428 protein-coding genes, 4 tRNA genes, 1 pseudogene and 1 riboswitch (1 of these 434 only partly in view) are annotated in these 461,373 nt (G+C 39.5%); of the genes and pseudogenes, 209 read left to right on the top strand and 224 right to left on the bottom strand.

From position 1 onward, the window contains the following. A protein-coding gene (locus ACW6NC_RS04965) for an NAD(P)/FAD-dependent oxidoreductase (protein ID WP_457864030.1) crosses the window boundary here: on the top strand, window positions 1–953 show its 3' portion. Its footprint begins 355 nt before the window's first position; 953 of the gene's 1,308 nt are visible here — the last part of the coding sequence; its start codon lies off the left edge, out of view; it ends in the stop codon at window positions 951–953. Between the two features lie 54 nt (window positions 954–1,007). On the opposite strand, the gene ACW6NC_RS04960 is transcribed toward ACW6NC_RS04965, so the two are convergent. From ACW6NC_RS04960 to ACW6NC_RS04925, 8 genes are all read right to left on the bottom strand, one after another. Continuing rightward, a complete protein-coding gene (locus tag ACW6NC_RS04960) occupies window positions 1,008–1,442 on the bottom strand; it encodes a hemerythrin domain-containing protein (protein WP_457864084.1) in 435 nt (144 codons plus the stop codon). 70 nt (window positions 1,443–1,512) lie between these two features. Then, the gene (locus ACW6NC_RS04955; RefSeq protein ID WP_457864029.1) at window positions 1,513–2,109 is read right to left on the bottom strand and encodes a superoxide dismutase family protein; all 597 of its coding nucleotides are present in this window, start codon (window positions 2,107–2,109) and stop codon (window positions 1,513–1,515) included. Between the two features lie 126 nt (window positions 2,110–2,235). Next, window positions 2,236–3,447, bottom strand: a complete 1,212-nt coding sequence (locus ACW6NC_RS04950; protein ID WP_457864028.1) for a bifunctional alpha/beta hydrolase/OsmC family protein — start codon at window positions 3,445–3,447, stop codon at window positions 2,236–2,238. Between the two features lie 102 nt (window positions 3,448–3,549). After that, window positions 3,550–4,302 carry a 3-keto-disaccharide hydrolase gene (locus ACW6NC_RS04945; RefSeq protein WP_457864026.1) on the bottom strand — a complete coding sequence of 251 codons (753 nt, stop codon included), beginning with the start codon at window positions 4,300–4,302 and terminating at the stop codon, window positions 3,550–3,552. Between the two features lie 11 nt (window positions 4,303–4,313). Then, entirely contained in the window at window positions 4,314–5,369 is a 1,056-nt protein-coding gene (locus ACW6NC_RS04940) for a sugar phosphate isomerase/epimerase family protein (RefSeq protein WP_457864082.1), read from the bottom strand. A gap of 47 nt (window positions 5,370–5,416) precedes the next feature. After that, the gene (locus ACW6NC_RS04935) at window positions 5,417–6,556 is read right to left on the bottom strand and encodes a Gfo/Idh/MocA family protein (RefSeq protein ID WP_457864025.1); all 1,140 of its coding nucleotides are present in this window, start codon (window positions 6,554–6,556) and stop codon (window positions 5,417–5,419) included. An 11-nt stretch (window positions 6,557–6,567) separates the two neighbouring features. Then, the gene (locus ACW6NC_RS04930; protein WP_457864024.1) at window positions 6,568–7,803 is read right to left on the bottom strand and encodes a nucleoside permease; all 1,236 of its coding nucleotides are present in this window, start codon (window positions 7,801–7,803) and stop codon (window positions 6,568–6,570) included. 19 nt (window positions 7,804–7,822) lie between these two features. Next, a complete protein-coding gene (locus ACW6NC_RS04925) occupies window positions 7,823–8,830 on the bottom strand; it encodes a sugar phosphate isomerase/epimerase family protein (protein WP_457864023.1) in 1,008 nt (335 codons plus the stop codon). 149 nt (window positions 8,831–8,979) lie between these two features. Between ACW6NC_RS04925 and ACW6NC_RS04920 the strand changes: the two genes are divergently transcribed. Beyond that, window positions 8,980–10,683 carry a GMC oxidoreductase gene (locus tag ACW6NC_RS04920; RefSeq protein ID WP_457864022.1) on the top strand — a complete coding sequence of 568 codons (1,704 nt, stop codon included), beginning with the start codon at window positions 8,980–8,982 and terminating at the stop codon, window positions 10,681–10,683. Between the two features lie 9 nt (window positions 10,684–10,692). Continuing rightward, window positions 10,693–11,337, top strand: a complete 645-nt coding sequence (locus ACW6NC_RS04915; RefSeq protein WP_457864021.1) for a gluconate 2-dehydrogenase subunit 3 family protein — start codon at window positions 10,693–10,695, stop codon at window positions 11,335–11,337. Window positions 11,338–11,387: 50 nt separating this feature from the next. Here the strand turns inward: ACW6NC_RS04915 and ACW6NC_RS04910 are convergent, their stop codons facing one another. The 7 genes from ACW6NC_RS04910 to ACW6NC_RS04880 all read right to left on the bottom strand — a co-directional run bounded on the left by ACW6NC_RS04910 (window position 11,388) and on the right by ACW6NC_RS04880 (window position 26,250). Further along, the gene (locus ACW6NC_RS04910; protein ID WP_457864019.1) at window positions 11,388–12,284 is read right to left on the bottom strand and encodes a GyrI-like domain-containing protein; all 897 of its coding nucleotides are present in this window, start codon (window positions 12,282–12,284) and stop codon (window positions 11,388–11,390) included. A gap of 9 nt (window positions 12,285–12,293) precedes the next feature. Beyond that, entirely contained in the window at window positions 12,294–13,637 is a 1,344-nt protein-coding gene (locus ACW6NC_RS04905; RefSeq protein ID WP_457864017.1) for a vanadium-dependent haloperoxidase, read from the bottom strand. Then, window positions 13,621–16,884 carry a VCBS repeat-containing protein gene (locus tag ACW6NC_RS04900; protein WP_457864016.1) on the bottom strand — a complete coding sequence of 1,088 codons (3,264 nt, stop codon included), beginning with the start codon at window positions 16,882–16,884 and terminating at the stop codon, window positions 13,621–13,623. The genes ACW6NC_RS04905 and ACW6NC_RS04900 overlap by 17 nt, the downstream gene beginning before the upstream one ends. Next, complete coding sequence (locus ACW6NC_RS04895) at window positions 16,884–20,255, bottom strand: VCBS repeat-containing protein (protein WP_457864015.1); 3,372 nt, start codon at window positions 20,253–20,255, stop codon at window positions 16,884–16,886. The genes ACW6NC_RS04900 and ACW6NC_RS04895 overlap by 1 nt, the downstream gene beginning before the upstream one ends. Window positions 20,256–20,386: 131 nt before the next feature. Continuing rightward, the gene (locus ACW6NC_RS04890) at window positions 20,387–21,988 is read right to left on the bottom strand and encodes a RagB/SusD family nutrient uptake outer membrane protein (RefSeq protein ID WP_457864014.1); all 1,602 of its coding nucleotides are present in this window, start codon (window positions 21,986–21,988) and stop codon (window positions 20,387–20,389) included. A gap of 13 nt (window positions 21,989–22,001) precedes the next feature. Beyond that, on the bottom strand, window positions 22,002–25,088 hold the full coding sequence (locus ACW6NC_RS04885) for a SusC/RagA family TonB-linked outer membrane protein (RefSeq protein ID WP_457864013.1): 3,087 nt from the start codon (window positions 25,086–25,088) through the stop codon (window positions 22,002–22,004). 277 nt (window positions 25,089–25,365) lie between these two features. After that, window positions 25,366–26,250 carry a diacylglycerol/lipid kinase family protein gene (locus ACW6NC_RS04880; RefSeq protein ID WP_457864012.1) on the bottom strand — a complete coding sequence of 295 codons (885 nt, stop codon included), beginning with the start codon at window positions 26,248–26,250 and terminating at the stop codon, window positions 25,366–25,368. Between the two features lie 67 nt (window positions 26,251–26,317). Here ACW6NC_RS04880 and ACW6NC_RS04875 point away from each other — a divergent pair, with 67 nt between their 5' ends. Beyond that, a complete protein-coding gene (locus tag ACW6NC_RS04875; RefSeq protein WP_457864010.1) occupies window positions 26,318–27,283 on the top strand; it encodes an App1 family protein in 966 nt (321 codons plus the stop codon). Window positions 27,284–27,318: 35 nt separating this feature from the next. Then, window positions 27,319–29,448, top strand: coding sequence for a Tex family protein (locus ACW6NC_RS04870; RefSeq protein ID WP_457864009.1), 2,130 nt, complete (start codon window positions 27,319–27,321; stop codon window positions 29,446–29,448). Between the two features lie 68 nt (window positions 29,449–29,516). Here the strand turns inward: ACW6NC_RS04870 and ACW6NC_RS04865 are convergent, their stop codons facing one another. The 5 genes from ACW6NC_RS04865 to ACW6NC_RS04845 form a co-directional block, all read right to left on the bottom strand. Continuing rightward, entirely contained in the window at window positions 29,517–30,161 is a 645-nt protein-coding gene (locus ACW6NC_RS04865; RefSeq protein ID WP_457864008.1) for a PRC-barrel domain-containing protein, read from the bottom strand. 19 nt (window positions 30,162–30,180) lie between these two features. After that, window positions 30,181–30,405, bottom strand: a complete 225-nt coding sequence (locus ACW6NC_RS04860) for a hypothetical protein (RefSeq protein WP_457864007.1) — start codon at window positions 30,403–30,405, stop codon at window positions 30,181–30,183. 148 nt (window positions 30,406–30,553) lie between these two features. Then, entirely contained in the window at window positions 30,554–31,909 is a 1,356-nt protein-coding gene (locus tag ACW6NC_RS04855) for a M28 family metallopeptidase (RefSeq protein WP_457864006.1), read from the bottom strand. Window positions 31,910–32,016: 107 nt separating this feature from the next. Further along, complete coding sequence (locus tag ACW6NC_RS04850) at window positions 32,017–32,304, bottom strand: YtxH domain-containing protein (protein WP_457864005.1); 288 nt, start codon at window positions 32,302–32,304, stop codon at window positions 32,017–32,019. 137 nt (window positions 32,305–32,441) lie between these two features. Then, window positions 32,442–34,655, bottom strand: a complete 2,214-nt coding sequence (locus ACW6NC_RS04845; protein ID WP_457864004.1) for a bifunctional alpha,alpha-trehalose-phosphate synthase (UDP-forming)/trehalose-phosphatase — start codon at window positions 34,653–34,655, stop codon at window positions 32,442–32,444. 96 nt (window positions 34,656–34,751) lie between these two features. Here ACW6NC_RS04845 and ACW6NC_RS04840 point away from each other — a divergent pair, with 96 nt between their 5' ends. Then, window positions 34,752–36,551 (top strand): glycoside hydrolase family 15 protein, encoded by a 1,800-nt coding sequence (locus ACW6NC_RS04840; RefSeq protein ID WP_457864003.1) that lies wholly within the window; start codon window positions 34,752–34,754, stop codon window positions 36,549–36,551. A gap of 50 nt (window positions 36,552–36,601) precedes the next feature. Here the strand turns inward: ACW6NC_RS04840 and ACW6NC_RS04835 are convergent, their stop codons facing one another. The 8 genes from ACW6NC_RS04835 to ACW6NC_RS04800 form a co-directional block, all read right to left on the bottom strand. Further along, a complete protein-coding gene (locus tag ACW6NC_RS04835) occupies window positions 36,602–38,362 on the bottom strand; it encodes a mechanosensitive ion channel family protein (protein ID WP_457864002.1) in 1,761 nt (586 codons plus the stop codon). Window positions 38,363–38,470: 108 nt separating this feature from the next. Next, window positions 38,471–40,285, bottom strand: coding sequence for an acyl-CoA dehydrogenase family protein (locus ACW6NC_RS04830; protein ID WP_457864000.1), 1,815 nt, complete (start codon window positions 40,283–40,285; stop codon window positions 38,471–38,473). 130 nt (window positions 40,286–40,415) lie between these two features. Further along, entirely contained in the window at window positions 40,416–41,609 is a 1,194-nt protein-coding gene (locus ACW6NC_RS04825; protein WP_457863999.1) for an acetyl-CoA C-acyltransferase, read from the bottom strand. 59 nt (window positions 41,610–41,668) lie between these two features. After that, a complete protein-coding gene (locus ACW6NC_RS04820; protein WP_457863998.1) occupies window positions 41,669–44,074 on the bottom strand; it encodes a 3-hydroxyacyl-CoA dehydrogenase/enoyl-CoA hydratase family protein in 2,406 nt (801 codons plus the stop codon). A gap of 74 nt (window positions 44,075–44,148) precedes the next feature. Beyond that, the gene (locus ACW6NC_RS04815; protein ID WP_457863997.1) at window positions 44,149–44,604 is read right to left on the bottom strand and encodes a MarR family winged helix-turn-helix transcriptional regulator; all 456 of its coding nucleotides are present in this window, start codon (window positions 44,602–44,604) and stop codon (window positions 44,149–44,151) included. A gap of 165 nt (window positions 44,605–44,769) precedes the next feature. After that, window positions 44,770–46,551, bottom strand: a complete 1,782-nt coding sequence (locus ACW6NC_RS04810; RefSeq protein WP_457863996.1) for an AMP-dependent synthetase/ligase — start codon at window positions 46,549–46,551, stop codon at window positions 44,770–44,772. A gap of 251 nt (window positions 46,552–46,802) precedes the next feature. Then, on the bottom strand, window positions 46,803–50,465 hold the full coding sequence (gene purL / locus ACW6NC_RS04805; protein WP_457863995.1) for a phosphoribosylformylglycinamidine synthase: 3,663 nt from the start codon (window positions 50,463–50,465) through the stop codon (window positions 46,803–46,805). Window positions 50,466–50,647: 182 nt separating this feature from the next. Then, window positions 50,648–51,862 (bottom strand): RsmB/NOP family class I SAM-dependent RNA methyltransferase, encoded by a 1,215-nt coding sequence (locus tag ACW6NC_RS04800; protein WP_457863994.1) that lies wholly within the window; start codon window positions 51,860–51,862, stop codon window positions 50,648–50,650. 101 nt (window positions 51,863–51,963) lie between these two features. Between ACW6NC_RS04800 and ACW6NC_RS04795 the strand changes: the two genes are divergently transcribed. Further along, window positions 51,964–53,034, top strand: a complete 1,071-nt coding sequence (locus ACW6NC_RS04795; RefSeq protein ID WP_457863993.1) for a WD40/YVTN/BNR-like repeat-containing protein — start codon at window positions 51,964–51,966, stop codon at window positions 53,032–53,034. Between the two features lie 69 nt (window positions 53,035–53,103). Here the strand turns inward: ACW6NC_RS04795 and ACW6NC_RS04790 are convergent, their stop codons facing one another. The 7 genes from ACW6NC_RS04790 to ACW6NC_RS04760 form a co-directional block, all read right to left on the bottom strand. After that, a complete protein-coding gene (locus ACW6NC_RS04790) occupies window positions 53,104–53,559 on the bottom strand; it encodes a hypothetical protein (RefSeq protein WP_457863992.1) in 456 nt (151 codons plus the stop codon). A gap of 8 nt (window positions 53,560–53,567) precedes the next feature. Continuing rightward, entirely contained in the window at window positions 53,568–54,092 is a 525-nt protein-coding gene (locus ACW6NC_RS04785) for a hypothetical protein (RefSeq protein WP_457863991.1), read from the bottom strand. A gap of 31 nt (window positions 54,093–54,123) precedes the next feature. Beyond that, a complete protein-coding gene (locus tag ACW6NC_RS04780) occupies window positions 54,124–54,669 on the bottom strand; it encodes an RNA polymerase sigma factor (protein ID WP_457863990.1) in 546 nt (181 codons plus the stop codon). Window positions 54,670–55,047: 378 nt separating this feature from the next. Further along, window positions 55,048–56,871 carry an ABC transporter ATP-binding protein gene (locus ACW6NC_RS04775; protein ID WP_457863989.1) on the bottom strand — a complete coding sequence of 608 codons (1,824 nt, stop codon included), beginning with the start codon at window positions 56,869–56,871 and terminating at the stop codon, window positions 55,048–55,050. A gap of 12 nt (window positions 56,872–56,883) precedes the next feature. Further along, complete coding sequence (locus ACW6NC_RS04770) at window positions 56,884–58,614, bottom strand: phospho-sugar mutase (RefSeq protein ID WP_457863988.1); 1,731 nt, start codon at window positions 58,612–58,614, stop codon at window positions 56,884–56,886. 48 nt (window positions 58,615–58,662) lie between these two features. Beyond that, window positions 58,663–59,622: a glycosyltransferase family 2 protein gene (locus ACW6NC_RS04765; RefSeq protein WP_457863987.1), complete on the bottom strand. Its 960-nt coding sequence runs from the start codon at window positions 59,620–59,622 to the stop codon at window positions 58,663–58,665. A 3-nt stretch (window positions 59,623–59,625) separates the two neighbouring features. After that, window positions 59,626–60,156, bottom strand: a complete 531-nt coding sequence (locus ACW6NC_RS04760; protein WP_457863986.1) for a DUF4199 domain-containing protein — start codon at window positions 60,154–60,156, stop codon at window positions 59,626–59,628. A gap of 150 nt (window positions 60,157–60,306) precedes the next feature. Here ACW6NC_RS04760 and ACW6NC_RS04755 point away from each other — a divergent pair, with 150 nt between their 5' ends. From ACW6NC_RS04755 to mtaB, 3 genes are all read left to right on the top strand, one after another. Beyond that, window positions 60,307–60,558 carry a type B 50S ribosomal protein L31 gene (locus ACW6NC_RS04755; RefSeq protein ID WP_081211588.1) on the top strand — a complete coding sequence of 84 codons (252 nt, stop codon included), beginning with the start codon at window positions 60,307–60,309 and terminating at the stop codon, window positions 60,556–60,558. A 156-nt stretch (window positions 60,559–60,714) separates the two neighbouring features. After that, window positions 60,715–61,887 (top strand): GlmU family protein, encoded by a 1,173-nt coding sequence (locus ACW6NC_RS04750; RefSeq protein WP_457863985.1) that lies wholly within the window; start codon window positions 60,715–60,717, stop codon window positions 61,885–61,887. Between the two features lie 130 nt (window positions 61,888–62,017). Then, entirely contained in the window at window positions 62,018–63,349 is a 1,332-nt protein-coding gene (gene mtaB, locus ACW6NC_RS04745; RefSeq protein ID WP_457863984.1) for a tRNA (N(6)-L-threonylcarbamoyladenosine(37)-C(2))-methylthiotransferase MtaB, read from the top strand. Here the strand turns inward: mtaB and ACW6NC_RS04740 are convergent. Beyond that, on the bottom strand, window positions 63,346–63,648 hold the full coding sequence (locus ACW6NC_RS04740) for an N-acetyltransferase (RefSeq protein WP_457863983.1): 303 nt from the start codon (window positions 63,646–63,648) through the stop codon (window positions 63,346–63,348). The genes mtaB and ACW6NC_RS04740 overlap by 4 nt on opposite strands. Window positions 63,649–63,941: 293 nt before the next feature. Here ACW6NC_RS04740 and ACW6NC_RS04735 point away from each other — a divergent pair, with 293 nt between their 5' ends. Genes ACW6NC_RS04735 through cls form a run of 3 tightly spaced genes read left to right on the top strand, consistent with a single transcriptional unit; the run spans window position 63,942 to window position 67,132 of the window. After that, window positions 63,942–64,649 (top strand): alpha/beta fold hydrolase, encoded by a 708-nt coding sequence (locus ACW6NC_RS04735; protein ID WP_457863982.1) that lies wholly within the window; start codon window positions 63,942–63,944, stop codon window positions 64,647–64,649. Window positions 64,650–64,705: 56 nt separating this feature from the next. Further along, a complete protein-coding gene (locus ACW6NC_RS04730; RefSeq protein ID WP_457863981.1) occupies window positions 64,706–65,668 on the top strand; it encodes a lytic transglycosylase domain-containing protein in 963 nt (320 codons plus the stop codon). Continuing rightward, complete coding sequence (gene cls / locus ACW6NC_RS04725) at window positions 65,669–67,132, top strand: cardiolipin synthase (protein WP_457863980.1); 1,464 nt, start codon at window positions 65,669–65,671, stop codon at window positions 67,130–67,132. Here the strand turns inward: cls and ACW6NC_RS04720 are convergent, their stop codons facing one another. After that, on the bottom strand, window positions 67,133–67,843 hold the full coding sequence (locus ACW6NC_RS04720) for a TlpA family protein disulfide reductase (protein ID WP_457863979.1): 711 nt from the start codon (window positions 67,841–67,843) through the stop codon (window positions 67,133–67,135). It abuts the gene before it with no gap. Between the two features lie 142 nt (window positions 67,844–67,985). Then, window positions 67,986–68,501: a DUF2892 domain-containing protein gene (locus ACW6NC_RS04715; RefSeq protein WP_457863978.1), complete on the bottom strand. Its 516-nt coding sequence runs from the start codon at window positions 68,499–68,501 to the stop codon at window positions 67,986–67,988. 153 nt (window positions 68,502–68,654) lie between these two features. Here ACW6NC_RS04715 and rpmH point away from each other — a divergent pair, with 153 nt between their 5' ends. The 3 genes from rpmH (at window position 68,655) to ACW6NC_RS04700 (ending at window position 72,232) form a co-directional block, all read left to right on the top strand. Further along, window positions 68,655–68,813, top strand: a complete 159-nt coding sequence (rpmH, locus tag ACW6NC_RS04710; RefSeq protein WP_011708966.1) for a 50S ribosomal protein L34 — start codon at window positions 68,655–68,657, stop codon at window positions 68,811–68,813. A 102-nt stretch (window positions 68,814–68,915) separates the two neighbouring features. Beyond that, window positions 68,916–71,768 carry a carbamoyl-phosphate synthase large subunit gene (gene carB, locus ACW6NC_RS04705; RefSeq protein WP_457863977.1) on the top strand — a complete coding sequence of 951 codons (2,853 nt, stop codon included), beginning with the start codon at window positions 68,916–68,918 and terminating at the stop codon, window positions 71,766–71,768. A 71-nt stretch (window positions 71,769–71,839) separates the two neighbouring features. Further along, window positions 71,840–72,232, top strand: coding sequence for a DUF423 domain-containing protein (locus tag ACW6NC_RS04700; RefSeq protein ID WP_457863976.1), 393 nt, complete (start codon window positions 71,840–71,842; stop codon window positions 72,230–72,232). Here the strand turns inward: ACW6NC_RS04700 and ACW6NC_RS04695 are convergent. The 7 genes from ACW6NC_RS04695 to ACW6NC_RS04665 form a co-directional block, all read right to left on the bottom strand. Then, a complete protein-coding gene (locus tag ACW6NC_RS04695) occupies window positions 72,227–73,198 on the bottom strand; it encodes a bile acid:sodium symporter family protein (RefSeq protein WP_457863975.1) in 972 nt (323 codons plus the stop codon). The genes ACW6NC_RS04700 and ACW6NC_RS04695 overlap by 6 nt on opposite strands. A gap of 2 nt (window positions 73,199–73,200) precedes the next feature. Further along, window positions 73,201–73,746 (bottom strand): acyl-CoA thioesterase, encoded by a 546-nt coding sequence (locus tag ACW6NC_RS04690; protein ID WP_457863974.1) that lies wholly within the window; start codon window positions 73,744–73,746, stop codon window positions 73,201–73,203. Beyond that, window positions 73,736–74,923: a serine hydrolase domain-containing protein gene (locus tag ACW6NC_RS04685; protein WP_457863973.1), complete on the bottom strand. Its 1,188-nt coding sequence runs from the start codon at window positions 74,921–74,923 to the stop codon at window positions 73,736–73,738. Before ACW6NC_RS04685 ends, ACW6NC_RS04690 begins: the two co-directional genes overlap by 11 nt. Continuing rightward, window positions 74,895–76,328, bottom strand: a complete 1,434-nt coding sequence (rmuC, locus tag ACW6NC_RS04680) for a DNA recombination protein RmuC (protein ID WP_457863972.1) — start codon at window positions 76,326–76,328, stop codon at window positions 74,895–74,897. Before rmuC ends, ACW6NC_RS04685 begins: the two co-directional genes overlap by 29 nt. Window positions 76,329–76,391: 63 nt before the next feature. Beyond that, entirely contained in the window at window positions 76,392–77,186 is a 795-nt protein-coding gene (locus tag ACW6NC_RS04675) for an ABC transporter ATP-binding protein (RefSeq protein WP_457863971.1), read from the bottom strand. 1 nt (window position 77,187) lies between these two features. Continuing rightward, window positions 77,188–78,216 (bottom strand): iron chelate uptake ABC transporter family permease subunit, encoded by a 1,029-nt coding sequence (locus ACW6NC_RS04670; RefSeq protein WP_457864081.1) that lies wholly within the window; start codon window positions 78,214–78,216, stop codon window positions 77,188–77,190. Then, complete coding sequence (locus ACW6NC_RS04665; protein ID WP_457863970.1) at window positions 78,216–79,355, bottom strand: ABC transporter substrate-binding protein; 1,140 nt, start codon at window positions 79,353–79,355, stop codon at window positions 78,216–78,218. Before ACW6NC_RS04665 ends, ACW6NC_RS04670 begins: the two co-directional genes overlap by 1 nt. 69 nt (window positions 79,356–79,424) lie before the next feature. After that, window positions 79,425–79,650, top strand: a riboswitch (cobalamin riboswitch). A gap of 35 nt (window positions 79,651–79,685) precedes the next feature. Here ACW6NC_RS04665 and ACW6NC_RS04660 point away from each other — a divergent pair. Both ACW6NC_RS04660 and ACW6NC_RS04655 read left to right on the top strand, forming a co-directional pair. Next, entirely contained in the window at window positions 79,686–81,515 is a 1,830-nt protein-coding gene (locus ACW6NC_RS04660; protein ID WP_457863969.1) for a TonB-dependent receptor plug domain-containing protein, read from the top strand. A gap of 3 nt (window positions 81,516–81,518) precedes the next feature. Next, window positions 81,519–82,595 (top strand): YncE family protein, encoded by a 1,077-nt coding sequence (locus ACW6NC_RS04655; RefSeq protein ID WP_457863968.1) that lies wholly within the window; start codon window positions 81,519–81,521, stop codon window positions 82,593–82,595. 58 nt (window positions 82,596–82,653) lie between these two features. Here ACW6NC_RS04655 and ACW6NC_RS04650 read toward each other — a convergent pair whose 3' ends face one another. Then, complete coding sequence (locus ACW6NC_RS04650; protein WP_457863967.1) at window positions 82,654–84,138, bottom strand: S41 family peptidase; 1,485 nt, start codon at window positions 84,136–84,138, stop codon at window positions 82,654–82,656. Between the two features lie 236 nt (window positions 84,139–84,374). Between ACW6NC_RS04650 and ACW6NC_RS04645 the strand changes: the two genes are divergently transcribed. Both ACW6NC_RS04645 and ACW6NC_RS04640 read left to right on the top strand, forming a co-directional pair. Continuing rightward, window positions 84,375–84,812 carry a hypothetical protein gene (locus ACW6NC_RS04645; RefSeq protein WP_457863966.1) on the top strand — a complete coding sequence of 146 codons (438 nt, stop codon included), beginning with the start codon at window positions 84,375–84,377 and terminating at the stop codon, window positions 84,810–84,812. A gap of 4 nt (window positions 84,813–84,816) precedes the next feature. Beyond that, the gene (locus ACW6NC_RS04640) at window positions 84,817–85,344 is read left to right on the top strand and encodes a DUF4252 domain-containing protein (protein ID WP_457863965.1); all 528 of its coding nucleotides are present in this window, start codon (window positions 84,817–84,819) and stop codon (window positions 85,342–85,344) included. Window positions 85,345–85,502: 158 nt separating this feature from the next. On the opposite strand, the gene purB is transcribed toward ACW6NC_RS04640, so the two are convergent. Beyond that, on the bottom strand, window positions 85,503–86,840 hold the full coding sequence (gene purB / locus ACW6NC_RS04635; RefSeq protein WP_457863964.1) for an adenylosuccinate lyase: 1,338 nt from the start codon (window positions 86,838–86,840) through the stop codon (window positions 85,503–85,505). An 83-nt stretch (window positions 86,841–86,923) separates the two neighbouring features. Continuing rightward, window positions 86,924–87,607, bottom strand: a complete 684-nt coding sequence (locus ACW6NC_RS04630) for an SIR2 family NAD-dependent protein deacylase (RefSeq protein WP_457863963.1) — start codon at window positions 87,605–87,607, stop codon at window positions 86,924–86,926. A gap of 148 nt (window positions 87,608–87,755) precedes the next feature. Here ACW6NC_RS04630 and ACW6NC_RS04625 point away from each other — a divergent pair, with 148 nt between their 5' ends. The 3 genes from ACW6NC_RS04625 (at window position 87,756) to ACW6NC_RS04615 (ending at window position 91,139) form a co-directional block, all read left to right on the top strand. Continuing rightward, entirely contained in the window at window positions 87,756–89,726 is a 1,971-nt protein-coding gene (locus ACW6NC_RS04625; RefSeq protein ID WP_457863962.1) for a hypothetical protein, read from the top strand. Window positions 89,727–89,915: 189 nt separating this feature from the next. Next, window positions 89,916–90,572, top strand: coding sequence for a TrmH family RNA methyltransferase (locus tag ACW6NC_RS04620; protein WP_457863961.1), 657 nt, complete (start codon window positions 89,916–89,918; stop codon window positions 90,570–90,572). 33 nt (window positions 90,573–90,605) lie between these two features. Continuing rightward, the gene (locus tag ACW6NC_RS04615) at window positions 90,606–91,139 is read left to right on the top strand and encodes an SRPBCC family protein (protein ID WP_457863960.1); all 534 of its coding nucleotides are present in this window, start codon (window positions 90,606–90,608) and stop codon (window positions 91,137–91,139) included. Here ACW6NC_RS04615 and ACW6NC_RS04610 read toward each other — a convergent pair. The 4 genes from ACW6NC_RS04610 to rlmH form a co-directional block, all read right to left on the bottom strand. Next, window positions 91,136–91,891, bottom strand: a complete 756-nt coding sequence (locus ACW6NC_RS04610) for a carboxypeptidase-like regulatory domain-containing protein (RefSeq protein ID WP_457863959.1) — start codon at window positions 91,889–91,891, stop codon at window positions 91,136–91,138. The genes ACW6NC_RS04615 and ACW6NC_RS04610 overlap by 4 nt on opposite strands. Before the next feature lie 75 nt (window positions 91,892–91,966). Beyond that, window positions 91,967–93,736, bottom strand: a complete 1,770-nt coding sequence (locus ACW6NC_RS04605) for a DEAD/DEAH box helicase (RefSeq protein ID WP_457863958.1) — start codon at window positions 93,734–93,736, stop codon at window positions 91,967–91,969. 63 nt (window positions 93,737–93,799) lie between these two features. Further along, the gene (locus ACW6NC_RS04600) at window positions 93,800–94,372 is read right to left on the bottom strand and encodes a non-canonical purine NTP diphosphatase (protein ID WP_457863957.1); all 573 of its coding nucleotides are present in this window, start codon (window positions 94,370–94,372) and stop codon (window positions 93,800–93,802) included. 7 nt (window positions 94,373–94,379) lie between these two features. Next, the gene (rlmH, locus tag ACW6NC_RS04595) at window positions 94,380–94,853 is read right to left on the bottom strand and encodes a 23S rRNA (pseudouridine(1915)-N(3))-methyltransferase RlmH (protein WP_457863956.1); all 474 of its coding nucleotides are present in this window, start codon (window positions 94,851–94,853) and stop codon (window positions 94,380–94,382) included. Between the two features lie 51 nt (window positions 94,854–94,904). Between rlmH and nadC the strand changes: the two genes are divergently transcribed. The 5 genes from nadC (at window position 94,905) to priA (ending at window position 100,269) form a co-directional block, all read left to right on the top strand. Then, on the top strand, window positions 94,905–95,762 hold the full coding sequence (nadC, locus tag ACW6NC_RS04590) for a carboxylating nicotinate-nucleotide diphosphorylase (protein ID WP_457863955.1): 858 nt from the start codon (window positions 94,905–94,907) through the stop codon (window positions 95,760–95,762). Between the two features lies 1 nt (window position 95,763). Beyond that, the gene (locus tag ACW6NC_RS04585) at window positions 95,764–96,687 is read left to right on the top strand and encodes a YihY/virulence factor BrkB family protein (protein ID WP_457863954.1); all 924 of its coding nucleotides are present in this window, start codon (window positions 95,764–95,766) and stop codon (window positions 96,685–96,687) included. A gap of 21 nt (window positions 96,688–96,708) precedes the next feature. After that, complete coding sequence (locus tag ACW6NC_RS04580) at window positions 96,709–97,269, top strand: chalcone isomerase family protein (protein WP_457863953.1); 561 nt, start codon at window positions 96,709–96,711, stop codon at window positions 97,267–97,269. Window positions 97,270–97,289: 20 nt separating this feature from the next. Beyond that, window positions 97,290–97,724, top strand: a complete 435-nt coding sequence (locus tag ACW6NC_RS04575) for a DUF2147 domain-containing protein (protein WP_457863952.1) — start codon at window positions 97,290–97,292, stop codon at window positions 97,722–97,724. 91 nt (window positions 97,725–97,815) lie between these two features. After that, window positions 97,816–100,269 (top strand): replication restart helicase PriA, encoded by a 2,454-nt coding sequence (gene priA / locus ACW6NC_RS04570; protein WP_457863951.1) that lies wholly within the window; start codon window positions 97,816–97,818, stop codon window positions 100,267–100,269. 54 nt (window positions 100,270–100,323) lie between these two features. On the opposite strand, the gene ACW6NC_RS04565 is transcribed toward priA, so the two are convergent. Further along, a complete protein-coding gene (locus ACW6NC_RS04565; RefSeq protein ID WP_457863950.1) occupies window positions 100,324–101,037 on the bottom strand; it encodes a LytR/AlgR family response regulator transcription factor in 714 nt (237 codons plus the stop codon). Between the two features lie 164 nt (window positions 101,038–101,201). On the opposite strand from ACW6NC_RS04565, the gene rpsF reads away from it, so the two are divergent. From rpsF to ACW6NC_RS04545, 4 genes are all read left to right on the top strand, one after another. Beyond that, the gene (gene rpsF, locus ACW6NC_RS04560) at window positions 101,202–101,540 is read left to right on the top strand and encodes a 30S ribosomal protein S6 (RefSeq protein ID WP_457863949.1); all 339 of its coding nucleotides are present in this window, start codon (window positions 101,202–101,204) and stop codon (window positions 101,538–101,540) included. Window positions 101,541–101,542: 2 nt separating this feature from the next. Then, complete coding sequence (rpsR, locus tag ACW6NC_RS04555) at window positions 101,543–101,842, top strand: 30S ribosomal protein S18 (RefSeq protein WP_013071549.1); 300 nt, start codon at window positions 101,543–101,545, stop codon at window positions 101,840–101,842. Window positions 101,843–101,855: 13 nt separating this feature from the next. Then, a complete protein-coding gene (rplI, locus tag ACW6NC_RS04550) occupies window positions 101,856–102,305 on the top strand; it encodes a 50S ribosomal protein L9 (RefSeq protein ID WP_457863948.1) in 450 nt (149 codons plus the stop codon). 155 nt (window positions 102,306–102,460) lie between these two features. Next, a complete protein-coding gene (locus ACW6NC_RS04545) occupies window positions 102,461–102,931 on the top strand; it encodes a DUF6495 family protein (RefSeq protein WP_457863947.1) in 471 nt (156 codons plus the stop codon). Window positions 102,932–102,948: 17 nt separating this feature from the next. On the opposite strand, the gene ACW6NC_RS04540 is transcribed toward ACW6NC_RS04545, so the two are convergent. Continuing rightward, window positions 102,949–104,196, bottom strand: a complete 1,248-nt coding sequence (locus ACW6NC_RS04540; RefSeq protein WP_457863946.1) for an ABC transporter permease — start codon at window positions 104,194–104,196, stop codon at window positions 102,949–102,951. Window positions 104,197–104,339: 143 nt separating this feature from the next. On the opposite strand from ACW6NC_RS04540, the gene hisS reads away from it, so the two are divergent. Then, window positions 104,340–105,710: a histidine--tRNA ligase gene (gene hisS, locus ACW6NC_RS04535; RefSeq protein ID WP_457863945.1), complete on the top strand. Its 1,371-nt coding sequence runs from the start codon at window positions 104,340–104,342 to the stop codon at window positions 105,708–105,710. Window positions 105,711–105,763: 53 nt separating this feature from the next. On the opposite strand, the gene ACW6NC_RS04530 is transcribed toward hisS, so the two are convergent. Then, the gene (locus tag ACW6NC_RS04530; protein WP_457863944.1) at window positions 105,764–106,717 is read right to left on the bottom strand and encodes an aldo/keto reductase; all 954 of its coding nucleotides are present in this window, start codon (window positions 106,715–106,717) and stop codon (window positions 105,764–105,766) included. Between the two features lie 150 nt (window positions 106,718–106,867). Here ACW6NC_RS04530 and glk point away from each other — a divergent pair, with 150 nt between their 5' ends. From glk to ACW6NC_RS04485, 9 genes are all read left to right on the top strand, one after another. Continuing rightward, window positions 106,868–107,941, top strand: a complete 1,074-nt coding sequence (glk, locus tag ACW6NC_RS04525) for a glucokinase (RefSeq protein WP_457863943.1) — start codon at window positions 106,868–106,870, stop codon at window positions 107,939–107,941. A 231-nt stretch (window positions 107,942–108,172) separates the two neighbouring features. Then, window positions 108,173–109,678 carry an FAD-dependent oxidoreductase gene (locus tag ACW6NC_RS04520; protein WP_457863942.1) on the top strand — a complete coding sequence of 502 codons (1,506 nt, stop codon included), beginning with the start codon at window positions 108,173–108,175 and terminating at the stop codon, window positions 109,676–109,678. Window positions 109,679–109,684: 6 nt separating this feature from the next. After that, the gene (locus ACW6NC_RS04515) at window positions 109,685–110,026 is read left to right on the top strand and encodes a hypothetical protein (RefSeq protein WP_457863941.1); all 342 of its coding nucleotides are present in this window, start codon (window positions 109,685–109,687) and stop codon (window positions 110,024–110,026) included. A gap of 9 nt (window positions 110,027–110,035) precedes the next feature. Further along, window positions 110,036–111,655, top strand: coding sequence for a DUF4396 domain-containing protein (locus ACW6NC_RS04510; protein WP_457863940.1), 1,620 nt, complete (start codon window positions 110,036–110,038; stop codon window positions 111,653–111,655). After that, a complete protein-coding gene (locus ACW6NC_RS04505; RefSeq protein ID WP_457863939.1) occupies window positions 111,642–112,922 on the top strand; it encodes a hypothetical protein in 1,281 nt (426 codons plus the stop codon). Before ACW6NC_RS04510 ends, ACW6NC_RS04505 begins: the two co-directional genes overlap by 14 nt. Then, a complete protein-coding gene (locus tag ACW6NC_RS04500; RefSeq protein WP_457863938.1) occupies window positions 112,919–113,230 on the top strand; it encodes a hypothetical protein in 312 nt (103 codons plus the stop codon). Before ACW6NC_RS04505 ends, ACW6NC_RS04500 begins: the two co-directional genes overlap by 4 nt. A gap of 341 nt (window positions 113,231–113,571) precedes the next feature. Further along, window positions 113,572–114,048 carry a hypothetical protein gene (locus ACW6NC_RS04495; protein WP_457863937.1) on the top strand — a complete coding sequence of 159 codons (477 nt, stop codon included), beginning with the start codon at window positions 113,572–113,574 and terminating at the stop codon, window positions 114,046–114,048. Window positions 114,049–114,762: 714 nt separating this feature from the next. Continuing rightward, a complete protein-coding gene (locus ACW6NC_RS04490; protein ID WP_075327075.1) occupies window positions 114,763–116,094 on the top strand; it encodes a site-specific integrase in 1,332 nt (443 codons plus the stop codon). Between the two features lie 467 nt (window positions 116,095–116,561). Continuing rightward, window positions 116,562–116,696, top strand: coding sequence for a hypothetical protein (locus tag ACW6NC_RS04485; protein ID WP_457863936.1), 135 nt, complete (start codon window positions 116,562–116,564; stop codon window positions 116,694–116,696). Window positions 116,697–116,916: 220 nt separating this feature from the next. On the opposite strand, the gene ACW6NC_RS04480 is transcribed toward ACW6NC_RS04485, so the two are convergent. The 32 genes from ACW6NC_RS04480 to ACW6NC_RS04325 form a co-directional block, all read right to left on the bottom strand. Beyond that, entirely contained in the window at window positions 116,917–118,170 is a 1,254-nt protein-coding gene (locus ACW6NC_RS04480) for an MFS transporter (protein WP_457863935.1), read from the bottom strand. Continuing rightward, on the bottom strand, window positions 118,171–120,273 hold the full coding sequence (locus ACW6NC_RS04475) for a copper-translocating P-type ATPase (protein ID WP_457863934.1): 2,103 nt from the start codon (window positions 120,271–120,273) through the stop codon (window positions 118,171–118,173). 18 nt (window positions 120,274–120,291) lie between these two features. Further along, window positions 120,292–120,585 carry a hypothetical protein gene (locus tag ACW6NC_RS04470; protein ID WP_008616393.1) on the bottom strand — a complete coding sequence of 98 codons (294 nt, stop codon included), beginning with the start codon at window positions 120,583–120,585 and terminating at the stop codon, window positions 120,292–120,294. A gap of 6 nt (window positions 120,586–120,591) precedes the next feature. Continuing rightward, entirely contained in the window at window positions 120,592–121,236 is a 645-nt protein-coding gene (locus ACW6NC_RS04465) for a hypothetical protein (protein WP_041579017.1), read from the bottom strand. Beyond that, a complete protein-coding gene (locus tag ACW6NC_RS04460; protein WP_008616396.1) occupies window positions 121,233–122,126 on the bottom strand; it encodes a ribose-phosphate pyrophosphokinase in 894 nt (297 codons plus the stop codon). The genes ACW6NC_RS04465 and ACW6NC_RS04460 overlap by 4 nt, the downstream gene beginning before the upstream one ends. A gap of 10 nt (window positions 122,127–122,136) precedes the next feature. After that, the gene (locus tag ACW6NC_RS04455; RefSeq protein WP_457863933.1) at window positions 122,137–123,639 is read right to left on the bottom strand and encodes a thymidine phosphorylase family protein; all 1,503 of its coding nucleotides are present in this window, start codon (window positions 123,637–123,639) and stop codon (window positions 122,137–122,139) included. Window positions 123,640–123,667: 28 nt separating this feature from the next. Beyond that, the gene (locus tag ACW6NC_RS04450; protein ID WP_457863932.1) at window positions 123,668–125,044 is read right to left on the bottom strand and encodes an MBL fold metallo-hydrolase RNA specificity domain-containing protein; all 1,377 of its coding nucleotides are present in this window, start codon (window positions 125,042–125,044) and stop codon (window positions 123,668–123,670) included. A gap of 14 nt (window positions 125,045–125,058) precedes the next feature. Next, on the bottom strand, window positions 125,059–125,313 hold the full coding sequence (locus ACW6NC_RS04445) for a hypothetical protein (RefSeq protein ID WP_009778882.1): 255 nt from the start codon (window positions 125,311–125,313) through the stop codon (window positions 125,059–125,061). Window positions 125,314–125,351: 38 nt separating this feature from the next. Beyond that, window positions 125,352–126,194, bottom strand: a complete 843-nt coding sequence (locus tag ACW6NC_RS04440; protein WP_457863931.1) for a restriction endonuclease — start codon at window positions 126,192–126,194, stop codon at window positions 125,352–125,354. 2 nt (window positions 126,195–126,196) lie between these two features. After that, the gene (locus ACW6NC_RS04435) at window positions 126,197–127,027 is read right to left on the bottom strand and encodes a universal stress protein (RefSeq protein ID WP_457863930.1); all 831 of its coding nucleotides are present in this window, start codon (window positions 127,025–127,027) and stop codon (window positions 126,197–126,199) included. Between the two features lie 18 nt (window positions 127,028–127,045). Then, window positions 127,046–128,041 (bottom strand): 2-hydroxyacid dehydrogenase, encoded by a 996-nt coding sequence (locus tag ACW6NC_RS04430; RefSeq protein ID WP_008616405.1) that lies wholly within the window; start codon window positions 128,039–128,041, stop codon window positions 127,046–127,048. A 3-nt stretch (window positions 128,042–128,044) separates the two neighbouring features. Beyond that, window positions 128,045–129,019, bottom strand: a complete 975-nt coding sequence (locus ACW6NC_RS04425; RefSeq protein WP_457863929.1) for an ATP-dependent 6-phosphofructokinase — start codon at window positions 129,017–129,019, stop codon at window positions 128,045–128,047. Beyond that, window positions 129,009–129,926, bottom strand: coding sequence for an alpha/beta fold hydrolase (locus ACW6NC_RS04420; protein WP_034892086.1), 918 nt, complete (start codon window positions 129,924–129,926; stop codon window positions 129,009–129,011). The genes ACW6NC_RS04425 and ACW6NC_RS04420 overlap by 11 nt, the downstream gene beginning before the upstream one ends. 11 nt (window positions 129,927–129,937) lie before the next feature. Then, entirely contained in the window at window positions 129,938–131,266 is a 1,329-nt protein-coding gene (locus ACW6NC_RS04415; RefSeq protein WP_457863928.1) for a dicarboxylate/amino acid:cation symporter, read from the bottom strand. 8 nt (window positions 131,267–131,274) lie between these two features. Continuing rightward, window positions 131,275–132,336, bottom strand: a complete 1,062-nt coding sequence (locus ACW6NC_RS04410; RefSeq protein ID WP_457863927.1) for a class I fructose-bisphosphate aldolase — start codon at window positions 132,334–132,336, stop codon at window positions 131,275–131,277. 11 nt (window positions 132,337–132,347) lie between these two features. Beyond that, a complete protein-coding gene (locus ACW6NC_RS04405; RefSeq protein WP_457863926.1) occupies window positions 132,348–133,361 on the bottom strand; it encodes a type II glyceraldehyde-3-phosphate dehydrogenase in 1,014 nt (337 codons plus the stop codon). 19 nt (window positions 133,362–133,380) lie between these two features. Beyond that, window positions 133,381–134,736, bottom strand: a complete 1,356-nt coding sequence (locus ACW6NC_RS04400; RefSeq protein WP_037314450.1) for an APC family permease — start codon at window positions 134,734–134,736, stop codon at window positions 133,381–133,383. A gap of 7 nt (window positions 134,737–134,743) precedes the next feature. Beyond that, complete coding sequence (locus ACW6NC_RS04395; RefSeq protein ID WP_457863925.1) at window positions 134,744–136,099, bottom strand: NAD(P)/FAD-dependent oxidoreductase; 1,356 nt, start codon at window positions 136,097–136,099, stop codon at window positions 134,744–134,746. Further along, the gene (locus ACW6NC_RS04390) at window positions 136,096–136,557 is read right to left on the bottom strand and encodes a universal stress protein (RefSeq protein ID WP_457863924.1); all 462 of its coding nucleotides are present in this window, start codon (window positions 136,555–136,557) and stop codon (window positions 136,096–136,098) included. Before ACW6NC_RS04390 ends, ACW6NC_RS04395 begins: the two co-directional genes overlap by 4 nt. A 12-nt stretch (window positions 136,558–136,569) precedes the next feature. Then, a complete protein-coding gene (locus ACW6NC_RS04385) occupies window positions 136,570–137,184 on the bottom strand; it encodes a lycopene cyclase domain-containing protein (RefSeq protein WP_228122685.1) in 615 nt (204 codons plus the stop codon). 114 nt (window positions 137,185–137,298) lie between these two features. Continuing rightward, window positions 137,299–137,577, bottom strand: a complete 279-nt coding sequence (locus tag ACW6NC_RS04380) for a DUF5676 family membrane protein (protein WP_008616426.1) — start codon at window positions 137,575–137,577, stop codon at window positions 137,299–137,301. A gap of 17 nt (window positions 137,578–137,594) precedes the next feature. After that, entirely contained in the window at window positions 137,595–137,891 is a 297-nt protein-coding gene (locus ACW6NC_RS04375) for an SHOCT domain-containing protein (protein WP_457863923.1), read from the bottom strand. Next, window positions 137,836–138,048 (bottom strand): heavy-metal-associated domain-containing protein, encoded by a 213-nt coding sequence (locus tag ACW6NC_RS04370; protein ID WP_027884438.1) that lies wholly within the window; start codon window positions 138,046–138,048, stop codon window positions 137,836–137,838. Before ACW6NC_RS04370 ends, ACW6NC_RS04375 begins: the two co-directional genes overlap by 56 nt. A gap of 10 nt (window positions 138,049–138,058) precedes the next feature. Further along, window positions 138,059–138,286 (bottom strand): hypothetical protein, encoded by a 228-nt coding sequence (locus ACW6NC_RS04365; RefSeq protein WP_457863922.1) that lies wholly within the window; start codon window positions 138,284–138,286, stop codon window positions 138,059–138,061. Window positions 138,287–138,375: 89 nt separating this feature from the next. After that, a complete protein-coding gene (locus tag ACW6NC_RS04360; protein ID WP_457863921.1) occupies window positions 138,376–138,735 on the bottom strand; it encodes a YHS domain-containing protein in 360 nt (119 codons plus the stop codon). A 146-nt stretch (window positions 138,736–138,881) separates the two neighbouring features. After that, window positions 138,882–139,499 carry a class I SAM-dependent methyltransferase gene (locus ACW6NC_RS04355; protein WP_457863920.1) on the bottom strand — a complete coding sequence of 206 codons (618 nt, stop codon included), beginning with the start codon at window positions 139,497–139,499 and terminating at the stop codon, window positions 138,882–138,884. A gap of 149 nt (window positions 139,500–139,648) precedes the next feature. Continuing rightward, window positions 139,649–140,182 (bottom strand): hypothetical protein, encoded by a 534-nt coding sequence (locus ACW6NC_RS04350; protein WP_457863919.1) that lies wholly within the window; start codon window positions 140,180–140,182, stop codon window positions 139,649–139,651. Between the two features lie 77 nt (window positions 140,183–140,259). After that, window positions 140,260–140,478 carry an SHOCT domain-containing protein gene (locus ACW6NC_RS04345; RefSeq protein ID WP_457863918.1) on the bottom strand — a complete coding sequence of 73 codons (219 nt, stop codon included), beginning with the start codon at window positions 140,476–140,478 and terminating at the stop codon, window positions 140,260–140,262. Window positions 140,479–140,495: 17 nt separating this feature from the next. Further along, window positions 140,496–140,714 (bottom strand): heavy-metal-associated domain-containing protein, encoded by a 219-nt coding sequence (locus ACW6NC_RS04340; RefSeq protein WP_457863917.1) that lies wholly within the window; start codon window positions 140,712–140,714, stop codon window positions 140,496–140,498. Between the two features lie 10 nt (window positions 140,715–140,724). Continuing rightward, window positions 140,725–140,961 (bottom strand): hypothetical protein, encoded by a 237-nt coding sequence (locus ACW6NC_RS04335; RefSeq protein WP_457863916.1) that lies wholly within the window; start codon window positions 140,959–140,961, stop codon window positions 140,725–140,727. A 181-nt stretch (window positions 140,962–141,142) separates the two neighbouring features. Continuing rightward, a complete protein-coding gene (locus ACW6NC_RS04330) occupies window positions 141,143–141,724 on the bottom strand; it encodes a helix-turn-helix domain-containing protein (RefSeq protein WP_457863915.1) in 582 nt (193 codons plus the stop codon). A gap of 176 nt (window positions 141,725–141,900) precedes the next feature. Next, window positions 141,901–142,317: an HYC_CC_PP family protein gene (locus tag ACW6NC_RS04325; protein ID WP_027884435.1), complete on the bottom strand. Its 417-nt coding sequence runs from the start codon at window positions 142,315–142,317 to the stop codon at window positions 141,901–141,903. Window positions 142,318–142,554: 237 nt separating this feature from the next. Here ACW6NC_RS04325 and ACW6NC_RS04320 point away from each other — a divergent pair, with 237 nt between their 5' ends. From ACW6NC_RS04320 to ACW6NC_RS04120, 41 genes and pseudogenes are all read left to right on the top strand, one after another. Continuing rightward, on the top strand, window positions 142,555–142,971 hold the full coding sequence (locus ACW6NC_RS04320) for an HYC_CC_PP family protein (RefSeq protein WP_057481156.1): 417 nt from the start codon (window positions 142,555–142,557) through the stop codon (window positions 142,969–142,971). 135 nt (window positions 142,972–143,106) lie between these two features. Then, window positions 143,107–146,889, top strand: coding sequence for an efflux RND transporter permease subunit (locus ACW6NC_RS04315; protein WP_093302934.1), 3,783 nt, complete (start codon window positions 143,107–143,109; stop codon window positions 146,887–146,889). 16 nt (window positions 146,890–146,905) lie between these two features. Continuing rightward, window positions 146,906–148,162 carry a TolC family protein gene (locus tag ACW6NC_RS04310; protein ID WP_457863914.1) on the top strand — a complete coding sequence of 419 codons (1,257 nt, stop codon included), beginning with the start codon at window positions 146,906–146,908 and terminating at the stop codon, window positions 148,160–148,162. 25 nt (window positions 148,163–148,187) lie between these two features. Continuing rightward, window positions 148,188–150,017 (top strand): efflux RND transporter periplasmic adaptor subunit, encoded by a 1,830-nt coding sequence (locus tag ACW6NC_RS04305; protein ID WP_311501979.1) that lies wholly within the window; start codon window positions 148,188–148,190, stop codon window positions 150,015–150,017. 43 nt (window positions 150,018–150,060) lie between these two features. Further along, the gene (locus ACW6NC_RS04300; protein WP_034892138.1) at window positions 150,061–150,573 is read left to right on the top strand and encodes a DUF3347 domain-containing protein; all 513 of its coding nucleotides are present in this window, start codon (window positions 150,061–150,063) and stop codon (window positions 150,571–150,573) included. Window positions 150,574–150,646: 73 nt separating this feature from the next. Further along, the gene (locus ACW6NC_RS04295; RefSeq protein WP_037314436.1) at window positions 150,647–151,093 is read left to right on the top strand and encodes a hypothetical protein; all 447 of its coding nucleotides are present in this window, start codon (window positions 150,647–150,649) and stop codon (window positions 151,091–151,093) included. A 37-nt stretch (window positions 151,094–151,130) separates the two neighbouring features. Continuing rightward, window positions 151,131–151,463, top strand: a complete 333-nt coding sequence (locus tag ACW6NC_RS04290; RefSeq protein ID WP_457863913.1) for a P-II family nitrogen regulator — start codon at window positions 151,131–151,133, stop codon at window positions 151,461–151,463. Window positions 151,464–151,587: 124 nt separating this feature from the next. Next, window positions 151,588–152,175 carry a DUF3347 domain-containing protein gene (locus tag ACW6NC_RS04285; protein ID WP_457863912.1) on the top strand — a complete coding sequence of 196 codons (588 nt, stop codon included), beginning with the start codon at window positions 151,588–151,590 and terminating at the stop codon, window positions 152,173–152,175. Beyond that, the gene (locus ACW6NC_RS04280; protein WP_457863911.1) at window positions 152,176–152,628 is read left to right on the top strand and encodes a heme-binding domain-containing protein; all 453 of its coding nucleotides are present in this window, start codon (window positions 152,176–152,178) and stop codon (window positions 152,626–152,628) included. A 278-nt stretch (window positions 152,629–152,906) separates the two neighbouring features. Continuing rightward, the gene (locus ACW6NC_RS04275; RefSeq protein WP_457863910.1) at window positions 152,907–153,476 is read left to right on the top strand and encodes a helix-turn-helix domain-containing protein; all 570 of its coding nucleotides are present in this window, start codon (window positions 152,907–152,909) and stop codon (window positions 153,474–153,476) included. Between the two features lie 76 nt (window positions 153,477–153,552). Further along, window positions 153,553–154,101: a DUF3347 domain-containing protein gene (locus ACW6NC_RS04270; RefSeq protein WP_093302939.1), complete on the top strand. Its 549-nt coding sequence runs from the start codon at window positions 153,553–153,555 to the stop codon at window positions 154,099–154,101. Between the two features lie 28 nt (window positions 154,102–154,129). Then, window positions 154,130–154,621, top strand: coding sequence for a DUF305 domain-containing protein (locus ACW6NC_RS04265; protein ID WP_075327061.1), 492 nt, complete (start codon window positions 154,130–154,132; stop codon window positions 154,619–154,621). Between the two features lie 147 nt (window positions 154,622–154,768). After that, complete coding sequence (locus ACW6NC_RS04260) at window positions 154,769–157,183, top strand: multicopper oxidase domain-containing protein (protein WP_457863909.1); 2,415 nt, start codon at window positions 154,769–154,771, stop codon at window positions 157,181–157,183. Window positions 157,184–157,188: 5 nt separating this feature from the next. Then, on the top strand, window positions 157,189–158,505 hold the full coding sequence (locus ACW6NC_RS04255; RefSeq protein ID WP_457863908.1) for an APC family permease: 1,317 nt from the start codon (window positions 157,189–157,191) through the stop codon (window positions 158,503–158,505). A 107-nt stretch (window positions 158,506–158,612) separates the two neighbouring features. Continuing rightward, window positions 158,613–160,292 (top strand): multicopper oxidase family protein, encoded by a 1,680-nt coding sequence (locus ACW6NC_RS04250; protein ID WP_457863907.1) that lies wholly within the window; start codon window positions 158,613–158,615, stop codon window positions 160,290–160,292. 74 nt (window positions 160,293–160,366) lie between these two features. Beyond that, window positions 160,367–160,981 carry a hypothetical protein gene (locus ACW6NC_RS04245; RefSeq protein ID WP_457863906.1) on the top strand — a complete coding sequence of 205 codons (615 nt, stop codon included), beginning with the start codon at window positions 160,367–160,369 and terminating at the stop codon, window positions 160,979–160,981. A gap of 10 nt (window positions 160,982–160,991) precedes the next feature. Beyond that, a complete protein-coding gene (locus ACW6NC_RS04240) occupies window positions 160,992–161,183 on the top strand; it encodes an SHOCT domain-containing protein (RefSeq protein WP_034892159.1) in 192 nt (63 codons plus the stop codon). Between the two features lie 3 nt (window positions 161,184–161,186). Continuing rightward, window positions 161,187–161,573: a DUF302 domain-containing protein gene (locus tag ACW6NC_RS04235; RefSeq protein ID WP_034892162.1), complete on the top strand. Its 387-nt coding sequence runs from the start codon at window positions 161,187–161,189 to the stop codon at window positions 161,571–161,573. 24 nt (window positions 161,574–161,597) lie between these two features. Beyond that, a complete protein-coding gene (locus ACW6NC_RS04230; RefSeq protein ID WP_156100710.1) occupies window positions 161,598–161,765 on the top strand; it encodes a hypothetical protein in 168 nt (55 codons plus the stop codon). A gap of 170 nt (window positions 161,766–161,935) precedes the next feature. Next, the gene (locus tag ACW6NC_RS04225) at window positions 161,936–162,625 is read left to right on the top strand and encodes a DUF2231 domain-containing protein (RefSeq protein WP_081891337.1); all 690 of its coding nucleotides are present in this window, start codon (window positions 161,936–161,938) and stop codon (window positions 162,623–162,625) included. Window positions 162,626–162,634: 9 nt separating this feature from the next. After that, window positions 162,635–164,131 (top strand): FMN-binding glutamate synthase family protein, encoded by a 1,497-nt coding sequence (locus ACW6NC_RS04220; RefSeq protein ID WP_457863905.1) that lies wholly within the window; start codon window positions 162,635–162,637, stop codon window positions 164,129–164,131. A 102-nt stretch (window positions 164,132–164,233) separates the two neighbouring features. Continuing rightward, window positions 164,234–164,941 carry a PepSY domain-containing protein gene (locus tag ACW6NC_RS04215; RefSeq protein WP_057481174.1) on the top strand — a complete coding sequence of 236 codons (708 nt, stop codon included), beginning with the start codon at window positions 164,234–164,236 and terminating at the stop codon, window positions 164,939–164,941. Window positions 164,942–164,978: 37 nt separating this feature from the next. Continuing rightward, window positions 164,979–165,551: a DUF3347 domain-containing protein gene (locus tag ACW6NC_RS04210; protein WP_457863904.1), complete on the top strand. Its 573-nt coding sequence runs from the start codon at window positions 164,979–164,981 to the stop codon at window positions 165,549–165,551. A gap of 339 nt (window positions 165,552–165,890) precedes the next feature. Next, window positions 165,891–166,169, top strand: coding sequence for a helix-turn-helix domain-containing protein (locus tag ACW6NC_RS04205; protein ID WP_051931248.1), 279 nt, complete (start codon window positions 165,891–165,893; stop codon window positions 166,167–166,169). 78 nt (window positions 166,170–166,247) lie between these two features. Then, the gene (locus ACW6NC_RS04200) at window positions 166,248–167,261 is read left to right on the top strand and encodes a potassium channel family protein (protein WP_057481175.1); all 1,014 of its coding nucleotides are present in this window, start codon (window positions 166,248–166,250) and stop codon (window positions 167,259–167,261) included. Between the two features lie 687 nt (window positions 167,262–167,948). Beyond that, window positions 167,949–168,113 carry a hypothetical protein gene (locus ACW6NC_RS04195; RefSeq protein WP_169929152.1) on the top strand — a complete coding sequence of 55 codons (165 nt, stop codon included), beginning with the start codon at window positions 167,949–167,951 and terminating at the stop codon, window positions 168,111–168,113. 414 nt (window positions 168,114–168,527) lie between these two features. After that, window positions 168,528–168,722, top strand: a complete 195-nt coding sequence (locus ACW6NC_RS04190) for a hypothetical protein (protein ID WP_057481176.1) — start codon at window positions 168,528–168,530, stop codon at window positions 168,720–168,722. 5 nt (window positions 168,723–168,727) lie between these two features. Next, complete coding sequence (locus tag ACW6NC_RS04185; RefSeq protein WP_346014347.1) at window positions 168,728–168,940, top strand: helix-turn-helix domain-containing protein; 213 nt, start codon at window positions 168,728–168,730, stop codon at window positions 168,938–168,940. A 119-nt stretch (window positions 168,941–169,059) separates the two neighbouring features. Then, window positions 169,060–169,294 (top strand): annotated as a pseudogene (locus tag ACW6NC_RS04180) (ArsR family transcriptional regulator); the annotation flags it as partial. 93 nt (window positions 169,295–169,387) lie between these two features. Then, entirely contained in the window at window positions 169,388–169,573 is a 186-nt protein-coding gene (locus ACW6NC_RS04175; RefSeq protein ID WP_093302947.1) for a GDCCVxC domain-containing (seleno)protein, read from the top strand. A gap of 76 nt (window positions 169,574–169,649) precedes the next feature. Further along, window positions 169,650–169,967, top strand: a complete 318-nt coding sequence (locus ACW6NC_RS04170; protein ID WP_243729645.1) for a DUF6660 family protein — start codon at window positions 169,650–169,652, stop codon at window positions 169,965–169,967. A 138-nt stretch (window positions 169,968–170,105) separates the two neighbouring features. Next, on the top strand, window positions 170,106–174,539 hold the full coding sequence (locus ACW6NC_RS04165) for a CusA/CzcA family heavy metal efflux RND transporter (RefSeq protein ID WP_457863903.1): 4,434 nt from the start codon (window positions 170,106–170,108) through the stop codon (window positions 174,537–174,539). A 22-nt stretch (window positions 174,540–174,561) separates the two neighbouring features. After that, window positions 174,562–175,812: an efflux RND transporter periplasmic adaptor subunit gene (locus tag ACW6NC_RS04160; RefSeq protein ID WP_243729709.1), complete on the top strand. Its 1,251-nt coding sequence runs from the start codon at window positions 174,562–174,564 to the stop codon at window positions 175,810–175,812. 96 nt (window positions 175,813–175,908) lie between these two features. After that, the gene (locus ACW6NC_RS04155) at window positions 175,909–176,265 is read left to right on the top strand and encodes a P-II family nitrogen regulator (RefSeq protein ID WP_133549898.1); all 357 of its coding nucleotides are present in this window, start codon (window positions 175,909–175,911) and stop codon (window positions 176,263–176,265) included. Continuing rightward, window positions 176,258–176,674: a Fur family transcriptional regulator gene (locus tag ACW6NC_RS04150; RefSeq protein ID WP_037322438.1), complete on the top strand. Its 417-nt coding sequence runs from the start codon at window positions 176,258–176,260 to the stop codon at window positions 176,672–176,674. The genes ACW6NC_RS04155 and ACW6NC_RS04150 overlap by 8 nt, the downstream gene beginning before the upstream one ends. Before the next feature lie 77 nt (window positions 176,675–176,751). Further along, window positions 176,752–177,384 (top strand): cation transporter, encoded by a 633-nt coding sequence (locus ACW6NC_RS04145; protein ID WP_037321285.1) that lies wholly within the window; start codon window positions 176,752–176,754, stop codon window positions 177,382–177,384. Window positions 177,385–177,399: 15 nt separating this feature from the next. Further along, entirely contained in the window at window positions 177,400–177,750 is a 351-nt protein-coding gene (locus ACW6NC_RS04140; protein WP_231563351.1) for a SpoIIAA family protein, read from the top strand. 12 nt (window positions 177,751–177,762) lie between these two features. Beyond that, the gene (locus ACW6NC_RS04135) at window positions 177,763–180,309 is read left to right on the top strand and encodes a heavy metal translocating P-type ATPase (protein ID WP_133549896.1); all 2,547 of its coding nucleotides are present in this window, start codon (window positions 177,763–177,765) and stop codon (window positions 180,307–180,309) included. Then, window positions 180,306–181,097, top strand: coding sequence for a cation transporter (locus ACW6NC_RS04130; protein WP_208109662.1), 792 nt, complete (start codon window positions 180,306–180,308; stop codon window positions 181,095–181,097). Before ACW6NC_RS04135 ends, ACW6NC_RS04130 begins: the two co-directional genes overlap by 4 nt. Window positions 181,098–181,124: 27 nt before the next feature. Continuing rightward, complete coding sequence (locus ACW6NC_RS04125; protein WP_243729708.1) at window positions 181,125–181,625, top strand: hypothetical protein; 501 nt, start codon at window positions 181,125–181,127, stop codon at window positions 181,623–181,625. Then, on the top strand, window positions 181,556–182,848 hold the full coding sequence (locus ACW6NC_RS04120; protein ID WP_457863902.1) for an efflux RND transporter permease subunit: 1,293 nt from the start codon (window positions 181,556–181,558) through the stop codon (window positions 182,846–182,848). Before ACW6NC_RS04125 ends, ACW6NC_RS04120 begins: the two co-directional genes overlap by 70 nt. 86 nt (window positions 182,849–182,934) lie before the next feature. Here ACW6NC_RS04120 and ACW6NC_RS04115 read toward each other — a convergent pair whose 3' ends face one another. From ACW6NC_RS04115 to ACW6NC_RS04070, 10 genes are all read right to left on the bottom strand, one after another. Continuing rightward, entirely contained in the window at window positions 182,935–183,420 is a 486-nt protein-coding gene (locus tag ACW6NC_RS04115) for a heavy-metal-associated domain-containing protein (RefSeq protein ID WP_034892175.1), read from the bottom strand. A 27-nt stretch (window positions 183,421–183,447) separates the two neighbouring features. Next, window positions 183,448–184,287, bottom strand: a complete 840-nt coding sequence (locus ACW6NC_RS04110; protein WP_457863901.1) for a hypothetical protein — start codon at window positions 184,285–184,287, stop codon at window positions 183,448–183,450. Between the two features lie 10 nt (window positions 184,288–184,297). Beyond that, window positions 184,298–184,696 (bottom strand): hypothetical protein, encoded by a 399-nt coding sequence (locus tag ACW6NC_RS04105; protein ID WP_037314326.1) that lies wholly within the window; start codon window positions 184,694–184,696, stop codon window positions 184,298–184,300. A gap of 74 nt (window positions 184,697–184,770) precedes the next feature. Continuing rightward, on the bottom strand, window positions 184,771–185,019 hold the full coding sequence (locus tag ACW6NC_RS04100; protein ID WP_156101173.1) for a hypothetical protein: 249 nt from the start codon (window positions 185,017–185,019) through the stop codon (window positions 184,771–184,773). Window positions 185,020–185,423: 404 nt separating this feature from the next. Continuing rightward, window positions 185,424–185,696 (bottom strand): thioredoxin family protein, encoded by a 273-nt coding sequence (locus ACW6NC_RS04095; RefSeq protein WP_457863900.1) that lies wholly within the window; start codon window positions 185,694–185,696, stop codon window positions 185,424–185,426. A 158-nt stretch (window positions 185,697–185,854) separates the two neighbouring features. Further along, complete coding sequence (locus ACW6NC_RS04090) at window positions 185,855–186,229, bottom strand: metal-sensitive transcriptional regulator (RefSeq protein ID WP_208225765.1); 375 nt, start codon at window positions 186,227–186,229, stop codon at window positions 185,855–185,857. Window positions 186,230–186,291: 62 nt separating this feature from the next. After that, a complete protein-coding gene (locus tag ACW6NC_RS04085) occupies window positions 186,292–186,498 on the bottom strand; it encodes a GDCCVxC domain-containing (seleno)protein (RefSeq protein WP_457863899.1) in 207 nt (68 codons plus the stop codon). Between the two features lie 13 nt (window positions 186,499–186,511). Then, window positions 186,512–187,858, bottom strand: coding sequence for a dihydrolipoyl dehydrogenase family protein (locus tag ACW6NC_RS04080; protein WP_457863898.1), 1,347 nt, complete (start codon window positions 187,856–187,858; stop codon window positions 186,512–186,514). Then, window positions 187,859–188,482, bottom strand: a complete 624-nt coding sequence (merTP, locus tag ACW6NC_RS04075) for a mercuric transport protein MerTP (RefSeq protein ID WP_133549886.1) — start codon at window positions 188,480–188,482, stop codon at window positions 187,859–187,861. It lies immediately after the preceding gene. 1 nt (window position 188,483) lies between these two features. After that, window positions 188,484–188,849: an ArsR/SmtB family transcription factor gene (locus ACW6NC_RS04070; RefSeq protein ID WP_093406103.1), complete on the bottom strand. Its 366-nt coding sequence runs from the start codon at window positions 188,847–188,849 to the stop codon at window positions 188,484–188,486. Between the two features lie 700 nt (window positions 188,850–189,549). On the opposite strand from ACW6NC_RS04070, the gene ACW6NC_RS04065 reads away from it, so the two are divergent. The 8 genes from ACW6NC_RS04065 (at window position 189,550) to ACW6NC_RS04030 (ending at window position 196,255) form a co-directional block, all read left to right on the top strand. Next, window positions 189,550–189,894, top strand: coding sequence for a single-stranded DNA-binding protein (locus ACW6NC_RS04065; protein WP_037317165.1), 345 nt, complete (start codon window positions 189,550–189,552; stop codon window positions 189,892–189,894). Window positions 189,895–189,972: 78 nt separating this feature from the next. Further along, window positions 189,973–190,422: a JAB domain-containing protein gene (locus tag ACW6NC_RS04060; RefSeq protein ID WP_037317162.1), complete on the top strand. Its 450-nt coding sequence runs from the start codon at window positions 189,973–189,975 to the stop codon at window positions 190,420–190,422. Window positions 190,423–191,084: 662 nt separating this feature from the next. After that, window positions 191,085–191,486 (top strand): BfmA/BtgA family mobilization protein, encoded by a 402-nt coding sequence (locus ACW6NC_RS04055; RefSeq protein ID WP_457863897.1) that lies wholly within the window; start codon window positions 191,085–191,087, stop codon window positions 191,484–191,486. A gap of 12 nt (window positions 191,487–191,498) precedes the next feature. Then, on the top strand, window positions 191,499–192,530 hold the full coding sequence (gene mobB / locus ACW6NC_RS04050) for a MobB family relaxase (RefSeq protein ID WP_457863896.1): 1,032 nt from the start codon (window positions 191,499–191,501) through the stop codon (window positions 192,528–192,530). An 11-nt stretch (window positions 192,531–192,541) separates the two neighbouring features. After that, window positions 192,542–194,131 carry a type IV secretory system conjugative DNA transfer family protein gene (locus ACW6NC_RS04045; protein WP_457863895.1) on the top strand — a complete coding sequence of 530 codons (1,590 nt, stop codon included), beginning with the start codon at window positions 192,542–192,544 and terminating at the stop codon, window positions 194,129–194,131. Window positions 194,132–194,193: 62 nt separating this feature from the next. Beyond that, the gene (locus tag ACW6NC_RS04040) at window positions 194,194–194,958 is read left to right on the top strand and encodes a DUF6088 family protein (protein ID WP_457863894.1); all 765 of its coding nucleotides are present in this window, start codon (window positions 194,194–194,196) and stop codon (window positions 194,956–194,958) included. After that, window positions 194,958–195,935, top strand: coding sequence for a nucleotidyl transferase AbiEii/AbiGii toxin family protein (locus tag ACW6NC_RS04035; RefSeq protein ID WP_133549880.1), 978 nt, complete (start codon window positions 194,958–194,960; stop codon window positions 195,933–195,935). Before ACW6NC_RS04040 ends, ACW6NC_RS04035 begins: the two co-directional genes overlap by 1 nt. Window positions 195,936–196,174: 239 nt before the next feature. After that, window positions 196,175–196,255 (top strand): hypothetical protein, encoded by an 81-nt coding sequence (locus tag ACW6NC_RS04030; RefSeq protein WP_349254648.1) that lies wholly within the window; start codon window positions 196,175–196,177, stop codon window positions 196,253–196,255. Between the two features lie 29 nt (window positions 196,256–196,284). Here the strand turns inward: ACW6NC_RS04030 and ACW6NC_RS04025 are convergent, their stop codons facing one another. Genes ACW6NC_RS04025 through ACW6NC_RS03990 form a run of 8 tightly spaced genes read right to left on the bottom strand, consistent with a single transcriptional unit; the run spans window position 196,285 to window position 203,238 of the window. Further along, a complete protein-coding gene (locus ACW6NC_RS04025) occupies window positions 196,285–197,118 on the bottom strand; it encodes a DUF4138 domain-containing protein (protein ID WP_457863893.1) in 834 nt (277 codons plus the stop codon). A gap of 10 nt (window positions 197,119–197,128) precedes the next feature. Then, a complete protein-coding gene (gene traM / locus ACW6NC_RS04020; RefSeq protein ID WP_457863892.1) occupies window positions 197,129–198,106 on the bottom strand; it encodes a conjugative transposon protein TraM in 978 nt (325 codons plus the stop codon). A gap of 11 nt (window positions 198,107–198,117) precedes the next feature. Then, window positions 198,118–198,732, bottom strand: coding sequence for a conjugal transfer protein TraK (locus tag ACW6NC_RS04015; protein ID WP_457863891.1), 615 nt, complete (start codon window positions 198,730–198,732; stop codon window positions 198,118–198,120). Between the two features lie 51 nt (window positions 198,733–198,783). Next, the gene (locus tag ACW6NC_RS04010) at window positions 198,784–199,626 is read right to left on the bottom strand and encodes a hypothetical protein (protein ID WP_457864079.1); all 843 of its coding nucleotides are present in this window, start codon (window positions 199,624–199,626) and stop codon (window positions 198,784–198,786) included. Window positions 199,627–199,628: 2 nt separating this feature from the next. Continuing rightward, window positions 199,629–200,210 (bottom strand): conjugal transfer protein, encoded by a 582-nt coding sequence (locus ACW6NC_RS04005; protein WP_457863890.1) that lies wholly within the window; start codon window positions 200,208–200,210, stop codon window positions 199,629–199,631. Between the two features lie 11 nt (window positions 200,211–200,221). Continuing rightward, complete coding sequence (locus tag ACW6NC_RS04000) at window positions 200,222–202,642, bottom strand: TraG family conjugative transposon ATPase (RefSeq protein WP_457863889.1); 2,421 nt, start codon at window positions 202,640–202,642, stop codon at window positions 200,222–200,224. After that, window positions 202,629–202,913, bottom strand: coding sequence for a hypothetical protein (locus tag ACW6NC_RS03995; protein WP_457863888.1), 285 nt, complete (start codon window positions 202,911–202,913; stop codon window positions 202,629–202,631). Before ACW6NC_RS03995 ends, ACW6NC_RS04000 begins: the two co-directional genes overlap by 14 nt. Before the next feature lie 37 nt (window positions 202,914–202,950). Further along, window positions 202,951–203,238: a hypothetical protein gene (locus ACW6NC_RS03990; RefSeq protein ID WP_133549867.1), complete on the bottom strand. Its 288-nt coding sequence runs from the start codon at window positions 203,236–203,238 to the stop codon at window positions 202,951–202,953. A 182-nt stretch (window positions 203,239–203,420) separates the two neighbouring features. Between ACW6NC_RS03990 and ACW6NC_RS03985 the strand changes: the two genes are divergently transcribed. Next, window positions 203,421–204,086 carry an N-acetylmuramoyl-L-alanine amidase family protein gene (locus ACW6NC_RS03985; protein ID WP_450104929.1) on the top strand — a complete coding sequence of 222 codons (666 nt, stop codon included), beginning with the start codon at window positions 203,421–203,423 and terminating at the stop codon, window positions 204,084–204,086. Between the two features lie 47 nt (window positions 204,087–204,133). Here ACW6NC_RS03985 and ACW6NC_RS03980 read toward each other — a convergent pair whose 3' ends face one another. The 6 genes from ACW6NC_RS03980 to ACW6NC_RS03955 form a co-directional block, all read right to left on the bottom strand. Continuing rightward, complete coding sequence (locus tag ACW6NC_RS03980; protein WP_133549763.1) at window positions 204,134–207,886, bottom strand: nSTAND3 domain-containing NTPase; 3,753 nt, start codon at window positions 207,884–207,886, stop codon at window positions 204,134–204,136. Window positions 207,887–207,936: 50 nt separating this feature from the next. Beyond that, window positions 207,937–208,599, bottom strand: a complete 663-nt coding sequence (locus tag ACW6NC_RS03975) for a P-loop NTPase family protein (RefSeq protein ID WP_034892256.1) — start codon at window positions 208,597–208,599, stop codon at window positions 207,937–207,939. Then, a complete protein-coding gene (locus tag ACW6NC_RS03970; protein ID WP_133549765.1) occupies window positions 208,583–209,338 on the bottom strand; it encodes a hypothetical protein in 756 nt (251 codons plus the stop codon). Before ACW6NC_RS03970 ends, ACW6NC_RS03975 begins: the two co-directional genes overlap by 17 nt. 2 nt (window positions 209,339–209,340) lie before the next feature. Further along, window positions 209,341–209,622 carry a helix-turn-helix domain-containing protein gene (locus ACW6NC_RS03965; protein WP_034892262.1) on the bottom strand — a complete coding sequence of 94 codons (282 nt, stop codon included), beginning with the start codon at window positions 209,620–209,622 and terminating at the stop codon, window positions 209,341–209,343. 251 nt (window positions 209,623–209,873) lie between these two features. Then, entirely contained in the window at window positions 209,874–210,707 is an 834-nt protein-coding gene (locus tag ACW6NC_RS03960) for an RteC domain-containing protein (protein WP_133549767.1), read from the bottom strand. A gap of 102 nt (window positions 210,708–210,809) precedes the next feature. Then, complete coding sequence (locus ACW6NC_RS03955) at window positions 210,810–213,227, bottom strand: aminotransferase class I/II-fold pyridoxal phosphate-dependent enzyme (RefSeq protein WP_457863887.1); 2,418 nt, start codon at window positions 213,225–213,227, stop codon at window positions 210,810–210,812. 225 nt (window positions 213,228–213,452) lie between these two features. On the opposite strand from ACW6NC_RS03955, the gene ACW6NC_RS03950 reads away from it, so the two are divergent. From ACW6NC_RS03950 to ACW6NC_RS03935, 4 genes are all read left to right on the top strand, one after another. Continuing rightward, the gene (locus ACW6NC_RS03950; RefSeq protein ID WP_450104925.1) at window positions 213,453–213,839 is read left to right on the top strand and encodes a DUF7793 family protein; all 387 of its coding nucleotides are present in this window, start codon (window positions 213,453–213,455) and stop codon (window positions 213,837–213,839) included. A 1-nt stretch (window position 213,840) separates the two neighbouring features. Then, entirely contained in the window at window positions 213,841–214,707 is an 867-nt protein-coding gene (locus ACW6NC_RS03945) for a helix-turn-helix domain-containing protein (RefSeq protein ID WP_457863886.1), read from the top strand. Between the two features lie 77 nt (window positions 214,708–214,784). Further along, window positions 214,785–215,246 (top strand): MauE/DoxX family redox-associated membrane protein, encoded by a 462-nt coding sequence (locus ACW6NC_RS03940; protein WP_450104923.1) that lies wholly within the window; start codon window positions 214,785–214,787, stop codon window positions 215,244–215,246. A gap of 69 nt (window positions 215,247–215,315) precedes the next feature. After that, entirely contained in the window at window positions 215,316–215,585 is a 270-nt protein-coding gene (locus tag ACW6NC_RS03935) for a DUF6520 family protein (RefSeq protein ID WP_450104922.1), read from the top strand. Between the two features lie 59 nt (window positions 215,586–215,644). Here the strand turns inward: ACW6NC_RS03935 and ACW6NC_RS03930 are convergent, their stop codons facing one another. Genes ACW6NC_RS03930 through ACW6NC_RS03920 form a run of 3 tightly spaced genes read right to left on the bottom strand, consistent with a single transcriptional unit; the run spans window position 215,645 to window position 222,942 of the window. Further along, entirely contained in the window at window positions 215,645–218,524 is a 2,880-nt protein-coding gene (locus ACW6NC_RS03930; protein WP_457863885.1) for an insulinase family protein, read from the bottom strand. 3 nt (window positions 218,525–218,527) lie between these two features. Next, on the bottom strand, window positions 218,528–219,934 hold the full coding sequence (locus ACW6NC_RS03925) for a RagB/SusD family nutrient uptake outer membrane protein (protein WP_457863884.1): 1,407 nt from the start codon (window positions 219,932–219,934) through the stop codon (window positions 218,528–218,530). 11 nt (window positions 219,935–219,945) lie between these two features. Continuing rightward, on the bottom strand, window positions 219,946–222,942 hold the full coding sequence (locus tag ACW6NC_RS03920) for a SusC/RagA family TonB-linked outer membrane protein (protein ID WP_457863883.1): 2,997 nt from the start codon (window positions 222,940–222,942) through the stop codon (window positions 219,946–219,948). A 328-nt stretch (window positions 222,943–223,270) separates the two neighbouring features. On the opposite strand from ACW6NC_RS03920, the gene ACW6NC_RS03915 reads away from it, so the two are divergent. The 6 genes from ACW6NC_RS03915 to ACW6NC_RS03890 all read left to right on the top strand — a co-directional run bounded on the left by ACW6NC_RS03915 (window position 223,271) and on the right by ACW6NC_RS03890 (window position 226,705). Beyond that, on the top strand, window positions 223,271–223,453 hold the full coding sequence (locus tag ACW6NC_RS03915; RefSeq protein WP_457863882.1) for a hypothetical protein: 183 nt from the start codon (window positions 223,271–223,273) through the stop codon (window positions 223,451–223,453). A gap of 134 nt (window positions 223,454–223,587) precedes the next feature. Beyond that, window positions 223,588–223,944 carry a hypothetical protein gene (locus ACW6NC_RS03910; protein ID WP_457863881.1) on the top strand — a complete coding sequence of 119 codons (357 nt, stop codon included), beginning with the start codon at window positions 223,588–223,590 and terminating at the stop codon, window positions 223,942–223,944. Window positions 223,945–224,107: 163 nt separating this feature from the next. Then, window positions 224,108–224,956 carry a helix-turn-helix transcriptional regulator gene (locus ACW6NC_RS03905; RefSeq protein WP_457863880.1) on the top strand — a complete coding sequence of 283 codons (849 nt, stop codon included), beginning with the start codon at window positions 224,108–224,110 and terminating at the stop codon, window positions 224,954–224,956. A 69-nt stretch (window positions 224,957–225,025) separates the two neighbouring features. Then, window positions 225,026–225,748, top strand: coding sequence for a metallophosphoesterase family protein (locus tag ACW6NC_RS03900; RefSeq protein ID WP_457863879.1), 723 nt, complete (start codon window positions 225,026–225,028; stop codon window positions 225,746–225,748). Then, window positions 225,738–225,959, top strand: a complete 222-nt coding sequence (locus ACW6NC_RS03895) for a DUF7220 family protein (protein WP_457863878.1) — start codon at window positions 225,738–225,740, stop codon at window positions 225,957–225,959. The genes ACW6NC_RS03900 and ACW6NC_RS03895 overlap by 11 nt, the downstream gene beginning before the upstream one ends. A gap of 305 nt (window positions 225,960–226,264) precedes the next feature. Continuing rightward, window positions 226,265–226,705: a hypothetical protein gene (locus tag ACW6NC_RS03890; protein WP_457863877.1), complete on the top strand. Its 441-nt coding sequence runs from the start codon at window positions 226,265–226,267 to the stop codon at window positions 226,703–226,705. Between the two features lie 165 nt (window positions 226,706–226,870). Here ACW6NC_RS03890 and ACW6NC_RS03885 read toward each other — a convergent pair whose 3' ends face one another. Genes ACW6NC_RS03885 through ACW6NC_RS03875 form a run of 3 tightly spaced genes read right to left on the bottom strand, consistent with a single transcriptional unit; the run spans window position 226,871 to window position 229,064 of the window. Beyond that, the gene (locus ACW6NC_RS03885; RefSeq protein WP_457863876.1) at window positions 226,871–227,860 is read right to left on the bottom strand and encodes a ComEC/Rec2 family competence protein; all 990 of its coding nucleotides are present in this window, start codon (window positions 227,858–227,860) and stop codon (window positions 226,871–226,873) included. After that, complete coding sequence (locus ACW6NC_RS03880; RefSeq protein ID WP_457863875.1) at window positions 227,854–228,381, bottom strand: hypothetical protein; 528 nt, start codon at window positions 228,379–228,381, stop codon at window positions 227,854–227,856. The genes ACW6NC_RS03885 and ACW6NC_RS03880 overlap by 7 nt, the downstream gene beginning before the upstream one ends. Beyond that, window positions 228,366–229,064, bottom strand: coding sequence for a hypothetical protein (locus ACW6NC_RS03875; protein WP_457863874.1), 699 nt, complete (start codon window positions 229,062–229,064; stop codon window positions 228,366–228,368). The genes ACW6NC_RS03880 and ACW6NC_RS03875 overlap by 16 nt, the downstream gene beginning before the upstream one ends. 374 nt (window positions 229,065–229,438) lie before the next feature. Here ACW6NC_RS03875 and ACW6NC_RS03870 point away from each other — a divergent pair, with 374 nt between their 5' ends. The 8 genes from ACW6NC_RS03870 (at window position 229,439) to ACW6NC_RS03835 (ending at window position 238,811) form a co-directional block, all read left to right on the top strand. Further along, complete coding sequence (locus ACW6NC_RS03870) at window positions 229,439–231,004, top strand: N-6 DNA methylase (RefSeq protein ID WP_457863873.1); 1,566 nt, start codon at window positions 229,439–229,441, stop codon at window positions 231,002–231,004. Further along, complete coding sequence (locus ACW6NC_RS03865; protein ID WP_457863872.1) at window positions 230,994–232,133, top strand: restriction endonuclease subunit S; 1,140 nt, start codon at window positions 230,994–230,996, stop codon at window positions 232,131–232,133. The genes ACW6NC_RS03870 and ACW6NC_RS03865 overlap by 11 nt, the downstream gene beginning before the upstream one ends. After that, entirely contained in the window at window positions 232,123–233,316 is a 1,194-nt protein-coding gene (locus ACW6NC_RS03860; protein ID WP_457863871.1) for a toll/interleukin-1 receptor domain-containing protein, read from the top strand. Before ACW6NC_RS03865 ends, ACW6NC_RS03860 begins: the two co-directional genes overlap by 11 nt. Further along, window positions 233,298–233,894 (top strand): SLOG domain-containing protein, encoded by a 597-nt coding sequence (locus tag ACW6NC_RS03855; protein WP_457863870.1) that lies wholly within the window; start codon window positions 233,298–233,300, stop codon window positions 233,892–233,894. Before ACW6NC_RS03860 ends, ACW6NC_RS03855 begins: the two co-directional genes overlap by 19 nt. 5 nt (window positions 233,895–233,899) lie before the next feature. Then, entirely contained in the window at window positions 233,900–234,601 is a 702-nt protein-coding gene (locus ACW6NC_RS03850; protein ID WP_457863869.1) for a TIR domain-containing protein, read from the top strand. A gap of 61 nt (window positions 234,602–234,662) precedes the next feature. Continuing rightward, window positions 234,663–235,187, top strand: coding sequence for a TIR domain-containing protein (locus tag ACW6NC_RS03845; RefSeq protein ID WP_457863868.1), 525 nt, complete (start codon window positions 234,663–234,665; stop codon window positions 235,185–235,187). 152 nt (window positions 235,188–235,339) lie between these two features. After that, entirely contained in the window at window positions 235,340–235,600 is a 261-nt protein-coding gene (locus tag ACW6NC_RS03840) for a DUF1016 N-terminal domain-containing protein (protein ID WP_457863866.1), read from the top strand. Window positions 235,601–235,664: 64 nt separating this feature from the next. Beyond that, a complete protein-coding gene (locus tag ACW6NC_RS03835) occupies window positions 235,665–238,811 on the top strand; it encodes a type I restriction endonuclease subunit R (RefSeq protein WP_457863865.1) in 3,147 nt (1,048 codons plus the stop codon). A 94-nt stretch (window positions 238,812–238,905) separates the two neighbouring features. On the opposite strand, the gene ACW6NC_RS03830 is transcribed toward ACW6NC_RS03835, so the two are convergent. After that, window positions 238,906–239,208, bottom strand: a complete 303-nt coding sequence (locus tag ACW6NC_RS03830) for a hypothetical protein (protein WP_034892311.1) — start codon at window positions 239,206–239,208, stop codon at window positions 238,906–238,908. An 89-nt stretch (window positions 239,209–239,297) separates the two neighbouring features. On the opposite strand from ACW6NC_RS03830, the gene ACW6NC_RS03825 reads away from it, so the two are divergent. Beyond that, a complete protein-coding gene (locus ACW6NC_RS03825) occupies window positions 239,298–239,960 on the top strand; it encodes a DUF6904 family protein (protein WP_034892314.1) in 663 nt (220 codons plus the stop codon). An 882-nt stretch (window positions 239,961–240,842) separates the two neighbouring features. Here ACW6NC_RS03825 and ACW6NC_RS03820 read toward each other — a convergent pair. Continuing rightward, a tRNA-Met gene (locus ACW6NC_RS03820) sits at window positions 240,843–240,916 on the bottom strand. Between the two features lie 181 nt (window positions 240,917–241,097). On the opposite strand from ACW6NC_RS03820, the gene ACW6NC_RS03815 reads away from it, so the two are divergent. Both ACW6NC_RS03815 and ACW6NC_RS03810 read left to right on the top strand, forming a co-directional pair. Beyond that, window positions 241,098–241,484, top strand: coding sequence for an START-like domain-containing protein (locus ACW6NC_RS03815; protein WP_457863864.1), 387 nt, complete (start codon window positions 241,098–241,100; stop codon window positions 241,482–241,484). An 83-nt stretch (window positions 241,485–241,567) separates the two neighbouring features. Further along, window positions 241,568–242,413, top strand: coding sequence for an aminotransferase class IV (locus ACW6NC_RS03810; RefSeq protein WP_457863863.1), 846 nt, complete (start codon window positions 241,568–241,570; stop codon window positions 242,411–242,413). On the opposite strand, the gene ACW6NC_RS03805 is transcribed toward ACW6NC_RS03810, so the two are convergent. The 5 genes from ACW6NC_RS03805 to ACW6NC_RS03785 form a co-directional block, all read right to left on the bottom strand. Then, window positions 242,410–242,970, bottom strand: a complete 561-nt coding sequence (locus ACW6NC_RS03805) for a YqgE/AlgH family protein (RefSeq protein WP_457863862.1) — start codon at window positions 242,968–242,970, stop codon at window positions 242,410–242,412. The genes ACW6NC_RS03810 and ACW6NC_RS03805 overlap by 4 nt on opposite strands. A 121-nt stretch (window positions 242,971–243,091) precedes the next feature. Then, window positions 243,092–243,364: an HU family DNA-binding protein gene (locus ACW6NC_RS03800; RefSeq protein ID WP_006990442.1), complete on the bottom strand. Its 273-nt coding sequence runs from the start codon at window positions 243,362–243,364 to the stop codon at window positions 243,092–243,094. A 185-nt stretch (window positions 243,365–243,549) separates the two neighbouring features. Then, a complete protein-coding gene (gene fmt / locus ACW6NC_RS03795; protein WP_457863860.1) occupies window positions 243,550–244,497 on the bottom strand; it encodes a methionyl-tRNA formyltransferase in 948 nt (315 codons plus the stop codon). Beyond that, on the bottom strand, window positions 244,497–246,398 hold the full coding sequence (locus ACW6NC_RS03790) for a RecQ family ATP-dependent DNA helicase (RefSeq protein ID WP_457863859.1): 1,902 nt from the start codon (window positions 246,396–246,398) through the stop codon (window positions 244,497–244,499). Before ACW6NC_RS03790 ends, fmt begins: the two co-directional genes overlap by 1 nt. A gap of 5 nt (window positions 246,399–246,403) precedes the next feature. Beyond that, window positions 246,404–246,943 carry an AAA family ATPase gene (locus tag ACW6NC_RS03785; RefSeq protein ID WP_457863858.1) on the bottom strand — a complete coding sequence of 180 codons (540 nt, stop codon included), beginning with the start codon at window positions 246,941–246,943 and terminating at the stop codon, window positions 246,404–246,406. Between the two features lie 85 nt (window positions 246,944–247,028). On the opposite strand from ACW6NC_RS03785, the gene ACW6NC_RS03780 reads away from it, so the two are divergent. From ACW6NC_RS03780 to murA, 3 genes are all read left to right on the top strand, one after another. Further along, window positions 247,029–247,322 carry a DUF493 family protein gene (locus ACW6NC_RS03780; protein ID WP_457863857.1) on the top strand — a complete coding sequence of 98 codons (294 nt, stop codon included), beginning with the start codon at window positions 247,029–247,031 and terminating at the stop codon, window positions 247,320–247,322. 97 nt (window positions 247,323–247,419) lie between these two features. Continuing rightward, on the top strand, window positions 247,420–248,055 hold the full coding sequence (locus ACW6NC_RS03775; RefSeq protein ID WP_457863856.1) for a DUF4290 domain-containing protein: 636 nt from the start codon (window positions 247,420–247,422) through the stop codon (window positions 248,053–248,055). Window positions 248,056–248,070: 15 nt separating this feature from the next. Continuing rightward, window positions 248,071–249,381 (top strand): UDP-N-acetylglucosamine 1-carboxyvinyltransferase, encoded by a 1,311-nt coding sequence (murA, locus tag ACW6NC_RS03770; protein ID WP_457863855.1) that lies wholly within the window; start codon window positions 248,071–248,073, stop codon window positions 249,379–249,381. Window positions 249,382–249,460: 79 nt separating this feature from the next. Here murA and ACW6NC_RS03765 read toward each other — a convergent pair whose 3' ends face one another. Beyond that, window positions 249,461–250,921 carry a TonB-dependent receptor gene (locus ACW6NC_RS03765; RefSeq protein ID WP_457863854.1) on the bottom strand — a complete coding sequence of 487 codons (1,461 nt, stop codon included), beginning with the start codon at window positions 250,919–250,921 and terminating at the stop codon, window positions 249,461–249,463. A 102-nt stretch (window positions 250,922–251,023) separates the two neighbouring features. Between ACW6NC_RS03765 and ACW6NC_RS03760 the strand changes: the two genes are divergently transcribed. Beyond that, window positions 251,024–251,785 (top strand): MBL fold metallo-hydrolase, encoded by a 762-nt coding sequence (locus ACW6NC_RS03760; RefSeq protein ID WP_457863853.1) that lies wholly within the window; start codon window positions 251,024–251,026, stop codon window positions 251,783–251,785. Between the two features lies 1 nt (window position 251,786). Continuing rightward, a complete protein-coding gene (locus ACW6NC_RS03755; protein ID WP_457863852.1) occupies window positions 251,787–252,284 on the top strand; it encodes a hypothetical protein in 498 nt (165 codons plus the stop codon). Here ACW6NC_RS03755 and ACW6NC_RS03750 read toward each other — a convergent pair. The 9 genes from ACW6NC_RS03750 to ACW6NC_RS03710 form a co-directional block, all read right to left on the bottom strand. After that, complete coding sequence (locus ACW6NC_RS03750; RefSeq protein ID WP_457863851.1) at window positions 252,281–252,937, bottom strand: alpha/beta hydrolase; 657 nt, start codon at window positions 252,935–252,937, stop codon at window positions 252,281–252,283. The genes ACW6NC_RS03755 and ACW6NC_RS03750 overlap by 4 nt on opposite strands. Continuing rightward, the gene (locus ACW6NC_RS03745; RefSeq protein WP_457863850.1) at window positions 252,937–253,263 is read right to left on the bottom strand and encodes a DUF4870 domain-containing protein; all 327 of its coding nucleotides are present in this window, start codon (window positions 253,261–253,263) and stop codon (window positions 252,937–252,939) included. Before ACW6NC_RS03745 ends, ACW6NC_RS03750 begins: the two co-directional genes overlap by 1 nt. 45 nt (window positions 253,264–253,308) lie before the next feature. Further along, window positions 253,309–254,559, bottom strand: a complete 1,251-nt coding sequence (locus tag ACW6NC_RS03740) for a dihydroorotase (RefSeq protein ID WP_457863849.1) — start codon at window positions 254,557–254,559, stop codon at window positions 253,309–253,311. After that, entirely contained in the window at window positions 254,556–256,469 is a 1,914-nt protein-coding gene (locus ACW6NC_RS03735) for a BatA domain-containing protein (protein WP_457863848.1), read from the bottom strand. The genes ACW6NC_RS03740 and ACW6NC_RS03735 overlap by 4 nt, the downstream gene beginning before the upstream one ends. Before the next feature lie 37 nt (window positions 256,470–256,506). Then, window positions 256,507–257,709: a GAF domain-containing sensor histidine kinase gene (locus ACW6NC_RS03730; protein WP_457863847.1), complete on the bottom strand. Its 1,203-nt coding sequence runs from the start codon at window positions 257,707–257,709 to the stop codon at window positions 256,507–256,509. 64 nt (window positions 257,710–257,773) lie between these two features. Continuing rightward, on the bottom strand, window positions 257,774–259,009 hold the full coding sequence (locus ACW6NC_RS03725; RefSeq protein ID WP_457863846.1) for a GAF domain-containing sensor histidine kinase: 1,236 nt from the start codon (window positions 259,007–259,009) through the stop codon (window positions 257,774–257,776). A 231-nt stretch (window positions 259,010–259,240) separates the two neighbouring features. Further along, a complete protein-coding gene (locus ACW6NC_RS03720; RefSeq protein ID WP_457863845.1) occupies window positions 259,241–260,005 on the bottom strand; it encodes a TIGR02757 family protein in 765 nt (254 codons plus the stop codon). A gap of 17 nt (window positions 260,006–260,022) precedes the next feature. Beyond that, on the bottom strand, window positions 260,023–260,682 hold the full coding sequence (locus tag ACW6NC_RS03715) for an ABC transporter ATP-binding protein (RefSeq protein WP_457863844.1): 660 nt from the start codon (window positions 260,680–260,682) through the stop codon (window positions 260,023–260,025). A gap of 56 nt (window positions 260,683–260,738) precedes the next feature. Beyond that, entirely contained in the window at window positions 260,739–263,183 is a 2,445-nt protein-coding gene (locus ACW6NC_RS03710) for a DUF5916 domain-containing protein (RefSeq protein WP_457863843.1), read from the bottom strand. Between the two features lie 149 nt (window positions 263,184–263,332). Here ACW6NC_RS03710 and msrA point away from each other — a divergent pair, with 149 nt between their 5' ends. Both msrA and ACW6NC_RS03700 read left to right on the top strand, forming a co-directional pair. After that, on the top strand, window positions 263,333–263,884 hold the full coding sequence (msrA, locus tag ACW6NC_RS03705; protein WP_457863842.1) for a peptide-methionine (S)-S-oxide reductase MsrA: 552 nt from the start codon (window positions 263,333–263,335) through the stop codon (window positions 263,882–263,884). A 64-nt stretch (window positions 263,885–263,948) separates the two neighbouring features. Continuing rightward, entirely contained in the window at window positions 263,949–264,251 is a 303-nt protein-coding gene (locus ACW6NC_RS03700) for a hypothetical protein (protein ID WP_457863841.1), read from the top strand. A gap of 71 nt (window positions 264,252–264,322) precedes the next feature. Here the strand turns inward: ACW6NC_RS03700 and ACW6NC_RS03695 are convergent, their stop codons facing one another. From ACW6NC_RS03695 to ACW6NC_RS03665, 7 genes are all read right to left on the bottom strand, one after another. Beyond that, complete coding sequence (locus ACW6NC_RS03695) at window positions 264,323–266,596, bottom strand: TonB-dependent receptor (protein ID WP_457863840.1); 2,274 nt, start codon at window positions 266,594–266,596, stop codon at window positions 264,323–264,325. 42 nt (window positions 266,597–266,638) lie between these two features. Continuing rightward, the gene (locus ACW6NC_RS03690) at window positions 266,639–266,953 is read right to left on the bottom strand and encodes a hypothetical protein (RefSeq protein WP_457863839.1); all 315 of its coding nucleotides are present in this window, start codon (window positions 266,951–266,953) and stop codon (window positions 266,639–266,641) included. Between the two features lies 1 nt (window position 266,954). After that, entirely contained in the window at window positions 266,955–267,260 is a 306-nt protein-coding gene (locus ACW6NC_RS03685) for a DUF6787 family protein (RefSeq protein WP_457863838.1), read from the bottom strand. Between the two features lie 46 nt (window positions 267,261–267,306). Then, window positions 267,307–267,732 (bottom strand): DUF6146 family protein, encoded by a 426-nt coding sequence (locus ACW6NC_RS03680; RefSeq protein ID WP_457864077.1) that lies wholly within the window; start codon window positions 267,730–267,732, stop codon window positions 267,307–267,309. 129 nt (window positions 267,733–267,861) lie between these two features. Beyond that, window positions 267,862–268,815, bottom strand: coding sequence for a D-2-hydroxyacid dehydrogenase (locus tag ACW6NC_RS03675; RefSeq protein ID WP_457863836.1), 954 nt, complete (start codon window positions 268,813–268,815; stop codon window positions 267,862–267,864). A gap of 49 nt (window positions 268,816–268,864) precedes the next feature. Continuing rightward, complete coding sequence (gene serC, locus ACW6NC_RS03670; RefSeq protein WP_457864075.1) at window positions 268,865–269,929, bottom strand: 3-phosphoserine/phosphohydroxythreonine transaminase; 1,065 nt, start codon at window positions 269,927–269,929, stop codon at window positions 268,865–268,867. Window positions 269,930–269,987: 58 nt separating this feature from the next. Beyond that, window positions 269,988–271,046, bottom strand: a complete 1,059-nt coding sequence (locus ACW6NC_RS03665; protein WP_457864073.1) for an acyl-CoA reductase — start codon at window positions 271,044–271,046, stop codon at window positions 269,988–269,990. Window positions 271,047–271,192: 146 nt separating this feature from the next. Here ACW6NC_RS03665 and ACW6NC_RS03660 point away from each other — a divergent pair, with 146 nt between their 5' ends. The 8 genes from ACW6NC_RS03660 to mscL all read left to right on the top strand — a co-directional run bounded on the left by ACW6NC_RS03660 (window position 271,193) and on the right by mscL (window position 283,016). Further along, window positions 271,193–271,546 (top strand): 4Fe-4S dicluster domain-containing protein, encoded by a 354-nt coding sequence (locus ACW6NC_RS03660; RefSeq protein WP_457863835.1) that lies wholly within the window; start codon window positions 271,193–271,195, stop codon window positions 271,544–271,546. A gap of 140 nt (window positions 271,547–271,686) precedes the next feature. Then, complete coding sequence (locus ACW6NC_RS03655; protein WP_457863834.1) at window positions 271,687–275,625, top strand: PAS domain-containing protein; 3,939 nt, start codon at window positions 271,687–271,689, stop codon at window positions 275,623–275,625. A gap of 60 nt (window positions 275,626–275,685) precedes the next feature. Continuing rightward, window positions 275,686–276,120, top strand: a complete 435-nt coding sequence (locus tag ACW6NC_RS03650) for a response regulator (protein WP_457863833.1) — start codon at window positions 275,686–275,688, stop codon at window positions 276,118–276,120. A 91-nt stretch (window positions 276,121–276,211) separates the two neighbouring features. After that, complete coding sequence (ychF, locus tag ACW6NC_RS03645; RefSeq protein ID WP_457863832.1) at window positions 276,212–277,306, top strand: redox-regulated ATPase YchF; 1,095 nt, start codon at window positions 276,212–276,214, stop codon at window positions 277,304–277,306. A 265-nt stretch (window positions 277,307–277,571) separates the two neighbouring features. Beyond that, window positions 277,572–279,434: a DNA topoisomerase IV subunit B gene (locus ACW6NC_RS03640; RefSeq protein ID WP_457863831.1), complete on the top strand. Its 1,863-nt coding sequence runs from the start codon at window positions 277,572–277,574 to the stop codon at window positions 279,432–279,434. Then, window positions 279,431–279,913, top strand: coding sequence for a hypothetical protein (locus ACW6NC_RS03635; RefSeq protein ID WP_457863830.1), 483 nt, complete (start codon window positions 279,431–279,433; stop codon window positions 279,911–279,913). The genes ACW6NC_RS03640 and ACW6NC_RS03635 overlap by 4 nt, the downstream gene beginning before the upstream one ends. After that, the gene (locus ACW6NC_RS03630) at window positions 279,913–282,567 is read left to right on the top strand and encodes a DNA gyrase/topoisomerase IV subunit A (protein WP_457863829.1); all 2,655 of its coding nucleotides are present in this window, start codon (window positions 279,913–279,915) and stop codon (window positions 282,565–282,567) included. The genes ACW6NC_RS03635 and ACW6NC_RS03630 overlap by 1 nt, the downstream gene beginning before the upstream one ends. Beyond that, window positions 282,567–283,016: a large-conductance mechanosensitive channel protein MscL gene (gene mscL, locus ACW6NC_RS03625; protein ID WP_457863828.1), complete on the top strand. Its 450-nt coding sequence runs from the start codon at window positions 282,567–282,569 to the stop codon at window positions 283,014–283,016. Before ACW6NC_RS03630 ends, mscL begins: the two co-directional genes overlap by 1 nt. On the opposite strand, the gene ACW6NC_RS03620 is transcribed toward mscL, so the two are convergent. Together ACW6NC_RS03620 and ACW6NC_RS03615 are read right to left on the bottom strand one after the other, a co-directional pair. After that, window positions 283,017–283,394 carry a DNA topoisomerase IV gene (locus tag ACW6NC_RS03620; protein WP_457863827.1) on the bottom strand — a complete coding sequence of 126 codons (378 nt, stop codon included), beginning with the start codon at window positions 283,392–283,394 and terminating at the stop codon, window positions 283,017–283,019. A gap of 31 nt (window positions 283,395–283,425) precedes the next feature. Next, complete coding sequence (locus ACW6NC_RS03615; protein WP_457863826.1) at window positions 283,426–283,839, bottom strand: helix-turn-helix domain-containing protein; 414 nt, start codon at window positions 283,837–283,839, stop codon at window positions 283,426–283,428. 260 nt (window positions 283,840–284,099) lie between these two features. On the opposite strand from ACW6NC_RS03615, the gene ACW6NC_RS03610 reads away from it, so the two are divergent. The 6 genes from ACW6NC_RS03610 (at window position 284,100) to ACW6NC_RS03585 (ending at window position 290,694) form a co-directional block, all read left to right on the top strand. Then, a complete protein-coding gene (locus ACW6NC_RS03610; protein WP_457863825.1) occupies window positions 284,100–285,281 on the top strand; it encodes a M14 family zinc carboxypeptidase in 1,182 nt (393 codons plus the stop codon). A gap of 74 nt (window positions 285,282–285,355) precedes the next feature. Then, a complete protein-coding gene (locus ACW6NC_RS03605; RefSeq protein WP_081211670.1) occupies window positions 285,356–285,835 on the top strand; it encodes an Lrp/AsnC family transcriptional regulator in 480 nt (159 codons plus the stop codon). Between the two features lie 86 nt (window positions 285,836–285,921). Then, window positions 285,922–288,495, top strand: a complete 2,574-nt coding sequence (locus ACW6NC_RS03600; RefSeq protein WP_457864071.1) for a phosphoenolpyruvate carboxylase — start codon at window positions 285,922–285,924, stop codon at window positions 288,493–288,495. Beyond that, window positions 288,495–289,016: a DinB family protein gene (locus ACW6NC_RS03595; RefSeq protein WP_457863824.1), complete on the top strand. Its 522-nt coding sequence runs from the start codon at window positions 288,495–288,497 to the stop codon at window positions 289,014–289,016. Before ACW6NC_RS03600 ends, ACW6NC_RS03595 begins: the two co-directional genes overlap by 1 nt. Further along, window positions 289,013–290,026 carry a YihY/virulence factor BrkB family protein gene (locus ACW6NC_RS03590; RefSeq protein WP_457863823.1) on the top strand — a complete coding sequence of 338 codons (1,014 nt, stop codon included), beginning with the start codon at window positions 289,013–289,015 and terminating at the stop codon, window positions 290,024–290,026. Before ACW6NC_RS03595 ends, ACW6NC_RS03590 begins: the two co-directional genes overlap by 4 nt. Window positions 290,027–290,145: 119 nt before the next feature. Beyond that, window positions 290,146–290,694, top strand: a complete 549-nt coding sequence (locus tag ACW6NC_RS03585) for a type 1 glutamine amidotransferase domain-containing protein (protein ID WP_457863822.1) — start codon at window positions 290,146–290,148, stop codon at window positions 290,692–290,694. Window positions 290,695–290,770: 76 nt separating this feature from the next. On the opposite strand, the gene ACW6NC_RS03580 is transcribed toward ACW6NC_RS03585, so the two are convergent. Beyond that, window positions 290,771–291,088 (bottom strand): hypothetical protein, encoded by a 318-nt coding sequence (locus tag ACW6NC_RS03580; protein ID WP_457863821.1) that lies wholly within the window; start codon window positions 291,086–291,088, stop codon window positions 290,771–290,773. Between the two features lie 79 nt (window positions 291,089–291,167). Beyond that, on the bottom strand, window positions 291,168–292,235 hold the full coding sequence (gene aroB / locus ACW6NC_RS03575; RefSeq protein ID WP_457863820.1) for a 3-dehydroquinate synthase: 1,068 nt from the start codon (window positions 292,233–292,235) through the stop codon (window positions 291,168–291,170). 105 nt (window positions 292,236–292,340) lie between these two features. Between aroB and ACW6NC_RS03570 the strand changes: the two genes are divergently transcribed. Further along, window positions 292,341–293,543 (top strand): proline dehydrogenase family protein, encoded by a 1,203-nt coding sequence (locus tag ACW6NC_RS03570; RefSeq protein WP_457863819.1) that lies wholly within the window; start codon window positions 292,341–292,343, stop codon window positions 293,541–293,543. Window positions 293,544–293,637: 94 nt separating this feature from the next. On the opposite strand, the gene ACW6NC_RS03565 is transcribed toward ACW6NC_RS03570, so the two are convergent. From ACW6NC_RS03565 to gcvT, 4 genes are all read right to left on the bottom strand, one after another. Further along, window positions 293,638–294,357, bottom strand: a complete 720-nt coding sequence (locus tag ACW6NC_RS03565; protein ID WP_457863818.1) for a YebC/PmpR family DNA-binding transcriptional regulator — start codon at window positions 294,355–294,357, stop codon at window positions 293,638–293,640. Between the two features lie 91 nt (window positions 294,358–294,448). Continuing rightward, entirely contained in the window at window positions 294,449–294,736 is a 288-nt protein-coding gene (locus ACW6NC_RS03560) for a 4a-hydroxytetrahydrobiopterin dehydratase (protein ID WP_457863817.1), read from the bottom strand. 79 nt (window positions 294,737–294,815) lie between these two features. Then, the gene (locus tag ACW6NC_RS03555; protein ID WP_457863816.1) at window positions 294,816–295,631 is read right to left on the bottom strand and encodes a sugar nucleotide-binding protein; all 816 of its coding nucleotides are present in this window, start codon (window positions 295,629–295,631) and stop codon (window positions 294,816–294,818) included. Between the two features lie 4 nt (window positions 295,632–295,635). Then, a complete protein-coding gene (gcvT, locus tag ACW6NC_RS03550) occupies window positions 295,636–296,718 on the bottom strand; it encodes a glycine cleavage system aminomethyltransferase GcvT (protein WP_457863815.1) in 1,083 nt (360 codons plus the stop codon). 126 nt (window positions 296,719–296,844) lie between these two features. Here gcvT and ACW6NC_RS03545 point away from each other — a divergent pair, with 126 nt between their 5' ends. Together ACW6NC_RS03545 and hutH are read left to right on the top strand one after the other, a co-directional pair. Beyond that, a complete protein-coding gene (locus tag ACW6NC_RS03545) occupies window positions 296,845–298,374 on the top strand; it encodes an NAD(P)H-hydrate dehydratase (protein WP_457863814.1) in 1,530 nt (509 codons plus the stop codon). Between the two features lie 116 nt (window positions 298,375–298,490). Continuing rightward, window positions 298,491–300,002, top strand: coding sequence for a histidine ammonia-lyase (gene hutH, locus ACW6NC_RS03540; protein WP_457863813.1), 1,512 nt, complete (start codon window positions 298,491–298,493; stop codon window positions 300,000–300,002). Window positions 300,003–300,078: 76 nt separating this feature from the next. Here the strand turns inward: hutH and ACW6NC_RS03535 are convergent, their stop codons facing one another. After that, on the bottom strand, window positions 300,079–302,640 hold the full coding sequence (locus tag ACW6NC_RS03535) for an ATP-dependent Clp protease ATP-binding subunit (RefSeq protein WP_457863812.1): 2,562 nt from the start codon (window positions 302,638–302,640) through the stop codon (window positions 300,079–300,081). 245 nt (window positions 302,641–302,885) lie between these two features. On the opposite strand from ACW6NC_RS03535, the gene gyrA reads away from it, so the two are divergent. Both gyrA and ACW6NC_RS03525 read left to right on the top strand, forming a co-directional pair. Continuing rightward, window positions 302,886–305,417, top strand: a complete 2,532-nt coding sequence (gene gyrA, locus ACW6NC_RS03530) for a DNA gyrase subunit A (RefSeq protein WP_457863810.1) — start codon at window positions 302,886–302,888, stop codon at window positions 305,415–305,417. Between the two features lie 23 nt (window positions 305,418–305,440). Then, window positions 305,441–306,688, top strand: coding sequence for a tetratricopeptide repeat protein (locus ACW6NC_RS03525; protein ID WP_457863809.1), 1,248 nt, complete (start codon window positions 305,441–305,443; stop codon window positions 306,686–306,688). A gap of 55 nt (window positions 306,689–306,743) precedes the next feature. Here the strand turns inward: ACW6NC_RS03525 and ACW6NC_RS03520 are convergent, their stop codons facing one another. Both ACW6NC_RS03520 and ACW6NC_RS03515 read right to left on the bottom strand, forming a co-directional pair. Beyond that, complete coding sequence (locus ACW6NC_RS03520; protein WP_457863808.1) at window positions 306,744–307,496, bottom strand: C40 family peptidase; 753 nt, start codon at window positions 307,494–307,496, stop codon at window positions 306,744–306,746. Window positions 307,497–307,515: 19 nt separating this feature from the next. Beyond that, window positions 307,516–308,694, bottom strand: coding sequence for an acetyl-CoA C-acyltransferase (locus ACW6NC_RS03515; protein WP_457863807.1), 1,179 nt, complete (start codon window positions 308,692–308,694; stop codon window positions 307,516–307,518). Window positions 308,695–308,811: 117 nt separating this feature from the next. Here ACW6NC_RS03515 and ACW6NC_RS03510 point away from each other — a divergent pair, with 117 nt between their 5' ends. Continuing rightward, window positions 308,812–310,857: an HD family phosphohydrolase gene (locus ACW6NC_RS03510; RefSeq protein WP_457863806.1), complete on the top strand. Its 2,046-nt coding sequence runs from the start codon at window positions 308,812–308,814 to the stop codon at window positions 310,855–310,857. Between the two features lie 14 nt (window positions 310,858–310,871). On the opposite strand, the gene ACW6NC_RS03505 is transcribed toward ACW6NC_RS03510, so the two are convergent. Then, window positions 310,872–311,321, bottom strand: coding sequence for a transcription elongation factor (locus ACW6NC_RS03505; protein ID WP_457863805.1), 450 nt, complete (start codon window positions 311,319–311,321; stop codon window positions 310,872–310,874). 197 nt (window positions 311,322–311,518) lie between these two features. Between ACW6NC_RS03505 and ACW6NC_RS03500 the strand changes: the two genes are divergently transcribed. Continuing rightward, the gene (locus ACW6NC_RS03500) at window positions 311,519–312,169 is read left to right on the top strand and encodes a SatD family protein (protein ID WP_457863804.1); all 651 of its coding nucleotides are present in this window, start codon (window positions 311,519–311,521) and stop codon (window positions 312,167–312,169) included. Then, window positions 312,166–312,897 carry a DUF3307 domain-containing protein gene (locus ACW6NC_RS03495; RefSeq protein WP_457863803.1) on the top strand — a complete coding sequence of 244 codons (732 nt, stop codon included), beginning with the start codon at window positions 312,166–312,168 and terminating at the stop codon, window positions 312,895–312,897. Before ACW6NC_RS03500 ends, ACW6NC_RS03495 begins: the two co-directional genes overlap by 4 nt. Here the strand turns inward: ACW6NC_RS03495 and ACW6NC_RS03490 are convergent. Next, the gene (locus ACW6NC_RS03490) at window positions 312,874–313,281 is read right to left on the bottom strand and encodes a glyoxalase (protein WP_457863802.1); all 408 of its coding nucleotides are present in this window, start codon (window positions 313,279–313,281) and stop codon (window positions 312,874–312,876) included. The two genes, ACW6NC_RS03495 and ACW6NC_RS03490, sit on opposite strands and share 24 nt — an antisense overlap. Before the next feature lie 181 nt (window positions 313,282–313,462). Here ACW6NC_RS03490 and ACW6NC_RS03485 point away from each other — a divergent pair, with 181 nt between their 5' ends. The 3 genes from ACW6NC_RS03485 (at window position 313,463) to ACW6NC_RS03475 (ending at window position 315,757) form a co-directional block, all read left to right on the top strand. Beyond that, on the top strand, window positions 313,463–314,815 hold the full coding sequence (locus ACW6NC_RS03485; protein ID WP_457863801.1) for an NAD-dependent succinate-semialdehyde dehydrogenase: 1,353 nt from the start codon (window positions 313,463–313,465) through the stop codon (window positions 314,813–314,815). Window positions 314,816–314,820: 5 nt separating this feature from the next. Further along, the gene (locus ACW6NC_RS03480; RefSeq protein ID WP_457863800.1) at window positions 314,821–315,231 is read left to right on the top strand and encodes an NUDIX domain-containing protein; all 411 of its coding nucleotides are present in this window, start codon (window positions 314,821–314,823) and stop codon (window positions 315,229–315,231) included. A 127-nt stretch (window positions 315,232–315,358) separates the two neighbouring features. Continuing rightward, the gene (locus tag ACW6NC_RS03475) at window positions 315,359–315,757 is read left to right on the top strand and encodes an acyl-CoA thioesterase (RefSeq protein ID WP_457863799.1); all 399 of its coding nucleotides are present in this window, start codon (window positions 315,359–315,361) and stop codon (window positions 315,755–315,757) included. Here ACW6NC_RS03475 and ACW6NC_RS03470 read toward each other — a convergent pair. From ACW6NC_RS03470 to ACW6NC_RS03460, 3 genes are read right to left on the bottom strand one after another with little or no spacing between them, the layout of a single operon-like run. Further along, window positions 315,754–316,848, bottom strand: a complete 1,095-nt coding sequence (locus tag ACW6NC_RS03470) for an endonuclease/exonuclease/phosphatase family protein (RefSeq protein WP_457863798.1) — start codon at window positions 316,846–316,848, stop codon at window positions 315,754–315,756. The genes ACW6NC_RS03475 and ACW6NC_RS03470 overlap by 4 nt on opposite strands. Window positions 316,849–316,880: 32 nt before the next feature. Next, window positions 316,881–318,173, bottom strand: a complete 1,293-nt coding sequence (locus ACW6NC_RS03465; protein WP_457863796.1) for a mechanosensitive ion channel family protein — start codon at window positions 318,171–318,173, stop codon at window positions 316,881–316,883. A gap of 2 nt (window positions 318,174–318,175) precedes the next feature. Further along, a complete protein-coding gene (locus ACW6NC_RS03460; RefSeq protein WP_457863795.1) occupies window positions 318,176–318,454 on the bottom strand; it encodes a DUF3817 domain-containing protein in 279 nt (92 codons plus the stop codon). Between the two features lie 170 nt (window positions 318,455–318,624). Between ACW6NC_RS03460 and galE the strand changes: the two genes are divergently transcribed. Further along, window positions 318,625–319,671: a UDP-glucose 4-epimerase GalE gene (gene galE, locus ACW6NC_RS03455; RefSeq protein ID WP_457863794.1), complete on the top strand. Its 1,047-nt coding sequence runs from the start codon at window positions 318,625–318,627 to the stop codon at window positions 319,669–319,671. Window positions 319,672–319,749: 78 nt separating this feature from the next. Here galE and ACW6NC_RS03450 read toward each other — a convergent pair whose 3' ends face one another. From ACW6NC_RS03450 to ACW6NC_RS03435, 4 genes are all read right to left on the bottom strand, one after another. Beyond that, window positions 319,750–319,908 carry a YqaE/Pmp3 family membrane protein gene (locus tag ACW6NC_RS03450; RefSeq protein WP_457863793.1) on the bottom strand — a complete coding sequence of 53 codons (159 nt, stop codon included), beginning with the start codon at window positions 319,906–319,908 and terminating at the stop codon, window positions 319,750–319,752. 95 nt (window positions 319,909–320,003) lie between these two features. After that, window positions 320,004–320,798: a DUF1206 domain-containing protein gene (locus tag ACW6NC_RS03445; RefSeq protein WP_457863792.1), complete on the bottom strand. Its 795-nt coding sequence runs from the start codon at window positions 320,796–320,798 to the stop codon at window positions 320,004–320,006. Window positions 320,799–320,900: 102 nt separating this feature from the next. After that, on the bottom strand, window positions 320,901–321,521 hold the full coding sequence (locus ACW6NC_RS03440; RefSeq protein ID WP_457863791.1) for a YqaA family protein: 621 nt from the start codon (window positions 321,519–321,521) through the stop codon (window positions 320,901–320,903). A gap of 91 nt (window positions 321,522–321,612) precedes the next feature. After that, window positions 321,613–321,990, bottom strand: a complete 378-nt coding sequence (locus ACW6NC_RS03435) for a hypothetical protein (RefSeq protein ID WP_457863790.1) — start codon at window positions 321,988–321,990, stop codon at window positions 321,613–321,615. A 209-nt stretch (window positions 321,991–322,199) separates the two neighbouring features. Here ACW6NC_RS03435 and ACW6NC_RS03430 point away from each other — a divergent pair, with 209 nt between their 5' ends. Further along, a complete protein-coding gene (locus ACW6NC_RS03430) occupies window positions 322,200–322,913 on the top strand; it encodes an SDR family oxidoreductase (RefSeq protein WP_457863789.1) in 714 nt (237 codons plus the stop codon). Window positions 322,914–323,119: 206 nt separating this feature from the next. Next, on the top strand, window positions 323,120–323,527 hold the full coding sequence (locus ACW6NC_RS03425; RefSeq protein WP_457863788.1) for a hypothetical protein: 408 nt from the start codon (window positions 323,120–323,122) through the stop codon (window positions 323,525–323,527). Here the strand turns inward: ACW6NC_RS03425 and ACW6NC_RS03420 are convergent. Continuing rightward, window positions 323,524–324,519 carry an NADP-dependent oxidoreductase gene (locus tag ACW6NC_RS03420; RefSeq protein WP_457863787.1) on the bottom strand — a complete coding sequence of 332 codons (996 nt, stop codon included), beginning with the start codon at window positions 324,517–324,519 and terminating at the stop codon, window positions 323,524–323,526. The genes ACW6NC_RS03425 and ACW6NC_RS03420 overlap by 4 nt on opposite strands. Before the next feature lie 167 nt (window positions 324,520–324,686). On the opposite strand from ACW6NC_RS03420, the gene ACW6NC_RS03415 reads away from it, so the two are divergent. Further along, the gene (locus tag ACW6NC_RS03415) at window positions 324,687–326,930 is read left to right on the top strand and encodes an FUSC family membrane protein (RefSeq protein ID WP_457863786.1); all 2,244 of its coding nucleotides are present in this window, start codon (window positions 324,687–324,689) and stop codon (window positions 326,928–326,930) included. A gap of 44 nt (window positions 326,931–326,974) precedes the next feature. Then, window positions 326,975–328,834 carry a T9SS type B sorting domain-containing protein gene (locus ACW6NC_RS03410; protein WP_457863785.1) on the top strand — a complete coding sequence of 620 codons (1,860 nt, stop codon included), beginning with the start codon at window positions 326,975–326,977 and terminating at the stop codon, window positions 328,832–328,834. Here ACW6NC_RS03410 and ACW6NC_RS03405 read toward each other — a convergent pair. Then, the gene (locus ACW6NC_RS03405) at window positions 328,831–330,024 is read right to left on the bottom strand and encodes an MFS transporter (protein WP_457863784.1); all 1,194 of its coding nucleotides are present in this window, start codon (window positions 330,022–330,024) and stop codon (window positions 328,831–328,833) included. The two genes, ACW6NC_RS03410 and ACW6NC_RS03405, sit on opposite strands and share 4 nt — an antisense overlap. 457 nt (window positions 330,025–330,481) lie before the next feature. On the opposite strand from ACW6NC_RS03405, the gene epsC reads away from it, so the two are divergent. Beyond that, window positions 330,482–331,270, top strand: coding sequence for a serine O-acetyltransferase EpsC (epsC, locus tag ACW6NC_RS03400; RefSeq protein ID WP_457863783.1), 789 nt, complete (start codon window positions 330,482–330,484; stop codon window positions 331,268–331,270). A gap of 1 nt (window position 331,271) precedes the next feature. Beyond that, complete coding sequence (gene cysM / locus ACW6NC_RS03395; protein WP_457863782.1) at window positions 331,272–332,159, top strand: cysteine synthase CysM; 888 nt, start codon at window positions 331,272–331,274, stop codon at window positions 332,157–332,159. Window positions 332,160–332,203: 44 nt separating this feature from the next. Here cysM and ACW6NC_RS03390 read toward each other — a convergent pair whose 3' ends face one another. Next, window positions 332,204–332,767, bottom strand: a complete 564-nt coding sequence (locus ACW6NC_RS03390; RefSeq protein WP_457863781.1) for a hypothetical protein — start codon at window positions 332,765–332,767, stop codon at window positions 332,204–332,206. Window positions 332,768–332,874: 107 nt separating this feature from the next. Next, a complete protein-coding gene (locus ACW6NC_RS03385) occupies window positions 332,875–333,573 on the bottom strand; it encodes a Crp/Fnr family transcriptional regulator (RefSeq protein ID WP_457863780.1) in 699 nt (232 codons plus the stop codon). A 185-nt stretch (window positions 333,574–333,758) separates the two neighbouring features. On the opposite strand from ACW6NC_RS03385, the gene ACW6NC_RS03380 reads away from it, so the two are divergent. Then, the gene (locus ACW6NC_RS03380) at window positions 333,759–335,273 is read left to right on the top strand and encodes a DEAD/DEAH box helicase (RefSeq protein ID WP_457863779.1); all 1,515 of its coding nucleotides are present in this window, start codon (window positions 333,759–333,761) and stop codon (window positions 335,271–335,273) included. Between the two features lie 56 nt (window positions 335,274–335,329). On the opposite strand, the gene ACW6NC_RS03375 is transcribed toward ACW6NC_RS03380, so the two are convergent. Next, window positions 335,330–335,818, bottom strand: a complete 489-nt coding sequence (locus tag ACW6NC_RS03375) for a hypothetical protein (RefSeq protein WP_457863778.1) — start codon at window positions 335,816–335,818, stop codon at window positions 335,330–335,332. Between the two features lie 154 nt (window positions 335,819–335,972). Between ACW6NC_RS03375 and ACW6NC_RS03370 the strand changes: the two genes are divergently transcribed. Then, on the top strand, window positions 335,973–338,147 hold the full coding sequence (locus ACW6NC_RS03370; protein ID WP_457863777.1) for a catalase: 2,175 nt from the start codon (window positions 335,973–335,975) through the stop codon (window positions 338,145–338,147). 51 nt (window positions 338,148–338,198) lie between these two features. On the opposite strand, the gene ACW6NC_RS03365 is transcribed toward ACW6NC_RS03370, so the two are convergent. Both ACW6NC_RS03365 and ACW6NC_RS03360 read right to left on the bottom strand, forming a co-directional pair. Beyond that, window positions 338,199–340,514 (bottom strand): penicillin-binding protein 1A, encoded by a 2,316-nt coding sequence (locus tag ACW6NC_RS03365; protein ID WP_457863776.1) that lies wholly within the window; start codon window positions 340,512–340,514, stop codon window positions 338,199–338,201. Window positions 340,515–341,491: 977 nt separating this feature from the next. Then, window positions 341,492–342,778, bottom strand: a complete 1,287-nt coding sequence (locus ACW6NC_RS03360) for a dipeptidase (protein WP_457863775.1) — start codon at window positions 342,776–342,778, stop codon at window positions 341,492–341,494. Window positions 342,779–342,967: 189 nt separating this feature from the next. On the opposite strand from ACW6NC_RS03360, the gene ACW6NC_RS03355 reads away from it, so the two are divergent. Genes ACW6NC_RS03355 through ACW6NC_RS03340 form a run of 4 tightly spaced genes read left to right on the top strand, consistent with a single transcriptional unit; the run spans window position 342,968 to window position 346,542 of the window. Continuing rightward, on the top strand, window positions 342,968–344,419 hold the full coding sequence (locus ACW6NC_RS03355; protein WP_457863774.1) for a RimK family protein: 1,452 nt from the start codon (window positions 342,968–342,970) through the stop codon (window positions 344,417–344,419). A 2-nt stretch (window positions 344,420–344,421) separates the two neighbouring features. Further along, window positions 344,422–345,642, top strand: coding sequence for a carboxylate-amine ligase (locus tag ACW6NC_RS03350; protein ID WP_457863773.1), 1,221 nt, complete (start codon window positions 344,422–344,424; stop codon window positions 345,640–345,642). Further along, window positions 345,639–346,322, top strand: coding sequence for an N-formylglutamate amidohydrolase (locus ACW6NC_RS03345; RefSeq protein ID WP_457863772.1), 684 nt, complete (start codon window positions 345,639–345,641; stop codon window positions 346,320–346,322). The genes ACW6NC_RS03350 and ACW6NC_RS03345 overlap by 4 nt, the downstream gene beginning before the upstream one ends. Window positions 346,323–346,368: 46 nt before the next feature. Next, a complete protein-coding gene (locus tag ACW6NC_RS03340; RefSeq protein WP_457863771.1) occupies window positions 346,369–346,542 on the top strand; it encodes a hypothetical protein in 174 nt (57 codons plus the stop codon). Window positions 346,543–346,601: 59 nt separating this feature from the next. Here ACW6NC_RS03340 and ACW6NC_RS03335 read toward each other — a convergent pair whose 3' ends face one another. Beyond that, window positions 346,602–347,033, bottom strand: a complete 432-nt coding sequence (locus ACW6NC_RS03335; RefSeq protein WP_457863770.1) for an FKBP-type peptidyl-prolyl cis-trans isomerase — start codon at window positions 347,031–347,033, stop codon at window positions 346,602–346,604. 306 nt (window positions 347,034–347,339) lie between these two features. Between ACW6NC_RS03335 and ACW6NC_RS03330 the strand changes: the two genes are divergently transcribed. After that, complete coding sequence (locus ACW6NC_RS03330) at window positions 347,340–348,788, top strand: Gfo/Idh/MocA family protein (RefSeq protein WP_457863769.1); 1,449 nt, start codon at window positions 347,340–347,342, stop codon at window positions 348,786–348,788. A 57-nt stretch (window positions 348,789–348,845) separates the two neighbouring features. Continuing rightward, entirely contained in the window at window positions 348,846–349,295 is a 450-nt protein-coding gene (locus ACW6NC_RS03325; RefSeq protein WP_457863768.1) for a 3D domain-containing protein, read from the top strand. A 10-nt stretch (window positions 349,296–349,305) separates the two neighbouring features. Here ACW6NC_RS03325 and ACW6NC_RS03320 read toward each other — a convergent pair whose 3' ends face one another. Then, window positions 349,306–349,437: a hypothetical protein gene (locus tag ACW6NC_RS03320; RefSeq protein ID WP_457863767.1), complete on the bottom strand. Its 132-nt coding sequence runs from the start codon at window positions 349,435–349,437 to the stop codon at window positions 349,306–349,308. A gap of 153 nt (window positions 349,438–349,590) precedes the next feature. Between ACW6NC_RS03320 and ACW6NC_RS03315 the strand changes: the two genes are divergently transcribed. Together ACW6NC_RS03315 and ACW6NC_RS03310 are read left to right on the top strand one after the other, a co-directional pair. Then, on the top strand, window positions 349,591–350,430 hold the full coding sequence (locus ACW6NC_RS03315) for an SMP-30/gluconolactonase/LRE family protein (protein ID WP_457863766.1): 840 nt from the start codon (window positions 349,591–349,593) through the stop codon (window positions 350,428–350,430). Between the two features lie 18 nt (window positions 350,431–350,448). Beyond that, the gene (locus ACW6NC_RS03310) at window positions 350,449–350,601 is read left to right on the top strand and encodes a hypothetical protein (protein WP_457863765.1); all 153 of its coding nucleotides are present in this window, start codon (window positions 350,449–350,451) and stop codon (window positions 350,599–350,601) included. A 1-nt stretch (window position 350,602) separates the two neighbouring features. Here ACW6NC_RS03310 and ACW6NC_RS03305 read toward each other — a convergent pair whose 3' ends face one another. Further along, the gene (locus ACW6NC_RS03305) at window positions 350,603–351,247 is read right to left on the bottom strand and encodes a hypothetical protein (RefSeq protein WP_457863764.1); all 645 of its coding nucleotides are present in this window, start codon (window positions 351,245–351,247) and stop codon (window positions 350,603–350,605) included. A 100-nt stretch (window positions 351,248–351,347) separates the two neighbouring features. Here ACW6NC_RS03305 and ACW6NC_RS03300 point away from each other — a divergent pair, with 100 nt between their 5' ends. After that, window positions 351,348–352,685, top strand: coding sequence for an aspartate kinase (locus tag ACW6NC_RS03300; protein ID WP_457863763.1), 1,338 nt, complete (start codon window positions 351,348–351,350; stop codon window positions 352,683–352,685). A gap of 66 nt (window positions 352,686–352,751) precedes the next feature. Here ACW6NC_RS03300 and ACW6NC_RS03295 read toward each other — a convergent pair whose 3' ends face one another. Both ACW6NC_RS03295 and ACW6NC_RS03290 read right to left on the bottom strand, forming a co-directional pair. Then, window positions 352,752–353,987 (bottom strand): glycosyltransferase family 4 protein, encoded by a 1,236-nt coding sequence (locus tag ACW6NC_RS03295; protein WP_457863762.1) that lies wholly within the window; start codon window positions 353,985–353,987, stop codon window positions 352,752–352,754. Between the two features lie 32 nt (window positions 353,988–354,019). After that, on the bottom strand, window positions 354,020–355,825 hold the full coding sequence (locus tag ACW6NC_RS03290; RefSeq protein ID WP_457863761.1) for a sodium:proton antiporter: 1,806 nt from the start codon (window positions 355,823–355,825) through the stop codon (window positions 354,020–354,022). A gap of 143 nt (window positions 355,826–355,968) precedes the next feature. Here ACW6NC_RS03290 and ACW6NC_RS03285 point away from each other — a divergent pair, with 143 nt between their 5' ends. Then, window positions 355,969–356,469 carry a GreA/GreB family elongation factor gene (locus ACW6NC_RS03285; RefSeq protein ID WP_457863760.1) on the top strand — a complete coding sequence of 167 codons (501 nt, stop codon included), beginning with the start codon at window positions 355,969–355,971 and terminating at the stop codon, window positions 356,467–356,469. A gap of 37 nt (window positions 356,470–356,506) precedes the next feature. Beyond that, window positions 356,507–356,929, top strand: coding sequence for a DoxX family protein (locus tag ACW6NC_RS03280; RefSeq protein WP_457863759.1), 423 nt, complete (start codon window positions 356,507–356,509; stop codon window positions 356,927–356,929). Between the two features lie 52 nt (window positions 356,930–356,981). On the opposite strand, the gene ACW6NC_RS03275 is transcribed toward ACW6NC_RS03280, so the two are convergent. After that, window positions 356,982–357,812: an OmpA/MotB family protein gene (locus tag ACW6NC_RS03275; RefSeq protein ID WP_457863758.1), complete on the bottom strand. Its 831-nt coding sequence runs from the start codon at window positions 357,810–357,812 to the stop codon at window positions 356,982–356,984. 621 nt (window positions 357,813–358,433) lie between these two features. Here ACW6NC_RS03275 and ACW6NC_RS03270 point away from each other — a divergent pair. Then, window positions 358,434–363,377: a translocation/assembly module TamB domain-containing protein gene (locus tag ACW6NC_RS03270; protein WP_457863757.1), complete on the top strand. Its 4,944-nt coding sequence runs from the start codon at window positions 358,434–358,436 to the stop codon at window positions 363,375–363,377. 2 nt (window positions 363,378–363,379) lie between these two features. Beyond that, window positions 363,380–365,662: a translocation and assembly module lipoprotein TamL gene (gene tamL / locus ACW6NC_RS03265; protein WP_457863756.1), complete on the top strand. Its 2,283-nt coding sequence runs from the start codon at window positions 363,380–363,382 to the stop codon at window positions 365,660–365,662. On the opposite strand, the gene upp is transcribed toward tamL, so the two are convergent. Then, window positions 365,659–366,318, bottom strand: a complete 660-nt coding sequence (gene upp, locus ACW6NC_RS03260; protein ID WP_457863755.1) for a uracil phosphoribosyltransferase — start codon at window positions 366,316–366,318, stop codon at window positions 365,659–365,661. The genes tamL and upp overlap by 4 nt on opposite strands. A 126-nt stretch (window positions 366,319–366,444) precedes the next feature. Here upp and ACW6NC_RS03255 point away from each other — a divergent pair, with 126 nt between their 5' ends. Next, complete coding sequence (locus ACW6NC_RS03255; protein ID WP_457863754.1) at window positions 366,445–367,062, top strand: hypothetical protein; 618 nt, start codon at window positions 366,445–366,447, stop codon at window positions 367,060–367,062. A 140-nt stretch (window positions 367,063–367,202) separates the two neighbouring features. Next, window positions 367,203–368,231 carry a c-type cytochrome gene (locus ACW6NC_RS03250; RefSeq protein WP_457863753.1) on the top strand — a complete coding sequence of 343 codons (1,029 nt, stop codon included), beginning with the start codon at window positions 367,203–367,205 and terminating at the stop codon, window positions 368,229–368,231. 4 nt (window positions 368,232–368,235) lie between these two features. Here ACW6NC_RS03250 and ACW6NC_RS03245 read toward each other — a convergent pair whose 3' ends face one another. Next, a complete protein-coding gene (locus tag ACW6NC_RS03245) occupies window positions 368,236–368,712 on the bottom strand; it encodes a ferritin-like domain-containing protein (protein ID WP_457863752.1) in 477 nt (158 codons plus the stop codon). A 141-nt stretch (window positions 368,713–368,853) separates the two neighbouring features. Between ACW6NC_RS03245 and ACW6NC_RS03240 the strand changes: the two genes are divergently transcribed. The 4 genes from ACW6NC_RS03240 (at window position 368,854) to ACW6NC_RS03225 (ending at window position 372,082) form a co-directional block, all read left to right on the top strand. After that, on the top strand, window positions 368,854–369,312 hold the full coding sequence (locus ACW6NC_RS03240) for a universal stress protein (RefSeq protein ID WP_457863751.1): 459 nt from the start codon (window positions 368,854–368,856) through the stop codon (window positions 369,310–369,312). A gap of 275 nt (window positions 369,313–369,587) precedes the next feature. After that, window positions 369,588–370,028 (top strand): cold-shock protein, encoded by a 441-nt coding sequence (locus tag ACW6NC_RS03235; protein WP_457863750.1) that lies wholly within the window; start codon window positions 369,588–369,590, stop codon window positions 370,026–370,028. 134 nt (window positions 370,029–370,162) lie between these two features. Continuing rightward, window positions 370,163–371,485: a DEAD/DEAH box helicase gene (locus tag ACW6NC_RS03230; RefSeq protein ID WP_457863749.1), complete on the top strand. Its 1,323-nt coding sequence runs from the start codon at window positions 370,163–370,165 to the stop codon at window positions 371,483–371,485. 135 nt (window positions 371,486–371,620) lie between these two features. Continuing rightward, window positions 371,621–372,082 carry a cupin domain-containing protein gene (locus tag ACW6NC_RS03225; protein ID WP_457863748.1) on the top strand — a complete coding sequence of 154 codons (462 nt, stop codon included), beginning with the start codon at window positions 371,621–371,623 and terminating at the stop codon, window positions 372,080–372,082. 291 nt (window positions 372,083–372,373) lie between these two features. Here the strand turns inward: ACW6NC_RS03225 and ACW6NC_RS03220 are convergent, their stop codons facing one another. The 5 genes from ACW6NC_RS03220 to ACW6NC_RS03200 form a co-directional block, all read right to left on the bottom strand. After that, entirely contained in the window at window positions 372,374–375,454 is a 3,081-nt protein-coding gene (locus tag ACW6NC_RS03220) for an efflux RND transporter permease subunit (RefSeq protein ID WP_457863746.1), read from the bottom strand. A gap of 18 nt (window positions 375,455–375,472) precedes the next feature. After that, window positions 375,473–376,960, bottom strand: a complete 1,488-nt coding sequence (locus tag ACW6NC_RS03215) for an efflux RND transporter periplasmic adaptor subunit (protein ID WP_457863745.1) — start codon at window positions 376,958–376,960, stop codon at window positions 375,473–375,475. Between the two features lie 15 nt (window positions 376,961–376,975). Next, window positions 376,976–377,257 carry a hypothetical protein gene (locus ACW6NC_RS03210; RefSeq protein ID WP_457863744.1) on the bottom strand — a complete coding sequence of 94 codons (282 nt, stop codon included), beginning with the start codon at window positions 377,255–377,257 and terminating at the stop codon, window positions 376,976–376,978. Between the two features lie 16 nt (window positions 377,258–377,273). Further along, entirely contained in the window at window positions 377,274–378,455 is a 1,182-nt protein-coding gene (locus ACW6NC_RS03205; protein ID WP_457863743.1) for a TolC family protein, read from the bottom strand. A gap of 88 nt (window positions 378,456–378,543) precedes the next feature. After that, a complete protein-coding gene (locus tag ACW6NC_RS03200; protein ID WP_457863742.1) occupies window positions 378,544–378,984 on the bottom strand; it encodes a hypothetical protein in 441 nt (146 codons plus the stop codon). 208 nt (window positions 378,985–379,192) lie between these two features. Between ACW6NC_RS03200 and ACW6NC_RS03195 the strand changes: the two genes are divergently transcribed. Both ACW6NC_RS03195 and hpf read left to right on the top strand, forming a co-directional pair. Further along, window positions 379,193–380,107, top strand: a complete 915-nt coding sequence (locus ACW6NC_RS03195) for a cation diffusion facilitator family transporter (protein ID WP_457863741.1) — start codon at window positions 379,193–379,195, stop codon at window positions 380,105–380,107. A gap of 135 nt (window positions 380,108–380,242) precedes the next feature. Continuing rightward, window positions 380,243–380,542 carry a ribosome hibernation-promoting factor, HPF/YfiA family gene (gene hpf, locus ACW6NC_RS03190; protein ID WP_457863740.1) on the top strand — a complete coding sequence of 100 codons (300 nt, stop codon included), beginning with the start codon at window positions 380,243–380,245 and terminating at the stop codon, window positions 380,540–380,542. Window positions 380,543–380,640: 98 nt separating this feature from the next. Here hpf and ACW6NC_RS03185 read toward each other — a convergent pair whose 3' ends face one another. Next, window positions 380,641–382,671: an aconitate hydratase gene (locus tag ACW6NC_RS03185; protein WP_457863739.1), complete on the bottom strand. Its 2,031-nt coding sequence runs from the start codon at window positions 382,669–382,671 to the stop codon at window positions 380,641–380,643. A gap of 122 nt (window positions 382,672–382,793) precedes the next feature. Between ACW6NC_RS03185 and ACW6NC_RS03180 the strand changes: the two genes are divergently transcribed. Beyond that, window positions 382,794–383,348 carry a hypothetical protein gene (locus ACW6NC_RS03180; RefSeq protein WP_457863738.1) on the top strand — a complete coding sequence of 185 codons (555 nt, stop codon included), beginning with the start codon at window positions 382,794–382,796 and terminating at the stop codon, window positions 383,346–383,348. Between the two features lie 86 nt (window positions 383,349–383,434). Here the strand turns inward: ACW6NC_RS03180 and ACW6NC_RS03175 are convergent, their stop codons facing one another. The 13 genes from ACW6NC_RS03175 to ACW6NC_RS03115 form a co-directional block, all read right to left on the bottom strand. Further along, window positions 383,435–384,154, bottom strand: coding sequence for a hypothetical protein (locus ACW6NC_RS03175; RefSeq protein WP_457863737.1), 720 nt, complete (start codon window positions 384,152–384,154; stop codon window positions 383,435–383,437). A gap of 74 nt (window positions 384,155–384,228) precedes the next feature. Beyond that, a complete protein-coding gene (locus ACW6NC_RS03170) occupies window positions 384,229–384,813 on the bottom strand; it encodes a 4'-phosphopantetheinyl transferase family protein (RefSeq protein WP_457863736.1) in 585 nt (194 codons plus the stop codon). Continuing rightward, on the bottom strand, window positions 384,810–385,064 hold the full coding sequence (locus tag ACW6NC_RS03165) for an acyl carrier protein (protein WP_457863735.1): 255 nt from the start codon (window positions 385,062–385,064) through the stop codon (window positions 384,810–384,812). Before ACW6NC_RS03165 ends, ACW6NC_RS03170 begins: the two co-directional genes overlap by 4 nt. A 24-nt stretch (window positions 385,065–385,088) precedes the next feature. After that, window positions 385,089–386,363: a beta-ketoacyl-[acyl-carrier-protein] synthase family protein gene (locus ACW6NC_RS03160; RefSeq protein WP_457863734.1), complete on the bottom strand. Its 1,275-nt coding sequence runs from the start codon at window positions 386,361–386,363 to the stop codon at window positions 385,089–385,091. A 30-nt stretch (window positions 386,364–386,393) separates the two neighbouring features. Next, entirely contained in the window at window positions 386,394–386,822 is a 429-nt protein-coding gene (locus tag ACW6NC_RS03155; RefSeq protein WP_457863733.1) for a 3-hydroxyacyl-ACP dehydratase FabZ family protein, read from the bottom strand. A 6-nt stretch (window positions 386,823–386,828) separates the two neighbouring features. After that, the gene (locus tag ACW6NC_RS03150; RefSeq protein ID WP_457863732.1) at window positions 386,829–387,626 is read right to left on the bottom strand and encodes an SDR family oxidoreductase; all 798 of its coding nucleotides are present in this window, start codon (window positions 387,624–387,626) and stop codon (window positions 386,829–386,831) included. Then, window positions 387,620–388,672 (bottom strand): type III polyketide synthase, encoded by a 1,053-nt coding sequence (locus tag ACW6NC_RS03145; RefSeq protein ID WP_457863731.1) that lies wholly within the window; start codon window positions 388,670–388,672, stop codon window positions 387,620–387,622. Before ACW6NC_RS03145 ends, ACW6NC_RS03150 begins: the two co-directional genes overlap by 7 nt. 4 nt (window positions 388,673–388,676) lie before the next feature. Further along, window positions 388,677–389,345 (bottom strand): methyltransferase domain-containing protein, encoded by a 669-nt coding sequence (locus tag ACW6NC_RS03140; RefSeq protein WP_457863730.1) that lies wholly within the window; start codon window positions 389,343–389,345, stop codon window positions 388,677–388,679. Between the two features lie 41 nt (window positions 389,346–389,386). Further along, window positions 389,387–390,511 (bottom strand): NAD(P)/FAD-dependent oxidoreductase, encoded by a 1,125-nt coding sequence (locus ACW6NC_RS03135; RefSeq protein WP_457863729.1) that lies wholly within the window; start codon window positions 390,509–390,511, stop codon window positions 389,387–389,389. 79 nt (window positions 390,512–390,590) lie between these two features. Then, window positions 390,591–391,298, bottom strand: a complete 708-nt coding sequence (locus ACW6NC_RS03130; protein ID WP_457863728.1) for an OmpA family protein — start codon at window positions 391,296–391,298, stop codon at window positions 390,591–390,593. A 16-nt stretch (window positions 391,299–391,314) separates the two neighbouring features. Then, window positions 391,315–391,794, bottom strand: coding sequence for a lipocalin family protein (locus ACW6NC_RS03125; protein ID WP_457863727.1), 480 nt, complete (start codon window positions 391,792–391,794; stop codon window positions 391,315–391,317). 90 nt (window positions 391,795–391,884) lie between these two features. Then, window positions 391,885–392,046, bottom strand: coding sequence for a DUF1328 domain-containing protein (locus ACW6NC_RS03120; RefSeq protein WP_093407116.1), 162 nt, complete (start codon window positions 392,044–392,046; stop codon window positions 391,885–391,887). A gap of 130 nt (window positions 392,047–392,176) precedes the next feature. Next, the gene (locus ACW6NC_RS03115; RefSeq protein WP_457863726.1) at window positions 392,177–394,183 is read right to left on the bottom strand and encodes an alpha-ketoacid dehydrogenase subunit alpha/beta; all 2,007 of its coding nucleotides are present in this window, start codon (window positions 394,181–394,183) and stop codon (window positions 392,177–392,179) included. 140 nt (window positions 394,184–394,323) lie between these two features. On the opposite strand from ACW6NC_RS03115, the gene ACW6NC_RS03110 reads away from it, so the two are divergent. The 6 genes from ACW6NC_RS03110 to ACW6NC_RS03085 all read left to right on the top strand — a co-directional run bounded on the left by ACW6NC_RS03110 (window position 394,324) and on the right by ACW6NC_RS03085 (window position 400,451). Then, window positions 394,324–395,274, top strand: coding sequence for an isopenicillin N synthase family dioxygenase (locus ACW6NC_RS03110; RefSeq protein ID WP_457864069.1), 951 nt, complete (start codon window positions 394,324–394,326; stop codon window positions 395,272–395,274). A 4-nt stretch (window positions 395,275–395,278) separates the two neighbouring features. After that, window positions 395,279–395,635 (top strand): translation initiation factor, encoded by a 357-nt coding sequence (locus ACW6NC_RS03105; RefSeq protein ID WP_457863725.1) that lies wholly within the window; start codon window positions 395,279–395,281, stop codon window positions 395,633–395,635. A 35-nt stretch (window positions 395,636–395,670) separates the two neighbouring features. Then, window positions 395,671–396,603, top strand: a complete 933-nt coding sequence (locus ACW6NC_RS03100) for a DUF1835 domain-containing protein (RefSeq protein ID WP_457863724.1) — start codon at window positions 395,671–395,673, stop codon at window positions 396,601–396,603. A gap of 1 nt (window position 396,604) precedes the next feature. Continuing rightward, entirely contained in the window at window positions 396,605–397,474 is an 870-nt protein-coding gene (locus ACW6NC_RS03095) for a nucleoside phosphorylase (RefSeq protein ID WP_457863723.1), read from the top strand. Between the two features lie 68 nt (window positions 397,475–397,542). Next, window positions 397,543–399,600: a polyphosphate kinase 1 gene (gene ppk1, locus ACW6NC_RS03090; RefSeq protein WP_457863722.1), complete on the top strand. Its 2,058-nt coding sequence runs from the start codon at window positions 397,543–397,545 to the stop codon at window positions 399,598–399,600. Continuing rightward, complete coding sequence (locus tag ACW6NC_RS03085; protein WP_457863721.1) at window positions 399,597–400,451, top strand: substrate-binding domain-containing protein; 855 nt, start codon at window positions 399,597–399,599, stop codon at window positions 400,449–400,451. The genes ppk1 and ACW6NC_RS03085 overlap by 4 nt, the downstream gene beginning before the upstream one ends. 3 nt (window positions 400,452–400,454) lie before the next feature. On the opposite strand, the gene ACW6NC_RS03080 is transcribed toward ACW6NC_RS03085, so the two are convergent. Continuing rightward, window positions 400,455–401,120: a uracil-DNA glycosylase gene (locus ACW6NC_RS03080; protein WP_457863720.1), complete on the bottom strand. Its 666-nt coding sequence runs from the start codon at window positions 401,118–401,120 to the stop codon at window positions 400,455–400,457. Window positions 401,121–401,167: 47 nt separating this feature from the next. Here ACW6NC_RS03080 and ACW6NC_RS03075 point away from each other — a divergent pair, with 47 nt between their 5' ends. Together ACW6NC_RS03075 and ACW6NC_RS03070 are read left to right on the top strand one after the other, a co-directional pair. Beyond that, window positions 401,168–403,354, top strand: coding sequence for an endonuclease MutS2 (locus tag ACW6NC_RS03075; protein ID WP_457863719.1), 2,187 nt, complete (start codon window positions 401,168–401,170; stop codon window positions 403,352–403,354). 2 nt (window positions 403,355–403,356) lie between these two features. After that, the gene (locus tag ACW6NC_RS03070) at window positions 403,357–403,770 is read left to right on the top strand and encodes a thiol-disulfide oxidoreductase DCC family protein (protein ID WP_457863718.1); all 414 of its coding nucleotides are present in this window, start codon (window positions 403,357–403,359) and stop codon (window positions 403,768–403,770) included. On the opposite strand, the gene ACW6NC_RS03065 is transcribed toward ACW6NC_RS03070, so the two are convergent. From ACW6NC_RS03065 to ACW6NC_RS03050, 4 genes are all read right to left on the bottom strand, one after another. Next, entirely contained in the window at window positions 403,767–405,095 is a 1,329-nt protein-coding gene (locus ACW6NC_RS03065) for a dicarboxylate/amino acid:cation symporter (protein WP_457863717.1), read from the bottom strand. The two genes, ACW6NC_RS03070 and ACW6NC_RS03065, sit on opposite strands and share 4 nt — an antisense overlap. A gap of 23 nt (window positions 405,096–405,118) precedes the next feature. Next, window positions 405,119–406,183, bottom strand: a complete 1,065-nt coding sequence (gene aroC, locus ACW6NC_RS03060; protein WP_457864067.1) for a chorismate synthase — start codon at window positions 406,181–406,183, stop codon at window positions 405,119–405,121. 345 nt (window positions 406,184–406,528) lie between these two features. Then, window positions 406,529–407,467 carry a VOC family protein gene (locus tag ACW6NC_RS03055; protein WP_457863716.1) on the bottom strand — a complete coding sequence of 313 codons (939 nt, stop codon included), beginning with the start codon at window positions 407,465–407,467 and terminating at the stop codon, window positions 406,529–406,531. A 47-nt stretch (window positions 407,468–407,514) separates the two neighbouring features. Continuing rightward, window positions 407,515–407,895, bottom strand: a complete 381-nt coding sequence (locus tag ACW6NC_RS03050) for a VOC family protein (RefSeq protein ID WP_457863715.1) — start codon at window positions 407,893–407,895, stop codon at window positions 407,515–407,517. Between the two features lie 175 nt (window positions 407,896–408,070). Between ACW6NC_RS03050 and ACW6NC_RS03045 the strand changes: the two genes are divergently transcribed. Further along, window positions 408,071–409,057, top strand: coding sequence for a GlxA family transcriptional regulator (locus ACW6NC_RS03045; protein ID WP_457863714.1), 987 nt, complete (start codon window positions 408,071–408,073; stop codon window positions 409,055–409,057). Here the strand turns inward: ACW6NC_RS03045 and ACW6NC_RS03040 are convergent. Beyond that, complete coding sequence (locus ACW6NC_RS03040; protein ID WP_457863713.1) at window positions 409,054–411,972, bottom strand: FAD-binding and (Fe-S)-binding domain-containing protein; 2,919 nt, start codon at window positions 411,970–411,972, stop codon at window positions 409,054–409,056. The genes ACW6NC_RS03045 and ACW6NC_RS03040 overlap by 4 nt on opposite strands. Before the next feature lie 140 nt (window positions 411,973–412,112). Here ACW6NC_RS03040 and ACW6NC_RS03035 point away from each other — a divergent pair, with 140 nt between their 5' ends. Then, the gene (locus tag ACW6NC_RS03035; RefSeq protein ID WP_457863712.1) at window positions 412,113–412,616 is read left to right on the top strand and encodes a hypothetical protein; all 504 of its coding nucleotides are present in this window, start codon (window positions 412,113–412,115) and stop codon (window positions 412,614–412,616) included. 32 nt (window positions 412,617–412,648) lie between these two features. Here ACW6NC_RS03035 and bshA read toward each other — a convergent pair whose 3' ends face one another. The 7 genes from bshA to ACW6NC_RS03000 all read right to left on the bottom strand — a co-directional run bounded on the left by bshA (window position 412,649) and on the right by ACW6NC_RS03000 (window position 421,616). Then, window positions 412,649–413,788: an N-acetyl-alpha-D-glucosaminyl L-malate synthase BshA gene (gene bshA / locus ACW6NC_RS03030; protein ID WP_457863711.1), complete on the bottom strand. Its 1,140-nt coding sequence runs from the start codon at window positions 413,786–413,788 to the stop codon at window positions 412,649–412,651. Window positions 413,789–413,828: 40 nt separating this feature from the next. Continuing rightward, a complete protein-coding gene (locus ACW6NC_RS03025) occupies window positions 413,829–416,756 on the bottom strand; it encodes a glycoside hydrolase family 3 N-terminal domain-containing protein (protein WP_457863710.1) in 2,928 nt (975 codons plus the stop codon). Further along, window positions 416,753–417,238 carry an ABC transporter ATPase gene (locus ACW6NC_RS03020; RefSeq protein WP_457863709.1) on the bottom strand — a complete coding sequence of 162 codons (486 nt, stop codon included), beginning with the start codon at window positions 417,236–417,238 and terminating at the stop codon, window positions 416,753–416,755. The genes ACW6NC_RS03025 and ACW6NC_RS03020 overlap by 4 nt, the downstream gene beginning before the upstream one ends. 85 nt (window positions 417,239–417,323) lie before the next feature. After that, the gene (locus ACW6NC_RS03015) at window positions 417,324–418,115 is read right to left on the bottom strand and encodes a (Fe-S)-binding protein (protein WP_457863708.1); all 792 of its coding nucleotides are present in this window, start codon (window positions 418,113–418,115) and stop codon (window positions 417,324–417,326) included. A gap of 41 nt (window positions 418,116–418,156) precedes the next feature. Then, window positions 418,157–419,497 (bottom strand): 4Fe-4S dicluster domain-containing protein, encoded by a 1,341-nt coding sequence (locus ACW6NC_RS03010; protein ID WP_457863707.1) that lies wholly within the window; start codon window positions 419,495–419,497, stop codon window positions 418,157–418,159. Between the two features lie 10 nt (window positions 419,498–419,507). Continuing rightward, complete coding sequence (locus ACW6NC_RS03005; RefSeq protein ID WP_457863706.1) at window positions 419,508–420,458, bottom strand: MlaD family protein; 951 nt, start codon at window positions 420,456–420,458, stop codon at window positions 419,508–419,510. Between the two features lie 54 nt (window positions 420,459–420,512). Beyond that, window positions 420,513–421,616, bottom strand: coding sequence for an N-acetylmuramoyl-L-alanine amidase family protein (locus tag ACW6NC_RS03000; protein WP_457864065.1), 1,104 nt, complete (start codon window positions 421,614–421,616; stop codon window positions 420,513–420,515). A gap of 200 nt (window positions 421,617–421,816) precedes the next feature. Here ACW6NC_RS03000 and ACW6NC_RS02995 point away from each other — a divergent pair, with 200 nt between their 5' ends. Next, window positions 421,817–424,468, top strand: a complete 2,652-nt coding sequence (locus ACW6NC_RS02995) for a putative LPS assembly protein LptD (protein ID WP_457863705.1) — start codon at window positions 421,817–421,819, stop codon at window positions 424,466–424,468. Between the two features lie 12 nt (window positions 424,469–424,480). Next, window positions 424,481–424,864, top strand: coding sequence for a RidA family protein (locus ACW6NC_RS02990; protein WP_457863704.1), 384 nt, complete (start codon window positions 424,481–424,483; stop codon window positions 424,862–424,864). Window positions 424,865–424,886: 22 nt separating this feature from the next. Here ACW6NC_RS02990 and ACW6NC_RS02985 read toward each other — a convergent pair whose 3' ends face one another. From ACW6NC_RS02985 to ACW6NC_RS02975, 3 genes are all read right to left on the bottom strand, one after another. After that, window positions 424,887–425,255, bottom strand: coding sequence for a methylglyoxal synthase (locus tag ACW6NC_RS02985; RefSeq protein ID WP_457863703.1), 369 nt, complete (start codon window positions 425,253–425,255; stop codon window positions 424,887–424,889). 2 nt (window positions 425,256–425,257) lie between these two features. Further along, on the bottom strand, window positions 425,258–426,244 hold the full coding sequence (gene pfkA / locus ACW6NC_RS02980; RefSeq protein ID WP_457863702.1) for a 6-phosphofructokinase: 987 nt from the start codon (window positions 426,242–426,244) through the stop codon (window positions 425,258–425,260). A 129-nt stretch (window positions 426,245–426,373) separates the two neighbouring features. Further along, window positions 426,374–430,711, bottom strand: a complete 4,338-nt coding sequence (locus ACW6NC_RS02975) for a translocation/assembly module TamB domain-containing protein (protein WP_457863701.1) — start codon at window positions 430,709–430,711, stop codon at window positions 426,374–426,376. 162 nt (window positions 430,712–430,873) lie between these two features. Here ACW6NC_RS02975 and tsaD point away from each other — a divergent pair, with 162 nt between their 5' ends. From tsaD to ACW6NC_RS02945, 6 genes are read left to right on the top strand one after another with little or no spacing between them, the layout of a single operon-like run. Then, window positions 430,874–431,896, top strand: a complete 1,023-nt coding sequence (gene tsaD, locus ACW6NC_RS02970; protein WP_457863700.1) for a tRNA (adenosine(37)-N6)-threonylcarbamoyltransferase complex transferase subunit TsaD — start codon at window positions 430,874–430,876, stop codon at window positions 431,894–431,896. A 4-nt stretch (window positions 431,897–431,900) separates the two neighbouring features. Continuing rightward, window positions 431,901–432,608, top strand: coding sequence for a 16S rRNA (uracil(1498)-N(3))-methyltransferase (locus ACW6NC_RS02965; protein WP_457863699.1), 708 nt, complete (start codon window positions 431,901–431,903; stop codon window positions 432,606–432,608). Between the two features lie 44 nt (window positions 432,609–432,652). Then, a complete protein-coding gene (locus tag ACW6NC_RS02960) occupies window positions 432,653–433,297 on the top strand; it encodes a DUF4159 domain-containing protein (RefSeq protein WP_457864063.1) in 645 nt (214 codons plus the stop codon). Further along, entirely contained in the window at window positions 433,297–433,815 is a 519-nt protein-coding gene (locus ACW6NC_RS02955) for a TrmH family RNA methyltransferase (RefSeq protein ID WP_457863698.1), read from the top strand. Before ACW6NC_RS02960 ends, ACW6NC_RS02955 begins: the two co-directional genes overlap by 1 nt. 60 nt (window positions 433,816–433,875) lie before the next feature. Beyond that, window positions 433,876–434,916, top strand: coding sequence for an AI-2E family transporter (locus ACW6NC_RS02950; protein ID WP_457864061.1), 1,041 nt, complete (start codon window positions 433,876–433,878; stop codon window positions 434,914–434,916). A gap of 56 nt (window positions 434,917–434,972) precedes the next feature. Next, window positions 434,973–436,127, top strand: coding sequence for a class I SAM-dependent methyltransferase (locus ACW6NC_RS02945; protein ID WP_457863697.1), 1,155 nt, complete (start codon window positions 434,973–434,975; stop codon window positions 436,125–436,127). 8 nt (window positions 436,128–436,135) lie between these two features. Here the strand turns inward: ACW6NC_RS02945 and ACW6NC_RS02940 are convergent, their stop codons facing one another. The 3 genes from ACW6NC_RS02940 to ACW6NC_RS02930 all read right to left on the bottom strand — a co-directional run bounded on the left by ACW6NC_RS02940 (window position 436,136) and on the right by ACW6NC_RS02930 (window position 438,291). Then, window positions 436,136–437,338, bottom strand: coding sequence for a DUF2062 domain-containing protein (locus tag ACW6NC_RS02940; protein WP_457863696.1), 1,203 nt, complete (start codon window positions 437,336–437,338; stop codon window positions 436,136–436,138). 26 nt (window positions 437,339–437,364) lie between these two features. Continuing rightward, window positions 437,365–437,730, bottom strand: a complete 366-nt coding sequence (locus ACW6NC_RS02935; RefSeq protein ID WP_457863695.1) for a hydroxymyristoyl-ACP dehydratase — start codon at window positions 437,728–437,730, stop codon at window positions 437,365–437,367. 105 nt (window positions 437,731–437,835) lie between these two features. After that, window positions 437,836–438,291: a hypothetical protein gene (locus ACW6NC_RS02930; protein ID WP_457863694.1), complete on the bottom strand. Its 456-nt coding sequence runs from the start codon at window positions 438,289–438,291 to the stop codon at window positions 437,836–437,838. Window positions 438,292–438,617: 326 nt separating this feature from the next. Here ACW6NC_RS02930 and ACW6NC_RS02925 point away from each other — a divergent pair. Continuing rightward, a tRNA-Ser gene (locus ACW6NC_RS02925) sits at window positions 438,618–438,700 on the top strand. Between the two features lie 144 nt (window positions 438,701–438,844). Then, window positions 438,845–438,919: transfer RNA gene (locus tag ACW6NC_RS02920), tRNA-Pro, on the top strand. Window positions 438,920–439,155: 236 nt separating this feature from the next. Here ACW6NC_RS02920 and ACW6NC_RS02915 read toward each other — a convergent pair. The 3 genes from ACW6NC_RS02915 to pnuC form a co-directional block, all read right to left on the bottom strand. Further along, the gene (locus ACW6NC_RS02915) at window positions 439,156–440,673 is read right to left on the bottom strand and encodes an NAD(P)H-dependent oxidoreductase (RefSeq protein ID WP_457863693.1); all 1,518 of its coding nucleotides are present in this window, start codon (window positions 440,671–440,673) and stop codon (window positions 439,156–439,158) included. 505 nt (window positions 440,674–441,178) lie between these two features. Then, complete coding sequence (locus ACW6NC_RS02910; protein WP_457863692.1) at window positions 441,179–442,201, bottom strand: acyl-CoA dehydrogenase family protein; 1,023 nt, start codon at window positions 442,199–442,201, stop codon at window positions 441,179–441,181. Next, window positions 442,170–442,775, bottom strand: coding sequence for a nicotinamide riboside transporter PnuC (gene pnuC / locus ACW6NC_RS02905; RefSeq protein WP_457863691.1), 606 nt, complete (start codon window positions 442,773–442,775; stop codon window positions 442,170–442,172). The genes ACW6NC_RS02910 and pnuC overlap by 32 nt, the downstream gene beginning before the upstream one ends. A gap of 31 nt (window positions 442,776–442,806) precedes the next feature. On the opposite strand from pnuC, the gene ACW6NC_RS02900 reads away from it, so the two are divergent. From ACW6NC_RS02900 to ACW6NC_RS02880, 5 genes are all read left to right on the top strand, one after another. Then, window positions 442,807–443,055: a hypothetical protein gene (locus ACW6NC_RS02900; RefSeq protein WP_457863690.1), complete on the top strand. Its 249-nt coding sequence runs from the start codon at window positions 442,807–442,809 to the stop codon at window positions 443,053–443,055. 243 nt (window positions 443,056–443,298) lie between these two features. After that, complete coding sequence (locus tag ACW6NC_RS02895; protein WP_457863689.1) at window positions 443,299–444,294, top strand: efflux RND transporter periplasmic adaptor subunit; 996 nt, start codon at window positions 443,299–443,301, stop codon at window positions 444,292–444,294. Then, window positions 444,291–445,553 (top strand): ABC transporter permease, encoded by a 1,263-nt coding sequence (locus tag ACW6NC_RS02890; RefSeq protein WP_457863688.1) that lies wholly within the window; start codon window positions 444,291–444,293, stop codon window positions 445,551–445,553. Before ACW6NC_RS02895 ends, ACW6NC_RS02890 begins: the two co-directional genes overlap by 4 nt. A gap of 6 nt (window positions 445,554–445,559) precedes the next feature. Next, window positions 445,560–446,237: an ABC transporter ATP-binding protein gene (locus ACW6NC_RS02885; protein WP_457863687.1), complete on the top strand. Its 678-nt coding sequence runs from the start codon at window positions 445,560–445,562 to the stop codon at window positions 446,235–446,237. 160 nt (window positions 446,238–446,397) lie between these two features. Next, entirely contained in the window at window positions 446,398–447,858 is a 1,461-nt protein-coding gene (locus ACW6NC_RS02880; protein ID WP_457863686.1) for a glycoside hydrolase family 130 protein, read from the top strand. A gap of 8 nt (window positions 447,859–447,866) precedes the next feature. Here the strand turns inward: ACW6NC_RS02880 and ACW6NC_RS02875 are convergent, their stop codons facing one another. From ACW6NC_RS02875 to ACW6NC_RS02865, 3 genes are read right to left on the bottom strand one after another with little or no spacing between them, the layout of a single operon-like run. Continuing rightward, complete coding sequence (locus ACW6NC_RS02875) at window positions 447,867–449,057, bottom strand: glycoside hydrolase 100 family protein (RefSeq protein ID WP_457863685.1); 1,191 nt, start codon at window positions 449,055–449,057, stop codon at window positions 447,867–447,869. Window positions 449,058–449,069: 12 nt separating this feature from the next. After that, entirely contained in the window at window positions 449,070–450,212 is a 1,143-nt protein-coding gene (locus ACW6NC_RS02870) for a glycosyltransferase family 4 protein (protein ID WP_457863684.1), read from the bottom strand. 20 nt (window positions 450,213–450,232) lie between these two features. Further along, complete coding sequence (locus tag ACW6NC_RS02865) at window positions 450,233–450,889, bottom strand: PIG-L family deacetylase (protein ID WP_457863683.1); 657 nt, start codon at window positions 450,887–450,889, stop codon at window positions 450,233–450,235. Window positions 450,890–451,082: 193 nt separating this feature from the next. Between ACW6NC_RS02865 and ACW6NC_RS02860 the strand changes: the two genes are divergently transcribed. After that, window positions 451,083–451,580: a nicotinate-nucleotide adenylyltransferase gene (locus ACW6NC_RS02860; protein ID WP_457863682.1), complete on the top strand. Its 498-nt coding sequence runs from the start codon at window positions 451,083–451,085 to the stop codon at window positions 451,578–451,580. 62 nt (window positions 451,581–451,642) lie between these two features. Here the strand turns inward: ACW6NC_RS02860 and surE are convergent, their stop codons facing one another. Further along, window positions 451,643–452,374: a 5'/3'-nucleotidase SurE gene (gene surE, locus ACW6NC_RS02855; RefSeq protein ID WP_457863681.1), complete on the bottom strand. Its 732-nt coding sequence runs from the start codon at window positions 452,372–452,374 to the stop codon at window positions 451,643–451,645. A 216-nt stretch (window positions 452,375–452,590) separates the two neighbouring features. Here surE and ACW6NC_RS02850 point away from each other — a divergent pair, with 216 nt between their 5' ends. After that, window positions 452,591–453,547, top strand: coding sequence for a diacylglycerol/lipid kinase family protein (locus ACW6NC_RS02850; protein WP_457863680.1), 957 nt, complete (start codon window positions 452,591–452,593; stop codon window positions 453,545–453,547). Here ACW6NC_RS02850 and nadB read toward each other — a convergent pair. Both nadB and nadA read right to left on the bottom strand, forming a co-directional pair. Beyond that, window positions 453,536–455,071, bottom strand: a complete 1,536-nt coding sequence (gene nadB, locus ACW6NC_RS02845; protein WP_457863679.1) for an L-aspartate oxidase — start codon at window positions 455,069–455,071, stop codon at window positions 453,536–453,538. The two genes, ACW6NC_RS02850 and nadB, sit on opposite strands and share 12 nt — an antisense overlap. A gap of 1 nt (window position 455,072) precedes the next feature. Further along, complete coding sequence (gene nadA / locus ACW6NC_RS02840) at window positions 455,073–456,023, bottom strand: quinolinate synthase NadA (RefSeq protein ID WP_457863678.1); 951 nt, start codon at window positions 456,021–456,023, stop codon at window positions 455,073–455,075. A 158-nt stretch (window positions 456,024–456,181) separates the two neighbouring features. On the opposite strand from nadA, the gene ACW6NC_RS02835 reads away from it, so the two are divergent. The 5 genes from ACW6NC_RS02835 to mgrA all read left to right on the top strand — a co-directional run bounded on the left by ACW6NC_RS02835 (window position 456,182) and on the right by mgrA (window position 459,802). Beyond that, window positions 456,182–456,409 carry a hypothetical protein gene (locus tag ACW6NC_RS02835; RefSeq protein WP_457863677.1) on the top strand — a complete coding sequence of 76 codons (228 nt, stop codon included), beginning with the start codon at window positions 456,182–456,184 and terminating at the stop codon, window positions 456,407–456,409. An 84-nt stretch (window positions 456,410–456,493) separates the two neighbouring features. Next, window positions 456,494–457,132: a deoxyribose-phosphate aldolase gene (deoC, locus tag ACW6NC_RS02830; RefSeq protein ID WP_457863676.1), complete on the top strand. Its 639-nt coding sequence runs from the start codon at window positions 456,494–456,496 to the stop codon at window positions 457,130–457,132. Between the two features lie 13 nt (window positions 457,133–457,145). Further along, complete coding sequence (gene deoD / locus ACW6NC_RS02825) at window positions 457,146–457,847, top strand: purine-nucleoside phosphorylase (RefSeq protein ID WP_457863675.1); 702 nt, start codon at window positions 457,146–457,148, stop codon at window positions 457,845–457,847. A gap of 56 nt (window positions 457,848–457,903) precedes the next feature. Further along, window positions 457,904–458,794, top strand: a complete 891-nt coding sequence (locus ACW6NC_RS02820; RefSeq protein WP_457863674.1) for a serine hydrolase — start codon at window positions 457,904–457,906, stop codon at window positions 458,792–458,794. A 12-nt stretch (window positions 458,795–458,806) separates the two neighbouring features. Beyond that, window positions 458,807–459,802 carry an L-glyceraldehyde 3-phosphate reductase gene (gene mgrA, locus ACW6NC_RS02815; protein WP_457863672.1) on the top strand — a complete coding sequence of 332 codons (996 nt, stop codon included), beginning with the start codon at window positions 458,807–458,809 and terminating at the stop codon, window positions 459,800–459,802. Window positions 459,803–459,911: 109 nt separating this feature from the next. Here mgrA and ACW6NC_RS02810 read toward each other — a convergent pair whose 3' ends face one another. Further along, window positions 459,912–460,883 (bottom strand): type I phosphomannose isomerase catalytic subunit, encoded by a 972-nt coding sequence (locus ACW6NC_RS02810; RefSeq protein WP_457863671.1) that lies wholly within the window; start codon window positions 460,881–460,883, stop codon window positions 459,912–459,914. A 188-nt stretch (window positions 460,884–461,071) separates the two neighbouring features. Between ACW6NC_RS02810 and ACW6NC_RS02805 the strand changes: the two genes are divergently transcribed. Further along, a tRNA-Arg gene (locus ACW6NC_RS02805) sits at window positions 461,072–461,145 on the top strand. Window positions 461,146–461,373 lie beyond the last annotated feature (228 nt).

Raw genomic sequence — 461,373 nt, 5'->3', positions numbered from 1 at the left:
AGAGTATTGAGCAACACGGCATGTGGATGAAAACAGTACCCCAGGCCTTGAATATTCGCAGTCTTATCCTAGAAAACCTGGAACAGGCTGTCATTACGGATGATCCGGAAAAAAGAAAAGCGCTGCTCAATTTTGTACTTGTAGGCGCTGGTCCTACTGGGGTGGAATTAAGCGGGGCCATTGCCGAATTGCGTAACCATATTGTGCCCAAAGATTATCCGGATATCGATCCCACGGAAATGCATATCCATCTGCTGGAAGGTCTCGACAGGGTTTTACCACCAATGAGCGAAAATGCATCTCGGAAAGCCCATCAATTCTTAAAAGAACTCGGTGTGAATATTCATTTGAATACCATGGTGGAAAGCTATGATGGACACCTGGTAATCACCAATACCGATCTTAAATTAAAGACCGAAACTTTTATCTGGTCAGCGGGAGTGACCGGGGCCCCTGTAAAGGGATTAAATGCTTCTGCCATGGTAGACAAAGCCAACCGGTACGAAGTAAATGCCTTCAACCAGGTAAAAGGCTATGAAAATATTTTTGCCATCGGGGATATTGCCCTGATGCAGACCAAGGATTATCCGAAGGGACACCCGATGGTCGCACAACCCGCCATCCAGCAGGGAAAGCATTTAGCTAAGAATATAATGAGGCTCCTCAAAGGAGAGCCTCTTAAGGCCTTTGAGTACTATGATAAGGGAACTATGGCCACTGTAGGGCGTAACAGGGCAGTAGTCGATATGGGAAAAATGAAATTCTCCGGCTTTTCTGCCTGGTTTGTCTGGATGTTTGTTCACCTCTGGTTTTTAATTGGTTTTAGAAACCGCCTGGTAACCTTTTTTAACTGGGTATATAACTATATCAATTATGATAAAGCCGCCAGGCTGATCATTCGTCCGTTTAAGGGCTATGAAAGAAAGATGAAAATTGATAAGGAAGAGATTTAAGCACAAAAAAGCCGGTTTGAGAAAAACCGGCTTTTATAATAAGCTTACTCCCCTTTAGCGGGTTTTTCTTATTTCTTTATTGTATTGCTCAGCCAGGGCTGTTTTTTGGTTGTCAGTGAGGGCTTTCCCGGCCATTTGGAAAACTTCCTGCTCTTCTTCATCCAGGTGATGAATGATAATGTGGCCAAGATCTTTGGCTAATTTAAGCCAATTGGAGGCATCCATCTGCGTGTCTTCGAGCTTTTCGATAAGTTCATCCATCTGGTGATGTTCCGCAACGCTGTGTCGTGCTTTTTCCTGGGTAAGATCTTTCTTCATCAGGGGCACATAGAAATGTCTTTCTTCGGCATCTGCATGGATTTTAAGTTCGTGCTTAAGTTGCTTAAAAATCTTTTTTCTCTCTTCGGTATCTCCCTCAGTCTTTAGGAGCTTATCTACTAAGTCACGCTGGATCTGGTGTTCCTGGCGAAGGGCTTCAAAAATCGTCATCATATGTTGGTTTTAAATGGAAAAAAAGCGGCACCTGGCCGCTTTAAAATTTTATTAATACTCCAGGAGCTTACTCTTCAATCACCCCGCATCCTACACGAGTACCGGCATTTCCAGAAGGCTGAGAAGTGAAATCATCAACCCCATCATGTACAATGACGGCTTTACCTAAAATGTCTTTTTCTTCATCTCCGCAACCAATACACCACTCATCGGTACTCATAGATAGGGTCCCGTTTCCGTTTGCATCGGTGGTGAAATTACCAATGTCTCCTTTGTGGTAACCTTCAGAGTCTCCCCATTTCCCGTGTCTTTCATCGGTTGGATTCCAGTGGCCTCCGGCAGAGGAACCATCTTCCATGGAACAGTCACCTTTTTCATGGATGTGTATGGCATGTTCTCCTTCAGGAAGACCGGTAATAAGGGCTGTCATGCTAACTTCCCCGCTCTCCTGGGTAAAAACAACTTCACCTCCGAGATCGCTGTTGTTATTGGGGCTCATGGTAACGGTCACCTTCCTGATTTCACTTTCTTCTTCTTCCATTTCTTCCATGGTTGAATCCATTTGAGAATCAGGACTTGTTTGGTCTTCTTCCTTTTTATCGTTTTTACACCCGATAAATACTATGGAAGCAAAAATCACTAATGATAAACTAATACGTTTCATAATCTATTGATTGGTTTTCAGATTTAACAGGACTAAATTAGCCCTATTCAGGTTCCTTACCAAAGTTTTAAGGAGAGCTTAACATTGGCCAGGTAAGCCTTATGGCGGTTTTATGGCTATTTTCCCTTAATTTTTAAGATTAGTTGGAATATGCGTTTGGCTGGTTAAACTTTTATGGACCGGACATTTATCCGCTATTTCCAAAAGTCGCTTTAATTGTTGCTCATCCAGGTCACCTTTTATTTGGATCTCTCTTTTGAAGGTATCAATCCTGGAGGTTTTATCCTCACAGTTTTCACAATCACCTGCATGTTCCCGGGAATAGGTGACGTGGGTTTCTACGTTCTCCAGTTTCCATTTTTTCCTTCTGGCATACATATGGAGAGTCATGGAAGTACAGGCGGCCAATCCCGCTGATACCAGCTGGTAGGGGGTAGGGCCGTAATCCTTACCTCCGGCACTTACCGGTTCATCGGCCAAGAAATGATGTCTTCCGGCTTTCATCTGGGTCGTATATCCGGTGCTCTCCAGGTTAGCCACGACATCGCTTTGGGATTCAGGGAGGATTTTTTCCTCAATATCCAGGTATCTTTTGGCCCAGCTGGCAATGGTATTCCCAGCGTATACGGCATCTTCTTCAGCCTCCATCAAATGAGTAGCTCCGTCCAGGGAAATAAAACTTTTAGGATGTCTGGCCGCTACATAGAGTTCTTCGGCATTTTTTATACCCACTATAGCATCCTGTGGCGAATGCAATATGAGAAGGGCTCTTTTGAGATCACTCAGATAGGAACCAAGGTCGTGTTCCCTAATATCATCCAAAAATTGCTTTTTAACCTCGAAGGAACGGCCACCGATATTTACACTGGCCTTTCCGCTTTTTTCTATTTCTTCGATATTGCTCCGAAGAAGGCCTTCCACGTGTTGTATGGTAGAGGGAGCCGCTACGGTGGCCACTGCCTTTACAGAAGCTATTTGTTTTGCCGCGTATAAGACCGCAGCACCGCCAAGGGAATGGCCAACCAGTAATGCCGGGGCCTGATGTGTTTGCTTTAGATATTCCGCGGCAGCCACAAGATCCTGAATATTTCCTGAGAAATTGGTCTCTGAAAAATCCCCCTGGCTTTCTCCCAGTCCGGTAAAATCGAATCTCAGCACGCCATAACCGGCGGAGGCCAGGGCACGGCTGATATTTTTAGCGGCAAAAAAATTTTTATTACAGGTAAAACAATGGGCGAATAACACAAAGTTATGCGGGTCCTGGTTATGGGGTAATTCCAGGTAGCCCATAAGGTCCTGTCCTTCTTTATTTTTGAACTTCAGTTTTTTTGTTTTCATAGCCTTGATTTTCTCTTAAATTTATGAATTTGGTTTTAACTAAAAACAAAAAACTGCAACCAGCCTGAGCAGATTGCAGTTTTTTAACCTAAAATTAAAGAATTAATCCAGTTCCTTAATTTTTATATTCCTGTACCATACTTTATCACTGTGGTCCTGTAAGGCAATATGGCCCTTATGGGTTTTTCCAAAATGCTCCCAGTCCTTGAACTTCGAGTTGTTCACCAATTCTTCCCACTGCTGACCATGTATGGCGAATTCGGTAACGAGCTTATCATTGATCTTAACCGTTCCTTTATTCTCTTTATGATCTATTCTAATTACGGTACTGTTCCATTCTCCTGCGGGATTGGTCACATCTTCCGAAGGAGGAACCATATCGTAGAGTGCTCCTGCCTGCCTGATGGGACCATTTTTGGCATCGGGGTGCCCCTGGTTATCCAGTACCTGGATTTCCGGACCTGTCAGGTAAGGTTCATTGAATTCCTCTCCTTCCTGGACGCCCCACATTATTCCGCTGTTTCCGCCTTCGGAAATTTTCCATTCCAGGGAAAGTTCAAAGTTCTCATATTCTTTTTCAGTGATCAGGTTTTCCGTACCCTGACGGTCTCCCTGAGCGGGAGCAAAGGCGATTGCTCCGTCCTGGACCTTCCATTGATCGGAAATAGAATCGCTGTTAAAGGCCTTCCATCCTTCCAGGTCATTTCCGTTGAAAAGCTCTTCCCACTGTTCTTCCTGTTCTTGGTTCATAGTTATTTCGGATTCAGTTAGGGTATTTTCCTTGTCTTTAGTGTTATCCTTACAACCTGTTATTAGCAATGTGGTTGTGATTAGTGCAAAACTTAATTTTTTCATCTGGTTGGTTTTTAGTTGATTCCTAAGATTCTTTTTAATTTATCTTCATCGATTTCTGTTCCCGCAAAATCATCAAATTTCTTTTGGGTAGCTTCAATGATATGATTTTTTATAAATGGAGCGCCCTCACGTGCGCCCTGCTCGGGAGACTTTATACAGCATTCCCATTCCATTACTGCCCAGACATCACAACCATATTCGGTGAGCTTTGAAAAAATGGTCTTGAAGTCCACTTGCCCGTCACCAGGGCTTCGATATCTTCCGGCCCGGTTTATCCAGTCCTCATAGCCACCGAAGGTTCCTTTCTTTCCTGTGGCGTTGAATTCGGCATCCTTGACATGGAACATTTTGATGTATTGGTGATAATGATCAATATATTCAATATAATCGAGTTGTTGCAGGACAAAGTGACTGGGATCGTACAGAAGGTTTACCCGGTTATGATTGTTGGTTGCATCAAGAAACCTTTCAAAGGTTACCCCATCATGAAGGTCTTCCCCGGGATGTACTTCGTAACATACGTCCACCCCGTATTCATCAAATTCATTGAGAATAGGCATCCAACGATCGGCCAGTTCCTTAAAGCCCATCTCGACTAAACCTTGTGGTCGTTGCGGCCACGGGTGAGCGGTATGCCATAGCAGGGATCCGCTAAAGGTCCCGTGGACTTCCAGGCCTAGATTCCTACTGGCTTTTGCCGCGTATTTAAGTTGTTGAACTGCCCACCGGGTGCGTTCCTTGGGATTATTCTTATATTCATCAGGCGCAAAATTATCGAACATGGTATCATAGGCCGGGTGTACTGCAACAAGCTGGCCCTGCAGGTGCGTTGAAAGTTCAGTGATTTCTAGACCGTATGAACCTATTTTTCCTTTTAGTTCATCACAATAATCTTTACTCTCAGATGCTTTTTTTAAGTCGATAAGGGCTGATTCCCAGGTTGGGATCTGTATTCCTTTATATCCGAGCTCTGAAGCCCATTTACACAGGCCATCCAGGCTATTAAAGGGAGCTTTGGAGTCCATGAATTGTGCAAGAAATACCGCCGGTCCTTTTATGGTTTTCATTTTCATCGTATCAAAATTTAAGTTTAAAAGCCTCTCGGGCTATTAGTTTATTCATCAATGGTCACCCAAACATTGCCTTTATTATGGGATTCCACTGCTTTTTCTATGAAATTCATTCCGCGTATACCGTCTTGGATAGTCGGGAATTCCCCGGGATGATACTGTTCTTTTTGAATAGCTCTTGCCACCCCTTTGTAGATATTTCCCATCGAATCAAAGATTCCTTCGGGATGACCGGGAGGCAGTTTTGTCCCATCCAAAGATAGGTCAGAATTATAAGGGTGACCGGGTTTTAAAACTTTCATTGGCTGCCCATCTTCGAGAAGGTACAAATAATTAGGGTTTTCCTGTTCCCATTTCAATCCGGCTTTTTCCCCGTAGATACTCACGGTGAAATTATTTTCTTCGCCTGTGGCGATCTGGCTGGACCTTATTATGCCCTTTACATATTCCGAAAATCGCAACATGATCGTGCCATCTATATCCATTTTGTTGTCCTTGTAGAGGTAATTGAGGTCGGCCAGGACCTTTTCTACCTCCAGACCACTAACATATTCAATCATATCGAAGGCATGGGTTCCAATATCGCCCACACAACAGCTTATCCCGGATTTCTCAGGATCCAGTCTCCAGGTATTTGCTCTTTTTTCCGCATCGTGAATGATTGGATTTATCCAACCCTGGTAATACTGAACATCGATCTTTTGAATTTTTCCAATTCTACCTGAAGCGATCATTTCCTTCATTTGTCTGATCATGGGATACCCGGTATAGGTGTAAGTCACCGCAAAAATAGCTCCTGATTCCTTTTGGGTTTCTTCCAGGATTTTGGCCTCCTTATAAGTTGTGGTCATTGGTTTTTCACAGATCACATTAAACCCGTTTTCCAACAACTGCTTGGCCATTGGGAAATGCAGAAAATTTGGAGTTAGAATGGAAACTATCTGCATTCTCTGGTCCTGCGGAAGTTTGTTTTCCTCCTGAATCAATTCATCGAGATCCTTATAAATGCGCTGGGTCCCGATTCCTATTTCCTGGGCAAATTTGATGCTTTCCGATTTCTCGGGGTTAAAAACCCCACCTACCAGTTCATATTTGTCATACATGGAAGAAGCTACCCGGTGAAGAATCCCGATTAGCGAATCACCTCCACCACCAAGAATGCCTAATTTTATCTTTTTACTCATATTTTTTAAGGTTATATTTCAATATCTTTTTTTTCGATCTTCTCGTCTTTGAAGAAAATAGTAAATAATATCATTACTACCAAGGCGAAACCTGCCGGTACGATCCAGATCTGTTCCCAGTCATGGCTGCCATCGGCATTGAGATACAGGTCGCTTATCTGACCTGCCACCCAAAAACCTATTAGCATTCCGACTCCATAAGTGGCCAGGGTAATGAGCCCCTGAGCAGCACTTTTGATTTTTGGACCCGCTTTGGAATCGGTATAGATCTGACCTGCCACGAAGAAAAAATCATAACAGATCCCATGTAAGGCAATTCCAATAATAAGCATGTAGACCAGTTCACCGGCATCACCATAGGCGAAAAGTAAATACCTTACCGTCCAGGCCAGCATTCCAGCAAGCAAAGTGATTTTAAAACCGAATTTTTTAAAGAAAAAGGGGAGAAGCAAAAGGAAAAGTACCTCAGAGATCTGGCCTATGGTCATCATCGCTGTAGGATCTTCCATTCCAACTTCTGCCAAAAAGGGGTTGGCGTTTTGATAATAAAAGGCCAGTGGAATGCAGATGAGCACCGAGGCTATAAAAAACATCAGGAAATTTTTTCCCTTTAATAAAGCAAGGGCTTCCAAGCCCAGGATTTCAGAAAATGTTACTTTCTCTCCTTTACTGGTCGGTGGGGTTTTGGGAAGGGTAAAACTAAATATTCCCAATACTGCCGAGGCGATAGAAACCATTAAAAAAGTATTTCTAAGGAGTCCTTCAGCTCTTCCCTGGGCAGAATCCCAGGCAAAAACAAAACTGATCACCATTCCGGCAATAATCCATCCCAGGGTTCCAAAAACACGGATGCCTGAAAACTGTTTTGAGGGATCAGTCATCTGGTTAAAGGAAATAGAATTAACCAGGGCAAGGGTTGGCATATAAATAATCATATAACCCAGAACCAGGGGATAAAAGGTGGAGAAATCCTCCGCGTTAAACATCAGGTATAACAAACCAGCTCCCAAAAGGTGTAAAACCCCCAGGATTTTTTCTGCATTAAAAAAACGGTCGGCTATAAGACCAATGATAAAAGGGGCTATAATTGCCCCCCAGGATTGCGTTGAAAAAGCCATTCCGGTTTGCGCTCCGGTGGCCTGTAAATTATTTCCAAGAAAAGTTCCAAGAGTGACGAACCATCCCCCCCAGATAAAAAATTCCAGGAACATCATGCTAGATAATTGAAAGCGTACTAAATTTTTCATTCTAAGATCCTTGTGATTTTTACTGATTGTCGTTTAGTTTGCTTCCTTCTCTAATGAGCAGATCTCTGGTTGCGATAATGCCTTCTCTTTCAGAGAGTCTTTCTCCTTCATATTCCACGCCTATAAAACCGGTATAACCAGCATCTTTTACAATTTTTAGGATTCTGCTATAGTCTAACTTGGTTTCATTGCCCTGCTCATCGAAATCATAGGATTTGGCACTCACGGCTTTGGCATATGGCATCATTTGCTCGATACCTTTATAGATAGGATACTCTTCTACACATTCGGCCTCCCATTGTTCTCCATCTTTTCTTTTGAGGCAAAAATTACCGAAATCAGGTAGGGTACCACAATTCTCCAGGTTCACTTCTTCCATGACCTGGGCAAGTAAAGCGGCATCTGAAGAAAGATAACCATGATTTTCTACCAGTATATTGACATTTTTATCGGCAGCATATTCTGAAAGTTTGGTCAGCCCATCAACAGCAGCGCTTTTCCATTGTTCCCTGTCATTGGTTCCAAATAAATTTACCCGGATAGAATGGCAGCCTAAAAATTCTGCGGCATCTACCCATTTTTTATGATTATCCACAGCCGCATCACGGGTGGCCTTATCGGGGCTGGCCAATTCCCCTTCACCATCTACCATGATTAACACATTTTCCACATTATATTTTTCGGCTTTTGCCTTTAAAGTATCGAGAACCTCCTGCATCGCTTTTTCAGGGTCATCAGCTTTTTTGATACCTTCCCCGTAAAACCCACTGACATATTCTATTCCTTCAAATTCCATTTCACTGGCTACACGTGCAAATTCCATAGGATCCAAATCTCCGGCGAAAATTTCCTTGTTCAAAGACCATTGGGCCAGGGAAAGTTTAAAAAACGGATCATTGTTTTCTTCAGGTGCAGGTTCGCTAACCTCTTGTTCGGTGTTTTTTTGATTGTCTTTACAGGAAATAATTCCAGCCATTAAAAAAATGGCCACAATAAAGTAAGTTAATCTGGTTGGATAGATTTTCATAATCTCTTGTTAAGGTTAATTTGAAGTTTAAAATTGATTGAATTTAGAATCCTAAATGTATACTTTTTTTTAAAGAAGTAAAATTATAAGCATAAATTTATATATTTGGCAGGATCCGTTTAACTAAATTATTAATTAACTAGAGAATTGTGAGTAAATTTTATGAAAATGATACCTACGATGCCATTGTGGTAGGTACAGGGATTAGTGGTGGTTGGGCTGCCAAGGAACTATGTGAAAAGGGTTTTAAAACTCTAGTCCTTGAGCGGGGGCGTATGGTCAAACACGTGGAGGATTATCCCACGATGAATGATGATCCCTGGGATTATAAATATAAAGGCCAACTAACCAGGGAAGAAAAGAAAGAACAGGAAAAGCAAAGTCGTACCGGTTATACCACTAATAAGGCAAGTGCTCATTGGTTTGTCAATGATTTAAAGCATCCTTATAATGAAACCAAACGTTTTGACTGGATGCGTGGTTACCATGTTGGAGGAAGATCCATCATGTGGGGTCGCCACAGTTATCGCTTAAGCGACCTTGATTTTGAAGCCAATAAAAGAGATGGTATAGGGGTGGACTGGCCTATCAGGTATAAGGATATCGCTCCCTGGTATGATTATGTGGAATCCTATATCGGAGTGAGTGGAGAAAACCTAGGTCTAAGTCAATTACCTGATGGTAAATTTCAACCGGCTATGGAACTCAATTGCCTTGAGGATCATGTTAAGAAAAGTTTATTGGAAAATTTCGAAGGCAGGCATCTTACCCCAGGAAGGGTTGCTCATATTACCAGTGACTCGGGATTCGAAGGGCGCTCAAAATGCCAATACAGAAACCGGTGTATCCGGGGATGCCCTTATGGCGCTTATTTCAGTAGTAATTCTTCTACTTTACCGGCGGCCGAACGTACGGGGAATATGACCCTCAGGCCAAATTCTGTCGTACACCAGGTAATTTATGATCCGGAAACCAAACTGGCCAGTGGAGTCAAAATCATCGATGCTGAGACTAAAGAAGAAATAGAGTACAAAGCTAATGTCATTTTTCTTTGTGCTTCTGCCATTGCTTCCACCAGCATTTTAATGCAATCGAAATCCGATCGTTTTCCCGATGGAATGGGTAATGACAGCGGAGAACTTGGCCATAATGTCATGGACCATCACTTTAAAGCAGGAGCCTCAGGAAAATATGATGGCTTTGAGGATCAGTATTATAAAGGGAGAAAACCCAACGGGATCTATTTGCCAAGATTCAGAAACCTAAATGGTAATGAAAATCTCGGATTTACCCGTGGTTATGGATACCAGGGAGGAGCAAGCAGAGGAAACTGGGCTGAAGCAATAGCCGAGGCTGGATATGGAAAAGAGCTTAAAGAGGCCATTGTAAAGCCTGGCGGCTGGACCATGGGACTGATGGGATTTGGGGAAACCCTTCCTTATCACGAAAACAAAATGACCTTGGATTATAACAAAAAGGATCAGTGGGGACTACCTACAGTAACCTTTGATGCTGAATTTAAAGAAAATGAACTCAAAATGCGCGAGGATATGGTAGCTCAGGCGGTAGAGATGCTTGAGAAGGCTGGCCTGAAAGATGTAAATGGCTATGATAATATTGGCGCCCCAGGGCTAGGAATTCACGAAATGGGAACGGCCAGGATGGGTAGAGATCGCAAGACCTCTGTTTTGAACGGAAATAATCAGGTACATGATGTGCCGAATGTTTACGTAACCGATGGATCCTTTATGACCTCTGCAGGTTGTCAGAACCCATCCTTAACCTATATGGCTATGACTGCCCGTGCTGCGGACCATGCCTCTAAAAATTTTGAAAAATCATCTAAAGCTTAATTCCTTATTATGAATAGAAGACAAGCATTAAAAAACATTGGATTAGGAGCCGGCGTTATGGTCGTTGGACCTACGACTTTAAGTTTATTACAAAGTTGCAAAAATGAACCGGATTATAATTGGGAGCCAGCATTTTTAAGTGCTTCCAATGGTTTTGCACTCCAGCAGATCCTGGAAGTGATTTTGCCAAAAACCCAGACTCCCGGAGCCAGCGATTTAAATATTGCTCAATTTATTGATTCGTATATGCATGAGGTGGCACCTGAGGAGCGAGGTGAAGACTTCAAGCGTTCTGCTGAAGCTTTTTCCGCAGCCTTTAAATCTGAGTTTGATAAGGATCCGGATAAGGGTAGCCCGGAAGAATACGAAAAGGTGGTTGCCAAATACCTACGGGCGAGCCCGGAGGATCGGGAGCGTTACGCCAAGCGAAATACCGAAACCCAGGATCCCCAGGATAAGGATCCCAATATTGAGCTTGATAATGATGCAGGGGCCTTTGCCTATTTGCAGAATGTCAGGGATATGGGAATCTGGGCATATAAAACCAGCGAAGAGATTGGTGAAAATGTGATGTGGTATGATCCTATTCCAGGGGAATATATTCCTTGTGGACCAGTAGAAGAACTGGGGGGAGGAAAAGCCATGTCCTTATAAAAGGTACCTGGACAATTATACTAAAAGGAATCTGATCTCAGGTTCCTTTTTTATTTCTGTATGGGCATATAGATCTCGGCTTCCCAATTTAGGGGGTTACCTCCTAATTCAGGGTTGGATTTATAAATTTCCAAAGGTAAGTATTGGGTTTCCAGACCCTGGCTTTCTGCATAATTCACCAGGAAAGGCCAGGCGTGATGAGAGTTCATATAATTTCCGTTAAAAATGGCCTTTAGCGCTGGAGTGGATGCAATCCTACGGGTAAAAATCAAAGGGTGGTCAGGAATCTTCTGATTCTCCTTTAACGGGAAGCAAAAATCAAAACGGATCTTCCCCGACTGCCTGTTATAGTCGTTGATCACTACCCGGGGCCGTCCATCTGTTTCAAGCTCATAGGTCGCTACAAAATCTGAAAGAATATCAATGTGCCTGATCATTTCCAGAGCCTTGTCTTCGACCTTAGCCTTTAAGGCCAAACAGGCGCAATAACTTTGAGGGGTGTTCGCCATTTCTTCGATATTAATTCTAAAGACCTGTTGCTGCCCTTCCAGGTGGTCTTTAAAGGTCTTGAGGTCTTCCAGGACGGTTTTCTGAAATTCCGGGGTGTAGAAAATCAGTTTAAGGCGATTAAAAAATGGCTGCTCCACATGAGTCAGTTTCACCTGGGCTTTACTGGTTCGCTTGCCCATATCAAAAAAATTCCATTCCAGCAGGACTGGTCCATCAGCTGTAAGATATTTCTGGGTCAGTTTCTTAAAAGGAACTTCATTGATATTGTCCTGGAGCTTGAGGTTTTCAAAATTTCCCTCCCGCGCGGCCAGGTATAAATTTTCAGTATCATACTTCAGACTGAAGCTTATTTTGTAATCCTCCTCCTTTAGAAAAAAATACCAAAAGAAAAGGATAGTGAGCATCAGGAGCAAGGCCCCGCTAATATATTTGAGCATAGGTTAAGTTTAGCGTCTAAGGCTTTGAATATCAAAATGATCTACCACGTAATTGCCCAGAGACCTTCCCTGTACTAGTCCCTTGTCAATTGCGGATCGGTAGTGAATCCCCCCATATAAACGGCTGATGGCTGCCTCTTCTGCTGCTGCCTCGAAGGAAGGGAAAGAGCGAACAGGAAGCCCGTATTTTACTTCGGTGTCATCTTCAAAGGCAAAGTTATCGCCGAAAACTTTAGTAAGCACAGTAGCCGCGGCACCAGAGACGACAGAATGGCCACTGGGGTATTCAGGGAAAGGCGGCGTTTGTAAAACCGGCATCCAGCTTTCATCGATCTCCCGATTAATAAGGGTTTCCGGTCTTATGAGTTCACTCCGGTATTTTTCATCCCAACAGCTAATGAAACCATCGGCGATGGCAATGGCCGTGGTGGTATAGGCATAGGAGGTTTGTTCAAAATCAAGTCCATTTTTTTGAGAGGCGATCTTACAAATACCCATCCAGTGGCCCCCTGGAGTAATCTTTTTGGTCGCGAACATTAAATGGCCACGCTGGGTGGACACATAAGGGTTACAATCCCAAAAACGAGCTATTTGAATCTTTTGGGAGTCCTCTCCTTCCTGTTCCATTTGCTTTTTGATTTGGTAGACTTCTAAAAGTTCCTGGTAAAATTCTGAATTTTCCTCCAGGGAATATTCCGGATGATCTTCGGGCCGGAATTGGGAGGCGGAATCCAGACTAAAGGACCTAATCTTATTCCAATGAGGTTCGATGCCATCCATATAGGCCGGTGGGGTAGGTTGCCATCTGGAAGGGTCCTCAGAATACACTGAGAACTTAGGCATCGTGCGGGTCTCTTTGTAATTATCTTTATTTGCCCAGTCTTTAAGATGAGAAACTACTTCCATGCCGTAAGCCCGGGAGACTTTAAATTCAGCCGGATTTTTACCTTCCCAGATTTGGTATAAACTATCCCGAAGGCTGGTGATCTTCTCTTCAGAAAAAAGCAAGGCTTTTCCCATTTCCATTTTTGCCACCAGGGCAGCAATACGTGGATTTAGATGTTCGTTTTTTTTCGGTTGGGGAACAGTTTCCAGGTCCTGGTATCTTCCTGCGAAAGATTTTAATTTCGGATCGGTCAAGGCAAGGACTTCGTAAGCGGCGATATTGGTGTAGGCATAAATCCTGCTGGCCACAGGGGGAGAAAAGATATCATGAACCATAATATCAGTGATATGATCTCCAACATGATGGTATTGCTCAGCGCTGACCTCGATGGGCTCGGCAGGGTTGGAGCAGGATATCACAAATCCGGTTAACAGGTATATAAAAAAGAGTTTAGCCTTTGATTTCATAAAATATGGGTTTTTCATTATTCAGGGTAACCAGTAGGTACTTTTTACCGTTGAACTCAAGGAGATCCAGACTGGTCACAGCCTTCTGAGTCAGATCCAGACCAAGCTGATCCCCATCTAATATTTCCCCCTGGCCGGTAATGATATTTCCCGCCAGAGCATCAAATCTACCATGATATGGACTAAGCCCAAAATAATTTCCTGCCACCAGCACTTCTTCCTTTCCATCGGCGTTAAAATCAGCTTTTAAAAAACTGGAAACAGGAGCCAGTTGCAGGGGTGTTTCAAATTCCTTAAAAATATAGGTTCCGTTTGTATTAAGCAAATATCCGGAAGCCATTTGATGTACCTCAAAAACCCGGGCTTCTTCAAGTTGCTTTTTATCAAAGATATCCTCCAGGGATTTACCGGCAAAATCCCGGTAGGAAGGGAATTTTTTCTTCAAATAGGATAACTGGGCGCTTAGTTCATCCAGGCCATGCATGGTATAATACTGCTCATTTTTTTCATAAGCCAGAATGGTTTCCGAGCTTCCGTTCTGGTCGAAATCGGAGAAATACATTCTTAAAGGAAACCGCTCACTGGCCTTAAATTTGGTATTCAATCCCCAATTTCCTAATAGGTAATCTGTTTCCCCGTCCTGATTGATATCAAAAGGAATGATACTTTGCCATAGGCCATTTAGAGAGCCGGGTAAAACGGCCATTGATACATCTTTCAGGGTACCTTTGTCATTTCTGAAAAATTTTGGAGACATCCACTCACCAACAATGATAAGATCCTTATCACCATCATCATCAAAATCATCCCAGATCGCATCGGTGACCATACCAAGATTCTGAAGTTCGGGCTGACTGGCCATACTAAAGCTTCCTTTTTCATTTTTGAGTAAATAAGAAGGAGCTATTTCCCCAAAATTGGACGCTACAGGACCATTGCCGATAAAAATATCAGGATACCCGTTACCGGTATAATCGGCTGCCGTAACCACCCTGGAATTTTGAGCGGTTTCTGGAAGATTGCCCGGTACCCAACCCGATTCCAGGTTCAGCAATAATCTTTCCTGCAAGGCCTTGTTTCCGGGAGAAAATTCCCCACCTCCCGAGGCGAGAAATAGGTCATTTTGGCCATTGTTATCAAAATCCAGGCTTATGGCCGATACTTCCTCGTGAATGGAATCCCTATGCAGGGCACCTATATGCTCTTTTTGGAATTCCCCGTCTTTTTGATAATAAACCACGGAAGGGCTGAATTTGGATCTTCCAAAAAACAGATCGTCTAAGCCATCCCCGTTTAAATCACTTACCAGGCTAGCCGGGCCATGATCCGAAATCCGGTAGGGGATAAGTTTGTGACGGTTAAAGTCCAGGTAAGGATTTTCCCGATGCTTATAATCTAAATTGGGCAGCGAATCGGTTTTGACAAACCAGGGGCTTTGCCTGGGAAATAAATGCTCATAGTCCACTTTTTCCCTTTTTGGCCCCGGACTAAGAGTGAGATTTTGATTAAGGGCAATATCCTTGTAATGCTCAATGCTTTGATCCGGCCAAATGATCAGTAGGGAGTCCAGGGCCTTTACCTGGCCAAAACCAAAATGCAATACAGGTTCCGAAGAGGATTGAAAGCCTCTTGAAGGATAGAGTTGTTTGACCTGTCTTCTTCCATTTTTATAAGCAATGGCTTTAGTGCCGATACCAAAGGTGTTGGGCGCTGTGTAGTTGAAATTGAGTTTAAGCCATGAAGAAGTATCTCCTGTTTTATTCTCGTACAGGCTTGCCGGTTGATCAATATTATTGGTAACAAGGTCCAGGTCCCCGTCATTGTCCAGATCCCCATAGGCCGTTCCGGTACTCATTATTGAATCTGTGGGAATCCAGTTTCCCGAGCGGTTATGGAATTGAAGGTCCTGACCACCTTGAAATACATAATTGTGTACGGCTCCTGAAGGCATCATCTCAAGTGCTTTCTGGTCTACCAGGCGGGTGGTATTTATTTTCTGTTTAATCTGGTTACTCGAGACGTATTTGATATAATCCAGATCATTGGGACGTTTTGGTATCCCGGTGGAAATAAAGATATCCTGAAAACCATCCTGATCATAATCGGCAAAAAGGGCACTCCAGCTCCAATCAGTTGCCGCAAGACCAGAAAGGATACCTGCCTCCTGGAAGTAATTTCCACTTTGGTTTAATTGAAGCATGTTGCGGGTATATTGGTGATGGTAATTAAGACGTTGGGTCTTTAAATTATGGAGATCTACCGGATCATCACCCATGGAGGCTTTTAGAACTTTTTCATTTTCCGGCAACATATCCAGGCTTAAAAGATCCATATAACCATTGCCGTTAACATCAGCTGCATCGCTTCCCATAGAAAATCGGCTGATATGCCCGAATTTCTGTTTCAGGACTTCGGAAAATGTCCCGTCTCCATTATTGAGGTAGAAATAATCATCTTCATGAAAATCATTGCTGATATAAATATCGGTAAACCCATTATTATTAAAATCAGCTGTGGCAATGCCAAGTCCGTAAGCATTGGTTCCGCCATAAATTCCGGCTTCTTCGCTCACATCGGTGAATTTAACCTGGTCATTCCGGAGTAGTTTATCACCACTGGAAGGATGCCTGTTTTCGCGAAGCCTGGCCGGACCATAAGAATTGACGGTATGTACGGCGTGGTTTAGCAGGTACATATCCAGGTCCCCGTCATTGTCAAAATCAAAAAAAGCAGCCGAGGAAGCGTAATTCTGAAAATCCAGACCATACTCACTGGCGGCTTCCGTAAAGCTTAAATCACCATTATTGATAAAGAGTTCATTTTTCCCTCTCAGACCATTTACCCCGACAACGGCACATACATAGATATCTAAGAGGCCATCTCCATTGACGTCCGCCATGCTTACCCCTGTATTCCAATCCGAGCTTCCGGCCACCCCTGCATCTTCTGTAATATCTTCAAAGACCAGGCCCCCCTTGTTCAGATAGAGTTTGTTTTCAACCTGATTTCCGGTGAGGTAAATATCAGGAAGCCCATCATTGTTGATATCGCCAATAGAAACTCCGCCACCATTATAGAAATACAGATAATCCAAAATGTTGAGGGCATTGGTAGGGCTCAACTGGTTGGAAAATTCCAGCCCTGTCTGTTTGGCTCCCGGAGTATTGAAAAGGTATTCCTTCTCTTTATGCCCATCAGCACAAGCTGAAAGAAAAAGACTTAAAATAATACAGCTTAGCAGTTTCATTATCTTATTTTAAATAGTTCCGGGGCCTGGTTGTTAATGGCTACCAGTATGAATTTCTCTCCTTCGGAATGATTTAGCACCCTGATCTCCTTTACCTGGCCGCTTAGGTTAAAACCGGTTTTAGAATTGGGTTTTATTTGGTAGCTACCGTCCTTTTTTATTTCTAACCAGATCCCATTGGAAGCATCAAATCTCGAAAACTGGGGTTTAAGATCAAAATCATTACCTCCCATGAGCATGACGGTTTTACCTTCTTGAGGTTCCATCAGGGCTATAGCATGTACACTGGAAAACTGGACTTCACGCGGAAGGGTGTCGATGCTGAATTTTCCCTCCCCGTTATTCCATGCAATAACAGAATTGAATTCGGTTATTTCTCTGACTATAGAATTTTCCAATACCTCCCTGGAAAAAAGATCATCTATGGCCTGGGTGGCATATTCAGAGAATTTGAGATTCTGTTTTTTAACCGAACTTATCTGGGCACTCAATTCCCGACGAAGGTGGATGGGCACATCTTTATCATTAATTCTTCTGGTAAATATCTGTTCGATGGTTCCGTTGTCATCAAAATCATTGATATAAACCTTAACCGGATTTTGGGATGAAGCCTTATAAAAACTGTTGGTGCCCCTGTTTCCCAAAATGATATCCTTTTGCCCATTTCCATTAAGATCTTTTAGCTTCAAAGTGTTCCAGCTTCCCGAAAGCTTGTGAAGATTGGTTTCCATTTTGGTGAAAGAGTCTTCAGTGTTGATATAGACCTGGGGGGAAATCCAATCTCCGACAAGGATAAGATCCACTTTGTTGTCTCCATTGATATCGCTCCAGGCGGCATCTGTGACCATCCCTATTTCATTGAGAAAATAAGCTTTGGCATCGGTGATATCGGTGAAATTTCCCTTGCCATCATTTTCCAGTAACTGATGCCTGGGGTTTATGCCATAGATTCCCGGTACCGATCTGCTGCCAATAAAAAGATCAACATCTCCATCCCAGTCATAATCTACAGGACTTATTACTGAAGTATTATGCCCGGTTCCTGGTAAATCCTGGGGGGAAGGCTCAAATTTTCCCTGGCCCTGATTCAGGTAGATCCGGGGTCGGTAATTATCGCGATTCCCGTCAACTCTGTTTCCTCCGGAGCCTACGATAAGATCCGGGAGGTTATTGCCGTTTAAATCGGCAAAAACGGCAAAGGTATCCTCATAATGATTATGCCTGTCAAAAACAGGATTGGTGACGGCTTTAAATTTTCCGGGAGTGCTTTGAAGGTATAACCGGCCTGGTTGATCCTTGGCCCCACCAATAAAAAAATCATCGTTTCCGTCTCCATTGACATCCGTAACCGCCAGGGCAGGGCCTTCCCGGGAAAGCATTTGGTTTATAAGGCCTTCGTAATCATAATCCACATAATTTTCTTCCCGATGCACCTGGAGATTATGAGATATCTTTTTTACTTTTTGTGGGGTATTTTCCTTGGTTTCAGGCATTTTTTCAGGTTGCCTGGAGTCTTCATAATTTAAACCATAGTCTTTATTTAATTCTGGATCTTCTAAAAGGCTTATGTTTCCATCGGGCCAAATCACTTTTAGGGAGTCGATCTTTTCTCTCTTACCCAGCCCTAAAACCAGCGGGTAGTCTATGGATGACTGAAAACCCCGGGTCGGGATCAATTCCTGGGTGAGAATTTCCTGGCCGGTATAGGCCATTACTTTACTGCCGATGGCAAAACGATTTTTCGAGGAACCATCAAGTTTAATTTTAAGAAAATTATGCTGCAGGGTTTCCGAAGTCTGATTCCGGTAGATAAAGACCTCCTGATTCACATTGTTTACCACAAGGTCCAGATCACCATCGTTATTGAGATCGGCATAGGCGGCACCATTGGAAAAGCTGGGCTTATCCAGTCCCCAGGCATTGCTCTGGTTTATAAAACGCAAGTCTCCCTGATTTTTAAAAGCATAGTTGGAAATCGGGGTGCTGGGCATGCGGTTAAGGATAGAGTCAAATTCTTTTTTCTTGCCCGTCAGCACCATTTGCTGAAGAATATCATTGGCAAAGAAATCCATGAAATCCTGGTTGGTAAGATCATGGTATATGCCGTTGCTGACAAATATATCTTTAAACCCGTCATTATCCATATCAAAAACCAGGGCTCCCCAACTCCAGTCCGTCTGGGCCACCCCACTGTAAAAGGCTATCTCTGAAAACTCGCCCTTACCATCATTGAGTTGCAGGGTGTTTTGCATGAACTGGTGATAAAAATCCTTTTGCTCCTTGAGCTTATAGATATCATATCTCTCAAAATCACTTGTGTTTTTAAGCCGCTCATCATTTTCCGGAAGCATATCAGTTACGAAAATTTCCGGATAAGAATCGTTGTTGATATCTGCCATATCGGCGCCCATGGAAGAGAGGCTAAGGTGGTCTATATGACTTTTGATCGCTTCAGAAAAGCTACCATCTCCATTATTTAAATAAAGATAATCCCTTTCATAAAAATCATTGGAAACATAAATATCGGGGAGCAGGTCATTGTTTACATCCCCTATGGTCACGCCAAGACCAAAACCAATTAGGCTTCCATATATTCCCGCCTCCTGGCTCACATCTTCAAATACCCCATTATTGTTTTGAAGTAACTTATCGCCTCCGCCTTTAAAGATTTCCGGCATGTTCCAGTCCTGAGCCCTAAGTTCTCGCTTATTGTTGTAACCCAGGCTCGAAACCGGAATAAAACTGTTATTGAGGATATAGACATCCAGATCACCATCTCCATCGTAATCAAAAAAGGCAGCATGTGTGGTAAAACCGTTTTCATCGAGCTGGTAATCCGCGGCGGCTTCTGTAAAGCTGAGGTCCCCGTTGTTTATAAAAAGTTCATTTCTTCGATCTTCTCCCTCGATATCTCCGGCATTGCTTACATAAATATCCAGAAAGCCATCATTATTAATATCGACCATGGTCACCCCTGTAGACCAGGCTTTTTTTCCTGCCGTTCCTGAACTTTCCGATATATCTTCAAATTTAAAATCCCCTTTATTGAGATATAATTTATTTTCCCCCATATTGGAGGTGAGATAGATATCCGGTAATCCATCATTATTTATATCTCCTATTCCTACCCCGGCACCGTTATAAAAATTCCGGTATCGAAATATATTGAAATCTTCTTCATTTTGAATTTGGTTCATAAATTCTATACCTGTGACCTTCGAAGATAATCTTTCGAAAAGGCCTGGCTGGTCATTGGAAGGTTCCTCATCAGCCAGGGAGCTTTCACCCTTTTCCTGGCAGGAAATAAGCAGAAACAGGTTGAATAGGATTAGAAATTTCCAAACAGTTACAGATAACAAGTATTTTAACATCAGGACAGGAATTATAATCGCTCATTGAGCATATCAAGCTTGTGAATTTAATAGAATTTTACGAGTTGAATAAAAAAAAGAGACTTAAAAGAACGCGGTCCTTTAAGTCTCTTCTACATGTTTAATTTCTTTTAATATCCCTCGTTCTGAATTAAGTTTGGATTCGAGGTAAGGGCATTGGTTGGAATAGGGAACAGGTTTACATGCTCACCGGTAGCATCTTTAAATGCCCACTCCGAACTAAACTTCCCAAATCGGACCAAATCCTGGCGTCTCCACATTTCATTATAGAGTTCTCTACCACGTTCATCCAGCATTTCCTGGTCTCCCAGGGAGCCTAATTCTCCGGCTCCACGAAGGCTTCGCAACTCGTTGACTAATTCCAGGGCCGTAACTCCTGCTGTTCCACCTCTCATAATGGCCTCAGCCTTCATCAGATGAGCGTCAGCATAGCGAAATAAAATATAATGCCCGGTATAGGCTCCATTGGATGGATGGTATTTCAAAACCCTGATTCCGGTTCTCTCATTATTGCCTAAGAGTCCTGGTAATTCTTTGGTGTAAAACAAGGGGTTTCCGGCACGGTCTTCCGTCATAGTTCCATCAAGCTCGTATTGCTGTCCGTGAAGGAATCCAAGCCCTATATCTGAACCATCTACAAAACCATCGCTATCTTCATCTTTTCCTCCGGCAAAATAGCCGTCGGTATCTGGCGAGGAACCAGATAATGGTACAAAACCTCGACGCTCTTCCTGTCCGGCTCCTGGGTGATTATTATCCCCTTCACCTTCAAAGAGATCATAGAACTCGGCCAGGGTGGAGAACCCATTCCAGCCACCTCCGGCATTGTCCGGGGTGGTTTGGTAATAATGCAGGCCATTCCATATTTTGGAACCGACTCCCGTTTCTGTATACCAAATGGTTTCGGTGTCTACCGCAGGTTTAAAGATTTCAAAGAAACCGCTTTGTAATCCAAATCCGAATTCATCGATAGCATCTACGTGTTCTATCACCGCGTTCATATCCTCAGCCGAGGCTTCTGCGGCACCGGTATAGATATGCTTGTTAAGAAGCATTTTTGCGATCAGGTAATGCGCTGCTGCCTTGTTGGCAAACATGGCTTCTGAACCAGGACCGGCAGCTCTTAGGTCGGGTAAAGCAGACTGAAGATCATCCATTATAAAATCAAAGGCTTCACTTCTTTGCATGACTATCGGATCGATATCGGGATCCTGGTCAACTTCTCTAAAAGGCACCTGGCCGTAGAGATCCATCACCCAAAACATGCTAAATGCTCTGAGGAATTTAGCTTCAGCAAGTTCTTGCGGGCTGGCGTTACTTTCCGGAGCAATGATCTCGGAGAGGTTGAATACATTCCGGTTCATATTATTCCAGGTATTAAGGATGAACTGGTGGTTGGCATCCCATGTGTGTTGATGCAAGGTTCTCCATAATCCGTTATCTCCCCAGTCCGTTCCCCTGGTAGGCACTAGCATCTCATCGGTGGTTACTTCTTGAAGCGCATAGAGGTTTTCCTGGGTATCCAGTTGTCCCCTTAGGCTTTGATAGGCATTTGTAAGTGCACTGGGCACATCACTGACACCCCCGAAGCCACCACTTTCAGTGGTTTCCCTGAAGACAGAGTCGGTTTCTTCCAGCTCCAGGTCAGTACAGCCTGTTACGCCCACTAGCAGGGCCAGAAGAATCGATTTATTTATAAGTTTTATTTTCATAATAATTCTTTATTTAAAATGATACGTTGAGTCCTAAAGTTACTGTTCTTGGTCTGGGATATGCAGTAAATTCAATCCCGGCCGTTGGAATGCCATTAAGAGACTTATCAGTATTGACTTCTGGGTCCAGGCCTGAGTAGTCAGTTATAATGAAGAGGTTCTGTCCGGTAAGACTGAGTCTTGCTGAATTCAGGAAACTATCTGGATCCAGATCGAAATTATAGCCCAAAGTGGCATTTTGTAATCTTAGGAAATCACCTTTTTCCAGGAACCTGGTAGAAACATCAGGGGCATTGTTTACGGCTTCTCCGTTGCCAATGACATTTTCGGTTACGTTTGAACCTGAATTAAGCGCTCCTGCGGTAAAAAATGCATTTTCTGTATTATTATATACGTAGAATCCATATTGCCCGGTAAGGAAAGCAGAAAGGTCCCAGTTCTTGTATTCAACCCGGGTGGAAATCCCTAGGTTGGTAGTAGGTAGGGCACTTTTTCCTACGAAGGTCTGCACATCGCCGTTGGGATAAATACTCTGACCATCGGCATCAAAACCTCCGAATTCTCTAAGATAATAAGAAAAAAGTGGCTGTCCACCTGCAAGGAGCTGTGCATAGGCATTGGTCAGTCCCTGACCGTTTATACCTCCTGTTTGCACACTGCCTACAAAATCCTCCACCATATTGTCATTATAGGAAATATTAAACCCGAGATTCCAAAAGAATTCCTCTTCCTGGAAAATGTTATAGTCAATCATGAATTCCACACCCTTGTTGATCACATTGGCAGGCAGGTTTTCCCACCTGAAATCCTGTGATGCCGGCTGAGCTGAAAAGGTTTGGAATAAAAGATCGGTAGTTTTTTTATGATACAGATCAATCGAACCACTTAAGCGGTCACTCATAAAGCCAAAATCAAGGCCTATGTTGGATTGTGCGGTGGTTTCCCATTTAAGATCAGCATTGTTAAAGGTCACCTGTCCAGTTCCCGGCAGGCGAACTCTTCCATCATCGCCCACACCAATACCACTGAATCTTTCTCTCTCCAGGTATAAGCCATAAGGGATCTCCTGGTTACCAGTTTCTCCGTAACCCAATCTTAACTTTAAAGTAGAGAAAGCATCAGGAGAGAAATCCTCCTCGGCAATCTTCCAGGCAAAGGCTGCGGAAGGGAAGCTACCATATTTGTTGTTGCCACCAAAACGGGTGGAACCATCAATTCTAAGGGTAGCTGTGAAAAGATATTTTTCTGCGATATTATAATTTACTCTTCCAAAGAACGATTGCAATTCATCGGTTGTGTGAAAGGTATCCCCTGCAATGGCCCGTGCCAGCACACCGGTTGGTTGGGTGTCGGGCCTTTCATTAATGACCACTTCCGGGAATAGGCGATTGATAAACAAGCCTTCTTCATCAAATCCATACTGTTGATAAGAGCCAGAAATTCCTCCCTCAATAATATTACGAGACCGCTGCAGGTCATCGATCATAGCCTGCATTTCCATATTCTCAAATCCCCAGCCACTCACGTTAATTCCCTGGCGATCGAACTCCTGGTAAGAGTATCCCACAAGGACATCAAGCGTGGAATTCTCAAATTCCTTATCATAGTTTAATGTGGCCTCAAGCAGTTGGTTGGTGTTTTCGATCTCGTTGATCTGAGAACGACCATTTCCCGGAACTGCACTTTGGATGCCCTGGATATCTCCTGAAATTCCAAAACCTCTGTAAGAATCAGCCTTGTCGTATCCTAAAGTTACCTTGGCTGAAAGTTCATCAAAGATGGAATAATCAGCCGAAAAGTTTATAAGGAACCTGTCGGTTTCAGTTTGATCAAGGGTGTATTTCAATAAGGCATTCGGATTGATCTGTCCCTGGAAGGCATCTGGATCACTGGGTAGGGTTGGATTAGCCCTGTAGGCTGCTCCTAAAAGGTCTCCCTGGAAGCCAGCGTTGTTAGAGATAGGTGCGCGTTTGTCATCTACCCTTGAAAAGGTAGATTGCAAACTAAGTTTCAATTTATCTTCAAAGAGGCGATGGTTCATATTCAATCGTCCTGAAAGTCTTTGCATATCAGAATTTTCAACAATACCCATGAGGTCTGAATATCCTCCTGAAATACGATAATTCCCGTCTTGGTATGCATTGGAATAGGAAAGGTTATATTCCTGGTTGAATGCGGTACGGGTGATCTCATCCTGCCAGTCGGTATCGGCGCCCCAATCTACTGCGCTGGGATCATTCCCGGTCTCAGCGTAGGCATCGAGCCATTCTTCCCTGTTTAAAAGGTCATATTCATTAGCCGGAGTGGCCACGCCAACACTGGAGCTAAAATCAAATTTTCCTTCCATACCTCTTCCGCTTTTGGTAGTGATTATTACCACTCCGTTGGCACCACGCGATCCATAGATGGCGGTGGCAGAAGCATCTTTCAAAACACTCATGCTTTCAATATCCTGAGGGTTCAGGAAGTTTAAAGGGTTTTTAGGGGAGCTATCGCCAAACCCGGCATTGCTACCTCCTGCAGATACATTATCTCCACCAAGTGGCACTCCATCAACCACAAAAAGCGGATCATTCCCACCGCGCACAGAGGTTGTTCCCCTGATCCTGATGTTTACGCCACTTCCCGGTTCACCACTTGTAGAGGTGATCTGTAAACCTGCGGTCCTACCCTGAATAAGTTCTTCAGGAGAGGCGACCACCCCACGGTTAAACTCTTCCGCACTTACTGTGGAAACAGCACCTGTGGCATCCCGCCGTTCTACAGAGCCATAACCGATTACCACAACCTCACTAAGGGCGGCTGCATCTTCCTGTAAGGTAACATCGATGGTTTCTCGACCATTTACAGGAATTTCCTGCTTGGTAAAACCTAAAAAACTAAAAACCAATACAGCATCGTCGGCCACATCGTTTAAAGAATAATTTCCATCGAAATCACTGGTTGTACCATTACTTGTTCCCTTTACCACAATATTAACACCTGGTAAAGGCATTGAGCCGTCGGTCACAGTTCCTGACACCGTGTTCTGCGCCTGGGCGTACCCAAAGCAGAGAAAGGTAAACAGAAAGATCCCGACCTTCAGTAGTCTTTGTTTCATAAACTTTTTTAGTTAATTAGTAATTAGTGAATTTAGTTGTTCTCGTGGACTAATCTAACGAATTTTTATGTTAAAACTAATGGCACCTATTAACGATAACGTTGTAGTGTTTTATATTATGTAGCAAACTAATGTTAAAATTGCGACTTTCGTAATAAAGAAAAAAATAGTGGAATACTAGGGATGATAAGGGGTAAAAGGTTTGTTGATGGTAATTATGCAACCAAAAATGGATGATGTTTTTGATTTGTTAGCATTGTTGAAAAATAATGCAGTTTTATTGATCCGGAGTGGCAATTTTTAACTTTTTCGGAATGATTTTTACTGCAATTTCTTCTTTTTCTCCCAGGTACTCCCCATCAATTTGAAATGCCACCGGGCTATTACACTTCACTTTGGCTTGGGTAGCCGGAATAATCAAGGCAAACTCTGGGTCCAGGTGCTCTTCATTTCTAAGAGTTTTGAAGATTTCCAGGATGTCAAACTCTTTGAATACAATGATTTCAAAGATACCATCGTCAGGCTTTCCCTTAGGATTAATATTGGCACCAGTGCCATATTTCCCGAAGTTGGCAAAAGCCAGCAGGATTCCTCTTTTCTTAAAATGTTCCTTTTCGGTGGTGATTTCAAACTCAAAGGGATATTTGCTTTTCAGCAAGGTAGGGATAGACTGTAATAAGTAACCGAATTTGCCACGGATATTGGAGTATTGATAGTTCTTGATCAATTCTGCATTAACTCCAAAATCACTCATATGCAAACAGTATTCCCCGTTGATTTCAAGAATGTCAATATATTTGAAATTGTCGCCCAGAGCAATTTCGATCTGTCGGGAAAGAGCAATGGTGGTCAGGCCCAAATTAAAAGCCAGACCATTAGCAGAGCCTGCGGGAATTATCCCAAGGGGCAGGTCCAGGGGCGTGATAATTTCTGCTGCCATTTTAATAGTACCATCTCCGCCTGCTACGATCACTCTTGATGGAGTGATTCTGGATAGTAGGTTTCGGATTTTAGCGGAATCTTCAATTCCGCAGGTGGTATATACCTCACACAGGGAGCCTTTCTTTGCGATGTTTTTTTTAACTTCATCTATAAGTTGATCTTTATTTAGATTTCCGGCAATCGGATTAACAATAAATAAGATCGGCTTATTTTCTTCCATACCTCTGATTAATAAAATTAAAATTAACTAATTTGGACGGAACCAAATTTTATAAAAGTCTAAAATTTTGAAACTTGATCTTAAACTCTATCGCGGTTATGTTAATGAGCAGGAACTCGTGGTTTTCGGACATTTGTTTAAATCCCTGGCCCCAGACCGATATCGGATGGACCGCCGAGGAATACGGCATGCTGTTTCGGTCTTCCAGATGTTTCGTATAAAGCCACTTAAAAACATAGCGATAAGGTTAAAATTCAAAAGCAAGGAGGTGGTTACCAAGACCCTGGATGATGGATATTTCAGGTTTAACCTCCCCTTTAACGAAAAGCTTGAAAGTGGTTGGCATTCCTATGAAGTTAGGGCTGAATTCAGTGGGTATGGAATTGTGGAAACAGGGGAGATTTTAAAGCCCTATGAAAGTAAGCTGGCCATTATTACTGATATTGACGATACTTTTTTAATTTCTCATTCCAACAGTTTCTTTAAAAAGCTCTATGTTCTGCTTCTAAAAAATATCAATAAGCGCAAGATCTTCGAAGATGTGGTAGAACATTACCAGTACCTAAGTCTTGCGGGCCAGGAGGATGGAGACGCGGCAAACTCGTTTTTCTATGTGTCGAGCAGCGAATGGAATTTATACGGCTTTATCCACGAATTTGCGGTGATGCATCAACTGCCCAAGGCGGTCATAAAACTGAAAAAAATTAAAACCGGGATTTCAGATTTTCTTTTTACCGGTCGTGGCTCCCATGATCATAAGTTCGAAAAGGTCAAGGATATCATCTCGTTTTATCCTAATCTGAAATATGTCCTGTTAGGAGATGACTCACAAAAGGATCCGGATATCTACGAAAGGATTTGCAAGATTTTTCCAGAGAATATCAAGGCGGTTTATATTAGGCAAACTACCTATAGAAAAAAGAAAAGTGTTCTTGAGGTTCTCAATAACCTGGAAAGCCTGCACGTTTCCACCTGTTATTTTAAGGATAGTGCCCGGGCGATAAATCATTCCAAAGCTTTAGGCATCAATTAATTTTTATATTTGCCCAGACCTAAATATTCCTTTCTTTGCAACTACAAGAATTTCTAAGCTCCCAGTTAAGTTTTCCTGAAAAAAGTATTGTCAATACTCTTGCTTTATTAAAGGAAGAAGCCAGTATTCCCTTTATTGCACGGTACCGAAAAGAGGCTACCGGTAATCTCGATGAGGTTGCTATAGCAGAGATAGCTAATCTGTTTAAAAGCTTTAAGGATCTAGAGATCAAAAAACACAGTGTAATCAAGGCCATTAAAGCGCAGGATAAACTGTCTCCGGAACTGGAAGCAGCCATAGAGAACGCGCGTTCGGGTGCTGAGGTTGAAGACTTGTATCTGCCTTTTAAAAGAAAGCGACAAACCCGGGCTGATATAGCAAGAAAAGCAGGCCTGGAGTCATTAGCAAAGATGTTGATGGCGCCAAATTTTCGAAACCCTTCCCAGCTGGCTCATAAGTTTGTGAATGATCATTTCAAAGATGAGGAAGCGGTTTATAGCGGGGCCAGAGATATCATAGCAGAATGGATTAATGAGAACACCTTTCTGCGGAGTAGACTCCGAGAGCTCTATTCCCGCAAGGCGAGAATTACCGTTAAACCGGTTAAGAAAGAAATCCACAATTTAGAAAAGAGTAAATATGCCCAATTTGCCAACCTGGAGGAATCTCTAAACCGAATCCCATCCCACCGGTTCCTGGCCGTTTATCGTGCCGAAAAAATAGGGCTAATAAATCTAAAAGCGGAAGTAAACCAAAAGGAAGCCCTTGAAATCATTCTAAGATACCTTATAAAAGATAAGGCCACGAACTTTTCAATTCAGCAAATTGAACTTGCTGCACAAGAAGCCTTTAAAAGACTATTAAAACCTTCATTTTCTACAGAATTCCTAAAGCTTGGCAAGGAAAAGGCGGACAGGGCCGCCATAGAGGTTTTTGCCTCAAACCTGGAGCAGCTACTTATGGCTCCGCCTTTGGGGTCAAAACGGGTGCTGGGAATTGATCCCGGTTTTAAATCCGGATGCAAGGTGGTTTGCCTGGATAATCAGGGAAGGCTATTGTATAATGAAACTATTTATCCGCATCCTCCTCAGAGGCAATTCAGCCAGGCTCAGGCCAAAATCAGGTCTTTAGTAAATGCTTATAAAATCGAAGCTATAGCCATAGGTAACGGGACGGCTGCCAGGGAGACCGAAAGCTTTATCAAAAAAGCCGGGTTGGCCAGAGATGTTTCTGTTTTTATGGTAAACGAGGCCGGGGCTTCTGTTTATTCCGCTTCAAAGCTGGCCAGGGAAGAATTTCCCGGATATGATGTGACGGTGAGGGGAGCAGTTTCCATTGCGAGACGACTAATGGATCCTTTAGCCGAACTGGTCAAAATCGATCCTCGTTCCATTGGTGTGGGCCAATACCAACACGAGGTCGAGGAAAAAATGCTAAAGGAAAAACTGGACGCTGTGGTAAAAAGTTGCGTTAATAAAGTGGGAGTGAATGTCAATACCGCCAGCAGGGAATTGCTATCGTATGTCTCAGGGATAGGAACATCCCTGGCTAAGAATATCATAGACTATAGGGATGATATCGGTGCTTTTCAAAATCGAAACCAATTGCTTTTGGTACACAGGCTGGGGGATAAGGCCTATGAACAGTCAGCCGGGTTTATAAGGATAAAAAATGCAGCAAATCCATTGGATGATTCCGCAGTTCACCCCGAGAGCTATGGTATCGTGGAAAAGATGGCTGACGATCATCATTTAGTTCCGCAAGCCTTAATCGGAAACCAGGAGATACTCAAACAGATTAAACCTGAGCGTTATATTTCTGGGGAGAGGGGGCTGCCTACCTTACAAGATATCCTCTCCGAACTGGAAAAACCTGGCAGGGATCCCAGAAAGAGCATTAGCAAATTTGAATTCGATGCCTCGGTCAAGACTATAAACGATCTTTCTCCAGGGATGAAACTCCCGGGAATCGTCAATAATATCACCAATTTCGGATGTTTTGTGGATATTGGAATCAAAGAAAGCGGCCTTGTTCATATTTCCAGACTGGCCGACAAATTTGTCAGTGATGTTAATGCAATCGTGAAATTAAACCAGCAGGTGGAAGTGACCATCGTGGATGTAGATAAGGAAAGAAATCGCATACAGCTCTCCCTGATAAACTAAAAACCTGAAAAAGAAGAAGCCTCAAAGACTACCTCTATTTTCAGGTTAATTTCATCAAGAAATAAGATTCAACTTTTTTTTCGGTAATTGGCACCATCGAATTCTTCCCGGTCATAGAAAAGATCATCCGGTCTCTTTTTACTTATTTCCCGATCATAATTTTCATCTTCAATCACCGGCTCGTCATCCCAACGGTTCGATACCGAGTTATCAGCATATTCTTCTTCTTTTCTATGCCTAACATGGGGATCGTCCAGGGTTTCCTTATCTCGGTTATAGGAACTTAATACCGCTTTTTCATACTCCCGGTTCAAATGAGCTCCTTTTTCTATTCGTTTTGTTTCCGCAAAGGTTTGGTGGGTTATTCGACTGGTAAAGACAAACTTTTCATCCTCCATAAGTTCGACCAAACCTATTGGGATGATCAGGTGATTTTCACCCTCATTGTTAACAAATTCCTTTATGTCAGGATCAGCAGGGGTACCATAAGGATCATGCCTGGCATCAATAATCGTTTGATCCACATCCACATCGAGATAGACCACCCTGTCTAGTTTTCTGTTGATCAGCAGGTTATCTACCTTGCCAATGACCCGTTTGTCAGAATCTCGTACTTCCCAGCCCCGGATATCAGGATAACCATCGGCAACCTTATAATCCTTTAACTCGCTGAGATAATATAAATGTTTTTCTTTTGGCTTATTCTTGCTCATAATGCTCTTTTTATCAGGTTTAAGAAATCACCCTATATGTTCTGGGAGAACTTAAGGTATTGTCCCGGTTATTGTGCATAGTACGCTCATCATCATTGAGTTCTTCGATATCGTCGCTTTGCTCCAACTCTTCCTCGGACTCCGCTGAATACCAAAAGACATAGGCCAGAATTCCAAGGATGATTAAGACCAATAGAATCCAGGGCCATACCGGTCTTTTCTTTTCAATTTTAATTTCTGCCATTTCATTGCAGGATTTTGGTTAGTTAGTTTAAATTTAAGGAAATGGCCAGGCATACGATCCTAAGGTTTGCCCAAAGAATTGTTAATTCGCTATTAACAAAAAAGGATGCCTTTACAGACATCCTTTCCTTCTGAAGTATAAGTCGCTTTTATCGGAAGGTTCCCGAAGGGAAAACCACTACGCTTTCATGGCCATCTTTCCCAACTGTAGCTACCCCAAAAAAGAAATTATCAATAACAATCCCTTCCAGGGTGAATTCATTAACATCCCCTACAAAGCGAGAGTGCTCCCACTGAGGCGCTGTGGTATCACGCCAATAGATCTTATATCCGGCAACATCTGCGTTGACCTTTTCCCATCGCAATTTTGCAGAAGGAGCCACAATACCACCAATTTCAACATTTTCTGGTGCAGGAGGGGCCCAGGCTAAAGAAGCCATATTAATGGCATTTACAGCAGTGAGCTTTTTGGCATAATCAAAGTTTACACCTTCTACCACATCTCCGTATTCGATGCCGTCCTGGGTTCGTAGATCCTGGTGTTGCCGATTATAATTTTCGTGTGCTTCCATAATACGAATTCCCGCGAAACCAAGATCATTAAAAGGTCTGTGGTGCCCACCACGACCGAATCGGTCTAAGCGATAAATCATCATAGGATTCATCTCGGGCATATAGGTCTGGGTAGTTTTATGCACATATCGGGCAAGTTGTCTTGATATTCCATCAACCTCGCCCCCATAGAACCTACGCATTGTTCTTTCCCTTTCTGTTTCTGTAGGAGGTACAGGTTCAGAGAAGATTCTGAAACTTCTGTTGTCAATCACCCCATCAACGCCTTCTATATTCCCGATCATATCGTTATTTAATACCCCAATGATCTCCCAGTCATTTTCCTGAGCATACCGGGCAAGCCCCTGTCCGCCGAAAAGTCCCTGTTCTTCCCCGGAAAGTCCTACATATACGATGCTGCTTTCGAATTCATAATCTGAGAGTACCCTGGCTGCTTCAATGGTGCCAGCCATTCCGCTGGCATTATCATTGGCCCCGGGGGCGTCTCCTTTAAAATCGCTTCCGTCGGAATTTCGTGAATCGATATCACCGCTCATAATAATATAACGATTGGGATATTTGGTCCCTTTTTGAATGGCTACCACATTAACAACCCAGGCATCGTGAGGAACCCGATCACTATCTTCAGTGGTTACAAAATCCTTTTGATAAAATACTTCCAGGCAATTATCGCATTGAGAGGAAATAGTTTCGAATTCGGATTTTATCCACCTACGGGCGGCTCCGATTCCCCGTGTTTCTGATAACGTATCGCTAAAAGTATTCCTGGTACCAAAACCAGCAAGGGTTCTGATGTCGCTTTCTATACGCTGGGCGGATACCTCTTCTATAATTTGATAAATGCGTTGGTCGGTTTGCTGGGACCAGAGGTTTTGCAGTGCGGTAAAAAGGGTAAAAATGCAGGCAAGGCTCAGTGTCGTTTTGGATGTCATAGGTTATCTGATTTTAGATTTCTAAAATACAGAAAGTTTAACCTATTTAAAAACAAAAAAAGCCCCGGAAAACCAGGGCTTTGTATATTTTTATTCTAAAAAACTGATTAGCTAGCTTTCATTTCGTGAATTTCTGCCTTTGCTTCATTAACCTTTTGGTTTCTCCTTGAGCTGGATAGCCCGGCCTTGGTTTTGGATTTTAAAGCATCTACCTTGTGGCTTAGTGAATCGGAAAATTCATTGAAATTCTTTCTTGCTCCTTCCAGATAGTCATCACCGGTTTTGGTAATAGCTCTACGGGTATCGGTACCTTTTTTGGGGGCAAAAAGCACTCCTAAGGCAGCACCTGCAGCTGCACCTGATAACAATCCTAATAACATTTTTCCTGATTTCATGGGTCTAAGTTTTAATTTTTAATTTATAATTTCTCGAATTATAAAATTACTTCAAATTAAAGGTGTTGCCATATTTTGCGAGTTAAGCTTGATATAAACTTTATAAGCAAATGTCAAGGAATTTAACACTTCCCGGCTTAGGTATGCTCGGCAAATAGTTGGAGAATCTCTCTTACTTTTTTGGTGTCTTCCACATAATAGAGCGCATTGGTATTTTTGATACCCACTTTAACGGTATAAGCATCATCGGGCAGCTCTCTGAAAAGATATTCATCAGTCCAATCATCACCTATTGCAAATATGAAATCATATTCTTTTCCTACGAGTTTTTTGTTTGCAGCTTTGCCTTTGTTCACATCACTGCTTTTTATTTCGAGGACTTTATTACCCTGAAGGACACTTAGCCCATGATTGGAGATCAGTTCTTTTAAAACACTGGAGAGCTCGTTAGCCCTAATTTCTCCGAGTTCCGGATCCGCCTTGCGGTAATGCCAGGCCAGGGAATAATTCTTATCCTCAATAAAAGTTCCCGGAGTACGGTCCACAAAATTTTCAATGACCGGGCGAACAGCTTCCATCCAGTCATTTTTTACATTTTCCGAAAGTTCCCATTCGCTATTTTGTTTCCTTAACCAAACCCCGTGTTCCGAGATGAGTTCTACGTTGATTTCCGCCCACCAGTTTCCAAGGGTATGCTTGTCCCTACCGCTGATTAACACCACATCGGTTTTATTGCCTTTGTTGAGTTTTGAAATCAACTCAATCAATTCATTATCCGGTTTGGCCTTTTCAGGTTTATCGGTGAAATTGACCAGGGTACCATCATAATCTAAAAAGAGGATACGGCGTTTCGCATTTTTGTACCTATCAAGGATCTGGGAAGATACTTTTGGAGAAATTCTTATGGATTGGGAAGCATCCCGGTTTTCTTTCGTGTTTGCAAGAGCTTTCATAAAATCGTTTGCCCATTTTTCCACGCTGTATCGTTTCAATCTTTTCTGAAGCATTTTATTGCGCTGGATTTGTTCGTCCTTGGACATATGAAGAGCCTGTTTGAGGGCTGCGGAAATTTGCTCGAAATTGTTCGGGTTGATCAAAAGGGCCTCGTTCATCTCATGTGCTGCCCCGGCCATTTCGCTTAGAATAAGTACGCCAGTATGGTCGGTACGGGTGGCCACGAATTCTTTAGCCACCAGGTTCATTCCATCGCGGATTGGAGTGAGCAAGGCCACATCGCAGGAAGTATATAAATCTATGAGATTTTCAAAGGGCATAGAACGATAGAAATACCAGATAGGGGTCCAGTTGACCGTGGAGAACTTACCGTTGATTCGGCCTACAAGTTCATCGATCTCCCGTTTTAGTCGCTGGTATTGAGGAACATTGGAGCGGGAAGGAACCGCTAGCATCACAAGCCTAACCTTTTCTACATATTGTGGATTTCTATCCAGGAAATATTCAAATGCTCTTATCCTGTTGGCTATACCTTTGGTGTAATCCAGCCTGTCGATACTCAAAATAAGTTTAGCATCGGGAGTGGTTCTAAGATGATGATCCAGCCTGTTTTGCAGCTCTGATTGCTCTTCGGAGGTTTTCTTGAAATGATTTAAGGCGGCTTGTTCAAATTTTTCGTAATCTATCCCCATTGGAAAGGAATCCACTTTGACAATTCTCTGGGGTAGGGTGACTTCATTGAAATCCACCTGCAGTCTTAATATGCGGCTTACCGAACTTAAAAAATGCCGTTCATAATCATAGGTATGGAACCCTATAAGGTCCGCTCCCAAGACCCCTTCTAAGACTTCCTCCCTCCAGGGAAGGGTTCTGAATACCTCGTAGGAAGGAAACGGAATATGATTAAAAAAACCAATCAGGGCTTCGGGTGCTTTTTCTCTAATCATATTAGGCACAAGTAGAAGTTGATAATCATGCACCCAGATCCGGTCACCTTCTTTATAATGCCTGAGGACTTCATCCGCATATTTTTGATTCACTTTTTTATAGACCTCCCAGTATTTAAGTTCAGCTTCTGAATATTCCATGAAATAGTGGAAAAGCGGCCAGATGGTCCTGTTGCTAAAGCCATAATAAAAACCTTCTATTTCCTCCTGGTTTAGATTCACGGAAACACAGGCCTGCTGACGGGCCTTTTTCTTTACATCCTTAGTTAGGTTTTCCGGGATTTCTTCTTCGGTAAGACCTGGCCAGCCGATCCAGATACTGTCGCCATCCCGGTGGAAGGATTTGAGCCCTGTTGCCAGGCCACCTACACTTGGGGTAACTTCAAGATTATTATCTTCGATGTTTATTTGTAAGGGTAATCGGTTGGATATGATAATGGTTTTACTCATAATTATATGTGAATGCTGTTGCTACAGAATTGATTTTTATTAAATTTCCGAAAATCAAAGCACACAACCATCCTTTTAAAAGAACTTTAAGACAATATGGATAATTTAGATTATGGAATAATAGGAAATTGTAAAAGTGCCGCCCTGGTATCAAAAACAGGTTCCCTGGATTGGTGTTGTCTACCAAATTTTGATTCTGCCGGGGTCTTCGCCAAACTGCTCGATAAAGAGAAGGGAGGAAGTTTCCAGATCCTTGTTTCCGAGGATTATAACATACAACAGGAATACCTGTGGCAAACCAACATTCTCAGTACCGTATACGATAATGGTACCGACGCGTTTCAAGTCATTGATTTTATGCCGCGCTATCCAAGGGAAGATGGCTCTTATTATGCTCCACCCGATATAATCCGGTTTTTTCGCTTGTTAAAGGGAAAGCCACAGTTTAGAATTATTTATAATCCCAAACTGGATTTCGCCCTGGAAAAGACCTATACCGAGAATAAAGGAAGTTATTTAAAGAGTTTTACCAAGGAGGGGAAATACGACTCCCTGTTTTTCTATTCCAGTTTTGAGCTAAAGGATATTGAGCAACAAAATATGCTCAGCCTAACCGAGAACGCTTATTGTCTTGTGGGATACCACGAGAAACTTATTCCACAAAACCTGGACCGGGCTTATCTTAAATTTCAGCGTACCAAGACCTATTGGATGAACTGGAGTTCGAAGACCACAAAATACACGCATTATTCTCAAGAAATTATGCGGAGTGCGCTGGTTTTAAAGGCCTTGACTTATAAAAAATCCGGAGCGGTCCTTGCTGCGGCAACTACTTCTCTTCCCGAGACGATTGGGGAAGAACGAAACTGGGACTATCGTTTTTGCTGGATCCGGGATTCCTCGATGGTTATCAAAGTAATGGCGGGACTGGGACATTTGGAGTCTGCCCAGGAATTTCTCCAGTTCATTATCGATATCATACCGAATAAAGATGAAAAGATCCAGATCATGTATGGAATAAACGGGGAGAAGGAACTCACCGAACATATCCTGGATCATTTAAAAGGTTATGAGAATTCGCAGCCTGTTCGGACGGGAAATGCGGCCTATATCCAGAAACAGAATGATATCTACGGAATTTTAATGGAGGTGATCTACCAGCAATTCCTCCAGTTTGAGACCTCCCTTGAGAACTCGGAAGAACTATGGACTATCGTTCGGGGTATTGTTAATATCGTGGAAGAACACTGGCAACAACCCGATAAAGGAATCTGGGAATTGCGTACGGAAGACAGGCATTTTGTATTCTCAAAATTACTTTGCTGGGTCGCGATAGATCGGGCCATTAAGATAGGAGAGGTACTTCGAATGGGCATAAACGATACCAAATGGAAGAGTCTTAGGGCTGAGATCTATACGGACATCTATAACAATGGCTGGAATGAGGAAATTCAGGCTTATACCCAATCCTACGGATCTACGGACCTGGACGCTTCGACCTTATTGATGGAATCTTACGGATTTATTGAAGCCAATGATCCGCGTTTTATCAAAACCGTAGAAGCTACAGAAAGGGAACTTTGTAAAGATGGGTTGATGTACCGCTACAAAAACAAAGATGATTTTGGAGAACCCTCTTCTTCTTTTACCATTTGTACGTTTTGGTTGATAGATAGTTTATTCAAGATTGGGCAAAGACAGAAATCAAAAAAACTATTCGATCAGTTGCTGGGCTATAGTAACCATTTAGGGCTTTTTAGTGAAGACATTGATTTCAAAACCAAAAGACTCCTTGGGAATTTTCCACAGGCTTATTCCCACCTGGCCCTGATTGAGACTGCGGCTAATTTTAGCAAAGGAATAAGCGCTGAAGAAAGCTGGTTAAGCGATTTTTAAGCCTTAACGTAGGCTATAGGCAAGACCTGGAACCCAAGTTGGTTCCGGGTTCAGGACTGCCTGTTATTCGGAGATTTTAGTTCAATGCGGGAACGGGTGAAATAGATCCCTTCTTCGAGTTCCCTTATGTATGCTACCATTTGCTCCCGGAGTTTACAGTGCAGATCCCAGGCTACTATGGCGTTTTTAGCACTGCAGACCGCTCTGATCCGTAAGGACTTTTCGGTCATTTGCAGAACCTGAAGCAGGGGAGGATGTTCCCGGTCCCATTCTTCGGAATTTTCAAGGAGCTCTTTAAATTTTTTCCTTAATTTATCTACATCCACGCGGTAATCTACAAAGAGTTCAATTTCATTTAATTGATGTGGACTGGTAATGGAAAGATTTTCAAAAGATTCTGAAATTACCGTTTTTAAGGGTACGATAAGTCTTTTGAGATCCCAGGTACGCACCACCATATAGGTGAACCTGATATCTTCCACATAACCCCATCGATCTTCAATAATCACCGTATCTCCAATCCGGGCAGGTTTGGTAATGGCAATTTGTATACCGGCTATGATATTGCCCAGGGTACTTTGGGCAGCGATCCCCAGTATAATGGTAGCAAGACCTGCCGAGGCCAGCATAGAGACCCCCAGTTTTTCCATAGACCGGAACTGAGAAAGGATTATAGCGGTGCCGATAATTACAACGGTAAAGGTCAAGATTCTCCTGGATACCGAAAAATAGGTAAAAAGTTGACGGGCTTCATGGCTGTCCTCGGAGGTGAGATCGCCTATTTTATTTTCGGCCACATAACGCATAAGAAAATCAAGAATTCGCATGAAGAACCAGGTCGCTGAGGCAATTACAATAGCGAGCAAAATGGCATAAATGGTACTGGAAAACATACCAGAATAGGAAATCAGGTTATTAAGGGTGATATAGAAGAAGAATACCCCTGCTGCCATTGCGGCGGGCACCCCTAGTCTTTTGGAAAGGGCAAGAATCAGTGGCCTGTCAAAGGATTTGGCTATTTTCCTTATCAACAGGATGACCAAACGGCCCAGGAAATAGGAAATAATGATCAGTAAAATAGTCAGGCCGGGTTTCCACAAAGGCACGCTACCAATTTTTGCCTGTGACCATTTTGGCATATGCCGGTCCAAAAAGGTAGGACCATAAATCTTGTAGAGTTCCTCGGTATTCTCTACAGTATTGGCGGAAATCAACCAAATAGCTCCATAATCTTCATACTTTATCCTTTGAAGTCTGAAAATAATATCCCTGTTATCAATCTGGATTTCTCCAAAGACGATACTTCTTCGTGGCTGTCCGGCCACTGCCTGGTTCGTTGTAGTGCTGATGTCCAATTGCCCATCTGGCCTATCCGGTAGTGCATCCCAGTTGATGTCTACCCGTTGATCCAGTACATAGTAGAGCTTCTGAGCCAGGTCTTCCGCCTCTTTTATACTTAACGAGTTAGGCATTAGATTGAGATTCAGGGCATGAGCAGCCTCTCTGAAATTCTGATTGCGTGCGCTGATCACAAAATGTTCCAGGGTGGCCTGGGGGGTTTGAAGGTTGAACTTAGTAGGTGGAAATCCCAGGGGATTATTGAGCCGGGACAGCACATAATAGGCCTCATTGTATTGTTCAAGGCTATTAGGAAGATAATCAGAGGATTCAGGGTCCTCTATTTTTTCTTCTGAAGGAAGCTCATTTTCAACAGCTGTGGAATCCTGCTGCTGGGGAAAGGCCGCAGCAGCAGAATGCTGTAGCAAAAAACCTAATAGAAGAAGGCATAGCAATCTCTGGGAGTTTCTCATAGCTTTTTTTTGAGTATTCTGGTATTTGATTCAGCAATTACATTAAAAATAGGGAATAAAAAAAGACCGTCTAAATGCTGACGGCCTTTTCAAACAGATTTAAACGAATTAGAAAATATATTTGTTCTCCGAAGTTAGCTTTTCTGCAATGCCGTTTCTAAGTTCTACAATATTAGGCATGTTTTCATATTTGGTGAATCGTTTTAGACCCATCAGCATCATGCGTTGTTCATCCCCTTCTGCAAAGGAGGCGATACCTTCTTTGGCTTTCTGGTTCACCGTATCCACGGCGTGATACAAATAGAGTTTGGCCATTTGTATTTGTTCACCTTGCTGATCTTCTCCGAAGCGCTTGGCATTTTTTTCAGCGCGTAAAATTCCTGATTCAGCCATATAGGTTTCAATCAGGATATCTGAAGCGGCCAATAGCAATTGCTGATGTTCTTCGAGGTCCTGCCCAAATTTCTGAACTGCACTGCCGGCAACCATGAGAAATACTTTTTTCAATTTTTTAATCATCTCCTTCTCCTGGGCAAACAGTTCTGAAAAATCCGGTTTGTCCATTGAAGGGATTCCGGTTAGTTCATCGGCTACAGCCTGGGCCGGTCCAAGCAGGTCCACATGGCCTTTCATCGCCTTTTTGATCAGCATCCCCACCGCAAGCATTCGGTTGATCTCATTGGTGCCTTCATAAATCCTGGCGATCCTTGCATCTCTCCATGCGGATTCCATAGGCGTATCTGCTGAAAAGCCCATTCCTCCGAAAATCTGTATGCCTTCGTCACTACAGTGCTGAATGTCTTCTGAACAAGCAACTTTCAGAATCGAACATTCTATGGCGTATTCTTCAAAGGTTTTTAATTCGGCATCCGCATGGGATTCCCCATTTTCCATGCGCAGGTTGATCCTATCTTCTATCATTTTTGCGGCCCGGTAATTGGCAGCTTCCCCGACCCATGCCGAGGTGGCCATCTCAGCCAACTTTGATTTTATGGCCCCAAATTTCGCGATCGGAGTTTTAAACTGAACCCTGTCATTTGCATATTTAATCGCTACATCGGTAACCCTGCGTTGTGCATCTATAGTAGCGCTGGCAAGTTTAATACGGCCCACATTCAAGGCGTTCATCGCAATTTTAAAACCGTTCCCTCTTTCGGAAAGCATGTTTTCAACCGGTACCATGGTATCGTTAAAAAATACCTGTCGGGTAGAAGAGGAGTGGATTCCCAGTTTTTTTTCCTCCTCCCCAAAGGTAATTCCATTGGGGTTCTCCTTATCGTATTCCACGATGAAACCGGTAATGTATTTATCATCTTCAATTCGGGCGAAAACGATAAACAGATCTGCGAATCCTGCATTGGAGATCCACATCTTCTGGCCATTGATCCTGTAGTGTTTACCGTCCTGGGTTAGTTCTGCTTTGGTTTTACCCGAGTTGGCATCACTGCCAGCTCCAGGTTCGGTCAGGCAGTAAGCACCGAACCATTCGCCGGTGGCTAACTTGGGAACATATCTTTTTCTTTGTTCTGGCGTTCCATAAAGAAGGATTGGCAGGGTACCAATCCCGGTATGGGCTCCAAAAGCAGTAGCAATAGAACCTGTAGCTCCTGAAATGTAATCGCAAACCAACATCGTGGATACAAAACCCATCCCGAGGCCATCATATTCTTCAGGCACTCCGACACCCAGAAAACCGAGTTCCCCGGCCTTTTGCATTACTTCTTCGGTAAGGGCATAGTTTTTCTTTTCGAATTCTTCTTTTTTCGGCCATACCTCGCGATCTACAAATTCCTTAACCGAATCACGCATCATTTTTTGTTCTTCGGTAAAATCTTCAGGAGTAAATATATCTTCGGCCCTGGTTTCCTTTACCAGGAACTGGCCACCACGAAGAAGCTCTTTTTTATTTTCTGTTGTTTCCATTACTTCAAGTATTATTTTATTTTTTGTTTTTATTTCGGAATCAGCAAAACAAAATTCAGGATCTTGTTATCTGGGAATCCTGGAATCTTTTTGTCTTTCCCTAATTTCTGATTTGAAAATCATGCGGTATCTAACTCAGGAACTCATAGACTCCGGCAGCTCCCTGACCTGTACCCACGCACATGGTCACCATGGCGTATTTATCTTTGAGATTGCGTTTTCGCATTTCATCAAATAGCTGCACTGAAAGTTTTGCCCCAGTACAACCCAGGGGATGTCCCATTGAAATCGCACCTCCGTTAGGATTCACCTTTTCAGGGTCCAGGCCTAATTCCCTGATAACCGCTAAGGACTGGGAAGCAAAAGCTTCATTTAGTTCAATGAGTTGCATCTCCTGTTGTGTTAGCCCGGCTTTTTTTAAGGCCTTTGGTATAGCCTCTACCGGTCCGATGCCCATAATTCTTGGCGGGACTCCAACCGGGGTATAGCTCACCAGGCGGGCTATGGGTTCCAGGTTAAATTCCTTTACCATTTCTTCACTCATAACCATAACAAAAGCAGCCCCGTCACTCATTTGCGAAGAGTTCCCTGCCGTTACACTTCCACCTTCTGCAAAAACAGGCCTTAATTTTCCGAGGATTTCCCTGGAGGTATCAGCTCTGGGTCCTTCATCCTTGGTGACGGTATAAGATTTTGTTTGTTTTTTACCGTCGTTTCCTACGAAGGTTTCTTCAACGTCAATAGGAACGATCTGATCCTGAAAGCGGTTCTCCTGCTGAGCCTTGAGTGCTTTTTGATGGGAGTTGAAAGCAAATTCATCCTGGTCCTCCCTGGAGACCTTATATTTTTCCGCTACTGCTTCCGCGGTAAGTCCCATGCCCCAGTAATAATCTTCATTTCCTTCTTTTGCGGCTTTATAATTTGGTACCGGTTTATAACCACCCATGGGAATATAACTCATGCTTTCGGCACCCCCTGCGATAATACAGTCGGCCATCCCGCTTTGGATCTTTGCAGAGGCAATGGCAATGGTCTCAAGGCCAGAGGCGCAATATCGGTTGACGGTCATTCCCGGAACCTTATCGGTATCAAGGCTCATTAAAGAGATCAAACGGCCCACGTTCAAACCTTGTTCGGCCTCGGGCATCGCATTACCGACAATCACATCATCGATCCTGGTCTTGTCGAAATCCGGTACTTGTTTCATCATGTATTCAATAGTCTCTACGGCCAGGTCATCCGGCCGCTTAAATCTGAACACCCCACGAGGAGCTTTCCCCACGGCAGTTCTGTATGCTTTTACTATATATGCTGTCCTATTCATTGTATGTTATATTTTGTATCATGTATATTGAAAATCTTCAGGTACACCGTAGCATAGGCTTAATTTCTAAGCGGTTTCCCTTTCTTCAACATATGCTGAAGTCGTTCTAAGGTTTTGCGTTCTCCGGTTAAAGAAAGGAATGCTTCCCGTTCGAGATCGAGAAGATATTGCTCGCTTACCATTTGCGGCTCGGAAAGATCACCTCCAGCCATCACGTAGGCCAGTTTGTTGGCGATCTTTTTATCATGATCACTGATATATTTGCCGGCGTTCATCTGATCGGTCCCAACTAAAAATGCACCCAGTGCCTGTTTTCCAAGTACTTTGATATCAGTTCTGGGAATAGGTTTGGTATACCCATTTTCGGCCATCAACATGGCGTGTTTTTTCGCTATAGCCAATTGCCTGTCGGGATTAACCACCACGATGTCTTTACCCTTTTGTAAAATATTGGTGTCAAAGGCTTCATAGGCTGAGGTGGATACCTTGGCCATTCCTATGGTTAGGAAGTGTTCCCTTAAACGGTTAAGTTCCACATCATCCTTTTCAAAGGTATCGGCTGCTCGAACGGTCATTTCCTTGGAGCCACCACCTCCGGGAATGACCCCAACCCCGAATTCAACCAAACCAATATAGGTTTCGGCAGCTGCCACTACTTTATCGGCATGAAGGGAAAGTTCACAACCACCACCCAGGGTCATGGCATGCGGAGCAGCAACAGTTGGAATAGCACTATAGCGCATTCGCATCATTGTATCCTGGAAATATTTAATTGCCATATTGAGCTCATCATATTCCTGCTCTACGGCCATCATAAAGATCATCCCAATATTGGCACCCACAGAGAAATTCTTACCGTTATTAGCCACCACTAATCCCTGGTAATCTTTTTCGGCCATTTCTATTGCCTTATTGATACCATCGAGTACATCTCCGCCAATGGCATTCATTTTACTTCTGAACTCCACATTGAGAATACCATCGCCTAGATCTTCCACGACAACGCCACTGTTTTTGAAAACTTCTTTAGACTCCCGGATGTTGTCGAGAATGATAAAGGAATCCTGGCCTGGTACTTTTACATGTTCCTTTTTTGGAATATCATAGAAATAGGTATTGCCTTCCTTTACAGTATAAAAGGATTCTTTACCAATTGCCAGCATTTCATTGACCCAGGCGGCCGGTTTTTGACCCTGGGCTTCAATAAGTTCGATTCCTTTTTTAACACCAACGGCATCCCAAATCTGGAAAGGTCCGTGTTCCCAGCCAAAACCAGCTTTCATTGCATCGTCCACCTTATAAAGCTCATCTGTGATCTCCGGTATGCGGTGAGACACATAGGCGAAAAGGGCTCCGAAATTTTTTCGGTAAAACTCGCCGGCTTTATCCTTTCCGTTGATCAGCACCTCAAAACGGTCCTGAACATTATCTATGGTTTTGGTTTGTTCCAGAGTGTCAAACGAAGCCTTTTTCTGGTCACGGTATTCCAGGGAATCCAGATCTAAGGACTTTATGGTACTGGAACCATCTTCATTTTTTATTTTCTTGTAAAAGCCCTGTCCGCTTTTGCTTCCATACCACTGATTATCCATCATGGTTTGTATAAAATCCGGCAAAGCGAAAAGCTCATGAGCTTCATCCTGAGGTACCCCCTTGTGAAGGCCGTTGGCAACGTGAACCAAGGTGTCCAGTCCGACCACGTCTACCGTCCTGAAAGTGGCCGATTTCTGACGACCAATTACAGGACCAGTGAGCTTATCGACTTCCTCAATGGTCATTCCCATATCTTTGACCATATGGAAGAGACTCATAATACTAAAAATGCCTACCCGGTTTCCAATAAAGGCGGGAGTATCTTTGGCTACTACAGATTTTTTTCCAAGGAACTTTTCCCCGTAATTATTAAGGAAGTCGAGGACTTCCTGGGATGTATCAGGACCTGGAATAATTTCAAATAATCGCAAGTATCGTGGCGGGTTAAAGAAGTGGGTTCCGCAAAAATGCTTCTTAAAATCATCACTTCGACCCTGGTTCATTTGCTGTATGGGAATTCCAGAGGTATTCGATGTAATGAGCGTTCCTGGTTTTCGGTGTTTTTCCAGGTCATCAAAAACTTTCTTTTTAATGTCAAGGCGTTCGACAACCACTTCTATAATCCAGTCCACCTCGGAAACCTTGGCGATATCGTCTTCAAGATTGCCGGTTGCTATGCGGCTTGCGAATTTCTTGTGGTAGATTGGAGAGGGTTTGGATTTCAATGCGCTTTGTAAGGACTCATTAACCAGCCGGTTTCTTACCTGTTTATCTTCCAGGCTCAGGCCTTTTTTCTTTTCCTTTTCATTGAGTTCCCGGGGAACAATGTCCAGCAGGAGCACTTCGACGCCAATATTGGCAAAATGGCACGCAATCCCGCTCCCCATAATTCCGGAGCCTATTACGGCCACTTTATTGATTCTTCTTTTCATGTTGTTGGTCAAATTTTACGATAAGGTTTTCGTTTTAATATTTATTTTTTATGCGGTCTTTACGTCTTTTTTGATCATTGCTTTAACTTTACTTCTTCCTTGTATATCTTTTTTTCGGCAATCAGATCCATAATTGTATTAGCCACTTCAATAAAGGTTTTTAGATCCTCCTCAGAGACCGATTCCTTAACGGCCTCATCGAATCTTAACACGACCTTCTTTGAGTAGTCCCGCATTTCGCGGCCAAAGTCGGTAAGGTGAATAAGGACGCTACGACCGTCTTTGGGGTTCTTCCGACGAATAATAAGTCCTTTATCTTCCATGGTCTTTAGAATTCTGGAAAGACTGGTAGCTTCCATTCCCATTTTGGGTCCAAGGGAAGTAGAAGGGGTGCCGGTTTCCGGATCTATACTGAGAAGTGCGAATCCGGTAGCCATGGTACTGCCAGCCTTTCCGGCTTCTTCATTATACATTTTTGAAACGGCCATCCAGGTGGCCCTTAATACATAATCTATAGTCTTTTCCTTCATTTTTGAAACTTGATTCTCAAAGTTAAGAAAAAATATTATGCATGCATAATAAAATGATAGAAAATAGAAAGGCAGATACAGGTAATCTTAAATTTAAGTGAATTCCATAAAAAAACTCCCCTTTTAAGGAGAGTTTTAACTGTAATTTAGCAAAAAAACGATTAATTAATCATAGCCGTAAATCCTGTTATATTTATTGATATAGATCTCTTTAATATTTCTGCGTTTTAGTTTCATAGTAGGAGTGAGGTGCCCTTCTTCAATACCCCATACCTCCGGGGTTAGCTCGATGACCTTTACTCTTTCCCATTTTCCAAATTTCTCGTTATAGAAGTCTACCTCCTCCAAAATACGCTCTTTGACCCGGTCATTTTCAGCAATGGATTTATTGGAGCCATCTCCCAGGTCGATATTTTTCCGTTTTGCCCATTCCCCTATGAATTCAAAATTGGGTTGAATCAGGGCTGCCGGCATCTTTTCCCCATCCCCAATGACCATAATTTGTTCGATAAAGCGTGACTGCTTCATGACATTCTCAATAATCTGCGGGGCTACATACTTCCCGCCGGATGTTTTGAACATCTCCTTTTTACGGTCGGTGATTTTTAAAAAACCATCTTTATCGAGTTCCCCAATATCTCCGGTATGAAAGAAACCATCCTCATTTAAAACTTCTTTGGTCTTTTCAGGCTCTTTATAATAACCTAACATTACATTGGGGCCTTTGCAGAGGATCTCCCCGTCTTCGGCTATTTTAACCTGTACATTTTCCAGGGGTTTACCAACGGTCCCAATTCTAAAGTTATAATTGCGCTGATCATTAACCGCAATAACCGGTGAAGTCTCTGTAAGGCCATAACCTTCCATAACCGGGATTTCTGCGGCTGCAAATACCCTCGCCAGCCTGGGTTGCAAGGCTGCGGACCCTGAAACCACAAGTTCAATATTACCACCTAAGCCTTCTTTCCATTTCGAAAAAATTAATTTCCTGGCAAGCTTAAGCCGGGTTTCATACCACCAGCCATTTACCTGATAAGGTTCATATTCCAGGCCTAATTCCACTGCCCAGAAAAAGAGTTTTTGTTTGATCCCTCCCAGGGTAGAACCTTTGGCGATTATTTTATCATAAACCTTTTCGAGCACTCTGGGAACGGCGGAGATTACATGAGGTTTTACTTCTTTGAGATTATCGCTTATCTTCTCGATGGATTCCGCAAAATGAATGGAAACGGAGTAATACTGATAGAGATACAGAATCATCCTTTCAAAAATATGGCATACAGGGAGAAAACTCAAGGATACATAAGTGCCAACTTCAAAAGGAACACGGGTGGCGCTGCCCAGAACATTGCTGGTAATGTTGTTATGAGAAAGCATAACTCCTTTTGGTTTTCCGGTAGTACCTGAGGTATATATAAGTGTAGCCAGATCATCAGGCTTAACCGCTTCCTTTAGCTTTTCGACCTCTTCCTGGTTGCTTTTGTCTTCCCCCAGGTCCAGGACCTCCTTCCAGTTTTTACAGCCTGAAATCTCCTCAAAACTATACACTTCCTTTAGTCCTGTTTCGGCTTGTATTGATCTTACTTTTTCCAGGATTTCAGCATCTGATACAAAACAATAGGTCGCCTCACTATGGTTTATCACGTATTGATAGTCCTGCTCGGAAATGGTAGGATAGATCGGAACGTTTTGGGCGCCAAGTTGCAGAATACCAACATCGAGAATATTCCATTCCGTTCGGTTTGTGGTTGAAATCACCGCTATCTTTTCATTGGGCAAAACCCCCAATCGAAGTAGACCACGGCTAATTTTGTTTGCCTGGTCTATATACTGTTTGGTCGATAGTGCCTCCCACTGCCCGTTGTAATTTGTTACCAGCGATTTTTCCAGGGGAAAGTTTTCCAGCTGGTAATAGGGAAAGTCAAAAAGTCTTTTGGGTTGGTTCATCTGTGTCGTATTATTAAATCCCTTGCAAAATAGGAAAATTGGAAGCTATTTCAAATTGAATTCTTAAAATAGACAAAGATATATTAGAAAGTGTGAAAAAACCTTAATAATTGAGGACCGGTAAATTTACGCTCAAAGATTATCCAGCTATAATTAATACGAGATAAAAAATTTAGAATCAATTCATTGAATTCTAAATGGCAGAAAAAAACCCCGTGGTATTCCACGGGGTATAGCTAAGTTGCCAGTAATTATTTTTTATCCAGCCACGCCCTGGCATTGGTAAAGGCTTGAAGCCAGGGAGAAACTTCATCTTTTCTGCCTTCTGGATAATACGCCCAGTTCCATGGGAAGGTAGATCGTTCCAGATGAGGCATCATCACCAGGTGCCTTCCGGTTTTGTCGGTTAACATTGCGGCATTGTAATGCGAACCGTTGGGATTCGCAGGGTAACCCTGGTAAGCGTATTTCGCGGGGATATCGTATTTTTCTTCCTCGTAAGGAAAGGAGAATTTACCTTCTCCGTGCGCAGCCCAGATCCCAAGTTTACTGCCTGCCATGTTGGAAAGCATAACGGAATTGTTTGGCTGAATCTCTACTGAGGTAAAATTACATTCGAATTTATGGGATTCATTATGAAGCATCTTAGGCTTTTGGTCATCCTCAGGATTCAATAGCCCCAGTTCTATAAATAACTGGCAGCCATTGCAGACTCCCAGGGATAAAGTGTCTTCTCTGTTGAAGAAGTGCTCCAGGGCTTCTTTAGCTTTTTCATTATAAAGGAAAGCACCTGCCCATCCCTTTGCGCTTCCCAGCACATCGGAATTGGAGAATCCCCCAACTGCTGCTATAAAGCTGATATCCTCCAGGGTTTCCCGGCCGGAGATAAGATCAGTCATATGAACATCTTTCACCTCAAAACCGGCCAGGTGCATGGCTCGTGCCATCTCCCGTTCGGAATTCGAACCTTTTTCCCTGAGGATAGCCGCCTTTATTCTTTTCTGATTCCCTGGTACCGGGTCGAGAAGCCCGCTAAATTTGGCCGGGAACTTAAACTCGAGCGGTTGATTCTTATAATTGTTGAAACGCTCTGTGGCCTTATCTATGCCACTTTGTTTCCTATCGAGAAGGAAAGAGGTTTTATACCAGATATCCCTTAATTTAGGGATATCAAAGCTCAGCCTTTCTTCTCCGTTCACAATCCTAAGATTGTCCCCTTCAATCACTCTACCAATCTTAAAGAATTCGATGTCCTTTTTCTCCAGAATAGCTTCAATGGATGCATCTTTGGCCTGGAATACAAGGCCGCAGTTTTCACTAAATAGCATCTTTATCAAATCTTTTTCATTCAGGGACGAAAGGTCAAATTCCGCGGCAAGATTGACATCGGCAAAACACATTTCCAAAAGAGTGGTGATCAGCCCTCCGGAGGCTACATCATGCCCGGCAAGGATTTGATCATTTTTTACCAGTTTCTGAATGGCATTAAAAGCCTCCGCAAATTTAATATCGTCTTGAATACTGGGAACTTCACTACCCACCTTATTGAGGATCTGGGCAAAGGAAGACCCGCCTAGTTTAAAGGAATCCTGGGATAAATTGATGTAATAAATCTCTCCGCCCTTTTTCTTTAATACAGGCTCCACAGTTTTTGTGATGTTATCACAATGACCCGCTGCAGAAATAATCACTGTTCCGGGAGAAATGACTTCGCCATCTTTATATTTTTGTTTCATTGAAAGCGAATCCTTTCCGGTAGGTACATTAATACCAAGGGAAATCGCAAAATCAGATACTCCTTTGACGGCTTCATATAACCTGGCATCTTCCCCCTGGTTGTTACAGGGCCACATCCAGTTTGCGGACAAAGAAATGGATCGTAAACCTTTTTCCAGCGGAGCCCAAACGATATTGGAAAGGGCTTCAGCAATAGAGTTTTTTGACCCGGCTACAGGATCCACCAAGGCCGAAACAGGGGAGTGCCCAATAGCGGTGGCGATTCCTTCTTTTCCATTGTAATCCAGGGCCATTACTCCGCAGTTATTGAGTGGAAGCTGAAGCGGTCCTGCAGTTTGTTGTTTTGCTACTCGACCCGAGACACACCGGTCTACTTTATTGGTAAGCCAGTCTTTACAGCCTACTGCCTCGAGTTGTAATACTTTTTCTAAATATTGGTGAATTTTATCGCCTGCATACTGCACCTGCTGATATTCTCTTTGAACGGTTTTATCGGTCATTATCGTTTTTGGTGAGCTTCCAAACATATCCCCGAGTTCCAGGTCCATCGGTTTCTGACCTGATTTTTTTCCTTCAAAGGTGAATCGGTGGTCTCCCGTAACATCGCCGACTTCATACATTGGTGAGCGTTCACGATCGGCCACCCGTTTGAGGATTTCGAGTTTGCTTTCCCCAATGACCAGCCCCATCCGTTCCTGGGATTCATTGCCTATAATTTCTTTTGCAGAAAGGGTAGGATCTCCAACTGGTAAGGCGTCAAGGTCAATTTTCCCTCCTGTTTCTTCCACCAGTTCGCTAAGACAGTTCAAATGCCCCCCGGCTCCGTGATCGTGGATGGAAACAATAGGGTTCTTCTCGCTTTCCACCATTGCCCGAACTGCATTGGCCGCTCGTTTTTGCATTTCAGGGTTGGCCCTTTGGATAGCATTGAGTTCAATTCCACTACCAAATTCACCGGTATCAGCAGAGGAAACGGCTGCGCCACCCATTCCAATACGATAATTTTCACCGCCCAGTACTACGATTTTATCCCCTTTTTCCGGAACATCCTTTTGGGCCTGGTCTGCTTTGGCATAACCTATACCTCCGGCAAGCATTATCACTTTATCATAACCAAGACTACGGTTGTGTTCGGCATGTTCGAAAGTCAGCACTGAACCTGCAATAAGGGGTTGTCCGAATTTATTACCAAAATCTGAAGCACCATTGGAGGCCTTTATTAGAATGTCCATCGGGGTCTGGTAGAGCCATTTTCTTTCAGCCATGGCATTTTCCCAGGATCGATCTTCTTCCATCCTTGAGTAGGAAGTCATGTAAACGGCCGTTCCGGCAAGGGGTAAGGAACCTTTTCCTCCTGCCAACCTGTCTCGGATTTCTCCACCACTTCCTGTAGCGGCGCCATTAAAGGGTTCTACCGTAGTAGGGAAGTTATGGGTTTCAGCTTTTATCGATATTACGGAATCAAAATCTTTGTTCTCATAATATTCCGGTACATCAGGCCTTTTCGGGGCAAATTGCTGCACCCTGGGACCTTTAACAAAGGCCACATTATCTTTATAGGCAGATATGATATCGTTGGGATTCTCCTGGGAGGTTTGCCGGATCATTTTAAAAAGCGATACCGGTTTTTCCTTCCCATCGATCACAAAAGTTCCATTGAAGATCTTATGTCGACAATGCTCTGAGTTAACTTGTGAAAATCCAAACACCTCAGAATCGGTGAGCTTTCTCCCTAATTTTTTGGCCAACTCCTCAAGGTAAGTGACTTCCTCCGGATTTAACGCCAGGCCTTCCTGCTGATTGTAAGCTTGGATATCGTCGATCTCCAGGATCGGAGTAGGATTGATATGAATATCAAAGATATCCTGATCCAATTTCTCATATTTCTGAGAAAGCATCGGGTCATAATCGTGGAAATTTTTATCCACTTTCATAAACTCTTCAATGCGAATAATGCCTTTTATACCCATATTCTGGGTAATTTCTACTGCATTAGTACTCCAGGGGGTAATCATAGCTGCACGGGGCCCAACAAAAAAATCTGCCAGGGCAGATTTGTTGAGTTCTTGAGTATTTCCGAAAAGCCAGTTTAATTTAGTGATGTCTTGCGCCGAAAGGGTGGTATGCGTCTCTACTGCATAAACCTTGGCAGATTGGGTTCCGAAGAAAAGGATCATTCCAGGTTGTTTTGTGTTGTTTGAGAAAGCACAAATTTAAGTTTTTTTAAGGAGAATATATACGCTGAATTATCGGGATTTTTAGCCGGACATACAGGCCTGGAATTCCTTAGGATTAAGAACTTTTTAGGTTTGTTAAAATACTGATTTAAAGCGTTTTAAACACCTAAGAGCAGCAGGGGTTATTTTTTCCTTTCCAGTAAAGCCATATAGAATCCATCAAAACCGGTTTCTGAAGAAAGAATCTTCTGGTCTTTTACCAGCCTGAAATCCTTACCTTCATCGGTGGCCAGGAAAAACTCAACCTGTTGCTGATTTTCAGAAGGAAGAATGGAACAGGTCGCGTAGACCATTTTTCCTCCCGGCTTCAGGATCCTGGAATATTTTGCCAGAATTTCCGCCTGAGTCTTCTTAATAGTATCGATAAACTCAGGTTGTAATTTCCATTTGGCATCGGGGTTCCGACTGAGGACACCCAGCCCGCTGCACGGGGCATCGATTAGCACCCTGTCGGCAGAGTTATACAGTTTCTTTATCACCTTAGTCGAGTCAATGGACCGGGTTTCAATATTATGTGCTCCGGCTCGTTTTGCACGTCGTTTGAGTTCCTTAAGTTTATTCCCGTATATATCTGTGGCGATGATCTGCCCTTTGTTTTCCATCAGTGCTGCAAGGTGAAGGCTTTTTCCTCCAGCTCCAGCACAGGTATCTACCACGCGCATTCCGGGTTCTACCTCCAAAAAGTGCGCTACCAGTTGAGAGGAAGCATCCTGAACTTCAAAAAGTCCGTCCTTGAAGGCCTGGGTTCTAAAAACATTAGCTCGTTCTTCCAGTTGCAGGGCTTCCGGATAGCCACTTACTCTATGGGTGACAATCTCCTGGTCCTTTAAGATTTGCTGTAGTTTTTCAGGGGTGGTTTTAAGGGTATTGACCCTAAGCAGGACAGGAGCTTGTTTGTTTAATGCAGCTATTTCTTTTTCCCAGAGCGCTTCCCCGAGTTCAGCTGCTCCGGTTTGATCGAGCCAATCGGGAATGGATTCGCGCATTTTCCTGATTTTACTAAGGCTATCAAATTTGCCTTTAATCCGTCTGGTGGGAGTACCAGCAAACTGCGGCCAGTCGGGTAATTTTATCCCCCGCAGTGTGGCCCAAACGGTAAATATGCGAAAGAGATTTTCACGATCAAAGGGTTCTTTGACCTCGGCGATTTCCGCGTAGAGCCTTTTCCAACGCACGATTTCATAGGTTGTTTCGGCAATAAAACTGCGATCACGGGCACCCCAACGCTTATCGCGTTTTAAGGTTTTTTCTATCACCTTATCAGCATAGGCGCCTTCATTAAAAATTTCTGAAAGGGCATCAAGGGTTGCAAAAACCAAATTCCTGTGTAAACGCATAATTAAATTTTAAGGCTGCAAAGGTAAGTTTTTTTAACTCGGAAAAATTTATCTTTGGCCAAAATCCCTATAAGGGCCAATAAGATCCAATTAGACGCCATATGAAAAGAATAATCTTCCTTGCTCTGATCCTCGTGTTTTCCTGTAAAGAGAAACAATCCCAAAGCAATCAGGCCCCTAAGCAACGGGCTGATAAGGTAAAGCAGTACAGCCGAGTGGAGATCGAGACTATTTTTGAAGATGATTCGTTAAGTATCCGGGCCATAGAGGTTATAGGGAATAATCTGGCATTTGCAGCCAATAAAGGTACTTTCGGTTTATACAACAGCCAAACAGGAAAAATGAAAACCGGGGTTATAGATGAAGGGGGTTATATTCCTGAATTCAGAGCGGTGGCCAGTACCAGCACCGATGTTTTTGTCTTAAGTGTGGGTAGTCCGGCATTGCTATATAAGACGGGAAATTCTGGCCAGATGGAGCTGGTCTATCGCGAGGATCATGAAAAGGCTTTTTATGATTCGATGGTATTCTGGAATGATCGCGAAGGTATCGCTATGGGAGATCCCACGGAAAATTGCCTGTCTGTAATCATTACCCGGGATGGAGGAGAGACCTGGAAAAAATTAAACTGTAATGAGCTACCGGAAATTGCCGCAGGAGAAGCGGCATTCGCCGCGAGTAATACTAATATTGCCGTAAGTGGAGAACATACCTGGATTCTCTCTGGTGGAGTAAAATCCAGGGTATTTTATTCTCCAGACAAAGGTAAAAGCTGGGAGGTTTTTGATACTCCACTGATCCAGGGAAAACAAACCACCGGGGGTTACAGTATAGCTTTTTATGATCAAAATCAGGGTGTCATCATAGGTGGAGATTATACCAGGCCTGAAGAGAATACGGCCAATAAAGCCAGGACTACCGATGGGGGGAAAACCTGGAAATTGATCGCAGAAGGAGAGGATCCTGGCTATAAAAGCAGTATTAGATATGTGCCCAATAGCCACGGAGAATATATGGTGGCTACCGGTTTTTCAGGAATTTCCTATTCAGCCAATAAAGGAGAAGACTGGAAACAGCTATCTAAGGAGGGCTTCTTTAGCCTGAGATTTGTGAATGATTCCACGGCTTATGCAGCAGGAAAGGGAAGGATATCCCGGCTTGATTTCAAATAAAAAAGAACCCCGGAAGATCATCTCCTCCAGGGTTCTAACTACTAACTAACCAAAAAACTAAAAAAATTATTACCTTTTGGAATTATCCCGATCCTTTTTAGCGCGGTATTCCCTTATTAGTTTCTTATGAAATTCATCTTCCAGCTTATGGAGTTTTAAGATATCCTGGGCTGAAATAATTTCCTTTAATTCTTTAAAAAGTCTCTTTTTAAGAATATATTCTTCTCGTTCGACATCCAGGTACTCCTGAAGCATTCCATTTGCCTGAGCTTCATCAATGCATTCAGGACGACTTAGATCCATATCGAGGTGTTCCCGACGATGTAGGTCTTTTTTCCTGGCTTCATAATCGTTATAAATGGGCCAGAATTTTTCTGCAATCTCCGTACTAAGATTAAGCTCCTGGGTAATATAAGCTGTTTTCAGAGCTTTAATCCGTTCCCGGTGTGCTTCCCTGTCTTCTGCCTGTGCCTGTACTTGCAACAGGGGGGAGAGCATTAGAATTAAAATTATTATTTTCTTCATAATCTTTTTTATTCAAGGATAAGGGTAGGGTCTTCAACATTTTCTTCCAGATAATCCAACATCGCTTCTGAATTTACTTCATTAAAACTGGATTCCTCCACTACAATCCCATCGCTGAAAAGAAAGCCGGAAATTTCCGTAGTGGTAAGGTCTATATTGTTATCATCTATATAATCTTCCAGTACCGATAACTCGATGGTCTCCCAGGATTCAGCCGGTGCCGGGTTAATATAAAGCGATCCTGCCAGGGCGATAATTATGGCGGCAATACTCGCTGCATACAACAGGTATTCCCTTTTAAAGAGCGGAATAATTTTTCCCTTACCGGAAGTTGGCCCGGGGAATTCCACCTCAAAGTTTTCAAAATAACCTTCAGGAACTTTAAAACCAGCATCTTCAATATAATCCAGACCGCTATCAGCTTCCTGTTCATACCGGTTGATATCCAGTAATTTCTTTTCCAGTTCCTGAAAATAATCAGCAGGCACTGAAAAACCCGGGTCATTGTGATATGGTATTTTATCCTTCTTCATTTGTTTTTAGACTCCAAATTTGATGAAAGGTTTAATTGTTTATCAGATACTCTTCTATTTTTTTTACTGCGATATGATAGGAGGACTTCAGGGCACCTTCACTGGTTTCCAGTATTTCAGCCATCTCACGGTATTTCAATTCCTCGAAATATTTCATATTAAATACCTGTTGTTGTTTTGGGGGCAGACTCGCGATTGCTTTCTGGAGTTTTAACTGAATCTGGTCTCCCTCAAAATAAACATCGCTTTCCAGGGAAGCGATCAGGTGGTCCTGTAAATCCTGTGAATTGATCTGTAAGCGTTTTGCCTTTTTGTTGAGGAAGGTAATGGCTTCATTGGTGGCGATGCGATACATCCAGGAATATAACTGGCTTTCCCCCTTAAACTGATGAATGTTTTTGTAAATCTTTATAAAGGTATTCTGAACCACATCATGAGTATCTTCATGATCTTTGACCATATTCCTTATATGCCAGTAAAGCCTTTCCTTATAAAGGCTGACAAGCTCTTTAAAGGCAGCCTGGGCAGAAGCCTTATCCTGCAGGCGATTAATTAACAGATTTTCGGAGTTTTCCAATGGGTTTTGGATTTAAGTTGGATTCCCATTTTAAAAGGCTAAAGGTATAGAAAACTTTAAATTTGATGAATTATAGCCTGGCAAAAATAAAATGTAAGAATTTGCAGGACCCTATAATAGAATTCGGGGATAAAATGCAGGAAATTCCGATTAAATACCAAAAATCTTTGGTGTTTTATTTTTTTGGAAGTATATTTACATTATTAAATTGATTTAATCTTTTTGCCCCAAAGAAAACGAATTAAATCTTTCTTTTATTTTCATTTGCCCCAAGATGGAAATAATTTCCGAAAAATGGATGAAGACCTACTTTCATCCATTTTTTGTTTGTATGAATTTCAAGACTAATTTCCAGCCGGCAGCATTTAATGAAGAGGATTAATCAAAGGACTGCATTTCTACTAGCTTTTGGTAGGTTCCTTTCTTTTCAAGTAATTCCAGGTGTTTACCCTGTTCTACGATAGCTCCTTTTTGCATCACCACTATCTTATCGGCATTTTGTATCGTAGAGAGCCGGTGGGCTATAACGATAGAGGTTCGATTCTTCATCATATTCTCAAGGGCTTTCTGCACTAATTTTTCACTTTCGGTGTCCAGTGCGGAAGTGGCCTCGTCGAGAATCATAATAGGCGGGTTTTTTAGCACCGCCCGTGCGATGGAAAGCCTTTGTTTCTGGCCGCCGCTGAGTTTATTTCCAGCATCACCAATATTGGTTTCAAGACCCTTTGGTAGGTCTTTGACAAACTCCCATGCGTTGGCAATTTTAAGGGCATCGATAATTTCCTGGTCCCCAGCATTATCCTTACCCAGGGCAATATTACTTCTTACCGTATCATTAAACAATATGGAATCCTGAGTGACAAGACCCATAAGATTTCTAAGGGACTTTTTGGTTATATTTTTAATATTGACCCCGTCAATACTGATTTCTCCCTGGTTCACATCATAGAAACGAGTGATGAGATTGGCGATTGTGGATTTTCCACTTCCTGACTGTCCCACCAGGGCAACGGTCTGTCCTTTTTTTACTTCCAATTGGAAGTCCCGAAGTACATTTTCCTCTTCATACCTGAAGCTGATCTTATCGATTTTGATATGATCTTCAAAGGTTTCTTTTTGTATGGCGTTTGGGGCATCGGTAATAGTAGATGGAGTTTCGAGCACCTGCAGAATTCTTTCTGCTGCAGCATTGCCTTTTTTGACCGAATAGGAGGCCTTGGAGATCTGTTTGGCGGGTGTTAAAATATTATAGGCCAGGCCTAAAAATGCGATAAAGGTCGCTGCATCCAGGCTTCCTTCCACCAGTACCATTTGTCCGCCAAACCAAAGAATAATAACGATCACAAAAATACCCAGGAACTCACTGGCAGGTGAGGCCAGGTTCTGACGGTTGATGAGTTTATTGAGGATATGGTTCAGGCGGTTGGTTGAGGCCTGGAACCTTTGTTGCATTTTGTCTTCTGCATTAAATCCTTTTATGATTTTTAGGCTGCTAAGGGTTTCTTCGACCACGGATAAAAAATAACCGTTTTCTTCCTGAGCTTTATGAGACTGTTTTTTTAGTTTTTTTCCAATTAGCGAGATAATGAATCCTGAAATGGGCAGGAAAACAAAGACAAAAATAGTGAGCTTCGCACTCATCATCAGCATGGCGATAATAGTAAATAATATGGTAAGTGGCTCTCTTACAATAAGTTCTAGTATCGATAAAAAGGAGGTTTGGACCTCATTGACATCGGCAGTGATTCGAGAGATGGTATCGCCCTTTCTTTTTTCCGAAAAATAGGACACCGGCAAGGCCAGGATCTTTTTATAAAGAGCATCCCTGACATCTCTAAGCACGCCATTTCTCAAAAAAGTGATAAAAAAAGCGGCGAGATAGCCGAAGAGATTTTTTAGAAGAAATAATAGGACCACTATTGCGCAAATAAAGAGCAGGGCCGAGATCTCATCCTCGGCCACCTTCTGAGTCACCTGATAATTAAAATAGCCTGTAACATAATCTTTAATTCCTCCCAGACCATCCCAGACCGGTTTCTCGGTGATCCTTTTGGTTTTGTCAAACAGGACCTGGATGACGGGAATTAAAGCGATAAATGACAGGGTGCTGAACACCGCATAAAATATATTGCAAATAATGTTCAGTATGGCATACCTTTTATAAGGAATGGCATATTGAAGAATTTTCTGAAAATAACTCATATAGATCGGCTCTTAGCCTAATTGTAATTCTTTCTTGATTCTTGCTATCTTCTCAGCGAGTTTTTGATTTTCTGCATCAAAATTCTCTATAGCATCCAAGGTAGAATTAACACTGATGTAGAATTTTATTTTGGGTTCCGTGCCACTGGGACGGGCAGCTATCTTCGTGCCGTCTTCAGTATAGTAAATCAGCACATTGGATTTGGGAATATCGATTTCCTCCTGGGTGTGATCCTGAAGGTTCTGAGCTTTGGAGGCCTGGTAATCTTCGATTAACACCACTTTTTCTCCATCGATCTCCTTCCACGGGCTTTCCCGGAGATCGATAAGCATTTGTTTGATCTCAGCCTCGCCTTCTATTCCCTTTTTTACCAGCGAGATCAGTTCCTCGCGGTAGAGGCCATATTTGGTATAAAGCTTTAAAAGCTGCTGGTAAAAGGAACTCCCACTGGCTTTCATTTGGGCTGCGATTTCGCAAGCCAAAAGGGTCGCGGTGGTAGCATCCTTATCACGAACAAAATCACCAACCATATAGCCGAAACTTTCTTCTCCACCACCTACAAAATCAAGTTTAGGGTGATCTTTTATCAATTTCGCGATCCATTTAAATCCGGTGAGAACCTCATGGTATTGTGCGCCGTAATCTTCCGTGATATTTTTCAGCATCGGGGTGGAAACAATGGTGGAAGCCACAAATGAATTCGGGGTTAATTTTCCCTGTTTTTTATGCTGCTCGAGCAGGAACCAGGTCATTACCAGCATCGTCTGGTTTCCATTGAGCAGAATCATCTTCCCATTTAAATCGCGAACTGCAACTCCTAAACGGTCTCCATCGGGATCGGTGCCGATAACGATATCGGCATTTTTTTCTTCGGCAAGTTCAAGGGCCATTTCCAGGGCTTCCGGTTCCTCCGGGTTAGGGGACTTAACCGTTGGAAACTGGCCATCGGGTTTTTCCTGTTCTTCTACGATAAACACATTTTTATATCCCGCTTTTTTCAATACCTGAGGATTGGTCGTAGAGGCTGTGCCGTGCAGGGAGGTAAAAACGATCTTTAAGGCATCTTTAGCCGAGGTTGGGGTGTCAAAACTTCCATTTTTAACCGAGTTTTTTTGAAAAGCCTCGTCAACTTCCTGATCGATACTATGAATGAGTTCAGGCTTTGCTTTAAAATTAACCTGATCGAATTCCAGGTTATTAATGATATCAATCAATTTGGCGTCCTGGGGCGGCACGAGTTGGCCACCATCTTGCCAGTAAACCTTGTAGCCATTGTATTCTGGAGGATTATGGCTTGCCGTAAGGACAATACCCGCATGGCATTCGAGGTATTTTACCGTATATGAAAGTTCGGGAGTAGGTCGAAGGTCAGAAAAGAGATAAACTTCAATATCATTGGCTGAAAACACCTCTGCGACCATTTTTGCCAAGGCTTTAGAATTATTCCGGCAATCATAGGCAATGGCCACCTTAAGCTTTTCACCCTGGAATTCACTTTTCAGCAAATTTGAAAGCCCCTGGGTGTTTTTTCCGAGGGTATATTTATTGATTCTATTGGTGCCAACGCCCATGATCCCTCTCATACCACCCGTTCCGAAGGCCGCATTTTTATAAAAGCTTTCTTCGAGTTCAGTGGGGTTATTTGCGATGAGCTCGTTGATCCGGGTTTGGGTGTCCTGATCGAAAATATCGGTAAGCCAGGCTTTGGCTTTAGCCAGGATTTCTGGTTTAATTTCAGACATGATTAATTTTTTTGCTTAACAAAAATAAGAATTAATGCTTTAACAGAATTATAAATTAGCTGTGGTTTTCTTAATAAGATAGCGGTCCTTTTCCCGTTTGGAACGAAGGATTAATTCTCCCAGAAAACCAGCCAAAAACAGCTGTGAACCAATGATCATTACGGTTAAAGCGATATAGAACCAGGGATTAAGGGCTACAAGGATGTTGGGTTGGTCGTGGTACATCTTCCAGAGTTTGGAAATCCCAATCCAACCGGCAGCGATAAACCCAAAGAGAAACATTAAAACTCCCAGGGCTCCAAAGAGATGCATGGGTCTTCTACCGAATTTAGAGAGGAACCAGATGCTTATTAAGTCTAAAAAGCCATTAATAAAGCGTTCAGCTCCGAATTTAGTAGTACCGTATTTCCTGGCCTGGTGTTTCACTTCCTTTTCGGTGATATTGGTGAACCCGGCGTTTTTAGCTAAAACAGGGATATAACGGTGCATTTCTCCATACACATCTATGTTTTTTATAAGCTCGCGACGATAAGCCTTTAATCCGCAGTTAAAATCGTGAAGTTTAAGTCCCGATGTTTTTCGGGCAGCAGCATTAAAGAGCTTTGAGGGGAGGTTTTTAGTAAGCACGTGATCATAACGTTTCTTTTTCCATCCCGAAACCAAATCATAATTCCCGTCCTTTACCATCTTATATAGGGAGGGGATCTCCTCAGGGTTATCCTGAAGATCCGCATCCATTGTGATGACCACTTCGCCCTGTGCTCTTAGGAATCCAGCGTGAAGAGCCTGGGATTTCCCGTAATTTCTGTTGAATTTTATGCCCTTTACAGCTGTATCGTTATCAGCAAGCGCTTCAATGGTCTTCCAGGAATTATCGGTACTACCATCATCAATGAAAATGATCTCATGAGAAAAGGAATTGGATCGCATTACTTTTGCGATCCAATTATATAATTCTACCAGGGATTGTTCTTCGTTTAATAATGGTATAACGATAGATAGTTGCATAGATTAAGCTTGGTACGGATTTTTATTTTTCATTATTAATCCGATGACTAGAGAAATAAGGAAACCAAAGAACAAACTTCCGATAATTGCCATTGCCATCATAATCCAGGGGGAAGAAAATTTTTCATTCATCGCCATGGCATCATCGATTTGGGAATCGCTCATATTAGGAAAGCGTTCCAGCATAACCTGACGTTGCATGTCCGCCATTTGATTCATAAAGTCTGGTTCAATAACGGTCATTAAAAGCAACTGCCAGATGGCACCGATAATCCCTCCCACAAGAGCGATCCCCAGGCCTAGTTTTAAGGCTTCGGTTAAAGAGAGGTAACTTTGATTGGCGGTTTTAAATGTCTTTATACCAAGGGCAATAACCACAACCATTATCAGGAAGGAAGCAATACTCCAGTAAAAACTGGGATTTAAATACGCATTAGTCACATACATAATAACTCCCAGGACCACCGATAGGATTCCCAGAAGGACCCCATAGTTGATAATAATGCCTTTTGTTTCTGTTTTTTGAATTTCCATAATAGCGAAAGATTGGTTAGATAGCGGTTAGTAAGCAAATATAGCAAAACGTTACATTGGTGTGGAAATTAAAAATATTTTTGTCATTACTATTGCATTTATAATTCAATTGCTTAAATTTGCACCTCCAAAAATAAAAAGAACAAAGCGATGAAGCAGGGAATCCATCCGGAAAATTATAGATTAGTTGCCTTTAAAGACATGTCAAATGATGATGTTTTTATCACTAAATCTACCGCCAATACCAAAGAAACCATTGAAGTTGATGGTACTGAATATCCTTTGGTAAAATTGGAAATTTCAAGAACCTCACACCCGTATTATACCGGACAAACCAAGCTGGTTGATAGTGCAGGTCGAATTGACAAGTTTAAAAACAAATACAAGAAATTTAAGAAATAAGTTTCTTAACCTTCATATACAAAAGTCGTCTAATTCCTTAGACGACTTTTTTTATGCTTTTTAGGTTCATAAGCAGCTATAATTTAACGGCATTTTAAAAAAGGAAACTTTTGAGTTTTAAATTTCCTTGTAACTTTGAGCTCTAAATTTGTGCGGATGAATTACATATTATTTGACGGTTCTGCCAGGAACCAATTGCTTCCTTTTACCTTTACCAGGCCGGTTGCTGATATTAGGGTTGGAATTCTCACTATTCGGGAAAAATGGGAACAGGTCCTTGGAACGACTACCTCCACCATTACTGAAGATTATTTAGCTCAGAAGTGGCCGATGGTAGAACTGGAAGAAAATGTAATGATCAATGCCAGTTTTTTACCGAATCCTGAGTTTTTAAAACAAATACAAGAGCTCAAACCCAATCAGGCCATCTTTCATCAGGAGGATATTGTGGCTTTCCATGCCTTTGAAGACCAGGAGGTCTCCCTGGAGGATTATCAACAGATAGAACTGGTTCAGGGAGTCATCCAAATAAGTAATAGCTGGGATATTTTCTCTAAAAATGCCCAGGCCATAGAAGCCGATTTTGAGTTGATTACTCAGGGTAGGGAATCCCAACCCATTGATCCATCTAATTATGTGAAGGAGCCCCAGCGGATATTCCTTGAGGAAGGAGCCCAGGTGGAGAACTGTTCCCTTAATGCCTTATCAGGACCCATTTATATAGGAAAAAATGCGAAAGTCCTTGAAGGGAGTCTAATAAAAGGGGCCCTGGCCGTTTGCGAGGGCGCTTTGGTTAAGATGGGGGCCAAGATATATGGCCCTACTACCTTGGGACCCTATTGCCGGGGAGGTGGAGAGATCAATAATGCGGTGCTCTTTGCCAATTCCAACAAAAGTCACGATGGATATTTAGGAAATTCCGTGTTGGGCGAATGGTGTAATCTTGGAGCCGATACCAATAATTCCAATCTGAAAAATAATTATGCAGAGGTTCGCATCTGGGACTACCAGAGGGAAGGATTTGCTAAAACCGGATTGCAATTTTGTGGTCTCTTAATGGGAGATCATAGTAAATGCGGAATTAACACCATGTTTAATACAGGAACTGTAGTGGGGGTGAGTGCCAATATTTTTGGTGCCGGTTTTCCCAGAAATTTCATCCCGAGTTTCAGTTGGGGAGGCAGTGGCGGATTGAGTGTTTATAAAACAGAGAAAGCCTTTGAAGTTGCGGAGATTGTGATGCAACGCCGCGATGAGGAGTTTTCTGAAGAAGACCGAAAGATCCTGGAACATGTCTTTGAGCAAACCAGTAAATGGAGGAGGGGATAATTGCCCAAAACCTGACCCCTTTTTTTAACTTCCCTGTTTTCTATTTCCCTGGTGGTTTTCCTAAAAGGATTTAAGTTGGTATATTTGCAGCCCTTAAAATCGATTAACCCCAACAGAAACAGGCAGGTGTATGGACAATAAGAAGGTGGCATTTTATACTTTGGGTTGCAAGCTCAATTTTTCAGAAACTTCAACTATTGCCCGTTCCTTTAAAGATGAAGGATTTCAGCGCGTAGCATTCGAGGAAAAAGCAGATATTTATGTGATCAATACCTGCTCTGTTACCGATAATGCGGATAAGCGTTTTAAAACTATAGTAAAACAGGCGCAAAAGGTCAATGAAGATGCTTTTGTGATTGCCGTGGGCTGTTATGCCCAGTTAAAACCGGAAGAACTCGCCGAGGTAAATGGGGTCGATCTTGTTCTTGGAGCTACCGAGAAATTCAAGATTACCGACTATCTTAACGATCTTACCAAAAATGATCTTGGGGAAGTGCATTCCTGTGAGATCGATGATGCCGATTTCTATGTGGGAGCCTATTCCTTTGGAGACCGCACCCGTGCTTTCCTTAAAGTGCAGGATGGCTGTGATTATAAATGTACCTATTGCACCATTCCTCTTGCTCGCGGTATCTCGCGAAGCGATAAGCTTGAAAATGTCCTGAAAAATGCTGCTGAAATTGCCGGTAAAGGAATAAAGGAGATTGTGCTTACCGGGGTGAATATCGGGGATTACGGAAAAGGGGAATTCGGAAACAAAAAGCACGAACACACTTTTCTCGACCTGGTCAGAGCCCTTGACCAGGTAGAAGGTATTGAGCGTTTAAGAATTTCTTCTATTGAGCCTAATTTACTCAAAAATGAAACCATAGATTTTGTGGCCCGAAGCAAAACCTTTGTGCCTCATTTTCACATTCCACTTCAAAGTGGCAGTAATGAAATTTTAAAGCAAATGCGGCGCAGGTATATGAAGGAGTTATATGTGGACCGGGTTGCCAGGATAAAATCCACGATGCCCCAGGCCTGTATTGGGGTAGATGTCATTGTTGGTTTTCCCGGGGAAACCGACGAACATTTTCTGGAGACCTATAATTTTCTCAATGAACTCGATATCTCTTACCTGCATGTCTTTACCTATTCTGAAAGAGATAATACCCCCGCCGCTGAGATGGAAGGGGTCGTTCCTTTGAAGGTCAGGAAAAAACGCAGTAAAATGCTTAGAGGTCTTTCCGCTAAAAAACGCAGGGCTTTTTATGAAGCTCAGCTAGGAAGCCAGTCAATGGTGCTCTTTGAAGGGGAGAATAAACAAGGGTATATTCACGGGTTTACAGAAAATTATGTGAAAATTAAGGCTCCCTGGGATCCTCAGCTGGTCAATACCCTTCATAAGGTGAAGCTGGAAAAGATCGATGAAGACGGAATGGTTCGCGCGCAGTTTATTGCTGAGGCGCAACCGGCTTAAATGTTAATTCCAACCGGAAGCATGTCTTTGTAAAGTCTTTTGTTTTTTCGCATATACCTTGCAATTTCCGGGCTGGTAGGCATTACCCTGGTATTTCGTTCCTTGATTTCCTCCAGGACCGCTTTAATCAAAGGTTCCATGTAGCCTTTTTCTTTAAGGGAGTCTGACATTTGCAATTTGGTGAGAAAAATTTTCCGCTCCTGTTGAACGTACTCTATGGCGGCCAACTCGTTATCTATGGTAACTTCAAATTGTCTGAGAAACTCATTATCAGTAATTTTCAAATCTTCAGCATTCATCTTTGTAAGGATTTTAGTCCGGTCTTGCCTGAGCAGGAGGGAGAGGAAACACTTTAGGCTGTTTCCGGGTTATCACAAAATATTCAGATCGGTTGGTAGGTTGTTCTCCCGAATAAAAAAATGAAAAAGCAGCTATATTCCGGAGTTCAGAAGATCCCGGAAATGGGTGTGCAATCTGCAGGAGAATCTTCATTTTTTTATTCTTTCGGTTGTGAAAGCCAATAAAATAGCAGTAATTTTGAAGGATAAATTTACGATTTTAAACTTGCCTTAAGTGTTATATACTTGTTAAAATGGAAGACAATAAGGAGCTGATCCATGTTTACTTTATGCCCGGACTTGCGGCGAATTCTTCGATTTTTGAGTTTATTGAACTTCCTGAGGATCAATTCCAGATGCATTTTTTGGAGTGGATCATCCCAAAGGAAGATGAGGAGCTCTCCGGTTATGCCAAACGTCTGCTTAAATATATCAAACACGAAAACCCTGTGTTAATCGGGGTTTCTTTCGGAGGGGTTATCATCCAGGAAATGTCTAAATTTATTGAGGTCAAAAGGCTGATTATCATTTCCAGTGTGAAATGCCGGGATGAATTGCCCAGGAGAATGCGAATTGCTGCCGAGACGGGTTTATTCAGGCTTTTGCCGGTGAGTTTGCTGGATTATGTGGACTATTTCGAGAAGATCGCGGTAGGAGAATTTATCAAAAAACGGGCAAAATTATATAGGAAATACCTTTCTGTAAGAAATCATCGTTATTTAAACTGGGCTATAAAAAATATGGTGTTATGGGATTGTGAAGAACCCAGGAAGGACATCATCCATATCCACGGCGATAAGGACGAGGTCTTTCCAGCAAAATATATCAATGGATTTATAAACGTTAAAGGGGGTACTCACGTTATGGTAGTTAACCGGTACCGATGGTTTAATAAACATTTGCCGGAAATTATTCTTAGCGGGGAAATAAAGAAAAAAATGCAAAAAGAAATCGAGAAATAAGAGGGTTTATTTCCTTAGAATTAAGTAAAATTATTGAAAATTTAAACAGAGAGAAGATGAAGTTAGTTAAAAACATTTTAATGGGGGCCGGAGTACTGGGAATTGCTGCTATAAGCATTAATGCAGTACAGGATACTCCCTTTAAAGAAAGTCAGAAGGAAACGCAAAAAGACAGTCTGGCTGATCGGAAGGACAAGGCTGTGAAAGATTATAATGTGTATGCTTTGCCTGTACCTGAAAAGATGGATTTTGCCGGGGAAGAGGTCCCATTGGATCTACCTGATATACACGAAAGACTGGACCGTGAATTGCTGGTCAATACCTATTGGCAATCCAATGGCCTGCTTTTGTTAAAGCGCGCCAATAAGTATTTTCCCATTATTGAGCCCATACTTGCCCAGGAAGGGGTCCCCGAGGATTTTAAATATCTTGCTGTGATAGAAAGCGGTCTCACCCAGGCTGTTTCCCCGGCCCGGGCTGTGGGATTCTGGCAAATAATGGAAGGAACCGGGAAGGATTATAATCTGGAGATTAATGATAATGTGGATGAACGTTATCACATCGAAAAATCAACCAGGGTGGCCAGCAGGTATTTAAAAAAATCCAAGGAAAGATTCGGGACATGGACTCTTGCCGCTGCAGCTTTTAATGCAGGGGATTGGGGGATACAACGTCAATTGGATCGCCAGAAAGTGGATAATTATTATGATCTTTTATTAGGTCAGGAAACAGGTCGTTATATATTCAGGATCCTGGCTTTGAAAGAAATTATGAGTGATCCTGAAAAATACGGATTCAATTTTGAAGATAAACACCTTTACCACCAGGTGCCAACCCGCAAGGTAAAGGTCGATACGGCAGTATCTGATTTTGCCGATTTTGCTAAAGAATTCAATATCAATTATAAGATATTGAAATTGCATAACCCCTGGCTGCGTGAGGCGCATCTCAACAATGCTTCGCGTAAAACCTATTACATAAAAATCCCCGAAGAAAATGTGTATACCTCTGCCCAATAAATGAATTTTATTGGGGATCATATCTGGTGGTTCATCCTGGGTTTAAATTACCTCATTGTAATTATTACCGCCGGATATGAAATAATGCATAACCGGGAACCGGTAAAAACAATTTCATTGCTCTTTGCCCTTGTTGTGCTTCCTGGACTGGGTCTTATTATTTACTATTTCTTCGCTCAGGAGTACCGCAAGAACAAAATTTTCAATCGTAAGAAGGTGTATGATCACCAGATGATCAAAAGGTGGGAGGATCAACTTATTTTGGAGGATCGCGACCTGGAGCACCTTGAGAAATTCTTTGTGGATGATAAAATAAAGCTGGTAAGACTCTTACAGAACAACCAAACCAAACCTTTTACCTTCGGGAATAAAGTAGATATCCTGGTGAATGGCCTGAAGAAATTTGAAAGGCTTTTTACCGATCTCAAAGCTGCCAAGAGTCATATTCATCTGGAATATTATATTTTTAAAAGCGATAGGATAGGCACAAAGCTTATTGATATTCTCTGTGATAAAGCTAAAGAGGGAGTGGAGATAAGAATCAGTTATGATTATGTCGGGAGTTCTTTAAGTGCCAGTGCTCTCAAGAGAATGAAAGCCTGTGGGATCGAGGTTTTCCCTTTTATGCCGGTTTGGTTTCCTAACCTGACCCGTAAGCTCAATTACAGGGACCATAGGAAAATTGTCATCATTGATGGCAGGATAGGTTATATCGGCGGAATCAATATTTCGGATGAATACGTAAATTACAAGGACCAGGAGCATACCAAGATGTATTGGCGAGATACCCATCTGAGGATTGAAGGCCACGGGGTAAAATCGATGCAGGCACAGTTCCTTTTGAACTTCAATTTTATAACTAAAAAGGAATTAGACATTAAGGAAGATTATTTTCCGCATCTCGAACCTGCAGGTAAAAGCGCGATCCAAATTGCTGCCAGTGGACCTGATACCGACTGGCAGAATATCATGGAGGCCATCTTTACAGGTATCAATACGGCTGAAGAGTATGTTTATATTACCACTCCTTATTTTATCCCCAATAACCAGATATTAACCGCATTGTGTACGGCAAGCCGGATTGGCATTGAAATCAAGATTATTATTCCTGAGACTGGCGACTCCGTGGTGACCAGGCATGCCACTAATTCCTATATTGAAAAGCTATTGGAATCCGGCGTCAAGGTTTACCATTACGGAAAGGGGATGGTCCATGCAAAGACCATGGTGGTTGATGGGGTGGTAAGTACCGTTGGAACTTCTAATCTCGATAACCGGAGTTTTGATATCAACTTTGAGATCAATGCTTTTATCTATGATAAGTATATTGCCCGGGAAATGTTGGATATCTTCAATGAAGACCTGAGGGAATGCCAGGAGCTGAATCTGGAAGAGTGGCGAAATCGGCCTTATTCCGAAAAAATAAAGGAGTCCCTTTCCAGACTTTGGGCACCATTGTTATAATTAATGAGGTGTAAGGACCACATCTACTTCTGATTGTTGTGGTTGCTTTTGGAGGAGATGATTGGCAACAGCTTCTTCAATGGCGCTGTAATTCAAATCAAAAGATTCTTTTTTTGAAAGACTGTAAGGATGAAAGACACTTCTGTCAATCTTCATAACCTGTTTTTCCTTATCCAGAAGAAAACTGGTTGGCAGGCCCAGGGAATGTTTTAGCTTTTTCACTACAAATGCTCCTTGATTTTCCGTCTCATCCACATAGAGAACGGAAACATGATGGCTGAATTTTTTTGATAGTTGTTTCACTGTTTTTTTGGGATCCCAGAATACCACTACAAAATCGATTTTTTCGCGGTATTTCTCTGCGAGTTGATTCAGGGCTGGCAGCTCTCCTTTTCCCGGGGTATGCCAGGAGGCATAGGTAAGAAGGTAGACGGGTTTGAGGAATTCAGCTAAGCTAACTTCCCTGCCCCTTAGGTTTTTGAACGAAAAATTATCCATATAGCTGCCAACCAGTTTATGCCTTACCAGGGAATCAAATAAAACCTGGGCCTTTTCAAAATCTCTATTCCGGTAGGCGGTTTGGGCCTTTTTCTTATAGGAGGGCAGGTGGAGGGCAAGGGCCTGGGAGAAAGAAATCCTGGAATCTTCTTCCTGCTGTGTCCAGCCTTTTAGGCAAAAAATAAGTAAGAAAACAAGGAATATTTTCTTCATGTATTCCACTTGGTAGGGTTTGGGAATACGAAGGTAATGCAGGGAGAAAATCTATTGAAAATTTATCGGTCAACGGCCCAAATATTAGTTAAAAGTATGGATCCGATAATGCTATGGAAAATTAAGGAGAATTAGCTAAAATTTAGATTTTCTTCATTTGCTGTTTCATCATCTTTATCTGGTCTTTCAGCATCCCGTGTTTATCGAGTTTCTTAGCTTCAGCAAGAAGGTTGGTGGCCTCCCTTTTCCGACGTTTGGTCATGGCAATTCCAGCAAGATTTAATTTTGCCATGGCCAGGTCCTGGTCCATGGAAAGTCCGAGTTTGATCGCTCTTTTAAAGAACTTCTCAGCCTGGGTCATATTGGTTTGAGAAACCATGAGCCCGTGAAGGTACCAATAATAGCCTTGTTGTTTTTGGGTAAGGGCTTTTTCCGGATCCTTAATCTTATCTAACCATTTTTTAGCACCTGGAAAATCCTGTTTTCTCAATCTTAAAAAGGCCAGCAAGATCATTTCGTTTTTGAAATAGAGAAAAACAAAGATGAGGGACAAAAGGATCCACATGATGCCGTTCCCGATATTTCCTTCTATAAATTGCCAGATGGCCAGGGCAAAAACTATCCCCGCTAAAACGATCTTGATATTCTTATTGAACATAAATGCTGTATTTTTGCAGAGCGCAAAGGTAATAAAAACAATTAGAAATTATTTCAAATTAGTATTTGGAGGAGTTAAAAAGCTTTGTATATTTGCACGCAGTTTTTAAGAGACTAAGAAAACGAATTATCAGAAGATTTAAAGATATTTAAAATGAAAAGAACCTTTCAGCCATCCAAGAGAAAAAGAAAAAACAAGCACGGCTTTAGAGAGCGTATGGCAAGTGCTAACGGTAGAAAAGTCCTGGCCAGAAGAAGGGCTAAGGGAAGAAAGAAATTATCTGTATCTTCTGAAAACAGACATAAGCACTAATGAAAATTGGTTTTCAAAATAATAAAGGTGTTACTTTTTTAGTAACGCCTTTTTTTATATCCTGTCACTTCGTTATTTTTATCATCAACACAACTTTATAACATGCCCAAAAAAGAGAATCTAAAAAGTATTTTGATCATAGGTTCAGGTCCCATTGTAATTGGCCAGGCCTGTGAATTTGATTATGCCGGAACCCAGTCACTGCGTTCCCTTAGAGAAGACGGTATTGAAACTATTCTGATCAATTCCAACCCGGCCACTATAATGACTGATCCCTCAATGGCCGATCACGTTTATCTAAAGCCTCTTACCACCAAATCCATCATCGAGGTTCTTAAAAAGCATCCAAATATCGACGCTGTGCTACCCACTATGGGAGGCCAGACGGCCCTAAACCTTTGCATCGAAGCTGATGAAAAGGGAATTTGGGAAGATTTCGAGGTGAAGCTTATCGGGGTTGACATCGACGCGATTAACATCACCGAGGACCGTGAGAAATTTAAACAATTGATGGGAAGGATTAATGTGCCGGTAGCCCCTGCAAAGACGGTAACTTCATTCCTTCAGGGAAAAGAAGTGGCTCAGGAGTTTGGCTTTCCGCTAGTTATTCGGGCCTCCTTTACTTTAGGAGGTAGTGGTGCCGCATTTGTTCACAAGGCAGAAGACTTTGATGAATTGCTTTCAAGGGGTCTTGAGGCCTCTCCCATCCACGAGGTGCTTATCGATAAAGCGCTTCTGGGCTGGAAGGAATATGAGTTGGAACTCTTAAGAGATAAGCACGATAATGTGGTGATTATCTGTTCTATAGAAAACATGGATCCTATGGGAATTCATACAGGAGACTCCATTACCGTAGCTCCTGCGATGACCCTTAGTGATACGGCCTTTCAGAAGATGCGGGACCTGGCCATTAAAATGATGCGTAGTATCGGTGACTTCTCCGGAGGTTGTAATGTGCAGTTTGCAGTGAGTCCTGATGAGAAGGAAGAGGTGTATGCCATAGAGATCAACCCCAGGGTTTCCAGATCCTCTGCGCTGGCTTCCAAGGCTACCGGATATCCAATTGCCAAGGTTGCTACAAAACTGGCTTTAGGCTATACCCTGGATGAACTGGATAACCAGATCACCAAATCTACATCAGCCCTGTTTGAGCCCAGCCTTGATTATGTGATTGTCAAGATACCACGTTGGAACTTCGATAAATTTGAAGGTTCTGACAGAACGCTCGGTCTTCAAATGAAGTCTGTGGGAGAGGTGATGGGAATAGGTCGCTCATTCCAGGAGGCCTTACATAAGGCCACGCAATCCCTTGAGATCAAAAGGAATGGTCTTGGCGCCGATGGAAAGAGCTATACGGACTACGACCAGATTATAGAAAAACTTACTTATCCTAGCTGGGACAGGGTATTTGTGATTTATGATGCCATCCAACTGGGAATCCCGTTAAGCCGCATTCATGAGATCACCAAGATCGATATGTGGTACTTAAAGCAATATGAAGAGCTTTACTCCCTGGAAAAGGAGATTTCGGGTTATGATATCAATTCTCTTCCCAAGGATCTTCTCCTGGAAGCCAAGCAAAAAGGTTTTGCAGATCGCCAGATAGCACATATGCTTGATTGCTGGGAAAGCGAAGTCTATAAAAAACGAGAGGAACTCGGGGTAAAACGAGTGTTTAAACTTGTGGATACCTGTGCGGCAGAGTTTAAGGCAGAAACTCCTTATTATTACTCCACTTTCGAAGCCGAGATTGAAACCCCTGATGGAAAGCGATATGTTTCCAACGAGAGCAAAGTAAGCGACAAAAAGAAGATCGTGGTACTGGGTTCAGGACCCAACAGGATCGGTCAGGGTATAGAATTTGATTATTCTTGCGTGCACGGGGTACTTGCTGCGGCAGAATGCGGATACGAGACCATTATGATTAACTGTAATCCTGAAACGGTATCCACTGACTTTGATATCGCTGATAAACTTTATTTTGAACCGGTTTTCTGGGAGCATATCTATGATATCATTCAGCATGAAAAACCAGAAGGAGTCATCGTGCAGCTGGGAGGACAAACCGCGCTTAAATTGGCCGAAAAGCTGGATCGCTATGGGGTGAAGATTATGGGAACCAGCTTTGAAGCGCTCGACCTGGCCGAGGATCGAGGGAGCTTTTCCAAATTGCTAAAGGATAATGACATTCCCTTCCCGGATTTCGGGGTAGCTGAAACCGCTGAAGAAGCGCTTTCCCTTGCCGATGAGCTTGATTTCCCTATCCTGGTAAGGCCATCCTATGTCCTTGGAGGTCAGGGAATGAAGATTGTGATCAATAAGGATGATCTCGAAACTCACGTGGTGGACCTGCTTAGAAAAATACCGAATAACAAATTGTTGCTGGATCACTACCTGGACGGTGCCATAGAAGCAGAGGCTGATGCCATCTGCGACGGAGAAGATGTCTACATTATCGGAATTATGGAACACATCGAACCCTGTGGAATTCATTCAGGAGATTCAAACGCGCTGCTTCCTCCTTTCAACTTAGGAGATCTTGTGATTCAACAAATTAAAGATCATACCCGTAAGATTGCTTTAGCCTTGAATACCGTTGGTCTTATCAATATTCAGTTCGCGATCAAAGACGATATGGTGTACATCATCGAGGCCAATCCCAGAGCCTCCAGAACGGTTCCCTTTATCGCCAAAGCTTATGGAGAACCCTATGTAAATTATGCTACTAAGGTGATGCTTGGACACAAGAAGATCAAGGACTTTGATTTTAAACCACATCTTGATGGCTATGCCATTAAACAACCGGTTTTTTCTTTTAACAAGTTTCATAATGTAAATAAGCAACTGGGACCAGAAATGAAGAGTACCGGGGAAAGCATTCTTTTTATAGACAGTTTGAAAGATGATGCTTTTTATGATCTCTATTCACGAAGAAAAATGTACCTGAGTAAATAATCTCAGGAGATTTTATAAATTTAACCCATTGCGATCCCTTGGTATGGCAATGGGTTTTTTAATACAAAAAAATGAAGGAATTCGTTCTAATAGTGGGAGGTGTTTTCGGAGCCCTGGCTGTGATCTTTGGGGCATTTGGGGCACATGCATTAAAGCAGCATCTAAGTGATGAGCAACTCAAAAGTTTTGAAACGGGGGTGAAATACCAGATGTACCATGCCTTAATGCTGATATTATGTGGAGTAAGCTTTCCTTTTATAGGAACTTCTCAAATACTAACGGCCTGGTTCTTTATGATTGGAATCTTTCTTTTCTCCTTTAGCATTTATGGCCTCATCCTGAGTTCGGCCTTTGACAAAAAAGCTCGTTTTTTGGGGCCTCTGACTCCTCTTGGTGGTTTGCTTTTAATATTAGGTTGGATATTTTTTACCTTCAATATTGCTCAAATGGCTGCCTTCTTATAGATTTTCAGCTTCAAGCTCAGCAATTCTTCGCTGCCGGTATTTTTCTGCATACCAGGCCACAAGTAAAAGCTGCAGGGAATGATAGAGCATAATGGGCAGTAAAAGTAAACCTGTGCTGGCCGAACTTCCAAAGATGACCTTTACCATAACCGAACCATGAACAAGCGATTTCTTGGTTCCGCAAAACTGGGAGGTGATCTTGTCCGGGGTATTGAAGCCGAGCTTATTACTAAAAAAGCCAAGGCCATAATACACTAAAAAGAATAAACCTATTACCATGGCTGCAAGTTTGATCATCTCTCTGATGGGTATGCTATCGAATACTTCCGATAAAAAGGAGATGCTAAAACTGGAATAAACAATTAAAATGATGGTGGTTTTGTCCAATAAACCCAGTTGTTTATGATATTTCCTGGCAAATTTCCCCCAGAAGCGCTGAAGTAGTAACCCAAGAATCAGGGGCAAGACGATTTGAAGAAATAGCTTAAGAATTATAGCACCAAAATCAAATTCTCCTGATCTTTTGATAAAAAAACTAAGCCAAAGGGGGGTAGCGATTATTCCGATTAATCCTGAAAGACTGGCATTGAAGATTGCCGTTGGCAGATTACCTTTGGCCAGAGAAACCATCACGATAGAAGAGGATACGGTAGAGGGTAATGTGCCCAGGAAGAACAGGGAAATCCAAATATCTGAGGCTGTACCCGAATTAAAAAAAGGTAAAAGACCTAAGGCCAGTAAGGGGAAAACCACAAAGGTGGTTAACTGAATCACAATATGGACCTTATAGTTTAAAAAGCCCATTTTGAACTCGGCTGGAGAAAGTTTCAGGCCATAGAAAAAGAAAATCAGGCCTATTCCGATATCGGTGATGGTCTTCAATGGAAGGATTTCTATTCCACCAGGAAAAAAATAGGCGATGAGAATGGCAATGAAAAGGCTCGCTATGAATCCGTTAAACTTCAAAATTAGTGTTGGATTTTTACGTTGTATTTCTCTACCAGGTGCAGGTATTCTTCTGAATTAAAATCTGTAGCCTGAAACTCTGCATTGTCTTTCTTCTTGATTTCTTTTCTTTTTATACTCTGTGCAAACCTCCTGATATCATCATTGGTTTTAAGGATCAGCCCGGGGACCTTGATAGCATTTCCCTTTTCATCTTTGGCGACCATGGTAATGTGAGAAGAATTACAATGTTTTACAGCACCGGTCTGTATATTTTCAGCTTCAACCCGGATCCCGATCACCATAGAGCTGGTGCCCACATAATTGACAGAGGCCTTCATGGTAACGAGTTCTCCGATTTCAATTGGTTTAAGGAAGTCTACGGTATCCACGCTGGCTGTGACACAATACGCCCCGGAGTGTTTCGAGGCGCAGGCAAAAGCAATCTGGTCCAGCAAAGATAAAATGTAGCCTCCGTGAATTTTCCCGTTGAAATTGGAATGGGAGGGAAGCATAAGTTCTGAGATTCGTACCTGGGATTCCGTTACGGTTTTGTATTTATTCTGCATCACTGAGGCTTTTGTTGACTATTTGCATAAATTCTTCAAGCTTGGAGGGTTCTAACCATCGTGTTACTATAACCATATCTTCAGTCTTATCTACGATAATAAAGTTTCCACCAAAACCGGCTGCATAGAAAATATCCCGGTTAATGGTTTCCCATTGTGGTTCTTCGCTATGGTTAAGCCACCACATATAACCGTAATTTTTATTGGTCGGGGAGGCTTCCATGGCTTCTTCTATGAGGGAGGCCGGAAGTAGTTGTTGTGATTTCCATTTCCCCTGATTTAAAAAGAGGTAACCAAACCTTGCCATATCTTCGGTACTGATAAACATTCCTCCCCCGGAATGTCCCCCTCCGCTTACCGACTGCATTTTTAGGCCATCAATGGTAACCCAGGAATTGTCATATCCATACCACCTCCAGGTTACAGAAGCTTCAATAGGATCCATGATTTCCTTTTTTAAAATCTTGGGAAGCGGCTCACGGAACACCTGGAGAAGGGAGTAGGCCAGTACATTAACCCGAACATCGTTATATTTGAAATGGGTTCCCGGATCATTCAATGTCCTGTTTTTCCACTGGTCGATTCCCCCCTCCCGGGGAGGTCTGTCCGCCCAGTCATGAGAATCCCATAGGCTGCCACTCCAATCGGAATTTTGTTGAAGCAGATGTTTCCAGGTAATCCTGGAATTGTGATCGCCCTCAAAAGTGTTATCCCAGACTAATTCTTTAACAGGTTGATTAACAGAGTCTATGAGTTTTTTATTTAAAGCGATAAGTGCAACAGTTGAAAGGAAGCTTTTGGTTACACTGAAGGTCATATCCACCCGCTGGGTGTCTCCCCATCGGGCAATTAAATAGCCATCTTTAATAATCATTCCTGCAGGTCCTCCACGATCTTTTGTCAGGCCAAGGAGGCGGTGATAGGGTTCGTGTTCAAAACTCTTTAAGATGGCCTGTCGGAGATCTTTTGACCCGCTGTACTCGTTGTTCTGAGCAAATTCCACCACCGGAGAAAGGTCTAAATTGTATGCAGCGGCCGGTTTTTCCTGCCATTTTCCTTTGGGAGGAAAATAAGTGGCTTGGGAAGATGCCTGCTGAAACACCAACAGGTAAAAAATAAGGCTAAAGAGATATCGGTTCCTGATCATATTAATTGAGGTTATGGTTCTGGGTTTCATCGTTTTCCTTTTCCTCCTGTTCCACAAATTTGCTATCGAGCTGTTTGCTTGTTTTAGCCCCCAGGGTCCTTAGGTATTCTACTTTTTTTATAAGATTTCCTTTGCCGGTAAGCTTTTTCATGGCGCCCTCATAAGTATTTTGAACCGTACCGAGTTGCCTGCCAACTTTTTCCATTTCTCTTGTGAGATTTACAAACCCATCATAAAGTGCGCCGGCCTTAGTAGCGATTTCCATGGCATTTTGTTTTTGCTTTTCATTTTGCCACATACTGTCTATGGTCTTTAAAACCGCTAGCAGGGTAGTAGGGGTTACGATAATGATGTTTTTTTCAAAAGCCTCAGTATATAAATTAGGATTCTGATTAGAAGCAATGGCAAAGGCAGCTTCTATAGGGATGAAAAGCAACACGAAATCAGGACTTTCCAACTGGTAAAGGTGGTGATAGTTTTTTGCACTTAATTCTTCGATACGTTTTTTAACCGAGATCAAATGATTTTTCAGATGCGTGGGCCGATGGGTCTCTTCCTCCTCGTTGATGTAGCGCTCGTATGCATTGAGAGACACCTTGGAATCGATGATCATCTTCTTTTCTCCCGGTAAATGAATAATCACATCGGGCATGAGGCGTTTCCCGTTATCGGTGTAAAAATTCTGCTGAACGAAATATTCGCTGTCTTTCTGAAGGCCACTGCGTTCCAGTACACGCTCCAGTACCATTTCACCCCAGTTTCCCTGCATTTTGGTGTCACCTTTGAGGGCTTTGGTTAGGTTTGTGGCCTCTTCACTGATCTTGAGGTTCTGTTCGTTAAGAAACTGAAGTTGCTTGCCAAGCTGAGCGTGACGTTCGATAAAATCGGTACTGTTTTTATCTACTTTTTCTTCAAAAGTTCTGATCTTTTCCTGAAGTGGTTTTAAAATATTCTGGATATTCTCCTGGTTGAGCGAGGTAAATTTCTCTGATTTTTGCTCCAGTATTTTATTGGCAAGGATTTCGAATTCCTTGCTAAAACGCTCCTGGAGTTTTTCTACTTCCGCTTTTTGTTCCTTATTTTTTACCTGAAGATTTTCAAATTCTGAATTTCTCCGGGTTAATTCCGTACTTAAAAAATCTTTTTCGCGACGTATTTCCTCGCGTTCTTTTTCGGTTTTATCCAATTGAAGGTTCCAGGAAGCCTTTAGCTCTGAGATCTCTTCTTTGTTTTCTTTTATAATACTGGCTAATTGAGATTTAAGGTCATCTATTTGAAGTGATAGTTGATTATTTCTTTCCTCGATCCGACTGAGGTTTGCTTTGGATTTTAGCCCTGTCAAAAGTTTTCCCAGGAAAAACCCCAATAGCATTGTGATTCCCGAAATAGTAATAAGTAATAAGGAATTAGTCATTGCGCAGAAAGCTTTTTCCAAAGATACTTATTTGAAAAAAATATCACTTAAAAAGTATAGGGAATACTCCGATGAGGACTGAATTCATGATTTGATCTTGAAGGACGAACTGTTTTGGTCAAAGAAGATAAGGTCAGTAGGGAAAATCCGGGATAACTCCCCCGAGCGGACCAGTTCCCCGGGGCTTCCCAATACGATCTTATCTTTTTGCATCAGTAAAATTTTATCGCATAGCTGCAGGGCAAGGTTAATTTCGTGGGAAGCGAACACTATCGCCTTGTTGGTTTTCCTGGTAAGCTTTTTCAGAAGCTGGAGAATATAGGCCTTATGATATAAGTCCAAATGGGTAGTGGGTTCATCGAGAATTACCAGAGGGGTATCCTGGGCCAGGGCACGGGCAATCAATACTTTTTGCATTTGGCCGTCACTGAGCTCATAGCATTTTTTATCCTGGAGGTTCTCGATATCGACAAGACTAAGCGATTTCTTAATGTGCCTTAGGTCGGTTTTAGTGAGTCTTCCGATCCAATTGGTGTAGGGTTGCCTGCCCAGTGCTACCAATTCAAATACACTTAAGTTCTTGGAAACAGCTTGTCCGGTGAGCACCAGGCTAATAAGGGCAGCCTGATCTAATGGAGTGAGACCTTTTAAGTCTTGTTGGTCAATGAAAATATTCCCTGAAAGACTTTCCTGTACCCCACTGAGACTTCGCAATAACGTGGATTTTCCAATGCCATTTATTCCTATTACCGCTACAAGTTGGCCGGGAAAAATATCGATATTGATATCTTGGGCGATCATGTTTCTATGATTCCTGTTGTGATAGCCAATACTTAGCTTATCAGTCTTTAGGATGCTATTTGGTTTTACCTTTGTCATTTCAGAATAAAAATCGGCGTTTTCGAACCAATAACCAAATGACCACAGGAGCCCCAATTAGGGAAGTAATCGCATTGATAGGAAGGGTGAATTCATTGCCCGGCATCTGAGCTGCAATATCACAGATAAGCATTAAAATGGCTCCGCCAAGAATCACTGCCGGGATTAAAATTCCGTGGTTACTCACCGGGATCACCTGTCGGATCAGATGAGGGACGGCAAGACCCACAAAGGCGATGGGACCAGCGAATGCTGTAATGCTACCGGCCAGGATACTGGTGGCTAGAATGACCAGGAGCCTGTTTCTGTGAATACTCACCCCCAGGCTTTTTGCATATTGTTCCCCCAGGAGCAGACTGTTTAGATTTTTAATGCCCACTACCGAAAGCAGTATGCCAATGGCCCAAAAAAGACCAAGTATTGTCACCTCCTCCCAGGAGAGGTTGCCCAGGCTTCCAAAGGACCAGAATACGTATTGCTGAAGCTGGGAGGCCGGGCTAAAATAGGCCAGTACACTGACTACTGCGGCGGTTAAACTGGCAAACATCAGGCCTATTATGAGGATAGCCATAGTATCCCGAAGTCGCAGGGAGGCCAGCATTACCGCCATTAAAACCAATAAACTTCCAAGGCTTGAGGCGATAACAATACTCCATTTAGAAAGAAGGAAAGCGGCGAAGGCTCCCCCAAATAATCCTGCACCCATAAAAACAATGGCCACCCCAAGACTGGCTCCGCTACTTAAACCGAGCACATAAGGACCGGCCAATGGATTTCTGAAAAGAGTTTGCATCAACAGACCGCTTACGGCAAGGCCTGAACCGGTAATGACTGCTGTGATGGCTTTGGGAAGACGGTACTCTACAATAATATACCTCCAGGATTCTCTGGATACCTCAAGGTTAAATAGGGAAGCGACAATATCCCCGAAGGGAATATTGACCGATCCCAATCCAATATTGAGAAACAAAAGTCCTATTAAAGCCCCTATTAAAAGTGCAAAGGTCCATATGTATTTTTGTTTTATGATCAATCTTTCAGGGCTTTAAAAAACACGCGTTGATAATCTGGAAGCAAATCTGGATGAAAAATGGAAATCAGATCTTTTAAAACCAGGTCGGGACGTTGGGGGCCCAGTTCAAAGTATAAGACCCCACCTGTTTCTCCTTTACCAAGACTAACACTAAATACGTTTTTTTGTTTAACTGCTTTAAATTGCTCATAATGCCTGGACTCGTTGAGAAGTTGGGTGTAAGAGGTAAATTGCCCAGAACTTACCCAGAAATCAGCATTTTGTGATTTTTCCAGAACATTTTCAAAGGAAAGTGCCAGGCTACCGCTGCCCTGGGTTTCTTTATAGAGGTAATTGGCATTGGCATCCTTTATAAAGCGAGCCTGCCAGGAATTCCCATAGGGCATGTACCATTGATCTTTATACATGGAACCACTAATGACATCCGGTTGATTTTTTGAGGTTCCTGCCAGTTTTTTTGCCTGAAGATAATCGGATTCGATCTGATTAAATATCGCTGTGGCCTGGTCAGTTTTATCAAAAAAAGCACCCATGAATTTAATCCATTCAGCTTTTCCTAAGGGTTCTTCTTCCATCCAGTCAGCATTAAAAACTACAGGAATTCCCGTTTTTTGGATATTCTCAAAAGTCCTGTTATTACCATCTATTGCAAAACCGATCACCACATCAGGTTGCAAATCAATAAGGACTTCAGTATTGATGTTTTCATTCTTTCCCAATTCTTTTATCTGGCCAGAATCGATGATTTCTCTTGTCTTTTGAGAAGAAATATAATTAAGGCCTGGAAATCCGGCTAATTTCGACTCAACCTTTAAAGCCTCAAGGGCTGGGATATGGGTTGTGGAAGTAACCACTAACTTTTTAACAGGGATTCTTATTTTTTGATCATACTGTAAATCTTCGGGGATCACAGCCTTTTCCCGGGCCAACAGGTAAGTCAAATCCAATTCCGAATTTGGCCAGGGATCATGAACCTTCACCAGGGAGTAACCATCGAATTGCGCTATGCTGAAGCCCCTGGCATGTTTTATTTCCAATGGGACTCCTTCGGGTTTAGCTACAGAAGATGTGGTCTTTTCTTCGTTTTTACAAGAAAAGAGCAGGAGGAAAGTAAGAAGGTAGACCAGGTATTTCAAGATTACAGATTTGACTTCAAAAGTAAGATTATTTAAAAATTTTAGTGCTTCCCAAACATAAATGTTTATTTTTGAACTTGAAATTTTGGTTTGGCGCCGCGAAACATCGTCGTCGATTAAAAGGGAATCAGGTGATTTGAATCTTCAAAAATTCCTGAGCTGTTCCCGCAACTGTAAGCTTAGTTCCGTATCCGGAATGCCTGTTGTTACACTTCATACCACTGTCACTTTGGGTGATGGGAAGGTAAACAATAAGGACGCGAGCCAGGAGACCTGCCAGAAGCATTACTAATCTAACTCTTAGACTTTCGGGATAAAAGTCGGTGTATAATGAAATTAACTCGTTATTACCTTTTATTTTTAGGATTGCTTATAAAGGCATCTGTATTCTCACAAGCCGAACCTGTCACCCGGTTGGATGAGGTTGTTTTAAGTGACATATCCCTTACAAGAGATTCCGAAGAACGCCGGTTAATTTCACTAAACGATTCTATTTTAAGAGAGAATGAGCCTTCTCTGACTTCAGTTTTACAATTTAACAGTCCTATATTTTTTAGAGAAAATGGCCGGGGAATGGTTTCTTCGGCTTCGTTCCGGGGTACTTCGGCCCAGCAAACTGCAGTGATCTGGAACGGGATCAATATTAATTCTCAATTTACAGGACAAACGGATTTCAACACGATTCCTACTGGAATTATCAGTAATATTTCCATTCGCCCGGGTGGAGGTAGTGTGCTTTATGGAAGCGGTGCCATCGGAGGTAGCATACACTTAAATACCCCTTTTAATTTTGATGGTAAGTTTCATAATATACTAAAACTGGATTATGGAAGTTTCGAAACTTTTTCCGGTACCTATAAAACGGCTATTTCCTCTGATAAGACCAGTTTTCAGTTGCATCTTACGCGGAATACTTCCGCCAATGATTTTGAATATCCCACAGAGAATCAATTCAATGAAAATGGGGATTACCGCAATACCGGGCTGGGGATATCAGCAGCTCATCGCTTAAATAAAGATCACCTGTTGAAATTTCACGGTAATTATTACCGGGGAGAAAGAGGTTTTTCCGGAACGCTCAGTGCCCCATCCAAAGCGAAATTTGAAGATGTAAATAGCCGTAATCTCCTGGAGTGGAATGGATTTTACGGTGAGTTAAGCACTTCATTAAAATTGGCTTACTTAGAAGAGAGCTTTCAGTATTATGAAAACCGCCATAATGAAGAAAATGATTTTGGTAAGGCTAAAACCGGGATTATAAAAACGGATATCACCTACCAGTTTACCCATGATCTGGAAGTAACTGGCATTGTGGAATACCAGCATATTACCGGGGAGGGAACCCAAACCGGAAGTAGACGCCGTGATATGGGAAGTCTTGCGGTTCTTTTAAAACATCAGCTTGGGAAATTCAGTTATCAGCTCAGTGCCAGAAAAGAAGCCACGGACATTTATCAATCCCCTTTATTATTTGCTGCTAACGGGCTTTACAGCTTTTCTGAAAATTATGAATTAAGACTAGGAATTTCAAAGAATTTCAGAATACCCACGTTCAATGACCTGTACTGGCATGCTGGAGGAAATTCAGATTTGAAACCAGAAACTTCCCGCCAGCTTGAATTGGGTCAGAAATTCAGTCTGAATAAGCTGGAGTTTGATCTTGCCGGGTATCTTATCGATAGCAGAAATCTCTTAAGGTGGATCCCCACAAACGATGGTATATGGCGGCCTGAAAATACCGGGGAAGTGAGAAATTATGGCCTGGAAGCAGGCTTAGAATGGAAAAAGACCCTGGGCAGGCACAACCTGGATTTCAAAGCATCTTATGCCTGGACCCAGAGCCGAGATCAATCGACCCAGAAACAGCTTATCTATGTGCCTGATCATAAGGTCACCGCTTCGGTAGGGTACCGTTATAAGCGCTATGGACTATTTTATCAGTTCCTGTATAATGATAGCATTTTTACTTCTTCGGATAATAATTACGCTTTAAGCGATTACAAAGTTTCCAACCTGGGATTGTCCAGAGAATTTGGAAACAAAGATTTTTTGAAGCTTGGATTCCAGGTTCGTAACCTCTTTGATGAACAATATATGAGTATGCCTGGGAGGCCTATGCCAGGAAGATATTTCAATACCTCAATCACCTTTAAATTATAATTTATGAAAATCAGATTTTATTTAGCCGTTATTCTTAGTGCTGTTTTACTTTCCTCTTGCGAGGATGATAATGATATCAATGAAATTCCCAAAGAGGAACCTGGAATTTATACCGAAGGCATATTTATTTTAAATGAAGGGAATTTTGGTTCGGGAAATAGTTCGGTATCCTTTGTTGAACCAGACCTTGCACAAATTCAGCACTACATTTATGCAGAGGAAAACCAGGGGAAGGATCTCGGAGACACAGGTCAGAGTATAGGATTTTATGAGGATTATGCCTTTATCGTAATGAATGTTTCAGGAAAGATAGAAGTAGTTGACCGGCATACTTTTAAATATGTGGGCACCATAGATACCGGCCTTGATAATCCGAGATATATTGATTTTTCCAACAAAAGTGCTTTTGTCACTAACTGGGGAGACGGCACAGACCCCGATGATGACTTTGTTGCGGTATATGACCTGGAAACCCTTGAGGTAGAGGAAATAATCCCGGTAGAAGAAGGTCCGGAAAAGATTTTGGCCGTCGGTAATAAAGTATATGTGGCTCATAAAGGAGGCTTTGGTTTTAACGATCAAGTTTCTGTACTGGATCCTCTTACCAATGGCCTGGAGGAGACTATCGAAGTAGGTGAGGTGCCGGACTCCATGGTAAGTGATGGAAGCAGTCTGTGGGTGCTTTCTTCAGGTTTACCATCCTATGCGGAATCCGAAACTGCTGGCAAGATTACCAAAATAGCTCTGGATTCGCACAGCATTGTTCAGGAAATCGAATTTAAAGATTTGCAGCATCCTGCTAATCTTAACCTGGACAATCAAAAGCTGTATTATACCATTGATGATGCGGTCTATGTAATGGGACAAGGCGATCAGGAGGTAGCAGATACGGCTTTAAAGCAGTTTAACCAGGCAGGAGTACTGTATGGTTTTCAGGTTGCATCGGATAAAATTTTTGCGGCATTTGCTAATGCTGATTTTACCGGGGATGGTAAACTTTTAATTCTTGACCAGGCAGGAAACCAAATCAGTGAATTGCAGGCGGCCATTAATCCCAACGGTATTTATATTCTGGATTAAAAAATAAAACCCCGGATAAAAGTGTTATCCGGGGCTTGTTTCATTTTATTTAAAAAAATTAAAAGTCATTTCTTTTGAGAAGATCCGTTGGTAATTCATCGGTGTACATTCTTTGAAAGTCAGGTGCCTGGGATCCGGTTTCATCCAATACCTCCAGGACTGGTGCTTTGGATATATAAGAAGCTTTTCGAACCCCCCGGATATCATCAAGTGCTGCAGCCAGTAAGGGCTCAGACGGATCTCCAAGTGGCTTATATTGGTTTAGGTATTCAATAACCTCAATATCGGGTACTAAACCATCAACATAATCGGTAGTACCCAAAGCATTAGCTGATTTATAGACCAGGGGTTGTACGGCATACTTATGATCAGGATTAGCATTCTGTTTACTGAAGTTATCAGAATCATATAAAGTTACCGAAGCCTGGAACTTTCCTACGGTGCTTTCTCCAACATGTACTACATCGATCCAGGCATCCAACCCATTGATGGTAAGTTCACTTGCCGAAGCACTTGATCTGCCTGCGATAATGTAGACTTTTTCAAGGTTAAGGCTGTTTATCAGATCACCGTTGCGTATTTCATTATTGAATCTATCTACTAGGTTATCAGGAGAATTTTCCTCAAAATATTCCTGGTAAGTTGGATTCCATTGTTGTTTGGAGAAGATTTCTCCTTCATACTGTCCGGTAATCATGCTTCCAAGATCTACAGCGGATTCTACGCTTCCTCCTCCGTTATAGCGAAGATCCAGTACTAATTCCTCTATACCCTCTGATTTAAAATTAGCGAAAGCGGCATTGAGCTCATCATCAAAATTGGCGGTAAAACTGTTATACATCAAATACCCCACTTTTTTTCCATCTACATCAAGGGTTTTGGTAATGTATACCGGGTTAGCAGTATACTCGGCCTTAGAGAGGTCATAGGTTTCCTCCCGATCAATTACATCCATATTCTCATCGAATTCCGCCTGGTGAAGGGTGAAGCTTTCCGGACTTACCAGCGCCCCATAATTTGAAGTAGTCATCACCTGTCCATCAACTTTATTGAATATCATCCCTCTTTTGATCCCCGCATCTGCAGCTGAAGTGTTAGGTTGTACATACCTGACATACAGCAAGACCTTTGAATTATCATTAGGGTGGTATGAAAAACCATAATTCATGCCCGTAGTAGTGCTAGTACCTGCAAACCTGTTCTCAAGAGCAATATAATCATCGGTCATGAAACTAAACTTATCCTTTACCCCGTATTCATAGACAAGGCCATCATAAAAAAGATCCTCGGGAGTATCGTAATCATCGAGAAAATCATTTAATTCCGTCTGTGTAGAAAAGTAGTTATCAGCAAGTTTAGGTACAAAGGCTTTATAGAGGTAAATGTTGTTCATTCCTTTATAAATAAAATCTTCTATTTCCAGGTTCCTTTCCGGGCCGGGTTTACCCACTTCATCATCAATGACATCATCTTCATCCTTGGAACAGGAGATTAATAGGGTGGATGAAAGAAGAAAAAGAAATAGCAATTTGTAAATTTTCATATATGTTAAGTTTTTGTGAAAGGGCTAAAATTACCTACAAAATCGTAAATTCAAAATTAATTATAACAATTTTTTAGTCAATTAGACGTAGTACATGTAGTTAGCTTTACATGAATTTTAAATCTTTTATTAATTCCTGAATTTCGGATTAAGCGGTATCTAAAAAGATACAAGCTTTATACCAATTTTTTAATTGCGTAAGAAAAGCCTGAATTAACGGACTAAAACATTTAATTATGAAGCCAGATGAGATTGAACGACTGCTTAAAAAGTTTGCTCAGGGAAATATTTCTTTTTCCGAAGAAGAAAAGCTTAGAAATTATTTTTCTCAAAGTAGAATTCCCTCAAATTTGATGCATTATAAGGAAGAATTCCTAAATATGGAAAAGAATGAAGGGAAAGCAAAGGCTAGGCCTTCAGGAAAAAAGTTTTATGTTTGGGGTGGTGCGGCGATAATCATCGTAGCAATGGGTATCTTTTTGCTGCAGCCACGAAATTTAAGCAGCAGTACTGAAAATGCAGAAAGCAGCATTCAGGAGAAAGAAATGGCGCTTAAAAAAACCCGGGAAACGCTTCGGATGGTTTCACAACTAATGAATGAAGGAAAAAAAGATCTGGTATATCTCAAGGAATTCAACAAAACCAGAGAACGAATTATTAAACACGAAAATTAAGAGAATGAGGAAAATAACCATACTTTTTATCATAGGCATGCTACCATTGCTTAATCACGGGCAGAGCTTCAAGAAATATGAAGATATGAAGGAGGTAGATGAGATGATCATGACCAGTAAAATGTTCAAAATGCTGGCTAAGGTCGATTTCAGTGAAGATGATAAGGAGGCACAACAATATATAAGGCTTATTGAAAACCTTGATGAGATAAGGATGTTTACATCCTCAGATAGCAAGGTGCGATCCGAAATGGCCCGGGATGTAGATGCTTATTTAAAAGGTGGCAACCTTGAGCAGCTCATGCGAGTTAAAGAAGATGGAAAGAATATTGAGTTTTATTCAAAACCAGGAAAAAACGAGAATGTCGTAAGTGAACTCTTTATGTTCCTCGAAGGGCACGAAGAGGGCAAGCCAATTTCCGTAATTCTTAGTATAACAGGTGATATTGATCTCTCTCAACTCTCCAGGTTAACCAAGGACCTAAAGGTGCCGGGTGCCGATGAATTAAATAATCTGGATAAGAAGTTTTAAAAAATAATTTTGGTCCCCCGGGACTTTTCCCTGGCCACGACCATAGGCATTGATAAGGTGTTCAGGCTTAAATTGGGTAAGAGAGCATTACCCAGTTCTAAATATTATAAAATGATAATATCCCGCCGGATTTGATATGAACCGACGGGATCATTAATTTATATCCCGGTGTAATTCTGAGGGGTGATCGCCTTGAGTTCCTGTTTGATTTTATTGGAAACCTCGAGACTGTCAATAAATTTTGCGATACTTTCGTTATTTATACGCTCATTGGTTCGGGTAAGTCCCTTTAAAGCTTCATAAGGATTTTTGTATCCTTCCCTTCTTAAAATGGTTTGGATGGCTTCTGCAACCACAGCCCAGTTGGCCTCAAGATCGGCATTGAGCTTTTCCTTGTTGAGCAACAACTTACCTAAGCCCTTTAAGGTCGATTTAAAACCAATGAGGGTATGACCCATGGGCACTCCAATATTACGAAGCACCGTGCTATCGGTAAGATCACGTTGTAAACGACTTATCGGCAGTTTTGCGGAAAGGTGTTCAAAAACCGCATTGGCTATCCCGAGGTTGCCTTCGCTGTTTTCAAAATCTATAGGATTAACTTTATGGGGCATGGCAGAAGAACCGATTTCCCCTTCTTTGATCCTTTGTTTGAAATAATCCATAGAGATATAAGTCCATATATCCCTGTCCATATCAATGATGATGTTATTGATGCGCTTTAGCCCGTCAAAAAGGGCAGCCATATGGTCGTAATGTTCTATCTGAGTAGTTGGGAAGGAATGATGCAGCCCCAGTACCTCCTCAACGAAATTGGACCCGAATTCTCTCCAGTCAATATCAGGATAGGCGATCTTATGGGCATTGTAATTACCTGTAGCTCCTCCAAATTTGGCAGCATGAGGGGTATTAATAAGGTATTTGAGTTGTTCATCCAGCCTAACTAAAAATACTTCTATTTCTTTTCCTAGACGGGTGGGAGAAGCTGGTTGACCATGAGTTCTGGCAAGTAATGGCACATCGGCCCACTGATGAGCAAGTTCCCGCAATTTATCCCTTATTTCATCCAAAACAGGCAGGTATTCTTCCTTTAAAGCATCTTTAAGGCTTAAGGGAACTGCGGTATTGTTGATGTCCTGAGAGGTCAGACCAAAATGGATGAACTCCTTGAATTCCTGGAGTTCAAGATTATCGAATTTTTCCTTCAGGAAATATTCCACGGCCTTTACATCGTGGTTGGTTGTTTTTTCTATTTCTTTTATCCCTTGTGCATCGATGGTGGTGAATTTATCGTAAATATCGCGCAATTGCGAATATTTTTTCCTGGGGAAAGCACTGAGTTGAGGTAGTGGCAGCTCGCAAAGGGCTATGAAGTATTCTACTTCAACCTTTACGCGGTATTTAATTAAGGCTTCTTCACTAAAATAAACTGAAAGACCTTTAGTCTTATCATGGTATCTGCCGTCTATTGGCGAGATGGCGGTTAAAGGAGTCATTAAGTTGGCTTGTTTTAATTATAATCTCCAAATATAATGCTTCCATATTATCTTTAAAACTGCCGGGTGATTTCTTTTTCAAGCTATGCTGATCCTATAAGCTTATCAACCAGTTGAGGGACGCCAGTGGAAGCAGGCTCGGAAATAACTTGCAGGTGTTGACCAGGTCTTACATTGGGTGAGGGGTCAATGAAATATACCGGGATGTTGGATGGTGCATATTCCATGAGACTCGCGGCGGGGTAAACCTGCATTGAGGTGCCAATGATCACCAGGATATCAGCTTTTGAGGTGATTTCAATGGCTTTTTCAAATAATGGGACGGCCTCTCCAAACCAAACCACATGAGGTCTAAGCTGATAGTTGTATTCACAGAAATCCCCGATCTTGATATCCCTCTTCCAATCCATGACAAGGTCCGGGTTAAAGGTGCTTCTGGCCTTTAAAAGCTCACCGTGTAGATGTGTGACCTTTGTACTTCCTGCACGTTCATGCAAATCATCTATATTCTGGGTAATAATTTCTACCTGGTAATATTTCTCCAGTTTAGCTAATGCATAATGTGCTGGATTGGGGTTAACCTTAAGAAGCTGCCGGCGCCGTTTATTATAAAATTTCAGCACCAATTCCTGATCTCGGGCCCAGCCTTGGGGAGAAGCAACTTCCATGATATCGTGATTTTCCCATAGACCATCGACATCTCTAAATGTGCTTATTCCGCTTTCGGCACTCACCCCCGCTCCGGTAAGAATGACTATTTTTTTCATATTAACATAGTTTGTGATCCAATTTCATAAACCTTAACATCCGTTAAATCCCTACTGCTCGTAGGTATAAATAGATTTGATCAAGGTAAAAGGCCATCTATTGCTTTATACCAGCACTAAATTTATTAATAACTAAAATTTTAAACTTATGAAAAAATTCTTACTTGGTGTCTTTATGGCACTTCCATTTATGATTATGAGCTGCAGTAGCGACGATGATGCTGTAGACCCTGATGGAGATGAATTCCAGGGGGAAACCAAATCCTTTGAACTTTATGCTGTGTCTGATCCTTCAATTTCCGGCACAGCTACTTTTATGGAAAATGAGGACCAGAGTACCACTGTGGAAATCGAGTTGGAAGGAACGCCGGACGGGGGTACGCATCCGGCACATATTCATTTTAATACCGCAGCGGAAGGTGGGGATATTGCTGTTTCCTTTGAGCCAGTGGAGGGTTCCACAGGGATGAGTACGACCACTTTTTCAACCCTGGATGATGGAACCAGTATCACCTATGAGGAAGCCATTAATTTTGATGGATATATCAATGTGCATTTAAGTACTGAGGATCTTGGTACCTTGGTCGCGCAAGGTGATATTGGTGAGAATGAACTAACCGGAGAATCCAGTAATTATACTCTCGAGCAAAGAGCTGTCGAGGGAATCTCTGGCCAATTAAAATTTGAAGAACGAGTTAATGGAGAGGCCTTAGCAACCATTATGCTTGATGGTACTCCGGAAGAGGGACAGCATCCTGCTCACATTCATATGGGCTCCTTTGCAGAAGCTCCGGGTGATATTGCCTTTACTTTTAATCCCGTAAACGGAGCCACTGGAATGAGTAAAACTAATGTTGCTGTCTTGGATGATGGTACGGAATTTAAGTACAATGATGTGATCGGTTACGATGGTTATGTAAATGTACATTTGAGTGCGGATGATCTCGGAACTATCGTTGCTCAAAATGATATTGGGAGCAATGCTCTGACAGGAGAAAGCAAATCATACCAACTCGATGAAAGAGCAATAGCCGGAATTAGTGGAACCATAACCTTTGAAGAACGTATGAGTGGGGCAGCCCTGGCAACAATCAGCCTGGATGGTACCCCAGAAGACGGGATGCACCCGGCACACATTCATATGGGCTCCTTTGCCGAAGGTCCCGGGGACATCGCTTTCACTTTTAATCCTGTAAAGGGTGATTCTGGAAAAAGCCTGACCCAGGTAGAAAAGTTAAATGATGGTACTGAATTCGGTTTTGAACAGGTTCTTAATTATGATGCTTATGTGAATGTCCACCTAAGTGCCGATGATCTTGCGACATTAGTAGCTCAGGGGGATATTGGTGAAAATGAATTGACCGGAGAAAGCAAAACCTATGAATTAGGCGAGAAGGATGTTAACGGGATTAGTGGTTCGGTAACATTTGAAGAAAGGAAGAGCGGGGAAGCCCTGGCAAGAATTGAGCTGGACGGAACACCAAATGGAGGTATGCACCCGGCACATATTCACATGGGAACTGCAGCTGAAGGCCCTGGTGATATAGCCTTTACTTTTAACCCTGTAAATGGAGATTCAGGGATGAGCCTAACGCATGTAGCCAGCCTGGATGATGATACGGAATTTGGGTATGAAGAGGTCCTAAGTTATGATGGTTATATAAACGTTCATTTAAGTGCAGAGCAACTGGAGGTATTGGTGGCTCAGGGAGATATCGGAGAAAATGAACTAACCGGAGCCTCTGCAACTTACGATCTCCTTGGAGTTGATGTTGATGGCATTATGGGATCGGCTATGTTTGAGGAACGTGTTAATGGAGAAACTTTGGTAACCATTATGCTTGACGGTACTCCTGTTGGTGGAGTGCACCCGGCCCACATTCACGTAGGATCTGTTTCAGATGCCCCCGGGGATATCGCGATCTCTTTGAATGCTGTAAATGGCGATTCGGGAATGAGTCAGACCAATGTTTCTGCTTTCGATACTGCTGAAGGCCAGGAGCAGGAAATGATCGATTACAATGAACTCCTGGAATATAATGGTTATTTGAATGTGCACCTGAGTGCAGATAATTTAGGGACACTGGTGGCCCAGGGAGATATCGGTACTAACTCCTAGAAATCTTGAGTATCACTTTAATCAGTAGGACCCGGCCTGGACATGGTTTCGGGTCTTGCTTTTTTTTATATTAAGCTAAGAAATTGAAGGACAGTACAACAGGAAATTTGATTATTGCTCAGGAAGATATTATAAATATTCTTGTACAAAATCATTTAGCATCTGGCTGGGGTTTTTTAATTTTAGCCTATGGAAAAACAGACTCTTCTGAGCTACCTTCAAACTTACCTTAGTCCAAGACGCCTAGAATTATTCACCAATGTGCTCTCCAGGCGTACTAATTATTTCACCGTAGTAATGCAGGATGTACATCAGTTGCATAATACAAGTGCTGTTATACGGAGTTGTGATGTTTTTGGGGTGCAGAATTTACATGTGATTGAAGAACGTCAGGCAAGAAGAATTGATAAGGAAATAGCCATGGGGGCGCAGAAATGGGTAGATGTAAAGCGGTATAACTCTACCAGGGAATGTCTCCAAGAATTAAAGGCCCAAGGTTATCAAATTGTGGCAACTACTCCGCATGGTGATGCAAAAGAGCTAGAGAATTTTGAAATTTCAAGACCTTCAGCAGTTTTTTTTGGAACTGAAAAAGACGGCCTTTCACAAGAGGCCCTTGAGGAGGCTGATATCAGATTGAAAATTCCAATGCAAGGATTTACCGAAAGTCTGAATATTTCAGTTTCAGCAGCCATAATTCTTCAATCTTTAACCAGTCGTCTTCGGCAGAGTGATTTGCCCTGGCAACTTACTGCTGAAGAAAAACTTGACATTGAACTCAATTGGACTAAAAAGTGTATAAAAAAATCAGAACTACTGATAAGGCAGTATAATGCATCTCGATAATTTTGCTATTTTTAGCATATCAAGCCCCAAATTATGACCCTCTTCTTTTATCTTGTTATTGCGATTATCACTTTTTTCGCTTTTTTACATGCTTATGCAAAAAAGTCATATGATCTAAGTCGGACTATGGTCATCAATGCTTCAAAAGAGGAAATTTTCAATTACGTTAGTCAATTAAAAAAGCAACCAAGTTGGGTGCCTTGGTTCAAGAGGGATCCTTATGCCGTATTGAAATTTAAAGGAAAAGATGGAATAGAAGGCGCCGGGCTTTATTGGAGAGGCAATAAAAAAGTGGGGGAAGGGACCCAAAAGATCATTAAACTTAAACCACCGGCCATTATGGAAACGCGACTGCTTTTTGTTCGACCCATAAAGCTTAATTCTTTAACCTATATTGGTCTTAAAGAGCTGGAACCAAAGAAATCGAAGATAGTATGGGGGGTGCGCGGTCTTTTTCCCTTTCCCCTTAGTATCATTTCAATTTTTTATAGCGTTGATAAATTGCTTGGAGATGACCTGGAAAAAGGTTTAATAAATCTGAAAGCTATTATGGAAAGCAGGAATTAATTACGCTGAAGTACTTTAAATTCTTCATAACAACCGCTTATGGCATCCAGAATCTGTAGATCATTGGCTGTGCGCATAAAATCCTTGGAATAATTACAACGGCCCAGGATCTCGTCGATTTCCACCTTATTGATTTGAAGGAGTGCCATTAGGGTTTCCCGATCAAATTTATTTCTTAGCAAATTTCTAATCTCATCATCTTCTTTCATTTTCCTTAGCTTTCGCATTTGTTTCGGTCTTTTCCCAAAAATATTATTGACAAGGTCTGCCGGATTAAAAAGAGAACCTATCACTTTAGATACAGCTCCAGGAGAATTTGTTCCGGCTTCGTAAGCGGTATTTAATCCCGAAATACTGTAGCGTTGGTTTTCGTATATAGGAATATTTTTAGCGTCTATTTCAAGGTAACCGGTCAGGGTTACCGAGCTAACCACTACTTCTTCCAGGGCAATTCCCAGTTCGGTCATCTTTACTTTAACATTCCCGTATTTCATCCAGTCGTTGGTCACACGGACTTTTATGGATTTAAACCCGAGGTAGGTAAAATACAGGGTATCATTAACCCGTGCAGGCAACTCAAACTTACCGTTCTGGTCGCTTACTGCACCTTTAACCTGATTGAGATTTACAATGTGAACACGTTCAATGGGTTTATCATTCGCAGCATTCATAACTGTTCCTGAAACCACGTCCTGTGCCGTGGCAGATAACCCAATAAACAGGAATAAAAAAAGGAAAAAACTATACTTCATAATAATTGGCGCCTAAAATATAAAATACAATAAAAAATAATGCCAGTTTTTATATTTTAAACGCCTTTATGCTATTTATTTCTTAGAACGTCTTCTTTTTAGAGAACTTTCTATATTCTTACCACGGCCACCGGGTTTTTTATCGCCGCGTTTTCTTTTATCAAAGCCTTCTGAACGTCTACCACCAGATTTACCACCCTTGAATGGTTTTCCTGAGCGTTCTTTACCACCTCCGCCTTTTTTTCGGCCACCCCGACCGGAATCGGTAGTAACCTCTACATCGATATGACGGCCATTGTGTTTGAAATCCTTAAAAGTTTCAAGAACTTTATCGGCATGTACTGCATCGGTATTAAAGAAAGAAAATGTCGATTTCGCGTCCACTTTATAAACGTCATCACGGCCAAGATCAAGCGTGGCTTTTAGAAAATCCTTAAGGCTCATCCAGTCGAAACCATCTTTTGCCCCAACATTGATAAAAAACCTTGTTGATTCTCCACCTCCGGAAGCTCTATCGGAACTTCCCGTACTTAAATCCGGGGAATTCTTATAGTAATTAAAGAAGCGCGTGAACTCTACTGAGAAAAATTTCTTGATTAGTTCCTCCCGGCTAAAACCTTCCAAAACCTCGTTAATACTGGGAAGGTATGCATCTATCTCGTGATTGATTTTGGTTTCCTTGATATCATTGGCCAGGTGAAATAACTGAACCCTGCAGATTTCCATCCCGTCAGGAATATCTTTTTGCTCAAATTTTTGTTTTATAATGCGTTCGATACTTTTGATCTTGCGCACTTCGCTTTTTGAAACAATAACCATAGAGACTCCACTCTTACCAGCTCGGCCTGTTCTACCGCTTCGGTGGGTGTAGGTTTCAATTTCATCCGGCAACTGGTAGTTGATTACGTGGGTTATATCATCAACGTCAATACCCCGGGCAGCCACATCGGTAGCCACGAGCATCTGGATCTGTTTGGTCCTGAAACTCTTCATCACAAGGTCACGCTGATTCTGGCTTAAATCCCCGTGTAGGGCTGCAGCACTGTAACCATCTTCAATAAGCTTTTCGGCCACTTTTTGAGTGTCCCTTTTTGTTCGGCAGAATATTACCGAAAAAATATCAGGATTGGCATCTGCCAGTCTTTTTAATGCATCATACCGCTGTCTTGAGTTTACCAAATAGTATTCGTGTGATACATTACTGGTTCCCTGATTCTTGGTTCCCACGGTAATTTCTATGGGAGTTTTCATAAACTTCCTGGCAATAGTAGCTACTTCCTTAGGCATGGTAGCAGAAAATAACCAGGTATTTTTCTCCTTCGGGGTACCTGCTAAGATGGAGGTTATATCCTCATAAAAGCCCATATTCAGCATCTCATCAGCTTCATCTAAAACACAATAATCAATTTTAGTGATGTCGACCAGCTTACGGTTGATCATATCTTGCATACGACCGGGAGTAGCAACAATAATTTGTGCTCCTCGCTCAATCTGACGGGCCTGTTCAGTAATGCTCGCGCCACCATAAATGGCTACTGCGTGTAGATTTTTCTCAAATTTTGAGTAATTCTTTAATTCATTGGTAATCTGAAGGCAAAGCTCACGAGTCGGCGAGAGAATTAATGCCTGGGTATGTTTAGCGTTAGAATTTATCTTTTGGATAAGTGGAAACCCAAAAGCAGCTGTTTTTCCTGTTCCGGTCTGGGCCAGGGCCACCATGTCGGTGTCTTCATTTAACAAAACAGGAATAGCTTTTTCCTGAATTTCACTTGGGCTTTCAAAACCCATTTCTTCGACTGCTTTAAGAATAGAAGGGTTTAAACCTAATTGTTCAAATTTGTTCATATAAAAATTAAAATAAGCGGCAAAGGTACGGCTTCGTGGGCAATAATTCCTTTCCGATGTCTTTTATTTTGAAAGATAGGAGATTAGCCCTCTTAAAGCCTTTGCCCGGTGACTTAATTCCGATTTTTCAGAAAGGCTCATTTGAGCAAATGTTTTGTGGTGTCCATCGGGTTGAAAGATAGGATCGTATCCAAAACCCTTACTACCACGTGGTTTTTCAACAATAGTACCCTTGCAAGTACCTACAAAGAGATTTTGTTGGTCGTTTAAGTTCAGGGCGATCACGGTTTTAAACCTGGCATGGTGATTTTCCTTGTCTTTCAATTCATCAAGTAATTTTTCCATATTGGCCTGGTCACTTTTGGCATCACCAGCATAGCGTGCAGAATATACCCCGGGAGCGCCATCTAATGCCTCTACTTCCAGGCCTGTATCATCGGCGAAAACATCATATCCATAGCGATGCTTTACATACTCGGCTTTTAAAACAGCATTACCTTCAATGGTATCACTGGTTTCAGGGATGTCCTCCGTACAACCAATATCGTCGAGAGAAAGTAATTTGATATAATGAGGAAGCAGCGCTTTTATCTCCTTCATCTTATTTTTGTTGTGTGTGGCGAATACTAGTTCCATAACTATTTTATTGATGGTGATAAGGTTCGTTCTTTAATATGGTAAATGCGCGATAGAGTTGTTCTGTGAAAAACAACCGCACCATTTGATGCGAAAAGGTAAGTTTTGAAAGTGCCAGTTTTGCATCGGCCCTTTTGTAAATGTTCTCGGAAAACCCATAAGGTCCGCCAATTACAAAGATGAGTTGTTTCCTTCCACTATTGAGGCGCTTTTGAATAAATTCCGAGAATCCTACGGAGGTGAATTCTTTTCCTTTTTCGTCAAGGAGCACCACTAAATCGGAAGTTTGGATCTTATTCAGGATAAGCTCACCTTCTTTAGTCTTCTGCTGATTTTCATCAAGATTTTTTGATTTTTTCAGATCGGGGATAATCTCGATATTAAATTTAATGTAGAATTGAAGCCGTTGTTCATAAACCTCTATAAGTTGTTTCAAGGCTTTATTATCGGTCTTACCTATGCACAGTAATTTTATGGTCATATCCTTTATTTAACGCAGACTTTCCTACTTTTACAAAAATAAGTATTGCAAATGATCTCAAAAGCCCAATTTGAAAAAGAAATCGATTTAATTATCACTAATGCTTTAAGAGAAGATCTTGGTGATGGAGATCACAGTTCATTAGCCTGTATTCCAGCTCAAGCCACCGGGAAAGCGAAATTATTGATTAAGGACACCGGTATTTTAGCCGGAGTGGATTTTGCCCTTAGGGTTTTCGAAAAGGTAGATCCTAATTTGAAAACAGAAGTTTTAATAAAGGATGGAAGCCAGATGAATCCTAAGGATATTGCCTTTTATGTAGAAGGGAATACACAATCTATTTTAAAAGCGGAGAGACTTGTACTCAATGCGATGCAGCGTATGAGTGCTATCGCTACAAAAACAAAACAGTTTGCCGATAAACTTCAGGGTACATCTACAAAGATTCTAGATACCCGGAAAACCACTCCTGGCATCAGGGCCCTGGAGAAATGGGCTGTAAAAATAGGAGGAGGAGAGAATCATAGATTCGGCCTGTATGATATGATTATGCTTAAGGACAATCACATTGATTTTGCGGGAGGAATAACCAGGGCGATTCAAAAATCCAGGCAATACCTGGAAGACAATGACCTTGACCTTAAGATCATCGTAGAGGCCAGGGATCTCAATGAAATTAAGGAGATCCTGGAGGCTGACGGCGTTCACCGAATCTTAATAGATAATTTCAATTACCAGGACACCAGGACCGCTGTAGCACTTATCAACGGAAAATGCCAGACGGAATCCAGCGGGGGCATTACCCTTGAGACGGCAAGGCAATATGCGGAATGTGGGGTGGATTATATTTCCAGCGGGGCCTTAACACATTCAGTTTACAACAAAGACCTGAGTCTAAAAGCTTTATAAAATGGCTGTTGATAAAGCATTTAAATCTAAACTGGAGCAATTTTCAAATTGGTGGGAGAATAAAACCAAGAGCATTATTTTACCGGGTTTAGATGGTTTAACGCTTTATGACCTGTGGGAGATTTATTCCGGGGGCATTGTAAAAGGCACATTTTCTACCCGAGCCAGTGCCATAGCCTTTAGCTTCTTTATGGCTTTATTTCCCTTTTTGCTTTTTATGTTGAACCTGATCCCATATATTCAATTCATTGATGATTTTCAGCTTCAGTTCTTAATTTTCATGGATTCACTTTTGCCGCCACAGACCTCGGTGTTTTTTAATGATATCTTTCTGGATATCGCTAACACCCCACGCGGAGGACTTCTTTCGGTAGCCTTTATCTTATCCATATTTTTAATGACCAACGGGGTTAATGCCATTTTTACCGGGTTCGAATTTTCCTACCATACCAATACTAATCGATCTATCATAAGGCAATACATCATAGCTGTAGGAGTATCTCTTATTATGGCATTGTTGTTGCTCATAACAGTTATACTGGCTGTTTACCTGACTTATGCCTTAGATGATCTTAATGACATGGGTTTTGTGGCTAAGGATGGGGCAGGGGCACAACTTATAAAATACAGTGCTTTTGTATTATTGATTTACATAGGGGTGGCTACACTATATTATTTTGGAACCAAAGAAGCCCGGAAGGCGAAGTTCTTTTCAATAGGAGCATTTTTCACCACCATTCTTATTTTGCTTACCACGTACCTTTTTGGTTTGTATATTGAAAATTTCTCTTCTTACAATGAGTTGTATGGGTCCATTGGAGCCCTGTTAATTCTAATGGTATATATTTGGATAAATTCAAATATTTTATTGTTGGGTTTCGAACTTAACGCCTCTTTAATAAAATTGAAAAAAAATTTTAAATAACTTTAATCAATAAATCACAAAATGAAAAACTTAATCCTTTTATGCCTTGCTGTTTTCAGTCTCTCTATAGGCCAGGCTCAAACTGAAATCGGTGGGGTAAGCCTACCAAATACCCTTGAATACGGTTCTGATAAATTAATGCTCAATGGTGCCGGGATACGGGAAAAATTCTGGATGGATATGTATGTAGGGGGACTGTATCTACAAACAAAATCGACCAATGCCACAGAAATAATGAAGGCTGACAGGCCAATGGCTATCAAACTGCACATTGTCTCCAAGATGATTACCAGTAAAAGAATGATCGATGCGGTGAATGAGGGTTTTGAGAATGCTACTGATGGAAATACGGCTCCCATTTCTTCAGAAATCGCTGAATTTAAAAGCTTTTTTGAAGACCAGATCAATAAAGAAGATGTTTTTGATATCGTTTACCTGCCTAAGGAAGGTGTAACGGTCTATAAAAATGGAGAGGAATCGGGTAATATTAAGGGTCTGGAATTCAAACGGGCCTTATTCGGCATCTGGTTATCCGATAAGCCTGCCGATGAAGACCTAAAAAAAGGAATGCTGGGAAAATAATATCCGGATAAAAAAATGCTATGAATATAAATTTTAACCTGTTACTGGTTTGCATGTGTACTTTATTTAGCTGTTTCGAGATGCAGGGACAAAGCATCTTCGGAAAATGGCAAGTAACTAATGATGCCGGAAAAGTAAATTCAATCATAGAAATTTACCAGGAGGGCGGCGAGGTTGCTGGAAAAGTAGTACGGATAATGAAAGAGGAAGACCGTGATCAAACCTGCGATAAATGTAGTGGAGAACTCAAGGATAAACCTATTGAAGGACTTGAGGTTATCAGTGGTTTCGAGAAAGATGGGGAGCACTATACAGGTGGTATTTTAATTGACCCCAAATCGGGGAAAGAATATAAAGGAAAGATCTGGTTGGATGAAGAGGATCCCAATAAGCTGAATGTAAGAGGTTACGTTGCTTTTTTCTATAAAACCAAAACCTGGGAACGCGCCAATTAATCATCCTATAACAAATTGACAAAAAACCATTCTATTTTAGGATGGTTTTTTATTTTTATATTTCCTTATAATTATTCAAATCCAGCTGTAGATGCCCCATTTTATTGATGTAATCCTTCCTCTGCCTTTAGATAAGCGTTTCACCTATGAGGTTTCAAAGGAAGAAGCTCAATTCCTTCTGCCGGGAATGCGTGTTGCGGTTCCTTTTGGCAAATCGAAGATTTATACCGGAATTGCCGCTGATATTCATCAAAGACCACCTGAGGTCTATGAGGCCAAACCTATACATCAGATACTTGATAATCAACCCATAATTACCAGATATCAATTAAAATTCTGGAATTGGATCTCTTCATATTATATGTGTGCGGAAGGGGATGTACTTCGCGCAGCTCTTCCTGGCGCTTTTTTATTGGAGAGTGAGGGGGTGATTCAATTAAGGCATAAAGACCTTCCGTCCCAGGTTGAATTAAATGACGAAGAATACCTCCTTGTGGAAGCCCTTCAACGGCAATCTTCCATGAAGATTCAGGAAGTAATGAAGTTACTGGATAAAAAATCAGTATTACCGATCATCAACAAGTTGATAGAAAAAGAATTCCTGGTGTTGAATCAGGAAATCTACCAACAGTACAAGCCCAAGAAAACCCGGTTTGTCAAATTAAGTGAAAATTACCGCGAAGAAGGTGCTATGCACCAACTGCTGGATCAGTTAAACAGGGCGCCAGGTCAGCGGGAAATTATGCTGACCTATTTCAGTCTAACGGCCAAGAGCCGAAAACCATTGAAAACAAAACATCTCCTTAAACAAAGCAAAGCCTCTCCCGGTACCTTAAAAGCCCTTATAGATAAAGGTATTCTGGAAGAATTCAACCAGGTGGTCGATAGGCTGGGGTTTTCTGGAGAAACCACTTCTAAGGAAATTGTTTTTAGCCAATTCCAGCAAAAAGCTTATAAGGAAATAAAAGATCATTTTGCTGAAAACAAGGTCGGATTGCTGCACGGGATTACCTCCTCGGGAAAAACCGAGATATATATTCAATGCATTAAAGAGGTGCTCAGTGCTGGTCAACAAGCCTTATACCTGCTTCCAGAAATTGCCCTGACCACCCAGTTAATCCAACGCTTACAGCTTTATTTTGGTGATCAGGTCCTTATTTATCACAGCAAATATTCGGTCAATGAGCGAGTGGAAGTATATCGCAAAATCATTGGACATCAAGGTTCCGGGCAAGTTATCATTGGGGCTCGGTCGGCTGTTTTTCTTCCCTTTAGCAATTTAGCCTTGGTAGTTGTAGACGAAGAACACGAGTCCTCCTTCAAACAATTTGACCCGGCTCCCAGATATCATGCAAGGGATGCCGCAGTAGTTTTAGCTTCCTATTTTAAGGCGAACATCCTTTTGGGATCGGCTACACCTTCATTGGAATCCTATTTTAATGCTCAGCATCATAAATACGGCCTTGTGGAACTCAATAGAAGGTTTGGCGATGTGCTGGTCCCTGAGATTGAAATCGTGGACCTTAAGGCTCAGTATAAAAAGAAACGAATGACCGGTCATTTTTCAGATAGGCTTCTGGAAGAGATCAAGGCAACATTAAAGGAGGAAGAGCAGGTAATCCTGTTTCAAAACCGTCGTGGTTTTTCCCCAATTTTAGAGTGCAATTCCTGCGGACACTCTCCGCAGTGCCCGAATTGTGATGTAAGTTTAACCTACCACTCGCATAACAATCAGTTGCGCTGTCATTACTGTGGCTATCATATTGCAATGCAGCAAAAATGTATGGCCTGTCATAGTATGGATGTTTCGACAAAAGGTTTTGGAACAGAACAAATAGAAACTGAACTCAAGGCACTATTTCCTGATCATAAAATAGCAAGGATGGATCAGGATACTACACGGGGCAAGTATGGGTTTGATAAAATTATTAAGGCTTTTGAGCAGGAGGAAATAGATATTCTTGTGGGAACCCAGATGGTTACCAAGGGTCTGGATTTCCGAAACGTAAACCTTGTGGGGATTATGAATGCTGATAACCTGCTAAACTTTCCGGATTTCAGAGCACATGAGCGAAGTTTTCAGTTGATGCTGCAAGTTGCCGGAAGAGCAGGAAGAACAAAAAAGAGGGGGAAAGTGCTGATCCAAAGCTACAATCCGAATCACCAGATTATCCAGCAAGTCTCTACGGGAGATTACAAGGCAATGTATAAAGAACAACTGGAGGAGCGCTATAATTACAAGTATCCACCATACTACCGTATCATCCGGTTTACCCTGAAGAGTAGGGATTATTCCACAAATAATACGGCAGCGGATTGGTTGGCAAAATCGCTCACCAATGTGTTTGGGGAGTTTGTTTTGGGCCCTGAATTTCCTCCTGTAGCCCGTATTCGCAATGAATATTATAAAAATATACTTCTAAAAATACCTCAGCATCAGAGCCTGGATAAAACCAAGACTGTAGCCAATAGGATCCTTTTGAGTTTTAAGGCAATAGGGGCGTTCAGGGGGGTAAGAGTGGTGGTCAATGTTGACCCGGTATAATAAGGGTGGGACTCCCTGTTAATACTGAATCAAAAATTTAGCCTTGTAAAGGAATTAATGGATTTGGCTTAAAGCTTCTACCAGGTCATTTTTTTTATGCCTGCTCAGGGGAAGTTGTTGCTTGTCTATTTCGATGTTTTTACTATTATAACGTTCAATCTTATCTAAATTAACGATATAGGATTTGTGAGTCCGCAGAAATTTGTCGTTGGGTAATTGCTCCTCGAAAGACTTCATTGTTGCCAAAACGACAAAATTTTCTTTTTCAGTCACAAACTTTACGTAATCCCCCAGGGCCTGTATGTATTTTAATTTATTGAGAAAAACCTTTCTGTTTTTTAGGTTGCTCTTTACAAAAATAAAATCTTCATCCTCGGGATTAACCGGTACCTGATGTTTGAGTTTATAGAGATTGATCGCCTTATTTACCGCATTGTTGAAACGTTCTTTGGTGACCGGTTTGTGAATATAGTCTACCGCGTCATAATCAAAGGCTTTGAACGCGTATTGGGTCTTACCGGTTACAAATATGATCTGAGGTTTATTGGGTAGGTCATCCAGGAGTTCAAAGCCAGAAAGAATAGGCATTTCTATATCCAGAAAAATCAGATCGATTTCGGTGTCCAGTAGACCGTTCTTTGTTTCGATGGCGTTATTATACTCAGCCACCAATTTTAAATTCAGGTGATCTCTAATCAGCTTTACAATAGATAATCTTTGTAAACTGGAATCATCAACAACAGCACATTTGAGTAAAATTTCTTCCACAGTCAGTTAGGTTAAGTAATAACAATATTAAACATTAAATTTATTAATAACAAGTTAAAGCGCACATTCATCAGGAATAAATGCATTTTATCTATGGTGTAGGGCTTTGAAAATAGAAATAATAATTCTACTTTTGCAGCCAATTTAATTAAAAGTTATTTTATATGAATCATTATGAAACTGTTTTCATCTTGAATCCCGTTTTATCTGATGAGCAGATAAAGGAGACAGTTCAGAAATACGAAGAATTTCTTGTTTCTAAAGGTGCCAAGATGATATCAAAAGAAGATTGGGGGCTTAGAAAACTGGCCTATCCAATCCAACACAAAAAAAGTGGCTTCTATCACTTATTTGAATTTCAGGCACCAGGTGAGGCTATAGAGCCTTTGGAACTCGCCTTCAGAAGAGATGAGCGCATGATGCGTTATCTAACGGTTAAGTTAGATAAACACGCTGTTGCCTGGGCTGAGAAAAGAAGAAACCGTAAACAAGAAAAAGCGTAAGTATGGCTACCTCTATTGAACAACAAGCAAAAGGAAAAAAAGACGGGGAGATCAGATATCTTACCCCGCTTAACATAGAAACTTCTAAAACCAAGAAGTATTGCCGTTTTAAAAGATCTGGGATTAAATATATAGATTATAAAGATCCGGATTTTTTAATGAGTTTTGTAAACGAACAGGGTAAGTTGTTACCTCGACGTTTAACAGGTACTTCATTGAAATACCAAAGAAAAGTGGCTGTTGCCGTTAAACGCGCCCGTCATTTGGCACTAATGCCATACGTTGGTGATTTATTAAAATAAAAAAGGCAGTTTTATGGAATTGATACTTAAGAAAGACGTAGATAATTTAGGCTTTAAAGATGACGTGGTAGAAGTGAAGAACGGATACGGACGTAACTTTTTAATTCCTCAGGGCTTTGCACAGCTTGCAACTCCTTCAGCCAAAAAAGTGTTGGCTGAAACCCTGAAACAACGTGCCTATAAAGAACAAAAACACATAGACGAAGCCAAAAAACAGGCTGAAAAATTAAATGGTTTGGAAATCAAGATCACTGCTAAAGCAGGAGCTGGTGACAAATTATTTGGGTCTATTACCAACGCCGATCTTGCCGATGCACTGGCTAAGGAAGGTGTGGAAATCGAAAAGAAATATATTAGCATCGCAGGTGGTAACATCAAGCGTTTAGGACAATATGAAGCTACTTTGCGTTTTCACCGTGAGGTGATTGTAAACTTCAGCTTTGACGTAGTCTCTGAAGCTTAAATTATTTAATGTATAAGGATAAGCCTGCTCTTTATGAGTGGGCTTTTCTATTTTAGTGAGACGCTCTCTTTTTAAAAAGGCGTTTTTTCTAATTATTTGAATTTGCAGGTCGAGCCAATCCCGGAATTTGGGAGCTCTATTAATTATATTTGATCATGAAGTACGCCCGTTTAACCAAGGAACAATTTGAGGAAATGCACCAGGAATTTATTAATTTTCTGGCAAGTCAATCTATTACTGCTGAAGAATGGCAGGAACTCAAAACCAATAAACCTGACGTAGCTGAACAGGAACTTGATGTTTTTAGTGACCTGGTTTGGGAAGGAGTATTAAATAAAGTGGAATACCTGGAGCATTTCTCTCCTAATCAGCTATTTCTCTTTCATATTACGGCCGCAACGATTAATCTTGTGGCTATTAAAATTGAAAATGAAGCAATAGATCTAAGAACCCGGGAAGGATATCGTTGGCTTCAGGGAAATCTCCTTGATGATTCGGTCAATATTTATACCTCCACCAAGGCCATCAGCGATGATCGTAATAAGGATATATTTGCACTTATTCAACAAGGAGCCAATATTACCAAAGGCGAATTATATTCCTATTTTGAGAAGGTGGTCAATTAATTTCAATTCCTTGGTAATTATTCATACCGCAGGGATTCTATAGGATCCTGTTTCGCGGCCTTTGCCGCAGGATAACTTCCCGCCAGGATGGCCACCAATATGGTAATTGCCGTGGCCCAAAGCATTGCAATCCAGGGTGTGGTAAAATCAAATCCTGCTGCCGCTGACACCCCAAAACCGATCAGTATTCCTAATAAAATTCCCAGTATGCCGCCGATCTGCCCAATTATAATGGTTTCCATGAAAAATTGTGTGGCAATGGTTTTGCTTTTGGCGCCAAGAGCTTTTCGAACTCCGATTTCCCGGGTTCGTTCCGTCACACTTACAAGCATTATATTCATCAGTGCGATGGAAGATCCAAAAATGGTAATAATCGATATGATCCAGGCAGCTATATTAAGATAACTGGTAATGGAGAAGATTCTGTTTATCAAATCATCGCTCTTTTCGATCCCGAAATTGTTTTCCTCCATAGGATTGAGCTTTCTTACATTTCTAAAAGTGAGGATAGCTTCCTCCTGGGCTGCCTCCAGGAATTCCTTATTTTCTACTTTAACACTTAGATTGTAATTTATCCGGGGTTGGGTAAAAAGAGATCTGGCCAATTGAATCGGTATCAATACCCTGAGATCCTGATTATTTCCGAAGGTGGAACCTTTTGATTCTAAAACTCCAATAACTCTGAATTTCGCTCCTCGTACACTAATTGTTTTTCCAACGGGATCAGCCCCTTTGAACAAGCCTTTTTCCTTTACAAAATCAGCTCCAAGTATGGCGACATTGCTGTTGTTCCTAACATCGAAAACATTCAGTTCCCGCCCGGTTTCAACATTGAGGCCACTATTGGTTAAAAAGTTCTCATTGACCCCAAGTACAGAAACTTCAGGATCGGTTTTTTCATTTTCATACTTTACTTCTGCAGTTCCAGTACCGGTGAAAGACACCGAGGTTTGTGTGAAAGGATAATCGTAATTTTGTTCAAATTGTCGAACCTCTCTATAACTTATAATAGGATTTATTTTTTCGGTTTCTCCTCCACCACGCCTTTGGGAATTAAATTCATAACGCTGAATATTGAAGGTATTTGCTCCCATAGAAGCAAAATCGCTACTTATAGTATTTTCCAGGGCGGCCACAGCACTTAAAATACCAACTAATGCGGTAATTCCAATAGCGATTATCAGCACAGTTAAAATGGTTCGTAGAAGCTGACTTTTAATAGAATGGAAAGCGATCCTGATGTTTTCTTTTAGCAGGCCAAACATATTTTAGAATTATGATGCAATGGATTAGACTCAGGGAACATCCTTTTGTTACTTTAAAATTGAAATTTATTTGGGTTCGTTGAAAATTTAAGATATTTGCAACCAGTAAAAAATTAATTCAAGGCTTTACAGCAAAATAATTTATGGCACAAAAACCATCCATTCCCAAAGGAACCCGGGATTTTTCTCCTGCTGAAGTTGCTAAAAGAAACTACATCTTCGAGAAGATAAAAGAACAGTTTAAAATTTTCGGATTTCAACCCATAGAAACGCCGAGTTTTGAAAATTCCGATACCCTGATGGGAAAATATGGAGAAGAAGGGGATCGCTTAATTTTTAAAATTCTCAATTCAGGAGATTTTTTAAAAAAGACTGATGTAAATCTCCTTGAGCAGAAAGACAGTCAGAAAGTCACTGCTTCCATAAGCGAAAAAGCCTTGCGATATGATCTTACCGTACCTTTTGCCCGGTATGTGGTTCAGCATCAAAATGAAATTGACTTTCCCTTCAAACGCTATCAGATTCAACCGGTTTGGCGTGCCGACAGGCCTCAGAAAGGACGTTTCAGAGAATTTTTCCAATGTGATGCGGACGTTGTGGGGAGTAAAAGTCTTTGGCAGGAGGTGGAATTCATTCAGCTGTATGATGCCGTTTTCGACTCCTTAGGCTTGAAAGGGGCTTCGATTAAGATTAATAACCGCAAAGTACTCACCGGTTTTGCTGAAGTGATCGGAGAGCAGGATAAACTCATCGATTTTACGGTTGCCCTGGATAAGCTCGATAAAATAGGAGAGGAAGGGGTTAAAAAGGAAATGCGCGAGAAGGGAATTGCGGAAAGCGCCCTGGAAAAGATTGCACCGATTTTCAGTCTTAAAGGTGATTTTGGTCAAAAAATACAGGGTATAAAAGATATCCTAGGCACATCAGAGGTAGGGAAGACAGGAATAAAAGAACTTGAATTTATTGAAAGGGCCATTGCTGCTATGCCTTTGAGATCGGCTAAACTTAGTCTTGATGTTACCCTGGCCCGGGGGCTTAATTATTATACAGGAGCCATCTTCGAGGTAGCACCCCCTAAGGAAGTAAAAATGGGATCCATTGGAGGAGGAGGCCGTTATGACGACCTTACAGGTATCTTCGGCTTAAAAGATATGAGCGGAGTAGGCATATCTTTTGGACTGGACAGGATCTATCTGGTACTGGAAGAATTAGGGCTTTTCCCAGAAACCGTCACGGAGAATACAAGGGTTTTATTCATTAATTTTGGGGAAGAAGAATCCTTATATGCCTTGAAAGCCATAACTGAATTAAGGAGGAAGGGAGTTGTTGCAGAACTATATCCTGATGCTGCTAAAATGAATAAACAAATGAAATACGCCAATAAAAGAGATATCCCCTTTGTCGTATTGGCTGGAGGCGAAGAAATGCAGCAGGAAGAATTTACCTTGAAGAATATGAAAACCGGAGAACAAGACACGGTATCCCTGGCAGCCTTAACCAAGGAAGTCCATTGAGAAGATTCTTTTATTTTCAGGAGGGTGCCCCTGAAAGTATATCGCTTGTTCCTTTAATATTCAGAGGCTTTTAAGAGGTAATTCATCTGGTCTCCTGTTAATTGGAGGTCAATGGCTTCTTTGAAGGCATCCAGATGAGCTGATTTTGTAGCGCTTGCAATCGGAGCATCTACCCCCGGTCTTTGCATTAACCAGCCCAGAGCTACAGCAGCCTGGGATACCTCATGCACCTTGGAGATCTTATCGAGGGCTTCCAGAACTTTTCGCCCCCGGTCATTTAGGTATTTTTCAGTAAACATTTTGCGGTCTTTTCCTTCAAAATCTGCCGTTTCCCGGTATTTTCCTGTTAAGAATCCACTGGCAAGAGCAAAGTATGGGGTGACCCCCAAATTATTCTCTCTACAAAAACCCCTTCCCCAATTCTCAAAATTTTCCCGGGCCATGAGGTTATATTCAGGCTGATACACCTGGTAGCGGGGCAATTTTTTTTCTTTTGCGACATCTATTGCCTTCTGTAACCTTGGATGGGAAAAGTTGGAAGCCCCTATATGTTTTATCTTCCCGGCATCTATAAGTTCCTGATAGGCTTCAAGGGTTTCTCCGACCGGGGTTATTCCATCATCGTAATGGGTGAAATAAAGGTCTATGTAATCGGTTTGGAGTCGTTTTAAGGATTCCTGGGCTGCCTTTAATATATATTGCTTAGAAGTGTTTTTAGGACCACCCTGTTTCATGCTGGAACCTCCTTTGGTCGCTATGATCATCTTATCCCTCACTCCTCGATCTTTCATCCATTTCCCAATGATCTTTTCTGAAGTACCTCCTTCTACACCCTTTGCCCATCGGGAATATACATCGGCAGTATCAATCATATCATAACCCTTATCAAGGAGTTCATCCAGCATTTTAAAAGATTCACTCTCATTTAAGGTCCATCCAAATACATTACCACCAAATATTATTGGTGGTGCTGAAATACTGGTATTTCCAAGTTGCTTTTTTAGCATTATTTAGAGTTTTAAGGTTTCCTAAAATACAATTTTTACAAGATTTAACAAGCCTCTTCTCCCGTTCAGAATACAAATTATTATCTTCAATAGGTTCAAATGCAGGCTTTGATTCGGATATTCATCGATGGAGTATAAAAAGGAAGCGCTATGGAAGGAAAAATAGCATTTAATAATGAATCGCAAGATTTTTATATGCCGCTCTCGTTTCAGGGAAAGGAAACTTTTCAAGGTGAAGGTGTGATTTTAGCGGGCGATATTGGCGGTACGAAAACCAACCTTGCTTTATTTGAATTTAAAGATAATGCTTTGAATCTTCTAAAACAGCAGATCTATAAGACAAATGACTGGTCTTCTTTCCTTGAAATTATGACGGATTTTATTTCCTCCGATTTACCTTCAATAGAAAGCCTTTGCCTTGGTGTAGCGGGACCTGTAATAAACGGCAGGGTAGAAGGGACCAATTTTCCCTGGGTTTTGGATGAATTGGATATTGCCAAGGCCTTGAAGATTTCGAAAGTTTTTCTGATAAATGATATGGAAGCCAATGCCTATGGACTTTCTGTATTGACTAATAAGGACTTAGTTGAAATTAAAAAAGGAAAATGGATTAGAGGTAATGCCGCGATAATTTCGCCCGGTACTGGTCTTGGAGAAGTAGGCCTTTACTGGAATGGACACCACTACCATCCCTTTGCTTCAGAAGGAGGTCATTGTGATTTCAGTCCACGATCAGAATTAGATCTTCATTTTTGGCGATTCTTACATAAAAAATACGACCAGGTGAGTTGGGAGCGAATTTTGTCCGGTCCTGGGATCGTAAACATCTATGAATTTCTTGTTGACTTCAGAACCATAAGCGACCCAGAAATTTTAGATCGGATCAGCCAGGGCGATCCGGCTGCTAATATTAGCAACTGCGCCAGGGACGAAGCTTTTGAAGTTTGTGGTGAGGTCATGGAGCTATTTGTGACCTATTTGGCTACAGAAGCAGCCCAGATGGCTTTGAAATTTAAGGCTATGGGAGGTGTTTTTATAGGTGGAGGCATATTGCCTAAGATTATCGATACCACAAATAAAGAGCTATTTAAGCATCATTTTGTGCAATCGGACAGAATGAACCCGCTTTTGAAGCGGATACCGGTAAATGTTATCCTTAATGAAGAAAGTCCACTTTTTGGTGCTGCCTTTTGCGCTGCAAGGAATCTTTGTAAGGGAAGCTAGGTAAGCGTTACCAGGGTTAGTTAAATACTATTGGGATTTCATTTTTTATATAATTTTTAAACTTATTCTTAATTAGAAACTGATTTTCTTGAAAAATCAAGTTAAACTCATGTTAGAGTTTGTTAATAACTCAATTATACATTAGTTGGTTATTAAATTTATTCTCAGAATAATATTCAAAGTCATTTTTATAATGACAATGGAACTTAATATTTAATAAAATGAAGTACAATGACAGAGTCTATTTGGAAAGCAAAAGCCTCTAATCCTAAATATCCAACTTTAGAGAAAGATATTGAAGTTGAAGTGGCCATAGTAGGTGGTGGAATAACGGGTATAACCAGTGCCTATCTTATAGCCCAGAAAGGAATAAAAGTGGCTGTTTTGGAAAGTATGGAAATTGGGGGAGGGACCACAGCAGGTTCTACTGGCAATTTATACACCATGGTTGATAACCGTCTGCACCATATTCAGGCAAAATTCGATAAGAAAACAGCTGCAAAGGTTAGTGAATCTCGCACAGCTGCTGTAGATCTTATAGAAGATATAATCCGAAAATATTCCATTGAATGTAGTTTTAAAAGACAACCCTGGGTGTTATATACCGAAACAGGAGAAGAAAAAGAGATTCTCGAAAAAACTAAAGAAACACTGCTTGATCTGGGGCTGGAAGTGCAGGAACAAAATTCCCTTCCATTGCCTTTCCCTATCCATTCTGCAATAAAGGTGGAGAATCAGGCACAGTTTAATCCGGCGGAATTTGTGGCGGGACTGGCCCAGAACATAGATGTCCAGCAGTGCCAAATATTTGAGAATTCTCCTGTATATCACATAGAGAAAGGATCTCCGCATATTCTCCATACTCCCAGTGGAAAGGTTAAGGCAAATAAGGTTATTCTGGCCACACATACACCTAAAGGAGTTTATGCGCTTCAGACTGCACTTTATCCCCACAGGGAATATGCGCTGGCAGCAAAATTGAAGACAGGAGAATATCCAGATGGAATCTTCTGGAGTACCGAGTCCAAAGCACATCCCTCATTGCGTTCTTATGAGACTGCGGAAGGTAAATTCTTAATTACTGTCGGTTACCACCATAAAGTAGGGCAAGAGGATCCTAAGAAAGATTATTTTGGAGATCTTGAAAAGAACCTAAGGAAAAATTATGATGTTGAAGAAGTGATGTACAAATGGTCTGCACAGCATTATAAGCCTGCAGACGGTCTGCCATATATTGGAGAAAGCAGTGATGATAATATCTACCTGGCCACCGGTTTTTCTACCGACGGGCTCACCTATGGAGTGGTTTCGGCAATGATCTTTAGGGATCTTCTTTCTGGAGCCAAAAATAATTGGGCAGAGATTTATAAAGCCAGGCGATTTACTCCTCTTAAATCTGCCAAACCTTTTATAAAGGAGAATCTCAATGTGCTCAAGGAATATTTAAAGGATATTCCTGGAAAGGCCGATAAGGAGGCCTTTTCTGATGTAAAAAAAGGAGAAGGCAAGATCGTGGAGATGAACGATGAGAAGTGGGCAGTTCACCGTGATCAAGAGGGAAGACTTTGTGCAGCATCTGCAGTATGTACCCATATGGATTGTATTGTAAACTGGAATAATGAAGAGAAGACCTGGGACTGTCCCTGTCATGGTAGCCGGTTCAAGCCAACTGGGGAAGTGATAGAAGGCCCTGCTTTTTCGCCGTTAGATAAAAGAAAAATTAATCCCGAGAATTAAGAAACTATGGTAATTACAGCTATTATTCTTATTACTCTTGCTGTTTTTTTAGGGGCATATCTATTAACCTATGTGCTGCAGGAAAAACATCCACCAAAGAGTATTGTATTGGCACATGGCACTTTTGCTGTTTTGGGGATTCTTTTAATCCTTATCTATGCCCTTACCACTAAAGAACCCCATAAGCACTGGGATAGCTTCGTTATCTTTTCAGTTGCGGCTATAGTGGGGATCTATATGTTTTCTCGTGACCTAAGACATAAAAACGTTCCAAAGTGGGTGGCCATTTTACATGGATCTATAGGCCTATTTGGATTTATTTGGATTTTAATTCATGTTTTACATTAAAAAACGATTATGATACGCTGGTCTTATCCTGTTTTAGCCTTATTTATCTTTATTGTTATTGGTTTTGGTCTTATCCTAACACTAATGGAAGGGGTAGAAACCGCTGGATTAGTTAAACCTGATCACAATCCTGAAAAAGGCCGTCTTATATCGCATTTGAAGAATACCACTCATGTGTCCGGTTCAGCGGCAGAGATTCATGAAAAAATAAAAGAAGCCGTTCCGTATTCTGAAGCTCAAACGGCTGACTTTGTACCGACACCTGAAAACTGGAAAGAATTTGTGCAATCCAGTATAACCGTCAATCCAGACTCTAAACATGTGATCATTCTTCCTTCGGGAACGGTGGAAGCTTTGGAATGGGCACTTCCGGCGATCTTTTATGCAAAATACTATGGTTCTCCCATTATTTTTGCTGATGATATAGGAAACAATGGAGACCTTCTAAAAAACCGTAAGGTGTTTGTGATAGGCCCAAAGAAATTACTCTCAACATCTGATCTGGGGTCCGTCAAGGACTATGAAAGAATTACGGCGAATAATCCTGCCGCACTGGCCGTAAAGATGGCCCGGTACAGGGATAATAAAACAGAATTCGGTTGGGGAAGAACTGGAGGTAGAAAAACTGGCTACTTCCAGTTTTTAATGGCTACTCCTTCTAGAGCTATTGATGCTCTGGCCGCTTTGGCTTTAGCCAAAAGTAATGGAGCTACGGTATTGTACACTGATGAAAAAGGTGGTCTCCCGGCAATTACGGATACCTATATTTGGTCTCAGCGAGCAGACTGGTTCGTCACACCTTCTGAGGGACCATTCCGTCATTTTTGGGTGGTTACCTCGGGTATGAGCTATAAAGCTCAGAGCAGAATGGATTTTTCTGTCGAGAAATCAGAATACCCTACCTTGGGTCCAGTTGCACTTGGTCCCCTGGAGGTTTTGGTCATCATTTTTATTTTCCTTGGGATTGCAGGGGGGCTATTTATTATGGTCCATTCTTCCTATACCCTACAAATGGTATCCATTCCAGTAAAAATTGCCTGGACAATGGGAGCCATGGTTCTTCCTGTTTTAGGAGTGATATTGTATTTAAATGCCTATAGAAGACCTTATTACAAGGAGGATGGCATGATGCGCTGGTTGAGGCCACAGAACATTCAAAGTGCTTCTGCTACGATGATGGGCTTCGGTTATGGGGCTCCATTGATGATCGCCATTGGATATTTGCTAGCCTATTTTGGATTTCCGATTTTTTATTCAGAAGGAATTAGCGAAGGTGTATTTTGGCTAGGTGCGGGAATGCCTGTAATGATGATTATCATGTATCTGGGGGCCATTATAGTGGCTGCGCTAATGGTTCATTATCCTATGAAAGAGACGATGATGGAAATGAAAGATAGTTTGCTTATTAAACAATCATTTAAAATGACTTTTATAAGTATGACCATGGTAAGTTTAGGGATGATGACCTTTACCTGGTGGTTTATGATGACCCATCTGCCCATGATGCCGGCAGAAGATGACATCCTCTGGTTTGGAACATTGTGGATTGCTTCTTTTACAGGCTTTGTAGTGGCATGGCCTTTTAATTGGTTAATGATAAGAAAAGAAATTAAACATGGAAATCGCTAAAAGTAAACTTATCCCGGTAATTTTTATAGTTTTTCTTGTGGCTTCCTGCGGAAAATCTGAAGGACCACCTTTAAAATCCCAGCTGCCATTGCAGGAGGAAGCTAATTTCACCGCGTATACCACCCGCCTGCCGGGTAGTGATCCTGAAACTGTTTCCTTGCTGGTTACCAATGTTGTTTATGCCGCCACAAGAGAGGACAATGCTGTTGGAGCCATTATCCTAACTCCTATGGATGAAGAAATCGCATTTACCGCAATGCATCGGATAACTCACATGCCTGTAAACGCTCCACTGTTGTTTTTGGGGGAAGATGGAAAGATCTCCGACAGGACCTTCCAGGAAATGAAGCGTTTAAAACCCGATGGGGTGATGCAGGATCAGCGTAAACAGGTATATGCCATTAATATTCCAGAGAGTGAAATAGAAAGAATCGAAAATGAACTGAATTATAATGTTCGAACCTTTTATGAGGAAGACCCTGTGAAATTGGCTGAACTTTTAGATCGCTGGCAAGCAGCAATGAAAGCAGATCATCCTGATGAAGTGGTTATTTCTTCTATAGATCATCCAGATGGTATAAAACACGGAATGGGAGCCATGGGCTGGAATGCACATATGGGTAGAGGTTTCGCATGGGTCTATACTGACAGCGTGCCCCAGGCAACTAAAAAATTGCTCAAACGAAGGTATGGTGAGCATGGAGCCTATATGTACCTTACCGGTGGTTCTGATGTGATTTCTGATAAAGTGGCCCGTGAACTAGGAGAGTTCGGTTTGGTGCGACGTATTGCAGGAGATGATGTCTTTTCTACCAATACTACCAATGCCGGATACAAAGACTTTGGTAGAAATTTTGGCTGGGCATGGGGTTGGAAGCCAAGAGGTTTTGGCTGGGGCTTAGCCCAGGCAGGACATAATTATATTTTTTCTAATGCAGAGAATGTTTTGGCCACTATCCCGGCCGCTGTGCTGGGCCATATGGGAAAACACGGACCAATCCTGCTGGTAGATTCGGAGGAATTTCCACAGTCTGTAAAAGATTATTTAAAAATGGTCAAACCTTTTCCCACAGGTCCTCAGGAAACAATTTTGAATTTTGGCTGGATAATTGGCGATAGTAGCCAGGTTTCTAAAAATGTACAAATGGAAATAGACAGGTATCTTGCCCCTTTTCCTTTAGATGATAAGGAAGTTGCTGCAGAATCAGTGAATGATTCCATCCCGCAGGAAAAATTAAAAGATACCCTTCAAAATCTACAGCAATGAAAAAAGCAAATAAAGCAATTAAAAGGGAAGAAGATCTGATTGTCGGATATTCCGATGAGAATCCTAAAGGCAAGCTTATCTATCATCCAATTATTTTAAGGCAGGCGTTGATTTTGGCTGCGTTAACAGCAATTGCTTTGGGAGTTTTATCCTATCTTATCGCCTATGGCAGTATTCCGGTTGCTGATTTTGGCCAGTTTTCAGCAAGTTCCCATTGGGTTGCGGCCATTACCGGTTTTGGGGTTGGAGCAGCAATTGGGGGATTGGCTGGAGGACTTATAGGTATAAGGAAAATTACAAAGATGTAATTGACCACGTAATTTTCAAGTACCCCTTAATTATAGGGCGGTACCTAATTCATGGCTTAGGGATTGATATCATTCCTTTTAATTAGATGAAGTTATTTGGAATTAGCACTTATTTTGATAAGAAATAATATAAATACCTTTCGATTTTTTATCTTCAGGATTTATGAAAGATCATAAGGAGAAATCAGTATTTTACTCCTCTGAAAATTTAATTATTCCTTGCCATTCCTGGAAAATGCAAAATATTATCTGTAGATAATATCCAGGAAATTAGTGGAAACATCACCTGAGGTTCCCTTCTGGGATCTGTAATAAAAATTATTAAAATTTTCCCCAAAGCCATGAAGTTCAGTAAAAAAGAGAAGCGATTCTGGAAAACTAAATTTTCCTTTAATGGGCTAAAGAATATTCCCGAAGGAATGGACCATATGAATCTCAAGGATGAATATTTTACTAACGAGGAACTTTGCTTTATCACAAATCGTATCAAGCGTATTGAACGCTTAGACCTGGATAGTAATCCAATAGATGATGCCGGGATTCCTTGTTTGCTGAATATGGACTATATAGGGGAGTTGCGATTGAAAAATCTGGAAATTACAGATAAATCAATACCCGTCCTGGCACAACTTCAAACGCTTAAATTGTTGCATCTTGGGTCTACCTATATTTCCTGTGAACGGTTAGAAGCCTTAACAAAATTAAATAACTTGAAAGCACTTTTTATAGCACCACAAAAGCTTGATGAAGATAAACTCAATGAATTTAAAAAGAAAATGCCGCAATGTGCTTTAACGGTTAACTCAAAGCCATTTTAAATAGTTAGAATCAAATTTTAAATGCTTCTAGGACCAAATCGCTATCCCAAATTTCTCAGATCCAAATGAAAGAGCTGCGCCATTTCATCACAGCTTTTGTAAGATGATTTAATAGGCCTATGTTATTCTTGTTGATTGACTTTGTCACTTTTTATGACTCAAAATTGTTTCATCCGTATACTGAATGGGTTACTATTCCATAGAATTTTTGGAAAGACTTTCATTGGAGCCCATGGTAGGTGGGGAAATATTGATGTGAAATTCCTAAACTTCTTTTTGGACAATGGGAATTGAGCTTAAATAATAAGGAGCTGTCTGGAATAATCCGAATTTTACCCAGGGTGATTTTTTATCAAATAGTTTCCTCAGACCTTTTTTATCTGTCCTTTTGGATAGAATTGGTTCTTAATCTTTGATTCGTAGTATCCAAGTTGTACCTGAAGAAAAAACAGGGATTCCGATAATTCGAAATCCCTGTTTTTGATGTAGCGAGACCGAGACTTGAACTCGGGACCTCCGGGTTATGAACATCGACAAGTAGTTATTCAAAATAGATTAAAAACCGTTAAAATATATGATTATCAGTTAAATACGTAATTTTTGCAATCAATTGAATTCTGTTAAAATCAAGTGATTCTGTACTTATTCTGTACTTATTCTGTACTAGTTTTTAAACTAATTATTTATCTTTATAAAGTTCAAAATTAAATAGTTATGGCTAGCATAAAGATAGTTTTAAGGAAGAATATGATTCGAAAAGATGGAAGAATTCCTTTAGCACTGAGAATTAGTGAGAATTATAAAACTAATTACAAGTGGCTCGGACAATATGTTTTTGAGAAAGATTGGGATAACAATGCTGGAATGGCTAAGAAAAGTCATCCAAACTCGCAACAGCTCAACATTTTTTTAATGAAGAAAATGGTTGAGGCTAATAACCTATTTTTCCACTCTGAAGATCGTGTTACTCCAAAACAGATCAAGCAAAAATTAAAGGGAGCCAGGGGGCAAAAATCATTTTTTGAATTAGCGGCTGAACGTATAATGGAAAAATATGAGAGGGGGATATTCTCAGTTGCAAAAGGTGATTTATCTATACTGTATAATATTGAAGAATTTTTAAACTTTAAAAGGACTAAAAGGAAGTCAGCGATCATTGAGGATATAAAGGAACGCAGATTGAAACGTATCAGTAATGCTCGTCGTAATAAATATGTATGGATGGATGGGGTAGAGCATTTCAAAAAAAGTAAAGCTCTTTCTTTTAGAGATATCGATGAAGTATTCATTAATAAATACAAAACCTTTTGCTATTCTTATTTAGGACAAAAAACCAGAACTATTACTAATCAGCTTATTTTAATTAGAACCCTGTTTAATTTAGCAATTAAGCAAGGAATTATTGATCAAAAATATTATCCTTTTGCCGGAGATAAGGAAAAAATTAGAATTGGTTCTGGTAATAAAGTAGGACTTAGCGTAGAAGAGGTTGAGAAAATTGAACAGTTGAAATTGGAGGAAAATACTTCTATCTGGCATACGCACAACATATGGTTATTTTCTTTTTATTTCGCAGGAATTCGTATTTCCGATGTGGTTAAAATGAAGTGGTCTGATTTTAAGGACGATCGTCTTTATTATGTGATGAACAAAAATGAAAAAGCACTCAGCCTTAAAATTCCTTTGAAAGCGGAAAAAATTTTAAATTATTACAAAAAGGAGAAACACCTTAATAAAGGTTTTGTATTCCCCTTTTTAAGAAATACCAATCCTAAGGATGCTGAACAAATTTATATAAAAACAAAAAGTGCTACGAAGGTTTTTAATAAATGCTTAAAGCTAATTGCCACGGAATGTGGAATCGAAAAAAACTTATCTAATCACATTGCTAGGCATAGCTTTGGTAATATTGCTGGCGATCGAATTCATCCATTAATGTTACAAAAGCTCTATCGTCATAGTGATTTAAAAACTACCTTGAATTATCAAGCTAATTTTATGCACCGGGATGCTGATGAAGCACTTGATGAAGTTATTAATTTTTAAATTTATATGGATTAAAAGTCTGTAATAACATGATTTATGATGGTTAATCAACCGTTGATAAATATCTGACATATGGAAATACCAAGCTTATAACCAGAAGGTCCCTCGAGTCCAGTTCCCTCTACTGGCATTAATAAGGTTTCAAGAAAGTGAAATCCTTTTTTCAAGGACTGGTTACAACATTTTTTGAAAGTTCGAATTCCCTGAAATTTAATATTAACATTATTCAGAATCAAACCTTATGATAACCGGGATAAATATGGTTCCAGAGACCAGACTTGGTTATTTCGTTTTATCAAATATTGTGGTGAAGTGACTACAGAATGAACTTTATATTTCAAATGATATTATTTAGATTATTCTATTGTGCCTATCCCAGATTTTAGACCTATAGAGGGAAATCCCTATTAGTCAAACCCGCTGATACACACCGTAAGGGAAAGGAGCAATACACCAAAAATGACAGGATGGACACTCAGCTCATTAGTCGGAAACTTATAGACGGCCGTCTGGATAGTATTACTATACGTAATATAGAGCGTGAACAATTGCGAAGTCTTTTCCGTCGCTGGATTGAACTGATCCTTATGAAATTGGGGTGATATCATAATATTAATAAATAGCTAAGCTCAAAATAGTAAAAGTTTGTACCACAAAAAAGGTAGGTGGCCAATTAGGATCACATTTTTTAGCAAATGGACGGACTTATTTCACCAATCAGAGTGATGTTGGTGGCGCTCTGGAAATGCCTTAAAAAATTAAATGATTATTAGATAATAAAAATTTAAATATTATTTTTCAGAAACAAGATTATTGCTTTTCTTAGGATACTTTGTTGTCTTGTCCTATTTTAGTTGTTTTACTATTAAAGCTTTTATAAAAATAAAGTAATCCAATGGCGGTCAATATAATGATGCCGGCTATAATGAAGGGATAATAAAACCCACCGGCAATGAGCCAGGTTCCGATGATCGGGCCTAAAATCTGTCCGACACTGTTTGCCGAGGTCTGTACAGAAATATTACTGCCCGCCTTTTCTTTTGAAAGTAAGGAAACGGCTGAAAGTAGGTTAGGGGTTACAATTGCTCCACCAGTGGCGAATGTTACAATCAGTACATAGACATAAATTTCATTGCCGAAAAAAGGAAATGCGATTAGTGAAATGCCTGAAATCAACAATCCGGCTCCAATTTGTTGTTTTGCTGTCAATATTTTCTCTCCATAGGTCGCAAATACAGGTTGTAATACCGCCATTACTATCCCACAGACCATAAAACCAATTCCTATCTGATTACTTGAAAATAGCAACTGATTTTTTCCATAAATTGAAAAAACCGTTTCAAAGAGGGTCACTACAAACTGCATAACAAAAGAGAGCAGTAATAGGACAATAAAGAACCTACTAAAACTAAAATTTAATTTTTGTTTTCCTGAAACAAACCTGCTAACCGGTTTTGTATTCCTAAACGATTTAATCAAAATAACCAATACAGTAAAACCTAAAAGTGCAACCAAAATAAAAGGAACTGAGAACCGGTCCAGATGTAATATCCAAAACGAATATTTAAAGTGTAGGTTAGTTTGGGATAGAAAACTGCCTAAAACAGGTCCAAAAATAACCCCTGAACTTATCGCTACCCCAGACCAAGCCATAATTTTAGTCCTATGTTTTTTAGAAGTGATATCACTGAGAAATGCGTTACTGACAGGAATAACAGCCGAAGTGAATATACCTCCGAGAATACGCGCTATATAGAGCATTGTAAGGGAGGTTGCCAATCCAGTAAGCAGTTGCATTACTATAAACCCAATTAATCCAACAACGATAATGGGCTTACGCCCGTATTTATCGGATAACCTCCCCCAAAGTATAACGAAAAGAAGCTGAAAGAAGGGGTAGATACTCGTTAATAAACCAATATGAAAATTGATCGAATTAGTATCGAGGTTAGCTTCTAAAGCAAGCCTTTCGGTATAGTAAGGAAGGGTTGGCAATAAAATACCATAGCCTAACATCACTACAAATAAACTCAACAGGATTAAAAATATCCTGTTGAGTTTTTCTTTTTTGTCCATTTATTTTTTACCGATTTTTCGCTTTAATAGTTGCGCATTAATGGCCACTATAATCGTACTTAAACTCATAAATACCGCTCCTACAGCTGGTCCTAAAACAAAGCCTGAAGAATATAATACACCGGCTGCTAAAGGAATAGCCACTACATTATATCCTGTAGCCCAAATCAAATTCTGAATCATTTTATTGTAGGTGGCTTTTCCAAAGAGAATTAAGTTGGCAATATCCTGTGGGTTACTGTTGACCAGAATGATATCTGCTGTTTCAGCGGCTACGTCAGTACCTGAACCAACGGCAATACCTACATTGGCTTGAGCCAGAGCCGGTGCATCGTTCACGCCGTCTCCTGTCATTGCCACAAACTCTCCCTTACTTTCCAATTCTTTTACTATTTCCACTTTTTGATGTGGCAAAACTTCGGCGTAGTATCCATCCAAGCCGAGTTTATCGCTAACAGCTTTGGCAGTTCTTTCATTATCACCGGTAGCCATTAAAACTTTTATATTATTCTTTTTAAATACTTTTATAGCCTCGGCAGATTCTGGTCTTATTTCATCGGCAAGAGCAATGTAACCAGCTAATTTTCCATCAATCAATACAAAAACAACTGTTTCAGCGGCATCACTGTATGCGTCTTCGGGAATAGTGATTTTTTCATCCCTTAAAAAACCAGGACTAACCACTTTTACTTGCTTACCTTCTACATTGGCCTCAACGCCTTTACCTGTAATTGCATTAAAGTTTTCAGGCTTTGGGATGGTCATATTATCTTCTTTGACTTTTTTAATAATACCTACGGCGATAGGATGTTCCGAACTTTGTTCCAATGCACTCGAAAGCCTTAAAATTTCTTCAGATGAATAAGTTTCGCTAACAGACTCAATTCGAGTAACGCCAAAATCGCCTTTGGTCAATGTTCCCGTTTTATCAAACAATAAAGCTGATATTTTTCGGGATTCTTCAAAAGCTGTCCTATTTCGAATTAATAACCCGTTTTGAGCTGAAACAGCAGTAGAAATAGCAACCACAAGTGGTATGGCAAGACCTAATGCGTGTGGACAAGCAATGACCATAACGGTAACCATTCTTTCTAAAGCATAGACAAATGGAAAGCCTAAAATCAGCCATACCGCTAATGTTCCAAAACCAATACCTAATGCGATATAGGTAAGCCATTTTGCAGCTCTATCCGAGAGGTTTTGCATTTTTGATTTGGTTTTTTGCGCTTCTTCGACCATTTTGATGACCTTGTTGAGATAGCTATCTTTTCCAGTATGCTCAACCTTTACTTTTAAGGTACTGTTACCATTTACCGAACCACCAATAACCTTATCGTTTTCATCTTTTTTTACAGGTTTGGATTCGCCTGTAAGCATAGATTCGTTCAGGTAACTTGAACCGTCTACTATAATCCCATCAGCAGGAACTTTTTCACCTGGTTTAACCAAAATCACATCATCTTTTAACAAATCTTCCAACGGAATATCTTCTATGGTATCATCCTTTACCCTGTGCGCTTCCGCAGGCATCATACTTACCAGTAACTGTAAAGCTTTTGACGCACCTAACACACTTTTCATTTCTATCCAATGACCAAGCAACATTATGGCTATAAGTGTTGATAGCTCCCAGAAAAAGTCTTCGCCTCTTAAGCCAAATACGGTCGCGGTGCTATAAAAATAAGCTACAGAAATTGCCATAGAAATCAAGGTCATCATTCCTGGCGCACCTTTTTTGATTTCAGACCAGAATCCTTTTAAAAATGGCCAACCACCATAGAAATATACGATTGTGGAAAGTGCAAAAAGGATATATGGATTTCCGGGAAGCAAAAACTCATATCCAAAAAAGTCCTGAATCATCGGCGAGAAGAACAGTATGGGAATAGTAAGTACAAGGGTTACCCAAAACCGTTTTCTAAAATCGGCAATCATCATTTTATGATGGTCGTGCCCGTGTTCTCCGTGCCCTGGATTGTGGCCAGAATGGTCTCCACCTTTGTGGTTCATTTTAGAATGGTCTTCTTTTTTGTGTTTCATCTTCGAATGGTCCATTTTAGAATGGTCCATTTCATCGTGATTGTGGTGTTCGTGATTTTCCATTATTGTCTTGTTTAAGTGTTATCGTAATTTTTTTCTCATAGCTTCCGAAATGTTTTCGGCATAGACGCCATAGGCATCTACCAAAAGTCCTTTAATCCCATTTTTTGATGAAATAGCATAAAGCACACTATTATCGTCGGTACTGCTCATACCCTCAAAACGATGCATCTCGTCAACATTAAAATCTTCTGGGTGTATTTCAATTTTTAGTGAGGCACACTCCAAACATTCTGGTTTTAGGTTAAAATCATATGTATAGCCATTTCCCTGTAAATCGTTTATGGCTTCAGAAAGTGTATCGTAATTTTTCATCTGTCTTTATTTATAGTTTATTGTAAAATAGCTGTTATCTGCTTCTGAAAATTTCTGAAAAGTCAATAAACCTTTTTCATTTAATTTTTCGATAACGGTATAATTGAGTTGCTTAATGCGAATTCCCCAGGCATAGGCTTTAATATTAATTTTTGATTTTATAGTGTTTTTCCCATCCTCTAATTTTCGGTCATAAATTTTTATGATGCTTTTGGAACCAAAAAAGTTTAACAAGCCCGAGTCAAAACTCATTTCCAATTTAATATCTTTCAAGTTTTGTAAATCGTAGAGCTTTTTAAAATTTTCAGAAATGGTATTAATTTCGGTTTCTTTTGATTTTGGCTTGGAAAACGGAAAAGCCATTATCATTACATTGGCGTCATCTGGCTCACAACGGTAGGTAGTAGTGTATTTATCGGTTGATTGTTTGTTTTTGTCAAACAATTCTGTAACTACCTTTATTTCATAATATCCATTTTCCTTTATTGTTTCTCCAGCTTCAAAAGTTTGTTTATTGAGAAAATCACCTTCTTTATCAAAGTTTTCCCGAATAACAACTCTGCCTGAAATCTGCCCAATGAGCATTTCAGTTTGTCCAGTCATTGTGATGCTGAATAAAGTGATTAGTACTATAAAGCCTTGTTTTCTCATATATGGTGCATTAATTTTTTTACCTCTTTTGCCATAATATCACTTAAATCAATTCCATTTGAAGAGTGTGGGATGGTATTACAAGTCACTATTTTTTCTACTCCGGAATCCAATAAATCTTGATAGGCGTTTCCTGAAAAAACGGCGTGAATGCCTACACAAATAGGTGGTTTCATTCCTGCTTTTTTAAGATGTTGTACGGTTTCAATCATTGTTCGGGCTGTGGAAATAATATCATCTACCAAAATGGGTGTAGCATCTTTATATATATCCACATCGGGAACAGAGACTTCTACATCACGGTCACCGTGACGCACCTTTTGTAATACCGTAAATGGTGCTCCTGCATTTTTGGCGACTTCTGATACCCATTGTTCACTTTCAGAATCAGGTCCGATAAGTACCGGGTTTTCGATATTTTCTTTAATCCATTCTGAAATTGCGTCGGCAGCGTGAATCACTTTATTTGGAATTTGATACACTTCTCCCAACGAACTAATTCTGTGCAAGTGAGGGTCAACTGTGGTAATGCTATCGGCGAAACCAGAAATCAATTTTCCGAAGAAACCGGAAGTCACTCCTTCTCCTTCATTAAATACTTTGTCCTGCCGCATATACGCCAAATAGGGTGCTACCAAACAGGTACACATAGCTCCTAATGATTTGGCTGTGTGGCTTAAAAAATATAGTGACAACAGTTTTTCGTCCGGTTCGTGCAAGGTGCATACCAGTACCACACATTTATCTTTAACATCAGACAATATGCGCGTGTATGATTCCCCGTCAGGGAATTTCCTTAATGTGGCTTGACCCACTTCAGCATCCATTTTTGTAGCCATTAGTTCTGTGAGTTCTTCATTTCCGGGAAGACTGAATAATATTGTTTTCATAGTATGTTCTTTAATTTATAGTTATGATGTCGTTATGGTTGTTTTTATATTCCAGAGCATAGTTAAGTTCGCCTTTGGATTCAGCATATATGGTATATAACAATTGGTCTATTTCGATTTTTTCATTTAAATGGACATTCAAAAGAATCCCTGCCGATTTAGATTGTGGTGCTCCAGAAAGCTTGGCAAGTTTTGCGATTTTTCGGTTATCAATTCGTTGCAAAACGCCTGACTTTTCAGCTTTAATTTCAATTTTATAAGGTGCTAAAACTGGTTTTGAAAATTGACCTTGCGCCTTACAAATGGCTATGAATTTTTCATATGCTTTTCCAGATTTGAGAATTTCACGTGCGGTTTCCAGTCCCTTTCCTTTTTCTACTTTTCCAGAAAGTTCTAATAGTTCAGTAGCTAAAAGCAATGCTCTTTCTGTTAAGTCTTTAGGTGCATCTTCCTCATTTTTCAAAACTTTTAATATATCTATGGCTTCTAATGTTGGACCGATACCCCTTCCAACAGGCTGCGTGCCATCCGTAACTACAACTTTTACATTCAACCCAACAGCAGTTCCAACGGTTTCCATATGATTTTTTAGTTTTTCTGCCATTTCGGTACTGCGAACCTTGGCGGTTTCTCCCACGGGAATATCTATGACCACGTGCGTAGAACCTGCCGCGGCTTTTTTAGAAAGTACTGAAGCAATGAGCTGACCTTCGCTATCAATATCCAAGGCTTTTTCAATTTTAATGAGCACATCATCGGCAGGACTTAACTGCGCTGTACCGCCCCAAACAAAACATCCGCCTTCCTTTTCTACAACGGTCTTTATTTCCTCGGAAGAGAGCGTAACATTGGTCAGTACTTCCATTGTATCTGCTGTGCCTGCTGGCGAAGTGATTGCCCGTGAGGATGTTTTTGGCATAGTAAGCCCATACGCAGCAACAATGGCAACTACCAATGGTGTTGTTCTATTGCCAGGCAATCCGCCAATACAATGTTTGTCCACCACGATATCTTTGTTCCAGTTCAGTTGCTTTCCCGAAGCAATCATCGCTTTGGTGAGGTCGGATATTTCATCAATATCCATCCGGTCACCTGCACAGGCCGTAATAAATGCCGAAAGGTGGATGTTGGAATAATCGCCTTCCACGATATCGGTTATGATGTTGTTATAGGCCTTATAATCCAGTTTTTTGTTATAGATTTTTGCCCTGACGTGGCTTAAGGATTCAATAGGCTCTAAATGGGAAACATATAATGTATCGTTTGGGGAAACATTGAGTTTTTTCGCAGCAGCATCTGATAGTCCGATTTCATTAGGCAACAGAATATCAGAATTCAGGACATTAAGACTTGCTACGATTGATGTATTTGCATTGGATATTCTTATTCGGGTAAGTGCCTCAAACCCTTCTGAAATACAGACGTGGCAATCTTCGCGCATATACACTACATTTTCGTTTTGGGTATAGATTCCGAGATGTTTATATTTTAATATGTTTGAGTGTGTGTCCATATTTTATTGGTTGTTGTGATTTTTCGATTTATTCTATTTCTTCGATGGTGTATAATTGCGGAATTTCTGCATCCCACCCATAGGTTTCCTTGATGCCTTTTTGCAATGCTTCTGCACTCTCTTTTTCACCGTGTACAATGAAAATACGTTCGGGTTTGTTTTTTATCTTATCCATCCAGTCCATAAGTTCTGCGTGGTCTGCGTGTGCCGAAAGCCCTTCAATTTCTACTACTGGCATTTTAAACGGCACCCATTTTCCATATACTTTTAGTTCTTTTTCACCTTCCAATAATTTTCTGCCACGAGTGCCTTCAGCTTGATAGCCTACAAAAAGTAAGGTGTTGTTTGGATTTTGTGCCTGTGTTTCAAGATAGTTTAGCATTCTTCCCCCTGTGAGCATTCCGCTTCCTGCAATCACAATTTTTGGTTTGTAATCTGTTCTTAATTCCATAGTTTCCCGATAACTGCTTACGACCGTAAAATGTGAACACATTTCATCACATTCATTCTCATCTAGTCTGTGCCAGTCCCTTGTGCGATGAAACAATTCCAATACACTAGCGCCCATTGGGCTGTCCATGATCATTCGTACTTTTGGGATTTTCTTCTCTTTCAATAATTTCCAAAAAATCACCATCATCAGTTGGGCGCGTTCTACCGAAAAACTTGGAATAAAAAGACTTCCACCTCTATTGATAGTGTCATTGACCAATTTTTCAATCTGCGGAAGTGCTTCTATTTCATCGGGATGAAACCTTCCACCATAAGTGGATTCAATGAAAAGCACATCCGCTTTTTTTGGTTTAAGGGGTGGATAGAGCAATAAATCATTGGTTCTACCAATGTCTCCTGAAAAGACAAAACGTTTTCCGTGCACATCCAACTCAATATAGGTTGCACCCAGAATATGTCCGTTGTATTGGAAGCGAGCCCTAATACCATCAAATAACGGAATCCATTGTGATTGTGGAATTCCTTTAAAGTGTGGGATAGTTTTTTCTACATCCTTTAAATCGTATAATGGTTCTGCGGGACTATGTTTGGAATAGCCTTCCTTATTGGCACGTTCGGCTTCCTGTTCTTGTATTTTGGCACTATCATTCAATATGATTTTTGCAATGTCCAAAGTAGGATTCGTACCATAAATGGGACCATTGAAGCCTTGTTTTACCAATCTGGGTAAATAACCTGTATGGTCCATATGACCGTGGGTAAGCAAAACAGCATCAATATCACCTACATTAACAGGTGGGTACTCCCAGTTTTTAAGGCGTAATTCCTTTAGCCCTTGAAAAAGTCCGCAGTCTATCAGTATCTTTCTATCTCCTGTGTCCACTAAATATTTTGAGCCGGTTACTGTGCCTGCCGCTCCCAAAAAGTGGATGTTTATTTTTTTGTTTTTCATCGTTATAGTATTTATTAATGTCCACCACAACAGGAAGGCGTATTTCCTTTGTCTTGGTTCGATTTGCTCAATTCCGCTATTTCGTTATATAGATTGCGGGAATCCTCTTTTATTACGAGTGCCAACTTCTTTACGGATTTAGGCTCGAAGTGTACCATACCCAATAATATTTCGAGGGCTTCTTCAAGTAGTTTAGAATCATCTTCCAATGCTTGGTAAAATGGCTCTAAATCTATACGGTTCTGTTCTTTCAGTTCTTCTGTTTTCATTTGTCCTATTTATTTAGATTAAAAATTTAAGTAGTGCTCTAATGAATTCCACATAATTCTCTTGAATCTTCGAGAACCTTTTTGTGTCTTGATTTTGGCACTCCTACTTGTTCTAAAATTTTTGGGGTTTCGTGAAGCTCTTTACAGAGTACGATGCCTTCATCTAATAATTTTGTTTTTTCAGCTTTAGTAAGTGTTGTTAAAGCGGTTAAGGGATGTAGCCCCGATTTATCTATTCTGTCCTTGAGACCATTTCCTCTTGGATAATCCCAACTGGTCATAAGCATTCCAACACATTTCCCGTACTGAATGGCATCGGTTGTGAAACGCGTATTGGTGTAAACCCCGCCTTTATGAAGTTTAGCCTCGTGACCTTTTTGGTGTTTCCATTGCTTTTCCACGTCCAAAAACCGTGAATGGATATATAATGGGATTTTTACATTGCAAAACCTGCCTTGGTCACTGTGGTATTTACATTCAATCATATAATGTTTATTGTCTTTTTGTGCAATCACATCTACTTCATGTTGTACGCAATTTCCCTGGACAATAACCCCAACCTCTGTCTTGAAGCCTTCAGATTTAATTAGCTTACCTACAAATTTTTCAAACGGAAATCCTGAAGGCCCCAATTCCATCAGGGCTTTTTTAAGCTTGTACTTTGAGGCACTTACCCTAGATTTTCGTTTTAGCATCTTGAAAGCCAACTGATAGATTTTTTTGGTTGTCATTCCTTCTTCAATCTGCTCTTGTACTTTCCGGGCTATATCCTGAATAATATCCTCATCTGCCCGTGAACGCCGCAGGGAGTTGATGAGTTTGTTTACATCAAAGGCTTCGTACTCACCAGAGTATTTTTTTATTAAGACTGATTTATTCATTGTTACATTTTAATAGTCATTACTGGTAATTCGGAGTGATTGGTTACACCCTCTGCGATGCTTTTAGAGAATAAAGTTAAAAAGCCTGTACGTCCGTGAGTACACATTGCGATTAAATCGGCATTTTTATATCGTAAAAAATTGTTTATCCCTGTTTCTACGTCTTGTTCGTTATATACATTCATTGAGAAGTTATCCAAATCGGGGAATTTTTTCAGGAACTCCTTGATGGGATCCAACCCTTGCTCTATACTGTTAAAATCGGTCTGAGTATTGACCCTCAATAAATGGATATGTGCGCCGCATTTTTCAGCAATCGAAATAACCTGCTTAAATGCATCGCTTACATCTTGAAGAAAATCTGAAACAAAAACGATATCCTTAAAAGGAAAGGATACTTCTTCATCCTTGACTACAACAACTGGTACATCAGCTTTCCTAACAATTTTTTCTACGTTGCTTCCCATTAACTCACGTATACCGCCTCGGGTGCCACTACTTCCCGTAACTATAAAATCGTGATGAAAATGACCCGAATGTTTAAGGATATTTGCCTGACCACCATCAAATTCAAGAAAAGTCCTGCACTCAAGGCCTTGTCGTTCTGCTTTTTTCTCCAGTTCTCTCAGGTAGGCTTTTGCGATGCCTATTTGCTTTACTGTTTCTGGGTACTGTTTTTCTTTTTGTTTATCCAACTTTACCCATTCTACGGGGGTTTTCATCAAATGGAAAAAATGGATTTCGGAATTGTAAAGCTTTGCCATTTCAATTCCGAGTTCTTCTGCTTTATTGCAATTTTTTGAAAAGTCTGTTGGTACGAGTATGTTTTTCATAATATTTGTTTTTAACTATTAATTAATGCTAATTTCATTTCCAGAAGGTTTTTGTTTTTCAAAACAATCCAGATTATATATGGTTGTTTCTGCAATATTGGTCAATGCGGTTTTGGTTAAAAAAGCTTGATGGCTTGTAATTAGTACATTGTTGAAAGTCATTAAGCGTGCAATCACATCGTCTTGCAAAATGTCATCGGAATGGTCTTCAAAGAACAATCCTTCTTCTTCCTCATAAACATCCAGTCCTAAATACCCTATTTTTTTAGTTTTCAATCCTTCGATAACTGCCTTGGTGTCCACCAACCCACCACGACTTGTATTGATGAGCATTACTCCAGATTTCATTAGTGCTATATGCTCTTTATTTATTAAATGTTTTGTTGAAGCTTTTAATGGCACGTGCAGGCTTATTATATCTGCGTGCTTACAGAGCGTCGCACAATCTGAATAGATTACGCCATATTTATCAATTAGGTCTTTGCTTTCTTCTATATCCTGGGCAAGAATATTGCAGCCGAATCCGTGAAGTATTTTTACGAGTACAGACCCTATTTTTCCTGTTCCAATCACGCCAACGGTTTTCCCATTTAGGTCAAAACCAGTGAGACCGTTTAATGAAAAGTTTTGTTCGCGCACTCTATTGTGGGCTTTAATCAGTCTTCGGTTTAATGCAAGTATCAAAGCCATTGTATGTTCTGCAATGGCATAAGGTGAATAGGCTGGGACACGGGCCACTTTTATATTCAATTCAGCTGCTTTTTCTAAATCGACGTGATTGAAACCTGCCGAACGTAATGCGATAAATTTTATGCCTAGTTTGTGTAAAATATCCAAAACTTCCGAAGAGGCATCGTCACTTGAGAAAAGTGCTATGGCCTTTGAACCTTCTGCCAATAAGGCGGTTTCCTTTGTTAGCCTAAATTCCAGAAAATTCAATTGATGTTTTCCTTTATTAGCGTTTTCAATGGAAGGCTTATCGAATTTATGTGTGCTGTATATTGTTGTTTTCATAATTTATGTTCCAAATAGTTCTAAGAGTTCGTGCAATTCTTTATTGACCTGATGTTGTTTGACCACTTCATTAAAAGGGGTTAAGTGCAATTGATTGTTTAAAATCCCGATCATTACATTCTTTTTACTTTGTAAAAGTGATTTTACGGCTTCCACCCCAAGCCTTATGCCCAACATTCTATCCAAAGCAGAAGGATTTCCACCACGCTGTACGTGCCCAAGTTTTGTAATTCGTAAATCGACATTGGGGTTGACTTCCTTTATTTTTGAAGAAACAAGTTCGGCACCAATTTCGTCACCTTCAGAAACTACGATTAGAAAAGCATCCTCGCTATCGTAATTTTTCACCTTACCCAAAAGGTTAATAAAGTCCGTACCGCTCTCGGGAATTAAAATGGCATCTGCTCCCGTGGTAAGTCCTGAATGAATGGCAATGTAACCCGAATCCCTGCCCATTACTTCTACAATAAATACGCGGTTGTGAGATTCGGCTGTGTCCTTTATTTTATCAATATTCTCAATGGCTGTATTTACTGCGGAATCAAAACCAAGGGTATAATCTGTTCCTGAAATATCATTATCTATAGTACCAGGAATGCCGATAAACGGAATGTCGCATATTTCTGAAAAAGTAAGTAGTCCTTTAAATGTGCCATCGCCACCAATGGCAATCAGGGCATCTATTTTGTTTGCATTTAGGGTTTGCAGGGCTTTTTTTCGACCTTCCAGTTCGAGAAAACGTTTGCTTCGTGCGGTCTTTAGAATTGTGCCACCCTTTTGGGTCAGTTTTTGTAATTCGTGTGATTTAAATTGAACCAAGTCACCGTCTATCAATCCTTCATATCCTTTTCTAAAACCACTAACTTTTATACCAGTTGCTTCAGCCGTTTTTGCAATGGCGTACAAGGCTGAATTCATCCCTGGACTATCACCTCCAGAGGTAAATACACCTATATGTTTAATTTTATTAGTATTCATTTAAAATTGTTTTTTGTGATTTTTTATCTGAAACAGAAAAATCTTGGATGGTCTTCCATACAAATTCTGCTTCTTTTAGAAAGAACTGATGGTCTCCCCCTGTAGAGGTAACAGTTTTTACGTTTGTAAATTCTCTTGATAAGTCTATAGCATTTTTGAGCGGTGCAGTAGTGTCCTTTGCTCCGTGAATGAAAAGCACTTTTGTGTTTCTAATCTTTCTTGCAATCCCGTATAAATCTGTTTTTAGGATTATCCTCGTAAGCGAATAATAGTAGCTCTGCCAATGGTGTTTTTTTGCATCTTCATAAACATCATCCGTGAGGTTGTCTGGTTTAAATGCACGCGACATAAAAATGGGATGAATCATACAGATGTATTTAGAGAATCTGCTTATTGATATTCTGTCCACAAAAGAATGTGAGGACATAATTTTTTTAAATTCATCTGCATCTTGATAAACAGGTATTCCAATAAAAATGCCTGCTTTGAGCCAATTTGAGTGTTTTTCCAATAGGGCCATTGAAATTATAGCGCCCATAGAATGACCGGCAACTATGGTTTTTCCATCATTGAATCCTTCTTTTTGCAAAACCAATTCTAAAGCTTTAAGTTGAACTGAAAGCGAATAATCACTTTGTGGTTTTGGCGAATCACCAAAACCCAAAAGGTCTATTAATAGCAAAGTGTGTGTTTTTGAAATGCTTTCTAAATTGCGTTTCCAATAATTCAATGACCCTGTCAAACCGTGCAGCAAAACGAGTTTGTTTTCACCCGCACCTATAATTTCATAATTTAAGAGTGTTTTGTCAGCATCATAAGCTGGGTGCTTAACAATCTTATAATGTTGATATCCTGCTATAGCGACCACAGGAAAAATGAAAAATATGGATATGAGTAGTAATGTCATATTTTTAAAGTTTAATCATTAACCAATATTGGGGTTTTACCATAAAACCTATTAAAAACCATACAAGCTGTGAGGTCACCCGTTACGTTTACAGCAGTCCTGAACATTCCCAACAATCTTTCTACACCAATAATAATGATGATGCCTTCGGCTGGGATACCGACACTTCCCAAAACAGAAGCGAGTATCACCACACCACCTCCGGGAATGGCAGGTGTGCCGATTGAAGCAGCAACGATGGTTACGATGACCACAATAATATTGAGCAAACTCATTTCCAAGCCATAGGCTTGGGCTATGAATAGCGTAGTTATGGTTTGATAGAGTGCAGTGCCATCCATATTGACGGTTGCACCTATGGGAATAATAAAATTGCTAATGGTCTTGTCCACCTTCAATTCTTCTTCGGCTGTTTGAAGGGAAAGTGGCATCACGGCCGCAGAGCTTGTGGTTGAAAAGGCCAATAATTGAACGTCCCTTATTTTTTTTAGGAAATGCATAGGGTTTGCTTTTCCAAGAAGCACAATTAGCCCTAAATAGAAAATTACCAAAAGTAATGGACCGAGCAGGACGACGCCAACATAATAGGTGAGACCGGAAAGAGAACTTAAACCAACACTAGAGGTAAGCTGCGCCATAAGTCCGAAAACAGCAATAGGCACTAGAAGCATTGACCATTTTACTACTGTCATACAGACTTCCTGAATGGCAGTTAGAAGCAGCTTCACTGGGCGCAGTAAGGCATTTTCAAGTGATAGCACAGCTACACCAATAATGATTGTGAAAATTACAATGCTTAACATTTCACCACTTACCATAGATGCCAACGGGTTTTCGGGAAGTAAGTTTGAGATGGCATCAGGAATCGTTTCAATTCCGAAGGAAAGCTCGGGTTCATCAGTTGAAACTGCCGTAATTTCATTATGCTCTTTTAGTGCTTGTTGATGAAGAAAACGACCCGGTCTAAAAATTTGGGATAGTATCGTACCAATGCTAACCGAAACTATTGTTGTGCCTAAAAAATATAGTAAAACACCACCACCTAATTTTTTTAAACTGTCCTTATCATTACTTGCGATTCCTGTGATGATGGAAGCCACAATCAACGGAATCATAATCATTTGAACCAGTTTCAGAAATAGTACACCGGGCAATGCCAGCCAATTCCCCGCGATATCTGCTGTTTCTTTAGAAATCCATCCATTTTGTGGACTCAATAACAGACCAAATCCAACACCTAACAACAAAGCAATGATTACTTTAAGCCATAGACGGCTTTCTACCAGTTTAAGGAGGTAGTGGTTAAGTGATTTTAATGATTTTATCTCTGTGTCAAACATTCTGTTGATTATGCTATACTAATTTTATCGTCCAAATAAACTTCCTGAACAGATTGTAATACTTTCACGCCTTCGCTAAAGGGCTTTTGAAATGCTTTTCTTCCCATTATCAGCCCAGAGCCACCAGCCCTTTTATTGATAACGGCAGTTGTTACAGCTTCGGACAAATCTGATTTGCCTTTGGAACCACCACCTGAATTAATCAGCCCTATTTTACCCATATAGCAATTGGCTACTTGCAACCTGCAAAGGTCAATAGGGTGGTCTGTGGTAAGGGTTTTATACATTTCATCATCATATTTTCCAAATCCTATCTCTTTGAAACCAAAATTATTGGTAGGTAATTTTTGTTTGATGATGTCTGCTTGAATAGTAACACCCAAATGGTTTGCCTGCCCAGTTACATCGGCAGCTGCGTGATAATCTTCCTTGTTGGTTTTAAATGCCTCGTTCCGTGTATAGCACCATAAGATGGTGGCCATTCCCAGATTGTGTGCTTCTTCAAAAGCCTCTGCTATTTCTTTGAGTTGTCTGTTACTTTCCGCTGAACCAAAATAAATCGTAGCTCCTACGGCAATTGCTCCCATATCCCAAGCGGTTTTTACCTTACCAAAGAGTGTTTGGTCATATTTGTTCGGGTAGGTAAGCAGTTCATTGTGGTTAATCTTAACGATAAAAGGGATTTTATGGGCATATTTTCGGGCATTCAAACCCAAAACCCCAAACGTGGAAGCCACCCCATTACAACCGGCCTCAAGGGCGAGTTTTATAATGTTCTCTGGGTCAAAATAATCTGGGTTTTTATAGAATGAAAAGGCCGCGCTATGCTCAATACCTTGGTCAACAGGAAGGATACTTAAATAGCCTGTACCTCCCAGATTTCCGTTGTTGTACAATTGTGAAAGACTTCGAAGCACCTGCGGATTTCTGTTGCTACTGCCAAATACTTTTTCTAAACTATTTTTGCTTGGCACTTGCAATTCATCCTTTGTTATTTTTTCACAAACGTGTTCTAAATAGAAGTCTGCTTTTTCTCCTAAAAGTTCTACTATATTCTTGTCTGTTTTCATTTTGATAGTATTTAATGGATTCCTAAACTTTCATTTGTTTTGGCTATGGATTTTGTACCATCTGTTTCAATTCCAGTTAATGCCCTAATAGCATCAATTGTTTCCGGGATTACAACAGCTTGGTTATCGACTACATAGGCATAAAAAAGTTCATCTCCCTGTACTTTGAGCATATCTTCCCACAGCGCAACTTCATACATATCGCCCCAAGGTCTTCCCATATCCAGAAACATTTCTTTAATGGTGTTGTTAGAAACCAAGCCTTGGTCATATCGAATTAGTTTAATACGACTTGAAGTTTTGAAAGCATTTAGCATTTCTTCCTTTGTCGCCTGCTTTTTCAATTTCACATTCCAGTAGTGCATATGGCTCAATGTTTCGGGTACTTTTACCGCTGCGGTGATGACATCCAGTTCTGGGTCAACACTTTTAGCATCTGGACCTTGATGGCTTGGGATATCTTTTTCGGGAACCATCGTATTCATAATACCACCTAAATGACTTTCCCAAGGGTCTGTAGCTCTTCTTAAAAGTGTACCTCTGGCATAATCCAATAAATCGGCTCTTTTTAAAGCGGTCAAGGTTCTTAAAATAGACGTAGTATTACAAGAAACTACTCTTGTCGCATTCAAGTTTAGAGCGGATTTGTAATTATTTTCTGCACTAAAGGAATGCCCTGTGGTTTCGTGTTTTTCGCCACCGTGCAAAATAAATTTTATATTCTGTTCTTTATAAATCGCTACATTTTGAGCAGCAATCTTTTTAGGCGTACAGTCCACTACAAGGTCTGATTTCTTTAAAAGTTCCTGCATATTGCCTTTAACAGAAATCCCTTCAGATTTCATATTAACAGCTGCATCTTGAGTTGCTGCGTATATGTTGTAATTCTTTCTTACGGCATTTTGAATACGCCAATCGCTGATGATATCACATACTCCCGAAAGCTTCATATCGTTTTGTAAGTTGATGGCATCTGCCACCCTTTTTCCAATGACTCCGTAACCTATAACTGCTACATTTTTCATATAAATTGTTTTTAATTAATTATGTTTTTTTGTTTTTGTCACTTGTATTCTTCATTCCCATCGGCATATTACCTTCATCGTCTGTATGTGAAATCATAAAAAGGCGTTCCGCCACAAGTATTAGAACAATCCCAATCGCTGCTACGATAAGCACCAAAGGATCGTTCAGATATTTTATATAAAGAAAAGCTGCCAATACCGCAATGTCCAATACGATGGCTATTAATGGGATGATAGGCTGAAAAACCACTTTGTTTTTAAGGTGACGGAACAGCCCCCAATGGATAGCGATATCCATAATAAGGTAAAAAATAGCCCCAATGGATGCTATCCTTGTCAAATCGAAAAGCACGGTCAGTAAAATGGCGAGGGAAGACGTGAATACTAGTGCTGGATTTTTTAAGCTACCAAGTTTGGTTAAAGAAGGCACCTGTTTCATATTGCTGAGCATTGCCAACAAGCGTGAAGAGGAAAAGATACTGGCAATGACCCCAGAAACCGTGGCAATAATGGCAATGCCAATGGTAATCCAGGAACCCCATTCCCCAAAAACAGGTTTTGCGGCGGCTGCAAGGGCATAATCTTTAGCTTCGATTATTTCAGGAATGCTTAAACCTCCCGCAACAGCTAATGCCAAGGCTACATATATCAGTGTGCAGATAAGTATGGAAAACACGATAGACCTACCAAGATTTTTATGCGGGTTTTTAATATCGGCTCCTTGGTTCGTGATAGTGGTAAAGCCTTTATAAGCAAGGATAGATAACGCCAAAGCGGCCACAAATCCGAAGCCTTGTGGTAATGTCTCAGTATTTTTGGGAATATAGTTTCCCGTAATATCGGCAAAACCTGAAATTGCAAGGCCGGCAATAGCTAAAATTGCTATTCCCACTACCTTTATAATAGCGGTAAATGTCGCGGTGGCACCAATAACCTTATTGCCCAGGATGTTCACTATATAAGCAACAACAATTAGCCCAACACCCAGGGTAGAGGCATAACCTGCATAGGACTCGGGAAATAGTCTCAACGTATATGCTCCAAAAGTGCCCGCCACCAGACTTTCGGAAACTACCATTGATACGTACATCAGCAAAGAATAAAACCCTGTTGTTGTTCCAGGTCCATAGGATTTGTTAAGGAATTTAACCACACCTCCAGACGATGGAAAAGCATTTGAAAACTTGACATAGGAATATGAGCTAAAACCCACCACAACAGCACCTGCAATAAATGCAATGGGAAATAGATCACCCACCAACTCTGCTATTTGCCCCATAAGGACAAATATGCCAGCACCAATCATTACGCCTGTACCAAGAGATATGGAACCTATTAGGGAAAGCTTATTATTTTTATCTGTGGTGTTTTTCATTTCAAAATTATTTTGTTCTGTTTTTAACCGAAGATTTCGGTTTAAAGTTTCTAATAATCAGGCGGTTGCTCTTTTCATAAGTGAAATAACTTACCGCCCAATTAAAACCAACCATCAATCTATTTCTAAATCCACTTATGGACATCAAGTGAACAACGGACCACAGCAACCAGGCGAAATAGCCTGCAAATTTAAATTTGCCCAAATCGGCAACTGCCTTGCGTTTACCTACGGTTGCTAAGGAACCTTTATCTTTATATTTGAAAGGTTTTATGGATTTGTTATTTATGATATTTAATATCGAATCGCCCAGGTATTTACCTTGTTGAATAGCGGTCTGTGCTACTTGTGGATGTCCTTTTGGGGTTTCTTTGGAAATGAGTGCTGCGATATCACCTATGGCAAAAATATTTTCGTAGCCTTCTACTTTTAAATTGGCATTGGTTTTAATACGGTTGCCTCTGACTACATGTTTTCCATCAATACCATTTGGGAATTGTCCTTTTACGCCAGCCGTCCAGATAAGATTTTTAGCCAAAATGGTCTTACCACTTTTGGTAGTGACTTCGTTGCCGTCATAATTGCTTACAGCTTCATTTAATAATACCTTTACATTCAAATCCTCTAAATATTTGAGGGTTTTCGATGATGCCTTGTCTGACATTGTGCCTAACAACTCATCAATGGCTTCTATTAGATAAATATTCATAATGGAAGAAGGGTACTCTGGATAATCTTTGGGTAGAATGTATTTACAGAATTCAGCCAATGCTCCTGCCATCTCTACACCGGCAGGACCACCACCTACAATTACAAAATTTGTTAGGGCATCCCGTTCATCATCATCACAGGTAATGGCAGCCTGTTCTAAATTTTGCAACATCATATGGCGAATGTTCAGGGAATCTCGGATATCCTTCATCCCCAAACTATTTTCGGCTACAGAATCCATCCCAAAGAAATTGGTGGTCGTGCCAGTAGCCAACACTAAATAGTCATAAGAAACACTTCCCTTATTGGTCAATATAGTATTTGAATCAGGTTGAATTTCCTCAACTTCAGCCAAACGAAAGAAAACATTTTTATAGCCATTGATTTGTTTTCTGAATGGAAATACAATACTGTCAGGCTCCAGGGCACTCGTTGCCACTTGATATAATAAAGGCTGAAACTGATGGAAGTTATTTTTATCGAGTAAAACCACTTGAACTTCTTTGTGTTTCAGTTTCTCAACCAATGCCAAACCTGCAAATCCTCCACCAACGATAACCACACTAGGTAATTTGGTATCGGGAAGACAGATTTCATCTGTTATCTTACAAGTGGATTCTAATGTAATGCTATGTGTTTGCTTTTCTTTCATTTTTTATTTCTATCTCTTGCAATCAGTACTGAACATTTGGCATTTGTGGTTAAATATTGGGATACTGAGCCCAATACTAAGCGAGAAAAAGCACCGTGACCCTGAGAGCCTACTACAATTAAATCTGCACCCCAATTTTCTGCTTTTTCATTAATAGTACTTTTGGGCAGTCCGCTAACAACACTTGTGGTTATGGTAAGTGCCTTGTTTTCGGCCTTGATTTTATCGGAAGCTTCTGAAACGATTTTGTTTCCCAATTTTTGAGCGTTACTTTTAATTTCTTCTATGTAATTTCCTATCTTGCCGCCCATAGTATGCAATCCCAGACCGGTTGTTTTCGGAAGTTCATAAACATTTATAATATGAATTTCACTATTTGAGGATAAAGTCATTTTCTTAAGCTCGTTAATGGCTACTTCACTAAAATCTGAACCATCTATGGCCAATAATATTTTCATAATTTGAATGTTTTAGTTGGTTGACATTTCTTTCGATTTTATAAGTTTTCTCCAATACAAGTGTTCATATAATCCAGACCAATACATACCAAAGGTGAAAGCGAACAGTAACTCTTCAATTGGGATTCCCAAAACAAGAATATGGGTCAGGTTGTCCAGATTCCAGTACAGCTCCACATATTGCGGATAAAACGGAAGGATGCTTCCGAAATAAATGAAGTACAGTATGGTAAACAAGATTCCTCCAACCCATATCTTTCCTTTTAAATCTGGGCGACAGTACAATGTTGCCAAACCACCAAAAAACATTGCAATGATGCCACAATAGATGTGGTTAAGCGTGGTGAAAAGACTAAATATGACGAATACAATGGCTGGAACAAAAAGTATATAAATATGTAGCTTATGTCTTTGGTGGCTCCGTTCGGTATGAGGCATATCTATATAGCCTTTTTTGAATATCAGATTATACAATACCGTCCCTATTCCGCCAATGGCAAAAGAGAAGATAAGGCTCTCAATATCAAAACCTGTTCTTTCCGCTAAATGGAATAAGGAAGGTGGCATCCAATATTCTGGTACAAATAATGGTTCTGTTAAACCAAAGGGCATCGTAATAAGGCTCATTTTGAGCATTTCTTTTCTATACCCCTTTTTTGACAAATAGATTATTGCCCAAAGAGCAAGAATTATAAGAGACCATATGAACCAGACATATTGCATAAATTTTATTTTACTCTCTTATTTTTTGACTTTTATTTGCGCATTATAAAAAGCCGCAATACAGGCACCTATTAGCCATCCTAAAATGAATATCTGTACTATTCCCAAACCAGCTTCCCATAGTGGCACATCCATCCTGATAATGCTTGTGGTATCTAAACCGTGCAATAGGCTGTTGAAAAAATCGATAGTGGCTTCTCGACCTGCTGTTGACATAACTATCATACAGCCTAAGTAAATTAGTGCCCCCGTAAGACCGAAAGCAAATCCGAGTTTTTTTACGTTTAATCGATACATAATTTTAAAGTTTTGAGTTAGTTGTCTGATTTTAATATCTTTTTTGATTCCTCAAATTCTTCCTTGGATATTTCGCCTTTTGCAAAGCGGTTTTTAAGAATATCCAGTGGGCTGTCCTTCTTTGTTTTTTGATAAGGGATATCTGCTGGGATAAAGAATATCCAAGCCAATAAAATAATCCATATAATCCACCATATTAGGTGCATACCTCCAAAATGTCCTTCGTAAAAATGCATAATTTTTGGTTTTAAGTTACTTTTATAGTTTTTCAATTGTGTAACCCTCAAGGTTGCTGAGTTGTTTTTGTAATTCATCTACTGAAAGCGTTTCCTTCATAGTGATGATTGTAGCTCCTTTTGGTGCCAGAAAAATTTCTGCCTTTTCAATCTTTGGATGTTCTTCCAATGTCTTTTTGACCCTGCTAATGCAGCCGCCGCAACTAATACCATTAATTTGAAATTTTCGTTTCATAACATAAATTTTAGTGATGTTGTCCTTCTTTTTTTTTATCCTTCTTTTTTAAGTTCTCATTGGACAATCCGTGCGTATGGCTCCCGTGCCGTATAGGCATTAACAAGTGTACTGCGAACATTATTATAATAAATGCAAAAAGCCAGGTGCCGCCTCCAATTCCAATGGATGGTGCTAAAAAAATGAATAACAAGGGAAGCCCGCAACCGAGGACCATCCATAACCAGTGATTTTTCATTGTTTTTTTGTTTTTAAGAGTTTGAACTTATGATTAAAAACTTTTCTTTAATTGTAAAGAGCAACTATGAGTTAGTTCCTAAGCATTTATTAATGGCTAAATCCTACAAGCATGACTACTACCATGGTACCAATCATGACGGGAACCCACCAACCCCTGTGCGAAAAAAAACCTCCATTGCTAACTTCATTTGTTTTTCTGAGTGCAACATATCTCTCCGGATTCTTTTGGAAGACGGCAAGACATTCTTCTGATTCGAAGTAATAAATAGTAGCCCCGTATTTCATTTTCAAAGAAGATTCGGGTGCCACCTGACCCCCGCATACCGGATCATTATAAATACTGGAGACTGTTCCTGATACTCTTCTGTGAGTAGAACACGAGGATATCACTAAAATTAAAATGCTAAATAATCCTGCTTTGAGCCTGGTTTTTGTATGTGTTCTCATATTTATCATTGCTTTTATTTTATTTCTAGCTAGTTATTATATACAGCTGAAGTAGACACGACTTTAAATTCCTGAAATTGTCATAAAGATTGGGATGCTGTTGCCTAATTAATTTCACGAGGGATACAAAAAGACGGGTCCGAATTTTATTTGGTATTCTTTATTTTGATAAGTTTTACAATATCTTTCCATAGAGGCCTCACTTCGATATTAGAAAACCCGGCTTCCTTAATGTTATTTTCTGTTTCGCGGTTTATGTTAGCCCCCCATATGTTTAGAGGTATAAAATTTAACCAGTCCATAAATCTACCCAGGACCTTGTTTTCGCTTCTCACGTGTTCCAGCATTAAAAGCTGACCCCCGGGTTTTAAAACCCTTCTAATTTCCTGTAACCCTTTTATAGGATCAGGAACCGAGCAAAATACACAACTCGTTACCACCGTATCAAAGGTGTTATCATTAAAATCCATATTTTGCACGTCCATTTCCAGAAAATGGATGTCTATAGGGCCGCTTCCTTTTCTGGATTTGGCTTTGCTCAGCATATTTGGGCTAAAGTCAATGGCAAACAGCTCAATATCTTTTGGATAATGGGAAATGTTCTTACCCGTGCCTACCCCTATTTCCAGGGTTTTACCATATGCCTGTTTTACGAGTTCTCTTCGCCATTTTGAAAATTTGCCTTTTTCCATCGGCTTTTCCAGCCAATCATAATAGCTGGCCACCCGATTGTACCGATGTTTTATTTGATCGGAGTCTGTCATATTTTTGACTTATAAAAATTAAAGTGTCTATTAGTGGTCATTTTTTCATAATAGTTTAGCATAACTGGCCTAATGCCGGTTATGCTAAACCCTAGATAGTCATAGATGAACCTGTTGCGCTTCAAATTAGTGCGAAAATTATCCATTCTTTATTTAGTTCCGTAAAATTCAAGGGAGTGAATGTTTCCTTCTTCTTCTTCTATTTCAAACCGGTACCTGAAAGAATGATTTTGCATATTAAAACCTCCATAATGTTCATCGTCGTCACTATGTTCATCATTTAGATGATGCATCCATTCGGTTTCACCAGCTCCCATATCCTTCATACCTCCTACAGAGTGACTTTCGCCTAATTCATGGCCGTACCGGGCTTCAAATTCATTACCGGTATAACATACCAGTGCCTGCTCGTTGTGGTTGTAATAATTTAAGGTAAAAGTAGTGTCCACGGCCTCATTGTAACAGTGTACCTCAAGGAGGTTGTTGCCCATTTCTGAGATTTCAACTGTGGCTTTTTCACTTTTCCCTGAATCATTTGGACTTTTAGTATTCGTATCATAGGTTAGAGTACCCGTATAAATTCCTGCAACGGTTTCTTCTTCAGCGATGTCTGTTTTTTGGCAAGATGTAAGGATTAGTGCTATCAATAGAATTGCCATACTGGTAAATTGATATTTTTTCATTTTGTTCTGTTTTATTTATAATTTTTTTTGATACGAGGTGATTCTGAGGCTACCTCTTCGTTTATAACTATGGTAAATTATTTACCTGATTCTAATATCTCTAATGACTCTTCATATTCTTCTTTAGAGATCTCTCCCCGGGCAAAGCGCTTTTTAAGAATTTCAAGTGGGGTTTCTTTCTTTGTTTTTCGAAATGGAATGCCTGTTGGAATAAAGAATATCCAAACCAAAAAGATGATCCATATAATCCACCATATTAGGTGCATACCTCCAAAAGTTCCGTCGTAAAAATGCATATTGTTGAGTTTTAAATTTATTTTTTAATTTCTTCAATAGTATAGCCCTCTAGAGTGTCGAGTGGCTTTTGTAATTCATCAACTGAAAGATTTTCCGTCATTGTGATGAGCGTAGCTCCTTTTGGTGCCAGAAAAATTTCTGCTTTTTCGATACCCGGGTGCTCTTCAAGGGTTTTTTTGACCCTACTAACACAGCCGCCACAGCTGATGCCATTAATTTGATATTTTCGTTTCATATCTTAAACTTTAGTGATGATGATCTCTTTTTTGATCTTCTTTTTTGTTCTTTTTATTTAAGTTCTCATCGGATAATCCGTGCGTATGGCTCTCGTGCCGCATTGGCATCATTAGGTGTATGGCGAACATTATTACTATAAATGTAAAAAGCCAAGTTCCGCTTCCCATTCCAAGGGAAGGTGCCAAAAAGATGAACAGTAGTGGTAATCCACAGCCGATGACCATCCATAACCAGTGATTTTTCATTGTTTTTTATTTTATTTAATGTTTATTCCCCGCCTTTTTAAGACCTGAACTGGCTTATGTTGTAATTGGGGGATTATCAACACAAGCCTTGGGGAGTTCAGGCTTAGGGTTTTAAATATTATAATTAACACGGAAGCTACCTGCTTTTAAAGTATTTCATCTTCATAATTTTCTTTCTTATTTATATGATTTCATCGTAAAAATTTCGCTTCCAGTTTTCTGTATTCTTATAATCTGTCATACTCATTCCCACGATCTCTTTAAATTGTCTTGATAAATGATTGATGCTACTATAATCAAGCTTATATGCTATATCCGAAAAAGAATATTGCTTCAATTGAATGAGTTCCTTTACCTTTTCTATTTTCAGTTTTATAAAGTATTTTTCTATGGTAATATTCTCATTTCTAGAAAATAACCTGCTCAATGTCTTATAATCCTTGTGAAGAAGAGAAGATAAGTGTTCTGAAGTTTTCATTTTTAAATGAAGTGGTAGTTCAGTAAGCAGTTCAATCAGGATGATTTTTACTTTTTCAGCTAACATTTCCTCTTCACTTTGTACTATTTCAAAATCATTGTAATGGAGCACTTTAGTTACATTTTTAGAAATATCCGTGGCCGTTTTATTTGATGCTTCCACTAATAATTTGCCTAATTCCAAAGAGAGTACGGTTATTCCCATCTCTTCCAGTTCTTGCGTTATTACTTTTAGACAACGGCTACATACCATATTCTTTATCCAGAATTCTTTCTGTAAATCCATAGTATTAATTATTTATTCTTAGAATGGTATTTATTCTAATAGATTATAAATTTCTGTTTTTCAAATAGTTGAAAGTGTGGTATGCTCAGGATAGAGCGCACCAGTTGTTAGCCTTTGCGTAGTACAGGCCAACATATAAGGTAGGTTGTTTGAAAAAGAACCTACTTAGGATGAAATCAAATTAAATATACCTCGTGGAGTACTTGAAAATCTTTCGGTATGAGGGGTGGGTCATAATCCCTAAAAGGGATTATATTTTGTTCCAACCCTTCGAATAGATTTACGTAAGTGTAAAAAAATGTGTGTAGGAAAATCAGTTTATGATTTTCCATCTCAAATGAAGCTTTTTGAAAGTTATCGCCACTTTCTTTAACTATAGATTTATTAGCACAGCAACCTTTTTTTTCGAACGAACATTTTTTTGAAGGATTGGTCTGAGCCTTCACCGCATTATCACAAACCTGAGCTTTATTTAAAACCGCCATATCCACGAGTTTATCACAGCAGAAATGCATATTCACAGTAAAAGACGATGAAGCAAACATTACTGCAAGTACCAATGAAACAGCTATTATTTTATTAAAGCTTTGCATAATACGAATATAAAAAAAATTAACAAATGTTAACTAATTTTTAATAATGAATTTTTTAGGACTTATTTTTGCCGAACATACTGCAAAAAAGAAAATAAAAATATGATATTTATCATATTTTTAGAAGTTTGATTCTTTTATTTTTGTCGAAAATAGTATAGGAAGTAAAAGTTTAACATAACGAAAAGAATTATTAATGTTTTTATATTTCGTTGTTTTATATATATTTGCAATCTTATGAAATCGTTTTTCCATAAAATATTATCTGTAGCCTTGGCGAGTTTGGTATTTGTTACCACTATGTCGTTTACTGTAAATATGCATTATTGTGGAGATTCATTGGTTGATTTTGCTTTATTTCATAATGCTCAAACCTGTGGTATGGAAAATCAATCATCCCAAAAAAGTTGTGAAGCAGGTTTTTCGGAAAAATCTTGCTGTTCAGATGCACAAATAGTGAATGACGGTCAAGATGATTTAAAAACATCTTACACCAATTTAAGCTTTGAGCATCAAGCCTTTGTTGCTACTTTCTTTTATACTTATATTAATCTTTTTGATGGACTGGATAAGAACATTGTTCCATTTAGAGATTATACACCTCCTTATCTTGTAAGGAACGTACAAAAACTACACGAAACTTATTTAATTTGATTTTAAACAGTTTCCGATAATTATCGGAAAGATTTGCTCTATGGTTACTTCCATCTTGGGCTTACTTTGTTGTGTTTAATTTTCTGATATTATCAGAAAGTTATTCAATGTATAACTGTTTAATTATCAATAAAGATGCTAAATAAAGGCATAAAATTTCTTATAGAAAACAAACTAGTAGCAATTATCCTCCTAGTCCTTTTTGTAGGCTGGGGCGTGGTAAATGCCCCTTTTAATTGGGAAACCGGTTTAATTCCGCGCGATCCCGTGGCGGTAGATGCCATCCCCGATATTGGCGAGAATCAACAAATTGTCTTTACCAAATGGGAGGGGAAATCCCCCCAGGATATAGAAGACCAGATTACCTATCCCCTTACTACTTCGCTCCTGGGAATTCCCGGTGTGAAAACCATCCGGAGTTCCTCTATGTTTGGGTTTTCCAGTATTTATATCATTTTTGAAGAGGATATTGAGTTCTACTGGAGCCGTAGCCGGATTTTGGAAAAACTCAATTCCCTGCCGGCAAACCTGCTTCCCGAAGGTGTAAACCCTGCCCTGGGTCCCGATGCTACCGGGCTGGGCCAGGTTTTTTGGTACACCTTAGAAGGACGTGACAAAGATGGCAATGTCACCGGGGGCTGGGATTTGCACGAACTGCGAAGCATTCAGGATTATTATGTGAAATATGGACTTTCCGGTGCCAGCGGGGTTTCCGAAGTTGCATCCATAGGTGGCTATGTGCAGGAATATCAGGTAGATGTGGATCCCGAACTGATGCGTCAATACGATATTTCCCTGGCACAGGTGGTAAAGGCCGTAAAGGAAACCAACCGTGATATTGGTGCACAAACCTTGGAAATAAATCAGGCCGAATATTTGGTACGTGGGCTGGGCTACGTTCAGGAAATAGAAGATATTGAAAATGCCGTGGTAACTTCAGAAGAATTTACCAGTATCAAAATAAGCGACATTGCCAAAGTAAACCTGGGTCCGGAAACCCGCCGTGGTATCCTGGACAAAGAAGGTGCCGAGGTGGTTGGCGGAGTGGTTGTGGCTCGTTATGGCGCAAATCCGCTGGAAGTAATCAATAATGTAAAGGATAAAATAAATGAACTTAGCCCCGGCCTGCCCACCAAGGTGCTGGAAGATGGTCGCGAGTCGCAGGTAACTATTGTTCCATTTTACGATCGTACGCAACTGATTCAGGAAACCCTGGGCACGCTTAATGAAGCCCTTACATTGGAAATCCTGATTACGGTACTCGTAATTATCGTTATGGTTTTTAACCTACGGGCCTCCATCCTCATTTCCGGTTTATTGCCAGTAGCGGTTTTAATGGTCTTTATCTCGATGAAGTTCTTTAATGTCGATGCCAATATCGTGGCCCTTTCCGGTATTGCCATTGCTATTGGGACCATGGTGGATGTGGGCGTGATCTTATCTGAAAATATCATCCGGCATCTCGATCAGGACAAAGAACGGAAATATTTGACCACGAATGAAATCGTGTACAATGCCACTGCCGAGGTTTCCGGGGCAATTATGACGGCCGTGCTTACCACCATTATCAGTTTCCTTCCCGTCTTTACTATGGTGGGGGCAGAGGGGAAACTGTTCCGCCCACTGGCATTTACCAAGACCATGGCACTGGTGGCTTCCCTAGTGGTTGCGCTTTTCCTTATTCCGCCATTTGCCGCATCTTTCTTTAAGAAACGGACCCGGCGTACTTCCGCGGGCTGGGTAATACAGGGGATTCTGATAATTGCAGGGCTTACCGCTATTGTTTTTGGATATTTCATCGGTATTGTCCTAATTGCTTTTGGCGTAACCGGAATACTGCTTCTTAAAAAGAAAATTAGTTCCAAAAGATCAAATGTTATCAATATAGCTATTTCGGCTTTCGCCATAGTGCTACTTTTAGCCGAGTATTGGCGTCCGTTGGGTCTGGAAAAAAGTGTTTTCTGGAATTTTATTGTGGTAGGGATTATATCCTTTGGTTTGCTGGGTGTTTTTGCCCTGTTCCAAAAATTTTATACCCGCATCCTCAATTGGGCCTTGCGCAATAAGTTGTTGTTCTTGTCGGTGCCCACCGTTTTGGTTATTCTCGGTTTTATGATTATGCGCAACATTGGGCAGGAATTTATGCCCTCACTCAATGAAGGCTCCTTCTTGTTGATGCCCACTTCGCTGCCCCATGCAGGTGTAGAGGAGAACAAGCGGGTCTTGCAGCAGCTGGATATGGCCGTGGCCGCTATCCCGGAAATTGAGACGGTAGTGGGCAAGGCAGGTCGTACAGAGTCGGCCCTGGACCCTGCACCTATATCCATGTATGAAAATACAATCCAATACAAACCTGAATATATGCTGAATGAACACGGCGAACGCCAGCGCTACCAGGTAAATGAAGACGGTTTATTTATGTTAAAAAATGGCAAATTGGCAATAAACCCAAGTTTAGAGGTGGACGAAGATGCAGCTGGCAGTTATAATGACAGCGAAATCGTGGAATTCCACCGCGTAAAAAACAAACAGCTCATTCCAGATGATGACGGGGAATATTACCGTAACTGGCGCCCCGAAATAGAGTCGCCAGATGATATCTGGAACGAGATCACCGCCGCCACCAAGCTGCCGGGGGTAACCTCGGCGCCCAAGCTCCAGCCCATCGAGACACGGCTGGTAATGCTTCAAACGGGGATGCGCGCACCTATGGGAATCAAAGTGCAGGGGCAAAACCTTCGACAAATAGAAGATTTTGGACTCCAACTGGAAGACCTGTTAAAGCAAGTGGAAGGTGTAAAAGACGAAGCCGTTTTTGCCGACCGTATTGTTGGAAAACCTTACCTGCTTCTTGATATCAAGCGTGAACGTTTGGCTCGTTATGGTATTAGCATAGAAGAAGTTCAGCAACTTTTGGAGGTTGCTGTGGGAGGAAAACGCCTAAGTCAAACGGTTGAAGGACGCGAACGCTACGGTGTACGCGTGCGCTACCCAAGGGAATTGCGGGACAGCCCGGAAGATATGGGCAATATCTATGTTCCGGTTGAGGGCGGCTCGCCGGTGCCGTTAGATGAGTTGGTAGATATCCGTTACGAGCAGGGGCCGCAGATAATAAAAAGTGAAGATACCTTCCTTATTGGCTATGTGCTTTTTGATAAACAGGATGGTTTTGCTGAAGTGGATGTAGTAGAAAATGCCCAGGCCCTTATTCAGGATAAAATCGATAACGGGGAGCTCAGGGTGCCCAAAGGTCTCAGCTATAAATTCACGGGGACTTACGAAAACCAGATTCGCGCTGAAAAAACGCTGAGTGTTGTGGTGCCACTGGCACTGATGATTATCTTTTTGATCCTGTACTTTCAGTTTCAAAAAGTTTCTACCTCGCTTATGATCTTTAGTGGGATCCTCGTGGCTTTTTCTGGCGGGTTTATCCTTATTTGGCTCTATGGCCAGGGTTGGTTCCTGAATTTCGACTTTTTTGGCGAAAACCTTCGGCATATGTTTCAGATAAAAACCATAAACCTGAGTGTGGCGGTATGGGTAGGCTTTATCGCCCTCTTTGGTATCGCTACTGATGATGGCGTGGTAATGGGTACCTACCTTACCCAAACTTTTGACCGGAACGAGCCCAAGAGCCGAAAGGAAATCCGTAAATCGGTGGTGGAAGCAGGGTCCAAGCGTGTTCGCCCCGCCTTGATGACCACGGCTACAACAATCCTGGCACTCCTGCCCGTACTGACGTCTTCGGGGCGTGGCAGCGATATTATGATCCCTATGGCCATCCCCGCGGTTGGAGGTATGTCTATAGCATTAATCACATTGTTTGTAGTGCCGGTGTTATTTAGTTGGAGAAAAGAAGCCGGCATAAAAACCCTGGAGACGGCGAATAATGACAAGAGAATTGAAAATAGAAAATAGAAGAAAGCCTTTTACTATGAAATCAAAAGATATTTTAATAATAAAATTGAATAGAAGAAGCGGAATGCTAGCGGTGATTGTCTCTCTTTTCTTTTTTCTTACAGGAACAGCCCAGCAGCTCCAGCCTTACCTTACCCAGGCTTTGGAAAATAACCCGAAGATACAGGCGTTTGAACTGCGTTATGAAACGGCCCGGGAGAGGATTGAAGAAGTTGGGGTACTCCCGGAAACCCAGTTCAGCGTAGGCTATTTTGCCAGCGAACCAGAGACCCGAACGGGCCCACAGCAGTACAAACTATCGGTGCAACAAATGATTCCGTGGTTTGGGACTATCACGGCAAGGGAGAATTATGCATCAAGCCTTGCCGATGCCCAATATGTGGAAATCGCCACGGCCCAGAGGCAACTGCTGCTAAATGTGGCCGAAAATTATTACAGGCTTTATGCCATTAGGGCAAAGCAACGCGTATTGGAACAAAACATAGACCTGCTGGAAGCCTATGAGGAGCTTGCGCTTACTTCCCTGGAGGTAAACCAAGCCTCGTCCGTAGATGTGCTTCGCCTGCAAATGCGGCAAAACCAGCTACGGGAACGTTTGGAAAACTTCGATGAAGAATTTAAAGCCGAACAAGCCGCTTTCAATACCCTACTCAATGCCGAACGTGGTGCTAAGGTAAAGGTGTACGATTCGCTGGCAGTGCCACAGGAAGACCCGGTGCAGTTGCCAGAAGTGCCTCAAGTGCACCCAGAGTTGTTGCGTTTTGACAAGCTATATGAATCGGTAGGAGAAGCAGAAAAAATGAATCGAAAGGAAGCGTTGCCAGACCTGGGTTTTGGTCTGGATTACGTTTCGGTAGGCGAAGCCACTGCGATGGAAGCCCCGGATAGTGGGAAAGATATCCTGATGCCGATGGTCTCGATCACGATTCCAATTTTCGGCAATAAATATAAATCGGTTACCCGACAAAATGAACTGAAGCAACGTGAGCTAAATGCACAGCGGGAGAACCGGCATAACGAATTGGTGTCGCGCCTGGAAACGGCTCTTAGCAATAGGGCAGAGGCACGCATAAGCTACCGTACCCAGCTGCTCAACATCGAGCAAGCCAATGATGCCGAAGAGATACTCATGCGGAATTACGAAACCGGCACCATAGATTTTAACGATGTGCTGGACGTTCAGGAGTTACAGCTAAATTTTCAGTTGAACCTGATAGAAGCGGTAAAAAACTATTACCAGGCCAGTGCAAACATCAATTATTTAAGTGAATAATTCAGAATAAATTAAAACAAAAACGATGAAAAAATATATCATTTACACCGGGTTACTGTTAGGAGGACTGCTTCTGGGCTATCTGTTTTTTGGTGGCAATTCGTCTGAAAATAACGTCGAAACAGCCACTACAGAAGAACATAATCACGAGGAGGAAAACCAGCTGTGGACCTGCTCTATGCACCCGCAAATTATGCAGCCCGAGCCGGGTGATTGCCCCATTTGCGGGATGGACCTTATCCCTGCCGAGAGTGGCGGCGGCGAGGTTGGGCCGCAACAAATAGAAATGTCTGAAACCGCCCTGGCTCTGGCCAATATCCACACCGTGGAGATCGGCGATAGCCTCCTAGGGGATCACGACCTGGTGCTCTCCGGGAAGATCGTGGAGAACGAAGAGGTGAAAAGTGTGCAGGCTTCTTATTTTGGCGGCAGGATAGAAAAACTTTATATAAATTACACCGGGGAGGAAGTACGCCGCGGGCAGGTGTTGGCCACTATTTATTCCCCAGAGCTGGTCTCTGCCCAGCAGGAATTGCTTACCGCTGCGGGGATGAAGGACTCTCAGTCCCGGTTATACGAATCTGTACGCCGAAAATTGAAATTATGGAAACTCAGCGATAAGCAAATTCAGGAAATTGAAGTTTCGGGGGAGGTAAAAGAATATTTTCCTATTTACGCCACGGTTTCAGGTACGGTGACTGAAAAACTGGTGGAAGAAGGCGATTACGTTAAACAAGGGCAACCCCTTTTCGAGATAGCCAATTTAAGTAGCGTATGGGCGCAATTTGATGCTTACGAAAACCAGATCGCCCAACTAGAGGAAGGTCAACAACTAAAGATTACAGTAAATGCACGTCCCGGCAAAGAGTATGAAGTGCCCATTACTTTCATTGAACCACTGCTTAATACCGCAACACGTACGATAACTGTGCGTGCAGTCCTGCCAAATAATGAAGGCCGCTTAAAGCCCGGGATGTTCGTACGTGGGAGAGTGGCACCGGCTCATAAAGAAAATACAGATAATACAGAACCCCAGCTTATTACAGTGCCAAAATCGGCAGTGATGTGGACCGGGGAACGTTCGCTGGTTTACGTACAACCCAATCCGGACAGGCCTGTCTTTGAAATGAGGGAAGTGAGCCTGGGGGCCGCCGCGGGTGGTAATTATGCGGTTACAGATGGCTTGAGTACCGGAGAGCGCATTGTGGTAAACGGTGCCTTTACCGTAGATGCTGCCGCACAACTCCAGGGCAAAAAGTCTATGATGAACAAGGACGGAGGCAAGACATCTACCGGTCACGAGGGCCACGCCGGTATGGACATGGCAGGTAGCGAGGGTAATGCCAATATGGAAACGGCAGGAACCGGCAACGTTGACCATACCGAAATGCAGGAACGCATCGTGGTACCTGAAGAGTTCACCAACCAGCTAAATGGCGTTTTTGATCAATATTTGAAGTTGAAAAACGCCCTGGTGGAAGATGAGGCCAAAACCGCCCAAGCAACTGCAAATAAAGTACTGGAAGCAATGAACAAGATAGATATGAGTCTTTTAGAGGATCGTGAAGCTCACGACCACTGGATGCTGATTTCAAAAGAAGTAATTGGTGCTGCGGAAAAAATAACGGAGAGTGAAGATATTTCTACTCAGCGGGATCATTTTAAACACCTGTCTGCCCATTTGAGCAAAGCGATGCAACTTTTTGGAGTGGGACAGACCGTTTATAAGCAATTTTGCCCTATGGCAGATGACAATGCGGGAGCCTACTGGCTCAGCCGTTCAGAAGAGATCAAAAACCCTTATTACGGTAGCGCAATGTTAACCTGCGGCGAAATCGTGGAAACTATAAACTAAAGCAGGGAAGAACAAATTTTTATAACCTTTAAAACCTATTAAGATGAAAAGAACAATGATGATGCTCCTTCTAACTTTGTTAAGCATGGGAGTTTATGCACAACACGACCACGACAATATGGCTGGTCATGGTGAAGAAATGCAAATGTCGCCTAAGTTCAAAGACAAAGATCTGGGCGCTGCTTATGAACATTACCTATTGGTAAAGGACGCTTTAGTGGCTTCAAATGATGCAAAGGCCGCCAAGCATTCGATGAAACTCGAGAAAACTTTGGCAAAAGTGGAAAATGCTGAGACGGCTCGCAAAGAAGCTTCGCAAATGGCCGGTGCCACTTCTCTGGAAGACCAACGTGACAATTTTAATGCTCTTAGCGATGCAATGTTGAAACTGGTTAAAAATGGGAAGCTTGCCAAAGGTGAAATTTACCTGGAATATTGCCCTATGGCAAACTCTAATAAAGGCGGCTATTGGCTTTCCAATGAAAAGGCGATCAAGAACCCATATATGGGCCAAAAAATGCTGAAATGTGGTAGTGTAAAAGAAACTATCAATTAATAAAGTCCTGCAAGGTATGGATAGACTCTTTTTTATAGGTCTATCCATTTTGCAGGCACAAAATTAGATTGAAATGAAAAATACATTCAAAGTTCTAACAGCGGTATTTCTTCTGGCCGTGGTTTTTGGTGCTTGTAACTCCTCTGGGGAGCAGCAAAAACAAAAAAAGCAAGACAAACTGGCTACAGAAATTAGTACAAGTACCGCCAATAAACAAACCTTTTCTTTAGATTTTCAGATAGGAGACAAGTTGCCTAATGACCTGGTATGTATGGTAAACGATGCCTATATGGCCAAACCGCAAATCCCGGTTCCGGTAAACGGGAAAACCTATTATGGTTGCTGCGAGATGTGCGTGGGCACCTTGAACAACGAAGAATCTGCAAGGATGGCCACCGATCCCCAAACAGGGGAAAGAGTGGATAAAACCGAAGCCTTTATTGTACTGCTTGACGCGAATGGCCGGGTTGGCTATTTTAATTCAGAAGCGAATTACACAGCTTACACAAAAAAGAGCTAAGCATAACAAAACTTATTTCAACTTAAATTTAGAAGATATGAATGAGATCAAAGCCTTTATCAGACCCGAAAGACTTAGTGAAGTGACCATGAATCTGCGGGAAGAAAACTTTTGTTGTTTTACAGTATTTCAGGGCGAGGGGGTTGGGGATTACACTGATTCCAAAACCGCTTCCCCCAGCCTGGATTTTCCATTTATGCACAGCAAAGTCATAAAAATGGAGATAGTGTGCGAAAAAGAAGATGTAGATAAAATTGTAAATATTATACAAGTAAGCGCCCGTACTGGCAAAAGCGGGGACGGACTCATTTATGTAAGCAACGTGGAAAAGCGTATAAAAATAAGGACTGGGGAAAAAGAAAGCCGGTAAGTGCTTTTTTTATTTCCTGCCGAACAACTAAAGTAAATACTAAGTTCCGGGCTGTGTTTTATGGCATCCGGAAAATTTAATTAATTGAAGTAACAGAAATAAAAACCTTTTTAAAACAAGAAAAATGAAAACAGTAAAAGTAAGTTTGGGAGTGATGGTTATGGCATTTGCCTTAATAAGCACTTCTTGCAAGAACAACGAGAAAAACAGTAATGCAACTATTGAAGACTCGGCCACTGAGCGTACCGCCCCGATGGATGATAATAGAACGGAAACCGGCAAGGATAGCCAAGCCGATGCCAGTCTGACCACTTACCTGGAGCTTAAAAGTGCTTTGGTAAACGACGATCAAGAGGCAGCGGCCAAAGCCGGGAAAAAAATGGTGGGACAGTTAAAGACCTTTGAAACGGAAAACTATGAACAGGACGACCAACAAGAACTGCAAGATATCATAGAAGACGCCACAGAGCATGCGGAGCACATTGCGGAAAGCCCCATAGGCCACCAGCGGGAACATTTCGACATTTTGAGCAAGGACATGATAGACTTGATTGACATTGCCGGAACCAGCCAAAAGTTGTACCAAGCTTATTGCCCGATGTACAATAATAACAAAGGTGCACAGTGGTTGAGTGTAACCAAAGAAATCAAAAATCCCTATTATGGAAGTAAAATGATGGATTGTGGAGAGGTGCAAAGAGAGATTAACTAAATGAAGGCAATCAAAATCATTGCACTGGTTTTTTTAGTTGTGTTGGTGGGCATCCAGTTTGTGCCCACCAATAGCAACCAAAGTGAAGTGGTACCAAAATCAGATTTTATGCTGGTGAACAATGTTCCCAAAGACGTACAGGATAAATTAAAGTTTTCCTGTTATGATTGCCATAGCAACAATACTGAATATCCCTGGTATAACAGGATACAACCAGTGGCCTGGTTTCTGGAAAATCACATCAGGGAAGGAAAATCTGAACTAAATTTTAATGAATGGGGCGAGCTTTCTGATAGAAGAAAAAACAGTAAGTTAAGGTCTATTATAAGCCAGATTGAGGATGATGAAATGCCGCTGGATTCCTACACTTTTATCCATTGGGATGCTAAATTTTCAGAATTGGAGAAAAAGGAAATCATAAAATATATGACCCAGCTTAAAGATAGTTTATAGGAATTTTTCAAACTGAACAATATTATATCTTCAAAAAGAAAAGGAGTTTTTTCATTGTTCAGTTAGTTGATCTTTTTCATTTGAGGGCATGATGTTAAAGTCCTGTGAGGGAAGAGTGTTTTTTGTTTAATTAGTTTATAAAGCCTCTTTCCTTGACAGGCACAAAGATTAAAAAATAAAATATTGTTGGGCCGCTTGGTAAAATGAGCATGGTAGCTTAATTAAATACTTAGGGTATGATAAAAAAATAAATTTTCAGAAAACATTACCAAAAAATTATGATTATAGAAGTCTTTGTTAAAAATATGGTTTGCAATAGATGTATTAAGGTGGTAAGGAATGAGTTACTTGAAGCAGGTATAGATCTACAGGAGGTTGAGTTGGGTCGTGTAGTTTACCAAAGTAAACACCCTGATATGGATCATGCCAAGTTGCTTAAAGTACTTAGCGAAAACGGCTTTGAACTATTAGAGAGCGATGAAAAAATTTTAATCGAAAAGGTAAAACTTAGTCTAATACGGCTTTTGGAAAACCTTCCCCTGCAAAAATCAGGGACTTTATCCCGCTACTTATCCAAAGAAACCAAAATTGATTATTCGCGGTTGAGTCGGATTTTTTCCTATACCGAAAACATAACGGTAGAAAAGTATTTTATAAAGCTGAAAATTGAAATAGTAAAAGAGCTCATTCAGTCCAAACAATATAATTTTACCCAGATTAGTCAGCTATTGGGTTATACTAATGTAAATTATCTTTCCAGGCAATTTAAAGCAGAAACAGGGATGAATTTATCTCAATATAAAAAACTTAATAACAATTTCAGAAATTCTTTAGACCAAATTTTATAGATGTTTAACCAAATTATGACAATAAATCCTTTTTCTTATCATTAATTTTAAAAATCAAATTTAAAACCAGAAAAAAATGAAAAGTAAAATTTTAAATTTTGGTGTTGTTCTCTTACTAGCTATTGCCCTATTTTCCTGTGTAGATAACAAAGGGAAGCAATCGGTTGAAATAAACACCCCTGAAGAGGTTAAAAAAGCCGAAGAGAAAACAGCAGATATTGCCGATCAGGATTTTATAGATGGAATGACGGGAAAAATCTGGCATAATTACCTGGAAATAAAAATAGCATTAACCAATGCTGATGCAGACCAGGTACAGGATGCGTCTCAAAGTATGGTAGCCTCTTTTTCAGAAGAAAGAGCAGAACTGAAAGCTATTGCACAACAATTATCTGAAACCAGCGAGCTGGAAAAACAAAGGGAATTATTCGCAGCATTTACAGAAAAAGCTGGGCCTATGTTTGAAGATGCATTATCTGGTGGTACGATCTATAAAAAGTTCTGTCCTATGGCTTTTGACAATAAAGGAGCCTATTGGTATGCTGATATCGAAGAAATAAACAATCCATATTTCGGTGATAAAATGCCCAATTGTGGTTCCGTAAAAAAGACAATTAAAAAGTAAAAACCAACCTAACCAAAACCAAAAAATAATGAATTCAGAAGCAAAAAACCACCATAAAACTGGTGGTAGCAATTACGGTAGATTTTTTCTAATGCTCGGGTTATCTTTTATAGCCATGTACATTACCATGTACCTGAATACCTACGAATTTGATCATGTTTATTTCAGCTTGACCCGTTTTTATATGACCTGTTTGGGGATAGCGGCAATGGCGGTAATTATGTTGTCGTTGATGTTGAAAATGTATAAAAATAAGAAGAAGAATATAGCAATTTACGTGGGTAGCCTGGTGCTGTTTGTCTCTGCTTTAGGTTTAGTACGAGCACAACGACCTATTATTGGCGACGTTTTATATATGAAGGCAATGATTCCCCACCATTCGATTGCGATTTTAACTAGTAAGCGGGCAGATATTAAAGATCCTGAAACCAAGAAACTGGCAGAAGAGATTATTGAGGCCCAGAAACGGGAGATTGCCCAGATGAAGAAGATCATTTATCGTTTGGAGAACGAGGAATAATATTAAGCGAGACCCCACAGGTTTTGAAAACCTGTGGGGTCTTCTTTAAATAATCAATGTAGAATATTTTCAACAGGATCGATCTTTTTAGCCTTGTTAAAGCCTTACTAATGAAACCTAAAATATTTAGGCATTAAAATATCAAGAATGAAAAATAATTTTTTTTTAATATTAACTTTGTGTTCAATGATGATTTCCTATGGCCAACGGCACATGGAAAAATCTGTTGAAGGAAATATAAATAATTTACCGGTACACGAATATAACCTGACCATAGACCAGGAAAAGGTTACTAAAGCCGAAGGCAAAGAGGTCATGGGGATGACCATTAACGGGGGAATCCCCGGCCCGACCCTGGAATTTACCGAAGGCGAATATGCGGTGATCTATGTTGAAAATAAAATGGATGTGGAAACTTCCATTCACTGGCATGGGATGATTTTGCCAAATTTCTTTGATGGTGTCCCTTATTTAACCACGCCACCCATTAAACCGGGCGAAACCTTTAAATATGAATTTGAGATCAAACAACATGGTACATACTGGTACCATTCCCATACCATGTTACAGGAACAAAGTGGGGTATATGGCTCTCTGCTAATCAATCCAAGAGAAAAAACATTGGAGTATGACAAAGACCTGGTGCTGGTACTTTCAGACTGGACCAATGAAAAGCCAAAAGATGTGCTTAGGTTTTTAAAAAGGGGCACAGAATGGTACAATATTAAAAAAGGAACAGCTACTCCCCTAAATCAGGTGATCAAGCGTGGAGCTTTGGGCGCACAAATTGATTTTTGGAGACAACGGATGGAAGGTGCCGATATTGCTGATATTTACTATCCTGCATTTTTAATAAATGGTGAGGAGAAAATAGAATATCCCGAATTCAAGCCTGGGGAAAAAGTTAGAATGAGAATTATTAATGGAGCTGCCTCTACTTCTTTCTGGATGACCTTTGGAGGTAATATGCCTACGCTGGTTTCTGCTGATGGTGTAGATGTAGTGCCGGTGGAGAAAAATAAAACCTTTATTGCAGTAGCAGAAACCTATGATTTTATTGTCACCATACCCGATGATGGCAAAATGGAATTTAAAATTACTGCACAGGATGGTTCTGGGACAGCTTCAGCTTTTCTAGGCACCGGTAGGATACTTCCCGCCCCTAATGTGCCCAGGCCCGATAAAATTGGGATGATGCAAAAAATGGCAAAAATGGATATGAAAATGGGGGCACCAGCCCTTAAATTCAATCCAAAAAATGTTGATCCCTATGAAATGATGGATAAGTGGGGAATGCAAATGGATGAGATGGACATGGAAGCGATGAACCATGGCGATATGAATATGAAAAAAGAGGGAGATATGCAGGCCATGGACCACTCTAAAATGGATCATTCCAAAATGGACATGAAGAAGGACTCCACAATGGCCAATAAGGACCATAGTGTGAAGATGAAAAAGGACTCTATGAAAATGGCCGGTGGCGGGAAAAAAACCATGCAGATGGATAAGATGAAAGGAATGGAGCAAGGAAAAATGCCGGGTATGGATATGTTTTCAGAATATAACTATGATTACCTGGAATCTAAAAATCCTACAACACATCCCGAAGATGCGCCTGTAAAGGAAATCCTGCTGAATTTAACCGGAAATATGGCCCGCTATGTTTGGAGCTTAAACGGGGTGCCCCTGGCCGAAACCGATAAAATAAAAATTGAAGGTGATGGGGTTACCAGGATCACCTTTAACAACCTTACCATGATGCACCACCCTATGCATCTACATGGGCATTTTTTCAGGGTAATTAATAAAAACGGAGAACATTCCCCTTTGAAACATACCGTCAATGTCCCGCCCATGCAAAAAGTGACTATCGAGTTTTATGGGAACGAATATGGTGACTGGTTCCTGCATTGCCACATCTTGTATCATCTGGATTCAGGTATGGCAAGAGTGGTAAGTTATGATACCAAAAGGGACGATAGAATGAAGCCTTACCCTCTAAGTAATTTAGTCCGGGAAACCAATAAATTCTATACCTGGGGAATGTTAGATGCTGCTTCACATATGACAGGACTTAATGTAGTGAGTTCAAATATAAGAAATCAATTTACTGCTTTGGCTGAATACGGCTGGAACCAGAACCTTGAAGCCGAATTTACCTATGAATATTATCTTTATGACTGGGTTCGACTTTTTGGTGGGGTGAATGTCGAGAATGAAATGGAAAACAGCATGGAAGAACTCAGTACCACCGCCATTGGAGGTATTAGGTATTTTACTCCCTATATGTTTGCTTTAGACCTTCGTGTAGATAATAAATTGAGGCCCCAAATTAGCCTTGCCCGGGAAGTTATGATCTTCCCTCGACTTGTTTTATTCGGGGAATATGAATTCCAGGCAGATTTTGGCTGGGTCAATGATCTTGAACCAGGAAAAGATTTTGAAGATGAGCAAGTATGGAGCGCCGGGCTGGAATATTTTCTTGGTAAGAACTTTTCATTAATGGGAAGTTACGACAATAGATTTGGCGCCGGAGGTGGATTATCATTACGATTCTAAACAATATGGGAAATTATAAAGAAAACAGTCTAAGCCTGGTGGGTGCAATATCAATGGGAACCAATGTTATGATTGGTGCAGGGATCTTTGCGCTTCTTGGTCAAGTGGCAGAACTTTCTGGTGAGTATTTTCCAATAGCTTTTATTGTGGGTGGAATTATATCAGGATTTAGTGCTTATTCCTATAACAAGATGTCTAATGCGTATCCATCTGCAGGAGGTATCGCCATGTATTTGGAGAAAGCTTATGGAAAGGGACTTGTAACTGCTTTTGCAGCTTTACTGATGACGTTCTCTATGATTATTAATGAAAGTCTGGTGGCCAGGACCTTTGGTAGTTATACGTTGCAATTGTTCGATGCGCCAAAAGACAGTTATCTCATTCCCGTTTTAGGGGTGGGCCTACTCATTTTAGCCTTTGTAATTAATATTGCAGGCAATAAGGTAATAGGGAAATCCTCCCTTGCCATGGCGATCCTCAAAACCGGTGGGTTATTGATCTTTGCCGGAGGAGCTATCTATGCCTCGGGTTTTGTAGTATCAGATTTAGTACCTTCAGGAGATACCGGCGGGGAAAGGGGAGTAATGGAGTACCTTGGAGCACTGGCTTTATCTATCCTTGCCTATAAGGGTTTTACTACTATAACCAATAGTGGTGGTGAAATTGTGAAACCACACAAAAACGTGAGCAGGACCATTATCATTTCATTGCTTATTTGCGGGCTAACCTATTTACTCGTTTCGTGGGGGGTGATTTCCAATTTGAGTATTCCTGAAATCATTGAGGCCAAAGATTATAGTCTAGCTGAAGCTTCCAGGCCATTATTTGGTCAATTTGGTTTATGGTTTACCGTGGCTATTGCTATTATCGCCACTATTTCTGGAGTAATTGCCAGTGTTTTTGCAGTTTCAAGAATGACTGCTATGTTAACTGACATGAAGTTGATACCTCACAGTCACTTTGGTATGAAAGGGAGTATACAAAAGCATATGCTGGTGTATATTATAGTAATTGCCATTGTGCTTACTATCTTTTTCGACCTTTCCAGGATAGCCTCCCTTGGCGCAATATATTATTTGGTGATGGATATTATTATTCATTGGGGAGTGCTTACCAAAATGAGAAAGGACATAGAAGCCAAAGCTGGGATCGTAATAAGCGCAATAATTCTGGATGTGGTAGTTTTGGGTTCCTTCGTTTATATTAAAATAGAACGTGATCCCACCCTAATTTGGATAGCATTTGGTTCTATGTTGCTCATATTTTTAGGTGAAAAATGGTTTCTAAATCGAAAACCTCCAGAAAAAGGGGCGGTAGATTAGCTGTTAAGCAGCCTGCGACTTTTAAGTTGTCGAAGTATCTAAAATTTAAGCGGGGCTGTAACTTTCCTTGTGCTGAAATTGTTACGGATGCCATTCAAAATAATATAATGATGAAAAAAAACGTAAACAGAAGGAATTTTATACAAACTGCAAGCCTGGCAGCAGCAGGTTTCTATGTAATGCCTTTTTTTGCCTCCTGTAAATCGGATACCTCCACCCGGCATCCTGAGACCGTAAATAAAATGGACAAGGATTTTATTGCCGATTTAGATCTACAACTTACCGCATTACCTTCCCAGACCAGCATCTATCCAAACAGTAGTACCAAAACATATTCCTATAAAGCATCTATCATAAAAGGTAGCGAAGATAATTTACAAAATATAGAGGGTAGCTATTTAGGACCTGTTATTCGGGTAAAGAAAGGGGATAAGGTTAGGGTGAGGTATGAAAACCAGATTCCGGCCGAATCTATTGTGCACTGGCATGGCCTGCACGTGTCTCACGAGAATGATGGCCACCCAGAGCATGTAATAAGTGAAGGCGAAACCTACTATTATGAATTTGAAGTAATGAACAGGGCTGGAACGTATTGGTTTCACCCACATCCGCATAAACATACCGGGGAACAGGTATATAAGGGACTGGCAGGATTGTTTATCGTATCTGATAAAGAAGAAGGAAAATTAAATCTACCCCAGGGTGAATATGATATTCCCGTGGTGATCCAGGACAGGACTTTTAATGATAATAAACAGCTCCAATACCTGGGCGATGGAGAGATGGATCGAATGCAGGGTTTTTTAGGTGAGCAAATATTGATCAATGGTAAAATTGATAATACCCTGAACCTGAGCGCAAACGGGAAATATCGTTTAAGGCTCTTAAACGGTTCCAATTCCAGGGCTTATAAGTTGGCGTGGGACAATGGTGAACCTATCACAGTATTTGGTGTGGACGGGGGGCTATTGGAAGCGCCAAAAAAATTGCCCTATCTAATTTTAGGGCCAGCGCAGCGGGTAGATGTATGGTTGGATTTATCTCAACAGTCAGAAAATAGTCGTATTAAACTGGTCCATTTACCTATCCCACTGGACATGATGGGTGGTGGCATGATGAATGGCGGGATGATGGGAAATAGCAGTAGCAATCACTTGCCTTATGACACTCAGTTTGATATTCTGGAAATAAATGTGGGGGCTTTCGCAGAAAACAATGCTCAATTACCTGGTGAGCTCAGTTCTTTCAATACATTGGCGGCCACAGATGCCATCAATAAAGACAATACCAGGACTTTCACCTTCGCTATGGGCGGAATGATGGAATGGACCATTAACGGTCGCACCTATAATGGCACCGAAGTAGCCGAAGAAGAGACCGTGAAATTAGATACTACCGAAATTTGGCGTATCAATAATGGAAACCAGTTTTCTTCAGATCCTGATGATGACAGCGGAATGATGGGCGGCGGAATGCATGGCAACGGCGGAATGATGGGCGGTCAGGGAGGCATGGGAAATATGATGCAAATGCCACATCCTGTTCATATCCACCAATTACAATTCAACATCTTAAACCGAAACGCTGATAAGGTAGATGATAAGCTTTGGGAAGCAACCAAAGACGGTTTTATCAACGAAGGCTGGCAGGACAGCGTTTATCTTTTACCAGGAATGCAAATGGATTTGATCATGCGATTTGAAGACTATAAAGGATTGTTTCTATACCATTGCCATAATCTGGAGCATGAGGATATGGGCATGATGAGAAACTTTAAAATAGTGTAGAAAGGACAGGATAAGGGAATTATAAAAAATAAAACTGAACGATGAAAATTTTATTAACTCTAAAACAAAGTAAAATGAAAACAATTGTAAAAACCTTAATGATTATAGTAGCAGTAGGAACATTGGTAAGCTGTAAATCAACATTTAACGCTTCTGAAGCAATGGATGTTCCAGACAATCGAAACGCTGTTTACCAGGAAATTATTTCGAACCCAAACCAATTCAATGAATTCATTGATCTGGCACAACAAGACGAAGGGGCAAGAAAACTCATGATGCAAAACCATATGCAAATGATGGAATCTGGCAAAATGAAAGCCATGATGCAAAAGAACCCGGGGATGAAAAAAAAGATGAAATCCCACATGGAGAAAATGATGGATGATCCTGAAATGAAAGAAATGATGGGGAAAATGATGAAGAAGAAAATGAAGGAAAATCCGGAAATGAAAGAAAAAATGATGCATGAGATGATGCATTCCATGGAGAATGATCCTGGATTCAGAAAAAAAATGATGCAGGGAATGATGAAAAAAATGAAAGAAAACCTTGAAATGATGCAGGAAATGATGGAAAAAATGCATGATGATCCCGAGATGATGGAAAGAATGAAGCAACATATGGATAAAAAGAAAGGGGATGATTCCAAAAAAGAAGCCGGAAAACATGAACATAATCCAAAACCATAATTAGGGGATAATGATGATGTTTTGGTGGATTGTAATAGGGCTTATTGTCGTGGCAGCAGTCTTTCTGCCCTTAAGTAATTGGTTAGGTAAAAATCAGAGAACAGGCGATAGCCCTATACAAATACTTGAGAAAAGATACGCAAAGGGAGAAATAAGTAAAGAAGAATTTGAAGAGCAAAAAAATAATCTCAAAAGAAAATGACTTATGAAATACTATTTTAATAAAACGATAAAAGGAGATTTTGAGCAGGTAATTGATCAGGTAACCCGGGAACTGGAAAAAGAAGGCTTTGGCGTTTTAACTGAAATTGATGTTACTGGCACTTTAAAGAAGAAACTGGATGTGGATTTTAGAAACTATCGCATCCTGGGAGCATGTAATGCGCCTTACGCCCATAAGGCATTAGAGGTCGAAGATAAGATTGGCACCATGCTGCCTTGTAATGTTATAGTTCAGGAGAAAGAATCGGGCCAAATTGAAATTGCGGCCGTTAACCCTATAGCCTCGATGCAGGCTGTAGAAAATAAAGCTTTGGGAAAAGTTGCCCAGGAAATAAAAGGGAAACTCGAAAAAATTATTTCAAAATTATAGTTAGACGTTTTTAAAACTAACCAGATGAAAAATATGAAATTTATACTGTTGCTCGTTTTTATTGTAGGAATTAATTTTTCTTTAATGTCCTGTAGGGAAACCACAGAGACAGAGCATGACGATATGGATGATATGGAAATGCAGGATGAAGGGATGATGGAAGAAGATGATATGCAAATGGATCACGATTAGGATATGGATCTTGAAGGAGGTCACGATCATTAAACAACATATTTGATCAAAGTTTTTTGAAAATGGAGGGATTTTGTCTTAATATTAATTAGTTGAAAACTTCGATTCCTCTCCATTTTCTTTCCTACTTGCTTTATGACATATTTCTAATAACCAAAAAAAGATAACAGATGAAAAATTTTTTTCTCATATGCCTGGTTTCTTTGGTGCCAATTATGGTACAGGCTCAGGAAAATCATGAAAGCCACGAACACCCTTCAAACACTGAAGAACGAAATATTGAAAAGGATTCAATTCCTGCTCAAGATTTGGAGTCTAAAGAAACCAATGAAGAAAATTTAGAACAGCACAAGAATGAAGTGAAAGCCGGGTTGGACGAATTTCCAAACCTGCATCCTTTGGTTGTTCATTTTCCTATTGTCCTACTCATTTTTGGGGTAATTTTACAACTTATCCAAATTTTTATATTAAAACCTAATATGGATTGGGTGATTTTGCTTATGGTGGGTGTTGGCTTTATGGGAGCTTATATTGCCGGGGTATATGCCCATCCTCATACACATGATTTAACTGAAACAGCCAAAAGTGTGCTGGAACAACACGATAAATTTGCTGAATGGACTATCTATTCCAGTGCCATCGCGGCTACTTTAAAATTGGTGAGCGTGTTTTTACTTAAACAGAACCGCCTTTTTGAAATTTTAGTTTTTCTGGTGCTGGCTTTTTCAGCTTATTCAGTTTCAGAAGCTGGGCACTATGGCTCGCAATTAGTTTACCTTGAAGGCGTAGGACCACAGGGCAACTACCTGGAACCTGAAAAAACAAATGAGAATAGCAAAGACGAAGGACATTCGCATTAAATTGCATTTATGAGAAATTCTTTTTTAATAGGTTCTTTAGTGTCCGTGGTAGTGCTCACAATCCTTATATTGTGGCAGCCGAATTTATGGTGGGTAGCGGTTTTACTGCTTCCTGTTTATATTTTGGGCTTTAAAGATTATTTTCAAAAAGCGGACAACATACAGCGTAATTATCCTTTATTTGGTAGGCTTACCAATCTTTTAGAAGAACAACGCCACGTTTTGCAAGAAGCTTTGTTCCTTAATCGCACCGAGGGTATGCCCTTCAACTGGATCCAGAAAGAAATCGTTTATAAGCGGGCCGCAAACGCAAACAAGAATCAGCCCTTTGGCACCCAGTTATCTTATGAGAGTGTTGGCCGAGAACGGTTTTTGCATTCTACATTTCCGTCAAAGGAATTCCGGGATAATTATCGTATTAATATTGGAGGCCCAAATTGTACTAAACCCTACAGCTCAAGTATTTTAAATCTCGGGGCGATGAGTTATGGCTCTATAAGTAAAAATGCAACTTTGGCATTAAATGCTGGGGCTAAAATTGCAAATTTTGCACAAAATACAGGAGAGGGAGGTTTAACCCCATATCACAGGAAATACAAAGCTGATTTAATTTTTCAATTTGGCACGGGTTACTTTGGTTGCAGGAATAAGGAAGGGGATTTTGATGCTAAAAAATTTAAAAAAATAGCTGAAGATAAACTCGTGAAAATGATAGAAATTAAAATCTCACAAGGAGCTAAGCCAGGTTTTGGTGCTATACTTCCTGCCAGTAAAAATACCAGGGAGATTTCAGAATATAGGGATATTGAAGCACATACAGAGATTCATTCCCCGGCGCACCACAGTGCTTTCAGTAACCCTAACGAGTTGCTTAAATTTATCAAAGAATTACGTGATCTTTCCTCTGCAAAACCTATAGGGATTAAACTCTGTATTGGTTTAAAATTCGAATTTGATGAGATGATTGAAATATTTTCGAAAAATAAAGAAAATAATTTTCCAGATTTTATTGCGGTAGATGGAGCAGAAGGTGGTTCTGGGGCTGCAAGCATGGATGGATTACATTGGGGCGGAACACCTTTAATTGAGGCGCTCCACTTTGTGGATATAACTTTAAAAAAATATAATCTGCGCAAACATATTAAGGTTATAGCTGCGGGAAAAATAATTTCTTCTTTCGATATTTATAAAGCATTAGCCGTTGGGGCCGATGCTTGTTACAGTGCCAGGGGTATGATGTTTGCCCTGGGGTGTGTCCAATCTTTAAAATGCAATTTAAATACCTGCCCTACCGGAATAACCACTATGGATTCAAAGCGGGTAAAGGCTTTGGTAGTTGAGGATAAGAAACACAAAGTGGCTAATTATCATAAAAACACCATTCAGGGTTTAAAGGAATTGTTACTATCAATGGGTATCTCAGATAGAAATGGAATAAACAAAACCAGTATTGTAAGAAAAATTAGTGAGTCGGATAGTAAATCCTATAGTGAACTTTATAAGTGATCTTTAATGACTAAAAGTAAATTTGTAATGGATTACGTAGGTAAACGTAAACATAATTGCAAACGTAAAAAGAATAATCTAATATATGGAAGTTAATTAGAAATGGTGAAGAGAAAAACAGCGATGAAAATTCGTAAAGCCCATCGATATCTGGGAATCTTTATAGGCATTCAGTTCTTGATGTGGACTATTAGCGGGATGTATTTTAGCTGGACCGATATCGATGAAATTCACGGAGATCACTTTAAAAAATTGCCTCCTGAAACTTCAAATTTTGAAAATCTTGCCGGTATTTCCACGCTCATTCCAGAAATGAAAATTCATAGTATTAGTTTAAAAGAAGTTTCGGGAATGCCTTACTATTTTGTAAACAACGAAAAACTGGTACACGCACAAGATGGCAAAGTTATCGATGAAATTTCAGAAGAAGATGCCAAGAATATTGCGCAACGATATGTTAAAGATGATTTTAAAATAATTTCAGTAGAAAAAATCAACAAAGTCGGGGATCATCATGAATACCGTAGTGGATCTTTTCCGGCTTATGTTATTAATTATGCCCAACCTAAAAACCTAAAAGCCTATGTGGGTGCTACCGATGCAAGTTTTAAAACGGTACGTTATCGCGACTGGCGTTGGTTCGATTTTCTTTGGATGACCCATACCATGGATTACGAAGGAAGGGACGATTTTAATAACCTTATACTACGTATTTTTTCTCTTATGGGCCTTATAACGGTCTTGAGCGGTTTTTTACTCTGGTATATTTCATCACCATCAATAAGAAAATTTCAAAAAAAATTCAAATAAACCTAATTTTGAACATTAATAGCGATAAAATCGGAAAATGAAAAAAATAATTAGAAGCATAATAGTTTTAAGTCTCATTGCTGGAAGTTTAGCGATATTCTCCTGTAAAAATGACCAAAACACAAAGGATGCCCCAAAGCCTATGCAAAATGAAATGCACCAGCCAAACATTGTTGAAAATGCTGAAGCAAAAGGCTATGAGGATGAAGGATTGCAAGCAGAATTTAAGGATGAAAAAACTGCTGATCTCTATGACCTGTATGTAGCTATTAAAGACGCATTTGTAAATACCAATTCCCAAGCCGCTAGTGCAAAAGCAGCAGAACTTGCGGAAACGGCAACCAATAAGAAGGGTATAGTGGCTATTGCAAATGAAATTGCAGAAAGCGGTAATATAAATAAGCAGCGGGAAGCTTTTTCTAAACTTACAGAAGCTATGGAACCTGTTTTAAGGAATGCATTAGCCTCTGGAGAAATCTATAAGCAATACTGCCCCATGGCTTTTGAAGGAAAAGGAGACTATTGGTATTCAAATTCAAAAGATATTTTTAATCCATATTACGGAAATAAAATGTTGAAATGTGGTAGAGTTCAAGAAACAATCAAATAAGCGTAAGAATAACTTGCTTGGTTTTCGCACCTTGTAGGTTGTTCAAAAGTTTTTGGGTCAAAGTAAATAAAGGGTGCATAAATAAACGTGGTGTGCTAGAGGTGCTTATCTGGTAAAAGAAATTTTTAATAATTTGAATATTCCTTTTTCCGTGGTAAACCTTTGTGAGGCCATTATAGAAAGGAAGCTCTCTGCTGTTGAGAAAGAGCAACTATAAACAGAATTTGAAAAATTAGGGTTCGAGATCATTGAAAGCCGTAATGAAAAATTAATTAGATAAAATCCTTAATTATTAAAAAGGTTTATTCAAAAGACACCGCAAACGATAAATTTTCAACTATGCCTAGCTCGCACCTGCACTTCGATTATAGACATATAACCCACATCTTTACAGATAGGGAGGGACAGAGTATTCAGCAGCTTTACATCTCGGTTCGAATTGAACGCGTAAAAGAACTTTTAAATTACGATGATTGGAGTATCGCGATGATTGCAGATAACCTTGGATATTCCACAGCCGCCTATCTTTCAACTTCATTTAAAAAGGCAACTGGGCTTTCCCCTTCAGGTTATAGGAAGTTACAAGTAAAAGACCGGAAAAGTATAAATATGGTCTAAGTTTCCCTTGGTATGGAAGTTTAACAGGGTTAGCTTGTTCAAGGGGCTACTTAGGTCAAATAAAATAAAGCATAAAATATGAACATTCTTTCAATCTTAGGCATAATTATTTATCTATTAATTGTGTTAGATGTTATTCAAACAACTCTTTCCTTGCAGGGTGGGGGGTGGTTAACCAGCCGGTTTTCCCATTTTTTCTGGAAAGGATTTTTAAATATTTCTGGCAAAGACGGAAGCTCAAAATTTTTAAGTCATGCAGGTTATATCCTGCTTATTGCAATTGTAATAATTTGGGTCTTTGCCCTGTGGAGTAGTATGGTGTTGATTTTATATTCCAATCCTGGATCAATAATTCAAAGTTCCACCAAGACCACCGCAGGATTATGGGAGGTAATATATTATAGCGGTTTTACCCTCTCCACTCTGGGCGTTGGTGATTTTATAGCGGCAGGAAATTATTGGAGGCTACTAACCACTATTTATTCCTTTACAGGTCTTATTCTTCTTACTATGTCGGTAACTTATTTTATTCCCGTTCTTTCAGCAGTTATAGACCAACAAAAATTGGGGATAAAACTTAGTACCTTAGGAAGCACACCGCAAGAAATTGTACTTAATTCCTGGAATAAAAAAGACTTTTCAAGACTGACGAATAAAATTGATGATATATCCGACTCTATTATTAAATACAGCCAGCATCATAGAACATATCCGGTTATTCATTATTTCCACAACCCAAATCAAAGTAACAATGTAGTTTTGCAACTGGCGCGCCTATACGAGGCATTAGTTATCCTTACCCATAAAATAAAAAAGGAAAAACAGCCCCCCTTAGAAGATATTCGGCCTTTGATTGTAGCTTTTGAAAATTATTTTAAAATTATATCTGAAGTTACCCATATCAATATTAAAGAAAAAAATACTGCAAAAATTTCGGTTGCAATTTTGCAGGAACACGGCTTGGTGTCTACCACTATAGAACAAAAAGATATAGAAGAAAATATTATGGAAAAACGTAGGTTTTTTAAAACCTTATTATATCAGGATGGTTGGGAATGGGCTGATGTTGAGAAAGAAAAGCTTAAAATTTAAAGTGCTTTGTTAAATATCTTTAGAATTGAAACATCTTGGTAGAATTTTAAAACCCCATTTAGTTTTTAGTTTATAATTTCAACATTATGAGAAATGAGAAATTAATTCATGCGTTTCGACGTTACATTATTCATTACAGTTATTGGCTGATGCCTGTCTAGATGAAAATAATGTAAAGATGATGAAAGATTGGATTAGAATTGACAAGATATGTGCTGAAGTTTATGCCACTTAAAACCATTTTAGTACAAGCTATAGCGATGTGAATGACTTAATATTGTAAAAAAGTATGTCTGGATTGTGTGCAGGTTTGTAAAGAATGTGTAGAAGCTTATTTGACTTAAGTGGACGTGAATTAGTTATTTGATACCCGTTTAGCCCATATTTTTTATTTACGATTTAGCGGGATACGTCAGTTTTTGAACCTATTGGAATATTACGTCTTTTTTGAGGTCGCGACCGGTGAATTGCCAGCTTGAGGCTCTTAATCTATAATATTTAGTGTTTTTGTAGTTCTTGAAAATACTCTTTCATTTCACTGTCAAATATGCGTTTAAAGTAATTTCAGGGCGATCTTTTGCCTATGACTACTTAATAAATTAGGGCGATCATAACTTTTGATTTTAGCTAATTATAAGAAATAACTCTTAACTGGGCAATTTTGACTAATCATATAAATATAATATAATGAGTGCAAATAGAAGAGAGAGAAGAAAAAATAAAAACAGGAAAAAGTCAAAATCCAAGAAAGATACTGTTTCCAAAAAAGATAAAATTTATGGTATTCTTGCTTTAATTATTTTGTTTTTTGCAGCCTTATTTGCTGCCATTTCTTTTGCTTTTATGGCTTAGAGTATATATTTAAAACCTAAATTATGATTAATACTCTTTATCGAGTTATCAATTTAAGTTCCATTTTAAATGACCAGAATAATGCGGGTACTTCTAAATAATTTAAGATGTTTGGGCCTAATGAATTTACCTTAAAGACATATTTATATTATATTCTGCCACCAATCCACGAATACTTTCTACAATTTATTGGTGGATTCGTGGCTCCTTTGCGCATTTTTGGGCAGACTAAGAATATTCTATCGTCCCGGTAATTGACTTTATAACTCCAACTCTTTATATTAAAAATATGGTGTGTGCACGCTGTATAAGCTCAGTCGCGTTTATCTTAGATAAGTTGAAAATTTCTTACAGTGTCATCAAACTGTGTGAAGTATATTTAGAATAAGAATTAAATGAACAAACAAAAACCTTTTGAAAAAAGAACTTCGGAATTCTGGTTTTAGTCTAAAAACCGATCGAAAAAGTCAACTCATTGAACAAATGAAAAGCCTGGTAGTGGAAAAAATTCACCACTCCAATAAGTTTTTCGATATAAAATGGCCAGAATTTATAAGTGAAAAATTACATCTTAACTATAAGTACCTTAGCTCTTTTTTTCTGCTGTAGAAGGCATAGCATTTGAGTTATACATCATCAACCAGAAAATTGAATGTGTTAAAGAATTCATTGATTATTATAAATTGACTTTAAGTGAGATAGTTTTTAAACTAGATTATAGTAGCGTTGCCTATTTAAGCAATCAGTTCAAAAAAGTAATGGGAATAGCACCCACGCAGTTTAAGAAATCTGTGGACAAACACCGAAAGTCATTGGATGAGATTTGATTAAAGGATTTTAAAAACCAAGGATTGTTTAAAAGTTTACAGTTATTTGCATTATTATTCAAGTATTTTGTTAAATCATACGATAAATATATAATTGTTGTTACTTTGAGTAAAAAAAGATGAGCCTAGAAATAACTTCTCCACGGAATGAAGGGGACAAGAAGCAAATATCGTCTTCCAAGGAAACAATATAATAATTCGGACGGCTTTAAGGCAATAAGCAAAATTCTGTCTCTTGCGGAAAGCGGGGTACGACTGAAAATCCTATTCCTGTTGAACATAGAGAATGAATTGTGCCCTTGCGATATAGCTGACATTCTTAAAATGAGTGTTCCCGCCGTATCTCAGAATATCTGTCTTGACACTAATTGCTGGAACAAGCGATATGGAAATTTAGCAAACAAATAACACAACACGTTATAAGGTAACCGACAAAAGAAAAAGTTAATGGAAACTACTATATTAAAATCAGAAATCACCTATCCTGAATGTGGGCAAAAAAAGAGAAGTAATGTTAGTAGAATCTTGCCAATTTTTTACGAGGGTGGGAATTGTAAAACGGTTTTAAAACCAAAAGGAGGTATTTGTTGTGTTTACTGTTCATACCGAACTGAATCTTGCCCACCAATTTAAAAAAATAATAGAGGCTGATGGTTTACTTTGCATACCCTGTGCATGCATATTTAATTATCTTTGTAATGTGAAAATAATGGCACTCATATTATCGCTTTATGTACTCGGGCTTAATTTATTAGCCTGTAATGATAATGATACTTCACAATTGAATTCTGATTCAGAAGTAACAGTGATTGCTGCCCAGGATTTAGATTTCGACCATTCACATGATAAAGTAGTGGATTTATGCCCTCCTTTTTGTAGTTGTCATTGCTGCCATGTGCATACAGTAGATTTTGGTTCTTCAAATTTCAAAGCTTTGATTGCGGAAATTCCATCAAAAGCTTTTCTTCATTTTGATAGTTCAGTGGAAGAACCTATACTTTCCTTTTTAGATCCTCCAAAAGTTTAATTCAGTTTTTTTAAAGGATAATTATATCCTTTTTTGACCAAATCCTGGTTCTCATACTAGATCCTTGGTCCTATTGATAGATTTTGTTAGGCACAAAATTATTATCAAGAATTTTAACTGAATTAAATTTTTATTTATATGATTAATAAGATAATCGCATTTTCCATTAATAATAAATTTATTATTGGACTACTTACCTTAGCGCTGATAGGGACGGGTATTTGGTCCATGATGACCGTCAACCTGGGATCGGTGCCAGATATTACTAACAATCAGGTTCAGGTGATCACCCAGTCGCCAAATCTTGCCACAGAAGATATTGAACAATTTGTAACCTATCCCGTAGAACTTTCGATGGGTAATTTACCTGGAGTTACAGAGATTCGCTCTATTTCACGGTTTGGACTTTCGGTAGTTACTATTGTTTTTAAAGATGATATGGGAACTTATCTCCCTCGTCAACTAGTACAGGAAAAACTTAATGAATTGGGAGAAACCATTCCCGATAAATTTGGAAGTCCTGCTATGGGACCTATTTCAACCGGATTGGGTCAAATTTATGAGTATACCATAAAGCCAAAGGAGGGATACGAAACTGAATATTCTCCCATGGAACTACGAACTATTCAGGACTGGATAATCAAGCGACAACTTACCTTGCTGGAAGGTGTGGTGGAAGTAAATTCTTTTGGAGGCTCCATAAAACAATATGAGGTAGCAATCAATCCTGAGAAATTAAACAGTATGGGTATAAGTATCTCTGAGGTTTATGAGGCGCTGGCCCGAAACAATGTGAATACCGGTGGAGCTTATATTGAGAAAAATAAAATGTCAAATTTTATTAGAGGTGAAGGTTTAATCCGTTCACTGGAGGATATAAGGAAAATTGCTATTACTACCGAAAATTCTATTCCGATAACTATTGGAGATGTTGCGGAAGATGTTCAGTTTGGAAATCAGGTACGCTACGGAGCTTTCACTCAAGACGGAGAGGAAGCCGTAGGCGGGATAATAATGATGTTAAAAGGCGCCAATCCCAATGCCGTAATTCAGGATGTTAAAGATAGGATGGCAGAAGTTGAAAAGTCACTTCCTGAAGGTTTGACCATAGAGCCAATTATTGATCGGAGTGAATTAATAGCACGAACAACCGATACTGTTAAAACAAATTTACTGGAAGGTGCATTGATAGTGATTTTTGCCCTGGTATTGTTATTAGGTAGTCTAAGAGGTGGACTTATTACTGCTACCACTATTCCCTTATCACTGCTTTTTGCTTTTATTTTAATGAAACAATTCAATGTCTGGGCCAATCTAATGAGTTTGGGCGCTATTGACTTTGGAATCATTATAGACGGTGCAGTGATTATCATCGAGGGAACCGTGTATGAAATACAAAAACGGATAAGATCTGGCAAGGTGAAATTCAATCAGGCTAAAATGGATGAAGTAGCCTATGATGCTGGGAGCACGATGATGAGTTCCGCATTTTTTGGACAGATTATAATTCTTATTGTATTCACGCCTATACTTTTTCTTACGGGGGTAGAAGGTAAAATGTTTAAGCCGATGGCGTACACTTTCGGTTTTGCCATGATAGGTGCTATTTTCTTATGCCTTACCTATGTCCCTATGATGTCTGCCCTATTTATGAAACCCATTCAGAATAAAAAGAACTGGTTTGGAAGGTTTGAACGCTGGCTGGAAAGGATAAGTGATAAGATAATTGGTGGAATACAAAGGGTATATATGCCTTTACTGAAAGGGGCATTAAAACTGAAGCTCATTGTTGTAGGTGCTGCTGCTGTTCTACTTGTATTAGCCGGTTTCCTTTTTTCCAGAATGGGAGGAGAATTTGTGCCTCAACTTGATGAAGGGGATATCGCCATGCAGGCTTTAATCAGACCAGGAAGTTCATTAACAGAGTCTATTGAAGTTTCCAAAAAAATAGAAAATATCCTTCTAGAAAATTTTCCTGAAATTAAAACAGCAACAGCAAGAATTGGAGTAGCGGACATCCCAACAGATCCAATGCCGATGGATATAGCAGATATGTACCTGATTCTTGAAAAAGATAAGGATAATTGGACAACCGCTGAAACTAAAGAAGGACTTATAGCGCAAATCAAGGAAAAACTCAATAAAGAACTTACTGGGGTAAACCTTGTGTTTACGCAACCTGTAGAATTAAGGTTCAACGAATTATTAGAGGGGGTTAGAGAAGATATTGCGGTTAAACTATATGGAGAGGACCTGGGGGTGTTGTCGGAAAAGGTACAGGAAATGGCCAGTATTATCCAAACCGTGCCTGGTGCAGGAGACGTAAACGCGGAGCGAACATCAGGCCTCCCACAAATGACCGTTAAATTTAACCGTGATAAAATTGCGCAATATGGACTGGATATCCAAAAAGCCAATGATTACATAAGTACAGCTTTTGCAGGAGGAACAGCCGGAGTCATTTTTGAAGGAGAAAAACGATTTGATCTGGTAGTAAGATTTGATGAAGATCATAGAAAGAATATTGATGATTTGCGTGGTATGTATATCGATCTTCCAGACGGAACTCAGGTGCCTATAAAAGAAATAGCAGATATTGAGTATGTTCCGGGGCCTATGCAAATTTCAAGAGATGATACCTACAGAAGAACCTATGTGGGTGTAAACGCCCGGGGAAGGGATGTAGAGTCTGTGGTGAACGACATTCAGCAAAAATTAGATGAGGAATTAGAATTGCCACCAGGTTATTATATTACTTATGGAGGGGAGTTCGAAAACCTTCAGAGTGCCAAAGACCGATTAGTGATTGTGGTACCGATAGCCTTATTCCTGATTTTCGTGCTTCTATATTTTGCCTTAAAATCTTTTTCCCAATCTATCATGATCTATATGGCGATACCATTGGCTGCTATCGGAGGTGTTTTTGCCCTTTGGTTAAGAGGTATGCCATTTAGCATTTCCGCAGGTGTAGGCTTCATTGTTCTGTTTGGTGTTGCAGTTTTAAACGGACTGGTACTAATAAATAGATTCAATTCTTTAAAAGAAGAAGGAGTAACCAGTATAAGAGATAGAATTTTTACAGGAACCAAAGAACGAATACGACCTATTATGTTAACAGCAACAACAGATATTTTCGGTTTTTTACCAATGGCATTTTCCACATCTGCCGGTGCAGAAGTTCAACAACCACTTGCTACAGTTGTTATAGGTGGTATGCTTACGGCTACCTTGCTTACGCTGGTGGTTCTTCCTGTCCTTTATACATTTGTAGAGAAGAGACGGGAGAAAAAGGAACAGAACAAGCTTGGTTCTTCCAATTCACGATCTTTAGCTACGATTTTGATAATTGGCTTTGTTTTGGGCGGAACCTTTTCTGTAAATGCACAATCTGATGCAATGTCATCTGAATATTCACAACAGGATTCTTTACAAACTATTAGTTTGCAAGAGGCTAAAGAAATGGCAATCCAAAACTTTCCGCAATTAAAAGCTGCTCAACTTGAAATTGAAAGTGAGGAAGTATTGCGTAAAACCGCCTATGATTTTGGAAATACCCAAATCTTTACAGGAAAAGAAGAAGTAGGAAATGGCTCTAATGGGGTCTATACTCAAATTGGCGTCCAACAGCAAGGCATTGATATTTTTGGAATTGCCCCCCGGTTAAAATTGCAGAAAGAAAGGGTTGCCCTTGCTGAAAGTGCCTTAGAGTTATCTACTATTGAAATTGAACGTGAAGTAAGCAGGGCCTGGGCCTCGGTTTATACAACTAAAAGGACATTCCAGGTTTATAGAAAAATGGATTCAATTTTTGAAGATATTGAAAGGGCTGCAAGAATCAGGTATGAAACAGAGGCCACCTCCAAATTGGAATATCTTGCTACCTCCAACCAGGCGAACGAGGTTAAAATACAGCTGGAACAATCGTACCGAGATTACCTGAAATCAATACAGCGTTTAAACCTATGGTTCGTTAGTGACACAATCTATGATGTACCAGATTTGCCTGTTGAAACTTTAGACGAACCTTTAAACTTTCTGGTAGAGTCGCTTGAAAATCATCCGTTGCTACAGGTTTCGGAACAAAGGATAGATGTTGCCAAAGCGGTTACCAGAGAACGAAAATCTGAATTTTTGCCCAAATTTCAGGGTCAGTACGGTAGGCAGGAAATAGCCGGGCAATCGGGTTTCTTCCAATATCAAATAGGAATTCAAATTCCGCTGTTTTTTGGGCCGGAATTAGGCCGTACACAGGAAGCACAAGTAAATAGACAGATTGCAGAGCAAAACTTTTATCAGGATAAAATCGAACTGGAAACCGCCTATAAAAATATGCGTGAAGACTATATCAAATGGAGAAACTCATGGAATTATTATAGGGATGAAGCACTTCCTTTAGCACAGGAACAACAGGAAGGGTCAGTATTAGCATTTAAAGAGGGAGCTATAGATTATATAACTTTCCTTCAAAATATAAGGGATGCCATTAGAATTGAGGTAAATGCCTGGAGTGCTTTTAATGATTATCTCGACAGCCGTTACCAACTGGAATATTACCTTAAGAATTCAAATTAAAAATTAAAATAAGAAAATCGATATGAATACAAGATCAATAAATATTTTAATGCTTGCCTTAACGCTCAGCATATTCTTTGGATGTAAAGAAAATCCTGAGGAAGGGGATGACGCTTCCAGTGAAACTGCAACTACTAATACCGAAGAAGGTGAAAATCACGGTGAGGAAGGAGATGAAGAACACGGTGAAGAAGAAGGTGGGATGCGTTCGGTACATCTTTCAGAAATGAAATTCAATAGTCTGGGGATTAAAGTAGATACCTTACCTAAAAAAGCTTTGTCCGGTATTGTGGAAGCCAATGGCCAGTTAGAAGTGCCGCCACAATATGAGGCTACCGTGACGGCAGTTTTAGGCGGTAATATAACTTCTATAAAGGTTATTGAGGGGGATAAGGTAAATAAAGGTCAGGTACTGGCTTATCTTTCTCACCCAAATTTAACCAGAATGCAGTCTGATTATATTAATGCATATAGCAGGATGCAATTTTTGGAAAAGGAATTTGAAAGACAGAAACGTTTATATGAAGCAGAGGTAGGATCTGGAAAATCTTTTCAACAAACCCAGGCAGATTACCAGTCTGTACAAGGTGAAGTGCGGGGGTACGAATCGCAATTGCGCCAGTTAAACCTAAATGCTTCCCAGGTTAGAGACGGTGAATTATATGAATATATTCCGGTAGTAAGCCCAATTGGAGGTTATATAGAAAAAGTACTGGTGCAGATAGGACAGTATGTGGAGCCGCAAACCAGCATGTTTATGGTAGTTGATAATGAACATGTTCATGCCGATCTAATGGTTTTTGAAAAAGATATTTATAAGGTGAAAGAAGGCCAAAAGATTGAGTTTACACTGGAATCGGTTCCAGGCAGTAATTTAACCGGGGAAATTTATTCAGTGGGGAAACAATTTGAACAAAACCCCAAAGCGGTACATGTGCATGCAGAAATCGATAATAAAGAAGATTTTCTAATTCCGGGGATGTATATAAACGGAAAAATCAGGACCGGTGAAGAAGCTGTTCCTGCCTTACCGGAAGAAGCAATAATTGAAGAAGAAGGAAATCCCTACATCTTTACGGCCCAAAAACACCAGGAAGATGGTGAAACCGAATGGGAATTGAAACCAGTGCAGGTTAGAACGGGAATAAATGAAGATGGTTGGGTTGAAATTAAACTGCTGGAGCCTCTGCCTGAAGGTACGTTGGTTGCCTATAATAATGCCTATTATCTGGTTTCTGAAATGCAGAAAAGCCAGACTTCCCATGGTCATTAAATTAAAAAAATTAGATGGATGGACTCTCTGTTAAATGTTTGTCTTAATTAAAATTCCAGAGGGTTCATCCTTAATACTAAAATTAATATTACAGCAATGAAAGAAATAAAAGCATTTATAAAACCGAAACGAGTTCAAAATGTAATTGAAGCTCTTAGTGAAAGCGGATTTAAAAGTATGACCCTTTCCCAGGGAGAAGGGACCGGAGCATTTAAAGCAAAAGGCGCATCGCCTTCTTTGGATTTCCGTGTAACCGACAGCCCGGTGGTAAAGTTAGAACTGGTATGTCAAAATGAAGAAGCACAATCAGCAATCGATATTATACTTGAGAATTCAAAAACAACTGAACCCGGTGATGGAATTATTTATCTTTCAGATATTGAAGATGCCTTCCGAATAAAAACCGGAGAATCTTTGAATCGATCTGGATTAAATAATGATGGAAATGAGTGATATCGAAAAAAATTTAGAGGCACACGAAGTTCGGCCAACAGCCATGCGTATCCTGATCTATAAATTTATGGCCAAAAAAGACAGGGCTGTAACCCTTACCGAAATTGAGAATGCTTTTGGAAAAGCAGACCGGGCTACATTATCTCGAACAATACGCACATTTGAAGCAAATGACATTGTGCATCAAATAGATGATGGCACAGGCATACCAAAATATGCGCTCTGTGAAAGTGATTGTAATTGCGAAGTAGAACAGGACTTACACATCCACTTTCATTGCAATAATTGTGATGAAACTGTTTGTTTGACCGATCATAAGATTCCACATATTAACCTGCCAGAGGGATATATGGCAGAAAATGTAAACCTGGTAGTAAAGGGAATATGTGAGAAATGTAGTGGTGTTTAATTTTTGAAGAGCAAGGAAGCATATAAAAAAGAGGTGAAAATGGAACTATATAGTATGGAGATTACCAAAATCAGTTTATGGAAACGGAAAGAAAAAACGATTTAAAAAAGGCAAGAACGCTTCAAATATGGAATGTCATTTATGATACCATTGAAGTAATAGTATCTCTAATTGCAGGAATAACTGCCAATAGTTCTGCTCTTATAGGATGGGCACTGGACAGTACAATAGAAGTGATAAGTGCGGCCACTTTAGGCTGGCGGCTGCATGGCGAGCTCAAGGGCATTGACGAAGAAAAAGTCAAAAAACGCAAGAAGATCACCCTTTATGTAATTGCAGTATCATTTACGTTGGTCTGCATATTCATCTCGTATGATTCAATCACAAAACTCCTTAGTCAGGAAACTGCAAGTTGGAGTACTATGGGATTAATCATTTTAATTATTTCTCTAATTATCAATCCCATTCTTATCTATTTCAAAAGAAAATATGGACATAAGCTGGACAGCCCAGCTTTACTTGCCGATGCCAAGGATACCTTTATCTGCCTATACCAAACCGTAGTTGTTCTTGCCGGTTTACTATTGGTTAACTGGCTGGGCTGGTGGTGGGCAGATCCTGTCGCGGCACTGCTCATTGTACCTTATGCAGCAAAGGAAGGTTGGGAAGCCTATACTAAAGGAAGAGAAATCAAGTATAACATCACTTAAAAGACAGACATAACTATGATCCATATAACCAAAACAGAAAAAAGCAATTTGATACCCGCTACTATCTATGGTAAGATCACTAAGGAGGATGCAGAAAAAATTAATCCCTTGATACATAATATTGTTAAAAATGGGGATAATGTGGATTTCTTTTTTGAGCTGGTTAATTTTAAGGGTTATAATCTCAAAGGCTTGTGGGAAGATTTAAAGGTTGATGCAGCTCATATTTCCAATTATGGAAAAATGGCATTTGTGGGTGCGAAAGAATGGCAGCAATGGGCTGTTGGAGCTACTAACTTTTTTACTGCTCGGAAGTTAAATATTTCGACCTTACCGAAAAGGAAGAGGCTAACAGATGGATTTTAAACCAATAGGGATATGAAAAAATTACAACTGAAAATTCCGGTATTGCTACCTCAGGTGCCGAATGAAAAAGATACCTGTGTACAAAGACTTATTAATGATCTAGAAGCCGAAGAAGGACTTGAGAGGGTTCATATAGCAGATGAAAAGGAAGATTCGGTTCCACTTCTTTGTTTTCATTATGATCCTGACGTTATCTCTATTGATCGCATTCAATCTTTGGCAGAAAGGACAGGAGCAAAAATTACAGAGAAATATGGACATCTTCTTATAGAAGTCGATGGAATTAGACATACCCGACATGCAAGGACTATAGAAAAGAGTCTGCTGAATATCAAAGGTGTGTTGGAAGCTTCTGCCAATGCGGGAGGAATGATCCGTTTAGAATATGATAAACATAAGACCACTTTTAATGAGATAATCACAAAGCTTGAAAAAGAAAACTTACAAGTCAAGAAAAGCTCCTCTTTTCGTGAAAATGGCTTTAATTCTTCAGAAAAAACTTCTGATGAATTAAATAAAGGAAATAAGATGAGTCAGGAACAACAGCATGAAGATAAGGATGTCCAGAATCAAAAAGAAGCTGATAGCCACGGTGCCGGCGAAGAACATTCCCACTCCCACGGAGGTATTTTTGGGAAAAATACAGAGCTTATTTTTGCTATCATTTGTGGTGTTTTATTGGGAATAGGTTTTGGATTATCCTTTGTAGAATCAGTTCCGCAATGGGTGAGCCTTGCACTTTATATTGGAGCCTATTTCTTTGGGGGCTTTTATACCGCGAAAGAAGCTGTGGAAACTGTAGCCAAAGGCGGATTTGAGATTGACTTTCTAATGCTGGTTGCAGCTATTGGAGCAGCTATTTTGGGCGAATGGGCTGAAGGTGCCTTGTTACTATTTCTTTTTAGTCTTGGGCACGCATTGGAACATTATGCAATGAACAAAGCACGAAAATCTATAGCCGCATTGGCAGAGCTGGCACCAAAAACAGCCCTGCTCAAAAAAGATGGTAAGACGGAAGAAATTGGTATCGAAAAGTTGAGTATTGGCGATATCATTGTAGTGAAACCAAATAGTAAAATATCAGCAGATGGCGTGGTGGTAGATGGGCAGAGTAGTGTAAACCAGGCTCCAATAACCGGGGAGAGTGTCCCGGTAGATAAAGTTCCCGTGGAAGACATCGAAAAGGATTATTCTACGGAAGATGATATCAAGGATGAAAACCGGGTTTTTGCAGGTACAATTAACGGTAACAACACCCTTGAAATAAAGGTAATCAAAGCAGCCAAAGATTCAACGCTTTCCCGATTGTTGCAACTAGTCAACGAAGCGCAGACCCAAAAATCACCAACCCAGTTGCTTACCGATAGGTTCGAAAAATATTTTGTGCCCTCAGTCCTTATTTTGGTCGGGATTCTTTTGTTCGCTTTTTTAGTTATTGACGAACCTTTTAGCGCCAGCTTTTACAGGGCCATGGCGGTACTGGTAGCTGCAAGTCCCTGTGCATTGGCAATCTCGACCCCCAGTGCTGTATTGAGTGGTGTGGCCAGGGCCGCCCGCGGTGGGGTATTAATCAAAGGAGGCCGCCCACTGGAAGATCTTGGAGAACTGACCGCTCTTGCCTTCGATAAGACCGGAACTCTAACGGAAGGAAAGCCAAAACTTACTCAAGTAGTAGCCCTTGGGGATATTTCAGACAATGAACTTCTCAAGATAGTAGTAGCCGTGGAAAGTTTAAGTGATCATCCCCTGGCAAAAGCTGTAGTTCGTGATGGAAAGGAGCGTCTGGAAGGTGAGGAAATCCCGGATGCTTCCAATCTGGAAGCCGTGTTAGGGAAAGGTATTAAAGCAACATTAGGAAATGATAAGATCTATGTTGGGAACCTCGATCTGTACGAAGGGCTTGATGAGAGTACACCTTCCGACAAAATAACTACGAAAGTGCGTGGTCTTGAAGGTGGTGGAAATACAACGATGCTTATTCGGAAAAATAAAGAATATATAGGCATCATCGCCTTAATGGATACCCCACGGGAGGCAGCAAAAAAGACCCTTTCTGAATTAAAGGAAATAGGTATTAAGCGAATGATCATGCTTACTGGTGATAACCAGAAGGTAGCAGACGCAGTAGCAGAAGAAATAGGATTGACTGATGCCTGGGGTAGTTTATTGCCAGAAGAAAAGGTAGAAGCAATTAAAAAACTGAAAGAGAAAGAATCTAAAGTAGCAATGGTAGGCGATGGTGTTAATGATGCGCCTGCCATGGCAAATAGCACCGTAGGAATCGCTATGGGCGCTGCGGGAAGTGATGTCGCCTTAGAAACCGCTGATATTGCTCTTATGGCCGATAAATTGGAAACCCTTCCCTTTGCAATAGGATTGAGTAGACAATCTAAATCTATTATCAAGCAGAACCTTTGGGTAAGTTTGGGAATTGTGGCTTTGCTTATCCCAGCAACAATTTTTGGTTTTGCAAATATTGGAGTAGCGGTAGTTATACACGAAGGTTCCACACTCCTTGTAGTATTTAATGCATTAAGACTTTTAGCTTATAAAAAATGAAAAAAAGCACCTTTATAGTCAGTCAAATGGACTGCCCTTCCGAGGAGCAGATGATCAGGATGAAATTGGAAACTTTTGAACAGATAAAATATCTCGACTTTGATATTCCCAATAGGAAATTGGAAGTATATCACGTTAACGGTATCAAAGCGATACAAATATCTATAGCCAGCTTAAAACTTGGAGATTCCTTTGAGGGCACCACAGAAGCCGAACCACCCGTAATGGAAGACCAATCCAAACAAAAAAGAATCCTTTGGTGGGTTTTGGGCATCAACTTTAGCTTTTTTGTTATTGAAATGACCACCGGTTGGATATCTGGCTCAATGGGACTTATCGCCGACTCGCTTGATATGCTGGCAGATTCGATAGTTTATGCACTAAGCTTATTTGCAGTGGGAGGTGCTGTTTCAAGAAAAAAGAAAGTCGCAAAATTTAGCGGCTATTTTCAAATGTTTTTAGCGACTCTGGGATTCGTAGAAGTCTTACGCAGGTTTCTTATGAGTAGTGAAACTCCCTTATTTCAATGGATGATTATAATTTCTTTTTTAGCACTTGCCGGAAACTTAATCTCATTATGGCTAATCAACAAGGCTAAAAGTAACGAAGTCCACATGCAAGCTAGTGCCATTTTTACTTCAAATGATATTATCGTGAACGGCGGTGTAATTTTGGCGGGAGTTTTGGTTTATTTTTTAGGAAGTAAATGGCCAGATTTGATCATTGGAGGTATTGTCTTCACATTTGTGATGCGTGGGGCGATTAAAATATTGAAGCTTTCACGATGAGAGTAATATAAAAAAAGAACGATAAAAATGAATGTCTGGTTGTGGGTAGGCGTTTTAATACTTGCGGCGTGGGCTGCTCATTGGGGGGCTGATCAACTTCTAACCCCCTTAAAAATGCTTCGTAAACAGTGGGGTCTGACGGCTTCTGCCGGAGCCGCTTTTCTTGCAATTGTAACGGCAAGTCCCGAAGTGGCAATAAATATTACTAGCGCCGCCCGTGGTGTATCTGATATCGGGTTGGGAAATTTGCTGGGTTCCAATATAATTTCCATCCCACTCATGGTAACCATTGCCTATTTCGCTTCCAGAAAGAAATTTAAAAACAACAAGGAGCATCAAAAACATTTGGATGCCAACCTGCTGGCTCTAAACAAACGTTCCGTTGCGGTATTATCTATACCCTACCTGGTAATTATCGCTTTAGTGGCTATACTAACACTACCAAAAGCATGCTTGAAATGGCTGAAGTGGATGTGGTTACCAGAAGGACTGGTAGGGCTGAACTGGACGAGCATGCCCAGGGAGTAAATGCCGCCGAGATCGATGTACCATTCACCCTGGAAGATAAATCGAAGGAGGAGTTTTTTGAAGAGGTACGGAAGAAATTAAGTATCGTTCCGGGGGTTAATATTACGCTGGGGCAGCCCATTGCTCACCGTATCGATCATATGCTTTCAGGTACGAGAGCCAATATCGCAATTAAGATCTTTGGACCCGATCTTCAACAGCTATATGAAATAGGTAAAAACGTGGAGGAGAATATTACTCCTATCGATGGGCTTGCCGATGTAGCTGTTGATCAGCAGATCGAAGTACCACAGATCAAGATAAGCCCAAAACGACAGATCCTTTCAGCTTATGGAATGACCGTAGGACTGTTAATGGAGCAGGTAGATATCGCCTTTGCCGGTCACGAAGTTGGTGAGATTTATGAAGGTCAGAAGTATTTTGACCTGGTGGTGCGTTATAAGGAGGATGTTAGAAACAGCATTGAAAAAATCAGAACTGCCTTGATAGGATTGCCAAATGGTTCACAGGTTCCATTGGAACAGCTCGCTAGTGTTTCTTCTGTAAGCAGTCCTAATACCATTAGCCGGGAAGATGTGCAAAGGAAAATCGTTGTTGCTGCCAATGTGCAGGGTCGGGATTTAAGAAGTGCGGTGGAAGAGATCCAGGTAACCGTGAATTCTTCAGTGACTATTCCCGAAGGTTACAGGGTACAATATAGCGGACAATTTGAAAGTGAATCCAGAGCTTCACAAATGCTGTTGATCACTGCCATTATTGCAATCTTCGTGATTTTCCTCCTGTTGTATTTTGAATTCAACAATGTGAAACTCGCTTTTGTTGTGCTTATCAATTTACCCCTGGCTTTGATTGGTGGAATCTTAATCGTATACTTTACTTCAGGAATTGTAAGTATAGCTTCCACGATAGGTTTTATCAGTTTATTTGGGATCGCGACACGAAACGGAATTCTGCTGGTTTCGAGATATGAAGATCTACGGAAGGAAGGCCTTAGGGGTTATGAGCTCATTAAATCTGGTGCGCTCGACAGGTTAAATCCAATTCTGATGACCGCGTTTACCACAGGACTGGCACTTATTCCGCTAGCTTTAAAAGGAGGCGAACCGGGAAGTGAGATTCAAAGCCCAATGGCGGTGGTGATACTTGGAGGATTGCTCTCAGCAACGGTACTAAACCTGGTTGTGATACCTTGTGTGTATGAATTAGTTACGAGGGAAGATTAATTCATTTCTAAAATTTTAAAAAAAATTGGCGGGCTCGATGTAGAGTCCGCCATTAATTAATGTTCTTTAAAACTCCCTTTTTCCGGCTAATAAACCTGGGTGATATTTAATTTCCACTTATTAGTTAAATTACCGTCTTCTTCATCCTGAACTATCCCTTTTACTTTTACAATTCCGGGTTTTAACCTGGAACGTAAGTTGGTAGAAGTTGCTTCAGCTATCTTAAAAGTTTCTTTCCCGGTTTGTATTGCATAAGTGCCATCCTGCTCAACGAAGTTGCCCTTTATAACTATTTCGGCATTCTTAGCTGAAAAACCATTCTTTTTTACTTCCTCCTGAATTTGCCTAAGGCTCAAGTTATTGTTATTTGCCAAATCAAGATAAGCTTTACCGTCATTCAGGCTAACCTGCACTTTTTCCAGGCCATCCAATTTTTCAAGACCTCGCTCCAGTCCATAAGCACAGGGGGCACAGTCCATTCCAAATACTTCCTGATCTATTTTCTGAATCTGGGCATTGGAACTAAAACTTCCAAATACCACAACTACAATTAATAATACTATTTTTTTCATCTGTTTATTTTATTAAATTTATTTATACTATAACCAATAACTTAAATTAATGGATACCCGATAGTTTTCTTTGATTGCCTTTGGGGTTAAATCCTGTACCACTGGAAACAGCGCTCCGAAAGAAATACCCCAAGCCCCGTAAAGTCCTAAGAATGAAGGTCCCACTAATACTTTTTTGCTACGTTCGTCTGTAAAATTTTGTTGACCGGTATATTTATTGTCTCCTGGAAACTCGACTAATGATTCAATAAAAACCCGCCAATCGGGTTTAGGATAATCCCCCATAAAAACATCGGGACGATAACCTATCACCATGCTTGCATAGGGTAAATCGCCTAATTGCTGGTTGTCCTTTTCAAAATAATATTGGTAACCGCCACCTAACCAGGCGTTCCAGGTACGTGAGGCATATCCCGTAGAAATGGCCCCATGGATAGAGTTCCCTACATTCACCTGTCCGCGAACATCCTCAGTAGGGGCAGATACACCTAAAATTGCTGTGGATTCAAACCTCTTTCCTACCCCAAAAGCATTTGAAAAAAAACGATACCACAAAGCAGCCTCGATATCTCCATTGGAAGGCATCATACTATTTCCACGGGTTCGTGGAGCATTTTCCAGACGCTCAATCACAGTAGGAGTGGTAAGGGTAACCTGTAAATCTTCCGTAATGCCATAGAAAAATGTATACCGAAGCATATAAGAGGCATCGTCTTCGGTCGCTATACTCATTCCGGCAGCGCTCATGTTTATACCGCCTTTCGCCAGAGTGGGCGTCTGCAAACCATAAATAGGGCCATGTCCTTGGGCTTCTACTTGATACAACGTCAATAATCCTATACCCAGGATCAAAAAATATGTCTTCATTTTAATTATATTATAATTCTAAAAATTTTTGAATGGGAAAAAGTAAATAGGCTGCAAAAAGTCCAAAGAGATATAACACAAAGGAAAACCACAAGATCCCTTTGCTCCATTTAGCTGCTGTATCACAAGCCGTTTCATTTCCGTCTTCGTCTATTTCACAACTCTGCTGCCGTTTTCTTCCGTAGAAAAGCCAAAAGTTAAAGCCAATCATTACCCCGGCAATCAAAAAAGTCCAGCTTTTATAGCGGCTCAGGCTAAACAACCAGGGAATATCTGAAGCCAGGCCGGCCACCACAGCTCCCATTCCCAGAGCTACCAATAATGATGGTAACGCGCAACATAAGAGTGTGGAAACGGAGGTGAATAGCGATCCTATACTTACAAAATCTTCTTTTATTTTGGCAAACATCTTTATTTTTTTAAACAAGGGATTAAATGTACACCGGAAGCCCGGGTAGTATCCAAACTTCTAGAGGCTTTTTTTTATAGGTGGTTGTGGATGAGAGATTGGATAGTATTTTTCCCTACTTTATAATCCCATTTATAAAAAAGGAGCAACTTTTTAGCCGCTCCTTTTAAAAAAAATTTCACATTTTTTTTAAGCTGCCATTTCTTTACAGCTTTCGGCACAGGTTCGACATTTTTCTGCGCATTGCTGGCAAACTTCACTGTCAAACTTTGCACATTCATCAGCACAGGCTTTACATAAGTCGGCACAAATTCCGCAAACACGTTTTGAGTAATCAGACTGGCTGGCTAATAGCTGGACGCACGCACTGCATAAAGCAATACAATCCAGACAAAATTTGTGGCATTGTTTCATGTCGGGTTCCCCCAAATGTTGGTCAAGGCAAATTCTCGCCGCAGAAATGCAGGCGTTGCAATCATCGATACATTTTTGCATTTCTGAACTTAATGGTTTCATAATTTAAATGGTTTTAGTTACTTCCAGATTTGCTCGGAAATCAGAAATAAAAGATTAAGAGCCGAACCTCTTTTCAAATATCGACTCATAGCCCGGGGGATAGGCAAGCCGATTAATAAAGATTTAACATTTTAATTTGATTAAAAAAAAAGGCAGCCAAAAATGGCTGCCATAAAAAGTTTCAGATTTTAATTTCAGTACGATGGTTTTGCTAACTGGCTTTTCCTATTCCTGATTCGATAAGTTTTTCTTTGCTTATACCATTTTTTGTACAGCACTCAAGCAATTTTCCATCAACCGCCACCGAGGGAATTCTCTTTACACCGTACTCCTGCACTTTGTCTATACAGGTTTTATCCTCATATTGTTCCACCAGGTTATAGGTGGTAATCTCGCAACTATCGCAGGACAACTCTTTCACCATTTTTACAACCGGATCACAAACCGGACAATTTGCCGTAAATATTTCTATTTGTCTTTTCATTTTTTTTTGAATTTAAATTAACAATCAGTTTTATCCTTCTTATTAAAGAACAATCCAAAGATAAGAGCGGAACCGGGGTGGTCTCCAAATAAAAAAACCTGCTTTTTTACGACAGATTTTTATTAGTATTAAAATTAAATGGAAAATTTTTGAATGTTTTACTCTGATCTATTTTCGGAAATGTAAGATTCCAGCCTTCGTTTAAGTTCATCAATCTCCTTCATTTTATCGGTAAGGCTGTTAAGCTCAAGGTCGGGAAATTGTTTGCGAATAAATTCAATTCGCTCTTCATTACCGCAATTACCGGGACAGGCTTCCACAGTTTCTGAAATTTTGATCGCCAGCGCTTTGCGGTACACTTCATCTAAAAGAAGAAAATGCGCCTTATCAAGTCCTTTTTGCGCCGCTTTGAACTGGATCAGAATCTTTTCTGGATCTTTATTTTCATCCAGCATTTTTATAAGTCCGTTAAGCTGGCCGCTGATGCTCTGCAAGCGAGTTTTTATATCTTTACTTAGATCTCTAGGAATCATACTTTTAATTTTCAGCAAGATACATCTGGAGTGGGGGAGGTCACCAAAAGTATTTTAAATTTTTAGCAGCAATTTGTTCCTTCCTGAATGGGTGGACAGGCAACATTACCATAAGAACAATAAACACAGCAATCACCTTCTTTTGGTTTTAATAAATGATTACAATTATCACATTGGTAAAAAAACTGACAGGCTGTTGTGGGCATTTCCTCTTCTTTTGTGTGTCCGCAACCAGGACATTTAATGGTAGAAACTAGTTCTATTTCCATAATCTATTTGTTTTTAAAGCATATGAGGAATATCCGATGACATAGTCGGATACGTAAAGATCATCGTCCTTAACTCATTGATTTTCATTTTGGTCTTTATTGCCATGGCGAATAAATTGATGGTTTCCTCTGTGTTAGGACCTATTAAATGTGCCCCAAGAATAGTCTGATTCTCTTTATCAATAATCGTTTTATAAGTATATTCTTTAACATTCAGTCTTTTTGCATTGAACCAGCTTTCCGCATTGTTATAATTGACCTGATATTCTATCTGTTTTGATTTGGCTTCTGCTTCGGTCAATCCTACTGATGCCAGGGTAGGTAAAGTAAAAACTACGGAAGGCATTGGTGGATAATTAACTTTTTTCTTGTTCCCTTTGATGATGTTTGATGCTACAACATGTCCTTCCATCACCGCGACCGGTGTAAGGGGCAAGCCTCTGGAATCTGCCGAATCTCCTGCTGCATAAATATTAGGGTTAGAGGTGCTTTGAAGGTATTCGTTGACCAGGATTCCTTTTTTTGAAAAAGATATCCCTGCTTTTTCCAAATCTAAATCAAAAATAGCGGGAGGACGACCGGCCGAGTTAAAGACAGAGTCAGTCCTATAAGTTACCTCTTTTCCATTGGATTTTCCTGTTACTACAAAATGATCTTCTTTCTTTTCAATTTTTGAGACTTCAGTTTCCAAAACCAGTTTAATTCCCAGGTTTTGCGTTGCATTCACAAGATGTTGTACAATGTCATGGTCAAAGTTTTCCAATGGATGATCACCACGATGTAATATGGTTACATCGGCACCGGCCCGCGCAGCGATATGGGCAAATTCAAAGGCAATGTAGCCTCCTCCAATAAATAAAAGTGATTCAGGTAGCTTTTTCAGGGTAAGGAAATCTGTACTTGAAAGTGCTAATTTTCCACCTTCAAAATCCAGTACCCAGGGTTTTGCACCTGTTGCGATCACGAATTTCCCAGCTTCAATAACTTCATCACCTAACTGTAAGGTGTTATCAGATAAAAATTTAGCTGAAGTGTGATAGGTGTCTATGTCTTTATTCTTATATCCTTTTTCAATTTTAGGAGGCATGGCATCGACAAAAGATTGCTTAAAAGCCATAATATCTTCCCAATTGACTTCAGGCACAGTATCTATTCCATTTCCTTTAAGTCTTTGGGCAAAATCACGTACTTCCGTTGCTCCTATAATCACCTTTTTAGGATCACAGCCTCTTAGGGCACAGGTTCCACCGTAGGGAAGTTCATCAGTAATGCCCACCTTAAGGCCTTTGGAGGCACATTTATTAGCAACAGTCATACCTGACATCCCGGAACCTATTACAAATACATCATATTTTTTCATCTACTTCTCTTTTTTATTTTCTGTATCGATTACTTTATAACCAGTTGTATTTATTGCTTTTCTGATTGCGGTTAAATCGACTTTAGTTTTATCATATTCTACCACGGTATTAGTATTTGCGTAACTCGCCTTGACTGATAAAATACCATCTAGGTTATTTACCTCACTTTCTACGTGGGCTTCACAGCCTGCGCAGGTCATTCCCTCAACTTCAAAGGTGTGCTTTATTATGTTTGATTGAGAAACATACACTATATCTTTACTGGGCTGTGTATAAAATATATTGGAATAATAAGGGAAAGCCAGCATCAATCCGGCAAATACTGTTACCATGAACAGAAAATTTTTGGACTGCCAAAAAGATGGTTTTTCTTCCTCATCACAGGCACAATCTATTTCTTCTTGTGTTTTAAGTTTCAATTTTAAATACCAGGCCAAACCAAGAATTCCTATAGTAAGCGCAATCAAATAAGGACGAAAGGGTTCTATCCAGGAAAATGTGGTGACAAGTCCACTACTACCTGCTAAAATTGCCAGGAGGGGAGTAATACAACATACAGAAGCAGTTACTGCAGTAAGCAAGCTAACAAAAGCTGGGCTGTTGGACATATTGGATGATTTCATTTTACGCAGTTTTTTTAACCATTTTAATTGTAGTGAAAACAGCATCAAGTACCGCTGTTTTATCCTTCACTAATGAATAATACAACGTTTGCCCATCTCTTCTTGAAGAGATAAAACCTGCATCTTTAATTTTGCGGATGTGTTGGGATATTGCCGGTACACTCATTTCTAAAATATCAGCAATATCACAAGGGCATAATTCGTCTTCCATATTCAAAAGGAATAAAATTTTTAAGCGTACTTCACTACCAGCAATCGATAGTAGTTTGGTCATATCTTGAAAATTATCATCCATTCTTTCCAAAGTGTTTTTGCAATTAAGAAGTTGTTGATGATCAGCCTGAGCTCTTGTACACGAAATTTCCATGGTTAATCTATTATTTAGAGATCAAAAGTATAATAAAATACGTATTTAAGCAAATTCTTAAATAATAGTTAGTATAAATATTCTGCTTCATACATTTAAGAGATTATGACCACTAATTTCAAAGACCTTCTGGTTGTAAATCGGTCAGCACATTACCGCTTCATTCTGCGAAATGCTCCATTTCGGGTAAAGAGCTTCCCTAAGAATATCTTGGGCATCCTTTTTATTTTCCTAAGATGTATCTGACATATAGTAGTTATCGCTCCTCGTGTAGTTTTATACTTAACGAAGTAAAAAAGGACGCCCGCTAAATCGGAATTCCATTCTTGCTTTTACTTCACTTCCGGTTGTTTCTCAATTTCAGTATTTCCATTTCCTTCCCGGCCGTTGCTGTCCCTACCTTTTTTGTAATGCAAAATACCAATATTTAGAAGTTAGTACAGGTTGCATAAGCCAGTCGTCCCTCCTTTTTATAAACCTTCCCTAATTCTAAATATTGAAAATGTATCAGCATCAAAAAAGGTAACAGCAAACGGCTCTATAGGAAGTAAATCAACAAATAACAATTATGAAATCATTTCAAAACAACATACCCGGAAGCGAAATAAAAAAATTAAAAAAGGAAAACGCTCCGGATATAATAAGTAAATCAATGTTTAATCAACCTGCAAAAAAAAGCAGGTATCTAAATCTTTTAATTATGAGTAATCTAAGAAATCAAGTACAGTTAATCGGAAACGTGGGGAATGCCCCTGAAATTAAAAACTTCGAAAGTGGTAAAAAAGTAAGCAGTTTTTCACTGGCTACCAATGAATACTATCACAAGGAAGGAGAGAAAATTCAACAAACCGACTGGCACAATGTAGTGGCCTGGGGAAAACAGGCACAGCTTATCGAGAAATATGTTGATAAAGGTAAAGAAGTGGCTATCCGTGGCAAACTAACTTCCAGATCCTATGAAACCCAAAGCGGAGAGAAACGATATGTTACCGAAATTTTAGTAAGTGAAATCCTCTTTCTTGGAAATAGAGAAATAACTGATTAAGAACCCAAAAAACAAAGAGGGCGTTCCCTTGGAAAGTTGCGCCCTCTTTTAATTATTAACCCTTTAAATAAGCTAATAATGAAATCCAAAGTTAACGAAATAGCGATAAGCTACAGCGGAAGTTTAAAAACAAATTTGCTTCCAAAAATAACCAGTTCCAGGTGTGCGGCAGAATTAGCCTTTGAGCAATGGAATAAAAATAATATTGAATTGCAGGAAACTTTTAAAATTATACTGCTCAATAATGCTAATAAGGTTAAAGGAATTTATGAAGTTTCTAACGGAGGTATTACCGGAACCCTGGTCGATGTTCGAATCCTATTCGCAGTAGTATTAAAGTCCTTAACCACGGCAATAATTTTATTGCACAATCACCCTAGCGGAACCCTTAGACCAAGTGAAGCAGATAAAAGCCTGACCAGAAAAATTAAAAATGCGGCATCATTTTTTGATGTTAAAGTACTGGATCATATTATTCTTATTCCTGATGGTAATTATTACAGTTTTGCGGATGAGGGAATTCTGTAATTTACCTGGCCAATGCTAACCAGATTTTAAACACTTCTATTTTTAGAGGTGTTTTTTTGGCTTAAGATTTCTCAACGAATCTTAAGCAAAGCAGCTCCAAAAGAAACACAAAATTAGTCTTGTTGGTTGTGCTCAAAAATAAGGAGCATTTCACATTCAGTTCAAGTAAAAAAGGAAAATCCGCTGTTACCTGGATTTTCCTTTCTATCATTAAATGAAAAATTCAAATGATTATAAATATAGAAAAAAAATATTCGTTAAGTATTCTTTGCCTTGATTTTATAAAAAAAATGTATCTTTATTACGCTGATCTTCAGCATTCAAATTTACGCAGGTGTATCCATTTTTAACTTTCGCCGATAACCTGCACATCAAAAAATTATTAATCCGGAAATTTTTTCCGGGAATTGGCAAGTGGCTTTTGACTGTCTATCAGGACAGGCAACAGGTCAAATTGTACGGAATTTTTGTCCCGCGCTGCGGGACGAAAAGGAGTAGCAAGAGGGTAACACGCTACGCGATGTTAAGCACTCCTTTTCGTTTTTAAATAACTGTAAATCAGTTGTTTGAAATATATTGAAATTCCTGGGTTTAAGCAATTTGCAACAAATGCCCTGCCAGCCCCCATTTTTAGGGAAGAATTTGCGACAAATCGGCGAATTATGGATTCATTTATCGGCATCAGGTTCAAAAAGGAAACAGCTAAACGCTTCCAGGAATTTTCAAGAACACACTTCAAATCACACACCGAAGCACTGGAGACAATGCTCGATTTTTTCTTCTATAACGAGATTTCTCCCCACGAAAGATTGGGCCCAACCGGGAGGACTATCGAAGCTTCTTTTAAGAAACGTATTAATGCAGTTATTGCCATTATGCGTGATATGGAAAAAACGCAAACCAAACCCACCGCGGCGATGATCGCCTCACTTTTCCAAACCGAAACATCTCAAAAGAAACCACTCATCCTGGAAAAGAAAATTTTCCGGGAGAAAAAAGATGACGTTCTGCAACCGGAACAAGATGGTAGGGATGATAAGAATTTTTCTGATAATAACCTGTAAAAATTCTCTGCTATGTATATCACCATCACACCTCAAAAGTTAGGCGGGAATTACTCCCAGAGTTCGGCTGGTTTTGTTAGCTACCTCGAAAAGGAAAACGAAGGGCTAGAAGAAGGGGCAAAGGAACATTTCTTTAATCAATATGAGGATGCCATTTCCCCGGAGAAAGTCGTCAAAGAAATTGATAACAATACCGCTAAGCTCAAAAAGAAAGAACCGAAGTTCTATTCCATAACCGTCAGCCCTTCCAAATACGAATTACAACGCCTGCAAAATAGTAGCAAGGATCTACAAAGGTATACCCGGGAACTGATGAAAGATTATTTGGCCTCTTTTAACCGTGAAATAGACGAAAGGCCGATTAATATCAATGATATTAAATATTACGCTAAAATCGAACATAGCAGGAGTTTTAAAGGTACCGACCGCCAGGTTCGTGAAAACCAGCCTTACGCCACTAAAATTCTTCAACTCAAAAGTGAAGTCCGAAAAATAGAAACTGGGCTGATGCAGGGAAGTATTCAAAAACGGGAAAAGGAAATTGAGAAACTGGAAGCACAGGCACCACACCGGCAAGATGGTAAGCGAATCGTACAGGGGATGCCCAAAGCAGGAAACCAAAGCCATATTCATATTATCGTAAGTAGAAAAGATGCTTCCAATTCGGTTAGCTTATCACCGGGAAGTAAATACAAAGCTTCGGAAGTTAATTTTAATGGTAAGACCGTTAAACGCGGATTTGACCGAGACCGCTTTTTTGAAAAAGCAGAAAAGACCTTTGATAAAACCTTCGGCTACCAGCGCAATTTTGTGGAAACCTATACGGCACGAAAGGAATTTATTAAAAACCCGAACCACTATTTTACCGCGCTAATGGGATTACCGACTAACGAAAAAGCACTTGCTTTTAAGCTCATCCGGGAATCGGGTATCCCGATGATGCCCAGTATCCCAACCTCGCAGGCACAACTTGCCCTCAAAATTTTTAACAGGCTTAAGAAAGGGGTAGAAGTAGCCGTTAAATCAAGTTCAATCGGTATTTAATTTTAATTGTTATGGACATAGAAAACCTTTTTAGACTGCTTCTGATCATCGGGCTGGTAAGCATATTGTTCTATATATGTTTTAAGCTGATCAACCGCTTTGCTTTTATTTTGAATTTATTACTAATGGTGGCCCTTGGCATGTATGGGGACCAGGATAACCAGTGGATTCCGGCTTTATTATTCTTGGGGTGTCCGTTGCTGCTGGTCAATACACTGATGTATGTTTTTTTACATAAGGGTGAGGATAATAATAAGATCGATAGAAAATACCAGGTCGGTTTTTCAACCACCAAAGGAAAATTTAAACTGGAGAATATTAAACGCGGTGCTTCCGTTATTGGCTCTGCCGGAAGCGGGAAGACCGAAAGTGTGGTGTATGGCTTTTTAAAACATTTTCAAAAGGAAAATTTTTGTGGGGTGATTCACGACTATAAGGATTTTGAGCTTACCGAAATGGCCTTCCCGCTTTTTAAAGACCGGGAAATTCCCTTTAAGATTATTTCCTTTGATAAGATCCTCCATCGGGTGAATCCCATCGCTCCACGGTACCTGGAGAATGAGGAAAGCGTAAATGAAGTTTCCAGGGTTTTGGTGGAAAACCTATTGGAGCAACGAGAGTCAGGTACCTCGGGGACTACAAAATTTTTTAATGATGCCGCAGAAGGGCTAATCGGAGGACTGATCTGGAAATTAAAAACCGATTACCCGAAGTTTTGCACCCTCCCACACCTTATAGCCATCTACCAGTACTTGGATACCGATAGCCTGATCCAATTTTTGGAAACCAATCCCACTTCCCGTGCAATGGCCGATGCCTTTATCAGCGGTAAAGATTCTGAGCGGCAAACGGCCGGGGTAAAAAGTACCCTGGCCAATGCCCTTAAAAGGATCAGTACCCAACAGATTTTTATGGTACTTTCTAAAGATGAAGTTCCGCTTCATATTAATAGTGAGGAGAATCCATCAGTTATTTCCGTAGTGAACAATCCCAAATACGAAGCTTCCTACTCTCCGGTTATAGCCACCATTATCCATACCATTACCAAACAAATGAGTGTCCGTAATTCCAAAGCGTCTTTCCTGCTCATGGAAGAGGCACCGACACTGCGTTTGCTGAATATGCACCGGATCCCTGCCACCCTAAGAAGCTATGATATCGCTACAATCTACGTAATGCAGGATAAGATCCAAAACGATATGATGTATGGGGATAAAGCCAGTAAGGCGATCCTGAGTAATCTTTCCTACCAGTTTTTTGGAAAGGTTAACGATCCTGATACCGCCAAATACTACGAGCGCTTTTTTAAAATCGTGAAAAAACCTACCACCAGTGTCAACCGCGGGTATAGCCTGGATTTTGACACAAGGGTGACAACCGGGGAGAAGGAAATCCCAAAAATCCGGGCCGATGTCTTTTTCCGTTTGAAACAAGGAGAATTTATAACCTACGCCGATGGCAAGGATAAAAAAATACAGTTTAAATTGCAGAAAATTGGGCGTGATCTCCCTTCGGCTAAAGACCAAAAACCTTATTCCAAAGCTGATCTGAAAGCTAATTTTGAACAGGTGTATAAGGAGGCCAGGTCTATATTTGAGTAAGCGGAATATAGTTATTAATTATTATTCATTTTATAACGTGTCAAGTAAATACTGTAAAAAACTTGACAATTCATATTTTATTTCACTATATTTGTGGTGCTATGAATATTGCGACATCCATAAAGTCTAAAGTAGATCGTATAAACACCGGGAAGGTATTTACCTATGATAGCTTATCTATTCCCCAAACCGAATTTTCTGCTGCTGCAAAAGCTTTAAGCAGGTTAGCTGCAAGAGGGGTGATTAAAAGATATAAAAATGGTATGTACTATAAGCCCAAACAAACTATTTTTGGGGAAATAAAACCAAGTGAGGAAGAATTACTTTATAATTATCTTTTTGAAGATGGTGAGCCAATTGCATACATAACCGGTCTTCGTCTATATAATGAATTTGGCCTTACTACTCAAATCCCTACAACGCTAAGAGTGGCCAGCTGGGATAAGGTGATAAAAACCAAGATTGGAAATTTGGTTGTAAAGCCTGCAAGAAGTTACGCACCCGTATCCAAAGAAACTATTCCTTTCTTGCAATTATTGGATGTAATGAAAGACTTTAAAAAGATCCCAGATTTGGATAAAAAGGAGGGTGTTGATTTTTTGAAGAAAAGAATTAAAGCGCTTTCTGATAGTGGTAAAATTAAATTGGTCGAGTTTGCTAAATCCTATCCTCCCAAAGTGAGGGCATTTTTAGGTGCTCTTCTTGAGGCACTCTCATTTAACGAGGTGGGGGAACCGCTTAAAAACACTATTAATTATTTAAGTAGTTATGAATTCGGAATATCCGAAAATATATTGTCCACCATTTCAAACTGGAAGATCTCCTGATGAATTTACATAATTATAAAACTGCATTTCAGGGAGCTATTGTTGCTACTGCCCAACACTTTGGGATTTCTGAAATCTATGTAGAAAAGGACTATTGGGTTACCTTAGCACTTAAAGAGATTTTTACTAATAAATCAACCAGCCAACTCGCCGTGTTTAAAGGTGGAACATCCCTTTCTAAATGCTTTGGCATAATTGAGCGCTTTTCTGAAGATATTGATTTGGTGGTTATAAAAGAGGAGGGGGAAACCGATAATTCCTTAAAGCGAAAACTCAAAAAAGTCACTGGTGTACTGGAACCTGTGATGACTGTTATTCCCGAACATCCTTTAGAAAACAAACGAGGCAAAATTAGAAAAGTGGTTTATGGGTATGATAAAGTAGGCGTGGAGGGTGCATTTGGCCAGATACGGGATCATATTGTAGTAGAAGCTTCAAGTCTTGGGAAATCCCATCCATCGGAAATAGTCAGTGTCCATTCCCTGATTGCGGCTTTTATTGCCACGACTAATAATGTAGACCTTATCAATGCGTATCACCTTGAACCTTTTAAGGTTACGGTATTAAGTATAGAACGTACATTTTGTGAGAAAATAATAAGCCTGATAAGGTTTTCCTATACCGAAGACCCTCTGGAAGATTTAAAAGATAAGGTTCGCCATACTTACGATTTGCATCAACTTTTACAACAAGATAAAATTTCTTCGTTTTTGAAATCTGATGTTTTTGAAAAAATGTTGCTGCAAGTGGGGAAAGACGATGATAAGGCTATCCCCAATGACAAGGAGTGGTTATTAAAACATCCATCCCAGTCCTTGTTCTTTAGCCAAACAGAAATGGTTTGGAAATCCCTGGGCAAAACCTATTCTGGTTCATTTAGGGAGCTGCTAACCGGAGATCTTCCTGAAGAGGGGAAGGTATTAAAATCCATGATGAGGATTTCCGTAAGGCTAAAGGAAGTGAAATGGGAAATTTAAAACTACCTCCGTTCAAACAAGCCAACAACTAGTTAATATTTAAATTAACAACCTATGTGCTAATCCGGTAACCAAATTACCCTGCAAGAGACCCCGCAAGTCACCCCGCATGTTCAGGATCTCTTAAATGTAATTAATGGTGAAGATAGCAGAAGTGAGTTTCAATACCATTAAGGACTTTCCGATAGAGAAAAATTTAGAAAAATTTATTTGCAACCTGCCCTTGCCGAAGGATTGAAATGACCATTCCCGAGAAACCACAAAGTAGTAAACAGGGTTATAGGCTGACTGTCAGGGGTGCAAAAGCCACAAAAATTTAAAATTTTAAAGTCGGAATTTTTCAATATTATCAATTAGGATCATTAATAAACCGATGGGAAATCTTTAATTTCAAATTCCGTTCTCCGTCTTTTTCATTAAGCTCTAATATCGCCCTCCTTTCTTTAGACAAGGAAAATTTTGGCAGTACATAAACCATTCTTACAGTTTGATTTTTTCCAATCTTGGCCGGCACATTGTATTTAAAAACCGGATCCTGGTATAAACGCTGCAGGGATTTCTTCTTTCCCTTTTTGCGCATTTCAATGGCCAATTTTAAAAAGTTAAGATCATAATCTAGGCTGGATCTATTCTCAATTTCGATCACAAAATAGAGCTGCTTCTTATTAAAAACAATATTCTCAACACTTAAAATAATATCCGTCTTGCGTTTTTTTATGCGGCCTATGCGTTGCTTTTTACTCAGCAGGTAGCTGCAGAATCTGCGGTAATGATCTTCCTTCTTGTTTAAGTTCTTTTGCGGTTTTTTGTCCCTAACTGAATCCTTGACAACTGGCTTTTCCTTTCCGATACTTTGCGCTTCAGGGATAAAATAGTTCAGCCTGGAAAGTTGTTCTTTATACTTCAAAATATAGGAGAAGACAGCTCCATCGGCTCCGATAACCAATAAGTTACTTTCCTTGCCGGGTTTGGCCTGCAGGAGCCCAAAGTGCTGCTGCTTATCCCGGTTATAGGTAAAAACAAAATGCGCTGCTCCAGTAAGCCCCTGGCTAATCGCTTCGGGAAAAAATAGCGCAACATTTTTATGATCGTTGGCGTAGATAGTGTCCAGTTTTTCCTGGGTTTGTGCACTGGTGAAAATAAAAACCAGTAGAGCAGCCTTGGTTAAAATATACTTTTTCATAATGATTGTTTTATTGGTTAGCCATTCCCCAGTTTGATTCAGGTCTGCTGGCTTTGAGAATTAATTTGTAATTATTTAGAATGGTCACTTTTACGTTGCGGTTATTTCGGCGAAATACTTTGCTTATCCCGGTGACCTGGGGTACACTTGGGATATTAATATCACCGATTACATCATCCAGGACTTCCGTAGTTACTTCCGCCCGGAAATTATTCTCGATGTAGATACCTTCGCTACCATCTTCAAGGTCAAAGGCTTTTAGGCTAGTTTGATGCTTATTGATATTTTCAATCTCAATCAGGACACGATTAGGCTGAAAACTAACAAAACCAAAAACCGGGGTGTTTTTGGGAATAAGTTTATCACCAATCCTGGCAGGCTGCGAAAGTCGCATCCGAAGCCTGGAGTTGGCTTTAACTACCTGGGTACCATCAACCATCACGTTAATTTCCTTATCTGTATTGCTGGTAGTACCATCTTTAGGTGCTTCGGGAGCAGAAGCAAAGAATAATTGATGTTCCAATCCCATTTCTTTGGCTTCGATTTTTCGCGCTTCCCCAGTATCTACTTTTGGTGCTCTTTCTATTAGTGAGGGGCTGTTATTCTCCGATGGACTGGTTTGCGGGGTTTGCTTGAGGTTTGCGATTTGTGCTTGCCGTGCTTTTCCCAATTCATAAATACTATCGATCTTGCGCTCTTTTTCTTTTTCCAAAAGCTCGGTATCGTAATAGCCTAAAGAATCCAAGAACGTTTCATCATAAATACTTGGCGCATTCTTATCCCGAACTTCTTTGAGGTTATCAATAGCCTCCAGTTTGGACTCATAGGTTTCCTGGCTTTCTTCTTCAAGATCAGGGATCTCAGTTTGCCGGAGGTTTTCCTGGTGCTCTTCATCCTCCCCGGTGATCATTAAGGTATAGGTGACAAGAAAAATCACAATGACCACCAGGACGCTAATGAATACGATTTTGTTCTTTTCAATTTTCATCGGTTCTAATTTTAATTTTGTGAGGGTACTTTTCTTAAACTGTTTTCGAAATAATCCGTAATGAGGAGTCCGTGAGGGTTATGGGGAAAGTGACGATCTACGATGAGTAATTTTCCCGTGCTTACTAGTTCATAGGTGTCTACTATATTGCCGCGGTTGATTTCAAAAATAACAGTGGTTTTAAAATGGTACGATTCCTCCTTTTCTTCGAGCTGCGAATCGATCGTTAATATCTTTTGGACCAGCGAGTACTGCAATAAGCGGTTGTAAACCCCTTCGGCCTTTTTCTGCCTGTATAGGTTGTCTACAGAACTATTGCCCAGCCATAATGCTTTTTCCAGGTTTTTCTCATAGTTGCTGGCATCAATATTATAGAAATAGGTATGAAACAGCTCCAAATGAGCCAGGGCTTCTACCTGGAAGTTTTCTTTTTGGGTCACCAGCTTTAAGGGAATGATGCTCCCATCGGTATTGATGGCAAAGGCGCTGTTTAATGCCATATTCCGTGTGGAGATGGCCATCCAAATGGCAAAAACACTGCAGCCCATTGAGCAAAGCACTACGGCCAGCACGATAAAGCGGTTGAGTTTTAATATCAAATAGATATTTTTATATGGTGTTTTCATTTTTGAACTATATTTTTCAATGACTAAATTGGTTATATCGGTTGCTGCTGATTAAGTGGTGAAAAGTCTTAGGGTAAATGAAATGGCCCGCCGGTAGAGTTTGAATTTTAAAAACACGATAAAAACTATCGAACCCAGCTCTACAACCGGTGCAAAAAAACCGCTCCCGTAATCCGTACCGAATAGGTTTTCCCAAAAATTGTTGTTGATCTCCGTATACAGAGCATTAATAAACACATTAACCAGGAAGAATGCAGGCACCAGCATATATACTGCGGCATACAGCCTGAAAAAACCATAGGCCATCGAGCGAAACTTTTCAAATACCGCCAGGCTTAGTACCAGCGGAAAAAAGGCCTGCATAATACCCAAGAGGAAATAACGTTCCGCAAGGAATAAGGGATAGATGAATAAATCCAGAATCCATAGAAACAGGCTAATTAAAAATGCAAAGGTTTTAAAGCCATATAGTGGTGTGACTAAGGCCTCATAGAGTAAAGCCATAGCTTTACGCATCGCCCCCATAGGGGAGACATCTTCCTCGATGGGGATCTCCTGCATCTGCAGCGGAAGAAGGGCAGGGGCTGTATCTCGGTACTGGTTTTCAATAGCCACAAGAATATTGTCAAAGAAGCCCAGGATTTGCGTTGAAAAAATAACCAGCAGGACCACCGCAAAGTTCTTGGCCAGATCTGCGGGGGAAAGCCCCCAGGTATAGCCCTGCCTGTCGGCTATGCCTTCATTATACTTTTTAAGGATGTTGACCAAAAAGAAGAGCACCGCCAAGGTCTTCATGCCGACAATGGTATACCGAGAAAATTCGCTTTCCTGGATGGTTTGGAAAACACTATCGATATATTCGACTCCTACGGCCAATATAATTACCCCTTCCATCATCAAAAGCCTGTTTCCCGGTTATTAATCCTGTCCTGCATTTCCCGAAAAGAAATGATCTCTCGGTAACGCTTGGTCTTTAGCCGCACATCGGTGACCATCTCTTTCGACTCGAGTTCTTTTTGCTTTAAAATCTCCGCCCGCTCGGCATCACTCATTTTTAAATGATCACTTGATAAAATCTCATCGATAAAGCTTGCGGTTTCCAGGGAGTTATCTACCACGTCACTGAAGGATTGGGTCACCCTGCTTATTTCGTTGGGTTTGATATAAGGGGAATTCAAGATATCCCGAAGGTCATCCTGCATTACCGCAATAAGGCGTTGGTTGTTACGACCTATCTCACGAACGGCTTTTAAATCCTGTACCACGCTATTGACCTTCTCAATATTCTCTTTCTGTGCCTTTAAAAAGTTGACGGTCTTGACCAAGTTAGCAGTTTGCTTGGCCGATTCCACCAGGGATTTAACCAGGCTGACAAAGTTCGTATTATCATACACCGGCATCCCCTGGCAGGCAGCGCCTGCAGGCAAGCATAAAGCTAAGGCCAGTGAGAGAACCAAGGTTTTGTGTTTGTTTTTCATATCGAATTGTTTTAATTGTTAATTAGCGTTTCGGCCTTCCTGATGAATTCCTTGATTGCCTTTTCCATATTTTTGGTTTTTTTATAAATGGCCATTATGGCCTCGTTTTCGGTACCGTCGGTGAGGTAGGCAGCATAGACTTCGGGTGGTACTTCCAGGCGGAAAATGTTGCTTTCCTTGCCGATCTTAATGAAGATCTCGGTGTACTTGCGCTTGCCGGTCAAATTATTCCTGATCGATTTCAACTGGTTGAGATCGTGCCTAGAGAGGCTCAAGCGCCTGGCCAGTTCTTCATAACCTTTTTCATTATTCAGGCTGTAAATTACCTGGGTGTTTTCCAGGATGCTTGAGGAAGTAGCATTATTAGGAAGTTGGTTTATGGATTGTAAGATAATTCCAATGGCACCGTTCTGTTTACGAATGGCCTGGTAGTAGAATTCCACGCTTTCAAGGACATTGTCAAACTTGAGTTGCTTGGCGAATTCATCAAAAAGGATGATTCCCTTTTCTGCCCTGTTTTTCCAGATCGTACGCTGGATCGCCGACTTGATAAGTTTGAGCATCACCGAGAGGATCTCTTTATTGTCCTTGACTTCATCGAGTTCAAAGACAATCAGCCGCTTATCTTCTATCTTGTAAGTTTGATCTTCGCTAACTTCAAATAAGAAGCTGTATAGACCATCGCCGACATACTCCGAGAGCACGTGCAAAAAGTTGGTAACATTGAAGTAGTCGGGATGGATTTTAAGGGTCTCCAGTAGCTCATCTTTTCGCTGCTCGATAAAATGATAAAAACTATCTAAAGAATGGTTTTCCTTTGTGTTTTTGTAATAGTAACGGAGGATCTTTTTAATGGCTACGGATTGTGCTTTGGTAACCTTATCATTTGCAACAATGAGTTCTAATAGAAACACCGAAAGATCTTCCAACCGTTCAGGGCCTACATCATCGTGATTGGATATATAAAAAGGATTGATGCCTAAGCTCTTGCCACTCTCGTAGCGTAAAACGGTGTATTTTTCGGGATAGAGCTTTGCGAACTTGGTATAAGAACCTCCCAGGTCGATAATTACCAGGCGTACCCCGTTTTCAAAATATTGACGAAGTATGTTATTGGCCAAAAAGGATTTCCCTTCCCCGGTAGGGGCGAAGATGGCAAAATTGCGCGCCTTGATGCGTTTCTTTCCCTCATCCCAAACATCTTTTAGTACGGGGATATTATGCTCACGGTCATTAAAAATGATACCTGTAGGATCCGATTTATAATTGCTGTTATTGATAAAAAGGCATAAGGCATGTTTTAGATCGGTGACATAGAGATCTTCATCGGAAAAATTGGAAGAGAAGCAGCAGTAACTGTTCAGTAGGTAATTCTTACGTTCCTCGCCTCGTGGAGCGTAAGGGGTAATATCCAGTTCCTTGAACTCAGCCTTAATTTTAGAGGCAATGCCTTCCAAATTACGGGGATCACGATCCCAAAAGATGACATTAAGATGGCCACGGATGATCCGGGCATTATCATCGCTATTAATCCTTTCCAGGATTTCCTGGATCTTTCCAAGAACGACTTTGTTTTGAGAGCCAAAGTTAGAACTCTTGCTGAGCTCTTCTACTTTTTTATCCAGTAGCTTGCGCCACTTGTGTTTATCATCCAGGTAGAGTACCTGGTTGACTATATGGTTTTCTCTTAAATGAAGCCCCAACCCATCAATAAACCCCTGGTGAAATACAAAGTCATCAGATGTGAATTTCTCATTGGTTTTGCTCGACTGTACCCTTTCGCCAAAGCACAGCTCGCTATTGATAGCCAGGGCATCAAAATAATTGTCCCCCGTTTGAATATGTTGTTTTTCGAGTAGGATATCGGTATCGAAACCATCATTGAAACCATTGAAGTACTCGGAAGTTAGGCTGGTGATTTCTTCTGGTGGTATTGCTTTTATAGAAACCTTTCGGCTGTTAGCAATAAAGGAAACACAATCGTTTACCGAGCCGATAAAGCTTTTAAGGTTGGCATCCAGTTCCCTGACAATTTCTTTGGAGACTTTTCGAAAAGGGTTTACATATTTGGAGTTGTTTAAAGCTTTGTTCCTGGTCAGGGTAAAAAATATTAAAGAGCGGTGCGCTATATACTCCCGATCTTTAAAATAATCACTGGTGGCCTTTTCCAAAAAGGTTTTGTTTGGAAGTGTCGTTGCAGTGAATGCTTTCTTCTCATAAATATCCTGCTTATGCACTACTGTACCCACCGGCAGGGACTTAAGCGCCTGAAACCAGGTGGCGTGCAGGTCTTCAAAATCTTTTTCCGATAAGGAGTAAATTTCAGGCAGGTCAAGCCGGTAACATAGGACGATGTTACCGTTTGGGGCAAAAACAACATTGTCCCGAATATCTGTAATAGGCCAGTGAGAGGCGAGGTTAATCTTTTTCATAATGGATACCTGAGTTTCTTTTATTACTGATCATTTTTGGAAATGCCCCGGTCATCTGTAGAAATTCCAGGAGCCGACTGATACGGTTTAACCCGATATACAAGAATGCATTAAAGAGCAGGGCGCTAATAATCACACCCAGACTGAAGGAGAAAATGATCACCAGTAGGGACGCGATTATCGAAAGCATCATTAGCGCGAATAGGGGAAGGGGAAGCCCAAAGATTACCGCACCTTTTCGAATGTTCCTATAAGGTTCATACTTTTTCATAACTGTTCCTTTATTTTTTTAAATGTCGCTTAGCGACTTAAACTACAATGGTGATCAAATAGGTGAAGATTCCCACCACAGCGCCTGCGATAAGAACAAAGACCAACACCCGGGTTATTCCTTTTTTGAGGTCGGAGTTTTCCCCAAAGAAGTGGCCGGCATTAAAAAGGAACCCGACCAGGAAGATTACTCCAAGGATGATTGGAAATATATTCCTTATAGTATCGGAAATATCGGCAACGGAATCTTCGATCCCACCGATTTGCGCAAAAACGCTCGTAGAAAGCAACGATAAAACAGTTGCCATAGAGATAGATTTTTTCATAACTGAAAGTTTTAAGTTTTGACTCGTTTTCGTTATGAGAAAATTAGAAATTTAATGTCTTAAATAATTGAAAATCAGTAAATTGTGAATAAAATATTATTTATATAAGATTGATTTTCAATGATTTCATTTGGCATTAAATTTTATGGGATTATAGAAGGAGGTGGTTAATAACTCGGAAAATGAAAATGAAAAAAGTGCTCAAAAACGTCAGTTTTATGATTTTGCTTCTGAATATGTGCATCATTTTTAGACAGGAAACTGGATTAAAAAAAAGAATAGTAATTAATGTGGGTCAGGGTGGAAAAGATTCCGGTGCCATCGGAATAAATGGAATTAAAGAAAAGAATGTTGTGTTGAATATTGGCTTGGAAATTTTAAGGCTCAACGAAAAGTCAGAGGCACCATTGAATTTATACTTGATTCGGTATAACGACACGCTTATTTCATTATCGGATAGAACAAAACTTGCTAAAGTTCTGAATGCTGACTTGTTTCTTTCGTTGAATTGTAATCATTCTCATAATGCTATTGCAAGGGGGATCGAGGTGTACGTTGGAGAAACTCACTCTGAATATTCAAAAGAGTCTGTTTGGTTTGCCTATCAATTGCAGAATCAAATTAAAAAGCATTTAGGCTTTGATAGTAGGGGCTTGAAGTTTACTAATTTTCAGGTATTGCGGGAAACGATTAATTATTTTCCTTCGGTATTCGTAGAATTGGGGTTTTTGAGTAATGGAGAGGAAAACGGTTATTTTCAAAAGCCTAAGAACCTTCAAGTTTTGGCATTCGTGATATGGGAAAGTTTAATCAAAAATTTAGAAAGTTATGAGAGAATTGGGAATTGAGGTGATAAAATGTATTCGCAAAATAGTACTAGAAATAATAGGGCATATTAGAAGTCGGAAGGTCTTATGAATTTTTGCATTCGCTCATGTTCTGCGTGATTATGTTCTGATTGAATTATCTTTTTTATAAATGCTTTGATTGGAATGATCTCAATCACCATTTTGGATTTTTCGACTATGGCCAGAATCCTTTCCCACCTTTTTGCGTGTAATACACCCCAATTAACCTCACCCATTTGTACTCCTGGATTTCCTGGCCAATCTATTTGTTTGAAAAATTCTACATTGCTATTTAAATCAAGAAAGAAAAGTAGTAATTCTTCAAATTTATCATTGAATTGCTTTCTGATTATATCAAATATGACTTCAATCTGTTTACGATTTTCTTGATTATTTGTAATATATGATTTCAAGAAATTTAAGGCGTTTTTAGACTGTATTGTATCCAATTCATTAAATAATACGGATACGGAATGACCACCCAAACCAAAATAAGGTTCTGCATCTACTAGAAATTCGATTACAGCAGATATTTCTTTAAATCTATCTGAAGTGTCCCATATAAATCCAATTTTCAAATTGTCATTCCTACGCCCCAAATCATATTTCGAATAGAACACGTTGAAGAAATCAAATAAGAATTCAGGATAGGATACATAGAGGTTTTTAAATCCTTTCTTTTCATAATCAAAAGTAAAACTGGTCTTACCTAGTGTGTATTGCTGAAAATATAGTTTGCTCATTAGAGCGTAATCATCCTTAAGTTGATCAAAGCCATCCGTATATGGATATTCTGAGGTTCGTAAATTAATCCCTTCCTCAATTTTCTGCGATATAATATATAAAATTTCTTTTATGGCATCCGTTTTAACCAAGTTGAACTTTTTGTATTCTTGAATATAGAGATATGCGTTACAGTCGATGCTCTTAAGAGTGGATTTTAAATTATCGTAATAATTATTGTTGACGAAATCCGAAGGGAGTCGTTCGAAAAAAGTCAATTTCCAATAAATGGAATTCTCACCGCTCCAATTTTCTAATATGCTCCAGAGTTTCTTAGAGTTTAGTTTGGAACTTTTTACAATGACACTAATAGTTCGGTAAAGGCATCTAATCTTATAATTCTTGTTTAAATATTCTTCTAAAAGTTGCAATCCTATATCTTCGTCTTGCAAAAAATTTTCTTCGAAAATTACCTCTAGCGACTTTTCTATCTGCGAATGATTTCGATCAATAATTGCCTGAGAATTATTTATACAATCAAAAAAAGCAGGAAAATCATTAATTGATTGAAAGGTGAAATTCTGTTTTAAATCATCTGACTTTACTCTCTCATATTCACGCCAATCTTCAAATTCATATTCCTCTTTGTCCCTGAACCTATTCCAATCCAATTTTCTAAAATTTTTGTAGGCTTTTGTATTAAATGCAGATTCTAATTCATTAAAAATCTCCCCATCAATTCTATCTTCATTTGTTAATGATATTGATAAGTCATTTGCCGAATGAGATTCAATAAATGATTGGGGGGAAAAATTTTCTAGAATAAAAGGTATAAGAAACGACAGGTCATATTCCAATAGCTTGGGAGTTCTTTTTCTATATCCAGGGCGAAAATTATTTATTGATTTAATAACCTTGCTTCGGTAGTTGTCAAATAAAGTAAAGAGCGTTTTCCAAATTGTAGCCCTTAGTAATTCTATTTCTTTAGTCTGAGGTATAGGATAATCGTAAAAGGTAATTGTGTGTTTTCTTCCACCGTGTACTATATGAAATGAATGTTGAAGAAATGTTTCGGAAACAGCAAAAAAAGCTATACAGAAATGCTCTTTTCCTTTGGCAATTCTTGAACACATAAGTTCTATGAATTTACTTTGGCGGGCAAAGCCATACCGTTCGTCACGTTCATCGAATAAAAGAGTTTCCCGAATCCTTCGAATGAATTCTGGCAGATGTTCTGGCTTCTTTCTTATATATTCAAATGCCAGTATTACTGCGGGTTCAAAAGATTCAGTTTGATGGCGAAAGAATCTGGTTAGAAAATCAAGAGTTTGTTCTTTACTATGTACAAAATCATTCGTTTCATATTCTGTAAGATATTTTGGATTCTCTGGCTCCGATAGATTATTTATTTTCTGCCCGAAATAACTTAATACGTCTTCAGGTTTATAAAACCAAAATTGGTCCAAAAAAGTCAAAGTTTTGTTTTCATCATTTTGAATTCTTACCAAATATTTATCTAGTGCAGGATTTATTTTTGAAAAAACCTTATCGTATCCAAAAGAATTGTTGGCTGGAATTATTGTATCGGTATACCTATGTTTGTAACCATCAAAATAGTTAAAGAGTAATTTGTCAAAAGATAAGAGACCATCTTTAATAAAGACCAAGTAGAAAAAGTATGTGGCCATTACCTGTTCAGATATCCGAATGTGGTTGTATTGAACTTCTACTAATTCTTTTTTATGCAATTCCTCTACAGCTTCATTAAATTTATAGTAGTCAATCTCAAAATTCTCTAAAATCGTTTCAATTACATCTTTGTCTTCCCTATTTATTGTGAAAAAGAATGAAATCAAACCAAGAACTTGCATCTGAACCTTATTCTGAAATATATCTAAGTCTGAAGTTACATTTTTAAAATATGTATCATAGAGCTCGGTAACATCTCCTGCTAAGAATTCATATTGTTTATCGAGTGCGATTTTAGCACCCATTATGGCTAGTCTTGCATTGCCATCGGATAATTCGACGATTTTCTTCTGATACTTAGAATTCTGAATACCAAATGATTCACTTTCAAGTAATTGAACAATCTCTTCGTCTGAAAATTTTGGAATGTCAATTGTTTCATTATCAAAAACAAACGATTCTTTAAGAATGTCTGTTAAGGCATAATTTCTGACAGTTAAAACTAATTTAATTTTCCCTTTTCGGACTTCTTTAAAGACACCAAAAAGTTGTTGTAGGTTTATAAGTTGTCTGTTAGCATCATCTACAAATAAAATGTAGTCATTATCCTGTTGTAATTGTATTTTTAAATCTTCGTAGATATCCACATCCTTTTTAACAATAACATAGGGAGTATATGAGGTATTCTGCTCTAAAAACTGGTCAATTGATTTAAGAGCAATCTTTGTTTTTCCAACTCCTGCGGCTCCAGAAATAATTACGAGGTCTGATTCATTAATCGCATCATTTATCTGTTTCAATTCATTTTCACGATGCAGAAATACGTTATCTAGTGGAGTAGATAAATTATTCGCTTTGTTATTGTATTCTGCTATAAATCCTGAAAGTGTTTGTATTTGTCCTGTTTCTAATTTTATGTCCAAAAATTCTCTAGCGAGGAGGAGGTATTTGGAGAGTATTTCAAGAGCTAATGTATCGACTCCAATCAATTCCAGTTTTATATTTTTGGATTGAGCATATTCCTGTATTTTAACCTCTTGGGCAGTTTTTAATCTTCCGTTAAAACAAATTATAATTCTGTCTATTTGTTTAGAGGCAACTTTGGTAATTGATCCGTCCAAACACTTATCAATATCCTCTTTCATTTTTTCTGGTAATGAAGAAGATTGCGTTGTGTGTTCAACATAACCCAATTTATTGTTAGACAAACGGATAAATGAATCCGGCGTACCTTTTACGGTTTTCTCTTTCCCAAATTGGCTGCCAGTACGTTCAATACTTGTAAATTCTCGCTCTCTTAGGACTAAGTATGTATCGCAAAGATTTTGAAATCTTGCACTGTTTATTTGGTGAAGTCTATTCTCAATATCTTGAAGTCTACCAGACATAATATTCAATATTTGAAATTAAAGATAGATCCAAGTTACTAAAAACTCATCTACTTCCTCTTATCCCCAGCATTCCTATCAAAAGCTACTAAATTAAATAATTCACGCATCCGGCTACGAACACGGTTACCATATCGTTCTTCCAGTTCTTCTGCATTTAAATTCGTAGTGGCGTGGGTCCTTAGCTTTTTACGGGTCTCAAGGAAGAGTTCATACCGGGATAACAGCACTTCACCCATAACGTTTAGATCCTTACCATAGAATCTTCCAGGGGGTTCTACGCCAAGGTCATCAAAACAAAAAAACTTAGTATCGCCATAATCCTTAATAGTTTTATAGCCTATATGGTTGAAACTAAATGTAACATTTCGGCAGGGAATCATTTCATAAGGACGCTGCCTGGGAGCCAAATGCCTTAGGAGCTTCATTAGAGAAGTCTTACCACATCCTACAGGCCCGGACAGTAATATTCCCTTTTCTAGATCGAGACCATATTTTTTACAGATTGCTTCATCCCGGATGAAATAGGAGGTGAGTTTTAAGAGAATAGCCTTGTCTTCTTTGTAAATCTTAAATTGCTTTCCAAAAAGTAGCTTGCCCTTAGCATCGAGATATTTTAAAATTTTGGGAAAGTCATAATGAACGCAAGTCCCATCGAATTTCCCCAGGGAATACTCCACACCGCCTTCGGTTATTTTAGAGGGGTTGTCCATAATCTTTATTTTTAGTGGTTCGCAAGTTGTCCCGGAAATGGGACACCTCCTGCTTTTTATTTAATCTATTTTTTTCTTTCATAAGCGATTTTTGTTCGACCCAATATTTTGCTAGAGCTCTCCAATCTCTCACGTCAGAACCATCGCTTGTCTGCCACTGCCTGTCTTCATAGTACTCGTAAAACTCTTTTCCATCATCAGGATTAAAATTTTTATCATTAAAAAAATCTAAAACTATCTGCAAGCTGTTTGGTTGTTTATTATGTTTTATTGGTTTAGTATTGTTTATAGTAGATACCAATACTTGTCCACCTGAGGGACGCTGCGAGTACACAGCTTGTTCATTATTGGGAGGGTACCGGTTCACTACTGGTTCTCGTATGGGATGGTAGCGTTCCGCAAGATGTTCTAATTTGGGATCGTAATAGTCTTCTGCAGGTTCATCACCTGTCCCAATAATGGCCATCTTAATTTTACTGCCTTTGTAAGGATTATTTGATGGGAAGTAGCAAAGGTATTCCCAGGTATCAAGATCGGTTACACACCTGTGATAGGTAGATTTAGAACCGATCTTGGCTACTTGCATTAAATCCCTGCGGTTTACAAAAAAATCCTTTGCAAACCGGCTACTATTCCATTCCTGGAATAAGGCCATATATAAGCTAATATGGGTAGGATTCAAGCGATCATCATAATAGAACTTCTCAAAAGCGGCGTTTAATTGCTTGATATAGTTCATTGCTATAGATCTAAATTAAGTACACGATTCTCTTCCATGACCTTTTGAATTTCAGCAGCATCGTAATAAATAATACCTCCTATCTTAGTATAGGGTAGCGTCCCATTTATTCGTAAATTTTGAAGCGTTCCCGGGCTTATTTGTAAATAATCCATGACCTCTGCAGATTTTAGGTATTTTTTTATTTTACCTGATTTTTGCTGGTTCAACAGTTGTTTAATGTCTTCGAGTAATTCCATTTTGAAATCCTGAAGATCGTCTGTAGTAATAATTGATGTTGGCATAATAGAACAAATTTTATGGCTCGGAACATTTCATTTGTTTGTTCCTGACCTGGTTTATAATTGTTCTATAAAATTGAAATTGTTTGCAGGAAATAATTCCCTAGGTTTTTCGTAGTACGAAAAAGTTTAACGTTTAATAGAAAATGACGAGGATTGCTATAATTTGAGGTAAAGGTAGGAGGGAAGTAGCAGAAATTCTTTGTAAAATTAATGTAGAGCTGATTTTCGTAGTTACGATTTACTTCGAAAATTCACCTTTCATCATCCTGGCGCATTTTTGCTTCCAATTTTGCAGCTATTTGGTGAAGATATTTACTTCTAGGATCTTTTCTGGCTCTCATCTCACCATATGTTTTATGATAGTTATCGAGCTTAATATTAAAAAAATCTTCAAAGGCAGAGATAAGCGTTTTAAGATCCGCAGTCCCATTGTTGATATCTCCTTTAAGATATAAACTATAGATTACCTCTACTAAAGAAGTTTTGGATCCGGACCATCGTAATAAATTTGGTTGGCGTTCCCGGAAATTCCCAATGCTTCCGGGCTGTATCAATTCTAATTTCTCTCGGATATAATGGATGTACCTGTATAAAGCCTGGACTTTAGACCAAAGCATATCGTGGCTGGTCGAAAATTCAGGATTTTGATAATAGTTAATAGTTGGGCTAAAGGAGAAATCCATTTTTCCACTGCGACTGAAAAATTGTGGATCCAGGTAATTGTGGTTTTGCTCCATATAGTTGACAAAACTGTTATTTTCAGAAAAAAATCTATTGATCTTTTTAATCTCCTTTTCCAAATAACGAACTTTATGAGAGTTACCGACTTTCGGGAGCTTTAATTCACAAGACCTGACTTCGGTAAAATAAATAAGATAGCTCATCGGGAAAGGTTTTATATTTTTAAAAAACTCAATTTCCGCTTGAGTATTTTCAAAATCATTCTTATCAACTTGCTTTTGTAATTTGGAAAGAATTTTAATACATAAACTAATGCCATCTTCAGCTTTCTTCAAATCAGATTTACCTGACTGAATTAGGCTTTCAACATTTTCGCTGAATATCGACATTGTTTTCTCGAACATGAGATTTGTATTTAATAAAAACAAATAATGCCTTTGCTGTGCTATTTTCAATACGGCTTTTTATAGGGTAAATATTAAAAAATATGCTTCAAAGGGGGGGTGTTAATCTTTACGTAACCAATCTAAAGCTTCAAGACTAAAGTTGTCATCCGCTTGAACATAGGCTATTTTAGGTATTAAAGTGGCTCCCAATTTCTTTTTTTCAAAACTGGCGCTAAGGCCAAAATTAATTTTTTCGAACTTTAAAATCCCGGCCGTTTTTATTGCCTGGAGTAAAAGCTGGCGATAGACATTTAATTTTTCATTATATTCATAATCCACGCCTACAAAAGCGGGTATGAAAGTTTTTCCAGATCGCGTTATAAACATCACACCTACGATCTTATCCAATGCGTCGGGATTATCTGCTTTAAGATATAATGTTAGAAAATCCCACTTCGGACTTTTAACCATTTCAGTAAATAGCTTTTTAGGAAATTTAAAAGTGTTAATTCCTAAATTGTTACTCCAAACCTCTTCAAATAACTGGTAATATTTGTCAATTTGTTCTGGGGTAGGGGAGCATACGATCCTGGTTTTAAAATAGTTCTCAAATGCCTTGATATCCTTTCTGAAATGTTTCCTGGAGCGTTTACTGAGTGTGGAAATATATTGTTCTTCATTTCGCCAATTGAAATTGGCAATTTCACAGGAATCGGGCATTTCTAAGGAAATAAAACCTTGCTTGTGAAGAAAAGCGTTCAACGTATTTGTTTTTTCAAAATCCCTTAAAATGATGAGTTTAGCCCCTACGTTAGACTTTATTTCATCAATTTTCTCTAGAAATAACCGCATGGCTTGAATATGTAGAGGATGATCATCGTCTAAAAACAAATGGGCTCCCTCTGAAAAAACTGATCCTAAGGATAGCACCATATCGGTCATATAATAGGGATCCTGTTCACGTATTTCTTCAATGGCTTTCGAGGTTTTTGCATCCGATAGCATATCATTTTTTAAAAGCGCACTGGTAAGGGGTGCCGCCAAAATGATTTTCCCTATTTTGTCTTTTATGGTAATGTAATGGAAGGCCCAATTATGCTCCTTTAAATTATTATTGGTAAACACTTTCTCTAAAAAATCAAGACCGTCCCAATCAAATGTACCTTTTCCGAAAAAACAGGTATCCCATTCCGATTTATTTATTTGTTGAATGGTTTGGGTATATTCCAGATTTAGCTCTTCCATTTGAGTAGTTACAGGATTATTCTTTTCGGTTGTTTGGATTCCAAATGATTTGTAAATCCTGGTTAAATCAGTATGGGTTTCTTCCATAGCCAGGGGAAAGTAATAATTCATCGCATCCACTAGGGCCTGAATATCTTTCAATTCGTTATGCCTAGAAATCGTGATTCTAACTCCGGTATTTTTAAGCGGAACTGCTGGAAACAAACCAAGATTAACAAAAAAACCGGCATTCATCATTTTGCGTACAAAATTATATCCTGTAGCCGGTAACCCTGTACCAATATAAAATACCGGGGAGGTATTCTTATGTACCAGCGGTAGATCTGAAGCCTCTAGTAATTTATTAAAATATTCAATTTTAGCAGCTAAACCTGACTGTAGCTCATAGATTTCAGGGGAGAGATGAATTTCCGCAGAAGCAGTGGCAGCAGCAACTGAAGCAGGTTCCAATTGGGCTGAAAATGTTAGGGGTCCTCCGAAATTTTTAATTTTTTTATGCAATTTTTTATCAGGACATACTAGCACTGCACCACTAGCCCCAAAAGTTTTACTCAACGTGCCGATTAAGAGTAGATTCTGGGGAAGCTCTTTCAATACAGACATAACATAACCCGAACCGTGCTTTCCTTTCCAACTCATTCCGTGCACATCATCTATATAGAGGTGTAATTGCGGGTACTTTTTGGACAACTCCATTAAGTCCTGTAAAGGGGCAAAATCCCCGTACATGGAATAAACCCCGTCTGCCATATACCAAATTTTATTGGCCTTATTTCTTAAGTCTTTGATATAATGTTCCAGCATATCCATATTGCTATGCCTGATCATCCTTACTGTTACTCCTTTTGATTTTAAAACCTCCGTGGCACTTTGAACACTCCAATGTACCTGGTGATCCAAGATCACCGCATCACCATCCCTTATAGCTGTGGGAATGACTGCTAAATGCCCAAGTGTACTATTTTTAGTAATGAGTATGGGGTGCTGGTACATTTCGAATATTTTTTCTTCCAGCGGAGCATAGAGCGGGTGCGAAATATATGTTTTTGATAGAGGAAACTGGGTTCCGTATTTTTCAATTGCATCTATTGCTGCTCTTTTTAATCTTTTATCTTGTTCAAGTCCTAAGTAACCCGTGGTTCCGAAGTGATAAGAAGGTTTCCCGTTAATGGTTATACGCCGCCCGTTTAATTCATTGCCCTCTGCATGGAGATGGATTACCCCAGCATTGGTTGCATTGGTGATTACTTCATCAACCGTATCCAGAAAATTATTATGCTTAACTTTTGCCATTGCCCACTGTTTTAAATTTGAAGACTTTAAACTAAAGAAAGTTTTGAAAGAAGCGATTTTTTTAAACGCATTACTTACTCAAAATGCACCTGTAAATCAAATATTGACCCTGAAAAACAAAATAGAATAGGGATAATTACCTCCATATGAGCCTGTGGGGTAAATATTTTGCTCTAAGGATCAAGAATATTTATTTAAATTAACATCATTCAAACGGGCACAGGAATGATTAGTAAAAGGGCACATAATGATTATGCTAAGGTTTATATCGAACAGGATATTCTTCACTTTATTTATTTGCCTATCGAGAACCTTTCCCTGGATATGGCAAAAAAACTCGTAAGACTCCGGATATCGGTACAGAATAATAAATCCTATCCCGTTTTGTGTGATCTGAGGGAGGTGATCCAGGCCGATAAATCAGCTATGGACTATCTTGCTAAAGAGGGCTCAGAGCTAGCTACCGCCGTGGCCTTGCTCGTTAGATATCCGCTTTCTGCGTTTACTGCTGATTTTTATCTGCAGACCAGTCTTCCTGCCGTTCCAACCCGTCTCTTTGAAGATCCCCTTAAGGCTAAAGCATTTCTCAGTAACTTTCCAAAAAGACATTGATATGTATCACAAAAAAGATAAACAATTGGATCAAATAGCAAGCCTTATCACCGCCTTTGCTACCGGTGATTATGATAGGCGGATCAATACAAAATATTTTAAAGATAAAAATTTAGTAATTGCAGTTCTTCTAAATATGCTTGGAGGTAAATTAAAAAATGTTTTTCCCAATATCTCTCCGGATAATAACACCTCTAACCTTCAGCATTTAATTTTTATAATAAATCAGGAGTTGAATGTAATTGACTATAACAGTTCCCACGAAATGCTCATTTGTCCTGAGGCTTTAAATAGCCTCTATGGATTTTTAGATCATTATTCAGTTAAAAAAATCCAGGAATTATTTAGTTCCCAAAAGTTTGAAAAACCACTTCACTTGAATTTTAAATTAAAAGATGACCTAATTGCCACCCTTGATTCTAGATTAAGCCCCTTATCCATAAAATCCGATGTGTATATACTGTCTTCTGTCAGGAAAATTCCCCTAACGGAATTAAAAAAGTTAAGACTTGAAAAGCTCACACGCTCAACCAACCTGAAATTCGACATTAAAAAGAATAAAGACCTATTAGAAAAAGCCTACCATTATTTGATGGATAATTTGCATAAACCTTTTCCTGGAATGGATAATATGACCGAATTTCTGGATACAAATCCCACGCTTTTAAAACGCGGGTTCCCCCTTTTATATGGTTCTACTATGGCGCGCTTTCATCTTATTAAAAGATTGGAAAAGGCCAGAGAATTGTTAAAAGGAACTGATACAGTTCAGTCAAAAATTGGTGATCTGTGTGGTTTTAAAAGTGACGCACATTTCTCGCGTGCGTTTAAAAAACATTTCGGAATACCTCCCTCAAAATGTCGTTAAACAACCTTGTAGTCAAAAATCCAACTTAATGGTAAATAGTATTTTACGAACTTTATATCAGTTCAAAAATACGGAAAATGGCTTTCAAGGAAATCGAATTAATATTTAAAACCAATAAATCAACCGGGATATATTTATCGGTTCTTTTATTCTATTTTATCCTGCTATTTAGTTTTTCGGGTATCGTAAAACTAACGGATCCCTCTTTCATTAATCTATGGATCAATGAACCCTTTTTATTTAAGGGATATTTATCTGAAGTACTGGCCACAGGTTTTCCTACTACTGAAATTATTATAGCAGCCTTAATTAGCATAGAAAAAACCCGAAGCGTCGGAATTTATTTCGTTCTTGCTTTAAGCATTCTCTATATCGGCTATGCCATATGGAATCTACTAAATGCTTATGAAATGCCCTGTAGCTGCACAGGCCTGATTGCTAAATTCTCCTGGAAACAGTACCTGTATTTTAACCTTTTCAATCTAATCCTGGGTATTTCAACTATAAGAATCATAAAAAATAAAATTTTATCGCGATAAGAACAGGAATGTGAGCCGAACACCTGTAAAAGAAAGTAGGCATAATTCTAATTCATAAAAACTTAAATTATGAAACCTAGAAAATTAATTTTACCGATGATGGCCTTTATTTGTGCCATAGGAATGTCCTTCGCAACTATGAATAATTCCAGTGATCCGAACCTGGATTATATCCAGACCGAAAGTGGAGTGGAAGTCGTAGAGGAGCTTAATTGTCAAACAGGCAATGAGCCTTGTGAAGCAAGACTAACTCCAGGAGGAACACCTTACCCGGTATATGATGACCCTGCCCTTATGAACAGAAAATTAGGTGCGGGAACTGTGATAAATGCATTTTAATAAAATAAGAGTTGCATTTAAAGGACAAGCTGGGAGTCCCGGCTTGTCCTTCTTTTTTTCTACAAATTTTCCGTTTTTGATTTTATAACAAATTCATATAGATTATTATCCTTATAATATTTCTTTGCTGTCTTCATAATATCAGCCGGTGTGAGTTCTCTAATGAACCGGTAAATTTCTGAATTTTTTACCCAAGGTAGGTCAAAACGATAATACTTATAGAGTTTATCCTGAACCCATCTATGTGTTTTTCCTCCAGTTTCAGGGTTATAAATACTCATCATTCTCGCTAGACTTTGCTTTAATAGGTCTTCAGGAATTTCTTCAGTCCTTAATCTTCTTAGAATTTTCTTAAATTCAACCCTGATGTTCTCTACTTCCGCAGGATCTGTATTAAAATTGCCGCTGATTTCATATCGGTTCTTGATTACATTATAACTGCCTCCTACTCCTAAGTCATAGAGCGGATAACCCTTTTTAAAACGCAAATCCCATATCTTAGTGTCGGTAACTGCACCTAGAGCTTCGACCTTTATTCTTTCCTTCCAGTCTGAATTAGCCCCAGCTTTTTTCACGATAAAGGGCTTATACAGATTATTTTTCTTGGTATAATTTCCTGGAAAACCATATTCCTTATACACGGGGCCATTACTAACTGATTTTTCTTTTTTCTGAGTGCTTTCCTCTTCAATTTCAATATTGGATACCGGGAGATTTCCTAAATATTTAGTAGCTAAAGGCAAAACCGAATCTATGGGGAAATTACCGCTCAGAATAAATGTAAAATCTTCTGATCTTTGAAAAATTTGTTTATAAATGTTCAGGGCATCGTCCAACCTGGTTTTTTCTATACCTTCATAGCGCTTTGTCCCATACAAACTCCCTGACCTATCTCCAAAATAAGCTTTAATGAGCATGGTTAAATCCTGATTTTTAACATCAAACAGCGTTCCTGACTTTTTTATTAATTCTTTTTTCTTCCAGTCTTCAAAAGCAAGTTCGGAGGCATTGCCCTTTTGCATATATAAATAAACTAGCTGAAATAAATATTCAAGATCCTGTATTTCACTATGCATTTTAATTCCTGACTCAAGGTTATTGACGTAAAGATCAATTAGAAACCAGTTAGGACTTCTACCTAAAAGAAATTGCTGTAATTCAAATTTGCTGAATTTATCGACACCGCTGTTATAAACAATATCCGCTGAATTTAGAGCAGAAAAGTAATCCTCCTCTGGAAAGTTCATAGCTCCTAAAGGTGTGAAACCGTGAACAAAAATCTTATCTTTATTTAAGCCCTCGGGCTGGTAAGAATTTAGTATAACTTTTATCCCGTTTTTCAGGCGTATTTCCCTGGCACCGGACTCCCCGTAGCCTAAATCAATAGGCTCGGTTAAGCTCAGTTTATTTTTCTCTTTTTCACTCATTAAATACTCGGGAGTTTTAAGTGGCGTATAGGGCTCTATGCTAGTAGCAAAACCACTTTTTAATGTATCTCTAATTAAGCTTTCTGTAATATCGAGCTTTTCATACTTATAAGGAATGAGTACACCAATATTTTCAGGCTCATCAAAATTCAAATCGCTTATAAAAGAATTAAAATCTTCCCTGCTATAATCGGAAAGCCATTTTTTCAATAAATCAGGCTTAGCGGGCAATAAGGCCTCTCCCGAGACAATATGAACTTGTATATTTGTAATCCAAGAGCGCGAACTTTGCGGAGTTAAAGATTCAGAATTTCTCATTTGTTTGTCTACCACCTCCTGAAATTCTTTTTTGGTTACCCCGTATTCAGATAATTGTTTCAATAAGCCCATGGTTTCTTTTATGGCCACCTGGTATTTACTACCTTCACTGTTTATGAGTATTTTAAGGGATGGCGGTACAATAGAGTTTTTCAGGGTATAATATGCCCCTGAAGTAAAAAATGAGTTATAGGAAAAAGAATTTTGCTTGAATCTTTCATTAAGAATATCAATTAAAAGATTCCATTGCATTATACGGTAGGCTCCTTCCGTATTGGATAGGTTGGAATGGGTCTTCTTATCTTTGTAAAATAGTTGAAATTCAACCTTGGAATTTAAGGAGTCCCCGGTATGTATCCTGGCAAATTTATTTTCCTGGTGATAATATAAAGAATCATAATTTATAGCTTGTTCCGGATTCTGGATTATCGGAATTGTAGAAAAGCGGTTATGTACTGCTGTGGCTATACTATCTGCATTTGTAATACCCCCGACTATACTCAACGCCATTAAATCCGGACGATACCATTTTTTATAAAAACGCTTTAAAATTTTATTATCCCAGTTTTGGATTTCCTGGAAAATAGTGCTTTTATCCTTTCTTCCAGGAACCAAAAGAGATAACAGGCGATTTTCCTGAAGCTTTTTTTGAAAATTATCCCCGCCCCTGGTCACATATTCTTGTATGAAGGGACCTTTTTCTTTCTCAATATCCTGATCCATAAGTTTTAGTTTCCCTTTTGCAATATCTTCAAACCAAAGTAATGCCAGGTCCAGTGCTTCCTTATTATCCGAAGGCAATTTAAAGGTATAATAAGTGGCCTTTGGTGACGGGTGACCATTAACATCGAAGGTATTTAAGCCTAAATGATTACTTTCTCCAAGTTTAGCGTGGATCCCCTCAGGGATATTTTCAGTGGATTTGAATGCCAGGTGTTCAAGGAAGTGACTTAGTTCCAGCTGATCTTTATCCTCATGGTTTGTTCCGGCCTTCACAATGAGCGAAAGGTAGACGTTTGTATCCTTCCCAGAGGTGGGTTTTATATAATATTCAAAACCATTCTTTAATTTCTTATGCCTTAACTCTGAATCTAGCTCAGGCACATTTGGTTTTGTATTGTTTTGGGCATTTATTGTATTGAAATGTGCTAGAACTATTAGTAGCATCATTAATTTTATTACACGTGTTTCCATAAATTAATATCCTGGGTTTTGATCTAAATTTGAATTTTTTATTCGTTCTTCTGCTGGAATCGGGAAAAGTGTATCTGTATTTTCAAAACCTGAAGGTTTTGAATCAAGAACAGAAACTGCCCGGCCTGTTCGTTTTAGATCCATCCAACGATGGCCCCATTCGGTAAATAGTTCTCTTCTTCTTTCCTTTTCCAATAGGTCTATAAACGCTTCTACTTGAATCTCCATATCTAAATCTTCAACAGGCATTAATCCTGCTCTCTGACGTATATAATTCAAATCTGCAATGGCCCCTGCTAAATCTCCCTGCTTGGCTCGCGCTTCACTCCTTATTAAATACTGCTCGGCCAGCCGAAGTACCATAGAATATTCCGTGATATTATTGAAACTTTGTCTGTCCTTGTATTTCCAGGCATAGAAATTACCCGTAGGTTCATTGTACCCTACCCAGTTTATAAAGCGTTTGTCCTCGTCTTGAAACACTGCTACAAGATCCGGAGTAAGCGCAAGTTTGGTGAGATTGGGAAAGTTGGGATTAAATATAAAAATTGAGCCTTCATTGGTATTGGTAAGGATGCCACCGCTGCCCCCAATGGGTGAAATTTGCCATATTGCTTCTTTACTGTTAGCCAAAAAGACCTGGTTTAGATCTTCTATAATTTGATATTGACCATTTTGTGAAATTACCTCACTACTATAGCTTTCTGCCTGCGACCAATTTTCCTGATAAAGATTTACCCTGGCAAGCAAGGCAGCTACGGCATACCTGTTGACCCTTGTTCGTTCTCCTTCGCGGTATTCTTCTCCCAGAAGTTCCAGGGCATTATAAAGATCCTCAAAAACTTGGTTATAGATTACCGCTGTTTCTTCACGAGGCATCTGTGCATTTTCACGGTAATCTGTCGTCAGTACCAATGGTACACCTCCATATAAATTGATCAGATTGAAATAAGTGAAAGCCCGGACAAATTTTGCTTCACCAATTAGGCTATTGCTCAACTCAGCACTGAGGTTATCAGAAGCATTCACTCCCTCCAATAAGGAATTAGTCATATAAATAATATTATAAGCACTGGACCAGATGGAAAGATTGCCTGTATTATCGGGCTGGATGTTGTTTTGATAGAATTCCAACAGTGTTAGATCATTTGGTCTTATAGCCTTCAATTCGTCAGCGGATAAACCCGCAAAAACATTTACGCTGGTTTCCCGTATCCCGCCGTAAAATGATGCGCGGAACAATTGATTGTAAATGCCCGTCATAGCACTAATGGCCGTTTCGTCTCGATCGAATACAGTTTCACTAACTATTTTGTGGCTGGGTGCTTCCACTTCAAGAAAATCCTCACACGAACAAAACAGAAAGGTGACGATTATCAAACTTAATTTTATACTTATTTTATGTTGCATGACTTTCATTTTTAAAAGTTTAATTGAATTCCTCCGGTAACGGTTCTTAAAGCTGAAAATGCAGTACCTCTTCCCGGCATTTCAGGATCCATCCCTTTATAGGGAGTAAGAGTTATCAGGTTTTGTCCGCTTACAAAAAGTCTTCCACCAGTCAGTCCTATTGTCTGCATAAGACTGCGAGGAATTGAATAGCCGAAATCCAAAGTTTTTAGCCTTAAAAATGAAGCATCAGTAACCGGTAGTCCAGAAATTAAAACATTGTTGTAGGCCCTGGCGGCATCTATAGAGGTAGATGGTTGCTGAAAAGGACTGTTAGCTTGCAGAGACCTTATGACATCCGCTCGTTGATTTTCAGGGACACCGCCTTGGAAAAGAGCCAGTATTCCCTCCTGTTTGGTAAACTGCCATAGAAAACGCAGTGAAAAATTTTTATACTCTAATGAATTACTGATTCCTCCAAAGAGGGAGGGGCCGCGATCCCAAACCCGATTTCTATCATCGAAATCCAACATCCCATCACCATCAATATCTACAACCTGGTAGAGACCTGTTTCGGGATCAATTCCGGCGTATTCGTATTGTAATGCGATATTTAAAGGCTCTCCTACCTTATAGGTATTGGCATAGGAGGATTCCTGGAGCCCCGGATAACTGAATAGTCTATTTTCTGGAAAGGTTAAATTCAGCGAAGTTCGCCACCTAAAATTTTCTGAACCTATATTCAGACTAGATAATTCTATTTCCAAACCGGTATTTTCAACCGTAGCAGGCAAATTAGCCTGAACGGAACTAAATCCAGTGGTTGCAGGCAGGGGATATCCAACAAGTTGGTTGGATGATCTGTTTCGGTACCAGCTTACCCCTAAATTTATTCTATCTTTAAGAAAACCAAGCTGTATAGCAGCCTCTAATTTCTTATTTACCTCCCAAGAGTAGTTAGGATTGGAAAGCTGGTTTGGATATAAACCTCCCGGGCCAATAGTTGCTTCATATGCATCAAAATATCCATAGTCCCCGATTTGATCATTACCTGTAGTCCCGTAACTACCCCTTAATTTTCCGAATGAAAGAAATGGCAGTGCGTTATTCATAAAATTTTCTTCAGTGAAAATCCATGCAGCACCGACAGCCCCGAAATTTGCCACACGTTTTCCCGGGCCAAAACGCGAGGAACCATCCCTTCTGCCGGTAAAATTGAGATAATATTTTTCATCCCATTTAAAACCAAACCTTGCAAAAGCTGCATTGTAACGATAGTCAGTATTTAAATTATTCCCGGAAATTATGCGCTCTGCTGCACTTAGATTCCCAATAAGCGATTCTGAAACATATCCCTCTCCCTGAAGCCCCAAACCAGAATTTTCACTTTGCTGAAAAGTAACTCCGGCTACAGCATCTAAATTTAATTTTCCTAACCTAATGCTATAGGTTAACTGCGGCTCAATTATCCAGGACCGTCTCTCAGTTGTCAGGTGCGTAGACCTGTGACTCATATTTTCCCGGTTGGCTGGATTAAAAGATCTTTTAGGCCGTTTTACAATTTCATCACCCTGATATGCCGTGTAACCAAAGGCGGTTTTAAATTCTAATCCTTTTAAAATCCGGTAGGAAACCAATAAATTTGAGTTCAGGTTATTACTGCGGATTGTACTCCTATTGAAAAAACCGGATAACGGGTTATCCAAACCTGCAGCACTCCAGGATTCCCAGTTTAAATCACCCTCGTTATTAAATACCGGCGGCCCATTAGGAGGAAGGCTAAAAGCAGGGCCGGTTAAATTTAAATAGCCTGCAAGTTTGTTAGAATCGACACCATAATTTACAGATAGGTTGAATTGCAATCTGTCATTTTCAGTGGTATGATTTAAATTAATACCCGCCGTTGCCCTGTTGTAATTATAATCACCAATATATACTGTTCCCTGATTGTGATAGGAACCGCTCAACCGGAAGGTGGTCTGCTCATTTCCTCCTGAAGCATGTAGATTAACGTCTGTCACGGGAGCAGACCCTCCAAAGAACATTTCCTGCCAGTCCGTATACCTGTTTTGGTCCCAAATGGTAAGATCATAAGCATTTGCCTCCGTAGGTTCAATACCATCATTTTCAAAGGCCCTTCTTCTAATCTGTAGATATTCTTCAGTATCTAATAGCTCAACACGGTTTGGGACCACGGAAGCTCCTGAGTAAACACGAGCCTGAATCTCGGTTTTTCCAATTCGCCCCTCTTTGGTGGTTATCAGTACCACCCCGTTGGCACCTCTGGAGCCATATATTGCTGTGGCATCGGCATCTTTTAAAACCTCTATACTTTCTATATTGGCAACATTCAAGTTATTTAGCGGGTCAATACCGCTGACATCCAAGTTACTGTTACTTTCAATAGGTGCTGAATTTACCGGTACACCATCTATAATGTATAAAGGAAGATTTCCCTCCTCTCGTAAACTGTTGATACCCCTAATACGTATAGTGGAAGCACCACCAGGTAAATTCCCATTAGGTACAATCTCTACCCCAGCCATCCTCCCTTGCAAGGCTTGTATTGGGCTTACCACCGGTTGTAACTCTATTTCTTCAGCCGTTACCCTCGAAATATTTCCCGTACTTTCCCGCCTGGTCGTACTATAATACCCAGCATTAATTTTTACTTCTCCAAGGGCAGAAACATCCTCCTCTAATTGAATACTAATTTCTTCATTGTCATCTACCGGAATTTCTAAAGTTTTAAAACCTATATAGGAAAATACCAAAGTTCCATTGGCGGGAACAGTAATTTTATACTCCCCATCCAGGTTAGTTACTGTTCCTCTACTGGTATTTTTAACTGTAACGGTTACGCCTGGAATAGTCAAGCCATTTTGATCCGTTACTACACCTGAGACTTCTTGTTGCTGTAAGGCTAGGGAAGTAGTAGTTGCTGCAGTAGCATTTTTGGACAGGAAGAATAGTATCCCGCCTATAATAATTAGCGCCACCCATTTAAGGCGCGAGTAATTATTTTTCATAATTTTACGTGTGATTTTAAGTGAAACATTGTTTTACTTAAGCTTAGGCCTTCCCCTCCAGACGCCAATCTTCAGGGAAGGCTTTTAGCTTAATTCAAATAGTCCCCAATACATTTATTAAAAATGAAGGGGTTTTCCGGCTCCCTATAGCCGAAATTGCAAACCTATTACTAATGTTCCCAAAGCCCTTTTTAGGGACTTTTCCCAACCCAAGCTGTAAAAAAAATAGGGCATCACAGCACCCACGGGATTATGAAAAATTTTGCTCGTCCCGCAACGAACTTACGATTAGACATAAGATTAGGCCACCAAAACATTTACTTTGGTGTTGCGGAACTTAAAAGTTGTAGAAAATCACTTTAAAAATTATGAAGAGAAACGTTCCTGTTTTGTGAAAACAGAAAGGGCGCGGCTCAACTTAAAGAATCTGGGTACTGGTATACCTTGCAACGATAAGTTAAAAGCTCACGCCCGGGTCGTGAGCATCCTTGCTTATCATCTCGTTGCATAAAATTACCAGTTTCAGATTCGAGATTCAAAGCGAATGCTTCTAATATTTTACCTAAAGAAGTTTCGCAAATTTAATTAAATATTCTGTAATTCATTCAAATATAGAAATTAATAACGACACAAACGTCGTTGTAAATGTTAAAATTTATAAAGTATTTTACTGATGTGAAGTACGAGAAGAAACTTTTTAGGTATAGAGTGGCAGTGGGTATAGTTTTTAAAAAGTTAAGAATAGAAACCACTATAAATAATAAACCCCTAATTCAACAAGCTTTAAATGACAAAATTCAAATAAAGTACAATAAAACTTGGAATGCTGCGCGAGAAGAATCCCTCCCAAATACTACTCTAGAAAATTTATATTTAATGTGTGATTTTTTTGAATTAAGCTTTGAAGAACTCTTTAGACGCATTGACAACATTTCGGCTACTGAGATAGATGATACAATAAGACAACGAAGTAAACTGAGCCGGCTTTACAAAGATATTTAAATTACTACTTCGGCTACGGTTTACCGTAATTTCATTTTACTTTAATTTTTTATTTTTAGGGAAAACTCCGTTTATCCCGACATTATTTTGATTAAAGCAGTATTTTGTCCGGGATATAACGAGTTGTAACCAATTACAGACTCAAAAGACAATGATTTGTCATATGATTCAACTTGAAGAAATAACATCAATTCCTACCTTTTCTAATCAATTGGAAGATAAGATATTGTATTCTAATCATTCTGATGATATTTCAATAACCTATCAATCCACTTATACCATAAAATATGTTATTGATGGTATAAAATACTATAGCATTGATAATCAAGACTTAAAAGTTTCAAAAAACCAGTATTTAGTTTTAAACAATAGTCAAATTATTACTGAGGCAAAAAAGGGAACAAAGGGTTTGTCATTGTTCTTATCACCAAAGCTAATTAATGAAATATCTCATTTTTACCTTGGCTATAACTCTTCAATAAAATTTCTTGAAATAACTCAAAGAAGTTCAAATCAAAAAGTCAAGAACTTACTTGACAAAATAGTTTACCTGTATGAAAACGACCAAGTCTGTTTGAATCAACAAATGAATGATTTATTCATAACAATTTCTGAACTGATTATTCAAGAACAAGTTTCGATTGATAGTGACTTTAGAAGATTAAAGATAGTTAGGCATAATACTAAAAGAGAGTTGTACAAATCAATAATTGAAACGAAAGAATACCTTAATGACAATTTTAGAGATAAAATCTCACTTGAGTTAATTAGTAAAGAGATAGGTGTTAGTAAATACTATTTACATAGGCTCTTCAAAGAAATAAATGGAAAGACACCGCTCGAATATTTAACAGATATTCGTTTAGAAAATGCAAAGAATAAACTTCAATACTCAACGGACTCTATTTTTGAAATAGCCATTACATCAGGCTTTGACAATACAGCTTACTTTTCTAATATTTTTAAAAAACACGTTGGATTATCGCCAACACAATTTAGGAATGCTTTATAAAATCAGCAAGATTTTATAACTACTCAAAAAAGAACGCTATTACTTTTGGTTTTAGGAAACTAAAGACAAATGATGAAAAAAATAGCGCACATTACTGATTTACACATTGATGAACAATTTCCTTTCGAAGACAAAATATCAGCGAGAAAACGGTTTGACAGAATCTTAGAAAGTCTTAAAGATAATAGTATTAATCACATTGTATGCACTGGTGACATCGGAGAAAATAAAGGTATTCTATATTTCTTTGAGCAACTTAAAGAAATGGACTTATCAATTGCTTTAGGAAACCACGACAATTTTATGGAGATTTCCAAGCATTACAATTTAGGAGCCAATTATATTACAAAAAAAATCTACAGAAGTGAGCTTAAAAACTACTTCAAGTTTATCTATTTAGATTCTTCTTCAGGCATCATAGATGTTAAACAATTCCAATGGCTAAAAAAAGAACTTATAACGCCTAAACCTATCATTATTTTCATTCATCATCCAATTATTGGACTTAATCTAAAAGTAGATAAAATAGGAAAGTTAAAAAATAGGAAAGACCTCATTAAAATATTAGAGGAAACACCAAATGAAATTACTATTTATTGTGGTCACTATCATATGGAGAGCTCTTTAACTTATAAAAACATCAAGCAATGCATTACACCAGCAGTAGCTTTTCAAATTAAAAAGGACATTGATAAAATAGAAATAAATACTGCTATTTCTGGCTACAGAATTATTCAAATTGAAAACAAAACCCACTCTTCTGAAGTTAAAATTTTAAGTAATGCAAACTAAAAAACAATCTTTAATTGAAAGCTTGGCGAATGTGACAGTTGGGTTTTTAGTCACCATAATTTCATTACATATAATATTTCCGGTATTAGGAATAGAAAACCACTCGGGTAAAAATACCTTGATAACAATCTATTTAACGATTCTGAGCATTATAAGAAACTATATTTTAAGGAGATACTTTAACAAAAAACAAAAATATAATGGAAAATAACTGGTTACAACATTGTATAAACGCAATAGCGGTTTCAGTATAAACTCGAACCGTTTTTGTGTTTAATTAAGTATATTGCTAAATCGAAAACCAGGTGCGTAAAATCCGCTACTGCGTTTATACGTTACCGTTGTAGCGCATTTTTCAGACAAAAATTTTAACTTAAGTAAAGTAAAATACCAAATCAATATTTCCAATTTATAAGAAAACTGATTTAATATTGATTCCCGATTGACTAATTTGAAAAAGGACGCAACCATTTAATATTTTATCGTCTATAGAATAGAACCTATTATCAATTCATTATGAAACAGATTAAAATTTTAATGGTAATTCTTTTTTTAATTACTAGTTGTAATAAAAATGATGATGAAACTATTGAGTGTGCAGAACCTGAAAATTGTGAAAAATGTATTATCATAGATAATGCTTTATATCATCAGACAAGTACAGACAATTATACAATTCAGAACGTAAGCATAAATCAAGATTGTCTAGAAATTCAATTCGGATCTTCCGGATGCGATGGAAACAGCTGGGAAATTGATTTAATAGATTTAGACGGTATATCTGAGACAGCTGTCCCACAAAGAGATCTAAAATTAAAATTGATAAATATAGAGGATTGTGAGGCTTATATCACTCGAACTATTTCTTTTAATCTCAAACCGCTACGATTGTCAAATTATGATGCTATTAATTTGAAGATTGCGGACTATGAGGATTTAATAAGATATGAGTACTAAAAAACGCGCAACAACATCGGTTAACGGCCAATATGCGGTATTCAACCAATATCGATATCTTAGAACTCCAAACAACAAAACTATAAGCCGACAACCCCGCGTGCTAAATTCCGCACACTGGCGTTAACCGTAACCGTTATGTGCAATGGTTTTATAGATGTTGAATTATAATAACTCGATTTCAGAGTTCGTCAGCTTAAAAGTTTTATCGCCAGACCCTAAATCTTGTGGTATTTCCTCACTAAACACATCTAATAAACTATTCACTTTTATAGTTTTTTCACTAGTTAAAAGTACGGTATTAAAATCTGTCCTTTTTAATTCATAATTAGCTTGTCCATTGAAAAAATCAATCACTTCTTTAGAAGGGTGTTTATATCTATTCTTTCCAACAGAAATTACAACAGGTGTTATTGGAAACCGCCTTCTCATACCCCAAAACGGTTTATCTAAATTCCCTTTAGACCCATGATGTGGTATTTGAGCCAATATAATTTTATCCTTACCTAATCTACCTCCGTTCTTTTTACCTATCCTACGAAGTGCACCAGTCTCTACGTCTGAAGTTAGTAAAACATTCAGCTGTCCATTGGAAATTTTTAAAATTGTGGACAACCAATTTGCATTTGGATGACTAACCGTCTCCTCATCAAAAGGATATTTTTCTCCATTTATATACTTAGCTATTTCTCTTGATGAAGGGGAGAGAATCTCCATTAGGAATTCATCACTCAACTTTATTTTCACATCCGGATTATCGTCAATCGCATAAACACTCAAAAAGTCTTCCTCAACTAAATCATTTAATAATTTAAATAATTCGTATAATTTATTTTTTTCCTCAATACTTCTAGTAGCAGCTTTTAAAAAATCGGGAGAAGTTTGTGCGGTATGAAGAAATCTTCGAATTTGGATATTCTGAGCTTTACAATAATTAAGTAATTCAACGTAACCAGAAAAATGATCCAAATGAGGATGAGAAAGAATCATGAAATCAATATTCTTATATCCCTTCTCTATTATATGTTCTAAAACAGGATTACTTCCTAAGTGTGTATTACAATCAATAGTTGCAATTTTATCTAAACCATTTTCATTCCATTCGAGCAATATGGAATCTCCCTGTCCGACATTTTTAAAGGTGATTTTTACCACTTAGTAAGCTTAGAATCTAAATTTTTGCCTTTCAATGAGTCCCATTGATTATTAATTTCAAAAACCTTTAAATTCACTATTCCTTCACCTGAATAAACATCGATACGGATGGCACCTGGCTTTAATCTCGTCTTTATTAAAACAGGCTTGTTTTTATCTATGTGAGATAAATTTTTAAATAAGCTAATTGGAAACTTTCTACTCTGAATAACATTTTTTTCTAGGTCTATTAGACAATCAACATAAACCTCATTCTCATCAAAACTTAGAATTTTGCCTTGAACATTTTCGTTAACTTCCCAATTTTCATTTAAAATAGTTTCCTTACCCCTTAAGAAATTTTTCAAAAAAGAACCAGAATCTTCAGAGGAATATTCATATAGCTTTGTTAAAGAAACTTGATCAAGTTCTTCATTTTCACTAGAGGTTTTCAAAAAATGATCTTTTTCCTTCTCCTTTTCAAGATTGGGAAAATTGAAGGTAGAAAAACCTAACTTCTTAAATTCTATAACATCTTCCATGATCTTTCAAAAGTTTTATTTGAGGATTTCGTCAATTTTACAAAATCATCAAATGTTATATTACTAGTAGAATATCCATGCTTATACTCTAACATTATTCCTAAAAATTCAGTTTCATCCAGAGTCTCATAATTTAAAGGTCTGATAGCCCTTCTAGTCAAATCTACTGTACCCAAATATGGACCTAGTGAAACTGTTGTTTCATGTTCTGATCCACGATCTACAAGAGTAATAGCTAAGTCATTAGACGTATCTAAAATACTTTGAGTTTCAGAATTTAAATATTTATCTGAGAATTTCGAAAATATTTCATCCTTTTCTATTTTAAACTCTTTTATATAAGTTGCAGCAAAAAGGGCATTTTTAATTGAACCAAATTCTTCTAGATCTTTTAATCTATCTAGTATCGCCAAAAAAGGAATTTGAATTGGAGAATTTTTAGATAAATAAGGATTTAAACTATTCTGTCCTTTAATAAGAATTCTATCCCAACTAACAATTATTAAATAATCTTCCTCTTCAAAATTCAATATTATTCTTTCTTCAACAGTATTTTGATTTTCAATTTTAATACTTTGAGAAAGCCTAACATAAGGCGCTACAATTTTTCTAGCTATTTGAGAAAAATTTAAAATATGATCATAACGGACTTCAAATTGAAATACCGGAACTACTTGACTCATACAAAACTGATTAAGAGTAGGAGCTCAAATATACGTTAATTAAATTAATAGCAATAGATAGTTTTAATATACAACATAATTTTAGTATAAACCACAGCACCCAACAAAGACGGCTCATCGCAAATAACGGGCAGTTTTCTGAAAATTGTTATTTTAGAGATCAAGTATTAAACCACTAATCCCGCAAATCTGTTTCCCTACTCCGCCCACTGTCGATAGTGTGCCGAGCAAGCAATGACCGGCCTTCAAGTGCTCATTAGGTTTCAACCTTTAGAATCCTTTAACATTAGAAAGATTTTTCCTAAATTGCTGCGGCTTCTTTCCCTACTTCATGAAGCTAATAAATAATTACTTGTTATACCCGAATCTTAATAATGGCCAAAAAGAAAATAACCAAAGAAAAATCAATTGAAGAAAGTTTATGGGATGCAGCCAATAAGTTGCGTGGCTCCATTGAACCTTCAGAATACAAACACGTGGTACTGGGACTTATCTTCCTGAAATTTGCTAGCGATAAATTTGAGGTGCGCCGTAAGGAACTTATTGCTGAAGGAAAAGAAAAGTATCTTGAAATGAAAGACTTCTACAATATGAAGAACGTCTTCTTTTTGGCTGAAACTTCCCGTTGGAACTACCTGATTAAAAATGCGAAGCAGGACGATATTGCCTTGAAGATCGATACCGCCTTAAACCAGATCGAAAAGAACAATCCTTCTCTAAAAGGAGCTTTGCCCGATAATTATTTTTCCCGCTTGGGACTTGACAAAAGTAAATTAGCGGCTCTTTTAGATACCATCAATAAAATAGACACCCAAAAGGACAAATCCCAGGATATTGTAGGGCGTGTATATGAATATTTCTTATCCAAATTCGCCTTGGCGGAAGGAAAAGGAAAGGGAGAGTTTTACACGCCAAAAAGTATTGTAAACCTTATTGCAGAAATGATTGAACCCTATAAAGGGATTATTTATGACCCGGCTTGTGGCTCTGGTGGTATGTTTGTGCAGTCTATCAAGTTTATTGAAAGCCACCACGGCAGCAAACGGGAAATTTCTATTTACGGCCAGGAATACACAAATACTACTTACAAACTGGCCAAAATGAACCTGGCCATTCGGGGAATATCGGCAAACCTGGGGGATAAAGCTGCCGATACGTTTAGCAACGACCAGCATAAAGATTTAAAAGCCGACTATATTATGGCCAACCCTCCATTTAATCAAAAAGATTGGCGCGGGCCGCAGGAATTAATCGATGATCCTCGCTGGCAGGGCTATGAAGTGCCTCCAAAAAGTAATGCCAACTATGGTTGGATCTTAAATATGGTTTCCAAATTATCAGATGATGGGGTTGCCGGGTTTATTCTGGCCAATGGTGCCTTATCCGGGGGTGGTGAAGAATATAAAATCAGGAGAAAGCTGGTGGAGAATAACCTGGTGGAAGCTATTGTAATTTTACCAAGGAATATGTTTTATACGACGGACATAAGTGTAACCGTTTGGATCCTGAATAAGAATAAAACCGCGCATACCCGTTCTATGGGCGATGAGGAACGCCATTACCGTGACCGGCAGGAAGAAGTATTGTTTATTGATTTAAGACGTTGGGGAAGTGAGTATGAAAAAAAATTTATTGAACTAACATCTAATGATATAGAAAAAGTAGCCCAGAACTATCACAATTGGCAACAGTCAGATTGTGAAACCACTTACAAGAACGTTCCTGAATATTGCCAATCGGTACATTTTGACACTATAGTAGAAAACGATTTCTCTTTAGTACCCAGTAAATACATTGAGTTTGTAGATGGCGATAGTAGTATTGACTTCGATACCGAAATGAAACGTATTCAAGGAAAATTTAAAAAATTATTGGAAGAAGAAAAACAAAGTCAGGAACAACTCATAAACGCCTTTAAAACCTTAGGATATGAGTTATAAACCCATAGGGAAATACATACAACAGGTAGATAATCGCAATAAGGATTTAGCAATAACCAATTTATTGGGTATAAACATTACTAAGAATTTTATGCCATCTGTAGCCAATGTTTCGGGTACAGACTTATCAAAATATAAAATTATTCAAAAAGGACAATTTGCATATTCTGCAATGCAGGTTGGCAGAGACGAAACCATTAGAATAGCACTTTATACAGATGACAAACCTGCTATTATTTCACCGGCCTATTCTGTAATTAAAGTAATTGATGAAAATGAATTACTCCCTGAGTATATGATGATGTGGTTTCAAAGACCAGAATCTGACAGGTATGGTTGGTTTATTAGTGATAGTAGTGTTAGGGCAAGTCTCGATTACGAACGTCTTTGTGAGATAGAAATTCCTATGCCCCATATAAATGAGCAACGTAAATATGTAGATCTTTATAATGGACTGCTAGGCAACCAAAATACCTACGAAAACAGTTTAGAAGATTTACAATTAATTTGCAATACCTACATTGAAGATTTGATAAAAACCCAAGAAAACAAATTTTTGGGTAAATATATTCAGCAATCAGACGAACGTAATACAAATCTAAAAATTGATTTTCTACAAGGTGTTTCAACTTCAAAAGTCCTGATTGAAACTAAAGCAAACACTACTGGTGTCAATTTTTGTAATTACAAAGTTGTTAGAAATAGGCAATTTGTTTATGTACCTGACACTTCCCGAAGAGGTGATAAAATTGCATTAGCAATGAATAACTCGAAAGACTGTATTGTATCAGGAATTTATACTGTATTTGAGGTCATAGATAAAACTGTTTTACTCCCTGAATATTTGTATTTATTCTTAAAACGAAGTGAGTTTGATCGTTATGCCCGCTTTAATTCTTGGGGCAGTGCCAGAGAAACATTTGATTGGGATGAAATGTGCAGGGTAAAACTTCCTATCCCCGATATTAAAATACAAGAAGCTATTGTTACCATTTACCGTACTTTAGAAACTCGAAAACACATCAACGAGCAGTTAAAAAAAAGTATTAAGCCGCTTTGCCCTGTGCTCATGAAAGGTGTTGTAGAAGGATTGGAAACTAATAAAAAAGAGTTAAGCTATGAACTATAAATATCAGCTAATTATTCTAGGTTCAGATGTGCCAGAAAAGCATCAAATTTTGACCAAAACAATAGAGAAAATTAAAGATTTAGGATTACCTCAATCGATTATTAAAATTATTGAAGCTGATAAAATAGCTGAAGATTATTTGGGAAACCAACCAGCATTTGCCTTGTATTTTGGAAACAGAGAGGGAAATCACCAACATTTAAAAATAACAGATAAGTTATTAAAAGATGGAACAATGATCTTGCCTATTTTCTTTGGAAACCCAGATGATCATGCTTTTTCGAAGGAAATACCTTCCATTTTATCTAATCAGAATGGGTTACAATTTAAAAATATTGAAATAGATAGAATTGCAAATATAATTTTAGAGTCTTTTGAACTTTTAAGAAATTCAAGAAGAATATTTATTAGTTATAGAAGAAATGAATCCACTTCCATAGCAATTCAGTTATACGAAGCCCTTGAATTATATAACTATGATGTTTTTCTAGACACGCACTCCATCGGCAAAAGTGAACCTTTTCAAGATGAACTATGGCATAGAATGACAGATTGTGATGTAATTGTTCTTCTTAATACACCTAATTTTTTAGAAAGTCATTGGTGTAAAGAAGAATTTGCTGAGGCTGGAACAAAACAAATTGGATTAGTTCAACTAGTTTGGCCAAATCATGAAATTAAGGATATTGATTCCGGATCTCACATTAGTTATCCTATTAAATTAAAGGAATCTGATTTTATTGACAATGTTTATAACAATAAAGATAAGTCAAAGTTAGTTGAGGTTCTTGTTGAGGAAGTAATTCAAAAGGTAGAGTCTGTTCGTGCTAGAAATCTAGCTTCACGGCAAGATAATTTAATAACAGATTTTAGAAATATTGCTCAAGAATGCGGTCGAAAAGTGAATGTACAGCCTGAAAAATTTTTATCTGAAATTTTACCATCAGGAAAAAAAATCATTTATATCCCAACAATTGGTATTCCTAAATCCACAAGTTGTCAATCTGCTGAAATTCGACACGAAATAGAAGTTAACAAAAATACTTCTATACGCTTAATTTATGATGATTTAAGAATACGTGATAAGTGGTTGAAACACCTAGATTGGTTAAATAATAACTTCAAAAAGGATATAAAGACATTGAAAAAACAAAATTTTAAATCATGGCTACAAAAAGCATAAAAAATATTTTTCTTTCTGCAAGTGTTCCTCTGCCTGAAAGAGATCCGGTATATGTTGAAACAGCTGACATAATTGCCATTCGAGATGCAGTCATTGCATTAACAACAGTAGTACTTCCATATCATCGCATTATTTGGGGAGGTCATCCCTCAATAACTCCTCTGATTTATTATGTATTGGAAAAACTGGATATGAATATTCAAGAACACGTCAAACTATATCAATCATTATGGTTTAAAGATTTATTTCCGCCAGATAATAACAGATTTGAAAATGTAGTGTACACTGAAAAAAAAGATAACACTCCTTTAAGTATTAAGCTAATGAGAGAAAGAATGTTTTCAGAAAATGAATTTTCTGCCGCTGTTTTCATTGGTGGTATGAATGGGATTAAAGATGAATATGAAATGTTTACAGAGTACCATCCCAATGCACTACTAATACCAGTAGCAAGTACTGGAGGTGCAACTAAAATTGTTTATGACACTCTTCTTCCTGAAAATCTCAAAAATACAAGATTTGAAAAAGATTATGGATATATGTCTCTATTTCAAAAATTTTTAATGGATAAGATTTAAACATTATGGGTAAGAATGTATTTGTATCTTATAAATATGGGGATACTAAGGTTTCTAATTTAAACAAAAAAGAACTTGGAATTAATATTTATGGAGATATTGATGTTGTACCAAGATCTACAAGAGTACGAGATTATGTTGATGAGCTCCAAGGTATTCTAAGGGAAGAAGATAATATCAATTTAGGGGAAAAAGACGGTGAAAGTTTAGCAGAGTTTAAAAATTCAACAATAAGAACTTCTCTAAAAAAGAAAATCTTTAGAAGCAGTATTACAATTGTACTAATTTCAAAGGGGATGATTGATAATTTTAAATATGAAAAGGACCAATGGATTCCTTGGGAAATTTCATATTCTTTGAGACAAATTGTAAGAGCTAATGGAACTAGTAGAGCCAATGCAATATTAGGAGTTGTACTTCCTGACGAAACTAATAGTTATGATTGGTATTTTTCATATGATTCTGAATGTAACTGTACAAATCATAATACGTCTCTCTTATTTAAGATAATCAGGGATAATATGTTCAATGAGAAGCAACCAAGGAGGAGTATTTGCAATGGAAATTATGTTTATTCTGGTGATTACTCTTATATCAAAAATGTAACCTGGGATAATTTTAAAGAAAAACCTAATTACTTTCTTAATAAATCAATTGAAATAAGAGACAATATTAAAGACTATGACATTCATATAAATTTAGACTGAAATGAGTTTTATTACTGAATCACAAATTAAAAATCAAAGTAGGTCATCAAAGTCTTACTTTATGACCCTCAACGAAAGTTTAAATAGTTTTAAAGGTGAAAGTGCTCTTTTTAGAACTAAAATTTTTCTTTCCCATAAGCATGACGAAAGAGAGTATTTAGAGGGTGCTATTTCTTTTTTAAAATCATATAACGTTGATGTTTATGTGGATTGGTTAGACGATGGAATGCCTAAAACTACCTCGGGTAAGACAGCCGATAGGATAAAACAGAAAATTAGTGACAATCATAAATTCATTCTTTTAGCTACGGAAGGAGCTATAAACTCAAAATGGTGCAATTGGGAGTTAGGTCTTGGGGATGCAGCTAAGTATATTGATCATATTGCAATTTTACCTATTAAAAGAGACTATTCGGATTTTTCTGGAGGTGAATATTTAGAAATATATCCTTACATATATAATATTGAATACTATCAGCTCTTTAAAGGGCAATACAGATCAGCAGGTACATATGTTATTTTTCCTTCTATTAATGGTCGGGATAAAGTAGTTCCAATTAAAGAATGGCTAAGTGATAAAAATTAAAACTGGTAATATCTGATATGTCGGAAACCACCAACCTTATAGCATATAAACGTGAACTTTCCAAAGGTGTGGAAAGAAGATTAAGATTAAGATGAAAAAGGATAAGCCAAGAAATTTTTGATTCGCTTTCTATAGCTAATGATAAATACAAGATGAATAAAAACAGCCTAAATAATAAGCAGGTAAAGGAGTTAAGTAAGCTTATAGAACAGGGAAAACATCAAATCGCGGTACAGGTAAACAGTACCATGACTTTGGTGTTTTGGGAAGTAGGCAAACGCATAAATGAAGAAGTCCTGCAAAATGAACGGGCAGATTATGGTAAAAACATTGTGACAACGGTGTCGTCACAATTGAAAAAGCATTACGGGAATAGCTTTGGACATCTAATAAAAAAACCGGAACAAAAATAAATACTGCGATGGTCGCAGCGCGGGAACGTATAGCACAGAAAAAATTACAATAAACCCGGCAGGAATGAATAAAAAGTTTACCGAAGCACAACTGGAAAGCGTTTTTGGCACGCAGCTGGAACAGGAAGGTTACAAGCATCAGTTAGGAGGTACCATATCCCGAAAGGAAGATGAAGTGCTCCTTGAAAGTGACCTTCGGGAATTTTTGATGGCAAAGTACCGGGAAAACGGGATCACCAAAAATGAAGTGGAATCCATTATTCTCAGGCTCAAAACCCTTCCGGCTTCAGACCTCTATGAAAGCAACAAAGAGTTTATGCAAATGCTTTCTGATGGTTTTGCGTTAAAGCGGGAAGACCGTTCCCAAAAAGATATCTGGATCTATTTAGTTGATTATTCAGCCGAGAACCGCAACACTTATAAATTCGTCAATCAGCTGGAAATTACCGGAACCCAGAAACGTATTCCTGACGGGATACTTTATATCAACGGAATTCCGGTAGTTGTTTTCGAATTCAAAACCGCCATTCAGGAAAACACCACCATTTATGACGCCTATGTTCAGCTGACCGTCCGCTACGAGAGGGACATACCGGAACTTTTTAAGTATAACGCGTTTTGCGTGATCAGCGATGGGGTAAATACCAAAGCAGGTTCCTTTTTTGCCCCTTACGAATTCTTCTATGCCTGGCGCAGAATCGCAGGGCTGGCAAAAGACGTTGATGGCATTGACAGCATGTTCACCCTAATTCAGGGAATGTTGCATCAAAACAGGCTGCGGGACATTATTAAAAACTTTATCTATATACCAGACAGCTCAAAAAAGGATGAAAAAATAGTCTGCCGCTATCCTCAATACTATGCGGCACGTGCTCTATTTGAAAATATTCAGAAAGCTCAAAAACCAGCCGGAAACGGGAAAGGAGGCACCTACTTTGGAGCCACCGGTTCCGGTAAAAGTTTTACCATGCTTTTCCTGACCCGGCTTTTAATGAAAAGTGATCACTTTGAAAGCCCCACTATAATTTTAATTACAGATCGAACCGATTTAGATGATCAGCTTGCAGGACAGTTTACCAATGCGAAAAACTTTATTGGCGATGATGCTATCGCAAGTGTGGAAAGCCGTGCAGATCTACGCAAGCGAATACGAGGAAGGGAAAGCGGTGGTGTGTTCCTTACCACTATTCATAAATTTACAGAAGACACAGAATTGCTTAGCAATAGAAGCAATGTGATTTGTATATCTGATGAAGCTCACCGGAGCCAGACCAATCTTGACCAAAAAATTAAAGTTACTGAAAAAGGCGTAAAGAAAACTTTCGGCTTTGCCAAGTACCTTCACGATTCTCTACCGAATGCCACGTTTGTAGGCTTTACCGGAACGCCAATAGATGCTACTTTAGATGTATTTGGAAAAGTAGTAGATGAATACACCATGACGGAATCGGTAAAAGATGAGATTACCGTTCGCATTGTTTATGAAGGAAGGTCAGCCAGAGTGGCCCTTGAAAACCGGGAGCTGCAAAAAATTGAGGACTATTATCGTGTTGCTGAGGAAGAAGGTGCCAATGAGTACCAGGTGGAAGAGAGTAAAAAGCAATCGGCCAATATGAACGCCATTCTGGGTGACCCTGATCGTTTGCAGGCCATAGCAGAAGATTTCGTCCAGCATTATGAGAAAAGGCTGAAGGAAGGCGCTACCGTAAAAGGAAAGGCCATTTTTGTAAGTAGTAGCCGGGAGATAGCTTACGAGCTTTATAAGAACATCATCGAACTAAGACCGGAATGGGCAAAGGTGAGAAAAGCAGAAGAAGGGGCCGAATTAACCGAAAAGGACAGGAAGGAGCTTAAGCCTATGGAGCGGATAAAGATGATTATGACAAGAGGCAAAGACGATCCCAAAGTGCTATATGATTTATTAGGAACAAAAGAATATCGTAAGGAATTAGACCGTCAATTTAAAAATGAAAAATCAAATTTTAAAATCGCTATCGTTGTCGATATGTGGCTTACTGGTTTTGATGTTCCATTTTTAGATAGTATTTACATTGATAAACCTATTCAGCAGCATAATCTTATTCAGACAATTTCCAGGGTGAACCGAAAGTTCCAGGGCAAAAACAAAGGTCTGGTGGTAGATTATATTGGTATCAAAAAGCAAATGAATTTAGCACTGGCCAAATATAACACAGGAGAGCAGCAAAATTTTGAGGATATTGAAAGGTCCCTGAAGATAGTGCGGGACCACCTGGATCTACTGGCCAGGATGTTTCACAAATTTGACAGTAATGATTATTTCCAGGGAGATGCTTTAAGCCAACTGAACAACCTAAACAAAGCCGTTGAATACGTCCAACAAACCAAAGAGCAGGAAACGCGCTTTATGAATTTGGTGAAACGCCTGAAAGCTGCCTATGATATTTGTGTGGGAAGTGAAAAGTTAACCCAAAAAGAACGCGATTATACTCATTTTTACCTGGCTGTAAAATCTATAGTTTTTAAGCTCACCAAGGGAACTGCTCCGGATACCGCCCAGATGAACGCCAAAGTAAGGGAAATGATCAAAAATGCTTTAGCAAGTGAAGGCGTGGAGGAGATCTTTAAAATGGGCGATCAAACCAACAGCCAGCAGGATATATTTGATGAGGATTACCTGGCAAAGATCGATAAGATCAAACTGCCTAATACCAAGATCAAACTTCTACAGCAATTACTGGCCAGGGCCATTGATGAGATAAAGAAGGTGAACAAGGTAAAAGGAGTTGATTTTTCCAAAAAAATGGAAGGCCTTGTTTCCCGGTACAATGAACGGAAAGGAGATGTGTTACGGAGTGAAGTCTATGAAGAAATGGCGGAACAGCTTACCGATCTTATTTGGCAGGTACAAAAAGAGTTTTCGGCCGGGGAAATGCTGGGAATTGATTTTGAGGAAAAAGCTTTCTACGACATTTTAAAAGAACTATGTATAAAGTATGACTTTCAATATCCGGAAGATAAGCTTATCGAGCTTTCGAAAGCAGTAAAGGATTTGGTGGATGAACAGGCAAAATTCCCGGACTGGAGCAAAAGAAACGACATTAAATCTGCTTTAAAAGTCGGGCTTATCCTATTACTCGATGAGCACGGTTATCCCCCGGTGGAACGAGACGAGGTCTATGAAGAAATCTTTGAACAGGCTGAAAATTTTAAGAAGAATAGACCAGCCTAGAGGAATTCCTAAATTTTAAGGCCTGGCACTAACGGTGTAAATATTTAACCGCTTAAATAGTAAAAATACGTTATAAAAAGTTTTTGAATTTGTATTACTTTGGCTTTCGATAAGACCATTCAGGGAATGGTTCATAAATTTTAAGTTTTTCCATGAACCTCTCCAGGTTATTATATATGTACCCAAGATCTTCATTATCGTATAAATATTCTTCAATATCTGAATCCCAAAAAAAATCACGAAGAATCGCTATCTTTCTCAAAAATGGCATTCTTGATCCCCTTTCAAGATGTTCGAGTAAAACTAATTGACGGTGTAATTCAAGTAATTTGTCAATGACCTCTTTCCTGAATTCATCGTGAAATTGTACTTCTTTAAATGCTCCCTGCTCTTCCATAATTATTGAAAATTTGGTGATTACTAAATATACTACATTGATTTAAATGGTGATATTTGAAAAAGAATACATAATTAGAATACTTTTTTATGCTTCAAAGTAACCCAACCAGGAAAGGGACAGGAATAGAATTATGGGGTGATTACGGTGACTTAACAAGCCTGTATGAAACGATTCACAAAATAGGAGAGCGTTTAAATGAATATAAGAAAGAAGAGAAGGGACAATCAGATATAATAATGGGCTTTGCTTATGAGGTTCGAAAGACTTTCCAGCATTCCAGGTTGAAAGAAAATTTTGTTTTTGATTCGGAGAATAAGGTTGAATATTTAGGCTTTAGATACCTATGGACAGACTTACTTTATTTGATTTCTGTTCTTCGTTACAATGCAGGTTATGTAGTGTTGGATGCCCTGGATCAGGCGAACCTTTATATCCTCGAATTTAATTGTAAGAAAGCCTTATTTGATTATGATCCCCAGGGCGCACAACGAATTCAAAACTTTATAGGTCAAAAAATTGACATACATAATGACCTGGTTTTTTTAGTGCTCCAGGCTATTAATATAGAATATTTGAGCAAGACCCCGGGAAAAAGAAGATTTCGGGGACTACCAGATTTATTAATTGCATATTCCCAATTTTCGCCAGCCTATAAGATGTGGAAGTCTGATATGGAAAGTAGTGCTAAGGCTTTAAAATGTGAAGTGCACGAAATAAGTTATGATAATTACCCTGAAATAGTTTGGTAATGGAAAAAAGCAGCTCATCAGAAAGATTTGATTTTTGAAAATCTACAAACTATCTAAAGCTGCTTTTTTAAACCTTAAACCGTCGCGTAAGGAACTGCAATCCAAAGTCGCATTTAAGGCTTATATAATAAGTCTTATACCATCACTAGGGAAATACCATTGGAGGCTGAATATAAGACTTAAAATTTTAACTGCCGCTCCAAACAAAAAAGGCATCAGTGTAAAATCTTCTTTTTTGGAGGTAATTTAATCCTCGTTTAGAAAAAGGAGCGGCTTGGAGGCTTTCACCTCCGCGCCACATAAATTTAAGCCCGCACTTAACACGGGACTTAACTGTAGATTAATATCAGATAGCGCCGTCCTTATCAGCCGAAAGTTGCCCCCGTCATCTGCCAGGTGTTGGCCACTCCTTAACCGCTATCTTCAACTTAGGATAAATATAATAATTTTACTAAATAGTTTATATATGTTTTTTAGTGGATAAGAAAAAAGAGAAGAAGATATTATTCAGCCTGCCATAATTAAAATCTTACCTTTTTGATTTTAGAAAAATGTGCTTAGAAGTAGGAGAATTTACCGTTGCATGGTGGGGGAGTGGGAAATAATGATCTTGGGTATATTCAATAACGACTATAGGTTACATCGCGAAACTGTTTGGTGGTACAAGTTTTCTCCTGGTAAACCCATAGTTATATTGAAAAAGATTGCCTTCTAAATTAGATTTTCCAGAATAAACCTAAAATTCAGTTTCAATTGCTATCAGTTGGTAATATTTCAAATGACTCCTAATGAATTATTGAAAATAGATCAAATTCTGTACTTATTCTGTACTAGGTACAAAAATAAAAAGCCTCACATCTCTGTGAAGCCTTGTTATTACTGTAGCGAGACCGAGATTTGAACTCGGGACCTCCGGGTTATGAATCCGACGCTCTAACCACCTGAGCTACCTCGCCGTTAACTTGTAATCTGCCTGATGGCGTGCCTTTCCAGGATATTGACTGCCCGTAAATGCGGGTGCAAATATAAAAACAATTTGGGTTGCCACAAACATTATTTTCTAAAATATTTATTTTGTTTTCTTTTTATCTTTCCAATTAATATCTATATTGCCCGAACTAACTAATAAATCTTAAAATGGAAGAAAAGATCAAGTACGAAATGGAATTCCCCATACACGCTTCTCCTTCTCTATTATATCAGTACATTTCCACACCATCGGGCCTAAGTGAATGGTATGCCGATAATGTTAACTCACGTGGTGAGGTTTTTACCTTTATCTGGGAAGGAAGTGAAGAAAAGGCTAAGCTCGTAAGTAAAAAAAGTGATGAACGCGTGAAGTTCAAATGGTTGGATGATGAGGATACTCCATATTTTTTCGAGATCAGGATTCAAGTGGATGATATCACTAAAGATGTTTCAATAATGATTACCGATTTTGCTGAAGAAGATGAAATTGATGAAGGAAAAATGCTTTGGGACAATATGATTTCCGATTTAAAACAGGTACTTGGATCAGTTTAATATTCAAGGGATAAATATTACCTTTGCCCCCGCTTATAGCGGGGGCATTTTTATATGGTCCTTTATCATTAATTCAAGGCTTTATGATTAATCAAAACGGAAACCTGGTAGAAGACCAGAATGCAAAAATTTCAATATTCAATCGTGGACTTGCTTATGGAGATTCAGTTTTTGAAACCATTCGAGTCATAAACGGACAGGTGATGTTTTGGGAAGATCATTATTTTAGATTAATGGCTTCTATGAGAATTATGCGGATGGAAATCCCTGCTAATTTTTCACCTGAGTTTCTTGAAGAACGCATTAAAGAACTCATAGAAGCAAATGAACTTAAAGATTCCCCGGCGAGAATCAGGTTTACCGTTTTTCGAAAAGAAGGAGGGTTTTATCGCCCTACCACCAGAGAGATCGATTATATTATTACCACTTCACCATTGAAGGATGCTTTCTATCTTCTCAATGAAGAAGATTATGAAATTGAACTTTTCAAGGATCATTTTATTACTAGCGGACTGCTTTCCACTATAAAATCCAACAACCGGGCGGTAAATGTTTTAGGAAGTATTTTTGCCGGAGAAAACGACTATAATAATTGTCTTCTGCTCAATGAAAAGAAGAGTGTAGTGGAAGCTTTAAATGGAAATATATTTGTTGTAAAGGACCAAACGATTAAAACTCCGCCATTGGCTGATGGAGCCTTAAATGGAATTACACGTAAAAAACTCCTGGAAGTTATAAAAGAACTACCAGACTATAGCCTGGAGGAAACATCAGTCTCTCCTTTCGAACTTCAGAAAGCCGATGAATTATTTATTACCAATGTGGTGGTGGGTATACAACCAATTACTAAATACCGTAAGAAAAGTTTTGATAATCGAGTTGCCCGTGACTTGCTTTCAAAGCTTAACGTGAAAGCGCGGCTGGGTTAGTTGTAAGTAGGATTCTCAGGAGCGTTGGACCATAAAAGGTAATCTCCACCAAGTTGCATCATTTTATCCTTCCAGAAGGAGGTATATGGTCTCTCAATGACTTCAGAGGCATGTTCATTGGTAGTTATGATCCAGGAGTGCGAGTTAAGTTCTTCATTAAGTTGTTCTGCCTCCCATCCTGAATACCCGAGGAAAAATCGGATTTGTTTTTCTGAAATTTTACCTTTTCCTATAAGTTCTATTACTACATCAAAATCTCCACCCCAATAGATCCCATTAGCTATTTCAACACTTTCCGGAATTAATTCTGGTACTTTATGAATAAAGTATAGGTTATCCTGTTCTACAGGTCCACCATTATAAATTTTAAAATTAGAATCTAATTCGGGGATAAGATCTTTTAGGTTGAAATCCAGAATTTTATTCAGGATAAAACCAACGGAACCTTTATCAGAATGATCTGCAAGTAATACTACAGAGCGATTAAATGCGACATCTCCAATGATAGAAGGTTCTGCTACTAAAAGATGGCCTTTGGTTGGTTTTAAAGCTATCATAACAGGATCTTTTTATCTAAGCTACCATTTATTTGAAAAAAATCAAATAATTAAACAAAATTTTTACATAAAAAAAGCCTTCCTAGAGGAAGGCTTCCTAATTTCGTACTAATACAATTTATTAGTTCACAGCTTTTTGCAGGTCAGCTCCGGCCTTAAATTTTACTACATTTTTAGCAGCAATTTTGATCGTTTTTCCGGTTTGTGGATTTCTTCCTTCACGAGCAGCTCTTTTAGAAACTGACCAGGAGCCAAATCCAACTAGAGACACACGGTCTCCTTTTTTAAGGGACTTCTCAACATTTTCCAGGAAAGATTCCAAGGCTTTTTTTGCTGCTGCTTTAGAGATTCCAGCATTTTCAGCCATTGCATCGATTAAATCTGTTTTGTTCATAATTTGAATTTTAAATAAATTGTTGGTTAAACATTCTGTTAAATTGCTCTACAAATTTATATGGAATTCTTTCCCGTGCAAGTAATAACAAGGGAAAAGCCCTTTATTGTTAATAACTTTAACCTTTTGTTAATAAAGTTGTGTAAGTTTTATTGATTTTTTGCTCCTTCAGTGGTGATAAGGGTTTACAAGAATTTTGCATCCTCAGAGAAATTAAATCCGTTTAAAAGATCCTTTACCTGCATTTTTCGTTTTCCCGGAAGCTGGATCTGCTCGATGATTAGAAACCCGTTTTGAAGGGCTACTTTCAATTTTTTCTTCTCCATAACAATTTTTCCCGCGGGATAGTTATGTTCAGTGGTTTCCTTATGGCAATCAAAGATTTTTACTTTTAGTTCCTCTCCATTATTTTTTAGAATACCCCAGGCTGCTGGATATGGATTCAGACCTCGTATGTGATTGTAGACTTTTTCCAGTCCTAAAGTCCAGTCTATCTTAGTATTTTCTCTTGTTAATTTGGGAGCGGCTCTTAAATTGGAGTGCCTTGGTTGAGGGCTGGGATGCACCTTTCCCTGTTCAATTTGCTGAAGGGTTTGATTAATTAATTTTGCACCTGTATGCATAAGCTTGTCGTGGAGTTCACCCAGAGTCTGATCTGGAGCGATTTCAACTTCCTTCTGAAGAATCATATCACCGGTATCTATTTTATCATCTAAAAAGAAAGTGGAGACTCCAGTAGTTCTTTCCCCGTTGATTATTGCCCAATTAATAGGTGCGGCGCCACGATATTGTGGCAGCAGGGAAGCGTGCAGATTAAAGGTGCCCATTTTGGGCATTGCCCAAACCACCTTTGGAAGCATTCGGAAAGCCACAACGACTTGAACATCGGCCTGCAAGGCTTTTAGATCCTCTAAAAAGTCTTCCGATTTTAGATTTGATGGTTGTAAAACTTTTAAATTGTTTTCTACTGCGAATTTTTTAACAGGACTTTCCTGAAGTTTACGTCCACGGCCTGCGGGTTTGTCTGGGGCAGTAACCACTCCGACAACATTATATCCGTTTTTTAAAATTTCTTCAAGGCAATATACCGCAAACTGTGGAGTGCCCATAAAAACTAATTTCAGGTCTTTCATCAATCTATTATTTTGTAAGCGTTTGTTTTAGTTCGATAAATTCTTCCTTTTTCAACCAAAAGCCCTAAAACCTTCAAAATATGTGCTTGTGGGTAATTTAGCGCATGGGAAATATCATTTATAGTGCTTTCTTTATCTTTTAGTACCGGCATAAGATCTCTATAGATTTCATTCATTTCAGTGCTGGTTAAAGCTTTTTGCGGCCTGGTACATACGGAACATACACCACAATTATCAACATTTTTTTCACCAAAATATTCCAATAATTGTCGGCTACGACAAACTTTATCATTTTCGATGTAGTCCAGAACGGCCTGGATATTAGCTTCTTTGCTTTTTTTCTGAGCCTTTATGTAACTGGAAAAAGGATGAATGGTAGTATCGTCCTCCCGCGGCATCCAAAAGGTAATATTGGCATCGTGTTTGGCATGAGAAAAATCTGCGATTCCTTGTTGTTGGAGTTCCTCCAGAAGTCCAAGCGCATCTTTTGCCTGAATTCCGGTTTTTTCGGAAATGGTTGTGAGGTTAATTCCTGTATTGTTTTCCAGGATTCCTCCATAGGTTCTAAGGATTGTTTTTGCCAAAAGATCGTATTTGGGATTTTCTTTCAAAAAATACTGTAATTGATTACCCGTTACGATAAACTGAAGGTTTGTTTTTTTCTGAAACTGTTCCGAAAGCTTGAGAATCCCACAACGATCCAGTAACTGAAGGGACTGGTAGGTTTTTATCGTTTTTAATTGATAATGCTGGCAAAATTCTCGGAAATTGAAATCATGAGTTGTATTTTCTCCTTCCCCATAGGCAATTCTGAAATAAGAATTCAATTTCCTATATACCAATTTAATGTCTGCAACATCGGGGATTCCTGCCAGAAATTGTTTTTTTAAAACCGGGATATCACTGGTGTGAGTGATAATGGTGGCAACAGCGGGTTTTTCATCCCGTCCTGCCCGTCCTGCCTCTTGGAAATAACTCTCTATGGATTCAGGAAGATTCAGATGAATGACCTGTCGTACATCGGGTTTGTCTATTCCCATACCAAAGGCTGTGGTGGCCACGATAATATTGCTGTTATTGGCGAACCAATCCTTTAACTTTTTTTGTTTCTCCTCAAATTTCAACCCGCCGTGAAAGGCTTCTGCTTTGTAATTATTTTTTTTTAGGAAATCACTTATCTCCAGGGTAGCTTTCCGACTTCTCACATAGATAATGGCTGATTCTTCCCGCTTATCTAAGAGCTTTATCAAGTCACGGGTTTTAGATTCTGTATTTAAAACATTGTAAGCCAGGTTTTTTCTAAGGAAAGATTGCTTAAAGACCTCCGGTTCATTTAAATCGAGTTGACTTATCATATCCTGGACTACCTTTGAGGTGGCAGTGGCTGTAAGGCCTATTAAAGGTACATCGGGTTTAAGGACTTTAAGTAAATTCACATTTCGGTAAGCAGGTCTGAAATCGTGGCCCCACTGAGAAATACAGTGCGCCTCATCCACGGCGATGAGATTAACGTTCATTCGTTTAATGCGTTGTTGCACTAATTCCTGTTGAAGTCTTTCCGGTGAAAGGTATAAAAACTTATAATTTCCGTAAATGCAATTGTCCAGTGCGGTATCCAGATCCTGAAAAGAAATTCCCCCGGTAAGGGCCATGGCCTTTATCCCCTTATTTTTTAATGCATTCACCTGGTCCTGCATTAGCGCTATTAAGGGGGAGACTACAATACAAATTCCTTCACGATAGAGTGCCGGGACCTGAAAGCAAACAGATTTTCCACCACCAGTCGGCAAAAGGGCAATAACATCCTTTCCTTTTAAGACGGCTTCAATTATTGGCCACTGCTTAGGCCTGAAGGATTTATGTCCCCAGTATTTTTCTAATATGTGTGTGGCTTGCTGCACGAATGTTAATCATCGATTGACTTTAAAATAAATTCCATCCGCTCTATTACAGGAGCTTTTGGCACCTCTATAGGAGTATAACCTAAGCTTTTATATGTCTGCAGGAGGTACCTGGATATACGCCTGGATTCGTTAAATGATTCATATCGTTCATTATCACTCACGTAGATCTCCGGCCATGGAGGTAAGATAAATATTTTATCGTAGATGTGGTTATTACAGGCTTCAATAAATTCCGGGGTATACGCTGTATTAAAATATTCCATATAGGCGAGCACATCGGGAATTCCACGGTCGATAAATACCGTTGAAGCTGGGAGCATGTCAGCTTCCTTATGCTGGACAATTCGCCCCGCCAGTAGTTTTTCACTAAACAGCAAAGGCTTATCCAGAAAAAGCTGGTCTATGCCTTGTTTTTGGGCTTCAAGGGTAACCTGCCTGGAAATCTCATGTAAACATTCGTGGCCCTTGGCCTCTAAGGTTCTGATGATGGATGATTTACCGGTACCCGGTCCTCCGGTAATTACAATTTTTTTTGTTTTCACCCTGCGAATTTCGTCATTTGTATCCGATTATAAAAATGTTCGCAAACTATGTATCTTTGCAATTATAAATGAAGAAAGAAAACTTATGAGCCAAGCAAGCAATCCAGAAGAATTTTATGCTAAACTTAGGGCACAGCTGCATGATACCTCTCTTTGGCCCACCGAATACCTTTATAAATTTATCGTACCAACCAGGATAGAAAAAGTGGAAAAAATAGAGGGAATTTTCAATAACATGGGAGCGGTAATTACTACTCGTCAATCTAAAAATGGAAAATACACAAGTGTTTCCATTAATGTTAGAATGAAAAATCCCGATGCCGTAATCGATAAATACAAAGAAGTCGCCCGGAAGGTAGAGGGAGTGATCTCCCTATAGGTATTAAAAATTTTGATATCGGAATATTTCTGGATAATATTTAGTATTTTGCAGCGATTAACTTCTACAGAAAAGTATCACCTTATAAAATTCAATTTTGACACACGCATTAGAATATAACTCTGAAAGGAGTCATCTCATTATTCCTGAATACGGCAGACATTTGCAAAAAATGGTAGAACATGCCGTGGGCATAGAAGATGATAAAGAACGCAATAAAGTAGCTAAATCTATTATTGCCGTAATGGGGAATATGAACCCTCATCTAAGAGATGTATCTGATTTTCAGCATAAACTTTGGGATCAGTTATTCATTATCAGTGATTTTAAACTTGATGTAGAATCTCCATTCCCTAAACCTACCCGGGAAATGCTAGCTGAACGTCCGGAAATGTTGGAATATCCTCAGAACTTTCCCAAATATCGTTTTTACGGAAACAATATTAAGCGAATGATAGACGAGGCAAAAAAATATGATGAAGGACCATTAAAAGAGGCTTTGGTTTTTACAATTGCCAACCATATGAAAAAGTCTTATCTGAACTGGAATCGTGATTCTGTTGATGATCAGGTGATTTTTGATCATCTCAACGAATTAAGTAATGGCGCGATAAACCTTAAAAATACTGATGAAGATCTTAGTGAAGCATCAAATTTATTGCGTAATAAGAAGAAACATTCCAAAGCACCTTCAAAGAAATCTAATCGTGGCAAAGGTCGTAAGCGTCACTAAAATCTTTTAATTTTCATGGGAACTTTCCAGATCGAAGGAGGACATCGTTTAAAAGGAAATATCCAGCCGCAAGGCGCTAAAAACGAAGCCCTTCAAATACTCTGTGCCGTATTGTTAACTCCCGAGGAGGTCACGATTAATAATATCCCTGACATTCTTGATGTTAACAAACTCATCGGGCTTCTTAGGAACCTGGGGGTTAAGGTCAACAAAAAAGCTAAAGGGAGTTATACCTTTAAAAGCGATGAGCTTAACCTGGACTACCTCAGTAGCGAACAATTTAAAAAGGATGGAAGTGGGTTACGAGGATCGATTATGATAGTAGGGCCCTTACTTGCTCGATTTGGAAAGGGCTTTATTCCTAAGCCAGGTGGAGATAAAATAGGTAGACGACGTCTGGATACTCATTTCGAGGGTTTTATAAAGCTGGGCGCAAAATTCAGATACAACAAAGAGGAGCGTTTTTACGGAGTGGAAGCTTCGGATGGTCTCAAAGGAAGCTTTATGCTTCTGGAAGAGGCATCAGTAACAGGTACTGCTAATATCGTAATGGCGGCTGTACTGGCTGAAGGGAAAACTACCATTTATAATGCTGCCTGCGAACCCTATCTTCAGCAATTATGCAAAATGCTGAATTCTATGGGGGCCAATATCAAAGGCGTCGGGTCTAATTTACTTGAAATTGAAGGCGTAAAACAGCTGAAAGGCTGTGAGCATAGGATCCTTCCCGATATGATAGAAATAGGTTCCTGGATTGGGATGGCGGCAATGACCCAAAGCGAAATCACCATTGAAAATGTAAGGTGGGATATGTTGGGATTAATACCAACAACCTTTAGGAAACTGGGCATTACCATTGAACAAAAAGGAGATGATATATATATTCCTGCTCATACCCAGGGTTATGAAGTGCAAAGTTTCATAGATGGGTCTATAATGAATATTAGCGATGCACCCTGGCCTGGATTCACACCGGATCTTTTAAGTATTCTCCTGGTGGTGGCCACCCAGGCAAGAGGGAGTGTGCTCATTCATCAGAAAATGTTTGAAAGTCGACTTTTCTTCGTAGATAAACTTATTGATATGGGAGCAAAGATCATTTTGTGTGATCCTCACCGGGCCACAGTAATTGGTCACGATTTTAAATCCCAGTTAAAGGCTACAACGATGAGCTCTCCGGACATCAGGGCGGGGATTTCCTTATTGATTGCTGCACTTTCGGCTAAGGGGGTTTCTCACATACATAACATTGAGCAGATTGATCGTGGATACGAAAATATTGACCAGCGTTTAAAGGCAATAGGGGCAAAGATCACAAGAACCTAAGCTTATTATTTTATAAAAGAATAAAAGGCTGTCTTTAAGAAGAATTAAAGACAGCCTTTTGCATGGATATTCTTATAAGTTAAGCCTGTGTTTCAGCCTTTTCCTTACTTTCCTTATAATGAAATAGATTTTGCTCTTTAATCATACTTGCGGTCTTTTCAGGTAACATTTTTTCCCAACCTTCTTTTCCTTCACTGATCATTTGCAACACTTCTCTGGAGAATATTCCCAGGATGTCAGGGTTGTAGTTTTCAATGTCCTCTACACGACCATTGTATTTAAAGAATTTATAAAGCTCTTTCATCCGGGGATGTACTTTTAGGTTGTCACTGGTTGTGATCTCACCGGTTTCGGCATCTTTAAAGGGATAAAGGTAAACTTTGAGATCCTTGAAAAAAAGCTTTCCAAAAGCCTCAAGAATTCCTCCGCTAAGATGACGGTAATATTTTTCATCGAATACGTCTACAAGGTTATTTACCCCCATTGTCAGCCCCATACGCTGTTTTGAATACCTCGAGAAATACTCCACGACACGATAATATTCCTGGAAGTTGGAGATCATTACAGTTTGTCCTAAAGAGCAAAGCAATTTGGCCCGATCCATAAAATCTCTTTCATCGATCTCTCCTTCGGCTCGCAGGTTGGAGAGGGTGATTTCGAAAATCACTTCCGTATTTTCTTTTTCCACCTTATTCTCCTTTAGGAAAAGTTCCAGGGATTTTTCATACATATCCATATTGACCTTGGTCACCGGACGAAAACTTCCGCGCAAGGCCAAAATATTCTTTTTATAAAGTACGGCAGCTGGAAGCACATTATTGCCATCAGGAGCGAACATCACTGCTTCGGTCATTCCATTTTTAACCAACTGTAGACTCATCAAACGGTTATCTACATTTTTAAAACGGGGGCCGCTGAAATTAATAGTGTCTATCTCTATCTGATCTTTATCGATATGGTCATAAAGATAACGCAGGAGTTTCTTAGGGTTATCGTATTTGTAATAGGCACCATAAATGAGATTTACTCCAAGGATTCCCAGGGTGTTTTGTTGGTGCCGTGCGTCATTTTCATGGAACCTGATATGTAAGCTGATTTCGTTATAATCCTCATCGGGTTTCACCTGATATTTAATACCAACCCAGCCGTGACCCTTGTATTTTTTCGCGAAATCTATAGTGGCTACCGTATTTGCATAGCTAAAGAAAAGTTTATTCGGGTGTTTTTCACGGGAGATACGATCCTCTATGAGGTTAATTTCGTGAGACAACATTTTCTTGAGTCTGGCTTCTGTCACATAACGCCTGTCTTCTTCAATCCCGTATATAGAATCACTAAAGTCTTTATCGTATGCACTCATCGCCTTGGCGATGGTACCGGAAGCACCTCCGGCACGAAAAAAGTTTCTGACAGTTTCCTGTCCTGCACCAATCTCTGAGAATGTTCCGTAAATATTCTCATTTAAATTAATGCGAAGGGCCTTGCTTTTAATCGAAGGAACGTTTTCAAATTCCTTGTCGCCCATTATGGTTATTGGCATAATTCTTCTTTTAAAATTCCTGTTTTTTTGTCCTATCAAAGGTACTAAATCGTTAAAGTAAACAAAAAATTATATTTACTTTTGTGACCAAAATCATCTTTCTTGGAAGTTACATTTTTAGGCACAGGAACATCTCAGGGGATTCCCATTATAGGGAGTAATCACCCGGTTTGCTTGAGTAAAAATCCAAAGGACAAACGCCTTAGGGTTTCGGTATTGGTAGAATGGGAGGGCTATAACTTTTTAATCGATTGTGGCCCCGATTTCCGAATGCAGATGCTCACCAATGAAGTTCAAAGAATCGATGCGATTCTCTACACTCACGAACACAACGATCATACGGCTGGTCTCGATGATATTCGGCCTTTTTTCTTTCGGCAGGGAGATATACCGGTTTTTGCCCATAAAAGGGTGCTTAAAAGCATGAGAAAGCGTTTTGAATATATTTTTGAGACCGAAAATAAATATCCGGGTGCGCCCGGAGTTATTGAGAACGAGATCATAAACAAGCCTTTTTATTTTAAAGACCTTGAAATCATTCCTGTAGACTTCCTTCATAATAGGTTACAGGTTTTCGGATACAGGATGAAAGATTTCGCTTATCTTACCGATCTTAAAACTATTGAAGAAGAGGAGGTAGATAAACTAAGGGACCTAAAAGTACTTGTGATTAATGCCCTAAGGATTGAACCCCACCATTCTCATTTAAACCTTAAGGAAGCCCTGGAATTTATTGATAAATTAAAACCCGAACGCGCCTATCTCACCCATATAAGCCATATGCTTGGGTTTCATGACCAGGTGCAGGCGGAACTACCGGAAAATGTTTTTCTGGCTTATGACAACCTAAAAATCACCATTTAAAATGCGCAATAAAATATTATTGTACCTGTTTATTTTCAGTGTACTCTTCACCATATTTATCTATGTAAACGATAAAAGAATTCTGGACTCCCTTGAGCAAGACCGTGCTAAGCGAGAGCTGATTATCGAAGAACTGGAAACGGAAAACGATCTGCTAAGAGCTGAAAATGATAAACTCCGGTATTTTTCTCTAAAAGAAAATGAGGATGCCATTACCTATTTTGACAATATGGGAGTTAATTCAGAGGATGTCATCGCAAAAATTGAAGACAGATTAATTGGTGGGAACCATTCCGTAGATGATAATAAGCTGGTGCCTTATGAGGGAATGGAAGGGCCAATGCGGTTCAATAAAATCAATGTACTGAACCACAAATGGATCATTGCAGATTTTACCGATGGTACATATTGGGGTGAGGTTTTCTTTAGTTATGATGTGGACGAAGAAGGCAAGGTCAATTTAACCCGGGAAAAATCTTTTCTCTATCCTTTAAATTAAATCCTTTTTTCCAACCAGGATTTAAATTCGAAAAAATTCTGAGGAGCCACCCCGTGGCCAACAGGAAATTCTGAATACTGATTCTTTATTCCCAGCTTGTCAAGAAAAGGTTTATTTTGACGCGCCCACTGAACAGGAATAACCTGGTCCTCGGACCCGTGCGAGGTATAAAAATCCAAATCAGAAAAATCATTTTTTTCGTAACCGCTTTTTAAAATCCCCTGATTTATATAGCCGCTAAGGGCGATTATGTTTTTAACTTTTTCTGGGTAGGAGAGGGCAACCGCATAACTCAGGATACTGCCCTGGCTAAACCCGAGAAGACTAACATTGTTTTTATCTACACTATATTCTTCTATTGCCTCATCTATAAAATTAGCAATTCTGTCTCTCGATTCAACCGCCTGCTCATCGTCGCTGAACTTCCCATCGGTTTGATCCCAATGAATGGCATACCAGGCATTACCGTAAGGTTGCATTGGATAAGGGGCTCTTACCGAGAGGATGAGAAAATCCCCTGGTAATTCCTGAGCAAAAGAAAATAGATCTTTTTCATCACTGCCATAACCATGCAGCATGATAAGTAAAGGCGGGTTTTCAGTCTCAGTATTTGGTTGGCGAACCAGGTGATGTAGGGAAAGTGATGTTTGCATTAATTAATTGTACTAAACCATTTTTGATAATAAAGTCCAAGGATGGGAACTTCTTTCTCTTCCCCCTGGATGGCCGTTACAAGACCATAAATTCCTAAAACCGCGATAAATATGTAAAAGGCAGCAGAAACCAGCCAGCTATCGAAGAGGCCCACAAGCACGCCCAGTACATAAAAAGTGATATGAATTCCCAGGGCCTGGCGAATATGAAAAGCGGCAAAGGTATTCTTGCTATCCGAATTCATAAAGTAAGCTATGATGGTACCTATAATGGTTAAATAGGCTACAATCGCTGCGGTTTTACCTTCTTCAACAAGGGTTTTCATCTTTGGAATTATTTATTTTTACAAAGGTATAAAAACTAAGTTTCTTTAGAGGGTAATGTTTCCCTTTTCGGTGACTATTCCTAATGGGCGCCCTTTGAGCTTATGATTAAGAAAAATACTGTTTTTTGAAGTGGAGAATATATCTTCCTTTGTGAAAACAGCTTCTTTTTTTACCTCAAATAAAGTAAGGTTGGCGGGGTTGGCTTCTGCGATCTTATAATTTTCAGTTTTGAATCTTTCTTTTCCCCTGGTAAGAAATTCCACACTTTCTTCTGGAGAAAAGATGGTGTTGAGAGCCCCAAAAGCAGATTCCAGACCAATACTTCCGTAAAGTGCGTTGTCAAATTCCACTTTTTTATTTTCAGTATCAATGGGGGTGTGGTCGCTGGTAACCATATCAATTGTTCCATCTTTGAGACCTTTTATAAGGGCTTTTACATCCGTTTGTGTGCGCAGTGGAGGCAATACTTTAGCGTTGGTATTGAATTCATTTAGGAGGGTGTCAGTAAAGGTAAGGTTATGAATGGCTACACTACAGGTCACGTCTAATCCTTTCTTTTTGGCTTCTTTTATCAATTTTACCGATTTTTCTGTAGAAATGGTCGGAATATGCAGTTTACCGCCGGTGTATTCTAAGAGGTAGAGATCCCTGGTGATTTGCAACTCTTCGGCCAGGTTAGGAATTCCTTTTAATCCCAGCATGGTACTTTGGTGATGCTCATTAACCAGTCCGTTACCAGCAATCCGGTTTTCCTGAGGGAAAGATTGAACTAAAGCATCAAAATTCTGAGCATATTGGAGGGCGAGTTTCAGCAAGTTGGGATTTCCTATGGATCTTTTGTAGTCTCCAAAGGAAACAGCGCCTGCCTGTTGCATATCGAAGAGCTCAGCCAGATCGACGCCTTGGCTTTTTACAGTTAATGCCCCCACTGGAAGTAAGCTTACCGGATGCCTGGAGGCTTTGGAACTTATCGAAGTGATTGCAGGGTTGTTATCCAAAACCGGATCGGTATAAGGATTTAATGCTATAGTGGTAAAGCCGCTTTTTGCAGCGGTATCTAAACCATTGCTTATACTTTCCCGCTCTTCAAATCCCGGTTCCCCAAAACTCACGCTCGAGTCGAACCAGCCCCTGGAAACATGCAGATCTTTAAAGGAGATATTCTTGCCAGACTTTATTTGTAATTCAGGCGCAATCTTTTTTATGATTCCATTTTCTATTAAAATGTCAACGGTTTTCTTATGAAAATCGGACTGAGGATCTATGATGGTGGCCGATTTAATGAGTAGTTTCATTTGAGGTATTTTAAAAGGAGCATTTCTGCAGTTAAAAAAATCAGTGCTAAAATAACAAACCATTTCCAAAGTGCCTTGCTTTGTGTAGCGCCTTGTAGATGGTTAAAATATTCAGATACGGAAGAGTATACTGTTTCTATATTGTTGAAATCCTGTTGGTATTGTCCTGAACTTTCTTCTCGGGAGTAATTATAACTGATATTGCCCACTTTCTTCCCCATATAGTTCAAGCTGAAATTTCCAGCCATACGGGGAAGGTTCTCTGTGCTTAACCGAACTTTTCCCGCAAAAGCTTGCTGAGCTGGAATAAAATTTTCGTTTTCAGAGACCATGCTGACTACCTGGTCACCAATGCTCTCTATGGGTACCTCTATTTGATTAAAACTATTCACCTGGTAATATAACTGAGGAAGGGAACGGGCCGTCAGACCAAGGTTATAAAATACAGGGACCACCAGTGGAGCATTTTTAAAATTGGAATTTTCTTTGTTTAGCGGAGCGGCAAACAGGTAAATATTTTCCTGCTGGCTTAAAAAAGCAGCCTTATTTTGAAAAGCCAGCACTTGATTTTTTCCCACGAGCCCGTAATACTGATTCACTTTAGGGTAATCAAAATTTCGAACTTCTTCTTCAAAGACGCTTTTTAAAAGCGGATGTTCAAAAACGATATCCGTAACTAACATTTCCTGGGAAATGAGGTTTCCAAAGCCTGGAACCTCCATACTTTCAAGAAAGGAATTAAGGGCGGAATTTTCTCCTGAAGGAATAATGACTATGGTTTTATTTTCCTTATGCATTCGCTCCAGAGAAACTCTCAAAGAAGATGGCAATTCTTCCAATTCATTAAGAATGACAAAAGAGGAACTTGAAAGTAAGTTGTAATCAATGCTTTGCGGAGTGAAATTATGGAATTCAAATTCTTCTTCTGTAAAGATGCGGTTTAAAAAATCAGCACGGCTTAAATCTTTAGAAATTACTGCCCCCTTGATCTTTTCAGGTGGGTTAATACTAAAGAATAATCGGTTATCATATTGTAAGGCGTTATCCTCTATTTCCAGCCTGCCGGCGGGGTATTTTTCGGTGTTTAACTGAAAACTCCCTTCCAGTTGTCTGTTTTTGTTAAAACTCAAGGTTTTTCTGGCCAGTAACTCCTCAGCGTTAAACACGCTTATAGTAATTGGATCTGAATTTTCCTGATTGCTCCCCACAATAAAATGAAGCTCTAAAACCTCCGGGTCACGTTCTTCTGTATAAAGACTATCCAGGCTAAAATTGATTTGCTTTACAGGTCTCAATGGAACAGGGTGAACCTTTGCTTTTCCATCATAATTTCCAGGAAAATCCATAGGATGCTTAAAATCCGAAAGCATAATAATCTCAATTGGGCTATGGGCTGGTGCAATTTGAGAGGCCCTTAATTCAATATCCTGAAAATCAAGGGAGTTTGCTGAAAATTCGACCTGTGTAAGCCTGTCTTTTAAGGTTCTGGCATCCAGGTCTTTAAACTCCTGGTCATTGCTGATAAGATGAAATCGTCCTTCCTGGGGAATATTCTTTAAAAGATCCTGTATAGCCGTATTTAAAAGTTCCCCGGACTTACCGCTTGCCTGCATACTTAAAGAATTGTCCAGGTAAATCAATTTCTCTGAATTGGCCCTTTGTTGCTGTTGAGCCGGCAGATATGGTAGGGCAAAGGCGATGATGATACTTCCCAGAGCCATTAGCCTGGTAAACAGCACCAACCATTTTTTTATTCTGGAGCTCTTACGGGTTTCCCGGGAAATCCTTTTTAAGAACTTTACATTAGTGAAATCTTCCTTTTGATATTTTCGAAGTTGAAAAAGATGAACAAGCAGCGGAATTAGCAGAAATACAAGAGCGAAAAGGACTTCCGGTTGTTTAAAATGCATGCTGGCTTAATGTTTTTCAAATATAGGAAATGTATGGCTAAAGCCTCTTAATCCTGAATTTAAAATTAGTCCCTTTTCCAGGAGTGGAATGTACCTCTATCTGACCGTGCATATTTTCTATATGTTTCTTGACCGTAGCCAGGCCAATCCCACTTCCAGGATTTCCATAGCGATCATTTACATCCAAGGTTGCAAAGAGTTCAAAGGCTTTTTCAACCTTTTCAGGTGGTATTCCATTGCCATTATCCTCCACCTCGAAATGGTAATAACTACTGCTTTCTTTAAACCTAATATCTACTTTTCGATGCTTTTTGTTATTATACTTTAAGGAATTGCTCAACAGGTTCATAAATACCTGGGTAAGTGCTACCTTATTGATATTCCGAAGTTTCCCTTCCGATGGGTAATTAATTTCAATATCCTCTGGAATATTATAGAGATCTGCCACTCCTTTTAAGAGGTCGGGGATATCCACATTCTCGTAATCCTTTTCAAGAATATGATCACTACGGTAAAAATTCAGAATCCCATCAACATAATTCCGAAGGGAATAAGAGGATTCGACTAAAAAATTCAGGTATTCTTTGGTTTGTTCGTCAAGTTTTTCCTCATTTTCATCTTTGAGAAGTTCAGTCAGGGAGATGATATTGGCCAGGGGTGATTTAATATCATGGGAAACCAGACTGGCAAATTTTTCAAGTTCCCGGTACTTTTGTTTTAAGGAGCGTTGTACATGATGTAATTTGTAGCTTTGTTTTCTGGCCTCAAAAAGTTTCATGCATTGATTCGCTAAAGCTTCCAGGGATTTAAGCTGATTCGGCGTGAGGTTTCTGGGGGTAGTATCGTAGACCGCAAAAACCGCAATAGTGTGTCCCTGGGAATTGACCAGGGGGACTCCGGCAAAAAACTGGTAATCCCGATCATACAGATCTTTAGCTTTTTCGAATATTTCAGGCTGTGTTGCTTTTTGGAGGATAAGAATTTTTTTTCCAGTATGAATACTGAGTTCTGAAAAGGAGTTTCGACGGGGGATCGAAGAAGGTTCGCCGCCATAACTCGCTTTACTCCATACCTCTTCCTTGCCAATAATGTTTATTTTAACCACGGGTACCTGGCATATTTCCGCGGCCAGGAAAGCTAATTGTTCAAAATCAATGTCATGCCCTGATTTGAAAATGGCATATTGTGCCAAAGCGGCACGTCGTAATTTTTCATTTACTGTAAGTGATTTTTGTTGCATACACCTGGATGAATTCCTACAATATATTAAAATAAATGCAACTTAAAACTTTGTGGCTTCCTATTTAGAAATTGCGATTTAATGAAAAGGTGAATTGGGTACCCTGGCCTGGTTTAGAATTTACCTTGATATTTCCTCCAAGGTTTTTCACCAGTCTTTTTACTGTAGAAAGCCCTATACCATTCCCTTTATTACCTTTCCTGTCGGTAACTGATAAAGTAGTAAAAATCTCAAAAATATCCTCTTGTTTTTCTTGCGGAATCCCAATCCCGTTATCGCAGATACTGAAGTAGTAGAAATCCGGAGTTTGTCTGAAATCAATATCGATGATGATTTTTTCATTTTTATTGTATTTCAGACTATTACTAATTAAGTTCAGAAAAATTTGTTCAAGGGCAGCCCGGTTTGTTTGGATGATTATGTTTTCCTCGGGCAGGTTGATATCTACATTATCTGTGATGTTAAAAAGGTCAATGATTTCCTCTAGCAAATGATGTAGATCGAATTGCTGCTTTTTCAGGTCTGCACTATCATTGCTTTCATAATGATTTAATAAACTATTGATGTAATCGCTTAAGTTTAATCCGGCATTCTTTAAATTCGAAAGGTAATTAAGCCCCTCAACTCCAAGTTGGTCCCCGTATTTTGCCTTTAAAATATCTGCAGTAATGATCATATTGGATAGGGGCATTTTCATATCATGAGAGACCACTCCGGCAAAATCTTTTAAGACGGTATTATGGTCCTTTAATTCTTTTTTGATTTGTTCAAGGTGCTTATTCTTTCTTCTAAGTTCAAGCAATACTTCCACGTGTTTGGCCAAGGCCTTTAAGGCTATCTTCTGTTCCTTATCGAGCTTATTGGGTTTATTATCCAGTACGCATAGCGTTCCAAGAGCTAAACCATCATGATCTAAAAGAGGCATACCAGCGTAAAAATGAACAGGGTTCTCTGCATCTAAAGTGAAGGGGTTATCTTTAAAACGCTCATCCAAACGGGTATCATTGACGATCATTAATTTCTTTGGATGGAGAATGGCGTGAGCACAATAAGATACCTCCCTTTTTGAGCCACAAACTTCAGTTCCGTATCGGGATTTAAAATATTGTTCATGTTCACCAACCAGTGAAATTAAAGAAACGGGGGTTTTACAGATGAAACTTGCGAGCTTGGTGATGTTATCAAATTCAGCTTCAGGCGGGGTATTAAAGATTCCAGCCTCTTTCAGAGAAGCTAATCTTTCTAGCTCATTTCGCGGTACCGCTGGTTTGATCATCTGATTTATCCCTGTCTTAATCATAGTCAATAATTAACCTAAATTAACAAAAAATTTTGACATATGTTAAAATATAATTAAATAATTTCAACCTAATTTTTGAAGATTGACTTTTATTTACTTAAAGAAAAATTGTCCTTAATTTCCGTTTATAACTGGAATATTCCCTACTCAGGCAACTTCTGATTTTTAACTGGTAGGAAATTATAGCCTGCTATAAAAAACATACTTCTGTTACTACGGAAAAAGAGCACTTTAAAGCTTTTCATTGGCGCCAATTCCAAACAAAGCGAAATCATATTTGACAGGATCTAGCGAATCCATTTCTCGCAAAGAAATATCTAGTTCCTTTAGGGCTTTAGCATCGTTGGATTTCCGTTTTAGAAGTGCCAGTTTTCGTGCTACATTACCAGAATGAACATCTAGAGGGCAACTTAACTGACAAGGCTTTAGGCTATCCCAGATCCCAAAATCAACACCGGAAGAATCTTTTCTGACCATCCACCTTAAAAACATATTGATGCGTTTTGCTGCCGAATTCTTTTGTGGATCGCTAACGTGTTTTTCAGTTCGAAAGGCGTGAGGAAGTTCAAAGAAAATGAGCTTAAAGTGATGTATGGCTCGTTGTAGTGATTTTTCTTCCGCATAAGTGCTAAAGATGTTTTCAATGCCTCCATGATTTAAATAAATATGCCTAAGGGCTTTTATAAAATATTGAAGATCGATTCCCTGAAAGGTTCTATGGACAAAGTTTTCCAAAGTAACCAGGTCGGAAGGGGAGTGGTTTATTACAAAATCATAAGGTGACCGCTCGAGAAATTCCATCAATCTCTCAGCATTTTTAAGAATGCTTTTTCTATTACCCCAGGCAATGGTTGCCGTGAGAAAACCAGCGATTTCAATGTCTTCCTTCTTGGAAAAACCGTGGGGAATTTGAATGGGATCAGTTTCAATAAATTCCAAGGTATTATATTGGTCTACCTTAAAGTCCAGAAAATTTTTTAACTCGTTTTTATTCAAAATCCAGGAGCTTTAATTTAGATGATTTCTCCGTCCACCATGGTGAGTTTACGGTCGGCCATATCGGCCAGTTCTTCATTATGGGTTACAATAACAAAGGTTTGTTGAAATTCGTCTCTTAACCTGAAAAATAATTTATGCAGATTTTCTGCGGATTCACTATCTAGATTTCCGGAAGGTTCATCGGCAAAGATAATAGCCGGATTATTAACCAGGGCCCTGGCCACAGCGATGCGCTGTTGTTCCCCGCCACTTAATTCTGAAGGTTTATGCTCAGCCCGGTTTTCCAGGCCCAGGAATCCCAGGAGTTCATGTGCTCTTTTTTCAGCTTCTGCTTTTGATTTATTCTGAATAAAAGCGGGAATACATATATTTTCCAGGGCGGTGAATTCCGGAAGCAATTGATGAAACTGAAAGATGAATCCGATATGTTTATTTCTGAATCTTGAAAGTTCCCTTGAGGAAAGTCCGTATATATCAGTGCCATTTATTTTTAACTCTGAAGCCTGTTTTCTTTCTGGATTATCCAGGGTGCCCAAAATTTGGAGCAGCGTTGTCTTTCCTGCCCCGGAGGCTCCTACTATCGATACGATTTCACTGCGTTTTATATGTAAATTAACTCCTTTTAAAACGTGGAGATCCCCGTAATATTTATGAATGTTTTTGGCGAGTATCATATTTTTATGGACTATTAAAACTGGAAAATTACCCAAATTAGGCAGAACCCCCAAGTTTAACTCTCAAAGATGTTATAAAGGTTATTATAATCGATAAAGTAAACAACCCGAAGGCTTAAAACCTGTTTGATAGGTTGGCTGAACAGGTTTTCCAGAGAGTAGCGATAATTTAAAAGGCTTAGATTATCTTGATTAAATATGGAATTTCTATAAAGAAGGATTGCCTGGCTTCCCGGAGCAAATTGCCAGCTATAACTCAGGTCAAGATTCCAGATATTAAAATTTCGGTTTGGGTCATCCTGTGAATCAACCCGGTAAGAAGTTGATTTTAACGCGCCATTATCTAGCAGAATCGAATAGGCATCTTTAGTGAAATGGGCGGTTGACCAGAAATTCCTGAAACTTAAATTCAGGGCTTGTTTGGTATTAAAATTATAACTGGCCTTAAGCGAATTTTCAATGCTTTCCATATCCCTTTTTCCAAAGATGATATCGCTTTCCACAAAATTTACAAAACTTTGCCTGTTTTGCTCCAGGGAATAATTCAAAGAATATACAATATCAAACTTATCTGAAAACCTCATCCTTGGACTTAACCGGAGGCTATAGCTTTTTTGCGGGGCTTCAAAGTAGTGGTTATATCCGAGTCGAATATCATAAGCAAATGCCTTTCTGTAATCGGAGGATACCCATGCCTGGGCGTAGGCACTCTGATTATAGGTAATATATTTACCTTCTCTACGAGCTTCAAAGAAATCGCGAAATTTTGAATTCACATCCAAATTCCCTCCAAAGGCAAAGCGTTCAGGGGTCATCGCGAAAAAGCTTCCTCCAACCCCAGTATTCACAGCCATATCCGGCCGGTACCTGCGTTGATGATTCCCGTAGACTCCAATCCTGTACCGGTTAAATCGTTCGGTAGGTTCAAAGATTTGGTAAGAGGTGCTCCAGTAAAAATTATTGTAATTATTGATAAAATTTATGCCCAGATCATTAATATCATAGCTTTGATTGGCAAACTTATGGCGAATACCATAGCGAAAATTACCCTTGGTTCGGTTAACCGAAAATTCAGAAGCAAAACCAGCAAGGGTATTAGTATTGGTATTGACCTGGCTCATTTTTGCTTCACCTTCAAAATTATAGGAATTGGCTTTGTTGAAAATGTCAAATAGGAATCCGGTTACATTTCCGTCCCTGTAATGCCCTTCACGGGTAAGGTTGGTATTAATCAGGCTGATGGAGGAATTTCCGTTGAATTGCTGGTCCAGGACAAGGATGTTGTAATTTGCAAATGGCTCGGTGAGCCTGGTACGGGTATCTCCGGTAATGGTATCCCTAATGGTGGCCTTCATTTCATTAGTAATAGCATTAAAGAAACCAATTCCCAGGTTATTTTCTGTGCGGCCCGATATTTTGAACGCATTTAAAAGATCGGTGCGTTCGGGGTTTTCATCGATGACTTCATTAGCTTTAAGGGATGCCGAAACAGTCCTGTACCCGGTAGGGGCGTCGCCCACTCTTCGTGAATAGAATAGGTCACCTTTGGTAAAAAGTTCGGTGCCCTCTGTAAAGAAGGCCCGGTTTTCTCCAAATTGTTGCTCAAAGGGAGTAAGGTTTAATTCTACATCATCAAAGGCTGCCTGCCCGAAATCCGGAACAAGAGTGGCATCCAGGGTAAAGGCATCATTTATTCCGTATTTTATATCCATTCCGGCACTAAATGCGGTGGTAGTGCGATCATCATAGTGATGGATCTCGCCTGAAGTATAGGGGTATAGGCTAAGTCGAATAGGAGGATCGATGTTCTTAATTCCAGTCAGTAAACCGGTGTATTGACTGATTTTTCCTACTGATTTATCAATATAATTCCAGCTATAGGTTTCGTTGCGATGGGTAATTTTCCTGGTGAATTGAATAGCCCAGGATTGAACATCCTTTTTAGGAAACCTCAGGGCCGAGTAGGGGATTTTGATCTCCGCATACCAACCCGTATCATCGTGATTTACTTCTGCTTCCCATACGGTATTGAAGGTGTAGTCTTCATTATTGCCATTGGCCTTTCCATCAATGATGGCCCCGGATGTGGTGACGATGAATCGCGTTTGATTTTCCCCATCATCATAGGGATTTATATCTACAAGGAAAAATTCTGATAGTCCGGCATTGTCACGCTGGGTGAATTGTATAACCGTCTCCTGGGGTTCCCCAGAGCGCATGTAGGCAGCTATGTAGATTGCCTCATCATTGTAAGCTACTTTTACATCAGTAGCATAAGCCTCGGGAATGGGATGTCCATCACCGGGTTCGAACATGAGAAAATCTGTAGCTATCGGCAGCCCTTGGTAGGCCTCATCATCAAGATTCCCATCTATTTTTGGGGGATTACCTATTTTGGTAATTGGATAGGTTTTTCGGTCTTCTAATTTAACATTTACCGACTGGGTGTAAAAATTATAATGTATAAGGATGAAAAATAATAGAAAGAAACGACTGGACATCAATGCTTGTTTATTATAAGACCAATGAGTATAAGTATGCTTATCACTTAAAAGAAAGCCTCTACAAAATTAGCCAAATTCTCGTTAATTCCAGTTAAATTCCGGGTTTATAAAGCCTGTTTTCTCCGCATTATTTATATTTATGACATATGGTACAGAAAAATATAGAAATCGCCACTTTGGCCGGTGGTTGCTTTTGGTGCACAGAAGCAGTTTTTCAACGGATAAAAGGAGTGAAAAGTGTAATTCCCGGCTTTACCGGAGGAACTATTAAGAATCCGGCTTATCGGGAAATTATCACTGGTCGGACTGGTCATGCTGAAGCCATTCAGATAAGTTATGATCCCGAAAAAATAAGTTTCAGGGAATTGTTATTGATTTTCTTTGGCACCCATGATCCTACTACATTAAACCGGCAACAAAATGATGTTGGAACTCAATATCGTAGTGCTGTTTTTTATCATTCCGAGCAACAGAAAAATACAACCCTGGAAGTTATTGATGAACTGGAAAAGCAGAAAGTCTTTCAGGATAAAATCGTAACAGAGATAACCCCTGCATCCAATTTCTACATGGCGGAAAAGGAACATAAAGATTATTACAACCAACATCGACAGCAGCCATATTGCCAGTATATTATTGACCCAAAAATTGAAAAATTGAAAAAATCCTTTGCCGATAAGCTGGAAAATGCGAATTAGGGATCAATATGCTGTCCGCCCTAAGAATGGCACCTTATTTGCTTTACTTATAAAAATCTTATAAATGGAAAAATTGAAAAATAAATTACTGATAAAAGGCCTTGCTTACGACATTGTAGGTATGACTACTATGGCTATTCCTGTGGTAGGACCTTTTTTGGATATTTTATGGGCGCCATATGCAGCAAAAAGCCTTCAAAAAATGTATCCGGGAAAGAAAGGGAAACTGGCCTCAGCGGTTTTATTCCTCGAGGAGATATTACCTGGAACGGATATTATTCCAACCTTTACCCTCATGTGGTTATATACTTATGTATGGAATAAGGATAAACCAGGAGAATTACGTCCTATTAAAGTAAGGTCTTAAGGCTATACCTTTTAATTATATAAACAAGCAGTCGGAATTTCCGACTGCTTGTTTATTTTAGCCTATCTGGGTTATAAAAACCAGTTCAGGGAAACAGAAATATTTCTTCCGATGTTAGCTATTTGATCTGGTTTTAAGCGCGATAAATGCGAAATATAATTTTTGTCCAAAAGATTATTTGCGGCAATGGTAAACTGAAGGTCTGAACCATTGAGGTCAAAAGTTCCGCCAAAACCGGCACCGAGCAGGCTATAGCCGCCGGTAGGTGTCTCGAAAGTACTGATCCGGTTCTGGTCGAAAACATTCTTTAACCTTAAAAATGCATATTTTCTCTTTACAATTTCTCCTTCAAGTTCAATCCTAAAGGTGTTAGTGAGTGAGTTTGCAGGTATTAAAGGCAGATTTTGACCATCTTCGAGTTCTCCGTGTACCATTTCAAATCCGGTTTCCCAATGTAACCAGTCTAAGGGGTGAGGATGGATATGGGCTCCGATTTCCGTACCATATAACCTGGCATTATTTTGTGTGTATTGAAATACCAGGTCATTGTCGATCACTTCACCTGTCGGGTTCAGATAGATATAATCCTCAATAGTGTTATGAAACAAATTGACATATGTCTCAAAATGTTCATTGCTAAGTTCCACTGATAGATCAATCTGGAAATTTTGCTCATTATCCAGGCTGGCATCACCAACTTCATACCGGTTTGCACCATGGTGGGCACCTTCAGAAGTCAGTTCTGCAAGATTAGGAGCTCTAAAGCCACTGGCCAGATTTAATCTGGCGTTAATGCTTTGGGAAAACTCATATTTGGCACCCAAGGCCCCATTTACACTATTGAAATTACGATCCAGGGCAGGGATAAACCCATCCTGGCCATAGGCTGAGCTTTCCAGATTACGGAAATCATAGCGTAATCCTCCTTGAAAATCCCACTTTTCAAAATGAAGATGGGAGGTGGCGAAAATTCCAAAATCCGTGGTGATCGCATCAGGAATAAGGATCTCTTCACCTAAATTTGAATTGGTCTGGTACATTCCCTGAATTCCTGCAATTGTTTCCCATTTGCCAAATCTTGGGAAATTATATTTTAAATTATAGTTAAGGGTTTCCAGGTGCATTTCCAGGGCTGGGTGCTCATCCTGGTGGTCTTCTTCCTCGTCCAGATGATTCTCTTCCTTTTCCTGATGATCTTCTTCCTCTTCTTCATGAGCGTGCTCGTCCTCAAACTCGCGCCTGTTATTAAACTGATACCCCACTTTAAAATCAAGGCTGGAATTTCGGAAATAGAACTTATTATCCAGGCTTACGATGTGGTTATCGATCTCCTGAAAAGGCAACAAAGGTTCTTTTTCTGTACTTTGGATTCCCATCTCCTCAGGTATTCCAATATTAGAGCGATTGTAATTATAGCGTAAATCCCCTTTGTATTTTTGATCCTGGTAACCGAAACCTGTTTTAAAATCCTTTTCATTGAAGCGGGTATTGGTGACCCTTTCCCCTTGGCCAGTTTCATAGTCGCTATGGGCTCCGTAGCTAGCTCGCGCAAGGAACTTTAATTTCTCTCCTGAGGTGGCAGCCATGGCGCTTGCCTGATATCCTCTGGTGTTGCCAAAATAATTTGCCTCTACCTCAGCTTTGGTGTTATTTTCAGCGGCAAAACGTTCAGGGTTGAGATAGAGCACTCCACCGATTGCATCGCTTCCGTAGAGTAGAGAAGCAGGTCCCTTTATTACTTCGACACTCTCAATTCCTTTCGAACTAATCCCAAGGCCGTGTTCATCCCCGTATTGCTGATTTTCCAGCCGAACACCCTGGGTATAGACTAAAACCCTGTTGGAGCTCATGCCCCTGATAACAGGTTTTCCTATCCCTAAACCTGTGGTGAGACTTTCTACTCCTTCGATCTGCGAGATGCCATCGGCAAGAGTAATAGCTCCTTTTCTTGTCAATGTTGAAACATTCTCACGTGCCACCAGCATCACATTATCGCTTTGTAGTTGATGGAAGGGGGTAGAAATAATAACTTCCTCCATTTCAATTGCTGTAGGATTAAGACTCAGATCGAAACTTTCTGAGGAAGGGATGCTGATTTCCCCGGAAAAAGTACTAAATCCGACAGAGGAAATAACGATTTTATGACGACCTGTGGGAAGGTTTTTAAACATAAACTTTCCATCTAAATCGGTCAATTCACCTTTTTCAAGGCCTGGAAGATAAACAGTCGCTCCAATTACGGGTTCTCCGTTGACAATATCGGTTACCGTGCCCTGTAAATTGTTTTGCGCATATATAAATGAATTCACTGCCAAAAACAGCAAAAATAAGATTTTGATTTTCATGGGTATTTTTTAAATGATTCTGATAACTTTTTTATTAAGACATCAGCAGAGGGGAGGGCCTCTTAACTCAAAGGGAAGTTTTTGATAATCACTTAAAAACTGGTAATAATCAGGTGTTTGTTCTTTCTTAGCTATAGCTATTTCAGGGGTGAATTCAAAGACCGAAATACCTAGCGCAGGATTCTTTTGAAACTGGTGTAATTCACAATCCAGGTTCTTGGTATGAAAATGCTCTTCGGCATAATGTTCACACACCTCATGGCCATGTCCACTGAAAATATGAGCAAAATTTATAGCCGTAGGCGCCAGCAGGAAAACCACGGCTAGGATGGATAGTATATGTTTAAAATATTTCAAATTAATTATGAAAAATTTTTGCCAGTCCCATCCGGCTAAGCATTTTCTTTTCAAAGGCCCAGAAAAACTCGAATTGGCCAAAAAGCCATCCAAAACTAACCAGTAGAACCTGGTAAATTGGAAATATAAGCAATATTCTGGCACCCCAATAAATAATCCAGGGGGTAGATTCAGAAGATAAACCAATAAAATCGGTGACAGGACCGGCCAGTTTTGCTGCACTGGACCCTGTAATGGCAAAGACCAAAAAGATGATGAGAATCTGCCAATTGGAATTAATTCCCCAACGCTTTTTTAATTTATTCATGTGGCAAATATATTAAAAGCATTATTACTTATGAACTCAACAAAAATTAAATGCGTGTGGGGACCGAAAAGCGTTGATTATACTGCCTACTGAAATACACAAAATAATTGTATAAGAGGTAATTTACCTCATAACCGTAATCAATACTACTGTCGTAATTGATTTCCTGAACATACAGGTTAGGGTTATATCGCTGGGGGCTTCTAACCCTCTGATTATATTCCTGAACCAGGAATCTGTTTTTGTTTTCCAGGTAATTCTGGGAATAATAACCTTCGGGTCTGGCTATACTGTTGATGAAAAGATCAAACCCAGGTTCTATAATGATAATCTCATACTCCAGGCTATCATTAGCGATGCGGACGGTATCGTTTTCTGCATTTGCTATTTTGTCCGATCTAAGGCTGCGGTTCTGGCTACCGCAACTATAGATCATTAATCCTAAAAACAAGATGTAAAAGAAATTTTTCATCATGAAAGTTTTTACTCCAATTCCTTGTCATTTAATTGATTAAAGCAAAGGAATAGTTTAAAATGAACTTTAAACTTAAAGATAATATTTCGCTATTTGCGTTAAAACTTTATTATAAATTAGGAAAGTCTAAGGGGTAAACCTGTTAATAATTTCATTTGCTAATTCCAGGCCTATCCTCTCCTGGGCTTCAATTGTAGCGGCACCAATATGGGGGCTAAGAGAAAGCTTTTCATTCATAAGGAGTTTAATAGCGGGTGTAGGTTCATCTTTAAAGGTATCAAGACCCGCAAAAGCAACTTTTCCGGATTCAATGGCCTCTAGAAGTGCTTCTTCATCGATTACCCCACCACGCGCTGTATTTATGATTCCCACTCCATGTTTCATGGAGGCTATTTCTTCTTTCCCAATGATAGGTTTATCCTGATGCGGTACATGAAGGCTTATGAAATCTGAATGTTTGATAAGTTGCTCCACAGGTTCGGTTTTTATAGGTATTTTTATACTTTGATGGTTATAAAACTCCAGTTCGATAGTAGCTTCTCCTACCTGTGTGTCACTGGCAATAACCTTCATACCTACACCAAGGGCGAGTTTAGCAACCTCCCGGCCAATTCTGCCAAAGCCTATAATCCCTATGGTTTTTCCTCTTAATTCGTAACCTCCCGCATAGGATCTTTTAAGTTCTGCAAACAAGGTATCTCCTTCCAGGGGCATATTTCGGTTAGCGTTATAAAGCTGCCTAACACCGCTGAATAAATGCGCGAAAGTGAGCTCAGCTACCGAGGTGGCAGAGGCTGCGGGGGTATTAAAGACATGTAAACCTTTTGACCTGGCATATTCTACATCGATATTATCCATACCCACACCACCGCGACCGATGAATTTAAGGTTAGGACAAGCCTCTATCAGGGATTTTCTGACTTGGGTATTACTGCGAACCAGAATACCCTCAATATTATTATGGTTGATATATTGCGCTAGCTGGTCCTGGGCAACTTTCACTACATTCAGCTCAAAGCCTGCTTTTTCAAGGGCTTTTACCCCGCTTTGTGAAATGCCGTCATTGGCCAATATTTTCATATAAATTATTTTTGTAAATTTTATTTTTTCTGAATACTTCCGTGGAAAATCAGCCCTTGCTTTCCAGTTCCTGCATGACCTCCACCAGGGTGGAAACACTTTCGAGTGGAAGTGCGTTATACATCGATGCCCTGTATCCACCAACACTTCGATGTCCGTTTAAACCATTTATTCCGGCAGCTTTCCATAAGCCGTCAAAGCGCTCTTTTAGCCCATCTTCGGTTAGATTAAATGTGGCGTTCATAGGAGAGCGATCTTCTTTACTGGCAAAGCCTTTAAAGAGATCATTTCGATCAATCTCGGCATATAATAAAGCTGCTTTTTGGTTACTGAGCTTCTCCATGGTCTTTATGCCTCCCTGTTTATCCATCCATCTCATGGTCAATAGTGACACATAAACCGCGTAAACTGCCGGGGTATTAAACATGCTATCCTTTTCAATATGCGTTTTATAATTAAGCATAGAAGGAATTTCCCGGGAAACCTTACCTAAAATCTCATCTTTTATTACAATTAAAGTAGTTCCTGCTGGTCCCATATTTTTCTGGGCCCCGGCATAGATCATATCGAACTGGGAGAAATCCATTTCCCTGGAAAAAATATCACTGCTCATATCACATACAAGTGGCATTTCCACTGAAGGAAAATTCTTTATTTGTGTACCAAAGATGGTGTTATTGCTTGTGCAGTGGAAATAATTGGCATCTTCCGGTACCTTATAATGCTTTGGTATGTAATTAAAATTTTTATCCTTAGAGGAAGCCACCTCCACAACTTCACCGAAGCATCGAGCTTCCTTTATCGCCTTACTGGACCAGGTACCTGTATTGAGATATGCGGCTTTACTTTCCAGTAGATTATAGGCTGTCATTAAGAACTGCATGCTTGCTCCCCCCTGAAGGAAAAGAGCCTTGTAACCTTTATTCTCAAGTCCTAGCAGTTTCAGGGAAAGACTTCGTGCTTCTTCCATTACAGAAACGAAATCAGCGCTACGATGAGAAATTTCTAATATGGATAGCCCTGAGTTCTTAAAGTCTAATATGGCCTGAGAAGCTTCCTTAAATACCTCCTGTGGCAGGATACAGGGGCCAGCACTAAAGTTGTGTTTTTTCATCATAAAAAAGTAAAGGTTTGTTTTTAATTGTAGTTACTAAGATAACAATTCCTGATCATTATATTTTAAGGAGAAATTCCATGGTATCAATGTTATCGGCATAATCCCGGAGTTGAGGCTTTTGGGTTTTGCCAAAGCCAACCTCATTTTCTACCGGGTTTCTCTTTATAATACATTGCAAATTTTCCTTTTCCCTTTCCAATTCCTTCATCAGACGCTCCTGGTCCTGATAGGTTTCATAAAATAAAGTGGCAATAGGAGAACCAAAACCGGAATCTTCCTTTAGGATCAAAAAGCCATTTTCCAAAAGTTTGAAATTACTCATAAGATAAACCGCCTTATTATAGTCGTAATTATTGGCATATTTTGCCTGGTTTATAATGGCATTCCATGGGTACATTGCCTTAAAGAAGTCCTTAAAATCATAATTTTCAGGAACATATAGTTTAGAGACATTTCGGCATCCCAGGCCATAATACCTGAAAATATCCTCCCCTAGAGCTTCCAATTCCTCGGAGGTTTCCTTTCCTGTTAAAATGGCTACTGAGTTTCTGTTTTTACGAATTATACTTGGTACCTGAGAGAAGTAATATTCAAAATACCTAGCGGTGTTGTTGCTTCCCGTGGCAATCACCGCATCAAAACCTTCGAGTCTGTCCTCTGTAAATTCAATTCGGTTTTTATATTCAGCATCGAGTAGTATAAGAAATTTTGCAATCACAGGCATTAGCTGTTTGTCATTGCTCGAAAGCTTGGCAACTACCTTATGTCCAGCAAGGAGTACTGAAAGAAAGTCATGGAAACCAACCAACGGGATATTCCCCGCCATGACAATCCCTACTCTTTTAGCCTGGAGTCCTGAGAGCTCATAAGGCTCCAACCACCGATCTAAATTCTCCCTGGTAAGGGCTTTGCTCCATTGTTGGAGAGCAAACACTACATTTTCACGGTTGAACCAACCGTTATAATGAATGGCGGTATCTATTTTCTGGTTGAATTGATTAAATATTTCGGAATAATTCTTTTCAATTTCTGGCTCTTTTTGAGGATTTACTTTAAAATGGGCCAGGAATTCACCAAGTTTGATAAAGTGGGCTTTTCGGTCTTCGATAGTCATTGCCATATTTGGTTATGAAAGCGATTGGTTTTAAATTTGTATCGGCGAAATTAAAACTTCAACTGGCAAACTCCTAAAATTCCTGGAAAAATAAGGAGTAGTTATTTGTTTTAATCCAGACCTTAAATTTACTAATAAAAGAAGCTATGGCAATAATTATCACAGATGAATGTATAAACTGTGGGGCCTGCGAACCAGAATGCCCCAATACCGCAATTTATGAAGGCGCCGATGACTGGCGTTACGCAGACGGAACTGACCTGGATGGCGATGTGGTATTACCAAATGGGAAAGAGGTTAATGCGGAAGAAGCCCAGGAACCTATAAGCGATGAGATCTATTACATTGTTCCTGATAAATGTACTGAGTGCCAGGGATTCCATGAGGAACCTCAATGTGCTGCAGTATGTCCGGTAGATTGCTGCGTACCCGATGAGGATCACGAGGAAACTGAACAAGAACTATTGGGCAAACAAAAATTCATGCATCATGATGCATGAAAGGTTCAGTGCAGTATAAAAAAAAACCCGGTTTTTTACGAACCGGGTTTTTTTTATAGTCTTTAAGAAACCGGTTAATAAATTAACATTTTGCTGGTTTTTTCTATATTTACAGGGAAGCCTACTAATAAATTCATTTTATGCTCCCTAACGCAACCTTAAAAAAGTTATTCCATTTATATCCTTCTCCATGTCTAATTCTAGAAGTCTCATCTTCAAAGTTTAAAATAATAGCGGTAAATAAGCTTTATTTGGCTGCTACGGATATTTCTCGGGAGGATCTGATTGGCCAAAATTTTCTGGAATTCTTTAAAGAGAAGGCCAGCACAGAAAAAGATATCGGTGACCTTCTGAAAAATTCTTTAGAAAAAGTGATTGTTTCAGGTGAGGCTCATCGCATGGAGCGACTCCGCTATGACCTTTTCAACAAAAAGAACGACCAATGGGAAACACGTTTCTGGGATAACCAAAATATCCCGATCCCAGGTGAGAATGGGGAAGTGAAACATATATTACACTGTATTAAAGATGTCACAGACGAAGAGATCTCCGGAAAGCGCGAACAGGCGGCCATTGAATCCTTAAAAGAGAGTCAAAAGCTTTTAAGGGAGACCCAGGAAATTGCCAAAATCGGAAGCTGGAATCTTGATCTGGTCAATAACAGGTTAATTTGGAATGATATGGTTAAGGAAATCCACGAGGTGGCTCCCGATTATCAACCAGTCCTGGATCAGGCTATTGAATTCTATAAAAGCAAGAAGGACAAGGAAGTAGTTTCCTACGTAGTAAACAGGGCAAAAGAGAGAGGCGAGTCCTTTGACCTGGAACTGGAAATTTTGACGGCAAAAGGAAATGAAAAATGGGTTCGGGCCACAGGCCGGCCAGAGTTTGTGGAAGGAATTTGTACCCGGATTTTTGGTGCTACCCAGGACATTACCCCCAGAAAGTCTACAGAGCAGCGGCTTGAAAACATCAATAATAATATTCCCGGCGTAGTTTTTCGTTATAAACTTCATCCTGATGGAACTGATGAATTAATGTATTTAAGTAAGGGAACTGAAAAGCTTTGGGGAATTTCCGCTGAGAAAGCTGCCAGGAACAATAAAGAAATCTGGGCCCTCTACCTGGAAGAGGATATGGAAAGCCATTTGAAGAGTATCCAGGAGTCGGCAAAAAATCTTTCTGAATGGCGTCATGAATGGCGTTTAAACCACCCAGATGGTACAATAAGGTGGAACAGAGGGATCGGCACCCCTAAAAGATTAAGCGATGGAAGTGTGATCTGGGATTCTGTGATTCAGGATATCACCGTAGAAAAGCAAGAGCAGCATGCCAAGGCAGAGGCCGAAAGGGCACTGGAAGAAAATCGCGTGCGTCTGAGTAGGATCATGGACCAGTCCCTTGATGTGATAAGCATAATTAATAAAAAGGGATGCTTTGTCAAAACCAGTTACGCTGCCTCAAAATTGTGGGGGTATACCGATGCTGAACTTGAAGGGATGAGGTTTATAGATCTGGTTATTCCTCAGGATAAACCAAAGACTGAAGCTGCGGCTAAAGCCATAATGAATGGCAAATCCATGACCAACTTTGAAAACAGATATCGGGCAAAATCAGGAGAGGTGATTCCCCTGACCTGGTCTGCCAGTTGGGATGAGAGTGAGGAATTAATGTATGCTATTGCTCGTGATAGTCGGGAGCGAAAAGAAGCTGAAAAGCAGTTAAGGCTGAGTGAACGACGGTTTAAAGGTTTGGTGCAGGATGGCGGTGATTTAATTGCCCTCCTGGATGAAAATGGGAACTATCTCTATGCAAGCCCGACTTCCATGAATATTTTGGGTTTTGCCCCTGAAGATTTTTCAGACAAAGATGCCTGGGATTTCATCCATCCCGATGATCTGGGAAGGGTTCAGGAAAATTTTGGTAGGTTGGAAAATGAAAAACGATTCAGTATTTCTCCTTTTAGGTTTAAACATAAAAACGGTGGCTGGAGATGGTTAGAGACCACGGTCACCAACTTGATGGAGGATCCTGCCGTTCAGGGAATTGTTGCTAATTCCAGGGATATCACACAAAGGAAATATTTTGAAGATCTCGAGCACCTGGAAAAAAAGGTGCTCGAGATGAATTTTGGAAAAGATTTCTCCCTCGAGGAAATTTTAGAATTTTACTTAGGGCAATTAGAACAAAACCAGGAGGGGATTCGGATTGCACTCTGGAGACTCGATAAAAAGGAGCTGGTCAAGTGGGTGGCACCTGGTCTTCCCGGGAAATTGGTTGACCAGATTACCAAACACGCCTTTAGCCCGGAATTTATTCAAAATATGATCCGGGAAAAATCACCAGTGGAAATTAGACAATGGCCGGAAGGGTCAAAGATTTCTTATTCGATGCAGGTTAACGATATTTCAAGGGTCATTAGATTCCCGGTGCTCTCCTCATCAGAGCAATTACTGGGTATTTTTTCGGTCTATGTGGAAAAGGATAATAAAGATCAGTCGATTTTTGAAAATATTGTTAACCGGACCATAGGTTTACTGCAACTTATCATTGAATTTAAACAAAAGGAAAATGATTTAACCCGAAGTAACCAGCGATATGAATTCGTAAATAAAGCAACTAAGGATGCAATTTACGACTGGGATATTATCAATAATGATATTGCCTGGGGAGCCGGCTTTACCAAATTATTTGGTTATAACAGGGAAAAAAATGCCTTTCCGCTAGAAAAATGGGGCAAAAAAGTACATCCTGAAGATCTGGAGGAAACCCAACGAAGCTTAAATACCCATCTTTCCGACAGGAACAAAAAAAAATGGAGTAAAAAATACCGGTTTAAAGATAAGAATGACCACTACATCCATGTCATTGAGAACGGGTACATCCTAAGGGATAATACGGGGATGGCTTACCGCATGATCGGGGTCTTACGAGATGTCACGAATCTGTATGAATATGAGAAGGAGCTCTTTATGAGCAACCAGCGCTTTAAATACCTGACTAAGGCGACTTCTGATGCAATATGGGATTGGGACCTGGAAAATGACCAAGTATATTGGGGAGAAGGTTTTGAAACCTTATTTGGCTATAAACTTTCAGAAATTACTACAGACACAAATATCTGGACAGATAATATACATCCGGATGATTTCAAGGATGCCATTGGCAGCCTGGATAAAACAATATCCGGGAGTCAGCAAAAATGGGAAAGAGAATATCGTTTTGCCACAGAAAACGGCCAATACAAATATGTAAATGATCGCGGTTATATTGTTAGGGACCCTTTCGGAAAGGCCATCAGAGCAGTGGGAGCCATGCAGGATATTTCAAAATATAAAGAATACGAAAGTTCCTTAAAAGGGCTAAATGAAGAATTAAAAAATCATGCCAAGGAACTTGAAATATCCAATACCGAATTGGAACAATTTGCCTATGTTGCCTCTCATGACCTTCAGGAACCCCTAAGAATGGTAACGAGTTTCCTGACTCAACTGGAGAAGAAATATTCTGATAAGCTGGATGAAAAGGCTCATACCTATATTCATTTTGCCGTTGACGGAGCGAGAAGGATGAGAGAAATTATTTTAGACCTTCTGGAGTTTTCTCGTGTAGGAAGGAGTGAGGATAAACTGGAATTGATCGATGTTAATGCATTAATTGCTGAGGTAAAAATGCTGTTTCATAAAGAAATAGAAGATTCTCAAGCGGTGATAAAAACGGAAGAATTCCCGGAAATTATGGCTCCAAAAGGCCCCCTCCGACAGGTTTTCCAAAATCTTATCAGTAACGCTATTAAATACCGTAGGCCTTCTGTGCCTCCTAAAATAGAAATTACCTTTGAAGATTTAGGGAAATATTTTTTGTTTAGGATAAAGGATAACGGAATAGGAATTGATCCTGGATATTTTGATAAGATTTTTATTATTTTCCAACGTTTGCACCAGAGAGAAAAATATTCCGGTACCGGGATGGGGCTGGCTGTTACCAAAAAAATAATTGAAAACCTTGGGGGTAAAATCTGGTTAGAATCCAGGGAAGGGGAAGGGAGTATATTTTATTTTAGTATTAGGAAACATTAATTTTTCCACTTTTTTTAATATTTTAAGAGCCTTGTTATCATTTTAATTTGAATCATTTGTATGAAAGCTATTCACATTTTGTTGGTTGAAGATAATGAAGGAGATATTTTACTCACCACTGAAGCTCTGGAGGAAGGTAAAGTAATGAACCAATTAAGCGTGGCCAGAGATGGCCAGGAAGCCTTGGATTTTCTAAATAAAATAGGCGAATTTCAAACCTGCGAATTACCTGATCTAATTCTTTTAGACGTTAATCTTCCCAAAAAAAATGGTCATGAGGTATTGAAGTATATAAAAACTCATCAGGTTTTCAGAAGTATACCGGTAATCATGCTGACTACTTCTTCCTCTCAAAAGGATATCAATAAATCTTATAAGAACTATGTAAATTGCTATATCACAAAACCCATTGAATTAGGTGATTTTATCGATGCGATAGGGAAAATAGAGGATTTTTGGATCAACCTTGTAAAATTGCCGCAAGTAGAGGCCTGAAAGAATTCCTTAGATTAAGCGCGGAAGCGTGAATATATCGTTCTTAATCCTTACATTTGCAGCCGCAAAAACTCAGCTTAAAAATTAATCTATGAAAGCCGGAATCGTAGGATTACCCAATGTAGGAAAATCTACCCTTTTTAATTGTCTATCAAATGCCAAGGCACAAAGTGCAAACTTTCCGTTTTGTACCATTGAGCCCAATATAGGTGTGGTGAACGTACCGGATACCAGACTGGAGAAGCTTGAAAGCCTTGTCAATCCTGAAAGAGTGGTACCTGCAACGGTTGAAATAGTGGATATCGCCGGCCTTGTAAAAGGAGCCAGTAAAGGGGAGGGCCTGGGAAATCAGTTTTTGGGTAACATTCGTGAAACCGATGCTATTCTTCATGTTTTACGTTGTTTTGAAAATGACAATATCGTGCACGTCGATGGTTCTATTGATCCAATCCGTGATAAGGAAACAATAGACATGGAACTCCAGCTAAAAGATCTTGAAACCGTGGAGAAAAAGCTGGAAAAGGTAAAACGAGCTTCCAGAACTGGAAATAAAGAGGCTCAGAAAGAAGAAGCTGCTTTAAATTTGGTTAAGGAAGGTTTGGAAGCCGGGAAATCGGTTCGTGCTATAAGCCTAACTGATGAGCAGCGCAAGGAATTTATCAAACCCCTTCAATTTATTACAGATAAACCGGTGATGTACGTTTGTAATGTCAATGAAGACGCTGCCGTTTCAGGAAACGACCAGGTAGATAGAGTAAGAGAAGCGGTAAAGGAAGAAAACGCCGAGGTTCTTGTTCTTGCTGTTGGTACAGAAGCAGACATTACCGAGTTGGATGATTATGAGGAACGCCAGATGTTTCTTCAGGATATTGGCCTGGATGAACCTGGTTCGGCCAAATTAATTCGGGGAGCCTATAATTTGCTTGAGCTTGAAACATATTTTACGGCTGGAGTAAAAGAAGTCAGAGCCTGGACTTTCCCCAAAGGAGCTACTGCCCCGCAAGCCGCAGGAGTGATCCACACCGATTTTGAAAAAGGTTTTATCAGGGCTGAGGTCATTGCTTACGAAGATTTTGTTCACTATGGCAGCGAAGCAAAAGTCAAGGAAGCCGGTAAAATGCGTGTGGAAGGGAAGGACTATATCGTCAAAGACGGTGATGTGATGCACTTCCGTTTTAATGTGTAAGACCATTTACGCTTTTCAATTTTGCCCGGGGAAACTTAATTAAAGCACTGGGAGTAATAATTCTTACTAGCTGGATCGGGTTTGAACGTGTTATCGAAAAAGGTAGATGATTTTCAGTAGTTTCCTGCCAAGAAATTAGAGGCATAAGATTGTAAGAAATACCACTTTTAACATTTTTCCTAAATCTTTGTTAATTACTTTGTGCTCCAAGGGTTTCAACTTTTTAAGGTATATCTTATATTAGCCACAAACTCCAAAGCTACTTATGAGTAAGGAAACCAGATATACCGAAGATAATATACGGTCGTTAGACTGGAAAGAACACATCAGGATGCGTCCCGGAATGTATATTGGGAAACTGGGGGATGGTTCTAGTGCTGACGATGGAATATATATTCTGTTAAAGGAAGTAATCGACAACTGTATAGACGAATTTGTAATGGGGGCCGGGAAAACCATCGAAATCTCGGTTCAAAACCAGCGTGTAATTGTTCGTGATTACGGAAGAGGTATTCCACTGGGAAAGGTTGTGGATGTCGTTTCTAAAATGAATACCGGAGGTAAATACGATACCCGTGCCTTTAAAAAATCAGTAGGATTAAATGGGGTGGGTACTAAAGCGGTTAACGCCCTTTCTTCTTATTTTAGGGTGGAATCTACTCGGGATGGCAAATCCAAGGCTGCAGAATTTGATCAGGGGAATCTGGTTAATGAAGAATTACTCGAAGAAACGTCTCGGCGGCGGGGAACTAAAGTAACCTTTAACCCTGATGAGGTTATTTTCAAGCATTTTAAATACCGTAATGAATATATAGAAAAGATGCTTAAGAATTATGTTTACCTCAATCCGGGGCTGAGCATAATTTTTAATGGAGAAAAGTTCTATTCTGAGAACGGACTAAAAGACCTGTTAAGTGATAGTATAAATGAGGAAGATCGATTATATCCGATTATTCACCTTAGGGGTAACGATATTGAGGTCGCTTTAACCCACAGCCGATCTCAGTACAGTGAAGAATACCATTCTTTTGTTAATGGCCAGAACACCTCTCAGGGTGGAACCCACTTATCGGCTTTCAGGGAGGCTGTAGTTAAAACCATCAGGGAATTCTATGGCAAGAACTATGAAGCCAGCGATATCCGAAAATCCATCGTATCGGCCATTAGTATCAAGGTCATGGAACCGGTGTTTGAAAGCCAGACCAAAACAAAACTTGGTTCCACAGATATGGGAGGCAAGCTGCCCACCGTGCGCACCTATATCAATGATTTCATCAAAACCCAACTGGACAATTATCTTCATAAAAATCCGGAAACAGCTGATAAACTCCAACGAAAAATCCTGCAGGCTGAGAGAGAGAGAAAAGATCTTTCGGGGATACGGAAATTAGCCCGGGACAGGGCAAAAAAGGCCAGTCTACACAATAAAAAGTTGAGGGATTGTCGCATTCATTTAGGAGATAGTAAAAAAGAGCGCTACCTGGAAACCACCCTTTTCATAACAGAGGGAGATTCTGCTAGTGGATCGATTACCAAATCCCGAAATGTGGAAACTCAGGCAGTCTTTAGTTTGAAAGGGAAACCGCTCAATAGTTATGGGCTAAGTAAAAAAATAGTTTACGAAAACGAAGAATTCAATCTGTTACAGGCTGCATTAAATATTGAGGAATCTTTGGAAGATCTTCGGTATAATAATATTGTAATCGCGACAGATGCCGATGTGGATGGCATGCATATCAGGTTATTGCTTATCACATTTTTCCTTCAGTTTTTTCCTGAATTAATAAAAGAAAATCACTTGTATATTCTTCAAACTCCTCTTTTCAGGGTTAGGAATAAAAAAGAAACGATTTATTGCTACAGTGAGACCGAAAGGAAACAAGCCATTGAAAAACTTAAGGGAAAAGTGGAGATCACAAGGTTTAAGGGATTAGGAGAGATCTCTCCGGATGAATTTAAATATTTCATAGGGGAAGATATTCGCCTGGATCCTGTGATGTTGGATAAGGAGAAGTCTATAGAGGAAATGCTGGGCTTCTATATGGGTAAGAACACTCCGGACAGGCAGGAATTTATTATCGATAACCTCAAAGTCGAACTGGACTTAGTCGAAGAACTGGGCATATGAGGTTTACCAACAAAAACGAAATAAAAATTATTCCTTCGATTTATACCGTATTGGTGGCAATCTTTGTAACCAATATCTTTGTGAATCTGGAATTGATGGGCTCCGATGAACCTATAAATTTTAGTCATTACCTGCCCAATATTGTGGTGGTGATCCTGGCAATTTATGTCCATAGAGTAGGACAGGCTTTTGATTTTGATAGCGATGGAGAAACCATTAACCTGAAAAATAACGGGGTCTTCTTTTCCAAGTTCATGGAATATCGAGTAAAAAAAGCGGAGTTCCCCAAACGGAAACTGGGAAAATACAGATTCAGTGATTACTTTTTCTATTCATCATTAACCATTTACATAAGTTCGCGGCGACGACGCGGATTAAAGAAATATACTTTTAACACCACTTTTTTAAACCGAAAAAAGAAAAAGGGAATGCTTAGTTCCCTTGATAAAATTTTAGAGAAGTCTAAAGCTACCGCCTAATGGAAGAAAACCACGAAGGAAACAACCCACAGGAAGAATTTGAACAACCCAGGGAAGAATTGATCAAGGTTACCGGGATGTATAAAGACTGGTTCCTGGATTATGCTTCTTACGTGATACTGGAGCGAGCCGTTCCGGCTATTGAAGATGGTTTCAAGCCTGTGCAGCGTCGAATAATGCATTCCATGAAGGACCTGGACGATGGCCGCTATAATAAAGTCGCTAATATTGTCGGGCATACTATGCAATATCATCCACACGGGGATGCCAGTATAGGCGATGCTATGGTCCAGATCGGTCAAAAAGAATTGCTTATCGACACCCAGGGTAACTGGGGAAATGTTTTAACAGGAGACCGGGCTGCAGCTCCGCGTTATATTGAGGCCAGGCTTTCCAAATTTGCCCTTGAGGTTTTATTCAACCAAAAATTAACCGAGTGGCAACTTTCTTACGATGGAAGAAAAAGCGAACCGGTTAATCTTCCGGTAAAATTCCCTATGCTCTTGGCCCAGGGTGCCGAGGGTATTGCAGTAGGCCTTAGCACACGGATTCTTCCTCATAATTTCAATGAGTTAATCGATGCCTCTATTAAACATTTAAAAGGGAAAAATTTTACTCTTTATCCCGATTTTCCCACGGGCGGCGTCGCTGATATTTCCAATTATAACGATGGGAAACGGGGAGGAAGAGTTCGGGTGCGAGCAAAGATTAATAATCTTAGCAAAAACACCCTTGCAATTACGGAGATTCCTTATGGAACCACCACTTCCACGCTAATTGATTCTGTTTTAAAAGCCAATGATAAAGGGAAGATTAAGATTAAAAGGATTGAAGATAACACCGCTGCTGAAGTGGAAATCCTCATTCATCTGCCTAATAATATTTCTCCAGACAAGACCATTGATGCCTTGTATGCTTTTACTCAATGTGAAAACTCACTGGCACCACTAGGATGTGTAATCATAGATAATAAACCCGAATTTTTAGGAGTTTCTGAGATTCTGCGCCGTTCAACCGATCATACGCTTTTCTTGCTTAAGAGAGAGTTGGAGATAAAGCTGGAAGAATTTGAGGAGCAATGGCATTTTGCATCATTAGAACGGATTTTCATCGAGAACAGAATCTATCGTGATATAGAGGAACAGGAAACATGGTCTGGTGTGATAAAGGCTATCGACCAAGGCCTGAAAGCTTTTACCAAACATCTGAAGAGAGAAGTGACCCAGGAGGATATTATTCGTCTGACCGAGATAAGGATCAAGCGTATCTCCAAATTCGATATCGATAAGGCCCAGCAAAAAATTGAGGCTTTGGAAGGAGAAATTGCGCAGATAAAACACTACCTCGATAATCTTGTAGAATTTGCCATAGATTATTTCAAGAAGCTAAAAAAAGATTACGGTCAGGAGAAAGATCGAAAAACCGAGCTGAGGATTTTCGATGATATCGAAGCGACTAAAGTGGTTATCAGAAATACCAAGTTATATGTTAACCGCAAAGAAGGTTTTGTGGGTACGGCTCTTAAAAAAGATGAGTACGTTACGGATTGTTCAGATATTGATGATGTGATTGTTTTTACCGCAGATGGAAAAATGATGGTCACCAAAGTTGACTCAAAAACCTTTATTGGAAAGGATATTATCCATGTAGCTATTTTTAAGAAAAAAGACAAGCGTACCATTTATAATATGATTTACCGGGATGGAAAAAATGGTGCCTCCTATATTAAACGATTTGCAGTTACCTCGGTAACCCGGGATCGGGAGTATGATCTTACCCAGGGTAAGAAGGATTCCCGCGTACATTATTTCTCAGCAAACCCCAATGGAGAAGCCGAGGTAGTTTTGGTTTTACTTCGCCAGGTGGGAAGCATCAAAAAACTTAAATTTGATGTGGATTTTGCTGATATTTTAATTAAAGGACGCAACGTAAAAGGGAATATCGTCACCAAATACGCAGTAAAACGTATTGAATTAAAAGAGGAAGGTGTTTCTACTTTAAAGCCTCGCAGAATCTGGTTCGATGAAACGGTGAAAAGACTCAATGTTGATGAACGTGGGGAGTTATTAGGGGCATTCAAGGGAGATGATCGCATTCTTATTGTGACGGCAGATGGAATCGCTAAAACCATTAAGCCTGAACTTACCACCCGTTTTGACGAAGAAATGTTGGTCTTGGAGAAATGGGTTCCTAACAAACCAATTTCAGCGATTTACTGGGAGCCTGAAAAGGAACGGTTTTATGTCAAACGCTTCCTGATAGAGAACCCCGATAAAGAGGAAAAATTTATAAGTGAGCACGAAAATGCTTATCTGGAAATTGTTTCCACCGATTATTATCCTATGGCAGAAGTGGTCTATACAAAGCCCAGAGGTAAGGAACAAAGACCAAATGACCAGGTAAACCTCGAGGAATTTATTTCCATAAAAGGTATTAAGGCGCAGGGCAATCAATTAACTTCAGATAAGGTGAAACAGATCAATTTACTGGACCCGTTACCTTATGAGGAGGAGGAAGAAACCCCAACAGAAGACATAGAGGTTGTGGATGAAGAAAATCTTACCGAGGATAAAAATCAGGCCGATGCAGGAAAAGCCATTAATGGGAAAGCCTCTGAGAATTCAGAAAGCCAAACAAAACTATTTGACGAGTAATGGGCCTAATTAAGGAGTTTAAGGAATTTGCCATTAAGGGCAATATGGTAGATATGGCCGTAGGTATCATCATTGGTACCGCCTTTAACGCTGTTGTAAATACCCTGGTGAAAGAGGTGGTGATGCCACCACTGAGTTTAATGACCGATGGAATTAGTTTTTCTGAGAAAAAGATTGTGTTAAAGGAAGGTATTCCCGCGGCTGAAGGAGTAGAAGCAATAGAGGAAGTTGCCATCGGTTATGGGGCCTTGCTTGAGACCTTGTTGGATTTTTTGATTATTGGAATAACAATATTCCTGGTCATCAAATTGATGAATCGTTTCCGCCGAAAAGCTGAAGACCCTAACGACACCCGTGAACAACCATCTAAGGACATCGAGTTACTAACCAAAATAACCGATTTGATGGAGGAACAGAATAAATTGCTAAAAAAGCAAAACGAGAATTAATTAATCCTCAACCCGTTTTACCGAGCCCCTTTCTTTCCTGGAATCTCCTACAACACCATATTCAAAAGTGTACCCATCTTTGTTAGTCGTGAGGATTTTAATATGAATCGGTTTTTCCTCAGCCATATTCTTTGGGTTGAGATTTTTCAAAATATACTCGCAATCATTAATCCAGCGTACTGAAGAAGAATCTGTATTGCCCTGGAAGTAATCTATTTCAATACTATCATTTCTTTCAAAGCGAGAGGTTACTAATTCTCCATTTAAATAGGTTTCGAATTCATAGGTGCCGGTTTTAAATTCCGAGCAATTGCGTTGGGGCTGAAAACAACTGGTCAGACTAAAAACAATTACCAACAGGCTAAGACTTTTTCTCATACTGCAAAATAAGCGTATTTTAAGCTGAAAATCAATTTTCAAAAGCCTCAAAAGATCCGTCTGAATAAAAAATCACAATCTTTTTTATCTGTTTGTCTTTTTGAGTAGAATCCTTCAAAATTCCAGGCTCCTGAAAATCCGGTGAAGTTGATTCCACTCTGGGAGCAGGAGCAAAGGATTTTGGAGGAATTCCCTTTTGAGGCCCGGAATCAGATCCTTCCTTTGGAAATTTCCCTTTTCCATTTAAAAGCCAGTAGAGTTCTACATCGGGAAAATGAGAAATTACTTTCATCACAAAATCCAAACTGGGTTTATTCCTTCCAGAAAGAATATGCGAAATAGAGGAACGCCCAACTTCAATCTGATCGGCAAAAGCTGCAGCCGATAGGTCGTAATAATCTATGATTTTTTCCAGTCTTGCCGCAAATTTTTCTGTGTTTACCATTGTGAATTAATTTCATGCCATATGTATTTACAAATGTAAATAAAAGATGGATACCAGCAAATTTACAATTATAAATTGATCTTTTGTATTTAAAGCTATGAGTCATATAAAGATAATTAAATACCTAATAAAAAGCATTTTATATATTATTTATTGAGCTGTAGGATAAATTCCGAATACCTGTTTATTGAATTAAATTATTCCGTTACACTTGTAAACAAAAACGCTCCAGTCTCTTGTTTACAATTGTAAAATTTTGAATGTTTACTTTTGTGAACATGAATTATTCTGAAACACTTTATCCGGTAATGGATGCTTATTCCCTGGTTAGGGAAAAATCAATTCAGGGGCGGTATATTGCATTTAGTCATATAGAGCCATTGCTTAATAAGCATTCAAAAAATTTTGATATAACTGAAATTGGCAGATCGGTTCTAGGAGAGCCAATCCATCGTCTGGAAATCGGCACAGGAGCCATCAAGGTTTTGGCGTGGTCGCAAATGCACGGGAATGAGTCGACCACCACAAAGGCTGTCTTTGATCTTTTAAATGCTTTAACTATTTTAAAGGATAACCCTGTGATATCCGCTATACTCTCCAGGTGTACCATGCATATTATTCCTATGTTGAATCCCGATGGCGCTAAGGCTTACACAAGGGTTAATGCCAATCAGGTAGATTTGAATCGCGATGCCCATGACCTAAAGGAGCCTGAAAGCAGGTTGTTACGAATGGAATTTGATGCTTTTAAGCCCGATATTTGTTTTAATCTTCATGATCAGCGTACTATTTTCAGCGCAGGTATGACCTCCAAGCCCGCGATCTTATCCTTTCTAACTCCCGCTATGGACCAAAGCAGGGAAGTTCGGCCTGAAAGGAAGAAAAGCATGCAGATTATCGCTGGTATTCACTGGGACCTAAAAGGAGTACTTGCGGGAAATATAGGTCGATATGACGATGCTTACAATATCAATTGTACCGGGGATACTTTTCAAACGGCAAGGGTTCCTACCATTTTATTTGAGGCTGGTCACGCGCCCGGGGATTACAAACGCGAAAAGGTAAGGGAGTATGTTTTTGCGGCTATGGTTTCAGCTTTATATGGAATCGCCTCAGAAAATTTTAATCAGATTAACTATTTGGCTTATGCCGATATTCCCCGAAATGAGAAATTATTTAATGATATTATAATTAAAAATGTATTGCTAAATAATCAGCAAGTGGATATATCTATTCAATTTAAAGAAGAATTTAAGCAGGAGAATATTAGATTCGTGCCAATTATTGAAAAAATCGCACCGGAAATAAAAAAATTTGGACACCGGGTTATCCAGGGGAATGGTGAAAAAATTGAATTTCCGGAAATCCCTGAAGTGGGCGAAAACGTTATAGTTAATAAAATTAGGTTAAATGGTGAGATAATACCTTTTAAATGTGGATAATTCTCAAAATACTTAGTAATTATTCAATGATTTTGTATTAATTTTGAACTTCATTAAAAAAAGAGATTTGAAAAATGGCCAAGTTTAAATTAGACGAAACAGACCACCAGATTCTTGATATGCTCATCGAGAATACCCGAACTCCATTTACCGATATTGCCAAAAAACTACTAATATCGGCTGGTACCGTTCATGTTAGAGTGAAAAAGATGGAAGAAGCGGGAATAATAACGGGATCATCCCTGACACTGGACTATAAAAAACTGGGTTACGCCTTTATCGCTTATGTGGGCGTATTCCTTAAAAACACCTCTCAAACAAAATTTGTTTTAGAGCGAATAAACGAAATTCCCTTTGTAACAGTGGCTCACGTTACTACTGGAAAATTTAATGTATTCTGTAAGATCAGAGCTCGCAATACCCAACACGCCAAAGAGATTATCTTTCAATTAGATGATATTGAAGGCGTGTACAGAACAGAGACTATGATCTCCCTGGAGGAGAGTTTGAACGATAAAAAACGTTTAATGCACTCCATTTTTCAGAATTTGTAGAGGATCCTAAACTTTTACTAAAAACCCTTTAGGCTTCTCTGTTTAAAGGGTTTTTTTATAACTTTAAAATAAACACCAAAATGATTATGCGTAGAGAACCGAAACTGGAAAGATTTAACGAAAGTGTACTCGCGAAATACCAGGTTTATAATAGCATTTTTCTAACCTTACCCTTCGATGATATCAAGAAAACCGGGGCTTTGCTACCCCTGTTTCAGGAAATTTGTGAAGCTGGCTTTGCCGAGAATAAAAATCCATCTCAAATCATCGAAACCTTTTTTAATAAATATCAGGAAGATCCTTCCGAGGAAGGAAGAATAGACTTGCTTTTTAGGTTTATCCAATACATTGAGCGGCAGGTAGTTTTGTTTGATGCCATTGAAGACGCTTCTTTTCCTGTAGTGAATAATATGGATGGGCACGGAACCCTGAGGAATATTAAAGAAGAAGCTGAAGCAGTCAATAAAACCTCTGAGCTCAGGGATTATCTTAAACGCTTTAAAGTGCGACCTACCCTTACGGCGCATCCCACACAGTTCTACCCAGGCGCAGTGCTGGGAATTATCACTGACCTGGATAAAGCGGTTCAGAAAAATGACCTGACGACCATAAAAAATCTTCTAGCACAGCTTGGAAAAACTCCTTTTTTTAAGAAGGAGAAACCTACGCCATACGATGAGGCAGTAAGCCTTATCTGGTATTTTGAGCATGTTTTTTATCAAAGTGTCAGTCAGATCTATAATTATTTGCAACAAAATATCTTTGAGGGCGAAGATCCCGGAAACCAAGTAATAAATCTAGGGTTCTGGCCCGGTGGAGATCGAGACGGCAATCCTTTTGTGACCACCGAGATTACCCTAAAGGTCGCTAAAAGGCTACGTTCTACCATTCTTTTAAATTATTACAGGGATCTAAGGAAGTTAAAGCGACGACTGACCTTTAGCCAGGTGGATGAAATCATTTCAGAGATAGAACCAAAACTGTATGCCAGTGCGATTTCTAAAACAGGAAAAATTAAAATATCACTTGAAGACCTTAAGTCTAAACTTATTAAGATCAGAGATATAGTAAGGGATAAACATCAGTCATTGTTTATAGATGAAGTAGATGATCTTCTTAATAAAATAAATCTTTTTGGTTATCATTTTGGTACTTTGGATATCAGACAGGATTCCAGCAAGCACCAGCAAGTCATAGAGGAACTTCAGGATTATGATCCCGACCTCTTTGGTAAAAAATATGATGAATTATCACAGGAAGAACAAATCGAGGCCTTAACAAAGCTCCAGGGAAATATTGATCCGGAGAACCTTGAAGAAGGAATGGCTAAGGCTACTCTGTCTTCTATCTATGCTATGCAAAGCATCCAACAAACTAACGGAGAGAATGGAGCAAACCGTTATATAATAAGTAATTGTGGAAGTGTGCAGGGAGTATTGCAACCTTTTGCCTTTATGCGCTTATGCGGTTGGGAGAAACCATCGGTAGACATTATTCCATTATTTGAAACAGTGCCTGACCTTAGAGAAGCCCATAACGTCATGGAGGTGCTTTATAATAACCCGGTTTATAAAGAGCACCTAAAACGTCGTGGTAATAAACAGACCATAATGTTAGGCTTTAGCGACGGTACAAAGGATGGCGGATATCTAATGGCTAACTGGAGTATTTATAAGGCCAAGGAAATGCTTACAGAAATTTCAAGGAAGTATGATATAAAAGTTGTCTTCTTTGATGGACGGGGAGGCCCGCCTGCCAGAGGTGGAGGGAAAACACACCAGTTTTATGCTTCTTTAGGACCAGGAATAGAAAATGAGGAGATTCAGCTTACTGTACAGGGGCAAACCATTAGTTCTAATTTTGGCACCCAGGATAGCTGCCGATATAATCTGGAGCAGTTACTGAGTTCAGGTGTTTCCAATGAAATTTTGAGTGAAGGACAAAACATCCTTTCCAAGGAAGATAGAGAAACGATGAATAATTTGGCGGAAATCAGTTATAAAGCATATACCGATTTCAAGCAGCATCCAAAGTTTATTCCTTATCTAGAGCAAATGAGTACCCTGAAGTATTATGCCAAAACCAATATCGGTAGCCGTCCCTCGAAAAGGAATAAATCGGAAAAACTCAATCTCTCTGACCTAAGAGCAATCCCATTTGTTGGAAGTTGGAGCCAGTTAAAACAAAATGTTCCAGGATTTTTCGGAGTGGGTACGGCCATGGAACATTATGAGAAAGAAGGTGAGTTTGAGAAGGTGAAGCACCTGTACGAGAATTCTGTATTTTTTAAGACCTTGCTGGAAAACAGCATGATGAGTCTTACCAAGTCATTCTTTGCTTTAACTGCATATATGAAGGATGATGAAGAATTCGGGGAATTCTGGCAATTGATCTTTGAAGAATATGAGCGAACCAAAAGGATGCTGCTAAAGGTAACTGGGTACAATGAGTTGCTCGAAAATCAACCTGCAGGAAAGGCTTCCATACAGGCTCGCGAACGAATTGTATTGCCTTTACTGACTATCCAGCAGCACGCCTTGCGAAAGGTCCAGGAGTTACAGGAACAGGGTAAAGCATCTGAAGAATTGCTTGAGACCTATGAAAAGATGGTTACCCGATCTTTATACGGGAATATTAATGCTAGTAGAAACTCCGCATAATGAAGGTTTCTGATCTAAATAAAGATGATTACCACGAATTCTATCAAACCTATATAGATAAGCTTCCCGGGGACAAAACCCTGGGAGGTTTACTTAAGGAAAATCATGAGGATCTTCAGGAGATCCTTAGTATTATTACTCCGGAAAAACTGAGTTTTAAGTATGCCCTTGGAAAATGGTCCCTGGCAGAAGTGCTTCAGCACATGATTGATGTGGAGCGTATCTTTCAGTACAGGGCGCTTTGCATAGCCAGGAATGATCATACCTCCCTACCAGGTTTTGATCACAATGCCTATGTCCCTGAGTCCGATGCCAACCAAAGGGAGTTACATAGTCTTAAAACAGAATTTAAGAATGTAAGAAACTCAGGTATTGATCTTTACATGAGCTTTTCTGAAGAAATGCTTAAACGTAAGGCCATGGTGAATAACTACAATACCAGTGCCGGAGCAACAGGTTTTATTACCGTGGGCCATACCATTCATCATCTGGAGCTTTTGAAGAAAAAGTACCTGGTATGAATTTTTTCAAAACCTTCATTGGGTTAATGAAAAAGGCGTACTTCAGCTGGAACCGTAACGAACCTTACGCAAGAAGCGCTACAATTGCTTATTATACCTTATTTTCTTTGCCTTCCTTGCTGATTATTGTAGTGACCATTGCGAGCTACTTCTTTAAACGAGAGGCAGTGCAAGGGAGGATTACCGAAGAAATAGGGCAGTTCATTGGTCAGGACTCAGCAAAAGCCATTGAAACTATAGTCACCAATGCTGCACTTTCAGGAGATTCTACCTGGGCCATTGTGGTCGGGAGTGCCCTGTTGCTTTTCGGTGCCACCGGAGTATTTTTTCAGCTAAAGAAGGCGATGAATAATATATGGAACGTGGCGGCCAAGAAGTCTAATTTTTTGCAATTGCTTCTGGACAGGGTTATTTCTTTCGGTATGGTGCTGGTCATTGGATTACTGTTGCTGATTTCTATGGTGATTTCTGCACTTTTAGCTATTCTAAGTGACCACATAGATCAGTTCGCACCGGGAATTACCGGATTTATGGTTGATCTTACCAACTTTCTAATATCCTTTCTTATTGTGACCACCCTGTTCGCTGCAGTGTTTAAATTGCTTCCCGATATAAAAATTAGGTGGAGGATTACTTATTTGGGGGCAGTTTTAACGACTATACTATTTCTAATTGGAGAAAAGATCCTTGCGTTTTACTTCGGAAGCAGTGAACCCGCTTCGGTGTATGGGGGAGCTTCCTCTGTGGTTCTGATTCTCTTATGGGTTTATTATACCTGTCTTATTTTATTCTTTGGAGCGGAATTTACGGTGCAATACGCCTTGTATAAAAATGAAAAGGTTGTTCCCAATAAATACGGAGAGCCTGCGATCTATCAGGAAATGGAAAAACTCGAACAAAAACGAGTGCAGCTTCAGGAAGAAAAAAAGATCATTGATACCCTAAAGAGTAACCTGGATATAAACCAGGATGGAAAGCAAGGGGATAACAAGGGTGATCCGGGCAAATAAGTAGTGGATTTGTCTTAATTAATAAAGTTTAACTTTAATTCTTCTTTTTTTTATAATGGCCTTAATACCCAATGGCGCAAGGGATGGTTATCTTTGGGTAAACTGAAAAAGATAAAATTATGGAAAAGAAAGTTGCAATTTTAGCTACACATGGATTTGAAGAATCTGAACTGAAATCTCCTAAAGAAGCCATGGAAAAAGAAGGCTTTAGAGTGGATGTTATCAGTATTGAAAAGGATAATATCAAAGGCTGGGCCGATGGAAATTGGAGTGGCGAAGTCGAGGTAGATTATACTGTAAAGGAAGTAAATGCTAGAGATTATAACGGACTTGTGCTCCCAGGAGGGGTAATGAATCCGGATAATTTAAGGAGAAACCAGGATGTATTGAAATTTGTTCGGGATTTCTTTGAACAGAAAAAACCAGTTGGAGCAATTTGCCATGCTGGATGGACACTGATCGAAGCCGAAGTAGTCAAAGGTCGAACAATGACCTCTTATAATTCTATTAAAACTGATCTGAAAAATGCTGGGGCCAATTGGGTGGACCAGGAAGTCGTTGTTGATGAAGGCTTCGTATCCAGTCGAAACCCTGATGATCTACCAGCTTTTAATGGCAAGATTATTGAGGAGATTAAAGAAGGCAAACACGATATGCAGCATGCATAGGGATGAAGTTGCTATGAAAAAGAAAAGGGGCCGTCTAAAGTTTATTTTTGGACGGCCTCTCCTTTTTTAAAGGGTTCTAATGCACATCATCTCTTTCTTCATCTTCACCTTCACCTTCAACTGTTTTTTCTGGTATTTCAACTATCGGTTCGTTGAAATCTGAATTATCATAATCATCTTCATCAAAATTAGCCATTGTATTTTCAAGGCGTGTACTCACCTTTACCAGGTATACCGTATCGTCGGTTCTAACTTCTACGGCATCAACGGTTTCATTTTTCGCATTTTTAAACGAAATTACCTGGTCGTCATCATATCCGTCAGGGTATTTGTCGACAAGTAAACTGAGTATTTCCGGCGTAAGCTTTTTGTAATCAACAATTATTCTTTTCATAGCTCGAATGGTTTGTGCAATAATAACAAAAAAAATACCTGATTTTGCGTATTAAATAAAACTATTAATTTTTTAAAAATCAAGCTTTTCTGTAAAAATCGAAGGCTTTGCGGATTACTTCATTGCTTACAAGGCAATCAATTAGTGGCTTTCCAATATCTTCCAGAAGTACAAAATTGATCTTTCCGAATTCGTTTTTCTTATCATACTTCATCAACTCGATGATCTCTGTGATATCCTTCTCCTCAAACTCAGTTTTTCCATACATATCGAGAATACTCCTGGTAATTTGCTGCATTTTATCCCTGGGAAAGCTTTTTATTTCAGACGAGATAAAGGTAGCCAGAATCATTCCTATGGCTACAGCCTCACCATGTAACAGTCTTGTTTTAGTAGGATGGGTTAGGAAGTAGGATTCAATGGCATGTCCAAGAGTATGGCCATAGTTAAGGGTTTTCCTGAGATTCTTTTCTTCCGGGTCCAGGGATACAATTTCGGCTTTGATATCCACAGACTCTTTAATAATATCATCCAGGTCTTCTAAGGTTAGGTCTTTTAAAGATGCGAGTTTGTTCCAGTAATTCTGGTCCTTAATAAGCCCGTGTTTTAAAATTTCAGCCAGGCCGCTTCGCATTTCCTCAGCAGACAATGTTTTTAAATAATCAGGATCAATTAATACCATTTTGGAATTATTAATCACTCCAATCTGATTTTTAATATTTCCCAGATCTACCCCGGTTTTTCCACCCACAGAAGCGTCTACCATAGCCAAAAGCGTTGTAGGAATATTTATATAAGGAATACCTCTTTTAAAACAAGAGGCCACAAAACCACCCAGGTCAGTCACTACGCCGCCTCCAAGGTTTAACATCAGGCTTTTACGGTCAGCTTCCAGGTCGGAGAGTGCATTCCAAATCTGGATGCAGGTTTCCATATTCTTATGGGTTTCCCCGGCTTCCATCTCGATAACCTCCACAGATGCTTGGGTTCTGAGCTTTGGAAGAAAGTTATTAAGGCAAAATTTATGGGTGTTGGAATCAACCAGGATAAAAATTTTTGACGCCTTGTTTTCGGTCAGGTAAATAGCGAGTTTTTCATAGGCATTTTCCCTGTAGTATACAGGGGCACCAATTGCCGTTTTTGCCATAATTTATAAGGTTTTAAACATCTTTAAAGAAGTCCCGAAAATAAGCAGAAATATTCAAAAAAATCAAACTCTCTGCTTTATCTTTGTTGTAAGAATTCTAATAACATGATAAGAAGAAAAATATTTAATGATACCAAAACCGCTTTTAAATTAAAATCTGATTTAGAGCTGGACCGTGCCGTTTTCCTTTTTAGTATGATGAACAGGCAGACTTTGGTAAACGCTGGGATTTTTCTAACCAATCTTTCGTTAAAACTACACTTACCTATCGAAGGCTTGATAAAGAAAACCATTTTTGAACAATTTTGTGGGGGAATTACCGAAGAAGACTGTAAGCCCCTGACCAACAAAATGTATGAGAAGAAGCTTCATAGTATTCTCGATTATTCCGTGGAAGGAAAAGAGACCGATGCGCAATTCGATGCTGCTTTAAACAAAAAATTAGAACTTATAAAATATGCTGCCGAGCGTAAGGAATTACCCTTTGCTTTATTTAAGCCCACCGGTATTGGTCGTTTTGCAATCTGGGAAAAGACCAGTGAACGAATAAATTTAAGCCAAGCCGAGCAGCAGGAGTGGGAACGAGTTAAAGAACGGGTGAATACCCTTTGTCAAGCTGCTTATGATCATAATGTCCGTCTTTACGCCGATGCTGAAGAAAGCTGGATGCAGACCTCTGCAGATGAACTTATGGAAGAGATGATGCGCAAGTTTAACAAGGAAAAGGTCATTGTCTTTAATACCATTCAGTGCTACCGTTGGGACAGGATGGAATACCTTAAGGATCTACACGAAAAAGGAAAAGCTGAAGGTTTTAAAATCGGAGCTAAAATTGTTCGTGGCGCCTATATGGAAAAAGAGAATGCCAGAGCTAAAAAGCACGGCTATGTTTCTCCTATCTGTGAGAATAAGGAGGCCACCGATGTAAACTTCAATAGCATAATGTCCTACTGCCTGGCTCACCTTGACGAAATTGAGCTCTTTATCGGTACCCATAACGAGGTAAGTAATTACCTGGCCCTTCAGGTGATCGAGGACAAAAACCTTCCTTTGGATGACGATCGTATCTGGTTCAGCCAGTTATACGGGATGAGTGACCATATAAGTTATAACCTGGCAAGGAAGGGTTATAATGCAGCCAAGTTATTACCTTTTGGACCAGTAAGGGATGTGGTGCCATACCTTTTACGTAGAGCTCAGGAAAACACCTCTGTAAAAGGTCAGACCGGTAGGGAATTATCCTTATTGCGGGAAGAAAAACGCCGAAGAAAAGGCCATCCGACAAAACACGACCGGAAGGAATTCTAATGATCATCATTTTTTGAATATAAAAAGGGCTGTTCTTTTATAGATCAGCCCTTTATAATTTCATTATATAACATAGTATTGCATAGCAATGATGTTATTCCTGGTTTTCCTCCATAGTATGATAAACGTTTTGAACATCTTCATCTTCTTCCAGTTTTTCTAGAAGTTTTTCAACCTCTTCAGCTTCTTTCGGATTTAGTTTTTTGGTGACCTGAGGGATTCGTTCAAAACCGGAGGAAAGAATTTCGATGCCACGATTCTCCAGTTCTTTTTGAATAGCTCCGAATTGTTCAAAGGGCGCATAGATATGAATACCGTCTTCGTCCAGAAAAACTTCCTCAGCCCCAAAATCAATAAATTCCAGTTCTATTTCTTCAACATCGAGCCCTTCTGCGTCTATCCGAAAATTACAGGTGTGATCAAACATAAACTCTACTGAGCCCGAAGTTCCAAGGTTACCCTCACATTTATTGAAGTGGGAGCGGACATTGGCCACGGTTCGATTATTATTGTCTGTGGCTGTTTCTACCAATACTGCAATGCCATGGGGAGCATAACCTTCGAAGAGCACGATTTTATAGTCCCCCTGGTTTTTGTCACTGGCCCTTTTAATAGCACGTTCAATATTGTCTTTGGGCATATTAACGCTCTTTGCGTTTTGTATGACCGCCCTAAGCTTTGCATTGGTATCGGGATCCGGGCCGCCTTCTTTAACAGCCATGACAATATCTTTTCCTATCCGCGTAAAAGCTTTGGCCATGGCTGACCAGCGTTTCATCTTGCGGGCTTTTCTAAATTCGAATGCTCTTCCCATTTACTTTTTGAATAAAAATATCGGCAAAAATATAAAAAAGCATCCAATAAAAATCGAAATGCATTCAAGTTCCGGTATTGCTTCAGCTTGGTTATGCAGATTCTACGATATCTTCTATAGCTCTTGCAAGTTTAAAATCCTTCTCGGTAACGCCTTTTACATCATGGGTGGAGAGGGAGATCTCCAATTCATTGTAGACATTCCCCCAATTGGGGTGATGCTGAAGGGCTTCCGCCTCAAAAGCAATACGGGTCATGACCGTGAAAGCATCTTTGAAATTATCGAACTTAAAAGATGTATGAATGGCATCTTTACTGTAGGTCCATCCATCGAATTTCTCCAGTTTTTGGGTGATTTCCTGATTACTTAATTTTTCCATGATAGGTTAATTAAAGGTTATATGTCTAAATTTAAGCAACAGCTAGAAAACAACCCGGGATTTTAGACATTATTTCCTATCATACCTTTATCGAGGCATCCACTACACGTTGAACGTTTAATTCCAGGTTTTTAGGAAGTAGATTATCTTTAGGGAGCACGGCAAGGAACCGGTCATTATTAGAATCATAAACGTTTTTAAACAAAGGATTAGGATATCCCAAGCTGCGACAGACTTCTTCGATAAAATCTTTTTGATGTACGAGGTCGCTGCTTCCAAGATGAAAAACCCCTTGTTTGCGTCGGTTTATTATATAATGAACCTGCCTGGCAAAATGATCTGCTTCGGTGACATTGATAACGACATTGGGAAAGACCTCGATGGCTTCCCCGAGATAGAGCATATTCTTAAGGTCTTTTATTCGTGGAGAATCCAGGCCGAAAACCATAGGAAGACGAAGAATATTATATTTTTCATTTGGCAACCTAAGCAGCGCATTTTCTATCTTTATTTTAAATCTTCCGTAGATACTTTGAGATAAGGTCTTATCGTATTCGTAAGAGGGGAAATTAGTAAAGGCATCAAAAACATTGGCTGAGGAGATAAAGATTAACTTTGACTTATGGTTCTGCAGGTAATTTATGATCGAAAAATGAGCAGCTAATTGGGCATTAAAATTTCCACGAAGTGCCGAAATGATGATAGAAGGTTGAATATTTTCGAGAAGGAGCTCAATGTTTTCCGTTTCCAGGTCGTACTGAAAAAAATGTTGATTTTTCTCCAGAGTCGGATTATCTGTAAAATAGGTGCCATATGTATCAAAATAGGAGCATAACTCTTTATATAAGGCATTGCCTATAAAGCCGCTAGCTCCTAAAATCAAAATCTTTTCCAAAAAATTATCCTTTAAAAAAGGGCAATTTCACCTGGGTGGCAGGAACGGCTTTTTTTCTAATTTGGATTTGAATCTTATTTCCGACTCCTGCTATATCAGCTGGAACATAGCCCAGGCCAATTCCCTTTTCCAAAGATGGTGACATCGTACCCGAAGTTACATTGCCAATAACCTTGCCATTATCATCTAAAATATCGTATCCCTGTCTTGGTATGCCACGCTCATCAAGTTCAAAGGCAATGAGTTTTCGCCTTGGACCTTTTTCCTTTTCTTCTTTAAGTTTATCGGAATTGATGAAATCCTTGGTGAACTTGGTGATCCAGCCTAAACCGGCTTCAATAGGAGAGGTGGTCTCGTCAATATCATTACCGTAAAGACAGAAGCCCATTTCCAGGCGCAGGGTGTCACGAGCGGCCAGTCCGATTGGTTTTATACCAAATTCTTTTCCGGCTGCCATTACTTTTTCCCAGATTTCCTCGGCATCTTCATTTCTGAAATAGATCTCAAACCCACCACTTCCTGTATAGCCTGTGGCTGAAATAATCACCTTGTCCACACCGGCAAATTCAGCAACCTCGAAGGTATAAAATTTCATTTTTTCCAGATCGATATCGGTAAGGGTTTGCATTGCCTGCGCAGCTTTGGGACCCTGAATGGCAAGCAGAGAAAGCTCATCGCTCAAATCACGCATTGTAGCATCCATAGTATTGTGTTGGGAGATCCAGTTCCAGTCCTTTTCAATATTGGAGGCATTGACCACAAGAAGATACTTCTCTTCATTGATACGATAGATAATGAGATCATCCACAATTCCTCCTGATTCATTAGGCATACAGGTATATTGCGCTTTTCCATCAGTGAGTTTGGAGGCATCATTGGAACAGACTTTTTGAATAAGCGCTAAAGCCTTATCACCTGAGATTAAAAATTCTCCCATATGTGAAACATCAAAAACTCCAAGTTTTTCACGTACGGTTTGATGTTCAATATTCACACCTTCATAGGAAACCGGCATATTATATCCGGCAAAAGGTACCATTTTGGCATTTAAAGATTTATGTATTGCATCAAGGGCGATTTCTTTCATTTTCTTAAAATTTGGGCAAATTTATTGAATTCTCACTGAAATAAAGATGAATTGTATTTTTTTATTAACTATCCCATAGACTCCTCTATAATATGTGTATTTTAGTATAAAGCAATTTTTACTCTGATGAAGATATTTAGTGCAGATCAATTGCAAAAAGCGGATAGCCTAAGCATTAAAAATCAGCATATTTCCAGTACTGATTTAATGGAAAGAGCGGCAACATTGGTCTTTAACCAGATTCATTCCCGATTGGAAGGCAGTGATGTTGAGATTAAAATATTCTGCGGAATAGGGAATAATGGTGGAGATGGCCTGGTGGTAGGACGAATGCTATTAACTCACGGATATAAGGTTAAGGTCTTTGTGGTAAATTACAGCGATAAACGCTCGAAGGATTTCCTGGTTAATTACGAGAGATTTAAAAACACCACTAAAGACTGGCCCGTCCTTATTAAAAATCAAAATGATTTTCCAAAAATCAAGGCAAGTGATTTTGTCATTGATGCGATGTTTGGAATAGGGCTTAACCGTCCGATAGAGGGGTGGGTTGGTGCCCTGGTGAGCCATATCAATGCCTCAGGAGCATTTACCCTGGCCGTAGATATGCCTTCGGGCCTTTCTGCTGATCAGGTTCCGCAAGGTAAGGACAAGATCATTAAGGCGGATTTCACCCTGACTTTTCAAAGCCCTAAATTCACTTTTTTTCTTCCGCAAACCATGGATTATGTAGGGGAATTCCAGGTCCTTGATATTGGTCTGGACAGGGAGTTTTTGAAGAAGACCAGTACCCTTGCCAGGATGATAGGCAAAGAACAAGCCCGTCTTTTATATAAGAACAGGAAAAAGAATTCCCATAAAGGGGATTATGGACATACCCTGATTGTTGGAGGTAGTTATGGGAAGATCGGTAGTATTGTACTTTCAGCTAAAGCAGCGCTTAAAACCGGAACTGGACTTTGTAGTGTTTTCAGTCCTGCATGCGGATATGAGATCATTCAGGCCACACTACCCGAAGCCATGGTAATTACCGATAAGCATAAGAAACACCTTAGCCGGGTAAAAACTGAGTTTAAACCCGATGTCATTGGTTTTGGTATGGGGGCGGGAACAGGTGATGAAACCATAAAGGCCTTTGAAAATTTACTTCAGCAGGCCAAAGCTCCAATGTTAATTGATGCCGATGGTTTAAATATGTTGGCTAAAAATAAAGAATTATTAAGTCTGGTCCCAGAGAGATCTGTGCTCACACCACACCCAAAAGAACTCGAACGCCTTATCGGAGGTTGGGATGATGATAATCATAAGATCAAAAAAATACAAAAGTTCATAAATAAATATAATGTAGTGCTTGTATTAAAAGGAGCCTATAGTTTTTGTTTCAGTAAAGAGGAGCTATTCATTAATAGCTCCGGGAATCCAGGGATGGCTACAGCAGGATCAGGAGACGTGCTTTCAGGGATTATTTCTGGTTTGATGGCGCAAAAATATGAGCCTGTAATTGCCGCTGTTCTTGGAACTTATCTTCATGGTTTAGCCGGGGATCTTGCCACAGAGAAAAATGGCCCTGAAGCCGTTATCGCGGGAGAAATTATCCAAAACATCGGGCCCGCATTTCTTCAATTATCCCAAGGAGAAGAAGATAATTCGGATTGAAGCTTTATGCCCACCGGGCTATTTAAGTTATTAAATCATAAAATTCAATGGTGTTTTCTTGGAATACTTTAACAGATGTTGGATTTTTGAGCTCTCAATTATAATTTTAAAAATTCATGCAAACTCATCATTACATCAGTTCCGCAGTGCTAGATCTTACCACAATCCAGGATATTCTGGAAACTAAAAAGAAATTGGTATTAAGCGATGAGTCTGTTTTAAACATTAAAAAGTCCAGAGCTTACCTCGATAAAAAAATCAGGGAAAGCGATGCCCCTGTCTATGGTATCAATACTGGTTTCGGAGCTTTATGTAATGTAAAAATCACTTCTGAAAAACTGACGGAATTACAGGAAAATCTGGTCAAATCCCACGCCTGTGGGACCGGAGAAAGAGTAGGGAAGCCTTTGATCAGACTGATGTTACTACTTAAGATCCAGTCCTTAAGTTATGGAAATTCAGGAGTTGCACTAAAGACCGTTGAGCGGCTTATTGATTTTTATAATGAAGATATTCTCCCGGTGATCTTTGAACAAGGTTCTTTAGGAGCATCAGGGGACCTAGCACCCCTGGCACATTTGGCCCTGCCATTGATCGGAGAAGGAGAGGTTTATTATAAGGGAAATGAAATAAAAGCAGTAGATATGCTGCGGGAAATGAAGTGGGAACCACTTAAACTGCAATCCAAGGAAGGACTCGCGCTTTTAAATGGGACACAATTCATGAGTGCCCATGGCGTTTATTGCCTGTTGGAAGCTTTTAAATTGTCTTATCTGGCCGATAAGATCAGTGCAGTGTCAATGGATGGTTTCGATTGTAATAGCTCACCTTTTGATGAGCTGGTACACCAGGTAAGACCGCACAGGGGACAGGTGAAAACCGCTGAAAGGATTAGGGACTTTTTGAAGGGAAGTGAAATTGCCCGGAAAGAAAAAGAAAATGTTCAGGATCCTTATTCATTTCGATGCGTACCTCAGGTACACGGTGCCACAAAAGATACCCTTGGGTTTGTAAGAAAGGTCGTCAAAACTGAAATTAATTCAGTAACTGATAATCCTAATATTTTTATTGAGGAAGATAAAATAATTTCTGGCGGAAATTTTCATGGACAGCCCCTGGCACTTGGCCTGGATTATTTGGCCATCGCAATGGCCGAACTGGCTAATATTTCAGAAAGGCGAACCTATCAGCTCGTCTCAGGGCAACGTGGCCTTCCTCAGTTTCTTGTGGAGAATCCCGGTCTTAATAGTGGATTTATGATCCCCCAGTATACTGCAGCTAGTATTGTAAGCCAGAATAAGCAACTTGCTGTACCGGCTTCGGTAGATTCCATTGTATCATCTAATGGCCAGGAGGATCACGTAAGTATGGGAGCAAACAGTGCTACTAAAATGATTAAAATCATTGACAATGTAAACACCGTTCTTGCCATTGAGCTTTTTAACGCTTCTCAGGCCCTTCATTTCAGGGAGCCCGGGATGACTTCTGAAATTCTTTGGGAGTTTATTTCAGAATTCAGAAAAGAGGTTCCCATATTAAAAGAAGATGTCACCATGGCTCCCCATATTAAAAAAGCAAAGGAATTTTTAAATTCCTATAGCCTTACTTCAGGGGTGTTTTTTGATTAGACCCGTAATTTGAAAATAGAAAAGCCGCTTGATTATTCAAACGGCTTTTTACTTGGCATAGGATTTCTAAAGATCGCTATGATTTAGTTTCCTTAACTGGCTTTTCAACTTTAATAGTGAGCTCGTTTTTCTTTTCATCGAGATCCATATAAATGGTATCACTCTCTGCTATTTTGGAGGTGATAATCTCTTCAGCAAGTGCATCTTCAATATACTTTTGAATTGCCCTGGTGAGAGGTCGTGCTCCATATTGTTTATCGAAGCCTTTCTCGGCAATAAAGTCTTTGGCTTTGTCGCTTAGCTTGAGGTTGTAACCTAATCCTCCAATTCTTTCATATAGCTTAGCAAGTTCAATGTCGATGATCTTATGAATGTCTTCTCGCTCAAGGGAATTAAAGATAACCACATCATCAATCCTGTTTAGGAATTCTGGTGCAAAAGCTTTCTTGAGAGCGTTCTCGATAACGCTTCTGGTGTTATCATCTGCCTGTGAGCGCTGGGATGCGGTTCCAAAACCAACTCCCTGACCGAAATCCTTCAGTTTTCTTGCTCCGATATTGGAGGTCATGATAATTATGGTGTTTCTAAAGTCTATTTTCCGTCCTAAACTATCGGTTAAGTATCCATCATCAAGAACTTGCAACAACATGTTAAAGACATCAGGATGAGCTTTTTCTACCTCGTCCAGCAATATAACGGCATAAGGTTTACGACGAACCTTTTCGGTGAGTTGTCCGCCTTCCTCATAGCCGACATAACCCGGAGGTGCACCAATCAAGCGAGATACCGCGAATTTCTCCATGTATTCGCTCATATCTATCCGGATAAGAGCATCATCGCTATCAAAAAGTTCTCGGGCAAGCACCTTAGCTAATTGAGTTTTACCTACACCTGTTTGCCCCAGGAATATAAACGATCCTATAGGTTTATTGGGATCCTTAAGCCCTGCACGGTTACGTTGGATCGCCTTTACAACCTTGGCAACAGCCTCATCCTGTCCGATCACTTTTCCTTTTATCTTTTTAGGCAATTCCACCAGTTTATTGCTTTCGGTTTGCGCGATTCTGTTTACTGGGACTCCTGTTATCATAGAAACTACATCTGCAACATCATCTTCACTTACGGTTTCTTTATGCTTTCTGGATTCTTCTTCCCAACGCTCCTGAGCTAATTGAAGCTCTCTTTCCAGAGTCTTCTCATCGTCCCTTAATTTTGCAGCTTCCTCATATTTCTGTTTTTTTACGACAGAATTTTTCTTCTCTCTGACTTCATCCAGTTTACGCTCCAGATCAAGGACCTGTTTGGGTACATCGATATTGGTTATATGCACCCGTGATCCCGCTTCATCAAGGGCATCAATGGCCTTGTCCGGTAAAAACCTGTCAGTCATATACCTGTTGGTCAAGGTCACGCAGGCGTCAATAGCTTCAGGGGTGTAAACCACATTATGGTGATCTTCGTATTTATCTTTGATATTATTGAGGATCTCGATGGTTTCTTCGACGGAAGTGGGTTCTACGATCACTTTCTGAAACCTTCGTTCAAGCGCCCCGTCTTTTTCAATATATTGCCTGTATTCGTCCAGAGTGGTAGCCCCTATACATTGGATTTCACCACGAGCCAGTGCAGGTTTGAACATGTTGCTGGCATCTAAACTTCCAGTGGCACCACCAGCACCCACGATGGTATGAATTTCATCTATAAATAGAATGATATCATCGTTCTTTTCCAGCTCATTCATCACGGCTTTCATCCGTTCTTCAAACTGGCCGCGATATTTTGTGCCCGCTACTAAACTGGCAAGATCGAGCGTTACTACCCTTTTATCGAAAAGAATCCTCGATACTTTTCTCTGAATGATCCGAAGGGCAAGGCCTTCCGCAATAGCGGATTTACCTACCCCTGGTTCACCTATTAACAAGGGATTATTTTTTTTACGCCTACTTAAGATCTGGGAAACTCTTTCGATCTCTTTTTCACGTCCCACGACCGGATCTAATTTATCGGCTTCTGCTAATGCCGTTAAATCCCTTCCGAAGTTGTCGAGCACCGGGGTTTTTGATTTTTTGGTGGTTTTACCCGGGCCACCCGATCCGCTACCGCTAAAGGGATTATCCTTTGTAGCATCATCTGCGCCGCTGTCTTCATCCGAAAAAGCGCTAGACGGGCTTTCGGTATAGTCATTTTCATCGCTGGCGATCATGTATTTAAACTGATCCTTGACCCCATCATAATCAATCTTTAATTTGTTTAATAACTTGGTGGTGGGGTCGTTTTCATTTCTTAGGATGCAAAGCAACAAATGGGCGGTATTTATTGAAGAACTCTGGAATAGCTTAGCTTCCAGAAACGTGGTTTTCAATGCCCTTTCTGCCTGTCGGGTTAAATGTAAATTCCTTTTGTCGTTGGATATATTGCCAATATCAGGATTGGCAGGACTAAGGATCTCCACTTTTCTTCTCAGGTGGCTAAGATCTATATCCATGGCATTTAGAATATCTATGGCTTTTCCGTCGCCATCACGAAGTAAGCCCAGCATAAGATGCTCGGTTCCTATAAAATCATGCCCTAGACGAAGAGCTTCCTCTTTGCTATAGGCGATTACGTCTTTTACTCTTGGGGAAAAATTATCATCCATCTTTATCTTCCTTTCTCTCTGTTATTTCAACTCAAACTTTCAAAAATCATACCTTTTGGAGAGTCTTAAGCTAATTGACAAAATTAAGTTCACTTATCAAAATGGAAATTAAGGAACTTATTAACGAAACTCAACTAAAAATTTGTTAATAAAATATGGGTAATATCAGCCTGAAAGAGCCGCCCAACAGAGATAAAATGTGTAAATTGGCTCGTTAGATTTTAGAACTAAAATAAACTAAGAATATGGCTGAAGGAGAAAAGTTAATTCCTATCAACATTGAAGACGAAATGAAGTCGGCTTACATTGATTATTCAATGTCGGTCATTGTGTCACGTGCGCTTCCCGATGTACGTGATGGATTAAAACCGGTTCATCGCCGGGTATTATTCGGGATGCATGAGCTTGGTGTACTTTCAAACCGAGCCTATAAAAAATCTGCCAGGATTGTCGGAGAGGTTTTAGGTAAGTACCACCCTCACGGGGATTCCTCTGTGTATGATACTATGGTAAGGATGGCTCAGCACTGGAGCATGCGCTATATGCTGGTTGATGGTCAGGGTAACTTTGGTTCAGTCGATGGGGATAGCCCAGCCGCAATGCGTTATACAGAAGCTAGAATGCGAAAGATGAGTGAAGATATGCTCATTGATATAGATAAGAATACGGTCGATACCCAATTGAACTTTGACGATTCTCTTTCAGAGCCTGTAGTGTTACCTACCCGAATTCCCAATCTATTAGTCAATGGAGCAAGTGGGATTGCAGTAGGAATGGCGACCAATATGGCCCCTCATAATCTCTCCGAAGTCATTGACGGGACCATAGCCTATATCGATAATCATGATATTGAAATCGATGAGCTTATAGAGCATATTAAAGCTCCTGATTTTCCAACCGGAGGTACGATATATGGTTATGATGGTGTTCGGGAAGCCTTTAAGACCGGAAAGGGAAGGGTTGTGCTTCGTGCTAAATCAACTTTGGAAGAAATTAATGGCAAAGAATTCATTGTGGTCACTGAAATTCCTTATCAGGTCAATAAGGCCGATATGATAAAGAAAACGGCTGATCTGGTGAATGAAAAGAAAATAGAGGGCATTTCCCTTATTAGGGATGAATCCGATAGAAATGGCATGCGGATAGTCTATCAATTAAAAAGAGATGCCATTCCTAATATTGTATTAAATACCTTATATAAACATACTGCGCTACAATCTTCCTTCAGCGTAAATAATATTGCCCTTGTCAATGGCAGACCTGAGTTACTTAACTTAAAGGACATTATTTACCATTTTGTGGAGCATCGCCATGTGGTGGTTGTCAGAAGAACAGAATTTGAGCTTAAAAAAGCTGAAGACCGGGCTCACATTCTCGAAGGGCTTATAATAGCCTCAGATAATATCGATGAGGTGATTGCCCTTATAAGAGCTTCCGGAAATGCCGAAGAAGCACGGGAGAAATTAATGAGTAAGTTTGAATTAACCGAAGTCCAGGCCAGGGCTATTGTAGAAATGCGATTAAGACAACTTACCGGGCTGGAACAGGATAAACTCAGAGCTGAATACGAGGAGATTCTTAAGACTATAGAGGATCTTAAAGACATTTTGGCACGTAAGGAGCGCCGTATGCAGGTAATTAAGGATGAACTTCTGGAGGTAAAGGAAAAATACGGCGATGAGCGTCGTTCAACCATAGAGTATTCCGGTGGGGATCTCAGTATCGAGGATATGATTCCGGATGAGCAGGTAGTCATTACTATTTCTCACGCCGGTTATATTAAAAGAACTTCCCTTAATGAATATAAGACTCAAAATAGGGGGGGAGTTGGACAAAAAGGTTCTACAACCCGAAACGAGGATTTTCTTGAATATCTTTTTGCCGGAACCAATCATCAGTATATGCTCTTCTTTACTCAGAAAGGGAAGTGCTATTGGATGCGGGTCTATGAAATTCCGGAGGGAAGCAAGGCTTCAAAAGGCAGAGCCATTCAAAATTTAATCAATATCGATCCAGATGATAAGGTTAAAGCTTTCATCAACACCCAGGACCTCAAAGATGAGGAATACGTCAACAGTCATTATGTTATTATGGCTACCAAAAAAGGGCAGGTGAAAAAAACTTCCCTGGAGCAATATTCCCGTCCAAGAACCAATGGAATAAATGCCATTACCATTAAAGAGGATGATGAATTGCTAGAGGCTAAACTTACCAATGGTGAGAGCCAGGTTATGCTTGCTATAAAAAGCGGAAAAGCCATCCGGTTTGAAGAAAGTAAAACCCGTCCAATGGGTAGAAATGCGTCAGGGGTAAGAGGTATTACCCTTGCTGATAAGAATGACGAAGTTGTTGGAATGATATCGGTAGAAGACTTTGATTCAGATATCCTGGTAGTCTCAGAAAACGGTTATGGAAAGCGCTCCAGCCTGGATGATTACCGGATTACCAACCGTGGAGGGAAAGGCGTAAAGACCATTTCTATAACTGAAAAAACCGGAAATTTAGTCGCCATTAAAAATGTCTCTGATAATGATGATATCATGATCATTAATAAATCCGGGATCGTCATTAGAATGGAGGTTGCCAATCTAAGGGTTATGGGCCGTGCTACTCAGGGAGTTAGGCTGATCAATTTAAAAGGCAATGATTCCATTGCTGCTGTTGCAAAGGTACTTCATGATGAAGATGATGTTGAGCATATGGAAGACGCGGAAACCCCTGAGCCTACTAAGCCAGATGTCAGTGGCACAACTATTGCTGAGGATAGTGAAGAATAAATTAAATATAAAACCAAATCAAAATGAAAATCAATATTTTAACAGTAGCCTTGTCCTTATCAACACTGACAGCGGTTGCTCAAAAAAGCGAAATTAGAAACGCCGGAGATGCGGTGGAAGATGGGAATTATACCGAAGCCAAAGCTGAAATAGAAAAAGCGGAGTCCATGCTTTCAGAGGCTAATGATAAATGGACGGAAAGATTTTACCTCTATAAAGGTCAGGCTTTTCTCGGAGATGGAAAGAATGTAAATGTGGAAGACATGCTTACTGCATCGGAAGCTTTTGAAAAAGCGGCAGAGATGGGCAGTACTGAAGCTCAGGAAGGATTAATGAAAGTTAGAAATAGCCTGGTGCAAAGTGCCGTTGATGATCAAAATGCTGAAGATTACAAAAGCGCTTCGGAAAAGCTTTTTACCAGCTATAAATTAAACCCAGCGGATACTTTATACCTGTATTATGCTGCAGCAAATTCTCTTAATGCGCAAGATTATGACACTGCCCTTGAATACTACGAAGAACTTAGAGATCTAGGTTTTGACGGGACAGAGGTAGAATATCTTGCCACCAACGTAGAAACCGGGGAGCAGGAATCAATGCCAAAGGAACAACGTGACCTTATGGTAAAAACCGATGATTATACCGATCCTGAAGACAGAGTATCTCCTTCTAAAAAAGGTGAGATTGCCAAAAACATCGCTCTTATTTACATCAACCAGGAAAAAATGGATAAAGCTATTGAAGCGATGGAAGATGCAAAACGAGAGAATCCGGATAATGTTATGTTAATACAGGCCGAAGCCGATATGTATTACAAAATGGGTGATAAAGAGAAGTATAATGAGCTCATGAAGGAAGTGCTCAGGAAAAGTCCGGATGATCCTAATATATACTATAACCTTGGTGTAACCACTTCTGAATTAGGAGATACCGAAGGAGCTATTGAATATTATGAAAAAGCCCTTGAGCTTGATCCGGATATGAACGATGCTCGAATGAATATCGTGATAGCAATCCTGGCTCAGGAAAGAGAGATTATCGAACAGATGAATCAATTGGGAATGAGCAAGGAAGACAACGAGCGTTATAAAGAGCTTGAAGAAGAGCGTCTGGAAGTTTATGAAGAGGTCATTCCATACCTAGAAGATGCCATTGAGCATGATCCTACAAATATTGAGATTATCAGAACGGCAATGAATATCTTTAACACCCTTGATGAACAGGAAAAAGCTCAGGTGATGAAAGAGAAATTAGAAGAATTGGAACAGTAAATCTTCTGAGAAATATTAGAATTTAAAGACCGCTGTTTTTTGCAGCGGTCTTTTTTTATGGTATTATCTTTTTGATAACACGTAATTTATGGGTATGTCTGCCAAGCTCAGTATTAAAAATACCAGAGTGGTCCAGGCGATCTATTCTTACTTTTCCGTCAGCATGAATGATGTAATTGTCCTTCATAATAATGCCGACATGATTTATTATGCCTTCTTTGTCATCAAAAAAGGCCAGATCTCCAACTTCACTTTCCTCAATAAAGCTTAAGGCTTCCCCTTGTTCTGCCTGCTGCGCAGCCTTGCGGAAAAGTTTATGGCCATTTAACCTGTAAACCATTTGTGTAAAACCACTGGAATCTATTCCTAAAGGAGATTTTCCTCCCCAGGTGTATGGACTGTTTAAATAAAGTAGGGCGGTCTCAATAAGCTGGATTTTTGGTTTTGCACCATTTTCGATATGCCCTTCATAGTGATGTTGTAATAATACCAAAGAATTTAAAACTGAACCCAGGGGAATCGGCATTAAATGACCATTCTCATCAGTAATATAATTTATGACATCTGCAGAAAGCTCAGGTTTGGCTTTCTTTAATCTCAAAAATTCTTCCTCCTGGATCTTAATAAACTGCTTATTGTTGATCCAGGCTTCATAATTATCGAATGCAACACGAATTCTGCTCCATCGAGACCGTTCTTCTAAAATTTTAAAATATTCTCCATAAAGAATTTGAGATACCATTTCACTTTCATCTGAAGCAGAACTGCGAAGCGGTACTATGCTGAGGTGGCAAACTCCGTATTGCATTCAATATCTTTTTCTAAACTTAGGCGTTTCGTTCAATAACCATCGCAGAGGCTCCGCCACCACCATTACAAATAGCTGCAGCACCAATTTTTGCGTTATTTTGCTCCAGGACATTAAGCAGGGTAATTAGAATTCTTACTCCGCTACAACCTAAGGGATGTCCCAGTGACACTGCTCCACCGTTAACATTTGTTTTTTCTGCACTTATGTCCAATATTTTCATATTTGCCAGACCTACCACAGCGAAGGCTTCATTGAATTCAAAATAATCCACATCGTCTTTAGAAATTCCCGCTTTATCAAGTGCTAAAGGTAAAGCCTTGGCTGGGGCCGTTGTAAACCATTTTGGTTCCTGTGCGGCATCGGCAAATGATTTAATTGTGGCCAATACTTTAAGTCCTAAGGATTCAGCTTTTTCACGACTCATTAAGATCATCGCTCCTGCTCCGTCATTAATGGTAGAGGCATTGGCCGCTGTTACGGTTCCGTCTTTACTAAAGGCCGGTCTGAGAGAGGATAATTTATCCATTTTTATATTTTTAAACTCCTCATCCTCTTTGACTATTATCGGGTCTCCTTTACGTTGAGGTACTTCAACAGGAACCACTTCATTATCGAATTTTCCTTCAGCCCATGCCTTTGCAGAGCGCTTATAGGACTCTCTGGCAAAATCATCCTGGTCCTCTCTGGAGAAATTATGTTCTTTAGCACAAAGGTCACCACAAACTCCCATGGCGTTCTGGTCATAGGCATCTACCAATCCATCCCGTTGCAGACCATCTACCATGGTCACAGGTCCAAATTTTTGGCCTTTACGCATAGGTACATAATGGGGGATTAAACTCATATTTTCCATTCCTCCAGCTACAATTACGGAACTATCACCAAGCATTATGGATTGAGCCGCCTGCATAACCGCTTTCATTCCGCTGGCACATACTTTGTTGACAGTGGTGCAGGGAACAGTATCTGGAATTCCAGCACCAAGAGCGGCCTGTCTGGCAGGAGCCTGACCGACATTGGCCTGTACAACATTTCCCATTAAAACCTCATCAACTAATTCGGGTTTAAGCTTTATTTTATCCATTGCGCCTTTTATGGCAATTGACCCTAATTTGGTGGCCGAAACCGTAGATAAACTGCCTAAAAAACTACCAATAGGCGTACGGGCGGCACTTACAATTACAACTTCTTTCATATTATGTTTTGTTTTAGTTTTCCTTCTACGCGAATTTAGTGATTTTAATAGGAACTTGACCAACAGCATATCATTGACGCCTATTTTTTAGTACATTTGGGCTATAGTACTTTTTGTATGACAAATTTCGTAAATGGCCTTTATAAAAACCAGGCTTTATTTTACAAAGTATTTTTATTTGCGCTTACCGCGATTTTAATTGTGTACCTCTTACCCAAGGGAGGGAAATTCAAATATGAGATACCTAAGGGAAAGCCCTGGCAATATGAAAATCTCTATGCTCCTTTTGATTTCGCTATTCTCAAGACCGAAGAAGAGATCCGGGCTGAGCGTCAGGAAATCACCCGAAATCATACACCATATTTTCAGCTGGATGAATCCAAACTACCTCAAATAAAGGAACAGGCCGCCACAGAAATCGACCTGATCTTCACCGATAGTATATTAAACATTCACAAAGACCAGATCGCAGAATTTGTAGATAAGAGCCTTGATGATTTGTATGAAAATGGAATCCTGCAAGAGAGTAATAGGCTGAATCCAGATCAATTGGTTTATCTGCGCCGAGGTAATGAAGCCTTTGAAATTCCCTATAAAAGAATTCTCAAGTTAAATCAGGTCAGGGATCTTCTCGCTGAGAAAATTGAAAATTCATCCATTAGTTTTCTCAAAGATGGCTTACTGGAAGTATTCTTTAATTCAGTAGAGCCTAATGTGGAATTCGACAATGAGCTTACCCAGCGTGAGCTTGAAAGCAAACTTAATAACATTTCTTATACCCGGGGAAATATCGAACAGGGGAGCCGGGTAATCGCTAAGGGGGAGGTGGTTGAAGGCAATAAATATCATGTACTGAGGTCCCTGAAAGCCGAATATGAATCACAGGTTTGGAGTGGCAGTAATTATGTATGGATCATTGTAGGATATAGCACCCTGGTGGCCCTGGCTTTGCTTATGCTACTGCTCTTTATAAGAAAATACAGGTACGATATCTTTGAAAATAATGTGAAGGTAACGTTCATCTTTTTCAATATTCTGTTTATGGTAATGCTTACTACCCTGGTAGTAAGGTTCAATATCGATTATGTGTATGTGGTTCCCCTGGCCGTTTTACCTCTTACTTTAAAGGCTTTCTTTGATTCAAGACTAGGGCTTTTTACTCATGTAGTCACTGTGCTTCTTCTTGGATTTATAGTGCCCAACAGTTATGAATATATGTTCCTTCAAATCATTGCGGGAATTGTCACTATCCTTACAGTATCGGAATTGTATAAACGGGCGAACCTTTTTATTTCAGTAGGAGAAATAACCCTGGTTTATATCATTAGTTATTTTGCCTTTACCATTATTCAGGAAGGGAGTATTGCTGAAATAGAAGCCGAAGTTTTCCTGACTTTTTTACTGGGCGGGCTAGCCACTCTTTTTGTACAACCCCTGATCTATATTTACGAAAAGATTTTCGGTCTGGTTTCAGATATGTCTTTACTGGAACTTTCAGATACAAATTCCAAATTGCTTAAAGAGATGGCGGAAAAGGCCCCAGGAACTTTTCACCATTCTCTCAATGTGGCTAATTTGGCTGAAGCTGCTGCAAATGAGATTAATGCCAATGCCATGTTAGTGCGGGTCGGCGCTTTATACCATGATATTGGAAAGATGCATAATCCCACCTATTTTTCTGAGAATCAAACAAGTAATGTAAATACTCACGATGATCTTGATCCCCGTGAAAGTGCTCAGATCATCATTGAACATGTCATTAAGGGAATTGAAATTGGTAAGAAGAATAATTTACCAGACCGGGTTATTGATTTCATTAGAACCCATCACGGTACCAGCACCGTGTATTTTTTCTATAAAAAAGCTAAGGAGAAAGATGAGAACGTTCCGGCAGATGCTTTTCGTTATCCTGGCCCTATTCCATTTAGCAAGGAGACGGCCATTTTAATGATGTGTGATGGAGTGGAAGCGGCAAGTAAAAGCCTCCGAGAACCTACGGCTGGACTGATAGATAATTTCGTGGAAAAGATCGTTAATAAACAAATGGAAGAAGGGCAGTTCCTCAATGCTAATATTACCTTTAAGGAAATCCAGCTTATTAAGAAAATTCTTAAACGAAAGCTTAAAAATATTTACCATCTAAGAGTAGAATACCCCGAATAAAAAAAGTGCATTTTTTAATGCACCTTTTTTATTTCTCTTTCCTTGTCATTAAATTGGAAACTATCTCCAGGTTTTTTGTCCTTCATAACCTGATAAATTGGAGCTTCAGTGGAAATGGAAAACACTTTGCTGCCATCTTCAAGCTCTAGTTCTCCTACGGGAACGGCTACAAAATATAAATCTTTATCGGTTTCCACCACACTTCCGAAATTAACCGTTTCACTATAATGATCCAGGTCAATTTCCGCCAGTTTTTCCTTCATTTCCTGAGCCTGACTTAGGTATTCGGCGTATTTCTCAAAATCTCCAAGTAACTGACCTTTATTATCCTCATCATAATCGGTTTTTACATCATTGGCCTCCATGGATTCTTTGATCATATCCATTTCCTTTTCATATTTGTCAATTCTGCGATCTACAGCCTCAAGGCTCTTGTAGTAAATTTCTTTTTTATTAATTGTCATTTGTTTCTTTTTTGGTGTTTTTTTAAAATTAAGTATCGGAAAATCCATAGAAGAACTTTTAGCAAAAATTTAATACCTGCAATCTCCTTATAGCTTCTTAATTATAAGCTTAACAACTTAAGTATACACTTTATAAGTTAATAAACTTATATTTATATTTTATAAGGTTATATGCTAATATTTTGTATATTTGAACTATGATAGCCGTACTCACCGCCGATTTAATAGATTCTACCAATTATTCAGAGGACCTGATAAGTCACGTAATAGCTGTTTTAAAAGACGAGTTTGCTGCTATAGAGAAAAAATATCCTTCTTCCGATTTTACTATTTATAGAGGTGATAGCTTTCAGGGGGTGCTACAAAACCCTGAAGAGGCGCTATTTGTAGTGCTGCAATTAAAAACAGCTATTTTAAAAATCTCCACTACAGAGAAGGGAAAATTAAGAGAGGCCGATCTCAGGATTGCCATTGGAATTGGTAGCATGGATTATCAGGGCAGTACTATAGAGGAGTCTAACGGACAGGCTTTCCAGTTTTCAGGGAGATCTTTGGATGAAATGAAAGATGAAGGCCGTAAAACCCGTTTGAAAACACCCAATGAATCCATTAACGGGGAGTTTGAAGCGAGTTTTTTTCTTCTTGATGAAATAACTGACCGTTGGAGTACCGCCTCTGCAGAAGTCATCTACTTTCTTTTAAAAGGATTAAAAGAGAAAGAAATTGCCCGGGAATTAAACATTAGCCAGTCGGCGGTGAATCAACGCAAAAAAGCAGCCGGTTGGGAAGCCATAAATTCCTTATTGGTTCGTTATAAGGATATAATCTTAAAAACCTTTTTTGGATGAAAGAGGCCACTCTTATTCTACTTCAGCTGTTACTGGCTCACGTTTTGACAGACTTCGTACTCCAGCCTACCAAAATGATTAGAAACAAACGTCGTTTTAAGCTCCGGTCCTGGTTTTTGTATCTCCACAGCTTTTTAGCGGGTTTTCTAAGTTTGTTATTTATCCAGGATACCAGGTTCTGGTTAGTCGCGATTTTTATCGGTCTGACTCATTTTTTCATTGACCTGTGGAAACTTCAGCAGAGAAGGGATAATTTCAAAATTTTTCTTTTAGATCAATTACTTCATTTACTGGTGATTTTTCTTGCCTGGCTCTATATTATAGAAGGTTTTATCCAAGTTTTGCCAACTTTGCAGGACCTGTTAAGCAGTACTTATTTCCTTGCTGTAGTAACCGGATATCTCCTTATAATCTTTCCTACTGGTTTTCTTATCGGTAAGGCTACTGAACGCTGGCAGGATGAAATTGCCATCACTCATAAAAAGAACAGTCTTGAAGCAGCGGGTCGGTATATAGGTGTCTTTGAAAGAATTCTTGTATTAACCTTTATTCTTACAGGTAATTTTTCTGCTATTGGATTTTTGATCGCTGCCAAATCCATTCTCCGCTTTAGTGATAAAAGTGAATCCGGTGCCAGGAAACAAACAGAATACGTCCTTATAGGTACCTTAATGAGTTTCGCTATAACTATTCTAATAGGTTTGCTAATACGTCAATTCGCGGTCTAAAAGTTGAATCCTTTCCTGCAGGTTTTGCTTAACAATATTCATCATCCGTTTGTTCAGGGCAGAAGAATTTAAAATGTAGCTTCGATATTCTTCAAGGCTAAACTGACCTATTATTATCCCTTTTAAACTGTTGCGCAATTTGATGTCTTTAAGAATAGCGTTTTCTATATAATGCAGCCTTTTCTCCAGGCTTAGTTCATAGAATGAATTTTTATGTTTTACAATATAATTTCTGAATACCTCCAGGATTAGGTCTTCCTGCAGTTTGGTCACAGGGCGGAGTGTTTGGTTCTGAAAGTACTCATCCGAACTCATGTTCTCGGAGAGTTTAGCCGAAGTGATTTCGGGTCGCATTTCAACCACTTGTAGATCTCGTAGGTTCATAACTAATAGCGTTTTCTTAAATTTAAGTAATTAAAAGGCAGGTTTTTGAATATTCCTGTAAGACTTGTAAACCACTTATAAACATTGGGATTTGCGTTAAAATCCTCTTAATCGCCCCAGAAGGCCGCTAACTTCTTTTTATCTTTAGTTGAATCTAGTTCAGTAATTCGAAGTATATAAAATGATAATTTCCAAAAATCCTTATACCGGGGAGGAGATCTCCCGAATAAAGGAATTCACCAAAAAAGATATAGACAAGGCTTTGACCGATGCCGAAAAGAGGTTCTATACCTGGAAAACCACAAGCTTTAAAGAGCGCTCAGAACTTTTTCTCAACCTGGCAAAAGAACTGAAAAAAAATTCCAGGGATTATGCCACGGATATCAGTTTGGAGATGGGAAAACCAATTTCTCAAAGTATTGCAGAAATTGAAAAATGCGCCTGGGTTTGCGAGTATTATGCTGAAAATGCCGAAAAACAACTTTCAAATGAAGTTATAGAAACTGACGCAGCCGAATCCTATGTAAGTTTTGAACCCCTTGGTGTAATTCTGGCGGTAATGCCCTGGAATTATCCTTTCTGGCAGGTTTTTAGGTTTGCCGCCCCGGCATTAATGGCTGGCAATATCGCGGTGCTTAAACATGCCAGCAATGTCATGAAATCTGCTACGAACATAGAAAAGGCTTTTCAAAGAGCTGGTTTTCCAAATGGATGCTTTCAAAGGCTGGCAATTGGTAGTGATAAGGTAGAAGCTATAATCAGGGACCCCAGAATTAAAGCGGCAACCCTTACCGGAAGTAATCCTGCCGGAAGTGCTGTGGCCTCTATAGCCGGAGAAGAAATAAAGAAAACAGTCCTGGAACTAGGTGGTAGTAATGCCCTGGTCGTATTTGAGGATGCCAAGCTTAATGAAACAGTTAAAACCTGTTTGATGGCGAGATATCAGAATACGGGGCAAAGTTGTATCGCCGGAAAACGGCTACTGCTTCATAAGAATATTGCTGAAGATTTTTTGAAGGAATTTACCAGGCAGGTCAGGGAGCTCCAAAGTGGAGATCCTTTGAATGAAGATACTTTTATCGGGGTACTCGCTCGTGAGGATTTGGCCAAAGATATTGAAAAGCAGGTGGAGGAATCCTTAAAGATGGGTGCTGAGATTATTCTTGGTGGTAATCGTGATTCGGCTTATTATGAACCCAGTATTTTAATAAATGTAAAACCCGGTATGCCTGTCTTTGATGAAGAAACCTTTGGCCCGGTGATAGGAGTGACAGTTTTTAAAGATGAAAAAGAGGCAGTCCAGCTGGCCAACCATTCCAAATTTGGATTGGGCGTTTCGGTTTTTACAGAGGATATGGAACTTGCCAAAAGAATTATTCCTCAATTCAACGATGGGGCGGTTTTTATTAATGATCTTGTAAAAAGTGATCCCCGTTTACCTTTTGGCGGAACAAAAAGCTCAGGTTATGGAAGGGAATTATCAGCACATGGAATTAGAGAATTTGTCAATCGTAAAACGATATATTTTAAATAAAAATTATGAAACAAGATATAGCTGTAACAGTAGATATAGTTGCTTTATGCAATAAAAATAACAAGTTGAATGTATTATTGATCAAACGAAAAAATGATCCCTTTCAGGGGCAGTGGGCAATTCCCGGCGGTTTTGTAAATGAAGATGAAAATCTCGAGGATGCAGCCAAGCGGGAGCTCCAGGAAGAAACCGCAATTAAAGCCAAGACCATAGAGCAGGTCAGAGCTTTTGGTGATCCGGGAAGAGATCCACGAGGCCGAATAATTTCCATTGCCTTTCTATGTTGGATAGACTGTGAAGAAAATATGGTAGCAGGAGATGATGCTGAAATGGCAAAATGGTTTCACCTTGATGAGCTTCCAGAGCTTGCCTTTGACCATGATGAAATTATTAAAGCTGCCGAAAATCACCTATAGCAAAATCTAAATTTAATTTCTAAAAAATCTATTTTTTTTATTTTACCACCAGGTAATTACAGATTTTCGTAAAAATTAATGCTAACTCTTCCAGAGAGGGTTTTGTTTATTACTTTTAAAATAAAAAATGAGATTTCATACCAGAAAATGGGTAAAACCTCAGGACTTAAATCCTAACGGAACGTTGTTTGGAGGTAGGCTCCTGGAGTGGATCGATGAAGAATGTGCCCTTTACAGCATCATTCAATTAGAAAATCCACGAACGGTAACCAAATATATAAGTGAAATTAATTTTCAAAATTCCGCTCATCAGGGCGATATTATAGAAATCGGAATTGATGTGCTGAAATTTGGAAGCACTTCTTTAAGTTTACGCTGCGAGGTAAGGAATAAAATGACCAGGTCAATTATAATTACAATTGATAAAATAATAATGGTTACTCTTGATAGCGATGGAAAACCGACTCCACATGGTAAAACAAAAATAGAATATGTAAAAGACAGGCTTGACCAAAAAAAGGATTAGTCTTTTTCCTTAGCACGCTCAACATTTTCTTTTTCCTCTTCCTTTATTTGCTCATTAGCTCTTTTTAATTGATTTTCACTGGGTGGTTCCGTAGTATTTTTATCTGCCTGTTGCGGTTCGAGGCTTAAGGTGGCATAAAGAGGGAAATGATCGGATCCAGTGTTCTTGCCGGTTTTAAGATCTTTCAGCTTAAATTCTTCAGAGGTAAAAATATGATCGAGCGGCCATCTCATCAGAAGGTTCTCCGCATTAAAAGTATTGTAGAATCCCCTGCCGACCCTGACATCCAGGAGTTTCCCTACGCTTTGGAAAAGCGAGGTGGTTTCGGACCAGGCCACATCGTTAAAATCTCCGATGACAATAACCGGAAGTTCTCGGTCCAGGCTCATTTTTGCGATTTTCATCATTTCTGCATCACGGTCTGATGAGCTCGGGTTATGTTGTGGCATGGGTGGGGTAGGATGGATAGCATACAGCTGTACTAAGGCTCCCTTGGGTAATTGTATTTGTGTGTGAATGGATGGTATGCTGTCATCTACAAGGTAGTGAACCTGGGCATTGATTAGTTTTAATTTGGAGTATAGCAGCATCCCGTAGGTATTATCCAAAGGCACTTCCACTTTATAAGAGTAGGCGCCATCCAGATTTTTCGAAATCTCATCTTTCCAGCTTGTATTGGTTTCTGTAAAAACCATGATATCTGGATCAAGACGATTCATTTCGCTGATCAGCTTTTCAAATTTTTCATTCTTTTGAAGTACGTTGGCCGTAAAAAGGCTTATCTCAGGAGCATGATCATCGGAACTTTCTTCCACCTCATAAGCAGAAAGTGGGGTATATGGGTAAATTTTTCCGAACTGAAACAGGAAGCACGCCAGCAGGAAGACCATAAATAGATAGTCCTTTACCGATTTAATATCAAAGCGTATAAAATAAGCGGCTATGGCTGTCAGGGTCAGCAGGGTTAATTGAATATGAGGAAAATCAAAAACCCGAATCCACCAGAAATCAGCTGCAATAAGGGGGATTAGAGTCAATAGCACAGCTATGGCTCCGAAAATCTGTAAAAAGGTCTTAAATTTAAATTTCACGGGATAGTATTATGAGCTTAAATATAGCAGATTTAATTATTAGAGGTAGAACCTGCCTGTAAAAACTTAGTGATATCGTCACCTGAAGGAGATTCAAAAAGCTGGAGTCCAAAGTAAGGAACGGCGGCAATAATGTGATCGAAGATATCTGCAGTAATATATTCAAAATTTTCCCAGCGTTTATCCCGGCTAAAGCAAAGGATCTCTACAGGAATTCCCTGGGGGGTAGGCGAAAGATGCCTCACAATGATATAGAGTTCTTTATGGACCGCCGAATGATTTTGAAGATAAGTGTCAATATATTTCCTGAAAATACCCAGGTTGGTCTGATTTCTTCCATTAATTGGTAAGGAGCGGTCAATCTTCTGATCTTCATTATACGTATTGATCTCAGTCTGGCGGGTTTCCAGGTAACTTTCTATAAGCCGAATGCTTTTAAGTTTTTCCAGGTCCGCATCGGTCATGAATTTCACGGAATTCTGTTTAATATAAACTGCTCTTTTGATCCTTCTTCCTGGCGACTCCTGCATTCCTCGCCAATTTTGAAAGGAATCGGAGATCAGGCTGTAGGTGGGGATAGTAGTGAAGGTATTGTCGAAGTTCTGCACTTTTACAGTCGAAAGATTGATTTCCGTTACCGTTCCATCAGCACCATATTTACTAAAAGTAATCCAATCACCAATCCTTACAATATCATTTACAGTAACCTGGATAGAGGCAACAAACCCTAAAATAGTGTCCTTAAAGACCAATAGTAAAATGGCAGAAGCTGCACCCAGGGAAATGATGAATTTCACTACAGATTCCCCAGTGATTTCGGCAAAAATAAATAGCAGTGCAATGATCCAGACCACGATCATCACCACCTGAATATAGCTTTCCACAGGTTTGTCTCTAAATGAATCCTGGGTTTTCAGGTAGGCTTTAAGGGTACGCATGATACTGCGAAATATCCATACCACAAGAAAAATCACATAGATATGGAGTACGAAATCAAATACCTTTATGACCAGTGGAAAGTCAATAAATATAAAGGGAACTAAATAGTATAAAAGGAAAAGCGGTATTACCTGCCCAATATACTTTGGAAACTTTGTTTTGATTAGAAAATCGTCAAAGGTAGTCCTGGTTTTATTGGTGAAGGCCTTAAAGGCTTCGATGACAAAAGTTTTTATGAGGTAATTAACCCCTATAATAATAAGGATGAGCACCAGGATATTAATCGTTAAATTGATATACTGGGCTGCTATAGGGTTTAAGCCATAATCTATAAGCAATTCCTCAACAAGACAAACCAGGTCTTTTAACCACCCCTGAAAATCCATAGTTATAAATATTTTCTTTCCACATAGAATGGTCCGAATGGAACCAAAGAGCATGCGAGAATTACGGAAAGTTCCTTGAAATTCCAGTTCATCGGTTTAAAAAGATAGATGGCCCCAACCACATAGGCAATAAAGAGCAGGCCATGGGCCATTCCGATATTTTCAACCATGGCAGGTTGATCCCACATATATTTTAAGGGCATGGCGATGAATAGCAGTAATAAAAAAGACAGTCCTTCTAAAAAGCTGACCCACTTGAAAATTTTCTTTTTCTTTTCCACAGGATATTATTTATTTAATCAGCGCAAAGATAGTTTTTATCAAAGATTTTTAGCAGGGAGTCACCTGCAATTTTTAAAAGGTAATTCCCTTTTCTTAATCAAATTAGGTTTTTATTAACGGGTGTCTTTCCAACAATTTTATTAATTTGCATGCTCACAAAAAATATTTAATGAACTCTAAAATTTTGGTCACCGGTGGCCTCGGATTTATCGGAGCGCATACCGTCGTGGCTCTTCAGGAAAAAGGTTTCGAAGTAGTAATCATAGATAATCTATCCAATACCAGTATTGATGTATTGGGTGGAATAACAAAAATAACCCAAAAAACCCCCGTTTTTGAAAATTTTGATCTAAGGGATAAGGGACGAGTGAAAGAGTTTTTTGAAAAACATCCTGATATTGACGGTGTGATTCATTTTGCTGCCTCCAAAGCGGTGGGGGAAAGTGTTATAAACCCCCTTTTATATTACGAAAACAACCTTTCCAGTTTAATTTATTTATTGAAAGAGCTCAATAAGAAAGAAAACCCGGGCTTTATTTTTAGTTCTTCCTGTACCGTTTACGGGCAGGCGGATAAATTACCTATTACAGAGGATGCACCGGTAAAGAAAGCCGAATCCCCTTATGGTAATACTAAACAAATAGGAGAGGAGATCATAGAAGACACCTGTAAGGCTAATCCGGGGTTCAAAGCAATCTCCTTGCGTTATTTCAATCCTATTGGAGCTCATCCCAGCGCGGAAATTGGAGAACTGCCAATTGGAACTCCTCAGAACCTTATTCCGTTTATTACCCAAACCGCCATTGGGCAAAGGGAGGAATTATCGGTTTTTGGTGATGATTACCCTACACCGGATGGAACTTGTATCAGGGATTATATCCACGTAATGGATCTGGCAAGGGCCCATGTGATGGCACTGGAACGTTTAATGGAGAATAGGGAGGAAACAAATTACGAAGTCTTTAACCTGGGGACCGGTAAAGGAAATTCTGTTTTAGAGGTAATACAAAGTTTTGAAAAAGTAAGTAATGAAAAGTTGCCGTATAAGATTACCGATAGGAGAGAGGGTGATATTACCGCTGCTTACGCCGATACAACGAAAGCCAATAAAGTTCTCAAATGGAAAGCAAATCTGAGTTTGGACCAGGCTTTAGAAAGTGCCTGGGATTGGCAGAAAGAGGTCCAAAGAAGAGCGGAAACTGAAAATGGTAACTAAAAATAATGGTTATTTCTATAAAAACCCCGATTCGAATAGAAAGAACCGGGGTTTTTTATGTAAATAATTTATTTTTCCTTATCTGGTTCCATTTACAAGAAAAGCGTGAATCACACCTGGAAGCCACCCTAGGGCAGTCAGTATCAAACTAATAAGAAATGTGCCGCTCAGCCCGTGTTTTAAAAAGACTGCCAGTGGTGGTAAAAGGATATTCAGTAGAATGGTTAATAAAGACATATCTTAGGTTTAATTGATTAGCAGTATTGAATATAAATAATATCTTAGAATTTAAATCCTGCTTTAAGATGAATTTGCGATAGTTTAACAGTGACTTAAGTTCCGAACTTTCTGTATTTAACCATCATAAAGACATAGATTGAATAGCAAATCATCCCCGCGGCTACCGCTCCCATTAACCAGGAGCCCATGGGTGAATCATGTAAAAAGGCAAAGGCATCAGAGGTGCTTTTTATATTTGAGGTATTATGTGCTACTGCCGCCCGGATAAAGAAAAAAGCAAGAATACCAAAGATAATTCCACGTGCAATTAATCCAAGATATCCAGTATTTTTAATAGTTCTTCTCCGTTTTTCTTCTGAAATCGATTGGTAATCAAATTTTTTCAGGAAATCCTTATAAAAAGCCTTTTTAAACTGAAAGAAACTTGTTATTACCAGGCCTATACCAATGGCTGTGAAGATATAAACCCCAGCATCACCTGTTAATAAAGCGTTCATCGGCCCGTTTTGACCAGTACCGGATTGGGTAGATGATCCGTTAGTGAAAAGTTTCATTCCGGCATATCCGGCGATACTCAGATAAAGTAGGGCGCTAATGAAAAAGCCAATTCTTTTGGCCTTACCTTTCATGTCCTTTCCAACATTTTCCGGGTCCTTTATAGCCTGAAAAAAGCGCCAGGCTGAATAACAAAGTAAACCAAGGGCGATTAACCCCAATAATACATTCCCAAAAGTCTGTTTTTCCAGGAATTCAATTACCTGCATCTTACCCGCAGTTTGACCTCCCATATTAAATGCCGCAAGTAATGTCAGGATTCCAATTAGTCCGTATACAACGGCCTTTGCGGCGTAACCGGTGCGTGCCACCTTCTTTAAAGTAGAATTCATAAAATGGATTTTGATTGGTTTTACTTAAAACTAATTCAATTCCATGGAAGAGAAAGCGGGATTAGGAAAAATTTAGAATTTCAGAAATTAAGAAAAATAGGCTTATACCATTTCAAAAATGACCAGGGCATAAAGATAAAAACGTACAAAACGCAGGAGTCCGAACATTAAAAAGCTCGGGAAGGGAAATTTAATGATCCCGGCGGCTATACTGGTCATGGCAAAGGGAATAGGCAGCAGTGCTCCGACGATAATTAAAAAGCCACCCCATTTTCGGGTATTCTTAATATGGTCGGCCATTTTTACTTCAATATCTTCATGGACCGCAGGTATTTTTGTGATGGCCCTACCAATATAATAAGAGATAATTCCTCCTAAATAGGAGGCAAGAGCAAGAAGAGAAAGATAAAGAATAGGGCTGGAGGATTTTCCAGACCAGGCAATAAAGAGTTCTGGAGGTATTAAACCCAGTAAAGATTCGGAGAGGAAAAATACCCCAAGGATTCCAAGTGGGGAATAAGTTTCGGTAACCGTTATCAACATCTGATCGATATCCAGAACATATCTGTCTAAAGCAAATATGGCAGCCAGGAATAGCAATATGGGTATTATCGCCTTTTTTACGCTGCGCCATACAAATTTGTAGAAACCTGTATAACTATAATACTGGTGCAATAAACGTATGCGCGACTTCTTTCTTTTAGATTTCGCTTCTTTTTTCATTAAAAAAAGTGTTTTAGCATTTTAGCTGGTAAGGGCACCAACAAAAGCGCAGCTATCTCAAAATTCGGGCCTAAAGATAATTTTTACCGAATTAATTTTCCTCTGCATAACTATTTAGGGCATCAACATACTCGCGTAGTTCTATCTTATTGACCTTATTATCCGGTTCTGCCATTAGGGACAATAAATAATCAAGGCTCTCTTGTCCTGTTGCAGCCGAGTTTTCAGGAGTTTGTTCACCTTCTTCCATTGGCTCGTCATCCGGAATAGCAATTTCAAAACCTTCAAAATTTTCGATATGCTCATAGGTTAACCTTAATGCCTTTGCAAGCAATGGATTTCCCTCTTCATCAACAATTATGGTTCTTAGCTCCTTGAGATCATTTACAAGGGTATTGATAATAATACCATTGCGCATAAGATCACGTTGAATTTTGTTGAGTAACTGCTGTGCCTTTATATTTTTCAAAAGAAAGTTTTTATTCTAATTAGACTTTATTAACCCTTCTGCGGTTATTATTTTTTGCAAAGTTACTTCTTTCAGTCTTTTCTGAAACATTTTAACACAGAATTATTGTGAGCAATTGGTTCTAAAATTAACAATTTCTTAGAGTCCCAAATTTTATCGCAACTTCAATCTTTAGTAGCTTTAGAGGAAATCATAATAAAAATTTGAAAATGAAATCATTAGAAAACAAAGTTGCGTTAATAACCGGAGGAAGTAAGGGAATAGGTTTTGGGGTGGCCAAATCACTTTTGGATTTAGGTATGAGGGTGGCCATTACAAGTCGTTCTCTGGAAAATGCTCAAAACGCTGCTGCGAAGTTAGGTAATGCAGATAAGGTGCTGGCTCTTCAAGCGGATGTTCGCAATTATGAGAGTCAGCAAAAAGCGGTTAATTCCCTTATTGACCAATGGGGCCAGATGGATGTGCTTATTGCCAATGCCGGGATTGGCCATTTTGGAAATATCGATGAACTTTCTGTCAAACAATGGCAGGAAACCCTTGACACCAATTTAAGCGGAGTCTTTTACAGTATTAAATCCTCTTTGGAAGCCTTGAAGAAGTCCCAGGGCTATGTCATTACCATTTCCAGCCTAGCAGGAACCAATTTCTTCGCTGGCGGAGCGGCATATAATGCAAGTAAATTCGGGGTTACAGGATTCACCCAGGCCGTGATGCTGGATCTTAGGGATAAAGGTATTAAAGTGAGCACTATAATGCCTGGTTCGGTAGCCACTTATTTTAACGATCATACGCCAACGGAAGAAGATGCCTGGAAAATTCAACCCCAGGATATAGGGGAGTTGGTGGTGGATCTTTTAAAGATTAATCCAAGGACACTTCCCAGTAAAATTGAAGTGCGACCTTCCCAACCTCCGAAAAAGTAAAGCATCCTTCAAGGTGTCACTTCCGGAATATCGATACGGATTATTAAATTGAATTTATAAAAGTAGTGATTTCGGTCACTACTTTTTCTTTTAATAATATTTCACTTTATCACAGGCATATCGGGTAATTTTTACAATAAATTATAATTATTAAATTATATATTACCTTGAATTTCACTAACTTATTGTTTTAATTTCCGGGGCAAATGAAGGAGAAAATTATCTATATCGTAACCATAGTATTGTTGTCCCTTACCTCCTGCAATCAAATTTCTGCCCCAGGCCAACAGAAGCAATTAGAGGATAAATCTTATATAAGATTATTTTTCAATTCCGAAAAGGAATGTATGGATGCCCAACCTCCGGATTTTTACATCAATTGTCATCAACAGGTCGATTTCCTGAAGAACAATGAAGTGGAGATTATGCTATCAGATATTATTTGGAGAGGATCCTACCAAGTGATAAACAAGAAAATAATTATTTCTATGGAACCCAATTTTGAAGTGCCATCCGGAGAAATAATTTTTGAGATAAAAAACAATACGCTCCTTATAAAAAGTGATGATAGGACCAAATGGAGAAAGATGAAAGGGAATTCTATCTGGAATTAGATCTCTACGATCATCTTTCCTTTATTTTTTCCGGCAAAGAGATCCAGGAATGCCTGGGGAGTATTCTCAAAACCTTTTCTTATCGTTTCCTCGTATTTTAATTTTCCTTCACCCAGCCAGGTGGCTAGTTGATTGATGGCTGCCCCGAAATCCTTAACGTGGTTTCTAACCAAGAAGCCTTGCATTAAAGCACTTTTTTTAATGAGAATACCTTCCACTCTGGGGCCTGTGGGCATTTCTTCCTTATTATAAAGCGATATAGCACCACAATTGATAACCCGGGCGGAATCTGTTATGTTTTGCATTACAGCATCAAGGATTTCCCCTCCTACATTATCAAAATATACATCAATCCCCTGGGGACAGCTCTCTGCCAGGGCTTTTTGAATGTTTGAAGTAGTTTTATAATTGATCCCAGAATCAAATCCGAATTTCCCTGTGATTTCCCTGATTTTTTCATCGCTGCCGGCTATTCCTATTACCTTGCAGCCCTTGATTTTTCCAATTTGACCCGCCACACTACCTACAGCTCCTGCGGCCCCCGACACCACCAATGTTTCTCCGGTCTTTAGGTTTCCAATTTTATCCAGGGCAATGTAAGCAGTGAGACCTGTTAATCCCAGTATGCCCAGGTATGCCGAAAGCGGAGCCTTCTCCTTATCAACTTTATTTAGCCCTTTTCCCTGGGTAACCTGAAACTCTTTCCATGAAAGCATTCCGCTAACAAATTCACCTTTTTTGAAATGGGGGTTATTGGATTTTATTACTTCAGCCACAATCATGGATTCCAAAGGTTGTCCTATTTCAAAGGGAGGAATATAGGATTCTTCATCACGCATTCTTCCACGTAAATAGGGATCTACAGAGATATATTTAGATTTTAGCAATAATTCCCCGGCCTTAGGTTCAGGGGTTTGCTCTTGGGTAATTTCGAAGTTTTCTAGACTAGGTATGCCTTTAGGTCTGGAATTAAAAAGTATCACTTTATTCATAGTTCTATTCAATTAAGCAGTGAAAGTTTAATTTAGTACCATTATCAAAAAAGAACAAGCATTTACTGCTAATTTATACTTAAAAATATGTTCCTTATAAATCCTGTGAAATCATAACTCTTAAGATCCAAAATGCTTGTACTTTTGTGAAGTAAAGCCCCATTAATTTGAATAGCATAAAATACTATTTCGATGAGCTTCTTAAGTTTTTCCGCAGTCGGGATTTTTCCAAGGCGGTGATTCTGAGCATTGCTATTAGTTTACCAATTGCTGTTTTTACTTATCTCGATAATTATGAAGTGGGAGTAGCCCTGGCTATAGGATGTCTGCTAAGTTCTCCCAGCGATATCCAGGGAAGTTTTAGCCATAAGATTATCGGGGTTTTCCTGGCTGCAATCCTCGCAGGTATGGTTTCCCTGGTTTTTGGTTATGCTTCGATAAACCTTTGGATACTTTTGCCTGTTCTGGCCATTTTAGTTTTTGGAATTGCCTATATGGCCGTTTTTGGTTTCCGTGCCTCCTTGGTTGCATTTTCGGGGCTCTTTGCTCTGGTCTTGAGTTTTGCTAACATATCAACGGTACTTGAAGTGTGGCAGCGAGCCGGACTAATAGTATTAGGTGGGCTTTGGTATTTATTATTAAGTGTGCTCTGGCATTACTTAAATCCCAAGAGGGCTACCGAACAGCTTTTGGCCCAAGCCATGGAACTCACTGCGCTTTATTTAAAAACCCGTGCACAATTATTGACTGAGGATAAAAAAAGAGAAAGTTTACAGAAAGAGCTTTTTAGGCTCCAGGGCGAATTAAATGAAAAACATGAAAGTTTAAGGGATGCCCTTATTCGATCGAGATTGAGTTTTGGGAATTCTAATTATGCAAGGAAACGACTGCTTATATTCATTGAATTAGTGGATATTCTGGAACTGGCAATAGCTAACCCGGTAGATTATGCCAAGATGGATGAAGTTTTCGGGGATGAATCGGTCTTGCCAGAAAAATTGAGTTCTCTTGTCAATAGTTTAGCACTTGAGTTGGACCAAATCGCTACTTCGCTGGAAAAGAATGCTAATTACACTCAGAAAGAAATACAGGAGAATCTGGAGGGCATTCAAAGGGGATTCAGTTCTTTTAGGAACAACCTTGATCTCAACGATAATAAAGAGCATATGTTCCTGCTTGAAAATCTTTTCGATTACCTGGAGAGACAGGCCCAAAAAATAAATACGATTATCCGGATCCTCTATAACCTGGAGGATAAAAAGCGGGTGTTCCCAAAGAAGAAAGAAGTGCTAAGGTTCATAACACCGCAGGATTATGATCCTAAAATACTGCTTGAAAATTTAAATTTGGATTCTACAATTTTCCGGCATTCCCTACGACTGTCAGTTGTGGTTTTAATAGGGTTTTCCGTTGGCGCTTATTTTTCCCTGGATAATGCCTACTGGATTCTCCTGACTATAATTGTGATAATGAGACCCAATTATGGCCTTACAAAGGAGCGTTCCAAGCAAAGAATTATAGGAACCCTTATTGGCGGTGTAATTGCCATTGGAATCGTGTTTTTTATAAAGAACCAAATGGTCTATGCTATTTTGGGCCTGTTTTCTCTTACCCTGGCTTTTTCCCTGGTACAGAGAAATTATAAAACGGCAGCAGTGTTTATCACCCTGAGTATAGTTTTTATTTATTCTTTATTACAACCAGATGTTTATAATGTGATACAATACCGAATTATTGATACAGTAGTGGGAGCAAGCCTGGCAGCTTTGGGTAATTTGCTCTTATGGCCAGCCTGGGAAGTGAAAGGGATTAAAAATGTGATGCTAAAAAGCATTGAAGCCAATAAAATTTATCTGGAAGAAATTGCCCAGTATTACAAGCAGAAGGGAAGCTTACCGATATCCTATAAACTGGCCAGGAAGAATGCTTTTCTTGAAACCGGAAATCTTAATACAGCTTTTCAACGGATGACCCAGGAGCCTAAATCCAAACAAAAGGAGATTAGTAAGGTCTATGAGATTGTTGGGGTAAACCAAACTTTTCTTGGTGCTCTTGCCTCTCTGGGAACCTACATTAGAAATCACAAAACTACCAGTGCCTCGGAGCATTTTGATATTTTAGTACAACACATAATCCAAAACTTAAAGAACACTGGAATTGTGCTTTCTGAACAGGAAATAAGAAAACTACCCGATAAGGAAAGCAGCCTTAAAGCAGGCGAAGCGCTTCATCGTAATTACCAGGATTTACTGCTCCGAAGGGAGGCTCAAATAGGGGATAGGAATACTCAGAATGATGAAAATCTTCAGGCCCAACTCCGGGAAGCTCATTTGGTTACCAATCAATTAAACTGGCTTTTAGAGCTTTCAGAAAAACTTCATAAGAACATATCCAAAACGCGACTTTATTAGGAATCCCTTTTTCCCTATAAAGAGTATTGCTAACTTTGTAAGGAATGAAATATCTATTGCTTTTTGCCTTATTGATAAGTACTTCTCAGGCATTTTCTCAATTAGGATTTTGTGAAGGCAGCAAAGGGGATCCAATTTTTCATGAAGATTTTAATAATGGAGGACCTCTGCCAGCTGGAACCACTAGTTATAGTTTTGTAGATGGTCATGATCCTAATGATGGAGCATATACCGTATCTGATGAAATCGGAAACGAAATAGGGGGGTGGTTCAAAGAGATGCCCAACACGCGAATTTCCAATGGGAATGCTTTAATTGTCAATGCCGATATGACCGCCGGCCAATTCTACCAATATCAAATTTCAGGGCTATGTGAAAATACCAGTTATGAGTTTTCTGCCTTTCTGATGAATATTTTAAGCCCTACCAGTCCTTGTCCGGATGGAGGAATTCCAATAAATGTAAAATTTCAAATTTGGGATCAAACCGAGACAGAATTACTGGCCCAGGGAAATACCGGGAATATTCCTACCAGCATTACGCCTAAATGGAAAGCATATGCCCTTACCTTTAAGAGTGAACCCGGCCAGGGATCTGTTATTTTAAAAATGTATAATAATGCTGATGGGGGATGTGGAAATGATCTTGCCATTGACGATATTATATTCAGGTCTTGTGGAGATTTAACCGAGATTTCGTCTCCGGGGGTGGAAGACTCAAAAATAAATGTATGTGAAGAAAACCTGCCCATAAGCCTGGACCTTACCGCAATTCCAGATTATTCTTCCTATAAGGATCATTATTTTCAGTGGCAGGAAAGTACCAATAATGAAGACTGGCAAAATATTCCTGGCCAAACCGCAGCTCAGTATACCACCGATCCACTCCGAAGTTCCAGGTTTTACAGGGTAAGAGTTGCTGAAGACCCGAGTAATCTTATTAATAACCTATGCAGTACGGTTTCTGAACCTTTTAAAATAAAAATTGTTGAAACACCGCAGCCACCGCTAAGTAACGGGGATAAGACCATATGCAGGGGAGAGGAAATACCTTCCCTTTCCGTGGAAGTTGAAGAAGATGAAATTGTAAACTGGTATGGATCGCAAAACGGAGCAGATCTTTTACTTGAAAATTCCCAAATTTTTACGCCCCAAAAAGAGGGAGTTTATTATGCCCAGGCCTTTAAAAAAGGTTTTGAGTGTAATGCCAGCGAGCGAATTCCTGTAAGTATGGAAATCAATGAACTGCCGGTTGCAGAAGATGAAAATCGTTATATCTGTGAGGAAGGAACACTCACCCTTGATGCAGGTGCTGATGTATCCTCCTATAGTTGGAATACCGGAGAGACCACAAGGAGTATTGATGTTCAATCACCCGGGCAGTATAAGGTTGAGCTTACTAATTCCAACGGATGTTCAGTGGTAAAGGGTATAGAAGTTGTCACCGTTGATAAAGTAGGTTTTAAGAGTATAATCTCGAAAGAAAATAAATTGATTATAAATCCCATGGTAGATGGTTTATTTGAATATTCCATCAATGGAATTAATTTTCAGGATTCCAACGTTTTTGAGGTGCGCGGTGGGATTTATACCGTATATATGAGAGATAAGGGGGGCTGTGAAACACTTTCCAGGGATTTCCCTCATCTGGTCTATCCGAAATTTATAAGCCCGAATGGCGATGGCTATAATGATTTTTTTAGCATAAAAGGACTTGAGTTTTTCAGCAACTCCAGAATAAGTATTTACGATCAATATGGCAAATTATTAAAATCGGGTTCTGGGGAAAACTTCAGATGGAACGGAACCCTTGATGGCCGCGAGCTCCCTGCTACGGATTATTGGTTTGAAATAAAGTTTGAGGACTTCCCCGCAAAAAAAGGTCATTTCAGCCTTATTCGTTAGTAATTTTTTATCCGTTGATTGTTTATGGCTACTAAAGTCATCGCTGCGACTATAAGCAGCATAATATACCTGAAGTCGATATTTAGATCCAGTAGGAAACCTACCAGAAGTGGACCAAGTGCAGTGCTAATAACCATAAACATCGTAAATACACTTCTTATGGCACCCATCCTGGATGTCCCATACATTTCAGCTATCAGGGAAGTTTGAACCGTACCGGACATTCCTACTGTAATCCCTGCAAGGATAAGAAAAATGAAGGCACCGACGATACTCTTCATAAAAGCGAAGGGAACAAGGCCTATGATAATTGGAATTAAAAACCAGCGGAACATTTTTTTTGCAGTGAACTTATCTACCCACATCCCGCCCAAAATAGAAAATAGCAATCTGGTGATCGCATAGGCGGTAAAGAAGCTCGCATACAATTGTACCGACCATCCTTTATTCTCAACAAAAACATATTGATAGAAGAAAATCGCGGTAATCGAAAAACTTAAAATAAAACTTGCGGGCATCATTATGCCAAATTTTTTTTCAAAAACCACCTTCTTATAATCTTTGAGCAAACTCCAGGTCGAAGATCTTTTTTGGGTAGAAAGGTGTTTATCGAAATCGCTAAGATCGGTGAAGTGCAATCTAATAAGATAAATAAGAAGCCCAATTCCACTGGCAATGGCTGCAATACGCCAATCGAACCAGGAAATCAAAAGCGCAACAATTACGGGAAAAACAGCTTCCCCGAAAGAATAACCGAGAGAGGATATACTTAAAGCCTTACCGCGGTTTTTATCAAAATATTTTGAAATTATAGTCATACTTATGTGACTTAACAAGCCTTGCCCCATTAACCTTAATCCCATTAAGGCGATAAAGAGTAAAAATATATTGAAGGAAAAGCCTAAAAGAATGGCGGATAAGCCAAGACCTAGAATCGTATAAGCGGTGACTTTTTTGGCAGGTTGATGATCCACGTTATGCCCAATGGTGAGCATTATTACAGAGGCCGCAACAGTACATCCGGCATAAATGGCTCCAAAAGAACCTTCACTTAAATTGAAATCCCTAATAATCTCGGGAACGTAGAGGGATATAAGAAAAGTTTGTCCAAAACTGGAAAGAAATGTCAGTAGCCATCCAAAACTAACCCTTTTAAAATGCGTTTTTGCGAAATAAAAAAACTCCTTCAAATGCAGTATTTTAATAATTTAAGATCGCTAAGTTAAAATCATTTTTTAAAAATTATGAATAACTAGATGATTCTAAAATATAAAACCACCCTTTTGAGGTGGCCTAAAATGAATTTAATGACTAAAGCAAAACTTATTTTTTAGGTTTTGCCTGTTTTGGTGGCTGCTTCTTTGGAGCAGCCTGTTTCTTTTGAGCTTTTTGCTCCTCTTCACGTTTTTGCCTCTGTGCCATGATTTTGGTTTTTTAAATTATACCATTAAAAATAATTATAAATATAAAATATAAAGTACTGGTTCACATAACTTTAACGAGTGGATTAGCTATTGTAGTAAACCTTATACAAATGGTGGAAATTCATAGTCTTGTACTGTCTTTTAAGTATTTTAGAGAAAATCGGGAAAATTTATTTTACTATTGATTACATTTGAAATAGTGCCAACATTCAATAAAAGGTAGATGATAGAAAAAAAGGTTATTGCTGATATTCAAAAGCAAAAACAACTGCCCAATTTAAGGTTAAGTATAAAGGAGAAAACTGAGGCTTTTGTCGATAAAATCTTTTATACCCTTTTTGATGCAGATACAAAAGTTGAAGATAATATTGAGCAACTGGAAAAGGATTTTTCCGAACTGGCTGAATTGGTATGCTGGCAACCGGATAAGTCTTGCCATGAGATCTGGTGTGGTTACCTTAGGCTTCTTCCCGAAATATTAACCAAATTAAATAAAGATGCCAATGCCATAGCCTTAAATGATCCAGCAGCGAATTCTGTTGAAGAGGTGTATTTATCCTATCCTGGATTTTTTGCCATCGCCATTTATAGGTTGAGTCATGAATTTTACAAAATTGGTTTTCCCCTTGTTCCAAGGTTAATGACTGAGTGTGCACATACTTTAACGGGAACGGATATCAATCCCGGAGCAGAAATCGGGGTTCCATTTTTTATAGACCACGCAACAGGTGTCGTAATAGGGGAAACCGCAGTGATCAAAGATAATGTGAAGATTTATCAGGGCGTAACCCTGGGAGCGCTTTATGTCGATAGAAATTTAAGGGAAACAAAAAGACATCCTACCATAGAAGATAATGTAACCATTTACGCAAATGCCACCATTCTTGGTGGAGAAACCGTGGTTGGGGCAAATAGTATGATAGGAGGGAATGTATGGTTGACAAAATCTGTTCCTGAGAATTCAATCGTTACCCATAACCCACAGATTAACATTAAAAACAGCATGAAGTAATATGAATGATTCTATTTTAGATCTAATCGGAAATACTCCACTGGTGAAAGCCAGCAGGTTGGTTAAAAACCCCAATGTTGAGCTTTATTTTAAACTTGAAGGCCAGAACCCTGGAGGAAGTGTGAAAGATAGGGCTGCTTACAATATGATAAAAAGCGCTCTTGAGAGAGGGGATATTAATAAGGAGACCCGGTTAATTGAAGCAACTAGCGGGAATACAGGAATCGCATTGGCGATGATTGCCGGAATATTTCATTTGAATTTGGAGTTGGTCATGCCGGAGAATTCAACTATAGAAAGGGTCCAGACAATGCGGGCTTATGGAGCTACAGTAACCTTAACCGATGCAGAGGGAGGAATAGAAGGAGCACGGGACTATGCGGAAGCCAAGCTTAAGGAGGGAGATCATTTTATGTTTAACCAGTTTGCAAATGATGATAATTGGAAAGCACATTATAAGGGTACAGGACCTGAAATCTGGAATGACACTCATCATAAGATCACACATTTCGTTTCCTCAATGGGTACCACAGGGACGATCATGGGAACTTCCACTTATTTAAAGGAAAAAAACAAAGACATACAAATTGTGGGGGTGCAACCTACCGATGAATCCCGGATTCCCGGAATTCGAAAATGGAAGGAAGCATACCTGCCAAAAATTTTTAAGAAAGAGAAAGTAGATCGTATTCTTGAGGTTAGTGAGGAGGAAGCAAAACTAATGACCATAAAACTCGCTCGTCAAGAGGGTATTTTTGCTGGAATGAGCAGTGGTGGTGCCGCGGCAGCAGCTATTCGTCTTTGCGAAGAACTGGAAAGCGGCCTGGTGGTAAGCATTATTTGCGATCGCGGGGATCGTTATTTATCATCTGATTTGTTTGATGTATAAAAAAACACGGCCCTTTTCCGGGGCCGTGTGCACTTATGAAAAACTCAAAACTTATTTGCTGCGAGTATACCCATTCCAGATTTATCTAAATTCACTTTGATATTTTTGGTTTTGGAACCATTTCTAAGTTTAACTTTAAAAATTTCCTTATTCAGGGTCCAGCTTCCTCTTGAAGATGCAATATGCTTATTTCCTTCAATCGTATAATTAGGATTTTGGTTTAAAATGCTTACTGCGGTTGCATAGGGCATTCTTACATTTTTGAATAACTGATAACTGGTTAAAAGCTCTCCATTTTGATTAAACCTTACTTTTAAATCCCCTTTATTGGTTTTAAAGTGAACATCATACACTTCATATTCTGCATCCCGATTGGCAGCAATAAATCGTTGGATGTCAAAATTTTCTCGCACAAACCTTAAAGGGTTTTCCTGGAAGTGACCGGAATACCTTTCCGGAATACTCACAATAAGGGTTTGTGAATCTGGATTTAGCTTCAATGTTTCAGAGGCTAACTCCATTGTTACTTCATCCAATCGGATGACTTTTTGTGCGTAGCTGGAGAATACAACCCCCATTAAGACTACGGCGAAAATTAACTTTTTCATGACAGTATATTTTTTAGATTTAAGTAAAGGTACCTCAGCAATAGCAGGATAAAAACTACTTAGGTAGCACCAATTACGTATTGTATAATATTTAACGACTGTTTGACCTAGCCTTTAGAGTGATTTTTTTCCGCTTGTTTTAAAAGTAATTCCAGGTTGTTAATCTCCACTTTTTTTCTACTAATTTTTATAATACCCTCTTTTTTAAATTGCTGAAGATGCCTGTTGACAACCGCACGTGTTGAGCCTATAAGATTGGCTAATTCGTCATTGGAAAGATCATTTATTAATTCGAGTTTATTTGACTTTTTGTTGATATTACTTAGTATTAACCTTGCCAGGCGACTGGATATATCGGAAAGAACGATGTTAGAAGAGAATTCCTCTAGAATGCGAATTTGTTGGCCCATATAGGGTAAAATAGATTTATTCATCTGTGGAAATTTCGTGATCCAGTCTCGCATAACTTTAATGGGAACCGAAAGAAGGGTAGTGCGGTCTAAGGTTTCATAATGAACCTTGTGCTCACAGCTTTCGAGAAGGCATAAGATGTCAAATACATCATTCTTTTTAAGCAAAAACAATGTGAATTCTCTGGCGCTATTGGGATCTATACGGTAAATCTTCACCCGCCCTTGAGCGATAATATAAAATTTAAAGAGCGTAGGAGTCCTGGTAATATTACAGGTGTTTTTTGGCCAGACTTCTTCTTCAAAAGCAAATAAGAAATCAGGGAGATTTTTCTCCTCCAGGTCTTTAAATAGTACATTCTCTCGTAATAAGTCTAAATAATTTTCCCCTATCATAGGATTTAAGTAATTACAATTTCAAAAAATGAGGGGGGAACGCGTAGTTATTAATTTGAGGTGATTGAAGATCTTTCTATAAATTTATGAAAAAGTGAAATTCAATTTTTTATTTCCTACAGAAAAATTTTCCTAAACTTAAGAAATCAGCTATTTTTGCAAAATTGGAGTTCTTAAAAGTTATTATGGAGGTTGAAACATTCGGAATTGAAGACAAAAAAGTAGATAAGCAATTATATGATTATCAGCAGGAAGATATTAAAAAAATCTTCAAGGTAATCGATCAGCACCCTGAACATTATAATTTGCTATATCAATTACCTACCGGTGGTGGAAAGACAGTTATCTTTTCCCAAATGGTCAGGGAATACATCCAGCGTACCCAAAAGAAGGTATTGATTCTCACCCACCGCATTGAATTGTGTAAGCAAACCTCTACCATGCTTACAGACTTTGGGGTGCGAAACAAGATCATCAACAGCAAGGTGAAGGAATTACCCGATCAGGAAGATTATATGTGTTTTGTGGCCATGGTAGAAACACTAAATAACCGTCTCAATGATGAGAAGCTCGAGATGGAGGATATCGGGATGGTAATTATCGATGAGGCTCACTATAACTCCTTCAGGAAACTTTTTAAATTTTTTGAAAAATGTTTCATACTTGGGGTGACCGCTACACCTTTGAGTTCCAACATCAAGTTACCAATGAAGGATAATTACCGGGAACTAATCGTTGGTGATTCCATCGCCTCTTTAATCGAAAAAGGATTCCTTGCCAAGGCAAATACCTACAGTTATAATGTGGGCTTAACAAGCTTAAAGGTAGGGATGAATGGAGATTACACGGTTAAATCTTCTGAAGAACTTTATACCAATTACAGCATGCAGGAAAAACTCCTGAATGCCTACTATGATAAATCCAGGGGGAAGAAAACTCTCATTTTTAATAACGGTATCAACACCTCTATTGAAGTTTATGAAACTTTTAAAAATGCCGGCTTGCCTATAAGGCACTTAGATAACACCACGGGTAAACAGGACCGAAAAGAAATTCTTAGATGGTTTAAACATACTCCTGGGGCCATTGTCACCTCGGTAAGTATTTTAACAACTGGTTTTGATGAACCTACTGTGGAAACTATCATCTTAAACAGGGCTACAAAATCACTGACTCTTTATTTTCAAATGATCGGTAGAGGCTCAAGAATTCTACCCGGGAAATCAGAATTTTCAGTCTTAGACCTGGGGAACAATCTTTCCCGTTTTGGGGAATGGAGCGCCCCGGTAGATTGGAGACAAATTTTCCGTGCTCCGGATTTTTATTTTGAAAACCTCCTTAGTGATGAGGAGATCGAAAGAGAATTCAAGTATGAAATGCCTCCTGAAATTAGAAAAAAATTCGCTAACACAGAAGATGTTGATTTTGACGTAGAAGCGGCCTATGATAAAGTAATAAAACAGGGCCTCAGATCCAAGGCTGTACTGGAATGGTCCATGGATCAACATGTGAAAATGTGTGTGGAAAACAGTGAGGATGTATTTGACGCCAGGCTGCTTATTAAGGAGTTAAAGGATGATATATCTTCCAGGATCAAGCAATATTCCTATTGTATAAGTAAGAGTACACAGAATTACAGGGATTGGCTCGAAGAAGATTATTCCAGAAAACTCCGTTTAGCGATTAATAAGGAGTTTTAAAACCTATAATAATCAAAGTTAAAGCCGGAATAATATTTCCGGCTTTTTATAATAATTTAATCATTTTCTGCATCAGCAGATTTAAGATCCTGTTCAACAAATTCTCTTTCACGCACCGATCCTCCAGCCACTATAGCCGCAGCAATTATCACAAGATTTTTAATAATGTATTGGCCTTCGGTGGTAAGCACAAAGGGAAGATCCTCAAAACAAATTTCCGGCAAGATTATCAATGGTAAGAAGGTTCCTGGCATCTGAAGGAACAAAAGTATCACGGCGATTCTTATTGTCTTTCGGGAAAGCATCAGCAAACCAATAAGCACCTCCCATACTCCAAGTATTGGTATGAATGTCTCAGGTTCGAACCAGAATACAGTGGCGGCAATAAGGGCCTGGGCAGGACTGTCAAAGGCCACTTTTAAAGCTCCAAACCAAATAAATACCACAGCGATGGAAATCCGTAATAAAGGTTTACCATACTGGTACATCCATCGGGTTACCTTATAATCAATTTTCCCTAATTTTTTAGATTTATCTATCTCCATCTTTCTTCGGTGTATGTTACTGAATAAACAATTTGAGATTTTTTTTTAACTATTTGAAAATCAAACGGAATTATAGGATTTATTTAACAGGGTCAAATTCCTTATACCTTCTTTTTTTTAGGAAATTTATAGAAACCATCTAAAATTTACCATTATGAAAGAAGAAGAGAAGAAGAAAAAATCTGAAGAATCTCAAAAAGTTAGGGATTTGGAACGAAATAAAGAAGATGGGACAAATCAGTTTTTGACCTCTAACCAAGGAGTGAGGATACATGATAATCAAAATACCCTGAGTGCAGGAGAAAGGGGACCTTCTTTATTGGAGGACTTTATTTTTAGGGAAAAAATGACCCACTTTGACCATGAAAGAATTCCAGAGCGAATAGTTCATCCCAGAGGTTCCGGTGCACATGGTTATTTCCAGGTGTATGAATCCATGGAAAAATATACCAAAGCAGATTTTCTCCAGGATCCTGCTAAAAAAACCCCCGTGTTTGTGCGTTTTTCCACCGTGGTGGGCTTTAAAGGGTCTACGGATCTTGCACGTGATGTACGTGGGTTTGCAACAAAGTTTTATACCGAAGAGGGGAATTATGATCTGGTGGGAAATAATATGCCTGTATTTTTTATTCAGGATGCTATGAAATTCCCTGACCTGGTACACGCTATAAAACCTGAACCCAATAATGAAATGCCCCAGGCGTCTGCAGCTCACGATACTTTCTGGGATTTTGTTTCCCTGATGCCGGAGTCACTTCATACTGTTATATGGGCAATGTCCGATCGCGCAATTCCTCGTAGTTTCAGGATGATGGAAGGATTTGGTGTTCACACGTTTAAATTTATCAATAAGCAGGGAAAAGCCACCTTTGTAAAATTTCATTGGAAACCTGTCCTGGGTGTACACGGAGTTGTTTGGGATGAAGCACAAAAAATATCGGGATATAATCCGGATTTTCACCGAAAAGATCTCTGGACAGCAATAGAAGACGGAAATTATCCTGAATTTGAATTAGGAGTCCAGCTGATCCCCGAAGAGGATGAACACAAATTTTCTTTCGATTTGCTGGACCCTACTAAGTTAGTGCCGGAAGAAGAAGTTCCTGTAAAAATTATTGGAAAAATGGTGCTTAACCGCAATCCTGATAATTTCTTTGCCGAAACCGAACAGGTAGCTTTCCATCCGGGACATATAATTCCAGGTATTGACTTTACTAATGACCCATTACTACAGGGGAGGTTATTTTCCTACCTCGACACCCAGCTGAAACGTCTGGGTGGTCCTAATTTCCACGAAATACCAATTAATAGACCTGTTGCTCCTACCCATAATAATCAAAGGGATGGCCATATGAGGCAGGAGATCAATAAAGGCCGCACCAGTTATGATCCCAACTCATTAGGAGGCGGATGTCCATTTCAGGCCAAAGTATCTGAAGGTGGTTTTGTTTCGCATACACAGAGAGTGGAAGGAAACAAGATAAGGCATAGAAGTAAAAGTTTTTCCGACCACTTCAGCCAGGTAAAAATGTTTTATGACAGCCAGACCCCTGTAGAGAAAAAACATATCATTGATGCTTTTAGTTTTGAACTGGGAAAAGTTAAAACGGTTCAGATCAGGGAACGTCTTGTAGGTTTGCTAACTCAGGTAGATATGGAACTGGCTGAAAACGTTGCGAAGAACCTGGGAGTAGATTTTCCCCGAGAACCAGAAAAGCCGATGAATAAAGGTGTACCTGCAGATTCCAAAGACAAATATGAATCTACTTTCGTTGAACAGAACACTAAATCTTCTAAAGCATTGAGTATGCAGAAGAATTTAGTCCACTTTGTAAAAAGTAAAAAAGTGGCGTTTTTATGTGCTGAGGGTTCTGATGAAGAATCAGTAGTGGCTATGAAAAAGGACCTGGAAAATGAAGGGGCAAAAGTCGATGTAATAGCCCCTCACTCCGGCACCCTAAAACTCTCTGGCAATAAGGAGGTAAAAATAAATAACAGTTTTATCACCACAGCTTCAGTTCTTTATGATGCCATTTATTTACCTGCAGGTGAAAAGGCCGTTACCGAATTACGGGATATACCGGAAGCGATATTTTTTCTAAATGAAGTCTTTAAGCACTGTAAACCAATTGCTATGGCTGGCAAACCGGAAGATTCTATAATAACAGAAACCTATTTCTGGAAGAAAATTAAAGACCAGGATCTCTCGGAACTTGGACTTGTAGTCAATGAAAAAGATGATTTTAGGCAATTGTCCCAGAAATTTTTGAATGCTATTAAAAAGAGTCGTTTCTGGGCCAGAGAAGAATCACCGGATATTCAGGCATAATAAATAAGGTACGAAAACTAATTAAAGGTTCAGGGGCTTATGTTCCGGCCTTTAATTATTTTTCTTTCCGCCAAAGAGCCTCTGGAAAAATCCTTTTTTCTCTTTCTTTTCTTCTTGTTTTTCTGTGCGATTATTGCGTTTTTGGTCATTATCCTTATTACCAAAAAGCCTTTTAAAAAATCCATCACGTTTTTCAGGTTCGCAATCCATCATGGCGATCACCTCGGACGAAACTGGAAAACGTGCCTGGGTAATTTCCTTGAACTGAGGTTCGGCATTCATTTTTTGCATCAGTTTTCCAAAGACAGGCAAGGCAGAATTAGCCCCCTGGCCAATATAGGTGTTACGGAATCCTATCCGGTGATCATCACTTCCCACCCAGGTGACCGTTACGAGCTTTGGAGTCATCCCCACAAACCATCCATCCTTATTGTTTTGGGTGGTTCCCGTCTTTCCGGCAATATCGTTCCTTAAACCATAGGTGCCTCTTAGGCGGTATGCAGTACCTTCATTAACGGTAGCTTTCATCATTTCTACCATCACCTGACGATTGGTTTCCGAAAGGGCGGGGGATGGGTTGTTTTTAGGTTTAAATTCTGCTAGAAGATTGCCACTGCCATCTTCTATTTTGGTGATATAAAACGGTTCACTGTATTTTCCATTATTTGCAAAAGGGGTGAAGGCCGTGGTAAGTTCCGCCAAAGTCATTGACGCCGTACCCAGGGCAATTGAAGGCACCGCCGGAATTTCAGAATCAATTCCCATTTTTCTGGCCTGATTAATAACATTGCCAATACCTGTCTCCATTAAAACTTTCACGGCAATAGTATTCATTGACTTACTTAGTGCCTCCTTCATATTATAATTCATATGAGGATCTTTCTCCTGATTGCCGGAATTTTCTGGCCGCCAGCCTCCGGCATAGGTCACTTCCCGGGCAGAGAAATAGGTACAGGGTTCAATTCCATTTTCCAAGGCTGCCGAATAGACTATGGGCTTAAAAGTAGATCCGACCTGTCGTTTGCTCTGTGATATATGATCATATTGAAAATAACGATAATCAATACCCCCGACCCAGGCCTGAACCGCCCCTGTCCCGGGATCAACCGCCAACATTCCTGAATTTAAAAATTTAAGGTAGTGTGCTATACTATCTTTTATACTGGCTGTTTTGGTGACAGCACCATTATGCTCAAATAACTCAATAGGCCTTGTTTTTTCCAATTCAGTCATTATTTCATCTTCTGATAAGCCTTCTTCTTTTAGATTTTTATAGGGTTTTGAACTTCTAATGGCATCTTGAAGAATTTTTTTGTTCCGTTTCCATGGAGGCGTTTCGCCGTACGATTTTTCGTGCTGTTGCTGTAAAACTGCCATGTGTTCTTTCATCGATTCCTCGGCCAGCTGTTGCATCCTGTAATTTAATGTGGTATGCACAATGAGTCCGTCACGATAAATATTATACTTCTTTCCATCTTTATTTTTTAAAGTGTCTAGAATTTTACTTACCTCTTTGCGAACCTGTTCTCTAAAATAGGGGGCAAGTCCTTTATCATGGCCGTAATTTTTATAATTCAGGACCAGTTCGGTTTCCTGGGCCTGCTTTTCTCTTTCTTCTGAAATGAAATTATACTTTTCCATTTGGGAAAGCACAACATTTCGTCTTTGTTTACTGCGCTCTGGGAAAATACGGGGATTATAATAATGCGAAGCTTTAAGCATTCCCACTAGGACGGCTGATTCTTCCAGATTTAATTCTGAGGTAGGTTTTCCAAAAAATTTCATCGAAGCGCTCTCGATACCGAAAGTGTTATCACTAAAGGGAACTGTATTAAAATACAACCTGATAATTTCATCTTTATCATAGGCACGCTCCAGTCTTTTTGCAATTACGAATTCCTGAAATTTATTGACTACAATTCCCAAAATTCCATAATCCTTTCTTCCGTAGATATTCTTGGCGAGCTGCAGCGAAATGGTACTACCCCCACCTGCAGAATCATCCTGCAGTAAAATGGATTTAAAAAACACTCGCAAAAGACTTCGGTAATCAATCCCGCTATGGTTGTAAAACCTAACATCTTCTGTAGCTATCAGAGCATTTATTAAATGCTGCGGAAATTCCTCATACTTTACCGGTTGCCTGTCATCAATGAAAAATTTTCCTATTAGTTCCCCTTCTGAAGATAGAACCTGGGTAGCACGACTTTGCTGAAGTTCACTTAATTCTTTGGTTGATGGGAGTTTTCCCCAAGCACCAAAATATACACTGGCCAAGAAAAGGATACCAACTGCAATTAAACTTCCAATTATTATTAAACCCAATTTAATTCTGGGTGAATTCTTGATCTTGTATAACAATGACATAGGTTAAATTAATTGCTACAAATTAACAAAGACTTGAAAAAAGTATGTCACTATTTATGCCAACTTTAAGGTTTAACGATGGTAATTAAAAGAGCCGGTCACAAATTAAATTGTGCCGGCTAATTTAGGGCGAAGTTCATATGGATTTATTTTATGGTTCTATTGCAAAACTTTTGTGATGCTTCCATGTTGATGTAAAATGGTTGTTTTTTATTACACGGAATGGTTTCCGGCGTTTTAAGAACCCTGCCTTGCGCTCCTCAATATTCATAATCAAATTCTCCAGGGTTTTCATAATATAAATTTTAAGGGTTGAATTATTAACTTAAATAGCGTCTCTGGTTGTCCCAGCTGCTTCTATTGTTTTGCTTGGTGGTGTTCAAGAATGTTCTGCGGTTGATCTTTGTCGGTTTCATAACTTTTGATTTTAATGGTTGAACAATTAATTTAAATAGCGTCTATGATTATCCCAGCTGCTTCTATTGTTTTGCTTGGTGGTGTTCAAGAATGCTCTGCGGTTGATCTTTGTCGGTTTCATAACTTTTGATTTTAATGGTTGAACTATTAACTTAAATAGCGTCTATGATTATCCCAGCTGCTTCTGTTGTTTTGCTTGGTGGTGTTCAAGAATGTTCTGCGGTTGATCTTTGTCGGTTTCATAACTTTTGATTTAATGGTTGGACAATTAGTTTAAATAGCGTCTTTGGCTATCCCAGCTGCTTCTGGTGTTTTGTTTGGCCGAGTTTAAAAATGCTCTACGGGTGGTCTTGAAAGTTTTCATAATCTAAAAGTTTATTGTTTACCTAATAGACTTCCAATTAATTGGCTTGTTACAGTACTATGCATAAAATAGTACTAAATTAACAAATTATTAACCTTTGGATTGATTTTCAGTGGTAAGTAGGGGAGGGTTAAAAAAATAATGCGAACCTCTCGGTTCGCATTATCCTTTAAATTCTAAGAATAGGATTTAAGACCTACGACTTCTGTATTTCTTTAGCTACGCTTTGAACTTCGTCTAAAACGCGTAATAAATTTTCTCCCCAGAGTTTAGCAATCTCTTTCTGAGAATAACCTCTTTTTATGAGTTCTGCTGTGACATTCAAAGTTTCAGAGGCATCCTGCCATCCTTCAATTCCTCCGCCTCCATCAAAATCAGAACTTATTCCAACATGGTCAATACCTATTAAATCAACCATATAGTCTATATGATCTACAAAATCGCTGACGGCTACGGGTTGTATTTCTTTCTTAAGTTTGGTAACATCGTCCTGGGCAGCATTTCTTATTTTTTGAAATTCAGCATAATAAATATCTCGATCGGCCTGTGCTAGGTTTCTAATACTGTCCCGTTTAAGAATCGAGAAATTCATTTCCGATGCTTTCTTTTCATAGATCTTGTTTCTAGCATCGGTAAAAGCTTTGTTTTTTTCAGTGTTCAGGTATGCGCTGAAGGCCACCGTCTGTACAACTCCTCCATGTTCCTTGAATAGCAATAATAATTCATCATCCAAATTTCGACTATGGTCACACAATTCTCTTGCAGAGGAATGAGAGGCGATAAGAGGGGCTTTGGAAAGCTCGAACATCTGCTTGATTGCTTCCTTGGAAGGGTGAGAAACATCGATCATCATCCCGTATTTATTCATTTCAGAAATGACCTCTTTTCCAAGGTCACTCAGACCATTGTGAAGCCATTCATCCTTTTCCTCCCCGGTATTGGAGTCACAAAGTTGGCTATGACCCTGGTGAGATAGGGACATGTAACGGGCACCAAGCTCATAGAATTTCTTTACGTTTTCTATATTTTCTCCAATAGGATAAGCGTTTTCAACACCAATCATGGCCACCTTTTTACCAGAGGCATGTATTTGCCTTACCTCCGCTGAATTAGTTGCAAGTTCAATTTTATCAGGAGCGAGTTCATTGACAAGTTTATGGATGGCGATAAACTTCTGCATAGCATTGTTATATGCAGCTTTATAGCCTTCTTCATTCAATTTATCCTGACCAGTATACACAATAAACCAGGCCACATCCAACCCGCCTTCTTCCATTTTAGGAAGGTTTACCTGGGTTTCCAGGTTCATCGTATAATTATTTTGATCGGTAAAATTAGCTACGTTAATGTCGGCATGGGTATCTATAGTGATTATTTCATTCTGGATTTTTCTCGCTTTATCCAAGGTTTGCTGGTCGTAATTTTGAGCTTGTAAACTTATGGCACCCAGGAGCACCATCAGGGAGGTTTTAAAAATTTTCATGATCGCTTATGATTTATAATTGTTGAAAATAGGAATATTTTTTAAAAGAGCACAAGATATCGGACAGCTGATTCAATACCCAGTGTAATCCTCGGAAATTTTTGGGTGGAATTGTCTTTTCTGCCTTTTCTAATTTTTGTTTTTTCTAAAGGATTTTCAGTTACATTTGATATTCAATTAACCTTTTTAATGGAAAAATTTATTGTGGTTAACCAGCCTGAAACCTGGAACTTAGTACTTGATAAAGTTCAGATCATTTCTGCACAGGCCTACCTTACCGACCCGGGATATGCTAAAATTAAAAAGGCTAGGATATTCAATCTTTGTAAGGACTATTCATATCAGTCCAGGGGATATTATGTTTCATTGTTAGCCGAAGCCAGGGGTCATCTGGCGATTCCTACTGTAAGAAACCTTGTGGATTTACGTGAACCTAAACTTGTCAAGATTGTTTCAGAAGACTTTGATGATCTCATTCAGAAAAGCCTAAAGAACATTAAATCCCAGGAGTTCACCCTTAGTATTTATTTTGGTCAGAATGTGGCTCAGAAATACAGAGAGCTCAGCGCAATGTTTCACCGGCATTTCCAGATTCCTTTTCTGCGGGTAAGATTTAATTTTACAACCAAATGGAATATTAAAAGTGTTAAGGCGATTTCAGAGGCTGAAATCCCCATCGAACATAAAGAAAGTATGCGGGAATTTGCCTCCCAGTATTTTGCTAAAAAACGTTATGATACGCCGCGTCCTGTCGGTGCGGATTATGACCTTGCTATTCTAATTAATCCGGAGGATCCTGCGCCTCCAAGCAATGCTAAAGCCATTAAAAAATTCATTGAAATTGGAGGAAAATTAGGGTTTTACGTCGAGGTGGTAAACCCAAAAGATCTTTCTCGTCTCTCTGCCTTTGATGCCTTATTTATCAGGCAAAGCACCGAGGTCAATAACGACGCTTATGCATTTGCACGTAAGGCTCAACAAGAGGAAATTGCCCTTATAGATTACCCTGAAGCGATTTTGAAATGTTGTAACAAGGTTTTTATGGCTGAAGCGCTGCAGAATGCCGGGATACCTACACCTAAAACAGTTATTGTGCATAGGGATAATAAGAATTCAGTCCTTGAAATCACAGGCCTTCCCGTAGTATTAAAATCTCCCGATTCCACATTTTCCTTCGGTGTAAAAAAAGCCAATACCGAGTTGGAATATCAGGAAATGGTAAATGTGATGCTTAAAAAATCCGATCTGGTTATTGCCCAGGAATTCTCACCCTCGGAATATGACTGGCGAATAGGGGTTTTGGACGATAAAGCATTTTATGCCTGCCGTTATTATATGGCAAAAGATCATTGGCAGATCTATAATTGGAATGCGGCTGAAAAAATTAACCAGGATGGGGATGCTGAGTGTTTCCCCATTGAGGAAATACCTAAAAAAGTTTTGGAAGCGGCACTGAATTCTGCTAAAATTATGGGAAAAGGCCTTTATGGGATAGACGTAAAGGAAATCAATGGCCAGGCCCTGGTCATTGAAATAAATGACAATCCCAATATAGATGCTGGAGTGGAAGATGCCTTTTATGGTGATCAGGTGTATGTTGATATACTCAGCGCGCTAAAAAGCAGACTTGAAAAAAAATAATCATGAATTATCATCTCTTTGAAGTAGTAGGTGTTGAGCTGGAGTATATGTTGGTGCAGGCCAAGAGCCTTAAAATAAATCCGATTGTGGACCAGCTACTTATTAAAAAAAATGGAGGTTTAATCGCTGATATTGATAATGGAAAAATTCAGTGGAGCAATGAGTTGGTAGCTCATGTACTTGAGTTAAAAACCAACGGCCCTACGTCAGATTTGGAAAATTTAGATATACGGTTTGCTGAAAATATCAAAGAAATCAATTCTCTACTGGAAGAATTTGACAGTGTGCTTTTGCCTTCAGCCTCTCATCCTTTAATGCAGCCGAAGACAGAGACCCAGCTATGGCGGCATAGTCATAGCAAGATATATGACCTATACAATCGAATATTTGATTGTAGTGGACATGGTTGGAGCAATGTGCAGAGTATGCATATAAACCTACCATTCTTTAATGATGAAGAATTCGGAAAGCTACATGCTGCAGTGAGAATTCTGCTTCCCATAATTCCAGGTTTAAGTGCAAGCTCACCCATGTTTGAAGGTAAATTAACCGGGTTTTTGGATTCACGATTGGAGGTATATAAATCTAATCAGAAAGAAATTCCGCAAATGACCGGAAAAGTAATCCCCGAGCAGGTCTTCAATAAAGCAGATTATTATAAGCATATTTTTGAACCTATTAATGCGGCTATTAAACCCTTCGATACCGAGAATGTTCTCGATCATCATTTTCTCAATTCCAGGGGAGCAATTGCCAGATTTGATAGGAATGCAATTGAAATACGAGTAATAGATATCCAGGAGTGTCCTGCCGCAGATATAGCTATAGCTGTTTTAATTATTGAAAGTCTGAAATTACTTTTGAGCGGTGAACTATTCCCTATAGAGGAACTTGAGAAATGGCACGAAAATGAACTTTTTGATATTTTTAATGCCGTGGTTCGAAATGCAGAAAATACGCGCATTGAAAACCCGGCATATTTGGAGATTTTTGGCATAGAACGGAAAGTAAATGTGAAGCAAATCTGGGAAAAACTATATCAGAGCGTAGCGTCCAGAATATCTTCAAAACATTGCGAGACCCTTGAAATTATATTTACTAATGGAAGTTTATCATCCAGAATTATTAAAAAGCTTGGTGGGGACCTTTCCCAGGAAAACATCAAAAAAGTGTATACTCAGCTTGCATGGTGCCTGGCAAACAACGAAATTTTTAAAGGGTGAAATTAGTTTTAACATGTGAACACGCATCGAATCTAATTCCTAAGGAGTACAGGTATTTATTTTTGAAAGCAGATGTAATTCTCAATAGCCACCGTGGTTATGATCCCGGTGCTTTTGATCTTTTTGAGCATCTCCAAGCCTTGGGAGATTTCAGCCTCGCTCAGCATATAAGCAGGTTACTGGTGGAAGTGAACCGATCCCTTGGACATCCCGATTTATTCTCTGAATTCACCAAAGACCTTTCGCAAGGAGAAAAGAATAAAATTATTTCCCAATGGTATACTCCCTATCGAATCGAGCTTGAAAATGAAATTAAGAATCTTCTCGGATTAAATCAGCAGGTCATCCATTTATCTACTCACAGCTTTACTCCTGTATTCAAAGGCCAAACCCGTAATCTCGATATTGGGCTGCTGTATGACCCGGGACGAGATCATGAAAAAAGGTTTTGTAAAGTCTTAAAATTAAATTTAAATTCAATTGAACCTTCCTGGAAAATTAGGTTTAATTATCCTTACCGGGGAAAAGCAGATGGTTTAACAACTTATCTGAGGAGAAAATTTAAAAGGGATTATTTTGGAATTGAACTGGAAGTCAACCAGAAATTCGTTTGTAATAATAGGATGGATCAAAAACTCAAAGAAGCTATTTTTACCGCACTTGACCGTAGTTTATATTAATCGGGTATATGCAGAATATTTCCTAAATTGAATAAATTTTTATAAGATGAAATTCATAGAAATCAAAGACCTAAATGAGGATACCTTCTACATCAATAAGTCCCAAATTATGTATATCGCCTTTCAGGAGGATTCAGGATGTCATTTAGGGCTTAGCAATGGGTTACAGATAAAAACAAATGCCGAATATCAGGAACTGAAAGATCTGGTGGATGATTAATAAAAAGCCCCTGAAATCATCTAGACTTCAGGGGCTATTTATATAAGATGTGAGATGAATTACTTGATCTCCACTACTTCTAGGTCAAAAACAAGATCTTTACCGGCCAGAGGGTGATTTCCGTCTACCACAATAGATTCGTCTTTTACTTCTTTAACCACAAGATTCATTTCTCTACCGTCAGGGCTTTTAGAAACAAGACCCATTCCAACTTCCGGCTTAATCTCCTCAGGAAGCTGAGATTTTGGTACTTCCTGTATAAGTTCCTCTCTTGGCTCTCCGTAAGCTTCTTCTTTTGGAATATTTATGGTTTTCTTCTCGTTTACTTCCATATCGATAAGGCCTTTTTCAAAACCTGGAATTAACTGACCTTCTCCCATAGTGAACTCAATTGGTTCGCCACGTTCCACAGAGCTGTCAAAAACCTGTCCGTCAGTTAGTTTTCCGGTGTAATGTACCTTTACCGTGTCATTTTGCTTTACTTGACTCATAATAATATTTTTCGAGTTTAAAAATAGGCTAATCCTCAGCCTTTTAAAGCTGCAAAGGTACGGTTATTAAGATGAAACCCAAATTAAGCGCCGGGGAATCCCAAATCTTGTGGAAAGATTAACATTGTGTTTATGGTGAAGAATTTACGAATCCCGCCAAATCACCCGATATGCAAGACACTGTTAATCAGTATAAAAACTTATTTAATTGGAATTTTAAATATTAAAAGATACATTTATTAACTTAAATTTTAAATTCCTCCATTTAATTAAGGAGATTAACCCAACTTAAACTTAATCTGTTTTATGAAAAAAAATCAATCTAATTCCAGAAGGAATTTTATTAAGAGTACTGCGCTGGTAACCGCCGGAATTACCATAGTCCCCCGTCATGTAATGGGAGGTCCTGGCTTTTTGGCTCCCAGTGATAAGCTTATTGTAGCCGGCATCGGTGTGGGCGGTAAGGGTCAAAGTGATATTAAGAGTTTTGCCGATACCGGGAAAGCAGACATCGGGTTTTTGTGTGATGTTGATGATCGCCGTGCAGCTACTTCAATCGCTCGCTTCCCTAAAGCAAAATATTATAAAGACTGGAGGGAAATGTTTGAGAAGGAAGCTAAAAACTTCGATGCAGTTTCTGTTTCAACCCCAGATCACAATCATGCGATACAAACCCTTGCAGCAATGGAATTGGGAAAACACGTTTATGTGCAAAAGCCTTTAACCCACGATATATATGAAGCAAGACAACTTACCGAAGCAGCTCAGAAATATAATGTAGTCACCCAAATGGGGAACCAGGGAGCCTCAGGAGACGGGGTCCGAAAATTACGCGAATGGTATGACAGCGATCTTATTGGAAAGGTTCATACCGTATACTGCTGGACAGACCGTCCTGTTTGGCCACAAGGTATTCCATGGCCTGAAAAATCCAATGCTACCGTACCATCGGAACTGGACTGGAATTTATGGTTAGGCACTGCTCCATATAAGGATTATGTAGATGGCCTTGTTCCTTTTAACTGGCGAGGCTGGTGGGATTATGGGACCGGTGCCCTTGGTGATATGGGTTGTCATCTCATTGAAGCCCCTTATCGCGTATTGAACCTCAATTACCCCAAAGATGTTCAAAGCAGTGTGGGGAGTGTTTATGTCGATGAATTTCAACGTGGATATTTCCCAGAGAGCTGCCCGCCTTCCAGTCATGTGACTATGACCTTCCCAAAAACGGATAAAACCGATTCAGATGTAACCCTGCACTGGATGGATGGTGGAATCAAACCTATGCGTCCGGAAGAATTAGGGCCAAATGAGACTTTTGGTGATGGAGGAAATGGCGTCTTATTTATTGGTACAAAAGGTAAAATGATGTGTGGCACCTATGGGGAAAACCCTCAATTGCTTCCAACTTCTAAAACCGATCAAGTGAATGTTCCCAAGAAATACGAGAGGGTAGAAGGTGGTGCTAATGGTCATTATGGGCAGTGGGTAGAGGCCTCAATAGCCGGACACGGAAAGAAGGACCTCAGTGCGCCTTTTGAAATTTCCGGCCCCCTAACAGAGACCCTTCTCATCGCAAATCTTTCATTAAGAGGTATTGATGTCCGCAAGGAAAAGACACGTGATAATGGCGATAAATACTATGAATACCCTGGCAGGGATATAAAAATGCTATGGGATGCAGAGAATATGAAAGTGACGAACCTCGATGAAGTAAACCAGTTTGTAAAGCGAGACTATCGCACAGGCTGGTAAGTTGATCCAATATTTCTGGAATGTTCTCGTTAAGGATTAAATTAATTCCACAGAATCATGATCGTGATACGCCTAATATCCTCTGGGATTTTTTTAATGTTCCTGAATATTCTTACGGGCCTTTCCGCCTGTAATTTTGAGTCTAAAGAATCTCCTGAACCTAAAGTGGTCTGGGATAGCCTGGAGGTCACTGCTTCAGCATATAACGCTCTGAGCTGGCAAACGGCAGGAGGAGATCCCAGCATTACCGCCTGGGGAGATACTTTAAAAACAGGTTTAAAAGCGATTGCAGTTTCCAGGGACCTAATTGAAAGAGGTCTTGGTCATAATACCCCGGTCAAAATTGAAGGTTTTGACGGGGTATTTCTTGTTAAGGATAAAATGCATTATCGCTGGAAAAATAAAATAGATATTTTTATGGACAAAGATCTGGAGAAGGCCAGGCAGTTTGGCAGAAAAAAATTGATGATCTATTTTGTGTCTGATACCATTATCCCTGAAAATTAGGCCTGAAACATTATCCCAATCCTAAATACCCTAAAACTATCCAAAGAATTATAAATACTACCACCATACCCAAACACCCACAACCACCTCCGAATTTCTTCGCTCCCCATCCAGCCAGTAAAGCTCTGATTATATTCTTCATAGTAATTGACTTTTGATTAGCAAATTCTAAATTAGCCAGATTTAATTTTAGTAAAATTCAGATTATGAAAACTTTAGGTAGTAATTAGGAAATTATCCTAAAGACACCTGATAGGTTTTTTGTATATTTAATATTCTTAAATTAACAAGACTTATGAGAAGTTTATTATTGTTAGTTATTATTGTGATTAGTTCTTTTGCTTTTGCTCAGCAAAAAAGTGCAGAACTGATTAAAAAGACTGATGGGTTCAGCCATCCTGAATCAGTGGTTTTCGATAAGGCCCGGGATCTGGTTTATATCTCTAATATTGGGAATGATAGCCCGGGTGATGGCTTTATAACCAAAGCAAACCTCAATGGTGAAGTCCTCGAATTAAAATGGATTACCGGCCTGAATAACCCCAAAGGATTGCTTATCCAGGACGATATTCTTTATGTAAGCGATAATACAGATATTGTAAGAATGGATATTGAATCCGGAAGTATTATCAAGCGGATTGCTGTGGAAGATTCAAAATTCTTGAATGATATCACTGTGGATAATGAGGGCCATATCTATATTTCTGATTCGGGAAACAGCAGTATTTATAAATTGGAAAAGGATACAGATAAATTGACCCAGTGGTTAAGCACCGAAGAACTAGAATTTCCCAATGGCTTGCTGGTTGTTGATGATCATATCTATGTAGCTGCCTGGGGGAAGGAAGACGACGGGAATCTTTTAAAGGTGAATCTTAAAAACAAAGAAATCCAGAGAATTTCCGAACAACCCATTGGCAATCTTGACGGTATTCAGCTCAATAATAAAAACAACTTTTATATATCCGATTGGGCCGATGGTAATGTTTATGAAATTGACCAAAAAGGGAAATCCCATAAAATTCTAACTTCCGATATAAGCTCAGGTGATATTCTTTTTCATAGAGATTCTGGAAAAATGGTGCTGCCAATGAATCGTCAAAATTCTGTATGGTGGTATCAAATAAATGAGTAGGAATTAAAATTTTTTAGCATGCAGATCAGAGATAAAGATGACCAGGAATCCGAGGACTACATCATCCAGGACAGTAAGAAAACCAGGTTCGGAGCAGTTTTTATCGCTATAATTATTATTATTCTTATCGCTGCAGTTCTTATGACGGGTGTTTATTTTGAGTATTGGTAAGTTATTTTTTAATCTCATTGAGAAGAAGAAATGCCTTATTAACATATTCCTTCTCCAGGAAAATGGCAAAATAGTTTGAGGTTGAAATCATTTCAAAAACAGGGATTCCCTCATAGGCCAGGAGTTTGAACAAATAGAAATAAAGACCTACAGATTGTGAACTGTTTTTTGGTAAAGCAATAGTAATGGATGATAATTTCTCCTTTACAGAAACCCTTACTTCATTTTTAAAACAATCCTCCACCAAATCAGTGAGGCTGGCGGAAACCAAAATGTTACTTTCCTGATAGTTACTCGAATAATTCAAATAAACACCGGTTTGATCTTTAACCGATTCCAGCAAGCTTGCCTTATTAGCGATAATGGTTTTTGAATTAAGGAAGGTATATTCTGTTATTCCTGAACGAACCACAATATCTCCCAGTTCTCGCAGATGCCTCATGTTGATTTTGGTTCTTCGGGGAGCATATCGCCGTAAGGCCATAATAATAGAACCCTGTTTCACGGGTTTCTTCATTTCTGCTTCAACTTCAGGTTGGATATCAGCAGCAAGACCGCTAAAATTAACGATATCTCTGGCGATAGCATCATCCAAGAAAGGCTGATGCCTAATGATATCATGCACACAGGTTGTGATGGTTTTCATTGTTAATTATTATACATTCTGTGCAAATGTATATAAAATGAATTATATTTTTTGCCTCTCCTGGGCTAAAGCCTAAATATGCACTTTCAAATTAATGAGAATGAAGGTTTTAAAATTTGGCGGCACATCGGTTGGTTCGGTGGAGAGTATTAGAAACGTGAAATCAATCTGTTGCAGTGGGGAGGATCAAAAAGTCCTTGTTCTTTCGGCAATGAGTGGGGTTACCAATACGTTGGTGAATATCACCGATCATATAAAATCTGGTGCAGGTGCCAGGGTGGCGGAAATTATTGGCGAGCTCAAAATAAAACATTTTGATGTCATTGAAATCCTTATTGAGGATGAGCTTCTGCAGTATGAATGCAAAAGGGAGGTCGCTGGAGTGTTAACTGAACTTGAAGCCTTCACAAAACTTGAGTATAGTGAAGAAGTTTATTCCCGGGTGGTAACAACTGGGGAAAGAATGCTTACCTGTATATTTTCCAAATATCTGGAATCCTGTGGCATTGAAAATAATTTGCTCGATGCACGTGATTTTATGAAGGTTCACAATCTCGAAAATCCCGATACCGAGTTTGTAGGGAAAAATTTTAGAAATGCAGTTTCAGGTCTTCCAGAAACCAATATTTTCATCACCCAGGGCTTTGTACGTATTGACGAACATAATAAAATAAGTACCCTTAAAAGAGGAGGAAGTGATTATACTGCGACTATTTTAGGAGCAGCTCTAAATGCTCAGGAAGTACAGATCTGGACCGATATAGATGGTTTTCATAATAACGATCCGCGTTTTGTAGAACATACACACCCCATAGCAGAACTAAGTTTTGAAGAGGCAGCAGAACTTGCTTATTTTGGTGCGAAGATTCTCCATCCTCAAACCGTCTCTCCGGTTATTCATAAAAATATTCCTGTTTACCTGAAAAACACTTTTACACCCCATCTACCGGGAACCAGGATCTCCGGGCAGGCCAATGGAGCGGGTTTAAAAGCTATTTCAGCCAAAGATGGAATTACAGCCATTAAGATTAAATCCAATAGAATGCTGATGGCACATGGCTTTTTGCGAAAAATATTTGAGGTATTTGATCGTCACCAAACGGCCATAGATATGATAACCACATCGGAGATCGCAATTTCACTTACCATAGATAATAATCAAAATCTGGACAAGATCATTGCGGAGATCGAAGATTATGGTGAAATTATGGTAGAGCGTGACCATTCAATTATTTGTTTGGTTGGAGAAGGGGTGATTGAAGACAAAAAAGCCAGCAGGATCTTTGAGCTATTGCACGATACCTCTATCCGGATGATCTCTTATGGCGGTAGCAATAATAATATTTCCTTGCTGGTAGCTACTAAAAATAAAATTGACGTGCTTCAAAAACTGCATCGAAAAGTGTTTCCGGTCAGTCCCGTCAGCGAATTTGTATAATTTTTCTGTTAGTGAGCAGTTTTTCTGTTCCTTTTGTGTAGTGAAAACCGTCGGTTGCTAATAATTCTAGCCGGCGGTTTTATTTTTTTCTTCAATGAACCTGGCCATAAAATAGGTACTACGATGTAAATGATGATTCAGCATAGCACCGATAAAATTCTGTCTCCGGTGCTCAGCTAGGCAATTACCAAGTTTTAGTCTCTTCTTAAATTCACCTCGAACAGCCCTTGCAGAAAACCGGGAATTAATTATTTCAAAACCTCGTTGCTGGGCGGTCTTCCATTTAACTTCATCCCGATATAAACATATAGCGGCATTTGCAAATTCCTCGGGATCATTTTCAATATAACCGTTCCATGGAAGAGTTCCAGGAATTCCTTCTGCTCCCACCTCGGTGGTGATAGCTGGGCTGCCGCATTGCATTGCCTGGATCAGCTTTCCTTTTAATCCAGCACCAAACTGGAGTGGGGCCAGGCAGATTCTTGCTTTTGTCATTTCTTCTTCTGCATTTTCGGCTCTTCCGTGCACTAAAAAACCATTTTCTGGATCGTTTAACTTAAAGATCTTTTCTGAAGGATAAGCACCATAAATATGTAAATTAGTTTCCGGGATTTGCTTTTTAATTTTCGGCCAAATACTTTCCTTCAAGGTTAAAACTGCATTGATATTGGGCTGATGAAGAAAGTTTCCAATGCTTATAAAATCTTTTCTTTCCCTAAAACCCGGAAAGCTTTGAATTTCCTTCGAAGTGATTTCTTTCAGCATAAAAGGCAAATATAAAAGGAGACTTTCCGGAACATTAAAAATATCAGACAGCACGTGCATTTCTGCTTCCGAAATTATCAGGCTAATATCGCAGCGGTAAATCGAAGCAATCTCTCTTTTAGCAAATTCTGAGCTTAGATAAAGTGTTGCCGGATCTTTGTTCTCTTTATACGCTTTTTGCCTTGTCTTGCGAATAAAATGAAGATCCTCAGTATCTAATATCTTTAACGCAGTAGGACAGAATTTATCAACCCTCCAACCAAATTGTTCTTCCATCATGAACCTGTCAAAAAGCACAATATCAGGTAGTAGGTCTTCGATATAACTATCAAAAGTCGGTGCGTTTAACTCAATTTCTTTAGTGATTACTCCCAGGTTTTCCAATGAGGGGGTGAATGGGCTTCGTTTTGCAGTCGTGGCGAAATGAACCTCATAATGTTCATCTCGAAAAAAATCTATCAACTGCATCATTCGTGTACCGGCTGCAGACGAAGTTGGTTCCGGCCAGACATAGCCTATAATCAACAATTTTTTCATCCTTTGATAAGTATTTGTATAGCAAAGATAAATTAAATGCTTCCTGCCAGCAGCATAGAACCAACAATCCATAAAATAAGTGATACTACTCCACCTATAATAAAAAAGTGTCTGAATCGGTAAATTCCCATTCCATAAATAATGGTATTGGTCTGGTAGCCCACTGGAGTAAAGAAACTGAAATTAGCAGCGAATAACACGGCAAGGATAAAGGGTTTTGGATCCATTTCTAAGGCAAGAGCAATAGTGATGGCAATTGGGGTAATGATAATTGCAGTAGCATTGTTAGACACAAAACCACTCATTATCATGGTAACGAGAAAAAGTAATACGATGACTACTGTATTTGTTTGTTCGGTGAACAATTCTAAGAGTTGGGTAGAAAGCCATTGATCTGCTCCGGTATTGTTCATAGCAACGCCAAGAGGTATCATTCCTGCCAGCAAGAAGATAATTTGCCAGTTGACCCGCGAGTAAATCTTTCCCAGGTCAATACATTTGAAATAAATCATTAAAAAGCATCCTATCAGTGCACTTTTAAGAATTGGAAAAATGCCAAAAGCAGATAATGCGATTACAAGAAGAAGAATAAACAGGCTTAAATATCTTTTTCGACGATTGCTTACCGTAATATCCTGGTGCTTTTGTAGAATAGTAACATTTTCAATTTTTTGAAGTTCCTCCATAACACTATCGGTGGCTTCTACCAAAAGGCGGTCACCGACCCGGAGTTCTATCTGGCTCCGGTTCTTGTCAAAAATTCTTCGACGGGGATTCATAAAACTTCTTCTTTTCCTTATGGCCAGGGGAACTGCGCCATATAGCTCATAACTTCCCACATATTTTAACCTTTTGCCCACCAGCGGAGAGTTTGGCAGGATTAGTAGTTCCACTACTTCCACATTCTCATCAAGGTCTATATCCTTTTCATGATTATTTTGGGTGAGTTTTCTATCCTTTATAACGGAAATACCTTTTGCCTCTTTGAGCTTCATTAAATTTTCAAGGTTGCATCGTAAAAGAAATTCATCGGCCTCCCTAATCCCGGTGTTTTTTCCAGGTTTGTCGTTGATTATTCCTTCCCTTTTCAATCTTAGGACTTCGACATTGGGATTGTTGTGAAAGAAAGTGTCTCCAATATTTTTTCCAATCAGGTCGGCGTCTTTTTTAATAATAATCTTGGTAATAAATTCATCAAGGTCATAGACATCGGAATAATGAGAAGGTTTTTTATTTGGGAGGAACCTGATCATCAGACTTACAATGGCTATGGTAATAAGCATAAAGATCAATCCGTACCAGGTGAATTCAAAAAAACTAAAACGTTCAATCCCACGGTTAACGGCAACAGCATTGACGATTAGGTTTGTGGAAGTCCCCATTAAGGTGCAACTACCTCCTATAATTCCAGCAAAGGAGACTGGCAGAAGCAATTTGGAAGCCGGTATATCATATCGTACTGATAGTTCATTAATGATTTTAATAAAGACAATAACTACCGCCGTAGTATTTATAAATGCTGAAATTCCCCCGGCTATTAACATAAAGGCCGGGACCATAAGGTAAATGGGTAATCCGCGTAATTTGCGTAAGCCATTGGCGAGCCAATCTATTACCCCGTTGGTCTCCAAACCAATAGCCATAATCATCAAGGCCAGAACGGTAATGGTTGCTGGGCTGGAAAAACCGGATATCGCTTCCTCAGGGCTTATAAGGTTGGTGACCAGTAAACTTACCATGATAAAAAAAGCGATCTTGTCTACCGGAAATAACTCCAGGGCAAAGAGAACAATTACAATTCCAAGGATTATAAATAAAAGGAGAATTTCGGTGGTCATAGCTAAATTTAAACATAAAAATAAATTCATTAGAAAAGCACTAAGAATTCTTTTGAAATATTTATGACTTACACCTAAAGGAAAAATGTTAAGTGGAGGCTACACAGAAAAAAATTATTACCTTGAAATAAAATCAAGGAATTATGAGCAGAGGATTTGTCAAGGAAGATGACCAGGAAGAGGCCCCAATAATACCTCCCCGTGCAGCTTTGCCTGATGGGGTCACTAATTATGTAACCCCATTTGGATTTCAATTGCTGCAGGAAGAGAAAAAAGATCTTGAGCAACAACGGTCTTCCATAGTAATAGATGATGAATCAGAATCCAGACGTGCAAAAACAGTTATTGATGGAAAGCTTAAATTACTCAATGATCGTATTGCTTCGGCCAGAATTCTGGATCCCCAATCTCAGGCCAAAGATGAGGTGAGGTTTGGTGCCCGGGTAAAAATTCAAAATAAAGACTCAGGGAAGCTTCAAGAAATCTTGATCGTAGGAGTGGATGAAGCTGACGTAAAGAAAAATAAAATTGCATTTATTGCTCCAATTGCAAGGGCGATAACTGGGAAAAAAATAGGGGAGACCGTAGCTTTTAAGCTGGGCCCGGAGATCCGTAATTTAGAAATTATGGAAATTTCCTATTAATGTTGTAGCTTGTCTTATATAATTTTAATTCTTGATTATGAAAAAAACATACTTAACCACTTTAAATCTTCATCAGGTTGATATTGGTCTGCTCATTTTTAGACTGGCCATTTCCGGGCTTACCCTCACTCATGGCATACCAAAATTGATTCAGTTTTTTAATGATGCGCCTATTCAATTTGCAGATCCAATAGGGATAGGGGAGGTCACTACCTTTACTTTTGCTGTTTTTGCAGAATTTGTCTGCTCTGTGCTGGTAATCCTGGGATTAGGTACTCGATTTGCTGTTCTCCCTTTAATAGCAACTATGGCCGTAGCAGCTTTAATAGTTCATGTTCCGGATGGCTTTGCCAGGCAGGAATTACCTCTTTTATTCTTATCAGGTTGGGTTCTTTTATTTTTTACCGGAGCAGGGAAATATTCCCTGGACCATTATTTCCTGGCTAAAAAACGAAAATAAAAAAAACGGCTTTTCATTTCTGGAAAGCCGTTTTTAATTCTTTTAGAATTTCTTATTGTTCTGATTCAAGCATTGCGAAGAATTTATCCAGGTTAGGAATTATCACTATTCTGGTTCTTCTGTTTTTAGCCATATTTTCAGGAGAATCGTTATCTACAAGTGGGGCATAACTGCTTCTTCCTGCCGCGATAAGTTTTGCAGGATCAACATCATATTTATCCTGTAATATTCTTACAATAGAAGTAGCTCTTCGTACACTTAGATCCCAGTTGTCCTTTAGATAAGAACCTTCTACCATAGTGCGATCGTCGGTATGACCTTCTACCATAACCTCCATGCTAGGTTCAGAATTAATGACTTCGGCCAGCTTTTTCAATAATTTATTAGCGTCGTTTTTAACCCGGTAACTTCCATCACCGAATAAAAGCTTATCAGATACATTGATCATGACCACCGTCTTATCGACACTGATATCAACGTCATCCTCTTCTGAACCTTCAGAAATGGATTGCTTTAAGTTGTGGGACACTGCTAAATTTATTGAATCCTCCAGGGTTTCTGCTTCTGCGACCTTTTTAGGATCCATTTTGGCAATCGTTGCCCGCATTTTTGCCTTATTGTTATTAGACATAACCGTAAGGTCGTTCATTTCCATTTTTTCATCACTTTCTTCACGCAGTGAGTTGATCTTTGCATTGTACTCAGCAACACGGGCTTCAACTTTTGCGTATTTGGCTTCAATTTCCTCCTTCTCAACCTGAGTTTTTTGAAGTGTACTTCTGGTATCGTCGAGCTCAGATTCCAGTGCTACATATTTTTTCTTTGAAACACAAGATGTCAGCATGGCTGCTGATAAAACAGTAATTGCTACAGTTTTTCTCATAGTTAGTTTATTTTAGTTTAAGTCCAATTAAGTGTTAGTTTGAATGATTTTGGACGCTTCAAAGAAAACGAGACGTTTTTTTTTATCGTATTAATTTTTACCGTTTAACGTTTTATTAAGGGAGATTTATCATTTCATTGTAAGAAAATACTTGCCCTGTTCATCGTAAATATTCAGAAATTAAAGATGTAAAAATTTGGTTGCCAGTTAGGTATATGAGTGTGGCATTGATTTCACCTAATTTTAGAGTATCAAGGATTTCAAAAGCCTATACTTAATACTTTTCTAAAGTAGTTAATTTAGCAGTATCCGAGTATAGCCAGGGTGATAATTACCGCTCAATAATCCTGAACAGGTTAATTGTACTATTTTTATCATTAAAAAGATTTGGATTGTATTTAGGTTTGGGGTGCTCATCGCTTTGGAAGAATTTAAGGTCCTCTTTGAGAGGTTAGGTAATTGAATTTTCTTGGCAAACTTGATGAAAGCTTCCTTAAGCGGTCGAAGATTGTCCTAAAAGCTACAGAAGAGATTTACAGTTGCCTTTAACAGAATTTTATTGAAATTCCCGCTATAAAAACGCTTATTAAAGGCTAAATTTGAAGGAAACCGTCAGAAAAGTTGAAGAAAAAGTCAGAAAAAACCGGGATTAAAATATTGAAGATCCTCGCAAAGATTTTTGCGGGGGTTCTTATTTTAATCTTATTGCTTTTTCTTTTTATAAGATCACCCTGGGGGCAAAATCTTATCGTGGGTAAGCTCACTTCTTCTCTTGCGAAAGAAACCAATACCAAAATTGAGATCGATCACCTATTTTTTACATTTTCAGGTAATATCTTCTTAGATGGATTATACCTTGAAGATCAGCAGGGAGATACCCTAATTTATTCTAAAGAACTTGAATTAGATATGCCATTTTGGCCTATTTTAATGGGAGAGGGGATTAGGATCCATTCATTGGATTGGCGCGGAGTAAGAGCTAATATTTACCGAAAGGATTCTCTTAAAGGCTATAATTTTAATTATTTAATGGAAGCCCTGACCGCTTCAGATACCACGGCAAAGAGTGATACCACTCAAACTGCTCCTATGGAAATAACAATAGAAGAGGTTTATCTCCATAATTTTGATCTTAACTATAATGATGTGGTTGCAGGTATAGATTCGGAATTAAAATTAGGAAGTTTAAGCTTGGAATTGGATAAGATGGACCTTGATCAAATGGATTTTTTGATTGCAGATTTGGCTATAGAAAACACCAGGATTAAATACCACCAAACAAAGCCATTCCCCGAATCGGAGAGCCAAACCACAAGCTTACCAAACCTATCGGCCAAAACTGTCCACCTGGAGAATATAAAAGCCAATTATATTTCAGTCCCGGATTCTTTGGAATTCCAGGCAGATATTTTCAAATTCTTTTCTTTAAATCCTCAATTGAATCTCCCCCAAGATCATATAGCCGTAGATCAGATAGGACTTGAAGATTCCAGACTTGCTATTCATATCCAAAGCAGGAACGAAATGAATGCTTCTGAGAAAAGTACCGGAGATGACTTATGGCCGGAATATTCTTTAAGTTTAAAAGACTTAAACCTGGTAAATAATAGTTTTACTTTTACTGAAAATGGTCATAAACCTCTTGAAGATAACTTTTCTGAAGCTGCGATTGCCCTGGAAAATATAAATGCCAAAGCGAGTGATTTTCTTTTTAAAGATAAGGAAGCCTATTTAAGTCTTAAAAATCTAACTTTTGATGAATATTCTGGTTTGAACTTAAAGAAGTTCTCGGGAGATTTTGAAGTAACAGACAGGGGGATAGCATTTAATGAGTTACAATTCCAGTTAAATCAGAATTCACTTCAAGGGAAGTTCTCTGCCCAGTACCCCTCTTTAAAGGCTTTTATTAAAGAGCCTGAGAATTCTAATATCTCCATAGACTTACCGGAAATCAATCTCCAGGTCGAGGATATATTAAGGTTTCAACCTGAATTAAGAAAAAATGAATACCTGAAGGCACTAAGTAGAAAGCCCTTACATGGACAGCTCCAAGCCGTGGGTAGTCTGGAAAATCTTTCTGTTTCAGTAGCCAAATTATATTGGGGAGACACCTATGTCAATACCTTTGGTCAAGTTGAAAATACCACTGATCCGGATCGCATTAAATTTAATTTCCCTGAGGTAGAAATTGTCTCCAGCCGACAGGATTTAAAGCGCTTTATAGATGAAAACGCACTGGGAATACGTATTCCTGATGAAATAGACCTCCAAGGTCGGATAAATGGAACCCCCACACAAATAAATGCAGATCTTATCCTGAATTCCAGTGAAGGACAGATCGATTTGGAAGGAGATTTTAGAAATGATGAGCAGATAGCTTTTAATGCAGATCTAACCACGACCAAGTTAAATCTAGGAAATCTTCTTAGCAATAAAAATATGGGTATTATAAATCTTGACCTTACTGCTTCGGGATCAGGGAATAATATTAATGATTTAGATGCCGAGGTGGAGGGTAAGATTAATTCCTTTAGTTATAATAATTACCCGATTAAAGACTTGCCGATTAACGGAGTGCTTAAAAATGGGGCAGGAACCTTTAGAAGTTCTTATAGGGATGAGAATCTAGATGCAGAGCTCGCGGCTCATGTCCAACTTGATTCTCTAGCCCCCCAGGCCCAAATTGACCTTGATATGAAAGGAGCCGACCTCCAGGCTCTGGGTTTTACCTCACGGCATATAAAAACCGGGTTTAAGTTAAAAGCGGATTTTAAAGGTAATCTAGAAAGCTATGATATAGAGGCTCATTTAAGCGATGCTATAGCCGTTTATGATAACGAACCTTATTTCGCAGGAGATTTGGATCTAGATGCTCACGTAACCCCAGATACAACCGCTTTACACATTAATAATAAAATTCTGGAGCTTAGCTTGGAATCAAATGCCGATCCGTTAGGCTTTGCTCAGGCGCTTCAAAGTCATTATATCAGCTATTATAAAGAAAGAAAAATCGATACCACGAGTAATCCTGTAAATATTAAATTCTCCGGAGAGATAAGGCAGGCTCCGATCTTAACAGATGTTTTTATCTCAGGTATCGAAGAAATGGATACCATTTCCCTGGATATGGTTTTCAGGGAAAAAGAGCGAGCATTAAATGCCGCTATTAGTTTCCCCAGACTTCAGTATGGCTCAAATGTAATCGATAGTCTTGCATTAAGAGTGGATTCCAATAAGGAGAATTTTAATTTTCAATTTGGATTTAACTCCCTGGAAGGAGGTCCTCTTTTGGTTCAAAAGACCTATCTCGATGGAAAAATGAGAGATCAGAAATTATACCTTGATTTTATTTCTAAGGATAGTGATAGTCTTTTGGTACACGTGATGACAGAAACCAGTAGAGAAGGGGATAGTGTAAAAATAAGCCTGGATCCATCAGAATTAATCTTAAATAAAAATAGCTGGAAAATTCCAGCCAATAACAGTATTGTGTATTCTGACAATACGCTTAATTTCAATAATTTTAGAATTAGCCGAAATAAGCAGGAAATCAGTATCGATAATATTTCAGGAAATACCGATAAGGATCATATCTCCATGAATTTTGAAAATTTTGATCTTGCTACTATTTTCTCCTATTTCAATCCTGAAACTGAACTGGCAGCGGGGAAGATGGATGGAAATTTGGTTTTAGAGGAACCCTTTGGCAGTACTGCAATGCTAGCAGATTTAAATGTCAGGGATTTTAGGGTGATGGAGGCGCCTCTGGGTGTGTTAAACCTTGAGGCCCGGGCCAGGGGTGGAGGAAATTATATGATGGATCTTTCCACAAATGGAGGAGAACTGGATATGGATCTTACCGGGAATTATGTCGCAAATGAAGAGGCTGCAGAACTCGATCTCGACCTTCAGATCAATGAATTGCAATTAAGTGTGTTGGAACGATTCTCACAAGGGGAAATCAAAGAAACCAGTGGGAGTATAGCTGGTAATGTAAAAATTATGGGTACCACTATCGCACCCGAATATTCCGGAGTTTTGAATTTTCAAAATGCAAACTTCAATATAGCAAGTCTGAATGCTGCTTTTGAACTTAGGCAGGAAAAAATAGAAATTGATAATGAAGGAATCTATTTGGATCAATTTATCCTTCGGGATAGAAATAGCAATGAATTTGTGGTATCAGGAGAAATTTTAACCCAAAGTTATTTAAACCCTGAATTTGACTTGAGCTTGAAAGCTAATGATTTCAATGCATTGAATTCTACCAGGGAGGACAATGATCTTTTTTTCGGAACAGCAAATTTTGATGTGGATGCCAGGATCACCGGTGACCTTAACCTGCCGGAAATAAATGGCCAGCTAAGGGTAAATTCCAATACCGACCTTACTTATATAATGCCCGATGCCGAATTGGAAATGATGGAAAGAGATGGAATTGTCCGTTTTGTTAACCGTGAGGACCCAGACGATATATTAACGGCAAATACCGAAGAAGCCACTGCCGTAGTTTCAGGAATCGTTGTAAATACAATCATAGAAATAGATGAGGGAGCCTATTTTACAATTATTATCGATGATAATACCGGGGATAACTTTAGAGTAGGTGGGGAAGGAGCTCTAAATTTTAATATCGCTTCTAATGGCCGAAGCAGTTTATCCGGGCGATATGAAATGAACCGGGGTCATTATGAGATGAGCCTGTATGAATTGGTGAAAAGACGCTTTGAAATTGTAGATGGGAGCAGTATTTCCTGGTCTGGTGATCCTATGCAAGCAAGTTTAGACATCAGGGCACTTTATGAAGTTGAGACCGCCGCAACATCTTTAATGGCAGGTGGGGCTCGAGGCGATGTTAGTGGAAGGTTCAGACAGGAACTTCCCTTTCAGGTATATTTAAATGTTGATGGGGAGCTTATGCAACCTGAATTAAGTTTTGGCCTCGATATGCCGGAGGCACAGCAAGGGGCGATTGGCGGACAGGTATATGGTAGAATCCAACAGCTTAATCAGCAAGAAGCTGAATTAAATAAACAGGTTTTCTCGCTTCTTGTACTCAATCGCTTCTTCCCAGAAGGAGGTAGCGACGGTAGTCGAGGTGGGACTTTGAATATTGCGAGGGATAATTTAAACCAGGCCTTATCAGACCAATTAAACCGATTTTCTGACCAATTGGTAGGGGAAACTGGAATCGAGCTCAACTTTGGTGTTGACAGTTTTACTGATTATCAAGGCGATAGTCCCCAGGAACGTACTCAGCTGGATATAACTGCACAGAAGCGATTGATGGATGATCGATTGATTGTAAGTGTGGGCAGCCAGGTGGATGTGCAAGGAAGTAATCCTACAGGTGAGAGTACACCGATGATAGGAAATGTAAGCCTGGAATACCTCTTGACTGAGAACGGACGCTTTAGGTTGAAGGGATTCAGAAGAAATATGTATGAAAACGTTATCGATGGACAAATTATAGTTAGTGGAATCGCACTGATCTTTACCAGAGAATTCAATAAATTCAAAGAGTTATTTGAAAAGGAATTGCAGGCTACCCAGAATGAAAATTAAATATGGTTAAGAGAAATCACATCAGTAAGATTTTTTTAATTGCCTTTACAGGGCTTATCATTCAGGCCTGTAGTGTAAAGCGTTTTATTCCAGAAGACGAATTTCTTTATACTGGAGCCGAAATTGAGTTGAAAGCACAAGACAGTATAAAAGCACGAAACCGTATAAGGGAGGAGATAGCATCTGTATTAACCCCAGATCCCAACACTAAAATTCTCGGAAGCCGTCCCGGTTTATATTTTCATTATAAATCGCAAAGGGAAAACCCGGGGTTTATCAATAAGTTCTTTAATGATAAGATAGGAGAGGAGCCGGTTTACCTTTCGGATGTAGACCTTAACGAAACTTCTGACCTTATTAATAATCGCCTGGAGAATCGCGGATATTTTTATAGTGGGATTGGGACTTCCATTGAAAAGGATTCTACTGCTAAAATGGCTAAGGCAATTTATAAAGTCAATTTATCACGACCCTATAGGTTAGAGAAGTTTGAACTTGCTGCAGATTCCTTGAATATTTACCCTGAAATTAAGAAAAGCCTTGCAGATACCTATATAGAACCAGGAATGAGGTTTGATCTTACTATTCTAAAAGCGGAACGGGAACGAATTGACAAGCACCTTAAAAACCGTGGTTATTATAATTTCAATCCCTCCTTTTTAATATTTGAAGCGGATACCAACCGGTATAATAACAAGAAATTCAATCTGTTTTTGAAGCTTAAACAAAAGGTGCCTAAAGAGGCTACGATTCCATATCAAATAGATAAGGTCAATGTTTTTGCAAATTATGAGGTAGGAAAGGACAGTATTCCCCAAGACACAGTGCGATACGGGAATAAAAATTTTATCCAGGATCCCGAATTCTTTAAACCCAAATATCTTGAGCCTTATATACTAATAGAGCAGGGTAGCTATTATGATCCCGAGGGATCTCGTAATACTGCGAGAAGACTAGGTGCTATTGGTGCCTATAAATTTGTAAATATAAATTATAAAGAAATTGATACCATTGCCACAGATAGCCTTGGAAAACTGGAAGCTAACATTTATTTATCTCCTTTAAATAAAAGGTCTATAAGGGCTGAAATACAAGCAGTTACCAAATCAAATAACTTTGCAGGCCCGGGTGTTGCTGTTACCTTTACAAATCGAAATTTATTTCACGGTGGAGAAATCCTGAATGTAACAGGGAAATTTAATTTTGAAAAACAACTTTCCAGTGGTGAACAGCGCGGCTTGAGTAGTACTCAGTTTGGCCTGGAGACGGATTTGATTTTTCCCCGTTTACTTTTTCCGGCAAAAATAGATCATCACTGGTTTCGGTACTCTATTCCAAAAACCAAGATGAGCCTGGGAACGGACTACTTAAATAGAAGTAAATTATTTAGTATGATCTCGGCTTCAGCTAGGTTTGGGTATTACTGGGATGCCAACCGGTATGTAAGTCACGAGTTTAACCCAATTTCCCTGAACTATCTGAGACTTTCAAATACCACTGAAGAGTTCCAGGAGATTTTAAATGAAAATCCATATCTGCGTAACAGCTTTAACCAGGAATTTATTTCAGGCTTAACCTATTCTTTTATATATAATGGGCATATTGACACATGGAAAAGACATCAGTTTTTTCTCCATTCAACACTAGATATCGCGGGAAATAGCGTATCTCTTTTCACCAATAAGGATGATCCAAGACCGCATAAATTCCTGGGACTTGAATATGCGCAGTATGCCAAAGCAGATGCTGATCTCAGATACCATTTTCTAATAAAGGGGGAGAGCAAAATAGCAACACGGGTATTTGCCGGGTATGGAATTCCATATGGGAATTCTGAGGTTTTGCCATTTACCAAACAATATTTTTCGGGAGGGCCTTATAGCGTAAGAGCCTTTAGAATTCGTTCATTGGGACCAGGAACTTATAATCCCGAAGAAAGTGATAATAGCTCTTTCTTTGATCAATCAGGCAATATCCGTTTGGAAGCTAATGTAGAATATAGGTTTCCTATCATTTCATTTTTAAAAGGTGCTGCCTTTGTGGATGCCGGGAATGTGTGGAATAGCAAAGTTAACGATCAGCTACCCGGTGGTAAATTCAGTAAGGACTTCTTTAATCAACTGGGTATTGGCGGAGGCGTGGGGCTTAGAATCGATATTCAAAATTTTGTGGTTCGATTTGACCTGGCTGCACCCTTTCATGATCCTAGCCTGGAAAAGGGTGAACGTTGGATTTTTGGCATAGATGAACCTGTACTTAACTTTGCCATCGGCTATCCCTTCTAATGCTGCACTTTACCTCCATAACAAAGGTCTCCCGCATCCCCAAGACCCGGCACAATATATCCGTGGTCATTGAGCTCTTTATCAATGGCAGCAATCCATAATTGAGTGTTTTCCGGGAAATTTTCTGCAATATGTTTTACGCCTTCCTGGGCACCAATTACGGAAACCAGATGAATTTGCTTGGGTTTGCCCATTTCCTTCAGAGCATTGAGCACATTGACAAAGGAACGGCCAGTTGCCAACATAGGATCTGCAAGAATAAGTGTTTTCTCTTCCAATGAAGGTGAAGCGAGGTACTCTACGATGATCTCGAATCTTTCATCATCAAATGGATGATGACGATAAGCCGAAATAAAAGAATTTTCAGCCTCGTCGAAATAGTTAAGTAAACCTTCGTGCAAAGGGATTCCTGCTCTTAGAATACTACAAAGTACAATTTCTTTTTCTGGAAGATGCATGGCTGCCGTTCCCAGAGGACTTTTTATATCATTTAAAGAATAATCAAGGGATTTACTGAGTTCGTAGCCAAGGATTTCCCCCAAACGTTGAATATTTCTTCTAAAACGCATGCGATCATTTTGAATGCTAACGTCCCTTAATTCGGCTAGAAATTTGGATGCGATGGAATTTTGTTCCAAAAGGTGGTGAACCTGCATTTTAATAGTTTTAGCAAAGATATAAAATACAAAATCTAAAAAGGATGAAAATTAGGCCTTGTAATTTTATTATCTCTTAATTTGGCTATATTTTTGATGTATACTGGTCAAATTCAATTCAGTGATATGAAATCGGGGTTCTTACTTTTTATTATGTTATTCGTGGGACTGGTAACCCATGCCCAAATTGAAATTCCAAGGTCAACCAATACCGGGGGGTTACTCAAGGCTGAACCCGATTCAAAATCTGGTTTTCCTTTGCTCAAAGCTGAAGAACCAAAAGAAAGTAAATACCTTCGGAATGATAAGCCTAAAAAAATAGATTTCAGAGAGACCAATGATGAGCTAATAACTGCCGGTGAGGTAGTGGAAAAGAAATGGAAAAAAGACCGGGAAATTAAAAATGCTCATAAAGAAAATCAATACCTGGGAGATTTTACAACTGGAGGGAAGTTTGTAGAATTGTATGCCCGCGACCACGAGTATGTCGATGGGGATAAGGTGAGGGTAATTGTAAATGGCGTTGAGATCCAAAGAATCACCCTAGGTGGAGGTTATCTTCCAATTCTTGTTAAACTAGAGAGTGGTTTTAATAATATTGAATTCGAAGCTTTAAACCAGGGTACATCAGGCCCAAATACTGCTGAATTAAAGGTACTGGATGAAGAAGGCAAACTTGTCACAACCAAAGTATGGAACCTGCTCACGGGGGCCAAAGCAAGTCTTATTGTGGTAAAAAAATAAGTGTAAGGCTTAAAGAAAATCACCTGATTTTTCATTAACTTTAATAGTCGTGCCCACTTTAGGTAACAATTGTTACACTAAGATTTATGCAATAATTTTATATTCGAGCGCTTCACTAAATTAACAGGCTTGCAATTATTATGGATAAATTAAAGGTTTTTAAGACTATATCTAAAATTTTCCTCGGATTTGTTGTATTTATCGTACTCTTATTTGGGGGACTCATTCTTTTCATTGAATCCCCGGAATTATTTATTAAAGATAAAATAGCTGCGGCTGATTGGGAGCCAAATAATGTAGAAGAGGATCTGGAATATAAGATCCTTGACCGGGAAGTAGAGTACGGCTATCGGTTAGTAGCCGAATCTGCAAAATATATGGGACCCGGTGCCGAAAATGCAGAAATGAGATATGCGGGTAATAATCTTGCTTGCATTAATTGTCATTTACAAAACGGAACTCAGGCTGGTTCAGGTTCTTGGGTTGGAGTCCTGGAAAGATTCCCGCAATACTCTGGAAGAGACGGTAAAGAGTCGACCATAGAAGACCGGATAAATGGATGTATGGAGCGCAGTATGAACGGGAGAAAACTTCCGGTGGATTCCAAAGAAATGGAGGCTATAGTAGCTTATATGGATTATGTAAGTGAAGGAGTTCCAGAGGAAAGAAAAGCTGAATTTAAAGGTTATCCTCCTATAGAACTTCCTGATTTTCCTGCTGATCCACAGGTTGGTAAAGGTTTATATACTAAAGAATGTGCCGTATGTCATGGTGAAGACGGACAGGGCCAGCGACTTGAAGAAGCCGAAAAAGGATATTTATATCCGCCACTCTGGGGAGATGACACCTTCAATCACGGTGCAGGGATGCACCGGGTTATTACTGCTGCCGAATTTATAAAAAGCAATATGCCTTTCGAACAGGCAACCTGGGATAATCCCAAATTAACTGACGAAGAGGCATATCATATTGCTGCTTATATCAATAGTTTCGAGAGGCCTCGTAAAGCGAATACCGAACAGGATTTTCCTGATAAGAAATTAAAACCTGTTTCAACTCCCTATGGCCCCTGGGTAGATGACTTTTCTCCTGAGCAACATAAATATGGGCCTTTCCCTCCAATTATAGCTTTTTATAAAGAGAAATATGGTATAAGCAAAAGCAAATAAAAAGTTAATCAGCCAGATCCTCCAGGTGTTGAATTTCATTAACCGTTGAGCGTATCTGTTGCAAATGGTTTTCGAGCATTGTCTTGGTTTCTGGAGCAAAGGCGGTTTTCTTTAATTTTTCTTCATATTCCTTAAGACTGGCTTTTTCTCCCCTGAGACATTCTTCAAGAACGGCTTCATCATCATTTTTGGTGAATAAGGTCTTGAGGTTAATCCAGGTACGATGCAAATCTGCTGTGGCGCTTCCTTTTTCCTTAGGCTCCGCATTTAGAGCTCGGATTGCCTTATGAATTTCAGTGGCGAACCTATTACGCATTACGGCCTGTTGCTTGAGAAATTCCTTGAGGTTCGCATTATCGGCTTCTTCTAAAACTTTTTTATAGCCTTTTTCTGCATCATAGTTCTTTTCTAAAAGCTCTTGTAAACTATGAATCCTTTCCTTTTGGCTTTCTTCTTTCGCAGATTCTCTTGTAGTTTTCATAATGGATTGATTTTAAAAGGTTAATACCTTTAAATTTACAGCTTCACTGTCTAATAGCAATTGGTTTTAATTGGGTTTTAACAGAATTAGAATTAAAATATTCTTCTTAAATTTAATACCCTTACTAAAACCAATAGAATCATGAAAAAAGTACTTATTGCAATTGATTATCATCCAGTTTCAGAAGAAGTTGTAAAGGCTGGACATGAATTAGCTAAAAAAATGGAGGCTGAAGTATGTCTGGTTCACGTGCTGGCTGATGTTGCCTATTACGGCATGCAATATCAACCTTTCTTGGGATATGAAGGCTATAATGAAACAGCAATAGATCTAAACGTAGCTTCAGAAATGAGGGAGGTTGCAGAAGATTATTTAGAAAAAGCGGCGGCCCATTTAAATGATGAAAAAGTTGGTAAACACCTTGCAGAAGGTGATACCGCCAAAGCTATACTGGATTATGCTGATAAATGGCAGGCAGATTTAATAGTAATGGGAACTCATAGTCATTCTTTTTTGGAAAAGCTCCTTATGGGAACCGTAGCGGCCCAGGTTTTAGAAAAGACTAAAATTCCTGTTTATATGGTGCCTGTGAAAAAATAGCCATATTTACCAGGAAAATTTGTCCAATTTTTCCTTTTAAACTCATAAAAAGTTGATTTTATGAGTTTAAAATACGTTTTAATTAGGATAAGCTCTGGCCAGGCATTAATTTTGCATTCTAAGAAAGGTACTGCAATAATTGTATTTCCGGTTTAAAATCCTTATAATATCTCTGTTGCATTCAAAAGCGGCCTCCAGGTTAACCTTACCTGGTAAGTTGCTTTAAATAAAATAAATTTCAAATAATTAAATAATCAATAGGTAGTTAAAATCGAATGGCAAAATCTCAACAAACATTTAATAAAATAGAAAAAGAGAAAAAGAAATTAAAAAAGCGAGAAGAGAAAAGAAAGAAGAAGGAAGAACGCAAAGCTTCTAATTCTGAAAGTCCTGAATTCGCTTATGTAGATCAGTATGGGAATCTTACCGACACTCCGCCAGATCCTGATCAAAAAGAAGAGGTAGATGCTGAAAGCATTGAAATTGGAGTACCTAAAAAAGAAGATATGCCTGAGGAAGATCCACAAAGGGAAGGAAAAGTTTCCTTCTTTGATCACTCGAAAGGCTTTGGTTTCATTATGGATACCCAAACCCAGGAAAAATATTTTGTTCACATCAGTGGTACCCTCGAAGATATCGATGAGAATGACAAGGTTACTTTTGAACTTGAAAAAGGTATGAAAGGAATGAATGCCGTAAGGGTCAAAAAGATATAATGTCAATTTTAAAGCTTCGGTATCAAACTTTTAGTTTTACCGGAGCTTCTTTATTTATGGACAATTAATATTGTCCTGTTACTTCCTGAAACTGGAAATTACCCTTTCCAGTTTTCCCTATTCCTAAACATTTTATGCAGAAAACTACAAAAGATCTTAAGGAGATCCTGAACAAGCTCGGTATTTCCGAACTCAACCCTATGCAAAAAAAAGCGCATAAGGTAATCAAAGAACAGCGTGATACTGTTATTCTTTCGCCAACAGGTACTGGAAAAACCTTGGGATTCTTATTACCCTTATTTGAGCTGTTGGATGCTGATGTGGATAGGGTACAGGCCATTATTTTGGTTCCTTCAAGAGAATTAGCCATCCAAATAGAGCAGGTAACACGAGAGATCGGCTCTGGTTTTAAAGCCAATGCCGTGTACGGAGGAAGGGCATTTTCTAAAGATAAAGCAGAATTAAACCATCCGCCCGCAATCCTCATTGGAACCCCGGGTCGTGTTGCTGATCATATAAGAAGAAATTCCTTTTCAATACAAGAGATCCGGACCCTAATTCTAGATGAATTCGATAAATCCCTGGAGGTAGGATTTACAAATGAAATGTGTGAGATTATAGAAAGCCTGACCAGACTAAATAAGCGAATTCTCACCTCGGCAACCCAAAAAATGGATATACCGAAATTTACCGGTGTAAAAGAACCCCGGATATTGAATTATCTGGAAGGAGGGAAGCCTCAACTAAGAATTAGAACTCTGGCAGTACCAGGAAGTGATAAACTACCTGGTTTGAAAAAGCTCCTTGCTCAAAACCCAAAAGCCTCTGGAATAATTTTCTGTAATTTAAAAGACAGCATTGCCCAGGTCAGTACATTTTTAGATAAACATCAAATTGCTCATGCCTGCTTCTTTGGAGGGATGGAACAAAAGGACAGGGAACGGGCATTGATAAAATTTCGAAATGGAAGCCACCGTATCATTATTGCAACGGATCTCGCAGCTCGTGGGATAGATGTACCAGAGATTGAATTTATAATTCATTATCAGCTTCCATTGAAACATCAGGAATTTATCCATAGAAACGGAAGAACCGCCCGAATGAATGCCAAGGGCATTGCCTATGTTTTACATGGGGAAAATGAAAGCCTTCCTGAATTCATTAAGCCAGATCAGCTTGACGGGGAAGTAAAGCAGCCCCATGAAGCCAGAGAAAATAATGCTCCTAGGCAATCTACCTTATTTATTTCAGGAGGGAGAAAAGATAAAATATCCAAAGGTGATATAGCTGGTTTGTTTCTAAAACAGGCTGGCCTTGAGATGGAAGAACTTGGTCTTATAGAGCTTAAGCATGATTGCGCTTTTGTGGCCGTGCCTTCTATAAAGGCTCAACATTTAATAGAAGTCCTTAATAATAGTCGTTTAAAACGGAAAAAAGTAAGGATAAAACTGGTATAACTTGTATTTAAGTGGCATGTAATCTGGTGTAAAATACAGGAAATTCCGTATAAAGAGGCAATGATGTTGAAGTTAACTTGAACTGTTTTAAGTAAAGTACTTAGAATGAGGTCTAATTTCTAAACATATGCCATCATGAAAAGCTTTTTTCAACGTTCTAAAAATAAGATTTTACTCTTTTCATTTTGCTTTCTGGTAACGGGAAGTCTTATTGGGCAAGAGCCCTTTGAAGATTCTGTGGTCATTACCAAAACCGATAATAATTTGCAATGGGGACCTTGTCCTGATTTTATGCCTGCTGGCTGTGGGGTTGCGGTATTACATGGAGATCCGAGTAAAAAGAATGCGGATATCTTTTTTAAGGTGCCAGCAAATGCTGAAATTCCGATGCACACGCATACTTCGGCTGAGCGTATGGTATTGGTATCTGGAGAATTGGAAGTAACTTATGAGGGTGAAGATACCAGAATCCTAAAGGAAGGTACTTATGCCTACGGGCCGGCGCAAAAACCGCACCGTGCTAAATGTGGAGATTCGCCCTGTGTTTTATTTATTGCCTTTGAGGAACCCGTTGATGCTTTTGCAATGGATGAGTAAAATGAAAAATCCCGGTGGCTTAAGTCTGGTCTTTATTAGTTTATTTAGCTAAACCTGATATATTGACCTATAATTTATATTATGTAAAATAGAAAATTACAGAAAGCCTGTTCTAATATAATAAAACTAAAATTCAACGATTTAGTCTCCCTATCTTCCACAATTCAAAATAAGAACCAACCTTAATATCAAGGCGTTTCAACGTCTAGCTAAAAATATACATATCTAAATCCCGAAAATTTCTTTTCGGGATTAGATATATTTAATAAACTGTCTTTGAATTATTCCTTATTAATCCTCTTTTGTAACTAGCACATACACACACGGAATCACAATAAGATTCAAAATTGTTGCCGATAGTAACCCACCAAGAATCACCACAGCCATTGGACTTTGGATTTCACTTCCCGGTTCGCCTCCCTTTAAAGCAAGCGGAATAAGTGCCAGACCTGTGGTGAAAGCCGTCATCAATATCGGGTTCAATCTATCAAGCGCCCCGGTTTTTATAAGTTCAAAGCCCCTTAATCCTTCTTTTCTCAGGTCTTCGTACCTTGATACCAACAGGATTCCATTACGGGTGGCAATCCCGAATAAACTGATGAAACCTATCGTAGAAGCAATACTTACGATTCCGGAAGTAAAGTACACGATAAGAATCCCACCAATGAGTGCCAGAGGAAGGTTGATAAGGACGATGAACGCAAGTTTTACGTTTTTGAATTCAAAATACAACAATAGGAAAATCACCAGAACGGCAACAATCGCAGTAAGTAAAAGCATTTGAGAGGCTTTTGATTCGCTCTCAAACTGTCCGCCGTATTCCACCCGGTATCCTTCCGGTATATTTACCGAAGAATTCACAGTTTCCCGGATTTCTTCCACAGCGCTCCGCAGATCACGTCCCTGCACATTCGCAGCCACAACGATTTTTCGCTGCACATCTTCCCGGCTAATAGTATTGGGACTACTTACCGAAGAAACTGTGGCGAGCTGTTCTAATGGCACCTGTGAACCATTGGGCAATCCTATCAAAGCAGTTCTGATATTCTCTATGCTATTCCTGAATTTCTCTCCATATCGAACTACAAGATCAAAATACTGCTGCCCTTCATAGATCTCACCTACCTCGTGCCCGGCAAAGGCTATGTCCACCTGTTCCATAAGTTGTCCCACAGTCATCCCATAAGCCGATAATATTTGGCGTCTTGGGGTAATCTTGAGCTGCGGTACTTCGATCTGTTGATCTACGGCAACATCAGCAAGGCCGTTGATTGGAGTGATATTCTCCTCAACACTTTTACCAATTTCATAAAGCTGTTGCAGATCGGGTCCAAAGATCTTGATCGCAATATTGGCCCTGGTTCCCGAAAGCATATGGTCTATTCGGTGAGCGATTGGCTGTCCCAGCGTTATATTTACCCCGGGCACAATGCTCAGTTTTTCCCTTACGCCTTCAAAGAATTCTTCTTTGGATTTATCTTCCAAAGTAAAAGGCACATCGATTTCGGCGGCATTCACGCCCTGGGCGTGTTCATCGAGTTCTGCTCTCCCTGTTCTTCGGGTAACCACATCTACTTCGGACATCTCTAGTAACAGCTGTTCGACCTGTCTACCGGTTTTATTACTCTCCTCAAGCGACATTGCCGGCGGACCAACTACACTAATCACCATGGACCCCTCATTGAACTCCGGAAGGAAACTTCTTCCCAATTGCGTGAAAATGGCGATGCTGAACAAGAAAGCAATTACAGTCACTCCGATTATCGTTTTTGGGATCTTCAGAGCCCGATTCAGAGTTCCTGCATAGCGCTGTTGTAACCACCTCTCCACCCGGGTTCCTTCAGATTGTTTCTTTAGCATTTTTTCATCTTTCAGAAGGTAAGAGCATAACACCGGAGTAACAGTTACTGCCACCACTAATGAAGTTAAAACTGAAGTGATAAAGGCAATACCGAGAGGTTTCAGCAATCGGCCTTCCATACCGCCAAGGAAAAACAGCGGTATAAAAGAGACGATGATTATAAGGGTAGCAATGATGATTGAACTTCTTATTTCTACCGAAGCATCCCTTACCACCCTAATAACAGGTTGTCTTTCAGCTTTTGGTTTACGAATATTCTCTCGCAGGCGTTTATACACATTCTCGACATCGATAATGGCGTCATCCACCAGTGCACCAATGGCAATGGCCATGCCTCCCAGGCTCATCGTATTTATGGTGTAACCCAACCATTTTAAAACAATGATGGATACCAGTAAAGAAATTGGGATGGCCAGCAGTGAAATAAAGGTGGTTCGCCAGTTCATAAGAAAAATGAACAATACGATGACCACAAAAAATGCTCCTTCAAGCAGGGTCATATTCAGGTTACTAATGGAAGCGTCAATGAAATCTGCCTGACGGAAGATCTGACTTTTGATCTCCACACTTTCGGGTAAACTGCTTTCCAGTTCCGCGATGGCTTCATCCAACCTTTCGGTGAGCATCAGGGTATTGACATCGGGCTGTTTTGCGATGGTGAGAATAACTGCGGGATTTCCATTGAGGGAACCATCCCCGATCTTGTCGGCAGCACCTATCTTCACGCTCGCTACATCTTTAATTTTGATGCTCTGGCCATTCACTTGTTTCACTACGGCTTCCTCCAGGTCTTCTACCGCATAAGCTCTTCCGCTACCTTTTATGATATATTGATTTCCGTACTGATTTAAAAAACCACCCGGAGCATTGGTGTTCGCCTCCTTCACCTTTTGAGTTAGTTCAGCGAGGCTTACGGTGTAATATTTCATCTTACCGGGATCGGCGAAAACCTGGTATTGCTTGTAATCACCACCTATCACAACTACGTTGGCGATTCCTCCAATGGCCTTTATCCGCGGACGGATCTGCCAGTCTGATAAGGTTCTTAGTTCCATAGGGCTAAGACTGTCTGAAGTGACTCCCAACAACATTACTTCCCCCATAATTGAAGAAATAGGTGCCATTGTTGGTGCTCCTACGCCATCCGGCAGGTTCTCGCGAACCATGGGAATACGCTCACTTACAATCTGTCTTGCCTTGTAAATATCGGTCCCCCAGTCGAATTCCACCCAAACAATTGAAATTCCTGCAGCTGAAGAAGAACGAATCCTTCGTACATTCGGGGAACCATTCATTGCGGTTTCAAGCTGATAGGTCACTAGTTTCTCTACCTCTTCCGACTCCATTCCGTGAGCCTCGGTAAGTATGGTCACAGTAGGCGCAGTAAGGTCGGGAAATACGTCCACGTTCATTGTACGTGCGAAGTAAAACCCGGTAACACTTAACATCACCGCTGCCAAGAGTACCAAAAGCCGGTTATGGAGCGAAATTGATAATATTTTATTTAACATCTAATTTCGGTTTCTGGATTAATGTTCGTGTCCGTGACTGGGTGTTTCCCCAGACATTGATGCCATCTTCACCTGGTAATTACCGGTAGTCACTACAACTTCGCCAACTTGAAGCCCAGCAAGAACCTGTGCGTTTTTTCCATTTCGTTTCCCTATTTTAACTGGCCTTCGCTCAAAACTTTCCCCACTGGTTTGGACGATCACAGAATAATTTCCGTAGTCTTCAAGCAGCGCAGCTTCTGGTACCACTACCCCTGTTTCAGCTGTACCTAGGGCGATCTGAACCTCGGTAAAACTACCCTCGGGCATTTCAACGATATCCTCAACTCTTATGTAAACAGGGATCATTGGTTTCACTTCCTTACCAACCGACACCACTGAAGCCCCTTCTAATTCATTCCAGTCCCCACTGTCACTTTTGTACCAAACCTTCGTGATAGATTTCTTGCTCGGGTTGTAAGAGGCACTTAATTGCGTTTTTAGCAGTCGGGATTGATGCGTACCAATGGAGATTAGATTAGCGCCCTGCTCCACATAATCTCCGTTAGAGGTATTGATAGCTTTGATAAAACCGTCAAAAGGGGCTCGAATCTGTTTTCCGCCCGCTCCGTAATTAGAGGCTAAGGCCTGATAATTCGCTTCGGCTACCCGGAAATCACTCTCCACTCTTTCAAATTCAGATTTAGGTACAATCCTGTCTTCGTAGAGTTCTTTTTTCCGTTCATACTCAGCTTTGGCCTGATCGTACCTGGCTCTGGCCTGAGCAATCTCAGCCTGGATATTATTGGAAGAAAGGCCTTCACTGCTTAGATTCATTAACAATTCTCCTCTTTTTACCTCGGAACCTTCGGTAAGGTTTTCTGAAACAAAATTCACCATTCCATTAGCGCCTGCAGCAAGGGTTTTATAAGTTCCGGGGGCAGCCTGCCAGACTCCTGAAGTATTTACGATGTCGTAGATTTCTCCCCGGCTAACCGGTACGGTCTGAAAATTGATCTTCCAGGCCTGCTCCTTTAGGAAACTGATAGCACCATCTTCTGTCTCAGAAATATTTTTTGAAGCTTCTTCGACAGAGGAGTAAACCTCTACGTCTTTAACTACGATTCTGTCCGAATACCCGGGAGTTTTAAGGTCAAAAACCAGGTCATAAACTCCGGGCTCTTTTGGTTGTAAGGCGGGAGAAAATATCCCGGGTGATGAAGGTGAGTCCACTTTATGTCGTATTCCGTTTTCACCTTTTATCAAACTAACGGTTACTGAACCTTCCCGAACCGGCTGATGTTGGTCAAGAACAGTAAAATGGGCCGCGAATTTGCTGATTTTTCCTTCGACCAGGGCCGGAAATTCTACAAAGAGCTCGGTATGTTCTGTCCAGATGGTTTTGCTTATCGCAGGAACACCTGTGCTAAGATGATTTCCCTCTGCATCATGAGCGTGATCCTCTTCCTCATTGTTTCCGCAGGAAATTAGAAAAAGAGGAATTAATAATATTATAAGATATTTCATGTTTTAAATCCGATTTTAATGATCGTGATGTTCGGTTCCATCATCGTGGGTGTGCTGATCGGATTCCTCGTGCGTATCTAAAGAATCTTCACCTACCTTGAATTCTTCTTGTTCCATATGATCCTCGTCCATATGGCCACCGTCTTCATTATGGGGATGACCATGCTCTTCTTCCTCATGCGCGTGAGCTTCAGCACCCTCCTGGTGTTCGTGACCGTGGTCTTCATTTGTTGTCTCTCTGCAAGCTGAAAAACTAAATACTAATATTGCTGCGAAAAATAAATTCTTGAAGTTCATAATGTTTGTTTTTTATTTATAATTGATGTTTTAAAAGTGCTGCTTTTAACTGAAAAAGCTCTTTCTGCATTTCCAGCATATTGTTATAGGCTTCACGGTAAAATTCTACCTCCCGGTAATAATCCAGAAAGGAGAATTCTCCGAGGTTATAGGCTTTAAATAAAAGTTCCTCCGATTTTAAATCCTCGAATGTTTCCCTGTATTCCTCGTATTTCCTCTTTAGTAACTGGTATTGCCGATAGTTCTCCTGAAACCTCGTGTAAAATTCGGCAGTTTTAGCGCTGGTATTGTCCTTGGTGTATCCCAGATTAGCCTTGGCTGCCTTTATTTTATTGTTGCTGTTCCAAAGTGGAATGGAAAGTCCAGCAAGAAACCCGGAATAATTACTGGTATTTACGCCCTGGTAATTGTAACCAATAGTGAGATCAGGGAGAATTTTATTCTTCTCCAGTTTAACCTGTTGCTCTGCGAAAGCTTGCTGAGAATTGAGCATCTGAATTTCTGCATCGTCAGAAAGTTTTTCTTCCCAAAGCATCTGCAAATCTGCTATTTCAGAATCAAAAAACCGAATCTGCTCCTCCTGAATCGGGTTTCCTCCATTGAGTTTCTGAAGTTCCATCAGCGTATTTCTGATGCTGATTTCTATTTGATCTATTTCAAACTGTTGCTGCAACCAGGCAATTCTTGCCTTATTCAACTCCAGAATACCGATCTGTTCCGCATCGAATAAACCTTGAATCTGATCGTAGACTTGTTTAGCCTGCGCTACTCTTTCCTGTTCTAGTTCCTGTCGCTGTTGTAAATTTTGCAGCTCCAATAGCTGTAATTTAGCCTCCAGAAGAACCTCCTGGCGCAAGCTTTTGTATTCCAGTTCCAGCAAATCCTTTTGTTTAGCTATCTTTTTTCCACGGGCGCCATAAACTGAGGGAAATTCAAATCTTTGAGAGATCTGGTATTCATAGTACTCATCGCCCTGATGGTCACCAAAGGGAAGATAAAAAGCAGTAAGCTGTGGATCCTGTAAATTATTTTCCGTCTTGTTTCCAAGATTTTGACTTGCCATAAAAGACTTATACGCTTTAAGCTGCCTATTATTTTGGCTTATATCCTGCATAATGCCCTCTGTTCCAGTGTTCTGAGCAAATGAGCTGATAGAGATAAGGATTCCACCCACAGCGGAAACTATATATCTGTTCATAAAACTTAAAATTTGGTTTAATCTAAAAATTTAGGAAGTCTGCCTACAGTTGAAAAACAAATAAATAAACAAAGGCATGACTTAGTGATCAAACCAATTGGGGTGGTCCTCTTAAAGAGAGTAAGGATAAATACGGGTTAAAATATTTTTTGGGAGGATGATAAACTTCAAAATTATCGGAATCCTTTTCAGCCAATGCCCTCTTATCGGCGTAATAATTCTTTAAGGTATTTTTTTTGGATTGGGTTTTCTGCATTCTTAGATCCTGAGAATGTTCCATGAGGACAGGAATCTCATTGAATGTGATCGAATGCGAGTGTATCGCCAGAAGATAGGACCAAAATCCATCTAATCTATTTTGATCGCTCTTATTTTTGTGATGATGATCTGTACCCGAAGTATGCTGATGGGCTATTTCATTGTTTTCCTTATGATGTTCATGATGGGAATGAGGAACTACCTGATGAAAAGACATCAGTATAAAAATTCCAAGAAAGAAATAAGCTTTTATTTTTTGGTTTCTGAACATTTTTCCAAATATAAAAATAATCTTTAGTCTTACACTTTTCTGCTGTGGTGAATCCACATAAGAAAAAACAACAAATCGATTCAATTATAGATCCAGGGATTGTCTAAAGTTTTCTAAATTTTAAATTACTTACCTCCTAGACATAGATAATTATTGTAATTTGATTTCCCATGGAAATTAACGGACGATAACCTAAAGCTTAAAACCTATGGCAGGCGGATCAAAAATCGCAATATATGGTGCTATTGGCGCCAATACCTTAATAGCTATCAGCAAATTTACAGCATCATTTTTCACCGGAAGTTCAGCCATGATGGCTGAAGGGATTCATTCCCTGGTAGATACGGGTAATGGTCTTCTCCTTCTTTTAGGAATCAAACGATCCAAACAGGAACCAGACGACATGCACCCTTTTGGCTATGGCAAGGAGGTATACTTCTGGAGTTTTGTGGTGAGTATTCTTATTTTCGCCTTAGGAGGCGGTTTTGCTATTTACGAAGGTATTCATGCCTTGCAGGATCCTCATGTAATTAAAGATCCAACCTGGAATTATGTGGTGCTGGTAGCAGCTATAATTTTTGAAGGCACCGCGCTGTACCTGGCTCTTAAGACGTTTAATAAATCAAGGGCGAAGAAGACCAACATTGTTAGCAGCATAGTAAAAAGTAAAGATGCTGCTACCTTTGCTGTGATTATTGAAGATACCGCGGCCCTGGCAGGTCTTCTTGTAGCATTATTGGGTATATTTCTATCCCAACAACTCCAAAATCCATATTTAGATGGAGCCTCTTCTATCCTAATTGGAATTATTCTTTTGGTTGTAGCCACTTTTCTAGCTCGTGAAAGCAAAGGTCTCCTCCTGGGAGAAAGTGCCAGTCCCCTTGTGATGGTATCTATAGAGAAAATTCTGAAAAGGAATATCAACATTAGTGACTGGGCTGTTCCCCAAACCATGCACTTTGGTCCTGATAATATCTTCGCCGTAATCGAGATTGATCTTGCTGATGATCTCAAACTTGATCAGGCAGAGAAAACCATGGAAAGCCTTCGGTTGGAAATAAAAAATAAAATTCCCCAAATTACCCAGGTGGTTATTCAAACCAGTAATAAAATCAATGAATAACCTATTTTAAACTAAAAATTTAGGTTAAAGAAAGTTTGGATAAAAAACCAATCATAAATCTTTGCCAAATATGCCAGAGAGGCTTGGCTGGTTAATGAAATTTATTTTTCTTGAACCTAAATAAAAAGTAATACTATGGACGCAAGATTTCAATATGTTAAGATCGAGAAAAGCGAAACTTTAGAGGAATTCAGCAGGAAAAAGCTGGATAAATTAGAAGCCAAATATGATTTCATCATTAGTGCGGAAGTGCATTTTAAAAAACATGAAGTTGAAGATCCTAAGGGGTACATATGTAATATTAGTATCAGTATGCCCGGTCCTCAAATTTTTGCAGAGTCCAATGAAACTTCATTCGAAGCTGCTGTCGTAGAATCTATAAAAGATATCGATCGTCAGCTCCAAAAGAGAAAAGCAAAAATGAGTACGCATTAAAATGAATTAAATTATTGGATAAGGGTCTGAAATGGCAGCATCCCGGAAGTGTTTTACTTTGGGGACACAGTGAAATTTCAGACCCTTTTTTATATATTCTATTTCTTTTTCATTTTATCCTCATAGGTTTGGTCTAATGCCTGGTCCTCACCTAGTTCCTGTTCTTCAATTCTTTCCTTGAATTCATTTATAATTCCACCCTTGGCCAAAATATTTATCTGGCGATCACTTAGGCTATGTTTGGTTTCAAATTTTATTCTCTCACCGTTCGGTTTTCGAATTATTACTTGAATATTATTACGATTTATGACATCATTACGGAGATTTCTGAAGGTGATAACATCTCCTTGCTCTATTTTATCGTAGTCACTTAGGTCTAAAAATTCCAGTGGTAAAATTCCGAAATTAACCAGGTTCTGCCAGGCAATACGAGCATACGAATTTGCTATTACTGCTACCTGCCCAAGGTACTTAGGAGCAATAGCCGCGTGCTCCCTACTTGAGCCCTGGGCATAATTATCTTTTGCGACCACAATATGACCGCCGTGCTCATCCTTGGATTTCATCGCACGATCGTAAAAAGTTTCATCAATTACCGTATAGGCAAACTTACTGATTTCAGGAAGGTTACTTCTAAAAGGTAGTACCTCTGCTCCTGCTTTGAGGATCTCATCCGTAGAAATATTATCCCCCATTTTCAATAAAACCGGGACGGTATAATGATCCTGCATGGGTTCGATGTAAGGCAATGATTTAATATTGGGACCTTTTTCGAGTTCAATACCAGTATTGTCTTCCGGCGGCGCCACCAGCATTTCGGTATTGATAATTTCCATTTCGGGATACTGGAACTGTGGATAGCTCATATCGTAGCGTTTTTCCATATCTCTTGGATCAGTGATTTTTCCTGTTAATGCAGAAGCAGCAGCTGTCTCCGGGCTACATAGGTAAACCTGATCATCCTTGGTCCCTGATCTATCCGGGAAATTTCTAGGCATAGTTCTTAAGCTAATTGTTTTAGAGGCCGGGGCCTGACCCATCCCTATACAACCCATACAACCGGATTGGTGAAACCGTGCTCCGGCTTTAATGAGATTAGCAAAGGCTCTGTTATCTATCATATTCTGAATGATCTGCCTGGAGGTTGGATTTATATCGAAGGATACCTCTCCACTGACATTCTTCCCCTCCACTATAGCACCGGCTATCCAGAAATCACGTAGGCCCGGGTTAGCTGAAGATCCTATCACTACCTGGCTTATTTCTTTGCCTTCTACTTCTCTGACCGGAACTACATTTCCCGGGCTGGTAGGTTTTGCTATTAAAGGAACAAGCTCATCGAGAATTATTTCCTCATGAAGATCATATTCACAACCCTCATCGGCTATTAATTCCTTCCAGTCATCCTCTCTGTTTTGTGATTTTAAAAACCTTCGGGTTTCCTCATCACTTGGAAACACGGTGGTAGTTGCTCCCAATTCAGCTCCCATATTGGCGATGACATGTCGGTCCATGGCACTTAAATTTTTGAGTCCATCCCCGTAATATTCGACGATCTTCCCTACCCCACCTTTAACATCATGGCGGCGTAACATTTCAAGAATAACGTCTTTTGCACTGACCCAATCCGGAAGATTTCCCGTTAACTTTACGCCCCATACTTTTGGCATTTTCACAAAGTATGGCTGGCCTGCAATGGCCGCGGCAACATCAAGCCCTCCTGTTCCAATAGCAAGCATACCCAAAGAACCTGCTGCGGGGGTATGGCTATCAGAACCTACCATGGTTTTTCCGGGTTTTCCAAAGCGCTCCATATGGACTGGATGACTTACTCCATTTCCTGGACGGCTATACCATAATCCAAATTTTCTTGCGGCCGATTGCAAGAAAACATGATCATCAGCATTTTTAAAATCGGTTTGCAAAAGATTATGGTCAACATATTGTACGGCTACTTCGGTCTGGGCTTTTTGCAGCCCCATAGCTTCAAGCTCCAATTGAACGAGGGTGCCGGTAGCATCCTGAAGTAAGGCCTGGTCAATTTTTAAGCCTATTTCAGTTCCGGGTGTCATCTCTCCTTTGAGAAGATGTTCCTTTATAAGTTTCTGGGTTACATTTAATTTAGACATAGTTGGTAGTTTTAATTCTTAAAATATCATTTTTTCTACTGAATTACTTAGCATTTAACAATATCTTATAGCTTGATTCTGGACGAATCCTTTATTTTCATCCCTGAACCAAACTTGATATCATGAGTGTAATCATAAAACGGGCACTTTTTGGAGGTGCAGTGGCTACTCTTGTTATGGCTTCCGGAACTTTTGCCCTGGGAAGACTTTCGGGATACCAGGCTAAGGTTTTACTGGAATCCTCTGTTTCGGGTATTAATATGCTCTGCAATACTGTTATTTTAGGTTCTTCTACCATTTTGGCACTGATGCTAACTTTATTAAGTCTAAGCCGGGCCGCCAATTCCAGTTTAAATAAGGAGCATTATAAACAAGTTCTAAGTATTGCTAAATACGATACTATCCTGATTATATCCGCGGTGATCGCTTTCTTATTTCTCAATATACCTATCACTGAAAGCGAAGAAGTACCAGGAACCTGGTATACGACCATTTATTATATTACCCTGGGTGTCGCCGCTTTACTTGGAGGAGGTTTGATTGCCATTGTGACCATGTTGTACGGAACAATAGCCAATATTATTTTAATAGTTGGACTTGGAGTAACCGACCATCCGTTGGTAGAAGACAGCCAGGACGAAAAGTCCGGAGAGAATCAAGAAGATGGGGCCACCTGAAAAATAAAACCAATACCTGACTGAATCCTGTTAGAAATTGGGAAAGGCATCATTTTATTTTTATAGCAGCCCCGGGAAACTAAAATCTAATTACTTCGGCTCAATGCATTTATAATATCGGTTTGTTGCCCTTCTTCCAGGTTAAATCCTGGTTTCCCTTTCCTTGGAAATAAATAGCTAAAGGGTTCTCTAAAGGCGCTCCAGCTTTCGGCCAGACCAAAATCATCGTTCTTCTTTTTCATCTCAGGACGTTTGAACGTATTAAGATCGGACTCATAAGGGGATCCCTCAGCATCATCGCCCGTAAATAACATTCCGTCATTTATTTCGGAATAAAGAATTACAGATGCTCCACCGTTACCGGGAAGATCAAATACTTTTAGACCAAAATCTTTCAATACATTCTCTCTTGCAGTGATATCCTTCGTCCTAAAATCATCTTTGAAATTCTTCCTTGGATGAGCAAAAATGGCGGCACCTCCGGCATCTTCAGAAATTGTTTTTAGGTCTGCATAGGCCGTTTTCATAATTTCATCGCAGGTAATTAACACTCCTTTAATTCGATAACCATCAGTGACCAGTTTTTTAACGGCATCTTTTGTCGATTTTTCCACCACATCTATCAAGAGGATATCCTGGCGGTTAATATGTCTAATGGCATAGCCCTGATTATGGCCTATATCGTTTTTATCACCTTTAATAATAAAGGTGTCGGGTATTAGCTTATGAAATTTCCCTGGCTCCGCCTTTTGGATAAATTCGGCAGATTGGCTGTGCAGCACCTCCATTTTATCAACTGTCTTCATAAATACTTTGGATTTTAAATTTGTACCATCAAGATACAAATACAGCACTTTTTCGGCAAGGCTTTAAGAAGGGTTTAGGAGTTATTTAACGCCAAGGCAAATCCGGAAAATCTTCCGTGGTAGGAAAGCGAAAAGCAATGATTTTTTGACTGGCCTCCGAGATATATCTGAGGAATAAGGTTTTTGTCTTTTTTTATCTCCACAGGCGCGCAAAAAGGACCATCAGAGGTTTCAAGCTCCTTTATTAAAGTTTGTCTTAGGTTTTCTTTGGAGGTGATGTTTTTCCATATTACCTTTTCATTATCCAAATTGGTGGCCAGGCTTGTAATAACACTAGAATTTAAATTACTTCTGGTTATATAGGACTCTTTGTGTTCCTTTATGATTACCTCTCCGGTTGCCATATCTGAAGAGATAGTATGGAGAATGCACGACAAGCTGCCCGGATTGAATCTTGGAGGCAAATTGTTGCTTCGTTGCCAGGCTTTATAGGCAGCTTCTTTCATGGTCCAGAACAGCCAGAGCGTCCTATCTTTGTCTTTTGAATTCAGAATTTGTTGACACTCTTCTTTGGTGAATATTTTTTGAAGATATCCTGGTCGTCTCCAGTTGCTTTGCACTTTTGCCAGTTCCAGATCAACCACATCATTCCCGATCATTTTTCTTTTAATTTCTGCCTGATTATATTTTTTGCATCAGCTACCGTTAACATTCCTTCCATGGAATCATTATCGATTTCAATATCAAACTCATCCTCTACATCTAGGATGATGTCCACAAGATTGGCAGAATTCACCTCCAGGTCCTTGATAAAATGGGTACTATCTTGGAATTCCTTTAATCCTTCCTGGTTTTGAGCATAAGGAGCGACTATATTTTTTAATTTCTCACTTAGTTCTTTTTCTTGCATAGTTGAAGATTCTGAAATTAATTCTTATTCTGTTTTTCTGAAAATTACCACAGCATTCACATCGCCAAATCCAAAGCTTGCCTTAGCCAGGATCTTAAATGGACGTTCTAAGGTTTTTTGAGGCACTCTTTCTTTAGAAATGGCCTCTGCAATATCCTGATGAAGATCTTCACAATTAATATTGCCAAATATAAAATCGTGTTTTAGCTGGAGTACACTTGCCACACATTCTATGCTACCGGACCCGCTTAGACAGTGTCCCGTCATACCTTTTAGGGAATTGATGTAAGGAAAATTTTCACGTTTTCTGCCTAAAGCTGCTTTCCAATTTAAAATTTCGGTAGCATCCCTGGTGGTTGCCGTTAAGTGACCATTGATCGCTTCTACTTCCTCACTCATTATTCCGGAATTCTCTATGGCTTCCCTGATGCAGCGCTGCACGGCGATATCATTGGCTGCTGTCATACTACCGCCACCACGTTGTCCTCCACTGTTAACCGCTCCTCCTAATACTTCCGCATAGATTTGAGCCCCTCGTGCTCTTGCTGATTCATAATCTTCCAGTACCAATGCACCAGCTCCACTTCCCGGAACAAATCCGGAAGCTGTGGCACTCATGGGACGGGAAGCCGAAGTTGGATTGTTATTAAAATTATGTGGCAAGATCCGCATGGCATCAAAACCGCCCCAGACAAAAGGCCCGTGATCATTACAACTTCCCACCAACATTCGTTTTGCTTTCCCAGATTTTATCCTGTCATAGCCCATTAGAACAGCTTCAGTTCCCGTTGAGCATGCAGAAGAATTTGTGGTAACCTGATTTCCACAGCCGAGTTTACCACCCAAAAAAGCGCTAATACCACTAGCCATAGTTTGCAGAACACTTGTACTACCCAATCTACGGGTTTTTCCTGCTTCTATAAGATGTATGGCTTCGCGGAATTTATCTACCCCAAGGATGCCGGTTCCAAATATGATCCCGCTTTCCCAATCAGGAGAATTCTCCTTATCAATTGGTAGACCAGCATCCTTCCAGGCATCAATCCCAGCGATGGTACCATAAAAGATCCCACTTGAATTTAAACCTCGTAATTCCAAAGGAGAAAAATACTGCTGAAGCCTTTCCTGAGTGAGCTCTGGCTGGCCGGCTACCTGACAACTAAAATTAAGCGCTTCTAATTCCCGGAAATGGGCAATACCGCTTTTCCCGTTTTTGATGGCGGTTTTAAAATCGGAGAGGTTCGTGGCGTTGGGAGCCATTACGCCTAAGCCAGTAATTACTACACGTTTTTTAGCCATTGATTAATAATCTTTTCAAAATTAATTTTATCAGGAACACATTCCGGCAATTCTACCTTTGCAAACAAGCTTATCGTCCGCATTATACATCCTTACCTCACATTTTAATTTTTTAAACCTGAAATATATTTTTTCCGAGACCACCTTGACCTTTTCTCCGGGTAAAACAGGTAGATAGAAATCTACCTCTGTAGAACTCATGGCGATTTTTGGGGGCTTCTTTCTTTCCTCTTTTAATAGAAAAATACCGAGGCAGACCACTCCTATTTGGGCCATACATTCGGTTAGGATCACTCCTGGGGTTACCGGCCTCTCTTTAAAATGTCCTTTGTAAAAAAATTCATTTTCAGAAAAGGTGTAGGTCCCCTCCACTGAATGATCATTAATTTTATCAAGGGTCTCTACAAATAAAAACGGTTGAGAATACGGCAGTTTAGCTATGATATTTCGGAATTTCACAAGCTTTTATTTTAGATGCTCCCCCCCGTTCACCGGTATAATGGTTCCTGTAATCCATCCTGCTTCATCTTTAGATAAAAGGTAAACGACATTGGCCACATCATTAGGAATGGTAAGCCTTTTAAACGGGTTGTGTTTTAAGGCGTGCATTCGAAGGGTTTCATTACCTGGAATCATTTGAAATGACTTGGTCACCGTCACCCCTGCCTGAATACAATTTGCTCGTATTCCATGAGGAGCAAATTCAAGGGCAATACTTCTGGTAATGGCTTCCAGGGCTACCTTGGCAGCTGAAACAGCGGCATATCCCTGCCAGACCTTTTTATTTCCTTCACTGGTAAAAGAAATGATCCTGGCATCCTTGGCAAAAATTCCTTGTTTAAAAATATCTTTGGTCCAGTCGTAAAGACTGATGGCCATGGCATCAATGGTAATTTGAAAATCCATATTTTCAAGAGTGGGTTCGTCCCCATTCATTGGTTTTAAATTGCCTTTTGCTATACTGTGAATTAGGCTTCTGATTTTTCCTTCGGGTCCCAAAATCTTTAGGATTTCAGAGATTATTCCGTCTCTTTTTTCCGCATTGGTTGCGTCGATATTGAAGCTTTCTAATTGCACATCACTATTTTTTATGATATCGTCAAAGGCTTCTTCAATATCAGGCAATTCCGCTTTTCTATCGCGATGAACAATAATAATATTCATGCCGTGTTTTGCTAGTTTTCTTGCAGATGCAAGACCCAGCCCGCTGCTTCCACCCAAGATTAGGGCCCAGTAATTTGTATTCTTAAATTCTGTTACCATTGCAATAAGATTCTTTGTGCCGAAAAGCCAGGACCAAAACTCAGCATGAGTCCCTGTTCTCCTTCGGGAATGTTTTTATTCATGAATTCCTTTAAAACATATAGCACGGTAGCGCTACTCATATTGCCATAGAGGCGGAGCACCTCCCGCGTTGTTTCAATATTTTTCCCTAAGTTACCAAAAAGTTCTTCAACAGTCTGTACTATTTTCTTCCCCCCAGGGTGAAAGATTAAATGTTTTACCTTTTCGATATCTGTATCATGGCGTTTTAAAAAGGGATATATAATCTCAGGAAAATGCTCAGATATGATCGATGGTACGCTTTGGTCAAGGACCATTTTTAAACCGTCATTGGTCAGGTCAAATCCCATCATGTGCGTGGCATTATAAAAATGATACATGCTTTCTCCTATTATTTTAGGGCCTGGGGCCTCTTTTTCAGAAGAGAGTAAAACACAGGCTGCACCATCTCCGAATATGGCCGCACTTACCATGTTTGTCATACTCATATCATTGAGCTGAAAAGTTGCGGTTGGACTTTCTATAGCAATTACAGCTGCTCTTTTTCCCTGATTGGATTTTAAAAAATTATTAGCGTAGATCATGCCTGAAATCCCTGCGGCGCAGCCCATTTCCGTCACTGGTAGCCTGGTAATGTCTTGTCTTAGATCCAGCTCGTTAATAAGAAAAGCATCTAGTGAAGGTATCATAATACCGGTACAACTCACCGTGATAATATAATCCAGGGAATCCCTTTCCCAGCCTGCATTTTCCAAAGCGTTCTTAAGCACCTTTGCCCCCATTCTTTTTGCTTCCCTTTGATAAATTCGGTTTTTATCCTCAAAAGATGTCATTGTGAATACTTCTTCCGGATTCATAATGGAATAGCGTCTATCGACTCCCGCACCCTCGAATATTTTCAAAACCTTACGTCGAAAACGTTCATCTTCATCCCGGAGCCAATCTTCTACAAAGGGAAGTATATCAGCTGTTTTCCTTGAATATTCGGGTAATTCTTTCTCTATATGTACTACGCTGGTGCTCATATTTTTATTTCTGAATGATCCATTGATACCGGAAGGCCCACTTCCATTTAATCTGTGTCTTGCTTTTGGGGATTCTAGTCGAAAACCTTTCCAGGTCAGTTTTTTTAAAGCCTCTTAAAATGGAGGTTAATCCATCTTTTTTGGCAATGTCGTTTCGGACAAACAACATACAGAATGCCTGGAATAAATGATAAGCCACTTTACTTCGGTGCAAATCATTGATTAAAATTCCATATTTTGCCTGTCGGTGAAATACCCTTAGTAACTCGATAATCTGGGGATCAGAAAAATGATGAAGCGTTAGGGTACAAAGAACAATATCAAAATTGTGCTCCTGGTAGGCTTCACTAAAAGCATCCTGAGTCTTAAATTCAATATTGGGATAAGCTTCAGAAAGCTTTTCAGCTATGGAAATAGCATGCTTATTGGCATCAATACCTGTAAGCCTTAGATCTATATTATTTCTATTCCCCCATTGAGCAATCTCCCTAAGGATGGCACCGTTTCCACAGCCTACATCCACGATATGCCATTGTTGTTTCTCAGGATATGCGCTCTGGATCTTTTTTATACCCCCAAGGGTAACTTGATTACCGCCAAGCCATTTATTTATATTTTCCAGATCCTTAAGAACGTTTTCCAATGCTTTACCACCGAGCTCAAAATCATCCATGATTTCCGCCTTATTTGATCTGATGGAAGTATTAAGGTGGTTCATAAGACAGCTCGGCCATGGGTTTGGGAAATGATCGTCGGAAGCAGGGAGGGGATATTTTTCACCAACCTATGAGAGACTTCCGCCAGGGAGGGATTCAATAGGATATTTTGAAGCATTCTACCGGCTTGTAATCTTTTACGGAAACAACTGTTCCATCTTTTTACATATTCCTCTTCCATATTTTCTCTTCTAAATCTTTCCTTTTTCTGGGCCAGGATCACTTCTGCTGCTATTTTAGCACTATGTATGGCCATGGCCATCCCGTTACCGCAAAGCGGATGAATTAAACCTGCAGCATCCCCAATCATTAACACATGTCCTTGTACGGCCTTCTTCTTTGAAAAAGAAACCTGGGCAATGCTTAATTCCTTTTCAAACAGGCCTTCAGCTTTATCAAAAAATCGATGTAAATTCCTGTTTTGCATCAGTATTTTTTCTTTAAAAAGTGTAGGGTCCTTGAACTTTTTAAAACTAGAGAAGGAAACCAGGTAACAAACATTAACTGCCCCGGATTCCGTCTTAGATAACCCGCAATAGCCGCCTTTAAAATTATGAAGGGCAACCTGATTTTCGGGAAAGCTGGGATGGCTGTAATGCGATTTCACGGCGAGCCAGGGTGACTTTTTTTTAATAAAGTTTCGTTCCAGCTTTTTATCTATATTGGATCTTTTTCCGAAAGCTCCTAGAACAATTGGAGCCTTATATTTTTCTCCGGAGCTTGTTATGATCTCAAATTTCTGATCGCTCCCAAAATTCACCTCCACCACTTCAGCAATGCTTAATTCAGCACCACTCTCTTTTGCCTTTACCCAGAGAAAATTATCCAGCTTGTACCGGCTAATCCCCAAGCCTCCCATTGGAAGCGTTGTTTTCAGACTATTTCCCCTACCGGTACTATAATACAATTCATTTATATGGGGAGGATTTAATTCTAAAAGATCAATCCCAAGGGATTTTAAATAAGGAAGGATTTCTCTGGAAATATATTCCCCGCAAACTTTGTGCTTAGGATAAACTTCCTTTTCAAAAAGCAGAACCGGAACTCCTTTTTGGGAGAGGTGGGTGGCAAGGGTGAGCCCTGCAATTCCGCCTCCAATCACAATTACTTCGGGATGCTCCATGTTTTGAAGATACTTAAAACAAAAGTAAAATCCCGGCCAGTGGCCGGGATTTAAGATAAAATTATATTATGATAAGACTCTAATTCTGGTCTTCCTTATCGGCAGCCTGTCGCTTGGCCTCTTCTTTTAATTCCTCATTGGCGACAATGGCCAGCTCTACCCTTCGGTTTTTAGCCCTGCCCTCGACCGTGCTATTATCATACTTAGGCTGAAGTTCTCCGTACCATTTAGTTTCAAATCGACCACTATCAAGGCCTTCACCTAGTAAATAATTGGTAACGGCTTGTGCCCTATTCTTAGAAAGAGTGAAGTTATAGCTCTCACTTCCTGTATTATCGGTATGGCCTTCAACTAGAATATTAGAATCCGGATATTCTCTAAAAATATCAGCAAGCTTATCAAGAGTTTCTTGAGATCTGGAGTTTATATTATACTTATCGGTATCGAAATAAACTCCACTGGATTCATCAAAGGTGACATTAATACCCTCTCCTACTCTTTCTACTTCAGCTCCAGGGATTTCCTCTTCGATTTTTTGTGCTTGCTTATCCATCCGGTCCCCGATATAGGCACCAGCAGCTCCACCTACTACTCCGCCAATAATGGCGCCAAGAGCAGTGTTGCCATCACCGGTATTGTTACCGACAACCCCTCCGATTACAGCGCCACCGGCTGAACCGATTACAGCACCTTTTTGTTTATTACTAGCGTTCTTTGTTGCCTCACAGCCAAACAACATTGTTGTGGCGAAAAGTAAAGCAAACATTCTATTGAGTTGCATCTTCATATCAATTAAATTTAATTTAGTTTTTAGAAAAATTCATTCGAATAACAAAGGGAGATCCATCCAGAGTAACTGTCTGTTCCCATACCATTTGAGTATCACTTAAGGATCTCAGGTTTAACCTGAAACCTTGATTCCCAGTTGTGGATTTATAATTTTCATCAGTTGGTTTAAGTAAGAAATCATATAATCCCTCTGGGGTGTTTTCTTCATCAATTGACCACATAAAGTGGCGTTCTCCTCCGTCGCAGTTGATTCCTTGTACCCGGTAGGTTCCGTGATTATTATTGGAAATAAAATCCCAGGTACTTCCTTCAAAGCAATCGGCAGAGGCGTCATTTAATAGGGTGACATTAAACTCCCCGGTATTTTGAGGATAGGTCACACTATTTAGTGTCCAGTCTCCATCAAATGTTTTTCGGGCTTCTCTTGCAGTTTTACTGGGACCGCAGGAAGCTATCAGCAAGGTAATGGAGAATAATATTAAAAGTTTTTTCATGAGATTTGATGTTTATTTAAAAATAAAAACCCAATGCAAGCCCTGGACAAACCAAAAAACTCCATTGGATTTAAGTTATAATAGATTGAATTATCTTCTGAATAATCGACTGATTAATGAGATCACCAGTAGTACGATAAAAATGTAGAAAATGATTTTCGCAATATCAGCAAAACCTTCCGCTATGCCCCCAAACCCGAAAATTGCGGCGACTAAGGCAATGATTAAAAAAATAACGATTAAACGTACCATAATTTTAGATTTTTTGATTAGTTAAAGTCTAAATTACAGTAGGAGTCCTAGGTCCGCAAAAGATTATTACTAATTTAACAGTAGAGCCGTTAAGGTTTCTTAATAAGGTTCAAAAACAGGTTAATTAATGCTAATATTCAATTAATTCCTGGATCTTGTTTTTAAGTTTTTCCTTTGGTAGATACTGTTTTTCCAGCTGTGGGGCAAAGGGCACAGGAGTTTCCATACTACCCAAACGAGAGACCGGAGCATCCAAATTTTCAAAACATTCTTCTTGGATCATTGCAGCAATCTCTGAAGCCAGACTTCCAAATAAAGTGTCTTCCGTAACTACCATTGCTTTCCCGGTTTTTTTTACCGATGCGATGATTGTTTCCTTGTCTAAAGGTTGCAAACTCCTTAAATCTATAAGTTCAGCATTTGAATAATCCATTTCTTGTAACACCTCCAGGGTCCAATGTACCCCGGCCCCATAAGTTATAATACTCATTTGTTGCCCGGACTGAAGTATCGAAGCCTTTCCGAAAGGGAGCGTATAATAATTTGCTGGGACTTCCTGTCGAATACTTCGGTACAAAGCTTTATGCTCAAAGAAAAGCACCGGATTAGGATCATTAAAAGCCGTATTTAAAAGCCCTTTGGCATCATAGGGGAATGCGGGGTAGATCACTTTCAGGCCCGGGGTCTTTGTGAACCAAGCTTCGTTGGTTTGACTGTGGAAAGGTCCAGCCCCTACTCCTGCTCCACAGGGCATCCGTATCACCACGTCTGCATGCTGATTCCAGCGGTAATTAATCTTAGCCAGATAATTGACAATTGGATTAAAGCCAGAGCTTACAAAATCACCAAATTGCATTTCCACCATGGCTTTCATTCCGTTTATAGACAAACCCATTGCGGCAGCAACCACTGCGGATTCGCAAATTGGAGTGTTTCTTACTCTCTCCTTACCAAATTCTTCCATAAGGCCATCGGTGATTTTAAAAACTCCTCCATAATCAGCGATATCCTGGCCCATTAAAACAAGGGTTTCATGTTTAGCCATAGATTCTTTCAGGCTTTGGGCAATAGCATCGATTAACCGTAATTGCTGAGTTGGCTCCTCGGGTGAAATCTCCTGGTACTCGAATGGTTTATATACGTCATACAATTCTTTATTTGTATTGGAGGAAACAGGATCTTCAGCAAAAGCAATCTTTAAATTTTCGTCTATTTCAGATTTGATATTTTTGGTGATCTCTTCATTTAAATCTTCATCCAGCAGGCCTTCGCGCATTAAATAATTCCTGAAATTCGTTACCGGATCTTTTAAGGCCCAGTGCTCCATCAATTCTTCGGGTACATATTTAGTTCCACTGGCTTCTTCATGCCCACGCATTCGAAAGGTTTTAAATTCCAGTAAAACCGGCCTGGGGTTTTCTCGAACACTTATGGCAATTTTCTTAACGCAAGTGTAAACCTCCGTGATATTGTTCCCATCGATAATATGGGATTCCATTCCGTATCCGGCGGCCCGATCGGCGATATCTTTACATCGATACTGTTCACTGGTAGGTGTGGATAATCCGTAGCCATTATTCTCCACACAGAAAAGAACAGGAAGATCCCATACCGAAGCGATATTGAGAGCCTCATGAAAATCTCCCTCACTTGTTCCACCTTCTCCGGTAAACACGGCGGTAAGCTTTTGCTCTTTTCTCAATTTATGAGCAAGTGCGATGCCATCGGCAACCCCTAATTGTGGTCCCAGGTGTGAGATCATTCCTATAATTTTAAACTCCTGAGTTCCAAAATGGAAGCTACGATCCCGACCTTGGGTGAATCCGTTACTTTTTCCCTGCCACTGAGAAAAAAGACGATATAAGGGAATATCTCTACCGGTGAAAACGCCAAGGTTCCTATGCATAGGAAGAATATATTCATCCTTGTGTAAGGCATGAGTTACGCCTACGGAAATAGCCTCCTGCCCTATTCCGCTAAACCACTTTGAGATTTTACCCTGTCGTAGTAAAATGAGCATTTTTTCTTCGATAAGGCGAGGTTTGAGCATCAGGCGGTATAAATCCATCATGGCAGCATTGGAAAGCCCATCTTTGTTGAAGGCAATATTTGAAATTAAAGAGGTTTCTGTGGTCATAATTTGAGGATTTCAATATCAAATGTAAATAAAAATATCACGGGTTTACAATGCTAAGAAAAATATAAACGCTCGGCTTTTCCCCTAATTTTACTTAAATTCGCACGTTGACCTTATATATAAAAACAACCAAAATGGCAATGAATAATATACCCAGTGTAGATTTGGCTGATTTTCTGTCCGAGGATCCCAAAAGAAAACAAAAATTTGTTGATGAAATTGGTAAAGCCTACGAAGAAATTGGTTTTGTAGCCTTAAAAAATCATTTTTTAAGCGAAGAACTGGTAGAGGAATTATATAAAGAAGTGAAGGCATTCTTTAAGCTTCCCCTGGAAACCAAACGCAAATATGAGATCGAAGGTCTGGCAGGCCAACGCGGTTACATTTCTTTTGGTAAGGAGCATGCAAAAGGTAAAAAAGAAGGGGATCTCAAGGAGTTCTGGCATTTTGGACAGGAACCTGCTGATGATGCCAAATTAACAGAAGAATACCCTGAAAATATTCAGGTGGAGGAATTAAAGGACTTCAATCACGTAGGTATGGAAGCCTATCGAATGATTGAGAAAACAGGGATTTATGTACTTCGTGCGCTTGCATTGTATATTGGTCTAGATGAGCATTATTTCGATCACTGGGCCAGCAATGGAAACAGTATTTTAAGACCGATCCATTATCCTCCCATCACCGAAGAACCCAAAGGGGCAGTCAGAGCGGGAGCTCACGGAGATATTAACCTTATCACCCTTTTGATGGGGGCTTCTACCGGCGGTCTGCAAGTGTTAAGGAAGGATGGGGAATGGATCGATGCAATTCCACAGGAGGATGAACTGGTAATAAACGTTGGGGATATGCTGGAGCGTCATACCAATAATAAGTTACGTTCTACTATTCACCGGGTAATAAACCCTCCCAAAGAACAATGGGATCAACCACGTTACTCCATTCCATTCTTTATGCATCCGCGGAGCGAAATGCCGTTAAATTGTCTAGAAGAATGTATCGATGAAAATCATCCAAAACAGTACGAGGATATTACCGCTGGAGATTTTTTACATCAACGGCTGGTTGAAATTGGATTAGCAAAAAAATAAGCTTATGACAAAGAAAAAGATGGGACTCGAGGATCTTGGAGGTTTCGTTTTTTCAACTAACGATGATTTTGATGAAAATCAGAGTGATCAGGATGATAATATAGAAGCCTTAAGCCCCGGGGAACAACGACTGGAAGCCCATTTCAGCAAAAAAGGGCGTGGAGGAAAAACCGTCACCATTATCAAGGGTTATAAAGGGCCTGAAGAGGATTTAATTACCCTGGGAAAGAAACTTAAAAAAAGTTGTGGCGTAGGGGGTTCCGTGAAGGATGGTGAAATCATCATTCAGGGTGATGATCGCGAAAAAATTATGAAATTGCTTCAAAAAGACGGATATATAGTTAAGAAAGTCGGAGGTTAATTGGACTCCGATTATTAAGACATAAAACAGTTGTTATGGAAGGGACCCCATTACATATTACCAATGGTGATGAGCTTACCGAAGAAATGATGGCACTCAACCTACCTGGGGAAGTAGTGGTATGGCGGGAAATGCTATGCGAAGGTCCTACCCTACAGGAAGTAGGTAGTCCTGAATTCCTTAAGCAACGTAAAAAGTTCCTGAAAAAAAATTATGGAATTTCTGCAGAAGATTATCAGGAGAAGTTCATTTCCCAGTTAAAAAAACTAAGGGCTTCAAAAGATCATGACCATATTGTCTTATGGTTTGAATTTGACCTTTTTTGCCATATCAATATGCTCGCCGCGATCAGTTATTACCTTAGCAATAAAGAGAGTAAACCTTTTTATCTGGTCTGTAGTAGAAAATTAAAAGGGGAAGATGAACAAATTCCACTTTCCCGACTTTCCTCAAAACAACTGCTCAATCACTATGAAAACCGGATTACGCTCAATTCGGACGATATCGAGATAGCACTGCTGATCTGGGAACTTTATTGTAGTAATAATCCAATGAAACTCAAGCAACAGATCAAGACCACTTCGAATTTTGAATATTTATCCAGTTGTATAAGGGCACATATTGAACGTTTTCCCAATTCAGTGACCGGCCTGAACTCCCTGGAGCAAAATGTCCTTAAACTTATCGAAAAACACGAGATTACTTCGATGAACCAATTATTGGGATATGCCTTGCAATACCAGGGATATTATGGATATAGTTACCTACAAATGCAACGTCTTATGGATAAGATAAATGCTTTTTTTCATCTGGAAAACAAGCGGGTCAGCCTGACCGAAAAAGGCGAATTAGCCCTCGAAAAGAAAAAGAATTTTTATGGAGAGCTCAAAAATGATGATTACCTGGGCGGTGCCAGAATGTATGACTTCTTGTATGATTCTGAATCCCACCGTTTATTAAAATTGTAAAATGAAAATTAAGGATTCCGAATTAATACTTAACAAAAACGGAAGTATTTATCATCTTAATCTGCTTCCAGAACATATTGCCGAAACGATCATCACCGTTGGCGATCCAAACCGGGTTGCAAGGGTTTCCAAACACTTCGATAGGATTGAACATATCATAGAAAAAAGGGAATTTCTTACTCATACAGGTTACCTGGAAGGGAAACGTCTTAGTGTAGTCTCTACAGGAATAGGTCCCGATAATATCGATATTGTTTTTAACGAACTTGATGCCCTTGTAAACATCGATTTTGAATCCCGAAGTCCCAAGGAGAAACTCAAATATCTCAATATCATAAGAATAGGTACTTCTGGGGCTATTCAGCCAAATATTCCCGTGGATTCTTTTCTTATAAGTGAGCATGCTATCGGGTTTGATGGTGTCCTTCACTTTTATGAAAACGAGCATATTCAGGATTTTGATTTCGCTAAGGCTTTTATGGACTATCTCAACTGGTATGAGAAAAAAGCAAGTCCTTATGTAATAGGAGCGGATCCTAGTTTGGTTAAAAAGCTTTCCTCCCCGGGTGTCCACCAAGGGATTACTGCGACCAATATTGGTTTCTATGGGCCGCAAGGCAGAGTTTTAAGACTTGGTTTGCAGGATGAGGATATGAATGATAAGATAGCCTCTTTTTCTTATAAGGGACGTAAAATCACCAATATGGAAATGGAGACAGCAACTATGTTTGGTCTGGCAAAATTACTGGGCCACCGATCGGTTTCTATGAATGCTATAATTGCTAATAGAGCTACCGGAGATTTTTCTAAAGACCCAGGAAAAATAGTCGATGATCTGATTGTTTATACCCTGGAAAAGCTAGTCAGATAGGCTTATTTAACAGAATATTAGAAACAGCGCCGTAGCCTAATTTGTATTTTTGAAGAAATACACAACCTATGCAAGAAACTTCTGAGGATCTCCCTTTAATACATCGGGACCTTAACTGGCTCAGCTTTAACGAGAGAGTGTTACAGGAAGCTGAAGACAAAATTAATCCTCTGTATGAGCGCATACGTTTTCTGGCTATATTTTCTTCAAATCTGGATGAATATTTCAGGGTAAGAGTATCTCAACTAAGGCAAATAAAACGGGTTGAAAAAAGTATCCGTAAAAAACTTGCCCTTAAACCAACCAAGATCACCAAGCAAATAATTGAAGAAGTTAAAAAGCAGCAGGATCGATTCGGGATTATTTATCATCGAGAAATTCTACCCGAATTAGCGGAAAACGGCATTAACCTGATTGATCATCAACAGTTCAGTAAGGATCAAAAAAAATACGTAGCTGAGTTCTTTCAGAAGAAAATAAAACCCCAGCTCACTCCAAAAATAATTGATCTTAGTAAGGATAGTGAACTTTTTCTTGAGAACTCGGTGTTATATTTTATTGTGAGTTTTAAAAAAGAAGATGAGTTAGGTGTGGTTAATATCCCGGTAGAAAGCTGTGGTAGATTTATAAGTCTGGAAAGTCAGGAAGATGCGTCTTTCCTTACCTATATCGATGAGATTCTTCGCGGGGAAATCACGCACGTTTTTCCCGGAAAAGAAATTACTGGTATTTATGAAGTAAAACTTTCTCGTGATGCTGAATTGTATATCGAGGATAAATATACTGGGGTGCTGGCAGAAAAAATTTATGAATCTCTGGCCCAAAGAATGGATGGTCAACCAACCCGGCTCTTGTATGATGCCCAAATGCCTTATGAATACCAGAAGAAAGTAAGAAAATTACTGGGTCTTGGAAAAATAGATATGATGCCCGGAGGACGGTACCACAACTTTAAGGATTTTTTTTCCTTTCCGGATCCCACCAATAATGCCAGCCTTAAATATCAACCTTTGGTTCCAATTAAACATAAGATTCTTGAAGGTAGCAGCAATTACTTCGAGACCATTGCCCAGAAGGATCAATCGGTGCATTTCCCATATATGTCCTTTAAATATGTCGAGAATTTCCTTGAACAAGCAGTTTCAGATAAGGAAGTGACGCATATAAAAATTTCCCTTTATAGGGTGGCCGATGAGTCTAAGTTAACCAGTTGTTTGTTAAAAGCTCTTGAAAACGGTAAAAAAGTAACGGTTTTTGTCGAAGCCAAAGCGCGTTTTGATGAGGAGAACAATATTATTTGGGGACGAAAATTTGAGAAAAAAGGCGCTAATGTAATTTACAGTTATCCCAAGATCAAAGTGCATTCGAAAATTATGTTGGTGACCCGTGGCGAGAATGGTTCATTGACCGATTATGCTTATATAGGAACCGGGAATTTTAATAGTGATACCTCGAAGATTTACTGTGATCATGCTATCTTTACGGCCAACAAAAGTATTACAAAAGAACTCTCAAGGCTCTTTAAGGTCCTGGAAGGTGATCTGATTATCCCCAGGGAAAAGAATCTTCTTATTTCCCCCTTCTCTACCCGGGAACGATTCCAAAAATTGATATTTAATGAAATGGAGAATGCCAGGGATGGTAAGAAAGCGAAGATTACCGCTAAAATGAATAGCCTTGAGGACCCCGACATGATTGAACTCTTGTATAAGGCCAGCAAGGCCGGAGTCGAGATCCGTCTTCTGGTAAGGGGCTTTACCTGCCTAATCCCGGGGGTGAAAGGACTCAGTGAGAATATTTATATGACCAGTATTGTAGATCGTTTTCTGGAACATGGTCGCATCTATGTTTTTGAAAATGGTGGGAAAGAATTGATATTCTATGGGAGTGCGGACTGGATGACCCGTAATCTGGATAGACGAATCGAGGTAATTGCTCCGATCCTGGATGAAGATATAGCTGCAGAATTCAAGGAAATACTTGACATACAGTTAAGAGATAATGTTAAAGCTCGAATTCAGGATGCTGAAGAAAGTAACACTTATGTAACCCGAAAAAAAACTGAAAAAACTATCAGATCACAGTACGAAATCTATAATTATTTAAAGAAAAAGCATTTAAAATGAAAACCATAAAAGTAGGAGGAGTTCCCGAACACTTTAACTTCCCCTGGCATAAGTGTATTGAGGAAAAAAAGTTTGAAGAGCAAGGGGTCCATGTAATCTGGAAAGATTTTCCAGGTGGTACCGGAGCTATGAATAAAGCTTTGAGATCTGGAGAAATTGATGTGGCTGTGATTCTCACTGAAGGTATTATAAAGGATATCATTGGAGGTAATCCCTCGAGAATCCTCCAAACCTATATAGGATCTCCGCTCATTTGGGGAATTCACGTGGCAGCTGGTTCAAAATATAATTCCTTGGAAGAGCTCAAAGGTACTCATGCTGCGATTAGTCGTTTTGGATCGGGATCTCACCTGATGGCCTACGTGAATGCAGAAAGACATCAATGGAATACCAAGAAGGACCTGAACTTTGAGGTTGTGGGGGATATTGATGGAGCCATTGAGGCTCTTAAATCGGATAAAGCCCAGTATTTTATGTGGGAGCACTTCACTACCAAACCCCTGGTGGATAATAGAACCTTCAGACGTATTGCCGACTGTCCTACTCCTTGGCCCTGTTTTATGATCGCGGCAACTAACCAGGCAATAAAGTATAATGCGCAAAGACTGCAAACCATGCTTGAGGTTTTAAATAGGGAAACTTCAACCTTTAAAGATCAGCCGGATCTGACCTATAGGCTTGCTGATTATTACCACCAAAAACCCATTGACATAGAAAAATGGCTAAGTATTACCAGTTGGAGTCAGCAACAAGTAAGTGAGGAAAAGGTGGAAGAGGTTCAGAATAAACTTTTTAATCTGGAACTAATCCCAAAGAAGCTTACCTATTCCCAACTGGTTAAATCCATATAACCCTTACCAATTAATTGGTGTTTTTCCATTTGCCTCCAGGTATTTGTTGGTTTGACTGAAATGTCTATTGCCAAACCAATAACCCCGGTTTGCACTAAGGGGTGAGGGATGTCCCGAACTTAAAACCAAATGTTTAGACTGGTCAATAAGCTTAATTTTCTTCTTGGCAAAACCACCCCAAAGTAAGAAAACTACATGTTCCTTTTCAGCAGAAATCAAACTGATTACCCGATCGGTGAAAATCTCCCAGCCTTTTTTCTGATGAGATCCAGTTTGCCCTGCCCGGACACTAAGACTGGCATTTAAAAGTAAAACGCCCTGGTCTGCCCAGGCTTCAAGGTTTCCCGAGAATGGTATTGGTTTACCTGTATCTTTCTCAATTTCGCTGAAGATATTCCGGAGTGAAGGGGGGAATTGCACCCCATGATTTACCGAAAAACAAAGACCATGAGCCTGACCTGGGTTGGGATAGGGATCCTGGCCAAGTATGACGACTTTGGTATTGTCAAAAGTAGCATGTCGAAAAGCATTATAAATTAAATCTTCCGGCGGAAAACAAGTATGTTCCTTATATTCCTGGTGGACGAAATCGATAAGTTTTTGAAAATATTCCTTCCTGATTTCCTCCTGTAATTTCTTTTTCCAGTCTGGTGGTAAGTCTGGCTTCATTTTAATTAAGTAAATTTGCAGCACCTCAAAAGTAGGGAAATTATTCTATGATTAAAATTGCACCAAAAAGCCTTATTGACCTTGAATTTCCGGTTGTTTGCAACCAAATAGCGGAACTATGTATAACCGGTTTGGGAAAGGAAAAAGCGCAAAGCATTAAGCCTTTTCCTTCCTATACCAAAGCTATTTTTGGACTTGACCAAACCAATGAATATCTAAATTCCAAAACTAGGGAAAGCCGTATTCCAAACCATGGGTTTGATGCTGTTGATAAAGAAATCAGAATCCTGGAGATCGAAGAAGCTATCCTGGAGGTAGCAAGTTTCAGAAAAATTGCCAGTCTTTCTGATACGGTGAATACTCAACTAAAGTTTTTCAAAAAGTTCCAGGAATATTATCCAAATCTATACAAAACTACTTCCCAGGTAGAATATACCATGGAAATTATCGAAACAGTGGGAAGAGTGATAGATAAATTCGGTGAGGTTAAGGACGATGCTTCTCCTCTTTTACAATCGGTGAGAAGATCGATCAATTCGGTAAAGGGCCAAATCAATTCCAGTTTTGCCAAGGCTTTAACTACTTATCAGAGCTATGGGTATCTTGATGAAATTAAGGAAAGCGTGGTAGAGAATGTGCGGGTGCTAGCAGTAAAAGCCATGCATCGCCGCAAGGTTAAAGGGGGAATTCTTGGAAACTCTAAAACCGGGAGCATAGTCTATATTCAGCCAGAGGCCACTTACCAGTTCACCCGTGAACTTAATAATCTGGAATATGAAGAAAAAGAGGAGATTAAACGGATCCTTAAGGAATTAACTGAGTTTATAAGACCATACAGATTTTTACTTGAGCAGTATCAGGACCTTTTAAGCGAAATTGATCTCATTGCTGCAAAATCCAAATATGCTGAAAAAATTAATGGGATTTTACCCAAAATCACCAAGGAACGCGAACTTCAGTTAAAAGATGCTTACCATCCTCTGCTTTATTTAAGCAATAAAAAAAAGGGGGATAAAACCTATCCTCAAAGCATTGAACTTAACAAAGAGAACCGGATTATTGTTATTTCTGGACCAAATGCCGGAGGGAAGAGCATTACCCTGAAGACCGTCGGTTTACTTCAACTTATGATCCAAAGCGGAATCCTTATTCCAGTGCATGAGTATAGCCGGGTTTGTCTATTTGATAAGATACTTACCGATATTGGTGATAATCAATCTATAGAAAACCACCTGAGTACCTATAGTTATAGGTTGAAAAACATGAATTATTTTCTACGGAAATGCGACGATAAAACCCTGTTTCTCATCGATGAATTCGGTACAGGAAGTGATCCGGAACTCGGTGGTGCACTGGCAGAAACCTTCCTCGAGGTTTTCTATGAAAAAGAATCTTTTGGGATCCTTACCACGCACTATGCAAATTTAAAAAAGCTAGCCAATGAACTTCCGGATATGAGTAACGCCAATATGTTATTCGATTCCCAGAGCCTTGAACCCATCTATAAATTACAGGTGGGAGAAGCTGGCAGTTCTTTTACCTTTGAAGTTGCCCAGAAAAACGGGATTCCCTATAGCCTAATTAATCGCTCCCGGAAAAAGGTGGAAAAAGGAAAAATCAGGTTTGACCGAAGTATCGCTAAGCTTCAAAAAGAACGTTCCAAACTTCAAAAAACAACAGATTCCTTAAAAACAAAGGAACTCAAGGCTGCAAAGGAGAAAGATAAATTAGAGGAAACCAATTCGAGGATTCAGCAAAAGCTGGAAAGTTATCAGGAACTATATGATAGCAATCAGCGTTTAATCTATATTGGCCAGAAGATCAATGACATTAGCGAAAAGTACTTTCAGAATAAGAAGAAAAAAGAACTGATCGCTGAGTTTCTAAAATTCGTGGAAATTGAAAACTCCAAGAGAAAAAAGGAAACTAAAAAGCAACAGCAGGCCAAGAAAGCCAGGGAAAAGAAAGTTCAACAGGAAGTAAAGAAAAAAGTAGAAGTAATTCGACAAAAGAAAAAGGAGGAAAAAACTAAACTAACTGAGGCGCAACGAAAGGCTGCCGAAAAACCCAAAATAACGCCAAAAGTTGGAGACAGAGTTCGGTTGGAAGACAGTAAATCGGTCGGAACGCTGGACAAAATAGAGAAAGGAAAAGCTACTGTGAATTATGGAATGTTCACCACTCAGGTAGCCCTGGATAAACTGGACTTAGTTCAGGCAATGAAGAAAAAGTAGTTATGGAAATACCTAAGGATAAAAAGATCGTGCTTTTCGATGGAGTTTGTAACCTTTGCAATGGCACGGTCACCTATATCATTAAACATGATAAGAAAGACGTTTTCAGGTTTGCCTCGCTGCAAAGTGAGCTTGGAAGAAAACTGGTCTCGGAAAGAGGAATGGATCCCGAAGAGCTCGATTCAATTATTTTAATTGAACCTGGTGTGGCGTATTTTAGAAAATCCACTGCTGCCCTTGAAATCTCAAAAGATCTTTCGGGTGCAGCTTCTTTACTGCAGTATTTTTGGTTTATTCCGGAAAGTCTCCGGGATGGAATCTATAACCTGGTGGCCGATAAGCGGTATAAATGGTTTGGTAAAAAAGAGAGTTGCATGATTCCCACCCCTGAATTAAAATCAAAATTCCTGGATTAAGCCTTTTCATCCACAGCCATATTTTCAGGATGATACTCATCATCCCACTCCTTGACGTTGGGAGGTCCCATTTTATCTACCGATTTGGCTACCATTAAAGAAACGGCGGCATCACCGGTGACATTTACCACGGTCCTACACATATCCAGGGGCCGGTCTACTGCAAAAATCAGGGCCAGACCTGCCTCGGGAATTCCTGCCTGGGCAAGTACGATGACAAGCATAACCATCCCTGCCCCTGGCACGGCCGCAGATCCGATGGAAGCCAAAGTAGCCGTGGCGATTATTCCCAGTTGCGCTCCAATACTAAGATCCATACCGAATGCCTGTGCGATAAAAACTGCAGCTATGGCCTGGTAAAGGCTTGTTCCATCCATATTGATAGTTGCTCCAATAGGAAGCACAAAACTGGTGACCTCTCGGTGGACTCCCATGTGTTCTTCTACCCTTTCCATAGTAACGGGTAAGGTCGCAGCACTTGAGCTGGTTGAAAAGGCCAATAATTGTGCGGGAGCGATTCCATTAATAAAGAAAGAAGGTTTATTTTTAGTAAATACCCACACTAGCAGGATATAGACACCTATCATTAAAGCCAGGCCGATCAGGACGGTAATTCCATACATAGCGAGCGCAGCAAAAAGATCGGTGCTGGGTGATTCCACCACAAGAGCGGCTAATAATGCAAAAACACCATAGGGTGCTGCAAGCATAATCAGATCGATCATCTTCAGAATGACTTCATTAAAACCATCAAAGAAATCCTTTACGGGCTGAGCAGTTTTTTCAGGAATAAGGATGAGTCCGATACCAAAGAAAATAGCGAAGAAAATCACCTGTAACATATTGGCATTATCCCCGGCAGCAGCAAAAATATTATCGGGTACCAGGTCTTCCAGGGCCTGGAGAGGTCCAGCTTCTTTTTGTTTTTCGGCATCTGCAATTTTACTCGATGCATCGCCTTCATAACTGGTTATAAGGTCTTGTTGGGTTTCCTGGGTTATGGCGTTTCCGGGTTTGATCAGGTTCACCATGGTAAGACCTATTAGAACCGCAATTACAGTGGTTCCGATATATATTCCAATTGTTTTGGTTCCCATTTTAGAAAGCTTGGAAATATCCTTAAGGTCAGAAATTCCTTTGATAAGGGAACCTAGAATAAGCGGCACTGCAATTAGCTTAAGGGCATTGATGAAAATTGTTCCAAAGGGTTTGATCCAGTCGCTTACAAATTCTGAACCCCAGCTGAAATTGGTGAGGATAAGCGCAAAAATAACCCCGGCAGCCATTCCTAATAAAATCTGCCAGTGCAGTGCGAGTTTCTTCATAATTGTTTTATTTCAAATTTGGATTATAGTTTAGAAATCTTATTCTGAAGCCAAAAATCAGCAATAACAAGAGCAGCCATTGCCTCTACAATAGGTACAGCTCTGGGAACAACACATGGATCGTGACGCCCCTTACCTTGCATTTCAACGGTTTCTCCTTCCTTATTGAGCGTTTCCTGATTCTGCATGATGGTTGCGACAGGTTTAAAGGCCACATTAAAATAAATATCCATCCCATTAGAAATCCCACCCTGGATTCCCCCGCTCAAATTGGTCTTAGTTGAACCATTGGAATTAAAGAGGTCATTATGTTCACTCCCTTTCATTTTGGTCCCTTCAAACCCACTACCATACTCAAAACCTTTCACAGCATTGATAGATAACATAGCCTTTCCAAGCTCGGCATGAAGTTTTTCAAATACCGGTTCCCCCAGTGCTTTGGGAACATTCTTAATTACGCATTGTACAGTTCCACCAATAGTATCGCCTGCTTTTCTTATCTCTTTGATATAAGATTCCATCTTTTCAGCAGAAGCTTTGTCAGGACAACGTACAGGGTTGCTTTCAATAAGGTTAAAGTCGATTTCTTCCGGTCTCTTATTGAGCTTGATGTCTCCTACTGAAGCCGTATAGGCATGAAATTTAAGATTAGAAAGGAGTTGCTTGGCAATAGCACCTGCCACAACCCTTGAAGCGGTTTCTCGTGCCGAGGATCTACCCCCTCCCCTATAGTCCCGAAATCCGTATTTCTCATCATAGGTATAATCAGCATGGCTCGGACGGAAGGTATCTTTTATATGGGAATAATCCTTAGACTTCTGATTGGCATTTCGAATAACAAAGCCAATGGGGGTTCCCGTGGTTTTTTCTTCGAAAATACCGGAAAGGAATTCTACAGTATCCGGTTCCTTACGCTGTGTAACTATGGCAGACTGTCCTGGTTTTCTGCGGTTTAATTCACTTTGAATGGCCTCCAGATCAAGTTGAAGTCCTGCAGGACACCCATCTAAAATTCCTCCAATTGCCGGGCCGTGTGATTCCCCGAATGTGGTAAGTTTAAATAATTTTCCAAAGGAATTTCCTGCCATATTTTCGATTTTGAACAAATGTAATTTTTTAAGCCTTAATTTAAAAGTCTTCTTTAAAATTATATTGGTCCTCTAGCTTTGTTCAGGTTTAAGCAGGAAATTGGTTATTACAGGATTATGAACCATTTCAGAGCAATTAGTATAAGTGGATTTATTTCATATTTTTAAAGCATGAAATTTTAATCTTATCCTTGTTTTTCTGGCTTTTCAATTATCATACTTTATAGGGTTCATTGCAGATATGTTTTCTTGTAATAAGCCTTGTCAGGCCTTTTCGAGGGAGTAAATTTGTAGGATTAAATTCTTTTCATTCCATAATTATTACCCTTGGTAGATTTTGAAAGCTTAGTGGGAAAGTGAATTTCCCTCAAAATCAGCTTTTAGCTTGTTTATGTTGAACTTTTTCATCTTCATAAATGAAGCTATTGCCCGTGCTCTTTTCTTCTTATCTGGATCCTGTAGCATTTCACTAAGGATTGTTGAAGGCACGATTTGCCAGGAAACTCCAAATTTATCTTTCAACCATCCACACTGTTCAGCTTTGGGAACCGCAGATAGTTTATCCCAGTAATAATCAATTTCTACCTGGTCCTTGCAATCGATAATAAACGAGATGGACTCATTAAAGGAGAAATCGGATTCCATCCCACTATCCATAGCCATAAAACTTTGTCCTTCGAGCTGGAATTGAGCGTGTTTCACCTTTCCCAGGGCATAGTCATTTTGATCCTCTTCAGTATATTTTAAAACTCCCCCCAGGCTTGAATTTTTAAATACAGAAATATAAAAATGAATAGCTTCTTCAGCATTACCCTGGTTTTTTCCTGTAAATAGAAAGGACGGAATTATTTTCTGAGTTTTGGTCTTAGGCTCTTCTAACATCAGCTGCCAACTTACCCCGAATTTATCCTGAACCCAGCCATATTTTGGACTCCAGGGATAATAATCCAAAGGCATCAGAACTTGTCCATTTTTGCTTAAATTTTTCCATAAACCATCAACTTCTTCCTGAGTTTGGCAAATCACAAAAAAGGAAACCGATGGATTAAACGGAAAATGCGGTCCTCCATTGAGACTTACAAACTCATGACCTTCGATAGAAAAATTCACCGTCATTACCCTTCCAGGTTGCTGACCATGGATTTGCTCTTCTGCTTTCCCATAACGGGTAATGGTTCTTATTTCTGAATTTTTAAAAACAGAAGCATAGAATTCAGTGGCTATTTCAGCTGGAAATTTTCCAGGATCAAACCAAAGATTTGGAATTATTTTTTGAGTTGACATCGTAATTGATTTTTTTGTTGTATCTATTGTTTTTAGTTCCTAAGGATTTACTTTTCAATGAGGGATAAAATATTTCCATCCGGATCTTTAAACCAGGCAATTTTGGGTCCTCCCTCCTTGCTACGATGAATCCCTATCTTATCGGTTGAGATTTCCCCCTGGTACTGTTCAAATTCGACAGCTTTTTCTCGCAGGATCGCTACAGCTCCATCTATATTTTTCACAGGAATATTAAGCACGGTAAAAACCGCGGGTTGGTGATCGGTTTTAGGATAAATAATAATGGAGTTATGACCAGGGATTTCAAGCTCTAAAACTCCCATAGGATTAGTGTATACTGAAAAGCCTAAGACTCTTGAATAAAATAGTTTGGCCTTCTCAAGATCCCTGACAGAGAATCCGCTAAAAACTGCTGAATATTCTAACATATCAATATTATATTTTAGATATCATAAAATTAAAGCCAATTTATTTAATACTTCTAGGGTAAATCCGCCAATTTTTAGGGGGGAATGCGACAAATCTTATCAGGAATTTGTAATTTTATTGTTTATAATTGTGAGCGAAAAGCCATAATTTAACTATTGAATTCAAAGAGTATCGATGAAAAAACATATTTCCATCCTTATTCCAAGAGGGCATACAAGCTTGGTGAATATTGTCGGGACACACCAGATTTTTAATCAGGTAAACAGTTTTTTGCAGGCTCGGGGTAAAGAACCTCTTTTTGAGATAACACTGGTCGGTATTACAAATCCTACCGAGCAAAGCAATGGCCTATTTTCAGTGAAACCGGAAAAAATGCTTTCTGAAATCACCAAAACTGATCTTATTATTATCCCGGCAATACATGATGAGCCTGATGAAGCCTTTATTAATAACAAAGAATTTGTTCCCTGGCTACTCAGGCAATATAAGGCTGGAGCAGAAATCGCAAGTTTATGCGTTGCCGCATTTTTTTTAGCTGAAACAGGTCTTCTCAATGGCAAACAATGTTCTACTCATTGGATTCATGCTGATAACTTCAGTGCTCGTTACCCACAAGCAAAATTAGTGGCCGATAAGATCTTAACCGAAGATTCTGGTATCTATACCAGTGGAGGAGCTTATTCCTATCTAAATTTGCTTCTTTATCTGGTTGAAAAATATGCCGGTAGAGAAATCGCTATTCTCACTTCGAAAGCATTTATGATCGAATTAGATAAAGCGAAGCAATCTGCATTTCGGATTTTTGAGGGCCAAAAAAATCATGAAGATCATACCGTTAAGAATGTCCAGGAATATATAGAAAATAATTTTCAGGAAAAGATAAATATATGTGATCTCTCTGAACGATATGCCCTAAGCCGTAGAAGCCTTGAACGAAGGTTTAAGGCTGCAACTAACAATACTATTAGCCAATACATACAACGCGTCAAGGTAGAAGCAGCCAAACGCAGCCTGGAAAACTCCAGGGACAATGTCGGGGAAATCATGTATGAGGTAGGGTATTGTGATGAAAAAGCATTTCGAAATACGTTTAAAAAAATAACTGGTATCTCACCGATTCAGTATCGAAATAAATACAACCGCGCCCATATAAGTATTTAACTGACTAAAGCTTCTTTTAAAATGGTCACCGGATGCTTGGCCATACGTTTGGTGCCATCGTAAATCTGGTGGCGACAACTTGTACCATTGGCCGAAATGACCGTTTCTTTGGAGGCCTTTCTTACGGCTGGGAATAAAGTTTGCTCCCCGATGTCCATACTTATCTGGTAATGTTCTTTTTCATAGCCAAAGGAACCGGCCATCCCACAACAACCAGAAGGGATGATGCTCACTTTGAAATTCTTAGGAAGGTTTAATATATCAAAAGTTGTAGCTGTATTGGATAAAGATTTTTGATGGCAATGCCCGTGAATTTTAATTGTCTTTTCTTCAGCGGTAAAATGTTCCGGTTTAATTTTGCCAATCGCAATTTCTTTTTTTAGAAATTCTTCAATAATAAAGGCGTTTTCTGCCAGATGCTCTGCTGCTTTTTTATCATCGGCAAGACGAAGGTATTCGTCTCTAAAACTCAAGATAGCTGAAGGTTCAATACCAATTAAAGGGTGCTCACTGTTAATGATATCTTTAAAAATGTTGATATTTTTATTGGCAAACTCCCTGGCTTCCTCAAGAAATCCCTTGGAAAGATGGCTTCTCCCGCTTTCGGCATGATCGACCATTTCAACCTGGTAGCCTAATTTACTTAACAATTCCAAACAATCGATACCAATCTGGGCATCCAGGTAATTTGTAAATTCGTCATTGAATAAATAAACGGTTTTGAGCGGGTTCTTTACCTTTAAATTATCCTTATTCTTGCGATAGAAGCTACCAAGACTCTCTGGCGAAAGCTTAGGCAAATTTCTTTCCGGGGCGATTCCCATTGCTCTCTTGGCCAGCCCAGAAGTCAATTTATTGCTAAAAAGAAAATTGGAAATTCCTGAAACCTTAGAAGCGATTTTATTTAATCTTCCGTTATTAACAAAGGCCTTACTCCTTAAAGATGTTCCGTTTTCCTTCTGATACTGATAAAGAAATTCTGCCTTTAAAGCTGCTACATCCACACTGGAAGGACACTCACTCTTACACCCTTTACAGCTGATACAGAGATCAAATACCTCCTTTAATTCGGCATTATCGAACTTATTTGTTTTTTCTGAATTGGTCAAGAATTCCCTTAATGCATTGGCCCGGGCACGGGTGGTGTCCTTTTCATTTTTGGTTGCCCGGTAACTCGGACACATCGTCCCGCCTGCCTCTGAGGATTTCCTGCAATCTCCACTTCCATTACATTTCTCGGCAAGCCTGAGAATCCCCTGGCTTTCGGAAAAATCCATAAAGGTTTCAATCGGTGGTTCAACCCTATCGGGGGCATACCGTAGCGAGGTATCCATTGGTGCAGCATCGACAATCTTACCGGGATTGAAAATATTATCAGGATCAAAAGTAGCTTTGATATTCCTTATAAGCTGATAGTTTTTCGGACCTATCATCATCTCGATAAACTCTGCGCGCACCCTTCCATCACCATGCTCACCACTTAGGGATCCATTATATTTTTTAACCAGTTTAGCCACCTCCTGGGTAATTTCCCGAAAGAGTTTGACCTCCTGTGACTTTTTGAGATTCAGGATGGGTCTTAAATGAATTTCTCCAGCTCCGGCGTGAGCATAATAAACGGCATCCTGTCCAAAATTCCTCATGATCTGACCGAACTCTGAAATATAATCGGCTAGCTGGGGTAGTGAAACCGCAGTATCTTCAATACAGGCAACAGCTTTCTTGTCCCCAATTATATTTCCAAGTAATCCCAAGCCTGCCTTACGCAATTCCAGGGCCAGCTCTATCTGCTGGTCAAATAGGACGGGTAAGGCATAACTTAAACCGGAATTCTCCAGGGTTTCCAGAAGAGCTTTGGTTTGCTTCTGCAACTCATCTTGAGAATTTGCTCGCATTTCAAGCATGAGAATAGCCTGGGGATCACCCTCTATAAAAAATCGATTCTCCTTGTATTTCAAGTTCTGTTTTGTACAATCCAGGATCACCTTATCCATCATCTCGCAGGTAAATAAGGAATGTTCCATAGCGGGAACAACCGCCTGCATACAGGTATCTATACTGGAGAAATGAGCTGCGACCATAGCTGTAAGTGGTGGTGGCAAGGTATCAAGTTGCAGGGTGATTTCTGTAGTCAGGGCAAGGGTTCCTTCACTACCACATAAAAGGCGGCAAAGGTTAATCGGATCATTTGTTTCTGAAAAGACTTCGGAATAAATAAGTTCGTCCACCGCATAACCGGTATTACGACGGTGTAACTCTTTGGGTGGGAATTTATCAATGATCTCTTTTCTGGCATCCTCAGAAGAAAGCTCAGCAAATATCTTTTGATAAATCTCTCCTTCCTTGGAGTCCAACTTCAGTTTCTTCTGAAATTCTTCCGACGAAATTTCCCCGAATTCAGCTTCACTCCCATCGCTAAGTAAAACCTTCATGGCGATGACCTTATCCCGGGTGGTTCCATATTTAATGGAAGTTGTACCGCTGGAATTATTTCCAACCATACCACCTATCATACACCTATTAGAGGTGGAAGTATTGGGACCAAAAAACAAGCCGTGTTCTGCCAAAACTCTATTCAGGTCATCTCGTATCACACCAGGTTGGACCTTGACTGTTTTTTTCTCAAAATCTATTTCCCTTATGGCTGTAAAATATTTTGAAACATCTACTACAATCCCATCTCCTACACACTGGCCAGCAAGGGAAGTTCCGGCCGTACGTGGGATCAAGGAAGTCCTTTGATCTTTGGCAAATTTGATCAGTAGTTTTAGGTCCTGTTCATTTTTGGGATAACATACCGCCAATGGCAACTCCCGGTAGACAGAAGCATCCGTAGCATAAATTGACCGCCATAGTTTATCGTAATATAACTGGCCATCAATTTTTTGTGAAAGCTGTTGCAATTTTTTTTCCATAGTAAGCGGCTAAAATTACATAAAAAATGCCAAAATACTTAACAGTTTTTTATGGAATATTAACAATAGATTGGGCTACCAAGGCGTTAACATTTTGCTGTAACAATTAAATTTGCACAACGAATCTAAAAACTATGAACATGAAAAAATTAATTTTAATAGCCGTTTTCGCTATAGGAGCAAGCTTTGTAAACCAGACACAGGCCCAAAGTATTTCCGAAAATGCATTGGGATTAAGACTTGGTGGTGGAGATGGGATAGGTCCTGAAATCTCCTATCAAAGAGCCCTTGGAGGCCAGAATAACCGTCTCGAATTAGACCTTGGTTGGCGAAATCACAGTCGTTATGATGCTTTTAAACTAACCGGTTTATACCAGTGGGTTTGGAATATTGATGGTGGCTTTAACTGGTATGCAGGCCTTGGTGGTGGTGTTGGAAGTGTAGATGTTCATGACGACTGGCGAGATCGATATCCTAACGATGGTGCATTTTTATTTGTAGCCGGTGATATAGGGATAGAATATAATTTTGATATTCCCTTATTACTATCTCTTGATTTCAGGCCGGAAATAGGGTTTAATGACTACAATGTGACCAATGACCTTTCACCAGATATCGCTCTTGGGATAAGATATCAGTTTTAAAAATAAATCATTTTTAAAGGAAAAAGTGGAAGTTAATCTTCCACTTTTTTTGTTAAAGCCTTTTCATAAATCTCTTCGTATAAAGGGACTATTTTATTGATATCAAATTTTGCGGCAGTTTTCACCGCACCATTTTTAAAGGCCTTCAGGCGTTTTTCATCACTAAGGATATATAAGGCGTTTCTGGCCATATCTTCAATATCCCCAACATTGCTTAAAAACCCGGAGACCCCTTCATTATTTACCTCTGGAAGTCCTCCTGTATTAGATGAAATTACGGGTACGGAATGCACCATGGCCTCAAGGGCCGCTAAACCAAAACTTTCTGTTCTCGATGGCAATACGAACAGGTCTGAAAAACACAAGATCTTATCGATTTCATGGCTTTCTCCTACAAATAACACCTTTTCTCCAATACCCAGCTCTATGGCCATATTCTCAGCCATTTCTTTTTCTGGTCCTTCCCCCACCATCATTAATTTTGCCTTTATCTTCTTCTGGATTTCAAAGAATATTTTGATAACATCATCGATGCGTTTAACTTTTCTGAAATTACTGATGTGTGTAATAATTTTTTCATCCTCTTCAGCCATCATGGTGCGTTGACAATCCGTAAAAGAAAAACGTTCACACTTGGTAATATCAATAAAATTGGGAATCACCTCAATTTCCTTTCTGATCTCAAAGGATTTGAAGGTATCGGTTCGCAGGCTTTCAGAAACCGAAGTGACCACATCACTGTTATTTATACTAAAAGTCACTGCTGGTTTATAAAAGGGATGACTTCCTACAAGTGTTATATCGGTGCCGTGTAGTGTGGTTACCATGGGAAGCTCAATTCCTTCTTCTTCAAGCATTTTTTTGGCCATATAGCCGGCATAGGCATGAGGAATGGCATAATGAACGTGTAATACTTCAATCCCATGAAGTTTAACCATGTTAACCAGTTTACTGCTTAGTGCAAGTTCATAGGGTTGATAATGAAAGAGGGGGTACTCCGGAACATGGACTTCATGAAATCTTACATTGCTCGATAATTGATCTAACCTGACCGGTTGGCTGTAGGTGATAAAATGAACTTCATGACCACGCCTGGAAAGCGCAAGGCCTAACTCGGTGGCTACTACCCCACTTCCCCCAAAAGTAGGGTAACAAACAATGCCTATTTTCATTGAATTTTTATTTAAAGATACACTTAGTTCTGTTGATCAACTAGAAATCAATGGCTTCATAGATCACCTCCTGAATTTTTGACCTGACATCTTCCCTTATTAATTTTCGATTGTTAGAATCCGGGAAGGTTCTATTAGACAAAAATACATATACTATCTCTTCTTCAGGATCTGCCCATGCAAAAGTTCCGGTAAAACCTGAATGTCCAAAACTTGACATTGAAACACAATTACAAGTTGGACCGGAAGCCTGCAATTGTGGTTTGTCGAAACCAACGCCACGCCTTACATTTTCTTCGCAATAATAACAGGTATTGAATTTTTCAACGGTTTCACTTTTGAAATATTTTTCACCTCCATAGCGCCCTTCATAAAGAAAAACATGCATCATTTTAGCCACATCATTGGCGTTGCTAAAGAGACCAGCATGCCCGCCAATCCCCCCTTGCATAGCTGCTCCCTGGTCATGCACATAACCATGAACCACCTGGCCACGCCAGAGTTTGTCATATTCAGTCGGAACAATTTGTTCTTTTTTAAACCTTGTTAAAGGAAGATAACCGGTATAATTCGCCCCTAAAGGTTTATATAATCTTTCCTGGGTAATACTGTGTAAGGTCGTCTGGTAGTAAGCCTCCAGGTAATACTTCAGCATATAAAAAGGCAAATCGCTATACTTGTACCTTCGCCTGGGTTCCAGTTTGCTTTCCTTTATGATATCCAGGATCGTATCCTGCATATCATCACGAATATACATTTGATCGGCCACAGTCGTATTGAAATTCGCTGAAGGGGTTTCAGAGTAATAAACCGTTGAGGGTTTTCGCGTTACCTTGTCAATGGTTGGAACGTAAAATGGCAACCAGGGCTTTAATCTGGCATAGTGCATAAGCATATTCTGTAGGGTGATGTGTCCCTTGTTGGACCCTTCAAAAATCGGTAGTAAATCATCCAGACGGGTATTAAAATTTACAACTCCTTTTTCCTCCTGTTGCATGATTAGTGGAAGCGTTGCCAGGATTTTAGTTAAGGAAGCCAGGTCGTAGATCGAAGTATCACTGACCGGTGTATTTTTCTCATAAGTATGATATCCGAAATTCTTTTCGTACACCACCTTACCTTTCCTGGCAACAAGGATCTGGGCACCAGGGGTCATTTTCTTTTCGATTGCATCTTCAATTATGCTGTCTATTTTCTGAAGCTTGTTAGAATTAAGTCCTACATTCTCAGGTTTTCCGTAGGACATCCTGTTTAGACCCTTCGTTTGAAAACCTGTCCCTACAGGAAAAGCATTCCCCAGACTTACCGGTAGAATTCCCCGGGCTTCTATCCCCCCAAAAATCACCTGTGCCAGTTTCTGTTGAGCAATTTTATTATTTTGATATCCTATTAGGATGCCCTCAAGGTCCTGAGTCGGTAAAGGGGTTAAGGCATAGGGTCGGGTAAAAAGGCCCAGAACGGTGGTATTTTGACGGGCAATTTCATGGATCCATTCTATTTCCCGCACCGAGAATTTATAGCCTGCCCAAGGGTTTACATCCGGTTTATGAAAGCCTATAACCACGTAATTGTATTTCTCTAATTTTTCCAACAATACGGAAAGGGAAGCCGCACTTACCCAATCAACCTCAGTGTATTTTCTCATCTGTGCCAGAAACTCGCTACCATCGGCATTACCAAAATTCACATAGGCGATCTTTTTCTTAGAAAGGTCTTTAACCGGCACTACCGCTTTATTATTTTTAAGAAGCGTCAGAGAGTTTTCAACCAAATTTTCAAATAGTGCGCTGTCTCTGACCGTATTTAATTCCTCAATTATGTAGCCGGGGTTCACTGGTTTATAATCGTTAAGACCAACCTTGTATTTGGCTAAAAGGATCTTCTTAACAGAATGGGCTAATCGTGGCTCAGTAATGGTGCCTTTTATATAGGCATTGGTCAGGGTCTCTTTAGCTTTAGGAACATCTTCGGACATTAATAAGATGTCATTTCCAGCCAAAAAAGCTGCTAGATCGATCTCACCTGGTCCCTGGTGATCAGAGGCGCCTTTCATATTCAGGGCATCGGTAAAAACCAGTCCATTAAAACCTAATTGGTCTTTTAGAAGATCAGAAATAATATTTTTACTAATTGAAGAAGGTAAATTTTGTTGCGGTTCAAGGTCAGGTACATTTAAATGACCCACCATTACACTGGAAAGCCCCTCCCGAATTAACGGATAGTAAGGATAAAGCTCAATATTCTTAATCCTTTCTTCTGTAAAATTTACCGTAGGTAATGTTTTATGAGAATCGGAATCGGTATCCCCATTTCCCGGAAAATGCTTTGCACTGGACAAAACCCCTTCCCTGTGCAAGCCTTTCATAAAGGCCACTGACTTTTGAGCCACATTTTCCTTTTCTTCGCCAAAGCTTCTATTTCCGATTATAGGGTTATTGGGATTGGTATTAATGTCTACTACGGGAGCAAAATTTATATGAACCCCCATCCTTTTAATATGCCTGCCGATAGCCGCCCCGGCAGATTCAATCAACCTGTTGTCTTTAACAGCACCCAGTGTCATATTCCAGGGCAGTGCAAAAGTGGAATCAAGACGCATGGATAACCCCCATTCAGCATCCATTCCTATAAGCAAAGGAAAATCGGCAATTTCCTGGAATTCATTGTGAAGACTAATCTGTCTTTTTGGACCTCCTTTAGAAAAAATGAGTCCCCCTATCTTATTTTCCTTAATGAGCTTTCGGGTTCGATTGAGTTCACCCTCTGAAGCATTGGAATAAACATCGACCATGAATAACTGTCCAATTTTTTCATCAAGACTCATTTGAGCATATACGCTATCTACCCATTTGCGTTGTGCCTCGGCATCATTGGCCAGTAACGGGTGAGTGTGCTGTCCAATTGCATTAAAGTTGATAAAAATGAGAAATAAAAAAAGTAAACGGATTTGATTCCTAAAATTCATCATTTTATAAAGCGGTTGTGCCAGCTTTCGGAAGCAGGAACTTCCCAGTTATTTTTATATTCAGCTTTGTTATTTACCAGATTGTTGAAGACAATTGTTTTTGGAGAGACCGATTTGTTTTTGGCTATTTTTCTGAAATCAGTTAAAGACTTGTACGCCACGAATTCTCCCTGTTTATATGAGACGTTCATCTTATCCAAAAGATCAACATTGTAGTCTTTTTCCAGTTGTTGGATAAAAGCAACAGAGGCATCTATGGAACATCCCGAGGCAGAATTAACCTGTTGGTCAAGTCCGATAGTAATAAAACGCTTGTATTTAATATCGTAACCCGCTTTAAGCGCTGAACCGTGGACTGTCCATTGGGTTAAGAATTCATCTAACTTTGCTTTAATTTCTTGTAATTCTTCTTGAGTAAAAGACCGGTTGGCCTGATAAATCCAGACACGAGCAGTGTCTGGTAGATTTTCAAAGGGTACTAACATGTGGTGTAATTTTAGATAATCACAAAACTAATTGATTTCCTCCATGGAATTCAAATATAGTACCAGTTTTTAGTGTTAAAATCCCTTATATATCTTCAGCGGAAGCGATAAGTTCGGCCACGTCCATAACAGCAATATCATCTTCCTTGTTTTTGCTTTTCACTCCATCGGTCATCATGGTGTTGCAAAACGGACATCCCGCTGCGATTACTTCCGGTTGTATTTCCATGGCTTGCTCCGTTCTTTCAATGTTAACATCTTTATTTCCGGGTTCCGGTTCTTTAAACATTTGTCCTCCTCCAGCACCACAACACAAGCCTTCGCTCTTGCATTTTCTCATTTCGATCAGTTCAACTTCAAGTTTGCGTAGTAAGTCACGAGGGGCCTCATATTCTCCGTTACCACGCCCCAGGTAACAAGGGTCGTGAAAGGTAATACGCTTACCTTTAAATTTACCGCCTTCAACTTTTAATCTCCCTTCTTCAAGTAGTGACTTTAAGAATTGGGTATGATGCACCACCTGGTAGTTTCCTCCCAGGGCCGGGTATTCATTCTTTATCGTATTGAAGCAATGAGGACAGGCTGTCACTATTTTTTTGATTTCATAACCATTGAGTACTTCTATATTGGTGGCTGCCTGCATCTGGAATAAAAATTCATTTCCAGCACGTTTTGCGGGGTCTCCTGTACAGCTTTCTTCTGTACCCAATACTGCAAAATCCACTCCGGCGTTATGTAAGAGTTTTACAAATGCTTTGGTTATCTTTTTTGCGCGATCATCAAAACTTCCGGCACATCCTACCCAAAAAAGTACTTCGGGTTTCTTGCCTTCCGCCATATATTCGGCCATTGTTGGGACCTTAAGTGCATCTGCCATAATTGTATATTTTATTGAAAAATTTTTCTTCTTGATTAGTCTTAATTCTCACTAGCCCAGTTCAGGCGATCCTGTTGATTGTAAGGCCAGGGCGCACCATTATTCTCAATATTGGTCATCGCTATACCCAATTCATTTGGAGCTGCGCTTTGTTCCATCACAAGGTAGCGGCGCATATCAAGAATTATGGATAATGGATCAATTCCTATGGGACAGGCTTCTACACAGGCATTACAGGTGGTACATGCCCATAGTTCTTCCCGAAGAATATAGTCATCCAGCAATTGTTTGCCATCATCCTCGAATTTTCCTTTTTTATTGATAATTTCTCCAATTTCTTCTACCCTGTCACGGGTATCCATCATAATTTTCCTCGGAGATAATTTTTTTCCAGTCAGGTTTGCAGGGCATTCAGAGGTACATCTACCACATTCGGTACAGGTATAAGCATTGAGTAATTGCACCCGGTTGAGATCCATAACATCTGAAGCACCAAATTTTTCAGGTTCGCTCTCTTGCTCGTCCTCTGCTGGCGCAGCAAATGGATCAGCATCGGGATCCATCATCAGTTTCACCTCATTGGTCACAGCTTCCAGGTTATCCATTTCTCCCTTGGGCTGAAGTTTAGCGTAATACACATTGGGAAAAGCAAGAAGAATATGTAGATGTTTGGAATAATACAGGTAATTAAGGAAAATCAGAATACCTAAGATATGAAGCCACCAGGCTGCTCTTTCAATAATGATTAGCGTGGCATTGCTCATCCCATCAAAGATGGGTAGTAAAAACTGGCTCACCGGAAAAGCTCCTACGATACCCGCTTCCTGCGAATAGTGTGCAGCACCGTTTAACTGAAGTTGATAATCTGTAGCATTCATTACTAAAAACAGCAGCATCAGGATCATTTCGAAGTAAAGGATATAATTAGCGTCATTTTTAGGCCAACCTTTTAATTCCCTGCTTAAAAACCTGTAAATATTACTGATGTTTCTCCGGGTCCAAAATAGTATAACTCCAATTAAAACCAGCAGTGCCAGGATTTCAAAGGCACCGATAAGGAAATTATAAAACCCTCCCATAAAAGATAGGATACGATGGGTCCCAAAAAGGCCATCAATTATGATTTCCAGTACCTCAATATTTATGATAATAAAACCTACATATACGATCACGTGAAGAATCCCCGCAATTGGTCTTTTCACCATTTTACTTTGGCCCAGGGCTATTCGGGACATTTTAGCCCATCGTTCTCCGGAACGGTCGGAACGATCAATTTCCTTTCCTAATTTGATATTGCGAATAAGGCGTTTGACATTCCTGGTAAAAAACCAAATACCGGCCACCAGTGCCAGGAGGAATAGAATCTGTGATATTATTTGCATAACAGGTTGGTTATTTTAACGAATCCTGCGGCGGCTGATAGGGTCCTGGTTTTTTTCCAAAAACAGAGAAGTGAACGTAGCGCTTAGGATTCAGTTTTATATCTTGTAAAAGTTGGTCCAGCTGTTTTGTTGCTCTTTCAAGATTATCATATACCTTATCGTCATTAAGCAATTTTCCCGCAGTTCCCTGCCCATTACTAAGCTTATTGGAGACCGATTCAAAATCAGCAATTACATTTTCAATATCATCGGTGACCTTACCTATATTCATTGTAGAAAGGGTATCGGAAAAATTATTGAAGTTGGTAGACATTTCATCCAGGTTTGTAAAGGTCCTGTCTAATTTAGATGAATTATCTTTAATAAGCCCTTCCAGTTCATAGGCCGTTCCTTTAAAGGAACGAGCGGTTTCTCCAAGATCACTAAAAGTACTTCGGATATTATTCCGGGTACTATCATCCATTATTTTGTTAAGGGCCGTGAGCACAGAATCGGCACTAACGATAGAATTTTCTATTTTTTCCTGAAGAGGAGCTAGTTTATCATTTACCAACTCCATGATGCCTTCATCCACCTCACTCTTTAAAATATCTCCGGATTCCGCCATCTCAGGATCATCATAATCCGGAATGACGGCAAGAGATTTGCCTCCGATGATTCCACCTCCGTACACCTTGGCAATACTGGATTTAGAAAATTGAAAATCATTTTCAATGGTAAAGGTAACCCGGATCAAACCAGATTGGTCAACAAAATCTATGTTGGTGATCTGACCCACTTTCAGGCCGTTAATGGTTACCGGTGAGGAAGGCGATAATCCTTCCACATCATCATACATGGCGTAAAAGGTCCTACTCGAATCGAGTAGGTTTTTTCCTTTTAGAAAGCTGTAACCAAATATCAGGAGAATAATAGCTGTAATAGCTAAAAGGGCAGTTTTTACCTCACGTGTAAATTTCAAGAGCTATTTTTTTTGAATATGCACAAATTTAGAAATAAAAATAGAAAGATAGTTCTAATTAACCTTAGATTTTAACGCCTCATTAACCGTTATCTTTTTATCATTTTTAAAGGCTACAATGAAACTCGAAGGATATCCATTCTGTTTGGCTTCCCTATGAAATTCTTGAATTCTGCTATAATTGGAAGTTTCTCCGTAATAGTATTTATAGAGCCCGGCCTCTTTTTCACGATTTACATTTCTGAGCCCCTTAAAATTATAGGGTTTGGTTTCGAGTTTAGTACTTCCGGCTGCCAGTTGAACTTTAAAAGTAATTCCTTCATAATAGTCATTGGACTCGGAAATTCCGAATTCCCTGTCCGAAATACTTTCCAGGGTATTTAAATTAATGTTTTGAGCATATCTTATAATAGCATCAACAATGGCATTGGAAAGATTTTCCTGCCCTTTTTTGCTATTTAAATAGGGGCCTTCATGATTGTTGGTTAAAAACCCAGTTTCTATTAATACACTTGGCATCACCGCATTTTTCAGGACCAGAAAACCGGCTTGCTTCACCCCACGATTCTTACGTTTTAGTTTGTGGGTGAAATTTTTCTGAATAAAGTCGGCAAGAAGGATACTTTGGTTGAGATACTCTTCCTGCATAAGGGCCATTCCTATATACGACTCAGGAGAATTAGGATCAAAACCATCATAGGTGATTTCATAATCCTCTTCAAGAAAGATTACTGAATTCTCTTTTTTGGCAACCTCAAAGTTTTCCTGGGATTTATGGAGTCCCAGGACAAAAGTTTCTGTACCGTAGGCTTGAGAGTTATGGGCATTTAAGTGTACCGATACAAAAAGATCGGCATTAGCTTCGTTGGCTATTTTAGCCCGTTCATTTAGTTCAATAAAAACATCGCTTTTCCTGGTGTAGATAACTTCAATATCTCCGCGTCTTTCCAGGGCTTTTCCTACCTGCAATACAATATTTAAAGCTATTTCCTTTTCTTTGAACCCATTACCCCTATTTCCAGGATCTTTTCCCCCGTGACCGGCATCCAAAACTACTACAAAACGATCTCGTGGGGGTTTTTCCGTTTCAGAGGCAAATAGGTAAGATGCTGGTGTAAGAAAAATTAATACGAAAAGTTTAAGTAGGTTCGTTCTCATAAATACGTAACGCAAAATTTGGGGTGAATATTTTAATTACTATTTTTCCTTAAATCTCAAATCCAAGCTGAAAAAATATATGTAATTTTGAATTCGCAAAAAGCGAGCCATTCCGTACAAAAATAGCACTTAAAGCATTGCAACCAACTATACTTAATATACTTTTTTGCTCTATTTTTTTTCTATTTCCAGGTATCACTATGGCCCAGGAAACCGGAAAACAAGAAGGAATAGAGATTCCAGCCCAGCGTGACACGTTGGTCGGGATGGGAGATTCGCTTCCGCTTGCTCAAAGTATTAAACCCCTAGATACCATCCTTGGAGATTCCTTAATGCAAGATACTATAAAGCCGCAGGGAAACCAGCTTATTACCGACGTAGTGACCTATACTGCCAAGGATTATATGCGGATCAGTCAGAAAGAAAACCGTATGTATCTTTATAATGAAGCCCAGATCACCTATGAGGACATGGTAATAAATGCTGGATTAATCATTATTGATAATAATAAGAATGAAGTGTATGCCTATGGTATTCCCGACTCCACAGGGACATATTCTCAAACGCCGGTATTCACTCAGGCTAATCAAACGGTTGAACCCGATTCCATACGCTTTAATTTTGATACAGAAAGAGCTCTTGTTTATAATTCCAGGACACAACAAGCTTCCTTTAATGTTATAGGCGAGGTAACAAAGCGCGAAAATGATTCGGTCTATTTTATGAAGAACGTCCGCTTTACCACCTCTGAAGATGTCGAAAATCCTGATTATTTTTTCTATGCCCGCCGGATCAAATTCGTTCCGGATAAAAAGATAGTTTCGGGACTTGTTAATATGTATATCGCAGATGTGCCAACCCCTCTCGGGTTGCCATTTGGATATTTCCCCATGACTGAGGAGGAAACTTCAGGCTTTATTCCACCGAGTTTCGGCGATAGCCGCAGAGGATATTTTCTGCAAAACGGGGGCTATTATTTCGCAATTAGCGATTATGTGGACCTTATGGTTTTAGGAGGCTATTATACCAATGGAAGTTATGAACTTAGCACGGAATCCAATTATGCAAAACGCTATAAGTACCGAGGTAATTTCAGATTGAGATATGAAAATCAGCTCGAAAGCGAACGAGGCTTTCCAGATTATGCCGAACGGACCCAGTATAATATTCAGTGGACTCATAATCAGGATGCAAAAGCAAATCCTAATTCCAGGTTTTCTGCTTCGGTCAACCTAGGATCAAGCACTTATTATAAAGAGTCTGTAAATCAAGGAAATACAGGTAACTTTCTAAATAATACTTTAAGTTCTTCTGTGTCTTATAGTAAGACTTTTGAAGGGGAGCCTCAGATCAACTTAAGCGTTGCTGCCAGGCATTCACAAAACACCAACACGGAACAAATTAATATGAGCCTGCCAACGGCGCAGTTGAGCATGTCGAGAGTTTATCCCTTTGCCCCAAAGACAGGTGCAAAAAAAGGATTTATTGAAAACATCAATTTACAATATAATTTCAGGGGAGAGAATCAGATTCAGACTACTGATTCCCTCTTTTTCCAACCTGAAATGTTTGAAGGGATGAACTTTGGTGCACAGCATTCCATTCCCCTGTCAACTAACTTTAAGATTTTTAAATATTTAAGTGCCAGTGTAAATGCCAATTACAATGAGAACTGGGTATTTAAAACCTTTGAACGATCATGGGATGAAGCAGCCAATGTGGAGGTGATCGACACGATTAATAAATTTGATTCTTATCGCACATACAATTTCAGCAGTAATATAGGAACCACAATTTACGGTTTAAAAAGCTTTGGAAAAGATAAAAAAATACAGGCCATACGCCATGTAATGCGCCCCAATATTAGCTATAATATCAATCCTGCTTTTGATCAGTATTACGATAGCTATGAACGGATCAATCCGGCCAACCCACTAGAAACAAACATGGTTGATTATTCACGGTTTCAGGGAACACTCTACGGGGCACCGGGAAGAAGGTTTTCAAGTTCAATTGGTTTGAGTCTGAGCAATACCCTGGAAGCTAAAGTTCGTTCGAAAGACAGCACCGCAACTGAGCCTGAAAAAATAACCTTACTTAATAATTTCTCATTTAACACCTCTTATAATCTGGCAGGAGATTCCCTTCGCTTATCCCCTATTTCCATACGGGGAGGTATTCCGATAATCCGCAATAAATTGGATATCAATGTGGCCGGGAATATGGATATTTATGCTTTGGATAATAACAACCGGAGAATCGATAAACTAAATATTGAAAATGGTGGAAGCCTATTTCGATTTACCAATGCCAATGTGAGTTTTTCATATTCTTTTTCCAGTAAAGATTTTGATGGGGATGCGCAGGAGGACGACGAGCTCGAAAATGAAACATATAGAAACGGGGGGCGTCGGGATGATCTCTTCGGGAAAGGAACAGACCTGGACGGCCGGTTCTATGATGAGGATGACCTGGAAGATGACAATACAGAAGATCGGGACAACAGGTGGTATAATTATAAAATACCTTGGGATTTAAGGCTATCCTATACCATGACCTATAATAATAGTGCCCGACAAAATGAGATTACCTCTCATTCCATAATGTTCTCTGGTGATGTGGAACTTTCGCCTAAATGGAAAGTTGGGGGGTCTTCAGGATACGATCTAAAGGAACAGGGGTTTACCTATACCCAGTTACGATTTCAGCGGGACCTGGATAGCTGGAGAATGAGCTTTAATTGGGTGCCCTTTAGCGAACGGAGCTCCTGGTACTTTTTTATAGGAATAAAATCATCTATTTTAAGCGATATTAAATACGATAAACGGCGAGAACCAGACCGACAACTTTAAATAATAAACAGTATGAAAAAAATTATCAAAACCAGCAATGCACCAGCCCCAATCGGACCGTATAACCAGGCAGTAATGAGCGGAAATATGCTCTTTATATCAGGTCAGATTGCCATTAACCCTCAATCCGGTGAACTAGAAACTTCAGACCTTACCAAGGAAACCGGGTTAGTAATGGAAAATCTTAAGGCCATTCTCAAAGAGGCAGGTTTGAGTTTTGAAAACGTCATTAAGACTTCAATTTTTATAAGCGATATGAATAATTTCGGAAAAATAAATGAAGTGTATGGCAGGTATTTTGACCCGGAAACAGCCCCGGCCAGGGAAACAGTAGAAGTGGCAAACCTCCCGAAATTTGTGAATGTAGAAATTAGTGCAATCGCCGTGAAATTTTAATTCTCACAGGCTAAAAAGCTGTTTAAATAGCCTGAATAAGTAATTTCGCCGTGGCAGGATTAGTAGCCAAGGGTATATTATGTACGTCACAGATACGCATCAACATGAAGATATCAGGCTCATGTGGATGTTTGTCCATGGGGTCACGGAAAAAAATCACCATTTGTACCTGGCCTTCTGCAACCTTGGCAGCTATTTGAGCATCTCCGCCTATAGGTCCGGAAAGCAATTTTTCTACCTCAAAGCCCGCGGTTTCAGTTTTAGCTCCCGTGGTCCCTGTGGCAATGAGATGTATGGCCTTTGATTGTAGAATTTCCCGATTTTCATTTAAAAACTGAACCATTTCAGCTTTCTTCCCGTTATGGGCAATTATCGCTATTGTTTTCTTCATAATTAGGTGGAAAGAATATCGGAAATTCTAAGTAATTCCTTGTTAATTGTTGGTTTATCTTTTAAAGCCTTATCCAGGTTACATGCCTCTATCTGATTATTCATCATTCCCACCATTACATTATGCTGACCGTCAAGTAATAATTCTACTGCTTTGACACACATCCTGCTGGCCAGTACCCTATCAAAGCATGTTGGACTTCCCCCCCGTTGAATATGTCCAAGAACAGTCACTTTTGCATCATAGTAAGGTAGATTTTCCTTTACATAATCCGCCAGTTCAAAAACATTTTTTCCGGTTTTATCGCCTTCAGACACTACCACGATACTTGAAGTTTTACCGGAACGTCTACTTCTCTCCAGGGAGTTTAATAATCTATCGAGTCCTAAATTCTCCTCGGGAATAAGAATTTCTTCTGCACCGGCTCCAATCCCACTGTTAAGGGCAATAAAACCTGCATCCCGTCCCATAACTTCTACAAAAAATAATCTGTTATGGGAACTTGCGGTATCTCTTATTTTATCTACCGCCTGCACTACCGTATTCAAAGCAGTATCATAGCCAATGGTATACTGAGTCCCATAGATATCATTGTCTATGGTACCCGGAACTCCCAGAACTGGGATTCCATGTTCTCTATAAAGTACCTGACCACCTTTAAAAGTTCCCTCACCTCCTATAAGGATCATGGCGTCTATTCCTAGTTTTTTGATATTGGCAGCTGCTTTTATCCTGCCCTCTTCGCTTAAAAATTCCTTAGAGCGTGCAGATTGTAGGATAGTACCTCCTAGTTGAATGATATTTCGTACGCTACGGGCGTTTAGTTCAAGGTAATCATTTTCTATCATTCCCTGAAAACCTCTTTTAAAACCAAAGCATTCTACATGATAATAAGCGCAGGCCCGGGTTACAGCACGAATTGCCGCATTCATTCCAGGAGCATCACCCCCGGAGGTCATAACTCCTATTCTTTTTATTCTTGGTGACATATCATATTATTTAACAGTATAAAGCTACAAACAAAGCCTTAAATAGCCGCGTTTCTATTAAATTTTAATTTATCAAGAACTAAGAAGCAAATAGCCGTCTTTAATTGCCTTCGATAAGTTCCTAACCCTTCAATCGAACTGCGCTTCAGGAAAAGTTATATAATCTGGAACTATAGATTTTGCTTGTTTTTCCTGTTCTTCCCTTTCCTCTGATTTGACGCGTTCTTTATTAAGGATTTTTCGGATCAATTCCTTGAAAGTATCGAAATCAACAGAATAAGAAAGACCAATTCCCTGGGTGAACCCAATCTCTTCCCCTATAAACTGAATATTGTTTTCTCTATTAAACACCTTTGCCCTCAAAGAGCCGTCTTCATTGAGTAAGAAATCGATCTGTAGGTCCCCTACGATTATGGACTCTGTCACACCCCCAATAGGAACCCCCACCTGTCCATTAATAATTACACGATCACTAATTTGCGTTGAAAGGGTTAAACCAAATCTATCGACGGTTTGTTGATCCGGAGTTCGGTCCCCCTGTACATAATTGACACCAACCTGAAACTTCCCGTCCTCATCAGCAAAAATATCATTCACGATGCTAGAAGCCCTTTCCGCCAGAGTTCCCGTGATGGCATTTTGGCGTAAACCGAATTCACTGTAAAATGAACCCTGGGTAACCAGAAAAAGTGCCTGTAATTCCCTGCTAGCCCTGTCATCCATACGGTATTCCAATTCTGAACGTACCACGGAACTTGCATTGGGGAAATCAATTTCAAAAGTAATGTCTGGTTGAATAATTTCTCCCTGGAGGTCTATGATTACTTCCACCGGAATCTTTCGGTTAATACTGGGATTCTCAAGGAGAACGGCCGGGTTAGCATTAAGCTCGTATATCGCACGAACATCTAGCTGTGCCCGGGCAGGATTACCGTCCCAGTTAATACTCCCGCCTGATTCAACCTTAAAAACCTTTTGAACTAGCCCGGCATATTTAAAATTATAAACACCTTCGTAGGCCACGAAATCCCCCCACATGTTAAACTTTCCGTTCGTATTGATTTCCAATAAAAGGTTTCCTGCTCCACGACCGCGAAGGGTGCTACCACTGGTTTGGTCTACTACAACTTCCACTTCCGCATCATTGGTTACATCAAGATCAAAGACCATTTCAATCCCACTTACTTCCCTGGTGACAATATTCTCGCCAGCCATTCGCGCTGCTTTTTGCTCTGGACTTAGGAAATAGATATAAGAATTATCTCCGGCCGATTCAGTTTCATTCAAGGGGATTTTAAATACCGTACCCCTTTCGGTAGTGGCATTAACTTCGATTACAAGTTCATCAGTAGGGCCCTCTATAGAGGCATCTCCACTAATAAATGCTGTTCCGTAATACAGGGCATCATCACTGGCTTCGGTATCTAAGACCAGCAACCTATCTGTAGTGATATCCAGATTAAGCATCCATTCCCTGAAATTACGATGCCTTATATAACCGTCAAGAATTCCAGAAGTACCGTATTTGGTATCCTTAATTTCAATTTGGTCAAAATTGAATTGTTGCTCGGTAAGATTTATCGTGGCATCATCCATAAAATCCAAATCTACATTTAGGTATGGAATTTCAAGTCCCGCATCAATGAGGTTTAATTGTCCTGAAAATTCTGGGTTCTTATAATTCCCAGTCACCCCAGCACTCCCTGTTGCAAAACCTCTAATATTACTAATGACATCTCCCCCCAGCGGACTAAAAGCCGCCATATTAAAACGTTTCAGGTCCACATTAAGATCAATAGTGGGTTCCTGGCTGGCTACCTCAATATTTCCTGTGGCTGAAAGCGATTCAAATTCCTTATTTCTTAAAGTCGCATTTACCATATAATTGGTTAGGTCCTGATTACCTTCCACATCAATTACCAGATTGCCCAGAAGGTTGTCATTGACATCCAGGGAATCGATCCGTAAGGATGTATTTGGATAATAGGCTCCATCCTCTTGTAAAAGGTCAAGTTTTCCGTTCAGCACACCAGCCAGGCGTAAGCTGTCGATTTGCGGAGTAATCTTTCCGATATCCACATCATCAAATTCCATACTGAAATCCTTGTAGGTAGAATCCCGGAGCACCCCACTAAGTCTAATTTCTTCATTCTGGTGACTCATAACAAGGGAATCGATAGTAATATCCTTAAAATTATTATCAAAAACTATTTTATTGCTACGATTGCGGTCTTCATTGATATACCAGATATTTTCCCGAAACCGGATATCTGATCGCTGAACTCCGACCACCGATTTATTATTTTCATTTATGGTATGAAAAAGATTGATATTAAAGACATCATCATTTTTCTTACCGCCCTGGAATTCCGATCGGATAAAAAGGGTATCGCGCTGTGTCACATTTATAAAACTAAACTCTGAAAAATTATAAAAGTCTGTCGCCACACTATCCGACTCGAAATAAGTATTATAAATTGGATTGGTATTATCCACCCGAAGATTTACATTTTCAAACATATTGCCAAAGAGATCTATCCTTGGCGATTTGAAGGTGATCTTGAATTCGGATTCGTCCGATTCCACTCTACCCCTTATAAATGTATTTGGAGCAAGGGTTATTTTTGGATAAAAAACCTCTACGATTTTATTGTAAATATCGAAATCGAATTCCATAAACTGGTTACTGGTTATGGTTTCCGGTTCATAGTTGGTGTAGATGCTACCCAGGGAATTTTTAAAAAGATCGACAATTTCACCCACCTGGAAAACACCTTGTACCTGTCCGCTAATGACATCCGGGGAGTTAATTTCTATGGTCCTGACCTGCCTTTCAAAACTTGATACAATGCTAAAGTCATCAAAATAATAAAGATCATTTTGATTTCGGTAGGAAGTATTAAGAAGGAGTATCTCGCCGAAGGCATTATCTACCGTAGTACCTTTCATATTCATAATCACATCCCCTTTAAATACAGCTATACTATCCCTTGTCACCAGGTTGAGCTTATTGAGGTTGGCATAACTTACAGCAGCTTCGAAATCATATATGTTTATGTCTTCTGAAAGGTCCGCAAGTCCATTGAATTCCATTCTTAAGTTGGGGTCATTAGCCATAAGCAAGCCATTAAATACCGGTTGTCTCATATCACCGATAACCCGAATATTGGAATAATTATAATTATTGAATTCAAGTTGTGAAATCTGGCCTTCCAAACGTGCGCTTAAACTCTCCTGATCGAAACCAGTGCCGTCCACATTTAAATTGAAACTGGTTTTTCCCAGGTTTTGATTATTGAACAATCTTCCCAAATTAAATTCTTTCAAAATGAGGTTACCCTGATACGCTGCCATTTTTGCATTGCTAAAATTATCAAGGGTAAATGTGGTTTGGGCTTCCCCCAGCTGGGTAGTAAGATCAATATCAGCCTCAAGGGAATATTTGGTAAGATGGGCATGCCCCATCATTTTTATATTCCCAAAGGCGCTAATATTTTCTGGTAATTTTCCACGAAGGTCGCCTGGCAGTAAATTAATTAGATCGTAATAATTGGAGGTGAACTCGTTAAAATCCCCGGTAATTCTCAAATCCTCACCTGCAGGAGAGAATGCTCCCCTTACCCGGACCTGGCCATCCACGCGACTACGATCCATTCCCTTTAAATCCAAATCTTCCAGGTAAAAATCATTAAGGGTCCCATCAAATTTAGTATTAAATATCAGTAATTGATCTTCCCCAAAACTATCGTAAAAGAACTTTAAATCAGAGCTTGAAACCACAGATTCCTCAAATGCTCCCCTTATTTGTACTTTATTTGTAAAATCTGAAAATTCGCTCAAAGTGTAATCAAGCTTCAGATCAGCCTTTATCAGGGAATAAGGGGTTTGAAGGTTAAAATCCTCAAGGATCATTCCCGTCGGGCTATAAGTGAAATCTGAACTTAGATGATGGATATTAAAACCTCGTTTTTCATTACCTCTGATATTGATAATTCGAGTGCTTATGGTACTACCTTCTATTTCAAAGTCCTTAGTAAGTACAGCTAAATTGTCGAGACTAATTATTTCGGGGTTATCCCGGTTTTCATCTCTAAAACTATAATGTCCATTTAGAACCTCCACAGCACTGATCTCCATTTTAAAAACCGTTGAATCTCCTGTAGGTTCTTTTTTTAATTTATTAAGAAAAATGGCTAGGTTATCCCTATCCTCGTTAATATATTTTTTCATTTTAAGTTTTAACCCGTCCACCTGGGTAAATCCTAAAGAAGGATTCCCTCCTATGATATTAGAAAGACTTAATATGGAAGTTCTAAGTTGACGGGCATGCATAAGGGTATCGGCGTGGTGGTCTTCCACGAATACTCCATTGAGCTTAACTTTACCAAAGTATCCTAAACTTACCCTTTCCACCGAAACATCAACATCGTTGTTTTCTTTAAGGGATTTGGTGATCCGCCCGGCCACCGAAGTTTGTACTGCCGGGATAGAGAAAATAATAAGAAGTAGAATAAAAAATAAAACCAGCGCAACGAAGGTTCTAGTTAATATTTTCCAGAATTTTTTGATACGCTTTTATGTTTTAACTTTGTACACAATATTAACAATTTCTATGCCCCGTATTTCTTAATGGCTTCACAAAATATTTACATCTTAGGGATTGAATCTTCCTGCGACGACACGGCTGCGGCCATACTTCATAACGGTAAAATATTATCTAATGTTGTGGCTACACAAGAGGTTCACAGGCAATATGGTGGTGTTGTACCCGAACTCGCTTCCCGGGCGCACCAGCAAAATATAGTTCCTGTAATTCACCAGGCCATAACTCAGGCAAATATCGTTAAAAAAGATATAAATGCAATCGCTTTTACCAGGGGTCCAGGACTAATGGGTTCCTTGCTTGTAGGCACCTCTTTTGCAAAATCTTTGGCCATGGGCCTAAATATCCCATTAATTGAAATTAATCATATGCAGGCCCACATCCTGGCACATTTTATTGAGGAGGAAACTTTCGAAAAACCGGAGTTCCCATTTCTTGCCTTAACTATAAGTGGAGGCCATACCCAAATTGTGAAAGTATTGGATTTCTTCAAGATGGAAGTTATTGGAGAAACGACAGATGATGCCGTGGGTGAAGCCTTTGATAAAAGTGCAAAGATCTTAGGTTTGCCTTATCCTGGCGGTCCTTTAATTGACAAATATGCGCAAGTTGGGAACCCAAATGCTTTCGAATTTCCAAAACCGAAAGTTCCCGGACTGAATTTTAGCTTTAGCGGGTTTAAAACAGCCGTACTCTATTTTATTCAAAGGGAGACCAAGAAAAATCCTGATTTCATAAGCGAGAACCTTGAAGATATTTGTGCATCCATCCAGTTCTCCATAGTGGGAATTCTGATGGATAAGTTAAAAAAGGCCATTAAAGAGACAGGTATTAGCCGAATTGCTATTGCTGGTGGTGTTTCTGCCAATAGTGGAATTAGGAATGCTTTGATCGAGGCTGAAAAAAAACACGGCTGGAAATGCCATATTCCAAAGTTTGAATATACTACTGACAACGCTGCGATGATTGCTATTGCAGGACACTATAAATACCTCGAAAAAGATTTCGCCGATTTCTCCATAACCGCCCAGGCACGGTATAAATTCTAAAAACATGCAGCTCTTTTATAATCCTGAAATCAATGAAAACCTGAATAAAATAGACTTTCCTAAGGATGAGAGCAAACACATCATCAGGGTTTTAAGGAAAAATATCGGAGATATCTTAAAGGTCACCAATGGAGCGGGATCCCTTTTTTCAGTAGAATTAACGGATGCCAATCCCAATAGATGTAGCGGAAGAATAATTGAAACAACAAAAGAAGATCCGGATAATTGGTATCTGCACCTTGCCGTAGCGCCTACCAAGATGAATGATCGCTTTGAGTGGTTTCTTGAGAAAGCTACCGAAATTGGCTTTCATAAGGTCACTCCAGTAATCTGTGATCACAGTGAAAGAAAACATGTAAAGCTAAATCGTTATGAAAGGGTTTTGCAGAGTGCTATGAAACAGTCATTGCGCTGTCGCCTTCCAAAATTAAACGAACCGGAAAATCTGAAAGATTTCCTGAAAAAAGCTATTCCAGGGCAAAAATTTATTGCACATTGCCAGGAAGGAATGCAAAGATTTCAGTTAATGGACATGATCCAGGCTTCCTCCTCCGTAACTATATTAATAGGTCCGGAAGGAGATTTCTCCCCCGAAGAGATCGATCTTGCGCTGCAAAATGGTTGGCAACCCGTAAGTCTTGGTCATAACCGGTTAAGAACAGAAACCGCGGCCATAGTTGCTTGCCATACTGTTGTACTTGCCAATCAGTAAAAAATTAATTTTATTTCCTATTTTTATTAAAATCTAAGATTGTGATGAAATTTTGGTTAGGTATTGTACTTATTTTTGCAAGTATTTCTTTGGTGTACCCCCAGAAAATTGCGCTGCTTAAATATGATGGTGGTGGGGACTGGTATGCAAACCCAACTGCATTACCCAACCTTATTGCCTTTAGCAATGAAAATACCAATACTAGCATAGCATCAAAACCGGAAACAGTGAGGCCAGAAAGTACAGATATTTTCCAATATCCCTATATCCATATGACCGGTCATGGCAATGTCTATTTTAGCGATTCAGCCGCGGAAAATTTAAGAGAATATCTTTTAAGTGGTGGGTTTCTTCATATCGATGATAATTATGGAATGGAACCTTATCTACGAGAAGCTTTAAAAAAGGTATTTCCTAACAGAACACTGCAGGAATTAAGCGTGAAACATCCTATTTTTAATCAGGCTTATAACTTTCCAGCTGGTTTGCCAAAAATTCATGAGCACGATAAAAAACCGCCTCAAGCCCTTGGAATTTTTGAAGAAAACCGTCTTGTATTACTTTTTACCTTTGAGAGTGATCTTGGGGATGGCTGGGAAAGTCCTGAAGTTCACAATGATCCGGAAGATGTGCGTCTTAATGCCTTAAAAATGGGTGCTAACATTCTTAAATTTGCTTTTGAAAATTGATGCAGCTCATTCACCAACAATCTAAATTTGAAAAAAAGAAGTTTCCGGTAATATTATTACTTGATAATATTACCGGAGAGGCAAATATTGGAAGCATTTTTCGACTGGCAGATGCTTTTAATATTGAAAAGATAATATTCACAGGAACTCCTCCTAACCTTAACAGCAATAGATTGAAGAAAACCTCTAGGAGCACTCATCAAAGAGTCCCTTTCGAATTTAAAGAAGATGGTCTTAAACTTGCTGAGAATTTAAAATCAAAAGGGTATTTAATCTATGCTCTTGAAATTACTTCTGATAGCTCGCCCATTGATGATTATACCTATGAGCCTGGAAAATCTCTATGCCTCATCCTGGGTAATGAAGTATCAGGAATTACTGAAGAATTGCTACCGATTGCAGATAAAACACTGCATATCAATATGTATGGAGAAAACAGCAGTATGAATGTGGCACAGGCAGCCGGGATTGCGCTCTATGAAATGACAAAAACAATACTTGCTTTCAACAAGAAATAATATATTTACCTCGTGAATTCAAAAGCTATAACATTAGGAATCTTACGTGCAACCGGTATTATGGTAGGTATCATCCTGCTGCTCTATCTCTTATACGAGATTCAATCCGTTCTAATTTATATAGCGGTTGCAGGAGTAATCTCCCTGATTGGACGACCTGTTGTGCTGTTTTTAAAGCATCGGCTGTTAATACCAAATAAATTGGCTGTTATCATGGTGCTGTTTTTGGTTCTGGCAATGTTAGTAGGAATTGTGTTCGTATTTGTTCCCATTGTAATCGAACAAAGCCAGCATCTTGGTCAAATTGATATTGAAGCTTTCCGAAGTGATCTCAATGAACTTAATCAGGAGATAAATGATTACCTGGGAGTTGAAGAGATCAATTTAATCGAGGGATTGCGTCAAAGTGAATTTTTTAGGGATTTTGATATTGGGGGGATCCCTAGATTCTTAAACAATGTGTTTGGAATATTAGGGGCTGCCCTGATAGCTATCTTCTCGGTAATTTTCATATCCTTTTTTCTTCTAAAGGACAGTAAATTAATGTTAAATTCAATACTGGTTTTTGCTAATCGCGGAGAAGAAAAGAAATTTCAGCGGGTTTTTAATAAAATTAAAATCCTTCTTTCTCGATATTTCGTAGGTCTCTTTTTACAGATCACAGTATTATTTCTATTATATACCATATTACTAACCGTATTTGAGATTAATAATCCTGTGGCCATTGCCTTTATTTGTGCCTTTCTGAATCTCATACCTTACCTGGGTCCAATTTTCGCGGGCATTTTGATGGGATTATTCGTCATTTCAAGTTTTCTAGGAGCTGATTTTTCTACCGTTATTCTGCCAAGGCTGGGCTATGTGATGCTCGGATATGGAATATGCCAGGTAATCGATAATTTCATTTCCCAGCCTATGATCTTTGGAGCAAGCGTACGCTCACATCCGCTGGAAATTTTCCTTATCATTTTAATCTCTGGTTTGCTTTTCGGGATTGCGGGGATGGTTGTAGCGGTTCCTGTATACACCGCTTTGAAGGTAATCGCTAAGGAATCTCTTAGTGAATATAAAATTGTAAAAAGGCTTACTCGAGATCTTTAAAATCACGCACCCTGAATAAAGCGCTTCTAAAAACCGAAATCCAGAAGTTCATCCGGATGAACCTAAAAAGCGATCTAACCGGTTTAGTGCTTAAAGGAAGCCCGTTCCCCCAGGTTTCTTCTTCCGAGATAGCTACTCAGATATCTGGATTAAAAACGGCGGAAAAGAAGATTCCTACATGGTTTAAAACGGAACAGATCATTTATCCGCCCAAACTCAACCTGGAACAAACATCTTCAGAAATCACGGCAAAGTATAAGGCTTCCCTCTTCCAAGGTAAACGACTATTAGATCTAACGGGAGGCTTTGGCATAGACACCTATTTTTTTGCTGAAGTCTTTGAAGAAGTCCTTTATTGCGAATTCAATGAGGAGCTAGCGAAAATTGCAAAACATAATTTTCAGCAACTTGGTAAGTTAAATATTCAAGTATTTTCAGGAGATGGACTGTTGAAACTAAAGAAAAAAAATAAAACTTATGATCTGATCTATGCTGATCCTGCCCGACGTGACGATCATGGAGGAAAGGTTTTTCGACTCAAAGATTGTATGCCGGATATCCCTTCTAACCTGGATCTTTTATTTAAGCATACCGACCGGATGCTTATTAAAACGTCCCCGCTTCTTGATATAACTTCCGGATTAAGCGAATTAAAAGATGTGTCATCTATTCATATTGTAGCCAATAGCAATGAGGTAAAAGAACTCCTTTGGTTTATAAACAGAGAGTTTAGGGGCACCCCTATTATAAAAACAATAAATTTTAGTAAAGGTCAAGTTCAGAAATTCTCCGGGGACCTTAATGAAAAACCTGAAACAAAATTAAGTTCACCTAAAAAATACCTTTATGAACCCAATGCAGCCATAATGAAAAGTGGGCTTTTTGAACTCTTAGCCCAAAATACCGGCACCTTCAAATTGCATAAGAATTCCCATCTCTTTACTTCCGAAGATTTAAAAGAGTTTCCCGGAAGAACATTTGAAATAATTGATGTAAAGGAATTTAAACCCTCCAAACTAAAGAAAGAGTTTAAGGGTAAAAAAGCCAATATTACCACTCGGAATTTTCCGGAAAGCGTTGCAGGCATCCGTAAACTTTTTCAGATAAAAGACGGGGGAAATCGCTTTCTTTTCTTTACTACCAATTTATTTGATAAAAAAATAGTCCTGGATTGTCGTAAGCTCCAAGAAAGGAAATTGACCTCTGCTTAAAAAAGGTTTCATGGCTTGATAATTTGCCGCTGTTTAGTCACAGAGAACATAAAATATAGCACGGCCCATAGTGTGAGCGCAATAATTCCTGCCAGGGCAAAACTTCCAAGAATATATTGCCAGAAACTCTGAATCAAATCTGTAGCCGAGTCGAAATCTTCCGGTCGTAATTCCCACCTGAATCCTCTCCCGGTTACAAAGGAACCTACCTGATAACTGGCATACACTATAAAAGGAATCAGCGGGGGAATACTAATATTGGAAAATAAGAAAGCTACCACTTTATTGAGTTTAAAAACTGCGGACAGGATAAAGACTAACAGGGTATGAAAACCCCAGAATGGAGAAATTCCCACAAATACACCAAGTGCGATGGCTGCAGCTTTCCTATGTGCTGGTTCTTCGCTCTTAATTATGTTTTCTTTCCAAAAGCGCTTAAAGCCCTTTTTTCGAAAATCATCATAAGTATTTCTTGGGTGGATATAGAAAAAACTAACCAGAACAAACCAGATATACAACAATGTGATGCGCGTGATATCCCAAAAAGGTCTGAAATGGGTGACGCGGTTCTTTTCTTCGTAAAAAACCTTTATCGGGATATTTTTAACCTTTACTTTCCGCCAGGCCGCCTTTACAATGACCTCGATCTCTAATTCAAACTTTTTTGTGTAAAGTTTTATTTCATTAACCGTTTTTACGGGATATAACCGATAACCACTTTGGGTATCCGTCAAATTGATCCCAGTTACAACCAGAAACCAAAAATTAGAGAATTTATTCCCCAAAGTGCTTTTTCCTGGAATTCCATCCTGGGTCATATTTCGATCCCCTACCAATAGTAATTCACTTTCAGGTTTTTTATTTTCGAGTTCATTTAAGAAAATATCCAGGTCATCAGGATAATGCTGACCATCAGAATCTATAGTCACCGCATATTGGTAACCAAGTTCCTCGGCCTTGATAAAACCTTGTTTTAAGGCCTCTCCTTTACCTCGATTTTGTTCAAAATGATGAATGTTTATCTGAGAAAAATCTTGGAGAATCTCAAATGTGGAATCAGTAGAACCATCATTGACCACGACCAGATTGGAGGTATAAAGTAAGAGATCCTGCAGTACCCCAGCAAGTGTTTTTTCATTATTGTATGTTGGGATTAGGATGCAACAATTAAGTTCATCAAATCTGGATTGATATATGGGTGTACTACTCAAATCTATTTTATTTTCGGCGAAAGTAATTAAATTAATTTGTATATCGCATTGATTTTTAAGGAAATACCCTCAGAGGTTTTTGCTATTCCCTTAAGCCTGATTTCTTGATTATTACCTTCAAAGGAATACTCCAGGAACAAATCATTGTTGATAAAAGGGTCTATTACAGACATAAATTTTACGTTGTTTGCGCTTTTTAATTGCAACGAATTCTCCAGACTGCGTTCCACATCCTCTTTAAACAATTGCATTAGAATCACACCCGGAGTCACCGGACGGTTTGGGAAATGACCATGATAAATCTCGTGGTCTTTATTGATCTTTAAATGGGTAATCAATTTTCCATCTTTTTCCCTGGAGGCTGCTACCGTATAAAAGTCTTTTAATAACATTTATTCTTTCTGGGTATTTGTATTAAAAAATTACTTAAAAATGATCGTAAAGTCCGAAAGGTGATTCCTTAAATTCTGAGAATTCTGTTCCTATCCTACACTCAACTAATCAACCGTAACCGTTTTCATTTCTGAGCTGGCAATTAATTTTCCATCCGCATCCATTGTCTTTGCGCCAACTGCAGTAACATTTTTAAATTCCTGAAGAATCTCTACATATGTGGTTAAGGTGCTTTCAACTTTAGGTAATTCAAAGATCTCTATCGATTGGATCGAACCGATAAAACCAGTTTTCGGAGAATTTAATCCGGCCAAAAACCCCTGGTAACCACGCCAAAGGGACATACTTTGGGCCATATGCTCAATGAGGCCCGGTTCGGAAAATGTCCCTTCCTCTAACAGGATATTGTTTTGGGGAATAAAAAATCCGGTCTTTCCTGAGTTCTCAGTATACTCGAGAAGCCGGTCTACCATTACAAAAGGCGGTTTCTGTGGTATTAATTCAAGAATTCGTTCAAATTCTAGGATAGGCTCTTTCAATAAACTTTGTTTTATGGTCATTCTTTTAGCGGAATTATTCAGCTCGGTATAAACAAAACGAATGTTCTGGAAAATTAAATATAAGCTTTTTAATAATCTTTTGCCTACTTTGGTCTTCTAATCCAGGAAAAGGGCCCAGATTGGAATAATTTTTCAAGGAATAGCTATTCGTTAATTTTGATGCCCCCTGGTAAAAATTAAAAATTTTTATTTCTAAAATTCTGATGCAAAAGTGATTAATATAATGCTGCGTTTTTAATGTATGTTTTAGTAGTAAAAAGTTTGGAAGCTACCTAAGTAAAAGTTACATTTGCAACCGCAAAATAGTTGCGACGTTCATAAATATTGGAGAGGTGGCAGAGTGGTAATGCAGCAGCCTGCTAAGCTGTCATCCTTTTTGGATGCCCGGGTTCGAATCCCGGTCTCTCCGCAAGATTTTTAGTCTGTGGATTATCTATTCTCCTTTTCGTCAGAAAAGACAGGGATAGATTTCCTCCGCTTCCCGACTGCTTCAGGTGTATTTTGGAACGGAAAAGACTAAAAATTAATTACGGAATAACTAAGGTTATTTTTACGGGGTGTAGCGTAGCCCGGTTATCGCGCCTGCTTTGGGAGCAGGAGGCCGCAGGTTCGAATCCTGCCACCCCGACTTTTTGACATTTATTATGAAAAAGGGTAAGTATTTGTAAATCAAGTATTTACCCTTTTTTAATGCTGATATTTCAACATAAATAACGAAATCGGGAATTCCACGTGAGTTCAAGAATTCGTTAAATTATTTTGTCTTTTTAAAAAGCCGATTCTTCTCTTTAGAATGTAGGAATAGTTTGATTTTCGTACCTGTAAACTTTTGTTTCTTTTAACCCTTAAAATCCTGAGGATTTTTTATATCAAATTAAGGAAAGGAACCAATACAAACCACATAATAAAACTTAACGAAAGCAACAGCAATACGTCAATACGGTTTGGATGCGCCGGCTCATTTATATAGCGCAAAATTCTGTAGCAAAGATAGAGCCCGTGTGGAACCGAAGCATATATCAAAAAGCCATAGATGTCCGGCAAAATATTAATTTCTTTCCAAATAATTCCCGTTATAAAAGCGGTAATAGTAAAAATCAGCGCCAATTTCGCAACATTTTTATTGCCCAATCTTACTGCTAAAGTCCTTTTTGATACAGCCATATCAGCTTTCCTGTCTGGGATACCCGCAAGAATAATAGATGGAAAAATAGAAAGGAACAACGGTATACTTAGCAACCAGGGAAGAGAATGATTCCAATTTCCGCCCTGAAACACAAAACCACAAAGAATTACTCCAACACTATGGGTGATACAAACGTCTACTTCGCCCAGACCGCGATAGCTCAATTTTAATGGCGGAATGGTATAACCCAATGCCAATACCGTTAAAGTAAATATTAAGATCAAATGGGGAAAACTAGGTGTTGGTGAAAAATAAATAAGAATAACAGCAAATATAATGGACAAAAAGAAAGTTGTCCAGAAACCTTTATTCATTTGTGAAAAACTCAGAATATTATCGACTATAACTCGGGACCCCCCAGTAAAAGGTCCAAACAGTTTATTATTTTTATCTGAAAGATAATCGTATTTCTCATTCGAGAGCACCGTGGAAACTTCAAGAAAAAACACCCAAAAAAATCCAATCAAGAAAATAGAACTGTTGAATACCAAGCCAGTTCTTGTTGCTGCGAGCGCCCCTAAGGAATAAGCAAGTAAGCTCATTGGATAAAATTGAAACCTTATTGCTTTTATCCATGCCCCCAATATTCTTAATATTTTTTCTTTTTCGGTTAATTTCCCATTTCTTAATTTATAAGCTTGTTTCCTGGTTTTTTCAAGCCATTTTTTACGTTTATTAATAGTGGAATGCCTAACGGGACCAAACTGAAGTATTCGAACTGGATTGATCCCACAAAATTTTAATGTAGCAATGCCCACTGCATTATGACCAGGAGATCTATAGATATATTTATAGATCCATAAAGGGGTATCCATGGTGGTAATTAGTTGTGCCGTTTTGCCCTTCAACAATTTTGCATATCCCGTTCCTCCTTCAATTTCATCGAATGCAAATCCTGCGGTCAGGACCCGATCAAAAAAAGCTTTTAAGATGGCGGGTACGGTACCCCACCAGGTGGGATAAACAAAAACAAGATGATCTGCCCAGGAAATCATTTCTTGTGCATCTTTGATGTCTTTTTCAAAAGGTTGATTTTTTGGGGAAGAAGAAATCACATTAGGTTCGAAGCTCATCTCTGCTATGATCAAACGTTTAATTTGGACCCCCGCCTCTTTGGCACCATCTGAAAAAGCATCTGAAAGAGCAGAAGAAAAACTATTTTTTCTTGGATGACCTAAAATAATCAATACCTTCATAAGCAACTTGGTTTTTTTTCTCTCCGTAATGCAATAACTTTTGGAGCTTTCCCCGGACCTTTTAAATCATATGGATAAAGACGCAAAAATTAAGAAGATTCTTCTAAAGTCATTCCATACTTTATAGTATGTATTACCACACAAAAAATTCTGAACACTTGGTACTGGATAATTTATTCCTATAGTGTTTCCTAAAGATAACTATAAAAAAAAGTAAGGGGAATGTGATGGCTCTTAAAGATGTAAGTAGTATTATAAAGACCCCATTGCTCAAAAAGCTTTTCCTTCCAGATAAAAAGGAGAACGCTCAGGATAAAAAAAGTTAATGGTTTGCTTTTTTGAAAGGTAAAAAAGTATCAAATTCCTTCAATATGTTCTATTGATATTATGAGTTAATCGTGAGGTTTAAAATTTGTGATTACAAGAAAGCCTATAATTATTTGTTTTCCAGAGATTTTCGGGGAGAATTTCTCTAGAGTCTACAAAAAAGATTAAATACATAAAATCAATTTTTATTCCTTGTAAAAATGTGATGTTGGGTAGCTGTGAAGTAATCCCGGAATATTTGATTTAATTGGTTGTCATTGCTGCAAGCTCTTATTCCTAAAAATGGGTAAATCCTTATAATTTCCTGGGAAAGATTGCTAACAGAATCTTTTGCTTCCTGGTAGAGATTTTTAATTAATTGTTTTGAGAAATTTGATTTTGTATGAATAATATTTTCAGTGGCTTCAGCATTTTTTTTTACTTTATCATTTGAGACACAGATAGATTTTCCTAAAGAATTCAGTTTGTTGTTTAACTGCAATTTCTCTGCTTCTTCCAAAAAGTGTTCAGCTATTCCAATATAATTCACCCAAAGGGTTAAAGCTGCAAAAACTGAGAAATTAATTTTAAAAATAGTTTGAGGAAGGTAAATTTGATTATAATGGAAACTATAACTTTCCCCTACAATTGCTTCTTTTACTTTAAATGAATGCGATGCCGTACCCTTCAGCCCCATTGCATCCCAGTCCTCAATGATTTGAACATCCTTAAGAGGTATAAGAAATGACTGAATTAACGGACTCCCATCTTTATTTCTGATTGTTTTATGGTTCTCAGTCACCCTGGTATTTAAAGTAAAATGAGAAAGATAGGGAGCTCCCGTGGCGTAAGGCCAGGTACCAGAAATAAAAAATTGATCACCTTGCTTTTCCGCCATCCCACAAACAGCTCCACTACCACCAAAGCACACAGGATTGTCAGGTTTAAATATTTGTTGTACCACTTCCTCTTTTAAATTCCCTATAAAATAATTTGCCCCACTACATAAAGTAACTGTCCAGCCTAAGCTGCCATCTATACGAGCTAAGTCTTTCAGTTTTGTCAGTCCGGCAAGAAAGGACAATTCAAGACCTCCATAAGCTTTTGGCACCCATAGGTTCCAAAGACCTTCTTTTGAAATCCAATCGAGAACCTCGGAGGGAAACTCTTCCACGCCCCAGGTTAAATCCCTAAGCTCCTTTATACTGTAATACTCTCTCATTTCTAACTATATTACGCCATTTAAAAAATCCAGATGTCCCTACTATAAATAAAAAAATAGTTAAACCTGTATAGATAAATAGCCCTTTATGGATTAGCAAGGGAATCGAAATAAAATTGCTGATGTTAAGATAAATCCAATTTTCCAACTTTCTCTTGGCCATTAGCCACATTCCGGCCCAGGCAAAAGCACTTACCCCAGAATCCCAGAAGGGGACATCGGAATTAGTATGATAAGTAAGCCAATAAAACAAAAGAAAAAACGAGAGCAGTACTAATCCAATAGCTTTTAAATGATCAGTCCAACCTGATGAAGAGATCGGTGCCTTTTCCTTTTGTTTTCCGAACTTCCAGTAAAACCAGCCATATATACTCATTGCCAGGTAATATAGATTTAATAATATATCTGCATATAATTTCGATTGATAAAGCACCCAAATGCCTATTAATATCGAAATAATGCCAAATAAATAATTATTAATATTATTGTTTCTAGCCAGAAGCACCTGAAAAACCCCAAAGGTTGTTCCCAAAACCTGCAACAACGTAAGCTGAAATAAAAAATCCTCTTTCACGGTCTCAATATTATCATTACCAAACAAGGGGATGAAATGGACCAAACCGTTTATAGCACTTGGGTATATCCCTACGCCAGCATTATCTGGATCAGGTACAGAGCAGAGTAGCTCTTGGGTATCATCTCAGCTCGCCAGTAAAACAAGCACCCCATTAAAGCGCAAATCTACAGGAAACCTTTTGATAAAAAAATTAAGTATACAAAAAGAAATTCGTGAATTTATGCCGGTTCTTGAAGAAATTTCGAGAGAACAATTCTCAATACCTTCTAAAGCATAAGACACACAACCGCCCAAAATTATTTTTTCCGTTATCCTCTCCTATTAATTGAAAGCCAAAAGTAAAACCAAGATACCTACAAGGTCTTATCATTCAATGATTTCTCTCATATTTTTCTAACAGTTTTTTGTTTTAATTTGAGAAAGATTTGATACCATGAAAGCTGTTTTAATAATACCTGCTTTTTTGTTTTTTCATTCTTGTTCCGAGCCGGTAGAGAAAATTACCCCTCAAAGAGGAAAATTGGTAGAATCCGTATATTCTTCAGTAACCATTCAACCTGATAGTCTTTATAGCGCTTATACTAATGCAATTGGAATCCTTGAGCGAAATCTTGTAGAAGAAGGTGATCAGGTGGAAGTAGGTACTCCTATTGCCCAACTCATTAATACAGGTCCAGTTTTAAATAAGGAAAATGCCAAACTAAATTTTCTTCAGGCCCAGGATAACTATAGTGGAACCTCCGCCCTCCTTAAATCACTGGAAAAAGAAATCCAATCAGCCCGTTTAGCCCTGCGAAATGATTCTCTTAATTATCTGAGACAAAAAAGATTATGGAATCAAAAAATAGGTTCCAGGCTAGAATTTGAAAACAGGAAACTAGCTTATGAAATTTCAAGTAATAAATTTCAGGTTTTAAAGGAAGAATTTGACCGTACCAAAAACACCTTATCGATTCAGATGAAACAGGCTCTTAATAATTATAAGGCTTCAGAATTTACCTCTGAAGAGTTTACCCTTACCAGTAAAATTAAGGGAGTGGTATATGCTCTTTTCAAGGAACCGGGGGAAATTGTGAATACTGTAGAACCATTAGCGCTTATAGGTAGTGCAGATAATTTTGTAATAGAACTCCTGGTAGATGAAATGGATATCGTAAAAGTTAAAGAAGGACAAAAAACTTTCGTTACTCTGGAGGCCTACGGATCAAGGGTTTTCGAGGCTGAAATAAACAAAATATTTCCAACCAAGGATCAAAGCACTCAAACTTTTAAGTTAGAAGCTGTTTTTTTAACGGATGCTCCAAAATTATTCCCAGGACTTGTTGGTGAGGCCAATATTGTAGTAGCAGAAAAGGAAAATTCATTAATTATTCCCAAAGAATATCTTTTAGATGAGTACAGGGTGTTGACCGAAGAGGGTCCGGTTAATATTGTAACCGGAATACAGGACATGGTCAACATTGAAATCATTTCCGGTATTGATGCAGACGAAACTTTATATAAACCGGAACAATGAGATCATGGAGCGTTATAATTGAGATCGCAAGGACACATCTCTTTACCAAACTGAAATCAACCATTACAGCTACTATTGGTGTAACTTTCGGGATAGCCGCTTATATAACTCTGGTTAGTTTTATGACCGGCTTAAATTCCATGTTAGATGACCTTATTTTAAACCAGGTACCCCACATTCGTCTTTATAATGAAATAAAACCAAGTGAAAAACAACCTATCGCATTATATAATAAATTCGAAGATGGCATACCCATTATTCATTCTATAAAACCAAGACAAAACCAAAGGAAGATTCATAATGCCTTACCCATTTTAAATGATCTAGAAAGGGATAAGGAGGTAAAAGGGGCAAGCCCGCAATTACAAGCCCAAATTTTCTACCTCTCAGGGACCATTGAAATAGGAGGAAATTTAACGGGGATAAATATCATGAAAGAGGCTAAACTCTCCAATTTTCAAGACTACCTGATTAATGGTAATATACTTGACTTGCAAAACAATGAAAATGGAATAATACTGGGATCAGGTATTGCCGATAAAATGTCCCTCTCGGTCGGGAGAAATATAATGGTCAGTACAGCCAAAGGTGATAGATTCCATTTAAAAGTGGTAGGGATCTATCAAAGCGGCATAGCTGAAGTTGATAATATTCAGAGTTTTGCCAATTTAAAAACGGTCCAAAGGATTTTAGGCGAGGCCGAAAATTATATTACTGATATCAATATAAAGCTCAATGAAATAACCAAGGCCCCTGCCCTAGCCAGGGTTATGGAAAAGAAATATGCTGTTTCTGCAAAGGATATCAATGAAATTAATGCTCAGTTTGAAACCGGCACTAATGTGCGGAATCTCATTACTTATGCTGTATCGATCACGCTTTTAATCGTTGCAGGTTTTGGTATCTATAATATCCAGAATATGCTTATTTATGAAAAAATGAATGATATTGCTATTTTAAAGGCGATTGGATTTTCGGGAACTGATGTACAATTGATTTTTATTAGCCAGGCCGCTTTTATCGGTATTTCAGGAGGAATAATTGGTTTAATACTCGGCTTAGGCCTGTCTAATTTAATAGATAATATAGCCTTTGAAACTGAGGCGCTGCCCACAATTACCACCTATCCAGTTAACTATAATCCAGCCAGTTATATTATCGGTTTTTTTTTCGCTCTTATATGTACTTTTATCGCAGCCTATTTTCCATCAAAAAGAGCAAAAAATATTGATCCAGTACAAATAATTAGGGGAAATTGATTTGCTATGAATTTAATTTTGGAAACAAAAAATATCAATAAATTTTTCGGCAAGGCAAAACCTTTCCATGTCCTGAAAGATATCAACATGGATGTTAAGGAGGGAGAATTTACCAGTATTATGGGTAAATCGGGTTCTGGTAAGTCCACATTGCTATATATCCTTTCCACAATGGATACGGAGTATTCAGGTGAACTTTTCCTTCAGAAGGAACTTATCACAGGAAAATCCCAACCTGATTTATCTCGTATTCGAAATAAAAAGATCGGTTTCATATTTCAATTTCATTACCTTTTACCTGAATTTACTGTACTGGAAAATGTAATGCTCCCGGCGAAAAAATTAGGAATCAAAACCCAGGATGAAATAAGAAAAGACGCCAGAGATTTGCTTGGCAAACTCAATATTGGTCATTTGGATATGAAAAAGGCCTCTAAGATATCCGGGGGGGAAAAACAAAGGGTAGCCGTTGCCCGGGCGCTTATAAATGAACCCGTTCTCTTAATAGGAGATGAACCAACTGGGAACCTGGATAGTTATAATTCCGAGAATTTATTCCAGATACTAAAGACCTTAAAGGAAGAAAAAGGGCTTTCCCTACTTATGGTTACCCATGATGAAGACCTTGCCAAAAGAACGGATCGGATTATTTATCTGGAGGACGGCCGTATTATAAATTCTTAAGAAAACTTTTTTAACAATAAGGAAACCTAATCAGGATTAGGCCATAAGATTTCGATTTTAAAATTATTTTTTTAAATCCGTTAAAACTTCGCTTTAATACGGTTATGAGACCTACTTATTCCTTATCTTTAATAAGCTTATTAGCTTTAAATTCAGTAAGATGAGTGTAACAGTGATTAGGAAAGATGTTCATTTCCACCCCGATTCCAGCAGGATCCTTGCACGGTTTTTTAGAGCCGGTGACTTGAGAACCCAAAAACTTATAGCCCGTGTGCTTTCCCTCGATACGGAAGAGGTTCACCTGGCTCTTGAACAAACCCTACGCGAGTTTGCCAATCGGCATAGGAATATCTCCCGGGTTTTTATTAAGCATTGTAATAATATCCAGGATATTATTGAAAAAATGAAAGTAGATTTCGAACAGCTTTCTCAGGAACAGAAGTTATTGATAGGGGCCTATTGTACTATGGAATATTCCATTGAATCAGCAGCTTTCTTTAACCCTTCTATAATGGAAGATTTTGATCAATCACTGCTTGAACCTGGAGAGAAAAGAGTTATTTTATCCTTCCGGGCCACCGGGGAAGGGCACATTTCCTCTATCGTATTCCGAAGAGCTATCATCGATAAGAATTGTAATATTAGCCTTAGAAAAATCGGAACCGATATCGATATGCCTGAGATCTCTCATAAAACCCTATATGATAAGAAGCGCTTTATTAAAAAGCTTAAGGAAATGGATATCCACGAAAAATATTCTAGTACTATTATGGAACAACTTCCAGATAAATTTGAATATTATTCCCTAAAGGAAGCCGTGGCTCAGATTTTGAATAATAAAAGAATAAGAGCGGAAAAAAGAAGAGCCCTGGAAGAGATTACATGGCTAGTTGATTCTTTCTATGACCTGAAATTTCATCACGATTCAGACATTACCGAAAGGGTGATTTTCCCTATATCTCCTTCGGAAAGCCGTGGTATTGAAGATGCCCGATTCGTTTGTTTTAAAAATGAAGATAAACCGCCTAAAATATACGCAACCTACACCGCCTATAACGGTCATACAATTTTACCAAAACTTGTGTCAACCGAGGATTTCTATACCTTTAGAATTATGCCCCTACACGGTAATGGTGCTAAAGATAAGAACCTGGCATTCTTTCCCAGGAAAGTAAATGGAAAATATGCCATGCTTGCCCGGGTGGATGGGGTAAATAACTATGTGATGTTTTCCGAGAGAGCCACTTTGTGGAATGACCCAATTAAAATCCAGGAACCAAAATACTCCTGGGAGTTTACTCAAATTGGTAATTGCGGGTCCCCAATTTATACCGAGGAGGGCTGGTTGGTGCTTACTCATGGAGTGGGAACTATGCGTCGCTACTGTATTGGGGCGTCCCTTTTCGATCTTGATGATCCAACCAAAGAAATAGGTAGGTTAAAGGAACCGCTGATCGCTCCCTTGGAAAGTGAGCGAGATGGTTATGTTCCCAATGTGGTCTATTCTTGCGGATCAATAATTCATAATAATAATCTTATTTTGCCCTATGCGGTTTCAGATTATTCCTCGACTTATGCCGTGGTTAGGATGGATGAGCTCCTTGCTGAGCTAAGTAATTAAAGGTTAGTTTAATTGTTATTTAAGGCAGAATTTTCTCGCATTTCATCAAAAAAATCGGTTCTCTGGGTTTCCACACAATTGGCAGCATAGAGATATAATGCAGCACTCCAGGTCTGCCAATCCTGACCTCTGGGAGTTCCATCCTGAGCTTTTATCCATTCATTAAATCCATATTCTAACTCGGGGTTCCTGGATAAGGTAATGATACGAGTTAATTCCAGTAACTTTTTTTCTGCCAGCTTATATTTTCTGGCGCCAACCAGTGCAGCAATATATATTCCACTGATAAATGGCCATACCCCGCCATTATGATAATCACCGGGAAGATTAAAGGAGCCATACCTTTCCTGCCAATCAAGATCTCTTGGCCTTATAAAAGGAAAAAAATTTGGAGGAAGGTCTAATGCCAGGTTTCCACTGATTTTCATATTCTCACATTCCTTTTCGATCCACCTTATCATTTTTCTGGATCGGCTGGGGGAACTTAGGCCAGAGAGAATCGCCAAACTGTTTCCGAGCAGATCGAAGCGTTCACTGCTTAATACTTTATAGGACCATAAGGCGTAATAGGGTTTGTTTTTTAAAACCAAACCTTCGTGTACATAATGATGCATTTTTTTTGCCGTAATGGCGAATCTACCCATTTCGTTTCTAATAGCATCAGCTCTCTGATGATGGCCGAGAATCCTTAAATAACTATAAACCAGGGTATTTACAAAAAGCCCATATCCTAAAACCCATTGTTCATCCCGCCAGTCACTTGTGGGTTGCTGGGCAACTAGATATTGATCAGCGGGATTTTGATATTCCATCCAAAGAAGCGCTTTGTCAACAGGCCCTTTAAGAAAATCAGGATCCTTTAATAATTTTCTGTAAATTCCCACTCCTAGTAGAAATAAGGGAGTAGTATCGCTGGCCCCTCTGTCTTCCCTGTCATTAGCCAAAGATGGGATATGGCCTTTTTCCGACTGCGTTTGAGAGAGTTTTTCCAAAACCTTCTGGTAACTAGCTATTAATTCAGAATTTCCGCTCACTGCAACGCCCAGTATGGAGAGCATTAAATCCCTTGTGTATGGTTCGGGATATCCCCAGGCCGCTGTCCGTGGGAGTCCATGTCGCGTACCCCTTGCATTATGAATTAATACCTCAAGAGCCGCTTTTTTTGCCCGACCTATTAAATCGTGATGTTCAGCATTCATAGTTTCTTAAATTTAACTGATCCCTAATTTTTCCTGAATAATTTTCACAAATCGTTTTGCTACAATCTTATAATCAAAATTATGAACAACATGAGCCCGGGCCATCTCTCCCATATTCTGACGTAAATCCGCATCATTCATTAACTGAAGAAGGTATTTTGCAATATCCTGAACATTGGCCCGGTAATCTACAGTTCGCGGAAAATCAAAAATCACCTTGTGATTTTTTTTAAAGCCCGATTCTTTGCCTAAAACAACTTCTTTAACCACATTTTGTTTGGCCACTTCCGCAAGCATGGCAGTTTTATTATGAATAAGAGTGTCGAGCATTCCCATGGCATTTAAGCTTATTACCGGTTTGCCACATGCACCGGCCTCTACCTGGGGCATACCAAAACCTTCAAGCCTTGAGGGCGCAGCATAAATATCACAAGCGCCAATGAGGTACGGCATAAAATTTCGGGAGGTAGTGTTGGTTGCGTACAAGATATTTTTTTCTATCCCTAATTGTTGTGCCAGATCCAAATCCAGAAGGTTCTGCACCTTAGTTCTGGGTTGTGGCCATACTTTACATATGTATTTCCAATCAGGGGCCTGAGTATCAATAAGGGCCAATGCCTGCATTACTTCCTGGGCACCCTTGGACGCAGCATCACCTCCCACAGTAAGGATCATAACCTGATCCGGTGAAATCCCTAAAGAATCTCTTACAGCTTTAATCTTAGGGTCAGTCCTTTTAAAAGGTATAAATGAAGTCGTATCACAACCAACAGGTAAAACTTCGATATTATCGGGTTTTATCCCATCGCGAACATACATTTCTTTCACCCAATTAGAAGTTACTAGAATCAGAGGCAAAGCATTGAGAATTTCCTGGTAATTTGCAATGTATCCATCAGCCACTAACCACGGAACGGGTTGAATACCATATCGCTGAGGATGGAGGACAAGGTGTGGGGTATGGCCCCAATACCCTACTCCTACCACAATATCGGGTTTAAACCAACGGTAATACCATTCCTTTTCCTGTGCAGATTCGAAATGGACTGCCTGAGCCTCAATCCCCAGTTCCAGAAGCCCCTTAAATAATAAGTCTCCCTGTGTGGCTAAACCACCCGGGCTTGGAGGATAATCGTAAAGCACCAATACCTTCATTTCATTTAGTATTATTTTTTTTAAAAACCTGAAGCTTGAATAGCCTGCAGATGATCAATAGCCTGCCGAGGATTTGTAAATATCCAGAATGCCTCTGTCCTCGGGGTTGTTTTCGCCTCAAATCCTTCGGGGGAAAATCCATAGGTCTGTGTGATTAGTTCAAACTTCTTTTTCCAGATTTTTTTAGGTAGTGGCAAGACGTATGAAGCCTTTTCAACGGCCTTTGGATAGTATTCTTTTTCTCCATCCTCATAGGCAAATGTCCATAGTTCCCTTGTTTTAACTTTATTCCTGTTCCAGAGATTGATCACAGTGCTCCCTATCTCCTCATGTCTTCTATGTCTGGTATATTCTCCTTCCGGATCATGAGTGATAATAAGATCATAGCTCTTAGCAGGTAAAATTGGAAGGATAATTTTCTTAACAAGCCCCTCCCTTAGCGGATGCTGGTCAGGACTGTCATCCAGATCCCCCATTGCTCCTTTTGCATTAAGTTTCTCCAGCACTTTGTAGAATTTAGGACTACGGTCGGGATCAGACTTTCGGGAAAGGGAAATAATATGCCAGTTGTGGTTTGGATACATAAGAATGAGCCCCCCACACCATAGTGTTTCATCATCAGGATGCGCTACAATGACCGCTATATTTCGTCCCGGATTATGTAAAATAGATTTCATAATTGGTACATAAAAACCTTAAAATTACCGGCAAAACCCCTGGATAACAATGATATATATCAATAGGCTTTTTTGTTTTTAATGATATTCAGCAATAAAACCACAAAAACGAAAGTAACATCCTGATATATATCATTTTAGAAATATGAATTTGATTGTAATTTCAGATGGTTAACTCTAAAATATTATAATCATGAAAAAACTATTATTGAGTCTGTTTTTACTTGGATTTACTTTCCAGGCATTAGCTCAGATCACAGAATTACCAGAAATTGAATTGGTAGCAGTAAATTATAAATATCTTGACGCCGCTGGAAACGAAGATGTTGCTCTACCTGTAAAGCAACTTCAACAAAAGGTTGCCGAATATGATGTAAGGACGGCCGACTTTTATGCCGATGAATATGATTTTTATACTGTAAATTTCTTTATTCCTGAAGGTAAAATTTTGGCTTCCTATGACAGGGAAGGTAACCTTTTACGTACTGCTGAAAAATTTAAAGATATAGCCCTTCCACAGGCTGTAAGAGATGCTATTGGAAATCGGTTTCCCAATTGGAGTATGACCGGAGATGTTTACCTTGTCAACTACCATGAGGATGGCAAGGTTAAAAAAAGGTATAAAGTGCACCTTGAAAATGGTGACAAACGTATGAGAATCAAAACAGATGAAAAGGGTAATTTTATATAAAATAAACCCCTGAGAAAACAATAAGAGCGGTTTTGCCGCTCTTATGTATGTTATGTTAAAGATCAGCTTGTTTTCTGCCTACTTTCAAGGTATTTTTTATCTGTTAGGTCTAAAATCATTGGGGTAATACTCGTTTTCCCCTGTTTAACTGCCCAACGATCAGAACCTTCATCTTCAGGCTCGATAGGAACAACGGTAAACCAGTAGTGTTGCCTCCCCATAGGATCTTTGTTGGCTATAACCTTTCCATCATAATGCCTCACGGACTGGGTCGTCCAGAGAATTTCTCCATCAGGAAAACGCGGAAAATTGATGTTTAGAAGTTCCCGGTCTTCCTTATCGATGACTTCATCAAAGGCCTTTTTCACAAAAGGTTCCAGGGCTTCAAAATCGGGCTCCCCGTCCCCTACAGAGACACTAAAAGCAATACCTCGTATTCCAAAGAGAACTGCTTGTCTTGCGGCAGATAAGGTTCCGGAATGCCAAGCGGAATTTCCGATATTTGATCCTATATTTATGCCGGAAACCACAAGGTCAATATCTTCCATAAGATGGCTACCAAGAGCAACACAATCTGCAGGAGTGCCACTTACCCGGTAAGCTTCTATTCCCTCAAAATGGATAGGAGAATTTTTATAGGTGATCGGTTTACCAGAGGTAATGGCTTGTCCCATAGAGGATTGTTCCACGTCGGGGGCCATGACAATCACCTCCCCATAATTGGCAGCTACTTTCGCCAGGCAGGATAAACCTGGGCTATATATTCCATCGTCATTTGTGACCAAGATTTTCATAGTTTACTATTTTTATTAGCAAAAGTTTGTGGAATTTAATTTACAAAATTATAAACGGCATGATGACTTTAATAAAGGGTATAAATCAAAAATTAGCATTATTTTAATAAAGCGGGTGTTTTCCTTTTAATTGCTTTACCATTTAAATCATAACTTATCGTTAAGTCGGATAATTACCTAAAAAGGGTAATTTAAATTTGAAAGAAAGGTCTAATTATGAAAAAAGCTCAAATTATAAATAACCCAACAGCCGGAAATGCTGTCCATTCAAAGGAGGAAATAATAGCGCTGGTGAAAAATGCTGGTTATACCATTAACTATGTTTCGACAGAAGATAAAGACTGGGAATCATTCAGCAATAATGAAATGGATGTGGTCTTTCTGGCCGGTGGAGATGGAACGGTTCGCAAACTCGCATCGGTCTTGATAAAGAAAAAAATGTGTAAAAGGCATATTCCAATTTATCTCTTACCATTGGGCACGGCCAATAATATTGCAACAAGCCTGGGTATTTTTAAAGATCTTAATGCTTCATTACCTGGCAAGGAAGAAGAAATTCAAAAATTCACCTGCGGGAGGTTAAAGGGAGTCAATGGTGAAAAATTTTTTCTTGAAAGTGTCGGATTCGGAGTTTTTCCCGAATTAATCCTTCAAATGAAGGAAACTGAGAAAGATAATGAATCCTCCGATGAAAAACTCAAACGCACCTTAAGGGTTTTATTGAAAATTGTACAGGATTACAAGGCCCAAAAGGCGGTAATTAAAGCTGATGGTATAAAAATTAAGGGGACCTTCCTACTGGTAGAATTAATGAATATCAACTATATCGGCCCCAACCTAAAATTTGCTCCAAATGCTAATGCCGAAGATGATTTTCTGGATTTGGTTCTGATCCCAGAAGAAAAAAGAAAACCCTTTAAGGAATACGTGGAGTGTCTGATCAATGGAAATTCGGAATTTCATGATATTGAGAATTTCATTAAGGTGATTCGGGTTAACAAACTAAATATCAAATGGAAAGGCTCCAAATTACATGTAGACGATAACTTGATAAGGGATTACAAGGGATCCAAATTGAAGATGAAAATGAATTCAAAGAAGCTCGAATTTTTCACTTATAGTCCTATATATCATGAAATATTGAATGAAAAAAGAGAAGATTTAATCAATTAAAAGCTCCTTTTTATTTTCAGATGAATTCTCAAATCTAGATATGGATTCTTTCAGGATTAAAACAGCAACCGTGGTCATATTATGTAGTTCGTAATAGGCAACAGAGGATATAGCTGCTTGCTCAATGTCGTTTTTTAACTGAAGTAATTCCTTAAGTTGGTTTTCTTTAAATGACAGGTCAGAGCCATGTACTGTCTGATATCCCATCAATTGATTTAGTCTTTGGCACATTCTTTTAAAATTCGGACAATCTTTATCGGAAATATTATTAGTGGATTCTAAATTCTCAAGAATAGTCCTAATTTCATGATCTATTTCCTCACTGACCTTTTCATAGGCCTGATGAGAAAAAACCAGTGCTTCCAAAAGAGAATTAGAAGCCAGCCTGTTGGCTCCATGAAGCCCTGTACGAGCACATTCCCCTGAGGCGTAAAGATTTTTAATTGAAGTCCTGGCACAAGAATCAACTTCAATCCCACCACATTGATAATGTGCCGCTGGAACAACAGGAATAAGGTCGGTTTCTATATTAATCCCTAAGGTGCTACAATAAGAAACTATAGTTGGAAAATGTTGTTGAAAATCCTGCACATTAAGATGTCTACAATCTAAAAATACGGACTTCTCCTTGGTCTCTTCCAGTTCTGTTACTATAGCCGAAGAAACAATATCACGGGTAGCCAGTTCTCCCCGGGAATCATATTTAAATAAAAAACGTTTACCTTCTTTATTTATGACATAGGCACCAAAACCTCTTACGGCTTCTGAAATCAGGAATAATGGATGCTTATTGGATTCATATAATGCCGTGGGATGAAATTGGATAAAGTCCATATCTTTTACCCTGGCTCCAGCCCTATAGGCAATAGCCACTCCATCGCCCGTAGCAACCGAGGGATTTGTAGTATTCTCGAAAATCATCCCACTTCCGCCGGTAGCCATAAAAGTGATTTTACTGTGAAATTGGGTAAATTTATTTTTGCTCTTATCTATAGCTTTTACCCCTATGCATTTCTTTCCTTTCTTATCCCCTATTGTCAAGAGCTCGGTGACAAAATAATGATCCTGAATATTAATATTGGGTAGCGCTGCCACCTTTTTCAAGAGCGTTTTTTCCAATTCCAAACCGGTTAAATCGCTATGATGAACAATTCTTGCTTGCGAATGACCGCCCTCCAGACCCAGATCAAATTCTCCTTTTTTATTCCTGTCAAATGAAGCTCCCCAAAGCATTACCTCTTCCAGGCGTGCCGGAGCCTGAGAAACTACCATCTCTACAACTTTTTTGTTGCTAAGGCCTTTCCCCGCCTTCATGGTATCCTCCATATGCTGAGTAAAACTATCTTTAAGTTTATCGAGTACCACCGCAATTCCACCTTGTGCCCGAGCTGTATTGCTCTCCTCCCCGGAATTTTTAGTAAGAATCAAAATCGATAGATCCGGCCGATCTTCTGCAATTTTTATAGCGAAGGAAAGTCCGGCGATCCCGGAACCAATAATCAGAATATCACAATATTTTTTCATTTTACTTAGATAATTCCATCATGCGTTCAATGGGCCTATAAGCTTTTTCCATTAGTTCCTTTTCGAGCAAAATTTCAGGTGCTTCATCCTTCAAGCAACTGTAGAGTTTCATTAACGTATTCATTTTCATAAAGGCACATTCGCTACAGGCACAGGAATTGTCTTCCTTTGCCGGAGCAGGAATCAATTCTTTATCCGGCACCTCTTTTTGCATTTGGTAAAGAATGCCTGCTTCTGTGGCTACTATAAAACTATTCTTGGAACTTCCCTTAACATAATTAAGCAAGCCGGAGGTAGAACCTATGTATTTTGCTATTTTGAGGATATGTTCTTCTGATTCCGGGTGTGCAATGATTTCCGCCTGTGGATTTTCCTTATGTAATGCTATTATTTTATCTAGTGAAAAGGCTTCGTGAACAATGCAGGAACCATCCCATAGAAGCATTTTTCTACCGGTTTTTTCTATCAGGTATCTTCCCAGGTTTTTATCAGGAGCGAAAATAATCGGTTTGTCCTTTGGAATGGCATTGATCACTTTTTCGGCATTGGAAGAGGTGCAAACATAATCGCTTAAAGCTTTAATCTCTGCAGAACAATTTATATAGGTAACCACGATATGATCTGGATATTGCGCCTTTAACTGGCCAAAAGCATCAGGGGGACAACTATCTGCCAACGAGCATCCGGCAAGTAGATCAGGTAAAAGCACTTTCCGGGATGGATTTAGAATTTTAGCGGTCTCCGCCATAAAATGTACGCCGGCAAAAACAATGATATCTGCTTTAGTTTGAGCTGCTTTTTTCGCCAATTCCAGACTATCACCTACAAAATCAGCAACTTGTTGAATTTCATTCTCCTGATAATAATGCGCCAGGATCACGGCATTTTTTTGTGTTTTAAGCAATGTGATTTTCTCCTGTAATTGAGCAGTATCCTGTTTAAAAACGTTCATGAGTATCTTTTGCGAACAAAGTTAGTGGCATTGACTTTGGTTTTTTATGATTGTAATCAGTAATTAAAAAAATATTAATGCTATTTCACGCCCCTTTAAGTTTAATTTAGCGAAGCATTAATAGCAACGGGGCCTAATAATTCATAACTTTAAGTTAGATGAAAAACAGGCCTATCATATTACTCATTATAACCAGTTGCCTACTGGTTTTGGTTACTGTTTTGTCCTTTTTGAACGTTCAGTTTCCATGGGTTTTCTATTTGACCGTTATTGGTCAGGGCTTTTTAATCTATACGGTTTTTAGTGTTCTTACCAATGATTATAATACTTCAAAGACCTTTGAGGACTGGTATGAGGATCATCCACAAAGTGATCAGGAATTATAACTCAAATAAAATATAAACCTGATTTTAATCATACTGTACATCTTTATAAAAATCCTAAATTTGCTGTAAAGACAATAATATTAAATGGAGCTCAATCAATTTATAGACCATACCCTACTGAAACCTACAGCAACCCCTTCAGAAATAAAGCAACTTTGCGCAGAAGCCATTGAGCATAAATTTTATGCGGTTTGTGTTAATGGTTGTAATGTGGAAACAGCTAAAAAGGCCCTGGATGGTTCAGATGTAAAAGTCGCTTCGGTGATCGGTTTCCCCTTAGGGGCTACAACTACGGCGTCTAAGGTTTTTGAAACCGAAGATTGTATCCAAAATGGTGCCGATGAAATTGATATGGTTATCAATATAGGAATGTTGAAGAGTGGAAACTTGAAATACGTGGAACAGGAGATTGCCGCTGTCAAAAAAGCTACTGGAAATCATATCCTTAAAGTAATCATTGAAACCTGTTACCTTACCGATGAAGAAAAGACACTTGCTTGCCGCGCCGCTTTAAACGCAAAAGCAGATTTTGTAAAAACCTCGACCGGTTTTGGTCATGGCGGGGCAACACCAGAAGATATTGAAATTATGAAGGATGTCGTCGGCGACCAAGTAAAAATTAAGGCTTCAGGGGGGATCAAGGATACAAAAACCGCGAAAAAATATATTAAATTAGGAGTTTCTCGCCTTGGTACTTCATCTGGGGTTAATTTAATCAGTTAAATATTAGAATTGGATGAGTGTACATATACAAGCTAAAAAAGGTGAAATTGCAGAAACCGTATTAATGCCCGGTGATCCATTGCGAGCTAAATGGATTGCCGAGACCTTTTTCCAAGATGCTTTTCTTTATAACTCTGTCAGGGGAATGTATGGTTACACCGGGATTTATAAGGGTAAGAGAGTATCTGTCCAGGCCTCAGGGATGGGAATTCCCTCTGCTTTGATTTATTGTAACGAACTTATCACAGATTACGGAGCTAAAAAATTGATCAGGGTCGGTTCTGCCGGTTCCTATCAGAAAAAAGTTAAAATAAATGATGTGGTGATTGCTATGGCTGCCTCTTCAAATTCCGGTTTTAATCGCGCAAAATTTCCTCACTCGGATTTCGCGCCTACCGCAGATTTTGAACTTTTTATGAAAGCTGTTCAGTATGCACAAGAAAACCAGATAAAATTTCACGCCGGGAATGTTTTCTCTTCTGATGTTTTTTATGAGGATGATCCATTAGATTATGAAAAATGGGCCAGATATGGAGTGCTATGTGTGGAGATGGAGACAGCCGGTCTATATACTGTCGCTGCCAGGCACAAGGTTCAGGCTTTGTCAGTATTGACAATTTCGGATTCCCTGGTGACCGGGAAACATTTAACGGCCCAGGAGCGAGAAAGTAGTTTTAGCCGAATGGTAGAGATCGCCCTGGCAACAGTTTTATAATTTCCGGAAAACTTCTGAGGATTTTTTTCTAACTTGAGCGTCTTAATTCCTTTAGCATGAAGTACCTTTTATACCTGTCCTTCCTAATCTTCTCCCTTTCCGGATTTTCCCAAGGTAAAACGCAAGTACTCAAACAACAAATCGATTCGATTTTTTCTCAAACCCAGGGAGATTTCGCTATTGCTTTTAAAGATCTTTCCCAGGAAAATAACAAGATTTTTATCAATGAACATGAAGAATTTCATGCTGCCAGCACAATGAAAACACCGGTGATGATCGAGGTCTATAAACAGGCAGAACAAGGAAAGTTTTCTCTAAATGATTCCTTGATCATAAAAAATGAATTCAAAAGCATTCTGGACGGGAGCAGTTTCAGCCTGGATCTAGACCGGGACAGCGGGGAACATTTATACGAACAGATTGGTAAAAAGCGAAGTATAAAAGATTTGGTAATCGATATGATTAGCCAGAGTAGTAACCTAGCTACCAATATTGTAATAGAGCTAGTTGATGCTAAAAAAGTGAATAAAAGCATGCGTGAAATTGGGGCCAGTAACATCAATGTACTTCGTGGAGTGGAAGATATGAAAGCCTATGAAGCCGGCCTTAGTAATTCTACCACCGCTTATGATCTTTTGCAAATTTTTGAAGCTTTGGCCCATGGACAGGCAGTAAGCCCTCAAGCCGATAAGGAAATGTTGGAAATTTTAAGACTTCAACAGCATACCGATGTGATTCCCGCCCTGCTTCCTGAAGATGTAATAATAGCCAACAAAACTGGCTGGATTACAGGAGTCCATCATGATTCGGCACTAGTAGTACTACCAGATGGAAGAAGCTATGTACTTGTATTACTTTCAAAGAATATGGAAGATATGGAAGAAGGAACCCAAATGCTTGCAGGCATCTCAAAAATGATATACAATTTAATGATTAATAATTACTAAAATTAAAATTTAATGAATACCTACACTGCCAGTGAAAACAGATATGAAAAAATGCAATACCGCCGTTGCGGAAAAAGTGGAATTCTCCTCCCTTTAATCTCTCTGGGCTTGTGGCATAATTTCGGGGACAATGCAAACCAGGATAATGCCCGTAACATACTAAGAGCTGCTTTTGACAATGGGATCACCCATTTCGATCTGGCCAACAATTATGGCCCTCCTTATGGTTCGGCTGAACGCAATTTTGGAAAGATATTTAGCGAGGATTTCAAACAATATCGAGATGAACTCATCATTTCTACTAAAGCTGGTTGGGATATGTGGCCCGGACCTTATGGAAATTTTGGCTCCAGAAAATATCTTATAGCAAGCCTCGATCAGTCCTTACAAAGAATGGGATTGGATTATGTTGATATTTTTTATCATCACCGTCCCGATCCAGATACTCCCCTTGAAGAAACTATGGGTGCTTTAGACCATATTGTAAAACAAGGTAAGGCCTTATACGTCGGAATCTCTCAATATTCAGCCAAAGATACTACAAGAGCCGCTAAAATCCTGAAGGAACTGGGGACACCATTTATAATTCACCAGCCTCGTTATAATATGATGGACCGATGGGTTGAAAATGGCTTGATGAATACCTTGGAACATGAAGGACTTGGGAGTATAGTTTTTTCGCCTCTGGAACAGGGTATACTAACTTCAAAATATCTGGATGGTATTCCACAAGACAGCCGCGCGGGCACTGAAGGTACTTATTTAGATAAAACTCAGATTACCCCTAAGGTTGTAAGCCAAATCCAGGAATTAAATAAACTAGCTGAAAAACGGGGGCAAAGCCTGGCCCAAATGGCCGTAGCCTGGCTACTGAAGGATACAAGAGTAACTTCAGTGCTTGTAGGAGTAAGTAAGGTTTCTCAATTGGAAGACAATATTAATGCTTTACATGAACTGGAATTTAGCTCTGAAGAATTAAAGGCTATTGACAGAATCCTTGGGTTCTAAAATTACAACATTAGGATAGGTGTTTGTCAATTGGGGCGCGGTCAGTATGCTATAGGATAAGCATAGCTTTGGCTGCGCCCAATAAAAACAAAATTTATAAATCTAAATTTTAATTGATAAAAACCTCTAAGACTTCACAATCCTCAGCCTGAAGGATTACTTTTTTATTTTTAGCAGGAATGAGGATGCTTTCACCCTGGTTCATCTTTTCGGTATGACCATTGGTAGAGACCTCTGCTTGTCCACTTACACACATGTAGATTACAAAGGAGTCTAATGCAGTATAATCTTTAATAACTTTTCCACCTATGGGTAGATAATTGGTAGTGAAATATTTACAACTTGCAATCTCCGAAGAATGATTTTTCTTTTTCTCGTAACTGAGTTTAAAATCGTCACGTTTTTCAAAATCTATTGCATCAATGGCAAGTGCGGTATGCAATTCCCTTCCTTTCCCCTGATCATCAACTCGGTCCCAATCGTAAATGCGATAAGTGACATCTGAAGTTTGTTGAATTTCGGCTAATAACACTCCTGCTCCAATAGCATGTACTTTACCCGTATTAATAAAGAAACTATCTCCCTTCTTCACCTTTTCAAAGTTCAAAACTTCTGTAATTGATCCTTCTTCGAGATGTTTAATATAATCCTCTTTGGAAATACTTTCCTTGAAACCTATATTGATATTGGCATCTTCATCAGCCTGCATAATATACCACATTTCGGTTTTACCAAAGGAGTTATGGCGCTGTTGTGCCAGCTCATCATTAGGATGCAGCTGCACTGAAAGTGCAGTTTTCGCATCAATATACTTTATAAGAAGTGGGAATTCATTCCCAAATCGATCATATATATGATCCCCCACCAGCTTTCCGTTATATTTTTTCAATAAGTCCGTGAGAGATTTTCCTTTTAAAGACCCATTTGCTACCAGAGAAACTTCTTCGTTAACTCCTGAAATCTCCCAGCTCTCCCCTATATTTTCAAGACTGCTATCCTTATTTAAATATGTTTTAAGTTTATTGCCACCCCAAATCTTTTCTTTCAAGATAGGTTTGAACTTTAAAGGGTAATCTAACATGGTTTTATACTTTGGTCGGTTAAAAGCAAGGTAAATATACTCAATATTAGTGATGGTAAAAAATACTGGAATACCTTTAAAAGCCTAATTCTTTCAACCTAACTGAATTAGAATATAAATGCAGAATTTTAAATAAAAAATATTGTTTTATTTACAAAGAGGTTTATATTTGCAACCGCAAAAACAATGGTTGCGTAGCTCAGCTGGATAGAGCACCTGCCTTCTAAGCAGGCGGTCCCAGGTTCGAATCCTGGCGCAATCACTAACATACTATAGGTTTCAAGCTTTAAAAGGTTTGAAGCCTTTTTTATTTGCATACGATTAGCATAAAAAAGCGGATCAAGATGGATCAAGCCTAATTGTGGATCAAGCCCAATTGTTGTGTTTAAGCAAAAATTGTAGTTAATCTATACAGAAAGAATTCTACATTTTTCACTCCTCTGAATTGAGCCCTAAACGCTTTAATTTTAGCATTGAATGATTCTGCTGA

Source organism: Salegentibacter profundi, from assembly GCF_054121475.1.
Note: the sequence above shows the minus strand (reverse complement) of the source record. Positions and strands in the feature narration are given on the sequence as shown.

What these genes read in the sequence shown, in the direction of transcription:
- ACW6NC_RS04960 (WP_457864084.1), bottom strand. Translation starts at nt 1,442, where the DNA reads ATGACGATTTTTGAAGCCCTTCGCCAGGAACACCAGATCCAGCGTGAC.
- ACW6NC_RS04955 (WP_457864029.1), bottom strand. Translation starts at nt 2,109, where the DNA reads ATGAAACGTATTAGTTTATCATTAGTGATTTTTGCTTCCATAGTATTT.
- ACW6NC_RS04950 (WP_457864028.1), bottom strand. Translation starts at nt 3,447, where the DNA reads ATGAAAACAAAAAAACTGAAGTTCAAAAATAAAGAAGGACAGGACCTT.
- ACW6NC_RS04945 (WP_457864026.1), bottom strand. Translation starts at nt 4,302, where the DNA reads ATGAAAAAATTAAGTTTTGCACTAATCACAACCACATTGCTAATAACA.
- ACW6NC_RS04940 (WP_457864082.1), bottom strand. Translation starts at nt 5,369, where the DNA reads ATGAAAACCATAAAAGGACCGGCGGTATTTCTTGCACAATTCATGGAC.
- ACW6NC_RS04935 (WP_457864025.1), bottom strand. Translation starts at nt 6,556, where the DNA reads ATGAGTAAAAAGATAAAATTAGGCATTCTTGGTGGTGGAGGTGATTCG.
- ACW6NC_RS04930 (WP_457864024.1), bottom strand. Translation starts at nt 7,803, where the DNA reads ATGAAAAATTTAGTACGCTTTCAATTATCTAGCATGATGTTCCTGGAA.
- ACW6NC_RS04925 (WP_457864023.1), bottom strand. Translation starts at nt 8,830, where the DNA reads ATGAAAATCTATCCAACCAGATTAACTTACTTTATTGTGGCCATTTTT.
- ACW6NC_RS04915 (WP_457864021.1), top strand. Translation starts at nt 10,693, where the DNA reads ATGAATAGAAGACAAGCATTAAAAAACATTGGATTAGGAGCCGGCGTT.
- ACW6NC_RS04910 (WP_457864019.1), bottom strand. Translation starts at nt 12,284, where the DNA reads ATGCTCAAATATATTAGCGGGGCCTTGCTCCTGATGCTCACTATCCTT.
- ACW6NC_RS04905 (WP_457864017.1), bottom strand. Translation starts at nt 13,637, where the DNA reads ATGAAATCAAAGGCTAAACTCTTTTTTATATACCTGTTAACCGGATTT.
- ACW6NC_RS04900 (WP_457864016.1), bottom strand. Translation starts at nt 16,884, where the DNA reads ATGAAACTGCTAAGCTGTATTATTTTAAGTCTTTTTCTTTCAGCTTGT.
- ACW6NC_RS04895 (WP_457864015.1), bottom strand. Translation starts at nt 20,255, where the DNA reads ATGTTAAAATACTTGTTATCTGTAACTGTTTGGAAATTTCTAATCCTA.
- ACW6NC_RS04890 (WP_457864014.1), bottom strand. Translation starts at nt 21,988, where the DNA reads ATGAAAATAAAACTTATAAATAAATCGATTCTTCTGGCCCTGCTAGTG.
- ACW6NC_RS04885 (WP_457864013.1), bottom strand. Translation starts at nt 25,088, where the DNA reads ATGAAACAAAGACTACTGAAGGTCGGGATCTTTCTGTTTACCTTTCTC.
- ACW6NC_RS04880 (WP_457864012.1), bottom strand. Translation starts at nt 26,250, where the DNA reads ATGGAAGAAAATAAGCCGATCTTATTTATTGTTAATCCGATTGCCGGA.
- ACW6NC_RS04865 (WP_457864008.1), bottom strand. Translation starts at nt 30,161, where the DNA reads ATGAGCAAGAATAAGCCAAAAGAAAAACATTTATATTATCTCAGCGAG.
- ACW6NC_RS04860 (WP_457864007.1), bottom strand. Translation starts at nt 30,405, where the DNA reads ATGGCAGAAATTAAAATTGAAAAGAAAAGACCGGTATGGCCCTGGATT.
- ACW6NC_RS04855 (WP_457864006.1), bottom strand. Translation starts at nt 31,909, where the DNA reads ATGACATCCAAAACGACACTGAGCCTTGCCTGCATTTTTACCCTTTTT.
- ACW6NC_RS04850 (WP_457864005.1), bottom strand. Translation starts at nt 32,304, where the DNA reads ATGAAATCAGGAAAAATGTTATTAGGATTGTTATCAGGTGCAGCTGCA.
- ACW6NC_RS04845 (WP_457864004.1), bottom strand. Translation starts at nt 34,655, where the DNA reads ATGAGTAAAACCATTATCATATCCAACCGATTACCCTTACAAATAAAC.
- ACW6NC_RS04840 (WP_457864003.1), top strand. Translation starts at nt 34,752, where the DNA reads ATGGATAATTTAGATTATGGAATAATAGGAAATTGTAAAAGTGCCGCC.
- ACW6NC_RS04835 (WP_457864002.1), bottom strand. Translation starts at nt 38,362, where the DNA reads ATGAGAAACTCCCAGAGATTGCTATGCCTTCTTCTATTAGGTTTTTTG.
- ACW6NC_RS04830 (WP_457864000.1), bottom strand. Translation starts at nt 40,285, where the DNA reads ATGGAAACAACAGAAAATAAAAAAGAGCTTCTTCGTGGTGGCCAGTTC.
- ACW6NC_RS04825 (WP_457863999.1), bottom strand. Translation starts at nt 41,609, where the DNA reads ATGAATAGGACAGCATATATAGTAAAAGCATACAGAACTGCCGTGGGG.
- ACW6NC_RS04820 (WP_457863998.1), bottom strand. Translation starts at nt 44,074, where the DNA reads ATGAAAAGAAGAATCAATAAAGTGGCCGTAATAGGCTCCGGAATTATG.
- ACW6NC_RS04815 (WP_457863997.1), bottom strand. Translation starts at nt 44,604, where the DNA reads ATGAAGGAAAAGACTATAGATTATGTATTAAGGGCCACCTGGATGGCC.
- ACW6NC_RS04810 (WP_457863996.1), bottom strand. Translation starts at nt 46,551, where the DNA reads ATGAACCAACCCAAAAGACTTTTTGACTTTCCCTATTACCAGCTGGAA.
- purL (WP_457863995.1), bottom strand. Translation starts at nt 50,465, where the DNA reads ATGATCCTTTTCTTCGGAACCCAATCTGCCAAGGTTTATGCAGTAGAG.
- ACW6NC_RS04800 (WP_457863994.1), bottom strand. Translation starts at nt 51,862, where the DNA reads ATGCGTTTACACAGGAATTTGGTTTTTGCAACCCTTGATGCCCTTTCA.
- ACW6NC_RS04795 (WP_457863993.1), top strand. Translation starts at nt 51,964, where the DNA reads ATGAAAAGAATAATCTTCCTTGCTCTGATCCTCGTGTTTTCCTGTAAA.
- ACW6NC_RS04790 (WP_457863992.1), bottom strand. Translation starts at nt 53,559, where the DNA reads ATGAAGAAAATAATAATTTTAATTCTAATGCTCTCCCCCCTGTTGCAA.
- ACW6NC_RS04785 (WP_457863991.1), bottom strand. Translation starts at nt 54,092, where the DNA reads ATGAAGAAGGATAAAATACCATATCACAATGACCCGGGTTTTTCAGTG.
- ACW6NC_RS04775 (WP_457863989.1), bottom strand. Translation starts at nt 56,871, where the DNA reads ATGAGTTATTTTCAGAAAATTCTTCAATATGCCATTCCTTATAAAAGG.
- ACW6NC_RS04770 (WP_457863988.1), bottom strand. Translation starts at nt 58,614, where the DNA reads ATGTCTGAAATTAAACCAGAAATCCTGGCTAAAGCCAAAGCCTGGCTT.
- ACW6NC_RS04765 (WP_457863987.1), bottom strand. Translation starts at nt 59,622, where the DNA reads ATGCAACTATCTATCGTTATACCATTATTAAACGAAGAACAATCCCTG.
- ACW6NC_RS04760 (WP_457863986.1), bottom strand. Translation starts at nt 60,156, where the DNA reads ATGGAAATTCAAAAAACAGAAACAAAAGGCATTATTATCAACTATGGG.
- ACW6NC_RS04755 (WP_081211588.1), top strand. Translation starts at nt 60,307, where the DNA reads ATGAAGCAGGGAATCCATCCGGAAAATTATAGATTAGTTGCCTTTAAA.
- ACW6NC_RS04750 (WP_457863985.1), top strand. Translation starts at nt 60,715, where the DNA reads ATGAATTACATATTATTTGACGGTTCTGCCAGGAACCAATTGCTTCCT.
- mtaB (WP_457863984.1), top strand. Translation starts at nt 62,018, where the DNA reads ATGGACAATAAGAAGGTGGCATTTTATACTTTGGGTTGCAAGCTCAAT.
- ACW6NC_RS04740 (WP_457863983.1), bottom strand. Translation starts at nt 63,648, where the DNA reads ATGAATGCTGAAGATTTGAAAATTACTGATAATGAGTTTCTCAGACAA.
- ACW6NC_RS04735 (WP_457863982.1), top strand. Translation starts at nt 63,942, where the DNA reads ATGGAAGACAATAAGGAGCTGATCCATGTTTACTTTATGCCCGGACTT.
- ACW6NC_RS04730 (WP_457863981.1), top strand. Translation starts at nt 64,706, where the DNA reads ATGAAGTTAGTTAAAAACATTTTAATGGGGGCCGGAGTACTGGGAATT.
- cls (WP_457863980.1), top strand. Translation starts at nt 65,669, where the DNA reads ATGAATTTTATTGGGGATCATATCTGGTGGTTCATCCTGGGTTTAAAT.
- ACW6NC_RS04720 (WP_457863979.1), bottom strand. Translation starts at nt 67,843, where the DNA reads ATGAAGAAAATATTCCTTGTTTTCTTACTTATTTTTTGCCTAAAAGGC.
- ACW6NC_RS04715 (WP_457863978.1), bottom strand. Translation starts at nt 68,501, where the DNA reads ATGTTCAATAAGAATATCAAGATCGTTTTAGCGGGGATAGTTTTTGCC.
- rpmH (WP_011708966.1), top strand. Translation starts at nt 68,655, where the DNA reads ATGAAAAGAACCTTTCAGCCATCCAAGAGAAAAAGAAAAAACAAGCAC.
- carB (WP_457863977.1), top strand. Translation starts at nt 68,916, where the DNA reads ATGCCCAAAAAAGAGAATCTAAAAAGTATTTTGATCATAGGTTCAGGT.
- ACW6NC_RS04700 (WP_457863976.1), top strand. Translation starts at nt 71,840, where the DNA reads ATGAAGGAATTCGTTCTAATAGTGGGAGGTGTTTTCGGAGCCCTGGCT.
- ACW6NC_RS04690 (WP_457863974.1), bottom strand. Translation starts at nt 73,746, where the DNA reads ATGCAGAATAAATACAAAACCGTAACGGAATCCCAGGTACGAATCTCA.
- ACW6NC_RS04685 (WP_457863973.1), bottom strand. Translation starts at nt 74,923, where the DNA reads ATGAAACCCAGAACCATAACCTCAATTAATATGATCAGGAACCGATAT.
- ACW6NC_RS04675 (WP_457863971.1), bottom strand. Translation starts at nt 77,186, where the DNA reads ATGACAAAGGTAAAACCAAATAGCATCCTAAAGACTGATAAGCTAAGT.
- ACW6NC_RS04660 (WP_457863969.1), top strand. Translation starts at nt 79,686, where the DNA reads ATGAAATTAACTCGTTATTACCTTTTATTTTTAGGATTGCTTATAAAG.
- ACW6NC_RS04655 (WP_457863968.1), top strand. Translation starts at nt 81,519, where the DNA reads ATGAAAATCAGATTTTATTTAGCCGTTATTCTTAGTGCTGTTTTACTT.
- ACW6NC_RS04650 (WP_457863967.1), bottom strand. Translation starts at nt 84,138, where the DNA reads ATGAAAATTTACAAATTGCTATTTCTTTTTCTTCTTTCATCCACCCTA.
- ACW6NC_RS04645 (WP_457863966.1), top strand. Translation starts at nt 84,375, where the DNA reads ATGAAGCCAGATGAGATTGAACGACTGCTTAAAAAGTTTGCTCAGGGA.
- ACW6NC_RS04640 (WP_457863965.1), top strand. Translation starts at nt 84,817, where the DNA reads ATGAGGAAAATAACCATACTTTTTATCATAGGCATGCTACCATTGCTT.
- purB (WP_457863964.1), bottom strand. Translation starts at nt 86,840, where the DNA reads ATGACTCCTTTAACCGCCATCTCGCCAATAGACGGCAGATACCATGAT.
- ACW6NC_RS04630 (WP_457863963.1), bottom strand. Translation starts at nt 87,607, where the DNA reads ATGAAAAAAATAGTCATTCTTACCGGAGCGGGGGTGAGTGCCGAAAGC.
- ACW6NC_RS04625 (WP_457863962.1), top strand. Translation starts at nt 87,756, where the DNA reads ATGAAAAAATTCTTACTTGGTGTCTTTATGGCACTTCCATTTATGATT.
- ACW6NC_RS04620 (WP_457863961.1), top strand. Translation starts at nt 89,916, where the DNA reads ATGGAAAAACAGACTCTTCTGAGCTACCTTCAAACTTACCTTAGTCCA.
- ACW6NC_RS04615 (WP_457863960.1), top strand. Translation starts at nt 90,606, where the DNA reads ATGACCCTCTTCTTTTATCTTGTTATTGCGATTATCACTTTTTTCGCT.
- ACW6NC_RS04610 (WP_457863959.1), bottom strand. Translation starts at nt 91,891, where the DNA reads ATGAAGTATAGTTTTTTCCTTTTTTTATTCCTGTTTATTGGGTTATCT.
- ACW6NC_RS04605 (WP_457863958.1), bottom strand. Translation starts at nt 93,736, where the DNA reads ATGAACAAATTTGAACAATTAGGTTTAAACCCTTCTATTCTTAAAGCA.
- ACW6NC_RS04600 (WP_457863957.1), bottom strand. Translation starts at nt 94,372, where the DNA reads ATGGAACTAGTATTCGCCACACACAACAAAAATAAGATGAAGGAGATA.
- rlmH (WP_457863956.1), bottom strand. Translation starts at nt 94,853, where the DNA reads ATGACCATAAAATTACTGTGCATAGGTAAGACCGATAATAAAGCCTTG.
- nadC (WP_457863955.1), top strand. Translation starts at nt 94,905, where the DNA reads ATGATCTCAAAAGCCCAATTTGAAAAAGAAATCGATTTAATTATCACT.
- ACW6NC_RS04585 (WP_457863954.1), top strand. Translation starts at nt 95,764, where the DNA reads ATGGCTGTTGATAAAGCATTTAAATCTAAACTGGAGCAATTTTCAAAT.
- ACW6NC_RS04580 (WP_457863953.1), top strand. Translation starts at nt 96,709, where the DNA reads ATGAAAAACTTAATCCTTTTATGCCTTGCTGTTTTCAGTCTCTCTATA.
- ACW6NC_RS04575 (WP_457863952.1), top strand. Translation starts at nt 97,290, where the DNA reads ATGAATATAAATTTTAACCTGTTACTGGTTTGCATGTGTACTTTATTT.
- priA (WP_457863951.1), top strand. Translation starts at nt 97,816, where the DNA reads ATGCCCCATTTTATTGATGTAATCCTTCCTCTGCCTTTAGATAAGCGT.
- rpsF (WP_457863949.1), top strand. Translation starts at nt 101,202, where the DNA reads ATGAATCATTATGAAACTGTTTTCATCTTGAATCCCGTTTTATCTGAT.
- rpsR (WP_013071549.1), top strand. Translation starts at nt 101,543, where the DNA reads ATGGCTACCTCTATTGAACAACAAGCAAAAGGAAAAAAAGACGGGGAG.
- rplI (WP_457863948.1), top strand. Translation starts at nt 101,856, where the DNA reads ATGGAATTGATACTTAAGAAAGACGTAGATAATTTAGGCTTTAAAGAT.
- ACW6NC_RS04545 (WP_457863947.1), top strand. Translation starts at nt 102,461, where the DNA reads ATGAAGTACGCCCGTTTAACCAAGGAACAATTTGAGGAAATGCACCAG.
- ACW6NC_RS04540 (WP_457863946.1), bottom strand. Translation starts at nt 104,196, where the DNA reads ATGTTTGGCCTGCTAAAAGAAAACATCAGGATCGCTTTCCATTCTATT.
- hisS (WP_457863945.1), top strand. Translation starts at nt 104,340, where the DNA reads ATGGCACAAAAACCATCCATTCCCAAAGGAACCCGGGATTTTTCTCCT.
- ACW6NC_RS04530 (WP_457863944.1), bottom strand. Translation starts at nt 106,717, where the DNA reads ATGCTAAAAAAGCAACTTGGAAATACCAGTATTTCAGCACCACCAATA.
- glk (WP_457863943.1), top strand. Translation starts at nt 106,868, where the DNA reads ATGGAAGGAAAAATAGCATTTAATAATGAATCGCAAGATTTTTATATG.
- ACW6NC_RS04520 (WP_457863942.1), top strand. Translation starts at nt 108,173, where the DNA reads ATGACAGAGTCTATTTGGAAAGCAAAAGCCTCTAATCCTAAATATCCA.
- ACW6NC_RS04515 (WP_457863941.1), top strand. Translation starts at nt 109,685, where the DNA reads ATGGTAATTACAGCTATTATTCTTATTACTCTTGCTGTTTTTTTAGGG.
- ACW6NC_RS04510 (WP_457863940.1), top strand. Translation starts at nt 110,036, where the DNA reads ATGATACGCTGGTCTTATCCTGTTTTAGCCTTATTTATCTTTATTGTT.
- ACW6NC_RS04505 (WP_457863939.1), top strand. Translation starts at nt 111,642, where the DNA reads ATGGAAATCGCTAAAAGTAAACTTATCCCGGTAATTTTTATAGTTTTT.
- ACW6NC_RS04500 (WP_457863938.1), top strand. Translation starts at nt 112,919, where the DNA reads ATGAAAAAAGCAAATAAAGCAATTAAAAGGGAAGAAGATCTGATTGTC.
- ACW6NC_RS04495 (WP_457863937.1), top strand. Translation starts at nt 113,572, where the DNA reads ATGAAGTTCAGTAAAAAAGAGAAGCGATTCTGGAAAACTAAATTTTCC.
- ACW6NC_RS04490 (WP_075327075.1), top strand. Translation starts at nt 114,763, where the DNA reads ATGGCTAGCATAAAGATAGTTTTAAGGAAGAATATGATTCGAAAAGAT.
- ACW6NC_RS04485 (WP_457863936.1), top strand. Translation starts at nt 116,562, where the DNA reads ATGGACACTCAGCTCATTAGTCGGAAACTTATAGACGGCCGTCTGGAT.
- ACW6NC_RS04480 (WP_457863935.1), bottom strand. Translation starts at nt 118,170, where the DNA reads ATGGACAAAAAAGAAAAACTCAACAGGATATTTTTAATCCTGTTGAGT.
- ACW6NC_RS04475 (WP_457863934.1), bottom strand. Translation starts at nt 120,273, where the DNA reads ATGGAAAATCACGAACACCACAATCACGATGAAATGGACCATTCTAAA.
- ACW6NC_RS04470 (WP_008616393.1), bottom strand. Translation starts at nt 120,585, where the DNA reads ATGAAAAATTACGATACACTTTCTGAAGCCATAAACGATTTACAGGGA.
- ACW6NC_RS04465 (WP_041579017.1), bottom strand. Translation starts at nt 121,236, where the DNA reads ATGAGAAAACAAGGCTTTATAGTACTAATCACTTTATTCAGCATCACA.
- ACW6NC_RS04460 (WP_008616396.1), bottom strand. Translation starts at nt 122,126, where the DNA reads ATGAAAACAATATTATTCAGTCTTCCCGGAAATGAAGAACTCACAGAA.
- ACW6NC_RS04455 (WP_457863933.1), bottom strand. Translation starts at nt 123,639, where the DNA reads ATGGACACACACTCAAACATATTAAAATATAAACATCTCGGAATCTAT.
- ACW6NC_RS04450 (WP_457863932.1), bottom strand. Translation starts at nt 125,044, where the DNA reads ATGAAAAACAAAAAAATAAACATCCACTTTTTGGGAGCGGCAGGCACA.
- ACW6NC_RS04445 (WP_009778882.1), bottom strand. Translation starts at nt 125,313, where the DNA reads ATGAAAACAGAAGAACTGAAAGAACAGAACCGTATAGATTTAGAGCCA.
- ACW6NC_RS04440 (WP_457863931.1), bottom strand. Translation starts at nt 126,194, where the DNA reads ATGAATAAATCAGTCTTAATAAAAAAATACTCTGGTGAGTACGAAGCC.
- ACW6NC_RS04435 (WP_457863930.1), bottom strand. Translation starts at nt 127,027, where the DNA reads ATGAAAAACATACTCGTACCAACAGACTTTTCAAAAAATTGCAATAAA.
- ACW6NC_RS04430 (WP_008616405.1), bottom strand. Translation starts at nt 128,041, where the DNA reads ATGAAAACAACAATATACAGCACACATAAATTCGATAAGCCTTCCATT.
- ACW6NC_RS04425 (WP_457863929.1), bottom strand. Translation starts at nt 129,019, where the DNA reads ATGAATACTAATAAAATTAAACATATAGGTGTATTTACCTCTGGAGGT.
- ACW6NC_RS04420 (WP_034892086.1), bottom strand. Translation starts at nt 129,926, where the DNA reads ATGACATTACTACTCATATCCATATTTTTCATTTTTCCTGTGGTCGCT.
- ACW6NC_RS04415 (WP_457863928.1), bottom strand. Translation starts at nt 131,266, where the DNA reads ATGTTTGACACAGAGATAAAATCATTAAAATCACTTAACCACTACCTC.
- ACW6NC_RS04410 (WP_457863927.1), bottom strand. Translation starts at nt 132,336, where the DNA reads ATGAAAACAGACAAGAATATAGTAGAACTTTTAGGAGAAAAAGCAGAC.
- ACW6NC_RS04405 (WP_457863926.1), bottom strand. Translation starts at nt 133,361, where the DNA reads ATGAAAAATGTAGCAGTTATAGGTTACGGAGTCATTGGAAAAAGGGTG.
- ACW6NC_RS04400 (WP_037314450.1), bottom strand. Translation starts at nt 134,736, where the DNA reads ATGAAAAACACCACAGATAAAAATAATAAGCTTTCCCTAATAGGTTCC.
- ACW6NC_RS04395 (WP_457863925.1), bottom strand. Translation starts at nt 136,099, where the DNA reads ATGAAAGAAAAGCAAACACATAGCATTACATTAGAATCCACTTGTAAG.
- ACW6NC_RS04390 (WP_457863924.1), bottom strand. Translation starts at nt 136,557, where the DNA reads ATGAAAATATTATTGGCCATAGATGGTTCAGATTTTAGTGAAGTAGCC.
- ACW6NC_RS04385 (WP_228122685.1), bottom strand. Translation starts at nt 137,184, where the DNA reads ATGAGCCTTATTACGATGCCCTTTGGTTTAACAGAACCATTATTTGTA.
- ACW6NC_RS04380 (WP_008616426.1), bottom strand. Translation starts at nt 137,577, where the DNA reads ATGTATCGATTAAACGTAAAAAAACTCGGATTTGCTTTCGGTCTTACG.
- ACW6NC_RS04375 (WP_457863923.1), bottom strand. Translation starts at nt 137,891, where the DNA reads ATGAATTACAAAAACAACTCAGCAACCTTGAGGGTTACACAATTGAAA.
- ACW6NC_RS04370 (WP_027884438.1), bottom strand. Translation starts at nt 138,048, where the DNA reads ATGAAACGAAAATTTCAAATTAATGGTATTAGTTGCGGCGGCTGCATT.
- ACW6NC_RS04365 (WP_457863922.1), bottom strand. Translation starts at nt 138,286, where the DNA reads ATGAAAAATCACTGGTTATGGATGGTCCTCGGTTGCGGGCTTCCCTTG.
- ACW6NC_RS04360 (WP_457863921.1), bottom strand. Translation starts at nt 138,735, where the DNA reads ATGAGAACACATACAAAAACCAGGCTCAAAGCAGGATTATTTAGCATT.
- ACW6NC_RS04355 (WP_457863920.1), bottom strand. Translation starts at nt 139,499, where the DNA reads ATGACAGACTCCGATCAAATAAAACATCGGTACAATCGGGTGGCCAGC.
- ACW6NC_RS04350 (WP_457863919.1), bottom strand. Translation starts at nt 140,182, where the DNA reads ATGAAAAAATATCAATTTACCAGTATGGCAATTCTATTGATAGCACTA.
- ACW6NC_RS04345 (WP_457863918.1), bottom strand. Translation starts at nt 140,478, where the DNA reads ATGCATTTTTACGACGGAACTTTTGGAGGTATGCACCTAATATGGTGG.
- ACW6NC_RS04340 (WP_457863917.1), bottom strand. Translation starts at nt 140,714, where the DNA reads ATGAAACGAAAATATCAAATTAATGGCATCAGCTGTGGCGGCTGTGTT.
- ACW6NC_RS04335 (WP_457863916.1), bottom strand. Translation starts at nt 140,961, where the DNA reads ATGAAAAATCACTGGTTATGGATGGTCATCGGCTGTGGATTACCACTA.
- ACW6NC_RS04330 (WP_457863915.1), bottom strand. Translation starts at nt 141,724, where the DNA reads ATGGATTTACAGAAAGAATTCTGGATAAAGAATATGGTATGTAGCCGT.
- ACW6NC_RS04325 (WP_027884435.1), bottom strand. Translation starts at nt 142,317, where the DNA reads ATGCAAAGCTTTAATAAAATAATAGCTGTTTCATTGGTACTTGCAGTA.
- ACW6NC_RS04320 (WP_057481156.1), top strand. Translation starts at nt 142,555, where the DNA reads ATGAAATCGTTTTTCCATAAAATATTATCTGTAGCCTTGGCGAGTTTG.
- ACW6NC_RS04315 (WP_093302934.1), top strand. Translation starts at nt 143,107, where the DNA reads ATGCTAAATAAAGGCATAAAATTTCTTATAGAAAACAAACTAGTAGCA.
- ACW6NC_RS04310 (WP_457863914.1), top strand. Translation starts at nt 146,906, where the DNA reads ATGAAATCAAAAGATATTTTAATAATAAAATTGAATAGAAGAAGCGGA.
- ACW6NC_RS04305 (WP_311501979.1), top strand. Translation starts at nt 148,188, where the DNA reads ATGAAAAAATATATCATTTACACCGGGTTACTGTTAGGAGGACTGCTT.
- ACW6NC_RS04300 (WP_034892138.1), top strand. Translation starts at nt 150,061, where the DNA reads ATGAAAAGAACAATGATGATGCTCCTTCTAACTTTGTTAAGCATGGGA.
- ACW6NC_RS04295 (WP_037314436.1), top strand. Translation starts at nt 150,647, where the DNA reads ATGAAAAATACATTCAAAGTTCTAACAGCGGTATTTCTTCTGGCCGTG.
- ACW6NC_RS04290 (WP_457863913.1), top strand. Translation starts at nt 151,131, where the DNA reads ATGAATGAGATCAAAGCCTTTATCAGACCCGAAAGACTTAGTGAAGTG.
- ACW6NC_RS04285 (WP_457863912.1), top strand. Translation starts at nt 151,588, where the DNA reads ATGAAAACAGTAAAAGTAAGTTTGGGAGTGATGGTTATGGCATTTGCC.
- ACW6NC_RS04280 (WP_457863911.1), top strand. Translation starts at nt 152,176, where the DNA reads ATGAAGGCAATCAAAATCATTGCACTGGTTTTTTTAGTTGTGTTGGTG.
- ACW6NC_RS04275 (WP_457863910.1), top strand. Translation starts at nt 152,907, where the DNA reads ATGATTATAGAAGTCTTTGTTAAAAATATGGTTTGCAATAGATGTATT.
- ACW6NC_RS04270 (WP_093302939.1), top strand. Translation starts at nt 153,553, where the DNA reads ATGAAAAGTAAAATTTTAAATTTTGGTGTTGTTCTCTTACTAGCTATT.
- ACW6NC_RS04265 (WP_075327061.1), top strand. Translation starts at nt 154,130, where the DNA reads ATGAATTCAGAAGCAAAAAACCACCATAAAACTGGTGGTAGCAATTAC.
- ACW6NC_RS04260 (WP_457863909.1), top strand. Translation starts at nt 154,769, where the DNA reads ATGAAAAATAATTTTTTTTTAATATTAACTTTGTGTTCAATGATGATT.
- ACW6NC_RS04255 (WP_457863908.1), top strand. Translation starts at nt 157,189, where the DNA reads ATGGGAAATTATAAAGAAAACAGTCTAAGCCTGGTGGGTGCAATATCA.
- ACW6NC_RS04250 (WP_457863907.1), top strand. Translation starts at nt 158,613, where the DNA reads ATGATGAAAAAAAACGTAAACAGAAGGAATTTTATACAAACTGCAAGC.
- ACW6NC_RS04245 (WP_457863906.1), top strand. Translation starts at nt 160,367, where the DNA reads ATGAAAACAATTGTAAAAACCTTAATGATTATAGTAGCAGTAGGAACA.
- ACW6NC_RS04240 (WP_034892159.1), top strand. Translation starts at nt 160,992, where the DNA reads ATGATGATGTTTTGGTGGATTGTAATAGGGCTTATTGTCGTGGCAGCA.
- ACW6NC_RS04235 (WP_034892162.1), top strand. Translation starts at nt 161,187, where the DNA reads ATGAAATACTATTTTAATAAAACGATAAAAGGAGATTTTGAGCAGGTA.
- ACW6NC_RS04230 (WP_156100710.1), top strand. Translation starts at nt 161,598, where the DNA reads ATGAAAAATATGAAATTTATACTGTTGCTCGTTTTTATTGTAGGAATT.
- ACW6NC_RS04225 (WP_081891337.1), top strand. Translation starts at nt 161,936, where the DNA reads ATGAAAAATTTTTTTCTCATATGCCTGGTTTCTTTGGTGCCAATTATG.
- ACW6NC_RS04220 (WP_457863905.1), top strand. Translation starts at nt 162,635, where the DNA reads ATGAGAAATTCTTTTTTAATAGGTTCTTTAGTGTCCGTGGTAGTGCTC.
- ACW6NC_RS04215 (WP_057481174.1), top strand. Translation starts at nt 164,234, where the DNA reads ATGGTGAAGAGAAAAACAGCGATGAAAATTCGTAAAGCCCATCGATAT.
- ACW6NC_RS04210 (WP_457863904.1), top strand. Translation starts at nt 164,979, where the DNA reads ATGAAAAAAATAATTAGAAGCATAATAGTTTTAAGTCTCATTGCTGGA.
- ACW6NC_RS04205 (WP_051931248.1), top strand. Translation starts at nt 165,891, where the DNA reads ATGCCTAGCTCGCACCTGCACTTCGATTATAGACATATAACCCACATC.
- ACW6NC_RS04200 (WP_057481175.1), top strand. Translation starts at nt 166,248, where the DNA reads ATGAACATTCTTTCAATCTTAGGCATAATTATTTATCTATTAATTGTG.
- ACW6NC_RS04195 (WP_169929152.1), top strand. Translation starts at nt 167,949, where the DNA reads ATGAGTGCAAATAGAAGAGAGAGAAGAAAAAATAAAAACAGGAAAAAG.
- ACW6NC_RS04175 (WP_093302947.1), top strand. Translation starts at nt 169,388, where the DNA reads ATGGAAACTACTATATTAAAATCAGAAATCACCTATCCTGAATGTGGG.
- ACW6NC_RS04170 (WP_243729645.1), top strand. Translation starts at nt 169,650, where the DNA reads ATGGCACTCATATTATCGCTTTATGTACTCGGGCTTAATTTATTAGCC.
- ACW6NC_RS04165 (WP_457863903.1), top strand. Translation starts at nt 170,106, where the DNA reads ATGATTAATAAGATAATCGCATTTTCCATTAATAATAAATTTATTATT.
- ACW6NC_RS04160 (WP_243729709.1), top strand. Translation starts at nt 174,562, where the DNA reads ATGAATACAAGATCAATAAATATTTTAATGCTTGCCTTAACGCTCAGC.
- ACW6NC_RS04155 (WP_133549898.1), top strand. Translation starts at nt 175,909, where the DNA reads ATGAAAGAAATAAAAGCATTTATAAAACCGAAACGAGTTCAAAATGTA.
- ACW6NC_RS04150 (WP_037322438.1), top strand. Translation starts at nt 176,258, where the DNA reads ATGAGTGATATCGAAAAAAATTTAGAGGCACACGAAGTTCGGCCAACA.
- ACW6NC_RS04145 (WP_037321285.1), top strand. Translation starts at nt 176,752, where the DNA reads ATGGAAACGGAAAGAAAAAACGATTTAAAAAAGGCAAGAACGCTTCAA.
- ACW6NC_RS04140 (WP_231563351.1), top strand. Translation starts at nt 177,400, where the DNA reads ATGATCCATATAACCAAAACAGAAAAAAGCAATTTGATACCCGCTACT.
- ACW6NC_RS04135 (WP_133549896.1), top strand. Translation starts at nt 177,763, where the DNA reads ATGAAAAAATTACAACTGAAAATTCCGGTATTGCTACCTCAGGTGCCG.
- ACW6NC_RS04130 (WP_208109662.1), top strand. Translation starts at nt 180,306, where the DNA reads ATGAAAAAAAGCACCTTTATAGTCAGTCAAATGGACTGCCCTTCCGAG.
- ACW6NC_RS04125 (WP_243729708.1), top strand. Translation starts at nt 181,125, where the DNA reads ATGAATGTCTGGTTGTGGGTAGGCGTTTTAATACTTGCGGCGTGGGCT.
- ACW6NC_RS04120 (WP_457863902.1), top strand. Translation starts at nt 181,556, where the DNA reads ATGGCTGAAGTGGATGTGGTTACCAGAAGGACTGGTAGGGCTGAACTG.
- ACW6NC_RS04115 (WP_034892175.1), bottom strand. Translation starts at nt 183,420, where the DNA reads ATGAAAAAAATAGTATTATTAATTGTAGTTGTGGTATTTGGAAGTTTT.
- ACW6NC_RS04110 (WP_457863901.1), bottom strand. Translation starts at nt 184,287, where the DNA reads ATGAAGACATATTTTTTGATCCTGGGTATAGGATTATTGACGTTGTAT.
- ACW6NC_RS04105 (WP_037314326.1), bottom strand. Translation starts at nt 184,696, where the DNA reads ATGTTTGCCAAAATAAAAGAAGATTTTGTAAGTATAGGATCGCTATTC.
- ACW6NC_RS04095 (WP_457863900.1), bottom strand. Translation starts at nt 185,696, where the DNA reads ATGAAAAGACAAATAGAAATATTTACGGCAAATTGTCCGGTTTGTGAT.
- ACW6NC_RS04090 (WP_208225765.1), bottom strand. Translation starts at nt 186,229, where the DNA reads ATGATTCCTAGAGATCTAAGTAAAGATATAAAAACTCGCTTGCAGAGC.
- ACW6NC_RS04085 (WP_457863899.1), bottom strand. Translation starts at nt 186,498, where the DNA reads ATGGAAATAGAACTAGTTTCTACCATTAAATGTCCTGGTTGCGGACAC.
- ACW6NC_RS04080 (WP_457863898.1), bottom strand. Translation starts at nt 187,858, where the DNA reads ATGAAAAAATATGATGTATTTGTAATAGGTTCCGGGATGTCAGGTATG.
- merTP (WP_133549886.1), bottom strand. Translation starts at nt 188,482, where the DNA reads ATGAAATCATCCAATATGTCCAACAGCCCAGCTTTTGTTAGCTTGCTT.
- ACW6NC_RS04070 (WP_093406103.1), bottom strand. Translation starts at nt 188,849, where the DNA reads ATGGAAATTTCGTGTACAAGAGCTCAGGCTGATCATCAACAACTTCTT.
- ACW6NC_RS04065 (WP_037317165.1), top strand. Translation starts at nt 189,550, where the DNA reads ATGAGTAATCTAAGAAATCAAGTACAGTTAATCGGAAACGTGGGGAAT.
- ACW6NC_RS04060 (WP_037317162.1), top strand. Translation starts at nt 189,973, where the DNA reads ATGAAATCCAAAGTTAACGAAATAGCGATAAGCTACAGCGGAAGTTTA.
- ACW6NC_RS04055 (WP_457863897.1), top strand. Translation starts at nt 191,085, where the DNA reads ATGGATTCATTTATCGGCATCAGGTTCAAAAAGGAAACAGCTAAACGC.
- mobB (WP_457863896.1), top strand. Translation starts at nt 191,499, where the DNA reads ATGTATATCACCATCACACCTCAAAAGTTAGGCGGGAATTACTCCCAG.
- ACW6NC_RS04045 (WP_457863895.1), top strand. Translation starts at nt 192,542, where the DNA reads ATGGACATAGAAAACCTTTTTAGACTGCTTCTGATCATCGGGCTGGTA.
- ACW6NC_RS04035 (WP_133549880.1), top strand. Translation starts at nt 194,958, where the DNA reads ATGAATTTACATAATTATAAAACTGCATTTCAGGGAGCTATTGTTGCT.
- ACW6NC_RS04030 (WP_349254648.1), top strand. Translation starts at nt 196,175, where the DNA reads ATGACCATTCCCGAGAAACCACAAAGTAGTAAACAGGGTTATAGGCTG.
- ACW6NC_RS04025 (WP_457863893.1), bottom strand. Translation starts at nt 197,118, where the DNA reads ATGAAAAAGTATATTTTAACCAAGGCTGCTCTACTGGTTTTTATTTTC.
- traM (WP_457863892.1), bottom strand. Translation starts at nt 198,106, where the DNA reads ATGAAAATTGAAAAGAACAAAATCGTATTCATTAGCGTCCTGGTGGTC.
- ACW6NC_RS04015 (WP_457863891.1), bottom strand. Translation starts at nt 198,732, where the DNA reads ATGAAAACACCATATAAAAATATCTATTTGATATTAAAACTCAACCGC.
- ACW6NC_RS04010 (WP_457864079.1), bottom strand. Translation starts at nt 199,626, where the DNA reads ATGGAAGGGGTAATTATATTGGCCGTAGGAGTCGAATATATCGATAGT.
- ACW6NC_RS04005 (WP_457863890.1), bottom strand. Translation starts at nt 200,210, where the DNA reads ATGAAAAACAAACACAAAACCTTGGTTCTCTCACTGGCCTTAGCTTTA.
- ACW6NC_RS04000 (WP_457863889.1), bottom strand. Translation starts at nt 202,642, where the DNA reads ATGAAAAAGATTAACCTCGCCTCTCACTGGCCTATTACAGATATTCGG.
- ACW6NC_RS03995 (WP_457863888.1), bottom strand. Translation starts at nt 202,913, where the DNA reads ATGAAAAAGTATGAACCTTATAGGAACATTCGAAAAGGTGCGGTAATC.
- ACW6NC_RS03990 (WP_133549867.1), bottom strand. Translation starts at nt 203,238, where the DNA reads ATGAAAAAATCTATCTCTATGGCAACTGTTTTATCGTTGCTTTCTACG.
- ACW6NC_RS03985 (WP_450104929.1), top strand. Translation starts at nt 203,421, where the DNA reads ATGAAAATGAAAAAAGTGCTCAAAAACGTCAGTTTTATGATTTTGCTT.
- ACW6NC_RS03980 (WP_133549763.1), bottom strand. Translation starts at nt 207,886, where the DNA reads ATGTCTGGTAGACTTCAAGATATTGAGAATAGACTTCACCAAATAAAC.
- ACW6NC_RS03975 (WP_034892256.1), bottom strand. Translation starts at nt 208,599, where the DNA reads ATGGACAACCCCTCTAAAATAACCGAAGGCGGTGTGGAGTATTCCCTG.
- ACW6NC_RS03970 (WP_133549765.1), bottom strand. Translation starts at nt 209,338, where the DNA reads ATGAACTATATCAAGCAATTAAACGCCGCTTTTGAGAAGTTCTATTAT.
- ACW6NC_RS03965 (WP_034892262.1), bottom strand. Translation starts at nt 209,622, where the DNA reads ATGCCAACATCAATTATTACTACAGACGATCTTCAGGATTTCAAAATG.
- ACW6NC_RS03960 (WP_133549767.1), bottom strand. Translation starts at nt 210,707, where the DNA reads ATGTTCGAGAAAACAATGTCGATATTCAGCGAAAATGTTGAAAGCCTA.
- ACW6NC_RS03955 (WP_457863887.1), bottom strand. Translation starts at nt 213,227, where the DNA reads ATGGCAAAAGTTAAGCATAATAATTTTCTGGATACGGTTGATGAAGTA.
- ACW6NC_RS03950 (WP_450104925.1), top strand. Translation starts at nt 213,453, where the DNA reads ATGATTAGTAAAAGGGCACATAATGATTATGCTAAGGTTTATATCGAA.
- ACW6NC_RS03945 (WP_457863886.1), top strand. Translation starts at nt 213,841, where the DNA reads ATGTATCACAAAAAAGATAAACAATTGGATCAAATAGCAAGCCTTATC.
- ACW6NC_RS03940 (WP_450104923.1), top strand. Translation starts at nt 214,785, where the DNA reads ATGGCTTTCAAGGAAATCGAATTAATATTTAAAACCAATAAATCAACC.
- ACW6NC_RS03935 (WP_450104922.1), top strand. Translation starts at nt 215,316, where the DNA reads ATGAAACCTAGAAAATTAATTTTACCGATGATGGCCTTTATTTGTGCC.
- ACW6NC_RS03930 (WP_457863885.1), bottom strand. Translation starts at nt 218,524, where the DNA reads ATGGAAACACGTGTAATAAAATTAATGATGCTACTAATAGTTCTAGCA.
- ACW6NC_RS03925 (WP_457863884.1), bottom strand. Translation starts at nt 219,934, where the DNA reads ATGCAACATAAAATAAGTATAAAATTAAGTTTGATAATCGTCACCTTT.
- ACW6NC_RS03920 (WP_457863883.1), bottom strand. Translation starts at nt 222,942, where the DNA reads ATGAAAAATAATTACTCGCGCCTTAAATGGGTGGCGCTAATTATTATA.
- ACW6NC_RS03910 (WP_457863881.1), top strand. Translation starts at nt 223,588, where the DNA reads ATGTTAAAATTTATAAAGTATTTTACTGATGTGAAGTACGAGAAGAAA.
- ACW6NC_RS03905 (WP_457863880.1), top strand. Translation starts at nt 224,108, where the DNA reads ATGATTCAACTTGAAGAAATAACATCAATTCCTACCTTTTCTAATCAA.
- ACW6NC_RS03900 (WP_457863879.1), top strand. Translation starts at nt 225,026, where the DNA reads ATGATGAAAAAAATAGCGCACATTACTGATTTACACATTGATGAACAA.
- ACW6NC_RS03895 (WP_457863878.1), top strand. Translation starts at nt 225,738, where the DNA reads ATGCAAACTAAAAAACAATCTTTAATTGAAAGCTTGGCGAATGTGACA.
- ACW6NC_RS03890 (WP_457863877.1), top strand. Translation starts at nt 226,265, where the DNA reads ATGAAACAGATTAAAATTTTAATGGTAATTCTTTTTTTAATTACTAGT.
- ACW6NC_RS03880 (WP_457863875.1), bottom strand. Translation starts at nt 228,381, where the DNA reads ATGGAAGATGTTATAGAATTTAAGAAGTTAGGTTTTTCTACCTTCAAT.
- ACW6NC_RS03875 (WP_457863874.1), bottom strand. Translation starts at nt 229,064, where the DNA reads ATGAGTCAAGTAGTTCCGGTATTTCAATTTGAAGTCCGTTATGATCAT.
- ACW6NC_RS03870 (WP_457863873.1), top strand. Translation starts at nt 229,439, where the DNA reads ATGGCCAAAAAGAAAATAACCAAAGAAAAATCAATTGAAGAAAGTTTA.
- ACW6NC_RS03865 (WP_457863872.1), top strand. Translation starts at nt 230,994, where the DNA reads ATGAGTTATAAACCCATAGGGAAATACATACAACAGGTAGATAATCGC.
- ACW6NC_RS03860 (WP_457863871.1), top strand. Translation starts at nt 232,123, where the DNA reads ATGAACTATAAATATCAGCTAATTATTCTAGGTTCAGATGTGCCAGAA.
- ACW6NC_RS03855 (WP_457863870.1), top strand. Translation starts at nt 233,298, where the DNA reads ATGGCTACAAAAAGCATAAAAAATATTTTTCTTTCTGCAAGTGTTCCT.
- ACW6NC_RS03850 (WP_457863869.1), top strand. Translation starts at nt 233,900, where the DNA reads ATGGGTAAGAATGTATTTGTATCTTATAAATATGGGGATACTAAGGTT.
- ACW6NC_RS03845 (WP_457863868.1), top strand. Translation starts at nt 234,663, where the DNA reads ATGACCCTCAACGAAAGTTTAAATAGTTTTAAAGGTGAAAGTGCTCTT.
- ACW6NC_RS03840 (WP_457863866.1), top strand. Translation starts at nt 235,340, where the DNA reads ATGAATAAAAACAGCCTAAATAATAAGCAGGTAAAGGAGTTAAGTAAG.
- ACW6NC_RS03835 (WP_457863865.1), top strand. Translation starts at nt 235,665, where the DNA reads ATGAATAAAAAGTTTACCGAAGCACAACTGGAAAGCGTTTTTGGCACG.
- ACW6NC_RS03830 (WP_034892311.1), bottom strand. Translation starts at nt 239,208, where the DNA reads ATGGAAGAGCAGGGAGCATTTAAAGAAGTACAATTTCACGATGAATTC.
- ACW6NC_RS03825 (WP_034892314.1), top strand. Translation starts at nt 239,298, where the DNA reads ATGCTTCAAAGTAACCCAACCAGGAAAGGGACAGGAATAGAATTATGG.
- ACW6NC_RS03815 (WP_457863864.1), top strand. Translation starts at nt 241,098, where the DNA reads ATGGAAGAAAAGATCAAGTACGAAATGGAATTCCCCATACACGCTTCT.
- ACW6NC_RS03810 (WP_457863863.1), top strand. Translation starts at nt 241,568, where the DNA reads ATGATTAATCAAAACGGAAACCTGGTAGAAGACCAGAATGCAAAAATT.
- ACW6NC_RS03805 (WP_457863862.1), bottom strand. Translation starts at nt 242,970, where the DNA reads ATGATAGCTTTAAAACCAACCAAAGGCCATCTTTTAGTAGCAGAACCT.
- ACW6NC_RS03800 (WP_006990442.1), bottom strand. Translation starts at nt 243,364, where the DNA reads ATGAACAAAACAGATTTAATCGATGCAATGGCTGAAAATGCTGGAATC.
- fmt (WP_457863860.1), bottom strand. Translation starts at nt 244,497, where the DNA reads ATGAAAGACCTGAAATTAGTTTTTATGGGCACTCCACAGTTTGCGGTA.
- ACW6NC_RS03780 (WP_457863857.1), top strand. Translation starts at nt 247,029, where the DNA reads ATGAGCCAAGCAAGCAATCCAGAAGAATTTTATGCTAAACTTAGGGCA.
- murA (WP_457863855.1), top strand. Translation starts at nt 248,071, where the DNA reads ATGGGAACTTTCCAGATCGAAGGAGGACATCGTTTAAAAGGAAATATC.
- ACW6NC_RS03765 (WP_457863854.1), bottom strand. Translation starts at nt 250,921, where the DNA reads ATGCCAATAACCATAATGGGCGACAAGGAATTTGAAAACGTTCCTTCG.
- ACW6NC_RS03755 (WP_457863852.1), top strand. Translation starts at nt 251,787, where the DNA reads ATGCGCAATAAAATATTATTGTACCTGTTTATTTTCAGTGTACTCTTC.
- ACW6NC_RS03750 (WP_457863851.1), bottom strand. Translation starts at nt 252,937, where the DNA reads ATGCAAACATCACTTTCCCTACATCACCTGGTTCGCCAACCAAATACT.
- ACW6NC_RS03745 (WP_457863850.1), bottom strand. Translation starts at nt 253,263, where the DNA reads ATGAAAACCCTTGTTGAAGAAGGTAAAACCGCAGCGATTGTAGCCTAT.
- ACW6NC_RS03740 (WP_457863849.1), bottom strand. Translation starts at nt 254,559, where the DNA reads ATGAAACTACTCATTAAATCGGCCACCATCATAGATCCTCAGTCCGAT.
- ACW6NC_RS03735 (WP_457863848.1), bottom strand. Translation starts at nt 256,469, where the DNA reads ATGCATTTTAAACAACCGGAAGTCCTTTTCGCTCTTGTATTTCTGCTA.
- ACW6NC_RS03730 (WP_457863847.1), bottom strand. Translation starts at nt 257,709, where the DNA reads ATGCAACAAAAATCACTTACAGTAAATGAAAAATTACGACGTGCCGCT.
- ACW6NC_RS03725 (WP_457863846.1), bottom strand. Translation starts at nt 259,009, where the DNA reads ATGATTAAGACAGGGATAAATCAGATGATCAAACCAGCGGTACCGCGA.
- ACW6NC_RS03715 (WP_457863844.1), bottom strand. Translation starts at nt 260,682, where the DNA reads ATGATACTCGCCAAAAACATTCATAAATATTACGGGGATCTCCACGTT.
- ACW6NC_RS03710 (WP_457863843.1), bottom strand. Translation starts at nt 263,183, where the DNA reads ATGTCCAGTCGTTTCTTTCTATTATTTTTCATCCTTATACATTATAAT.
- msrA (WP_457863842.1), top strand. Translation starts at nt 263,333, where the DNA reads ATGGTACAGAAAAATATAGAAATCGCCACTTTGGCCGGTGGTTGCTTT.
- ACW6NC_RS03700 (WP_457863841.1), top strand. Translation starts at nt 263,949, where the DNA reads ATGGAAAAATTGAAAAATAAATTACTGATAAAAGGCCTTGCTTACGAC.
- ACW6NC_RS03695 (WP_457863840.1), bottom strand. Translation starts at nt 266,596, where the DNA reads ATGAAAATCAAAATCTTATTTTTGCTGTTTTTGGCAGTGAATTCATTT.
- ACW6NC_RS03685 (WP_457863838.1), bottom strand. Translation starts at nt 267,260, where the DNA reads ATGAATAAATTAAAAAAGCGTTGGGGAATTAATTCCAATTGGCAGATT.
- ACW6NC_RS03680 (WP_457864077.1), bottom strand. Translation starts at nt 267,732, where the DNA reads ATGAAAAATTTCTTTTACATCTTGTTTTTAGGATTAATGATCTATAGT.
- ACW6NC_RS03675 (WP_457863836.1), bottom strand. Translation starts at nt 268,815, where the DNA reads ATGAAAATATTGGCCAATGACGGCATTTCACAAAGCGGGGTAAAAGCC.
- serC (WP_457864075.1), bottom strand. Translation starts at nt 269,929, where the DNA reads ATGAAAAAACACAACTTTAGTGCTGGCCCCTGTATCCTGCCACAGGAG.
- ACW6NC_RS03665 (WP_457864073.1), bottom strand. Translation starts at nt 271,046, where the DNA reads ATGACTATCGAAGACCGAAAAGCCCACTTTATCAAACTTGGTGAATTC.
- ACW6NC_RS03660 (WP_457863835.1), top strand. Translation starts at nt 271,193, where the DNA reads ATGGCAATAATTATCACAGATGAATGTATAAACTGTGGGGCCTGCGAA.
- ACW6NC_RS03655 (WP_457863834.1), top strand. Translation starts at nt 271,687, where the DNA reads ATGCTCCCTAACGCAACCTTAAAAAAGTTATTCCATTTATATCCTTCT.
- ACW6NC_RS03650 (WP_457863833.1), top strand. Translation starts at nt 275,686, where the DNA reads ATGAAAGCTATTCACATTTTGTTGGTTGAAGATAATGAAGGAGATATT.
- ychF (WP_457863832.1), top strand. Translation starts at nt 276,212, where the DNA reads ATGAAAGCCGGAATCGTAGGATTACCCAATGTAGGAAAATCTACCCTT.
- ACW6NC_RS03640 (WP_457863831.1), top strand. Translation starts at nt 277,572, where the DNA reads ATGAGTAAGGAAACCAGATATACCGAAGATAATATACGGTCGTTAGAC.
- ACW6NC_RS03635 (WP_457863830.1), top strand. Translation starts at nt 279,431, where the DNA reads ATGAGGTTTACCAACAAAAACGAAATAAAAATTATTCCTTCGATTTAT.
- ACW6NC_RS03630 (WP_457863829.1), top strand. Translation starts at nt 279,913, where the DNA reads ATGGAAGAAAACCACGAAGGAAACAACCCACAGGAAGAATTTGAACAA.
- mscL (WP_457863828.1), top strand. Translation starts at nt 282,567, where the DNA reads ATGGGCCTAATTAAGGAGTTTAAGGAATTTGCCATTAAGGGCAATATG.
- ACW6NC_RS03620 (WP_457863827.1), bottom strand. Translation starts at nt 283,394, where the DNA reads ATGAGAAAAAGTCTTAGCCTGTTGGTAATTGTTTTTAGTCTGACCAGT.
- ACW6NC_RS03615 (WP_457863826.1), bottom strand. Translation starts at nt 283,839, where the DNA reads ATGGTAAACACAGAAAAATTTGCGGCAAGACTGGAAAAAATCATAGAT.
- ACW6NC_RS03610 (WP_457863825.1), top strand. Translation starts at nt 284,100, where the DNA reads ATGTTTACTTTTGTGAACATGAATTATTCTGAAACACTTTATCCGGTA.
- ACW6NC_RS03605 (WP_081211670.1), top strand. Translation starts at nt 285,356, where the DNA reads ATGGCCAAGTTTAAATTAGACGAAACAGACCACCAGATTCTTGATATG.
- ACW6NC_RS03600 (WP_457864071.1), top strand. Translation starts at nt 285,922, where the DNA reads ATGCGTAGAGAACCGAAACTGGAAAGATTTAACGAAAGTGTACTCGCG.
- ACW6NC_RS03595 (WP_457863824.1), top strand. Translation starts at nt 288,495, where the DNA reads ATGAAGGTTTCTGATCTAAATAAAGATGATTACCACGAATTCTATCAA.
- ACW6NC_RS03590 (WP_457863823.1), top strand. Translation starts at nt 289,013, where the DNA reads ATGAATTTTTTCAAAACCTTCATTGGGTTAATGAAAAAGGCGTACTTC.
- ACW6NC_RS03585 (WP_457863822.1), top strand. Translation starts at nt 290,146, where the DNA reads ATGGAAAAGAAAGTTGCAATTTTAGCTACACATGGATTTGAAGAATCT.
- ACW6NC_RS03580 (WP_457863821.1), bottom strand. Translation starts at nt 291,088, where the DNA reads ATGAAAAGAATAATTGTTGATTACAAAAAGCTTACGCCGGAAATACTC.
- aroB (WP_457863820.1), bottom strand. Translation starts at nt 292,235, where the DNA reads ATGGCAAAAACGGCAATTGGTGCCCCTGTATACTACAGGGAAAATGCC.
- ACW6NC_RS03570 (WP_457863819.1), top strand. Translation starts at nt 292,341, where the DNA reads ATGATAAGAAGAAAAATATTTAATGATACCAAAACCGCTTTTAAATTA.
- ACW6NC_RS03565 (WP_457863818.1), bottom strand. Translation starts at nt 294,357, where the DNA reads ATGGGAAGAGCATTCGAATTTAGAAAAGCCCGCAAGATGAAACGCTGG.
- ACW6NC_RS03560 (WP_457863817.1), bottom strand. Translation starts at nt 294,736, where the DNA reads ATGGAAAAATTAAGTAATCAGGAAATCACCCAAAAACTGGAGAAATTC.
- gcvT (WP_457863815.1), bottom strand. Translation starts at nt 296,718, where the DNA reads ATGAAAGAAATCGCCCTTGATGCAATACATAAATCTTTAAATGCCAAA.
- ACW6NC_RS03545 (WP_457863814.1), top strand. Translation starts at nt 296,845, where the DNA reads ATGAAGATATTTAGTGCAGATCAATTGCAAAAAGCGGATAGCCTAAGC.
- hutH (WP_457863813.1), top strand. Translation starts at nt 298,491, where the DNA reads ATGCAAACTCATCATTACATCAGTTCCGCAGTGCTAGATCTTACCACA.
- ACW6NC_RS03535 (WP_457863812.1), bottom strand. Translation starts at nt 302,640, where the DNA reads ATGGATGATAATTTTTCCCCAAGAGTAAAAGACGTAATCGCCTATAGC.
- gyrA (WP_457863810.1), top strand. Translation starts at nt 302,886, where the DNA reads ATGGCTGAAGGAGAAAAGTTAATTCCTATCAACATTGAAGACGAAATG.
- ACW6NC_RS03525 (WP_457863809.1), top strand. Translation starts at nt 305,441, where the DNA reads ATGAAAATCAATATTTTAACAGTAGCCTTGTCCTTATCAACACTGACA.
- ACW6NC_RS03520 (WP_457863808.1), bottom strand. Translation starts at nt 307,496, where the DNA reads ATGCAATACGGAGTTTGCCACCTCAGCATAGTACCGCTTCGCAGTTCT.
- ACW6NC_RS03515 (WP_457863807.1), bottom strand. Translation starts at nt 308,694, where the DNA reads ATGAAAGAAGTTGTAATTGTAAGTGCCGCCCGTACGCCTATTGGTAGT.
- ACW6NC_RS03510 (WP_457863806.1), top strand. Translation starts at nt 308,812, where the DNA reads ATGACAAATTTCGTAAATGGCCTTTATAAAAACCAGGCTTTATTTTAC.
- ACW6NC_RS03505 (WP_457863805.1), bottom strand. Translation starts at nt 311,321, where the DNA reads ATGACAATTAATAAAAAAGAAATTTACTACAAGAGCCTTGAGGCTGTA.
- ACW6NC_RS03500 (WP_457863804.1), top strand. Translation starts at nt 311,519, where the DNA reads ATGATAGCCGTACTCACCGCCGATTTAATAGATTCTACCAATTATTCA.
- ACW6NC_RS03495 (WP_457863803.1), top strand. Translation starts at nt 312,166, where the DNA reads ATGAAAGAGGCCACTCTTATTCTACTTCAGCTGTTACTGGCTCACGTT.
- ACW6NC_RS03490 (WP_457863802.1), bottom strand. Translation starts at nt 313,281, where the DNA reads ATGAACCTACGAGATCTACAAGTGGTTGAAATGCGACCCGAAATCACT.
- ACW6NC_RS03485 (WP_457863801.1), top strand. Translation starts at nt 313,463, where the DNA reads ATGATAATTTCCAAAAATCCTTATACCGGGGAGGAGATCTCCCGAATA.
- ACW6NC_RS03480 (WP_457863800.1), top strand. Translation starts at nt 314,821, where the DNA reads ATGAAACAAGATATAGCTGTAACAGTAGATATAGTTGCTTTATGCAAT.
- ACW6NC_RS03475 (WP_457863799.1), top strand. Translation starts at nt 315,359, where the DNA reads ATGAGATTTCATACCAGAAAATGGGTAAAACCTCAGGACTTAAATCCT.
- ACW6NC_RS03465 (WP_457863796.1), bottom strand. Translation starts at nt 318,173, where the DNA reads ATGGATTTTCAGGGGTGGTTAAAAGACCTGGTTTGTCTTGTTGAGGAA.
- galE (WP_457863794.1), top strand. Translation starts at nt 318,625, where the DNA reads ATGAACTCTAAAATTTTGGTCACCGGTGGCCTCGGATTTATCGGAGCG.
- ACW6NC_RS03450 (WP_457863793.1), bottom strand. Translation starts at nt 319,908, where the DNA reads ATGTCTTTATTAACCATTCTACTGAATATCCTTTTACCACCACTGGCA.
- ACW6NC_RS03445 (WP_457863792.1), bottom strand. Translation starts at nt 320,798, where the DNA reads ATGAATTCTACTTTAAAGAAGGTGGCACGCACCGGTTACGCCGCAAAG.
- ACW6NC_RS03440 (WP_457863791.1), bottom strand. Translation starts at nt 321,521, where the DNA reads ATGAAAAAAGAAGCGAAATCTAAAAGAAAGAAGTCGCGCATACGTTTA.
- ACW6NC_RS03430 (WP_457863789.1), top strand. Translation starts at nt 322,200, where the DNA reads ATGAAATCATTAGAAAACAAAGTTGCGTTAATAACCGGAGGAAGTAAG.
- ACW6NC_RS03425 (WP_457863788.1), top strand. Translation starts at nt 323,120, where the DNA reads ATGAAGGAGAAAATTATCTATATCGTAACCATAGTATTGTTGTCCCTT.
- ACW6NC_RS03420 (WP_457863787.1), bottom strand. Translation starts at nt 324,519, where the DNA reads ATGAATAAAGTGATACTTTTTAATTCCAGACCTAAAGGCATACCTAGT.
- ACW6NC_RS03410 (WP_457863785.1), top strand. Translation starts at nt 326,975, where the DNA reads ATGAAATATCTATTGCTTTTTGCCTTATTGATAAGTACTTCTCAGGCA.
- epsC (WP_457863783.1), top strand. Translation starts at nt 330,482, where the DNA reads ATGATAGAAAAAAAGGTTATTGCTGATATTCAAAAGCAAAAACAACTG.
- cysM (WP_457863782.1), top strand. Translation starts at nt 331,272, where the DNA reads ATGAATGATTCTATTTTAGATCTAATCGGAAATACTCCACTGGTGAAA.
- ACW6NC_RS03390 (WP_457863781.1), bottom strand. Translation starts at nt 332,767, where the DNA reads ATGAAAAAGTTAATTTTCGCCGTAGTCTTAATGGGGGTTGTATTCTCC.
- ACW6NC_RS03385 (WP_457863780.1), bottom strand. Translation starts at nt 333,573, where the DNA reads ATGATAGGGGAAAATTATTTAGACTTATTACGAGAGAATGTACTATTT.
- ACW6NC_RS03380 (WP_457863779.1), top strand. Translation starts at nt 333,759, where the DNA reads ATGGAGGTTGAAACATTCGGAATTGAAGACAAAAAAGTAGATAAGCAA.
- ACW6NC_RS03375 (WP_457863778.1), bottom strand. Translation starts at nt 335,818, where the DNA reads ATGGAGATAGATAAATCTAAAAAATTAGGGAAAATTGATTATAAGGTA.
- ACW6NC_RS03370 (WP_457863777.1), top strand. Translation starts at nt 335,973, where the DNA reads ATGAAAGAAGAAGAGAAGAAGAAAAAATCTGAAGAATCTCAAAAAGTT.
- ACW6NC_RS03365 (WP_457863776.1), bottom strand. Translation starts at nt 340,514, where the DNA reads ATGTCATTGTTATACAAGATCAAGAATTCACCCAGAATTAAATTGGGT.
- ACW6NC_RS03360 (WP_457863775.1), bottom strand. Translation starts at nt 342,778, where the DNA reads ATGAAAATTTTTAAAACCTCCCTGATGGTGCTCCTGGGTGCCATAAGT.
- ACW6NC_RS03355 (WP_457863774.1), top strand. Translation starts at nt 342,968, where the DNA reads ATGGAAAAATTTATTGTGGTTAACCAGCCTGAAACCTGGAACTTAGTA.
- ACW6NC_RS03350 (WP_457863773.1), top strand. Translation starts at nt 344,422, where the DNA reads ATGAATTATCATCTCTTTGAAGTAGTAGGTGTTGAGCTGGAGTATATG.
- ACW6NC_RS03340 (WP_457863771.1), top strand. Translation starts at nt 346,369, where the DNA reads ATGAAATTCATAGAAATCAAAGACCTAAATGAGGATACCTTCTACATC.
- ACW6NC_RS03335 (WP_457863770.1), bottom strand. Translation starts at nt 347,033, where the DNA reads ATGAGTCAAGTAAAGCAAAATGACACGGTAAAGGTACATTACACCGGA.
- ACW6NC_RS03330 (WP_457863769.1), top strand. Translation starts at nt 347,340, where the DNA reads ATGAAAAAAAATCAATCTAATTCCAGAAGGAATTTTATTAAGAGTACT.
- ACW6NC_RS03325 (WP_457863768.1), top strand. Translation starts at nt 348,846, where the DNA reads ATGATCGTGATACGCCTAATATCCTCTGGGATTTTTTTAATGTTCCTG.
- ACW6NC_RS03320 (WP_457863767.1), bottom strand. Translation starts at nt 349,437, where the DNA reads ATGAAGAATATAATCAGAGCTTTACTGGCTGGATGGGGAGCGAAGAAA.
- ACW6NC_RS03315 (WP_457863766.1), top strand. Translation starts at nt 349,591, where the DNA reads ATGAGAAGTTTATTATTGTTAGTTATTATTGTGATTAGTTCTTTTGCT.
- ACW6NC_RS03310 (WP_457863765.1), top strand. Translation starts at nt 350,449, where the DNA reads ATGCAGATCAGAGATAAAGATGACCAGGAATCCGAGGACTACATCATC.
- ACW6NC_RS03305 (WP_457863764.1), bottom strand. Translation starts at nt 351,247, where the DNA reads ATGAAAACCATCACAACCTGTGTGCATGATATCATTAGGCATCAGCCT.
- ACW6NC_RS03300 (WP_457863763.1), top strand. Translation starts at nt 351,348, where the DNA reads ATGAAGGTTTTAAAATTTGGCGGCACATCGGTTGGTTCGGTGGAGAGT.
- ACW6NC_RS03295 (WP_457863762.1), bottom strand. Translation starts at nt 353,987, where the DNA reads ATGAAAAAATTGTTGATTATAGGCTATGTCTGGCCGGAACCAACTTCG.
- ACW6NC_RS03290 (WP_457863761.1), bottom strand. Translation starts at nt 355,825, where the DNA reads ATGACCACCGAAATTCTCCTTTTATTTATAATCCTTGGAATTGTAATT.
- ACW6NC_RS03285 (WP_457863760.1), top strand. Translation starts at nt 355,969, where the DNA reads ATGAGCAGAGGATTTGTCAAGGAAGATGACCAGGAAGAGGCCCCAATA.
- ACW6NC_RS03280 (WP_457863759.1), top strand. Translation starts at nt 356,507, where the DNA reads ATGAAAAAAACATACTTAACCACTTTAAATCTTCATCAGGTTGATATT.
- ACW6NC_RS03275 (WP_457863758.1), bottom strand. Translation starts at nt 357,812, where the DNA reads ATGAGAAAAACTGTAGCAATTACTGTTTTATCAGCAGCCATGCTGACA.
- tamL (WP_457863756.1), top strand. Translation starts at nt 363,380, where the DNA reads ATGGTTAAGAGAAATCACATCAGTAAGATTTTTTTAATTGCCTTTACA.
- upp (WP_457863755.1), bottom strand. Translation starts at nt 366,318, where the DNA reads ATGCAGGTTCACCACCTTTTGGAACAAAATTCCATCGCATCCAAATTT.
- ACW6NC_RS03255 (WP_457863754.1), top strand. Translation starts at nt 366,445, where the DNA reads ATGAAATCGGGGTTCTTACTTTTTATTATGTTATTCGTGGGACTGGTA.
- ACW6NC_RS03250 (WP_457863753.1), top strand. Translation starts at nt 367,203, where the DNA reads ATGGATAAATTAAAGGTTTTTAAGACTATATCTAAAATTTTCCTCGGA.
- ACW6NC_RS03245 (WP_457863752.1), bottom strand. Translation starts at nt 368,712, where the DNA reads ATGAAAACTACAAGAGAATCTGCGAAAGAAGAAAGCCAAAAGGAAAGG.
- ACW6NC_RS03240 (WP_457863751.1), top strand. Translation starts at nt 368,854, where the DNA reads ATGAAAAAAGTACTTATTGCAATTGATTATCATCCAGTTTCAGAAGAA.
- ACW6NC_RS03235 (WP_457863750.1), top strand. Translation starts at nt 369,588, where the DNA reads ATGGCAAAATCTCAACAAACATTTAATAAAATAGAAAAAGAGAAAAAG.
- ACW6NC_RS03230 (WP_457863749.1), top strand. Translation starts at nt 370,163, where the DNA reads ATGCAGAAAACTACAAAAGATCTTAAGGAGATCCTGAACAAGCTCGGT.
- ACW6NC_RS03225 (WP_457863748.1), top strand. Translation starts at nt 371,621, where the DNA reads ATGAAAAGCTTTTTTCAACGTTCTAAAAATAAGATTTTACTCTTTTCA.
- ACW6NC_RS03220 (WP_457863746.1), bottom strand. Translation starts at nt 375,454, where the DNA reads ATGTTAAATAAAATATTATCAATTTCGCTCCATAACCGGCTTTTGGTA.
- ACW6NC_RS03215 (WP_457863745.1), bottom strand. Translation starts at nt 376,960, where the DNA reads ATGAAATATCTTATAATATTATTAATTCCTCTTTTTCTAATTTCCTGC.
- ACW6NC_RS03210 (WP_457863744.1), bottom strand. Translation starts at nt 377,257, where the DNA reads ATGAACTTCAAGAATTTATTTTTCGCAGCAATATTAGTATTTAGTTTT.
- ACW6NC_RS03205 (WP_457863743.1), bottom strand. Translation starts at nt 378,455, where the DNA reads ATGAACAGATATATAGTTTCCGCTGTGGGTGGAATCCTTATCTCTATC.
- ACW6NC_RS03200 (WP_457863742.1), bottom strand. Translation starts at nt 378,984, where the DNA reads ATGTTCAGAAACCAAAAAATAAAAGCTTATTTCTTTCTTGGAATTTTT.
- ACW6NC_RS03195 (WP_457863741.1), top strand. Translation starts at nt 379,193, where the DNA reads ATGGCAGGCGGATCAAAAATCGCAATATATGGTGCTATTGGCGCCAAT.
- hpf (WP_457863740.1), top strand. Translation starts at nt 380,243, where the DNA reads ATGGACGCAAGATTTCAATATGTTAAGATCGAGAAAAGCGAAACTTTA.
- ACW6NC_RS03185 (WP_457863739.1), bottom strand. Translation starts at nt 382,671, where the DNA reads ATGTCTAAATTAAATGTAACCCAGAAACTTATAAAGGAACATCTTCTC.
- ACW6NC_RS03180 (WP_457863738.1), top strand. Translation starts at nt 382,794, where the DNA reads ATGAGTGTAATCATAAAACGGGCACTTTTTGGAGGTGCAGTGGCTACT.
- ACW6NC_RS03175 (WP_457863737.1), bottom strand. Translation starts at nt 384,154, where the DNA reads ATGAAGACAGTTGATAAAATGGAGGTGCTGCACAGCCAATCTGCCGAA.
- ACW6NC_RS03170 (WP_457863736.1), bottom strand. Translation starts at nt 384,813, where the DNA reads ATGATCGGGAATGATGTGGTTGATCTGGAACTGGCAAAAGTGCAAAGC.
- ACW6NC_RS03165 (WP_457863735.1), bottom strand. Translation starts at nt 385,064, where the DNA reads ATGCAAGAAAAAGAACTAAGTGAGAAATTAAAAAATATAGTCGCTCCT.
- ACW6NC_RS03160 (WP_457863734.1), bottom strand. Translation starts at nt 386,363, where the DNA reads ATGGCTAAAAAACGTGTAGTAATTACTGGCTTAGGCGTAATGGCTCCC.
- ACW6NC_RS03150 (WP_457863732.1), bottom strand. Translation starts at nt 387,626, where the DNA reads ATGGTAACAGAATTTAAGAATACAAATTACTGGGCCCTAATCTTGGGT.
- ACW6NC_RS03145 (WP_457863731.1), bottom strand. Translation starts at nt 388,672, where the DNA reads ATGAGCACCAGCGTAGTACATATAGAGAAAGAATTACCCGAATATTCA.
- ACW6NC_RS03140 (WP_457863730.1), bottom strand. Translation starts at nt 389,345, where the DNA reads ATGGATGATTTTGAGCTCGGTGGTAAAGCATTGGAAAACGTTCTTAAG.
- ACW6NC_RS03135 (WP_457863729.1), bottom strand. Translation starts at nt 390,511, where the DNA reads ATGGAGCATCCCGAAGTAATTGTGATTGGAGGCGGAATTGCAGGGCTC.
- ACW6NC_RS03130 (WP_457863728.1), bottom strand. Translation starts at nt 391,298, where the DNA reads ATGAAGATGCAACTCAATAGAATGTTTGCTTTACTTTTCGCCACAACA.
- ACW6NC_RS03125 (WP_457863727.1), bottom strand. Translation starts at nt 391,794, where the DNA reads ATGAAAAAACTTTTAATATTATTCTCCATTACCTTGCTGATAGCTTCC.
- ACW6NC_RS03120 (WP_093407116.1), bottom strand. Translation starts at nt 392,046, where the DNA reads ATGGTACGTTTAATCGTTATTTTTTTAATCATTGCCTTAGTCGCCGCA.
- ACW6NC_RS03115 (WP_457863726.1), bottom strand. Translation starts at nt 394,183, where the DNA reads ATGACCACAGAAACCTCTTTAATTTCAAATATTGCCTTCAACAAAGAT.
- ACW6NC_RS03110 (WP_457864069.1), top strand. Translation starts at nt 394,324, where the DNA reads ATGAATAATATACCCAGTGTAGATTTGGCTGATTTTCTGTCCGAGGAT.
- ACW6NC_RS03105 (WP_457863725.1), top strand. Translation starts at nt 395,279, where the DNA reads ATGACAAAGAAAAAGATGGGACTCGAGGATCTTGGAGGTTTCGTTTTT.
- ACW6NC_RS03100 (WP_457863724.1), top strand. Translation starts at nt 395,671, where the DNA reads ATGGAAGGGACCCCATTACATATTACCAATGGTGATGAGCTTACCGAA.
- ACW6NC_RS03095 (WP_457863723.1), top strand. Translation starts at nt 396,605, where the DNA reads ATGAAAATTAAGGATTCCGAATTAATACTTAACAAAAACGGAAGTATT.
- ppk1 (WP_457863722.1), top strand. Translation starts at nt 397,543, where the DNA reads ATGCAAGAAACTTCTGAGGATCTCCCTTTAATACATCGGGACCTTAAC.
- ACW6NC_RS03085 (WP_457863721.1), top strand. Translation starts at nt 399,597, where the DNA reads ATGAAAACCATAAAAGTAGGAGGAGTTCCCGAACACTTTAACTTCCCC.
- ACW6NC_RS03080 (WP_457863720.1), bottom strand. Translation starts at nt 401,120, where the DNA reads ATGAAGCCAGACTTACCACCAGACTGGAAAAAGAAATTACAGGAGGAA.
- ACW6NC_RS03075 (WP_457863719.1), top strand. Translation starts at nt 401,168, where the DNA reads ATGATTAAAATTGCACCAAAAAGCCTTATTGACCTTGAATTTCCGGTT.
- ACW6NC_RS03070 (WP_457863718.1), top strand. Translation starts at nt 403,357, where the DNA reads ATGGAAATACCTAAGGATAAAAAGATCGTGCTTTTCGATGGAGTTTGT.
- ACW6NC_RS03065 (WP_457863717.1), bottom strand. Translation starts at nt 405,095, where the DNA reads ATGAAGAAACTCGCACTGCACTGGCAGATTTTATTAGGAATGGCTGCC.
- aroC (WP_457864067.1), bottom strand. Translation starts at nt 406,183, where the DNA reads ATGGCAGGAAATTCCTTTGGAAAATTATTTAAACTTACCACATTCGGG.
- ACW6NC_RS03055 (WP_457863716.1), bottom strand. Translation starts at nt 407,467, where the DNA reads ATGTCAACTCAAAAAATAATTCCAAATCTTTGGTTTGATCCTGGAAAA.
- ACW6NC_RS03050 (WP_457863715.1), bottom strand. Translation starts at nt 407,895, where the DNA reads ATGTTAGAATATTCAGCAGTTTTTAGCGGATTCTCTGTCAGGGATCTT.
- ACW6NC_RS03045 (WP_457863714.1), top strand. Translation starts at nt 408,071, where the DNA reads ATGAAAAAACATATTTCCATCCTTATTCCAAGAGGGCATACAAGCTTG.
- ACW6NC_RS03040 (WP_457863713.1), bottom strand. Translation starts at nt 411,972, where the DNA reads ATGGAAAAAAAATTGCAACAGCTTTCACAAAAAATTGATGGCCAGTTA.
- ACW6NC_RS03035 (WP_457863712.1), top strand. Translation starts at nt 412,113, where the DNA reads ATGAAAAAATTAATTTTAATAGCCGTTTTCGCTATAGGAGCAAGCTTT.
- bshA (WP_457863711.1), bottom strand. Translation starts at nt 413,788, where the DNA reads ATGAAAATAGGCATTGTTTGTTACCCTACTTTTGGGGGAAGTGGGGTA.
- ACW6NC_RS03025 (WP_457863710.1), bottom strand. Translation starts at nt 416,756, where the DNA reads ATGATGAATTTTAGGAATCAAATCCGTTTACTTTTTTTATTTCTCATT.
- ACW6NC_RS03020 (WP_457863709.1), bottom strand. Translation starts at nt 417,238, where the DNA reads ATGTTAGTACCCTTTGAAAATCTACCAGACACTGCTCGTGTCTGGATT.
- ACW6NC_RS03015 (WP_457863708.1), bottom strand. Translation starts at nt 418,115, where the DNA reads ATGGCAGATGCACTTAAGGTCCCAACAATGGCCGAATATATGGCGGAA.
- ACW6NC_RS03010 (WP_457863707.1), bottom strand. Translation starts at nt 419,497, where the DNA reads ATGCAAATAATATCACAGATTCTATTCCTCCTGGCACTGGTGGCCGGT.
- ACW6NC_RS03000 (WP_457864065.1), bottom strand. Translation starts at nt 421,616, where the DNA reads ATGAGAACGAACCTACTTAAACTTTTCGTATTAATTTTTCTTACACCA.
- ACW6NC_RS02995 (WP_457863705.1), top strand. Translation starts at nt 421,817, where the DNA reads ATGGCCCAGGAAACCGGAAAACAAGAAGGAATAGAGATTCCAGCCCAG.
- ACW6NC_RS02990 (WP_457863704.1), top strand. Translation starts at nt 424,481, where the DNA reads ATGAAAAAAATTATCAAAACCAGCAATGCACCAGCCCCAATCGGACCG.
- ACW6NC_RS02985 (WP_457863703.1), bottom strand. Translation starts at nt 425,255, where the DNA reads ATGAAGAAAACAATAGCGATAATTGCCCATAACGGGAAGAAAGCTGAA.
- pfkA (WP_457863702.1), bottom strand. Translation starts at nt 426,244, where the DNA reads ATGTCACCAAGAATAAAAAGAATAGGAGTTATGACCTCCGGGGGTGAT.
- tsaD (WP_457863700.1), top strand. Translation starts at nt 430,874, where the DNA reads ATGGCTTCACAAAATATTTACATCTTAGGGATTGAATCTTCCTGCGAC.
- ACW6NC_RS02965 (WP_457863699.1), top strand. Translation starts at nt 431,901, where the DNA reads ATGCAGCTCTTTTATAATCCTGAAATCAATGAAAACCTGAATAAAATA.
- ACW6NC_RS02960 (WP_457864063.1), top strand. Translation starts at nt 432,653, where the DNA reads ATGAAATTTTGGTTAGGTATTGTACTTATTTTTGCAAGTATTTCTTTG.
- ACW6NC_RS02955 (WP_457863698.1), top strand. Translation starts at nt 433,297, where the DNA reads ATGCAGCTCATTCACCAACAATCTAAATTTGAAAAAAAGAAGTTTCCG.
- ACW6NC_RS02950 (WP_457864061.1), top strand. Translation starts at nt 433,876, where the DNA reads ATGGTAGGTATCATCCTGCTGCTCTATCTCTTATACGAGATTCAATCC.
- ACW6NC_RS02945 (WP_457863697.1), top strand. Translation starts at nt 434,973, where the DNA reads ATGAACCTAAAAAGCGATCTAACCGGTTTAGTGCTTAAAGGAAGCCCG.
- ACW6NC_RS02935 (WP_457863695.1), bottom strand. Translation starts at nt 437,730, where the DNA reads ATGTTATTAAAAGACTTTTATACGGTAGCAGCCTCCAGGGAAAAAGAT.
- ACW6NC_RS02930 (WP_457863694.1), bottom strand. Translation starts at nt 438,291, where the DNA reads ATGACCATAAAACAAAGTTTATTGAAAGAGCCTATCCTAGAATTTGAA.
- ACW6NC_RS02915 (WP_457863693.1), bottom strand. Translation starts at nt 440,673, where the DNA reads ATGAAGGTATTGATTATTTTAGGTCATCCAAGAAAAAATAGTTTTTCT.
- ACW6NC_RS02910 (WP_457863692.1), bottom strand. Translation starts at nt 442,201, where the DNA reads ATGAGAGAGTATTACAGTATAAAGGAGCTTAGGGATTTAACCTGGGGC.
- ACW6NC_RS02900 (WP_457863690.1), top strand. Translation starts at nt 442,807, where the DNA reads ATGAAATGGACCAAACCGTTTATAGCACTTGGGTATATCCCTACGCCA.
- ACW6NC_RS02890 (WP_457863688.1), top strand. Translation starts at nt 444,291, where the DNA reads ATGAGATCATGGAGCGTTATAATTGAGATCGCAAGGACACATCTCTTT.
- ACW6NC_RS02885 (WP_457863687.1), top strand. Translation starts at nt 445,560, where the DNA reads ATGAATTTAATTTTGGAAACAAAAAATATCAATAAATTTTTCGGCAAG.
- ACW6NC_RS02880 (WP_457863686.1), top strand. Translation starts at nt 446,398, where the DNA reads ATGAGTGTAACAGTGATTAGGAAAGATGTTCATTTCCACCCCGATTCC.
- ACW6NC_RS02875 (WP_457863685.1), bottom strand. Translation starts at nt 449,057, where the DNA reads ATGAATGCTGAACATCACGATTTAATAGGTCGGGCAAAAAAAGCGGCT.
- ACW6NC_RS02870 (WP_457863684.1), bottom strand. Translation starts at nt 450,212, where the DNA reads ATGAAGGTATTGGTGCTTTACGATTATCCTCCAAGCCCGGGTGGTTTA.
- ACW6NC_RS02865 (WP_457863683.1), bottom strand. Translation starts at nt 450,889, where the DNA reads ATGAAATCTATTTTACATAATCCGGGACGAAATATAGCGGTCATTGTA.
- ACW6NC_RS02860 (WP_457863682.1), top strand. Translation starts at nt 451,083, where the DNA reads ATGAAAAAACTATTATTGAGTCTGTTTTTACTTGGATTTACTTTCCAG.
- surE (WP_457863681.1), bottom strand. Translation starts at nt 452,374, where the DNA reads ATGAAAATCTTGGTCACAAATGACGATGGAATATATAGCCCAGGTTTA.
- ACW6NC_RS02850 (WP_457863680.1), top strand. Translation starts at nt 452,591, where the DNA reads ATGAAAAAAGCTCAAATTATAAATAACCCAACAGCCGGAAATGCTGTC.
- nadB (WP_457863679.1), bottom strand. Translation starts at nt 455,071, where the DNA reads ATGAAAAAATATTGTGATATTCTGATTATTGGTTCCGGGATCGCCGGA.
- nadA (WP_457863678.1), bottom strand. Translation starts at nt 456,023, where the DNA reads ATGAACGTTTTTAAACAGGATACTGCTCAATTACAGGAGAAAATCACA.
- ACW6NC_RS02835 (WP_457863677.1), top strand. Translation starts at nt 456,182, where the DNA reads ATGAAAAACAGGCCTATCATATTACTCATTATAACCAGTTGCCTACTG.
- deoC (WP_457863676.1), top strand. Translation starts at nt 456,494, where the DNA reads ATGGAGCTCAATCAATTTATAGACCATACCCTACTGAAACCTACAGCA.
- deoD (WP_457863675.1), top strand. Translation starts at nt 457,146, where the DNA reads ATGAGTGTACATATACAAGCTAAAAAAGGTGAAATTGCAGAAACCGTA.
- ACW6NC_RS02820 (WP_457863674.1), top strand. Translation starts at nt 457,904, where the DNA reads ATGAAGTACCTTTTATACCTGTCCTTCCTAATCTTCTCCCTTTCCGGA.
- mgrA (WP_457863672.1), top strand. Translation starts at nt 458,807, where the DNA reads ATGAATACCTACACTGCCAGTGAAAACAGATATGAAAAAATGCAATAC.
- ACW6NC_RS02810 (WP_457863671.1), bottom strand. Translation starts at nt 460,883, where the DNA reads ATGTTAGATTACCCTTTAAAGTTCAAACCTATCTTGAAAGAAAAGATT.